We start from the raw sequence: 461,373 nt of genomic DNA on the forward strand, positions 1-461,373 counted from the left end.
ATCATTTCACCAACGCGATAATCGCCGTTAATTAGGCAAGAAATGCCTTCAGGTAAATTGTTTTCAGCGAGTACCTCTGCGATGATATTCTGACAAGCTACACCACAAATAGGTGTTTTTTCCGAGGGTTTCCAAATACAAGTATCCCCACAAATCCAAGCTAAGGCTGTATTCCATGACCAAACGGCCACTGGAAAATTGAAAGCGGAAATAATCCCAACCACTCCTAATGGGTGATATTGTTCGTACATACGATGACCCGGACGCTCTGAGTGCATGGTTAACCCGTGGAGTTGACGCGATAAGCCCACAGCAAAATCACAGATATCAATCATTTCCTGTACTTCGCCTAAACCTTCTTGGTACGATTTTCCCATTTCATAAGATACTAGCTTACCTAGGGCTTCTTTCTTCTCTCTCAATTTTTCGCCAAACTGACGCACGATTTCACCGCGTTGCGGAGCAGGCATAACTCTCCAAGTCTTAAAAGCTTCTGTAGCCGCAGACATGGCCTTCTCATAATCGGCTTTTGTTGATGACTTTACTTTAGCAATTAATTGTCCATCTACTGGTGAATAGGACGCTATAATCTCTCCATTTGAAAAGTTGTGAGATCCTGTAGATGTGCCCTCATTTATGTCTTTAATACCTAATTGTTCTAAGGCCTCTTTTATTCCGAAATCCGTAGCAACTGCTTGCATATATGTTTGTTTTTTATGAATTATTAAATAATGGCATAAAATTACTAATAAAAACTCAGTTTTACTTGAAGCTTGCGCTCTAAAAATGTAACTTTAAAGCACTTATAAAATCACGATCCATCATGAAGAAAATTATTCCGTTTGTTCTTGTTTTATGTTTATGCCTAGCCTGTAAAAATGAGCCTACTTCAAAAGCAATGGCAGAGGCTGAAAGTACTACTGAACACACCATAGAAAAACCCGAATTTGCAATCATTATTCACGGCGGCGCTGGGACCATTCTAAAAAAGAACATGACTCCTGAAAAGGAAGCCGCATATAAAGCTAAATTAGAAGAAGCGATTAGAGTAGGTTATGAGATTTTAAAAAACGGCGGAAGTAGTCTGGAGGCTGTAGAAAAAACCATCAATGTTATGGAAGATTCCCCCTTGTTTAACGCTGGAAAAGGTGCCGTATTCACTAATGCCGAAACCAATGAACTGGATGCTTCAATTATGGATGGTAAAACGCTCAATGCTGGAGCTTCTGCTGGTACGACAACGGTTAGAAATCCAATTAATTTGGCCAGAGCTGTAATGGAACAATCGAAACATGTCATGCTCTCAGGGAAAGGCGCTGAAATCTTTGCTGAAGAGCAAGGTTTAACTATTGTTGATCCTTCCTATTTTCATACGGACCGACGCTTAGAATCCCTTAAACGCGTTAAGGAACGTGAGGCTAAACAAGAAGGAAAAGTAGATACAGAATCAGCCTACTTAGACTTTTACGATACCGATATTAAGAATGCGAAATTCGGCACTGTGGGTTGTGCCGCCCTCGACAAAAACGGCAATTTAGCCGCAGGAACATCTACTGGAGGCATGACCAATAAACGTTATGGCAGAGTGGGCGATGCCCCAATTATAGGCTCTGGTACTTATGCTAACAATGCTACATGTGCCGTTTCTAGTACAGGGTGGGGAGAATACTTTATTAGAGCTCAAGTAGCACACGATATTTCGGCACTTATTGATTACAAAGGCTTAAGCCTTAAAGAAGCGGCAAAAATTGTTTTAGATAAAGTGGCTGACTTAGGCGGTGATGGCGGTATTGTTGCAGTAGACAAAGATGGCAATATGGTGGCCGATTTTAATACAGCAGGTATGTACAGAGCCACAATGAATGATAAAGGGGAATTGACCATAGGGATTTATGAACAGTAAAACATCTGATTCCCTTCCTGGGAAGGGACTAAGGGATGGGTACAGTAATGAGAAAAATAATACCATATAATCCTAAACTTGTTCCTCTAGCAAAAGAACTCCGGAAAAGTATGACTCTTGGAGAAATAGCTTTATGGCGAGAAATAAACAACAAAAAGCTTGGTATAAGGTTCAGTAGACAAATCCCTATTGATAATTACATCGTCGACTTTTATTGTAAAGATTTACAGCTGGCTATTGAAGTTGATGGCTCTATACATTTTGAAGAAGGACATGAAGAAAAGGATGCTTTACGCCAATATAAATTGGAATCATTAGGGGTAAAAGTTGTTAGATTTTCAGATTGGGATGTAAAAAATAATCTGAGCTGGGTAATTAGAGAAATTGAAAATGAAATTGAAAATTTAGAAACCCATCCCTAACCCTTCCCAGGAAGGGAATTGACCATAGGGATTTACGAACAGTAAGAGTGTCATTCCGACAGAGCATAGCGACGAGGAATCTAATAATGGGATTTCTCACATTCGTTCGAAATGACAAATGTGCTTTTGTAACATTTTAACAGCTTTAAATACACATAGTTAACCAACCTCAACTACACCATCAACGTCATCTGCTTGTTTATCCCGTCAAGGAGTTATACCTTTTATATCATTTTATGTATTCAAAAACCTTTCAGACTATGAAATTCTATGTTTTATGCTTATCTGCATTGCTATGCCTCATGTTATCTTGTAAGAAATCAGAACACAAAGAAGAAAGCACAACGACCAAAACTAAAATTGTTGATTTAACTCATACTTTCTCTGAAGAAACGGTGTATTGGGTGACTGCCAAAGAATTCAAACTGGATGTTGTTGCCAAAGGCGATACGGATAAAGGCTTCTTCTATGCTGCCAACAATTTTGAAACTGCGGAACATGGTGGCACGCATATCGATGCGCCAATTCACTTCTCCAAAGGTAAGCAATCCGTTGAAGAAATTCCTTTGGAAAAACTTGTAGGCTCTGCTATTAAAATTGACGTTAGAGCAAATGCTAACAACAACCCCGATTACTTAGTGAGTGTGGAAGATTTTACGACTTGGGAAAAGGAACATGGTCAAATCCCTGAGGGTGCTATTGTACTTTTGGACACAGGACATGCCAAACATTACCCAGACAAACTTAAATACCTAGGCACCGACCAACGTGGCCCAGAAGCGATAAAGCTATTGCATTTTCCAGGGTTATCGCCAGAAGCTGCCACCTGGCTGGTCGAAAATAGAAGCATCAATTCGATTGGTATCGATACACCGAGTATTGATTATGGCCAATCGGAATACTTTAAAAGCCATGTGATTTTACTTTCTGAAAATATTCCGGCGTTCGAGAATATTACCAATCTTGACCAACTGCCACCTAAAGGTTTTGAAGTCATTGCCTTGCCCATGAAAATTAAGGATGGCAGTGGTGCCCCCTTACGCATTATAGCTAAAGTTAAGGAAGGTGTATGATTAAGTTCTTTAGAAAAATACGTCAACGCTTACTCTCCGAAAACAAATTTTCGAAGTACTTACTCTATGCTATTGGCGAGATTATTCTAGTTGTAATAGGTATTTTAATAGCGCTTCAAATCAATACAATGCGAGAGCATGCCTTAGAACAAAAAAAGGAACAAGCCTTTCTCAGGGAAATTAACCTAGATTTTAAATCCAATAAGGTACAACTCGACTCTATTATGGCGCATAATAAAAATGCTATGGATTGTTGCCACCACCTCCAAAAGCAGATTTCGATTCTTAAAAAGAGCCCAAGAAATATTACTCATTTTGAAAATAATCCTTTACGTGATACAATAATGTACTACCAAGGCACCTGTTTCACCAATAAATCATTTAATCCAAAAAATGGTACGGTAAGGGCTCTCATTAATTCTTCGTCTTTTGACTTAATTCAAAATGACAGTTTAAGGCGATTACTGATTTCTTGGAATGATGTCCTAGGTGATTATTTAGAGGAGGAGCAATTTGCTATGGATATTCTTTTTAAAGAGTATTTCCCTTTTCAAAGACGAAGCTACGATTTTGAACATCCGTTTTCTCCAGACAATATGAGGACTTGGTTTGGTCCGAGAGAGTTCAATTTTAGGGAAGAGCGCACTTACGGTCTGGAATATTTATTAGAAACTGTAGAATCTGAAGGTATCGTATCAATGATTAACGATATTATTAGGCTTACTGAAATCACTGAATAAAATGATTAAGTTCTTTCGTAAAATACGTCAACGCTTACTCGCTGAAAATCGTTTTAGCAAATACCTACTTTATGCTATTGGTGAAATTATTCTGGTTGTCATAGGTATTTTAATTGCCTTGCAAATCAACGACTGGAACCAAGATAGAATTAACGCGACCAAAGAGCACCAATTTCTTGGCGAAATCATTATAAATCTTGAGGAAGATATGGGCTTAATAGATATGTGTTTGGTTTACAATAAAAACAAATTTAAAGCCATCGATTCTGCCTTCCATTTTATGTCTTTGATGAAAAATAACAAGTCCTTAGGCAAACAGTTTTCTTCGCTTTTGCCTGTTCTCACAAATAGCGAATTCTTTTACCCCTCTCGAGTAACGTTTGACGGTATTATATCTACTGGACAAATTGAAATCATTAGATCTTCTGAATTACGAAAACAAATCTCTAACTATTATTCTGATAAATCTCTGGATGGCGTACAAGAACAGCTTAAGATCAATACACAGAGTTTTCTAGATATAACTACCCCAAAAATGATCAATCAAGAAATGGCTAAGTTTTTTACAAAGCGTGATTTTGACGTGATTCCACTAGAACGACTTACCATTCATAAGGACCCTGATATTTTGGCCAAGCTATTTGTTATGCTCAACAAAACCAAAGAGCATAATCAACGCTTAACTGAAATGCGCACGAAAATAACTACCTTAAAAGACATTATAACTCAGCAACGCAATACGTATTAAATAGCGACCAATAGATGATTAAATTCTTTAGAAAAATAAGGCAGCAACTACTTGCAGAGAACCGCTTTAGAAAATATTTGCTCTATGCCATTGGAGAAATTGCACTTGTAATGATAGGTATTCTTTTAGCCTTTCAGGTCAATAATTGGCAAGCTAAAAGAACACGGGCAACAAAAGAATTAAGTTATTTAAAAGACATAAAATCGAATTTATCAGATGACATTAAGGCCATTGATAGAGTTGTTGAATTTAATAAAACAAAATCGCTATTAGCCGATTCTATGTTTTATACCTTGGATCGCTACTCGGACCCTGAAATATATATGCCTAAGATTATAAGATATATGTATACCTTAACCGTATATGATGTTTTTGAACCCAATAGAATTGCCTTTGATAATATGGTGGCAGCAGAAAACGTGGATTTAATTACCAATGGCAATTTAAGATCTCTTTTATCACAATATTATAAAAAGGAGTTTAATACCACGACACAAGAAAACGTAAAACAACGGGCAAGACAATTGGGTGATTATGTCGCTATTGCAGCCTTTAATAAACAATCTATAAAAAGTCTCGTTAACTATAATTCCAGTCTAAGGGATATCTCGGAAGTTGAAATTCATAAAGACTCCAAAGTATATGCCTATTTGTTTAGCATGCTCATGACCACACAGTCGCATACCGAGATTCTTATGGAAACACACAAAGACATAGAAGAACTCATAGAACTTATAAATCAACAAATCGAGTAATATAAGTTTAAATTATTTAGATTTATAGGAGAAAAACCACCAAAACCAACCCTATGAAAACACTAAGACTTATCGCCTTTTGTTTGTTATTGCTTCCAATAACAACCCATGCCCAAAAACGAAAAAAGACATCTAGCGAACCTGAAATCAAACTTGTGGATTCTATGTTCCATGGCCTAAAATGGCGTAACATTGGGCCTTATAGAGGGGGACGAAGTGTAGCTTCGACTGGAGTCATAGGGCAACCCCACACCTATTATATGGGCTCTACAGGAGGTGGTGTTTTTAAGACTACCGACGATGGTTTAACGTGGAAAAACATATCTGACGGATTCTTTAAAACAGGATCGGTAGGCGCTATAGCAGTATCCGAAAGTGATACCAATATTGTGGTTGTTGGTATGGGAGAGCATGCCGCTCGAGGGGTGATGACCTCTATGGGGGATGGCGTTTATAAATCTATGGATGCTGGAAAAACATGGATCCATTTAGGATTGGAAAAGACACGTCATATTTCTGATGTCATTATACATCCCACAAATCCCGATATTATCTACATAAGTGCGCAAGGCGCACAATATGCGCCAACTGATGAAAGAGGGATTTATAAAACTGTTGACGGCGGTAAAACTTGGAAAAAAGTGCTGTTTGTAAACTCAATTTCAGGAGCATCGTCATTGTCTATGGACATGACCAATCCACGCATTTTATATGCTGCCATGTGGCAGCATCGTCGTTATCCTTGGATCATAGAATCTGGTGGAGAACATTCTGGCTTGTACAAATCTGTTGATGGCGGTGAGACTTGGAATAAACTTGAAGATGGTCTTCCAGAAGCCTTCGGTAAATCAGGTATTTCTGTATCTAGGGCAAATCCCGAACGCGTATTTGCAGTCATTGAGGCTGAAGGCAAAAAAGGAGGTGTGTACCGCTCCGATGACGCTGGTAAAACTTGGAGGCAAGTTAACGGAAATCGTGTTAATATTGCGCGATCCTGGTATTATATGGAGATCTTCGCCGATCCGCAAAATGACAATGTCGTATATGTGTTAAATGCACCAGTAATGAAATCAATTGACGGTGGAAAGAGCTTTTTTAATATTCCTGTCCCTCATGGTGATAATCATCACTTATGGATCAATCCACATGACAACACTAATTTAATCAACTCTAATGACGGCGGTGCCAATATTTCCTTCAATGGAGGAAAGAGCTGGAGCACACAACAAAATCAATCCACCTCGCAATTTTATCGTGTCATTACGGATAATTTAGTGCCCTACAATGTATATGGCGGCCAGCAAGATAACTCGGCAATAGCCATCGCAAGTCGCACCAATGATGGAGGTATCGATTGGAAGGACTGGTACTCCGTTGCAGGTGGCGAGAGTGCTTTTATTGCCTTTGACCCAGACAATCCTGAAACCGTTTATGGAGGCACCTATCAAGGAAATATTAGTAGATGGACCAAGTCGTCTCGAGAACAAAAATCTATTAAACAATACCCCGAGTTAGGGTTGAGCATTGCTCCAAAAGATTCGAAATATCGGTACAATTGGAACGCCCCTATCATTTCTTCTCCTCATAACAGATCTACGATTTATCATGCGGGTAATGTGGTTTTTAAAACTACGGATGAAGGCATAAGTTGGTCCGTGATTAGTCCTGATTTGACTAAGAACGAAAAAGAAAAACATGGCCCAGGTGGAGGACCTTATACCAATGAAGCCGCTGGAGGTGAAAACTATAATACCACCACAGTTTTAGTAGAGTCCCAGCATCAAGAAGGTGTGCTCTACGCTGGTACTGATGATGGTTTATTACACATTACAAAAAATGGAGGTGCAAGTTGGCAGAATATTACCCCAAAAGGGATTAAAGATGGTATTGTAAACAGTATCGATATCTCCGAACACGATCCAGCAACGGCCTATGTCGTTGTTATGCGATATAAATCTTTGGATCTGAACTCCTATATTTTTAAAACATCGGATTATGGTGAATCTTGGACTAAAATTGTCAATGGGTTGGATGATCCCAATGGATTTACAAGGGTCGTCAGGGCCGATAAAAACAGAAAAGGGCTCTTATACGCAGGTACCGAAACTGGTTTATATGTTTCTAATGATGATGGCTCCCATTGGCAAAGTCTCAACTTAGGGTTACCTGTAGTTGCTATTAATGACTTAATTATTCAAGATAATGATTTGGTCGCTGCAACATCGGGTCGTGGTTTTTGGATTTTGGATGATTTAGGAGCGTTTCAAAATATGACAACAAACCCTAAGTCTGTACAGATATTTAAACCCAAGCCAAGCTATCGCATTTTTGGAGGCACTTCTAAAGCTGTTGGACAAGGTGAAAACCCAAAATCTGGAGTTACTTTTGATTACTACTTAGGTAAAGATGCAGATACACTAGATTTAGAACTCAGCATCTTAGATGGCACAAAAGTTATTAGAACCTATACTAATAAAAAGCCCAAAGATTTTAAATCTTGGCCTGGCGGTCCTTCCAAACCTCAGGTTTTACCTTCTAAAAAAGGGTATAACAGATTTACCTGGGACTTTAATAGAGAAGCTTTGCCAGCAATAAACAAGATTTTTGTTTTTGGTGGCCTTTCAGGATCCAGTGTTGCTCCAGGAAATTACACCTTAAGATTAACATTGGATGGGGAAACTTCAGAGACCACAGCGGTCATTCTTCCAAATCCTGCTATTAATTCCAGCCCACAAGATTTTATAGAACAGCAAGATATGTTGGTGACTATAGAGCATACGATAAGAGATATGCATCAGTCCGTCAACCAAATGCGATCGGCTAAAACACAACTCAAGAACTATGCAAAACTTTTAAAGGATAACGAAGATGCTAAAGCACTTGTAGAAAAAGGTGAAGCATTAATGAAGCGTATTAATAGTTGGGAGGAAAATCTCATACAAGCAAAGCAGAAAACCTTCCAGGATGTGATTAATTTTAATAATAAGCTCAATGCACAGCTCATTCAACTTCTGAGTTATATAGACCAAGCAGACCCAAAAGTGACCCAAGGCGCTAAAGAGCGCTTAAATGATTTGATGAAAGATTGGCAAGTCTATGAAAAGGAGCGTGATGCGATTATCGATGAAGAAATGAAGGCCTATAATAGTTTATACAAATCATTAAACTTACCTGCGCTTATTCTTAATAAGAAAGAATGAAGATTAAATGCTTTAGATATATCGGCAATCGTTTACTGTCCTTCAACCTATTTAACAAGGAATTTTATATGCTGTAATCAAAAAAGCACAACTATGAAGTTATGATAAGCTCCCAATAATTGTTGTTATAAAATTTGTACCTTACAAAGCACTACTTTGATATTTATAAGCTACTTAGTAAAAACTGGTCATATAAAGCGTATAATTAACCAACTAAAATACTAACAATTGCATCTAAAGACATCTGTGCTGACAGCTACTATTCTATTGGCAGCTCTCATTGTATCTTGGGAATTGTATTGGCGCGCTCAGGGGCATGTTGCCACCATTGATGATGATAAATATCTATTTGCACAAGAACGTGCCAAAGTCAATCATTTAGACTCAGACGATTTTGTTATTGTTGGCTCATCTAGAGTCTTATTTAACATACAGTTAGATATATTTGAAGAACGCACAGGCATAAGGCCCGTTCAATTGGCCAATGTAGGAAGCTCCCCTTTACCTGTTTTTCGTGATATTGTAAAAAACACTGACTTTAAGGGGACCATAATTGTAGGGGTTACACCAGGGCTATTCTTCTCAACGACCTTTCCACAGGCGTCACCTATGGAGTGGCCACAATCGAGAATAGATTATTTTCACAGTAGGACACTTGCACAAAGACTCAATCACAAATTATCCCTGCCTTTGCAAAAACATCTTGTACTCATGGCAACACACGATGCCGTATTAGATAATAATGTGGACCTAAAAACTTTACTCCATAACATTGAAATTAATAATCGTACAGGTAGGCCACGCTACCCAGCCTTTTTCGACTTCGGACAAATGAGTGATAATAGAAATGTTCGCATGACGCAAATAACTTCCACAGATACGGTTATGGCGAATAAAATAATTAATGCCTGGAAGTTCGTATTAGGAGCTAATAATCCACCACCAGATAAAAATGGTACGACCGCATTTTTCGTTGAAGATGCGAGAGAATTTATGGCTCGTGGTGGGAAAATTATTTTTGTGAGATCCCCGTCCTCAGGAGGATTTCTTGAAAGGGAAACCAAATCCTTGCCACGTGAACGTTTTTTTGACAGTCTCGTTTCAGTCGTTAAAGCTCCTGCCTATCATTATGCCGATTACAAGCAATTAAACTCCATTTCATGTTGTCCAGAATGGTCCCATCTGAGTGCCGAAAATGCTGATAGTTTTACTAGAGCATTGGTTAAGCTACTGCAGAACGATCATCTTGTACCTGCAAAATAGATAGTTATGAATTTAAAAACATCATTTATAGTTGGTTGCTCATTAACACTCATCAGCTTGATCGTTTGGGAAACCTACTGGAGAACAAAACCAGAACTTTATAGGGCTGTATTGGAGGACGACCGTTACCTATGGGCAGAACAACGTGCAAAGGTCAAAAATACCACTAAAGAAGATATTGTAATTATAGGGTCGTCACGTACGGCATTTAATATTAACACTCATATCTGGAAAACAGTACAAGGTATACAACCCATTAATCTCTCAACAGATGGTAAACCACCAGGCCCATTTTTAGAAGATATCGTTTACAATACCGATTTTAAAGGTACCATTATTGCTGGTGTAACACCATTGCTGTGGTTCAGTCCACCAAACAATCAACGTTGGCTGGACGCAAAAAGTTGGGTCAATCACTATCATGAGCAAACGCCAGCGCAAAAGTTAGGGCATCAATTATCCAAACCCTTGCAACGTCATCTGGTCATGCTTACCAATTCTGAATTAGAGTTTTATAATGACTTGGACCTAAAATCCCTAATTAACACCATTCATTTGCCCAATGATAGGCTGGGTGATCAGTTTATGCTTTATAATTTTAGCTATCGGGATGAAGATCGCAATATCATGATGTTGCCCATTATGATTGAGGATTCACTATATGCAAAACGCATCACCAATGTTTGGAACTCTTTCCTGCCTTCATTGCCTTCGTACAACAATGTAAAAGACATCTTCCCCTTACAGTTCAGTCGCTTTAAACAAGTGGTCGATGATTTTAAAGCTAAAGGTGGGCAAATCATATTTATACGACATAAGGCCGAGCCGCCATGGTATGACCACGCTCAGCGTATGATGCCTAGAGCAATGGTGTATGACAAATTTATAGAAACGGTGGATTGTCCATCCTATCATTTTCAAGATTATCCATTTATGTCAAAATATAGGTTGCCAGATTGGTCGCACATGTATGTGGAAGATGCTATAACCTACACAGAAGATCTTGTTAATCAACTTATAAAAGATCAATTAATTCAGAAAAAAACGAACTAAATATGCTCTTTAATTCACTCAGTTTTGTTGTCTTTTTGGTCATTGTTTTACTACTGTACTACAGTAAGTTTTTAAACTGGACCAACAAAAAACGAATGCTTCTATTATCGAGCTATTTGTTTTATGCCATGTGGAATCCACCTTTGGTTATACTCTTATGGATTTCTACTGTTGTGGATTGGACCGCTGGTAAAAAATTAGCAGAACTTACAGACCAAAAGAAACGCAAACTTTGGTTAATGTTGAGTTTAATTGTCAATTTGGGGTTCTTAGCCTTCTTTAAATACGGTGATTTTCTTTTAGAAAACTTTGTAAATCTTATGAACGCCATAGGTGTTGATTTCGCGGCAAGACCCATGGATATTATCCTACCGATGGGTATTTCGTTCTACACCTTCCAAACCATGTCATACACCATTGATATGTATCGCGGTAAAACAGAACGCGCGCGTACATTCTTGGATTTTGCTTTGTACGTTACCTTCTTCCCGCAATTAGTTGCTGGTCCAATCGTAAGAGCTAAAGAACTACTTACACAATTTTATGAAGAGAAAAAAGCTACCACGAATCAGTTCCTTTGGGGTACTTTTTTATTAACGATGGGCCTATTTCAAAAAGTAGTTATGGCCGACACCTTACTTGCAGATGCATCCGACACCGTTTTTGGCAGTGAAGCTATTCTTCATACAACAGATGCATGGATAGGAACCTTAGCATTTTCCGGACAAATATTTTTCGATTTTGCGGGCTATTCTACCTGTGCTATTGGTATTGCCTTGATGCTAGGTATCGTATTGCCAGATAACTTTAGATATCCCTATGCTGCCATTGGTTTTTCTGACCTCTGGAGACGCTGGCATATTTCATTATCGACTTGGTTACGCGATTATTTATACATCCCTTTAGGAGGTAATAGAAACGGTATCATAAAAATGTATATTGCTCTAATGCTAACCATGCTTCTGGGCGGTTTGTGGCATGGAGCTGCCTGGACGTTTGTAGTTTGGGGTGCCTTACATGGATTATACTTGGTTATTGAGCGCCAGTTTAGAGGAAAGGTAAAGCTAAAGCACACGGGATTACAAGGTATTTTATTGGCTTTACTCACTTACACCTGCGTTAATATTACTTGGGTGTTTTTTAGAGCTCGAGAATTTAGTACCGCCAAAAATATGATAGCTTCCATGTTCTTTATGAACGACGAAAGCGTCAAAGTACTCCATACGTTCGACATTATAAAAGTTGCCGTTGTCATAGCCCTTTTATTTGGTTGTCATTGGGTAATGCGCAATACGAGTATGAAAGCTGTACACGAAAAAATCAACCCTTATGTTTTTGGAATTTTTTGGGCTATTCTAGCCTTCTTAATTATAATTGCACAAGGCAGTGGTGAACAGTTTATTTATTTCCAGTTTTAAATTATAGGCTTGTAACAATTTAATATCTTTAGGTACAAATCATTAACCAACCTCAACTACACTATCGACCTAATCTGCTTGTATATCACAGTAAATGCTTAAATTCTTTCGGCATATTCGTCATTCATTAATCCAAGAAAACAAAATGGGTAGGTATTTTAAATATGCCATTGGTGAAATACTCCTTGTTGTTATTGGCATTCTGATTGCTTTACAGATTAATAACTGGAATGAAAAACGAAAAGACAATGAAAAATTACAGTCTATTTTATTAAAAATAAAAGAAGATTTAACTGGCGATTTATACATAGTAAATGACAACCTTTTCTATCTTAAGCTTAAAGATTCCATCGCCCAGTTAATTTTTAATAAAGAAATTGACAAAGAAACCTTTTCGAAAATTGGCGGGTCCTACCTTCCCTTTACGAGCAGAGTATTAGATATGAATATGAGTGGTTATAACCAACTACAGTCCAATCTTGATAAAATACCTTCAAATTTTAAAAGTTTAATGTCTTCATTAAACGAAATCTATATAAATACCAAAAGTAATCTGGATATTTATAACCGTTTGATGGACGATGCCATAGATGAACATTATAAAACTTTGTCAGAGACCAAGCCTTGGTTTTCAGATTGGAGTCGCAATATCCCATCTAAAGAGGCCGATTTGTATTTTTTGAATGATTCATTAGGTCATAATCGAATCAGTATCTATTTGCAGAACTTAGATGCGACCGCTTATGAAGGTTTTAATTTAAAATTGAGATCAATTAAGGCCATTAAAATCATTGATTCATTAACCATCGGTAATTCAGAATTGCCTGAAATTGCAACAATCAATTTAAGCAATGCTACCATAAGAAAAGGACTCATCGGTTCATATACACTCAAAGAGAACAAAGACAATGCTCAAGATTTTACGGCGACTAAATTTAATGTTATTGAAGAGGAAGGAACTCTTTTCTTAAGTTCGGATATCGATTTTAAGTCTAAAATGTATTGGAATCACAACCTTACCTTTATTTCTCAAAAAGGCTTTGTGTCATTTGTCAAAACCGAAGATGGTCAAATAGAATTACAGATTCAAAGACGATCTGGTAAACTCACATTTTTAAAAAGGTGAATATGATTAAATTCTTCCGTAAAATACGATATGATCTTATGAGTGAAAATAAGACCGGCAAATACCTTAAATATGCTATCGGCGAAATTATACTCGTTGTTATCGGAATCCTGATTGCGCTACAGATTAACAATTGGAATGAAAGTAATAAAGCTCGTCAGATAGAAGTAACCTACCTAGAGTCCCTAAAGGCCGAATTCACCGCAAATTTAAATGCGTTAGATACGTCTATTTCAAAGTGCGACAAGCTCGTCATTCAATTAGATGAAATCCTCACGTTCTTTGAAACTGCAAAATTAGACACCATCCCATCCGAATATATAGCGCAGTCCCTGGGAAGTACCTTAAGATATGATGTTAGCTTTAACCCGACCATGGCTGTACAAACCGAGCTTATCAGCTCAGGTAGCCTAAAGCAAATCAGCAATACCGAGCTGAGACAAAGCATTGCAGATTTTGGTACCTATTTAGATATTATCTCGAAACAAGAAAATATTGGTAATAACGTCAATAGCAATATCGGAGAGTTAATTTCGAAAACCATTAGTTATAGACCACTCTTTGAAGCCGTCGGTTATAAAGTTTCCGGGAAATCCGAATTTTCTAATGCCGATATAAAATTAATATTCCAATCATTCGAGTTAGAAAATAATCTAATTCTTTATCAAGCCGTTAGTAAAACCACATCTTCAGCTTACTATTCTCGCTTAAAAAAAGATATTAAAGTCATTCTTAATATTATAGAAGAACAGCTCAATTCAAAAGTTAACTGATGATTAAATTCTTTCGTCATATACGTAAATCACTAATCCAAGAAAATAAAATGGGCAGGTATGTTAAATACGCTATTGGAGAAATCATCTTGGTTGTTATTGGCATTCTGATTGCACTACAAATCAATAATTGGAATACCCATAGAATTGAGGAAAATAAAGCCGATAGATATCTAGAACGCTTGATCAACCAACTAAGGAAGAATATTGAAAGAATAGATTACGTGGCCAATGATTTTGAAATACGCTATATCGAATCCCTTCAGTTGCTACCCATTATTGGTGGAAAAGATACGGTTGACCTCGAAAATAAAATCAATAAGCTAGTACGGAATAATTACTTTGATTTTCACTTAAACCTAAATCTCAACATCATTACAGAAGGAAGGGAAAACGGCGATATGTCCTTAATTAAAGATGATGACATCAGAGAAGCCATATATAATCTAAGCACCGAAAATAGTAAAATCATTTTACGCGAGAGAATTTCTAATGACGATCTCAATTCATTATTTGTACCTTACCTCAATCAACATTTTAACTATAGAAATTCTTCGGGGATTCCCCATATTTTTGATAATGTTGACCCATCCACCCTATATAAAGATAACAACTATAAAATGTTATACGACCAAGAGTTTGAGAACCACATCTTTGCACGATTAGAGTATCATGACGGCAATATTGCCGCTTACAGGGATCTTAAAGTGCTCATTTTAAATCTTATACAACGTATTGAGGATAGTCGTGATTAAGTTTCTCCGTTATATCCAATGTTATTACGACAGCGTTGCAATATATGGCTGCATGGAGGAATCCCACTTAAGATACTTCGTCCAAGCCAATATTGTCTTGGCTTTGAATGACAAAACATACCTTTATGATTAAATTCTTCCGTCATATTCGTCACAAACTAATCAACCAAAACAAAATGGGAAAGTACTTTAAATACGCTATTGGAGAAATACTTCTAGTGATGATTGGTATTCTATTGGCCCTTGAGGTAAACAACTGGAATGAAAACAAAAAATTAAAAGCTGAAGAAATAAAACTACTTAAAGAACTTAGAAAAGATGTGGCTTTCTCCGTAGCAGAATTAGATACTGTAATGGTTTATAATCAAAAAACCGTGACTTATTTAAAGCAAATTCAAAGGCATTTAGTCAATGATCTTCCCTATTCAAAAGTTCTAGATACTGCATTTGCTAATTTAGACCTTTTTCACGTCCCTTATTTACCCAAAACATCCTATGAAACCCTAAAGGTGAAGGGTATGGATAGGCTTAGTAACGACAGTTTAAAAGCCAAAATTATTAATGTGTATGATTTTGAATTTCAACGAATTATTGATGATTATGGCGCTTGGGAATGGGGTTTCAGTCAAAACACAACACAACGCATGATGGTTGGGTATATAAGAAGAAGTAATGAATGGGGTGATGAAACTGCAAAACCTAATAATTATGAGGCATTAAAGAGCAACGCAGAATTTGGAAACTTCCTTAATGTTCTGATAACACTTCGGTCAGACCATATTAACGCCATACAGTGGGCACGTCAGCGCGTCCATGACCTGCACCTCATGCTAAATAAAGAACTAGGACAATAGTTAATATGATTAAATTCTTTAGTCATATACGTCGTTCACTAATAAAAGAAAACAACATGGGGAAATACTTTAAATATGCCATTGGAGAAATACTCCTTGTCGTTATTGGTATTTTGATAGCTCTCGGCATTAACAACTGGAACGAAGACAAAAAATCTCAAGATAATGAACGTGTGCTGATTCAAAAATTACAGGAAGAAAATCAAATAAACCTGGAAACTATGCAAAGCGACGTGTTGTACAGAAAAGAAATCCCAAAACTCTTGAACGATTTTAATCTGTTTTTAGCAAAAAAAGACCTAGAGCAGCATAAGGATAGTATTCGACATTTTCTTTCTGACACCTTTAGATCAACATCTTATACCTTTACGCAAAGCAATCTTATCAATTATATTAATATTTATAATTCAGAGTTTTCCGAACTCAATAAAGAACTATCAACTCTACAAGCCTATCAAAATGACCTTCAGTTAATCTCAGAAAAAGGTATAGATATTAAAATTGAAAACTTTTTTGAAGCCCTTAAAGAAGATATCGATTTTAATTCCTTAGAAATTACCTCTTATGATACACTTAAGTCTTTAAGCTTTAGAAATAATATCATTATCATAATGAGTATTGAAAATGAGATAACATTTCAATTTAATAGAACCATAAAACAATCTCGAAAAGTAGATTCCTTGATTACGCAAAGGCTTAAATAAGTTGAAATGTCTGTTCGAGTGTCCCGACTGTGAACGTCGGGATGTATCGAGAGCTCTTGATCATTGCAACTATAAAAACTACGCAATACTATTTCAACCCGATAGTCCCAATAGCTATCGGAATCGGGATAAAATGGTGTAAAGCCCTATTTTGTAACTTTAAGAACAATTTAACAGCTTACCAAAATCTAAGGAAATAAAAACTGGCGTACTTAATTAACAAGAAAGCACCTACCTTCTTTAAATCGAAGTTTATTTTTTAAATCCATCAACAACTATGCAGGTCAAAACGTATCTCGCTTTCGTTATCATCATCGCGTTAGCCATCTCATGTCAAAAAAAGCCAGAAGCAACCGATAACATCTTTAAGTATCGGGATTATATCAGTTATACCACCTCAGGACGCGTATCGGTTATAGAACCGATTAAGATTAATTTGGCCAAAGCAGTTGAAGGTTGGGAAGGAGAACAGGAGTTAGAAACCAAATTGGTAAAGACACATCCTTATGTACAAGGTAGGTTAAAGACACTAAATAAACACACCTTATTATTTACTCCAGATGAACCTTTAGACCCTAATACAGAATATACGGTAACCGTGAGGTTAAGTGAGATTTATAAAGATATTCCTAATGAATTTGAATACTACACGTTTAGGTTTAAAACCATTAAACCAAGTTTTAATATTGTTACCAATAATCTGCAATCCTACAGCAAAGAATGGCAATATGTCTTAGGTACTTTAAGATCTTCAGATCTTATAACATTAGAAGATGCCAAACAATTGGTTTCGGCTTCACAGCACAAAAAAGACCTCGATATGGTATGGTTGGAAGTCACTGAGCCTTCAAAGTATTTTGAATTTAGAATTGACAGCATACAACGTCAAGTTGAGGATAGCAAGGTCAAGGTCGCTTGGAATGGCAAAGCCATTAAAGCAGAAAACAAAGGGGAGAACTTTATTTCAATTCCCGGCAAGAACAACTTTACGATTGTAGAAACCGCTGTTATTCAAAATCCAGAGCAATACTTATCGATTAACTTTTCCGATCCCCTGAAAACGCAACAGAATTTTGCCGGATTAGTGACGCTGCAAAATGTAAAAGACCCAAAATATATCGTCGATGGCAATGTCTTAAAAGTGTATCCCGATACTAAATTAGTAGGAGATATAAGAGTTGATGTGTTTACGGGAATTAAGAGCACAGATGACTATAGACTCAAAAGTCCCTTCACACAAACCTTAACCTTTGAAGAATTAAAACCACAAGTTCGCTTAATTAGCAACGGTTCCATTCTACCAAACTCCCAAGATTTAAAATTCAATTTTGAAGCCGTCAACCTTAGCAAGGTCGATGTGAGAATTATCAAAATATTCAATGACAATGTTCTGCAGTTCCTTCAAGAAAACGATATGAACAGTAATTATGAAAATAGCATCAAACGTGTAGGACGACGCATTGCAAAAGAAACCATCACACTCATTGATGACGCCTCCCAAAATACGGGCAAATGGAAAGCCTACAGCATCGATTTATCAAAATATTTAAGCGCAGACCCTGGATCCATCTACCGCATAGAACTCAGTATTAAGCGCGAGTATTCCCTATATGATTGCACATCCAATGCAGAAACTACAGCCATTGATGAGGACGATTATTATTACGATGATTACTATGAAGACGATTTTTATGCGTCCGATGATGTGAGCGAAGAGGAGCAGGAGCTCAGGGAAGAACGCTATTGGGATAACTTAAGCTACAGTTACCGAAACACCAATTACCGCTGGAGAGACAGAGATAACCCATGTACAGATTCTTACTTCAATTATAGTAATAGAACTGTGGCGGCAAATCTTATAGGTTCTAATTTAGGGGTTATTGCAAAACAAGGCCAGAACAACACCTATTTCTTTGCCGTTACCGATATGCTATCGACCAATCCAGAACGTGGAGCAAAAGTCACCTTATACAACTACCAACAGCAAGAACTCGTAAATGGTACCACAAATACGGATGGTATTGTTGAAGTTAATGCTAAAAAACGAGCGGCATTTGCCATCGTTTCAAAAGGCAAAAATGTGAGCTATGTCAAACTGTTTGACGGCAACTCATTATCGCTCAGTAAGTTCGATGTTTCAGGAAACAGATTACAACGTGGTTTAAAAGGTTACATATATGGTGAACGCGGCGTGTGGCGACCTGGTGATAGTTTATTTTTAACCTTTGTTCTTAACGATAAAGCGAACCAACTCCCAAAACGTCATCCTGTAAAATTAGAAATTACAGATCCTGTGGGCAAACTCGTTTACCGAAAAGTGTCCATAGATAATGTTAATAATTTCTTTGATTTTAAAGTTCCTACGTCATCAGATTACAAAACCGGGAATTACAATGCCAAGGTCTCAGTTGGAGGAGCCAACTTTTCTAAAAACCTAAAAATCGAAACGGTAAAACCCAATCGTTTAAAGATTAAGATCGATTTCAAAGATAAAGTCCTCACGAATAATAAACCCCTGCAAGGAGATTTAAATGTCACTTGGTTACATGGGGCACCAGCAAAACATCTTAAAGCTGAAATCAAGGCAAAATTCACCAATAAGACAACAAGCTTTGAAGGCTACAATAACTATATCTTCAATGATCCCATAAAACAATTTACTTCAGAAGACACCAATGTCTTTGAAGGTAATTTAGATGCTGACGGCAATGCGAGAGTAGATTCGGAATTAAATATTGGCAAGAATGCACCAGGTATGCTAAATGCACAATTCTTAGTAAGAGCGTTTGAAAATGGCGGTGATTTTTCGCTCGATGCTTTTTCCGTACCCTATGCTCCTTATGACAGTTTTGTAGGTTTAAGATCACCCGATGGAAGTCGTTACGGTTCTTATTATACAGGAGAAGATCACAAGTTTGATATTGCCACTGTAAGCGCAGACGGAAAACCTGTTCAACGTCAAAACTTAGAGGTCAAAATCTATAAAATTGAATGGCGCTGGTGGTGGAACTCATCGTACGATAATCTTTCGAGTTACGTTTCTAGCAATTATCACAGACCCGTACAGCAATATGTCATCCATACGGATACCCAAGGAAAAGCTAATTTTAAAGTCAATATCCCCGAAAATGATCGTGGTCGTTACTTAATCAGAATCGTAGATCCTGCCAGTGGACATGCTACGGGACGTACAGCCTATTTTTATAAAAATTGGTGGTCTAATCCGACCTCGAGGGATAAGGATGCGGCCAAAATGTTGGTGTTCTCGACAGATAAAGACAACTATAATGTTGGTGAAGTAGCGAAATTGACCTTCCCTTCAGGTTCCGAAGGTAGAGCTTTGGTAAGTATAGAAAACGGAACAGAAGTCTTGCAACATCAATGGATAAAAACAAAACCTGGCGAAACGACGGTTGATATCCCCGTGACTTCAGAAATGGCACCAAATGTTTTTATCAATATTTCGCTATTACAACCACATGCCATAACCTCTAACGATTTACCCATTCGTCTATATGGGGTCATTCCTATGATGGTAGAGAATCCATCCACAAAACTAGAGCCACAGATTAATATGCCAGACGTCATACGGCCAGAACAGTCCTACGACATAAAAGTGTCTGAAAAAAATAATAAATCGATGACCTATACGATTGCTGTCGTTGAGGAAGGGCTATTGGATTTAACACGTTTTAAAACACCAAATGCTTGGAACAGCTTTTATGCACGTGAAGCTCTAGGTGTAAAAACTTGGGATATTTTTGACGATGTTATTGGCGCCTATTCAGGTAGTATCGATCAAGTTTTTGCAATTGGTGGTGATGGTGCTGCGGCCAAAGGCAAAAATAAAAAAGCTAACCGCTTTAAACCCGTAGTGACCTATTTAGGACCATTCGTATTGAAGGAAGGTCAAACCAAAACACATCAACTAAAAATGCCCAACTATGTGGGTGCCGTGCGGACTATGGTCGTTGCTGGCAACAATGCCAAGGAAGCTTATGGCAGTGCTGAAAAGTCTGTGCAAGTCAAAAAACCATTAATGATATTGGCAACCTTACCAAGAAAGTTAAGTCCGGGTGAAAAAGTGACCCTTCCAGTAACCGTTTTTACGATGGAAAACAAAGTAAAAAATGTCAACCTTGCTTTAAAACTTAGTGATGGTATCACTGTAAAAGGGAATAAAACGCAATCCCTAAAATTTAGCAAACCCGATGAAAAGATGGTGTACTTTGAGTTGGATGTAACCAAAGCAAAAGGTATTAATACCATTGAAGTTATAGCTACTGGCCATGGAGAAACATCGACTTACAAAGTAGAAATCGATGTTGAGAATCCAAACCCCATGACCTCAAGGATTATCGATAAGGAATTGCTAGCCAATGACAACACAACGATTGACTTTTCCACCTTTGGAGTCCCAGGAACCAATTCGGCAATCGTAGAATTTTCAACTTTACCTCCAATGGACTTTTCAAGACGTATGGCCTATCTAATTCGTTATCCTCATGGTTGTGTGGAACAAACGACTTCGAGTGTGTTTCCACAATTGTACTTAGCTGACATTTTTGATCTCACCGAGAAAAAGAAAAAAGAAGTGCAGCGCAATATTGAAAATGGGATTAGACGTTTAGGGAATTTTCAGAACCCCGACGGAGGATTAGGCTATTGGATGGGTGAAAATACGGCTAGTGATTGGGGAACCAGTTATGCAGGTCATTTTATGATTGAAGCTGAGAACAAAGGATTTGTTTTGCCGTTAACTTTTAAGAGTAATTGGATAGCCTACCAAAGACAAGCTGCACGTGATTGGAGACCTAGTTATAGAACCTATAATAGTGATTTAGCTCAGGCTTACCGATTATATACATTGGCTTTAGCAGGCAGTCCAGATTTAGCAAGCATGAATCGACTCAGAGAGTTTGAAGAGATTTCCAATGACGCCAAATGGAGATTAGCGGCAGCTTACGCTTTGGCGGGCCAGAAAGAAGCTAGTGACGCCATTTCTAAAACAGCTAATATTGATTTCCAACCTCCAAAATCGGATAGCTATACCTATGGCTCACTACATAGAAATAGAGCAATGGCCTTAGAAACGATGATACTCACGGATGACTCTAAAAAAGTAGACTTGGCCAAATCCATTGCCAAATCTTTATCGAGTAATCGATGGATGAGCACACAAACTACAGCCTATAGTTTACTAGCCATGGGAAAATTAATCACTCAAAATGGAGGAAAAGATTTAAAATTGACCTACACAATTAATGGTAAAACAGAAACCATTGCTACTAAAAATGGTATGGGTCAGCGCCAAATCTCAATTAAGGATGGAGCCAATCAACTGGCCATTACAAATGAAAGAGATAATGTGGTCTATGTGCGCATACTCAACTCAGGGAAGCTAAAATTAGGTGAAGAATTAGCTGTGCAACGAGGCTTTTCAATTTCGACCGTTTATAAGGATTTACAAGGCAATAAAATCGATGTTTCTAATTTACAACAAGGGCAAGATTTTATGGCAACAGTTAGCATTTCAAACTTAACTAGCAATAATGTCAATGACGTAGCATTAACACAACTATTTCCATCAGGTTGGGAAATTGTGAATACGCGTTTTACCGATTTTGGAGATACGACAGTAAGTAAGGCGAGATATACGGACATTAGAGACGACCGTGTCAATTTCTATTTTGATATGAAGAGGAAAGGAAAATACGGTACCAAAACCTTTACGGTGATGCTCAATGCCTCTTATCTAGGAACCTATTATCTACCTGGAACACAAGCCGAAGCGATGTACGATAATGATGATTATTTGGTGAGAAATAAGGGGCAATGGGTCACGGTCAAAAAATAATGTGAGAGGCCACTTGTCATTGCGAGGAATGAGGAAGGAATGACGTGGCAATCTCTAAAGTTCAGAATGACAAAATTAAACTAAACACCTTGTCGGTCGACAGGCAAGCATCCTAAGAGAACAAACCGCTAAAATGTTTAACTCTTAAAAACAAGTATTATGAATTATTTAAAAATGATTTTAGCGATTGGATTTGTATGCCATCTAGCAGTAGTGACCGCACAACAAGAAGAAGCTTACGTAGCTGCAGAAAGCGGTTTATCCCTTAGAGAACAGCCAGATATCAGTGCCAAAATGCTAAGTAAATTAGCCTATGGTGAAGCTATTGGTATTCTCGAAAAAACGGATAAAAAACTGGTCATTCTTGATGCCGGTAAAAAAGTAAGTGGCGAGTGGGTCAAAGTAGAAACCAGAATTCATATTGGCTATGTGTTTGACGGTTATTTATCACCGAATAAAATCGCCAGAACCATTAGGGTTGATTTAGACCATCTAAAGGTTGAAATTAAAAATGTAGCCACAAGTGATTACAAAAGAACGCATGACTTAAAATATGAGGATAAGGCAATAGTCAATGTAGATATTAGTGATACTCCTGAAGGCAAACAAATTGTATTAATCGATAATGATTATAAGCAAGTGAGTTTATTTCAACGCTATGAAAATAGTTTTTCTTTTATGAGCGCTGATGCTAAATGCAGCTCGAATGAATGGAAGCAATTCGACACCGAATGGAAGCCGCTCAAGCAATTAAAGTCAAACACGTTTCAAACCTTATCTTATTCTGAAAAAGATTGGATAGACTTTATAGAAACGGCTACCAAGGATTTAAAGGAAGATGTGGTCGATAAATGCGGAGAAGATTGGTTGGCTTATGTAAGGACTATAGACCATATCAAAGATTTTCCGGTTAGTGTATCGACTAATCGTGTTTTTATTAAATTTATATTGACTGATTTTGAAGATAACATCACAGAAAAAATCATTGAATTTGAAATGCCTAAAACTTGATTCGATGATGCGCTTAAGCAAGTTATTTATCTTGCTACTACTTAGTTTCTTGTTCGGTTGTAAAAACTACTATAACGAAACTATTGAATGGGCGGATAATCTTGAAGGAGACCTAAGTGTTGAATCTGTAATGAAAGTTCAACCTTATTTCATAGAAATTGATTGGAAAAACCCAAGACATATTGAAAATGAAAAGTGGTATTTAATCACAGAAATTAAAGGTAATAATGACCCGTTGGGCATGTCACATTATTTAGTGTTCAAAGGTGATAAGTATCAATATAGAGAGTCAAAAAAATAAATATGAAAACTTTTAAACCATACTTTGCTGTAATATTTACATCTACCCATTCCGAAAATACCGAAGGTTATTCAGAAATGGCAACAAAGATGGAGCATCTAGCCAAAGAACAAAAAGGCTATTTAGGAATTGATAGTGCAAGAAGTGATGTAGGTATTACAGTAAGTTATTGGGAAAGTTTAGAGGCTATTAAAAATTGGAAAGCAAATACAGAACATCTGTTAGCGCAACAAAAAGGGCGAGAGCAATGGTACAATTGGTATAATGTTCGCATTTGTAAAGTTGAACGAGAATATGAATTTCAAATTTAAAAAGTGGCTTTGTCCATATACTAATCCAGATACCTATCTAAATTAGACTTAATAATTTGAGCCCATAGTTTATAACCGTCTCTGTTTAAGTGTAACTGATCTTCAATAAATAACTCTGGTCTTGGTTGTTGATGTTTATCTAAAAACTCCTGACTCGTCGTTATAAAATAAAGGTTCTCTTTACTTTCGCAATAGGCCTTCATGAGATCATTTGCCTTTAACGTTTTATCCCAGATATTCCATCGACTTGGTGTTGGGGTAATTTCGATTAAAAAAATAGGAGTCTCAGGTGCAATTTTTTTGACTTGCTTCGTAAAGTATACGAATAAACGCTTAACCTGATGAGGTGTTATCTTAACCTTTGGTTCATCCCAAACCCCTGTAAGATCATTAGCTACAAAACACACGATCGCTCTCGTACTTTTATGCGGAGTTACAAGGCGGTCCGTAAATTGAATTAAATCATAAAAATGAGCGCCACCATACCCTCTTTTTACAGAATGATAAGGGTTCATATCTTTATGAATAGAGTCCCAAAGACGAATACTTGAACTTCCTAAATAAAGTATATAGTCATCAGGAAAAGTTTCGGTCTTGTCTAATATTTCAAATTCTTTGATTTGTGGTTCCCAAGGCTCTGAAGTGTGAGCATATCGCTTTAATGGGGAACATGAAGTAAACAACAAAAGTAGAAGGCCAAAAAAACTAATGTTTCTAACTAGAACTTTAACCATACTTTGTATTTATCGTTTCAAGGTAAAATGGGCCTTCAGTTCCCTGCGCTGTCCCGTCAACGGCTCGTCGTACTCCAACAGGAACCAGTAATCGCTCGTGGGCATCAACTGGCCGTTGAACGTTCCGTCCCAGCCCGGGCCCGTAGGGCTCAACTGCTTCAACAGCTTCCCGTAGCGGTCAAATATATAAATTTTTGCACTACTGCCGATACCCGCTATGTTCCACGTCTCGTGGTTCCCGTCGCCGTTCGGCGTAAAGTACCTCGGGTAGTCAAGCACGAAAACGCTCACCACCGTAAGGCCGCAGCCGTTCCTGTCCCTAGCCGTAACCTCGTGCTCCCCCGCCGATACGTCCGCAAACGTACCGCTGGACTGCCAAGGCCCGCCGTCAAGGCTGTACTCGTAGTCCCCGGGACCGGTGGCCACTGCTTCTATAACGTGGTTTTCCGAAAAAGCTTGTGTCGTTACCCCAGCGGTCAACACCGGAGGCTCGCTCTCGATAACCTCCGTTATGGCCATGTTCATACAGCTCGTCTGCGTCGAGGTCGTGATATCCGTGACCGTAACGCCATAGATACCGCCCTGCGTTGGGGCCAGCGTCGGGCCCGTCTCGCCCGCCAGTACCGTACCGTCGAGGATCCACTCGAAACTATAGTCCACGGCCGATAGCCCCGTATCCAACACCAGGGGATCCAATACCTCCGTACCGTTCGTATTCACGCACAATATGTAGCTCTCCTCGAACACCACCACCGGCAACGGGTTCACCTGAAGCGTCAGGGGGGCCACAGCAAAACAGATCGAATCGCCGATCTCGTTGTCCACCCTAGCATAGATCACCTGCGGGTTGACAATGTTCTCGTATAGGTTCGGCAGCGGGTTCACGCCTAGGTCGGCATCTTCCTCCGTGGCATAGTACGTTACCAGATAGCCCACGGGGTCCTGGCCGTCCAATACCTCCGCGTCGCGCGTCGAAAGGTCGAACTGCACGCTGTCGTCCGTCGGGTCGCCGTCCGTCTCCATGGCGTCGTCGCACAGCTCGTAAACGATCTCAACCATGTCAGGGTTCGCCTGCGCAGCCTCGTCAACCCTAAGGTCGAAGCGCTGCGTGCTGATCGAACAGCCCGTTACGTTGTTGGTGATCGTCACGTAGATCTCCTGGGGGTTCATTATGTTCGTATAGGGGCTCACAAGGGCGTTCATGCCCGATTCCGCGTCCGCAAGGCTCTCGTGGTAGCTCACCTCGAACACGCCCGGGTCCTGACCGTTCAGCACCTCAGCGTCCTTGACCGTAAGATCGAAGCCGGCGAAGCCGTCAGTGTTCAGCTCGCACTGGATAAAGTCCGTCACCGCAACAACCTCCGGGAGCGGGTCCACCCTGACGGCAAAATCCACCACCGTGTAGCAGCCCGTAACGTCGTTGGTTACCCTGACGTAGATCGCCTGTTCCGGTATGTCCGTGTTCGTATATTGTGTCGGGTCCGCTATGGCGTTATCCCCCGTATCGGCATCCTCCGCCGTCTCGTGGTAGCTCGGCGTTACGCCGGCCTCCCCGTTGAGGAGCAGTACCTCGTTCTCCGTAAGGTCGAAGACCTCCCGGCCGTCGCCCGTATTGGTATCGTCGCACAGCACGAGGTCCGGCAACTGGTCGCTGGGCGTGGGCGTAGGGTTGGGCAGCACACGGATCGTAAGGGTCGTATAGGCAACGCAGCCCGTGTCCGTGTCCGTAACCACGGCGTAAAGCGTCTGGGGGTTAGCCGGTAGCCCCCCCACCGAGGTGTTCGTATAGTCCGTAGGGTCGCCTATCGCGTTCTCCTGGAGCTGAGCGTCAGCGTCCGTCTCGTAGTACGATACCGACCAGCTCGCATTGCCGCCCGTGATCTCGACGTCCTTGACCGTAAGGTCGAAAGAGGTCAGCTCGTCGCCAGGGGACTCCCCGAGGTCGTCGCAGAGCTCCAACGGCGCGGGTACCACAGGTACCGGAGGAAGGTCCACCCGGAGCTCCAGCTCGCCCGTGTCGAAACAGCCCGTGGCGGGATCGTAGAGCCTTATGTATAGCGTCTGGGGGTTGGTCGTATTCGTATAGTTGCCGGGGTTGCCGATGGGCGCGTTGCCCGTCTGCGCGTCGGCAGCGCTCACGTGGTGGGTCAGTACCACCTGTGCGGGATCCTGGGCCCCCAGGATATCGCCATCGCGTTCGCCAAGGTCGAACTGCGAGATACCGTCGCCGTCGTCGTCGCACACCACCAAGTCCTCAAGGGACGTCGGTACCTGTGGCGAGGGCACCACGATTAGCTCAAGGGTCCCCTGCGTGAGGCTGTAGCAGCCCGTTAGCAGGTTCTCAGAGCGCACGTAGATCATCTGGCTGTTCGCAACGATGTTCGTATAGGGGCTCGCCAGTGCGTTCTCCCCCGCATCAGCGGACTCCTGCGTATCGTGGTAGGTGATCACCACGTCGGGCTCACCGTTGGTGATCTCCACCGTGCGCAGCTCAAGGTCGAACTCCGCAAAGCCGTCGTTGTCGTCGTCGCACACCTCTATAGGCGTAGGGTCAGGCTCAGGAGAGGGCACGGGCAGTACCCTCAGCGTAAGCGTTACCGTTTCGTAACAGCCCGTTATCTCGTTCTCGCCCCTGACGTAAACCGTCTGGGCGTTCACCGTGTTCACGTAGGGGCTCGATATGGGAGAGGTGCCGCTCTCGGCATCCGCCTCCGTCTCGTAATAGCTCAGCGTTATACCCGTCTGGCCGCCGAGTATGCCCGGTCCGGCATCCTCCAGCGTGAAGGGCTCCCGTTCGTCGTCCGGCGTCTCAACGTCGCACACCTCCAGGGGATCCGGCTGCAAAAGGACCGGGAGCGGGTGAACGATAAGGTCCAGGCTCGTTACCTTGTAACAGCCCTCCACCGTATTGCCGTCGACCACGCGTACCCAAAGCGTCTGCGTATCCTCCGTCGTGTTCACGTAGGCGTTAGGGTTGGCTATCCCCGCCGTGCCAGCCTCGGCATCGGCCTCGCTCGGGTGGTAGCTAACCGTATACTGTAACGGGTCGAGGCCGTTCAGGAGCTCGTCCTCGCTAGCCGTAAGGTCGAAAACCGCAAAGCCGTCGGCCGAAACGTCGTCGCACTCCTCCAGGGGCGAAGGGGACACCAACTGGGGCGTCGGCTCGACGATAAGCACAAGCTCCACCACCGTGGCGCAGTCCGTCGCTATCGTGCTGCTCTCCACACGCGCGTGCAGCGTCTGCGTCCAAGCGGATATATTGTTGTAGGGCAACGTCGTATCGATAGGGTTGGCACCGGAATCCGCATTGGCGGAGGTCTCGTGGTAGGTCACCGTAAGGCCCGCAACGCCGCCCGTGATCTGTCCGTCGGCGGCCGTTAGGTCGAAAGGACCGAAGCCGTCGTTGTCCGGGTCGCAGTAGCGCAGAGCGTCAGGGACGTTCGCAACGGGTGCCTGCTCCACCACAAGGTCCAGCAACGTCGTCGCGTAACAGCCCGTGCCCGTATCCTCGACGCGCACGAAAATAGTCTCAGGGTTGCTCATGTTCGTATACGGGATCGGCAATGGGTCGGTCGCCGCATCCGCGTCCGCCTGGCTCGGGTAATAGGTCACCGAGTAAGCTGGGTTGCCGCCCGATATCTCAAAGTTCTTTAGGCTAAGGTCTATGGCCGTCTGGCCGTCAGGAATCCCGTCGTCGCAGACCTCCAATGCCGTCGGTACAACCAGAGATGGAAGGGGGTTGACAATAATTTCAAGAGTCGTTTCCAAAACACAGTTCTGACCAGCATCAGGCGTAAACGTATATAGCGTTGTAGCGGTCTCATCTAAAGCCGGACTCCAAGTTCCTGTAATCCCATTGTTAGAAGTTGTTGGTAAGGGCATTAAAGTTTCGCCTTCACAGATGGGATTTACCGCATCAAATAAGGGAATGATATTGGAATTAACAATAATGTCTAGTGTCGTTTCTAAAACACAGCCTTGTCCAGCATCTGGTGTAAACGTGTACGTTGTGGTGGTTGTGTTATCTAAAGCCGGGCTCCAACTGCCCATAATCCCATTGTTAGAGGTGGTCGGCAAGGGCGCTAAAGTTTCGCCTTCACAGATCGGATTTACCGCATCGAATACGGGTATTACATTGGGGCTAACCATAATTTCAAGCGTCGTTTCTAACGCACAGTTCTGTCCAGCGTCTGGAGTAAAGGTATATATGGTTGTCGCCGTATTATCTAGCGCAGGACTCCAACTGCCTGTAATTCCATTATTTGAAGTTGTCGGCAGTGGTACTAAGTTTTCTCCTTCGCAAATCGGATTAACCGCATCAAATATAGGTGTGACATTAGGATTGACAATAATGTCTAGCGTCGTCTCTGAAACACAGCCTTGCCCAGCATCTGGTGTAAAAGTATAAGTTGTTGTGCTTGTATTGTCTAAAGCAGGACTCCAAGTCCCTGTAATTCCATTGTTAGAAGTCGTAGGCAATGGCGCTAAATTTTCTCCCTCGCAAATGGGATTTACGGCATCAAATATCGGCGCTGTGTTAGGTATTACAACAATTTCTAAGGTCGTTGGAGGAGCGCATGGATTATTGTCTGGCGTAAATGTATAGGTGGTCGTTGCTGTATTATTTAGTGCGGGACTCCAGGTCCCGACAATCCCATTATTTGAAGTTGTAGGTAGTGGTGCTAAGTTTTCCCCTTCGCAAATTGGATTCACGGGATCAAAAACTGGGATTGCTGTAGGAAGCACATTAATGGTGATAGATTCTGTCGTTGATTCCCCACAGACATCACTAATGGTAACCGTATAAGTTGTTGTAACAGTTGGTGATAGTGTTGGGTTAGCAATATTGGGATTACTAACACCCGTCGTAGGGCTCCAGGAGTAGGTGTCGCCGCTAGGTACAGTAGCATCAACATTATAACTGTTCCCAACGCATATGTCTTGATCTTCAAATAATAGATTGTCGACAAAAGTGATACTATTAAAACAGACTTGATGCAAGTTGGATAAGCCTCCTGTTGAGCCTACAAAACCAAAAAAAACAGTCTCATCACCATTAAAAACATTAGCTTCAATATCAAAATTTAGACTTAATCGTAATTGGCAATCAAAATACACATCTAACAGTTGTGCTGTGGCGTCCCATTGTATTTTTATTTCATGATCTAAGCCATCTTCTATATTACCACTTGTAGCACTCGCTTGAACAGGTCCAGCTAAATTAGCTATAGGATTGTTGTGAAAAGGATCCCCATCTCTTTGAATGGCAATATGATCGAAAGCTGGGTCACCTAGTGCCCCTACACCTCCACCGTCATTCTGAAAGGTGTCAAATTCAACAATAAGAGACTCCGTAATACCTTGATAGCCTAGACCTCCACCAAGACCACCAATTACTGGTGTAGCATTTCTTTTAAATACCAATGCCATACCATCAGCTCCATTAACATCTTTGATTCCAAAATTATTTTGATAATAAATGGTGAAGTCCTCATCGAAGTCAATAGGATTGTCATACCATACCCCACCGGATTGATTGAGCAAATCAGGCGTAATTCGATAACAATTACCGCCTAAATCCACTGCATTACCTATTGTTGTCGCATTGAGTTGCGCATGTACCTCTCCAAAGAGCAGAGAAATACACAAAAATATAAGGAGTTTAAGATCTAATCTAGGGTTTTGCACGTTTAAATATATAGATAAATTTGTGTAATGTCCGCTCTTTTCGACGAGAAGGTCCTTAAATCAGCTTTTATATAGCATTTGTATAGTAAATGTATAGGTTAATACGGTTTGTAAAACGACATAAGGTAAAGTCTATCGTGGCTTTCGCACTACTTATTGCCTATTATTTTTGTTTACCAGCCCACTTATTTAAGGATCCAACGGCTACAATTATAACCAGTGATTCCAATGAATTATTAGGAGCATTAATAGCGGATGATGGGCAGTGGAGGTTTCCTGAAACTGATAGTGTTCCAGATAAATTTAAAACCTGTATTCTACTCTTTGAGGATGAATACTTTTACAAGCATCCTGGATTTAATCCCATCTCTATCTTTAAAGCATTTAAGGACAACTTGAGTTCTGGCACTGTAAAACGAGGGGGAAGTACTATCACTCAGCAAGTGATTCGCCTTTCTCGAAAAGGACAATCGAGAACGTATCTGGAAAAATTTAAAGAAATCATTTTAGCAACGCGATTAGAGTTTAGATGCTCCAAAGAGGACATTTTGAAACTCTATGCAAGTCATGCGCCTTTTGGCGGCAATGTTGTTGGTGTCGATGCTGCTTCTTGGAGGTATTTTAACCGTAGTGCTTCCAACTTATCTTGGGCAGAAAGTGCTACGCTAGCTGTATTGCCTAACGCCCCCAGTTTGATTTATCCTGGAAAAAATCAAAAGCGTTTATTGGATAAACGAAATCGCCTATTGAAAAAGCTACTTGAAAATGAGACTATCGACGAATTGACCTATGAACTTTCCATTGCCGAGGATTTGCCACAAAAACCATATCCATTACCTCAAATTGCACCGCACTTATTGCAAAAAGTCTCTAAAAACCATAAAGGCCAATACATTAAAACGACATTAAACGCAAATCTGCAAGAACAAGCTAATGGTATTGTAAAACAGCATTACATGCTTTTGAAGCAAAATGAGATTTATAACATTTCTGTATTGGTTTTAGACGTCAATACACGAAAAGTTTTGACCTACATAGGTAACGCCCCAACTGATAAAGCGCATCAAAAAAGTGTAGATATTATAGATAAACCTAGAAGTACAGGTAGCATATTAAAGCCTTTTCTTTATGCTGCGATGCTCGATTCTGGAGATTTATTACCGAATACCTTGGTTGCGGATATCCCAACACAATTTGGAAACTATCAACCTGAGAATTTTGATAATTCCTATGATGGCGCCGTACATGCTAACGAAGCATTATCGCGCTCTTTAAACGTGCCCGCAGTACGTATGCTTCAAGACTTTGGATTGGACCGTTTTTATCATTATTTACAACAATTAAAGTTAAAGGATTTAAAATACAATGCTAATCACTATGGCTTGTCTTTAGTGCTTGGAGGTGCAGAAAGTAACCTTTGGGATCTATGCAAAAGTTATGCAGCCATGGCATCGACACTGAATCATTTTAGCGATAATTCTAGTCAATACTTTACTAATGAGTATGTGCAACCCATTTATGACTCCAAAAAAACAATCGACTTTGGAAAGCTTACACATGAAAAATCTGTTTTTGATGCGGCTTCTATATATCTCACATTCGAAAGCATGAAACAAGTTAACCGACCTGAGCACGATGAAAGTTGGGAATTTTATGATTCTTCTCAAGATATTGCTTGGAAAACGGGAACAAGTTTTGGCTTTAGAGATGCTTGGGCAATCGGTGCCACTAGGGATTATGTAGTTGGCGTTTGGGTAGGTAACGCTGATGGTGAAGGACGACCAGGATTGGTTGGCGTACACACTGCAGCTCCTATTTTGTTCGACGTCTTTGATGTTTTGCCTAAAAGTGATTGGTTTGCAAAACCTTACGATGAAATGCTGGAGGTTACTATTTGCAAGCAAAGTGGTTACAGAGCTTCTTCTGTTTGCGATGAAACGGCATTGCGCCATATTCAAATTAGTGGACAAAAAACGGAGCCATGCCCTTTTCACAAAATGGTTCATTTAGATGTTTCTGGACAGTTTCAAGTCAACTCGTCTTGTGAGAACGTTTCAAATATCAATAATCAACCTTGGTTTGTATTGCCCCCTTTGCAAGCTTATTACTTTAAAAACAAAAATCCATTCTATAAAGCACTTCCTCCATATCGAAACGATTGTTCTGAATCCTTTGCCGTAAGTATGGAATTTATTTATCCCAATCAACAAAACACTATTTTTTTACCTAAGGATTTTGACGGGCATACCAATGATTTAGTACTTAAAGTGGCACACTCAAAACCAGAGTTAGAACTCTACTGGTATATTGACAATCAATATGTAGGCCGTACAAAAGATATTCATGATATGGCCGTTTTGCCGAAAGAAGGCGAACATTTGATTACCGTTGTGGATGAACTAGGTAATGAATTAAAACATAAAATTACGATTTCGGAGTAATTCCTTTCCTCTACAAATTCCTATTTTTGTACTCTAAACATTAATTTAATGAGTACAATTCAATTTATACATTCCGGTTGGGCTTATGTTGTATTGTTAGTCTTAGTACTGGCAACTTTAAATGCCTTAATAAAGTTTTTTGGTAATAAGGAGTTTGATGCGAAAGATTTTAGAATTTCGTTATTTGCTCTGATTACCATGCACATTCAATTATTGATAGGCATCATACTTTTCTTCTTAAAAGATTATTTCAGCACTATTAAAGAAGTAGGTGGCATGGGTGAAGTCATGAAAAATTCGGAATTGAGAAACCTCATTGTAGAACATCCGTTAACTATGATTATTGCTGTGACCTTAGTAACTATGGGTTACTCTAAGCATAAAAAGAAATTAGTATCGAAGCCAAAATTTAAAATGCTTGCTATTTTTTATACGCTCGCCTTAATTTTGGTTTTAGCTAAAATTCCTTGGAACCTCTGGTTTTAAAAGACAAAAAAGGCGCAAATTTAAATTTGCGCCTTTTTTGTTATTTCTCTATTCGTCTTACTTAACTTCTTTTATAAGATAGACATACACAGGAAAGTGGTCACTAAACCCACCTGTAAAACCCCCATCGGCAAAACTTCTAAATGGGTAGCCCTTCCATCTTCCGCGTTTATTGAACATGTAGGATGGATTATAAATACCGGCTTTCCAGAATCTAAACGACGAATAATCGTCATCTAATAATGGCTTTGTCATCATAATCTGATCGAACAAACTCAACGCATCTCTATAGGCTGTAGTCCCCCAACCTTTCTCAGTGAACATTTTTTCATAAGGGTTATAGATGCCTTTAAATGGGACTTTCTTTTTATCTTTTTTTGCTTTTAAGACCTTCTTTACGCTTTCATTAGTGGGGTCATCATTTAAATCACCCATGGTAAAGATTTTAGCATAAGGGTCTATAGACTGTAAGGAATCGATAAGACGCTTATTCAATTTGGCAGCCCCAACCCTTTTTGAACGACTTCTGGCTTCGCCACCACTTCGCGAGGGCCAATGGTTGACCAAAATATGAATTAAATCTCCCTCTAATTTTCCACTCACCAATAATTGATCTCTCGTATATACGCGTTTTCGCGTAACATCATCATAAATAAGCAACTCATGCGAGCTCGAATCCATAGGTTTAAACAGTGCCTTTTGGTATAACAAGGCGACATCAATACTTCGCTTATCTGGACCGTCATAATGAATAATGCCATAATCCTTACCCAATAATAATGGATCATTGATTAGGTCTTCGAGCACATCCCTGTTTTCAATTTCGCAAACACCAATGACAGCGGGTGAGTTATTGGCTTTGTCAGCGCCAATATTGGCAATAACTCTTGCCATATTCTTTATCTTCTTCTTATACACTTCAGAACGATTAGCCTTCATCTCCATGATTGGACTCGCCTCGTCATATTTTAGCGGATCATTGATTGTATCAAAGAGATTTTCTAAATTGTAGAACGCTACAGTGTGAATCTTAAAGCGCTTTTCTTCTTGTGCCCAAACATTTAAGGCACTAACCATTGATAGCAAGAGAAGAAGAGATTTTAATGATTTCATTTTAGTTATATTATCTAATTGTTATATCCTAAACAAATTGCTTGCCAAAAGTATGTAATAATTATAAATATAGTACATTTGCAGGCCTTAAATAACCATTATTTAATCTACTGTAACAATCAATTTAAAATTAGGTATGAAAAAAAGTTTTTTACTCTTTTTGTTCGGAATTACCTTTTCTTTAATGGGTTTTGCACAACAAACCATTGTTAAAGGAAGTGTTTTGGACGGAACTACAGGAGAACCTATTCCTGATGTAACGATTACCATTGAAGAAACTGGGCAAACCTTGAAAACCGATGCCAAAGGTGAGTTTAGTTTTACTCAGAATGTGCCATTAGGCGAACAAGTTCTGAAAATCGAAAAGGTAGGTTATGTTACAAAGCGTTACCCCATCATTGTTAACGAGGGTCAGACCGTCGATATTAGCGGTATGACACTCGATTTTGATACGAGTGACAAAAAAGATTTATTCATTATTTCAATTTCTGACGACAATTTAAATAGTGAAGATGATGGTTTAACGGATAATATTTCTGGTCTGTTACAAGCCTCAAGAGATGTTTTCCTCAGTGCTGCGGCTTTTGATTTTAGTGCTACCTTCTTTAGACCAAGAGGTCTGGACAATGCCAACGGTAAGGTTCTTATTAATGGTGTTGAGATGAACAAGCAATTTAACGGAAGACCTCAATGGGGCAACTGGGGAGGCCTTAACGATGTGCAGCGTAACCAAGAATTTACTATGGGAACCTCTGCAAACGATTACAACTTTGGTGATCTAGCAGGTACTAATAACATTATGATGCGTGCCTCAAAATATAGACGTGGTGGCCGTATCTCTTATGCCTCTGCGAACCGTAGCTATCAAGGTAGAGTTATGGCAAGCTATAGCTCTGGTCTTTTAGAAGGCGGATGGTCCTATTCTGTTTTGGGATCGCGTCGTTTTGGAGAGGAAGGCTATTTTGACGGTACATTATATGATGCTAACTCATTTTTTATAGCTGTAGAAAAACAAATTAATGAAAAACACAGCTTAAACTTTACAGGTATTTATGCTCAAAACCGTCGTGGTCGTTCTACGGCAATAACTCAAGAGGTTTTTGACCTGAAAGGCAGACGTTATAACCCATTTTGGGGGATGTTTGATGGTGAGCAACGCAACTCGAGAATTAGAGAAATTGAAGAGCCCATTTTAATGTTAAATCACTATTGGGACATATCACCAAAAGTGAAGTTAAACACAAATATTGCTTACCAATTCGGTGAAATTGCCAATACGCGTATTGACAATAATGGTACCAGAATTATTGAAAATAATGGGCAACAAACGATTAACGGTGGTGCCCGTAATCCTACTCCAGAATATTGGCAAAGTCTACCGAGCTTTTACTTGCAAGGGGAAAATCCTACGACTTATGACTATCAGCAGGCTTTTGCTGTGCAACAAGACTTTGTAAATGATGGGCAATTAGATTGGAATCTATTTTATACAGCTAACCAGCTTAACGGTTATACCGTATACGCCCTTCAGGCCGATGTTGTCAAAGACCAACAATGGACATTTAATTCTATTTTAGATGCGGAATTAGCAGATAATATTCGCTTAAATGCCAATATTAATTACAGACATTTAAATAGTGAAAACTTTGCGCGAATTGAAGATTTGTTAGGAGGCTCGGGATTCTTGGATGTTAATGCATTTTTTGAAGATGCACAGCAAACCGGAACTATAAATGCAGCACAGAGTAATATAAGAACTCCAAACCGCATCGCAGGAGAAGGTGACAAGTACCGTTATCATTATGATATTAATTCCGATGTTTTATCATCCTTTGTCCAGGCACAATTTAAATACAATAGTGTCGACTTTTATCTCGCGGCAAGTATCTCAAATACATCATATCAACGCGAAGGTTTTTTCGAAAACGGATTTTACCCAAATAACGTCCCGAATATCATTGGATCTTTTGGAAAAAGTGAAAAGGTAGATTTTACGAATTTTGGTATCAAAGGTGGACTGACCTATAAAGTTACAGGTAAACATTTAATCGATGTCAATGCCAGTTACTTTACCAAGGCACCAGGCATACGAACTACTTTTGGCAATGCGCGTCAAAACAATTTAATTATTAATGATTTAGACAGTGAAACTGTTCAATCTGTTGACGCAAGTTATATCTTTAGATCACCAATTGTAAAAGCAAGATTAACGGGTTATTACACCAACTTTACTGATGGTACAGAAGTTAACTTTTTCTTCTCTGAGGCCGGTGCTTCTTTAATGCAAGAAATTATGACTAATATTGACCGACGTAACTTTGGTGGTGAACTAGGTATTGAAGCGCAGGTTACACCAACCATAAAACTTAAAGGTGTTGCCGCTATAGGTCAGTTTAGCTTTACCAATAATCCAGATGTCTACTATTCTTCGGATTTATACACTAATTTATCATATGGAGATGGAAAGACAAACCTAAAAGATCTTCGTGTCTCTAGTGGTCCTGAACGTGCTTTTCAGATAGGGTTTGAATATAGAGATCCTGATTTTTGGAACTTTGGGGTAACGACTAACTTCTTCTCCCATGCCTATGTGGATCCAAGTGCCTTAAAACGTTCTGGATTCTTCCCACAAGATCCGGATGCTTATAACCTTTCTGAAGGTCCTAACAGTATAATAGCAAACGATACCGATGGCATTATTAATATATCAGGCTACGGCGTAGCCGATTACGATGAAGATGTCGCTAGAGAGATATTGCAACAAGAACGTTTTGAGGACTATATGCTGGTTAATTTAATCGGAGGAAAGTCATGGAAGATTAATGATTATTTTGTTGGCTTTTTTGCAACAATTAATAACGTGTTTAACCGCGAATATAGAACTGGAGGCTTTGAGCAATCCAGACGTCTTGACTATCTTAGTCAAATAGAAGAACAAAATAATACTGGTGGTCCAGTTTTTGGAAACCGCTACTTTTTTGGTAATGGTACCACATACTACCTCAATGTGTATGTAAGATTTTAAATAAAAAGAAGAAATTTAATATTATAAAAATGAAAATTTTAAACCGAAACAACGTTTTATTAACCTTATTAACCTTAGCTTTAATAAGTTTTACTGCCTGTGTAGAAGACGATGATTTTGACACTCCGAGTAGCGAAATTACTGAACCTACGTTTGAAGAAGGGACTATTTTTACCACTCTTTCTGCAGTAGCCGGTGCACTTTCTCAAGAACAAGATGATAATGATGGAATTTTTGATCCTCAACCTCTAGATTACTCAAATGAAAATGTGACTTTTACCTACGAGTTTAATGAAAGTGACTTAATATTAGAAGCTTACGTTATTTCTTCTGATGAAGGAGGTAATTTTTTCGAAGAAATTCTTTTACAAGACAATTTTGAAAACCCAACGACTGGAATCAAATTACAAATTGATTTAAATCCATTATTTGTTAGATACGATGTTGGAAGAAAACTCTATATCAAATTAAATGGTTTAACCGTGGGTATCTCCAATGGCGTATTAACTCTAGGTCAGGCCAATGGCAACGAAGTGGATAAGATTTCTCCTGCTGATGAATTTGATGTGATTCAAAGATCTTCAGAAAAACAAGAGATTGTCCCATTAGCTCTAGAGTTTTCAGAATTTACAGAAGATAAAACCAATTTATTTGTACAATTACAGGACGTACAGTTCAACAGAAACCAAGCAGGACAATTGAGTTATGCCTCAGAAGCTTCAGATCAGTTTGATGGAGAACGTACCCTAGAAAGTTGTACCGAATCGGCTTCTGTGGTATTTAGTACAAGTACATTCGCAGATTTTGGCCCAGCGACATTAGCATCAGGAAGAGGTACTATCAATGGTATCTTAACCCGTAATTTTGAAGGTGACTCTTTTAATATTGTTGTCAATACCCTAGAAGGGGTTCAATTGACTAATGCGGAACGTTGCGATCCAGACTTTTTAGAGTGTACAGGACCTTCTGGTGGTGGTTCAGCCATTTTTGAAGAAGACTTTGAAGGCTTCGGCACATACGCTTCAGAAGGTTGGGATAACATAAACATTAGTGGTACCGACACCGATTGGTTTATCAGTAGTTTTAGCGGAAACTTCTACTCACGTATCTCTGCATTTAGCTCTGGCAATTCAGAAGCTGATGTTTGGTTAGTGACACCTGCTATCAATATGGACGGTACTACAGGCGAAGAATTGTCTTTTGATGTACAGGCTAACTTTGACAATGGTACTAATTTATCGGTTTGGGTTTCTACAGATTATGCTGGTGATCCAACTACAGCAACTTGGAGTATTTTGGATGCTACAATTCCTGTGGGACCTGCCAGCACATTTGGAGATTTTGAAACGGTTGGCCCAATCAATATTTCTTGTGTTGATGGTGATATGGTTGTCGGATTCTTTTATGAAGGTTCTGACCCAAGCGCAACAACAAGATATCATGTCGATAATGTCGTAGTTACTGGTAACTAAGACATCAATTAAAAACTTTAAAGCCGCAGCATTTTAATGCTGTGGCTTTTTTATTTTTGGGCTAATGTTAGATAACTATTACATATCCGTTTTTAACTTTTACAAAAAGAGATATGGTAAGCGCAGTCTTAAAATAGCACTATTCTATATTAACTTTTTAGAGCTTTCTATTGTACTGGCCTTAGCTACTTTTTTTATGGCTTTCGCCCAACAGATGAAATTTATAACGATGTCGCCTTCAAAATTTTGGACCCTATTTAGTATCATCGCTATATGTATTGTCTTTAAAAACTGGATGCGCTACAATGGTAAAAAACGACATGTTCTCAATGCGCGATTAAAACGGAACGTCGCCTCCATTTACCTATTATGGTTTCTACCATTAGGTTGTCTTATCATTGCTTTTGCATTATTACAAGTGCAATAAAAAAGCACTATCTCTTAAGATAGTGCTTCAAGAAACCAATAACTGGTTATTTTTTTGGCCTAATTGCCTTTTTAATGGGCCTTATATCGATTAGTTTTCACTTTCAAAACTATCCACAACTTTCATGTCCTTAACCTTGTAAACCTCACCTGCCTTGGCAACTGTTTCTTCTAAAGATTTATGTGTTACTTTAGCCTCATCGTATTCGACCATTGCCATACGCTTGTCAAAATCTACTTTGGCAGATTTAACACCATCCATCTTAGCCATTTTCTTTTCAATGGTTTTGGCACACCCCATAGCACAAGTCATCCCTTCAATTCCGAACTCGACTTTGGCATAAGTGGCATTAGGATCTAAAGTTTTGGCTACATCTTTTTGAGCAACTTCTACATCTACCGTTTTAACTTCTGGCTGGGCATTATCTTTACAAGCTACAAAAGCTAAAACCGTAATTGCAACAATACATATATTCTTAAATGTCTTCATAGATACAAACTATTAAATTTTGGCTAAATCTAATAAATATTGCTATTTCTTGCGAAGGAATTAACGATTTTTGTGATTCCTTGACAACATTTTTGTATGAAAAACCCTAATATAAAGTGGATTTACCTTCTCATTCTTTCCGTTATTTGGGGAAGCTCCTTCATTCTTATAAAGAAATCGCTTTTAGGCCTAAATCCCTATCAACTTGGGGCAATTAGAACTATTATAACAGGTGTTATTCTTATTTCGACCGGATTCTATCATTTAAAAAAGATTCCAAAATCCAAATGGAAATGGCTATTCATTTCTGGGCTTTTAGGCTCATTTATCCCTGCTTTTTTCTTTGCTATTGCAGAAACAGAAATTGATAGTGCTGTCGCTTCCATACTTAACTCGTTAGTGCCTTTAAATACTATTTTACTAGGGTTTGCCGTATTTAAAATTGCATCGACTAAACGTCAAGTAATTGGCGTTATTATTGGATTTATAGGTACGGTATTATTGATTCTAAAAGGCTCTGCACTAAATCCAAATCAAAACTATCTATACGCCGGCTTTGTTATTGCCTCAACGCTAATGTATGCGGCTAATGTAAACATCATAAAACGCTATTTGCAAGATGTAAAGCCTCTGGCCATCGCTGCTGGTAATTATGTTTTTATCGTTCTTCCTGCACTATTGATCTTAGGATTTACAGACTTTTTTTCGACCGAACGTCTTCATCATCCAAATTTACCAGAGGCCTTGCTCTATGTTACTATTCTTTCGGTATTTGGTACGGCTTTGGCAAAAGTTGTTTTCAATAAATTGATTCAAATTTCCACCCCCGTGTTTGCCTCTTCCGTAACTTATATCATGCCCATCATAGCTTTAATTTGGGGAATTTTAGACGGCGAATCCTTTAGCATCCTACAAGCTTTGGCCGCTATGCTCATACTCATAGGAGTCTATCTATCACATAAAAAACGCACATAAAAAAACCGAAGCAATAGCTTCGGTTTTATGATTATATAGATCGAGATTTTAATTGAAATCTTCGGCTGTTACACCTTCGTTTATTTTTACTTCTTTGGTTTCAAAAACAAAGGCCTGTGGTCCTGCAGTGACTTTCATCGTATAAGGCATCATTACACCATTAACGTCTTTGTAATTAGAATAATCGGTTATAGTAGTTACAGATTGACCTTGAGTCTCGTTGGTCTCTTCCGTTCTTAATAAATAACCTGTCTCAGCATCATAGTATCTATATGATGATTTATCGTCCTTAGTAACTTTAATTTTATAAACATCAGTACCATCAATGGCCGTCTTACTTTCCAATTCTAAAGTTGACGGTTCCATATACAACTCGTCAAATAACCCTTTTGTAGATTTTCTAGAAGACACATCTTTTTCGTCCATTGGAATTTTCCGTCCTTGCTGCTCCATATAACCATTCTCGCCATCAAAGTTTTGCTTCATTAAAGTACCCATACCTTCTGCAACAACTTCCATAGAAAACTTATTCGGTGACATTTGCTTTATAACCGCATTTGGTTTAAACGGTGCACCAGGAATGGTCATTTCTGAACTCGTCAAAGTTGTATTTATAGCTCTAAGTTTTTCTTCACCACCAATCGCTTTTACATAATTCTTTACAACAGTTTCGGCAGTTAAACCTTCCGGTAAAGGTTTAGAAAACACTGGTTTTTCAGTCTTATTGGCATATTTATCATAATACAGAATAGGGATGTCCGTTTTCTCTAGGTTATCTAAAACCTCGCTTCCTTTTCCTACAATAACAATTCTTTGATTAACACCAAGATATTTGTTTGCAACACGCTGAACATCTTCTACACTAACATCATTGATTTTCTGTAAATATGTCGTGTAGAAATCTTGCGGTAAATCGTTGAGTTTAATGTTAAGTGCATAATTGGCAACGGTTTGTGGACGCTCTAACCCCATGATAAAATTACCCACATATTTAGCCTTTGAATCCTTCAGTAATTGGGCATCTACCGGTTCTGTTTTAATACGCTTTATTTCTTTTAAAAATTCAACAACAGCACTATCCGTTACCTCATTTCTTACTTTAGCAGAGGCATTGAAGCGTCCCAATCCGTAGCGGCTTGCCCCTAAGCTTGAGTAAGCTCCATAGGTATACCCTTTGTCTTCACGAAGGTTTTTAAACAAGTAACCTTCTCCGCCACCACCTAGAATGTTGTTAGTGATTAAGGCTGCATGATAATCCTCATCCTTCATTTTTAAATCAACGTTATTAGTAACGAAGATGCTAGATTGTGTTGAGTTTGGGTTATCTACAAAATTAATCTGCGTATACTGTGCATTTGGTGCTGCCGGTTGCAATGGAATAGAAACATCTACTGAATTTTCCCATTTACCAAAGTGTGTTTTAACCTGTCTTTGTACATTGCTGACGTCTACATCGCCAATAACCACTAAATAGGCATTATTGGGGTTAAAATACTTTTGATAAAACGCGAGTACATCCGAAAACGTCACATTATTTATAGTTTCTTCAGTAACATATTCGCCATACGCATGATTTTTTCCATAAGCTAATACATTTCTAACTCTTCTGCTTATCGCGTCAACATCTTTTTCTTCTTGCTTTATACTTTCGAGAAGTTTAGCCTTTTCCTTTTCAAACTCTTCTTCTGTCAATAAGGAATTTATAGCAGCATCAGCCATTAATTCCAAAATACGATCTGAATATTTTGATAGCGAGCCTGCAAAGCCACCGGAGAAACCAAAGCTTAAATTCGCCCCTAAGAAATCTATTTCTTCATTAAACTCATCTTTAGAAATTGTGGTAGTCCCATTTCCTAACATAGCACCAAGAATACTTTCAATACCTGCCTTATCTTTCGTGGCAATAGGGTTATTATCTATTCTAAGTGAATAAGATACTCTAGGTAACTTGTGGTTCTCAACGACAAGAACTTCCATTCCATTATCGAGTTTAAACTCCGATGGAACTTCAAGTTTTATCTCTGGCTCTGGGCCAGGTTTTGGCATTTTAGATCTATCAAGTTGCGCATTTAAACCTAATGAGACTAAAGTCAATAGGACAAACGTAACAGCCTTTAAATTCATATTATATCGTGTTTTCATTATTGGTCGTCTTTTTTAGGTAAATATTTAATTTCTATGCGCTGATTAGGACTTAGGTACTTTTTAGCAACATCTCTTATTTCTTCTCTTGTTATAGATCGGTATAAATCTAATTGTGTATTAATAAGATTAACATCGCCATAAAGTAAATAGTAGGTCGCCAAGGAGCCTGCAATACCTTCAACACTAGTGTTTGAGTTTACAAATCGATTTTCAAATTGATTTAATAATTTTTGATAATTACGTTCAGAAATGAGTTCTGATTGCATTATTTTTATTTCTTCATCCATTTCAGAAAGAAGCGTTTCTAAAGCCACATCGCCAAGAGGTATAGCAAAAAGCGCGAAAATATTGTGATCTACTTGCCCTAAGTTTACAGCTTGCACAGCAAGAGCTTGCTTTTGTTCATCTACCATTTTTTTGTAAAGCACAGAGCTTTTTCCACCACTTAAATAACTCGATATCATATCCAAAACATAGGCATCTCTTGATGATTGTGGTGGAAGTCTATATGCCGCAATAATGGCTGGTAATTGGATATTAGCATCAAAGGCCTCTACTTGCTTAGATGCCGTAATAGGTGTTTCCTTAGGGAAGTTTCTAACTGGTTTTGGTCTTTGCTTTACCTCACTAAAGTAGGTCTTTACCAATTTTTTAGTCTCGTTGGTGTCAATATCTCCAGCAACAACTAAAACCGCATTATTAGGCGTATAATATTTATCAAAATAGGCATAAAATTCTTCAAGTGTTGAAGCATTGATATCCTCCATAAACCCAAGAACTGAATTTTTGTAGGGATGTGCTTCAAATAGATTTTCATTGATCACTTCTAATATTTTCCCATAAGGTGCATCCGTTCTTTGACGTTTTTCTTCTTTTACAACCTCCTTTTGAGTATCAACTCCGATTTGATCAATGACTGGGTGCAACATGCGTTCCGATTCTAGCCACAATCCTAATTCTAACTTATTTGATGGAAAAATATCGTAGTAGTATGTTCTGTCCATAGAGGTGTTAGCATTAAATGTGCCTCCATTCGCAGGAATAATTTTCATAAACTCACCACGTTCAATGTTTTCTGAACCTTCAAATAACAGATGCTCAAAAAAGTGGGCAAAACCAGTTCTATAACCCGTCTCAGCTTTTCCGCCAAGATCTTTTCCACCAACATCGTACATTACGGACGTTATAACAACTGGTGCAGAATTGTCTTGATGTAAAATTACATGCAGACCATTATCTAAATCGAACTCTGTAAACTCTACTTGCTGCGCGTTAGAATAAAATCCAACTAACAGTAAGATAAATAGAGCAAATACGCTTTTTTTCATTATTAATAGTATTTAAATTTTAAAATTGTTCTCGTGTTTGACTATGCAATAGGTGTATTGTTACATAAAGCCTTGCAAAAATAAGGAATGATAAGCCTTTTTAACATAATAAAATGTGAAAACTCCGATAAATAACTACACAAGACATCATGTTTGTTTTACAAGTATCCTAAAAACAAGCTGAAAAGCCTAAAAACGTTTGTAGATTAGGAATTTAGAAGTATATTTGCATCCGCTTTCTGAGAAAAGCATATTTTGATTAATAAACAAATTAATAAAAACGTTACGCTATGTACGCAATTGTAGAGATAGCAGGGCATCAATTTAAAGTTGAGAAAGACCAAAAAGTTTTTGTTAACCGTTTGTCTACCGAAGAAGGAAAGAAAGTCGCTTTCGACAATGTTCTTTTAATAGGAAATGGTAACGATATTACTTTAGGCGCCCCAGCTATAGACGGAGCACAAGTCAGTGCAAAAGTCTTAAAGCACCTTAAAGGTGATAAGGTGATCGTTTTCAAAAAGAAAAGACGTAAAGGTTACCGTGTTAAAAATGGACACAGACAGGCCTTGACTGAAATCGTTATTGAGGGAATCACAGCATCAGGAGCCAAAAAGGCTGCTCCTAAGAAAGAATCAGCCGCTGCTAAAGCTAAGGCTGACACAACAACTAAAAAAGAAGCGCCAAAGGCAGACGCTAAGCCAGCTGCTAAAGTTGAAGAGGGAACTCAAGACTTGAGTAAATTGACCGTAGCTCAATTAAAAGAGATGGCAAAAGCGAAAGGAATCGAAGGTATTTCTTCTATGAAGAAAGCTGATTTGATCGCTGCTTTAAGCTAAATATTAACAATATAAAACCTAAAGACAATGGCTCATAAAAAAGGAGTTGGTAGTTCTAAAAACGGTAGAGAATCAGAATCGAAACGCTTAGGTGTTAAGATTTTTGGTGGACAAGCTGCAGTTGCAGGGAATATCATCGTAAGACAAAGAGGTAATACACATCACCCAGGTGAAAATGTATACCAAGGCAAAGACCACACTTTACATGCTAAAGTTGATGGTATCGTACAATTTACTAAGAAGAAAGACAATAAGTCTTATGTTTCTATAGCACCGTTCGAGGCTTAAGAAATTTACTTCTTAAAGATTTTAAAACCCTTTCTATTTAGAGAGGGTTTTTTTAGTTTAAAAACACCCCTAAAGTCCCCTCAAGGGGACAATACATTTACCTTTAATTTGCTCAAATATCCCTTTGAGGGTTGTTGAAATGAAAGTAGTAGCTTTGATTGAAGATACCTAGTGTTGTTCATAGGAATGTAGAGCGTATGTTTGCTTCTTTTTTCACCAACACTAATTCTTTTAGATTTCCGTTATCTGACTGAAAGTTAACCTATCTTAATGAAGCACTTATTCTCAACTTTATTTATTCTATTTATTATTCAAAGCTGTAAGACTTCATATAGTAAAACTGAATTGCTCAAAGAAAACAACATCTTAAAAGAGCGTCTTAAAGCGTTTGAAGCATTAGACACGCTGCACAATAAAACCGCTTTAGAACTTAAAAATATGAATGTGGTTTATAGAGGCATTTCTAATCCTATTTATATTTCGAAACCTAATGCCTTATCCTTTGAAGCGTCGGCGTTTGGATTAAAGAAGAAAGACAATTATGGCAATTACGCTTTAAGTCCCGGTTCTGGTCATACAGTAGATATTAAAATAAAATCTAAACTTAAAAATGGGGACTCTTTAATTGAATTGAAAACTTTGAGAATTAAAGATATTGGAAATCTAAATGGAACGATTAATCGTTTGGGTTGTGGAGCTAAGTGTGAAATTCAAATGTCCAAAGAAGAATTGGCCAATGCCGAGGTCGGGGTGAAAGTCAATGATTTTTTACTGGATTGGGAATTTAAAGTAAATGGGTTTAAAATCTATTTGCATGGAACAACATATGACGTTAAAGGAAATAAAATCAATGATTCGACAAAGCCTAAACTCAAAAACTTAAGGACAAATGATGAAGTCATCATTTTTGATATAAAGCTAAAAATAATCGGTGCTCCTGCTGGTCTTCGATATAAAAACCCATCACCGATTAGTATTAATATAGTTGAGAATAATTAAACAATGTCCATCTTCTTCAGTAAGAAGCTCGCATTCATGTTTTGGCAAACCCCTTGTTTGAGCTTATAATCGAAAAAGAGCTCATCGTTGATAATTTGGGCATCAAAAAAGTAGTTTTTGACGGCATCTAATTCCGCTTCAATTTTGGTAAGACTTAAATCGTGCGTGGCAATGATGCCTGTGGCATTTAATTTTACCAGTTTCTCAACAAATTTTCTAGAACCGATGGCTTTGTCCGTACTATTAGTTCCTTTTAATATCTCGTCTAAAATGACAAAATAGTTCCTATCCTTCTCAATGGTATCGACCACAAACTTTAGCCTTGTCAATTCACTAAAGAAATAGGAGCTATCATCCGTTAAGGAATCGGTTGTCCGCATACTCGTTATGAGTTTAATAGGTCTGTATTGGCTATGTTTGGCACAAACTGGTAGCCCAACATTAGCCATAACCACATGCAGGCCAACAGTTCTTAAAAACGTACTTTTACCAGCCATATTGGCTCCAGTTACAATAAAGAATTCTTCTTGTTCTAACCCTACGTCACTATTGACGCGTTTTTCAGTATGTAACAAAGGATGTCCTAAATCCTTAGCTTTAATGGTCGTGTTCTGATTGGTAATTTCGGGATAGGTAAACGCTTGGTGATTAAAGGCATAATTTCCAAAACTATTATAAGCATCAAAAAATGTAACCACTTCAAACCAATCCTCAACCTTATCAGCGTACCTAGCAATCCATTGTTCTATATGGTAGGCCTGCCTTATATCCCACAGTAAGTAGCCATTCCCAAATATGGCGGAAATAAAATTATTCCTGTTGTCGAGTGCGTCTAAGGCCTTTGAAAATCTTGAAAATATCTGAGATGCCTTGAGGTCTTCTGATTGAATTTTTTGTTGCTTTTCTAACAACAACTTTGACTCGAACTCTTGTTGCTCTATCTGCCCCAATAGTAAAGCATACTGTCTAAAAGTATCTTTAGCCTTCTCAGTGTTTTGTGCAAGCGTACTGATGGATTTTAAATAACGCCCAGTTATGGCTAAGCCCAATAGCAGCCAATAACCTGCGTATTTAATTGGGATAATCTCAATGATTCCCAAAACTAAAATTACAACCGAAGCAACACTAAAAACCGTGGTCAATCTATAGAGTGTTGTATTTAAACTTGGCGTATAGTCTTTCAACCACTGAATTATTGACTTGGCTGGATATTCAATGGCGACGCCTTGAGCTATGCCAGAGTAGTGCTGCCTCCACTTTGGCATTTTCGAAAGCTCTTGTATAGCCTCTTGTCTTAACGCTATATCTACAATATTATTAGCAAGGAGTTGATCTGCTAAAGTATCAGTACCTTCTTTAATAGTAGTACGATTTATAAATTGAAAAAAAGAACCTCTACCAAACAAATCGATATCTAAACTATAGTAGTGTCTTGGGTCTTGAAACCGAGCACCATCAGCTCTATTATGAAAATCACCCGAAGCGATGTTAAGCTCGGCTTGGTTAATAGCGGCTAATCTTTTATGAAGCGCACGTTTGGCCTTTAAATCCGTGTACCGCGATAGTAAAAAAAGAAATAGTGCCAGTCCTAAGGCACTAATAAATAACGCTACTTTCCAATACCCAAAGCTCAAATAAATGCCGAAAGCTGTTAGTACAAAAACAGAAAGTCGCAGAACACTAAGCAGACCCATTTGTTTATAGGTGTTCCTAGCCTCAGCTTGGTGCTTGGCTAATTGTTCATTATAGAATGTTATAGGATTTTGCATATAACTCAAACACCTTTTTCGTCAATTTCTAGTAAGATAGATAAAATAATTTCTACGGCATTTATATAGAATTGTGGCGTAATATTTTCAAAATCATCAGAAGGTGTGTGATAATCTGAGTGATCTTCATTACCAAAATATAAAAACGGAATTCCATGTTCATGAAAAGGTGAATGATCGGACGACAATGTCCAATCAACTTTACCATCAGTACCATCATGCCCTACTAATAATTTGGTCGACGTAGGATTTTCAAAACGTTCAATAATCTCTTCCAGAGGTTTGTGATATCTTCCACCAACAACATACAACTCATTCTTCGGGCTGCGGCTAATCATATCCATGTTGATGTTAAGGAGCACATTTTCTTCTTTAATAGTCCTAACAAAATGTTTTGACCCTTGCAATCCTATTTCTTCAGCATCAAAAGCAGCTAAAATAATGGAATGTTTAGGAGGGTTGTCTTTTAAATATTGAGCGAAGGTAAATAAAGCTGCCACACCTGAGGCATTATCATCGGCTCCATTATAAATTTGTCCATTCTTTCCAATCCCTAAATGGTCGTAATGTGCACTAATAACTATGTATTTATCTTTATATGTCGTGCCATTTACCAAACCTAAAATATTTGTCCCCGTGATGGTACTTTCATTGCGCTTAACATCAAAATCGTGTTTATAGTTTCGGAAAGGCTGAACCCCCAAGTCCTCAAAATTCTTAATTATATAGTTTTGTGCAAGCCGTCCTCCAGCACTTCCTGTTGCTCTACCTTGATACATATCAAAGCTTAAGGTTTTTACATGCTCTAATAGTTGAGCTTCATTAAAAAGTGCTGTTTTACTTTTAACATCTTGATTTTGTACACATGACGAAACAGAAATCAGAATTGTGGACAATAAAGCAATACATTTCTTTTTCATACTGGGATATTGTATTCAAATAAATGAAAAATCCTAAGCACTGCCTAGGATTTATAATAAACTTATGACTTAAATTTTAACCTTTAAAGCTGGCTGCTAAATATTCGCGATTCATTCGTGCGATATTTTCTAAAGATATGCCTTTTGGACACTCAACCTCACAAGCCCCTGTATTGGTACAATTACCAAAACCTTCATCGTCCATTTGCTTCACCATGTTTAAAACACGGTCTGTTGCTTCAACCTGTCCTTGTGGTAATAAAGCGAACTGAGACACCTTTGCAGAAACAAATAACATAGCCGAAGAGTTTTTACAGCTTGCCACACAAGCCCCACAACCAATACAAGTGGCGGCATCAAAAGCCTTATCTGCATTTTCCTTTTCAATAGGAATAGCATTGGCATCTTGGGTATTTCCGGAGGTGTTCACCGAAATAAATCCACCGGCTTGTTGGATACGATCAAAGGACGTTCGGTCTACAATTAAATCTTTTATTACTGGAAAGGCTTTAGCTCGCCATGGTTCTATATAAATTGTATCCCCATCCTTGAAGCTACGCATATGTAACTGACAAGCCGTTATACGCGTTTGAGGACCATGTGCTCTACCATTGATATATAAAGAGCATGTTCCACAAATGCCTTCTCTACAATCATGATCAAAAGCCACGGGAGATTCCCCTTTCTCAATCAACTCCTGATTAAGAACATCTAGCATCTCCAGAAATGACATATCTGGAGAAATGTCACTGACGGGATAGTCCACTATTTTTCCTTTATCGTTGGCATCCTTTTGACGCCATATTTTTAATGTTAAATTCATCATAGCTTTTTATTTGTAACTTCTCTCTTTCACTTCAATATTTTTGTATTCTAAGGACTCCTTGTGGTGTACAGCCTCACTAGGTTGGCCTTTATATTCCCAAGCGGATACGTACTGATAGTCTTTTACACGTAAGGCTTCTCCACCTTCGGTTTGATATTCTTCCCTGAAATGGCCTCCGGCAGATTCATTACGCTCTAAAGCATCCTTGGCAAATAATTCACCAAGCTCTAAGAAATCCGCAACGCGACCTGCTTTAGCCAATTCTTCATTGTATTCATTTTCTGTGCCCGGAACAAAGACATCTCTATGGAACTCTTCTCTTAACTCAGCAATCTCAGTAATTGCCTCTTTTAATTCTTTTTCGTTCCGTGCCATTCCACATTTATTCCACATAATCTTCCCTAAACGTTTATGAAAATGATCAACCGACTTGGTGCCCTTATTATTAATGAGCTTATCAATGGTAGCTCTAACATTCTTCTCAGCCTCATCAAATTCTTTAGTGTCTGTAGGTATTGGACCTGTTCTAATATCATGCGCCAAATAATCACCTATGGTATAAGGCAACACAAAATAACCATCGGCTAAGCCTTGCATTAAGGCAGATGCTCCAAGCCTGTTTGCACCGTGATCAGAAAAATTAGCTTCCCCAGCAGCATACAACCCAGGAACCGTAGTCATAAGGTTGTAATCTACCCATAGACCACCCATTGTATAGTGTACCGCAGGATAAATCATCATTGGTGTTTCGTATGGATTTTGATCGACAATCTTCTCGTACATCTGGAATAAATTACCGTACTTGTTCTCGACAACCTTTTTACCCAAATCGGCCACTACCTTTTTATCGTCAACATCCAGACCTTTTACGTAGGCCTGTTCTTTTCCATAACGTTCTATGGCAGATGCAAAATCCAAATACACCGCTTCACCAGTTTGGTTAACTCCATAACCGGCATCACAACGTTCTTTTGCCGCCCTTGAGGCTACATCGCGAGGCACTAAGTTTCCGAAAGCAGGATAACGACGCTCCAAGTAGTAATCGCGATCTTCTTCTGCGATTTCAGTGGGTTTTAAACTGCCATTTCTAATGGCTTCAACATCTTTTTTGTGCTTTGGTACCCAGATGCGTCCATCGTTTCTTAAAGATTCGGACATCAAGGTCAATTTAGATTGATGATCTCCTGATACTGGAATACAGGTCGGATGAATTTGCGTATAACATGGATTCGCAAAAAATGCGCCACGTTTATGGGCTTTCCACGCCGCAGTCACATTAGAGCCCATGGCGTATGTGGATAAATAAAATGCATTACCGTAACCTCCTGTAGCCAAAACCACAGCATGTGCCGAATGACGTTGAATTTCACCAGTAATAAGATTACGTGCTATAATACCCCTTGCTTTTCCATCGACTAGCACCACATCCAACATTTCATGGCGTGCGTACATCTTTATTTTACCGCGTCCGATCTGACGGTTCATAGCCGCATAAGCCCCTAGCAATAATTGCTGTCCGGTTTGACCTTTAGCATAAAAGGTCCGTGATACCAATACACCCCCAAACGAACGGTTATCTAATAAGCCCCCATATTCTCTTGCAAACGGTACGCCTTGTGCCACACACTGGTCTATAATATTGGTAGACACCTCAGCCAAGCGATACACATTGGCTTCGCGCGAGCGATAATCCCCTCCTTTTACAGTGTCGTAAAACAATCTATAGGTGGAATCCCCGTCTCCTTGATAATTTTTAGCTGCATTGATACCCCCTTGCGCCGCAATAGAGTGTGCACGTCTTGGTGAATCTTGAAAACAAAACGCTTTGACATTATAACCTAATTCTGCTAAGGTCGCTGCAGCAGAACCACCGGCTAAACCTGTACCGACAATAATAACGTCAATTAAACGCTTATTCGCAGGATTAACAAGATTGATATCATTCTTATGTTTGGTCCACTTGTCCGCTAAAGGACCTTCTGGTATTTTAGAATCTAATATTGACATAGTGTATTTTTTAATGGGTAAAGTGATGATATACTGCAATGAAAATGAATAAAGCAGGTATACCTATAGCGTAAACTTTACTAAATCCTTTGAGTCCTTTAATGTATTTATTATTGGCACCAATAGACTGGAAAGACGAATTAAAGCCATGCAATAAATGTAAAGCTAATAAGACAAAGGCCACCACATAAATACCTACTCTAACAGGACTGACAAATTTTTCGCGTAGTTCTTCATAGTAACGGAATCCCGATTCTGCATTGTTGGGATCTATGAGGCCGCTCATATCCCCATTGACATATTTTACGGTCATCTCATGCACCCAAAAATCATAAAAGTGAACTAATAAAAACGCTAAAATTACGAGTCCACTAAACAACATGTTTCGCGACATCCAAGTCGAATTATCTTTAGCTGAGTTACTTGCATATTTGACGCTCCTAGACGCTCTGTTCTTGGCTTCAAGGATAAAGCCCATCACAAAATGAAAAACAACCCCAAAAATCAAAATGGGTTGCATAAGCCCTTGAACCAATGGATTTGTTCCCATAAAATGAGACAAATCATTAAACAGTTCCTCGCTAAAGACCGAGGTAAAATTTATGGAAACATGCATTACGAGAAAAATCATGAGGAAGAGTGCCGAAAGCGCCATGGCAAACTTTCTTCCAATCGAAGAATTTAAAATTCCGCTCATTGTAGATCTAATCTTTTTGTTAGTCCTACAAAAATACAGTACAATCCACGTATTAGCAACTGACGTCTGTCATAATTATTTATTTAGAATGGTTTTAATCTATAGAAGATTTACATAACAAAAGGAAGCTATTCCATTTCATAAATAGGTCGACTGGCCTTGGAGTCAGAGATTAAAATTGCATAGTCTATAAAATCTAGTGTAGACATGCCTCTTACTGCTTCACCGTTAGATGGTTCATCTGTCATTATAACCTCAATTAAATCGGGCTCCTTTTGAAAATAAGGAGAGTCTTTTCCATTTAAACGGTATAGGGTTTTATCCGATAACTTGGTGTCTTTCAGGTTTACTATACCGCGGAAATATTCTTTTTCATAATCTCCAATACCGTAACCACCTTCGGTGGTATAACCCGTATACTTACCGTTATCGTCATATATTTCATCCCAAACAACATGACTTTTAGTGAGATACCCAATTACAGAAACAATAGTATTCTTATCGTAAATATTATTTTCGATAAGTCTGTTGAAGAAATAAGAATACCCCTTTTTGCCTTCTCTTGATTTCATGAGGTGTGAAAAGCCCATTCTCATAAATTGCGGATTTAATTCAAAACTAAAGCGCTTTTTTAATGCTATATAATTAGAATATATTGTAGGCTCTCTATCCTTTCTAAAATCCCTGAAAGTCACTTTAATATTGGCTATAATGTGGTTAAAATCTTCTTTTTTGGCGATTGCGTCATAAAAAAGCTTCTTATTCTGCTCAAAATCAGCAACAAATTCCCTAAAAACACGCTTGGAGTAACTCTCATAACCAATGGAGTAATCTGTAGTGTCCATAGAAACCATATGTTTTAAATTTTCATGTGCTTGTGATAAACTAGTTTTACTATCTATTAATTCTAGAATGTGTTTAGACGTGTACTTATAACTAACCAATAAATCAATGCCTAAAACTTTCAACTTCTTATCTCTTGGAAGCGCCTCATTTATGGTTCTTAGTTGTTTCCATTTGTTGTACGTTTCAATACTTCTGTCTTGAGGAACCCTTGAGCCGTACGTAGTTACCAAGTCCTTTAGAAGCAACGTATCGCCAGTATTAAGGTAATAATCAAAGTAATGCGCAATGCTAAAATCTGTTTCAGGCAGATAGTACTTTATGGCATTTTGTTTTGTTAAAGATTGGATAAGTTTTAATTCTATATCTTCTGTTTTAGCACTGCCGTGATACGCTCCAAATCCTATAATTTTGAATCCTTGCTGCGGAAACTCAAATTCCTCAAGGTTTAAATCATAATTGTTGTTATTAAGGTATTCTTTTTTTGAAATTTCCTTATCCTGCTTGCAAGAAAAAGCTAATAAACATATCAAAGTACTTAAAATAATTTGTCTCATAATGATTGTTTTCTGATGATGAAACAAACTTATATAGAACTCAACTCAAAAAATTGTAGAAATGGGACAGCCTAATTTTCCAATAGCGTCCAAAAGGTATCCTCTGAACCGAGATGCGAAATATCTGCAAAAAACTTTTTAGGATTAAAACCCGTTACTTTCTTAAAATGTTTTATAAAATCTGACTGATCGTAATATTCATTCTCGTAGGTAAATTGGGTCAATTGAGGTTTTTGTTCTTTACTTTGATAAAGATTTAAGGCCCTTCTAAACTTAACTATAGTTGCAAATGCCTTTGGTGTACAATTTAAATGTCTTCTGAATAACCGCTGTAACGTTTTTCTGTTAATTCCTAATTCCCCTGACACATTTTGAATAGGCATATCTTTTTCTAATAAAAGAGATACTGCCTTAATAATCCTTTGCTCATTTAAGGGCTGTAATTCTGAACAAAAAAAATAATCCAAGTAATCAACTTTTTGTTCTATATGATCTGTGTCAAAAACCATATCCAAAAGATTGATAAATTCATCCCCAAAATAATTGAAGTTTAATATTGGGGTTTCAAGAACAATTTCTGATAAGGGCTCAGAAAAAAAATTATTAATCCCCAAGGGCTGAAAAACAACTCCCAATTTATTAAAAGGAGCATCAATCATAACTATTTGGCCTTCTGAAAGAATACCTGTATATCCGATCTCATATTTTTGACTTAAACAAGGTTTTGCATAGGAACAATTTTGTACGAGCTCAATTTTTCCATTTTTGTAAACCGTAAGTGCATTCTTGTAATGTGGATAAAAAATAAATTTTTTAGTATATCCTTTTTCAAATGATGAATTAAAATAATAATAAGCGATATACTTTCGTAGGACTTTATCTTTTGGCTTTACGGAAACATACTGTTCATCCCCTAATGTCATTTTTCACTTTTAACCATAATTAGGCAATAAAAATAGTATTTAATTAGAAACACTCGGAATCAATCCTCTCAATCCCATATCAACCACCTGCTCACCGGCAGAAGGCTCATACTTTCCATCGCTATTAACCTCGGTCCATTCAAAACTATTGTTAATTGAGAACGATAAGGTCACCGTAATATCCTCTGTTTCATCTCCTGTAATCGTAAATGGATTTGAAAACTCTCCGGTCACAACGCAAGAGCCTTGAGGTACAGGTGATGTGTCGAATAATGGATTAGGAACCGTCGTTGCCCCTTCTGGTGCCTGACCTTGAGAAGTGAATCCTAAAGCCTCAAAGGCCCAAAACCCTTGTAGCTTATCATCATTCACCTCTATACTACTTCCATTTAAATCAAAGGATGTGATATAATTATTATAGCCCACAAAACTTGCCAAGCGTCCTGTGACTTCACCAACATTATCCACTAAAAGCTGAATATCACCTTCCTGATAAGCTAATGATACTCTTACCCATTCGTAAGTTCCAGAGGCCACTTGACCCAAGGGGATACTTAAAAACACCTCGTCATCACCTGCAAAAATGGACTGCTGAAAATCTATAGCCATGTCTCCACCAGCATTCGTTTCCGCACCTTCATAGATGATTTCTCCCTGCCCCAATAGTGCTGTTGCCGTTGGTGCGAGCTCAATATAATTGGCACTCATGCTTTGAATAACTGGTGTTTGTGCAGCGTTACCATTAGGTATTACAGCTGGTTGTCCTAAGTTATCTAATCGCTGCTGATTAGGGTCAAAGTTGAGTCTAATGATAAGTTGAGGGTCTGCATTTGGATTGTCGTCATTATCATCACTGCAAGACAACACTGCGGTAAATACTAACAAAAGTAGGATACATTTTTTCATATTTGAATACGATTTGGGTTTTAAAAATACACTTTTTTTACACGCCTATGAGCTGCGCTCATAAGCGTCTTTTTAACTCATAATATTCATTATTTGACTTCCAACTTAGTCTTTGAGCCATCAATCTCAACTGTATAAACGCCTTTTGGCAAGTAATATTTTTCATTGCTGGCTTTATTAATATCTATACTTGTGTTTTCTTTCATCAAAGCCTTTCGCCCTTTTTCCGTAAGCTCTAAATTATAGTCGATATAATTAAAGCCCTTATCGGCTTTGACCTTCATACGATGTAATGCAGCTCCTTTTTCAGAGAGAATGTTTATAGTTTTTTCACCTGAGGTATTACTATAAAATTGAATGGTTTTTTCTGGCTCATAAGCCTCTAACCATTTGCTCCAAGAACTTCCCCAGCGACTCGAATGGCGAATGGGACTCACATCAAAAATGGTAATGGCCTTTGACTCCAGGTCCGCATTCATCTTCTGAAGTGGCGCTATATGGGCCTTATAAATACTTCGACCGTGCGTACCAAGCAACAAATCTTTAGCTTCGGGCTGAATAACGATATCATGAACAGCAACATTTGGCAAACCATTAGAAAACACCTCCCAAGAAGCACCTCTATCAAAGGAGACATAAGCTCCATTATCGGTCCCTAAATACAAGATATTGTCATTCTCAGAATCCTCTCTTATGACATTCACTGGAGAGGCCGGAATATTAGTGCCAATAGCCTTCCAAGTTTGCCCATAATCATCGCTCATGTAGGCATAGACTTTAAAATCATCCCAGCGGTATCCATTTAAGGTGACATAAACGCGTTCTTTTTTGTGCTTGGAAGCCACAACACGGCTCACCCATAAATCCTTAGGAAATGTATTTGAAATCTTGGTCCAACTGCCCCCAGCATTTTTAGTAACGTGTAATAAGCCGTCATCACTTCCAGCATAGATTAAACCAAATTGAAACGGGCTCTCACTGATCGTTGTCAAGGTACCGTAGGCAACATTGCCTTTTTTTCCTCCGTTGGTTAAATCCTCACTAATGGCTTCCCAGTCGTTGCCTTGATTCATGGATCGCATTAACTTATTGCCCCCTAAATACAAGATATCTTGATTGTGTGGTGACAACAAAATTGGGGTCTGCCAATTAAAACGGTATGGATTTTCACCAAGGGTATGTTTGGGTTGAATATACTTGCGGTCTTGAGTTTCTAAATTCAATCGATAGTAATTTCCAAACTGAAAACCTGTATAGACGATATTCGAATTTCGATTGTCGATCTCAACTTGCATCCCATCACCACCCATGATGGCTTTCCAAGGATATTGCCCTTGTTGATGCCAACCCTTGTCTTCGCGAGCGTTATGTGCTCCTTTCCAAACACCATTGTCCTGTAAACCTCCATAAACATTATAGGGTTTTTCATTATCTGCATTTATGGCATAGAACTGACCCACGGAAGGGGAGTTATTCTTTATCCAGTTATCGCCATCGTCATAGGTGATGTTAACACCACCATCGTTGCCATCTATTAAATGATTTGGATTTTTAGGATTAATCCAAAGTGCATGATGATCGGCATGAACATTTTCTGCACTAATAGAGGTCCAGGATTGCCCACCATCTTTGGATTTTACTATTGGCACTCCATAAATATAAATATGGTCTTCATTGACTGGAGAAACATGGATATGCCCAAAGTAATAACCATAGCTAAAATAAATCCCATCTAGGTAATCATCATGGGTTTTCTTCCAAGTTTTTCCACCATTTGTACTTTTATAAACCTCAGCACCGACGACAGGAGTGTCGAACAATAAGGTATTGGCATCTTCCAAATACTTAGCTAAATCCACTGGCTTCACATTGCCCGAGCGCACCATCTGCTTTACATTTTCGGCTCGGTATTTTTCCTGAAACCCATTGGTCTTTAAAAAGGTATTTAGCTTTTTATCATCCAATGCAAGGAAATCCTCATTAGACATGGTTTTAAAATCATCCTTTGTTAAACCTCTTTTGGTTGCTGAGCTTGTCGAAGCGTCATCGGGCCGTCTAAACTGACTATCGTGTACGGCATAAACTACATTATCATTGTATACGGCTATTCCAATACGTCCTACACCTTCACCCGTCGGGAAACCACTGTTTTCAGTAGATACTTTGGCCCAAGTGTCTCCAGCATCGGTACTTTTATAAATCCCAGAATTGGTACCGTTCCCCGTAAAGTTCCATGCTTTTCTATCTTTAGTCCAAGAAGTAGCATACATCACATTGTAATTATTGGGACTATGTTGTAAGTCAATAATGCCGCTCATATTATCCACAAATAATGTCTGTTTCCAGGTGGTTCCGCCATCAGTAGTTTTATAAACCCCACGTTCTGTATTTGGAGAATATAAATGTCCTGTGACACCGACAGTAATCACGTCAGGATTATCTGGATGAATTAAAATCGGAGCAAAATGGTGTGCATCCATAAGGCCTATATTAGTCCATGTTTGACCATTATCTGTCGATTTTAACAAGCCAATTCCTGCATAAGACGAACGTGAAGAATTATTCTCACCAGTCCCTACATAGATGGTTCTGCTCGGCCAATGTACCGCAATATCACCGACATTCTGCGTGTCTGAATTATCCAAAATTGGCGTAAATGAAGTGCCATTATTCGTTGTATGCCAAACTCCTCCCGACGCATAGCCCACATAAAACTCAGATGGCATATCTGGGTTGACCTCCAAATCAACCACTCGACCACTCATAATGGTCGGTCCTATATTTTTAAAAGGCACATTTTTTACTAATGACGATTGCGTCATAGCGTTCTTTTGTGCTAAAGCCTGTTTTACGATTTCGGCAGAGGTCGCTGGTTGTTGTGAAAAGACTAGTGTTGTAGTGAGACCTACTACAAACGAAAGAAATTTTGAATACGGCATTAGAGTTCGATTTTTAGTGGCATGAAATTAATGAATATTGCGAGAAGCATCAAAAAAGTCCATGGGTAAATAGAAGCCAAGCCACATTTTAACACCTGTCATCCTTAATAAAGTCCCTTCAAGCTATAGCTGCCGCCTATTGATCATTTCAAAAAAGGACTTTCGATACCTATTGCCGATGGGTAGCTGTCGCTCTTCGATCCAAACGGCATCATTTTCTATTCTTGTAATATGTGCTAAAGCAAGGATATATGACTTATGAATTTGAATGAATTGATTATTTGGCAAGCGTTCGGATAGATGCTTTAGGGTGCTATATGTAATAATCTGTTCTTCTTTTAACTGGACGGAAACGTAGTTCTTTAAGCCCTCAACAAAAAGAATGTCTTCTAAAAACACCTTGTTAAAATTATGTTTTCCATCGGTCTTTATAAAAATATAGGCTTCGGTATCCCCATTCGAAACCAATACCTCCCGTTCTGAAGGCAAAACCTTAGACACGGCCTTATAAAAACGTTCAAAAGCGATGGGTTTAAGCAAATAATCTACTGCCGCAACTTCGTAACTATGCAGGGCGAATTCAGAGTAAGCGGTTGTAAAAATAATTTTTGTTTTCGGGTTGATAATTTTGGATAGCTGCACCCCTGTGAGTTGCGGCATTTGAACATCTAGCAAAACCAAGTCCACACTATTTGATTCTAAATAGGCCAAGGCTTCAAGCGGCTTGGTAAAGGAGGTTAGAAAATTTAAAAAAGGAACATCTGCAATATAGCGCTCCAACAATCTAATGGCCGCTGGTTCATCATCGACAATAATACAGCTTAATTTTTGCATTATAATGGCAGTTTTAAATAGGCTTTGTAAACCCCTTTTTCTTTTACGGAATGGAGTGTAAATCGTTCCCCAAATAAGAGCTCTAATCTCCTCTTTATGTTTTTTGTCCCAATACCTTTATCCATATAATTCTCTGAAGGGTCTACGGCATTTTCGGTTTTAATTTCCAGGCTGTGCTGATTAATGTTGACTTCAATGTTTGCGGGTTGTGCAGCATCGTTAATAATCCCATGTTTGCATAAATTTTCGACAAAATGAATTAACATCAAAGCTGGTACCTTTTGCACTTCAACCTCTCCTTTTATTTCAAAATCAACATAAAACTCATCTTCATAGCGCTTCTTGTAAAAATAAAGATAGTCTTTAATAAATGCTATTTCCTTATGCAAGGGCATATAGTTTTCCTTGGCGTCATAAGTCACATACCTCAGCAAGTTGGAGAGCTTTAGAATATCATCGGCCGTTTCGGGCTTGTCTTCGTAGAGATCTGAATAAAATCCATTTAGAGTATTGAACAAAAAATGTGGACTTATTTGGGATCGTAACATCGCCATTTGAGCATCTTGATGCTCTAATTGAATCTGATGTATTTTAGACTTGTTTTCATTGAATCTAAAGAACAAAAACATAAGACTACTAAATAAACATGGTCTGATGCTGTACACAGCACTATCGGTCAAATAAATAGCGACGATATTAGGCCGATCGAGATTGTAATTGTGAAAGTCGAACAGGGCTAGCAACAAAACTTCCTCTAAAAGAAAACGGATACCGGCAAAACAGAAGACCATAACAATGAAGGACAAGCCATATTCTACAATTCTATTAGGTTTTAAAAATCGCGGAGCAAACACCAAATAATTAATGGTATATACCGAAAAATAAGCGATATGCATCGTTGTAAAAAGTAGTATGGACCCTGGATTAAACCAAATATCGGTAGGCTGATTAAAAATGACATCGTTAGAATATTCCCAAGTGACACTGACGACCATAAGGAGTATGGCAAAAACGATATTGTACTTTAATTCTTTAGATAATCGCATAACGCGAATTTAGCAGGATTCTGCGTAAATGACATTAGGATTACACCAGCTTTGTGTTTTGTCGTATCAACCTATGTGTTTTCAGGACAAACGCATTGCTATAAAAATAACCCTTATTGATGGTGTTTTCAATACGACTCGTGTAAATAGCTATGGTATGGGCTGCTAAGGATAGTATCCTTGTAGTCATATAATTTAAAACAGCATATCATGAAAAACACAGTTACCATAGTTGCATTGCTCATTAGTCTTGTATTGAGCGCTCAAAAAGAAGCTAAACCATTGGATACCGAACTTCTAAAAACGTTTACGAACTACTTTACCATTAATGAAGGTGAATTGCGTGGAAAGGGTGCCCAAGTCCTAAAGGATGTTATTCGCAATTCCCAATTTGTGGTTTATGGAGAAATACATGGATCAGAACAGACCTCTATTATCAACGAAGCTTTAATGCCAATTCTTGCGGATTCTGGATTCAAGTATTTCGCTATTGAAGTCGGACCGCACTCAGCAGAAAAATTAACGGCACTTGCAACCCCTGCAGAAAAAACGATAGCCCAGTTAAAGGCATTCAATTCGGCTTATACCGTAGTACAAGGAGAGGAAGCTGCAGTACCTATTCCATTTTTTGACAACCTAGGCGATGCTAGATTTTTACAGGCGGCACGCCGTAATGGTATGCAGCTTTGGGGACTTGATCAAGAGTTCTATTTTTCGGCCTTTTACTTAATGGACGAACTGACAAAGACAGCCAAAAACGACCCCAGCCACCAAACTATTGTTCAATTACAAAACCAAGCCAAAGCCATTATGTTCAAACACTTTATGGCAGAGTTTAAAGAGGAAAACGATGGCGCCTATAGTCTCATAATTAAAGAGCCTGCTGTAGAAAATTATTTTAAGGCTTTTGATGCCTCTAACAAAAAGGCACAAGCCATTATTAAGGATTTAAAAATCAGTTGGGAGATTTACATCAATTGGAGAAACGATTCTCACGTCGACCGCATCAGCTATATGCGCGACAACTTTATGAGAAATTACAACGACGCACTAAAGACCGAAAAACAACCTAAGGTCTACACTAAAATAGGAAGCTTGCATGCCCGTAAAATTTTGTCGAATGGCGCCTATGACATTGGAGAACTGGTGCAGTCTTTAGCAGAAGAAAATGGTACGGAAGCCACCACTATTGGCTCATGGCGACCCTATGAAATTGCCGAAGATGGCAGCATCATCAATTACTTTGAAAAATATAAGCGGAGCTATAAGCGCTACAAAATATTCATGCCACTGGCCAAACAAGACCAATGGACTATAGTGAATTTAAAAGCCATCAGAACCGCTATAGAAAATGGAGCTATTGTACTCCCTAAGGATGGCTCGTATCACAAGCTAAGACAGCTCGTTTATGCCTACGACTATCAGTTAATGCTGCCTGCAGACTTACAGACGGTTCCCAATCGTATGTAAACTCATAAGCCCTAACCGTAATGATAGTTTTATAGACAAAACCCTTTCTTGCATCAACAAAAAAAGGTAGCTTAAAGCTACCTTTTTTAATATTTTACGTTACGAGTTACAGTCTTACTCGATAACAATCTTTTCAGTGATTGAGGCGTCATCGCTGCTTACCATCAAAAAGTACACCCCTTTACTTATAGTGGTCAAGTCAATTTGATTGAGCGGTGTATCAGCTAATTCCTTTCTTAGAATAAGTCTGCCATTAACATCGTATATACGAGCACTATCTAAAGTTATAAATCCTGAATTATTAATATAGACCCTACCATTGGATGGATTAGGATAAATACTAATAGCCGCACTTAGCTCTTCCGAAGACACGGATAATACGGAACAGTCAAAATCTAGCATCAATGGGGCGCCGCAGGCCGCCGCCGACGTACTTCTGGTATGCACATCACCCGCACCACTAATATCTCCGGCACTTAGATTACGCTGCGATTCACCATTCGATAATGCAAAGTGCATGACAACATTGCTATCAATGACATGGTCCAATTGATGTCCGTGACCCAATTCGTGTACGGCGACACTTTCAAAATCAAATTCGGTAAATGCTGGAGCTGTAGGGCCGTATTCCCAATTGGTCCCATCATCAAACGCAATATCCAGTTCGTCAACATACCAATCCAACACAGTTCCTCCGTTAGTAAGACATCCTGAAAATCTTGATGTGCAACGCCCAAGAACACCATTAGGCAACTCGCCGCCATTATCAAAGCGTACAATATTAACACCATCGTCAGCTACAATGTCAGTGGCCGTCACCGCACCAACAGTCCAATACACATCCGTAGTACAACGCCAGGTATCCAAAGCCCTAATAAATGAAGCATTGGCCGAAGTATTGGCATCAAAATCCGTAAACATCTGCCAAGTGTAACCACCATTACTATCGTCGTTAACATGTTGGGTATTATAGGCTATATTGGTCCCAGCTGAAATTGCATCAGAAACGATATTAATTTGTGCATATTCAATAGTTAAAGTCTGTGGTGAAGTCCCTAGAATCGAATTTCCCGCCGAATTAATAATAGCCACTTGCCCTGTACCTGCTTTAGATGGAATCTGTACGACAATTTGGGTATCGGACCAGCTAAGAATCTGTGTTGCTATGGCTGTCGTAAAGGTCGCACCGCCGTCATCAGAATTGGCAAAGCCAATATTTTGCGCAGTTGTACCGAAGCCTGAACCATTAATGGTCAGCTCTGTGAAAGTACCTGCTGTAGCCGTAGTTGGACTTATAGACGCGATACTTAAGGTTCCCCTATTAGCCGATACATCAACACTAAAGTCTTTCATATTAGTATAACCCGTATTAGTAAGCCCTGTTACAGTCGTATAAAAATCAGTGATTCCTTCTCTTACACGATATGGATTTACAACGGTATTGTTAAATAGGTTGTACTCGTAAAACCCTTGGGCATCACTGTAGGCTTTAAATGCTGCGTGTTGCGTTGGAATAGCAGTCGTATTCGCGGTGAGCAGAAAAATACCAACATCGTGCGTATTTAATTGTAAACTCGGGGTTACCAATTGAGCCTCTAAGCCCACCGTTCCACCTGGAGTTACAACTTCGATCATAGACAATTGCTGGCCTTTAAATACTTTATAAACCTCAATAACATTGACGGTGTAAATATTTTCCCGATTAGCATCCCAAAATGATTTTTTTGAGATAACTTTACCTTCAATAATTTGAGATGAAGCTTGAACCTGAGTGGCCAAAGGCACTTTAAAAGTCAAATCATGGGCAATTACGGTATACTGTCCCGAGAGCAGGCAACATACCAGTAGGAACAGTTTTAGAGTAATTTTTTTCATAGAGTAAGGTTTTGGTTAATTACATTTCAACGAACAAATATAACAATTTATCGATGTTTTTAAAGAAAAACTTCGTTTTTGTCACTTGTAATACGACATACTCATGAAATACGATCTAATAGACTCCCAACTTTTTATCAAGAACCGCAACAACTTTATGGCTCAGATGAGTCCCAATAGTTTAGCGGTATTTAATTCTAATGATATTTACCCCGTGAGTGCCGACAGCACCTTGCCTTTTGCACAGCACCGGGATATCTTTTATTTAAGTGGAGTGGATCAGGAAGAGAGTATTTTGGTCTTGTTTCCCGACTGTCCTAAAGACAAACATCGCGAGATTTTATTTCTTAAAGAGACCAACGAACACATTGCCATTTGGGAAGGTGAAAAATTAACCAAGGAAGCAGCATTTAAGACTTCTGGTATCAAGACCGTCTATTGGTTACAGGACTTGGAAAAGGTGATGTTTGAGCTGATGACCCAATGCGATACCGTGTATATCAATACCAATGAACACTACCGCGCCAATGTGGAAACTGAAACACGTGAAGCTCGCTTTACCAAATGGTTAAAAGGTAAGTATCCGGCCCATGCTGTGGCTAAGAGTAATCCCATCTTACAACGCCTACGTTCAGTAAAAGATCCTATTGAGTTAGCGCTTATGCAAAAAGCTTGTGATATTACCGAAAAGGGCTTTCGGCGTGTGCTCAATTTTGTAAAGCCCGATGTTTGGGAGTACAATATCGAAGCGGAATATATGCACGAGTTTTTAAATAACCGTTCTAAAGGTTTTGCCTATACGCCCATTGTGGCCTCGGGCAATAATGCCAATGTCTTACACTATATTGAAAACAACCAACAATGTAAAGCAGGGGACCTCATCTTAATGGATGTGGGTGCTGAATATGCCAATTACTCAAGCGATATGACGCGTACCATTCCTGTATCTGGAAAGTTTACGGACCGGCAAAAAGTCGTGTATAATGCGGTCAATCGCGTAAAGAACGAAGCCACCAAAATGCTAGTTCCCGGAACGCTTTGGGAGCAATATCATGTGGAAGTCGGCAAACTTATGACTTCTGAACTCTTAGGTTTAGGCTTATTGGATAAAGCGGATGTACAAAACGAAAACCCGGATTGGCCTGCCTATAAAAAGTACTTTATGCATGGCACCTCCCACCATATCGGTTTAGACACCCATGATTATGGTTTGCTCCACGAACCCATGCAAGCCAATATGGTCTTTACTGTTGAACCTGGTATCTATATCCCCGACGAAGGTTTTGGCATTCGACTGGAGGATGATGTGGTCATCCAAGATAGTGGAGCCCCGTTTAACCTGATGCGAAATATTCCTATTGAAGCGGAGGAGATTGAGGAGTTGATGAATTTTTAAGTTATTTTGAAAACTATACCAGTCACATGTGCTATTATCCGTTTTAAGGATAAAATTCTAGCTGTTCAAAGAAGTGAAACAATGAAGCTCCCATTGAAATGGGAGTTCCCTGGTGGAAAAATAGAACATGGAGAATCTGAAGTTGACTGTATAAAAAGAGAAATAAGAGAGGAATTGAATATTGAAATTCAAGTAAATAAGAGGTTCACTCCTGTTAGACATGAATATCCAGATTTTAAAGTTCAATTAATTCCTTTTGCTGCAAATTATGTGTCAGGAGATTTAAAACTGAAAGAACATTCTGATTTTGTTTTGTCTAAAAAAGAAGACTTGAAGAATTTGGACTGGGCTGAAGCAGACTTACCTGTTTTGAATGAATTCATGAATCAGTTTGAGGATGTACTATAATTCTTTGATGCCTATTTCTTTAAAATAATCCCAAGTTTTATTGTAAAAACTATTAGGCCTTGTATGGTCCAAATCTGAACCAAATGGCAAAAATAATACCATTCCCTGTCGAGCTCTAGTCATTAAAACTCTATAGGTGTTTTTGAGGTAGCTTTTACTAATTTCTTGATTGATATTCAACCATTTAGTCCCCTTAAAACTTTGGTATTTCCAACTATTATTAATAATATGGAAATTCGCACCCCAAGCAACACAGGTGTAATCGATCTCTAGACCTTGTATATCAAATTCTGTCGCAATATTTTCAAGAAAATTTGACGACCTGATGTCTACATCATCATTCAAAAACCAATCAGGTGCAGAGATTTCATTTTTTACGTCTATGCCTAGAGGTTTTAATCTTCTTGCGCCCGATGAAGCAATTATACCTATTCGTTCAGTACCTTTTGCCTTTGACCTTAACCAGCTTTTAGCTAATTCAAAATTTCTAGTAATATAAATAGGGAAATCATGATATATTTGACAATATAGTTCCTTTGCCTTATCCTTATTTAGTTCTAAAAATTCATGAACAAATTCAGATAATTTTTCAGACCTAAAAGAACGAAGTGAGACAGCCAAGTGTAAATCTTTTTCTTGTTTCGCATTGGAATATAGCCACTCTTTTTTATCAATAGACTTAATATAATTGATACTATCTGTAATTAAATCTGAATAATGTACTTCCCAATCTTGATAATTATACTTAAATGTATTTATCCATTCTTCCAATCCAGCCTCACCAGTGTTTATCTCTTGTCCACCACCAATTAAACACACCACTACACACCAGTCTTTATGTCTATTCATGACATCTATCAAAAACTCAGGCTCAGACATTTTAAAATTCTCAATCCCCTTTTTCCTCTTCATAAATGAACTTACTTGGTGCTCTGTCCAAGCTCTTTGAGCTTCATCAAAAACTACTACTCTTTCAATTGGTTCTATATTATTTTTTAAGTATTCATCTCTAAAATGATGAATGTTTTGAATGAAAGCATTTGTCTTTCTTTTAGTTTCGGTCTTGGTTGTAACCTTTCCATTTTCTCTGGTATTCTTGACTGAATCTCTAGTCAACGCCTCCCTTAATACATCTACCAATGGTCCATTTCCTGAAAGAAAAACAGCATGCTCATTTTCGTCTGTTTTCATTCTTTCATTAGCAATTTTTAAACCTGCCAAAGTTTTTCCTGCTCCAGGCACGCCTGTCACAAAACAAATAGTTTTTTTTCGATTGGCTTTTGAATCTTCAATAATCGTATTTAAACAACTTGTGGTTTTAGATAAATTTATTGCGCCGGCATCCGATCGAGAAATTTCTTCAACTTTATGTCCTTTGTACAATGCTTGACATGCCTCAACAATTGTGGGAGTCGGTTTATAGATTGCGTTTTCCCATAAATTAATATCAATTTTTACCTGTTCTGGCAGTAGAAACTTTTCAATTGTTTGTTTGATTCCATGCTTATTACATTTTGCAACATTATCTAATTCTATTATACTATCTACATCAATATACTCATTGGCAGCATTAGTCGAAACCAGAACTGGTATCAACTTCAAATAATGACTTCCTTCGTGAAAATTTCTTAAATCCAGTGTATAATCAATAACTTGTCTTTCTGCATGTTTTGCGTATTTATCATCTCCTACTTTAAACTCTACTATGAAAACACAATCATCAACAATAATTATATTATCAACTCTTTTCCCCATTCTAGGAATTCCAAATTCAAAATAGATTGAACCTTCTAGACCCTGTAATTCTTTTTTAAGAACATCAATTTGCTTTACCCATGAATTCTTTTGCAAATCTTCGAGAGAGCGATTACTATGATTAAGACTTAATTGTCCTAAAATCACGTTAGAATCCTCTATTAAAAATTCTGAAATTGAATTTTTGTAGTACGCTCTATTCATCTAATTATCCTTTTTAAATTGATAATCTTTAAAGGATAATTTTGAACTGCTATCACTAAAATCTAATAACTCATCAACATTTAATTCAAATGCCTTGGCAAAAACCAATATATTAGTCAATGAAATATTGCGTTCACCACGTTCAATCATTCCAATATATGTTCTATGAAAACCTGTAAGAAAAGATAGTTTCTCTTGGCTTAATCCTGCTTGAGTTCTTAGATACCTAACACGATTTCCAAATTCTTGAAGTATAAATTGATTTATCATTAATCAAAACTATACTTATTGTATGCAGGATTCAACATACAATAAGTATAGTTTTGATTCCCAAAAACAAACAACCGCTCCACACTCTCTGTAATCGATAGCTATTCCGCATGCTAAGAAAAAGTCGCTTTCGCACCTTTTTCCCATATATTTCACGCAGTTCTCCCCTTTGGCTGTACCAAAACCGTAATGACAAAAGCCAATAATGCGGGTAAGACCCAACCTAAACTATGCTGAGCCAAAGGCATATAATCCGTCACGTTTTTCAAACTTTCCGATGGACTAATAAAACCAATCACATCGGGGATACTACATATAAAGGTGACTATAACCACGACTCGAAATACCAATGGCGTAGCGATGCTTTCAGATAATACGTTAAGAAGTATCAGTACAATAGTAATGGGGTAAATAAACAGCAATACGGGATAAGCAATAACAATAATATCGTGAAAGTTCATCTGCCCAACGCCTATGCCTGCAAGACAGGCTATGATAGCGGTGATCACATAAGCGGTTTGGGAGGCCTTAAACAAGCCTCTAAAATAATCGGCCGTGCCTGCTACAATACCTACCGCTGTGGTAAAACAAGCCAAAGAAATAAGAATACTCAACACCGTATTTCCAAAAGTCCCTAAAGCAGCAATACTAATCCCGCGGAGCAAATTAGCACGTTGCATATCAGTGCTTAAATCTGTGTTGACTTCTATTTCTGAACCGTAATAAGCCCCTGTGGCAATGAGTCCTGCGTAAATCAAAAATAAACCGGCACCAGCAATAAAGCCTGATTGTCTAATAAGTTTGCGCTTCGATTCAAACGCACTCACCTTCATGTTTTTAAAATTCAAGGAGATAATAATGACAGCTCCAACCACAACAGCCCCTATAGCGTCAAAGGTCTGGTAGCCCTCTAATATTCCAGAAACAATGGGCGTTTCGAATGTTGAAGCCCCGGTAGTAAATGCTGACGAGGATAAGCCTATTCCGATAACCGCCAGCAACATAATGACAATAAACGGTGTTAAAAACTTCCCGATAAGGTTGAGGATTTTGGAACGGTTCAACACAAACACTAAAACCAGTGAAAAGTAGATAAAACTCGTCAGTAATGGATTAGTACCAAAGGCAGGGTGAATTGCAATTTCGTGTGTGGCAGATGCCGTGCGTGGCGAGGGTATGGCCACAGAAATCACATAAACGATAATACAGTATATGGAGCTAAACCACGGAGATACCTTTTTGCCAAAATCATACATCGTGCCTTGTAGTTTGGCATGTGCAAGGATGCCTATAATAGGAATAAGCACGGCAGTGATCATAAAACCTATGGTGACCCATAGCCAGTTTTGACCTGCATGATATCCCAATAATGGAGGTAATAAGAGATTTCCCGCTCCAAAAAACAAAGAGAATAGGGCAAAACTAGTGACTAAAAGTTCCTTTCGTTTAATGTTCACCTAGTCGGTCTTTTTAAGTTCTAAATCGTGAAAATCGAAACTGAAATCGGTAATTGGTGCTATGTATTTCATACTGGCCGAAACGGCATTTCCATTTTCATCAAAAGTAAACTGAACAAAGACATCGGCATCATAACTTCTATCATTCCACTTAGTGACAAACGTCGTCGCATTATAGGGTAACAATTCCCCAAATAAGCGTGGAGAGCGTATACACTTGATGCTGTAACCGTTCTCATTATGGGAAATGCTAATATCACCAAACCAATCATCGTTATAGGTCCCAACAATTTGCTCTGGTTTTGGAAGCTCCGGACTACCTTTTACTTCAGCAACCTTAGCATAAACATCAGCCTTTAGACCGTCGTTGTACTTTAGGTAATTCGTATTGCGCCCACCAAATTTTTCTAACCATTGCCTGTCCTCATAACCCAAATAACTGTCCTTAATGGTATTGGTAATGGTATGGAAGGCTAAACCATTCATTTGATTGGTCAACACCACAATGGCCAAATCCAAATCGGGTATCATGGTAAATTGTGTCACTGTACCTATTAAGCCACCGGTATGATAGACTTGTTTGTGGCCGCCTTTAACATCGGTTACAAACCAACCCAAACCATAACCCCTAAAATTAGAATTGTACCAATCTCCTGGGTATACAGTTAATGGTGTTTGTAATTGCCATAACTCATGAAACAAGCTCGAATCCAACAGACGCACACCGTCCTTAGTCACGGCATCATTCATTAAGAATTGGGCCCAGGTCATCATATCGTGAACGTTACTAACAATACCTCCTGCAGCATTAGCGGTTTCGCTCCAATCATGCGGAATTTGAATCACCTTTCCGTCGGCTCTGGTATGGGCATCAATGATATTGGATTTGTCTTCCACACGATTGTAAGACGCCTTGCTGCTGGTCATACCCACGGGCTTCATAATCTTAGTTTCAATAAAGTCTTCCCAAGACAAACCACTGACCCGTTTTAACACCTCTCCGGCAATGATAAACATATTGTTGTTATAGGCGAACTTACTCCTAAATGAGGTTTCGGGTTCTAAGTACTTCACATTATTAATCACATCTTGGACGATAAAGTCATTCCCTTCTGGAAAGAACATCAAATCCCCAGCGCCCAAGCCCATGCCGCTACGATGGGTAACCAAATCACGTACCGTGAAGTGTTCAGTGACCCAGGAGTCGTGCAATTGAAATTCGGGGATATACTTTCGTACAGGATCATCCCATTGTAATTTTCCAGCATCGATCATCATGGCCAAAGCAAAACAGGTAAAGCCCTTACTATTAGAAGCCACACCGACCAAAGTCTCGGAATTCATAGCTTCTTCTGTAGTCAATGAACGGACTCCGTGTCCTTTGGCATAAACCTCTTGTCCATCTTTATAAATACCTACAGAAATTCCTGGCACCTCAAAGGTGGTGAGTGTTTCTTGGATCAGTTTGTCGAGTTTGGCATCTTTAATTTGTGCCGAAAACGTCAAACTCATGGCAAAGAACGCCAAAATTAAAATTCGCCTTAAAATCATAAACAATTAAATTAATTCATCCATTCGTGTGATTTTCCTGACTCCGACTGTCTGTTCGCCCCTCAAAACTTTGGAAGGCTTGGCGCTCAGTCTGACAAAAAATTGTACCTGCCTTATCACAGACAGGTCGAGAACTTTTGTTCAAATAGTCTCGATACACCCTGATCCCGATAGCTGTCGGGACAGTCGCGACACTCGAATTGATGTTAAGTTAGTCTTTGGTAAAAAGTAAATATACTAAATGTTAGTCATGATTCTAGAGTAAAACTGTTTTTGACCTGTATCTTTGCCCTTATGATTATAGCCTATAAAAACAGTCATATCCATTATACGATTGCGGGTGAGGGACCTGCTATAGTTTTACTCCATGGTTTTTTGGAGACGGTTGACATGTGGCAGGATTTCAGTCCCCAATTATCAAAACAACATCAAGTAATTTGTATCGATTTATTGGGACATGGACAAACCGAATCTATGGGATATATCCATACCATGGACACTATGGCTGAAGTGGTTTTTGCAGTGCTTAAACATTTAAACATTAAAAGCGCTAAATACATTGGTCATTCTATGGGAGGTTATGTCGCTTTGGCCTTGGCCGAACAGCAGCCACAATTGTGTAAGGGTTTGTGTTTAATGAATTCCACCTTCGAAGCGGATGACGATCAGCGCAAACTCATGAGAGCACGTGCAGCTGAAATGGCAACAACCCATTATGACAATTTGGTACGAACCTCTTTTGCCAATCTGTTTGCGCCCGAAAGTCGCGAAACATATAAACAGGAGTTTGAAGCCGCCTTACGATTGGCCCTACAAACTCCAGTGCGAGGCTATATCGCCGCACAAAAAGGCATGGCATTGCGCCCTAATCGTCTCGAAGTTTTTAAAAGCATCCCCGGAAAAACACTGATAATTACTGGGCAAAAAGACACGCTCATTAATTCTAAACGCATTCAGGAACAGATTAAAAACACCCCTATTGTTCATAAGGAATTGTCCGAAGGGCACATGAGTCATATTGAGAATAAATCAGAATTATCTTACTTATTAAAACGTTTTATCGAAAAATAATTCTCTTAAACGTTGTTAATAACTTTTTTTACTATGTTTACATCATGTTGAACCTAACCAAGCCCCTGACCTTATGCCTAAATTATACTGCGAATTATTCGGTCATGATTACGAAGTGACCAAAAATGTTACCAACCACGTTAAAGAATACACTTGTAAGCGTTGCAAAAAACAACTGACCACCGATAGTAATGGTAAACTTACAGAGCTCACTCCAAAATATAGGGACATTAATTCTGCCCTAGAACGCATCTACAATAACCGGCTCATGCGTTTAAAGCAAAAATCAGTCACTTCATCGATTTGTTGATTGTTGACAACCTGTGAATAACTCTTTTTCTTATATTGGGAAGCCTAACTGTGACACTGACCCTAATTAAGAAAAATAGCAACCGCAATGAAAAACATTTACTGCTCATTATTTGGGCATGATTACAAAGTCTCCAAAGTTGTCACCTATCATGTAAAAGAGTATAAATGTACGCGTTGTTCGTCTGAAATGACCATAGATGGTAATGGTCAATTTACACCTCTCACGCCAAAACGAAAAGAAATCAATTCTGTACTCAACCGCGTTCACCTAAAACGCCTCGAAAAGAGTCAAAAAATTCTTATGGTTGATTATTAAGGGCATTCCAGCCTTTAGCAATAATCGGAATTTTTTCTTCGGCCCGCGTTACCAAATGCATGCCTTTATCTTCTTCCGTCATATACCCTATAACGGTTAAATTTGGATTACCTTTTATCTTAGGATAGTCCTCTTGCGCAATGGTCATCAACAATTCATAATCCTCACCACCGTTAAGCGCTATAGTCGTGCTATCGATATTAAACTCTTCGCAAGTCGCAATAACCTGAGGGTCTAATGGGATTTTGTCTTCATAAACATCAACCCCAACTTGGCTTTGCTTACATAGATGAAGGACTTCCGAAGACAAACCATCACTAATATCTATCATACTCGTCGGTTTAACATCTAGTTGCTCTAGCAATTCTACAATATCCTTACGCGCCTCTGGTTTTAACTGACGCTCAACAATGTACGTATACATGGATAAATCGGGTTGTGAATTTGGATTGACCTTAAAGACTTCCTTTTCACGTTCCAGAATTTGCAAGCCCATATAAGCACCACCTATATCGCCCGATACGACCAACAAATCATTGGGTTTTGCGCCCGACCTTAACACCTGCTTATCCTTCTCAACCTCACCAATGGCTGTGATAGAAATAATTAAACCCGAAGTGGATGATGTCGTATCCCCACCAACAACATCCACATTGTACAGTTCTGCTGCTGTACTAATTCCAGCATACAGCTCCTCAAGGGCTTCTAAGGGAAACCGATTCGAAACCGCTATGGATACCGTAATTTGTGTCGCCCTGGCATTCATAGCATAGATATCGGAAAGGTTAACCATAACCGCCTTGTAGCCTAAATGTTTTAGGGGCACATAGCTCAAATCAAAATGCACGCCTTCGACCAATAAATCGGTTGATACAACTGCGGCCTTATCGCCAAAATTTAAAATCGCGGCATCATCACCGATACCTTTAAGTGTCGATTTTTGACTAAGTTTAAAGTGGCTGGTTAAATGCTCAATAAGTTTAAACTCCCCTAACTCACTTAAAGGGGTACGCTTTGGGTTTTTATCCTCTATCATGCTGCAAAAATATTATCCTTTTTAAATATAAGCATCATTATTTGTGTTAATTACGTGTTATTCGCAACGAAGTGCGAAAATTACCGTAAATTGCTAAAAAAAAGTATGAAAAGTATGGCCCCTAAGACATTCTATAGTCCTGTTTTTGCCATCATTTTTGCGGTTTTTATCGTAGCCTCTTGTTCAGATGATGATGATAATACAACTACAACTGGCACCCAATTTCCATGTGTCAATGGATTTGCTGACGGTCATCCATGCAACGGCTTCGACTTGATGAGTCATATTCCTATTGACATTCTAGGCGGCCCAGGAGCCGAAGGCAACGATTCTTGGGGATGGACTGATCCGACAACTAATAATGAGTATGCTTTGGTTGGCACTACCAGTGGTTCTGCTTTTGTGGATATCACGGATCCTAGCAATCCTATTTTGCTAGGGACACTACCTACAGCCACATCTAATAATCCTTGGAGAGACATTAAAGTATACGATAACCACGCCTTCATCGTCAGTGAAGCACCAGATCATGGTATGCAGGTTTTTGATTTAACACGCTTAAGGAATGTCACAAATCCACCCGTGACTTTTGACGCAGATGGCCATTATGATGGTTTCGGCAGGGCTCACAATATCGTCATTAATGAAACCAGTGGTTTTGCCTATGCCGTTGGTACCGATACCTTTGATGGAGGACCTCACTTTGTAAATATTCAAAACCCAACGGCACCTGTAGCTGCAGGAGGCTATGCTGACGATGCCTATTCGCACGATGCTCAGGTCGTCACTTATAGCGGCCCTGATCCAGATTACACAGGTCGCGAAATCTTAATTGGAAGCAATGAAAATGTCGTGGTCATCGTCGATGTGACCGATAAAAGCAATCCAACCCAAATTTCAACAATTGGCTACAGTAATATTGGTTATACACACCAAGGTTGGTTTACAGAAAATATGGAATACTTTTTATTGGGTGATGAAGTGGACGAGATCAGTTTTGGAGGAAATACCAGAACCATCGTTTTCGATTTTTCCGATTTGGATAGTCCACAGTTTCACATGGATTATTTTGGACCAACCGCTGCTATTGACCACAATGGATACGTCGTTGGCAATACATTTTATATAGCTAATTATACGGCTGGTCTCAGAGCCATTGATATTTCTAATATTGATTCGGGAGTAATGACCGAATCTGGTTTTTTTGACACCTTTATTCCTACGAACAGTGTAACTTTTAATGGCGCTTGGAACATTTACCCATTTTTTGAAAGTGGAAATATTGTCGTCAGTGATATTGACGGCGGTTTATATGTAGTAAGACAAAGTAATCCTTAAGTTTAGGGTAATTCCAATTTCGGTTGTTATAATACTAGTATGACCTTTATAAATTTTGTTATGAAAATTAGAATATCAAATTTCTTAATTTTTGTCCTTATCGTTTCCCAATCTATTTGTGCTCAGACCAATTGCGTTAATGGTTTTGCAGGTGAATATCCCTGTAATAATTTAGATTTACTTTCTAACATTCCCATTTCGATACTTGCCAATACTAGCGGAAATCCTGAAGGAAGCGATGTTTGGGGGTGGACAGATCCTACAAACAACAAAGAATATGCTATTGTGGCAACAACAAACAGCACCGCCTTTGTCGATATCACAGACCCTATAAATCCTGTGTTTTTAGGACGATTAGACACCTCTGCCGGAACAAGTTTTTGGCGCGACGTAAAGGTATACAACGACCACGCTTTTATCGTCGCCGATTTGGTAGGAGCACATGGCATGCAAGTTTTTGACTTAAAGCGATTGAGAAATGTGGTAAACCCTCCTCAAACATTCACAGCCGATACCGTATATACAGGGGTGACGAGCTGCCACAACATAGTTATAAACGAAAGTATAGGCTACGCCTATTTAGTGGGCTGTAATACCTTTAGTGGCGGTCCGACCTTTATTGATATTTCTAATCCTACGAATCCTGTAGATGCTGGTGGTTATTCGGCCGAAGGGTATACTCATGATGCACAGGTCGTAACTTACAATGGCCCTGACACTGACTATACGGGGCGTGAGATTTTTATAGGAAGTAATGAAACCAAAGTCGTCATTTTAGATGTTACAGACAAAAACAACGTCATAAAAATTAGTGATATCTCGTACCCACAAGTAGGTTATACCCATCAAGGATGGTTCACCGAAGATCAACGCTATTTTATTCTGGGGGATGAGGACGATGAAGTCGATTTTGGCGTCAACACCAGAACTGTGGTTTTTGACTTTTCAGATTTAGATAACCCTGTACAAACATCTATTTATTTCGGACCTTCGGAAGCCATAGACCATAATGGTTATGTCTTAGGAAATGAATTTTATTTAGCTAGTTACAGGGCTGGCTTGAGGCTACTTGATATCTCAAATATTCAATCCACGACAAACCCTATGACAGAAATTGCCTTTTTTGACACCTATCCCGATAACGATTTTACGGCTTTTAATGGAGCGTGGAGTGTTTATCCCTATTTTAATAGTGGTAATATTTTGATTAGCGATATTGATAGAGGCATGTTTGTCCTAAGAAAGAATCAATCCTTATCGGTTGATGACAACACATACCAAGTCCGCTTTTCGCTATCACCTAACCCGACAAATGCGGAAGCTTTAGTTAAGGTTTCTCAAAACCAAATGATTGATTCCATTGAAATTTATAATCAATTAGGCCAACAACTATTTTCAAAACATAAGATGAATATTGGCGAAATCATTTTACCAACATCTAACTATAAGCCCGGTGTATATTTGGTCCGCATAAACAATAAAATAACCAAAAAATTAGTTGTCAATTAACACCCGCATGGATATGATGCAGTCTAAGGAAATGACCTAAATGCTATGAAAAAAAAGGCCACCATATTATCATTACTTTGCCTAACACTTTTAGCGATTAACTGCTCCGATGACGATTCAGAAGGACCTACTGAAATCGCCGGTGAAGTCAGTATGGTAACAACTTTGGGGGGCACAAATAACGACAGTGCACAGTCTGTTGTGGCCACGCAAGATGGTGGCTATGCTATTCTAGGCTTTACCCAAAGCAATAATGGTGACATTACTGACAAACAAGATGAAAGCTTTGATTATTGGGTTCTTAAGTTTGATGCCCAGGATAATTTGCAATGGCAAAAAACCTATGGTGGTGATGGCGATGATAGAGGGAACGACATCATTCAAACACAAGACGGCGGCTATGCCATTTTAGGCTTTAGTTTTAGTGCTAATGGCGATGTCACTGCAAATGCAGGTTTACAAGATTTCTGGGTGGCAAAGTTAGATCCCAATGGCAATATGAGTTGGCAAAAATCGTTTGGTTTTCAAGGGGCAGATTCCGGAATTTCTGTTATTCAGACTAATGATCAAGGTTACTTAGTTACTGGAATCCTCGATGTTACGGCCTCAGGTGGTGCCGGCGAAACATCAAGAAATTCGCAAAGGCATGCGGGCGGTGACTATTGGGTTTTAAAACTTGACAGTTTAGGAGACTTAGAGTGGAGCCGTTATTTTGGTGGCAATTTCACAGATACGCCAGAAGGTGCTGTTCAAACTAATGACAACGGCTATATTATAGCTGGAGGTTCGGATAGTAGTGATACTGATATTTCGGGCAATCTCGGCACATATGATTTCTGGGTGATTAGAATTACATCAACCGGAGATTTGGTTTGGGAAAAGTCCTTTGGCGGCAGTCAAATCGATGAGGCAAGGGCTATAGTGGGTACCGCAGACGGTAATTTTATGATTACCGGTGATACGCGTAGTACGGATAATGATATCTCCGAAAACAAAGGTGCTGCCGATTTATGGCTTGTTAAAATGTCTCCGGATGGCAACTTAATTTGGGAAAAAACGATTGGCGGAACCAACTTTGATGTTGCGAGGTCTATTGTTAAATCCCAAAATAACGGTTTTATCCTCTCGGGGAGTTCTCGTAGCAGCGATATGGATGTTGCTGAGAATAAGGGACAAAATGATGCTTGGGTGCTTAAAATTGATAACGACGGTGATTTACTCTGGGAACATACTATTGGAGGTTCAAATATTGACTTTTCATATGGCGTAACGGAATTGAACAATGGCGCTATCATTGCCGTGGGAGATACCACGAGTAATGATCAGGATATATTAGAAAATAAAGGATTTACAGATTTACTTTTAATAAAAATTGAATAATAAAATGGTTAGAAAATTTACACTCCTGTGGTGTGTAGCCCTATGCTTTTTTGCATGTGAGAGTGATGACAGCAATACAGGCAGCACACAACAAGCCTCACCCACCTTTACATTTACCCATGATTGGGATGGCACTCCAGTGAGTAATGCGGATTTTAATAATTTCATTTTTACAAATGCCAATGGGGAAACTATTAGTATAGAACGTTTACGCTATGTCATTTCAGATATTACCTTCAGGACCAATTCTGGCGAAGTTCTAAGTACCAATGTCCATAATTTAGTAGATGTCACCAATGATAATGGTCTGTCTTACACGCTTCCGAGTACCATTCCTATTGGAAATTATGCTAACGTGTCTTTTACTTTTGGCTTGGATAATGAAGATAATGCCCAAAATTATCTTGATCTAAATTCTGCAAACTTTAATGTGCCTGAAATGCTTGGTGGTGGTTACCATTATATGCAATTTGATGGTGAATTCATTAATTCTAATATGGAAGAAATGGGCTTTAACTATCATGCCATTAGAGCAGTTGATAATCCTGGTGCCAACCCCACCTTTCCTCAAGACACATTTTTCACGGTTAACCTTGGAGCCATTCCTATTACAAGTTCTACCGAAATTGAAATAAAAATGAATATCGCTGAGTGGTTTAAAAATCCAAATCTTTGGGATTTAAACGTCTATAATCAAATGCTGATGCCTAATTCTACTGCCCAAATACTGATGTTCGAAAATGGTCAGGCGGTGTTTAGCTTAGGTGAGGTTTCCCAACAAACAGAATAGAAGATGGAAAAAAGAGGGCTATGGCTATGCATTGTTTTACTTTGTTTGAGTTGTTCAAACGATGATGCTGGTTATGAACCTACAGCCATGCCTCTAGATATTCCTCAGATTCTTTCGAGTAATGTTATCCCTCCTGTCATTCCAACAGATAATCCTCAAACCGTTGAAGGTGTTGCTCTAGGCAAAAAACTTTTCTTCGACACTATTTTATCTGCGGATGGCACACAGTCTTGTGCCTCTTGCCACTCTCCTCAAAGTGCCTTTACGGATAACACCCCAACGAGTGTTGGTGTAGATGGCATAGCAGGTACCAGAAACTCCATGCCCATTTTTAATTTGGCGTGGAATTATAACGAACGCTTTGCGTGGGATGGAAAAGAATTGAGCTTAGAACGTCAAGCTGAAGAACCCGTGCAAAACCCTATTGAACTTCACAGTAACTGGGACGACGTTGTGGACCGTCTACAAGCGCATTCTGAATATCCCGAATTGTTTCAGTTGGCGTTTAAGACCTCAACGATCACCAAGGAACTCACTACTAAAGCGATTGCCCAATTTGAACGCACGCTGATTTCTGCCAATTCAAAATTTGACCAGTATACTTTAGGCCAAACCGATTTAACAGCACAAGAGTTAAACGGATTGGATATTTTCCTAAGGGAAGATAAAGGAGATTGCTTTCATTGTCATGGCAATCCAAATAACCCGCTATGGACCAATAATGATTTTCACAATAATGGCCTGGATGCCACCTTTACGGATCTGGGTTTAGGTGCAGTCACTGGAGATCCTAATGACAATGGTAAATTTAGATCACCATCCCTGAGAAATTTAGCCTATACGGCCCCTTATATGCATGATGGTAGATTTGCAACACTAGATGAGGTTATTGATCATTATAGTGAAGGGCTTCAGGACTCTCCGACCATAGATCCATTAATGAAGCAAATTGATCAAGGTGGTGTACAATTGACCGCTCAAGAAAAAGCCGATTTAAAGGCCTTCTTATTAACGCTATCGGATCCGTCATTTATTAATAATCCAGAGTTTCAAAATTAAAATTTGTAAGAATAATCTGTTAAAAACATGTGTTTTATCGAAAAATCTTGTGTTTTAGCATTATTTGCACTTAAAAACATTAATTTTTCAGTCCCAAATTTTATTGATGAAACCTACTTCAAACAAAGCATTACCTTGTGCCGTGTTTGGTCATAATTTTGTGAAATCCAAAACTAATTCCGACCAGACCGCTGAATTGACCTGCAGTATCTGTGGAACAAAAGTCAATACGGATGAACATGGTAATTTTGATGAGATGAGCGTGTCCAATAAAGACATTCAATCGACGCTCAGGCAATTGTTTCATTTGAATCTTCAAATTTCCAAACCTAAATTTTCTTAATCCATAGGAAAATTCTATCAAATGATATGCTAATATAATGTTAGTAACTATGGATTAAGCCTAGCTATATCGTATATTTGCATTCAATTTAGAATTAATCTACTTTAATATTATGATTAAAGTTTCTGAACAAGCAAAGAAAAAAGTCGTTGAGTTGATGACTGATGACGGCTATAATCCAGATACCGATTACATTAGAGTTGGTGTAAAGAGCGGTGGATGCTCTGGTTTGTCATATGATTTAAAGTTTGACAACACTCAAGTTGATGGCGATAAAGTATTTGAAGATAATGGCGTTAAAATTATCGTCGACAAGAAGAGCTTTCTTTACCTCATAGGCACAACTTTAGAATACTCTGGTGGACTTAACGGTACCGGATTTGTATTCAATAATCCTAATGCCAATCGCACCTGCGGTTGTGGAGAATCATTTTCACTTTAAAAAAGACCGATGAGTAAATATACTGAAGACGATTTACGGGAAGAATTAAAAACCAAGGAATATGAGTACGGTTTTTATACGGATATAGAATCCGACACCTTTCCCAATGGCTTAAACGAAGATATAGTTAGAGCAATTTCTAAAAAGAAAGAAGAGCCCGAATGGATGACCGAATGGCGTCTTGAGGCGTTTAAAATCTGGAAGGAAATGACTGAGCCTGAATGGGCCAATGTTCATTATGAAAAACCAGATTTTCAGGCTATATCCTATTACTCTGCCCCGAATAGCAAACCAAAGTACGATAGTTTGGATGAGGTGGATCCTGAGCTTTTGGCGACCTTTGAAAAGCTCGGCATCTCTTTAGATGAGCAAAAAAAGTTAGCGGGTGTAGCAATGGATGTTGTAGTCGATTCGGTATCCGTAGCCACGACATTCAAAAAGACTTTAGCCGAAAAGGGAATCATCTTTATGAGTATTTCTGAAGCGATTCAGGAACACCCAGAACTGGTTAGAAAATACATCGGTACAGTGGTACCACAGAAGGATAACTTTTATGCGGCATTGAATTCCGCTGTATTTAGTGATGGCTCTTTCTGTTATATTCCGAAAGGCGTAAAATGCCCTATGGAATTGTCCACTTACTTCAGAATTAATCAAGCGGGTACAGGTCAGTTTGAACGCACCTTGGTGATTGCCGATGAAGGTAGCTATGTGAGTTATCTAGAAGGTTGTACAGCACCGAGCCGAGATGAAAACCAATTACATGCGGCAGTTGTAGAACTGATTGCTCTCGACAATGCTGAGATTAAATATTCGACCGTACAAAACTGGTATCCCGGTAATGCAGAAGGTAAAGGAGGTGTTTATAACTTTGTGACTAAGCGTGGGCTTTGTGAGACCAATGCTAAAATTTCGTGGACACAGGTCGAAACGGGTTCTGCAGTTACATGGAAATACCCGTCATGTGTGTTAAAAGGAGATCATTCAGTGGGTGAATTCTACTCTATTGCGGTGACCAATAATTTTCAGCAAGCGGATACGGGTACAAAAATGATTCATTTAGGGAAAAACACGAAATCCACGATTATTTCGAAAGGTATTTCTGCTGGGAAATCCCAAAATTCTTATCGCGGACTAGTACAAATTAGTTCAAGAGCCGAAAATGCTCGTAATTTCTCACAGTGCGATAGTTTACTTATGGGCAATGAGTGTGGGGCACACACCTTCCCATACATCGAAGCTAAAAATAAGTCTGCACAAATAGAACATGAAGCCACCACGAGTAAAATTGGTGAAGATCAAATTTTTTATTGTAACCAACGTGGTATAGATACTGAAAAAGCTATCGCTTTAATTGTCAATGGCTTTAGCAAGGAAGTACTCAATAAGCTCCCGATGGAGTTTGCGGTGGAGGCTCAAAAATTATTGGAAATAAGTTTAGAAGGCTCCGTAGGATAAAAATCATTAATCATGAAAAAGGCATGCTTTATTTTTTTGATTTCAATTGGTCTTATGGCCTGTAAAAATGAGTCAAAGCAACAAGAACTGAACTTAGAAGAAAATCGTGCTAAGTCCTATGACCAAAATGATGGCTTAATAACAATGAAGGGTGATTTTGTATATGACGCCAATAAAAAAGCAGCGGTATTTCAAACGCTCAACGATATCTATGGGGTTGTTGTTGACGATAATATGCACCTTCTAAATGAAAAAGTAAAACCCTTTAAAACGGATGAATATACCTCTGTGCCCGTCACTATTAGAGTGAAGCGGATTGAGAATACAGATCAAAATATTCTATGGGACAATATATTAGAAGTTAAAGACATTTTGAAGGTGGAAGCACCCGATCCTAATAAAGAAGACGTAATAAAATTAGCAAACTAGATAGCAATGTTAAAGATAAAAAACTTACATGCCAGTGTAGATGATAAAGGCATTTTAAAAGGCATTAACCTCCATGTAAAACCAGGGGAAGTACACGCCATTATGGGGCCTAATGGTTCTGGAAAAAGTACTTTGGCCGCCGTGGTCGCTGGTAAAGAAGAGTATGAAGTTGAAGAAGGAGAAATTCTTTTAGACGGAGAAAATATTGATGAACTCGGACCAGAAGAACGCGCACACAAAGGGGTGTTTTTATCATTTCAGTATCCCGTAGAAATTCCTGGGGTGAGTGTCACAAATTTCATGAAAACCGCCATCAATGAAACTCGAAAAGCCAAAGGCTTGGACGACATGCCTGCCAACGAAATGCTAAAGATGATTCGAGAAAAATCTGAAATGTTGGAGATTGACCGCAAGTTTTTGTCGCGCTCGTTAAATGAAGGCTTTTCTGGTGGTGAGAAAAAGCGCAATGAGATTTTTCAAATGGCCATGCTAGAACCGAAGTTAGCCATATTGGACGAAACTGATTCAGGGCTAGATATAGATGCACTTAGAATTGTTGCCAATGGCGTTAACAAGCTAAAGTCTAAAGACAATGCGGTTATCGTTATTACACACTATCAAAGATTATTGGATTACATCGTTCCAGATTATGTACATGTATTGCACGATGGTAAAATTGTAAAGTCTGGGTCGAAAGAATTAGCTCACGAGTTGGAGGCTAAAGGTTACGACTGGATTAAAGAAGAGGTTGGCGCATAGTGCTAGTAAACAGTGGACAGTCGCAGTAAGCAGATACATTAATATACACTTTACTGCAAACTGTTACTGAATACTGAAAACTTATTAAATATGGAATTAAAAGAAAAGTTAGTGTCTTCTTTCATGGCCTTTGAAAATATGGTCGACATAGATTCTCCTGTTCATGATATAAGAACTGAAGCTATAAAACAATTTGAAGTTGAAGGTTTCCCTACCAAGCGACAGGAAGCTTGGAAGTACACATCTTTAAATACTGTTTTGAAACATGACTACAGTGTTTTTCCAAAGCACGAGGAGGCTTTAGAATTTAAAGATGTTAAGAAGTACTTTATCCACGATATCGATTCTTACAAAATTATTTTTATCGATGGCAAGTACTCTTCACACTTATCACAAACCACGCACGACGGCATCGATGTTTGCCTCATGTCCGCGGCCTTGACCAAGCCAAAATACAGGTTAGTTATCGAAAATTATTTCAATAAGATCGCTACAAAAGATGGCTTGTCATCCTTAAACACAGCCTTCTCTGCCGAGGGCGCTTATATCCATATCCCGAAGAATAAATTGGTTGAAAAACCGATTCAAATTCTTCATTTTTCAACAGGAAATGAGGCCGCATTAATGCTACAGCCTCGTAACTTAATTGTGGTTGATGAGAACTCGCATGTTCAGATTATTGAACGTCATCAGAGTTTAACTAACAATCCCGTATTGACCAATAGCGTTACTGAAATTTTTGCCAATAAACGTGCTATCGTTGATTATTACAAAATTCAGAACGATAGGGAAACAGCGTCGTTAATAGACAACACCTTTATCAATCAAAAGCGCGAAAGCATTGCCAAAGTTCATACCTTTTCATTTGGTGGTAAATTGACCAGAAATAACCTCAATTTCTTCCAAAATGGTGAGCGCATCGACTCTACGATGAAAGGCATAACTATTATCGGCAATAAACAGCATGTGGACCACAATACGTTGGTACATCATATAGAACCCAATTGCGAAAGTCACCAAGATTACAAGGGTATTTTTGACGATAATTCTACCGGTGTTTTTAATGGGAAGGTCATCGTTGAAAAAGAAGCACAAAAGACCAATGCATTTCAGGCCAACAATAATATTTTAGTGAGCGATAAAGCGAGCATTAATACCAAACCTCAACTCGAGATTTTTGCCGATGATGTGAAGTGCTCCCACGGTTGTACCATAGGACAACTCGATGATAGCGCCATGTTCTATTTGCGTTCTCGAGGCATTCCAGAAAAGGAAGCTAGAGCTTTGTTGATGTTTGCATTCAGTAATAATGTTTTGGATTCTGTAAAAATTCCTGAAATTAAAAGCAGAATTACAAAGATTATTGCGAATAAATTAGGAGTAAATATTGGGTTTAACCTCTAATTAATTTATCACCATAAGATTCAGCATAAAAAAGTATTCAAGCTACTAGTGTTATGCCTTATCCTTTCGCTGTAGTGTGTAAAACAGAAAACCACTCAAAAAATATAGCAGAATATCGATAGGATCTGATGTATAGCGCTCATTATATTGTGGCAAAATAAGTTCAAAAAGCACACTATAAAAAAGCGCTAAGTACACTACGTGATGTAAACGTAAATAATAGTGTTGTTCATTTCTGGTGAATCTTAATATAAATAAGCTGATTGTTAAACAGATTGGAATAATTAAAAAATCATTGACATAATTGTTAATGATTATTGGTAAGTCCATATGCTGTTTTTGCGCCACATAAACCAATGTCCCTATAATGACCGAAATCGTAAAGTAATATTTAAGTGTAACGTTCATATCATCCTGCAGCAATAGCAAATACTAACCACGCTATAAATGCTCCTATAGCGCCTACAACAACAAAAGCCGAATACAAAAGCCAACCTAGAGCTCGATACGCTATATAGCGATGTTGCTGCAAATGTTCAATAAAGCTTGGAGGCCTCTTTTTTGCCTTTTCCAACCTCTCAATCTTTTCGGCTTTGATACGCTGCTCTCTTCTTTTTTTGTGTGACAAAAGTGTACCACATTTTTTACAATGATCCCTATTTTTATTATAAGTCCCACAATTAATACACTTTATAATTTTCACTTTTTTTGCAGTCTTTTATTTTTCGATTTAACTTAAATTAATTTTTTAAAAGCGACTTAAAAACTCTTATCTTATAAAGGTACTTATGAAATAGTAAATCTACTCTTAAAGCATTGTTATAAGTTTTACTTTGTTAACATTGCTTCGTACCTTTGTATATGGAATTAAAACTAATGTTAGACGTTCAAAAAATTAGAAAAGACTTCCCTATCCTTAATCGTGTCGTCAATGGAAAGCCGCTAATCTATTTTGATAATGCGGCAACATCACAGACGCCGCAGCAGGTTATTGATGTTATTGTAGATTATTATTCCAATTACAACGCCAACATTCACAGAGGCGTCCATGCCCTGAGTCAAGAAGCTACTGACGCTTACGAGAGCGCACGACAGAAAATCCAAAACCACTTTAATGCTGAATATGCTCATGAAATCATTTTTACCTCTGGGACAACCCACGGTATTAATCTAGTGGCCAACGGGTTTTCATCTCTGTTAAAGGAAGGAGATGAAGTGCTTGTTTCCGCTTTAGAGCACCACAGCAATATTGTGCCTTGGCAAATGCTTTGCGAACGCACTGGAGCTACATTAAAAGTGATTCCGATGAACGCCAATGGCGAATTGGTACTTTCAGGATTTGACGTCCTCCTCAATGAACGTACAAAGCTGGTTTTCGTCAATCATATTTCTAATGCTTTAGGGACCATTAATCCCATCGAATATATTATTGAGAAGGCCCATGAATTTGGTGCCGCAATTTTAGTTGACGGCGCACAATCCTGCCCACATTTAAAACCCGATGTTCGCGCTTTGGATGTCGATTTTTATGTCTGCTCTGCCCATAAGGTTTGCGGTCCAACGGGTATCGGGATGCTTTATGGCAAAGAAGAATGGCTTAAAAAGCTGCCTCCATATCAAGGTGGAGGGGAGATGATCTCAGAAGTCACTTTCGAAAAAACGACCTATGCGGACTTACCCCATAAATTTGAAGCAGGTACTCCAAATGTTTGTGGTGGTATCGCTTTTGGTGCGGCCATCGACTATATGAATGCCATTGGGTTTAAAACTATTGCCCAATACGAAAATGAGCTTTTAAATTATGCCACTGCGCAATTAGAGCAAATTGAAGGTCTTAAAATCTACGGAACAGCTCAAGAAAAAACCTCAGTGATTTCGTTTAACGTCGGTAATATCCATCCCTATGATATCGGTACGATTTTGGACAAAATGGGAATTGCTGTACGTACCGGACATCATTGCGCCCAACCCATTATGGATTTTTACAACATCCCGGGCACCATTAGGGCGTCCTTTATGTTCTACAATACCAAAGCGGAAATCGACACCTTTATTACGGCATTAAAAAAAGCCATCATGATGCTGGGATAAATTTTGGCATTAAAAGTGTATATTACATATTAAACCTTTTTAATATGAAAGTTTTACTCTCTATTTTTAGTCTATTAGTACTAACTAACGGTTGTAGCACAAGTAAAAATGCTATGGATACTAAATCTTTGGATCAAAATTCGATTTCTGGGGATTATTTAGTGACACAGATTGATGGTAAGACCACAAAGGACTCGACTTTGAAAATCGCATTTGAAGCCAATTCGAATAGAGTTACGGGTTTTGGTGGTTGTAACAGTTTTTTTGGAACCTATACGCTCGACAATAATACGATCAGCTTTAGTGACCTCGCGGCCTCTAAAAAATATTGTGGAAAAGACATCAGCAGTGCAGAGCAGCATTTCTTATCGACTTTAAAAACATCAAACAAAATAGCGTTGACCGACAATGGGCTTGTCTTATATAATGAAGATGTCGTAGTGTTAATGGCCGACAGAGCGACGGTGTCTCAAGCTAATAACAAAGGACAAAACCGGAAAGTTAATCTGGAAACCAATGGTGATTCAACCCTAATCACCTATCGCGTACAATCCAGGGACATATTTGAGTATATACAGATTTCTAAATCGACTATTACAACTTCTAACGACCGTTATTTAAAAGCTATGGAGTCGTATACATGTCAACCTGAAGACTGGGAATCCTTAAATGAATTGTTGCAAGACATTGATATTGAACATCTGGATAAGTTGAAGGCACCAACAGACAAGCGTCTTTTCGATGGTGCTCCACACGCCACACTATCTGTTATAAGAGGAGATGTTGAAACCATGTCCCCAAGTTTTGATCATGGCACACCACCCGACGCCATCAAGGCCCTAGTTAATAAAGTGTTATCTATAAGGGAAAACTTAACAAAACAGTAGTGATTTTGTAACTTTGCACGAAATAATTTGACCATGACTATTGAAGACATTCAAAATGATATTATAGACGAGTTTTCTATGTTTGACGACTGGGAAGATCGCTATCAGTATATGATCGATTTAGGCAAAACCCTCCCTCTCATTGACGAACAATATAAAACTGAAGACCATATTATAAAAGGCTGCCAAAGTAAAGTTTGGGTGCACGCACGTATGACAGATGACAAGGTAAGTTTCACGGCAGACAGTGATGCTATTATTACCAAGGGCATTATTGCCATACTCATTAGAGTATTTTCTAACCAGCACCCTAAAGCTATTATCGAAGCCAACACCGATTTCATTGATAAAATCGGATTAAAGGAGCACTTGTCTCCAACCAGAGCTAATGGTCTGGTAAGTATGATAAAACAATTAAAAATGTATGCCATCGCATACCAAACACAATTGAATTAAAAAATGAGCGAATCAACTATAGATACAAATGTACTTGGAGATAAGATTGTAAGGGTTTTAAAAACCATCTACGATCCTGAAATTCCTGTAGATATTTACGAATTGGGATTAATTTACGATGTGCTTGTCAATGAAGATTACGATGTAAAAATACTAATGACCTTAACATCCCCTAACTGCCCCGTGGCAGAAACATTACCACTCGAAGTTGAAGAAAAAGTGAAATCCATAAATGATGTTAAGAATGCCGAAGTCGAGATTACTTTTGACCCTCCTTGGTCGCAGGATTTAATGAGTGAAGAAGCCAAATTAGAACTAGGAATGCTGTAGTATGGCCGAAGAAATTATAAATAGAGTCGCTAATAGTAAATTAAAAGTTATCGACCTCGAAGATTTTTACCCTGAGGGCAAACGCGTCTTATTTGACATAAAGGATTGGTTATTTGAAGGCTTGGTGCTCCGTGAAAAAGAGTTTAGAGCATCTGTATCAGCTCATGATTGGTCACAATACAAAGACGCTTACATTTCCTTGTATTGCTCAACTGATGCTATTGTTCCAGATTGGGCCTATATGCTGATTACTATGCAACTTGAGGGCGTATCTAAACTCACGGTTATCGGCTCTTTAGAGCACTTAGAGTCCATACTCTATGCCTCTATTATTTCAGACTTGGATCTGTCTATTTATCAAGATATGCCCGTTATCATTAAAGGTTGTTCCCATAAACCTGTTCCGGCAAATGCCTTAGTTCTCCTTTCCCAAAAGCTAAAACCTATTGCTAAATCCATCATGTTTGGCGAGGCCTGTTCCTCTGTGCCGCTTTATAAAAGAAAAAAAATGTGACCTTAACGCAATTACAAGGTCTAAATAGAAGTGATTTTCAATACATTACGCATGCAGCTGATGTCAATAACACTTATATTTGCACACAAATAACAACTTTGATTTACTAAATTTTAAATGATTATGAACAAAACATTACCCCTATCGGTATTTTTATTCTTAGCCGTAACGTTTGGGTTTTCCCAAACAAAAGAAGAATTAGAAGCACAAAAAGCCGAGAAACAAGCTGAGGCTGACAAGTATCAGGCTGAGGCCGACGCTTTACAGGCACAAATTGATGCCTTACCCGGATGGAGAGTTGGCGCCTTTGGTACCATTGGTGGTAGCCTATCTAACTTTAATAACTGGTATGCCCAAGGGGTGCCTAACAATGCCTCAGGGAATATTGGTTTTACCGTTAATGCATTTGCTAATTTAATTGAAGAAAAATTCTTTTGGAGAAATGCTTTAAATACAAACTTTAATTGGGTAAAACTAGATGATAAAGACTCTGATACAGACAGTGATAATTTTGAACCGACAACAGACGTATTTAACTTATCATCGTTATATGGTCGTAAATTGAGCGAAAAATGGGCGGTTTCTGGATTAATGGAATATAGAACTACGGTACTGAATAATTTTAATGATCCCGGTTATTTAGATCTTGGTGTTGGTTTTACATGGACTCCTGTTCAAAATTTAGTGGTCGTGATTCATCCAGGAAACTACAATTTTGTTTTTGCAGACGATGATACCATATTCAACTCATCTCTTGGTGCAAAAATTCTTGCGGACTATACCAGACAAATCGGTAAAATCAACTTTAAGACTAATCTATCTATGTTTCAAAGTTATGAAGATGGCGATTTATCTAACTGGACATGGATTAACTCATTCAGTTATACCTTATGGAAGAATTTTGGTGTTGGCCTAGATTTTGGTTTGAGAAGTAATAAGCAGGAAGCTTTAAATTATGAATTAAACACTTTAGGGAATGAAGATGCCACATTCGATAATATTGATAACGACCTACAAAGCTATTACACTGTTGGTATAAGTTACAAGTTCTGATAAAAATACAGCTTTATAGAGAAAAAAATCCTGTCAAATAGAACTGACAGGATTTTCTTTTTAATCAAACGTTTTCTTTTTATGCTTCTTTTTAAATAAACGCTTAAAAAAGCCATCGCGTTTTGTGGGTTTGCAATCTAAATCTTTGATAACTTTCTCATGTGCCTTTTCAAACTTGGCTCTGGTGATAGTTTTATAGTCTGAGTCTTTATTCAACTTCTGATAAAACTTGGCAAATATTGGTAGCGCTGAATTTGCACCTTGTCCCAACCCAGTAGATTTAAAACCTATACCATGATTATCGTTACCAACCCAAGTGATGGTAACCAATTTTGGCGTCAGCGCTACAAACCAGCCGTCTTTATTGCCTTGTGTAGTTCCTGTTTTTCCTGCAATTGCATTATGTAACCTATAGGTGCTGCGTAATCGTGCTGCTGTACCACTATTTACGGTAGATTTCATCATCTCTAGCAAAACTTGCCTTGTGTAATTGCTGTAAGCCTGATGTTTTGAAACTTCTGGTTTAAAACTGGCAATGACCTTGCCATCTTTATTTTCAATTTTTGTGATTAAAAATGGTTTTACGGGCTTGCTGTTATTGACATAGCTCGCATAAGCACCGGTGAGTTCTTTCAAATTAATTTCAGAAACACCTAAAGCTAATGAGGGCTTATTAGGCAACTCGTGTGAGATTCCTAATTTTTCAACCTGCTTAATTGTTTTGGGAATACCAACGTCTTCCAAAACCTTCACCGCAATGGTATTAACCGAATTACTCAAGGCATTCTCTAACGTGTAATTAATATGTGGGTCTTGGTCCTTACTACCAGCATTACTTGGCGTCCAATCATCGTAGTTGGTATAAGTAACTTCTCTTAAAGAAAAATACGTGCAAGGATCCAAGCCGTTTTCTATTGCGGCTGTGTAAACAAAGGGCTTAAAGGTTGAGCCTACTTGACGTTCACTTTGAGACACATGGTCGTATTTAAAAAATCTGTAATCTATGCCACCAATATATGCTCTTATGGCACCTGTTTTAGGGTCAATGGACAGCATTCCGGTGTTGAGGAATTTTAAATAATGTTTCAAACTGTCAATTACCGAAATAGATGCGATATGATCGCCTTTCCAGCTAAACAATTCCACGTTGCGTTTTAAGTTTAGGGAATCTTTAATCTGAACATCCGACAAGCCATTAGCCTTATACCTTTTCGTTTGCGGCAGTTTTTGAATTGCCGCTTTCAATACTTTAGAATTTCCATTCCAAGGCGCCCCTGTTCCATAGGACGCTTCAAAATTACTTTGTAAAGTGGTTAAATGAGCTTTCATGGCATCTTCGGCATATTGTTGCATTTGGGAATCTAAAGTCGTATGCACAACAAGACCATCCTTATATAGGTTATATTTATCACCTTCAGGTGTTTTTAGGGTATCCAAAATTTTTGAAAGTTCCTGTTTCACCGCTTCCCTAAAATAAGGCGCCAGTCCTAAATCGTGATCGTAGGACTTGTAATTCAACGCTAACTTCTGATTACTATAAAATTCTAAAGAATCCTTTGTCAAATAGCCATAGCTTACCATTTGATTGAGCACTACGTTTCGTCTATCCTCACTGCGTTGCCGATGAACCCTAGGATTATAATAGGTATTTGCTTTTAGTGTTCCTACCAAAGTAGCAGCTTCATTAAGGGTTAAATCTTTCACAGATTTATCGAAAAACTTTAACGAGGCACTTTCTATCCCATAAGTATTATCTGGAAATGGAACTGTATTAAGGTATAGGGTTAAAATGTCTTCCTTGGTATAAACGTCTTCAATACGCTTGGCAACAATAGATTCCTTAAATTTATTGATGAGCATACTAAACATAGCGTAGTTCTTTCTGCCGTATAAATTCTTTGCCAGTTGAAGTGTAATGGTGCTTCCACCACCAGCGTTTTTATCCTGAAGGATCAAATTCTTTACAAAAACCCTGATCAGACTTATATTGTCAATACCATCATGTTCATAAAAGCGACTATCTTCAGTGGCTATCAAGGCATCGATTAAATGCTTAGGAAAATCCTGAAAGCTTACTGGCTGTCGGTCGTAGATATAATACTTTCCTATTAACTTACCCTTATGGTCTAAAAGCTCAGTGGCTCGTTCGTGTTGTATTGAACCTAAATCTTCGGTCGTTGGTAATTTCCCAAAAAAACCTAAATAAACACTAAGGTAAAGTCCAATGAAAAATAGTAAAATGGCACCTGCGATTACAGAAAGCCATTTTATCCATTTATTCTTAATAATCTTTTTGAGTCTGACTTTGAATGGGTTGCTATTGAAATCCATTTTGAAGATGATTTAAGTTATATCTTCAACGTCTGGATATAGAAAATGATTATATGGAAACCTTGTGATATGAATTTCTCTTACCTCTTTATACACACGTTTTCTAAATTCGTCTAGGTTCTCTTTGTTCAATGCGGAAATAAATAAAGCATGGTCACCGACTTTAGACATCCAGGTCTTCTTCCATTCTTCAATGCTGTAGTTGGCCTTTGTTCGCTCTAAGGTCAGGTCTTCTTCATCAAAAGGTTGGGCGCTATACGCATCGATTTTGTTAAACACCATTATGGTCGGCTTATCCTTGCTGCCGATTTCGTCCAAAATCTGGTTAACCGATTCTATGTGCTCCTCAAAATTAGAATGTGAAATATCCACAACATGCAACAGTAAGTCTGCTTCCCTTACCTCATCCAATGTACTTTTAAACGACTCCACCAATTGCGTAGGCAGTTTTCTAATAAAACCTACGGTATCGCTCACTAAAAAAGGCAAATTACCAATAACCACTTTTCTAACCGTGGTATCTAAAGTAGCAAACAACTTATTTTCAGCAAACACTTCACTTTTACTGATGACATTCATTAAGGTCGACTTCCCAACATTGGTATACCCCACAAGGGCCACCCTTACCATTTTGCCTCGGTTACCTCGCTGAACCGCCATTTGTTTATCAATCGCTTTTATTTTGGATTTTAAAAGCGAAATTTTATCGCGAACAATACGTCTATCCGTTTCAATTTCGGTTTCACCAGGACCACGCATACCTATACCCCCTTTTTGGCGCTCTAAGTGTGTCCACATTCCTTTTAACCTTGGTAAGAGATATTCGCATTGCGCCAACTCGACCTGAGTTCTAGCATAACTGGTTTGAGCACGCTGGGCGAAAATATCCAGAATAAGATTTGTCCTATCAAGGATTTTACAGTTCAGAATTTTACTGATATTTCTTTCTTGGGCAGGAGATAATTCATCATCAAAAATAACGGTTCCGATCTCATTATCCTTTACAAAGTGCATCACTTCTTCCATCTTACCCGTTCCTATAAATGTTTTAGGGTTTGGCATCGCCATTTTTTGGGTATAGCGTCTTACGACTTCGCCTCCCGCAGTATAGGTAAGAAATTCTAATTCGTCTAAATATTCTTTAGATTGGGCTTCATCTTGATCTTGGGTTATGATCCCTATGAGTACAACCTTTTCTAAAGCGATGTCTTTTTTTTCTATCATAAATATATCAAAGTGCAAAGTTAAACAAATGCCTATTCTAAATACACTTTAAATATCCTATATTTAAGGCTATGAATATACCTTCAAACACACATACCATAGCCTTCTATAATATTGAAAACTTATTTGATATAGAAAACGATCCCCTCACCAATGATGATGATTTTCTACCGACTTCGGCAAAACGATGGACCCCTAAGCGCTATGAAAATAAACTTCGGAAATTAGGTTCTGTAATCTCGAGAATTGGCAAGGAAGATTCTGAAAGGGCGCCTGTAATTGTTGGTTTGGCCGAAGTGGAGAATAAAAAAGTATTATCCGATTTGGTACAAAGCAAACACCTTATCGATGAGAATTACAGCTATGTGCACTACGATTCTTCCGATGAGCGCGGCATTGATGTCGCACTATTGTACAAAAGCGATGATTTCGAATTAGAAAATTCCGAAACGTACTCCGTATATCTTCAAACAGATACCGGAGAAAGGGATTATACCCGAGATATTCTCTTGGTACAGGGAAAATTGAATGGAGACGCGCTTAGTATCATCGTTAACCACTGGTCATCTCGACGGGAAGGAGAAAAAGAAACCGAATATAAGCGTTTAGCCGCAGCTAAAGTGGTTAATTCTATTGTCCGCAGATTGAAGCATAAGGATAATACCAAAATCATTGTGATGGGAGACTTTAACGATAACCCAGACAACGCCAGTTTGAAGTTACTTGAAGAGGAGGGTCATTTATTCAATCCTTTTAAAACTGTTTGGTCACAAGATAATGGCAGTATCAATCATGATTTTGAATGGAATTTGTTTGACCAGATTTTAGTTTCAACTAACTTTTTTGACCGTTCGAATACCTCCTTAGCTTTTGATATGGCCGATATCTATAATGACAGATCCTTAACGCAGTACCATGGCAAGTATAAAGGACAACCTTTTAGGACTTATGTAGGGAAAAAATACAAGGGAGGTTATAGCGATCATTTTCCAGTTTATATAGAACTCAAAAAGACATAAACCATTTGTCGATTAATACGGTAGTTGGTCTATTATAACATTGTTAACATCCTGTTAATAGCCATTTTTTATATATTCGAGTCTCTTTAAAAAGTAACTAACTAACGCTTTTTACGGAAGAAACAGCCTCGTTTTATTTTTAAAAAATCAATTCCTTTATAATCAGTGTGTTATAAAGGAATATATAATTTCTAACAAACCGATTAATAATGAGAAAGATTACTCTACTTTTATTGCTTATGTGCTTTTGCTTTACTTTGAGCGCACAAGTTTTAAATCAGTCTGCAACATGGCCAAACGCTAGTTGGACCGTTACAGGCGTTTACAACACAGATCCGACGGCCTTTGAAGCAGACCCAACGGTTACAAGTAACTTTGCTTTTGATGATGATGATGCTGGTAGCGGTAGCGATGATGACATCGCTGCAGAATCACCGGTCATAGATTTATCAGCTGCTTTCGGAGCAGGGGAAACATGGTTATTTGTTAACGTCGACTATACTTATAATGATTTGGGCGATGTACTTAACTTAGAATATTGGGATGCCGATAGTAGTACATGGGAAGTGTGGCAGCAATTTGCGGCTTCCACCGATCAGCCTACGGATAATTTTTGTACAGGCACAAGGGATAGCTTTACGAGTGATCCATTAGATATTGCTGGTTTTACGGCAAGTCAGCTCTCAAACTTTCAGTATAGAGTGGCTTTTTATGACGATGGTCCTGGCGGTGCTGATGGCTTTGAATGGGGCTTTTGTTTTGATTCTCCTACCATAAGCTCTCAAACACCTCCTAGCTGTTTTGACCCTGAAATGTTAACTGCTGTCAACATAACAGAAACCACAGCAGATCTTCAATGGACAGAGGTAGGGACAGCCACACTATGGAACATAGAATGGGGGCCTGCTGGCTTTACACCAGGTTCTGGCACCGTTGTTAATGGACTTACAGCAACAACTTATAATCTCACAGGTTTAACATTAGGGACTTTATATGATTTTTATGTACAGGCCGATTGTGGTGCAACAGACGGCACCTCTAACTTTGTCGGTCCTTTTAACTTTGCTACAGCTGTTCAAGGGGCTAGTTGTTCCGCTCCACTTCCAATGACCGTTGAAGCTGATTGCGCTACTGCAACACCTATGAGTTTTGATTTTTCAATCGCTGAAGATATTGATGCTGCCGATGAGAACCCAACCTGTGATGGTTTTGGAAACTGGGGATATTGGGTCAGTTTTACTGCACCCGCCGTTGGTTCTGTAGTATTTAACTTCGGTGCGGGATCGGACGAAGTTGGTTTAGAGGTTTTAGATGCCTGTGGCGGCACATCCTTAGGCTGTTTTAATAATGTTTTTAATGATGGTGATAGTTCCGATATTATCGGCGGTCTTACACCTGGCAATACTTATGTTGCCGTGATATGGAGAGATGGGCAATCGGGGACAGCGGACGTCTGTCTTGAAGAAGGCCCGACATGTACCTTCCCTATAGATTTAAACGCATCTAATTTTACTATCGACGGTGCAGATTTGAGCTGGACTGAAAATGGGACAGCTACGGTATGGAATGTAGAAGTCGTCCCTGCTGGAGATGCTCCAACCGGAGTACCTACAGCGACTGGTGTATCTAACCCATATACTGTAACGGGTCTTTTACCCAATACAGACTATGACTTTTATGTACAGGCTGACTGTGGCGGTGGTGATACCAGCGATTTTGCTGGTCCTTTTACATTTACAACAGCCTGTGATGTATTTATACCAGATTATATAGAGCAGTTTAATACGATTATCCCTGATTGTTGGGACGAGGCGGACAATGGCGATGCCACTACCGGACCTGTAGACCTCGGCTTTGGCGCATGGACCGAAGATGGCTTCCTAAACAACGGTGGCACAGGTGCCTATAAGATCAACCTTTGGCTCGCCGAAAAGAGCGATTGGATACTATCGCCCTTCTTCGACCTTACCGGGGGACCGTTCCAGGTAGAGTTCGATTTCGGCATCATGGAGTTCGCAAGCTCAACAACTGCAGGGACCCTCGGTTCAGACGATACCGTTCAGCTATTGATCACTACGGACAACGGTGCCTCTTGGACACCGCTAATTACATACGATAGCTCTTCGGTAGTACCTCCCACGGGAGAAACCGCAGTCTTTACGCTAGAGGCCTATGCAGGCCAAACCGTCCAGTTCGGTATCCTCGGTTCCGAAGGTACCGTCGACGACCCACAAGACAACGACGTCTTTGTCGACAACTTCAGGGTAAGGGGCATCCCGACATGTCCTGAGCCAGACAATTTAACTTCAACTAGTATAAGTCTTACCGAGACAGAAGTAGGCTGGACAGAAACGGGAACATCGACCGTTTGGAACATAGAATATGGTATTTCAGGTTTTACACCTGGTACAGGAACTTTAATTACAGGCGTAACAACGAATCCTTATGTGATTACAGGCTTAACGTCTGATACAGACTATGATTTTTATGTACAAGCCGAATGTGACCCTACTAATTTAAGTTCGTTCGCTGGGCCATCGTCATTCTTTACAGGCTATTGTCAATCTGAACCTTCGAGTAATGATGGTGAAGGTGTTACCAATGTCACCATTGGTGTTACCGATTTCCCAAGCTTTGGGGATGTGACTTATGAAAATCAGACATCACCGGTAGTCAATGTATTCCAAGGTGTTGAGACTAATGTGGAGGTTACTTTTGCAACTGGGTTTACCTATGATACTAACATTTGGATAGATTTTAATGATGACTTAGTGTTTGATACGGCAACAGAACTCGTATTTTCTGGCGAATCTACTGCTGCTAATCCAACCACTTTAGATGCCTCGTTTGTAATGCCATTAACCGCACCATTAGGTGAGCATAGAATGCGTATTGGTACTGCAGATGCTGGTCAGGATCCACCAGATCCATGTTACAATGGTACTTGGGGTGTTACTTTAGATTTTACGGTAAATGTTCAACAATTGACCTGTACCCTACCTGAAGCTAGTTTTGCGGTTACTCCAGATTGTGCTGGGGACCAATTCTTTGTTGATGTTGATGTCACAAGTTTAGGCGATGCAACATCGCTTGAAATATTCAATGATTTTGACGCTACAACAGTACAAGCAACAGCAATAGGCTTATACCAAGCTGGTCCTTTCCCATTTGGAAATACAGTTAAGGTTTTCGTGATGAATGAACAAGACAATAACTGTATTATAAGTAGTGACTCTTTCGAAGTATTGGCTTGTCCACCAGACAACGATGAATGTATAGACGCTACTGTGGCCTTTGTGAATGCTGATGAAAGTTGTGACACGACAACTCCTGGGACCATCCTTGCAGCGACTCCGTCTGGAGTAGCGAGTGGTTCTTGCTCTGGTGATCCAGATGATGACGTATGGTTTGAGTTTACAGCCTTGGGAGACCAACAAATTATAGATATCCTAAACATAACTGGTGGTACTACGAACATTGACCATGCAGTTTATGAAGGTGATTGTGGCAACCTGACCGAATTGTATTGTTCTGATGACACCAATAGTCTTACGCCTAGCTTGGTGGTTGGAAACACCTATTATTTGAGAATTTTTTCTGCAGGATCTACAAGCGAAACAAGTAGTTTTGATTTATGCATAAGTACTTTGGGTCCACCAACTTTTTGTCTAGAAGCCTTACCAATTTGTGCGGACCCATCCATCCAATACGAAAGTATTGTTGGTGATCAGGTAGCGCCCCCATACTTAGATTATGACTGTCTAGGCTCTCAACCTGATCCACAATGGAATACAATTCTCTTTGATGAAGCTGGTGATTATGTGTTTAGCTTGGACCAAACCACTGCAGGGGGCACACCTTTAGATATTGATTTTATCGTTTGGGGACCTTTTGTAGACCAACAAGGTGGATGTGTTGAATTGTTGACGGAAAACATAGCAGATTGTAGTTTTTCTGCGACTGCCAGTGAAACAATCACACTGACCAATGTTCCCGCTAACTCCACATACGTTATATTAATAACCAACTTTTCACAGCAGGCCGGTTTTTACACCTTTACTCAAGATTCGGGTCCAGTTGATGGTACAAATTGTGATGTAGTATGTGATGTTACTTTACAAGTACCCGGTGAAAATGGTCCTGTGGATGTAGAGGATATTATAGAAGATCCTATAACACCCGATGGAGAATTTGACTTTTGCGGCTCCCCGAGTATAGAGCTAACGGCTAGTACCTTTTATGCTGTTGACCAATATATATGGTATAGAGACTTCATTGCTATTCCAGATTCTGATTCCCCAACATTAACAGTTACTGAATCTGGTTTTTATCAAGTTCAGGTCTTAGGAGGTATTTGTGACCAAAGCGAAATCTATTTATCTGCAGTAGCAGAGATCAACTTATATGATGAAGCTCCTATCGTGGATCCGCTCAATATTACGCTTTGTGATGGTCCTGGTGCTGATGGCGTTGAAGATTTTGATTTAGACGAATTAACTACTTCATTAGGCTTAGGTTCTGATTTTACAGTAAGTTATTATACGACGACCGATAATGCAGAAAATGCCATTGATGCGGTAGCTTCCCCATATACATCATCGGGAGAAACGTTAATCATGAGAATAGAAGATACTGAAGCTTTTAATGATGGTTACCTAGATTGTCACCAGATTTCTCAAGTAGAGTTAGTTGTAAACGCTCGACCAGCAGCTAATCAGCCACTAGACTTTATTGTTTGCGATGATATAGATGGTGTGGTGGATGGTGCTACTGATTTTGACCTTACTTCTCTTGATTCTGAGATAAGTACAAGTCCCGACGTAACTATTTCTTATCATTCATCTCAGGATGATGCTGATGAAGATACAGGAGCTATAGGAAGTCCTTATAATAGTAGTGGAGAAACTATCTACGTAAGAGTTGAGGATAATACGACTGGATGTCACGAAACGACTTCGTTCAATTTAGAAGTTAATATTGTACCATTAGCGACCTTTGATGATTCTTTTGAATACGAAGTGTGTCCTAATGCTACTGTTCCGATTACAATTGGTATTACACCAGATAACTTTACTGCAGCCGATGTTACCGTAAACTGGTCATTAGACGGTTCGCCTATAGCTGGTAATGGTTTAACATTAGACAGCGTGCTTGTTCAAGGAGATTATTCAGCCGAAATTACGTTTAATGCTACAGGATGTACCAATACAATCTCGACTTTCGTAATGGAATTGCCGTCTTGTATCTTCCCTCAAGGGATTTCTCCAGGGGTTAGTCCTGGTCAAAATGATACTTTCGATTTAAGTAGTTTTGATGTCGTTAGGCTAGAAATCTTTAACAGAAACGGAACATTAGTATACTCTAGGAACAATTATGTTGATGAATGGGTAGGACAAACCAATGATGGCGAGGAACTACCTGTTGGAACATATTTCTATACCGTAGTTTACGAAGGCGGATCGAAAACACGTAGTGCTTGGGTATACATTAACAGATAATCAACTAACTAGAATCAACTTAATATTATAATGAAAAAACTTTCTATTATAGCGGTATTGCTCTTAGCTTTTCAAATGCATGGGCAACAAGACCCTCAGTACACGCAGTACATGTATAATATGAATATAATCAATCCAGCCTATGCTGGTTCTCGAGAAAATCTCTCATTTGGATTATTATACAGAAATCAATGGTCAAGGATAGACGGTGGTCCTGAAACTGGAACATTTTTCGGACATGCACCAATTGGTAATAACTTAGGATTAGGGGTATCACTTATTTCCGATCAAATAGGCCCTGTTACAGAGACAAATACTTATGTGGATGTCTCTTACACCCTTAAACTCGGCGGCGAACACCGTCTGGCATTTGGCGTTAAAGCTGGTGCGACTTTTCACGATATAAATCTTACAAGTGGTAATGTCGCTGTGATTGATCCAGATGATCCTTTCTTTGGTATTGGCATTAATGAAACTACGCCTAATATTGGTGCAGGTTTCTTTTACTATACAAATAAGTATTATCTCGCATTATCCGTTCCTAACCTTCTAGAATCTGTTCATCTAGATTCTAACGGTAACAAAATTGGGTCGGAAACACAACACTATTTTCTAACTGGAGGTTATGTCTTTAATTTATCCCCAAATACGGAGTTAAAACAGTCTTTCCTTTTAAAGTCAGCTTTTAGTGCGCCACTTTCTTTGGATATTAACCTTAATATGCGATTTTTTAAGAAATTTGAAATTGGAGCTTCTTATCGTTTAGATGATTCAATTTCTGGATTAGTTAATTTTGCGCTCTCCCCTTCTATTAGAGTGGGATATGCTTATGATGCCGTATCTTCAGAAATTAATGCATTTGCACCGGCATCTCATGAGGTGATGTTGTTGTTTGATCTCAATTTCCCGAAACGTGTTTCTCGTTCACCTAGATACTTTTAATCCGTTAAGCTAAACAATTATGAAAAACTTAAAAACATTATTATTTATTGCGTTGATGAGTAGTTTATGCTTAACTGCTCAGAACAGTGACACGAAAAAGGCAGATAAACAATTTGCAAGATTTGAATTTGTAAAAGCTGCCGAGAGTTATAAAAAGCTGGTTGATAGTGGTAAAGGCGACCCTTATGTATACGCTCAGTTAGCTGAAAGTTATTATAATATCTTCAGTACAGTTGAGGCAGAGCGCTGGTACGCTAAAGCCTTAGAGACATCCCAAAACCCTGAGTTGATTTACAAGTATTCAGAAATGCTTAAGGCCAATGGGAAATATGAAGAGTCCAACCAACAAATGGAAAAGTTCGCTTCAATGCGTCCCTCTGATAACAGGGCAACAGCCTTTAGAAAGAATCCTAATTATTTACCTAAAATCTTGGAGCAAGGTAAAAAATTCAATGTGCAAGATGCTGGCTTTAATACGCCTCAATCAGATTTTGGAGGTACTATGCATGACGGCAAACTATACTTTACTTCTGGCCGTAATGATAATCGTAAGACCTACGGTTGGAACGAAGAACCTTTTTTGGATATCTATTCGATTGCCAAAAACTCGGACGGTTCCTATCAAGCTGCCACCTTGTTAAATAACAATATCAATACCAAGTTTCATGAAGGTTTAGTGTCCTTTTCTCCAGATGGTAATACCATGTATTTCTCAAGGGAGAGTTATTTTGAAAAAGACTTTCAAAAAGATTCTTTAAGCAATGCAAGATTTGGTCAGCTATATCTTTTTAAAGCCACTAAATTAGGTTCAGATTGGGATACTGTTGAGAGTTTATCGGTCAATAGCCAAAACTATTCAGTAAAAAACCCTGCGGTTAGCCCTGATGGTAAGACATTATATTTTTCATCTAACATGCCAGGTGGTTACGGTTTATTTGACCTTTATAAAGCACCGATTAATGCAGATGGTACGATCGGCGAGCCTGAAAACTTAGGTCAAAAAATTAATACTGAAGGACAGGAAATGTTCCCTTACATCAGTAGCAACAATACGCTTTACTTCTCATCTAACGGTCATTTAGGACTTGGTGGAATGGACGTCTTTTATACAAAAGAAGTAGACGGAAAAATGACACCTATAAGAAATGTAGGTATTCCTATTAATAGTAATGGTGATGATTTTGCATTTACCATAGATGAAGAATCTGAAGAAGGTTTTGTATCTTCTAATAGAGACGGTGGACAAGGTAGCGATGATGTCTATGCCTTTAAAAAATTACAGCCGCTTTGTGACGTTTTAATCACAGCTACTGTATTAGATGATAAAACGCGTGAGCCTTTAAATGGTGCTTCTGTATCCCTATACGATGCCTCGGGTAATAAAGTGGTCACTAAAACAACCAATGAGCAAGGTATAGCTGAGTTTATCGTAGAATGTGAGCAGGATTCAGAGCTCGAAGTGGTCATGGAAGATTTTGAAAGCAAAAAAGTTCAAGTGAACGGTACAAGTGAAGAAGAGTTGGCCGTTCAAATTTCTTTAGATCCAATAGAGGAGCTTATTAAGCCAGAAGAAATTGTCCTGAACCCAATTTATTTTGACTACGATAAGTCGAACATTACCGCCCAAGCGGCATTTGAGCTCGACAAATTGGTTCAAATCATGAATAAATACCCGGATTTAGTTATTAATGCGACATCACATACCGATAGCAGAGGTTCTGAATCTTATAATCAGAGACTTTCGCAACGCAGAGCTAAGAGCACACAACAATATGTGATTTCTAAAGGTATTGATGAGTCTCGTATCTCTGCCGAAGGTAAGGGAGAAAGTGATCTTAAAGTGAAATGCGGTTCAAACTGCACCGATGAAGAACATCAGCAAAATAGACGCTCTGAGTTTTTGATTGTTAGTGGTGGACCTGAAGCACAAAAATAGTATCCGGATATCATATTAACGTATTCAATTAAAGCCTATCACTTTATCAACTGATAGGCTTTTTTTAGGAATATCTTTATCAATAATACCTATTAACCAAATAACGCTTTAATGAGAAAAATTACATTTTATTTTACCGTATTGGCATTTGCTTTACAAATGTCAGCTCAAGAACATGTGCTTTCTTCTGGTTTGGACAGTGAATCATCAGCGGGAAAAGTAACCTTTTCCGTTGGCCTAATTCACTATAAAGAAGCTAGTGGACCAGGTGGAAGCACTTCAGTAGGCACACAAATAGCTTTCGAAGTTTCAGAAGTCCTAAGTATAAATGACTATAGTGATTTGACACTTAAAGTCTTCCCGAATCCGACGGACAATGTCTTGAATGTTCATTTAAACGCTGTAGATAACCTTAGATATCAAATTACAGATTTATCTGGCAGAACCGTGACATCTGGAGAATTAAATACCTTACAATCCAAAATTGAATTCACGTCACTGGAAACTTCAATTTACGTCTTTAACATTCTAAAAGACAATGCTATTATCAAATCATTTAAAATTTTAAAAAAATAATCTATGAAAAACTTATACTTAACAGTCCTATTATTTTTTATCACTTTCATATCCTTTGCTCAGGCACCTGAGTTAATGAGCTATCAGGCCTTAGTACGTAATGCCGATGGTGACTTACTCCAAGATACCTCTGTAGGTATCCAAATTAGCATACTTTTAAACTCAGATACAGGCACAGCGGTCTATACTGAAACCCATACGGTTAACACCAATGAAAATGGTTTAGTTACCTTATCTATTGGCTCTGGAGCGACTACAGATGACTTTGCTTCAATTGATTGGGGCAATGGCACCTATTATATAAAATCAGAAACTGACCCTGCAGGTGGCTCTAACTATACCATTACTGGAACCAGTCAGTTGTTGAGTGTTCCATATGCGCTACATGCAAAAAGTGTTACTACAATAGAAGATGAGACCATTTTAGAAGATCTACCAATTTCTGAAGATCAGATCAATAGAAATACAAGTTTTGCATTTGAAGAACGCACCTCATTTTATGATCCTAATACAGATACTCAAGTTGAAAATCCTGTTATTGTCCATGCCTATAGTGGCAGAACTGGCACTTGGTCTTCGGTAACGACCTCATTTAATTATATTGAGCCCATTATGGCATCAAATGGAAACTTTATTTTTGAAGAACGAACCTCATTTTATGACCCCAATACAGATACCCAAGTTGAAAATCCTGTTATTGTTCATGCCTATAGTGGTAGAACCGGTACGTGGTCTTCGGTAACGACCTCATTTAATTATATTGAGTCGATTACGGCATCAAACGGAAACTTTATTTTTGAAGAACGAACCTCATTCTACGATCCTAATACAGATACCCAAGTTGAAAATCCTGTTATTGTTCATGCCTATAGTGGTAGAACCGGTACGTGGTCTTCGGTAACGACCTCATTTAATTATATTGAGTCGATTACGGCATCAAATGGAAACTTTATTTTTCAAGAACGGACCTCATTTTATGATCCTAATACAGATACTCAAGTTGAAAATCCTGTTATTGTTCATGCATTTAGCAGTGAAACAGGCACTTGGTCTTCCGTAACGACTACATTTAATTATATTGAGTCGATTATGGCATCAAATGGAAACTTTATTTTTCAAGAACGGACCTCATTTTATGATCCCAATACAGATACTCAAGTTGAAAATCCTGTTATCGTTCATTCATTTAATGGTAAAACAGGTACGTGGGCATTAGTAACCTCATCCTATAACTATATTAATAACTTAGTCATATCAGAATCAAACGATTAACTAATAGTTTTTTCACTCAAATCTGAATTATATTTCTTAATCACCTATAACCTCTTTACCAAACCATTTAGGTTTGGTAAAGAGGTTATTTTCTGAAGATGGTTCAACTTCCGCCAGTATTAAAACATGGCGTTATCCATGACAAGTATCTACTTCAAAGATATGATCGTCGCTAGTATTTCGTATCGCTTCTTTTATCTCAACGGAAAGCCCTTTGCGGCCCACCAAGGATGAACTTCAATAACCAATCGACCTGCTTTTACCATAGGATCAGCATTAGCCAAACTATCGGCCATTTGCAACGTTGGTACGTTATAAATCGTAATCCCTCTGATCTCGCCATCGTCACCAAAAGGACCGGAAATATCGGCATAGCCCAACTCGTACATTTTACCTAAATGCGCCAAATGCGCACTTTGTAATTTATTGGCTTCCTCTTCATTTTGATTTCTAATGGGTCCACGCTTTAAAAATGCAATGAAGTACTGCTGCATCAACGTCGTATCTTTTGTTTTTTCATCTATATAATCAAAAACTTGAAAGCCTTCATCCACAAGTTTGGCCTTGATTTCTGCAATAGACTGTTCTTTAATAGTTTCAATGTTTTCTGCAGGTTCGTCAATTGCTTCTACTGTGTTTACCTCTTTATCTTCATTCTTACAAGACATAAGCGCACAAATCACTACTAGTACTAAGGTTATTCTTTTCATTATTTCCAATATTTATAAGGTTCTTTACTTAATTGCGAATTGTAATATTTGATATCTCCAGTAACTTCCTTGCCTAGCCATTTGGGTTTTGCGAAAACCTCATCTTTTGACTGTAACTCAATCTCAGCAATAATTAAACCTTCGTTATCGCTAAAAAATTCGTCTACCTCAAACATATGATGACCAAACTTTACCTCATATCGTATTTTGTCAATTATAGGTCTTTCACATAAGGCTAAGAGCGACTCAGCCTCTTCCTTAGAAATTTCTTTTTCCCATTCAAACCTTGTCAAACCATCCTTGGAGGATTTTCCCTTGACCGTTATATAACCCTTATCATTTTTTAGTCTTATACGTACCGTTCGCTCTTCGTGAGTATTTAAAAACCCTTGCTTTATCACATAGCTATTCGAAGCTTCTTTTTTGAATAGTTCGGATGTTACTAAAAACTTACGCTCAATTTCTTCGGTCACCATAGACATTTTTAAAAGCATTTAATGCCTAAATTTACAGTATGATCGACGATTTACCAATAAGAAAGATAATTCATATTGATATGGATGCCTTTTATGCATCGGTAGAACAAATGGATCATCCTGAACTTAAAGGTCAACCAATTGCTGTTGGTGGCGGTAGTAAAAGAGGTGTCATTAGTGCCGCAAGCTATGAAGCCCGAAAATACGGGGTAAAAAGTGCCATGTCTGGGCGATTGGCCGAAAAGCTTTGTCCTAATTTAATATTTGTTAAACATCGTTTTGACCGTTACAAGGAAATCTCTGATCGCATAAGGCATATTTTCTTTGATTATACCGATTTGGTAGAGCCTCTATCCTTAGATGAAGCCTATCTCGATGTCACTGAAAACAAAATAGGGTTTCCTAGCGCTACTTTGATTGCAAAGAAAATAAGGCAACGCATTTTTGATGAGATTGGGCTCACGGCTTCTGCTGGTATCTCGATTAACAAATTCGTTGCTAAGGTAGCGAGTGATTATAATAAGCCCAATGGGCAAAAAACCATAAATCCAGAAGATGTTATAACGTTTTTGGAAGATTTGGACATCAGAAAGTTTTATGGTGTAGGCAAGGTAACTGCTGAAAAAATGTATCAAAAAGGCATTTTTACGGGCAAGGATTTAAAATCCAAAAGTCTAGAATACTTAGACGAGAATTTTGGTAAATCTGGCCGTTACTATTACAACGTGGTACGCGGTATACATAACAGCGAAGTAAAACCTAATCGCATAAGAAAGTCTTTAGCTGCTGAGCGCACCTTTAGCGAAAATCTGTCTTCCGAAATATTTATGTTAGAAAAACTGGATCATATTGCTGAAGAGGTCTCCAAACGATTGGATAAAAGCAAGGTTGCCGGGAAAACAGTAACACTAAAGATAAAGTATAGCGACTTCACCCTTCAAACACGAAGCAAAACCTTACCTTATTACATCAGTGATAAGACCATAATTCTTGAAACCGCAAAAGATTTATTGTATCAAGATAAGCTCAGTAATTCGGTACGGCTTTTAGGCATTTCCTTATCGAATCTAAATACGGATTCTAAAAAAACTAAACCCCTGGAAAAAGAGCAAAAATCTGTTAGCGTACAGTTAAAGTTTGATTTTTAAGCTTCCGAATTTTTTAAGTTTAAAGAACTAACACAAACAATCAAGGCATGAAATTCTACAATCTGATCATCATTTTACTTTTAATTACAGCACTAAGCTCCTGCAAAGAAAAAGACGTAAAGGAAGAAAAAACAGCAAAACCAGAAACAAAAATCGAACCTAAAGAAGGGGTTCAACCTTTTGCCGAAGCGATCTTCTCTCAATTTACCAATATCAGGGATTTTACAATGACTACCGATGAAAATGAAGCTTACTTTACATTGCAAAGTCCAGCTCGGGAGCTATCGGTTATCATGAGAATTGAAAAGCACGATGGCGCCTGGCAGAACCCTGAAATTTCTAGTTTTTCAGGAACCTATACCGACTTAGAACCCTTTTTGTCTCCCGATAATTTAAAGCTTTTTTTTGTGTCTAACAGACCCGTTTCTATAGATAGCACAAACACCAAAGACATGGATATTTGGTATGTAGAACGCACTACAAAAACGGACGCTTGGTCAGAACCCAAAAGCATAGGGGCTCCTATTAATACTACTGGTGATGAATTTTATCCAGCGGTCGCCCGCAATGGCAATCTCTATTTTACCACAATAAAGAAGGCTTTAGAATCTGCCGATGATATCTTTATGAGTACCTGGGAAAACGGTGCGTATTCTGAACCTAAAATCTTGGGTGAAGGCGTCAATACCAAAGGTGCCGAGTACAATGCCTTTATCACACCAGATGAGTCCTATATTATTTTTGGTGGCTGGCGACGACCAGACGGTTTAGGCTCTGGCGATATGTACATCAGTAAACATATAAATGGAGAATGGAGTCCAGCAGAAAATCTTGGTGATAAGATCAATTCCAAATACATGGAGTTTTGCCCTTTCGTACTTAATGAAACGCTTTATTTTACGAGCCGACGTAGTAGTGTGACCTCTAAAGAAGGCGGTTTTACAACTACAGAGGATTTAATGTCTGAGATGGATAAATATGAGAATGGTTTAAGTCGAATATACGCTATCGATTTTAAAAACTACAACTCTCAATCTCAGTAACACGTAGTGTATTGACCATACCTCTGTCTTTTATAGGCATAGCGGCCAAACTAATCAGCATATCACCTACTTCGAGATAGCCTTTCTTACAGGCAATAGCATTAACATCTTCTATGGTTTCATCGGTACTTACAAACCGGTCGTAGTAAAATGCCTCGACGCCCCAAAGCAAGCTCAATTGCGTTAAAATACGCGCATTAGAGGTAAACACTAATATATGTGCCTTTGGCCTCCAAGCCGATATTTGAAATGCAGTATAGCCACTATTGGTCAGCGTAGAAATAGCCTTAGCATTAATTTCATTGGCCATATTTGCCGCGTGATAACAAATCGATTTAGTAATATAGCGTTTTGTGCGTATATGAGGTGGTGATTGCGGCACCTCAATTAACGGAGAGTCTTCCACACTGCGAATAATATTCGCCATCTGTTTTATGACTTGTACCGGATATTGGCCAACAGAGGTTTCTCCCGAAAGCATTACGGCATCAGCACCATCCATAACAGAATTGGCAACGTCATTGACCTCAGCACGCGTTGGAGTCAAACTTGTTATCATGGTCTCCATCATTTGAGTGGCAATAATGACAGGAATTCTGGCGCGTTTTGCTCTTAATACCAATTGCTTCTGGATAAGTGGAACTTCCTCCGCAGGAATCTCTACACCCAAGTCACCACGAGCCACCATTAAACCATCACAATAGGCGACAATTTTATCAATATTCTCAACAGCTTCGGGTTTTTCTATCTTAGCTATGATTGGAATTTTATGGTCGCTATGTTCCTTTATTAACTCTTCTAATTGCATTAAATCCTCGGCATGCCTCACAAAAGATAAGGCAATCCAATCAACACGCTGTCCAATAGCAAAAATAGCATCGTCAATATCTTTCTCGGTTAAGGCGGGTTGAGAAATGTTCGTGTTTGGCAGATTAACCCCTTTTTTAGATTTTAAGGGGCCACCTTGAAGCACTTTTGCTTTTACCTCAGATGTTCCATCTGTAGAAACAACTTCAAAAATGAGCTTTCCGTCATCCAACAAAATGCGTTCACCCGGCTTGGCATCCTGAGGAAAGTTCTCATAAGTCATATAAACGCGTTCCTTAGTGCCCTCAAATCGTTCCCCTGTAGCAAAAATAATTTCATCATCTACGTTAACGATGACATCACCTTTCATAGTTCCCACACGTAATTTCGGTCCTTGTAGATCTGCTAAAATAGAAGCATTATAGCCGTACTCGGCATTCAGCTCCCTTATCATTTTAATGCGCTCTTCAACATCTTTATAATCTGCATGAGAAAAATTGATCCTAAATACATTAGCCCCTTCCTCTAACATAGCCTTTAAAATGTCTTTATTGCTCGTTGCAGGACCCAAAGTGGCTACTATTTTTGTTTTTTTATTTGACATCAATTAAAAAATTAAATGGTCTTTAGATTTTATTTGTGATGGATTAACCGAGTAACTGGTTATAATCTGCGGAATGCTCTGCAGTTTATTCAAAATTAATTTATCGTTTATATTCTGTATCTCATCAGAGATTTTAATAAAATAATCTACCTTTTTGTATTCCGGAACTAGGTTAAATGTTTTTAATACTTTTTCATTAGATTGAAACAAGCCTGTACTGTAAAGACTGTCTTCTTCCTTTTTACAGACATTAGATACCAAATTCCAAGTTACGTATTGCGAGGCATTATTCCATTCAAAAATACTGTACGAAGACTTTAAATATTCAAAATCCAAATCGTCTGATTTACGCTTTAAATTAAGCCCTAAACTTTGGTTGAGTAAGTAAGCCAAACGGTAGTCTTGTAGCCCACAATGAATAGCTATGAGTTTGTAGGTATCGTCATAAAAATCATCAACTACAAGTTTATGTAAAGCCATACAGTTATAACTTTGAGCAGTAAATATAGTATAATAATGGGTGGATTATGTCAACTTTTGGTTAATCTTCGCCTACAAAACTTACGAAAACGTTGTAGTACATGAGATTTAAAAATAAAACTACAGACCCGATTAGATATGCTTTGCGATTTGTTTCTGAAAGGCAAAAAACGCACGCTTCGATGCTTTCTCTTCTGCTTTCTTTTTAGAGGTTGCTCTTGCCTTGGCGACCACTTTGTCATTGATGCTGAGCTTGACAGAGAAATGCTTTAATTCGTCATTTCCCGTATCTTCGTAGACCTCATAATCAAAGGTGTTTTTTTCTTTTTGGCACCATTCTATAAGCAAACTCTTATAGCTAATCACCTTACCTTCTAGAGTCTCGATATCCACATGAGGATTAATAACGCGTTTGTATAGAAATCTTTCGCAAGTCTTAAAGCCTTTATCTAAATAAATAGCGCCTACTAAAGCTTCGAATAGATTGCCGTGAATATTATTTCCGAAGTTAGATTTAGGGATTCTGCTTTGCACTAAATCTATAAGGTTCAATTCTTTACCTAACTCATTGAGGTGTTCTCTACTGACTACCTTAGAACGCATTTTTGTGAGATAGCCTTCATCACCATGAGGTACTTGCTCATAGAGGTAGGCCGCAATCACTGAACTAATCATAGCATCGCCAACAAATTCTAAGCGCTCATAATTAATAGGATTACCTTTTTTATCCTTTATATTCATGGAGCGATGTGTAAAGGCTTTGATGTAGAGTGATTGAGATTTAGGTTTAAAACCGAGTATTTTTTTTAGTTGTAAAAAAAAATTCCCGTCTTCTTGAGAACGGGAATTCTTTAATATGTTACGAATGAAATGCATTCGGGATTTAGTCTAGCTTTTTAAATAATACACAAGCGTTATGACCGCCAAATCCAAATGTATTACTCATTGCGACTTTAATATCTCGTTTCTGAGCTTTATTGAGCGTTAAATTCAATTCTGGGTCTATATTCTCATCAACCGTTTCGTGATTAATTGTCGGTGGTATGATACCATTTTCCAAAGCCATGATAGAAGCAATGGCCTCAATGGCACCTGCGGCTCCCAACAAATGGCCCGTCATAGACTTCGTAGAATTAATGTTGATATTCTTAGCATGGCTGCCAAATACTTCGGATATAGCTTTTAATTCGGCAACATCACCTAATGGTGTCGATGTGCCGTGCGTATTAATATGATCTACATCTTCTGGATTTAAACCAGCATTTTCTAAACAATTCTTCATTACTGCAACAACACCTATTCCATCAGGATGTGGCGCTGTCATGTGATAAGCGTCAGAAGACAATCCACCACCGATTACCTCGGCATAGATTTTAGCTCCTCTAGCTTTAGCATGTTCGTATTCCTCAAGGATAATAGCACCTGCACCTTCACCTAATACAAAACCATCGCGATTAGCATCAAATGGTCTCGAAGCAGTCTCAGGACTATCATTTCTTGTAGACATGGCGTGCATAGCATTAAAACCTCCCATACCTGCAATGGTCACGGCAGCTTCACTTCCTCCAGTAATAATAACATCACAATGCCCTAAACGAATATTATTTAGTGCATCGATCAAAGAGTTCGCAGATGAGGCACAAGCCGAAACTGTTGTATAATTTGGCCCCATAAAGCCATGCTTTATAGAAATATTTCCAGGTGCAATATCTGCAATCATTTTTGGGATAAAGAATGGGTTGAATCTTGGAGTTCCATCTCCTTTTGCATAATTAAGGACTTCTTCCTGAAAGGTTTCAAGACCACCGATTCCAGCTCCCCAAATGACTCCTACTCTGTACTTATTTATTGTATCTAGATCTAAATTCGCATCTGCGATAGCTTCGTCTGAAGCCACCATAGCATATTGCGAAAATTTATCCATTTTACGTGCTAACTTTCTATCAATAAAGTCAGTAACATTGAAATTTTTTATTTCACAAGCGAACTGCGTTTTGAACTTTTCAGCATCAAAATGCGTAATTGGGGCAGCACCACTTTTGCCATTAACAAGACCATCCCAATATTCATCTTTGGTATTGCCAATTGGTGTAAGTGCACCTAAACCAGTAACTACTACTCGCTTTAATTCCATAAAAATAAAGTCTTATTTTGCTTCTTCTATATAAGAGATAGCTTGACCAACTGTTGCAATGTTTTCAGCTTGATCGTCTGGGATTTGAATATCAAATTCCTTTTCAAATTCCATGATTAATTCTACAGTATCCAATGAATCTGCACCTAAGTCGTTAGTGAAGCTCGCTTCAGTTACAACTTCGTTTTCATCAACACCTAATTTGTCTACGATAATCGCTTTTACTCTTGATGCAATGTCTGACATAATCTTTTAATTTTAAGTTTTAATTAGACCGCAAAAATAAAAAACTTTATTTTAAAAATCATCTTTACCGATAAAATGTGGCTTTAAATGGCAAAAAACGACAGATGTATGTTTTATTTGCGTCTAATTGTAAATTATTATTCTTTTTTTTGTTTTGAATAATAAACCATATATCTGTATATGAAGCGTGTTGTAATTTTTGCGTCCGGAAGTGGATCAAATGCTGAAAATTTAATTAAGTTTTTTCAAAACAGTGATAATGCGTCTGTTATTCAGGTTTTGACTAACAATCCTCATGCCAAAGTATTAGAGCGTTGTAAAACATTAAAAGTAAGTGCTTTATCCTTTAATAGAACAGCGTTTTCTAGGTCAGACGATGTCCTTAATATTCTAAAAGCCTCACAACCCGATTTAATTGTCTTGGCTGGGTTTCTTTGGAAGTTTCCTGAGTTTATTCTAAATGAATTCGATAATAAAGTCATTAATATTCATCCCGCCCTTTTACCAAAATACGGGGGCAAAGGGATGTATGGCATGCATGTCCATAATGCTGTAGTAGCCAATAAAGAAAGTGAAACAGGGATTACCATTCACTATGTTAATGAAAATTATGACGAAGGCGCTATCATTTTTCAAGCAAAGTGCGAGGTTTTACCTATGGATTCTGCAGACGATGTTGCCGCAAAAATTCACAAACTGGAGATGGAACATTTTCCTAAGGTTGTAGAAGAACTTTTAAATTCTTAATGATACTATGGCAGAAATTATAGATTTAAGTCAATATATTTATGAAGGAATGCCCGTTTTTAAGGATTTACCACAAGTAAAAATGTCTATTCATAATACGCATGAAGAATGGGATGGTGACTTAGAAGCAACCACAAAGACTCCTGCTGTATACAAATTAGAATTAGGTGAGCATACGGGCACCCATGTCGATGCCTTAAATCATATGGCTAGAGCATATAAAGAACAGTCTATTGATAAGATGCCTTTATCTATGTTTTATACAGAGGGTATTTGCTTAGACCTTTCTCATAAAACATTTAAGGAATTAATTGAAATAGAAGATTTAAAAGAGGCTTGCGAAAAACAAAATCTCAATATCTTAGAAAATGATACTGTACTCATTTATACCGACCACTATAGAAAAGCTTTTGGAACTGAAAATTGGAATAAAGGCCCTGGCATCAGTGCACAGGCCACTAGATGGTTAGGAAACCAAAGGATAGCAGCTTTTGGTGTTGAGATGATGTCCCCCGGAGTTCCCGGAATATCAAATAAAGAAGTACACCATATTTGTGGAGAATTAGGATTCACGCACTATGAAAATATGGTAAATCTGCATCAATTAATTGGAAGGGGTCGATTTCGTTTTATTGCCCTACCCCTCAAAATCAAGGGAGGAACGGGTTCGCCTGTGAGGGCAGTTGCTGTTTTTGAAAATTAGTAATTAATACGATGGCTAAAAAGAAAAAGAAGTATTATACGGTTTGGAAAGGGCACAACACGGGCGTATTTGAGTCTTGGGATGACTGTAAAGCCCAGATCAAAGATTTTAAAGGTGCCCAATACAAGTCCTTTTCAACATTTGAAGCCGCCAAAAAAGCGTATAGAGAAGGTCCTAAACATTATATTGGAACATCTAAAGTCTTCAAAAGTGAGCTTTCTGATGAACAACTCAAAAAAATAGGACAACCTAACCTCAACTCTATTTGTGTTGATGCTGCTGTAGGTGGTAACCCAGGTAAAATGGAATACAGGGGAGTGGACACCAAAACCAAAAAGCAACTTTTTATCCAAGGTCCTTTTGAAGAGGGTACTAATAATATAGGAGAGTTCTTAGCCATAGTTCACGGCTTGGCGTTTTTAAAACAGCGGCAAAGCAATCGCATTATTTATACGGACTCAAAAACAGCCATGAGTTGGGTGCGAAAAAAAACATGCAATTCAAAACTAGAGCGTACCGAAAACAACAAACCTTTATTTGAATTGGTTGACCGCGCGGTAAAGTGGCTTAACAGCAATTCCTATACTACTGTTATTGTTAAATGGGAAACCAAAGCCTGGGGCGAAATACCAGCTGATTTTGGAAGAAAATAACCTTGGCCATATGTTATTTTATTAGGAATATATTTTATGTACTTTTGCACCTTAATTTAATCTTGCTTTAATGGGTAAATTAGTGATTGTTGGAACCTTAGCTTTTGATGCTATAGAAACCCCTTTTGGTAAAACCGACAAAATTCTTGGTGGCGCAGCCACTTTTATTGGCTTGGCCGCATCTCAGTTTAATATAAATTCTGCTGCTGTTTCTATTGTGGGAGATGACTTTCCTCAAGACTATTTAGATCTTCTGTCCAATAGAGGTGTTAATCTTGAGGGTGTTGAAATTGTAAAAGGCGGTAAAACCTTTTTTTGGAGTGGTCGATACCATAACGACATGAACTCTCGTGACACACTTGTTACCGAATTAAATACACTTGCTGATTTTGACCCTGTTGTTCCTGAGGACTACCGTGATGCTGAAGTGGTAATGCTTGGGAATTTGCACCCAGCCGTACAAATGAGTGTCTTAAATCAAATGACCACAAAACCTAAAATGGTAATTTTAGATACCATGAATTTTTGGATGGACAGTGCGTTAGAAGATTTACATAAGGTGATGCAACATATCGATGTGATTACCATTAACGATGAGGAGGCTAGACAATTAACAGGTGAATATTCATTGGTCAATGCAGCCAGCAAGATTCACAAAATGGGGCCTCAATTTGTAGTTATAAAAAAAGGAGAACACGGTGCCTTATTGTTTAATGAGGATAATGTATTCTATGCTCCAGCACTACCACTAAGAGAAGTCTTTGATCCGACTGGAGCTGGAGATACGTTTGCAGGAGGTTTTTCTGGATACTTGGCACGAACAGAAGATTATTCATTTGAAAATATGAAAAATGCCATTATATACGGATCCACACTAGCTTCTTTTTGTGTCGAAAAGTTTGGTACTGAACGTATGGTAGATTTAAAGGCTGATGAAATTCGTAAGCGCTTGCAACAATTTAAAAATTTAACACAGTTCGACATAAGACTAACTTAAACCGACGCGCTTCTGAATAAGCGCGTTTTTTTATTACATAACATGAGTGATGCTATAAAACATGAGTGCGGTATTGCACTTATAAGATTATTAAAACCGTTAGACTATTATAAGAAAAAATACGGAAGCGCATTTTATGGAGTCAATAAAATGTATCTCATGATGGAAAAGCAGCACAACCGCGGACAAGATGGTGCCGGTTTTGCCAGTATAAAATTGGATACAAATGCAGGTGAGCGTTACATAAGTCGAATTCGATCTATTGCACAACAACCTATACAAGATATTTTCTCTCAAATAAATGAGCGCATTAATCATGAGATGACTAATCATCCAGAATACAAAAATGACGTTGCCCTTCAGAAAAGACACATTCCTTATGTTGGTGAATTGTTGTTGGGCCATGTGCGTTATGGTACATTTGGAAAAAACAGCGTTGAAAGTGTACACCCTTTTTTAAGGCAAAACAATTGGATGCACAGAAACCTAATTGTGGCGGGCAACTTTAATATGACCAATGTTAATGAGCTTTTTAATAATTTGGTTGATATCGGTCAGCATCCCAAGGAAAAGGCAGATACCATTACTGTTATGGAAAAAATAGGCCACTTCTTAGATGACGCTGTTGCCAAAATCTATAAAGACTTAAAGAAAGAGGGGTATTCTAAACGAGAATGTTCGCCTCTCATTGCCGAACGGTTGAAATTGAGTAAAATTTTAAAACGTGCGGCCAAAAACTGGGATGGTGGCTATGCTATGGCGGGGTTGTTAGGCCATGGAGATTCATTTGTCTTGAGGGATCCCGCGGGCATCAGACCTGCCTATTATTATAAAGACGATGAAGTTGTCGTCGTTGCTTCAGAACGTCCTGTTATTCAGACCGTTTTCAACGTCCCTTTTGAGGAGGTTATAGAACTGGAACCTGGACATGCCATTATCACGAAAAAGTCTGGCTTAACAGAGATTAAGGAAATACTTTCCCCCTTGGAAAGAAAAGCATGTTCATTTGAACGCATCTATTTTTCTAGAGGAAGTGATGCTGAAATTTATAAAGAACGAAAAGAGCTTGGCAGATTATTAATGCCCAAAGTGCTTGAAGCGATTGAAGACGATACCCAAAACACGGTTTTTTCTTATATCCCAAATACCGCAGAAACTTCTTTTTTCGGCATGATAGATACGGTTGAGGAGCATCTTAACCATAAAAAGACCCAAACCATACTCCGAGGGCGACGAGAATTATCTGCGGAGAACGTCGAAGACATATTATCCGAAAGACCTCGTATTGAAAAAATTGCTATTAAAGATGTTAAGCTAAGAACCTTTATTACCGAAGACAGTAGCAGAGATGATTTGGTCGCTCACGTTTATGATGTCACCTATGGGGTTATAAAGCCAACTGATAATTTGGTAATTATTGACGATAGTATTGTAAGAGGAACAACCCTCAAGAAGAGCATTATTAAAATGATGGACCGGCTTAATCCAAAAAAAATAATCGTAGTCTCTTCAGCACCACAAATACGCTACCCTGACTGCTATGGCATAGACATGGCCAATCTTGAGAGTTTGGTCGCTTTTAGAGCAGCTTTAGAATTGTTAAAAGACAATGATCAATACCACATCGTTGAAGAGGTCTATCAGAAATGTCTCGATCAAGTTGACTTAAAGGATAAAAACGTCATCAACTATGTCAAGGAAATTTATAATAATTTCACCGATGAAGAGCTATCCGATAAAATCGCTGAACTATTAAGTGATGATACTGTTAATGCTGAGGTTAAAATCATCTTTCAACCTGTGGAAAATCTTCATAAAGCTTGTCCTAAAAATTTAGGGGATTGGTATTTTACGGGTAATTATCCAACGGATGGAGGAAACAGGGTCGTCAATAGAGCCTTTATAAATTTCTACCAAGGAAACAAGGAGCGAGCATACTAAATATGCATCAAATTGGCGTTTAATCCGAAAAATTGTGCATTTTACCCAAGAAAAATGCATTTCATCCAATATATGTACCTTTTTAACAAATAACATTTACATTGGTATCACCATAACATAAGTAGGTTAAGTTCATGGTAGATTTGGGGCAAAAAAAGGTGAACAGTGTTCACCTTTTTTTATTGACCTAATTTAAAGTTATCATTTAAGTAAAACCTTCTTTTGCATCATCGTTTTAAGTTAACATAGGTTAACAAATGTAATGGTTTCCACGCTTAGACTAATATATAGGTCGTTTGTCCAATAAATTTAACGGTTAAATTAATGTAAACTTATATTTGAATCACCATAACATAAGTAGGTTAAGTTTATGGTAGATTTGGGGCAAAAAAGGTGAACTTTCTGTTCACCTTTTTTCATTTTCAATTCTCACGAAAGTGGGCATCCCAAACTTTATAATCACAAAAAAAATCCAAGCACAATACTTGGATTTTAATTTTCTATAAAAGGTGTTCTTTACACTTACTTTGCCTCTGCATAACGACGCTCCACTTCGTTCCAGTTAATGACCTTAAAGAACGCATCAATATAATCTGGGCGTCTGTTTTGATAGTTTAAATAATAAGCATGCTCCCATACATCAAGACCAAGAATTGGAGTTCCACCACAGGTTACACCTGGCATTAGCGGATTGTCTTGATTTGGGGTAGAACATACTTCCACTTTCCCACCTTTGTGAACACATAGCCATGCCCAACCTGATCCAAACTGAGTTGCTGCCGCTTTAGAGAAGGCTTCAACAAAAGCGTCCTTAGAGCCAAATTCTGCTTCAATGGCATCCTTTAACTCACCAGATAAATAACCTCTATCTTCAGGATTTAGCACATCCCAAAACAATGAATGGTTGTAAAATCCTCCCCCATTATTTCTTACACCCGAGTTATTCATATCTAAGTTGGTCAAAATAGCTTCGATAGACTTTCCTTCTAAATCAGTTCCTTCAATTGCCGCATTAAGTTTTGTAGTATAACCATTGTGATGCTTAGAGTGATGTATTTCCATTGTGCGTGCATCAATATGTGGTTCTAAAGCATCGTATGCATATTTTAATTTAGGTAATTCAAAAGCCATAGTTTTATGTTTTTAAGTATTAGTAATTTAACTTTAACAAATTTACGATTTTGAGAATAAGATGTTCTAAATTAATTATTAAGATTGCCTATTTTGGTATAAAATTTTTCTTTTGCAGTCTTCCACTTTTAAAATATACAATGCGTCCGCTGGTAGTGGCAAAACCTTTACACTAGCAAAGTCTTATATTAAACTACTCATCCTATCTAAAAACTATGAGCAGTTTAAGCATATACTGGCTATTACTTTTACCAACAAAGCTGTAGGTGAAATGAAAGCCCGCATTATAGCTATGCTTCAATCGTTCTCTCAAGAAAAGAGTCTCAATGAGCCTCATGCCATGTTCAGTGCTATTTGTGAAGAACTTTCCATTTCGCCCGAACATCTTCACCGCAAATCCAAGCAGATACTAAAACATATTATACATAACTATGGCGCCTTCGATATCTCAACTATTGACGGGTTTACGCATAGAGTGATTAGAACCTTTGCACACGATTTAAAGCTTCCTGTAAATTTTGAAGTTGAATTAGAAGAAGAGCGTCTGTTGAATGAAGCTGTCGATAGCCTCATTTCAAAAGCTGGTAGTGAAGATGCATTAACCAATGTCCTAATTGAGTTTGCCATAGAGAAAGCCGATGACGACAAGAGCTGGGATATTAGTTACGATTTCAAGAAAATTGCTAAACTATTAGTGAGCGAAAACGATTTGCTAGCTGTTGAGACTCTAAAGCATAAAACCATTGCAGACTTCAAGGCCTTAAAATCTAATTTAATAGAAGACAGCACTGCATTAGAAAATGATATCGCAACAATTGCAGAGGATACTTTAGCATTAATAGACGAATGCGGTTTAGAACATAATGATTTTAATCGAAAGTCCTTACCTAATTATTTTAAGAACTTAAAACAAAAGAATTTTAATGCACGATTTGATGCAGCATGGCAAAACGATTTAGTAGAAGGCCACTCTATTTATCCAAAACGTGTTGTGGAATCTGTGGCTTCTACAATTGAAGATATACAGCCGCGATTAGCCAATGCTTTTACGAAGACTAAGGTTAAAATCTTTGAACTTAAGCTAAAGAAGGCAATTTATAAGAATTTAACCCCGATTTCGGTATTAAATGCCATTCAAAATGAATTGCGTCATATTAAGGAAGCGCAGAATAAAATGCTAATTTCTGAATTCAATACTATTATAAGTAGTGAAATCAAAAATCAGCCAACCCCATTTATTTATGAGCGCTTGGGTGAAAAATTTAAGCATTTCTTTATTGACGAGTTTCAGGACACCTCGCAAATGCAGTGGGAAAACCTGGTACCACTGTTAGATAATGCGCTCTCTGCTTCAAATGGTTCAGCCATGTTGGTTGGCGATGCTAAACAAGCCATTTACAGATGGCGGGGAGGTGTAGCGGAACAATTTATCAATCTTTACAATCGAACAAAAAATCCATTTCAGGTCGAAGCTGAAATATTGACACTTGATACTAATTACCGAAGCACAAGAGATATTATACACTTTAACAATGGATTTTTTCGATTCCTAAGTGAAAATTACTTTAGTCATATTGATTATTCAGATTTATATAAGACTGCCGAACAAAAAGCCCAGAAAGATGATGGAGGCTTTGTAAATATTGAATTCTTGGATATTTCTAGGGAAGACGACGACAACGAAAGGTACGCCGAAGCGGTTTACCATACAATTCTTAAGTGTTATGAAGCTGGATATGCAGCCCATGATATTTGTGTGATCGTTAGAAAACGAAAACAAGGTATCGCCATTGCCAATTATCTCAGCCAAAAAGCCATTAAAATCACCTCATCAGAAACCTTATTATTAAAGAATTCTGACAAAGTAAATTTTATTGATTCTTTTTTAAGGTTATTGCTCCAACCTCATAATGATAGTTTAAAAATTAATGTACTTCTATTCTTGGCTGAACGATATCATGTTAAAGACAAACATTCATTTTTTGAAACACACCTTAGGTCGCATGCAGGAGACTTCTTTCAAAGCCTAGAAAGTCTTGATATTTTTGTGAATAAGAATCGACTTTTGGGGTTACCACTCTATGATTTGATTGAAGAACTCATTAGAACCTTTAATCTTCAAAACACGTCTGATGCTTTCCTTGAATTTTACTTGGATATCGTCTTAGAGTTTACTCAAAAACAACATTCAGATTTAAGTGCATTTCTTGCTTATTTTGAAAAGGAAAAAGACCGTCTCAGTGTGGTCTCACCTGATTATGTTAATGCTGTTCAAATCATGACCATTCACAAATGTAAGGGCTTGGAATTTCCCATCGTTATATTTCCTTTTGCCGATCTCAATATTTATAGGGAATTAGAACCTAAAATTTGGTTTCCTCTCGATGAAATGAACTACAACGGTTTTGAAACATTGTTGCTTAATTACAATAAAGATATTGAACATTTCGGCGAGACTGGTCGTGCTATCTATCATAGCCACCAATCTCAATTAGAGCTCGATAATATTAATTTATTGTACGTAACACTAACAAGAGCGATTGAGGGGCTTTACATTATTTCTAAATATGATATAGACTCTAAAGGAAACGTAAATAGCAATACCTATTCGGGCATGTTGATCTCCTACCTAAAGTCCATGGAACTATGGTCTGATGATAAATCATCGTATAGTTTTGGAACATTTAATTTTGACACGGACAACTCGGAGCAAGACCTTGATTCAAAGCCTCTCAATCTCATTTCGGTGCCTAAAGAAGCTCATAATTTAAGTCTTATTACCAAGGCTGGTCAACTGTGGGATACCAAACAAGAAAAGGCTATTGAACGCGGTAACATGGTTCACCTTATCTTGTCTAAAATCAAAATCCCTCAAGATGTTGATTTTGCACTTAGTGATCTTATACAATCTGGCGATATTACAAAAATGGAAGAACTGGAACTTAGGACTTTAGTTATGGATACCATTCAACATGCAATGCTCAGTCCTTATTTTTCGGATAACTATGACATCTATAACGAAAGGGATATTATTACAAAATCTGGCAAAATTCTAAGACCTGACCGCATTAATATAAACGCAAACAATGAGGTTGTCATTATAGACTATAAAACTGGTGAGCAAAAGACCTACTATAAATCACAGCTTAACAATTACGCCTCAGTCTTAGAAGAAATGAATTATAAAATTATCCATAAATACATCGTTTATGTAAATGATACCATTGATGTGGTTGAAGTGTAATTTATAGATAGTATCTTTGCCCGACGACTAAAAACCAAACGACATGTACGGCAATATAAAAACACATTTGCAACAAGAAATCGAGAGTATTAAGGACGCAGGACTTTTTAAAGAAGAGCGCATTATCACCTCGCCTCAAGGCGCTGAAATCACCTTAAATACGGGTCAAAAAGTACTTAACTTTTGTGCTAATAATTATCTGGGATTATCATCCCATCCTGAAGTCATACAGGCTGCAAAAGACACTTTAGATTCCCACGGTTTTGGGATGTCTTCTGTGCGATTTATATGTGGTACCCAAGATATCCACAAAGAACTCGAGCAAAAGATCGCTGATTTTTATGGCACAGAAGACACCATTTTATACGCTGCGGCCTTTGATGCCAATGGAGGTGTTTTTGAGCCTTTATTAACCAAAGAAGATGCTATTATATCAGATTCCCTAAACCATGCCTCAATTATTGATGGTGTTAGGCTTTGTAAAGCTGCAAGGTATCGTTATAACAATAACGATATGGAAGATTTAGAAAAGCAACTCATTACCGCCAATGACAATGGGGCACGTTTTAAAATTATTGTTACGGATGGTGTGTTTTCTATGGACGGTTTAGTGGCTCCCTTGGATAAAATCTGCGATTTGGCAGACAAGTACGATGCCATGGTGATGATAGATGAGTGTCACGCTACGGGATTTATTGGTGAAACAGGTATTGGTACACTTGAAGAAAAAGGCGTTTTGGGAAGAATAGATATCATCACCGGTACCTTAGGGAAAGCTATGGGTGGTGCTATGGGTGGTTATACCACTGCTAAAAAAGAAATCATCGAAATTTTGCGCCAGCGTTCTAGGCCTTATCTCTTTTCAAACTCCTTGGCGCCAGCCATTGTAGGGGCTTCTATCAAAGTTTTTGACATGCTCAAAAATGACACTGCGCTACGAGACAAAGTGGAATGGAATACTTCATACTTCAAAAAAGGAATGAAAACAGCAGGTTTTGATGTTATTGACGGTGACTCGGCCATTGTCCCCGTGATGTTATACGACGCCAAATTATCACAAACTATGGCCAATATGCTTCTTGAAGAAGGGGTTTATGTGATCGGTTTCTTTTATCCTGTAGTGCCTAAAGATAAAGCCCGTATTCGCGTTCAGCTATCCGCCGCTCATACTAAAGAACAACTGGATAAAGCGATAAATGCATTTGTTAAAGTTGGCAAAAAACTAGAAATAATTTAAAATCGTTACAAACTCACTATTTTAGGGCGTTATAACAATATTTTTATATATTTGTCTTTGTTAATAATTTTTAACAACTTACATTTGCCAACAATTAACACTTAAAATTAAAATTAATTAGAATATGAAAAATCTAAGCAGATTACTTTTTGTCGCAGTGCTTCTCGTAAGTTTCAGCACTACATATGGTCAAGACAAGAACAATCCATGGGCTATAACACTTGGAGTAAACGCAGTTGACCCATATCCTGTAGGAGAAGATGCACCACAAGGTGACTATTTTGACGAGTTCTTCAATGCTACAGACCACTGGAATATCTTTCCTTCAGTATCTTCTATTGCTGTCTCAAGATACCTAAGCGATGGTTTCACATTTACTGCCGTTGGATCTGTAAATAGAATAGATAAATTCGGTACTAATTTCGATCCTAGAACAGGTGAAGAAACAACAAATAAGGTAAATGATTTGACATATTATGCTGTTGATGGTAGAGTGTCTTACAGCTTTATGAATTTAATCAAATCTAAATCAGTTGACCCATACTTAGGTGTTGGTGGTGGTTACACTTGGTTAGACGAAATAGGAGCTGGTACACTTAACGGTACCTTAGGTTTAACATATTGGTTCTCAGAAAAACTTGGTATTAATGTTAATACAACTTACAAGCACGCTTTTGAGGATTATTTACCAAAGCACTTTCAACACACCGCTGGTTTAACTTTTAAATTCGGTGGTACAGATACTGATGGAGATGGCATCTACGATCAAGATGACGCTTGTCCTGAAGAAGCTGGTTTAGAAATCTTTAATGGTTGTCCTGATTCTGATAATGATGGTATCCAAGATTCTAAAGATGATTGTCCTAACGAAGCTGGTTTAGCTGAACTTAATGGATGTCCTGATAGCGATGGTGATGGTATTGCAGACAAAGACGATCAATGTCCAAATACTGCTGGTTTAGCATCATTAGCGGGTTGCCCTGATACTGACGGTGACGGTATCGCTGATAAAGATGATAACTGTCCTAACGAAGCTGGTCCTTCAGCTAACAACGGTTGCCCTTGGCCAGATACTGATGGTGATGGTATCTTAGACAAAGACGATCAATGTCCTAATGAAGCTGGTGAAGCTGCTAACAATGGTTGTCCAATCGTTAACCCAACTCAAGAAGTTATCGATGAATTAAATAGCTATGCTAGAACAATCTTATTCGATACTGGTAGAGCATCTTTCAAAGAAGAAACTGATCAAGTATTACAAGCTATGGTCGCGATCTTTAAGCAATATCCAAAAGCTGATTTTGCTATCGAAGGCCATACAGATTCAGTAGGTTCTAAGAAATCTAACCAAGCATTATCTGAAAGAAGAGCTAACGCAGTTAGAGATTACTTAATTGCTAACGGTATCGATGCTGATAGATTAACTGCTACTGGTTACGGTGAAGACAATCCTATCGCTGACAACAAAACAAGAGCAGGTAGAAAAGAAAACAGACGTGTAGAAGTTAAGCTTAAGAGCTAATCAACTTCAAAATATATAGAAAAACGCTCCGAAATTCGGAGCGTTTTTTATTTTTATAGAATGAGTAGTTTTATAAAAACGGTATTGTTAGACCTTCAACAAAAAGGCTTAAATCTTGAAGATTTATACTTTATCCTACCTAGTCAACGCGCCGGTGTTTTTTTAAAGCATCATCTATCCCAAATTATAGATAAACCCATTTTTGCCCCTCATATTTTAAGCATTGAAACCTTTGTAGAAGAGTTATCTGGGTTACAAAGCTTATCTAATACCGATCTCTTGTTTTGGCTTTACAAGTCCTACTTAAGCCATACCAAACGAGAAGATCAAGACCCTTTTGAATCCTTTGCTAGTTGGGCTCAAATTTTATTACAAGACTTCAATGAAATAGACCGTTATAACACCAATCAAGATGCTATTTTTGATTACCTCAAAGCGATTAAGGAACTTAATCATTGGTCCTTAGAAGCGGAGCAAACCCATTTAGTTAAGAGCCATTTAAAATTCTGGCAGAACCTGAAAGACTATTACCATATATTTACGGGGGAATTGCTTCAAAATAAAAAAGGTTATCAAGGGCTTATCTACCGAGAAGCTACTGAAAACTTAGAAGCTTACATCGAAAATAACTCCAATAAGACACATATCTTCTTAGGCTTTAACGCCCTAAATACTTGTGAATCTTTAATTATACAGGGACTACTTCAAAGTGATCTTGCTCATATTTATTGGGATACTGATGAAGCCTTTGTGAATGATGATATTCACGATGCTGGATTGTTTATCAGAACACATAAAGCCCAATGGAATTATTTTAAAAAACACCCTTTTAATTGGATAACATCGCACTACAGCGATAAGAAACATATTGAAGCTATAGGCATTCCTAAATTTGTTGGACAAGCAAAATATATTGGCCAGTTACTGCAAGAGCTAAGCTCAGAATCTAAAGATTTAAAAAGTGTTGCAGTCGTATTAGGAGAAGAAAACTTATTAATACCACTACTTAACTCAATACCAAAAGCTATAACCCAAATTAACGTCACTATGGGTCTGCCCTTAAGGTTTGTTCCTTTAGCATCGTTATTTGAGCAACTACTCTCCGTTCACAAAAACAATCCAGAAAAGTACTATTTCAAAGCAGTCATAGATATTATGTCCCATCCTTCTATCTATAGTCTATTTGAAACTGCGACGGGGAATATTTCTAGTCATATCATCGACTATATTCAAAGTAATAATCTGGTTTACACCACAGTTACTCAGTTAAAAAAAATAGCCCCAACACCAATACACCCAATTATTACTATTTTGTTTAACTCTTGGGAAAATGACCCAAAAACTGCGCTCGCCAATTGCACTGAACTTATCTTACATATAAAAGGTAACCTCATAGCTCATAAACAGATAAACAGTTTAGAACTAGAGTATCTGTATCGCTTTAATACACTCTTTAATAAAGTATCGGAGCTTAATGATAATTATCAATACCTTAATTCTATCGAGAGTTTGCATCGCGTTTATAAAGATTTATTAACGACTGAAACATTAGACTTTAAAGGCGAGCCTTTAGAAGGGCTTCAAATTATGGGTATGTTAGAATCTCGAGTATTGGATTTTGAAACTGTTATCATAAGTTCGGTAAATGAAGGGATACTCCCCTCTGGTAAAACGAATAACTCATTTATTCCTTTTGACGTAAAATTAGAGAACAACCTACCAACGTTTAAAGAAAAAGATGCCGTTTATACCTATCATTTTTATAGGCTTATACAACGTGCTAAAAATGTATACCTTCTCTATAATACTGAAATTGATGCGCTCAAAGGTGGGGAAAAAAGTAGATTTATTACCCAAATAGATATTGAAGGGATTCATAACATAAAACACACGATTAGCTCTCCAAATGTCCCTATTATTGAAAAAAAATTACAGCACATCCCTAAAACTGGTTCCATCCTAGATAGGCTAAAAGCACTTTCAGATAAGGGATTCTCCCCGTCATCATTGACAAATTACATTAGAAATCCCATAGATTTTTACTATGAAAAAATACTCGGTATTGAAGAGTTTAAGGAGGTAGAAGAAAACATTGCCGCAAATACCTTAGGCTCAGCAATACACAACACTTTAGAAGAGCTATACAAACCTTTAGAAGGAGCGCTTTTAACACTCGAGCATCTTGAAAGCTTTAAAACTAGAGTTGATCTTATAATTGCCAAATACTTCAAAGACTTATACAAGGACGGTGATTTTAGCTCTGGCAAAAACCTCATCATTTTTGAAATTGCTAAGCGCTATATCATAAACTTCATCCATTTTGAAATGGAAGCTATAAAAGCAGGTAATACCATTAAAATTTTGGCGATTGAAGCTGATGAAACTGTAGAACTTCAAATAGAAGGCTTAGATTTTCCCATTAAACTTACGGGTAAAGTTGATAGAATTGACAGGTTTAATGGAATGACCAGAATCATTGATTACAAATCGGGAAAGGTTGAACAGAATAAAGTAGAAATTGTAAACTGGGATGCTATTACGACTGATTATGACAAATACAGTAAATCCTTCCAAGTCTTGTGTTATGCCTATATGACGCATCAAAAGAAGACCATTCAATTACCTGTTGAAGCCGGTATTATCTCCTTCAAAAATTTAGGACCTGGCTTCCTAAAGTTTGGAAAAAAAGAATCTACCTATAGCAGAAGCAAAAATCAACAAATTGATGAGGATACACTAAAGAATTTCGAAATTGAGCTCCATAAGCTTATCCTTGAGATATGCAATCCAAATATAGATTTTATTGAAAAAGAACTGAACTAATGCAAATAAATAAAAATCTCATCCTTAACCGGACTGATAAAAAGCCCATATTGATCGATACATTTTATTCCGAACATAGCCTCAAACAACCGCTTATCATTTTTTGTCATGGTTATAAAGGTTTTAAGGATTGGGGAGCCTGGAATCTGATGGCTAAAAGCCTTAGCAGCGCTGGTTTTTGTTTCGTAAAGTTCAACTTCTCTCATAATGGTGGCACTATGGAAAACCCTATTGATTTTCCAGATTTAGAGGCTTTCGGCCATAATAATTACTCTAAAGAGCTCGATGACCTGGGTGATGTCATAGATTGGATTCAAAATACATTTAAAGACCATCCAAGTGTCGATGTCAATCATATGACCCTAATAGGTCATAGTCGCGGTGGAGGTATAACAATATTAAAAGCATCCGAAGATTCTAGGATCACCAACCTTGTGACTTTGGCCAGCGTGTGCGACTTCGGAAAACGCACGGCAACAACTGGAGGTTTGGAAACTTGGAAAAAGGATGGTGTTAAATATGTACTTAATGGTAGAACCAAACAGCAAATGCCACATTACTACCAGTTTTACGAAGATTTTAAAGTCAATGAAGCACGCCTTCATATTGAATCTGCCGAAAAACGACTTCAAATACCACATTTAATCATCCACGGAGACCATGATACTTCTGTTAAAGTTGATGAAGCTTATGCGCTTCATCAGTGGAATTCCGAAAGTGAGCTCAAAATTATAGAAGGTGCTGATCACGTATTTAATACAAAGCACCCCTGGGATTCACATGTTCTGTCCAATGAACTGCAGTCCGTTGTAAACTCAACACTGCAATTTTTAAAGGATTAGGCCATTTAAAACAGTCGCATAATAAAGTAGGGCTAAGATGTATCACCCCAAAAATTATCCTTCAGTATTTTGGGGACGACCTCTTTGCGATAATTACGGCTTAAGGGTATTTTGTAAGACCCTATTTGAAGCTCGTGTTTGGCGAAACCCTCTATTTTATTAATGGCAACCACATACGACTTATGTACTCTAATAAACAGCTCTGAATCCAATTTTTCTTCAACATTCTTTAAAAATAGTAAGGTAATATACTTTCGCTTTTTAGTCTGAATAATCACATAGTTCTGCATGGCTTTTACAAACAAAATGTCATCATAATAAATCTTCTCAAACTTCCCATCACATTTTATGAAAAAACAAGGTTCTTCGTCGTTACTTCCATTCCAAGTTTCATTTTGCCTCAATAAGTCATACTGCTTTTTAGCCTTCGTAATAGCACTAAAAAAACGATTAAAGGAAATTGGTTTTAATAAGTAGTCCAAGACATTTAAATCAAACCCTTCTATGGCATAATTTGGAAATGCTGTGGTCAAAATGGTTATTGGGGGGTTATGATTGGATTTAAGATATTCTATACCATTCATTAGAGGCATTTGAACATCTAAAAACAAAACATCAACATCTTTTTCTGATAAGATATCGGGGATATCTAGTGCAGATACACCAGTACCAACGCAATTTAAATAATCAATTTGATCTATATAATTTGTGATACATTCTCTTGCAAGAGGTTCGTCGTCAATAACTATACAATTCATACAGATAGTTTTTTATATGCTTTACTCATCGCTCTATCTAGCTCCAATCGCAGATTTACCATATAGAGATCCTTAGTCTTCTTAATGATCAAAGTGTGTCTATTCGGATATAATATATCTAATCGTCGCTTTACATTTTTCAGTCCAAGACCCCCATAAGCAACCCCGTCAGGTAAACTATGGGGCATATCAAAATTAGCAGTATTACTCAATTTCAAATTGAATATGTAGTCTTCTATATCAACATTAAAAGTAATCCGCTTTTTTGACATAGTGTTACTAGATAGGTGCTTGAAAGCATTCTCCGTAAAAGGAATCAATATAAAAGGAGCGACTCTTAGATCTTCGTCCACTAATTTGGGCACATTCCATTCCATCTCAAAGTCATCATTTTGCCTTAAACTTTCTAATTCCACAAAACTCTCTATATAGGCCAATTCATTCTTCAGCGGAATCTTATTGCTGTTGCACTCATACAACTGGTATCTTAAAAGCCCTGAAAACTTGACTAAAGATTCCGACGCCATTTCAGGGTTTTTATCGATTAACACGAATATTGAGTTTATGGTATTAAACAAGAAATGTGGGTTGAACTGTGACTTTAAAAATTTGAGTTCAGTTTCTAGTTTTTCTTTTTCTAACACCCGTTGGCGTTTTTGAGAGGCTAACCAATTCTTTGCGAGTTTAATGCTCATCCCTAGAGTCATGGCAGAAATACAAGATGGCATGGCATTTTTCTTAAAAATAGAGATCACAGATGGTGGCGATATATTAAAAAGCTCATAGGTGGAAACTCCCGCAACCGAACCAGCTACATAATAAGTGCCTGTAATACATAAAGCCATTAAAATAATAATGCCTACCACAGCTATAAAGAACTTGAAATACTTGAGCTTTTCTAGATACTTGGGAATCAGAACATATAATGTAAAATATATACCTATGGCCTGAAAAATAACATAACCCAAGTATTTAATCACTGAATGTGGCAAACTAAACGAGGCAATCACCTCAATAGCATCTCCCATATATACCGTCCACCAAGCAAAATGATAGACCGCCCAAAACACCACATGATGGATTTTATAGCGCTCCAAAACCGTTAATAAGTCTTTTAATCTACTTGCAATCATTCCTACATAGTCTATAGAATTAACAAGATACAATGTCGAGCGCTCTAATTCAAGTGCATTCCATTTAACTTGCTATCAGGTGTTTTTTTATTGATAACATACACGATTTACCCCATAATTATATTTAAAGACCACAAAACCGTTCATTCAAACCCCTTGTAAATAGAATTGAGCCCTTCATCATAATAGTTTTCTAAAACCTTATCAATATTGGTTCTTGGGCTAAATCTCTATTTAAAATGAAATCAATAGCCACCACTCTTTTAATCTTATTTACTCTATTTAATCCTCTTGCTGCACAAATCTCAGGTTCAATCACCGACGAAGGAGGCTTGCCTATTGCATATGCAAACGTGATGCTCCATGACAGTTCTAATGACACCATACGTTCTAGGGCCATAACGGACGAGAGTGGGAATTTTAAACTTGAATTTTCAGAACTAGGCAGCTATATTCTAAAAGTAAATCTACTGTCCTACAAACCATGGGCGTCCCAACCATTTCTAATCGCTTCATCATCATTCAGCAAAGTGTTTCCATCAATCATTTTGGAAGAAGAGGTTACACAATTAGATGATGTTGTAATTACCTCCAAAAAGAGACTCGTTGAACGTACCAATGAAGGCAGTATAATTAATGTGAAAGAAAGTGTCTTGACCAATGGGAGCAGTGTTCTTCAAGTATTAGAACGTTCCCCCGGTGTCATTTTAGATCGAAGAAATAATAGCTTCTCGCTTAATGGTAAGGAGGGCACTCTGGTGATGATTAATGGCAAAGCGCAACGCATTCCTGTAGCTGATTTAATGATTATGCTCAACAGTATGAGTGCCGATAATCTTGAGAAAATCGAATTACTGACCAATCCTTCCGCTAGACATGATGTGGATGGAAATGCAGGTGTTATCAATATTGTGCTTTCAAAAAATGAAGCCTTAGGTTGGAGAAGTTCTGTCGTTTTAAGTGGCGGCTATGGTGAAGGCCCTAAACAAACCTCAAGCCTTTCTATGAATTATGGTAGTGAAAAATCTCTGGTGTTTGGCTCCTACAGTTTTTCCTATAATGATGCTTCGGACGGTTGGAGGGGCGAAGGCGTCACGGACCTTCCAGTTTTAGGCGGTAATACAGATATCATTTTCACCAGTAATACGCAACGCATAGATCGCAATCACAACATCAATTTTGGCTATGAATACCAACTATCTAAGTCCTCAATTTTAGGAACTAGCCTCTTATATAATTATTCCAAACCTATGGTCTTAACCAATAATAGAGGCCTATATAATTTCGTTACAGACCCTTTTCTAGATGCTCGAATAGCCTTAAGTGGAAGTGGCAAGAGAACTAATCTTTCCTCATCATTGTTCTTTGAAAATACTACGGGTCAAGAACATAAGGAAAGTACGTTTTCTGTGACTACAGATTACATCAGATACAATAGTGATACACCCAATACCGTACGAAGCGATTATTTTGACGACAATGGTATCCCTTATCAACCAGATAGTGAAATTTATAATACGGGTAATCGTGGTTTCACTAATACCTCCATTAACCTTGGTGTTTTAGGGATGACCTACAGAAGAAAATTTAATGAAAAACTAGCTTTGGAAGGTGGTCTGAAAGGTTCCTATTCTGAAACTAAAAATGACGCGAAAATTGAAATACAACAAGGAGACAACTTCATAGAAGATGAACGTTTTGTTAGTAAAAACGCTACTAAAGAGAACATAGGTGCTGTTTATAGCTTGGCGGATTACGCGTTTTCTGATACATTCAAAACACAATTAGGATTAAGATACGAACATTGGACGCAAGACTTTGATGATGACACTTTAGATCGAAGTTTTGGCAAATTATTTCCATCATTGTTTTTAACTTATAACCTTTCGGAAACCAAAACCCTCAACTTTGCCTTTACAAAACGCATTACAAGACCTAATTTTACCGATTTGGCATCCTTTTTAAGCTATAATGGACCGACATCTGTTTTTAGTGGGAATCCACAATTATTACCAGCCATTACGGATAATGTTTCATTCACCTATGCTCATAAATCATTTAGTCTATCTTTAGTGGCCTCTAACGAAAAAAATCCTATTGCAAGGTTTCAAATTACTAGAAATCCACAGAGTACGGTTGCGGTTATAGTACCGGTCAACTTAGATTATCAAAGAAGTTTAGATTTACAATCCAATATCCCTTGGAGAATTAATGATTGGTGGAGCGCAAATTTCAATAGCACCATAGGAATTAGGGAGTTTAAGCTGTTGCATACGGATGAAAAAGTGACTCACAATTACATGCATTACAACTTTAACGCCAGTCAGACGATGCAATTTTCTGATGACTTATCCTTAGAGCTATCAGGCTGGTTCACTTCAAGACATTATAACGGAAGTACCGTTATAGATGGTTTTGGCACTTTAAATGGTGGTTTAAAAAAAACATTCAGTAATGGTAGTAGTCTGCAATTTTCAGTGGCAGATATTCTGCAGAGTTTTGATATTCGCGCAGAAGTTGGTACGCTTACTAGAGAAGCTTTTGGTGATGAATTCTTAGTGAATTACAGTTCGGAATCTGGCCGTTCTCGAATATATAATTTGAGCTTCACCTACCCTTTTGGTAATAAAAAAGTGAAAGATGCTAATACCAGATCTGGAGCTGACTCTGAAAAATCGAGGATATAGAAAAAGCATGACCACATACACGGCTTAAAATGCACACTCGAAAATGCGATTATTAAATTCTGGTCATTTTCTGTATTAATTTGGTCGTTCTAAAGCTTACTTCCCTAAATAACTTTGTATTGGATAAAAACAAAGTAATATGGAAACCAAGTATCTTACATTTAAGCACTTCATTGTGATTATTTTATTGATGAGCTTCAATAGTTATTCACAACATAAAACAACAACTTCCCAAACCTCAGCGATTGTACTAACAGAAGATGTTAGGGTCATTGAAACATTGGAGGATTTCACGGCATACCTGTTGGTGAATTCACTGATTGAACATAAAAAGTTCAATTACAGAAGGCTATTAAGAGCATCTCGACAGAACCCCAAAATGATTGTTATAGATGCTTCATTGACTATAAGCAGTACAGACCTTCTTAAAGTATTTAAAAAAGCGGCGAAAAAAGCTGACGAATTAGCCGTCTTTAAATCGGTTTTATTTAGGAAAATACCGCTGTTAGAAGCTACTGTCAGCGATTACCAACTCGAGCGTATATACAAAAGCTTTAGAGCCTCAACCTTTAATGGTTATTTAGACGAAGTACGATTAGCATTAGGAACCAATCATTGAATTGAGCTCAAAAAAATGACCAAATTCAATGCTAAAACGCACAATCTTAAATTTTGGTCATTTACGCTTTGATTTTGGTTAACCATGAAGAGGCTATCGGAAATACATTTGTACCATCAAATATTAATAACAAGAAAAAATTATTATAAAATGAAAACACTACATCTAAACACAAGTAAATTAGTAAAACAAGTAGGACTACTTGTTGCACTAATCGTAGTTGCAATCCTTGCGGTTGCAATGACCAGAAACGAAGAAAAAACCGAAACAACTGCAACTATTGCTCAGGCCTTACCCGTAGAAGTGGCCTTCCCAGTATTTGAAAAAATTACGGAATGGGACGAATATACAGGCCGATTTGAGGCCAGCAACCGTGTAGAGGTAAGAGCGCGCGTCAGTGGATACATTGAAAATGTCAGCTTTAAGGACGGACAATCCGTTAACAAAGGTGATGTGTTATTTACCATTGACCAAAGACCGTTTAAAATTGCTTTAAGCCAAGCCCGAGCTAGCTATGGACAAGCTCAGGCAAGACTCACAATTGCACAAGATAACTTTGACCGTGTGAAATCATTACGCGAATCTGGAGCGGTTTCAGTAGAAGAATACGACAGCAGAAAACAAGCCTTAGCAGGTGCTAAAGCAACTTTACAATTGGCACAAGCATCAGTAGATAACGCTAAGTTAAATCTTGAATTTACGAAAGTAAAAGCACCTATCTCTGGTCGCGTAAGCCGAGATATGGTAAATGAAGGTAATCTGATCGACGGCGGTTCTTCGAACTCAACCTTGTTAACAACCATCGTTGCCACCAGCCCTATACATTTTTACTTTAAGGGCAGCGAATCAGACTACCTAAAATATTCACGCCTAGCCCAAAGTGGAGAACGCGCATCGTCTCGATCAACTGCAAATCCAGTGTTATTAAAATTACAAGACGAAGCGGACTATACGCATAAGGCCGTTATGGATTTTGTAGATAATGAAATCGATAGAAGCACAGGAACCATTGAAGGTAGAGCAACTTTAGAAAATAAAGATGGACTTATAGAACCAGGAATGTTTGGTAAAGCCAGATTATTAGGAAGCGCCGAACATGAGGCCATTATGATCCCTGAAGAAATCATAGGAACTAATCAATCTGTAAGATTCGTATATGTCCTCACAGAAGACCATACGGTTACTACTAAAAATGTAGAACTTGGACCACTACATACTAACGGTCTACGTATAATCCGAAAAGGTCTGAACCCTGATGATAAACTCATCACGAATAACATTCAAAAGATTCGACCTGGAGTCGCTGTTAGTCCTATTGAAACTTCTCTAAGCCAGGAGAATAACACGCTTGCCCTCCATGACGTAGAGTAACAAACAAAAACATATGGTGTCCTTTTTTCCTCTCTCTGTTAACTTCGATTAATAGCAAAAAAGAGAGAGGCCAGGATACCCTTTTCCAACATTAAAACATTAGAAATCATGAAATTTAGTCACACATTTATTAAAAGACCCATTTTTGCAGCGGTACTTAGTATCCTGATCATCATTGTGGGTGGATTGGCCTACGTATCTTTGCCAGTATCTCAGTTCCCAGATGTAGCACCACCAACTATTGAAGTGGTAGCAACATATCCAGGAGCCAATGCACAAACACTTTCTGAAACTGTTGCAACACCATTAGAGAAAGAAATCAATGGTGTTGAGGACATGATCTATATGACCTCACAATCTGCTGCCGATGGCAGAGTTACTTTGCAAGTCGCTTTCGAATTAGGAACAGACCTAGATAAGGCACAAGTTCAAGTACAGAACCGTGTCGCTATTGCAGAACCAAGATTACCAGAATCCGTCAGACGATTAGGTATTACTACTAAGAAAATTTCACCAGATATTTTATTGGTGGTAAATATGTACTCCCCTAATAAAACTTATGATCAAACTTATATTGGTAACTACGCCACCTTACAACTAAAGGACGAATTAGCTCGTATTAAAGGTATTGGAGATATTCAGTTGTTTGGAGCTGCAGAATACGCGATGCGCATATGGTTAGATCCAGATCGCATTGCCAATTTAGATATGACTGCCGGTGAAGTATTGACAGCACTTCGTGGGCAAAACGTTCAAATAGCAAGTGGAACTTTAAACACTTTACCCTCAGGAAGTCAATCTGCTTTTGAAATCAACATTCAAACTCAAGGAAAACTAATTACTACTGAAGAATTTGAGAACATTATCATTAAGTCAGGAGACAATGGGCGTATCGTTCAATTAAAAGACGTTGGTCGTGTAGAATTAGGCGCACAAAACTATGCGACTAAAGGCTATTTGGGTAAAGACCCAGCTATCGCCATGCCTATATTCCAACAACCTGGAGGGAATGCCTTAGAAACCGCAGCTGAGATTCAAGCCAAAATGGTGGAACTGTCTAAAAACTTCCCTGAAGATTTAGAATATAAAATCGCTTACAATCCCACAGAATTTGTTCAAAAATCTGTTGACGAAGTGTACAAAACCATTTTTGAAGCCATCATTCTTGTCGTATTCGTCATCCTATTGTTCTTACAGTCATGGAGAGCCGCCATTATACCAATACTCGCCATTCCTGTATCGCTTATTGGAACATTTGCCGTTATGCAAGCTTTAGGTTTTTCACTAAATAATTTAACCTTATTTGGACTTGTCTTAGCGATCGGTATTGTCGTTGATGATGCCATCGTTGTCGTAGAAAATATGGAGCGTTACTTGGCACAAGGTTTATCACCTAAAGACGCTGCGCGTAAAACAATGGATGAAGTTGGTGGGGCCTTAGTAGCTATTGGATTAGTACTCATAGCCGTATTTATCCCAACAACTTTTCTAGAAGGGATTTCAGGACAATTCTACAAGCAATTTGGGTTAACCATCGCTGTAGCCACTGCCATTTCGGTATTCGTGTCATTGACCTTAAGTCCTGCAATGGCAGCCTTACTAATGAAGCACGAAACTCATGACCCCAATAAAAAGACACCACTATTGGTAAGACCTTTTAAGTTTCTAGGCGATGGGTTCAACCGTTTCATGGAAAACTTATCTAACCGTTACGGCAATAGTGTTCGTAAACTGGTTAGAACAAGCGCCATGGTCATGGTCGTTTATGGTGGACTCATTGCTTTTACAGGATTTGAATTCAATCGTGTAGCTTCCGGATTTGTTCCAGCCATGGACCAACAATATTTTATCACAGCCATTCAGTTACCACCTGGATCATCATTATCCAGAACGGATAAAGTGGTCAATGAAGCTTTAGATGTACTGTTAGAAGTTGATGGCGTAGAAACCGCGGTATCGTTTACAGGATTCGATGGAGCTTCCTTTACCAACGCTTCTAATGCCGCTGCCATATTTGTAACTCTTGAAGACTTTGATGTCAGAACAGAAAAAGGCATCGGATATAATGATCTATTGGCGACACTTCGTGGAAAAATGGCTCAGGTAGATGACGCTTTTGTGGTCGTCATTCCACCACCATCTGTAAGAGGTATTGGTAATGCAGGAGGATTTAGAATGATGGTACAAGACAGAGCTAATCTCGGTACAGACGAATTGATCAACGCCACCTACGCATTGGCTGCAGCAGCAAATCAAGACCCTGCATTAAATAGTGTGTTTACCTTTTTTAATAACCAAACCCCACAACTTTATTTAGATATCGATCGCGTTAAAGCAGAACAATTAGGTATTGATGTCGCTGATGTTTTTCAATCTTTAGAAGTGTATTTAGGATCAGCATTCGTCAACGAATTCAACTACCTAGGTAGAACTTATCAAGTGACCGCTCAAGCCGATGCACCAAACCGATTAACACCAGATGATATTTCTAGAATTAAGGTAAGAAACAATCAAGGCGAAATGGTCCCGCTTGGTACCATAAGTACTCAAAAAGATATTGCAGGCCCCAATAGAATTCCCAGGTTTAATTTATACCCATCAGCATCATTGGTTGGTGATATCGCCCCTGGTTTTAGTACTGGACAAGCGCTAGACCGCATGGAAGCCTTAGCAGCAGAAGTTTTACCTCAAGGTATTTCTTTTGAATGGACAGAAATGGCTTACCAACAAAAACAAACAGGTAATACCGCTTTTATCGCATTCTTATTAGCCGTCGTTTTTGTATTCTTATTATTGGCCGCCCAATTTGAGAGCCTAGTGCTACCTTTAGCCGTCATCTTTATCGTTCCAATGGTATTATTGTCTGCAATGCTAGGAATTGACTTGGCGGGATTAGATAATAATATCATGGTTCAAATTGGACTCGTAGTACTCGTAGGTCTCGCTAGTAAAAATGCCATTCTGATTGTGGAATTTGCCAAACAATTAGAAGACCAAGGCAAGGACTTAAGAACAGCAGTCATTGAAGCTTCAAAACTGCGATTACGACCTATCTTAATGACAGCAATGGCATTCATCTTAGGTGTAGTACCTTTAGCCATTGCGACAGGTGCAGGTGCTGAACTAAGAGTGTCTTTAGGTATAGCTGTATTTAGCGGAATGCTTGGTGTGACCTTATTCGGAATCTTTTTAACACCAGTATTTTATTACTTGGGAAGACGTTTAACTTCAAAAAAGTCAAACACAACTAATTCTGAACCTAAAGAAGTTGAAATTATCTCTCAACACATCCAAACCGTATAGATATTAGATTTTGATCATTTAAAGGGTGCTTTGGGTTAGCCAATAACACCCTTTTGTTTTGAAATTTGTACTAAGAAATTAAAACTTAGAAATTATGGAAACAACATTTTACAATATTGGAATTATTGGTTCAGGAGCTATTGGCGGGTTATTAGGCAAATACTGGGCAAAAGCAGGACATAATATAATGTTTAGCTCTAGAAATCCCGAAAAACTAAAAAAATTAGCAGAAGATGCTGGGGAAAACGCCCAAACAGGTTCGGTTGAGGAAGCTGCTGCTTTCGGCGATATCATCCTTTTAGCTGTGAATTATAAAACTATTGATCAAGCCTTGGAAAAAATAGAAACACATCTAGATGACAAAATAGTTATAGACGCCACTAATCCGTTGATTAAAACCGAAAGTGGATATGCTAGACCAATACCTAAAAACATCACCGCTGGTGAGTGGATGCAAAATAGATTACCCAAAACAAACATAATAAAATCTTTTACCACATTATGGTCTAAATATTTGGAAACAGAGTCAAATCGAAAAGATGGTCTATTGATTATGCCACTCTCTGGAGATCATAGTGCGCATAAGCTAAAAGTAACACGTTTAATTAAAGAAACGGGATTTCAACCATACGATTTAGGAAATTTATCCCGCTCAAAACTTCAAGATCCTGAGAGTCCTATTTGGAATAAACCTTTGCGCCTGAAGGAATTTGAAATGGCCATTGCGTCATATTAGATTTTGGTCATTTAAAGAGTGGTATTGGTTAACAGCCAATACCCTTTTAGACCGAAATTTGTATCAACAAACAAAAACATAGAAATCATGAGACATCTAACACTAATAACCATACTATCCCTAATATTGGTTTCCTGTGGAATTACCAAAAGGGATTTTGAAGTCAACCCCAACGTTGGCATTAACGACACCTATTTACAGAACATTTCTCAAGATTCTGTATTCAAAACTACAAGTACTGAAACCATTACAGCGTGGTGGAGCGAATTTAACGATCCTATTTTGGATACATTAATTCAAAAAGCAAGACAGCACAATCTAGATATTAATGCTGCCATTGCTAACTTTTATGCCTCTAGAGCACTGGTTAAAGAAACAAAACTCGATAGATTACCAACGGTTACAGCCAATGGTAATGTCACCAGAACACGGTTAGGAGAAAACATCTTTGTGCCTGGAGCCAATCCAACCTTCACCACCTATAACTCTAGTTTTGATGCCTTCTGGGAAGCCGATGTATTTGGTCGTGTATCGAATAGAATTAAAGGGACTTTGGCCAATCAGCAATTGGCTATGAACGACCTTCAAGGCGTGTATGTTAGTATTTTTGCTGAAGTCGCTAGAAATTATATCGAATTACGAGGGGCACAATATCAATTAGATATTGCCGATCGTAATCTTAAAGGACAACAGGACACCTATGACTTGACGGTTCGTTTATCTGAGGCTGGAACCAGCAATCAATTAGATGTATCGCGAGCCTTAGCACAATTGGAAAATACAAGAGCTACGATTCCGCCATTAAAAGCGAGAATTGAAGCCTTAAAGAATAGCATCAGTGTATTGATTGGAGAGGCCCCTGGGAATCTAGATAATGCTATCATTAACAAAAAACCATTACCTAGTCTTCCAGAAAGTGTGGCTATAGGCAATGTGACTGACTTATTACGAAGACGTCCAGACGTCAAGCGTGCTGAGGCCGAATTACAAGTTCAGATTGCGAAGTATAATATTACCGTCGCTGAATTGTATCCAAATATCAGATTTGGTGGCTCCATAGGATTTTCAGCGGTTAACTTTTCAAACTTTGGAAATAATGAGTCTTTTACTTGGAGCATTTTCCCAAGCATCAGTTGGGCGGCTTTTAATCTTGGACGCGTAAAACAACAGATTAAAAAAGAGGATGCCTTAACCTTAGCACTGTTGCAACACTACGAAAAAACCGTTTTGGAAGCCTTGGAAGAAATCAGTACCGCAATGACCAATTATACCAATGAATTGGAGCGAAGAGAAACGTTGAGAAAATCCTCTTTAGCGAGTGCCAAAGCCACTGATATCGCCAGAAAACGTTTTAATGCAGGTTTAGATAGTTTTATCGATTACCTCAGCGCAGATAATACATTACTATTAGCAGAAAATAGATTAGCTGCAAGTGAAATTGCTTCGGCCACATCCTTAATAGCCATCTACAAAGCTTTAGGTGGTGGCTGGGAAGTCGTATCAGAAGACGAATTGAACAGACAATTTGAAACTATGAAATTGGCGGAATCCAAATAACAACTCAAAATATCTAATGAAGTTATCTCAAAACCTTGAATACTGTCATTCTGAGCGAAGTCGAAGAATCTTAAGCTACTTATAAGACATTTCGACTGCTTCGCACTGTGCTTTCAATCAAAATATATTTTGCTTTCAACCAATGCTCAATGTGACAGATAAAAATTGTGTAGGCTTTGAGATAACTTTCAAATCAACAGTATAAAATTGATTTAGTGTTGGATGGAAACGGCGGCAATTCAGTAATGAAGGTCGCTGTTTTTATTGGAAAAAACATTATCTTTTAAGGGTGAAAATAGACGGTATCTACACTTTATCCACTATTAAGGAGTACTTTGACTTTATCAATTTCGAGTGCCCAATTTTTAACGGATTTGCCATTGGCCGATTAGAAGATTCTGCGAAGGTGATTCCACAAAAAATGCCACCTTATCGAAAACGATTCTATAAAATCATGCTTATTCTGAGCGGTGAAATTGATATGCACAACAATCAAAATACAGGGCATCTTCAAAATAACACCTTGTTTTTTTCAGGTGAAGGCCATATTCAATCTTGGGAAAGTATTGCACCTATGACTGGCTTCATCATCTATTTTACCTCGGATTTCTATTCAGTAGTGCATAAAAAGAATAAACTACATTCCGATTTTCCGTTTTTTACCCAAAATGCCTCAATGAGCATTAGCATCACGCCACAAGAAAGCGAACATCTGAAGCACACTTGTGAGAACATCATCATGATGTCAGAACAAGATTTACCTAATAAGGAAGATATTTTTAGATCCTATCTCAACATCTTACTGTTAGAATCTAAAAACCTATATGAAGCAAAGTTGGGGACGCAAGACGTATCCCAAGATTCCGACAAACGGATTCTTAGGGATTTTCAATCACTTATTGAACAGCAATATGGCACGGAAAAAGAGAATGTACTTAAATCCGTAAAGGAATTTGCAAACCAGTTGTCCATTCATCCTACGCACTTAAATTATGTGGTAAAAAGCTTAACTGGAAATACAGCTTTACAACTTATTCATAATAGAAAACTTCAAGAGGCAAAGTCCTTATTACTTCAAACCTCTAAAACAGTTAGCGAAGTTGCTTACGATTTACACTTTGATAATCCTACCCATTTTGTGCGTTTTGTAAAGAATAAAACCGGCAAAACACCCCGTCAACTGCGCAATACTTAAAAGTGGTCATCTCTTCTTTGTTTTTGGTTGAGTTAACAGCTAATAACAGCCTTAATTTTACATCATATTAATTAAGGATCATTAAAAGAAAATAACCATGAAAAAATTAAAAACATCCTTTATTGTTTGGATAGCCATCTATCCTGCGATAACAGCAATACTATTGGTTTTTGGAACATATCTAAATCACTTACCCATTTTGCTTCGTACCTTTATTTTGACCATAATCTTAGTTCCTTTAATGGTATATATTTTAATTCCGTTTTGGACCAAAGTATTTAACAGCGTTAAGTCAGGTAAATAATAATCACAAATAATTTTAAATATTAAAATCATGCCTAAAAAATCGAGAATAAACCCCGTACATATATCAAAAGACCAATGGCTAAAACAACAAAACCCACCAAAAGGTGTCCTAGAAGGTCATGCCTATGGCGCCGATGTCGTCGTTATACGATATGCTGTTGATAAGGTTGGAGAAGGGCCAAATCTACACATGCACCCTTACGATGAAATCTTTCATATTCTAGAAGGAACTGCAGAATTTACTGTTGGAGACAAGCAGTTTATTGCCAAAGAAGGAGATTTGGTCATTGGACCCGCAAATATTCCCCATGCCTATAAAAATGTAGGGCCTGGCAGACTAGATTCTCTAGACATTCATCTTAATAACGAATGGATTCAATACGATTTGCCGCGAGAAGGTGAAACATTGAGTGCTGAAGAGTTGTCATAATTTTAGATTGTTGCTTTTGTTGAATATTGATTTTCAAAAAATAAAATCTACTATTAACTCTAAAAGTTTAAATTTAAGACTAAATTAGATTCTATTGAATAACCTAAGATCTGAAATAAAAAGATTATCTCAGGGAACTGAAGAAGAGATTACAGAGATCTATGATAAGCTAACTTTAGTTTTATTTGAAAAGGGAGAATTTCTTCTGAAGCAGAATCATATTTGCAATCAATATTTTTTTATCGAGAGTGGTTCTGTGCGGTTATACTATTGGAAAAATGACAAAGAATACACCGTTTGGTTAGGAACAGAAGGTCAAATATTTACAGAATTAGATAGTTATCTCAATCAAACTCCAGCTCTAGTTTCTATCGAAAGTATGGAGAAGTCGCAAGTTTATGTAATTACAAAAGAAAAAAGTAATGCCTTAGCAAGAAAATCTAGCGCATATAACACCCTTCTTCGCCGCACTGTAGAGGAAGCTTTTGCGAATATGAGCAGAAACATTATTTCTTTTCAAAGTGAAGATGCTACAGAACGCTATTTAAGAGTTGAAGCAGAAAAAAATTGGTTAAACAAGTATCCCTTAAAATACATTTCTAGTTTTATTGGAGTTACACAAAGTTCGCTAAGTAGATTAAGAGCAAAAAGAGATTAATTTTTTGTCCTATGGCAAAAAATAGAAATTATGTTAAGTATAATTTTGTTGAACAAAAACTACTTAAAATGATAACAACTATGCTCTTAACAATAGGTATGAGCCTATTTATTAGTTTGTTGGTCCTAAATGCGAAGCTTCCAACAAAGATTCAATATGTTGAAGAAGTAACGATAAATGCCCCTATTCATTCTATTTATGATGCTGTTAGGTATCAAGAGCAATTAATGGCGTGGTCAGCTTGGCCGAAAGCAACCAAATCACAATGCGCAGTAAAAAATGTTGATGGTAAATTAGGAGCTCAAACGGTCTATCTTAAAAATGGAAAACAGTTTGGCTACCAAGAAGTAACAGACTTACAAGACAATGAAAAAGTGAGTTTCTATTTAACAAGTAAGGCACCATTTGAACAAGACACTAGATTGCATTTTTATTTTCAAGAAAGAGATAACAATAATACCAATGTTATGCTTTACTTTGATAACACCCTAAAAAGACCCAGTCATATATTTCCTCATATATTGGGGATTATAAAATGGACCCATGGCATGCATTTAAAAGATTTAGCCGGATTAAAAAAATACGTTGAAAATAAAGCATGACATCTTACGAAGGGCAACAAACGATAAAACAACTTGAAAAACGAAAAGGTGGCTATTATTATTTAAAAATAGAAGCCTCAATAGTTGAGCAGTTTCCCCACAAAAGAAAAACCAGATTGATTTGTGAAATTGATCAAATTGTATCTTATAGATGTGGCCTTAACCATCTAGGCGATGGTAATTTTTTTATTATTCTTGCTAGTAAATATCTGAAGACACTTGATAAAAAGCTTGGAGATGTTATTGATTATATCATAAAAGTAGATCCAGATCAATTAGGAGTTGATATTCCGGAAGTATTGCAAGTTCTTTTAGACCAAGATGAAGAGGCAAAATCGAAATTTAGTACATTAACAGATGGAAAAAAAAGGAGTTTGATTTACGCCATATTAAAAATCAAGGATATTGATAAACAAGTAAAAACGATATTGCATTTCTTGTTTGAAAAAACTGGTAAAAGATCATAAATAATAAGTGTCTTTTCCTACCACTTAAAGAAAATAGAAGACTCCTATAATCCTTATTCATAAATCATTGACGTTATTATTCCTTGATGTATAAGTATATGGAATATGCTTAAAACAGTAGTTTTAGACATTATCAAAGACTTTTGTTTGTATCTTCAATTATCATCTCGATTTATTAATATTCTAATAACTGCTCTATACTACTCCACTGAGGCAATAGTCTCAATCTCTCAAATGCCCCATCCTCTGCTATCATATTTCTGCCTTCCCACGCCCTCCAAATCAGGACTTTTAGAATTTTAAAGCTTAAGTCGTCAAATGTATCTTTATCTGTCATTGCAAGTGCTACGGCGGCTTGGTATAATTGATCATTAGAAACATTCCCATACGATTTTATAGCTTTTGTGAGATAGGCTCGCGCCGAATCCGCTTGATGCGTATTTAGCATTTTCTTAAATGTTTTTAGGTTCTCCTGTGCCTCCAAATAAGCGATTTTAGCCATGTCTTTGGCTTCAGAAATGGTAGGTGACTTGTAACTAAAGCCATGATAAATAGCGTACACTTCAACGGGTTCTGCCAAGCCTAAATGATAGCGTCTTTGATTCACAAGGGCTGCATCAATAATAGGGTAAGGTGCCTTATCTGACATGCTCGAACCATAGGTTTGTTTTTGCCACAGATCCCTAGCGATGCGATCGCTCAATTCGGCATAGTGATTGGGATTACAATCCCCTTTATCAACGCAAGCCTTTATAAGCGACAAACACTTTTTTTTGTAAAATACATTAGGATGATGTTGTGGTATGGCCCAAGCTAGCTTAGAACCGTCTTCACCTACCATAGTATTACCGGGCCATCCGTATTGCCCAACAATACTATCTAATCTATTCCCATTTATGATCCATTGCTCAATAACCGATTGAAAGAGACTATCGTTTTGGACTTTTGTAATCTTATCTCCAAAGGACCTAACCTGCGCTTCGTAACGCCTTAACACGTTTTGATCCTCAGACCACATGTGCTCAAGAGCTAGCAGAACTTCAGGGTTTGAAATATGATCGCGATAGGTTTTGGCATTGGAATTTATTTTGTTCACAAAGCCGTCCCATCTTTTATCAGGTTTTAAAGTGTCCAGTTCACGCAAGGAGTGTAGCAATTCAATATCTCTCATACCTGCTTCGACGGCGCGTTCAAAAGCCATAAATGCCTTATCAAGGCTTCCGTTTGGAGCGTAAATAGTAGCACAGAATAAGTAGTTTTCCCAATTCTTTTTTGGCATGAGCTCTGAAGCTTCAAATAATTTATCTGCTGCCTCGATGGAAGGTCCATCACCCATCAATTGATAAGCTTCGACAATTTTATCTACCCATTCAGAATTAAAATAAGTTGTTCGAGATTCTGAGGACGCACTATCTGCTTTGCGTTTTTTAGAATTACAGCTTATGCAAGAACAAAATAGAATTAAACATACACTGGCCTTAATTAATCGTCTTGTTTTCATTGGATTGATTTTTTGACAAATTAAGTGAAACGCCTTTAGAGAAAATTGAACGAAATTGGTGTAACTACAATTTTATATAGTCCTTTGGTCTATATCCCGTCATTGCCCTAAATGTTCTGGTGAAGTGGCTCTGATCCGAAAAACCACAGAGATATGCAATCTCGGTTAAAGAATAGCGATTTGTTCTTAGATATTCTGTTGCCCTTGCCACTTTTAATTGCCTCCTGTATACACCGTAAGTACACTGAAAATAGGTTCTAAAGTATTTTGAGATATTGGTCGGATGAATATTTGATATATTGGACAGTTCTTCTAAGGATATATGCTCGTCCCATCGGTCATTTAATACTTCTTTTATTTTGTGCATCCAATCAGGAACTTTTTCCAAGTCATAACCGTTTAATGCCTGTTCTATAAATTCTGTAAAGATCATAAATGAAGCCTCATTCGAATCATCATCTCGAATGGACAACTCCCTTAGTAATTTGAGAAAAGTAAGACTGGGTAAACGACTTTTATGTACAGCTTGTTCCAAATCACTCTCCGTATAGTCATACTTCTTAAGAAAGTCTTTCTCTATTTCTACACTAATGTGTTTTGATGGGAATTCGATATAGTCGTTCTTATGTGGCTCAAAGGCATGGTAAAAATTGATGGACCCCATGGTTCTTAACTCAGACCCGTAACCTTTATGCTCTACATTCCTTCCATAAAGCACAAAACTCAACATGGCATTCTCATGAAAATGCCAAATACCCGTATCGACGGAAGAGGCATATTCCGTAGTTCCAATAGATAGTCCTTCGTACTCGGTAGTTTTATACTGGGGCGCTAAAAACTCTCCTTTTCTTAAGGCAATAGGAGGTCTTATATCAGATAATACATCTTTCATGTGTCAATTATAGAGCAATTGGTTGTCAGTTATTAGGACGATTAAATACTGACTATAGTTACACTGTCATTAAAAAAGTAATGACAACTTTCCGCTCCGAATACCTGAACTTGCTTTTTTTGCTCCTAGTTATTCCCTATTTTAATACAGTGAAAACTAATACCAGCTACTATAAAGATATTGTTTCATTACTTAAGGGGTTGAAGACCGTAACTCCTTTGAGTTCTGATTTTCACATTCATAAATTTTCAGATACACCAAATACTTGGATTAAGGAGACCAGCATTTTTAGAAGCAATACCTATTCTATTATTCTATTGACTAAAGGTGAAGCCAAATATAAAATTGGACTGTCCGAATATCACATCACCAGTGGCAGCCTTTACTTTCAGGCACCGCAACATTTGCGCTATTATAATCGCCTCTCGGATTGGGAAGGTTACGTAATCGTTTTTATGGACCCTTTTTTTGAGAACCATCCCACTCTAAAACAGTTGGTCACCCAATTTGAAGGTTTTAAGATTATTTCAAACGTGGTAATACCATTGGAAGCAGGTTTGTTGTCTGAAACAGAGGCTATGTTTGAACATCTCTACAGGATCAGTTACTCCAATAGTGTTATGCGCTTCGAAAAAGCAAAGGCCCTTTTGGAACTTATTCTACTGCAATCCAAAGAGCACTACCAGCGTCTCTACCAAAATCAAAATACATCCAAACAGCATCGTATTGTAAAACAATTTGAACAGATTGTTGAAGAACACTTATACCAATTAACCCATGGTGACATAGAACGGCAGCTCAGCATTTCTGAAATTGCTGAACGGATTAACATCAATGCCACCTATTTGGGGGAAGTCCTTAAAAAAGTAACTGGAAAGACACCAAAAGAAATCCTTTCGGACCGCATCATCCTCGAAGCGCGATCATTGCTCAACAACACAGACATGGCCATCAATGAAGTGGCCTACCTCTTACAGTTTCAGGATCCTTCAAATTTCACAAAGTTCTTTAAGTTAAAAACTGGTATTTCTCCATCAAAATATCGTAAATAATGTACTTGTTATTTGAAAAACTGGAATTTTTACCATTTCTTCTTAATTCTTCACCATAAAAACGCATGGCATTCGTTAGACATTTGTACTGTAATTAAAAACACAGTATATCATGAAAACGAATAACACATTTAAACTCGGAGATTTTGAAATTAATAGAATAGGTTTTGGTACCATGCGCGCTAGCACTGGTACTGGGATTTGGGGAGATACCCTAGATAAAACCAAGGCTATTAAAGTGATTAGAACAGCCATTGAAAATGGTGTCAACTTTATCGATACTGCTGATTCTTATGGGCCTTACACCTCAGAATTAGTCGTACAAGAAGCCCTTAGACCATTTGGGGATCAGGTTATGCTTGCTACAAAAGGCGGGGCCGTAAAATACAAACCGGGCGCCGTGATGGCCAATGGACATCCTTATTATTTGCGCACCGCTATTGAGGGAAGCTTAAAACGATTGGAAAGAGACACTATTGATATGTATTTTTTGCATCGTGTTGATCCCAACATTCCCATCGAAGAGTCAGTAGGTGCCTTAGCGCAGTTTCAAAAAGAAGGTAAAATCAAACATATCGGTATTTCGAATGTAACGCTCGAACTTTTAGAACGTGCACAAGCTGTAGCCAAAATCGATGCTGTTCAAAATGCCTTTAGTTTAAAGGACCAACGCTATAGATCTGTAGTAGATAAAACCTCTTCGGAAAATATCGCATTCATCGCCCATACGCCAGTGGCTAGAAATGCTTGGGATGTATCTGAAATTGAAATGGCACAACAACATGGGCAAACCATCAATCAAATGTCATTAAAATGGTTGTTAGATTATGCCCCAAATGTCATTTCGATTCCTGGAACGTCATCGGAAAAGCACCTCAAGGAAAATTTGGCTTCCTACAATTTAATAGCTCAACGCTCATGAAAAAGCTGAAACCCCTATTGATTATCTGGATAGCCATCTATCCAGCCATCACAGGAATACTTTTAGTGTTTGGTGATATCCTAAACCAACTTCCGGTTACAATAAGGACCTTAGTATTAACCTTGATATTGGTGCCCTTAATGGTCTATGTTCTGGTTCCTTTTTGGACCAAAGTATTCAAATAACCATAGTTTAAAACGACTTCAAAGCTTTGAGGTCGTTTTTTTAGTTATCTTTAAACAAATCCTAAATGCCAACCACTTGATAGCATTCTTTAAGTCCAATATATTTCCAATCCTACTCGTCAATTTTATTGGGATATTGGGCTATAGTTTGGTCATTCCAATACTCATTTTTATAGTTACCGATTTTGGTGGAAACGGTTTTATTTATGGTATTCTTGGTGCCACATACCCCCTTTTTCAGTTTATTGGTGCACCCATTTTGGGTCGTCTATCGGATCGCATTGGAAGAAAAAAAGTATTGATCATTTCGCAAATAGGCACCTTCTTGGCTTGGTCTTTATTTCTTTTGGCTTTTATGTTGCCAGAAATCCAATTATGGGAACAAAACAATGCTGTTACAGGACAGTATATCATGACCTTACCATTGATCATTATTTTTCTGGCGCGCATTTTTGATGGCTTTACAGGTGGCAATATTTCAGTAGCCAATGCTTATATGTCCGATATTTCCACGGATGAAGATCGCAATCGAAATTTCGGAAAGATGGGAGCATCTACAAGTTTGGGCTTTGTTATTGGCCCTGCATTTTCCGGTTTGCTGGCAAGCACCTTACTCGGTGAAATCCTACCATTATTATTAGCGGCTCTAATTTCTTTAGTTGCCATATTCGTTATCAATTTTCGACTTAAAGAAAGTGTCCCCTGTATCGTAGATACCAAAGGCGTGTCGTTTAAAAATATCCGTCGCTTTTTTCAAGTGGAACATAAAGATTGTTATACAGAAGGAAGTGAAGAAACGCAACTAGAATCAGGAAAGGGTTTTAAGCAAGTCGTAAAGATTAAAGGCGTACCGGTTTTATATGCCATTTACTTCTTCACCTTCTTTGCTTTTAGTTTGTTTTATGCCGGCCTGCCTATTTATGCAAGCCGTATACTTGACTGGTCGGCCATTGATCTGGGAGTTTTCTTGGCCTATTCGAGTCTAATAATGATCCTTGTTCAAGGCCCATTATTAACTGTACTTTCAAAACGAATGCCTAGTCAATCCCTAGTCATTATTGGTGCGTCGTTACTGGCCTTGAGTTTTGTTTTATTGTCTTATAAAAACTTATTTGTTTTATATGGCGCTAACACCTTATTATCACTTGGTAATGGTTTAATGTGGCCGAGTTTTTTAGCAATGTTATCGGGATTGGGTAGTAAAAGAACGCAAGGGGCTATTCAAGGTTATGGTACATCCATGGGGAGTTTTGCCAGTATGTTTGGCCTAATCATCGGCGGTATGCTCTTTGAAAAAGTTGACACCATGGTTTTTATGTTTGGTGCGGTCATCTTTTTTATTATTGTTGTATTGATGTTCTTCAATCAACATAATAAAACGGTTCCGATAAGGACTTTACAGCCCTCCTCATAGCAGTTGGTTATGTCATCAGTCTTCTTATATGGAATTTTTTTCCATTTTAGGTCAATGTATTCAAAATGATCATGTGGTTATGAATAGATTTTCACTACCTACTTCAACTTTCAGTTTTAAATTATAATTTTGGTCCATCAAAGTCAAAAGGAGACTATTCGGTAATTTAAGATTGAATAAAAATTCATTTATAACAATGAGAACCAAAGATGAAAATAAATTAATGGCCATATTCGATGCTACAGTGCGTCTGACTGCAACAGTTGGAATTGCCGGATTGAAAATGTCTTTGATAGCAAAAGAGGCGGAAATAGCGGCTGGTACTATATATCTTTATTACAAAAACAAGAAAGACCTCTTAAACGCAGTTTATAAAAATTTGAAATCCGAAGGTATATTTTCCGTAATGGGAAAAATTGAGCATCTTCCTATTCAAGTTCAACTTTTTAGACTATGGGAAGTTGCATTTGAATACCATGTTGCTAATAACAATAAAGCGGTTTTCATAGAACAGTTCGAGTTGTCCCCCCTGATATCGTTAGAAAACAAAACGCTAGAAGAGGATAGCATGTCCTATTTGCATAAAACCTTAGAAGAAGCAAAGAAAAAAGGCATAGTTAAACCAATAGATAATGATATAATCATTGCTTTAATTCTTGGCTTTATGAAGCATTTAGCAGCTCGGGCCACTAAGGAAGTGATAGATGCCAATGAAGAAGTGAAACATCTCTGCTATGCCATGTGTTGGAATGCCATTCGCGAAAACGATAATGAATAATTATTCATTTTAGATTTTTTTGAGTATATTTAACCATGTTTTGTAGATAATCGTTATACATCGATTCGAAAAAACGAATAGATATCGATACGTCTCTAACCATTGTTCAATACTTACATTAAATACCATCTAAAATGAAATCTCACCCAATTCTCTTCCTTTTAATTCTATTTGTATTATCAAGTTTTTCACCACAAGTAAATGTTGATAAAGACACTCAAATACTCATGTCGGCCAAGATCGTATCGAATGAAGCATCCGTTAACATCTTATTTTTTACAGATGGTTCTTACAGTCTACAGAAACTTAAAAATGGCGCAGAAACCTATTCTAAGTCTTTAATGTTATCAGAATCTGAGTTAAAGTCATTAGAAAAACTCATTGCTAAAGCAAAACCGCTTGTACTTAGAGCAACTTATACCTGCACCGAAAAAACAGTAAATAAGACTAACGCAACCCTTTATTATTTTGGTAAGTCTAACAAAACCATCATTGTTAACAATGATTGTCGAAGTAATAAAAAGCTCAATACTATAAGAGCCTTTGTTGAGCGTATTTTGGAAGAAGGCTCCTAAGTTTAAAAACATGGTTAAAAGCATCCTATAAATAACTATCTCGGTTAATTGATACAACTATGAAAAAGTCATTAGTCAGAATTGCATCCATGCTTTGGCCTAATGGGGTTACGTCTTTTGCCTACTATCAATTAACTAATCCCCAGGTTCGTAAACTACGTGAGAATGAATTATCTACGCTTAATACGGCAGATCAATCAATCCTTAAATTCAAAGGCTTTGATATTCAACTCTATATCTGGATAGGTGGCGCTAAATCTATATTACTCATTCATGGCTGGGAGGGCCAAGCAGGAAATTTTTCGGACTTGATTAAGGTATTAATAGAACGCGATTATACCGTCTATGCTTTTGATGGTCCTTCCCATGGATTCAGTAGTAAAGGAAAGACCAGTTTGTTTGAATTTACAGAGCTGGTTGGTTTACTTATTAAAAAATATAAAGTCAAGAACTTGGTAAGTCATTCATTTGGAGGTGTAGCAACAACTTATGCCTTATATCAAAACCCTGAAATTGCAATAGATAAATATGTATTGTTAACAACACCCGATAAATTCATCGAACGCATAGATGATGTTTGCCATATGGTAGGCATCAATGACAACATAAAAAAGCGTCTTGTAGAGCGACTCGAAAATGAAACCGGTCTAAGCGTTCTAAATCTAAATGTTAGTGACTTCGTAAAATCTATACATGTAAATCAAGCATTAATCATTCATGATAAAGATGATAAAGTGATACCGATACAACGCTCACGCAATGTTCATAAAAATTGGTCTGCGTCCATGTTTATGCAAATAGACGGAACAGGTCATTTTAGGATATTGAGAACACCATCCGTAATTAATGATACTATACAATTCTTAAAGAATTGATCACGTGCAAATCTTATTCGCCACTATCAAACAAATTGAGCTGGTTATTTATAGCCTTCGAAAAACCATGTAAACTTCGGCCGCCATATTTATGGGAATCTTTGTTTTCCTTTTTTACAATAGCATCAAAATTTTGACTAGGCTCAAAATTGGCCTCAGCCAGTTGAGCTAGCTTTGATAATTTCTCGATCGCTCTTAACTTATCAGTACGATTGATTTTGGCAATTTCAACAGCAGATTTCAAAGTTGTTATGGTTTCATCATACACCTCCAAAGGAATAGGAAATGGTTTCGCATTTTTTGCACCATGAGCAAAAGAAAAACGCGCTGGGTCTCTAAAACGAGATGGTGTTCCATTAATAACTTCACTAACTAATGTAAGCGACTGAAGGGTTCGCGGTCCTAGTCCTTTTAATAAAAGTAAATCTTCAAATTTTGTGGTTTGCGCTTCCTGTGCTAACCACAAAATACTTCCCAATCGTTTTATGTCGATGTCTTTGGCTTTAACATCACAATAGGATGGCACTAATAAGTGCGGTAGTTCTTTTAGTATTTTATCAGGTTGCTCTTTCGCGATATCCAATATACTTTGCTGAGTAGGTCTGGCCCTCTTATCTACAAGATTGATGATTGTTTCTTCATTTAAACCGCAAATCGCTGTATGTGGTTCTTCTACGAATGATTGTATATTTTCAGAATGCCAATGATAACGTCTCGCTCGTTTGGTTTTGGTGTGCATTCCTTGCTGGATGACTGACCAATGGCCTTCATCGCTTATGATAAAGCTGTGTAAATATAAGTTGAACCCATCTTGAACAGCTGTATTATCAACTTTGGCAGATAATTTACTGGCCCTTGAAAGGTCATTGCCATTTAAACCTGTTTTATTACCTACTTCTACTAACTCTTGCGGTGTTTTGAGCGATTCTTTTCCTTTACCGCCACATACATAGAGACCAAGCTCTTTACTAACTGGATTTATGGTTTGTTTTAAAGCGCTCATTACGGCAGTCGTAGCTCCTGATGAATTCCAATCCATTCCTATAACCGAAGCAAAGCTTTGAAACCAAAAAGGATTGGATAGTCTTGCTAAAAAGTCTTCTTTACCATTTTGAAGAACAATGGCCTCTACCATCGGTAATGCAAGCTGTTTCATCCGAGCAAACAACCAACTGGGAATAGTTCCACCCATTAGTGCCAAATCCGCATTACCTGATTTCTTCATTTTACTCGACAATAGACATTTAAGTTTATTTCATTTTAACAACAACTTGTGTTTGTACCGAATTTATTTAATGTAGAATCGTTAAGCCATCTACTTTATTTTAATTCTTCGTCAACTCTAACAAATACAAAACGGCAACAGACCCATAAGGCGCCCAATCTTCTGCAAGATATTGCATTTCTTCCTTTAAATTTTGATCGTCTTGTATATTGTAAATAGTTTTTACTGCTTTTTTTAAATGAAAATCATCCAAAGGGACGATGTTTTCTCTTTGTAATGTGAAAAGCAAAATCATGTCTATGGTCCAGTTGCCAATACCTTTAATGTTGATTAAAAGTTCTCGCACATCTGTATCGCTTAAGTCTTGCCAACTTGTTTTTTCTAATTTATGCGCTTCCCAATAGGAACACAAATTCATTAAGGCGTTATACTTTTGGCTAGACATATTTATAAACTTGAAGCCTTCTTCTCTAATAGAAAAGAGGTTGTAATGCGTAATCCTTTCACCATTTATTAATTCTTTTAGTCGTTTATATCTCATCGCTTTTCCGCGATAACGTATTTGCATATCTAGAATACAGCTCACCAAATCTTCAAACACATCACCTGACCATTGCAAGGTCGGTATAGAAATCCGAGAAGTTATTTTATTGAGATGCGGATCTACTTTTCTAAGGTGCTGAATAGCTTTTTGCATATATGACAAATTACTAGAAAAACTTTGAAATCTTTATCTGAAATAAATCATCTTCTCTAAAGGCAAAGAGTAACTCTTCTTCCGATACATTACCAAATACCCTAGCTTCAATGGCAATTTTCCAACTTTCGCCTATTCTTCGACTGCCCTCAAAACTATACAAATACGTGCTTCTTGAAACATCAAAGATGCCACCAGTGATAAACTCTGTGCTTTGAACGTCATTGAAGGCAACGCGGGTACCTACAAAAATATCGTTATCGAACCCTGAAAAGGTCAATTCTTTTCGCTCATCAAAAAGGTATTCTGAAACGATACCTACGTCTATCCCTGAGGATTTTATGTCACTAAAGGTATATTCAAATCCCGCAGTGAAAGCGAAAAAATCAAGATCATCGGAAGTTCTGTAAATACTTTCCAATTTTAGAAGCCAAGCGTCTTTAGTAAATTGGACATCGAGCCCTGTTTGATTGATTACCGGATAGCTTAATCGCAAACCCGTTTGTGGATCGAACCCTAAAAATTGAGGTTCTCTTGCGATCCCATAAAAATTTGAGACCCCAACATCAAAACTTCCTAAGTAGTGCGACCATCGAAACGCAAAGGAAGGTGACCACTCTTCAGCATAGTTTTCAAAAGGAATATCGTCGCGTTCTAAGACATCAGGAAATCTAAATCGCCCTTCCGCGCCTGGAAACTGCCTTCGTCTCGCATAGGGTAAATAGTACAATTCAAAAGTCCCAAAATTGAAGTTCTTTGTCAATTGTATCATGGGTTGTCCCAATTTATCTTCACCGTCTACACCCTCAACTTGGTCCGTTTGATTGATAATATCTACCAAGTGGTTAGATTCTGTAACGCCCCAAAACACAATATTTGATCCTACAAGGACACTCCAACCCTTACCTTTATATCTGTAAAACAGCTCTCGGATATCCACATGTGAGCGTTGGTCATCGTGCTGTGCCAGACGACCGAACAACTTGGCTCCAAATTGATGTTTTCCGTTAGTGCTCTCCACTGACAATTCAGGAATTAAAGCACCAGAGGTGAACAACTGCTCTTGTCCTGCATATAATCCTTCATTAAAAAATAGTCGTTGTTCTAATTCTAACTCAGTACTAAAATCAGACTCCCATTTTTTGTCGTCCTGGGCCAGCAAGCACTTTTGTGAACAAAAAAATATTAAAAAAAGGATGACCCCTGATGTTTTTTGCTTCATTGGAAATTGAAAATTAGTTTCTTAGACTCGATTGACTAAAATCATCATCGGTGAGACCTGTCTTGAATTCGTGGTTCGTAAACCTTAAACTGGTCTTCTTGCCGTTTTGGTGGTTGGTCATTTCCAACTCATCTGGCCTCCAATGCTTTCCCAAGTATTGTTTTTGATTCTTATACACAAGCGTCTTAAGCCTAGCGCCTTTACGGTCAAAATATTCGATTTTCTCAAAACGATGATCTTTATCGATATTCATGTACACCAGTCGTTTAGAATAACCACTTCCCGAATATAGTGGTACTTGTTCTACTACGGCTATCTTGTTCCCATCAAGCGTGGTTTCTTCAACAAACTTATGAGTGTATTTTTCGACTTCAAAAGACGTTAAATCTTCAAAGGAAAACTCACTTCCTACAAAAGGCCCTGACTTATTGGAAGATGAAATGCGCTTAACACGGTTAATTGAAGGTAAAAATAACCATTGGTCATCATCGCCCTTGCGATGTGTAAATGTCAAAGTCTTGGTTCCCCTTACATCTTTTGGGCTATTGAATTCAATCATGGATTTATCGCCATCAGTTGCAACTTCGAGTATTTGGCTTTTCATGTAGCGCTTACTCACTTGACCTTGTTTGTTGGTTAAAATCATTTCTAGTTCAACTTCTTCGCTTTCATAGCCTTTGTCATTGTCTTTACTTTGTTGTGCAAGCGCACGTCCTTTGTTATCAATGTTTGATGTTGGGTGTATCGCAAATACAAATGCGATTGTTAAAAAAATTGTTTTCATAATCATGCTGTTTTACTTGTTAAAATATTATATGTTACATTCTTCTTCCTTTTCAGAAGCAAGACCGCTGGTAGGGTTACCAAAACAACCAACAGTGCTGCCAGAATTACGATAGTGGTAATAGATGCTAATGCCGCATTCAATAAAAATGAAGATTGAGCAAGCACTACGAATCCGACACATAGAATTAATGTGGTGGATACAATGGCTTTACCTACGGTAGAGAAACTATATTCTATGGCCCCTCTAGTGTCAAGACCCATTTCGCGCTTTGCCCTTAAGTATTTGGAAATAAAATGTACGGTATCGTCGACAATGATCCCTAGGGTCATACCAAATACAGCCGTCATGCCCAAATTGACATAACCCAGATAGAAGTACCAGATACCAAAGCCGATAATGGCTGGTGCCATATTTGGTATCATACTTACCAAACCATATTTTAAGCTGCGGAAACTCAATATGAGTATTAGGGTTATCAACAGTGCAGATATCAATGATCCGGAAACCAGGCTCTTAAGTTGACGTTCTGATAAATAGGCAAATATCAATGGTTGACTTGTGCCTGTAGCGTGCATATATTCAGGCGTGTTGTCCTTGAGCCAGTTTTCCATTTTTTTGGTAAAACCAATCATCTCGCTACTCGATAAATCTTTTAAAGTAAGTGTGAATCGCGTTTCTGATTTATCGACATTCACTTGATTGTTTAAGTCCAACCCGTAGGGCAGTGATAATTCGTACAACAAAAGATATTGCGCAGCTTCTTGTTGTGACTTCGGGATGCCATAGAAGGAGGCATCATCACCGTGCATTGCTTTATTGATTTTCTTGGATACTTCAGAAAACGAACTTACATGTATGACTTCTGGTTGTGCTTTTGCAAAAGCAGCAAAATCCTCTAATTTCTGAAGATAAACCGGGTCATTGATTTTTTCGGCCTCACCAGCGCCAATGGAAAACTCTAATGAATAAATTCCCGTAAGGTTATTGTTTATGAATTCTGAATCTGTTCTAAAGGAAATGGATTCATCAAAATATTCTAAATACTCATCGTTGAGTTCGTTTTTCATCATGAAAACAGAACCGACTGCTATAAGAATTATAGAACCAATGAGTATCGGTTTACGTTGTGCTACAACAAAATCGCCAAATTTTGTGTAGAAACTAGACGTTTTCAAATCGGTTTCTGAAACTGCCTTGACTTTCATAGGGAAAATAGCAAGTAGTGCAGGTAGCATAGTCAGGGCAAAAACCAGCGCAAAGAACATACCCATGGCCGAGATATTTCCAAAGTCTGCAAATGGTGGAACATCTCCTGTATTTAACGACAAAAATCCAATAATGGTAGTGACACTTGTGATAAAAACTGGAACTGTATTGAGGCGAAGACTCTCTACAATAGCTTCTTTTTTAGTTTGGCCTTTGCGCATTTGCTGAATAACCGTAATGAGAATATGGATACAATCGGCAATAGCAAGTGTACTAATTACAATAGGTGTGTTTGCTGAAACTGAGGTCAAATCTATACCTAAAATACCAGCCATGCCCAATGCACAGGAAATAGAGAAAAACACGACCAATATCGCGCTTATGGTGCCCGAGACAGAACGTGTAGTCACGTACATCATAATTAAGAAAATAAGGAATACAAGCGGTATTAAAGTTTGACCATCGCTCTGCGCCGACTCGCTAAAGGCATTACTCAACATCATATTACCAGACATATAGGTCTGCAAATTGGGATGCACCTTGGACCAATCATTCACTACACCTCTAATGTAAGTAACGGCTTCGCTAAGTGCTGCAGGATCTGATGGCAGTTTTGTGGAAATATTGATGCCAGTAATGTTAGCTTTTTCGTTGATTAGCCTATTGTAAAGCAAAGGTTCTGCGAGCGCAACTTTCTTAATGTTTGCTATATTGGCCGGACTTAGATCATTAATATCACCCACTAAATCAGAAACATATAAGTCGTCACCATCAGCTCTCGTATATTGATAATTGGTGATAGCGTCTACACGAAAAGAATAGGGTGTTTGCCAGGCACTATCTACTAAAGTCTTTAGAGCCGTAAGATTTTCTTTCGTAAAAATATTACCATCCTTGGCTTCTATGGCAATAAGAATGTTGTCATCCTTGGAGTAAACATTTTCTAATGCCTCAAAAGCCTGAAGCTGTGGGTTCTCTTTACTGAAAAACACCTTAGAATCTGCATTAAAACCCAATGTACTAAAACCATAACCACATAGAACCATTGTAACTATGGATAAGACTAATACTAGCCATTTTCGCTTAACGACCCAATTGGCATAACGTATATTGAACCTGTTAATTTTTGATGTTTTGTTTTCTTGTTTCATTTTTTTGGTTTTTATTAATAATGACTAACAGTCACTTTTGGTTTAAAAAAAAAGGTTACGGCGCTTGAGCTATGATGCTCTGTTTCCTCTGCCAGTTTTATCGTATATGCACTTACTGGATATTCCTTGCCTTTGAGTCTATTCATAGTTAAAAGTTCTAAAGTGAAGTGCTCTTTTATTGTTTTCTCATTTTTAACCGCGGATGTGCTTATGATACAGTCCGTATTATAGAAATGGCATTGGGAAAGTAATCTGGAGGCCGTATTTAAAACGTCACCGTGATACACCAAGTGCTTAACTTCTTTTCCTATTTCGCTCTTGACCACTTCCCCATAATGGATGGCACATTTAAATGTTGGCTGAACATTATAGGTATCGTAGAAAGTGCTATTATTTTCAATTAAATAAGCTTTATAGTCCGTAAAGAGTTGTAATGCCTTTAAATCTGCATTTTTATAATCTGGCTCCCAGATAATGACCACTTCGTCACCTACATATTGGTATATTTCAAAGGATGATAGCTCAACTAACTCGTTCAGCATACGAAAGCAATCACGTAACAAATTGGCATACTTTCGTTCACCCAAATCTTCCGCTAGACGAGTAGCGCCATTCAAGTCAATAAACATAAAACCCCGTTCAACAAGCTTCGGTTTTAAAGAACTACCCATGGACTGTGATATTAATCGAAATACATTCCCTGAACGACGCTCTAGATTTGAAATAAAAAACATAAGAATGCTAGTCAACCCAAAAAAGAATACCAGTGGGACAAAAAAGGAATTGTCAATGCTCGCCACTGTCGATGCATAGACGTCGTCTACATTTTTCAATTTGAAATGAACACTGAATAATACAATATTACTGCCAATAAAGAATAATAACGATACTGAAGTTACTGTGATAAACCTCAACATATTAGAATAACCCCATTTTAGTAAACGATCACCAAGTTGCCTATAGGTTATGCTAAGAATGCATATGATCATGAGCGCCCCATTTGTGATTGCCACAAACTCATAAAAACTAAGCTCTTCAATGATTTGGCGCTTAATTACTGAGGCGTCAATAAGTAACCACATCACATAATATATGTTGGTAGCAATAATTGCTATGATGGATAGAATAATATGGTTACGTAGGGCTTTCATTTGTTATTCAAATAGTGCTTTATGAAAGAAGGCATTCATCGGTTGAAGCTTTAGGTATACGTCTTCAACTACATCTGCCAAGTTATGCTTTATAAGCGCTTCCTTATTGGGTATAATGCTAGCAGTGATGTTTTTATATTTTAGTAGCTCTGCGTACTTATGCGCTTTATCATAGCCCCGTGGTACGTTCTTTAATTTTTGATCATCTTCAGCAAGTCCACCAAAAAAGCTTATAAATTCTTTAGAATTAACTGCATTGTATAATAAAGATCCCTCATAGTGTATAGTAGCTCTAACCTCATCTAATATCTCTTTTTGAGGACGCCATAAGCCACCACCAATAAACGATTCAAAAGGACTAAATGAAAAGAATAGCCTTGCATAGCCATCATTTTTAGTCATAGGCGAAAACGCAAAGTGGTCTTTGTAAATAGGTAAATCCGGATGGAACATACGATTATTATTGATGCGCATGATGACGTTTTTGGGTTCGAATTGCTCAAAATGCTTATCGTGCTGAGATAACCGCTCTAACATTAAAGCCACTTCTTCCAGCCAATAGCTCTTGGCTTTGTTGTAAGATGACTTGTTGGCATCCATCCATTCCTTTGAGTTGTTTTTAGTAAGATTTTCTAAAAAAGTGAAAATGTATATCTTTCTATTCATAATTAACTTTTTAAATAATGACTATTAGTCACTTTTTATTAAAAAAATTTATATAGTCATTCCGTCCACAAAAACGTCAACATAAGAATGCATTAACTCCTCTATTGATAGGTTGTGTTCATGTGATAGGAATGCCCTTTTAGACTCCAAGAACTGCATCATTCCCATACATGTTCCCCAACATATGTAATTCATCAGTAAAGCGTTCAAATCTCTTTTGAAAAAACCTTCAGCTTTCTGCCGCTCAATATGTTCAACGAAAAATTCTGAAACACCTTTACTAGCCTTTTTATGTGACTCTGAATTTGTCTTAAACTCTGGACGCTCTAGGTATACTATCAATTCGAAGTATCGCGCATAATCAATGCTGTAATGATAACTCGACATTATTATGGCCTTGGTTTGTTGAGGACCCTTAGGGCTATTACGCTCACTCATCTTAAAATAATTAAGCAACTGATGAAGTGCTTTAGTGGCAACTTCGGCTAGAACATCGTCTTTGCTCTGAAAATATTTGTAAACGGTTCCTTTAGCAATACTTAGGTAATCCACAACCTTATCGATAGTAAAATCATTGACACCAACATTCTGCAAAACAATATCCGCAGCGTTAATAATTTGTTCTTTCCTTAATATAGATTTTGTATGTTTCAATGGTTATGCTCTATAATGACCCTTAGTCATTTTTTACAAATGTACATTAAAAAATTTCTTTGTTCAATAATTTTTAACATAAATTAAACAAAATATCGAACAGCTTGGCTTAAAAGTAAGCCTATACACAAAGAATTTTGCGGTATTAAAAAAATAACTTTCCAAAATTGATTTGACGCTTCATCATGTGAAGTCTTTTAATAAGAACTATATAAGGATTCAAATACATACCAAAACCACAAGTTTAAATTTTGGTCATTTCTGATGTGATTCTGGTTAACCACAAGGTGATTTCTCAAAGTAATTTTACAGTGAATTTAAAACTATAGAACTCATGAAAAATGAATATAACCCATTCGAAAACCATTCACTTCTGTATATCATAGTATCAGAACTGGTCTTTTTACATGAGACCAAAAGAATAATAGACTCCTTGGCAAATCAGTTAAAGCTCGTTTACAACAAAACTAGAACAGGCTATAAAAATCTATTGAAAAACCAATGGGTTGAAGCATCCATAATGCTTAGCGGCCTAATGACTGTTTCTACATTAATATTACTAGTAGCATATAAACTGGTAATGATTTTTTGACGCATAATATGTGCAATAAGACCTATTGGGTTTTGGTCAGTCTCTAAATATTTTGTTTAACTTTAAGCCATGGCCAAAAAAGAAATCCCTGTATTTGAAACAAGTAACGATATCCACGAAGCCACTGGTTTTGATCATCGTAGCCATATTCCAGGATTCGACATTTTTACGATGGAATCCCTTGAGCCATCAGCACGGCGATGCATGCCCCCATACCGACAAGGGTATTATCAAATAGGAATTTTAAGCGAGTCTGCTGGTGCAAGAATTAATTTAAATACGAACGAGGTAGATTTAGAGCAGTTTCCCTTGTGGTTTGTAGTGCCCGGTCAGGTATTTTCTTGGGTTCGCGATCCAGAGACCAAAGGCATTCATATCCAATTCCGAAAAGAGTTTATTTCTCAGTCCATACCCAAATTAACCGAAACATTTCCCTTTTTAAAGATTACGGAGAATTGTGTGTTTTTAATGACCCCTGAGGAGCAAAAATCCTTGGAAACGGATATGACACGTATGCTTTCCGTGTTTCAAAACCCCCATCCTTATCAAGAAAAAATGTTAGAGGGTATGTTGGTGTCATTATTGTACAACTGCAAATCGGTTTATGAACGATTTAAGACCAAAGAGAGTCATTTGTCGCGTAAGCAAGCTTTGTCCCAACAATTTCAGCAACTGGTGGATAAATTATACATCGACTCTAAAAATGTAAGTGACTATGCTTCACAATTGAATGTCACACCCAACTATCTCACAACGGTGATCAAGGAGGTCACAGGGAAAACAGCCAAGGATGTTATTCAACAGCGAGTGTTTTTAGAGAGTAAAACCATGTTGTCCTTTACATCATTAGATATTGCTGAAATAGCCTATCAGCTCAACTTTCAAGAACCTACACACTTCACGCGTTTCTTTAAAAAATATAGTGGGACCACACCCAATAAATTCCGCCAAGCTTTATAGCTTAGTTTTTTGCCATTTTCCGTTAAAAACTGGTTATTTTTTTAACCAAAGTCACCCGAACTTTGTATTGAACTTTAAAAGTGATGTGATATGAAAACGGATAAAATCGCACTTATTACCGAAACGGGTAACGGATTGTCGCGCAAATTCGCAGAAATCTTAAGCGCTGAGCATTACAGTGTGGTTATCGCAGCAAAAGGAAGTGCCTATAATGAATTAACAAAACTCAACTTAGATGGCATTGAAGTGTTAGATATTGATTTAACACAAACCGCTGGTGTCGTTCAGCTTTATTCCTATTTAAAAACGGCATACGGAAAGCTCGATATTTTAATTAACAACGCCGAAGTCGCCAACGGTTTTGGCCAAAAAATAACCGAACTGGATATTAACGAGGTGAAAGCACTTTACAATGAGAATTTGTTTTCGGTGATGAATACCATTAAACACTTAGTGAGCTTACTCAATAAAAGTGATAATCCCCGTATTATTAATATCACCAGTGGGTTGGGTGATATTAACAAAATGAAAGCTGATGACTTCTGCTATAAGGATTATAAAATGATCGCCTATGCCACAGCGAAATCCGCATTAGATATGCTGACTGTTATTTTAGATAAAGAATTAGCACCAAATAATATCAAAGTAGAGCGTTTCGATCCCGTGCGCATCGAAAATTGCACACATAATAGCGTGGATCTTTGTAAAGGGGTAGAGCGTGAATTTATAGAACTCTTGCAGCCTAAAACCCTTGTGTATTAATCTTAGAAAATTGCGCTACCCCAAAAATAAAAACACCTGAACAAAAGTTCAGGTGTTCTGCTTGATGTGGAGCATATCGGAGTAACTGCGTTGATCCGAAAAAACTTAACTTCTGCAAATAGAACACCTCGCATCATATATGATGCTGGTGTTTTCATTTAGAAAAACTTCGAAAAATTTCGCCTTTCTCTAAATGAAAACACCTGAACAAAAGTTCAGGTGTTCTGCTTGATGTGGAGCATATCGGAGTCGAACCGATGACCTCTACGCTGCCAGCGTAGCGCTCTAGCCAGCTGAGCTAATGCCCCAAAAAAATATGTGCTTGCAAAAATAAACTTTATTCCGATAAATACTAAACTTAATACAATAACTTCACAAGAAGCACACTAATGCATAAAAGTGAAACCACAAAAACAATAAAAGCTACGAGATAAAACAATAACTCATAAACATAAGGCTTAGATTTAATCTTTTCCAAATAAAAATTTGAGGTCATGAATTTGTAATGGTGTAACCAACAAATAATGCCTCCATAAGTAAAAATGACTGCTACTATAAAATACCCTTTCACAATCTATTTGACAAAAAAACAGTTGCAATGTTACGCCATGTCAACGATTTCAAAAAAGTAGGGATTATTTAAGTCCACTCAGTACTAAAACTGGGATATTGGAGCTATGGAAGTCCTTCTTTAAAATAATATCATCTTCCCATAACTTAGAGAAAAATCCGCGATGACGTCTTACCACACATAATAAATCCGGACTGTGATTCTTATAGTGCTCCAAAACCGCCTGAAAAGTCGTTGGGCTTTCGGCCATCGTCGTATTGGTGATCATTTCTTTAAGTTCGTCGTTTAACTCAAAATCGCCCGAGTTATGATAAGAGGTTTTGACCAACAAAATGTTGAGGACCGCCTTAAATTGATCTTTGATGCTTTGTAATGGCTTCAATACGCCTTCTTTTCTTATGATGGTCGATTTCACTGCCAAAAGCATTTTAACAATAGGCTTATAGACATAAGCTTCGGGTACAATCAAGGCAGGAATTTGCGTACGCTTTACAATCTTACCCGAAGTCTTACCCAAATACACCTCATCCTTAATGGAGTTCGTACGCGGTTCTAAAATAATTAAATCAACATTGAGGGCTTCACATACCTTTTCTATGGTATCGACGAGTTTCCCTTTAAAGGTTTTGGTAATCACCTCAACGCCTTTAGTATCTATAGAAGCCACATGCGACTCGAGGAATGCCATAGATTCGCGCTCAAGAATATGATCGACCTTAATCATGGTTCCTGCTTTGGTGTAAACATTATATATTTGAATAACATATAATTTTGCACCAAATGCCTTTGCAAAGTCAACCGCATATTGCAAATGCGATTGTGCGTTTTTGGATGAGCCAACAGGAACTAAAATCGTTTTCATAATTTAAATGTATTATTAAAATAAATTGTTATGTAAACAACGCTTTAAAAGAGCAGAAATAGTATCTGCTAAATGCGCATTATGGGCTTAAGGGCAAAAGTACACATTATAAATGATACGAAAAGGGAATTTAGAAGATATAGAATCAATCATGGATTTAACCAAGGCTTGTGCCAAAGCCATGATAGCTCAAGGCATCTATCAATGGAATGACTATTATCCCAATGCCCAGGCTTTTGAAACGGATGTTAAGCGAGATGAACTGTACGTGCTAGACATAGACGGACAAGTCAAGGGTACTATTGTGATTTCTACATTTATGGACGAGGTTTATAGTCCAGCGAAATGGCTCACTGAAAACAAAAACAACATCTATATTCATCGTGTCGCCATACATCCCGAACTACAGGGCCAAGGTTATGCACGAGGGCTGATGGATTTTGCCGAACAATTCGCTATAGATAATGGCTATAGTTCCATAAGATTAGACACCTTTTCCCAGAACAAAAGAAACCAAAAGTTTTACGAACTTCGCGGCTATAAACGATTAGGAGATATTTACTTCCCTAAACAGAGTGAATACCCTTTTTATTGTTACGAATTGGTCCTTTGAGCACAACTAGCATCACCTTAAAACACATCAATAAACTAGCTATACCAGCTTTAATTTCTGGTGTATCCGAGCCTATTTTATCATTGACGGATGCCGCGATTATCGGTAATATGGATTATGATGCTACCGAATCCCTAGCAGCTGTTGGGATTGTTACCACATTTTTATCCATGCTCATTTGGGTATTAGGACAAACACGGAGCGCCATTTCCTCGATTGTGTCACAGTATTTGGGAGCCGATAAACTGAGTGAAGTTAAGAACCTTCCTGCGCAAGCCATGTTTATCATCACCTCATTGAGCGTTTTAATCATATTGGCAACCTATCCGTTTGCCGCCCAGATTTTTAAACTCTATAACGCTTCGGATCTCATTCTCAACTACAGTGTGGATTATTACCAAATCCGCGTCTTTGGCTTTCCGTTTACCTTATTTACTATAGCGGTTTTCGGCACCTTTAGAGGGCTTCAAAACACCTATCACCCCATGCTTATTGCCATTTCAGGAGCCATAGCCAATATCGTGCTCGATATTGCTTTGGTTTATGGCATTGAGGGATTTATTCCTGCCATGCATATCAAGGGCGCAGCTTATGCCAGCGTTATTGCACAAGTTATTATGGCGTTGCTTTCCGTGTACTATATGCTTAAAAAAACAGATATCCCTTTATTGGTCAGATTTCCGTTCAATCCAGAAATTAAGCGTTTTATATTGATGATTGTCAATCTATTCATCAGAACCATAGCGCTAAACGTGGCTCTATACTTCGGCACGAGCTATGCCACAAAATATGGAACAACCTATATTGCGGCATACACCATCGCCATTAATCTCTGGTTTTTGGGTGCCTTTCTTATTGATGGTTATGCAAGCGCTGGTAATATCTTGTCGGGCAAACTGTTCGGAGCTAAAAACTATGGCAGCCTTATCGCATTAAGTAATAAACTCATAAGGTATGGTGTTGTTGTAGGCCTAATCATTGGTGGTATTGGCGCGCTACTTTACCATCCCATAGGACGCATCTTTACAGACGACAAGGCCGTTTTAGATGAGTTTTACAAGGTGTTCTGGATCATTTTGGCCATGCAACCTTTATGTGCTTTGGCCTTTATTTTTGACGGTGTTTTTAAAGGCTTGGGCATGATGCAATACCTTAGAAATGTTCTATTATTTTCAACACTATTGGTATTTATTCCTGTGATTTTTTGGACCGATCTCATGGACTATAAATTGTATGGCGTCTTTATCGCATTTACACTGTGGATCATTGCTCGTGGACTACCACTAATCATAAAATTCAGAAAAACATTTAAATCCCTTGCCCAAAACACGTAAATTTGGCCCATAAATCGATAGTTAAGTATAAAAGCATTGATTAGAGCACTTATTTACGTATTACAAGAGGTTGATATAGACCAAAAACTAAAGGACGCGCCAGATGACAGCTATGCTATTGGTGTTTTCATTGGTAAGCTCTTACCATTTGTAGTATTGGTCATTATCGCCTATGCGATTTACAGATATAATAAAAACAGAATAAAAGACGAATAAGGTGGGAAATACACTCTTTTTAGTTTTAGCAATTGTACTAATTATCATCTACTTTTACAATAGAAATAGAAGACGTTAATGAGCAACATACGCATTACAAAACAATTTTCATTTGAAGCTGGGCACGCGCTTTATGGTTATGACGGTAAGTGTAAAAACTTACATGGCCACAGCTATCACTTGTATGTAACTGTGATTGGTACTCCAATTGCGGATACTACAAATGTGAAGTTTGGTATGGTGATCGATTTTGGAGATTTGAAAAAAATTGTGAAAGACGAAATCGTCGACGTTTTTGACCATGCCATGATTTTCAATAAAAACACACCACATCTGGAGTTAGCTAATGATTTAAAAAATCGTGGTCATCATATCATTTTAGTGGATTATCAGCCTACCACAGAAATGATGATCATTGACTTTGCGGAAAAAATAAAACGACGCTTACCAAACAACATAAAATTGCATTCCTTAAAACTTCGAGAAACGGCTACCAGTTTTGCTGAGTGGTATGCCAGTGACAATGAGTAACAATCACCACATAGAAATACCCTCTGGAAAAAAGATTTATTTTGCTTCAGATAATCATCTTGGGGCTCCAACTATGGCAGCCTCTAGACCTCGTGAAAAGAAATTTGTGTCTTGGTTAGATGAGATTAAAGAAGATGCTGCCGCCATCTTTTTGATCGGTGATTTATTCGATTTTTGGTTTGAATATAAAACCGTGGTTCCAAAAGGTTTTACCCGAACTCTCGGTAAGTTAGCGGAAATTAGCGATTCGGGTATTCCCATTTATTATTTTGTGGGTAATCATGATTTATGGATGAATGGCTATTTTGAAGACGAATTGGGTATTCCTGTATACCATAAACCACAGGAATTTACATGTTCTGTAGCGACTGAGGCCCTCGAAACCGCTTCCGTCACTTCCAAAGCCCCAGTGACCAGCACCTCTTTTTTTATTGGGCATGGTGATGGCCTAGGCCCTGGTGATAAAGGCTATAAACGCATGAAAAAAGTCTTTACCAATCCTTTTTTTAAATGGCTCTTCCGTTGGTTACATCCGGATATTGGTGTTAGAATTGCCCAATACTTGTCCGTAAAGAACAAGCTGATTTCTGGTGACGACGATGCCACATTTTTGGGTGAGGACAACGAATGGTTAGCGGTTTACAGCAAACGCAAGCTCCAAGAAAAACATCGCGACTTTTTTATTTTTGGCCATCGACACTTACCCTTAGAAATTGAGCTTAGCGATACTTCAAAGTATATCAACTTAGGCGATTGGATTTCCTACTATACCTATGGTGTTTTTGATGGGGACGAGTTTCAGCTTAAAGCCTACTAAACCTTTACTTCTTCGTAATGATCTTCTATATCTTGCTGTAAATCCAATTCCCGTAAGGGTTTATTTCTAAGGCCCATAACTATAACGACTAAAAGGGTAACCGTGCCACCAAGGACGACGGCCAAAGGTGCACCGAAAATCTTAGCTGCAATACCACTCTCTAATGCACCTAGCTCATTTGACGATCCTACGAACATGGAATTGACGGCACCAACACGTCCTCGCATTTCGTCTGGAGTCTTCAACTGTAAGATGGTTTGGCGTACCACCATCGAGATCCCATCAAAAACACCAGAAAAGAATAAGGCCACTACACTAAGCCACATTAATTTTGAAGCTCCAAAAATGATCATACAGATCCCAAATCCAAAAACAGAAACCAGTAATTTTTTACCCGTATTTTTTGTAATGGGAATATATGTCGTGGCAAGCATCATAACAATACTACCCGAAGACAATGCGGCATTTAAAATACCAAACCCCTTCGGTCCAGCATCTAGAATATCTTTTGCAAATACTGCAAAAATCGCCACAGCACCGCCAAATAAAACGGCAATCATATCTAGTGTCAGTGCGCCTAAAATTACCTTATCGTTAAACACAAACTTAATTCCAGACTTTAAACTCTCTTTTATAGATTCGTTGGTGGCTTTATTTAAAATAGGTTTCTGCGTGATTTGTAAAACCAATGCCAAGGCTATCATCACCAATAGAAATATAATACCTAGGGTGTAGTGCACTCCTATCCATGCAATTAAAAATCCGCCGCATAAGGCCCCAAACACATTAGCTCCCTTCCAAGTACTGCTGCTCCAAGTCGCGGCATTAGGATACACAGCTTTCGGAACGAGCAAAGCGATCAATGAAAATATGGTCGGTCCAAAAAAAGCTCTGAGTACGCCCCCAAAAAATACCAATCCGTAAATGCCAAATAGAATGCTGTTGGTTTCCCAAGTTGATTCAACAGTTTCAGAAGTCAACCAGAATAAGCCAAAGCTGATCAAAGAGAACAGAGCAATACAAAGCGTGAATAAATTGCGCTTTTCCTTTTTATCAACAATGTATCCTGCAAAAGGTGCTAGGAAAAAGGCTGGTAGAAACTCGCAAAGTCCAATGATCCCTAGCGATAACGGATTTTCTGTTAAGGCATAGACTTGCCATTCAATCACAACAAATTGCATCGACCAACCAAACACAAGGGCAAATCGCAACAATAGGAAAATATTGAATTCCTTAAATCGTAGTGCTGCGTATGGATCGTTTTTTGTCAAAAAATTTAAGCTTTAATATCTTTTAATTTCAATTGCAAACTCACCGTACCATTCCAATGATTTTCGTCAATGGTATAGGCCATCTCAAAAGGACGCTGGTTCTTGATCAAGTTAATTTTATCGCCTAAACCAAAGCCTATACATACCAGTTGGTCGGCAAAAGACTGTGTTGCCGTAAATCGCAGATGCTTATCATCTTCTCCAACACATTTTCCCCAACCCGTGTCTTTTACATGCTGTGTCATAAACACAGGAGTCATATTTCCTGGGCCAAAGGGACCAAACTGTCTAAGAATTCGAAACAATTTGTGATCGATTTGATTGAGGTCGATTTGCATGTCCACCTTTAATTCTGGTGTCAATAATTTTGGGTCGATGGTTGCCTTTACCACACTCTCGAATTTGGCCTTAAACGCTTCATAATTTTCGGGCAGCAAGGTTAAACCCGCTGCATATTTGTGGCCTCCAAACTGCTCGATGTATTCCGAACAGGCTTCCAAAGCATTGTATACATCAAACCCTTTGACCGAACGTGCCGAGGCTGCTAGTCGATCGCCACTTTTTGTAAATACCAAGGTAGGTCTGTAATAGGTTTCCGTTAAGCGCGATGCCACAATTCCAATGACGCCCTTATGCCAGTTCTCATCGTAAACCACAGTGGTAAATCGGTCTTGTTCGTTATGGTCTATAATCTGGATCAAGGCTTCCTCCGTAATCTGCTTATCTGCTTCTCGGCGGTCTGAATTAAACTGGTCGATATCCACCGCATACTCGGCAGCAAGGTTAAAATCCGTTTCTGTCAAGAGCGTGACGGCATGATTCCCATGTTTCATTCGTCCCGCAGCATTGATGCGCGGTGCTATGATGAAGACCACATCGGTAATGGTCAATTGTTCTTTCTTTACTCCAGCAATAATGGCCTTCATACCTGATCGAGGATGACTATTAATGACCTGTAAGCCAAAATAAGCCAGTGCTCTATTTTCACCTACAATAGGTACAATATCCGCACCAATGGCCGTAGCTACCAAATCGAGATAATCTACTAAATCCTCAATGGCCAGTCCCACTTTACTGCCCAAAGCTGTGACGAGCTTAAACCCTACTCCGCAGCCACAAAGCTCCTTAAACGGATAGTCACAATCCTGACGTTTTGGATCTAAAACAGCTTCTGCATCAGGTAATTCGTCTCCAGGCCTATGGTGGTCGCAAATGATAAAATCGATCCCCTTTTCTTTGGCATAGGTCACCTTATCAATAGCCTTAATCCCACAGTCTAAGGCAATGATTAAAGAAAAGTCGTTGTCGTGAGCAAAATCAATGCCCTTATATGAGATGCCATAACCTTCATCATAACGATCAGGAATATAGGTTGCAATGTTACCGGTTCGTGTTTTTAAATAAGACGATACTAAAGCCACAGATGTGGTACCATCCACATCATAATCCCCATACACTAAAATATTTTCATTTTGAAGAAGCGCAGTTTCGATTCTAGCGACCGCTTTATCCATGTCTTTCATTAAGAAGGGATCGTGCAAATCATCCAAACTCGGTCTAAAGAAGGCTTTAGCGGCATCATAAGTATCAATACCGCGTTGCAACAATAATGTGGCAACAATAGCATCAACCTGAAGGGCTTTTTGTAAAGCTTCAACTTTCGAAGGTTCTGGTTTTGGCTTCAGTATCCAACGCATTAATTAATCAATTTTCCTTTTAACATTTCTCTCTTTGAACTTAGCCACTCATCGCGTAAAATGCTTAATAAAATGGCATCACTTCTCCCATTGCTATTCGGACTGGGAAGGGCTTTCCTAAACCTTCCTTCTACGGTACATCCAACACTTTTCATGGCTGCTATACTTCTTAAATTTTCTTCATAAGCTCCAAGGCCTATGTGGTACATTTCCATCGTATTAAAAGCAAAATCAAACATTAAAAATTTGCAGTGCTTATTTAACCCTGTTCCTTGAAACTTTTTCCCATACCAGGTATACCCTAATCTAGTGTTTTTTAGATCTAAGCTAATCTTACAAAACCGCGTACATCCGGCAACTTCATTTGTTCTTTTATCTACTACTAAAAAAGGATATTCATTTTTATCTTTTCGGGCCTCTATGGCTGACTTAATATATGACCTTAGGTTTTCTAATCCATTTCCTTTAATAAAGGAGTAGTCCCATATATTAGGTTCATTTGCAATATCCAACAGGTCATTTACATGAGCTAATTTTAAAGGCTTCAAACAAACGACATGATCTTCTAGTATGTAATCTGTAGAAAAATCAAACATTCCGCTTTGTCCCTATGTGATAGACAATATTTGTTTTTACCTCCGCAAAACGTTTGAACATTTCCATAACGCCACAATACTTGTCTACCGAGAGGTTAACGGCACGCTCGCATTTCTTCTTGTTTAAGTCAGTCCCGTAAAAATGGTATTCTACTTCAACCGTATGGTAGTATCTGGGATGCTCATCAGTGAGTTCTCCAACCACTTCAATTTTAAAATCATCAATAGCTTCATTCATTTTATCCAAGATGGAAATGACATCTAAAGCAGAACAACCCGCTAAAGAAGACAACATCATAGCTTTAGGTGACAAGCCATAGCGCTCATCCTGACCTTCAATATCAGTATCCATGATGACGGTTTTACCACTTGGATTATCCGATTCAAAGGTTAATCCCCCTTTCCAATGTGTTACAATTTTATCTGCCATTTTTAAAGTTTAAAAGTTAGAAGTACTTAAAGTCCCTAAAGTTAATAAGTAAAAAATAGATAATGTATATTAAACTTAAGTTTGTATTGACCATGGACTTTAAGTACTTTAGACACTCAAAACTTTAAGCACTTAAAAATGGCATTAGTAACACCTTTATCTCCAGAACACGATTTAGAAACCAAAGAATTGGCCGAATTCTTTAATGAAACCTTGGGGTTTTGTCCAAATTCGGTTTTAACCATGCAGCGCAGACCTGCCATTAGTAAGGCCTTTATCAATTTAAATAAGGCGGTGATGGCCAACGAAGGCCGCGTGACTTCGGCATTAAAACGTATGATTGCTTGGGTGAGTAGTAATTCTACAGGGTGTCGATATTGCCAGGCTCATGCGATAAGAGCGGCTGAACGCTATGGCGCCGAACAAGAACAATTGGATAATATATGGGATTATAGAACACATCCTGCCTTTTCTGAAGCCGAACGTGCGGCTTTAGATTTTAGCCTCGCAGCCTCTTTGGTACCAAATGCCGTAGATGCCGATATTAAAAAACGTTTATACGAACATTGGGATGAAGGCGAAATTGTTGAGATGTTGGGTGTCATTTCTTTATTTGGGTATTTGAACCGTTGGAACGATTCTATGGGTACCGATATTGAAACTGGGGCAGTTGAAAGTGCGGACCAATACTTAGGCAAGCACGGTTGGGAAAAAGGAAAGCATAATGGTAGTCAATATTAATAAGCCGTATATGCGCCTCAAATATTGTCCTTTATTACTACTAATCCTCATCTTTTTTTCGGGCTGTAAGTCCGATTCCAATACCAAAAAAGACGATGCGTTCACCTTTATAGAACGCAACGGCTATACCGTTAACAGCTACAATGGTCTCAACTACTATTACCTTAATAAAACCAAAGCCTTAATGGATGGTTATTATGTTGTAGGTAATGAAGTTACCAAGTGGGAGGAATTTGAATTTAAGAAAGGGCTGTTAAACGGTGACTATATTATTTTTCATCCAAATGGTGAGATGTCTTCGCATTCAAAATATAGCAATGGGAAACTACAAGGTGAAGAATTAATCTATACACCCTTAGGTAAGTTATCCAAGAAAAATAATTACAGAAATGATGTTTTGGATGGCACTCAATACAGTTATTATGACAATGGCAAAGTACGGTCTGAAGCAAAGTATGAAGACGGCGAACGTATAGAGACCTTAACGTTTAATATCCTTGGGCATATTGTGTCTCAATCTTTTATCAAAGACAGTAGAACAATCACTCAGAATTTAAGAGAGGGAAAGTTATATTCGGAAAAGGTATCGTCTAATTATGATGCTTATGAAACCATGAAGTTCTTTAACGAAGATGGTAGTACAAAAATGTATCTGCAAAGAATTGAAGAAAATGATAGGTTTTATATTCTTGAGCTTAATGACGATGGAAAGGAAATAAAACGAGTCGATGTAAAAGCCAACCCAGAAGAAGCTGCTAAGTACTTTAGTTTGTTTTAAAAAATTATACGATTCCTTAAGTATCAAGAAGCTGTCTCAAAAGTACAATTTTGTCACCTTGGACTGTTTCAAGGCTTCATAAAACACTGAAAAACAACATAATGAAATTCTGAAACAAGTTCAGAATGACAGCTATTATTGGTTTTGAGATAGCTTCTTACATTTACGTACTATACTCACTCAACCTAAGCGTTCACTCATTCTCTATTTTAGGTCATCGCTTTCAACTATACATTTGATGCAACCAACATTTGTACTTATGTATAAGACCTCATTTAAAATACATCTTTTCCTTTTTTTATTTCCGCTTCTAAGCCTAGCACAAGAAGGAATTATAACAGGAACCCTTACAACAGATTCGGACGGATTGCCACTTCCCGGAGCCTCAATTACGATAAAAGGTACATCTTATGGTGTGCAAACCGATTTTGACGGAAAGTATACTATTAAATGCCATGTGGGAGATGTCTTGGTCATCAGTTATATAGGTATGACTCCCAAAGAAATCACAGTCACCCCTAACATGTTTGGTAAAACGCAGCAAAACCAAGTAAAACTGATTCCTGTGAAGCCTATAGAAAATGAGGCCTATAATGAGGCCTTAAATTCCATAGAAAAGCAAAATTTTAAAACCCCTGCCATTGATGATGCTAAGCATAATTATAACAAAAAAGATATTAACGCACTTTCGCGCATAAAAGCTATAAATATCGATTCAGAGGAGGTAGACCTCACTTATTTTAGTCCTGATATTTATTTTGAAGTCGGTACAAATTCTAACTTGAGTTTTCAGTTTGTTAAAAACAATAATCTCCCTGAATTACAAAGGTCTTTTAGTCAAGGAGCTGCTGAAAATGGTTCCCTTGTATTTCTTGGACCAGAAACAGGAAACCCCCTCTCTTATGGGCCACATCTCAGTACTTTAGAGTACGACGGAACCGATTATAGTTTCGATACTAATGGTAAACTCGTCCCGATAGGCTCAGGTAATGGCAGCCCTGCTAATGCGTATACAAATTCCATATTAAGCACCGCTATTAATAGGCTTACTAATGTCTATTTTAACCTTGGCACCGATCTTTGGACAGCTGGTATCGATTACAGTCATAAAAATACAGAGGATAATTTTGGTCGCAATCGCAATAAGAGAGATGATCTTATATTAAATTTTGACAATAAGCATCACTACAAGCGTAAATTGACTTGGATAAGCTTAGCCAAATACAGCAAATCGGTTAATAACCAACCCAATATTAATGGATTTACTAATAATCTACTCTTAAATACTTGGATAACTCCGGTATCGTTTTCCAACGCACAAGGCTCTGTTCTTGCAGACCAGAGTCAACGTAGTTTTAGCCCAACCAACTATAACAATCCCAACTGGTTATTTCGAAACAATAGAAACTCTGATACTAATGAATTGTTTGTGCTAAGTCTGCAAAACAAGTTTGAAATCACTGATGATTTGGATTTTGACAGTCAGTTGAATTATAAAACCAATCATAATGAGCAGCAATTTGGATTGGTCACCAATACCGTTGGCTTTGAAAATGGTTATTTAAGCAAGAAAAATATCAAACACCACAGTTTTAATGCATCGCTAGACTTAAGCTATGAAAAACACTTAGGCAAGTATCACATTGAAGCGCGTTCTATTACAAGATTTAGAAACGAGCATTTAGACTACCTGTTTAATGAATACGAGGGCTTTGACGCCTTTTCCTTCTCAAACCCAGATACTACCACTTCAATAAGCAATCGAATTAACAGAAACGTATTACAACTCAACCAGGTTATCGGTTTGTCCTATTCTGGGGATACCGAAATCAGATTTAACAATACAACCTATATCTCATCGATCCAGAAAAATATGTTGTTCTTACCGGCTTCGACCTTAAAGATCGATTTGAATGATTTTTTACACGTCTATGACTTTCACGATATTATATTAAGTGCTCACAGTGCTTTTGGCATTAATGAGATGCCATTGTTCTACAATAATCAAAGTCATAATAGCCTACAATTATTACCTACTGAAAGTCTAAGTTATACGAGTAATATTGACTTGTTCATCAATGAGAATATCGCCCTTGAAGAAAAGCATGATTATGCCTTTAATCTCGATTTAGGGTTTTACTTTTTAAATTCAAGTTGGGACTTCCTAGCAAGTTATTTTAGTTCAACAACTGAAGGCAGTGTATTCCCGGTTTTAGAGGATGGTGCGTTTCAACTTCAAAATATTGCTGATATAACCAACAGAGGTCTAGAGTTACAATTAGAAGTCTCAAAATCGTTTGAAAAACTACACTGGAATAGCTCACTGAGCTTTATGACCAATAGCAATGAAGTTAAAAAATTGAACAGCGACCAAAATCGCATTCCAATTGCAGGTTTTCAAAATGTTTCTAAAAATCTTATTGTGGGCGAATCTGCTGGAGTTATTGTGGGTTCGGCCTATGCACGAGACACTAACAATAACATCATCATTGATGCCGACGGGTTTCCAGTAGTTGATGCAGAACAACAAATCATCGGAGACCCCATTCCAGATTTTACACTAGGATTTTCAAATCGCTTGAGATGGAAAAACTTAGAGTTTACATTCACTTTCGATTATCAAAAAGGGGGAGATGTGTGGAACGGTACACAAAATGTCCTCAACTATTTTGGCACTTCGCAACAATCGGCCGACCAAAGGGGTATTACAGATTTTATCTTCGCTGGGGTCGATGCGCAAGGTAACAGCAATACCATTCCCGTAGATTTTTACAATCCTGAAAATGGTATCGAAAACAACCGATTTGTGCGCTATGGGTTTAGTGGTGTGGCAGAAGACGCCATTGAAGATGCCAGCTATCTCAACCTGAGAACTGTAGAGCTGTCCTATGATTTTGCTAATAACGACTACGATACCTTTTTTAGAAAATTTGAGATCGGCATCTATGCACATAACCTTTTTACGATAACCAAATACAGAGGAGCCTCTCCTTATGCATCACTTTTTGATACGAATTCTGGGCATAACCTCAACTTTTTCAATACACCATTAATCTCTGAGATTGGGGTTAAAGCCAACATAAAAATATAATTGCTATGAGACGACACATTCTACATTATACTAAACTTCTAATGGTCATCAGTTTTTGTCTTTTGACCTTAGTATCCTTCAAAGCTTATAAAGCACTTCATAATCCATTAGAGAAAATCTATACGCAGACCGATAGACCTTTCTATTTCCCTGGCGAAACCATTTGGTTTAAATCTTATATAGTAGATACTGATCATACCATTTCTACCATTAGTGATATTATGCATGCCGAATTGATTTCACCAAAAGGAGCCATCGTTAAATCTTTACGGTTAAATGTAAAGCAGGGCTATACCTATGGGCAATTTGATATTAATAAAGATTGGGTCGGTGGTATTTATACCCTGAAGTGTTATACCAATTGGATGAACAATTACGGGGATGACAGCTTTTTCACGAAAAAAATTACAGTGCAAAAAATCGTAAAGCCCAAACTTTTGCTCAACCTGAAATTTGAAAAAGAAGGCTATGGAAAGTCATCTAAAGTCATCTCAAATTTTGAGGTCAAAGACTTAAAAAACAATCCCATCGCCAATACCAAAGTGACCTATAAGGTCAGTGTAAAAGGAACGCCTATCATTAATGACGTTGTAATAACGGATAAAGATGGTAAAGCCAAACCTACCTTTAATCTGCCTGATAATTTAGAAACAGCAGATGTGGTTTTAAATGTTTTGGTCGAACATAAAGGCACAACAGAATCCATATCCAGAGCGGTGCCCGTAGTTTTAAACACTATTGATCTTCAATTTTTGCCTGAGAGTGGAAAAATTGTGGCAGGTACGACCAATGCAGTCGCCTTTAAAGCCCTCAATGAATTTGGAAAACCGGTAGATCTTAAGGGAGAAATTCTATCCGATGCCAATGTGGTGGTAGCCGATTTTGAAAGCTTTCATGATGGCATGGGTAGCTTTAGTTTTAATCCCAAAATAGGGAAATCCTATTATGCTAGAATTACTGAGCCATTTATGTCAGAAGCGCCCATACCACTCCCTAAGGTTTATGAAAATGGTGTGCGGTTTTCCGTTTCTACCGATAGTCTAAACACGCAGCTGGATATTTTTTCGACCTACGCCACAGCATTATTTCTAGAAGTATCAAACGCTACTGGTACACTTCTAAAAAAGAAGGTGGGAAATCAAAAAAAGGTGGTGTTGACAACTAGAGATTTACCTATCGGCATTACTAAATTCAGTATTAAAAATGAGTACGGTAGCACTTTTGCAGAGCGCTTAGTGTTTTTAAATCCTCACAAAAAACTCAATATCAACTTATCTCTAGACAAAGACATTTATGATACCAGAGAAAAAGTAAAACTCACCGTAAAAACCTTTGACCATCAAAAAAACCCTATTCCGGCAAACCTATCCATAGCCGTTGCGGACAACAAGTTATTATCCTTTGCAGATGACAAACAGGACCATATTTTATCCTATTTATTGGTGTCATCAGAACTAAAAGGTAAGCTCCACAAACCTGAGTTCTATCTCAATCCTAAGGAACAAAAATCTGAGAAAGCCATGGATTACGTGATGCTCACCCATGGTTGGCGAGATTATATCCAAACACCAACCGTTACCCATAAAAATGCACAATTTCTCCCCGAAAAAAGTGCTTTACAAACTGGTGTCGTTTTAGACAAAAAAGGGAAACCAACCCAAGCCCATTTACTGCTTTTTGACAATAAAGGAAATAAGGTTTTAGTTTTTGATACCGAAGAAGATGGGTCATTTGCTTTTAAGTTTAACAAAGATTACATCCTCACATTATTGGCTTACAAAGACAATGGCGATCGTGTTACCATTGAAAAAACCGAGCTAAAAAAAGCGAACTATAACCATCAGACCAAAACAAAGCATCCTGAAAACAACGATGGTTTTAAAACCTTTAAGAAAAATGAAAAACCCTTAAAAGAAAAAATTAAGCAGAAAGCTCTAGTCTCTATAGGTCTAGGCGAGGATAAGAATAATCTGGATGAGGTGGTTGTGGTTGGCTACAGCATGACCAGAAAAGCCCTTCTCACAGGATCCGTATCTGTTGTAACCGCAGAAGATATCTCTGTAAATGGTAATTCCATAATAAATGCATTAGCCGGAGAAGTTGCAGGTGTCAAAGTCACCAATGCATCAGGGCAACCGGGAAATGCGCCCATAGTAAGGATTAGAGGTTTTGGCTCAAGGTCTGGTAATAACCAACCTTTAGTTGTGGTCGATGGTGTCCCCTATGAGCAATCGGCTTTAGGGGATATCAATCCTCAACAGGTAGAAAATGTTACCGTATTAAAAGATGCTGCAGCAACAAGTATTTATGGATCCAGAGGCGCTAATGGCGTTATCCTTATTAGTACAAAACACGGAGCTAATTATTACGGAAGCGGTGCCGTAAAACGACTTAATAATAAAAAATATAACAATTACGCCGTTAAACAATTTTACAACTATAGCCCTATCTATACAGATACACCAAGACATTTCTATATGCCGAAATATGACGGAGCTCAATTACCCGAAGAACGAACGGATTTTAGACAAACCATATATTGGAACCCCGTAGTTCAAACCAATAGCGATGGGATTGCAGAGCTTGAATTTTATAACTCTGATGCCGTGACTTCATTTCACATTACAGCAGAAGGCATTGGTTTTAATGGTCTCGTCGGTAAATCGGACACCTTATACGCCACAAAGAAGCTATTAAATGTCGACTTTAAAACACCTAATTATATGGTACTAAATGATACCATAGCATTACCTATTACCATTACAAACGAAACTACAAAAGCTATAAAAGCGAACTTAAAAATTCAGTTACCAAAGCACTTAAAATTAGTGTCATCTTTTGACAAAGTCGTGCGTATTGATCCCGAAAGCGCTATAACAAGACCAATAAAAGTCATTCCGATAGAAAAAGGGGAAGATTTGGAAATCTCTGTTTTAGCAACATCTGAAAATTATAGAGACCTCGTAAAGAAGAAGGTAACGGTTTTAAGCCCTTATTTTCCAACATCACTGTCCTTATCAGGCTCAAACGCAGAAAGCTTTGAGTTTGAAATTAACCATGCTGTCAAAAACACCATAAAGACAGAATTCAATATTTACACGGATATTGTTGGAGATGTTATGGACGGTATTGAGTCTTTAATACGTCAACCCTATGGTTGTTTTGAACAAACCTCATCGACAACCTACCCTAATATTATGGTCTTAAAATACCTCAAGGAATCAGGCAAAAGTAATCCACAAATTGAAGCTAAAGCCTTAGATTTTATCAAAAAAGGCTATAAACGACTGGTGAGTTTTGAAACTTCGGAAGGTGGATTTGAATGGTTTGGACACACACCTCCGCACGAAACCTTAACCGCTTACGGAATTTTGGAGTTTACCGAAATGAAAGACGTCTATAATGGCGTGAGTGATAAAATGATCACCAGAACTGTAGATTGGTTATTAAGTAGAAAAGATGGCAAAGGTGGTTTTAAAAAGAGTACTAAAGGTTATGATAGTTTTGCAAGTTCGCCAACAGATGTTGCTAACGCCTATATTGTTTACACCTTAAGTGAAGCAGGTATTGACGCAGACCTTAAGTTAGAATATAATACTGCTTATAGCGACGCTGTAAAAAGCAAGGACACCTATAAAATGGCACTACTAGCCATGGCAAGTAGCAACTTAAATAAGGGTGACAACTTTGATAGTCTTATCAACATGATAGAAGAAAATATAGAGCGCTACGGTTTTAAAAACCTACCGGTAGACAATACCATTACGAGATCTTATGGCAACTCAAAACAAATTGAAACTGCTGCCCTTGCGGTATTAGCACTAATGGATGATAAAAATGAAAATGTAGCCTTGGTCGCCAAAGGAATTGATTATTTGGTAAAGCAGCGTAGAAACAATCGTTTTGGTTCTACACAGGCTACGGCTATGGCCCTTAAAGTACTTATTAATTACACTAAAAAACAAAAGCAAAAAATAATTGACAACAATGATGCGATTACCTTAGTCATTAACGGTAAATCCATAAGCAAAAAATTGCAACGCTCAGATGATGGCAAAATTACCATTAGCGATTTTGAATCTTATCTTAAATCGGGCAGACAAACTATCGTTGTCAAATTCAATAACCCAAAAGTAACTTTCCCCTATAATTTAAATATCCATTGGGACAGTACCTTACCGGATAGTTCTAAGGCTTGTCCTTTACAACTCAGCACCACCATAGCTGAAAACAACTATGCTGTTGGTGATAATGTAAGCTTTACTATTTCTGTATCTAATACAAAAGTAGAGCCTTTGGGTATGATTACCGCTATTATCGGCATTCCGTCCGGAGCGACTCCACAACCTTGGCAATTAAAAAAGATACTTGAAGAACATCAAGCAGCTTATTATGAGGTGTTTGACAATTATTTAGTGTTCTATTGGAGAACGTTTAAAGCCTCAGAAACCAAAACTCTCAGGTTAGACTTAAAAGCCGATATTTCCGGCAATTATCAAGCTCCTGCTAGCACCGCTTATCTCTATTATGGCGATGAAAACAAGGCCTGGATTGCTGGGAATACACTTAAGATTGCTGATTAGAGTATTAAGTTCACCTACAATAACTATAACAAAACCTTACCAGAAATGGTGAGGTTTTTTACTACTTAGATAAAAATAATTACCTTTTTCTGTTATACATTCTACGTCCATAACGTTATTAAAGTAGGATGACCAAATTAGAGTTTAAAAATACTGTTTTTGTTTTGTCAGAAAAGCTATTTCCTATGGTTTCGAGGATTTTAGGCTCTGATGAAAAGGCAGAAGATGCCATACAAGAGATAATGATTAAGATCTGGCAAAAGAGGTCAAAACTCAAAAATCATCCAAATATTAGTGGCTTTGTTTTTTTAACTGCTCGTAATTATTGCTTAGATGTTCTCAGGAAAAATAAAATTGAACCATCTGGCTGTGCAAGTCATCTGAGAATTATAACATCCAAAGATGAAAACAATCTAGAGTGGCAGGATCTTAACAGAATTGTATTAGAAATTTTAAAAACTTTACCTGTGCAACAAAAAGAAGTTTTTCTAATGAGAGATATAGATGGTTATGATTTTATAGAAATTGCCTCAGCATTAAATATCAAACAAGCCCATGCGCGAGTTTTAATTTCTAGGGCAAGAAAACAAATAGGTAGCGTACTTCTAAAAACATATGATTATGAAAAAGGAGCATATTAAAGATATTTTTGATAGATATAAAAACGGACAAACCTCTTTAGAGGAAGAAGAGTTTTTACTTAAAAACTCATGTGACTTAGATTTTCCGTTATCAGATTGGATAATTCATGAGAAACAAAATAAAACAAAAGCAACAGAAGATTTCAATGACCAACTTTGGGCATCTTTTAACAAAAAAATAAAACCAAAAAATAGTTTAGCAAAAAGAACCTTGATTGCCGCTGCCGCAGTGGTATTATTTTTTGCAGTATACAAAATAAATCAGCAAGAACAGACTCAAAGTCTCTGGGAAAAAGAGGCTTTATTAATACAAGCCAAAAGTATGTTTTCGGAATCTGAACAAAAAACAAATCAAGAAATCGTTTTTGAAGATGATTTGATAACCATATATACTACAACAGAATAAATGTAAACCCTTAAAAGTAAATACTATGAAAAAAATTGCATTCGCATTAACTTTAATAGCTTTAGTAATTAGCTTCAGCATTTTTGCACAAAAAAATAATACGACAACCCTGCGAGTAGAGGTTAAGGAAGATAAAAAACCATTAATCTATGTTAATGGGAAAAAATTTGATTTCTCAATGGATATATTAGACCAAAGTAAAATAGAATCAGTTAATGTTTTAAAAGGAGATGAAGCTAAAGCATTATACAACACATCTAATGGAGTGATTTTAATTACTACAAAAGCCAATAATAAAATGAGCTTTTCTGTAAAAGAAGAAAAGAATAAAAATCTAAAAAAACCAGTTGTAATTATTGATGGAAAAATATCTGACCGAGGAGAATTAGATAAACTAGAAGGAGAACAAATAGAAAAAATGGAGGTTTTAAAGGGTGAAAAGGCTATAGAAAAATACAATGCGCCTAATGGTGTAATTGTTATAACTACGAAAAAGGACTAGTTATTATCCTAAATAAAATCTAAAGTTTAAACCTCGTGAATTAGCGAGGTTTTTTATTTTAATATAGTTTTTATTATTTCTTGTAAAACCGGAATTATATCTGCTTCAAACCACGGGTTTTTGGCACGCCAAAACCGATTGGTGGGTGACGGATGTGGAATGGGAAAATACTTTGGCAAATAACTTTTGTAATCGCCAACACGCTCCGTTAAGTTTTTTTTATCTTCTAAATAATAGTTCTGCGCATAGGCCCCAATTAGAATGACCATTTCCAAATTTGGCATGCCATTGAATAATAGTGTGTGCCATTGTGGTGCACATTCGGGTCGCGGTGGTAAATCTCCGGTCTTAGCTTTACCCGGATAACAAAAGCCCATGGGGACGATGGCAAAGTTCTCGGTATTGTAAAATTGTTCGTCTGTAACATTCAACCATTGTCTTAATTTTTTACCACTTTGGTCGTCCCAGGGAATACCAGATGCATGGACTTTAGTTCCCGGCGCTTGCCCAACAATAACGATTTTAGAGTTGGGGTGTGCCGTGACTACAGGTCGTGGGCCTAAAGGTAAATGCCCTTTACAAATGGTGCATTGACTGATGTCTTTCAACAATTCTTGCATTGGTCTACTATTAAAAATACTTATAATTTGAGGTGACTAAATCTATTATTCATATAAATTCAAGTCTTTATGTACTCGGCATAAAATCATTCTTAGAACGGGAAAGTTTGAAACAACGGCTATTGGGTTTGGCACACTAAAACTACGTTTTAAGCCGAGGAATCAAACTATCTAAAAGTAAGCCAAAAAAGGCTGCAACTGCCATTTGTGAGCCAAAAATTCCAGAAATTATATCCTTGAGCGTTTCAGAATAATTAAAAAGTGCTTTTTGCGTCTCTGGAGCATTTATGTATTCTGGTATTCCAAATGCCATTAATAAGGTAAAGCCTATAATAGAGACATTTCGCATATCGGTTAAGTCACTTTTAGCCGTAATTTTAACACCGATTCCTATGATCATGCCAAATAGAACACAGTATAATCCACCCATAATTGGAGTAGAAATGGTGCTTAAAAAAGATCCAAAAAAGGGAATGAGTCCAAGAACTATCAACAAAAGTCCTCCCAAGAAAGTAATCTTTCTTGAGGCCACTTTAGAAATCCCTATTAAGCCAATATTTTCGCTATAAGACGTCGTAGGGTTAGCACCTATTAGACCTGCAATAAAACAGCCAATCCCTTCAAACAATATACCTCGGTTAATTTTTTTATCCGATAATTTTGTGGAGCCAGTCTCTTCATCCTCATATTCAGCAATTTCTGCAACTGCATTATAATCGCCTAAAGATTCGAAAGTGGAAACAAAGTAAGCAATGATAATTATCAATGTATAGGTAAAACTAAATTTTGGGGTTCCCCAAGTAAAAAAAGGAAAGCTGCTTCTCAAAACATCAAAATTAAGATTATGCAGCGGTATTGTTGCTGGGTGCTCTTCATGAAAAACCCCTAAAACACTTAACAACACACTTAAAAAATAAGCTATTAAAATTGATGTTAAGATGGATAGTGAACTAATGATATAAAACCTTTTTTTAGGGTTTGAAAAAGGCTTTCCATACGAAAAGAAAAAAATCAAAACTATAGTAAAAATTGCAATAGGCCAATAAGTACTTGCTTGACTGGTCGCTACACTAAAAACAGATAGGCCAATCATCATAACTACTGGGCCAATAACCGTAGGAGTTAACAATCTCTGAATTCTACCTGCTAATCCTAAAAATCCTATGATGACTTGAAAAAGCGAACCCAGAATAATAGCACCCATGATATATTGCAGTGCATCTTTAGGTGTTTCATGACCTTGCGATATTATTAAAAGTATTGAAGGTATAAAAGCAAATGAACTCCCTTGAATAATGGGTAGCTTATTACCAAAATAGGATTGTAGTGCAGTGGCAATCCCCATGGCTAATAATACATTAGAAATTAACAACGCTGTTTCTCCAGCAGTCAGTCCAAGTTGTGAAGCTATGATTGCTGGCACAGCAACTGTTCCACCAAGCATCGTAAGTATATGTTGAAAAGCATATACAATTGCTTTTTTAAAAGGAGGTCTATCTTCTATTTTATAGTGCAACTCAGCCATTATTACTTTTATTTTTTACCCCCAACGACAATCACAATTTCTCCTTTCGGCGGCTTATGTGTATAATGTTCTAAAACTGCTTTGACCGTTCCTCTAATGGTTTCTTCGTAGAGTTTGGTCAACTCTCTAGAAACGGCAATAGGCCGCTCTTCCCCAAAATACGCACAGAAATTTCCTAAAGTTTTGATCAACTTATGCGGACTTTCGTAAAAAATCATGGTTCGGGTTTCTTCAGCTAATAGTTGTAGTCGGGTTTGGCGTCCTTTTTTTACAGGCAAAAAGCCCTCAAACACAAATTTATCGTTCGGTAGGCCACTATTGACCAATGCCGGTACAAAGGCGGTAGCTCCTGGCAGGCATTCCACGGCAATATCATGTTCTACACAAGCTCTTACCAACAGAAAACCAGGGTCTGAAATGGCCGGAGTGCCAGCATCGCTAATCACTGCAATCGTCAGTCCTGATTTTAATTTCTCGATTAAGCCCTCTACAATTTTATGCTCATTGTGCATATGATGGCTTTGCATCGGTGTAGAAATTTCAAAATGTTTTAAGAGTTTTCCTGAGGTTCTAGTGTCTTCGGCTAAGATTAAATCTACGGTCTTTAAAACCTCAACGGCTCTAAAGGTTATATCCTTTAAATTCCCAATTGGTGTGGGCACCAAAAATAACTTCATGTTGACCTGCTTATAACTCAAATTTACAATCTTTTGTAGTTCTTTACGCAACCATTCAGAAAATTCTGTATCTTCTGATAAATACCAACTCATGCTAAAATCAATCTGTTTTTGTCTCTTTTTGGGTCTAAATTTGGGCTTGTTATCAGCCCAAACAACAGATCTATCCATTGCCATTGAAGCGCAGGACTTGGACGGAAATACCATATCCCAGGTTGACATTTATGAGGATTTTCAGTATGTCATCACAATCTCCAACTCTGGTAATGCGGTGAATAATGCTACTATTTCTATAGCATTTGACGACGAGTTAAGCATCATATCTTCTAGCTCCCAAAATAATAATAACGGGGCATCCGATATTAGCAATATTGCGATCACTGCAAATGTAGTAACGGCCTCCATTGAAAATATGCCCAATAACGCGAGTGTTGAGCTATTGGTCTTAGTGACTGCACCCACCAACCTCGGTGGCATAGCGGCTAACGGTACGGTGAATCCTCCTCCAGGAACAACAGACACCAATACTGGTAATAATCAATCTATCATTTCAATCGACGTATTAGACGTTGTTATTGATTTTGTGGTATCACATACCCAAATTCAACCTACTCCAGGAACCGCCATAAATGATTGGGGAGACGAGGTGACCTATCAATTTACCGTTACAAATAATAGTGCTATCGATTTCCCCATCGACAGTATTGACGGGAAATTACTACTCTCATCGACTTTTGATAATGGTCAACCTATTGCAGAATTTGTCTCACTCGATTGTATTGGGGCCACTAATGGTACCTTATGCCCAGACTTAAGCAACCTTAATAGCATGTCGAGTGTTATTGACGCATCAAATATCACGGCTGCCCCGTCTATTTTTAGTTTATTACAAAGTTTTGAAGTCACGTCTGGTGGCAGCATCACTTTTGAATTGGTGTATCGCTATTCTAATATTTCATGCTCGCCAAATCCGGCGCCCATTACTGTTGAGAGTGTTATCGTTATAGGTCTTAATCATGAAAACCTATCCTCCAGCAACTCTAATAATGTGACTACCAATTTAATCAATGCGGAACTTTGCCCTCTAACCGATATATGCATTGAGACCGTACAGGTGGATCCTGAAGTTTCCGAACCCCTACAATATGATTCAAATATTACTTTAGTAACCACAGTGTGTAATAATGGGCCTTCCGAAGCACCTATTCGTTTCTTTCTTCAAAATCTAACCCCTACAATTCCTTGGAGTATCATCTCACTTAATTGTATTGAAACCACTGGGCCTGTTGCCTGCGACGACTTCACATTATCGGATAATGGTCAAATCTGGGTAAGTAGTAATTTTCTCTTACAACCAAATACAACTATAACTATAGAAACAATACTTCAGTTTGCCGAGCCCCCTTGCAGCACGACCCAAAATGCCGTTCAAGCCATTGTTAGGGGTGCCGTTAACATTTTAAACTCTCAGCTCGTCGATACCGATCCCACTAATGATTTATCCACCAATAACCTAAACTTGCCCCCTGCAGAGTTGTGTGATGAGAACAGCCTATCTGATCTTCAGGTAACAAAAACCCAAATCAGTCCAGTCTTACCAACAGGTAGCACCGCAGGTGATACTGCTCAATGGGGAGAAGTGGTCTATGAGATTACGGTGACCAACGTTGGTGAAACAGATGAAGCTATTCTTATACAAGACCACATGCCAGTCCCTAGTTCGGATGATGCACCCATTCTCGCGACTTTGACTAACCTTGAATGTACCGGAACTACAGGTAACGCCTCTTGTCTGCCTATTAATAATGCCTACATCGGAGTGCCTTTTGACGGAGTGACTGAAGATGGTAGTTTTGATACCTTTTGGGAAATTCTTGCAGAAGACAATTGGTTACTTCCCGCCAATAGCTCCGTATCTTTTACCGTGACCATCGATTGGCAACCAGAATGCGCTACCCAGGAACTCTTCGGTTTTAATTTCGTACGCGTCAACTTTGCGAATAACGCCAATGAAGTTAGTTTTTCTAATAATGTCGCCTTTGTTAAAACCTTTTTTGCCCCTTGCATTGATTTAATTGTACAAACCTATCCAGAATTTACTCAGGTTGATACAGGCGGTTCCTTCGACTGGATTGTAGATGTGAGTAATAGTACAACAAGTGCCAGCGCTATTGATGTCCTTTTTGAAAATACCTTAAACCCGGTTTTTACAGTTTCTGGAACCCCAAATTGTACAGTTTCAGCAGGTAGTGCGACATGTATTTCAAGTTTTAATGTCGATGGTAATATTATAAGTGGTACCATCCCGATGATGGAGCCTGGTTCTACGATTAGCATTCGCATTCCTGTGACGGCACCAGATTTTGGTGGCGCCTTTAATAATGTGGCACAGGCATTCCCAAATCCAGAGGACAATGAAGAATTGACACCAGATACGAATATCTCTATTAATAGTGTACAGATAGTTTCGCCCGTTCTCGATAAATTTTTTCTGCCAGACACCATTTTTGAAGGTGATGAAAGCGAATTGATCTTTACGATTTTTAATGTGGCTTCCAGCCCTACGCAAAATGGTATTTCATTTACGGACAATCTGCCGGCAGGGCTTACCCTAACCTCAGCACCCGCTTGGGTTGAAGCTAATGGCTGTACAGCCACATTTAGCGGTAATATGGGTGACACCTTTGTGGGCGTATCGGATCTTACGTTTCCCGATGCTGTTGAAAGCTGCACCTTTTCTGTCATGGTAACTTCGGATACTGCAGGAATCTATTTAAACAATTCTCAAAATATAAGCGATACCAATAATTTAGATACCTCTCAGACGAGTGCCAGTTTAAATGTCATTGTAGACACTTCTAACGTTGACATTGCCATTTTAAAATCGGTAGAACCGACCGAGGCTATTGTAGGCGAACAAGTGATTTTTACCATCACAGCTATGAATATGGGCACGACTCTAGGCACGGCCATTGAGATCATTGACCTGCTACCCACAGGTTATGAATTTATATCAGCCACCACCAGTTCGGGCACTTTTGATGCGAATGAGTTTAGCTGGTCGCTACCTAGTTTAGCGCCTGGTATTTCCGAATCCTTGAGCTTATCTGTAAGTGTGATTTCTTCAAATGACTTAGACAATCTTGCGATGCTAAATAGTCTCAATGAAGTGGATAGAGACCCTTCAAATAATGAAGATAGTGCTGGGGTTGAAATTTCAAATTGTTTGGCTATTCCTCAAGGGATTTCACCCAATGGAGACAGAGAAAATGATGTTTTAACCATTCCTTGTATTGAAAGCTATCCAGATAACGTGATTAAAATTTTCAATCGCTATGGTACACAAATATACGAGGCCAATAACTATATGAATTCTTGGGACGGAAAGGCCAATATGGGATTCCCCAATTCATCAGATCCGCTACCAGTAGGGACGTACTTTTATATTTTAGAAATCAATGGTTTTGAACGACCATTACAGGGCTATATTTACATCAACTATTAACTAGTCCCTAATATATTTCCCTAAAAAGTAAGATGGAAAAATTAAAATTAAACCAATAAGAGATGCCCCTAAAATATCATCACCTGCATAATGATGGGCTAAAGTTGCCAAAACCAAATCAAAGAAAAAACCAGCGTAGGCCCATTCTGTAAGCCATTTACTGCCTCTCCATAAAATCATTACTACGCCCAAAACTTTTAAAACAGCTAAGGGGATAACAATATAAGTGGGATAGTTAAAACTTTCAAAGAAGCCTTTTACCATCTCGGTTTTAGTAAAATACATGGTCGCAGAAAACAACATAGTGCCACAAAGCATGGCTGTGGTTATCCAGTAAATAAGCTTCTTAAGTCGCATGGATTAATTGAATTTCCCTTCTACTATCTCGATAAAGCGCGCTTCGTACTCCTCTTTACCTTCCCATTGATTGTAGTCTGGCTTAACCATATCATTAATGAGCTTTTGTGCTTCAGCTAAAGAATCCGTTGTATTAATTTGAGAAATAACACGGTCGTAATCTTCATTCTTCCCTTCGAATAAATGCTTAATAAAGGCTAATTTATCGTTCAGTCCGATTTGTAAGGCCTTACCCTTTAATTGATCGTTCAACGACTTTTTTGCCTGGGCAGCTTCACGTTTTTTTGCCTCTTCTATAGGTTCAAATTCTGGTATTTCTGCAAAATCGGAGCTTATGGTCTCAAACTCTATTGTTGTTGGCTTTTCTTGTGTGACGGCTTCTTCAATCATGACATCGACTTGTCGCGTTTCACCTGGCATTTGCGCCACCATATCTTTAATCTTTTCCATCACAGGTTCCATAATACCATCATCTTCTACCTCATCTACATTGACATAGGTCTTGTTCCCTATTTCAATATTATCGCTCACTTTATTGTTAAACGCCGTATCCAACATATCGAAAAACGAAGAATCATTTCCTATCGTTGGCATATCATTTTCAAAATTCTCTTGAGCAAACTTTAAAACCGTTAATTTTTCATATAGTTGTGCTACCTCTTCGTGCATTCGGTTCACATCCTCCTTGCCAGTAAGTTTTAGAATCCTATGCGCAATGCTTATTAATTCTGATTCTAATTTCTTTTTCATGTGATCTGTTTTAATTATTTAAGTAAAGTCACATGTAACATCTTTAACCTACTTATATCTTCTTGAAAATAAATAGTAGATGTTTCATCTTAATTACTTTTGATTTTTAATATTTTTGATTGACCTTTATACAAACGAATTATTACTACGTTTTAGTGCTAAAATTACGAAATGTTTCTTGAAAATACGGTAAATCATAAAGAACAATTTGGGTGGATTGAAGTGATTTGTGGATCGATGTTCTCTGGTAAAACCGAAGAGCTCATTAGACGATTAAAACGCGCACAATTTGCCAGACAAAAAGTTGAAATTTTTAAACCTGCTGTTGATGTTCGTTATGATGACGATATGGTAGTCTCCCACGATGCTAATGAAATTCGTTCTACCCCCGTACCCGCGGCTGCTAATATTCCTATTTTGGCAGATGGCTGTGATGTGGTTGGTATTGATGAAGCCCAGTTTTTTGATGATGAAATTGTACGGGTCTGTAACGACCTTGCCAATAAAGGCATCCGCGTCATCGTTGCTGGCTTGGATATGGATTTTAAAGGCAACCCTTTTGGACCTATGCCTTACCTTATGGCCACAGCAGAATATGTCACCAAAGTCCACGCCATTTGCACTAAAACGGGGAATCTGGCACAATACAGTTATAGAAAAGCCAAAAGTGATGATTTGGTCCTGCTTGGTGAAGTCGATGAGTATGAGCCCTTAAGTAGAGCCGCTTTCTATAAAAGTATGCTGCGCGACAAAGTAAGGCAAATGAAGGTGAGAGATGCCGAAGAGATTAAAGCAAAAGAAAAAAAACCGGATGCCAAAAGCTAATGAAACTGTTTTAGAAATTGATTTAGGTGCCTTAACCCACAACTTCAATTATTTAAAATCAAAATTACTGCCAAACACGAAGTTTTTGGCGGTGGTAAAGGCCTTTGCTTATGGTTCTGATTCGGTTGAAATTGCAAAGCATCTCGAGACGCTAAAGGTCGATTATTTCGCAGTAGCCTATACTAGAGAAGGCGTTTTATTAAGAGAGGTTGGCATAAGCACTCCTATTTTGGTGTTACACCCTCAACCCATCAACTTTAAGACCATCATTGAGCGTTGTTTAGAACCCAGTATGTATAATGCAAAGGTTCTGAATGAATTTATCAAAGTTGCAGAAGCAGAACAACAAAACGATTATCCCGTACACATAAAGTTTAATACGGGTCTAAATCGATTAGGGTTTTGGGAAAGTGATGTCGATTATGTGCTTTCAAAACTAAAGGCGACCAAGGCAATTAAGGCTAGGTCCATTTTTTCGCATTTAGCTGCAAGTGAAGATCTGAATGAAGTAGAGTTTACAAATCGCCAGATTGAAAGTTTTAAAGCAACCGCCAAAGCATTTAAAGATCAACTCAATGACCCATGGTTACACATGTGTAACACATCGGGTGTTATCAACTACCCTGAGGCGCATTTGGACATGGTGCGCTGTGGTATTGGACTTTATGGTTTTGGAAATTCTGCAGAAGAAGACAAAACCCTAAAACCTATAGCTCGCCTTAAATCCGTTATTTCACAAATCCATATGATCGAGAAAGACGAAACTGTTGGCTACAACAGAGCTTATAAAGCCAAAGGATTCGAAAAAACAGCAACGATTCCCATAGGTCATGCCGATGGCATAGGGAGACAATATGGAAATGAAAAAGGCTTCGTAGTTATAAATGGCCAAAAAGCACCTATTATTGGAAATGTATGTATGGATATGATTATGGTAAATATCACACATATTGATTGTAACGAAGGGGATGAAGTCATTGTTTTTGATGCCGAACATAAGGCGTCGGATTTGGCAGAAGCGGCTCATACCATTTCTTACGAGATTATCACGGCCATCTCGCAACGTGTTAAGCGTGAATTCTACAATTAAGCTTTGTTAAGATTTTAACATATTGGATTTTTAGTTATTTTAGTAATCTATTAATCTAAACACTAACTAATTATGTTAAAAGAATTTAAGGAATTTGCAATGAAAGGCAATTTAGTCGACATTGCTGTTGCATTTGTTATGGGTGCTGCTTTTAATAAAGTAGTGACCTCTTTTACAGGTGGTATTGTTTCACCTCTTATTGGACTTATTTTTAAGTCTGATTTTAAAGACCAAAAATGGATTATAAATGAGGGTACGAAAAATGACGCAGGAGAAATAGTTGGTGAAGTTGCTGTAATGTGGGGAGATTTTGCTACTAATGTCATTGATTTTATTATTGTTGCATTTGTGATGTTCATGGTCATAAAAGGTGTCAATAAAATGAAGAAGAAAGAAGAGCCAGCTCCTGAAGCACCGGCAGGACCATCTGAAATTGATTTACTAATCGAAATCAGAGATTCACTTAAGAAATAATTAAATATAGCGCCACCGCTACATTACATATTAGTACTAACCAAACCCAGATGTAAAGTCTGGGTTTTTCTTTTAACTATGCGGTTAAATAATTAACAATTTGTTTTTTATTGTTAAATCACTTTATTTTATTTCAAAGAAGGTGTCCTTTTTGTTTAATTTTGCACGATAATTATTTAAAAATTAAAAATGAGAGTAGCTGTAGTAGGAGCAACAGGTCTTGTCGGAAATGTGATGCTTAAGGTCTTAGAGGAACGCAATTTCCCAGTAGATGAATTATTAGTAGTAGCTTCAGAACGATCCGTAGGCAAAAAAATAAGCTTTAAAGGTGAAGAGCTTGAAGTCATGAGTATTCCAACCGCTATTGAAAAACGCCCAGATATCGCTCTGTTTTCTGCTGGTGGTAGTACGTCATTAGAATGGGCTCCGAAGTTTGCAGAAGTGGGCACTACGGTGATCGACAATTCGTCCGCTTGGAGAATGGACTTGTCCAAAAAACTGGTAGTTCCGGAAATTAACGCCACACAGCTCTCTAAAGAGGATAAGATTATTGCCAACCCAAATTGTTCAACCATTCAAATGGTGATGGCATTGGCTCCACTTCATAAACAATATAAAATAAAGCGTATTGTTGTGTCTACCTACCAGTCGGTTTCAGGAACCGGTGTCAAAGCTGTAGAACAATTAGAAAATGAAATTGCTGGCAAAAAAGGAGACATGGCTTACCATTATCCAATTCATAAAAACGCCATTCCGCATTGTGATATTTTTGAAGACAACGGTTATACCAAAGAAGAAATGAAACTGGTACGTGAAACTCAAAAAATTCTAGATGATAGAACCATTGCTGTAACGGCGACGGCTGTTAGAATCCCTACTGCTGGTGGACATAGCGAGGCCGTAAACGTCGAGTTTGAAAATGACTTTGACCTCAATGAGGTTCGCAAAATCCTTAGCGAAACTGATGGGGTTACTGTTCAAGATAACTTAGAGGTCAATGTGTATCCAATGCCTATGTACGCCAATGGCAAGGACGATGTTTTTGTAGGGCGAATTCGAAGAGATGGATCTCAACCTAACACGCTTAATCTATGGATTGTCAGTGATAATCTTAGAAAAGGGGCAGCGACAAATACCGTTCAAATTGCTGAGTATCTTGTAAATAATGCCTTAGCTTAATAAGATATCCTAATCATTCATTGCAACAGTAGTTTTTTTATTTCGACCAATCATGTGAATTATTCGTTGTTATTATTTAATAGCGACTAACGCATTTACCCTAAGTTTTAAGACATATTTGACGACGTTATTTTTGTTTAATACTTATCTTTGGATTTAATAATGTATATATCTGAAGATTCTATTATGAAAAAATTACTGCTCATTACCATTGCTCTAAGTATTTTTGTTTCCTGTAAAAAAGAAGCAGAAAAAGTGAACCCAATTACTGTAGATTATCCCGAAACCAAAAAAGTGGATACGGTAGATACATATTTTGATGTTGCTGTAGCAGATCCTTATCGTTGGTTAGAAGACGACCGAAGTGCTGAAACCGAGGCTTGGGTAAAATCCCAAAATGAAGTCACCTTTGGCTATTTAGATAATATTCCTTATCGTGAAGAACTAAAAGACCGTTTGACCAAACTTTGGAATTACGAAAAAATCGGAGCGCCTTTTATAGAAGGGGATTATACCTATTTTTACAAGAATGATGGCTTACAAAATCAATATGTCATCTACCGCTATAAAAATGATGCAGATCCTTCGACTGCCGAAGTATTTCTAGACCCAAATACATTTGCTGAGGACGGCACCATCTCTCTTGGTGGCACAAGTTTTTCTAAAGACGGCAAAACTTTGGCCTATGCCATCTCGGAAGGTGGTAGTGACTGGAGAAAAATTCTCATCATGAATGCAGAAACCAAGGAGATTATCGAAGATACATTGGTCGATATTAAGTTCAGTGGAATGTCTTGGTACAAAAACGAAGGGTTTTATTATTCGAGCTACGACAAGCCCAAGGGAAGTGAATTATCCGCCAAAACTGATCAGCATAAGGTGTATTATCACAAGTTAGGTACTAAGCAATCTGAAGATGCCTTAATCTATGGGGGAACTCCAGAAGAAAAACACCGTTACATTTATGGGGGCGTAACAGAAGATGATCGCTATTTAGTTATTACACCGAGAGTATCAACCTCTGGCAATAAACTATACATTAAGGATTTAACGGTGCCTAATGCGCCTTTAGTTGAAATTTTAGGCCATACCGATTCAGATTCTAATATCATGGAAAATGTAGGGTCTAAGTTATATATTATGACCAATCTCGACGCGCCAAACAGACGTGTTGTGACTGTAGATGCCTCTCATCCAAGTCCAGAAAACTGGAAAGACTTTATCCCAGAAACCGAGAATGTCTTATCACCCTCAACAGGTGGTGGTTCGTTTTTTGCAAAGTATATGGTCGATGCCGTATCTAAGGTTTTACAATACGATTACGACGGAAAACTCATTAGAGAAATCGAATTACCTGGAGTAGGTAGCGCTAATGGTTTTGGAGCTAAAAAAGACGATAAGGAATTGTACTATTCATTTACCAATTATGTCACCCCAGGAAGTATCTATAAATACAATATTGCAGAAGGCACTTCAGAACTGTTCCGTAAGCCTAGTATTGATTTTAATCCCGAAGATTACGAAAGCACTCAAATCTTTTATACCTCTAAAGATGGTACAAAAGTACCTATGATCATAACGCATAAAAAAGGATTGGAGCTCAATGGCAAAAACCCAACGATTCTTTATGGTTATGGTGGGTTCAATATCCCATTAACGCCGAGTTTTAGCATTGCAAATGCTGTATGGATGGAACAAGGAGGTATTTATGCCGTGGCAAATCTTCGCGGTGGTGGTGAATATGGTAAAGCTTGGCATGATGCCGGTACCCAAATGAAAAAGCAAAATGTCTTCGATGATTTTATCGCCGCTGGTGAGTATTTAATTGACAACAAGTATACTTCATCAGATTATTTGGCCATAAGAGGTGGCTCAAATGGTGGTTTATTGGTCGGTGCAACCATGACCCAACGTCCAGACTTAATGAAAGTTGCCCTACCAGCTGTAGGTGTATTAGACATGTTGCGTTACCATACCTTTACGGCAGGTGCAGGTTGGGCTTATGATTACGGAACTGCTCAGGACAGTAAAGAAATGTTCGAATATCTTAAGAACTACTCACCTGTTCATAATGTCAAAGAAGGTGTAGAATATCCTGCCACAATGGTGACCACCGGAGATCACGATGACAGAGTAGTCCCCGCCCATAGTTTTAAATTTGCCGCAGAGTTACAAAGCAAACAAGCTGGTAATAACCCAACATTGATAAGAATAGAGACCGATGCTGGCCATGGTGCTGGTACTCCAGTAAGCAAAACCATTGAACAATACGCCGATATTTATGGGTTTACCCTGTATAATATGGGATTTGACATATTACCGAGTAAAACTAAAGAAAAAGTAAAGGGGTAACAGAGCTCCTTAGCTATTGATTAATATAGCTAATACTTTGACGCTTATACAACTTAAGGAAAGACAATAATAGGTCTTTTCAGCAATTGCTTTAATACTATAAGTAGTACATCGGCATGTTTCCCTAATGATGCATAGTGCTTTTGGACAAGATGTATGATTAGGGAACTGGATGCCTTTATCTATCGATAAACTCTGTTTTAGAGGACAGCGATTTTCGACTTTATATTGTAAAGCATTTCTTTCTTTTAAGCTGCAACCCCTTCAATTAGGTCAATCATCCTTTTTATTTGATTATAAACGATTTAATAAAAAAAACTTAGATTTACATCTACTTTTGTAAAAAGTAGGGTTTTCCTCAACTCACTTGTTTTATTAGTGTGCATTAACCATTATATGAATAAAAAATTTATTCTTGGTTTATTTTTGGTCTCTCTTATACTACTTCATTGTTGTAGTGGTACGGATGACAGTACCCCAGCTTTAACGACCGAAACCACAACTGACACTGTCACAATAACTCAAAATTCTGAAGTTGACATTTTCATCTTTGCCAATGATTTAAATATTCCTCAAAGCGGGACTTTAGCAATCAGTACACCATCGTTGGGATCAGCACAAATTCAGGATAATGATACACCTAATAACCCTAGTGACGATTATGTAGTTTATAGCGCTAACCCAAATAGGGTTGGTGAGGATGCATTTCAATATACGATTTGCGACAGTTCTAACAACTGCTATACCGAAACCATATCCGTTACTATTACGTCCCTATCTGTCGTAAATGTTTTCGAAAATGATACGCCACACGAAACACTTTCGGCCTATAACTTTTTTCAAGGGGACTTAAAAGACCTCAACCCTACATTTGGTGTTATTCCATACGATTTACTTACACCCTTATTCTCTGATTATGCAAAAAAGCAACGCTTCATTTGGATGCCCAATGGCGTTAGCGCTAATTATATTGATGACTATTCCCCTCTGCAATTTCCTGAAGGAACTATTCTAATCAAAAACTTCTTTTACAATAACGTACAACCAAATAATTCTACCAGAATTATTGAAACTCGATTGATGTACAAAAAAGCTACTGAGTGGGATTTTGCCAATTATGTATGGAACGATGACCAAACCGAAGCTTTTTTCACCAATCAAGGAAGCACAGTGAATATAAGTTGGCTTGAAGGAGAAAGCATTAAGATCACAGATTATCGCATTCCCTCGAGAGCTGAGTGTTTTACTTGTCATAATCAGCTCGATGATCCAACGCCTATAGGTTTAAGACCGCAAAACATAAATAAAGATTACAATTACGATACTGGACTTGCTAATCAGTTGCGCGAACTTAGAACCCTTGGCTATTTAGATTCCCAAATCCCAAGTAATATCGACACCGTTGTCGCTTGGGATGATGAAACGCAACCACTCGAAGCACGCGTGCGCTCTTATTTAGATATTAACTGTGCACATTGCCATTCTGACGACGGTCATTGCAATTACAGGCCTATGCGATTTGAATTTGAGCTTACCGAAAACCCTGAAAATATCGGTGTATGTGTTGAGCCTGAAACTCAATTTATACCAAATTCTTATATTGTAAAGCCCAATGATACAGATCTGTCTATATTATTTTACAGAATCAGTACTACAGAGGAGTCTTTTAGAATGCCATTATTGGGTCGAACCATAAACCACGATGAAGGTATTGAACTTATAGAAGAATGGATTGCTTCATTAACTAACTGTGATTAAAATCAAAACTATGAAAAAAATTACGCTGCTACTAATTACTGCTCTATTTACTGGCTTAGCCTGTAATGCGCAGTATTCCTTTAACCCCATTGTAGGCCCTACCAATGTCGCTCAGGGTTCCCCTGTTACTATAAGCCTAAATGATGTTGCAAATACTGCTGGTGCTGCTGCGTCTTCGACCGGTGCATACAGTTCCTTTTCTGTTTCTGTAGATTGGGCAGAAGGTGCCGGAACCCCATGGTCTGTAGAAGCCGATTTGACTTTTATTACTTCGGCAGGTTCAATAACTATAGATCCTCCTACAAGTGGAAGTGCCAACTCAACAGCGAGCACAACCCTAACTTTCGAAGGAAATTTGGCCGGTCTTTACAATCCCACTGCAGATGGCTATATAGATTTAGTCTTAAATCAAAGTTATGGCGGGTCTAGCGCCGATTGGTCAAATATTGTAGTGACCCTTTTTGAGGCGCCCACTTGTCCTACACCCGCTAATCTCAATGCGATTAGTATTGCTGAAACTTCGGCTGAAATGCAATGGACAGAGCTAGGTTCCGCGACACAATGGAATATTGAATGGGGAAGCGCTGGCTTTACACCCGGTACGGGGACTAGTGTTTTCGGCCATACATCTACCACATATAACCTCACCGGATTGACGCAAGGAGACGCTTACGATTTCTATGTACAGGCTGATTGTGGAGGTGGAGATCTATCAGATTTTGAAGGTCCCTTTAATTTTAGAACGAGTTTTCCTGGTGGAAGTTGTGCTACTGCAATAGCTTTAAACGTCGAAGCAGACTGTAGTTCGGCTACACCGACAACTTTTAACTTTGGTTCAGCAGCAGACATAGATGCCAGCAATGAAAACCCATCATGCGATGCCCTTGCAAACTATGGCTACTTTGTTAGTTTTACTGCGCCTGCCATTGGTTCAGTAGTTGTTTATTTCAGTGGTTTAGCAGACAATATTGGACTAGAAGTATATGATGCTTGTGGTGGCAACGCAGTATCTGCTTGTACTAATAATTTATTCGATGCAGGTGATAACTCAGGTCAAATCACTGGATTGACTCCTGGTGCTACGTATTATGCTGTTGTTTGGAGAGATCAACAAAGCGGTACTGCAGATATTTGTATAGAAGAAGGGTCTAGTTGCCCGGATCCAAGTAATTTAGATGCTAGTTCAATTAATTTAGATTCGGCAACATTGACTTGGACTGAAAATGGAATTGCATCAGAATGGAACTTAGAATGGGGTACTACCGGTTTTTCCCCAGGTTCTGGTACTATGGTTAATGGAATCACCTCAACAAGTTATAATTTAACAGGACTGACGTCGGACACAACTTATGATTTTTATGTAGAATCCGTTTGTGCCGGAGAGACCTCCAATTTCACTGGTCCTTTTACATTTACGACACAGGCTCCTTCCAGAATTAACTTTAGTCAGGTTCCAATTGCTGTCAGTGGATGGGACTTAGCAGTAGTCGATATGAATGGTGACTTTTTAGATGATATTGTTGGGGTCTCAGACACTAACGTTAATATTCAACAGCAGAATCCTGATGGGACCTTTACAAATATCAACATTACTACCCCAGATGCCGATTATTTGCCAAGCTGGAGTATGGCTGCGGCAGATTATGACGCCAATGGAAAAACAGACTTATTGTATGGGGCAGGTAGTGGGGTAACCTTTATGAGGGCTAGTAATGATGGTTCGAGTTTTACTGAACAATCAACCACACAATACGTGTTCTCACAGCGTTCTAACTTTGTAGATATCAATAATGATGGTCATTTAGATGCCTTTGTATGTCATGATGTTGAGCCCAATGTTTACTTTATTAATGATGGTACAGGTAATTTGACTTTTTACCAATCGGACGTTACACCTGGTGCACCTTATGAGCTTGGTAATTTTCTCACTGGTGGCGATTACGGATCTATTTGGATCGATTATAATAATGATGGAAACATAGATTTATTTGTTGCTAAATGTGGTGGTTCAACCGAGAGACGAACTAACATCATGTACACCAATAATGGTGATGGTACCTTTACCGAAAATGCAGCCGCTATTGGACTAGCCGACCCTATGCAAACCTGGTCATCTGCTTGGGGTGATTTTGATAATGATGGGGACATGGATGTGTTTGTTGGTGCAAGTTCTGGAAGCCATAAGTTAATGATGAATAGAGGCTTCTCTGATGATGGTAACCCAAATAATGATTACACATTTTCGGATGTTACTCTAAATGCTGGTATATCTGCACCTACAGGATGGGAAAGTTCTGTGCATGATATTGATAATGATGGAAATTTAGACATTATTAGTAATGGGTCCATTATGTATGGAAAAGGAGATATGACCTTTGAAGGTGTTGACCAAAATCAATTGGACTATAAGAACGGTAGTTTTGGCGACTTAAATAATGATGGTTATATCGATGCTTATTTTAGCGGCAATATCTATTATAACCAGAAAAATAGCAATAACAACTGGGTTAAAATAAATACCACGGGAATGGGGCATGTGACTCCTAATTATAGTAATAGAAATGGAATCGGTGCACGAGTAGTCCTTACAACACCATCTGGCACGCAAATCCGCGATGTTAGAAGTGGAGAAGGCTTTGAGTTTATGAGTTCATTGAACACCCATTTTGGAATTGGTACGGACAACTCTATTTCAAAAATTACGGTGTATTGGCCATCAGGTGAAATTGATGAGATTACCAACCCAGCCATTAATACCACCCATACTATAGTTGAAGGCACGGCTCCGCTTAGTATTGCCGATGAGACCTTAGCTAATGTTAAACTTTATCCAAACCCTGTTAATGATGTATTAATCATCCAAACCCCTGCTGATTTAACAGAAAAAATAGCCACGGTTTTTGATATTACCGGCAAGCGTGTGTATAATCAAAAATTAACCAATAATAGGCTCGATGTTTCAAGTCTTCAAGGAGGCTTATACGTCTTGAGAATAGAGTCTGATGGAAAAAGTATAAGACGAAAGTTCATTAAGAAATAAACTTTAAACCCAAAATTCACACTAAAACCGTTTGAGACATCAAGCGGTTTTTTTATGGTATTTTTGCACATGCTTCAAATAAAAAATCTCTCTTTTGGTTACACTGAAACAGAAGTGCTGAGTCAACTCGATTTTACGGTTGGCGTTGGCGAAAATCTCGCCATCATTGGAGAAAGTGGTTCTGGAAAAAGTACATTGCTCAAGTTGATCTATGGAGAATACGATCTAGAACAAGGCGAAATCTTTTGGAAAGACACCAAAATACTTGGTCCAAAATTCAACTTGGTGATTGGTTATGATTTTATGAAGTATGTCTCGCAAGAGTTTGACTTAATGCCTTACATATCCGTTGAAGATAACATCGGTAAGTTCTTATCGCGTTTTTACCCAGAGGAAAAAGAAAAGCGCACTAAAGAACTCGTTAAAGTTGTTGAATTAGAGGCCTTTGCCAAGACCAAAGTCAAAAACCTAAGTGGTGGTCAGAAACAACGTGTGGCGATAGCGAGGGCATTGGCAAAAGCTCCTGAAATTTTATTATTGGATGAACCCTTTAGCCATATTGATAATTTTAAAAAGCAATCTTTAAGACGAAGCGTCTTTAATTATTTGAAGCAAAATGGAATTACATGCATTGTAGCCAGCCATGATAAAAATGACGTGCTTGGTTTTGCAGATGAGATGATTGTACTTCACCACCAAAAAATCATTGCAAAAGACACCCCAGATAACTTATATAATACCCCTAAAAGCCCATTGATTGCGGCTTTCTTTGGTGAGTTTTCCCTAATTAATGATAAGATATATTACGCGCATCAGTTAAAAATTGTAGAGCAGTCCGATTTTAAAGCAACAGTAAAGCGGTCTTATTTTAATGGACAAACCTGGTTGATTGAGGCCCGTTTTAATGAACAAGCCCTATTTATTGAGCACCACAATGCTTTAGAAAATGGATCTCCCATACATTTTGATATTATAGCATAGGGCTATTTATCAAACATCTTTAGCAGTGCCGGTAAATAAAAGATATCCGTGATCAAGGCAATGGCAACGGTAACAGCGCATAGAATACCAAAATCACTGACCGATGGTGTGGCACTAGACGCTATAATTAAAAAACCACCAACTAAAGCAATAGTTGTTGAAAACAAGGCACTACCCGTGTAATGCATGGCATTGTCCATTCGAGATTCTGGTGAGCCCGTTATGGTTTTACTGCGTCGGTATTTATAGACCAAATGTATGGTGTCGTCCATGGCGATCCCCAACATGATTGGAGTAATCATAGCTGTTGATACATCCAAAGGTATGTCCAGCAGACTCATAAATATAGCTAACAATGCCAAAGGCAAAATATTAGGGATTAACACCAAGAGCGTCGTTCTGATGCGCTTAATAAAAATCAACAAGCATAAAAACGCGACAAAAAAGGCCGCGAAGAACGACTTAAACTGTGTTTCTAATATAAACTTGTTAAGCTGGGCAAATACCACGGCAAACCCATTGATTTTTAAACTGTACTTGCTCGTGTCGAATGACGATTGAAAGGCCAGCTCTATATCTTCCAAAACCTGCTCCAATTCTGACGTTTTCATTTCACTTAGTGTCAACGTAAATCCTGCTATACTCAAGTCCTCAGAAAACAGCTTAAAAAAATTATTATCCCTATTGTCTATTAGAGCCAATGTGTTTTTAACTTTCGCTTCCGACAGATTGGATTGAAACAAGAGCGGTGTCCTTTTTTCTAAAAAGGATTTAAAGTTGACTATGGAAACCGGGTTAGAAATAAATACGTTGTTTTCGAGTTGTGCTTGAAAATCTTCTAACTTCTTCACGATAGCTTTGGTTAAAAGCGTATCGCCATTTTTTGAAGAGATATTAAGCTGCAATCGGTTACTGCCGCCAAGTTCAACTTCGACGGTTCGCAAATCGTGCTTAGCGACGCCTTCGGCCAATAGGTCTCGCGAATTGGTATCGATCTTTACTTTAAAAACAGAATATAACCCAAATAATAATACTGCGGTAAAACCAAAAATAATGGACCGCTTATAGCGTGTAGTCACATGGTTCAGCCAGTTGATAGCCCCGGTTTGACTTAGTTGCTTTATGCTTAAAAGTGGCTTGGCTTTTTCAAAATTAAGGTTCATAAAACTAAAGCCAATAATCGTAATCACATAGACCAAAATAAAGCTGAATATCAAACCTATACAGGTAAATACCCCCATATTCTTAAAAGCTGGTAAGGGTGATAAATACAAGGCAAAATAACCGACAAATGTAGTTAAGGTTGTATAAAAACAGGGCGTGAAACTCTTTATAATAGTATAGGCCAAAAGCTCGACTTTAGTCAAGGATTTGTTTTTAAGTCCTTCTTTATGGTAGATATTAATAATATGAACGGCATCACTAACACTATACACCATCAAAATGGTGGGGATGAGCATAGAAATCATATTTAAGGCATAGCCCAAGGAAGTTATAAGCCCAAATAGCAATGATACTGGTACCGCAACAGATAATAATGAAATAATAAGATAGCGCTTGCTTGGTAATAAAAAGAGCAACATAACTGTGATGACCAGAACAGTTAATATCCCAAAAACGAGACTTTCCTTGTAAATGCCTTTGCTGTACGCTTCATTAAGTACTGGAGGTCCTGTAAGGTAGTAATTAGAATAGTCTTTTTCAATCACCGAGCGTATCTCTCCAGCAATATCCTGACGTTTTTCTTCTATCGTAGGCGTCGGATTCATCTGTATATAAAAAAACTGACTCTTGTAATCTTTTGTGACTAATTGCCCTGTCACATTTGGCAGTTTTGAGAAGAGATTTTTTAAGCCTTTTTCACTTCGCTTTGGGCTGTATAAATCATTAAAGACGATTTTGTCATTGCCATAAATAGGGTATTTAGCCTTTGCTAAACTAAAGGTCGTCTTTACATAGGGCAAGGCTTCAATGTCCTTATGCAATTGCTTTAATGCATTGACTTCGGCTTCACCAATAGCATTATCTACTGGAAGCATTACGATATAAATTTCATCAGACCCAAAAGTCTCCTGAAAATCTATATAGGCTTTATAGCTAGGATCATCATCTAAAAACCATATACCAAGCGAATTATCCACACTTAATTTATTGACCGTTTGATAGCCCGAAAATCCCACAGCTACTGCAAGAACGATGATAATTGCAAACCTGAACTTAACAATAGCCGATATGATGGTTTTTAATCCTTCCATTAGGGTGCAAAAGCTATGGCTCCAAATTGGCCATGATGCGATAAACTGATATTAAAATCTTTAGTGTTGTATTGTATGGTCGGAATTCCATACTCACGCTTTACAAATCTGAGGTCATTTTTATCACAATGCAATTGTTGTGATACAAAAGATAAGGCTTTATCTCGTAAAACTCTGCTTTGTGCACAAGGAGAGGTGGCATTAAGTTCAATGACCTTAGATGTCGTGTGCCGTCGCTCAATAGATGCTTCCGACACCATGTATCTTGAAGTCATTCTTGTCTTTACATAGCAGATAAAGGTCCTATATCTTACCACACCTCCATCTTCAAGCGAGTACTCAAAGGCCTTAGGATTATAAAATCGGCTAGGATACAATTGGGTATACAATTTATAGGCCGCTTCCTTCATGCTCCAAAGTCGCCAAACCATGACGTCAGGCTCCTCAGAACATTCTATAAGATTTTGCTCTTTTACAGTGCATATTTTATCGAGATACCTCGGGCGCTTCCAGTTAGATTGCTTGCTTGCAAGCTCCATGTCAATAATATCATTGCCAACTATCAAGGCTTTAGTTTTTGCGTCACAATATCCATGGCTGATTTAACGTCTAACATTTGCTCCATATCTTCATTTTCTAACCGAATGTCGAACGCATCTTCAATGTCTAATATAATATCGACCAGATTGGCAGAATTTATTTTTAAATCATTGACAAAATCGGTGTCTTCAGACAAGTTCTTGAAGGCCTCCTCGTCTTGTACATAAGGGGCAATAATAGGTTTTAATTTGGCAATGAGTTCTTCGTTAGTCATGGTAGTTCTTTGAGTAACAAAGTTACACCATAAATCGCTTAAATAAAACACAAGCATTTACATCACCAAAGCCAAAACTCGCTTTTGCTAGTATATCGAAATTGAGCTCTAAGGTTTTAAGCGGAATGTTGTCTTTAGTAACTAAACGTTCTATGTCTGGATGTAAATCTTCACAATTCAAGTTAGGTGCAATAAACTGTTCTTTAAGCTGAATAACACTCGCCACGCACTCTATGGCTCCAGCGGCCGCCAAACAATGACCAACAAGAGACTTGGTAGAATTAATATAGGGAAAGTCAATGCCACTTCGCTGTAATGCTTTGGTCCAATTTTCAATTTCTAAGGTATCCTTGGCTGTCGCCGTTAAATGGCCATTTACGACGTCGATAGCCTTCGCCTCTACCTCAGCATTTCTTATAGCATTTTTAATGCAGTGCTGAACGGCCTCAGGATTAGGTGCTGTTAAAGTTCCTCCATTACGCTGGCCACCTGAATTAATGGCGCCACCTAACACCTCAGCATAAATAGTGGCACCGCGTTCCACTGCACTGTCTAGCGACTCTAGAACCAAAGCTCCGGCGCCACTTCCGGGCACAAAACCTGAAGCAGAAGCGCTCATAGGTCGCGAGCCTTTTTCGGGCTGATCATTATGTTTATAGGTCATCACGCGCATGGCATCAAAGCCACCCCAAACATAAGGCCCATGATCACTACAACTACCAACAATCATGCGTTTGGCCTTAGCATTTTTAATATGTTCAAAACCCATAAGTAGGGCTTCAGTACCTGTAGAACAGGCCGACGAGTTTGTCGTTACCTGATTTCCTAAGCCTAGCATCCCACTTAAATAAGCACTTACACCACTGGCCATAGTTTGCAGCACTACTGTACTACCTAAGCGTCTCACAAGGCCCTCATCTAACTTGTAAATGGCTTCTCTAAACTTTTCAACACCCGATGTTCCTGTACCAAAAATGAGACCTGTATCATAATCGACATCACTGTCTGGTTTCATATCAAAACCGGCATCGCGCCATGCATCGATACCTGCAATACAGCCATACAGGATGCCAGAACTGTTAAAGCCTCGTAACTGTAAATCGGTAAAATACTGTGATTTTAGGGCTTCAGAAATGTTTGGAATACCTCCAATCTGACACGAAAAATTGAGATCCTTCAGATTTTGATGAAACGAAATGCCCGATTTACCTGTTTTAAGAGCATCGGTAAACTCAGAAACGTCAACACCATTTGGTGCTACGACGCCTAGGCCTGTTATGACGACTCTGTTTTTCATGTTTTCAAAATCAATAAATTTGAAATTTAAATGTCACACTGAGCTTGTCGAAGTGCTTTCGAAGACCATACTCATTGAATTCTATTCCCATATTCTTTATAGTTTTTAGAAAATTCAATTAAGTCATCCCAATTTTCATCAATTAATGCTTTCTTTTTCCTCCGAGACCACCCTTTAATTTGCTTTTCAATTTTAATAGCTTCTGAAGGATTTGTACACTTTACAAACCATTTTAATTCTACAGGTAATCTTGAGCTCGTATAATTAAATTTCTCACTTCCAGACTTATGTTGTATTAACCTTCGGTCTAAATCATTAGTCATACCTGTGTAATATGAATGATCAGAACATAGCAATATATATATACATAATAATATTTCATCGAAATTGATAATGCTTCGACAGGCTCAGCATGACAACGTAATCATTATTTGGGTTTATACTAAATTACGTAATCTAGGATTAGTTACACCCCTAATGAGCTACGCTCGGTATCTTCAATTAAAACTATTGCTTTAATTTCGATAATCCTCAAGGGGACATTTCAAATTTTCAACATCCCTGAGATTAAACCTCTTGCTACCAATTCTTCATTCGTATTGTACATTCTGACCTTGCACTTCAGCTTATTAAAACGAAATACGTCTTTGTCTGATTTTACTGTAACTTTCTCGCCTGGCAATACAGGCAAATAGAAATCCATTTGATGTGATGTCAGTGCTATTTGCGGCTGTTGATCATCCTGTATCTCATCCTTCATTAAATAGATCCCCAAACATACCAAACCGATTTGTGCCATACATTCCGTTAATATAACGCCTGGCGTTAGAGGATTGCCCTTAAAGTGTCCTCGATAAAAAAATGCATCCTTCCGAAATGTATAGTGTCCTGTAACGCCATGTTCTGAAATTGCATCAATACCATCAACAAATAGAAATGGTTCTTGGTACGGAAGTAAGGCTATGATTTCTGATGTATTCATATTATCTTAAGTGTTCCCCACCATCTACTGGGATTATGGTTCCGGTAATCCAAGATGCCTCATCCTTTGTCAGTAAGTACACAGCATTAGCCACATCTTCTGGAATCGTTAAACGGCCATTTGGATTGCGTTTTAAACTGTGGGCAATAATAGCGTCACTTCCTGGTATTAATCGTAAAGACGCCGTATCAGTAACTCCAGCCTGAATACAATTGGCTTTAATGCCGAAAGGCGCAAACTCTAGGGCAATGCTTCTAGTAATAGCCTCTAAACTCACCTTAGCTGCCGAAACCGCCGCATAGTTATGCCAAGCTTTGGTATTTCCCTCACTTGTAAAACTTAGTATTCTCGCATCCTTTGAAAATAGACCGGCTCCAAATACCCCTTTGGTCCAGTCGTATAAGCTCAGCGCCATGGCATTTAAAGTAATCTCAAAATCATCACGCTTTAATTCTTTGTGATCCTCAGAGATCATAGGTTTTAAATTGCCCTTGGCAATACTATGCACCATCACTTTTACTTTATGCCCTTCGCCTAAAACAGCTCTTAACTCTTCGATAACACCTTGCTGCTTTTCTGGTTTGGTAAGATCGATATTAAAGGATTTAAATTGAATATTATTCTGCTTTATCGCATCAAATGCTTTGGTAATTGCTTCTTCTTGTAGTCTTGGGCTACGATGTACAATGCAAATATTTAAGCCATGCTCAGCAAGCTTTCTGGCCGTAGCCAAGCCTAAGCCACTGCTACCGCCTAATATTAATGCCCATAAATTTTTATCCTTGAATTCTTTCATTTTTTTATTTCATAGGTCAGCTCAACCATACCATCATTAAAAGCGGTTACATCCCTTAAATGCAGCTCCTTTTCCATATTTATAAAATCGAAAAACAACAAACCATCGCCCAAAACAACTGGAATAAATGTAATGACAATCTCATCTATTAAATCTTCCTTTAGAAATGATTTAGCGAGTTTAGAGCCCCCAACCATCCAAATATTTTGGAATTTTGAATCTAGCTCCTCTTTTATCAAGGTTTCTAAACCTCCAGAATAAAAACTGATACTCGCTTTTTCTGTTTTTAACGGCCTATTTGTGACGACAAATACAGGCTTTTCACCATAAGGCCAGCCCAGTTTTAAGGCATGTTCATAAGTCTTGGAGCCCATGACATAACAATCGACAGATTTTAAAAACTGTTCGATATCATCTTCTGAAAGCGTTTTACCTTCACGATAAGTGTCCTTTGAGTGCATCCATGATACATCTTCGTCCTTTTTGGCAATAAAACCATCTAGACTCGAAACCATATGTAAAGTTACCTTAGCCATTTTTAATACTTATATTTATATCATAAACTACCATTCTAACAATAGGCGTTGCGCAGAAAAACCTGGACCAAAGCTCAGCATTAAACCTTTTTCCCCTTTAACTATATTTTTATCCATAAATCGTTCTAAAACATAAAGTACGGTAGCACTGCTCATATTTCCATAGAGGCGCAATACGTCTTTGGTATCTGCTATAGTCTTTCCTAAATCTCCAAATAACTCCTCTACAGTCTGAACTATTTTTTTGCCTCCCGGATGAAATACCAAATGATCGATATCGGCAATGCTTAAACCGTTACGCTTTAAAAAGGGATGAATAATCTTGGGGAAATGCTCTGCTATGGTTTGCGGTACGGACTGATCTAACACCATTTGCAATCCTGAATTCCTCAATTTAAACCCCATCATATGCTCTGCCTCATAAAAATGATACATGGCTTCATCTTTTATTTCAGGCCCTGATTCGTCATACGATGATAATATAACACTAGCACAACCATCACCAAAAATAGCAGCACTGACAATGTTTACCATGGAGTAATCGTCTAACTGAAACGTAGCCGTTGGAGATTCTACCGCAATGACTACGGCGCGCTTATTGGGGTTTGCCTTTAAAAAATTCTTGGCATATAGAATTCCTGAGACACCCGCAGCACAGCCCATTTCTGTTACTGGTAGTCGCACAATATCCTGCTTCATTTTTAGCTTATTGATCAAATAGGCGTCTAGTGAAGGAATCATAATACCTGTACAAGATACGGTAATGATATAATCGATATCGGTAGGTTGGAGATTGGCTTTATCTAAGGCCTTTAACAAGGATTGTTCGGCAATTTTAATACACTCTCGTGTATAGATATCATTTTTCTCTTCAAAAGAGGTCTTCAAAAATACCTCTTCCGCATCCATAATGGAGTAGCGCCTGTCTACTGCTGCATTTTCAAATATTTTTAATACTTTTCTTTTAAAGCGCTCATCTTGACCCTCTAGCCATAGTTCTACATAAGGTAAAATATCCTTGGTTTCTCTGGTATATTGTGGAAGTTGCTTTGCAACCGATGTGATTCGTACCGCCATTTAGGTTCTTATTAGCCATTGGTAGCGGAAGGCCCATTTCCAACGGATTTGTGATTTGAGTTGTAATTGTTGTGATATTGACTCCAATTCCCGGCGCTTAAATGCTCTTGAAATAGAGGTTAGCCCATCTTTGACTATCATCTGATTTGAGATGGTCAAGCTCAACAACTTAAACAATACGTAAGCTACATTACTTCTGTGTAAATCATTAATAACAATCCCCAAGTTGGCACTATTTGAAATAGTTCTTAATAATGAAAGAATCTCTTGTTCATTAAAATGATGCAAAAACAAGGTAGACAAGGCGATGTCATAGTTCATCGTCTGAAACCCTTCAGAAAAAATATCGCATTTTTCAAACGTTATTTCATCGTATGTTCTCGACAATTCAATGGCATAATCAATAGCATCTTGATTGGCATCTATTCCTATAAGCTTAAACTTATACTGATGCTTTTTCCCAAAGTCCGCGACCCATCTTAACATATCACCATGGCCACAGCCCAAGTCAATAATTGTATATGTTCTATCTTTTGGATGTCCAGCAAGTAATTGCTCAATACCATTGAGTGTCACCCTATTGCCACCCAACCATCTATTAATCTTACCGAGTTTATCGAGCGTATCTCTGAGTAATTCACCTTTCATGGAAAAATCATCCATGATTTCGGTGGCATCACTTCTATATGTGGTATCAATAAATAAGCCCATTACATTTTGATTGGTTTGCCGTGTGTCATTCTTATAATATGGGGCACTAAAAAAGGAAGCCTTCTTAAAAGTACGAGTAATTTTGGTGCTAACCAATCTTGTCTGAATAAATACGCAATGCCATGCCCAACCCTAAGTCTAAGTCCAAATGTTCTATTCCATCTTTTTGTATAGGCATCCTCCAATTTCAACCTTGAGTCTATATCTTTATTGAGATACCTAATAATCAAATCTGATGCTAATTTTGCGCTTTGTATAGCCATGCCCATGCCATTGCCACACAAAGGATGGATCATACCTGCAGAATCCCCGCACATGATCATGTGATTTTCGATGGGGTTCTTAGTCTCAAAAGAAATCTGACTAATCGTTAATGGCTTTTGAAATTCTAATGTCGATGAGGAAAAAATAGTTTTTAAGGCTTTATTCTTAAAGAGGACCGCTTCCTGAAACTGTTCTATGTTCTTATATCTTTTAAAGGATTCGTAATTGGTGATATAGCATAGATTGATATGGTCATTCTCTACTTTAGACACACCGCAATAGCCACCTTTAAAATTATGAAGCGCTACTTTGGTCTCATCAAATGGGCCCGATACATGGACTTTAATACCCAAATAAGGAGATTTTCTTTTTATAAAGGCCCGATTGAATTGCACATCTAAATTAGAACGTTTCCCAAAGGCGCCAATGACTATTTTAGAGTTATACGCTTTAGCAGCTTTGGTCTTCACTTGGAAATTATCGTCTTGAAACTTTACATCTACAACCATATCCTGAAGCACTAAAACACCGATTTTTTGGGCCAAATTATATAGTCGAAAGTCCATTTCGTAGCGGCTTATCCCGAAACCACCTAAAGGAAGAGTCGCCTGTATCTTCTTGTTATTATGTGTGGTAAGTTCAAATTCCGTAATTCGTTTTGCTCCAAACTCAAAAGGATTAAACCCTAGAAATTCTAGATAGGGAAGTACTTCGTTAGACACATATTCTCCACAGACTTTGTGCCTAGGGTATCCATGTTTTTCAATGATTAAAACTCTGAAGTTAGATTTAGCTAAATGAATGGCAGCGGTTAAGCCTGCTAAGCCACCTCCAATTACTATCACATCAAAATTAGACCGATTCATTGCATCTCCTGAAAATAGGTCACCTGAATTTTTACCGTTTTGCCCATCACAAAACTTCCACCACCTACATCAAAGTCTCGCCTGTTTATTTTAAATGAAGAGGTGATTTTGTAGGTCTCATCTACACTTTGAACGGTCACAGGAATTGTGATTTGCTTCGTTTTCCCCTTAATGCTAAGATCTGCTTTTACGCTATATACCGTGTCTGATGTTTTTGAAATTGAGATGCTCCTTAGCGTAATATAGGCATGATTTTCAATATCAAAATAATCGTCTTTAAGTAAATGCTCATCTCGGCTTTCAATACCAGTTTTAATTGAAGACACCGCAATCTTACCCGAAATATTGGTCAATTCCGATTCCGGATTAAACTCGGCAATAATATCAAAGGTATTGAAATGGCCGTCGACATTTACGCCCAAGTTTTTTATAACAAAATCTATGGAAGACGCATTTTGGCTATAGCCAAAGCTGGTGCATATAGTTAATAGTATAACTTTGAAAAAGCGGAGCATAGCTAATTTTTATAGGTGAAGTTACGACAGTTTTTATAGGGATTAAAGGGATTGGTTCTTTTTTAAAGAATTTTTGTGATTGTCATTTGTTGTTCCCTAAAGATCACTGTGTCCCCTACGGATTTGGAGACCAATAGTTTTGCTATAGGTGTTGCCATTGAGATGGCATAGAATGTATCGGTACCAGCCTTTAGTTCACCTAGACTTAGTCCTAAAAAGTAATGGGATGTTGAGGTAAAAACAATACTTCCCAATGCAACGGTATTTAACTCTGTTTCAGGGTCAATTCTATTTAAAAGCTCCTGCTGTTTTTGAATTTCCGCGAGTTGTCTCCCTGCCTTTTCCCGTTCTATTTGGAGCATTGCCCTTCCCGTTTCGTGCTTATCGCCAGCTGTGCTCTTGGTTTCGGTCTCTAAAGCGTTTTGAATATCAGAAATTGTTTTCTCAATCACTTCTAAACGCGCATTGAGCATATCGCAGCATTGATTATAGAGGTTTAACTTTAAGTGCATTGCATCAAGTTTGCTAAATCCCTCCCAACAGTACTTCCAATGGCGACTCCCATACCACCTAAACGCACACCACAGAAGACATTGCTACTCAAGGGCTTTACTATTGGGCGCTTTTGATCTCCAACTCCCATAATACCGGACCAGCGATGCTCAATTTCAAAATGAGTATCTGGTAAAATGGTGGATCTTAAAAGTTCTTCCAGTTTATTTTGTATAAGTTCTGTTTCTCCAAATTCTGTTGTCTCTTCACCTTTAAAGTCCAAATTCCGACCACCACCAAATAACAATCTTTCATCTATATTTCTGAAATAATAATAGCCCTTATCTAAATGAAAGGTCCCTTTTATATGAAGGTTATCTATGGGTTTTGTAATGAGTACTTGGGCACGTGCAGGTTTAACATGTTCATTTATGAGTTGGCCAGCAAAACCATTAGTAGCCACAAAAACCTTCTTCGATGTTAAGCTGAAATTGGTCGTATTTATATGAACCTTATGAGAGCCTTCCTCAATGGATGTCACATGACAATTGTTCAATATGTTTATTCCGGATGTGGAGACCTTATTCAAAAGTGCCTGCATCATTTTTCCGGTATCGATCTGCCCTTCAAACTTATTATACCCTATCTTTTTGAGACTATTTTTGAATCCAAATTGGTTGTCTTCAAAAGAAAATACACAGTCTTTAAATAGTGGCCAAAATAGTTTATTAATAGCATCCTTATGAGCATTGCACTGTTCGTATAAGGCCTTATCGTCTTTTAAAAACAACTCGTAACCACCATGTTGCCTATAGGCTATAGGCTTATCCCCTAAAGTATGTCTCAATAGTCTTAAGCCATTAATGCGCTTGGACACAAGTTCTAAGACATCTTCTTCCGAATGGGTTTTTAAATCCTCAATGATTTCACTTAAACTGCCAAAGCACGCAAAACCTGCATTTTTTGTACTTGCCCCTTGTGGCAGCATCCCCTTTTCAAGGACTACTATTTTTGACTGTGGGTATTGTTGCCGCAACTCTAAAGCGCAACTCAGTCCAACAATGCCACTGCCAACAATGGTGAAATCAATGTCGGTAATCCAAGTTTTTATATCCCAGTACGATAAATTCATGGCAAAAAAAAGCTCCTAAATTTTAGGAGCCTTAATTTATAAATTAATGGTTAATCCACAATAATTTTCCTAGCTGCCTTTCGAGGGCCTTCAGAAAGTTGTAGCACATAAACACCTGATTGTGCATTATTCAATCTTATGACTTCCTCAAATCTACTGATGCTAGAATATTCTTTTCTGTATATCGCCCTTCCTCTTATATCATAAACCTCTACGCGAATAGCTTCACCAGATCTTGGGTCAAATCCTATAGTAAAGGCTCCATTATTGGGGTTAGGATAAATGCTGAGATTATCAATACCAAATTCTTCGATGGATAAAGGATCTGTAATAGCGAAGGCACTCGATGCCGCATAAAAAATATTGTCGGCCGCCTCGACAAGAACTATGGCATTATTTGTATTGGGGATATCCGGAACTGTTATTGTCGCGGTACCCGTATTGGGAACCCCAGAAGCTAAGGTTGTAAAGGATAATCCACCATTAGTCGTAAAACGGATATTAACGGTTTGGCAGTTAATGGCACCCGTATTCGTCTGACCGACCACCCATGACACTTCTTGACTCGAATTGGCAGGCCAAGATGCTGGAGTATTAACCGTAAATGGGGTTGAAAATAATTGTACCGTGACGACCATATCGTCTGAACCTGTGGCACCGCCACCAAGTTCATTGTCCCTTACAGTTAATGAAAAGTTCATGGTTCTACCTACAGAGGGAACGACTTCCCAAGTGGTTGCTAACGACCCAGATAAAACGGTATTTAGAGCTGGCATATAGCGATCTGGCGAAGTCGTTGGGTCTAATGACCTAAACAGAGGGCCACCGCTATTCGTAGGTTGGGGAGGCATTGTTGCAGGGCTCGCATCGGTTTGCTCCCAGCAATACGTTAAGCCAGAAGCGGTATCTGCGTCTGTTGCAGATCCCCTAAGGACAAATGCCGTGGATACTGGAATGGTGAAATCCGAACCCGCATCTACCACTGGTGCTACATTATTTGTAGCACTGCCTACAAAGCAGGTACTGCTGTTTCCTGTAAAAACATTGGCCCACATTTCTCTTAAATTCTCCCCATGAAAATAATCATCACTGTTATTTTGGACATTAGGAGCACAAATACCTGCATAGCCCATAATGGTCGAAGCACTACCGGGTTCTACGGAAACACCGGACCTTTGGCAACTATTATTTTGTGTGTGGTTACCGCCAAATTGATGACCTAGTTCATGAGCCACATAGTCCACATCAAAAGCATCACCTACTGGAGAAGGTAAGCCCGTAACGCCTCTCGCTTTTGATCCTGGCACACATGGAGAACGCAATTGAGCAATACCCCCACCGCCCGTACTAAACACATGGCCTACATCGTAATTGGCAGAACCTATAAAAATTGGAGCACCAGCCGTATCAAGTGTGGTTTGGTTTTGACCTAGCATTACAGGCCCATTATTGTTTGTATAGGGATCCGTATTGGGATCTAAGAAAATAACATTCGGATTATTGGCAATAATGACCATGGTCACCCCTAAGTCCCTTTCATAAATACCGTTAACTCTAGTCATTGTAACATTCATTGCTGCTAACACGTCTGGTACCGTTCCACCGTGAAATTGGGCGTACTCCCCTGTACAAGCAAGTGCTAAACGATAGGTTCTCAGTGTTCCATCATTGGCGTTTCGCAAGGCACTAAATACTTCATCGGACATACCACTTTCATAAGGACTGTATTCTGTTTCACAGATAAATGCTGGCCTTGGTCCGTCTTCGTTGGAATTAATAAATGCAATACAGGTTTTTTTATCCTCAGTGTATGGTTCTATAAAAACGGTTTTACCATCCGATAGTACCATCCCACTCAATCCTTTCTGTGGGGACATACTAAATCTCAATATTGCGGTCGGATTATCGATGCCCTTGCCTACAAAAGATCGTATCTCAGGAAACTGATTTTGCAATTCCGCCTCCATAACTGAGGCCTCTTGTACTAAAAAAGACGCTAACTTACCTTCCTGATTGGGAAATTGCACAACCACACCTTGACGCTTACCAACTAAATGACGTTGAGGCACATTGATGAGTTGTTGCTTTAACCGATCAATATTAATATCTATTAATGTGGAATACTTAGGCTTGGCTTTATAAAAGCCAATGTTCTTTTGAGGAATGTCGCTAGATGCTTTGATGGACCATGTCGTTTCTGTTTTCTGAGCAGTACTCTGTGGCACGAAACATACAGTCAATAACAACCCCAAAAAGAACTGTAGGTATTTGTTTTTCATAGTTCTTCTTTGATTTTTTTTACAAAGGTACTGGTTATGTGAGGATTTCACAACAAACATCACAAACCTTTGATATATTCACAATTAAATGCCTATAACATGAATAAACTGTCGATGTTTATAAGATAATCTTACACCACAACGCATAAAAAAAGCGACCTTTATTGGTCGCTTTTTCTATTTAATCTTCAAGCTCTTCTTTAATCTTAAAGTCTTCCATAAACTTGGTCGTGTAATTCCCTGCTAAATAATCGGGATGTTCCATAAGTTGTCTATGAAAAGGAATGGTTGTTTTTATACCTTCAATGACGAACTCATCTAGAGCGCGTTTCATTTTATTAATGGCTTCTTCACGAGTTTGCGCTGTTGTAATTAACTTGGCAATCATTGAGTCATAATTAGGCGGTATACTATAACCCGCATAAACATGGGTATCTAGACGAACGCCATGACCTCCAGGGGCATGAAGTGTTGTTATTTTTCCTGGTGAAGGTCTAAAATCATTGAAGGGATCTTCAGCGTTTATTCTACATTCAATTGAATGCAAATTTGGTGTATAATTTTTACCAGAGATGGGCACACCTGCAGCCACTAATATTTGTTCTCTAATAAGGTCAAAATCTATAACTTGCTCGGTTATGGGATGCTCTACTTGAATACGCGTATTCATCTCCATAAAGTAGAAATTTCTGTGTTTGTCTACTAGAAACTCTACAGTACCCGCACCTTCATAATTTATAAATTCGGCCGCTTTAACTGCCGCTTTTCCCATTTTATCTCTCAAAGCATCTGTCATAAAAGGAGAGGGTACCTCTTCTGTAAGCTTTTGATGACGTCTTTGTACAGAACAGTCCCTTTCGGACAAATGACAAGCCCTTCCGCTAGAATCTCCTACCACTTGGATTTCAATATGTCTTGGTTCTTCAATGAGTTTCTCCATATACATATCGTCATTGCCAAACGCCGCTTTTGACTCTTGTCTGGCAGAATCCCAAGCAGGTTTAAGGTCTTCTTTTTTCCAAACGGCACGCATCCCTTTTCCTCCTCCACCTGCAGTAGCTTTTAACATCACTGGGTAGCCCACTTCTTCGGCAAGTTTTTCACATTCCTCATAGTCTCCTATAATGCCATCGCTTCCTGGTACACAAGGCACTCCTGCAGCTTTCATCGTCGCTTTAGCCGTAGCTTTGTCACCCATTTTAGCGATCATCTCCTCTGAGGCGCCTATGAATTTTATACCGTGTTCTTCGCAAATCTTAGAGAATTTGGCATTTTCAGACAGGAATCCATATCCTGGATGAATAGCATCCGCATTCGTAATTTCTGCAGCTGCTATAATATTTGAAATCTTTAAGTACGATTCATTACTTGGAGCTGGACCAATACAAACGGCTTCATCCGCAAACTTAACGTGAAGGCTGTCAGCATCAGCTGTTGAATATACTGCAACAGTTTTAATGCCCATTTCTTTACAGGTTCTAATAACACGCAGTGCTATTTCACCTCTATTAGCGATTAGTATCTTTTTAAACATAACTTTTCTTTTAAAAATTCAATTTCCAAGCACCAAATTCCAATAATTGGGTTTGGGATTTGTAGATTGGAATTTTCAATTGTTATGATGGATCAACCAAAAATAACGGTTGGTCAAACTCGACTGGGGAAGAATCGTCAACTAAAACCTTAACGATCTTACCTGATACTTCAGATTCGATTTCGTTAAATAGCTTCATAGCCTCGATAACACATAGGACATCACCTTCCTTAACTTCTGTGCCTACTTCAACAAAAACAGGTTTGTCTGGTGATGGCTTACGATAGAATGTGCCTATGATAGGTGATTTTACGGTAACATATTTAGAATCATCACTTGCTGGAGCTGAGGCAGCCGGCGCTTCTGGCGTTGGAGCGGCAACTGGCGCTGGAGCCTGTTGCTGAACAACTGGTGCAGCAGCTTGAACAGGTACTTGCTGAACAATCGTAGTATCGCTATCAGAACCCGTTCTGATGGTAATTTTAACATCATCCATTTCTAACTTAACTTCACTCGCGCCAGATTTGGCTACAAATTTTATTAAGTTCTGAATTTCTTTTAAATCCATAGTATTTAGATATTTGTGTTAGTTAGTGCTTAATTAGGGTTATAGGCCCATTTAAAATAAATCGAGCCCCAAGTAAATCCACCTCCAAAGGCGGCAAAAATCAAATTATCACCTTTCTTTAGTTGTGATTCGTAGTCGTAAAGTAATAACGGTAAAGTAGCAGAAGTTGTATTACCATACTTCTCAATATTCATCATTACTTTTTCATCTTCTAGATGAATACGCTGTGCTGTGGCATCTATAATTCTCTTATTGGCCTGATGCGCTACTAGCCAAGAGATATCATTATTGGTAAGGTTGTTTCTTTTTAGTATCCGTTCTGCGACATCTGCCATGTTAAAAACGGCATTTTTAAATACGGTTCGACCATCTTGAAACACAAAATGTTTGCCTTCATCAAAAGCTTCTTGTGTTATAGGATAAGATGAGCCCCCATACGTAGCCTGCAAAAATTCCCGGCCCTCGCCGTTACTTCTTAAAAGTTCGTCTTGTAAACCAAGCCCTTCCTCATTGGGTTCGAATAAAACAGCACCAGCACCATCGCCAAAAATAATGCAGGTCGCCCTATCCTTGTAATTGATGAATGATGAGTTCTTATCGGCTCCTATGAGTAGTATTTTTTTATAACGACCAGATTCAATGTAGGCTGCCGCCGTTGACATCCCAAAAAGAAAACTAGAACAGGCTGCTTCTAAGTCATAAGAAAAGGCATTTACAGCTCCTATTTGTGTTGCAGTATAAGCAGCCGTTGAAGCCGCCTTCATATCTGGAGTTGCCGTGCAAACTATGACTAATTCTATATCTTTAGGATCTAGGCCTTTTTTATCTATTAAATCTTGAGCTGCCTTAATGGCTAAAAATGATGTGCCTTTTCCTTCTTCTTTAAGAATCCTACGCTCTTTGATTCCTGTACGCGTCGTAATCCATTCGTCGTTTGTGTCTACCATGGTCTCTAGTACTTTGTTCGATAGTACAAAGTCTGGAAGATAGCCTCCGACACCTGTAATTGCCGCTGTAATCTTACCCATTATTAGCTTTTAGATTAATTAAAAGTATTTAAAAATGACAAAAAACAATGATTTTCAGTGCGTTTTTATCATTTTTTGGCAAATAATTATGCAAATTAAGTAGTTTTTGACCTATTCAAAAAATTTAAACAAAAAAAAACGCTCACTGGTGAGCGTTTTATACTATGCGCGCATAATAGTTATGCTAGGTTTTCTTCTTCAGCGGAATTATCTATTAGGACTTGGCCTCTGTAATATAGCTTTCCTTCATGCCAATGCGCTCTGTGATACAAGTGCGGCTCACCAGTCGTAGGGCAAGTTGCTATTTGAGGTACAGAAGCTTTATAGTGTGTTCTTCTTTTATCTCTTCTTGTTCTAGATATTTTACGTTTTGGATGTGCCATTTTAAATGTTATTTATCCGTTAATAGTTTTTTTAAATTATTCCAACGAGGATCGATATCCTCAGATGCTTTTTCATCGTTCTGTTCACTCGGACTCAATTCTTCTAATTTTGAGAGGATATCGGATTTTAACGTTCCATCTTCAATACCTGGATGGACCCGTTTTGCCGGAACTGCTAATATGATGAGCTCGTAAATATACTGGGCAATATTAATCTCGTATTCCCCGTGCGGTATAATTAAGATATCTTCATTATCGTCATTATAGGTTTCCCCAAACTTAACCACCAACTTAAATTCATCTCCAATTTGCTGATTATAGGGTTCGTTAGTGAGGTCACAATTCACATTAACATATCCTGACGCCTTAAAAAACAACTCCAATAGTGTTGCTTTTTTGATGAGTTTTAAATCGATTTTTACATCAACTTCATTAAACTCTTCATATTCAAAATTATGAAAGAACGTATTGTCAATAGTATAATCAAAATCGTGCTCCCCTACTTTTAATCCAACGAATTGGATCGTATATTCTTTTAATGCCTTCATTACCACACTCATTTTGAGCCTGCAAATATATAAAATTTTACTTATTTAACGGCCAGATATCAACAAATTTTGTTCATATCTATTTCGACGCTTTTTTCAAAGGATTCTTGGTATAAAAACTATAGTCTAGTCGATTCCTGTATATTTTAATCGCCGCGTAAATAGCTTGAACAAATGAATTTTCATTAGCCTCTCCTTTTCCTGCTATTTCGTAGGCTGTACCATGATCTGGCGAAGTTCTTACTTTATCAAGACCGGCCGTATAATTTACACCTCCACCAAATGATATGGTTTTAAAAGGTATCAACCCTTGATCGTGATAAGAGGCAATCACAGCATCAAAGCTCTTGTAGCTGTTGGAACCAAAAAAACTATCCGCCGAATAAGGTCCGTATACCAAACTACCTTCCTGTCTTATTTTTTCTAATGTTGGTCTCAAAACAACATCGTCTTCCTTTCCAATAACCCCATTATCGCCGGCATGCGGATTAATTGCCAATACAGCGACCTTAGGTTTACTAATACCAAAGTCTTGTTTTAGTGATTTGGTGACTGTCTCTATTTTTTCCCTTATCAATGCTTCTGTAATATGATTGGCCGCCTCTTTCAGAGGTACATGATCCGTCAAAAGCCCTACGCGTAAGCCCTCAGTTACCATAAACATAAGGCTCTTTCCGTTTAAAACCTTTGCCAAATAATCGGTATGGCCCGGAAAATTAAACGTATCTGATTGAATATTATGTTTGTTTATAGGAGCTGTTACCAAAACATCTATAGTCCCAGCTTTAAGGGCCTTGGTGGCTGCCTCGAGCGATTTAATGGCATATTCTCCTATTTTTTTGTCTTCCTTACCAAACTCAATTTTAACCGGTTCTTTCCAAACGTTAACTACGTTAACTTTACCATGCACCAACTTTTGTGGATCATTGATGTTAAAAAAATTGATCTTACTCTTAAAATGGTTCTTAAAAAACTGCATGATCTTTCCTGACGCAAAAATAACGGGCGTGCTTAACTCAAGTGATCTGGGATCCTCGTAAGCTTTGATGATAATTTCTGGCCCAATGCCATTAAGATCGCCTACGGAAATACCAACAACAACTTTTTCTTCTTTCTTCATGCCTATAAATAGTTATCCTATTTTTATATTAAAATCTATAATTGTATCTGCTTGTGTGCTTAACTTTGCAGTGCAAATTTAACCAAATAAAGTAGATTTAATGTTTACAGGTATTATAGAAGATCTAGGAACGGTGCAAAAACTAGCAAAGGAAAACGGTAATCTCCATTTAACCTTGAGCACTTCCATTACCCATGAGTTAAAAGTTGATCAAAGTGTGGCCCATAATGGTGTTTGCCTTACTGTGGTACTTATTGATAATAACAACTATGTTGTAACGGCCATTCAGGAAACCTTAGATAAAACAAACTTAAGTGCACTTAAAGAAGGAGACACCGTAAATATTGAACGGGCCATGAAACTAGGCGATCGTCTTGATGGGCATATCGTGCAAGGCCATGTCGATCAAACTGCAGAATGTATTGCTATAAAAGAAGAAGACGGCAGTTGGTTATTTACCTTCGAATACGATACTGGCTTTAACAATATTACAATAGAGAAAGGTTCAATTACCGTAAATGGGGTTAGTCTTACTGTGGTTAATTCTAAAATAAATCAATTTTCCGTGGCAATCATCCCCTACACTTATCAACATACCACATTTAATGCCCTAAAAGTAGGAGATAAGGTCAATCTAGAATTTGATGTGATCGGTAAATATGTAAAGCGGCTTAATGAGCTAAGGCACTAAATTGTTTTCCTTGAGATTTTGTAAGTTCTGTAAATTCCAAGAATTAAAGCTAGCAAAAATAGTATCAAAATTCCGTCATCAATAGGCAGTCCCGGCAATGGGGGTGTTGGGGGAGGAGGTGTAGGTCCCTGAGCCATGGATACAAAACTCACGAAGAAAAATAAGATTGAGGCTAACATATTTTTACTCTGCATGCTACAATTAAAGGTGTAAAAGTATAAAAAAAACCGACCTAACAAAATAAATCTAAGTAAAAAAACGTCTTTAAACGGCAAATATTGTCGACGAACTACTTAAAATGGGTTCAAATTGGGGAAGATATGCACATTCCTAAACTACATTTAACGTAAAAATAATATTAATTTTTAAGTTGCCAATGTGCAATCCACCACAAAAAACACAGATTATGGTCTTTTGTGCCTTATTTTACTGGCTTAAATTAGAAAAGTGTCTATATTTTTTATAACGTCGGTCTACATAGTCTTGAATATTGTCTAAAGTATGACCTATGCTGTCATCTTTATCTTGAAATAACTTAGAGAACCTACTTTCCAAACTTAAGTAGTCTTTAATTTTCATGGACGGTTTTTTAGAGTCTAGTTGAAAAGGACTTTCCTTTCCAGGATCATTTCTATACAGCAACCACTGCCCTGAATCTACTAGTGCTTTATGATACTTTTGAGGTGTCTTTATGTTAATGCCATGGGATGCCGAATGACAATATGCAATTATAATTGAAGGGCCATCAAAACGCTCCGCTTCAATAAATGCTTTTAAGGTTTGTGCTTTGTCTGCTCCTATGGCTACTGACGCGACATATACATCATCATAATTCATAGCTAAAAAGCCTAGGTCTTTTTTTTGTTTTTGCTTGCCGTTAAACCCGAATTTAGCCGAAGCTCCAAAAGGTGTGGCCTTTGAAACTTGACCGCCCGTATTGGCATAACCCTCATTGTCTAAAACCAAAATATTGATGTTCTTTCCAGAAGATAAGACATGGTCTAAACCTCCATAGCCTATATCGTAGGCCCAGCCATCTCCACCAACACACCAAACACTCTTTTTAACCAAACTGTCTGCAATTTTTAATAATTCCATAGCTTGGTGAGACCCAATCGCTTTAAGCGCGCCTTTTAATTGTTCTACGTTTTGTCTTTGTTTTAAAATCTCCTGTTCGGTATGCTGCTTCGCACTCCATATATCATGAGCCAGATCAAAATCAAGTTCAGCGAATAGTGTCTTTAGCATCTTTTTAGCTTTCTGCTCTTGTTGGTCTAAGGACAAACAAAAACCAAGACCAAATTCGGCGTTATCTTCGAATAGGGAGTTTGACCAAGCGGGACCTTTGCCATTAGCATTTTTTGCCCAGGGCGTTGTTGGTAAAGCTCCACCAAAAATGGAGCTCGATCCTGTAGCGTTCGCTACTAATAGTCTGTCACCAAACAACTGTGACAACAATTTTAGGTAAGGCGCCTCACCACAACCGAGCTCTCCCTTTGAATACTTAAACAAGGGCTCTTGCAATTGCTGTTGGCTCAAATTTGTGTTGTCAATTCTATGTCTGTCAAATTCGGGTATGGCATCAAAATAATCCCAATGCGTTTTATTGACTTCAAAAGTGCCCACTGATTGCGATGCCTTCAGTGCAGCTTCAGGGCAGGCCTCAATACAATGGTCACAACTGTTGCAATGGTCGGGATTAATCTGAATGGAGAAGAGCTCATCTTTAAAATCAATAGATGGGATTGTGGCAAAAGCGTCGGGCGCAGCTTCTAAATAAGAATCATCAAACACTTTCATTCGCAGCGCCGCTTGAGGACAGACCATAGAACAGGCTCCACATTGTATACAAGCTTCAGGGTGCCATTCTGGTATAAAATCGGCATGTTCTGGTGTGTCTAGAATAGAGGTGTTTGTTGGGTATGTCCCATCAACGGGTACATCACTCACCTTAATGGTATTTTGATTGGTGTTGAGCAGTTTTTCGATAAAACCAATCGGCGTATTGATTTCGGGAGAATCTTCTATCGGAAGATGATCAGTCTCATTTAAGCAGTCGACCTTAAGTATACGATGAGACACATCCTTGCGCCACGCTGACGATCCAAAGCGTTCGGTCAAACAATAAAAACAGGCATCGAGCGCTGAGATTTTAAAATTCTCTAATGCGTAATTGGTTTTAAGATCGTTAAGATTAACGATATACAACGACAGCTCCTTTTCTATGATTTGCTGTTGTGTTCTTTTCTTAAGTGATTTCCAGAATAACTCAGGCGAAAGCTCTGAATTAACCAATAGTTTTCCATTGGTTTTTATACGTTGTAAAGCACTATCGTTTTCGATAAAACCTGAATTTTCACAAGTAATAACATCAGCCCCCGCTATCAAATATGGCGCTTTAATGAGTTGGTCAGCAAAACGTATATGCCTTACTTGTCGCGACTGTGTTTTCTTATAATCAATCTCCGTGTAGAATTGTACAAAACTAGAGGATTCGTTTCCTAAAATAGAAATCAACCCTGTAGCTTCGCTTTCCTCATTATTATTGGGTTTATAGCCGTAAGATATCATCTGAAACGCTTTAAGCTTAAGTTTAAAATTGCTTTTTGGCAAACTCAAATGGGTGATATCATCTTCAATGCCGACCGTGAAATTATGTAACGGTCTTTCTTGTTTTAGGTTTTGAAAAATAGCATTGACCATTGAAGGTGTAAATGCTTTAGAAGATAAGCCATAACGTCCACCTATAACTTTGGGAAGATGGGCTATCTCCGCATTCTGAAATGCTTGTGTCAAGGCGTGTAATACATCCAGATATAAGGGTTCGCCGGCAGATCCCACTTCCTTGGTTCTATCTAATACAGCGATGGCTTTCACCGTTTTTGGTAAGGCTTCTAATACATGCTTTTTGCTAAATGGGCGAAACAACCTGACCTTAATAAGTCCATACTTTTCACCTTTTTTATTCAAATCATCAATGGTTGCTGAGATGGTTTCCACAGAAGACGCCATGGAAATGATAAGCTGTTCGGCTTCTGGATGCCCATAATATTCGAAGATGCGATAGGCTCTTCCGGTCAGCTTCGCAAAGTCATCCATTTTCGATTGTACGATTTCTGGACATACATCGTAGTATTTGTTAGTGGCTTCCCGTGATTCAAAAAACACATCTGGCCCTTGGGAACTCCCTCTCAAAACAGGGTTATCAGGATTTAATGCTCTATTTCTATGGTCATCAATGTCTTTATAGTCCATCATGTTAAGAATCATCTCATCACTAAGGTTTTCTATCTTGGATATCTCGTGAGAGGTCCTAAACCCGTCAAAAAAATGAACGAATGGTACTCTGGATGCCAAGGTTGCCGCTTGGGCAATGAGTGCAAAGTCTTGAGCTTCTTGTACAGAGGCGCTTCCTAAAAATGCATATCCGGATTGGCGGCAGGCCATAACATCGCTATGGTCCCCAAAAATCGAAAGGGCATGCGCCGCTATACTTCTGGTGGCAACATGTATGACATTAGGGGTTAACTCCCCAGCAATTTTATACATATTAGGAAGCATAAGCAGCAAGCCTTGAGATGCGGTGAAGGTTGTAGAAAGCGAACCGGTTTGCAATGCGCCATGCATGGCTCCTGCCACTCCGGCTTCACTTTGCATTTCTATGACACTAGGTACAGCACCAAAAACATTTGCTCGTTCTTTAGCACTCCATTCCTCGACCAACTCAGACATCTCGGATGCTGGTGTTATAGGATAAATGGCACAAAGGTCATTGGTTTTATAGGCTACTTTGGCTACAGCTTGATTGGCGTTGGTTATGCTATGAGTCGGAAGTGTCATGACTAAAGATGAGATCATAAAAAAAGGCCACTCTATGTTGAGTAGCCTTTTTTAAATTGAGAACTACTCCTTTACAATTTCGATTGAAACTGGTGTTGGATTGTTAATCATGTCAAATACAGGTGAGAATTTTGCAAATTTTTCCAATTCTTCGACCGATGCGTCTGATTTTACTTTTAAGGTAAATGTAATACCATCGAATCCCATACGAACTTCAGGATCCAAGCCTAAAAATCCATGTAAGTCGGCATTGCCCTTTAGAGAAGACGAAGCACTCTCAATGTTAACTCCATTGGCCGCTGCATGGTACACCATAGCTCCTGTTAAGCAAGATCCTAGTGAGTGCAATAATACTTCTGGTGGTGTTGCTGCCTCATCTTTTCCTAATAGCACTTGCGGGTGGCTACATTCCATAGTGAAGGTTTCCTCACGCGACGTGTCTTCAGCTCCTACACCGTAGAATCCTTTAATACTAGATACGCAATGTCCACCATCAATCCAGTTGTTTTTAGCTCTAAATTGAAATTTAGCTAATTCTGGATTGCCTTGAACGGCTTCAATAGTTTCTACTAATTGATCGACGTTTACTCCGTTTTTTACATTTGCTGTTGTAATCATTGTTTTAAGATTTAAATTTAATAATTGATTTTGTTTGGCAAGTATAATGCGATTGCCGTGCCAAAACATATAAGTTTTTGACAATCAATTATTTAACAACAAATCCAATACTAGTTTTACTTACTAAAATTCGTAATTAAACGATATTTCGTTAGTGATTTACGATATTTCGTAAGCGATAGGTGTTCTAAACAGGGCGAACGATGCCCAATACCTTAATTTTTGAAGCTAGAGTTGTTGGCTTTATTTGAAGTAATTCGGCAGCACCGTCTTTACCGGATATTTTCCAGCGCGTTTGCTTTAGGGCCTTCAGGATATTTTCCTTTTCTAGTTTCGCCCATTCAGAGGTAGTGTATATTTTTTCTTGAGCTATCTGTTGGGGCACTGATTTATCTTCTGTTTCCTTTGGAATAATATGCTGCCAATTAACCTGTCCGTTTTGCGAAATAATAATGGCCCTTTCAATAAGGTTTTGCAATTCCCTAACATTACCTGGCCACGAATAGGACATTAAAAGCTGTTTCTCTGCATCTGACAATGCTGATATTGGCTTATTCAATTTTTTGGAGAATTGTGTTATCATTTCCTCTGCAATCAGAAAAATGTCGTTGCCTCTTAGTCGTAAAGGAGGCACGACAATCGGGAATACATTTAATCTATAATATAGGTCTTCCCTAAATTTTCCTTCTGTAGCATGCTGCAATAAATCCCTGTGGGTCGCTGCTATAATCCGAACGTCGACTTTTAATGTTTCAGAACTACCGACCGGTTCAAACTCTCCTTCTTGTATGACCCGTAGCAGTTTGGGTTGTAAATCAATGGGCATCTCACCTATTTCATCTAGAAAAATAGTGCCATTATCAGCCAACAAAAAACGGCCTTTGCGGTCTGCTGTTGCACCGGTAAACGCTCCTTTTTTGTGTCCAAATAATTCACTTTCAATCAGATTAGCAGGGATAGCGCCGCAATTTATTCTAACTAAAGGTTGATCGCTTCGATGGCTTGTTTTATGAATGGCCCTGGCCACCAATTCTTTACCCGTCCCTGTTTCACCATTAATAAGCACGGTAGCATTGGTGGTAGCAACTTGCTCAATGAGATTAAGCACATTGCGCATACTTTGGTCTTCTGCAATAATGCCATAGGTATTGGTCAGCTCCTGTATCTCCTTTTCTAAGTATTGCGTTTGCTTAGTCAAGAAACTAATCTGGTTCTCGGCCTCAAGGCGCTCTTCAATGTTTCGGAGAATGAGCGTATAAAATGTATCGGCGTGATTGCCATACTTACTTATAGTGCCTTCGTTGAGTGTTTCCTTCTCGTCAGAACCGATAACCCGCACTATATCCGGTAAATAATTATTAACGGATGTCTTATGGCTTAGTTCGTCCTTTACGAGTTGTTCAATTAGCACTGCACTCTCACTGTCAAAAAAGTATAAGACATTGCGCTGCAAGACATCCTTGTTTTGCAATAGCTTATTCGCGGAAGGGTTGGTGAGCACGATTCTAAAATTACTATCGAACATAATAATAGCATCCATCGCACCTTCAATAAGACCTTTCATTTTAGAGTTTGCCAGCTCTAGAGCTTCTTTTGAATTCGCTAAGTTTTCCTGAATCACATTAATGTCTCTGTGTCGCTTTATTAAAACAGCAAGCATTCCAAGGGAGAAGTCAGGATCTGAGGCTATGACTTCAAGAAAACTATCGCGTTCAATTTTTAAAACTTTTGATCGTTCCAAAGCCGTTACCGAAGCCGATCGACGTTCTTCGTCGATGAGTGCATATTCCCCAAAACAATCGCCACTATCCATAGTGTTAAACACGTAATTCCCCTCATGAACCTTAACGCTGCCTTCCATAATGATGTACATGGACTCTCCCAAATCCCCTTTTTTAAAGATGGTCTCATTTTTTTGGTAACTGACGTTGTGTGCACTTTGGCACAAATGCGTTAGCGACGATTTAGAAACTTCGGAAAAAAAAGGGACCTGAGCCAAAAACTCAACATAGGTACTAGCTTCTTTTTTTGACATAAGCACTTAAAGATAGTCCTGTTAAAGATATTAATAATTGTAGCACGGCAAAAACCATTTTATCTGCATGCAAATTTTATTTAAATTTGAGTGTCATAACCCTACGGACCAACATGTCTAAAAAAAGACTCCTTGCTGCTATAATGTTCACAGACATTGAGGGCTATACCTCTCTAATGAGTCATAGTGAGGAGAACGCCTTAAGCATTCGTGAGCGCCACCGAAGCACGTTTGAAAATACCACTGCCGCTTATAATGGTGAGATTGTCCAGTATTTTGGTGACGGCACTTTAAGTATTTTTACCAGTGCCCTCGAGGCCGTACAGTGTGCCATTGAGTTACAAATGGCTTTTCTTCAAGAACCCAAAATTCCCATACGCATTGGTATTCATATGGGCGACATCTTATATACCAACGATGATATTGTAGGGGATGCGGTTAATATTGCCTCTAGAATTGAGTCTTGCGCAGTTTCCGGGAGTGTTCTTATTTCGGACAAAGTACATGATCAGATTAGAAACCATCGCGAGATCAAGGCAAAGTTTATAGATGCCTACGAACTAAAAAACGTAGAGCACGCCATGCCTTTGTTTGCTATCGCTAACGATGGATTGGTGGTGCCCAAGCGTGAAGACATTAAAGGAAAACTAAAAAACACCACTAAAGACAAAGGCAAGAGACACCTCAGCAAAACTTCCTTCCTCATTTATGCTTTAAGCTTAGTTGTTATAGCGCTTTCCGTTTTTGCATTCTTTCATTTTAATAAAACCCATATCGTTTCTAAGGACCTTTCCATTGCCGTTTTACCCTTTGATAATTTGAGTGATGATCGCGAGTCCGTTTTTTTTAGTGATGGCATTACCGAAGATATTTTAACGCAGCTGTCTAAACTCAAAGAATTGCATGTTATCTCAAGAACATCGGTGATGCAATATCGTGGCAGCAAAAAAACGATTCCGGAAATTGCTAAAGAATTGGGAGTGTCGTACATATTAGAAGGCAGTATAAGAACCTATAATGATGATATTAGAATTACGGCTCAGCTGATTGATGCTTCAACGGATGAACATATTTGGTCTGAAAACTATGATAGAAAACTGACCAATGTTTTTGATATACAAACCGAGGTGTCCAATAAAATTGCCGACGCGCTTCAGGTTAATTTATCCTTTGAGGAAGAGCAAAATCTTAAAATTGTCTCCACGCAAAATATTGAAGCTTATAAACGCTATGTAGAGGGTAGAAAAGAGGCTGACAAACGGACTAAGGAAAGTATCGCCAACAGCATCTTACTTTATAAGGATGCTATCGCCATAGACCCTGACTATGCGGTAGCTTATGCTGAAATTGCCAACTCCATCTATTTGGAAACCTATTACTCCGGAAGAGACCCTCAGGAAGCGGCCGAACTAGCGAATTCTTATTTAGACCAAGCCGAACAAATTAATGATAAGGTATCGCGCATATATACGGTACGAGGTTTAATCAATAATACCTACAGAAACTATGAGGTGGCAGAAGCCAATTTTAAAAAGGCTATTGCCCTTTCCCCTAACGACCTCACTGCAAGACGCCAATACGCGACCTTTTTTATTTATACGGGGCAACCTAAAAAACAATTGCAGCAAGCCGAAATCGCTTATCGCTTAGATCCCTTGTCGTTTTCTACGGGGATTAGTTATTTTGAGGCGCTCTTGTCTAATAAAGAATATGAGCGTGCCAAAAAACTTTTGGAAACGATTGAAAGCAGAGCAACGGACCATAATCCTTTCGTCATTAATCGATCCTATTTTAGGATGTACATGGACCAAAAGCATTATAAGGACGCCATCCCTTATTTAGAGCAAATTGCAAAAAAGCAAAGTGCTTACCATCGTTTTTTGGGCTATTGCTATGTGAAAACGGGGGACACCTTGGGCGCCTATCGAGCGATAGATGCTATAAAAAAGAGGTCTTATGCCAGTGAAAAAAATCACCAATTGGCCGTCGTCTTTGCAGGTCTAAAACAAACGGATAGCGTGCTCTTTTACTTAGATACCATAAGAAACAAGCAATCCAGACGGTTGAAAAGAGAAAACGAAAGTTTTTTTGGTTATCTGCAGGAGGATGAGCGGTATCAACAGATCTTGGAGATGCATGGGATGTAGAAAAGTGAAAACCAGTTTAATTAATGTTGAAACAGTTTTTGTTCTGTGTTTCCACCTTGAGTACTGAAAACCCTGCAAATAAAGGGTTTTTTGATTTATCTAGCCAACATTTCATAAAAAGATAATCCTCATTAAAATTTTAAAAATGCGAAAAGGGTAGTTTCTCAATAAGCCCTTACGTTCTTAATTTAGTTGCTTCACTAAAACGTTTAATAATTTCATCTATTCTTACTAAAAGTTCTTCTAAAATTATCTTTTTAGGATGTTTCAAATCTTTATCGCCCATGTAATCCTTGATTAACTCTTTTAGTGTTTCAAAAAATGGTAATTCTTTTTCGGGGAACTCAAAATAACTCTTTTTATATCTATCAGCAAGAGCGTTGCTAAAGACAAGCAAATTTTTATTTTTTAATGCTATGATTTTCTTAAAAAAGGCAACTGGATCAATAAACTCAAAAAGGCAGTTTTCAGAATTTAGAACCTCAACAAAGAAGTTATCAACTACAACTAATTCCTTTTCTATAATATTAAAAATTTTATTCATTTTAGTGCTTTTTTCATCACTTCTTTTTTGATTATGAAATTCGAAAATCTTACTTTCTATTGCATTTAGTTTTTCCTCTTTTTTAAAGTGTTGTATGTGGTCCATCTGAGTAAGGTTCACATCTGAAATATTTTTTGATATACCTAATCCTTTTATTAAACGAGAAACTAATTCTTCTTCTGATAAGTTCAAAGATCCTATTTCTATATGATACTTTAGGTTATTGTAAATAGACTGATAATTATACATGTTATATTTGCCACCTTCTGCAAATTCTAAAACTTTTGAAATAGCAGTATCTAAATCATCATTCTCAAGAAGTCTAAAATTATAACCCATCAATGTATTATATACTCTATCTTCTTCTGTACTGTCTTTATTACCATATCTTTTACTAATTTCACCTTTTAATTTTTCTTCATCGAGATAGCCAGATAATACAAACTCAAAAATTGTATCAGAAAATACAAACATGCTTTTATCATTTTGAGTATTCAAGTATTTTTCGGTGAATCGCTCTTTATAGCTTTTTACTTTTTTTTCTTTAGTTTTTCTTTTAACTATCGGTGAACCCATATAACCATCAACAATTTCATCTAAATCAACATATAGAATGGCATTTTTAATACCTTTTTTATCTTTTAGATGTGAAACAGTTAACTCCCCACTCTTAAACTCGTTACTAATTATTGCCGTAAAAAAAAGCATATTTTCAATAGCTATTTCATTTTCATCTTTATAGTACTTATATAAAAGGCTGATGTTTTCTAGGTAAAAGCCAAATGTTCTCAAATTTTGAATATCATGTTTTTTAAAAAATTGGATTATGATATTTTTCTTTTTATTTAAAAAGTTACAGAACTCACTATCAGAATGCGCTTTAACATAGCTATCAAATATTTCATCGTAATCAGCATTATACTTTAAAACTCTACCTATTACTTTTTCCTTGACTTTGTTATAAACCTTCTTCTTAATTTCGGCTTCATCTGCACATATTATGACCTTTAGATTCTTGTGTTCAGTGTAATCATTTATCAACCCTAGAACTTCTTTTAAAGGCAGTTGACACCTTTCTAAATCATCAAAACACAAAACAAGTTTAGATAAATCAAGGTTTAAATCAATACCTCTTGTTAAATCTGCTAATTGAGTACCGCCACCCAAAATGTTTCCAATTGCATTTGCACCGTTTCGTAAAAATTTGAGCGAATTTTTGATAAACTCATTTTCCAACTTATCCGCAAATGGCATAACCTTACTTAATAAAATACTTTCAATCTCCCTAACATCACTAATTCCATTCAGAGATACATACACTGGCTTAAATTCCATTTTAGCAGCCTTTTTTTCAAGTATATTTTTCCACAGATACGTTTTGCCACTTCCCCATCTTCCACTAATTAATAAAGCGTAGTTTGTTTTTTCTTTATTTAGATAATCTTCAAATATTGATTCGATTTTTTTTGATTCCATACACTAATTATTGAACTATAAAAATATAGTAACTGCCTGAAACAAAACAAATAACTGTAGCAGAAAATCAATAATAGTTGAAAGGTGTTACGGTTAACCAAAAAAGGGCAACATAAAAATTAATTGGAGTGTGCAACGTATTGCATGAGGTATTGAAAAAGTTTACAGCACCTTTTTATTGAAAATAGTTACTATTACAAATTGACTAGTTATAATCGTCATATATTTTGTTGTTTTACTAAAGGCCTTAAAAGACCTATTAGATTCAACACCATCGTGTAAGCCCCTCTAAATTAATTACGTTATGGTTGTTTTAAAATTAAGATATTTTTCTTCGGGGATATCAGAATTTATTCTTTTGTCGAAACAAGCAATTCCCTAACATCTACATCTAAAGCCTTTGCTACTTGGAATAAATTTTCGATTCTTGGTTGCATATCATTCCTACACCATTTTGAAATGGTGGTTCTATTCATTTCTAATTGATCTGCCAACCAATTATTTGTTTTCCCTTTTTCTGCCAAAACCGCTTTTATACGGTTATAAACCTTTTTGTCCATATAATATGATATGACTTTAATTCAAAAATATCAACTTTATTTTATATGTTATTAGCATTATTTTATGCTTTAAAGTATTTATTTAAATATTTTTAATAACTTTGTTATGCTTTTAAAGCATATTATTAACCTATTAAGATTTTTTTTGAATACTTAAAGCTATAATTATGAGCATCCGTTACACCAAAGCCGACCTCGAGCAGGTCGTTTTTACCCAACTCGAAAACCTTAATGCCATGCACGATCTCTTGAGCATTATGAAACACCAAAACGAACTGTTGGAAAAAGCCAACAAAAAATTAAAGGATGAGATTACGGACTTTAAACAGAAGATGTATCCCACGCGACACAGGCGGTAGGGCAAAAAAGAGGTTCAGAAAAGTGATTAGTCTTTGTCATTCAGAGTCCTGACCGTAAGTGTCAGGGCGAACCTGCCTGCCTGTCCTCCCTGCCGACCGTCTAGGCAGGGCAGGCAGGGAATCTTATTCAATTAATAACCAGCACATTATAATTTGATCAGATTCTTCATTTCATTCAGAATGACACTTTTTGAAAGGTCTTTTTTAACCAAAGTGTGGTCTCACTGGGGCCTACTTCGACCTACTTCACAAGGCGCTTGCTCGAAACATTGTATCTGATAGTTAACTTTGACAAAACAATAACAACGCGAACATCCGAAACAGGAAACTAATTAGTATCTTTTGGTCTTAAGACTATACTAATTAAGACCTTATGCTTCGGCGTACCTATTTTATGCTCTTACTAGTGCTATTACCGTACATGGTATATAGTCAGACTATTCATCCGTCTTTAACAGACTCCATTATTTCCATCTCTAGCAGTGATGATGTCCTCGATCGCTTAGAGGCATTTTTTAAGACTAAGAACCTCTTCGAGGATTTACCTGAAAATTCAGAACAATATAGGCTTAAATCATTGAATACCCTAACGGATTATTTAATTAGGAATTATAGAATAGATAGTGCTATAGTGGTCAACGACATGGCACTAAAAATCCAAGTTGAAAGCCATCTGGAGTTGATGGTCGAGACCTATAACAATGCTGCCCAAACCCATTTTAGTAGATCCTATGACAATGAGGGGTATAAGTGGAGTACAAAAGCCTTGGAACTCGCCAATCGTGTTCGCGATACTTTGGGAAAAATGGTTGCACTAAACGATATGGGCATGATCTCATGGAAAAATAAAAATTTAGAACGGGCAAAAACATATCTTGAAGAAAGTCTCAGCCTTAGCGAAAAACAACCTGTTCAATTTCAACCCACCATTCTGTCTAATTTAGGTTTGGTATATGTTGCTGATGGCATGTATTCAGAGGCCATTGCTCTGTTTAAAAAAGCCCTTCAGCAGAATACTGATCATGACCCATATAAACAATTAGGGCTTACTTACAACAATTTAGGTTATGCCTATGATGAAAAAGGGGATTTAGAATTGGCGCTCAGATACTATGATGAGGCTTACAGTATTTCTAAAAGCAATAAGGATATCGAGACTCAGGTCCTTACTTTGGGTAATTTAGCGCGAATCCATCGCAAAAAAAAGCAGTTTACAAGGTCTAGGGAATATTTAGATATGGCCCTAAAAATTCTTGAAGACGCCGGTTCTGCAGAAGGCTATGCCAATATTTATATGAAGTATTATAAGTTTTATGAAGACCTTGGCCAATATGAGCGGGCCATTGCTAATCTTAAATTATTTCATAAATGGCGCGATTCTGTTAGGCTCGCAAAAGATGCGACAAAATTAAAGGAGCTGCAATATACACAGGAGCGCATGGAGCGGCAAAATGAAATATTAAGCCTGACTCAAGAAAATCTCATTCAGCAAAATAATCTTAACCAAAAAAACAGAACCCTAAGAACTTTTGTAATCGTGAGTCTCATTGTTATTTTACTCATTGTCGTATTAGGATTTATCTATTACCGGCGCTCAGAAATAAGAAAACAAAATTTAGTGTTTGATGCTATTGCGAAAACTGAAATTGAAGAACAGCATCGCATCGCTAGAGACTTGCACGACAGCATTGGTGCTATGCTTGTTTCTCTTAAGAATTACTTATCCCTATTTAAACCAAGTGAGGACAATGAAGAGCATTTAAAGGAAGTCAATGGCATACTCTCTAAGACTATTGAAGAAACTAGAAGAATCTCTCATAATATGATGCCCGAAGAACTTGTTAAGTTTGGTCTAGTGTCGGCCATAGAGAATATTTTGGACACTATCGTATTGAGTTCTAATATTGAAGTTGTTTTTGAGCATGATATACAGGGGGACCATATTGACAAATCTAAAGAACTTCATATTTATAGAATTGTTCAAGAACTCATACAGAATACCATTAAACATTCAAACTCTAATTATCTTAAAGTGGCTGTAAAAGGAGATGACAAACAATTTTTCTTAAATATAGCGGATAACGGTATCGGTTTTGATTATGACAAAGTGAATACTGAAGGTTATGGCCTGAGGAATATTCAATCGCGCGTCAATTATCTAAAAGGTAAAATGATAGTGAAGAGTGCCATAGGAAAAGGAACGCGTTTCAGGCTTCAAATTCCTATTTAATCCTTCTTATTTAGTACATATCTAATAAAATGCTCATCCCCTGATTTTACGTCCTTATCTTTTACAAAACCAAGACGCAACAAGCCTTTTATTCGTGTTCTGGTAGGGGGAAATAGCACTTGAATTGAACTTATACCAAGTTCGCCAAAAGCCTTATCTATTATTCTTTTATATAAAACTTTGCCTATACCCCAATAGTCTGGATGTAATACTAAAGCCAAGTCCGCTTCCCCATTATCTGGTTGTATGCCACCCCAACCCGCAAACTTGTTATCGATGACAAAAGCCCATGGGCCAAAACCATGTGTTTTCCACATCTGCGCCTTAGCACTGACAAATCTATCGCAATCCGTTTCATTAAAATCCCCTTTTAACAAGGGCATTTGTCTTCGTACCAATGCATTGTTCATGAGATCAATGATATGTGATTTTTCTACCTCTTCTAAGCTCTTAAATTCAATTTTCATAGTCTATTTTGTATTAACAGCCCTATCTAGAGGCTGTCTTAATTGGCCTTATGCCCTGTTGTAAATCATAGGTTCTTTTTTCGGCTTAGGCCTTATTAAGTTTTATAGTTATGGGTTAAAAATTGCTTTGCCCATGATGCAATGGTCTTATGATGTGCGCTCCAGGAATGAAAAGCATCCCATGCCCATTGTTTACATAGATCAAAATGCAATTCTGCAATATCATTATCCCAAATGTCGAATATTGTGAGTCCGAGAAAAGACTCAGGCCCTTTGATGGGTTTTATGATCTTATGTAACTTATTAAACTGTGCAAATTTCGTTTTAATCTCTGCGGACATTGCTAAATCAAATCCAGCCTCAAACGTACAGTACAGACTGACCAAATGAATTCCGACAGAATTAACCGCTTTTTGATTAGATAATAATCCGGGATGTTGAATGGCGTAGGCATCTACCGTAAAATGATGGCCTTTATGATACCTAAGATCTGTGTACTCTTTATTCAATACCTCATTAAACATTTCATAACAGCCCGGAGATGCCAACATATATTTGTGGCACTCGCCGTCCAAATTCAATGCCTTAGCGCCACAAGAGAAGCAATTTATATAATCTGTTTCCACAACAAAATACTATTAACTTCTAAAGATAAGGGCTTCTAATGTTACCTTTTATAAGCATATTACAATCACCACCGATTTTAACCTTATCCTCTAAGGGTTTTATGATAAGCTGGCCGCCTCTTTCTGAAGCTTGTTTAACTATTATACTATTCTTATTTAACTTCTCTTGCATAAAATGACCCAAAACAGAATGTATAGAACCCGTAACCGGGTCTTCATTAATACCTATCCAAGGACAAAATGAACGAAGGACGTAATCGTAGGATTTGTTTAGTGCCTTTGACATAACCACCACTTCTTTAATCGTGTTAGTCGCTCTGATGAGATCATCGAAGTTTGGCCGTATGGATTGCACCTCATGCTCATCTCTAAGTTCAATGAATACCGATTCTAGTGCCTTACAATAGAAGTATGAAAGGTGGCTTTTAATACCAAGCGCAGTATTTATTTTAGGCAAGGTTGCTGTTTTTTCTAGTTCGAATTTTGGGTATTCAACAAAAGTGATCTCCTCTTCAAATGCACATATAATTTCTAAATCTTCTATCGTTTTGAATGTGATCTTATTGGTGTTTTGATATTGACTAAACAACACATAAGCGGCACCAAGTGTTCCATGGCCACAGGCTTCAATTTCGCCGGTTTTGGTGAAATAGCGGATGTTATAAACATCTTGGTCACGAGATTTATATAAAAATACACTTACTGGCATATTCATTTCAGCTGCCAATACTTCCATACGTTCATTAGGGATGGATGACTCCAGGATATAAATGGGTGTTGGGTTACCTTTAAGGTGTTTAGAACAAAACGTATTGACAAGAAAGAAGTTAGCTTTTTTCATGTCACATTTTTTTTTGTATGTCGGTATAAAGTAGCAAACGACTTAAGGATAAACAACTATACTTGAATGTTGTACCAATTACACATTTAGAGTATTGATCATTTAACAGAAATAAAAGTATTATAAAGTAACAAAAGTATTTCTAATATAACTTAATCCTTTGAGGCTTTAATTGAAAACGGAATGTGCTTTCTAACCCTGGAATGATGGTTAAAATCATCATCAACAGAATAGGCTAAAATTAGCCAATAGCTTGTGTTCGTTTTATGCACAAAATCATTGCGGTCTTTTGAGTCCATCGGAATGCTAAAATCAACACGTGTATAGGCATCGCGTTCCACCCCATTTTCGAGACGTATATGGTTTGCCCCGCCGTTATTTTCATCTTTTACGGGATTGCCAGGACCCCTTACAAAGAGATCCGTACTGGAGAACTTGCCATTAATCCCATTGAAAAGCAATAAATCGCTTCCTTCTATAGCATTTTTGTGATTAAACCCTACTCCAACCCATCCATTGGTAGGGGCTTCTAGAGTACATTTTAATGCCTCACCGACCACTTGATACGTGAAACGGATTCCCGAGACTTCCTTGGTTTGCTGACCATAACACCAAGTAAAGGCGCACATTAGACCGTTTAATACAACAATTTGCTTTAAAGTCATCATTTAAAAATAAATTTTGGGAAAGCCCGCTATGGCACAGCGGGCTTAATCCTACTTTAACCAACTAATTTAGCCTCTCTTTTATATAGCCGCAGCATTAAAGGATAAGGCCATCACATTCTTATATATTCAAAGTAATGCAAATTAGTGCTATTCTCCATACCTGTTTTCTGGTAATCAACAGATTGACCGTATTCCTTTGCCTAAATTTTCTAGTCATAAAAAAGGAGGTTCATAGTATCAAAACTATAAACCCCCGAAACAACCATCTCCAAATTAACTACTAAACTCAAGATAGTCTTGCCTTACTATTAATCATTTCTTTAGGTCTTGGACTACGGCGTAGGCGTGAGTCTTAAATACGGTTTAACCGCCTTGTAACCCTTCGGAAACAACGCATCTGCCTCTTCGTTACTTACCGAAGGCAAGATGACCATATCTTCACCATATTCCCAATTGGCGGGTGTCGCCAGAGCTTTGTATTCGGTCATTTGTAAAGAATCAATGACCCTTAAAATCTCATAGAAGTTTCTTCCTGTTGAGGCTGGATACGCTAAGATTAACTTAACCTGTTTCTTAGGATTAATGATAAAAACACTTCTTACCGTCATCGTAGCATCTTCATTGGGATGTATCATGCCATAAAGCTGGGATACCACTCTTTTAGAATCGTCAATTATCGGAAAATTAACCTCTGTATTTTGAGTTTCATTGATGTCTTTAATCCATGCCATATGAGCGTCTAAATCGTCCACACTTAGCGCTAAGACCTTGACATTTCTCTCTAAAAACTCTTCTTTAAAGTTGGCTAAAGTCCCTAATTCGGTGGTGCACACCGGTGTAAAATCCGCTGGGTGAGAGAATAAGACGCCCCAAGCGTCTCCTAACCATTCATAAAAATTAATGGAGCCTTGTGTTGTTTCGGCATCAAAATTTGGGGCAATATCCCCTAGTCTTAAATTGTTCATCATTGATTGCTTTTAAGTTTAAATCTCGTTTAGCCCAGTCTCTTATTTCTAAGACTATTGATGGACTAATACGAGTCAAATGTATGAACAGACAAGACAATTAAAATGACTGAGAATTACCAAAACGATAATTACCAGTTTTCTGGTATAAGCCTTAAATAAGGCCTTTTTGGATGGCGTATTTCACCAGTCCAGCAGTATTTTTAAGCCCTAACTTCAATAGAATGTTCTTTCTATGGGATTCTACGGTATGTGTGCTTAAAAAAAGCTTTTCAGCAATTTCGTTAGTGGTGTATTGATCGGCAATAAGCTTGATGATCTCTTTTTCCCTAGCGGAAATATTGGTGGAGGGTACATTACCTTTTAAAGTATTCATGATGATGTTTACCGTATCGGGAGTATGATAAGATCCGGTGGTATAAACTGTATTAATGGCCTCCATTAATTTTGCTTTTTCAGCATCTTTCGGTAAATAGCCGTCAGCGCCATTTGCAAATATGTTTTTTATGAATTGTGGTGAAGCATGCATGGTCAGTACCAAAATCTTTGGTTTATGCTTCTGTTTTTTAAGAACCCTCATCGTATCAAAGCCATCCATCCTAGGCATCTCAATATCCAATAACAACACATCAACAGCGTGTTCTGCCAAAATCTCTAAGACCTCCTTGCCATCCTTTGCCTCGCCTACCAGCTCTATGCGGTCTTCCTTATCTAGCAAGGCGTATAAGCCTTGACGAAAAATAGTATGATCGTCTGCTATTACTACTTTGATCATTTTAAAAGTGGAATTTTAATGTTAATGGTGGTGCCTTTTCCTAGATAGGAATCAACGGTCATTGTGCCGTCCATCAGTTTTACTCTAGATTCTATAGACTTTAAACCGATGCCATCAGTGGTTTTAACATCCTTTTCAAAACCGATACCATTGTCCTCAACCATAAGGTCTAGATGCTTTCCATGATTGTTGAGATAGATATTTAACTCTGTAGCCTTGGCATGTTTCAAAACATTTTGAACAATCTCCTGAAAAATTCGATAGACGTTGAGCTGTACGGCCTCATCGAGTTCCACTTCCATATTATGAGGATAGAACTGTGCTATAAGATCGGAACCCTTTATCGTATCGATATAAGACTCAATGGCACTGACCAGTCCAAATTTAATAAGTTCACTAGGCATTAAGTTGTGCGATATTTTGCGAACTTGATCAGAAGAGGAGCTCAACAATTCAATGGATTTATCAATATCGTCATTGAAGGTTTCGTTATTGTAGTCCAGATTTTCAAGGCTAGTCTTTGCAATGGCCAATAAGCCCCCAACACTGTCATGAAGATCTTGTGCTATTCGTTTTCGCTCTTTTAGTTGGGTTTCTGAAATCGCATAAATAATATCCTTTTGTTTTTTGTTATTGGCCCTATTTCTGGCCACAATGAGTACTGTAGAAAAAAGGAAGAATCCGGTTAATAGCACTATGGTCAGTAGCCTAATACGGCTCTCTTGTTTGACGAGTTCGGCTTCATTTTTAATTTTGTCAGAGGAGAGGGCTAATATTTCCTTTTCTTTTCGTTCTGATTCATATTTAATATTGAGTTCACCGATATCCTTCAAATGATTTTCGTTGATCACGCTATCGTTATATTTTTCGTATAGCTTTCTGTAGTCCAAGGATGAATCGAATCTATCTAATTGCTCAGTAGCCTCCGAAAGCCCCAGATAATTATCCCTTATTATTGACTTTTCATTTAAGGTTTTAGCGATACTCAAACTGGCATTATACTTTTGAAGCGCCCTTCTGAAGTTTCGTTTTTTAGCGTATATACTGCCAATATTATGCGTGGTGATCGCTAATGAGGACTGGTCATTAAGTGTCTTGGCAAGGTCGTAGCTTTCTTCATAATATCTCAAAGCCAGATCTAGATTGTATAATTGCTCATATAAAGTCCCGATATTACCCATATTTCTGGCGACGGCGTATTTATCATCTAGTTGGCGCGCAATCTCTACAGCCTCCTTATAGGCTGTTATCGCCTTCTCATACTGATTGGTGTTTTTATAGACAATTCCTAGATTCCCCAAATTATAGGCCAATCCGCGTTTAACATCCAGTTTTTTGCATAGTTCTATGGACCTGTTCAGATACTTTTCAGCTTCCTCCCAATTTTCAATCCTTAAGTAAGATATGGCGATATTATTATAGACCTTAGCCCTACCCATGTCGTCATTGATACTATCTGCAATGACTTCCGCTTCCATGTGAGTCATAATAGATTTGGAATAATCACTCTCATAATAATGGGCGGTTCCTTTAATGGAATATAAATCTATTAGGTCTCTTGATGTTAAATAATGCTTTGATGCCAAGGCCTTATTACTGTAATGATAGACACTATCATACAGATGTTCGAACAAAAAGTATTCAGCAAGGTGCTTGTTGACTACAATTTTTAAACTATCCGCATCGTCTCTTTGTGCCAAGGAAATTGCTGCATCCAGATAGGTTTTCGCTTTACTTAAATCGGAGCGTTGTATACGTTCAAAGAGCTTTATATTTAGATTGAATTGCTCGTCAACTTGCGTCGTTTGTTCTAATTCAAGTTTTAAACTGTCAATAACTTTTTTGTTCTGAGTAGAGGCGCTATAACTACCTAAGAGGAAGAATACTATGAGAATAATGGTTTTATTCATGTTAGCTTGTACTTAGACCCAATTAATATACGGAATTGAAGCGTTATAATTGATATTTTAAAGTGTCTTAACATTTGAAGTGTTATTTTCAATGTCCTTTATATGCTTCCTGATGTTCGCAAATATCAATTTTATAAAACAGGGTGGGCTTTCCATCTTCCAATCGACGTTCTATGAAATGCATCCCGATGCGTTCCGCAACTTTCTGAGAGCTAATATTAGCTTCATCATTTGCTGCGAGCAAATAATCAAAACCCAATTTGTTTGAGGCATAATTGATTATGGCCCTAGCAGATTCCGAGGCAATTCCTTGGCCCGTATATGCTTTCAATAAGGCATAAATCAACTGAGGTTGAGCTTCTTCAAAAAAGTGCCATAACCCAGTATATCCTACGACTTGATGATTTTCTTTCAAGGTAATTTTCCAAAGTCCATAGTTATGGTTTTTAAAAAGTAGCCTATTTTGGTTCATGATATCTTCAGCATCTTTCAGCGAAATGCTCATATCATCCCACAAATACTTTTTAACAAAGTCTGTGTTATTGAGTTTTAGAAATAACATACTGTCTTTGACATCAAAAGGAATTAGTCTGAATCGTTTAGTTTGTAGTTCTAAATTCATGGTTAATTATATTTGATCATTCCTGGTGAATCATATGCTCTTATTTTAAATCCAAACTTTTTATAGAATTTAATAGTGCCTTTAGCAGCAAATAATCCGATAGAACAATTTGGACTTACTTCTGTTTCTATAAAATGATTAATACAACCCATAATTCTCTTTCCAATGCCCAAGTTTCTGTGGTCTTTATGAACAATGATGTCTTGGATATATAAATAAATACCACCATCTCCTATTACCCTTCCCATACCCACAATATCCTTTTCTTTTTTGGCAATTACCGTAAAGATGTCATTGTTAATTGCCTTTGCAATACTCATATCATCAAGACTAATCCAATTGGTCTGACCTCTTAGAAATTGATATTCGTTTAAGGTAAGTTTCCGATATTCAATACTTATATTTTGGAGTTGGCCCATGAGTATCCTAAGTGTTTTTTGCAAAATTATTATGAGTTGTTAGTATGGTTTTAACCTTAAAAGAGTAAAAGAAAAAATACCAGAAAACAGTGATATTTAAAATTAATACACCCAAGGTTTTTTAATCTTTAATCCTGAGGGATTGACTACTTTCCCTTCTTAAAAAGACCTCTCTAACTTAGATAAAATTGATAGCTGATAGAGCGCATGGCGAATCCATAGCTTTATGAGGTTATGGTAGCATATCCGTAACTCTGTAATGAGCTTGTAACAATCCACTTTCAAATTGACGAGACGAAACCAATTTAAGGCCCTGTTCGGGAATACCTTCTGCAAATAGTCGCTTGCCACTACCAAGAAGTATAGGCACAATAGATATAACCATTTCGTCAAATTGTCGAAGTTCTAAAATCTGATTAAGGATTTGTGACCCTCCATCACAAAAAATGTTCTTGCCCTTTTTAGATTTTAATTCTGTAATCAAAACTTCTAAATCCGCATTATAAAAATTAAGGCTGCCTTTAGATGCTCTTTCTTGTCTAGTTATGACATAGCATTCTTTATCCAAATGTGGAAAATCATAGCCCTGATCAATGATCCAGTCGTAGGTTCTTCGCCCTACAATAACCGTGTCAATAGTCTTAATAAAATCATTGTAACCATAATCCTCGCCTTCTTGTTGCACCAAACTTAGAAAGCTTAAATCATCATTAGGTTTGGCAATGTACCCATCTAAAGAACAGGAAATATATAGAATTAACTTTCTATTTGACATGTGTACTCTTAAAAGATTACTCTTTAATAATTTTAAAAGTTCTTTTTTCTCCGCTTATATCCATTAATTGCAGAATATACATCCCTGCAGGATATCGGTTCCCCAATTCAAAACTATCATCGATATCCAATGTGCCACGCGTAATAAACTGTCCTTGTAAGCTATATAATTCATAGGCTTCTATAGATAGTGAAGCCCTTATGGTTACTTTTCCGGATGTAGGGTTGGGATAAATTGAAAACCGTTCTTCGGCTGGGGGTTCTGGTGTTGATAGTATGCCACTGTCCCATTTAAAAATGACAGCATTAGCAGAACCAATCCACAAATTATCATCCTCATCTACGGTATGTCCGACACCACCCAGATCCCGCGGTTCTGCAAACACAACCGTTTCTTCTAATTCCCAAGAAGCCCCATTGTCGTTAGAAACTATCAAATAAGTTTCGAACCGCTCACTGTAGTCTGGGCTCCCATGAACAATAGCATAAAGCGTGTTGTCATTTAGTTTCCCAAATCCAGAGATCGTGCTGATTCCTAAATCTATCTTATCTAATATTGCACTTGAAAAATTAGATGCTTCCCATGTTTCCGCACTATCGTTAGAATAGTAATAGGCGTTATCCGAGAATTTCATCATGGCATTACCTTCTTCATCCATCAACAGACCCCGGATAAAACCATCGTTAATAAAGACCTGTTGCCATGTGCCATTAGTTTTTTTGAATAGTAAGGATTCTACTCTCGCAAAAATGTCATTTCCGACATAAAACAGGTCGAAAACTGAGGCAGGCATGGGAGTGCCATTAGCAATCACTTCATAGTTTTGCTCGTTTTGAGCATTTGGGTAGTACAAGAGTGCATTCAAATCTGTATCGTAAACCAGCACCGATAATTGCCCATTTTGAAAGTGGACATCCAATACCCTCTTTTCAAGATCGGTGAAAAGGCTAGACCAAGTGTTTGCCCCATTATTGCTGTAATGTAGTTCTCCAAAAATATCAACAAGTGCCACTTCAGCATCCTCATTATCAATTCTTATAAATGCCCCGGGAAACTGATATTGGCTGTTTAATGGCATATCCAATTCCTGCCAACTTAGTCCGTTGTGTTTTAGTAGCGATTGTCCATATAATGCTGCATAAGTAATGCCATTATCTGAGGACATTTCAGTGACATCTGGATAGCCTTTTTGCAGGCTTTGCCAGGTTTCGCCTTTGTCCGAAGAAAATAATATATTTCCTGATGCCCCAGAAATAATACCATTATCTCCATTAAAGTTCATGACTAAATTAGGAACCTTAGCAAAAAAGGGTTCTGTTCCCCGGTCCAGAGGTATTTCTGTCCATGTTGCACCAGCGTTGTAGGTTTTAAATATACTTTGCGCCTCATCAAAAATATCTTTGGTTCCTAAGACAACGCCTTCTTCAGCACTAAACCAATGCATATCGCGTATAACCAAACTGTTACCGGGTATCGATCCCGGTAAATTTAAAGTACTCCAATTAGTACCGTCATCAATCGATCTGTGAATTCTGTCTGCGGGAGCTATAAAATTTCGGTTGCGAAACATCAAATACCAACTTAAGCCCATAATTTGAATATCCACATAGTGATGGTCACTCTCTGCAAAGCTTATTTCGGTCCATGTCTGCCCTCCATCAAAAGTTCGTCTTAAAAATGGACGGTAAACACCTATGTTTAGAAGAATGTCATCTACCTCATAGCCCATGACGAAACCTTCCAATTCATTGATGAATTTTACGCTGCTATATCTGATATATGGTGCAGTAGAATTACTCCATTGCAACTCAACCCAGGTGTCACCTCCATCTGTCGTTTTAAATAACTTCTCTGCAGTCCCTACGGCATAACCCACATCCTCTGAAGGAAAGTGAATACCTGTAAAGTAGCTACTGCTGACATATTGGGTATTAGGATTTAGGGATAGCACCTCCTGCCAATCTGCTCCTGCATTGGTCGTTTTAAAAATACGCCCTTCGTTGATCATCCACCATTTGTTATCGTCTAACATAAAAATGTCCATATGGCGATAAGGTGCTGAAATTCCTGTCGGTCCTTCTTTATACAAAACATCCGATGGTAGATCAGGCATATCGCTCAATTCTTGGGTCACCTTATTTAAGGCTTTAACGTCATGACCAAAGAGATAAAAGTAATCACTGCCCTCTGGAGATTTAACAAAGAATTTCCCGTTTCTTGTCTCAGACGGATAGCTGAGCTCCCAACTGTATTGCGCAAATGCATCTTGAGACACAAAACTTACCAATATAGATACAAGGTACAACTGCCGAATAGACATTTTGATTCCCCAGAACACTTTTTGAACATGGTAATTTGTTTTCATTTGATTTAGGAATTGTTTTTAATGTATTGATTAAATTCTAAATAGTAAAACTGTTTAACAAACAACTAACTAATTGATTAAGAACTATTCAACGGTTGAATTTTTAGTTGTATCTTTTTCATTTAGAGGTCAATGGTTACGAATTTCATTTCAAATGTCCCCCTTACGACGTCTATAACATCTTGTGTATCTCTTATAACACTAGGATTCACTTGGATATGATATAAACTCCCTGTAAACGAACCACTGATGGTGTTGTTTGAAATATCGGTAATGCTAATCTCAACTTCATCGACCCCAACCCCAGAGTAAAAGCACAAAACATCAGGAGCCTCACATTGGGGTTGCAATGCTTTAATCGAAGCATCGACCCATGTTAAACTGCCCTCAACCCCAGTTAATGAATAAGGCAGACTAAGGTTATCTAGATCTACGCCGTTCATCCTAAGGGTAATAATGCCATCATCGCTGGGTATTCCATCAACATTGGCTTGAAGCAGCAACGTCTGATCGGTACGGTTGTAAACATTAATGTCGTTATTGGGTCCCCCATCGAATACGTTTTGCTCATAGGTGACAGAAACACCATTCATCTCACCAGAAATAAACCCTTGTGAAGGCGTGGGTACACCTCCATCATCTTCTGAGCAGCTAAAAACAAGGCAGCAAAAAAACAGTAACGAAAAGATATATTTTGTGTTCATCATTTTCAGCAGGTTAAATTGTTCGTATTTAAAGTTTTATACGACAAAAATAGTGTAGCACTTCAACTTGGACATCACCGTTAAAATGTAAATTGAGTAATCCCTGTTTTCTGGTATAAGGGAGATTCTTAATTGAAATATCTTCACCGAATCGTTTGCAAGATTTAAAGAAAAAGACCTTGGGATTATTAGTTTTTAGGCTATGGTGAATGGTTTCTCTTCTTGCAAAAAATGACCATTCTAAGCTAAATTAGGGTCTTCTTTCTATACGTTTTTAGGAAACCCTAGGTTTTGACCCTTAAATTTTAGGAACAGGTAATAGATGCTATTAGGTAATTATTAGAATACCTGAATTCAGTGAGGTTTTAAATAATTAGTATGACTAGTTTTGTTAAGATTTTAGCCGCGATATGTAGCTCAATTATTCCCTTGAAGAATCCTAGTATTTTGTTAAAGTTTAAAATTTTCCATGGGCGTTTGATGAATTATTTTAAATTTGACCAATCGTTCAAAATAAAAAATGAGCCCTAGAACCAAAAAGCAACTTGACGCTCATAGAGCCGCTAGACATAATGAAATCCTCTTAATAGCACTGCGCTTATTTGCCGCAAAGGGTTATTTCAATACTTCTATAAATGACATTGCTAAAGCAGCCCAGATATCGAAAGGATTACTTTATAGTTATTTTGATAACAAGGAGCAATTGTTAAATGCAGCCATTCAGTATGCCTTGACTGAAGCAACAAGGCTCAATACCGAACAAGATATGGGAGGCTCAGATCCAAAAGAAAAATTCTCGAAGACTATCGACACTTTTTTTGTGATGTTAACCGACAAAAAAGAGTTATGGTCATTAATAGTGTCTCTAGCTATACACGTTGGAAACATCCCTTCAGTGCATAGCATCATTTCAGATACCTACAAGGGTATAGGTATAAAACTCAAACAAGTTCTAGAGGATCTTAGCGTTGAAAACCCCGAAGAGGAAGCTCTGAAACTTAGTGCACTCTTAGACGGCATTGGTATACAATACCTCATATTTGGAGAAGAATTTCCGCTTGATAGGATTAAAGGTAACATAATTAAGACTTACGTCGAGTGAATTAAACTAAATCAAAGTTAAAAAATAGAACTATGAAGGCAATTAGGATAGGCGATATAGCACCAGATTTTAAGGCTCAGACTACTGTGGGTGAGCTCTGTTTTCACGAATGGTTGGAAGATTCATGGGGGATTTTGCTTTCCTTTCCCTCAGATTTTACACCAGTGTGTACTACCGAAATGGGCACGCTTGCCGAATATGAGATTGAGTTTACCGCAAGACATACCAAAGTAATTGCCTTAAGTATAGATCATCTCGAAACTCACAAAAAATGGGTCAATGATATTAATGAACTCTACAATGTGGACATCGAGTTTCCTATAATTGCAGATGAGGACCGCTCCATTTCCCAACGATATGGTATGATTCATTCTAACGACACCACAAATGCCACCGTTAGAAGTCTCTTTATCATAGACCCTAAGAAGAAGGTTAGACTTATATTGACCTATCCCGTATCTACCGGATGGAATTTTTACGAAATCATTAGGGTTTTAGACTCCCTGCAACTAACGGCACATCAACATTTAGCAACGCCGGCTAATTGGGAGCTAGGAGATGATTTGGTGATTTTGCCCTCGATTTCCAATACAGAGGCTGTAGCCTTATTTCCCAATGGTATTAAAGAAATAAAACCGTACTTACGATTAACCCCACAAGTCTTTGATGACGATCATTTAGTAGCGTCCTTTTAAGCTGCGATTGGCTTAATTAAAAGCTATAGTTAAAAAGTCTCGGCGGTATTTCATTACAGTCTTAAGGTGAGCCTTAACAGTTTCATATCACCGAGTAAACGAGTGGGGAGCTCCAACGTTTGTTCCCTTCGCGTTTCACAGAAAACAGTTAATCTCTCTTTTACTACTTACTGGTTAAAGTTCTAGCCATTCCCCATCCTAGTTTTGTCAACAAGAATATTTCAACCTGTTTTACGATCTGTTTCGATTGAATTATTAAAAGTTCGAGCTTAAATCGGCACAAATAAATCGATCGGAAATAATTGGAAACCATTGAAATAAATTAAAATCATAATTAATCAATAAACGAATGGAAAATTTATTAGACAAAAAAGTCAACGGTTTTGTAATCGAGGACATTACATCAACCATCAAAGCAATTCAAGAAAGTCCTTCAATCGCCAAATTCGAATTTCGTGTTCGAAATAAATGGGTCTCCGCAGGACACAATCAGTCAACTGTCAAGGACTTTTACGGTGGAGGTCAAGAAGATGAATCGAGAGAAAAAGCATGGGTTTTCGACAATGGGGAACCACCAATTCTTTTAGGTAAAAATGAGGGTGCAAATCCTGTTGAATATTTACTGTCTGCGCTTTCAGGATGCATGACGACGACCATAGCACTTCACGCAGCAGCAAATGGAATTCATATCGATAGCATTGAATCTAAATTTGAAGGGCATCTAGACGTTCAAGGCTTCCTAGGGCTTAATGAACAGATAAGAAATGGGTATCAGGACATAAGAGTCAACTTTAAAATTAAAGGGGATCTCAGTGAAGAACAGGAAAAACAACTTTTGGACTTTGCCTATAAATCGCCTGTTTTTGATGTGGTCACCAATAAAGTCCCTGTTGAAGTAAACGTGTCGTTAAACTAGGAATCTGCATAAAAAGCATTAGTCAAAAACATAAAAAATTAAATACATACTATGAAATTTAAAATAAACAAAAGATACCGACTCTTACTCACATTAATCTGTGGTATAATCACATTTGTGGGATGCTCAGACGATGATAACGAGACCAATAATAGAACGGAAACACTTAGTGATGTCATAACAGTACCATTTTTTATTCAAAACGATACTGGCAATACTCCTACCAATCCGAATGAGTTGATATACGAAATTCGGGAAAATGAGCCTATTGTGGATACTGACGGTAATCATATGTCCTTTGGCGAATTTAGCACCGTCGAAGGGAGCATCACTGTAACTTGTTTAAGAAATGGGGTAGACATTGATGTTACACTATCTGGACTAGTCCCACATGGTGTATATACGCTTTGGCACGTTACCTTTAACGAAGGAGGGATTGACCCAACACAAGACATGCTCAATATTAGAGGTATTGGTGCTATAGGCGCTGGTGATGGTTTAGATAATTTCTTTATAGCCTCCCCGAATGGAACCGCAAATATATCAGCCTTTAGCCCAACCCCTAGCAATTTATCGATGATCGGCGATATAAAAGATTGTCCCCTATATAATGAGGAAGAATGGCATATTGTCGGTTCTTATCATTTGGATGGAAAGACATACGGCCCTGATCTTGGGCCAGACGGAACTGTTGTTGAGCAGTTTGCTTTTGTCTTTACGAATTAATCAATCAAAACGGATGATGGTCTTAGGCCTCATCCGTTTTTTTTAAACGTATTTATTTCAAACTATTGAAAACTTCATCTTTAAGATAAAACTATGAACATCTATAAAGAACTTATTCATAACATGTTCGATAATGATCTTACTATGGTCCATTTTGAACAATTAAAAGCAACTAAAGACCGTCCTAATATCTGGTGCTTTATCAATCAGGAATGGGCGTCTAGTCATGGACTTAGACCTCTAATTAAGGCTATGAACTCTGGGAAAAACCTAAACATTGTCATCATGGCCCATGATAGCTATACCTATACAACATCTGCAAGCGAAATTGACTTGGGAGCCATAGCCATGACCTTTCCTAAGGTTTATGTGGCATCGGTAGCACTAATGGCAAATAAGGCCCAGACGAAGGCCGCTTTTGACGAGGCTGTTAGCTATAAAGGCACTTCCATTATTTTGGCCTATGAATTTATACCTGAAAGCGACTTTGATGCGGAACGTCAGGAGCAACTAACCCAAGCCATTGTTAATTCCGGACAATGGTTGTTATACAGGAATAATCCAGAATTAGCACAAAAAAATTTCAATAGCTTTAAGTTAGATTCAGAGCCCCCGAGCATCAGTATAAAAGCATATATTAACCTTAAAGATCCTTTTGTTGAGCTTTTAGGTAACGATTTTTTAGATTATGAGCACAAGATTAAAACACAACAAAAAAAGGTCGACCGCAGGTTCGACAAACATCTTGCGCTTTCGTCCATAGCCTATATCAATAGGTCAAAATTGTTGCAGAATGGACGCATTAGAAGAACTATGTTTCCGAAAAAGTAGGTACCTTGAATTATAGAACGTCAACTAAACACAACCCAATGTTTAATGGACATAAAATATCGGGGCCAATGGAGCAGATTAAAATTAAATCGAAGGATACATTCGTTTCAATAATAGAATTTGGATGTGCCAATCCCAAAGCCCTACTTATTATAGCCTCAGCAACTGGGGTAAAGCAAGGGTATTACCATAAATTTGCGCAGTTCATAGCGTCTCATGAAATTATTGTTATCACCTTCGACTATACAGGTATAGGAAGGTCATTAAATGGACCGATTAAAGCACTGCGCAACAATGCACAAGATTGGGGACAATTCGATTTAGACGGTGTTATCAATTATGCCATTAACCGCTATCCTGATTTAAGAAAAAGTATCATTGGGCATAGTATCGGTGGGCAACTGATAGGGCTATCAAAGGCGTCGTTACAATTGGATAAGGTTATCTTGGTGGCCGCTCAATCAGGTTATTGGAGGTTTTGGAGGGGTTTTGCTAAGGTCAAAATGTGGTTCAACTGGTATCTGCTGTTTCCAGCTCTTATCAACTTATTTGGGTTCTTCCCTGGTAAAAAACTAGGCGTTATGGAAAACCTCCCTAAAGAAGTAACCAAACAATGGTCTAAATGGGGCAGGCATAAAGATTATTTATTATCCGAAATTCCGGTAGAACAAACCGTCTACCATAAGCTCAGCTCAGATTTTACCGCATATAGCATTGACGATGATCGCTTCGCTCCAAAAAAAGCTGTGGACTGGATGTGTGACGTATATGTAAACGCCAAGTTTAAGCGCATTCATCTGGATCCGAAAGATTTCAATACCAATAGCATTGGTCATTTTGGAATTTTCAGGGAACGATTTAAGGAAAGCTTGTGGATCTTTTTATTAGATGAGGTTATGGCAATCACTGAAGCATCTAAATAGAATCTGTCTCTCCTAATTTTATAGTAAGCTTGTGACCGATATCGGTATTAAATTATCTTCTTAGAAAATCGCTTCTTAAAATACTTCGCAACGTTAGGTATGATGTCATAAAGACGTTTTTACCACTATGGTCTAAGGCATTTTATCAGTTAATGTAGAGCGGATACTAGACACTAGTTTTCTCTCCAAATGTATGTTTTATAGGTTTGTTTTAAATCAATATTATCTTCTAAAAAGAAATCCTGAATGATGGATGCGTAGGCCTTGTTTTTCTTCAAATTTTGAAAGGTGTGATTATCGTTAACAAGTAATAACTCTGAATTTGGTAATAAGGCGTTTAAATATAGACAGGAACGGTAGTCTGCAACATGATCAAATCGTGCAGATAGTAGCAATACCTTACCCTCAAATTTCCTAATTCCGTTTTCATTGAAACTGTTTTCAACGACTCGTGGGTTACCACTTTGATCGACCAGTATCTCTTCTGCTATATAGTAACTGTTCTCCAAATCTGGATAGAAGCCTGATGGTAATTCTAAAATAGCTTTTAGTGGATAAAAAAACTCAGCAATACGAACCTTAATCGGAAAACCAGAATCTGAATCTAAGTAATTTGAAATCGCCTCAATTTGATAATCAATTATCATTTTGTTTATAGTTGTTGTGTCTTTTTCATAGAGACGGTCAATTAATTGAACACGTGCAGAATCAATTTCAGATAACGCAACGAAAAAATTCTGGCGTTGAAACAAACTTGCGATAGTTTTTCTCTTGAAATAAGCTTCATTCAGAATTTCCTTCAGTTTTTTATTAGAGGCAGGGTACTTGGTTAAGAAGTCTCTGTTAAAATTATCATGAACGATTCCTAGTGAGTTCTCTACTACCGGATTTACACTTGCTCCGATGAAAACTTTTTTTACTTTAGACTCTGGAAACATGGATAAATATTCGGTGATTAAAAAGGCCCCACCAGACTGCCCATACAAATATATCTCAGACACATCATCGAGAACAGAGTCGATAATTGTTTCAATGTCATTTATATATTGGAAAGATTGAAATGCTCGAAAACGCAATTCCCGTTTATTAGACAGGTTCGTTGAATTTACTCTTTCAATTAAGCCTTTATTGAAGGCTCGAGGAATGATGCCTAATACATTAAACCCTTCGCCGAACAAGTCAGCTTTTATTTTATCCATTTGTCCCTTTCTAACATAAAACTGTTGCGCATCCGCAACGACAATTACGGTCGGTTTTTGAGGATCGACATTTGAAGAATGTTCAAAACTTAGTTCAAATGTCCCTAAATCCGGATCATTATAATCAACAGGGACTTCAATAGTTTGACAAAAAACGACTTGAAAAGACCATAAAAAGACGTATATAAGTATGCGATTCATATTTTAAAATTAATAAATTAGTTAAGTTTTAGGTATGGATATTTATATATGTACTTTCTAAATAGTAGATATCCAAATAAGGCCATTGCTTCGACCATAAGGAGTAAATAGGGAATTCCCAGAATAGCATTAGCTAAGAACTGTGTCTCTAACAATAGCCATTCTTCAAGAAAAAGACCAGCAAACAGATAAACAAAAATGAAGGGTAATATAAAATACCCTAGAAATGATAAAATCTTTCTTTTACTGTTAATAGATGTAAAACAAAGCCAAAGTGGCGGAATAGTAAATAACCATATACCCAAATTGGTGAGCCAGAAAGCCATTGTATTGTCGAAACCAAAAAGAATCCCGGAAGCAAATTGCTCATCATTGGCACCCATTAAGGCAAATAGAATCCGGTTGACAGGGAAATTAGCCATGATTAAAGCAAAACCTAAATGCTTTTGGATAATGCTCCCCTTTTTCAACTTAAAAAAACCAACCCACATCATCGCAAATGTGAATAAAGGTCCAATGTAGGTTGGTAAGATCCATAGTGGGTTGTTTTCCTGACAACCAGGACATAGACTAAAGGAATTAAAGGTCTTTTCCCCAAAGCATCCGCAAACCATCGCAGCGGAAAAATGATGGGCAAACTCATGCGAGGTGCCCATTAAAATAGTCAGGGATAAAAAGGCTGTTAAATGCTTAACATATTTGGAAAATGCCATGTTTAAAACACTTACATAAAATGCCTAAAGGCCTTTTATCTTATACCGTAGCCCTAAACGGAATACGCGATTCCTCACCGATCTGTAATCCAGATTACTGACCTCCAACAGCCCGTGGTCATAGCTGAAACTAAGGCTAAATTGGTCGTTAAATTGGTATCCAGCTCCAATAGTACCTGCTAAATCAAAGGATTTATAGTCGTCCATAACACTGCTTTCGGTAGAATTTCCTTCAAACTCAGTAGTACGGTTCGCGCCCACCAAAAAAGAAGGAAGAACCCCGCCATGCACAAAGAGTTTTGGTCTTATATTGTACTGCAATTCCAAAGGAATATCTATATAACTTAAGCGTGTTTTAGTGGAGAATACCGAACTGGTTTCGGTCTCGCTTCCCTTGGTACTAAACCTTAACCCACCAGTAGCTAATAGCTTTTGGTTGATTTCTTTACTGGCATGCGCACCTACAAAAAAGCCTGGAATCGCCTTTTGGGATTCTCTATTGTCACTGGCACTTTGTTGTTGAACAGCCGATGAGGTCGTTTGTTCTGAAGCTTCATTAGAACGGTAATCGCCATAATCCCCATTGTACTCCTCCCCGACAGATTGATTGGCCATATTACCACCGGCTTCTAAATAAAAGGGGTCAAAAAAACCTGCACAGCCTTGGTTGAATACCATAATTCCTAAAAGCATAAAAGCTTTGAATACGTTGTTTGTTGTTTTCATTTTTTCGTTTTTAATTGAATGAAGTTTGTTGATTTAAATGATCTCTATGTCATTAACTATGAAATCATTATCTGGGCGCAAATGTATTTATGGAGACGTCTATGGACATACCCATTTTCTGGTATCTATGAGATTACTATTTACTAGTGAAAAGTGTTAACCCGATGGTTTTTAGTTTTGTATAATAAATAAGGGACGTCAAATTAAATCGCATTAATGGCGATTCTATTAGGGTTCATCAAAAACACAGAACAAATGAATCAGTTTATCATGGGTACATATGGATTTTTACTGGCCCTACTTATTTCGGTTCCAGAACAGGATCAAGTTAAAGAATTAACAGACTATATCTCCGGAGGACAACTTGTCATATACTATCGGTCTTCCTATGTCACTGATAACACCGCCAGCTCTATAACCTATATCGATTTCTGCCCAAACGGCCGTTATCGCTATTTTTACGAAGGGTCTTATACCGTTAAGGGTACACAAAACACCTCCAACAGAAATAACAGAACTAATGGTGCCGGTGTCGCGGAAAATGAAGGGGATTGGTCGGTGCTTAAATATGAAGACCATTTCTATCTCGAAATTATCGATTATTTAGGAAAGAAGACTTACTATCTTATAAATATCGGTAACCTCATGACCGGAAGTTGGAAGCAAGGGAATACAAGCTATGCCTTTGCCACGAACCAAGCTAATTGCGAGTAGTCTTTGTCGAGCTGAAAATAGATTGAACTTTTCAGAGCAGATATAATGATCTAATCATTACTTTCCATAATTAATCTTATCACACTAAGAGTCAGATATCTCAATAACTAACCAGATTGAAGAAATCTTCCAAACTAATTAGTGATAGTCATTTTCAAGACCCCTTCAAAATTATTTTTTAAAAGGGTTTGGCTTTTATATTTATCCTGCATGTAAGATGACTTTTTTTAAAAGTAAACGCTAAAATATAGTGTTTCCAGAAGATTGCAGAATTTCCCATTTTTTTGGTTTTTCTAGTTTTAGCAAAACATCACCTCTGACAAATCTAGGCGAAAAGCCCTAAACACAAGAGATTGCCTTAAAAATAAGCTCCAATACGCCCTCGAATTATAATAATTTTTTTTGACATGAAACTAAGGTTTTACCTTAGAAATTCTAAGGCAAAACCTTAGTTTTTTTTCGTTTCACTAGCCTAACTTTATAGTCGTATTGATATACTTAAATCAAAGCATATCAATCGGATATTTAATTTCCTTACCCCGTATATAATAATCTAAATAAACAACAGATGAAACGAACCGTCTTTATGTTATGCCAGATAGTTTTCATGACTCTGGCTTCCATTTTGGTGGCCCAAGAACTACCAAACATTGTTCCTCCCTCACCCGAAGCCTCGTCTTTGGGCAAGTTTTCGGAAGTGCCCATTTCGCACTACACAGGTGTGCCGAATATTTCTGTGCCCATCGCCTCCTATAGTGTTGGGGGCAGAACCTTCCCAGTGGGTATCAGCTACCATTCTAGAGGTATCCAAGTGGAGGAAATCGCATCTAGGATCGGCCTGGGCTGGGCACTCAATGCCGGTGGGCAGATCACCAGACAGCAAAGGGATAAACCAGATGATTCTAATTATGGTATTTTTGGGAATGCTTTTCGTAATGGTTTTACAGACCCAACACATTTTGAAAACCCAAGTGCCTATGACCAATTGTGCACATACCTAAATGGAATTATCACACCGGAATTCGATAGACATCCCGATATCTTCAATATTCAAGCGGGTGGGTTATCTACTAAGTTCATTTTTGATTTTCTTGGGGATGATAAGCCCTTGCTTCAAAAATACGATGATATTATCGTTAATGAGGTCAGGCAAGGCGTTAACGGTAAAATAGTCGCATTCACGGTTGTGGACCAATCAGGTTATAAATATTGGTTCGGAATCTCAAAGGATGGCTTAAGAACTGCCCGTGATGAGGACCAAACACAAACCGACTACAGGTTTTTCCCCGATCAGTCCTATGAACAAAATGGCCATCAAGCCCAAATAAGTCAGGTATTTAACACATGGCACTTAATGGACATTGAAAGTCCAAACGGTGATATGGCCAGTTTCTATTATGATATGGAAGAAACATATTTGTTCAGAAGGTCCTTTGATGAATTCCGCGTCGGTCATGAAACCGATCCCATATTGCCAAGTCCTGAACTATCTTCTTACATAAACCATTCTTCCCTTGTAAGAACACATCAGTATCAACTTCGGGAAATCCGGTATAACTATAGTGGCGCGAGTTATGAAAGCATTGTTTTTGAATCCACTGATCCTAGATCGGACTTAAAGACGAATGCCTGGCCATCAAATGCCAAAGAGTTGGACGCCATTAAGACCTATAATAGAAACGGTGTTCTTATAAAGACCCATCAGCTTACCCAATCGTACATGAACAGTACGGATACGGGCAATTACCATAGTTTGTTTGTGTCATTGGATAATAGCTCATCCAAACGTTTAGTATTGGATGCCATAACGGAGATAGGACGGGATGGCAGTGCCAAACCACCCCATGCGTTTACCTATAATCCTCAGACTTTACCAAACCGTTTTTCGAATTCACAAGACCTTTGGGGCTATTACAATGGAGCTGACAATGGGCAGTACCTCTCCTTTACCGAAGGGCTGCGACAGATAGATACGATCAGGGCTCAAGCTGGGATGTTAGAAAAGATTACCTATCCCACAGGTGGGAGTACACGCTTTACCTATGAGCATAACCGAGGGATCAAGGGCAATGAATACGATGGTATATGGTTTCCAAGGGTGAATCCTATAACATATAGGAGTGAAGGTCTGTCATCCATAAGTGGCAATACCTATTATAACGGCGATGCCTATGTCAGGGAATTTGATGTCGGTGTCGTTTCCCAATTGGTAACTTTCACTACCAACCTTCCCAATAACCAGAATACCGAATGTGCAGACCCAGGGGCACCAAGTTGCGAATTTTCGATGCTATTGGAGCGCATCACCGGTGATGGCGTTGTTGCCGAAACCTTTATCCTAAATGGGGGTACCCAACAGTTTTTTCTATCACCGAGTAGATACCGTCTTACAGTGAATCCAGACGATAATAACTGGCAATTGCCACCTTATGGCCAAGGTGTCGATCCGGCGCAATACACCTTTGTGGTAAGTTTGACATGGGAAGAGCAGGTCACGGCCGAATCGGAAATATTCTATACCTCAGGCAAGCGTATCAAGATGATCGAATATCTGGACGGTGATGATACGGTCGTTTCAAAAAAAGAGTATAGTTACAGGACTGAAAACGGCAACGAATCGGGTATTGTTTTAGGGATTCCCAACTTTTTGCCAAAGCATCCAATCTTTGGACCTAATGGTGGGTTATTGCCAGGGCCTGCCTCACCAGGCGGTATATTTAAAACCTACCAGGGCAATACCACAGGATATAGCCGGGTAACCGAATATTATGGTGAGGCATCGCGCAATATTGGGAAGACGGTCTATAATTTCACGAATATTAAGGATTCTGGAGACCACCTTTCATTTCCAAGTACGCCACCAACGGACAACGAATGGTTACGGGGCATGCCCTATAAAATAGCACACTACAAAAATGACGGCAACAACGACTATAAGAAGGTCAAGGAAAATCGAAGCCAATACAGTTATGGGGGTATTATTTTTAATGAAGATATCTATGCGCAAAACCTGCTACCAGCAGATTTTATTTATACCCCACAATCCTTACGAAAAGATTGCGGGACCTATCCAGACCCGAGTCTAAATATTTATTATGAAAAGACGGATACTCATTTTAGGATACCCTTTATCCATGTATATGCCGTTGATCTTACTCCGAATATAGTCGACCCACCAACGTATCAGTATAAGATATACCATTATACGGGTGGAACGGTAGACCGATGGTTTTCCAGTGAAATACTATATGACGATAATGAAAATGAGACCTTGGTCACTGAGGCTAGAACTGGTTATAACTACAGTAACCACTACCAACCGGTAAAGGTCACCACAGTTACCAGCGATGGCCTCCCCATGATAGAGACCATGTCCTATCCGCATGACTTGGTAGGCTCGTTGCCCACACAAGCGGAAAACGATATCGCGCAAGATCTGATCGACCAAAACCGTTTCGTCCCACTGGAGACAAGAACCTATAAGGATCTGAACAACGATGGTTTGCCGGGCTTTGGCATTACGGATGAATTGCTAAGTACCACCAAGACCCAATACGATTGGTTTAATACCGGCACTATTTTAGAACCCAAGACCGTTTTGACGAGTAAAGCCAATGATCCTTTAGAAGCCCGAATCCATTTTGAGTTGTACAACAGTACGGGTGATATTTTGCAAGTCTCAAAGACTGATGGTGTAAGTATCGTCTATATCTGGGGCTATGATCAGACCCTGCCCGTGGCCAAGATAGAAAACGCCACCTATACAGCCATTACGGCCTTGTCTTCATTTAGTGGTGGTATCCTATTACCTGGAGCGTTGAGCCCAGCTCAAGAAGCGGAACTAAGAGGCTTACCAAACGCCATAGTGACCACTTACACCTATGAAGAAGGGGTCGGGCTAAAGACGGCTACCGATGCCAGGGGCCATGATATCACCTATAATTATGACACCTTTAACCGTCTTGTCAATATTGTTGATGAGGATGGTTATCTGGTCAGCGAAAACGAGTACAATTATAAGCTTAGTTCTGGCACACAAAACTATATAAAGAACACGACCTATTTGGTGGAGACCACCGATGGCATCAATCATGCTATTACGGGTAATCCTCTCACCGATGATGACAAGGTGGAGAATATAACTTATTTTGACGGTCTGGCTAGAGGTTTACAAAACATCATCAAACAGGCCGGTGGACAGAAGCAGGATATCGTCACCTCCATGGGCTATGACGAGTATGGACGTCAGTTAAGGGAATATCTGCCCTATTCAAGAACAATCAGTTCATTGGACTTTGACATAAACCTGTTGCCCGATGCCAATGGTAATATTTCTGCTTTGAATGCACAATATATGGCCAAATATGCCGATGACCTTACGGGAACGGTGAATCCTTACAGCGAAAAGGTACAGGAGGCCTCGCCATTGGGCAGGGTGCTAGAACAGGCTGCTCCAGGGAGCGACTGGGCCGTGGGCAACGGGCATACCATTATGTTCGAGTACCTCACCAACACATACGATCCTAACAACCCAGCAAATCCCAATAACGACAATGTTATCCATTTTGATGTACAGCACCCGACCGAAAGCAATGTTTTGAACACCGAAAAGACTACACTAGTTTATGTGGAGCATTATCCGGCCAATGAGTTGTATAAGACGGTGACCAAAGACGAAAACTGGACTTCGGGCAGAGACCATACCGCAGAGGAGTTTACCAACAAGCAGGGCCAAGTGGTGCTGAAGCGTGCGTTCAATAACAACCAAGCGCACGACACTTACTATGTCTATGACGATTTTGGCAACCTTACCTATGTGTTGCCACCCGAGGCCTCGGACGATATTCTTATGCAAGATGTCGCTGGTCGCGTGGCCTCGCTGACGAATTATTCATGGGTAGACCTAGCGAACGTGGACAGTGAATTTGCCGAGGAGTATAGTCGTAGGTTGCAGGACTACGAGAACGCCGATATCCTCAATGCCGATATCGAGAACGCCTATGGCGGACAGGGCGGCTTTACGGTTACCACCCTAGAGGGCAGCGAAGAGGTCACCCTGAGCATCAATTTCTCGGCCACGGATGCGCTGGAACTTAAAAGCGGTGAGCTGGTCTCTCTAGATGCCTATGGTAACCATAGCGATACCGAACTTGGCCGCATTACGGGACCGGGCTATAGATATACCTTCTATATCACCAAGAACGCCATATACATCAGCGGTAGCGGCAGGCTTAATGGCATCAACGAGGTCTTTAATAGCAATACCACCTTAGCCTATGAGTACAGCTATCTATGGCCCAATTTTGTGGATATCAACAGGGATTTCGCGGTAGCACACGAAAGCGAGGTATTGGCCCACGCCAAGGATACCGAACAGGATCCATTGAACGTCTATCTAGAGAACTCTTATGGAGGCCGTGGCGGTCTCAACCTTACCGTAGATGAAAACGACAATATGGTACTGAGCTTTAACATCAGCAGTACTACAGGCCTGAGTCTTAGGGAGGGCGTCGCCGTCAGCTTGGATGCCAAGCGCCGTTTTACCGACAGGTATCTGGGAAGACTTAGTGCGCCGGGTTATAGTTACGATCTGGAACTGAAGGACAATAGCATCGTGGTCACCGGTACGGGTAGCGGGGTCTCCTATGGGGGAACACTGTTTCCCAACCCACCCGATCAGGATGATCCCATCATAAGAACGGAGGTCATCGAGGGGCTCTGCTATATCTACCATTACGATTACCGAAACCGTCTTATCGAAAAGAAGATTCCGGGCAAGGGTTGGGAATATATCGTTTACGACAAATTGGATCGGCCATTGTTGACCCAAGATGCGAGGCAACGCTTGAACAACGAATGGTTGTTTACGAAATACGATGTGCTAGGGCGCGCTACCTATACCGGACAGTATGGCTATGCCCCACTGGGCAGCGAGGACAATTCTGGGCGCTTAGAACTACAGACCACGGCAAATAGCCAAACACTACTCTACGAGACCAAGACCGTGTCGGCGCAGACCATTAACGGCAGTACGGTACACTATACCAATGACAGTTTCCCCGATGCAACTGATCTGGACTTGTTGACCATTACCTATTATGATGATTACAGCAATACACATCTGGATACGACAGAGCTGATCAAGCAATCTGGGGATATGGTCTATGACGAGGCCATAGATACCAACGCCAAGCTATTGACCACGGCCTCCAATATCCGTGTGTTGGGTACGGATGATTGGATTACCTCAGTCAGCTATTACGATGCCGACGATATGCCCATCTATATAGCCAGCAAGAACGCCTATTTGAATACCTCGGACGTAGTGATCACCGATTATGATTTTGTGGGTAAGGTCATTACCACCGAGAGTACGCATACCAAGGACAGTAATACACCTATAGTGATCGAGGACAGTTATAGTTACGACCATGCCCAGCGCCTGCGTACCCAAACCCAGACCATTAATGGTAGTGAGGCAGAGCAGATCGTTAAGAATAACTACGATGAATATGGGCAATTGGCAAATAAGGATGTTGGTGGCGCTATGGGAGGTAACGGTTTACAGACCGTAGACTATAACTATAACATTAGGGGATGGCTAAAAAGTGTTAACGATGGGCTCACCAACGGTACGGACCTGTTTGGTTACAGACTTAATTATAACATTACAGAACAGGTTGGGGCTACCGCGCTTTTTAACGGTAACATTGCCGAGATGTATTGGACCAACAAGGTGGTGGATGGCAGTACACAATCTCAGGCTTATGATTATAAGTATGACGCCCTTAACCGATTGACTGCGGCGAATTACCATTTGCTCAATAGCGGTGCTACCAACGACTATAGCTTAAATAATGTGGCCTATGATAAAAACGGCAACATTACTGTACTAAAGCGAACAGGATTGGTTGAGGCTGTGGACGGTACGGTGTATTTCGATATCATCGATGATCTCAGCTATACCTATGACACCTATAGCAATACCTTGTTGATGGTACACGACAATGCTGTGGACAAGGGCTTTAAGGACGATAATGACCCCAACAATACCGAGGATTATTTATATGACATTAATGGGTCGCTAAAGAAAGATGGCAACAAGAGCATCTTGGATATTACCTATAACCATTTGAATCTGCCCATGGTAGTTACTATAGATAATGGAACGGCCAATGGTACCATTAGCTATACCTATGATGCTATGGGTATAAAACTGTCCAAACGCATCGTAGAATACCCCACGGCAACCACCAGGACCACCAAAACCACAGATTACGTCGGCGCTTATATCTATGAAAAAACGGGCGGCTATTCGTTTGATGGTCAGTTTTGGCAGGGTGCTGAAGTAGACCGTGGTATAAGGCTTATAACTACGCTTGAAGGTTATATGCAACCGGATCATACGGGCAACGGTTTTGATTATGTTTATAACCTAACGGACCATTTGGGCAATATTCGTGTCACCTATCTCGATAAAAACCAAAATAATGCCAATGCGGTAGACTTGGAGATCGTAGAATTAAACTCCTATTATCCTTATGGGATGGCCATGGAATACGAAAATAATGTTGTATCTTCCTACACGAATAGTATGGCAAGAAAATTTAAATATAATGGTATTGAACATGAAGAATCCTTGGGACTCGATCTTTATGAAATGGACGTTCGCCATTATGATGCTGCCATTGCACGATGGACAGGCATTGACCCTGTGACGCACCACTCTATGAGTACCTATTTGGCCTTTGACGGCAATCCTATATATTGGGCAGACCCCTCAGGTGCAGATAGCGAAAGTGATTGGGAATCTACAGTTGCGGCATGGAATGCTGAATACGAGGCTTGGGAAAATGGGGCTAGCCTAAGAGACGTTTGGGGAAGTGGTAATATCTCATCCAGGAATAGTTCTTCTAATAGCAAAGTATCAGATAATGGTTCTACATGGAAAGCGACAGCAAATGATGATGGTTCTGTATCTTATTTGGCTCAAGAGGGAGCTACTGTGCAATCATTCGTCGATCAATATGGGGTAACTTACAAGCAAGCTAAGGAATTGTTGAACGGTAATGAGCACAATATTCAGGCTGGTGTTACCAGTGTTTCTGGTCAAGATGTTTATGATATGAATCCGTATGATTTAGATGAGAAAAGTGAAGTCCTAAAATTGCAGAATTCTAGAAATAAGCAAGCTAACCTAGACCAAATTGCTTTTGCATTTCGCTATGATGTTTCGCCTGAACATAAGTTTATAATCACAGACTATTTTAGTATTGCTAAAAATGCACCATCTAGTGCAACAATAGAAGTTAGTGGTACTTTAAATATTAATGGTTCATCCATAAAGGTATGGGGTGAGTTTAGAATAATTTCAGAACGAAATGCTTCATTCTTCGGATGTAAAACAGGTGGGTGTTATTCTGTGCCCTATGCTTATGCGACTAGAGGTAATACTCTAGTAAATACAGGGGATAGAGGAAATCAATATGCTTCTTATCGGATTACTTCTTATCTTTATTTTGATGGAAAACGAGGAAATACTAAAGGTTACAAAGAAAATTGGTACCATGCATTAGTTACCAATAGAAAAGATGGAGAAACTCTGGCGAATTACTTGGAAAGAAAATAATAAATAAACAGAACATGATAAACAGAATTTTGAAATATAATAAACAGAACATAATGTCGAGATTCTTTATTCTTTATTCTTTGCTATTGACTTCTTGCTATAGTAACAGAAATTTAGAAACTGAAGTATACAATTGTCTCGATTCAAAAATCAATGAAAGATCTGTAGGTAAATCTAAAGAATTTTTTAACTATTTGAAAGAATTACAACAGGCCTTCATAGATAATAATTATCTTCAAGATTTAACCAAAGATAGTTATTTAAGTTTCTTAAAAAAATTGTATAATAATGAAACTCTAGCAGGTGAAGCCTTCAAGAATATTGATGGTCAGGTTTCTGCTGATTTTAGATTTAATTTAGGCACAATGTTTGTTTATTATAAAAACTGCCACCGAGGTTTAGAGATAACAAATGCTCAAACAATAGCAAAATTAAATTCTAAGTTAGAGATTTATGATGATTTAGAATCAAAAGGTTTCGATGATTACAAATCATTTGAACGGTTAATAGATAATACTGATTTTCGGAGCGAAAAAGATAAACAAATGCTATTATCTTTGATTTATATCTCAGTTTATACGAAATCAAGGTAAGTGATAGCTGGGAATTTAATTCTTGCAATAATTAGAGTTAAACCACTAAACCACAGACAAAATCTGTGGTTTTTGATTTTTTACTAATTACCTTTTTAGATATTGAGATTATTGAGTTAAACCACTATTATCCCTATGGGATAACCTAGGAATACGAAAATAATGTCGTATCTTCCTACACGAATAGTATGGCAAGAAAATTTAAGTATAACGGTATTGAACATGAAGAATCCTTGGGATGGATCTTTATGGAATGGACGTCCGCCATTATGACGCTGCCATTGCGCGATGGACAGGCATTGACCCTGTGACTCACCACTCTATGAGCACCTATTTGGCTTTTGATGGTAACCCTGTGTATTGGGCAGACCCTTCAGGTGCAGACAGTGAAAATGATTGGGAGTCTACGGTTGCCGCATGGAATGCAGAATATGAGGCTTGGGAAAATGGAGCTAGCCTTAGAGACGTTTGGGGAAGTGGTAATATCTCATCCAGGAATAGTTCTTCTAATAACAAAGCATCAAGTAAGAACTCTACGTGGAAGCCAGTGGTAAATGATGACGGTACTGTATCATACATTGCAGGAGCTTCTAGCAGTGCTGAGACTTTAGCGTTTCAATATGGATTAAGCCAAGAAGATGCCGAAGCTATTACTGGAACAACTGGAAGTACTGAGATTATAGAAGGTACAGTTATCTCAGGAGAAACGGTAAGTGAAGTTACTGGCAATGAGGTATTGAAATTGTATGATTGGTCCAATACTCAAAAGAATTTGGATCAAACCATGTTTGCCGCTCATCACGCAAGATCTAAAGGTGAGAATGTTTTTATCATGATGAGGTATTTTGATATATCAGATAAACCTTTACTTCCTGTAAGGCTAGACGGTTATATAAATGTAGATGGAAGTGATGTAAGAGTAGTATCAGAATTATTCGTACATAGTCTCCAAGGATCATCAGTCATGGGGATTGAACGCAAAAATAAACGTTATATTTCTTATGCTTATGATGTTAAAACAACTTTGAATGTTAAATACGTCAAAGGAACAGCAATGGGTTCGTATGGTAACCAAGCAAATTATAAGGTTAATTCTTATTTGAATTTAGAGGCTGGTCTTAAACGATTGTCTTACTCTATTTTTACTACACGTTCTGAGGACTTGAAGAAATTTGTAAAGTATTTTGAAAGAAAATTTTAACTATAAAATTATGAGAACATTATTTGTATATTTTTTAATAACTCTTTTATTTTCATGTAAATCAAATCAAAGTCAAGATGAAGATGCAAACCAAGGTCTAAAAGATGATTTTTTTGATTGCTTAATTTCTAAATTAGATGAAATGCCAAGTGGCGATTCTACAGAATTTTTCAAATATCTTAAGCAAATGGAAAACTTGGCTCTTAGTGAAAATTACCTAATTGAGCCTACAAAAATAGGATATATTAATTTTTTTAAAGAGCTGTATTCTGACAATATTAAGGCAGAAACATTATTAAAAAAATTAGACAAACAAATTCCTAATTTTTCTAATTATGGTTTAACAGGTGTTCTTTTTCGGAATAAAAAATGTCTATTAGATTTAATACAATCTAATCCTGACTCTAAATTTTTAGTAGATAGAATCAATTATTTTGAAAAATTGGAGCATAGTAGCTTTAAAGATTATGATTCATTTATGAGCTATATAAAATTGATTGACTTTAAAAATGAAAAAGATAGGTTGTTACTTTTTTGTTTACTGTATAATTTTATGTATTTAAGTACTACTGGGTAGTGTCACAAATAGGTGCTTATCATATATACCAGAGGTATAAAGCAAGAACGGGCCTTGACGCTGAATCTTTATGAAATGGATGTCCGCCATTATGACGCTGCCATTGCCTGATGGACCGGTATAGACCCGGTAACGCACCACTCTATGAGTACCTATTTTGCTTTTGATGGTAACCCTGTGTATTGGGCAGACCCTTCAGGTGCAGACAGTGAAAATGATTGGGAGTCTACGGTTGCCGCATGGAATACCGAATACGAGGCCCTGGGAAATGGTTAACCTAAGAGATGTTTGGGGAAGTGGTAATATCTCATTCAGGAATAGTTCTTCTAATAACAAAGGAAAAGAACTAAACTACAATCCTAATTTTAGGCTGTTGGATGTTAATTTAGAAATTTCTGATGAAATTATACGAGCGAGTTTATATGTGGACTTTAGTGAAGATTGGATGTCAACAAAGTTAATTCTACTCAAAGATAGCAATACTTTATTCGAAATAGATGTTGACAGATCAATGACTGGTAACGAATTCTTTATGGATAATTACAAAGATATTTGTGTTAAAGATAATTTTATAGTTATCAAAACGCAGGAACAGTCAGATAGTCACAATAATGTACTCAATATAGATAAATCAACTGCGAATTTGTATAATAGTTCGGATTAGATACCAACATCCTAGTTCCTTAAATTGTCAAAAGGATAAAAAACCTGTCTCCTGAAAACCCAAGCTATAGACATGATTGTTTTATGAGAGTTGAACTGGGCTTTAATAACCGATGGCAGGTCAAAAAAAGCACGCTAGTTAAAATAAAAATGCCTTTCAATCTCTTGAAAGACTTTTCCACTACGTGGTCTCACCTGGGCTCATCTCAACTATGCTCGATACAGGCTTCTCATCCTAGATTTGCCTCGCTATGCTCAACAAAAAAACCTTTGCTATCGCAAAGACTTTTCCACTGCCTGGTCTCACCAGGGCTTACTTCGACGGTGCTCAGCATAAACATTTCGATCCCGATAGCTATCGGGACTCAATGCAACGCTTCTCACCCTGGATTTGCCTAGCTATGCTCAACAAAAAAAGCCTTTGCTATCGCAAAGACTTTTCCACTACGTGGTCTCACCAGGGCTCATCTCGACTCCGCTCGATACAGGCTTCTCTCCCTGAATTTGCCGCGCTCCGCGCAACAAAAAAAGCCTTTGCTATCGCAAAGACTTTTCCACTACGTGGTCTCACCAGGGCTCGAACCTGGGACCCTCTGATTATGAGTCAGATGCTCTAACCAACTGAGCTATGAGACCTATTGGACGATACCAATCACTTTATTTCTAAAGAGTCTGCAATATTACTATATATTTTAAAACCCTACAAGAATTTTAATCCCTAATGTCTTGGCAAAGCTCCACCAGAACACCATTTGAAGACTTTGGGTGTAAAAATGCGATCAACTTATTATCCGCACCCGTTTTTGGCACTTTATGAATCATTTGAAATCCACTATCTGTTAAGCGCTTAATCTCTTCTTCAATGTCATCGACTGCAAAAGCGATATGGTGAATCCCCTCACCCTTTTTTTCTATAAACTTGGCAATTGGGCTATCGGCATTAGTGGCTTGAAGCAATTCGATTTTGTTAGGTCCACACATAAAAAAGGAGGTTTTTACACCTTCACTTTCAACAGCTTCGATTTTGTAATGCGCCTCTCCAAACAAAGCCTTAAATACATCGTTAGACCTTTCTATATCTTTTACCGCTATCCCTATATGTTCTATTTTTTTCATCTTTAGTGCTCCGCAAAAACGGAATATCTTTTTAGTTAATACTCAATTTCGTTGACCAAATAACGTAAATCTTAAGTTCTAAAACTATGATTTTTGTTATCTAAAAATACCATAATCCTTAAATATCAGCTACTTTTGCAAAATGGAAAGCAACAGACAAAAAAAAATAGCGGGACTATTACAACAAGATTTAGCCGAAGTACTGCAACATGCGGCATCTTCAGGCGGGCTCAAAGGTGTCATTATTTCTGTATCTAAGGTGAATGTTACTGTAGACCTGTCCATTGCTAAGGTGTATTTGAGCATTTTTCCTAACAAAGAGGCCCAAGGTCTACTAGAAGGCATAAGATCTAATACACCATTAATTAGGCACGAGCTGTCGCAACGTACACGCCATCAACTCCGACGTATGCCACAATTAGAATTCTTTATTGACGACTCCCTAGAATATATAGATGGTATAGAGCGTTCTCTTAAAGGTGGAGATAATCCTCTCGACAACACCGATCTTTTGGATAAGCGCAAAAAATCTTAAGTGAACTTTCCTCTATATATAGCTAAACGTTATCTGTTTTCTAAAAGCAGTAGCAACGCTATAAATATTATGACCTTAATCGCTTCTGTAGGCGTGATTATTGCTTCAGCGGCTTTATATATTGTACTTTCCGTTTTTGCTGGTCTTAAAGATTACAGTCTTCAATTCTCGTCTTTTGTAGATCCCGATTTAAAACTATTGCCATCCCAAGGCAAGTCGTTTATGTTTACTGAAGACGATCAAACCAAGCTAAACGCCATCGATGGTATTGTCTTCTATTCTGAAATTATTGAAGAACGCATCATCATAAAATCCGAAAACAAGAACCTTCTGGCCACCTTAAAAGGCGTAGATTCCGACTTCTTGAACGTCACCAATATGGATTCTATGATCACTAAGGGGAATTGGATTTCACCAGAAAGCAACGATGTGGTCTCAGGTTGGGGAATTTCGAATAATCTGTCCTTCGGCATTCTGGATTTTAGAAAAGCCCTATCACTCTATGTCCCTAAACCTGGTAAGGGACAATTGAGTTCCATAAAGGGAGCCTATAATGCCGTCTACGTCAATAATGTGGGGTTGTTTGACATTAATGAAGAACTCAATGCCGAATATGTGTTTTCGGATATTGCTCTGGCCAAACAATTACTCAATTATAAAGAGCATCAAATTAGCGCCTTAGAATTAAAACTGGATCCCGATGTACATGAGAATCAGGTGAGAGAGGCTATTAATGCTTCGTTTAACCATCAGTTTATTATCAAAAATAGAGAGCAACTCAACGATGCCTTATTCAAAATGTTGAATACTGAAAATCTGGCCATTTATCTCATCTTTACCTTGGTAATTATTATTGCGCTGTTTAATGTCATCGGTGCCATCATTATGATGATTTTAGATAAAAAGAAATCCCTAAATACCTTGTTTAACTTAGGGACAGAACCAAAAACCATTAAATCTATTTTCTTTTGGCAAGGTAGTTTAATGACTATGGTTAGTGGTTTAATGGGTGTGACTATTGGGCTTCTGATTGTTTTTCTGCAGCAGTCTTTTGATTTAGTCATGCTCACTCCAGAACTGGCTTATCCTGTGCGCTTAAATGTGTTTAATATCATTCTAGTTTTGGCAACCATTTTTGCTCTGGGAATCATCGCCTCGCGTATAGCCTCACAGCGTATCACAAAAAAATTAATCCGTTCCTAAGCAAATTGGTAATCGGCAAATTTTTCTAGAACCTCATCAAAAGTATCAAAGACGTCTCTTGAATCATCACTAGTCACCATCTTCATTCTGTACTCCTTAAAATTAGGAATCCCCTTAAAATAGTTTGTGTAATGTCTTCTGGTTTCAAAAACGCCCAGTTTTTCACCTTTCCAATCGATAGACATTTGTAAATGGCGCCTTGCGGCTTCCACACGTTCTGGCATGGCGATAGGTGGCAGGTGTTCTCCAGTTTCAAAATAGTGTTTTACTTGCTTAAAAAACCATGGGTTACCAATGGAAGCTCTTCCAATCATAGCCCCATCCAATCCATAGCGATCCCGCATTTCCACAGCACGTTCGGGTGTATTAACATCACCATTTCCAAATACTGGTATATGCATTCTAGGATTATTTTTTACCGCTGCAATGGGTTTCCAATCGGCATTACCTTTATACATCTGGGCTCTGGTTCTACCGTGAATGGCTATTGATTTGATGCCTACGTCCTGCAAACGTTCTGCCACTTCAACAATTTTTATAGAGTCGTGATCCCACCCTAGGCGCGTCTTCACCGTTACGGGCAAATTGGTGCGCTTTACCATTTCGGCAGTCAGCTTTTCCATGAGACAGATGTCTTTTAAAATCCCTGCACCTGCACCTTTAGATACCACTTTTTTTACCGGACAACCAAAATTGATGTCTATGATGTCTGGATTGGACCTTTCAACAATATCAATAGTTTGAAGCATACTGTCCATATTAGCTCCAAAAATCTGAATGCCAACAGGTCGCTCTTTCTCATAGATATCGAGCTTCATAACGCTCTTAGCCGCATTGCGAATGAGGCCCTCGCTAGACACAAACTCCGTATAAACGACATCGGCTCCCTGCTCCTTGCACAAAGCACGGAACGGAGGATCACTCACATCTTCCATCGGTGCTAAGAGTAAAGGAAACTCACCTAATTCTATGTTGTCTATTTTTACCAAGCTGAAAAATTTGATGCAAAGCTAAGACTTTTTAAGGTATTTACTGTTTAAAACCCATAAACCATAACACCCAAGAACCAACTCTCCAAAGGTTCCAAAGAGATAAGCCTCAGAAGGTAAGCCATCCATAATGGTGCTTAATAGTCTCCCAACAGCTAAAGCCAACATAAAAACAGTATTAGAAATCAATGCTGGTTTGAGGTATGTTGACCTTAAAATTCCTAAAATCCATAGTATTGAAAACCCAAAATATAGGCCCATAATAGCTTTAGAAAAGTTTTGCTCGTCAATAGTATTAAGATCGATATCTAAAAACGCTCCTATATCAAATCCATAAACTATGGCAGCAGGTATGACTACGATTACCGAAATAATCAAATGGATTTTGGTAATAATAGCTTTTTTACTGATTGGAATCTGAGTTTAGAATTTTACGGTTGTGTCTATTGTTTCTTCTCCCCGTTTCACTGTAATCGGAGCCTCGTCACCTTTATCAAAAACGGATAATGCTCTCATATAGCTCATCATATCCGTAACTGTACTATCTCCTAATTTAATGACGATATCTCCTTTTTGCAAGCCAGCGTTAAATGCCGGCGTCTCTTCCCTAGTACCGTCAATACGCATGCCTTTGCCATCAAATAAATAATCGGGAACAACACCTAAACCCACTTTGAACCTTGGAGTTTCTTCGCTTTCATTTTTTGTTTTTCTAAACGCTAATTCACCATTATCATCTAAATCGGAAATAATCGTATAGATATAATCCGAAATAAGATCCATCCCTTCATAATTTAACTTATCTGCATCGTCATCGGGTTTGTGATAATCTTCGTGTTGCCCTGTGAAAAATTGTAGCACAGGCACATCGATTAAATAGAATGACGTATGATCACTTGGGCCTACGCCACTTTCGTGCTCAACCAATTTGAATGCGTCGTTATTTGATTTTATGGTTTGCTTAAAAATCGGTGAAGTTCCCGTACCATAAACGGCCAAAGTACTATCTGCCTTTAGGCGACCTACCATATCCATATTAATCATATAGTTTATGGATTCTGCACTGATTGTCGGGTTTTTAGAAAAGAAATTAGAGCCTAATAAGCCCATTTCTTCCCCAGAAAACGCCAAAAACATATAGTTGTTATTGTCCTTAATTTTTGCGGTATCATTTTTAACTTTTAATCGGCTTGCCAAATTGAGCATCACCGCTACGCCGCTGGCGTTATCATCGGCCCCGTTGTGGACGGCTTTTTCTTTTCCTCTATATAGTGAACCTTCACCCCCATAACCCAAATGATCATAATGTGCCCCGATAACAACCGTAGTTTTAGCACTATTATCTATGTACCCAATAACATTACGGCCTGTAATTGTACTATCTGAATTCTTAGTAAACTCGACCTCCTTGTGCGGGTCTGTTTTTGGCTTAAATGAAAATGGTTGCAGAAAATCCTCAGTGCCTTTTGGTTGCAATCCTATTTCTTTAAAACGTTTAACAATATATTTGGAAGCTTTAACCTCGCCTTCTGTCCCTGTCTGGCGACCTTCTAATTTATCATCAGCCAAAAAAACTACATCTTCTTTAATTTTGTTCTCTATTACTTCCGCTTCTTTTTTACAGGAAAAGAGACCCGTCAAAAGAAACAAAAACACTATTTTTTTCATCGGTATATCTTATTTTTGCGCAAAATTAGGCATTAAAAGCCACTTATATAAGCCTTTGACATGAAGAAATTAGCTTTAATTCTTGTTTTATTAATATCGTTTTCATCTTGCAAAAATGAAACTTCTAAGTCTACGGAAACGATCTCCGACAGTCCATTAGATGCATCAACAATCGAAAACTCGTTAATATATCCCGAGGAAAAAAACTTTAAATCACTTCGCCAAGTCACATTTGGTGGAGATAATGCTGAGGCCTATTGGAGTTTTGATGACCAACAACTGGTATTTCAGTCTAACAACCCCAAATGGAACGTGAACTGTGATCAAATGTTTTTGATGAACGCCACTGAAACGCTTATCGATAGTATTGCGCCACCTATGATAAGTACCGGAAAAGGAAGAACGACCTGTTCTTATTTTTTGCCAGACAATAAACATATCATTTACGCGTCAACACACCTTGCTGATGAAAAATGCCCTGAAGTTCCAACTAAAGAAAACGGAAAATATATTTGGCCCATCTATGAGAGTTATGACATTTTTGTGGCCGATTTAGAGGGTAATATCGTGAAGCAATTGACCAATGAGCTTGGATATGATGCTGAACCTACGGTGTCTCCCAAAGGAGATAAAATTGTGTTTACCTCGACCCGAAGTGGCGATTTAGAGCTCTATACCATGAACATTGATGGCACCGATGTAAAACAAATTACAGATGAATTAGGCTATGACGGCGGTGCGTTTTTTTCACCTGATGGTACTCAAATTATCTTTAGGGCATCGCGACCAAAAACTGAGAAAGACATAAAAGAATATAAGGAGCTATTATCTAGAGGCTTGGTAGAGCCTAGTGATATGGAATTGTTTATTTGTAATGCTGATGGATCCGATTTGCGTCAACTTACATTTTTAGGCAATGCTAATTGGAGCCCATTCTTTCATCCAAGCGGAAAAAAGGTTCTGTTCTCTTCGAATTTTGAAAGTGAAATCGGTTTCCCTTTTAACTTATACATAATCGATACTGACGGTAAAAATCTCAAGCGCGTAACTCATGGTAATACATTTGAAGCCTTTCCGGTATTTTCAAATGATGGTAAGTATCTTGTGTTTTCCTCAAATCGCAACAACGGTGGTACTAGAGACACTAATCTTTTTATTGCAGAATGGCAGGATTAATTTAAATCTTTTAATCTTTCGCGCTCTTCAGCATCCGTCGTTCGCTCATTGGTGTTGAGTTTGGTGTTTCCAAAGTTATACCTGAAGCCTATTCTTATAATCCTATTGTCTATGTCGTCGAATCTCCTGCTAGATTGATTAAGATAACCAATAGACGATTCATAATCCTGGAAATTAAATATATCATCCACGGCTAAGGATATGACCCCTTTTTTATTAAAAATAGATTTTGAGATACTCAGTTCAGAGACGAGTCGATCTTCCATTATTTCAAATTGCTGTAAGTTTTTACCAACCCAAGTCAAGGTTAAGTTAACATTGAGACTTTGATCCTTAAGCAGTGTCCAACTATTTTGAAGAATACTGTAATTGGACCATTGATCTAATTCCACAAACCCCTCGCCAAAATTAGCCTCCTCAGAAATATTATAAAAAGAGGTCACTGCGGCTAAAAACCACCGATCAGTAATATAGTTTTCAAATGCAAAATCAAAACCGTAATCTACTTTTTTATCTAAATTGACAGGAGTAAAAGCTACAATATTGGTTTGGTTATCTTGCCTTGGTAGTTCCACAATATTACCATCATAATTCATGTAATAGGCTTCAATGGTGAAATGTTCTAAAAAGTTAAGCCCAATCACATAATGATCTAAATACGTTGGAATTAAATTAGGATTGCCCAATACAACCGTATTTTCGTTCAAGAAAAACGTAAAGGGGTTTAAATCGGTGTAGCTTGGTCTACCAATACTTCGCTTATAATTGCCTTTAAGACTGACGTCTTCAGACAATTGATATGAAACACTTGCATTAGGAAACCAATTGAGATAATCTTGGGTATTGGTTTCGTTCAATGCCACCGATTCTCCTTCTATATTGGTTTGCTCTGCCCTTAATCCGATATTCAAGTCCCACTTATCCCATGACTTACTGTAATTGGTATAGGCGGCAAATACCTTTTCGTCATATTTGAAGACATCCGTATTATCCGCATTCGGAACCTCCTGACCATTAATGATATCCGTTCTTGTGATATCACTATCTGTGTTTACATTAGAAAATTTTGCTCCAGCTTCAAAGCTTGACGTCTCGTCAATTGGTAAATTGTAATCTATTTTGCCCGTAATAATCTGTGTATCCTGATTGGCCAAGGTATTGAATTCGGAATCCTCATCGAATTGTTCATCTTGAAATACATTTTGATCTCGCCCATAGTCGTAAATCGTATAATGGGTGTTGAAAGTCAGACTAGACGCATCTTTAAAATCATGTCTAAATATGATATCTGAACCAATATTATACTTCTCATCCCGAGATAAATTGTCAGCCGTAAAGCTCGATAAGAAGTTTTGGCTAGCGTCAAAAATATTGGTATTATTCCTTATTTGATATTTAAAATAGGGTGTATATAGGGCTGTACTCGTTAGGCTTAAGGTATTTCTATCGTCAATATAATAGTCAAAATTAAGATTGAGGTTGTGGGTTTCGGACCACGTGTTTCTATTGATATTAGATTGCCATATTTGGTCAATAGCATTAGTAGTATCTAAAAAATTTACCATTTCGTCCTGATCTCTGTTAATCTTCTGACTGGTATAGCTATAGTTAAGGTTGAGATTAATTTTGTTGTTTTTAAAATAGTGACTTGTACCGACATTATATCTAGGAAATACACCTTGGGTATAATTTGTTAATACACTACCTCTATAGCCTGTTATCAAGTTTTTACTCATTATAATATTGATAACCGATCCACTATCGGCGTCATAACTTGCTGGAGGATTGGTAATCACCTCAACGGATTGAATACTATTAGCTGGCGCGCTTTCTAAGAGCTGTATTAACTCTTCAGAGGTTAACTGGACTCTGCGGTCATTAATAAATACGGTCGCTGGTGCACTTTTGATATTTATACTACCTTCACTTACTATGACCCCAGGGGTACTCTTTAAAACACTTAAGGTATTTCCTTCGACTAAAGCCGTATTTTCAACATTGAAAATTAATCGGTCTGGTTTGCGAGTAATGGTTGGCTTTTTTGCAACAATAGTAACTTCATCGAGATTTTCAGATGCTTCAACAAGTTGAATTGTTTTTAAGTCTAAGTTACCGGTAAGCACTATTTTTTGCTCGAATTTCTCTAAGCCAATAAAACTAATTTCAATAAAGTAAGTCCCTTCTTCTAGGTTGACAAGATTAAAATAACCATCATCATCCGTAGCCGTTCCGAGTAAAAATTCTTTGTCTTCTCCTTCGTAAATGATCACATTGGCTAGTGCAATGGGATTACGATCTACATCGACGACTTTTCCCAAAATAGAAAAATTCTGCGCAAAAGTGTTAAGAGTCAGCACAAAAAGAACTGCGCTGATAAAAGACCGTTGGAGACCAATCATTAGTTAGGTTTGTAGTGCAATATAAAGATAGTTTTTTAATTTATACTATGGTTTTTCTGTAGTTCATCGAGGTTTAAATATGGCTTTTGATGCCACAAAGCATAAGAAATAAATTATATTTGCACCCAAATTCTTGGCTTAGAAAACGATAGATGAAGAACATTCGCAATTTTTGTATAATAGCACATATCGATCACGGAAAAAGTACACTTGCTGACCGATTATTGGATTTTACAGGCTCTGTTACGGATAGAGAAAAACAGGACCAGTTATTAGACAATATGGATTTGGAACGTGAAAGAGGCATTACTATAAAATCTCATGCCATCCAGATGGAATATGTGTATGAAGGAGAAGACTATATTTTGAATCTTATAGACACTCCTGGCCATGTGGACTTTTCGTACGAAGTGTCGCGGTCTATTGCTGCCTGCGAAGGTGCACTTCTAATTGTTGATGCCGCTCAGAGCATTCAGGCACAGACGATTTCTAACCTGTACTTAGCATTAGAAAACGATCTGGAAATTATTCCTGTTTTAAATAAAATTGATTTACCAAGTGCCAACCCTGAAGAGGTTACTGATGATATTGTAGATTTATTGGGTTGTGATCCTGAAGAAGTCATTCCTGCCAGTGGGAAAACTGGTCTCGGTGTTGAAAACGTTTTAGCAGCTATTATAGAACGGATTCCAGCTCCAGAAGGTGACCCTAATGAACCTTTGCAAGCCCTGATATTCGATTCGGTTTATAATCCTTTTAGAGGTGTTGAAACCTATTTTAGGGTAATTAACGGCTCTATTAGAAAAGGGCAAAACATTAAATTCATTAATACTGGAAAGACCTATTTTGCCGATGAAGTCGGTACTTTAAAACTAAAGCAAGTGCCTAAGCAAGACATAAAAGCTGGTGATGTAGGTTACTTAATTACTGGTATTAAAGATGCTCGGGAGGTAAAAGTTGGTGACACCATTACCGATGCTAAAACACCGACCACCAATGCTATTGAAGGCTTTGAAGACGTAAAACCTATGGTATTTGCTGGGATTTATCCTGTGGATACTGAGGACTATGAAGAACTACGTGCCTCGATGGAAAAACTTCAACTTAATGATGCGTCTTTGGTATTTCAACCTGAAAGTTCAGCAGCCTTGGGATTCGGATTCCGCTGTGGCTTTTTAGGAATGCTACATTTAGAGATTATCCAAGAGCGTTTGGAGCGCGAGTTCGATATGACAGTGATTACGACGGTACCAAACGTGAGTTATTATGCGTTTACCAATAAAAATCCTGATGATATTGTCATCGTCAATAATCCTTCGGATTTACCTGAACCTTCAACCCTAAATCGTGTTGAAGAACCTTATATTAAAGCCACCATCATTACTAAATCGGATTTTGTTGGTCCAGTAATGAGTCTATGTATAGAAAAGCGAGGGCAAATTACCAATCAAACCTATTTAACAACTGAACGTGTCGAGTTGAGCTTTGATATGCCTTTGGCAGAAATTGTTTTTGATTTTTATGATCGATTAAAAACCGTATCTAAGGGCTACGCCTCCTTCGATTACTCTCCAATAGGTATGCGCGCTTCAAAATTGGTACGTGTTGATATACTGTTGAACAGTCAGACCGTAGATGCGCTTTCCGCACTTGTACACGCGGATAATGCCTATACGATTGGTAAAAAAATGACCGAAAAACTCAAAGAGCTTATTCCGAGACAGCAGTTTGACATTCCTGTACAGGCAGCTATTGGGGCAAAGATTATAGCCAGAGAAACCATTAAAGCCCTTCGTAAAGATGTTACCGCTAAATGCTATGGTGGTGATATTTCCCGTAAGCGTAAACTTTTAGAAAAACAGAAAAAAGGTAAAAAACGTATGCGCCAAGTTGGTAATGTCGAAATACCACAGCAGGCGTTCATGGCTGTTTTAAAGCTTAACGACTAGTTATTAAATTTTTGTAATTCAATAAAGACGCTTTTAGTATCTTTAGCTTTTGTCATCACAATATATTTTTGATGAGATTAGCCTCTATCACCTTTTTTTTCTCTTTTATTCTTTTAGAGGTTGCTGCCCAGTTACCTGAAAAAAAGTATTTGTTCAAAACCATTACCACAGAAGACGGGCTTTCTAACAATATTATTTATGATATAGTTCAAGACCATAAAGGTTTTATTTGGATTGCAACGGATAATGGCCTCAATAAGTACAACGGATATTGGTGTAAAACCTATTACAATATTGCTGCAGATAGTTTATCACTTACGTCTAACGTAGTAAGGTCATTGGCACAAGATAACTCTGGTAATTTATGGGTCGGAACTAAGGAAGGACTTTTAAAACATAATAATGCTGGTGCACCGTTTAAACGGTTCCGATTAGACATGAATTCGAAATTTGACAATATTGAAGTCATGGAGTTAGAAATCGATGCCGAAAATCATCTGTGGTTTAGCACTCAGGGCGCTTTAGGTTTTGTTGATTTAAAGGAAAAAGAACAGCATATTCAAAAAGTTGATTTTAGAAGTGTAAGCCTTACCAATGGAAGTGATTCTGTTATTCATTCTAATTCTATAACGGGAGAATTAGGCTTTGTTGATACACACACTAAAGAAGTGCTAAAGCGTGTCTTTGATTCCGCATTAGTACGGCAAAAAGTTTACTTTGGTAAATATTCGAACCAACTATGGTTGCCCCATAATTTTAGCGCCGATTTAGATTCAAATTTATATCATCAACTGCCTGAATTGCCCAATAATCTATTACCTAGTGCTTTTCTAGAAGTTAACGACAGTAAATTGTGGATAGGAACTGATGGTGGTTTGTTTGAGTATGATTATAAGACAAAGACATTATATCGTATTCCCTTGGGCGCATCTACATTAACACAGCAAATAAGATGCTTTTTCCAAGACAATACCGGTGGCATTTGGGTTGGCACGCTTGGAGGGATTTATCACTACGATTCCTATAGAAAATCGTTTGACCATTCTAAATTGAGGGAAACTAATAATGATGTCGTAATGGGTATACTAGCAGATGGTCATACCATATATGCGAGTACACTAGGTGATGGGTTGTATGTTAAATCTGAAGACTCTGAGCTATTCCATAAATTAACTCTGCCTCCTAATTATCCTAGTGAAGGATTGTTCATTTGGTCTATTTGTAAAATCCCAGATAGCCAATACCCGTTATGGATGGCTACAAATGCAGGGATTATAGGCTATAATGAGAAAGACAATACCATTACAAAACTTCCACTCCCTCTCGTAGACAACATATTTAAAGAGTCTTTTACAATTTTAAACTCAAACAGTGATTATTTCTGGGTCGCATCCCATAAGGGTATTCATAAAATTAAAAAGTTAGATGCCACTATCGTAAAGTCCATTTCCTTAGCTAATTACTTTGAACATTCAGGTATTCAAAAAATAGTTGAACATAATGGACTTATTTATATTGCATCTGAAGGCGAAGGACTTGTTGCTTATAATCCCAAAATCGATACTATAGTTTCAATAAAAGGAAAAAATGGAAGTGATTTTAATCGGTCGATTTGGGACTTATACAGTTCAAAAGATGTATTATGGCTAGGCACTAACGAAGGGCTTTATCGTCTTGATGCTTCAAATACATTCATTGAACCTGCACATGTAAATAATCAAATTGTTTATAGCATCATCGAAGATCAAGGACATGTATTGTGGTTAGGAACGGACAAGGGTATTATGTCTTATGATCCGATGGACCAGTCGGCAATGTTCTATAATCAAAAACATCGTCTTAAGAATTTAGAGTTCAATAGAAAATCTGTCGTTTCTACCTCTGATGGAAAACTGTGGTTTGGTGGTATAAATGGTATTACGTCTTTTTATCCTCAGGACATCAAAGAAAAAAATCCCAATAAGCCATTACTGTATATTAGTGAACTCGACGCAATCACATCCGATACCATAGAAAAAATAAGTGCATTACAAAAGGACATCGTAATTCCTTGGGAAAAGAATACCATTGAGATTTCGTATATAGGGCTTAATTATACCAATCCACCCTTAAATAAGTTTCGTTATCAAATGCTTGGATATGACCCGAATTGGGTGGAAACAAATGCCCCTAAAAACGCGCGCTATGTGAGGTTGCCTGTGGGCGATTACACATTTAAAGTTCAAGGGGCTAATAGTGATGGTGTATGGAATGAAACTGGAGCTGAGCTACATATAGAAATTAAACCACCATGGTGGAGGACTTACGAAGCTTATGCCTTATATGTTCTGTCATTTATGGGCATTGTTTATCTCGTTATTCAGTTAAAAAAATACCGCAAAAGAATAACCATTGTCGAACGCGAAAAAGCAGAAATCGCTAAGAAAGTCGAACAGGAATATATCAGCTTAAATAACAAGTCGAAAGTCTATCTTGACCTTCTAAAATTTATCAAATCAGACGGAAATTATCTTGAATTTGTTACTGATGACAAAACAATAATCGACAGAAATAAACTTAAAGATGTATTAAATGAATTGCCTCCAAATTTTGTTCGAGTCCACCGGTCGTATGTCGTCAATAAGAACTACATAGTTTCCCAAAATAGCACCACAGTTTATTTAGATTCAAATATTGAAATTCCACGTTCAAGAACCTTTAAGTCTAACCTTGCTTAAAATAACGTGTTAAACATGTTGTTTTTTAAGTCAGTCGTCACATTCTATTCGCTTCAACCCTTGTAAATACTAGCTTTATTGGAGAATTTTAAATTTCTCCACTATGAAAACAAAACTATGCTTTGGCATTGCATTGTGCCTTACAATTTCAATGTATTCTCAAAATGTATGGACAGGAACTGAAGACGATTTATGGTCTAATGAAAATAATTGGTCGGGTACAGTTCCAACCGCAACAGAAGATGTACTGATTCCAACCGGATTTGTAGTTACTTTAGACACACCTGCTAATATCCGTTCTATTGAAGTTCAGGGAAACTCTACGCTAAACGTCACTGAAACGCTCACTATCGCTGTTGATTCAGAATTCGAAGATAATGTTGTGGTTAACTGGACTTCTGGAGATCTCATAGGACCAGGAATTTTATTAAACAGTGGAACTATTAACTTATCATTTCCTAGCTTCGACCTTAGCGGTTCTGTAGTACTAAACAACCCTGGTGAGATCAATCTTTCTGGAGGCGGCAATATTCTTATTGGTACGAACAGTGTTCTCAATAATTCTGGTACAGGAATTATTGATTTTCAATCTCCCGGATCTGAAATCACAAATACTGGACTTCCACCTAATACCTTAAATAATTTTGGAACGATAAAGGTCTCTCTCCCAATGCCAATGGATGCTGTAATAATTGGTGGTCAATTGATAAATACTGACGGGGTATTTCAAGTTGACTCTGGTACATTAAACATTAACACCGATGCCACCAATTTTATGGGTGGCGAATTTAATGTAGCAGCGAATGCTACTATGAATTGGAATGGATCCATTGACGCCATAGGTACATTTACGGGTGTGGTTACTGGAGCATTGAATTGGGTTGGTGACTTTGCGGTAGCTATGTCAGCCGTATTTAATTTTACAGGCAGTAATGCCATTAGCAATACAGGCGGCGATTTAACTGGAGGAGGAACGCTTACCAACATAAGTACAATCAACTTAACAACTGGTAATTTGGCGATAGAAGATGGTACAACTTTAAATAATGATGGTATTATTAATTTATTAAACGGGAGCGACCTATTAATTGATGCTGATGGTACTATTAACAATAACCCTTCAGGACAACTGTTCTTGTTGGATAATGGTTGTAATATCGCTTCCCAAGCTATTGTTGACAACACAAGAGTATTGATTAATCAGGGTACCATAACAATGGCTCCTTCACTTAGCACAGATGCTTGTGTAATTTCAATAAACATGACTAATGATGATGGAACTATTGACGTCGACAATGGCACATTGAATTTAAATTACAATGGTATAACACTAAATTCTGGAACCTATAACGTCGATACCAACGGTGTGCTTGCTTGGGCGTTTCCTTTAAACATAACTGGTGATTTAACCGGAAACTTAGATGGCAATTTGTTTTGGAATGACGACATCATGGTATTGGGTTCCGCAGCATTCAATTTTGCAGGAAATGGTTCAATATCATGGAACAGTGGAAATATTGAAGGTGGCGGGACACTCACAAATGAAAACTTAATCATAAAAACCGCAGGTGGAACAAAGCGTATTAGCAACGGTTCTACATTAACCAACAATGGCGAATTAAGACAAATTGTTGGGGGTACCATTTCGATTGCTACCAATTCAACATTAAATAATAATCCTGGCGGTATTATTGACTTGCAAGCCTCCACTTCTGGATTTAGTAATTTCGGAGTTTCCCCAAATACGTTTAATAACGCTGGTACCTTGCTGAGTAATGCTGCATCGGGAAGTACGATTATTAGCGTTCAACTCAGTAACTCTGGCACCATTGATGTTGTTCAAAATATACTAACCATTAATGGGTCTGGTACATTAACCAATGAGGCTTCAGGTGTTATAAAAGGTACAGGAACTCTAACATTAACAAGTGACCCTTCTGATTTTATTAATAATGGTACATTCGCACCAGGCGCTTCACCAGGAATACTGTCTCTTGTGAATGAGTACACGTCAAGCGCTTCTTCAGTTTTGCAGGTAGAACTAAACGGTACCGACCAAGGTATTAACTACGATCTCCTTACTATCGACGGCGATGCCAATCTCGATGGAACTATTGACATTATTCTTGGCTTTGCGCCCTCCATTAATGATGAATTTGTGGTGTTAAATACACCTGGCCCCGGAGATACCATAGATCAATGCGATTTGCCCACATCATTAATCGCTTCTTTTGGTGGGTTCGACTATGAATTTGACATCGAGTGCCGCAATAACGAAGAATTGGTCTTAACCGTAACTAACCAAACATTAGCTGTTTCTGATGAAGATGAACTGGTAATTGAGCTTTACCCTAATCCAACCAAAGATTTTGTGTCTATTACCAATACCACAGTAGATAGGGTCGTAATCTACGACATCAATGGCCGTGAAGTCCTAGAAACCACTAAAACTCATTTTTCAATTGAACATCTAGAAAATGGCATTTATTTTTTTAGGGTAGAACACCATAATCAGGCGGCCATAAAAAAAGTAGTTAAGCACTAATTAGAACATATTTGGTTAGATATACGGTCTAATCATATTTAGTGGAGAAGGCTCGGTTGTCAACAACCGAGCTTTTTTGTAATTTTCTTTAGTGAAAAATTGCTTACATAGAGATATCAAACGTTTTATTACGGCAATTGCATTATTCATTCCTTTTTATGTAAGTACTCAAAACCTCGAGAGTTCTTATTTTTTTAAATCTATAACGACGGAACAAGGCTTATCCAATAATGTGGTTTTCGATATTCATCAGGATAAGGACGGCTATATTTGGATTGCTACGAATAATGGGCTAAACAAGTATGATGGGTATGCCATGACGATCTATTTTCACACTTCAAAGGATAGCACTTCGATTTCTTCGAACGTCATTAGATCCATTGTAGAAGATGAACAAGGACAGTTATGGTTCGGTACAAAAAATGGACTTAATCGTTTTAATGAAAAAACACAATCTTTTGAAAAACCAACGTACCTTAAAGGTGCTTCTATTGCAAATTGGGAGGTCATGTCAATGCATCTCGATCGCTCAGGACATATATGGATGAATGCCTCTAACCATATTGTTGTTTTCGACCCTAAAACTTCTGAGGCCAACATCGTTTACACTTCTAAGAACATGTTAGGCTTAACCCTGGCAAATCAAATTATATGGGCGAGCGATGATAAGGGCAATATCTTTTCTTACGACATCAAATCTAAGGTTTTAACAAAAAGAGAAGAAGCCTTTAATCACAGTGCTGTTCACTATGGCGACCAATCCAAATCCTTATGGGTGCCTTACAATTTTGAAGCTGATTCGGATTCTCATGGGTTGAAGTATTTACCCCAATTACCTAATCATATCAATCCAAAGTATTTACTAGAGATCGATACTCAAAAATCTTGGATAGGCACTAATAATGGTTTATTTGAATATGACTCTGACAAAAAATCCTTATCCAAAATTTATCTAGGAAATTCCACATTAATCAACCAAATTCGAAGTTTATATAAAGATAATGCTGGCGGGATTTGGGTAGGAACCCTTGGAGGTGTCTTTCATTATGACCCATATCGAAAAGTCTTCAAGCACCATGACGTTGTTGAAGAATTGGATGATATTATTATGGGACTTCACGCAGACAAGGATGGCATATATGCTAATGCTTTAGGTAAAGGGCTTTACTTTAGACCTAATGACATGAGAGAGTTCAAAGAAATTATTTTGCCAAAAGCATTTCCGCAACAAGGCCTGTTTATTTGGGACATGGAAACAGTTTCTGAAAGTAGTTTTCCGCTTTGGATGGCCACCAATAATGGGTTACTATGCCTGGACCCGAAAACCTCAGTTTATAAAAAGGTCCTTATTCCACTCACAGAAAATGATGAAGAGGTGTCTTTTACTTTACTTGACACCGATATGCCTTTTCTATGGGTTGCATCACACAGAGGTATTCATAAAGTCGATAAAAAACAAGGCGAATTATTAGCGTCTTTTCCATTGGATGTCGAAATAAAATACCCTGGTATTCAGAAAATAATTGCTTTGGATGGTTCCATTTTTATCGCCACAGAAAGCCAAGGGTTATTTAGGTTTGATATAAGCTCACAGGGCATTTCTAAACTATATTTAAAAGGCAATACACAAGAATTCGTCTCACCTATTTGGGATTTGTATGTTTCAGAAAATATGCTTTGGATTGGTACTAATGACGGTTTATATAAACTTGACATAAAAGACATGTTTATAGAGCCTGTTATAGAGGATAATCAAGTGGTTTTTAGTATTACAGAAGATACCTCCGGAACATTTTGGTTGGGCTCTGATAAAGGCATTAAAAGTTATGATCCAGACAACGAAAAAACAAAATACTACACTACAATTGACGGGTTAAAGAATGCTGAATTTAATAGAAAATCAGTCATTAAAGACGCTTCGAATAACATCTGGTTGGGTGGTGCCAAAGGCATCACGACATTTAATCCTGAGCTGATTAAAAAAGATAATCCAAATAGGCCGTATGTACATATAACTGATTTACGCATAGCGACTTCGGATTCTACATTTTCTATTCCAGATTTTAACGGCGACATCACATTACCATGGCAACACAACACGATTGAGCTTGACTATGTGGGACTTAATTATACCAATCCACCTCAGAATAGCTATAGGTATATCATGGAAGGTCGCGACCCAAATTGGGTTACAGCCAATAAGCCCAACACGGCTCGATACGTAAAGCTGCCTGTTGGCAATTATACATTTAAGGTGAATGCCGCCAATAGCGATGGTATATGGAATACAGAGGGCGATTTTTTAGAAATTACGATTAGACCCCCATACTGGAGAACTAAAACAGCTTACTTACTCTATATATTATCTTTTTTAGGACTTGTTTGGCTATTTAAGCGATTAAAAACATATCGCAAGCGAATTTCTCAAGTGGAACAAGAAAAAGCGGTTATTGCTAAAAAAGTCGAACAAGAATTTATCCTATTAAATAACAAAACCAAAGTCTACCTTAAAGATTTAAAGTATATCAAAGCCGCAGGCAATTATCTGGAATTTTATACGCTAGATAAAACACTTATTGATCGCAATAAACTGAAACTTTTAGAAGCGCAATTACCACCAAATTTTATTAGAACACATCGCTCTTATATCGTTAACAAAAACTACATTATTTCGGCTAATAGTGCTTCGGTTTTTATAAAACCGGATGTTGAAACTCCGTTATCTCGAAGCTTTAAAGGCAGCCTTAAATAGTAAGGCTTACCATCCACTTTATTTTTTTTACCATTCGTCACATTTTACAGGTGCCTATTGGTTTTCGAAATAATTTTATCTGAAATCAAAATCCACATATTATGATTTCTAACACCGTTATTTATCCATTTAGGTTTCCTTAAGAAATAGAATATGGTTAGCTACTCTTAGCCATAATATGTGGATAGTCCTTGCTTAGTAAACTAGGCAAGGACTTATTAAAAACATTTCAATTTCTAATACTATAGTTATGACAACAAAATTACCCTTGCTCGTCTTTTTATTTGCCTCGTTAGTTTCCTCTTCTCAGATTATCTGGACCGGTGGTGGTGGAGACATCAACTGGAACACTGCTAACAATTGGAGTTCCACTACAATTCCAACGGCAATGGATAATGTTGAAATCCCAGCCGGTTTTACTGTGACAATTATGGGTGTGGCCTCCTGTCAATCCTTAGAGCTTAAGGGTAGTGCTATTCTTAACATAGACGGTGGCAGCTTCTTTAGCAATCAACCTTCATTTTTTGAGACGGGAACAACGGTTAATTGGGCCAGTGGGTCCATTGATTGCCCGCTTTTGGTCAACCAAGGCACTATGAACTTAACATCAGGTGGGGACAAATCCTTTGTTAGCTCATCTATTGTAAACAACAACGGCACCATTAATATCTCAGGCTCTGGCGATTTATTCCTTCAAGATAATACGGTTCTCAATAACGAGTTTGACGGAATTATTGATATGGGCGCAGATGATGGTGATATTGATAACCTTGCTGGACTTTCTATCTTAAATAATGAGGGTCTTATTAGAAGAAGTACGTCCTCTGGGGAAGCGCGAATAGAGACCATCGAATTCAATAATAATGGTGGTATTATACAAGTCGATAGCGGTACCTTGGGCATTACAGGTTTTGGTGATAAAAACTTTACAGGAGGTTCTTATGTTGTTTCTGCAGGTACGGTTTTAGATTGGGACACCGCTATTACCGTTTCAGGGTTTTTGATGGGGACTGTTGAAGGTGATTTAAATTGGAGTAGCACTATTGAGGTTCCTGTATCAGCCACTTTTAATTTTACTGGAGGAGGCAACTTTAATTGGACCAGCGGCAATTTGGAAGGTGGTGGAATATTAACCAATGAAAGCACCATTAATTTAACGGGGACTCCAAATAAACCTATTCAAGATAATACAACCCTAAACAATAATGGAACCTTAAATATTATAGGTTCTGGAGATCTATCCATTCAAAGCGATAGTGTTTTAAACAACAGTGCTTCGGGTATTATCGATATGCAAACCAATGGTGGTAACATTATGCAATCCGTTGGTGTGGGTACGCTAAATAACTCAGGGTTTATACAGCGCACAAGTTCTACCGGAGACGCTCAAATCAGTTGCACGTTCAACAATAACAATGGTACTATCCAGGTAGAAAGTGGCACACTAACGCTCATTACAAATGACAAAAGCTTAACAGACGGCATTTATAATGTATTTGCAGGAGCTGTCATGGACTGGGATACTGATATGACCTTATTCGGGGTTTTAAGTGGAACGGTAGACGGCGAGCTCAACTGGAATGATATCCTCGATGTTCCTGTTTCCACTACGCTCAATTTTTCAGGGTCTGGTACTATTAACTGGATGGTAGGAAGTCTAGATGGCGGTGGTGTTTTAACCAACCAAAGCACCATTAATTTAACCACGACAGGAGCTAAAATTATTCAAGGCGATACGACATTTAACAATGCCGGAATAATTAACATTACAAGCGGCGGTGACGTGTTAATCAATCAGGGTATTATAAACAATCAAGCTTCGGGTATTATCGATATGCAATTCAATGAAGGAAATATTACCCGCTCTGCTGGTACTTCTAATGTTTTAAATAACTCAGGATTGATCCGGCGAACAACCACAACTGGTACGGCACGAATACTAATTGAACTAAACAATTCAGGAACTATTGACGTACAATCGGGTATATTAGATATTGGAAATAATTCCTTTCCGTTTTTTAACCTTATAAATGGCGTCATAAAGGGTGTTGGCGAAGTAGAACTTCCCCTTACCTCTAATTATACCAATGATGGTACTTTTGCGCCTGGTGCGTCACCAGGAACTTTGAATGTTGATGGTGACTACGAGTCTACAGCCAACGCTGTTTTGGACATAGAACTCGACGGATTAGCTCAAGGCACGCAATATGATCTCTTAGCAATAACAGGGAACGCAGATTTCAATGGCGCCCTTCAGGTTACCTTAAATTTTGATGCTGATATCAATGATGAATTTATTATCGCCACGACCACAGGAACCATTAATTCTTGTAATCTTCCTGCCATGGTATCAGCAGATTTTGGCGGGTTTACTTACGACTTCAGTGTGACCTGCCGAAATAACAATGAACTTGTGCTTAGCGTAACTAATGAAACCCTTTCCACAGGTGGATTTGAATTAAATCCGATTGCGGTTTACCCTAATCCAACACGCGGTTATGTTTTTGTCAATAGCTCTGAGATTTCAAAAATTACCCTTTATGATATAAACGGTAGAGAAATTCTTGAAACACGTTCTAGCGAATTAGATATTCAATACCTAAAAAACGGAATTTACCTATTGGAAATCACTGATCCTAATGGAAAGCAAGTCATTAAAAAAATCGTTAAATACTAATGATGCACGGCAACTAAATCATTAAGCGGCTAAGGCTCAATAATCTAACATTTATTGAGCTTTTACGTTGTTAGCTGTTTCCCCAGATAAACCAATCTACTCTTTGAGTCGATTTCTTTTTCTACATCATCGTCTAAAGATGGAATAATATGTATGACATCTTTACTTGTTTTTAGAAACAACGGAATTTGATCTTTGTCGGACTTTATATGCTCTAAAGTCGTATTGTAAGATTCCAAATCTTTGACCGCGACTTCTCGTATGTCAGGATAGTTTTCCGAAACCTGTATGAGGTTATTAAAATCGTCCGATAAGGTAAAAACACCATCCTCAGGAGAAATAGAGCCATTTTCCAATTCGGCTTTAGACGCTAATCTAAAAGAACCATTTTCACCAAACTGTGCTCCAAATTTTTCAACTGCATAGCGATTAATATCCGCATTTCCGGTTAACGCCAATAAATAACCTATATCGCTAAACTCAATATTATCCTTGATAGTGTCCGAATAGATGTTTTCTGTATGAGCTTCAATACCCATTTTCTCAGCTTCATTGACATTATTTTGATTACTATCTACCAAAACCACATGCCGTCCATTATCAATTAAATATTGGGCGACCAAACGCGATACTTTAGAGGCTCCAATAATTAAAATCCCTTCAGATTTAGTTAAGAACACACCCGAGATTTTCGCAAATATCCGTGCTGTTGTGGCATTCAACAAAACCGTTCCTAAAACAATCATAAATACCAAGGGCGTTATAAATTCTGCACCAGCCACATCTTCGGCCCTAAGCTTGCTTCCAAAAAGCGATGCAATACCGGCGGCCACAATCCCTCGCGGTCCCACCCAACTGATAAACATTTTTTCGTTCATCTTTAGTTTTGAGCCTTGTGCGCTAAAAAATACAGCCAAAGGTCTAATGACCAATACAACTGCTAAAAACAACCATAAGGTTTCCCAACCATAAAGTAGCCTTAAATCCTGATAATTTATATTGGCCGCTAACAGTATAAAGAGTATAGAAATAAGTAGAACACTTAATGACTCTTTAAAATAGAGTAGTTCTTTGATATTATCTAGCTTACTATTACCAATAACCATACCCATGACCACAACAGCCAATAAACCCGACTCGTGGGCAAAAATTTCAGATTCTATAAAAACTAAAAGCACCACAGATAACGAGACCACATTTAATAAATAATGCGGAATAAACTTTTTATTGATAGCAAAAACTAAAGCGTGGGCAAAAGTAAATCCGAAAGCAGTTCCAGAAAGAACAATCTTACCAAATTGAATAAGTGCTGTTTTTGTAAAGCCTACTTCTCCTCCAACAGATATAAACTCAAACACCAAAACCGCTACTAAAGCTCCTATGGGATCAATTAAAATACCTTCCCACTTTAAAACCGCTGATACGTCGCGTTTTAAAGGGATGTTTCTTAAAATTGGTGTTATAACTGTGGGCCCTGTAACGATTATTAATCCGGAAAATAAAAAACATAAGTCCCAAGTGAGACCAAATAGATAGCGGGCTAAAACGGCCGCTCCAAAAAAAGTAACTGCTGCACCAAGCGTTATTAATTTGGTGATTACTGGACCTACATTCCTGATTTCGCTTCGCTTTAAGGTTAATCCGCCTTCAAAAAGAATAATACTAATGGCTAGGGACACAAAGTAAAACAGGCCTTCACCAGGAAATAAACCTTTTTTGCCGTTCCAAATGGGCTCTATCCACTTTGAGCCGTCGTCAGTTATAAATTCGGCAGCGATAGGACCAACAAGCAAACCGATTAGAATTAAAGGCAAAATAGCTGGAATCTTAAATTTCCATGCGACCCATTGCGCCAAAATTCCAAGAATTATAATACCTGCTAATTCAACCATGTTTCAGTTTTTTAAACATTTCGAAAATAGCTTTTTTTTTACAACCCAAAAAATCCTAATAAAATCATAAGGAGGAGGAGGTATTACAAGCTAATTTGGTAAATTGCGCGTCTATGCAATTGCTCCCTATAAACGCAGGAAATTTTAAGCTCGATGGTGGCGCTATGTTTGGTGTAGTTCCTAAGTCTTTATGGCAACGTACCAATCCGGCCGATGCTAATAACATGATTGATATTGCTGCACGCTGTTTGCTTATCGAAGATGGAGATCGCTTGATACTCATCGATACTGGTATGGGCAACAAACAAAGTGATAAGTTCTATGGGTATTACTTTCTTTGGGGTAACGATACCATTGATAAATCACTCGCTAAATATGGCTTCCATAGGGATGATGTTACCGATGTATTTATGACCCATCTACATTTCGATCACTGTGGCGGTAGCATTCAATGGAACAAGGATAGAACAGGTTATGAACCCGCTTTTAAGAATGCCCATTTTTGGAGCAATGCTGACCATTGGGAATGGGCAACAAAACCGAACAGAAGAGAAAAGGCATCATTTTTGAAAGAAAACATTTTACCTATGGAAGATAGTGGCCAACTGAAGTTTGTGTCTCTTCCTGAGCATAGAATTTTAAAAAATTCTGAGTTAGGGTTTGATATTTTTTTTGCCGATGGACATACGGATAAACAAATGATACCAATGATTAATTATAAAGGAAAAACCATTTGCTTTATGGCCGACTTGTTACCTACTGTTGGTCATTTGCCATTACCATTTGTTATGGGGTACGATACAAGACCTTTGTTAACATTGGATGAAAAAGAGGTGTTTTTAAATATGGCCGCAGACCATAATTTTTATCTCTTCTTAGAACACGATGCCCATAATGAGATCATTACGGTAAAACATACCGAAAAGGGCGTTAGGCTCAACGACACTTATACTTGTAACGAAATATTTAGTTAAACATTAAACACTTACCATATGAAATTTAACAATAAACATTTGTTATACTTGTTTTCTACCCTGCTATTACTGGGTTGTGGCACGGCTAACATTATATCTACACCTATTGAAAATATTGACACCTCGCCTTTAAAAGTTACTGATTTAACAGAAGCTGAGAAGAAAAATTGGGGACACTTGGATTTAGAGCGAGATACCGTTCCCGGTATGGCAGTCGATAGAGCCTACGAAGAAATTATTAAGGGGAAGAAAGGTAAGAAGGTCATTGTAGCGGTTATCGATTCTGGGATCGACATTGACCACGAAGACTTGGACGATGTTATCTGGACGAATAAGAAAGAAGTGCCTAATAACGGAAAAGATGATGATAAAAACGGTTATGTAGATGACATTCATGGCTGGAATTTTTTAGGCGATACTCATGACGAACAATTAGAATACGTGCGTATGCTGGCCAATAAGGAAACCTCCAACCCAAGGTATGCCGAAGCCCAAAAATTGCATGAGGAAGAATATAATAAGTATTCAGACAGAAAAACCCAATACGACCAAATAGCACAAGTGATTAACAATGCTCATGAAACCTTAAAGACGACATTGGGCAAAGACGATTACACGATGGCCGAGGTCAATAAGATAGAATCTGATGATCAAAATGTAAAACAAGCGATTCAAATCGCAAATAATGTCGGTGCTAATGACTTATCTATGGCTGAGGCTGTAAAAGAGATTAAGAATATTCAAGAACAGGTTAATGAGCGTCTTAATTATCATCTCAATATCGATTTCTCGGGTAGAAAAACATCGGATGATATCAATGATTTATCTGATACGGGCTATGGAAATGGCAATGTGAAGCACGTAAAAAAGTCTGAAGCCCATGGCACCCATGTCGCGGGTATTATCGCTGCTGAACGCAACAATGGTAAAGGCGCAAACGGAGTTGCCAATAATGTGGAGATTATGGCATTGCGTGTTATACCCAATGGCGATGAATATGACAAGGACGTTGCTTTAGCCATTCGCTATGCAGTTGATAATGGGGCAAAAGTAATTAACGGCAGTTTCGGAAAATCATTTTCACCCCATTCAGCATGGGTTAGGGATGCTATAAAATATGCCTCAGATAATGATGTTGTGTTTGTACATGCCGCAGGAAATGATAGTAACAATGTCGATGTTGAGCCCAACTTCCCAGATGATAATGTGAATTTTGTCGAGATATCAGACACTTATATTAGAGTAGGTTCTTTAACTCAAAAATACGGTTCTAAAATGGTCTCAGGGTTTTCTAATTATGGACAAAAAAATGTCGATATTTTTGCCCCGGGTTCGGCTGTATATTCTACAACTCCAGAAAATGAATACGACTTTAAAAATGGAACGTCTATGGCTGCACCAGGTGTTGCCGGTATCGCTGCTTTAGTGCGTTCACAATATCCTAAGCTTAGTGCAGCTCAAGTAAAACAAGTCATTTTGGATTCTGGTTTACCATTAACCACTAAAGTGGTCGTGGCTGGAGACGCATCTGATGTAAAGCCCTTCGCGGATTTGTCAAAATCTGGTAGAATCGCTAATGCTTTCAATGCACTAATTATGGCCTCAAAAATTAGGTAATATGAAACATATTCTATTAAGTTTATTTAGTCTGGTCTTTGTATTGTCTTGTGCTGCAAAAGAAACCTCTCCTGAGAATAGTGTTCAATCCAACGTTGTTTCAGCTAAAGGATATTGGCAACAACATGCGGATTACACCATGGAAATTAACATGGATGTCAACACGTTTCAATATAAAGGCAAGCAAAAATTAGTCTACACCAATAATTCTCCAGACGTATTAAATAGGGTGTATTACCATTTATATTTTAATGCCTTTCAACCTGGAAGTGAAATGGATGTGCGTTCGCGCACTATCCAAGATCCAGATCCTAGAGTCGGTGATCGCATTAGTAAACTTCTGCCCCATGAAATTGGATATATTAAGGTTAATTCCTTAAAACAAAATGGAAAAGCGGTTGCTCACGAAACTGTAGGTACGGTCTTAGAAGTACAATTGAATCAACCGATTCAGCCTGGTGAAAAGGTGACTTTTAATATGGATTTTGATGCTCAAGTACCTGTTCAAATTCGTCGTTCTGGTAGAAACAATAAAGAAGGTGTGGCACTATCTATGACTCAATGGTATCCTAAATTAGCAGAATATGATGATGAGGGCTGGCATGCCGACCCCTATATAGGGCGCGAATTTTATGGCGTTTGGGGAAATTTTGATATTAAATTGACTATTGACGAAAATTATGTTGTTGGTGGTACCGGTTACCTGCAAGGAGCACCTAAAGTAAGATCAGGAAAAAAGACACTTCACTTTAAAGCACCTAAAGTACATGACTTTACATGGGCTGCAGATCCTGATTTTATTCACGATACCTTAGAAATGCCCAATGGTCCTGATTTACATTTTTATTATAAAAAGACCCTAGAACCTCAATATCTCGAGAATTGGAAAAAATTACAAGCAGATACCGCTAAACTAATGACCTACTTCAGCGAAAACATTGGTCAATATCCCTATGACCAATATTCAGTGATTCAAGGTGGTGACGGAGGTATGGAATACGCTATGTGTACATTGGTTACTGGTCAGCGCAATTATGGAAGTTTGTTGGGGGTTACAGCTCATGAGATGGCTCATACCTGGTTTCAATTTTTATTGGCCACCAATGAAGCTAAACACGAATGGATGGACGAAGGTTTCACGGTATATATATCGAGTTTGGCTGAAAATGAGCTAAGAGAAAACAAGCTAAAAAACCCGCAGTCGCGATCTTACATGAGTTATATTGGTGTTGCTAATTCTGGTTACGAACAACCTTTAACCACCCATGCTGACCGCTATAAATACAATCAAGTTTATGGAGCCGCGGCGTATAGTAAAGGAGCAGTATTTATGACGCAATTAGGTTATGTAATTGGTGAAGACAATTTGAAGAAAACCATAAAAAGATTCTTTAAGGATTTTGCGTTTAAGCATCCCAAACCTATGGATATTATAAGAACCGCCGAACGCATTACCGACCTTGAGCTCGATTGGTACTTAATCGATTTTGCCCAAACGACCAATACTATAGACTATGGTGTGAAATCCGTTGAAGGTGATACGGTTACACTTGAACGTATAGGTTTGATGCCAATGCCTATAGACCTTTCGGTGACTTATACGGACGGCTCAAAGGAAGACTTTTATATTCCGCTACAGATGATGCGTGGCGAAAAACCAACTTCAGCAACTATAATTGATGATTGGGCTTGGGCCATGCCTTCTTATACGTTTAGCGCCAATAAAACTGTAAAGTCTGTTGAAATAGATCCATCTCAGATGATGGCCGATGTCAATCGCGATAATAATACTTTTACAAAAGAATAAAAGCAAAAAGGCCACAGTTTAACTACTGTGGCTTTTTTAATACCACTTCTCATTCTTATACATGGTTTTTCTAGAAACACGCTCTCTGTTATACAGTAGTAAATGGGTTTGGTCGAGTTGTTTGTTTCTATATCCAAATAAGTGAAATATCGACTTAGTTAAAAAGCGTGCTACCGTTAGATTGGCTTTAAGAATCCCTTCTGCTTTATTATACCACGTAATTCCAGGTAAAAAGGTAAGTAATTCGTCTGCTTTTATGTTTCTCAGAAATTCCGAAAGTTTTAGAAAGAACCTCGGTATATGTCTAATAATAAAAAAACCGTCACTTCCTGTTTTTTGATATAAGGGCATAAACAACTTCGCTGTATACTGAGCGTGTATGGGTTGATCGTCGGAATTTGCCAAATGTGTTCCTTTTTTTATATACTGAAAGCTTACAAAACCATTTAACATCTTAAAGTCTTCGTTGGGTTTTATATCATACTTATAAATAACTTCGAAGGTGGTGCTGATGTCTTTGGTAGCCAATTTTAACACGTTTTGATACCATTTCACTTTTTTTTGATCTGGCTGTTTTAGTAGTCCTGCATGCCCAAGAGCCAAGAAAATAAAGGCCTCACAGTTTTTTATGGCTGCGGGGTCTTCATGCTGACCAGATTCAAAACCTAATGACACGTAGCCTAAGGTATTTAGATAACTTAAAAGTGGGCCATCAAGATACTCCTCAATGCCTAAAACCACCGGAATACCAAAACATGTTGAGAATTTTCGATTAATCATAGCATCGTTAATCGTAATAAATGGCAATGTTTTACTCGATGTGGTATGGAGGTCAATGAAATAAATCGGTTGGTCAGTAGAAGCCAATAAGCCATCAATAAACTTGAATAGATCCCTTTGTTCCAGCAATTCATTTTTAGGGTTTTCTTGATGTTTTAAGTCCTCTAAATGTTTTGAGGTCCAAACGCGATTTAAGTCTTGGGCAATAAAACGTTTGTTGGCTTTAAGCGCTTTTATATTGCCATAAACACCTATAATTTCACCTGAAACTTCATCTTCATTCAATACTGATAATACAGAATTTAACGCATTAACACCTGCAAATTCATTGCCGTGTATGCCTGCAAAGAATACAATTGTCGCTCCTGGTGTCTTGCCTCTAATATGATGAAAAACTCGGTTCGGCCTATCTATAGATGTTATGTGATGACTTAGATGTACTTGCATAGCTTATAGATCACTTGAGGTTAAAATACCCAGTAATTCTTTGTTTCTGACCACAGGAAGGCAATTTATTCCATTTGAATCCATTAAGCGCTTAGCCTCCTCTAATGGGGCTTCTTGAGAAATTGTAATCAAATCCTTTGTCATGACATCCTTAACACGTAAATGTAATTCTCTGTCGCCAAGCTTAATCAAATCCGTCCAGGTTAATAGGCCGGTTAGTTCTTTTTTCTTATTTATTACAGGTAAATGATGAATGTTTTTCCATTTCATGATATGGCTTACCAATTCTAAGCTGTCATTTTGATCCACCAAGAGTATCTTGGTATTCATATTATGTTTTACGATTCGACTAACATCTATCCTTAAATTATCATTAGGATCGAAGAGCTCCCATTGATCTACAGTTTTGTCGCCAAATTGATGCTTATACATATAAGCGGTTATGTTCTGTAGCGATTCGAAATTGGTCTTGTTTTTTTGAAGATTTCTGTAATTATCCACCATCCACTGTGACCCATTTTTTGATTTGGCACGTCGCTCAATAATTGAAAGGTATTTAACAATATCCTCAGCATTAATATTTGCTTTTTCCAAACCTTTCTTTGCAATTGGAATACATTCATTTAAGATGATGTTTCTTGCCGATACCAATTCACCCTTCCATTTAAACTGAGTTTCCATCCCATTCCGCGCTGCTTTAAAGAAGTTGTTTTTAATATCTTTAAAGTCCATTTTCTTGTGAATCTCCTTGTAATGCTCTGGTTGGCCTAACATTAAACCAACCCAAAATACCATATTAGCAATTTCATCTGTTAAGGTTGGCCCTGATGGTATATAACGGCACTCTATTCGTAAGTGTGGTTTTCCCCCACCAACACCATAACATACGCGATTCCACTTATAAACTGTACCATTATGTAACTGTAGTGCTCTGAGCTTTGGAATTTCACCACGCTCCAGTTTTTCTAGGCTATCATCGTGCTCATCTGAAGACAACAAGCTTCTAAATCTAGAAATATGATCCCTAAAAATATCGGTAACCGTCCCCTTTTCCCAATCTGCACCAAAACTTACACGCGATTGCTTTTCTTTATGAATAAATGAATTTGCTCTCGTATCAATGCTCTGAGTGAATAACGCAATCCTAGTTTCCGCCCATAGTTCTCTTCCGAACAAAACTGGGGAATTGGCACAGCTGCTTAACACCGGACCTGCAATAGCCTGTGCCCAGTTATACTTTTCTACAAACTCATCTGGGTGAATCTGTAAATGGGTTTGAAAGCTGGTATTGCAGGCTTCTAACATCACATTGTCGTGTATTAGATTTAGCTCATCAACCCCTTTAATATGAATACTGAAGCACTCACGTCTTGATGCCTTTAGAGCATTATTAAGGACGTGATACCTAGGCATATCCGTCATATAGTTTTCGGCAATATGCTTTAATCTCAGCGTCGGCAAAATTCCTGTCAATACCACTTTAGAATTGTGGATTTTAGCCCCGTGCACTGCTTTTTCCAGTAGTGCCATAAGTTGTTGTTGCAGCACCGAAAAGCAATCGCCTTTTAATAGTAATGGATCAGAATTAATCTCTAGGTTATACCTCCCAATCTCAGTTGTAAAATGGTCGTCATTAATCGCTTCTAGAACATCTAGATTATTATTGTTGGGAAAGTACTGGTCTGTTGTTACACAAAATTCCTGCTCAGCACCAATTCTTATGGGTTCTTTCTCAATTAAATCCTTATTAAGCATCATATCTAAAGCTTCAAGATCCTTTATGAGATAATGAATATACGATGCCTTGTCTTTTGGGCTTTTAAGTTGTTTTACATCTAAATGTCCCATAATTAAAGCCAAGTATTGGTTATTCTATGTAAGGTACTCTAAATTACAAGCTTAAAACATGATTTTTATCACCTAAACCCTATAAGGTCACTATCGACGCAGTGTGTCGTGGTTTTTCTAGTAAAAAAGAAAACACTAGAAATCTTTCATCTAAAATATCACAAATGTGTAATTTTACAAAACTGACTTAACCGAGCACTAGTCTTCGTTTAAAATGTTTTATTATATGGAGGGTATCGACGAAAAAATTACCGCTATTATCAATCAATTTCATCTTAACAATTTTTCGTTTTCTAAGCGCATTGGAGTAACTGGCACAACTGTGGATAGTATCGTCAATGGTCGCCCTCAAAAAGATGGTACACGCAAAAAAACAAAACCCGGTTACGATGTTTTGACTGCTATTATAGATACCTTTGATATTAATCCCGATTTTTTGTTTGGGAAAAGTTCTACTATGTTAAAATCTGATGTTTCAAACAATCAAACATATTCTGGAATGCCTCAGGTCATTGCAGTCAATGAAATTGGTGAAGAAAATGTCGTTTATGTTCCTGTGCAAGCCAGAGCGGGATATTTAGATGGCTATGGCGACCCTGAATATATAGAATCGCTTCCGTCATTTCATATGCCACATCTCACCAATGGTACCTATCGTTGTTTTGAAGTCGAAGGGAATTCAATGGCTCGAACATTTTTTGATGGCGACCTCGTGTTTGGTAAATATGTTGAAGATCTAAGAGATGTAAATGATGGACGTGTTTATGTTATTGTGAGTAAAACTGAAGGAGTTGTATTAAAACGTGTTATCAACAGCATAGAAGAGCGCCAGAAACTCATTTTAAAAAGTGATAACAAGGACGGTAACTATCCTACGTATACCATAAATGCCCAAGATATTGAGGAGCTGTGGTCCGTTACTATGTATGCTTCTAAACAAATGCCAGAACCTATGGATATTTATGATCGTCTCAACGAACTAGAGCATAAAATTGTAGATTTAGAAGGTGAACTACAACGTAGAACATTAAATTAACCAAGACATATCCAATAGCTGATGTCATTTAAATACAGCAAAAAAGACAAGCTAAAAAGTAAAAAACACATTGAGCAATTGTTTAATGACGGTAAAGCGGTGACGGTCTACCCTTTAAGACTTATCTATCTCGAAGCTGAATTCAATGATGGATCTATTATAAAAACTGGGGTTTCGGTAAGTAAGCGCCTTCATAAAACAGCGGTTTCCAGAAATAGAATCAAACGATTGCTAAGAGAAGCATACAGGCTTAATAAGCCTATATACTTTAACAATAGTTCAACATCTTATGCGTTTATGATTTTATACCTTAGCAAAGATGGAACAACTTTTGAGGAACTTAACAACAAGATGAAATTGTTGTTTAAGAAATTCTTGGATAAAAAGTCAAAAAATGAAAAAACTTCTCCGTAAAAAATTAATAATACCAGCTTTAGCTGTCGTTATCTTTTTTGGTACAACCGCTTTTAAAAATGATTTTTTTGAGATTGCTAAACAGATCGAAATTTTTACCACATTGTTTAAAGAACTCAACATGAATTATGTTGATGATACTAATCCTGGTGATTTAATGGATACTGCCATTAAAAGCATGCTAAACGATCTGGATCCCTATACCCAATTTTATAACGAACAGGATGTCGAGGCCTCTCGAATAAACAATGCTGGAGACTATACGGGCATAGGTGCTAAAGTATTAACCTTAAAGGATAAGTTGGTTATTGTAGAGCCTTATAAAAACTATGCAGCGGATAAAGCCGGTTTAAAAGCCGGAGACGAAATCATAAAAGTGGATAATGTCATCGTAGCCGATTTTAAAGATGATGCAGCCAATCTTCTACAAGGCGCAGCTGGCACTGAGGTGAACATTACCTATAAACGTCAAGGTAAAACCAATTCAGTAAAAATCATAAGGGAATCCTTAGAGATTAAAGCAGTGCCGCATTATTCTATGGTAGATGAAAAAACAGGTTATATCGTTCTTAGAAAGTTCAACGAAAAAGCCTCTGCGGAAACGCTCGGGGCCTTGAGGGCTTTAAAAAATAAAGGGGCTACACAACTTATTCTCGATTTAAGAGGAAATCCAGGCGGTTTGTTGAATGAAGCCGTAAATGTGACTAATCTTTTTGTACCGAAAAATCAGTTGGTGGTAACCACAAAATCCAAAGTCAAAAAATACAACAAGACTTATTACACGAAACGTGACGCTATTGATACGGAAATACCACTGGTCGTATTAATTGATGGACGCAGCGCTTCGGCTAGTGAAATCGTTTCAGGAGCCTTACAGGATGTGGACAGAGCTGTCGTTGTAGGTGCACGTAGTTTCGGAAAAGGTTTGGTACAACGACCAAAACCTTTAACCTATGGTACACAAATGAAGATTACTATTTCTCGATATTACACACCTTCTGGTCGTTGTATACAGGCCTTGGATTATTGGAATCGTGACGAAAACGGAAAAGCCACCCGTGTTAAAAAAGAAAACTATAATGCATTTAAAACAAGAAACGGACGTACTGTTTTTGATGGAGGAGGCGTGCAGCCAGATATAGAAGTCGAATCCTCTAAGCAAACCCCAATTACTAAAGCCATTTTAAATGAAAACCTGGTATTTAACTTTGCTACAGACTATTACTATAGTAATAATGTCCAAGATTTAAAAGGGTTTCAACTATCAGAAACAGATTTTAAAGCATTTAAGAATTATTTAAAAACAACAGGATTTAATTTTGAAACTAAGACTGAAACCGCCTTTAACGATGCCATGGCTGTCGCAGAAGAAGAGGAGCTAGAAAGTATCGTAAATTCAGAGTATCATAACTTATCAGCGGCCATTCAAGCTTATAAATCCAATGCCATTGATGGTAATAAAGTACAGTTAAAGTCGTTATTAACAGACGAGATTATAAAGCGTTATTTTTATAGTGAAGGTTTATACACCTATTATACAGCAAATAATCCTGAGATTAAAAAAGCCCTTAGCGTCCTTAATAATCCTAGACAATACGCAAGTATTTTGAGATAAAACATAAATTTATCTATATTTATAACTATAGAATTTTTCCAGTTATAAGAAAATTCAACACTAATGAAGTCCCTACTCATTGTCATATACCTAGGTTTTCAGCTTGCTTTTGCTCAAAAAGAAATTAAGCATCAGGTATACTTTTTGACTGATGAATACGAAATTCCTGAAACAGAAGAGAGTCGACTGCTTTTATTTTTGTCTGAAATAGAAAATATGGATATTGAAAAAATCTCTATTTATGGCTTCTGTGATGACCGAGGAAGTGACTCCTACAATTTAGTTTTGTCTCAACAGCGTGCTGATGCCATTAAGGAAGTTTTTTCGAACAACGAATTTGACGAATCTGTGATTACCAATGTTGATGGTAAAGGTGAAATTCTTCTCAATGTTATCAATGACAATGACCTCTATAGAATCAGAGGTTTAAATCGTAAAGTAGAGATTATAGTGCAGCCCTATGATCCTCCTAGGGCAAAAATAGAGCCGCCCGCAAAGGAAAGCACCGAAGAATTATTGAAAGGGGAACTAAAAGAAGGTGATAAAATTCAACTGGAAAATATCCTATTCCGAACCGGCTATAGTTACCTCACCAAAGAATCTAAAACGGTTTTGGATGACATCGCAAAAATACTTGTAAAACGCACCGATATATACTTTACGATTGAAGGACACGTTTGTTGCACCCATGGTACAAGAGATGCGATAGATCGAAAAACTAAAAAACGTAATTTATCCTTAGCTAGAGCTAAAACGGTTTACGATTATTTAGCCGACAAAGGTGTGAAACGTTACCGTATGAAATTTGTTGGCCAAAAAAGAAAATTTCCGTTGGGTGGTGAACCTGAATTGGATAGACGTGTTGAAATCCTAGTGACCCGAATTATCCAACCTAAAAATTAGGATTTAATCATATTAACATGTGGAATACCATCTTCTAAGTATTCCTCTCCTTCAGCTTTAAATCCAATATTACCATAGAATTTTTTCAAATAGGTTTGTGCTGAAATTCGAATAGTATCTGTATTGTAGTATTGCTTTATAGCTTTGATTGAGGCATTCATAATATCATAACCGTACTTATGCTGACGTTCACTTTCCCTTACAACGACTCTACCAATACTCGTTTCATCAAAATAATCACCAGGTTTAAACACACGCGTGTAGGCCACTAGTTTATCAACCTTATATCCAAGAACATGTAAAGCCTTTTGGTCTTTACCATCTATATCTTGATAGACACAATCTTGTTCCACAACAAAAACCTCGCTGCGAAGTTGTAGGAGATCGTAGAGTTCTCTTTTAGTTAATTGCCGAAAATCTTTTACAGTTATTTCTAACAAGACAAAGGAATTTTATCGACGCGCCTTTGATGACGACCACCTTCAAAATCGGTAGTTAAGAAGACATCCACCATTTTTATAGCTTGTGGAATAGACGTAAAACGTGCTGGAATACAAATAATATTAGCATTATTATGTTGTCTTGTCAATTCCGTAATCTCACTGGTCCAGCATACCCCAGCTCTTACATTCGGATATTTATTGGCCGTCATGGCCACACCATTGGCACTACCGCAAATTAGAATACCACAATCGACTTTAGTATCATTAACATCGCTCGCCACAGGATGCACAAAATCTGGGTAATCCACACTATCTAAAGTATCGGTACCATAATTGGTAATAGTATACCCTTTAGCTTCTAAATGTTTTACAATAGCTGCTTTATATTCAGGACCTGCGTGATCGTTACCGATAGATATAGTCATGTTGAAACGTGTTTAATTAATAATGCAAAATTACGAATAATTAAATCTGGTTAATAGTATTATGGACGACATGTTAATAAGTGTTTGCAAGTATTGAAAATTTTAATTTGGTTTATTCAGATTATTTTGCAAACCAGAATTAAAATTGGATTTCAAAATTTATTAATCACTTTTTTCAAGGAACTTATTCATAGCTCTTATAGACAAAATTAACAGGGATTGCTTATAAAATTATGAGTCAATTCTATTAACATCAGTTATCAACAGTTGTTTACAATAATTTTACTTTTCTTATTTATCAAGCAGTTAGATGTAAACTTAATGTTAACTAAACCGTAATAAACTGTAAAATTCAAGTTTTCAAAACAATTTTCTAAAAAGTTATGCCAATTATTAACAGCCTATAATAAACATCATTTAGTTTTTAAAATTTAAAAAGAAAAATGATAATAATTTATAAGGTTGTGGATAACTAAATTATGATGACATTTTATAATTATGATGGCTGGGATATCAAAGACTGAAGTAAACTCTAAGTTCATTATTGAATAAGTTTTGAATATGCATAAATAATGGTTATGTAAACTATAAAAAGAATTAATTATTATTTAATCTATTCTTGTAGGAAAATACGGTATTTAAGTGTAGCTTGCATTCTATGTTAATAGAATAAACGTTAAAGTGTAAGTTGATATGAAAAAATTTCTACTCATAAGTTTTCTTATCCCTTTTTTAAGTTTTGGCCAGGTGCAGATAGGCCAAGATATTGATGCTGAAACTGCAGATAATGAATTTGGTTTTTCTGTAAGTTTATCATCTGACGGCAATATAGTTGCCATTGGAGCTACTTATAATTCAGGTAGTGCAAGTGCTTCAGGTCATGTTCGGGTCTTTGAGAATATTTCTGGTGTTTGGACTCAGATAGGTCAAGATATCGATGGAGAAGCAGAGAATGATCTATCGGGATGGTCAGTCAAGTTATCTGCGGATGGTAATATTGTAGCAATAGGTTCAAGCCTAAACGATGGAAATGGAGATAGCTCTGGTCATGTAAGAGTTTACGAAAACTTGTCGGGAGTGTGGACCCAAATAGGTCAGGATATCGATGGTGAAGCGGAAGGTGATCAATCAGGTTGGTCACTATCATTGTCATCAGATGGTTCAATTCTTGCTGTAGGAGCCACTAGAAACGATGGAAATGGGGAGCGTTCTGGTCATGTAAGAGTTTACGAAAACCTATCTGGTGTTTGGACCCAAATAGGTCAAGATATTGATGGTGAGGCTGCTTTTGACTGGCTAGGTTATTCAGTTAGCTTATCAAGTAACGGTTCTGTTCTAGCTACGGGTGCTATTTTTAATAGTGGAAATGGCGATAGCTCAGGTCATGTAAGAGTTTATGAAAACCTATCTGGTGTTTGGACTCAAATAGGTCAGGATATCGATGGTGAAGCTGAGGGTGATTTTTTTGGCCGCTCATTGAGTTTATCATCTAATGGTAATATTGTTGCGATTGGTGGACCACAAAATGATGGAAATGGCGATAACTCTGGTCATGTAAGAGTTTATGAAAACGTATCTGGTGTTTGGACTCAAATAGGTCAAGATATCGATGGTGAAGGTGAGATTGATTTATCAGGTTACTCTGTTAGCTTATCATCAGATGGTAATATTGTAGCAATAGCAGCACCATTTAATAATGGAAATGGAATGGATTCAGGCCATGTTCGTATTTATGAAAATCAATCTGGTGTTTGGACCCAAATAGGACAAGATATTGACGGTGAGGCAGCTGGAGATTTATCAGGAAGTGCTGTGAGTTTATCTTCTGATGGCAGTATAGTGGCTATAGGTGCAAATGTAAATCAAGGAAGTGGTCTATTTGCTGGTCATGTAAGGGTATTCAATCTTTCAAATGTCCTGACAACAGCAGATAGAGCGAATTTAGAATTTGATGTTTATCCCAACCCAACTAAAGATCAATTCACTATTCAACTTGATAATCCTTCAGATTTACAAAGTATCAATATTTATAACCCCCTTGGTCAGTTGGTGTTAAGCGCAAAAGAAGTGACAGTTGATATTTCTAAATTCACATCAGGGCTTTATACAGTTGAAGTGTTAACCACTAATGGTAAAGACTCTAAGAAATTAATCATTCAGTAACTACAATACAATCGTGAAAAAACTTTACATATTAATTGTGTTGATTCCATCTATAAGCTTTGGCCAAGTTCAAATAGGCCAGGATATTGATGGCGAGGCTGCGTCAAACACATCTGGTAATTCAATTAAATTATCTTCAGATGGTAGCACAATTGCTATTGGAGCAATGTCTAATTTTGAAAATGGTAATAATTCAGGTCATATAAGAATATATGAGGATTTGTCTGGTATATGGACTCAGATAGGTCAAGATATTGATGGTGATTTTTCAGGTGATTTTTTTGGGCGCTCAATAGGCTTATCTTCAGATGGGAATATAGTAGCTGCAGGTGCTACTCAGAATGATTTTAACTCAACTGGAGTCGGTTATGTAAGGATATATCAAAACCTATCCGGTGTATGGACACAAATAGGTCAGGACATTCAAGGTACTAACACAGTTGACCTTTTTGGTTCGTCAGTAAGCTTATCATCAGACGGTTCTATCATAGCGGTAAGTGCTCCACATGATTCTACAAACGGATTCAGAGCTGGTCAAGTAAAAGTATATGAGAATCAAGCAAGTAATTGGGTACAAATAGGACAAGATATTAACGGTGAAGTAGCTGGTGATAATGCAGGTTGGTCCTTAAGTTTGTCTTCGGATGGTTCAATTTTAGCCGTTAGTTCTATATTTAACGCTAATAACGGTAGCAATTCGGGTCATGTACGTGTCTTCGAAAATCAAAGTGGAAACTGGATTCAAATTGGAAACAGTATTAATGGCGAAGCTGCTAACGATATATCAGGAAATTCAGTTGCTCTTTCTTCTGATGGCTCATTTTTAGCTATTGGATCTCCTGGAAATGACGGAAATGGAGATGATTCAGGTCATGTACGTATTTATGAAAATCAAAGTGGAAGTTGGATACAAGTTGGAAATAACATAAATGGTGAAGCAGAATTTGATCAATCGGGTTTTTCAGTAAGTTTATCTTCAGATGGCTCTATTGTTGCTATAGGCTCTCCATTCAATAACGGTAATGGTAATAGTTCAGGTCATGTTCGTATTTATGAAAACCAATTTGGTGTATGGACTCAAATAGGCAGCGATATAGATGGTGAAGCCTCAGGTGATAATTCAGGAAGCTCAGTTAGCTTATCCTCTAATGGCTCTATTATTGCTATTTCAGGTCCTAACAATGACGGCAATGGTGGGGGATCAGGTCACGTACGAGTTTATGATTTAAGTACATTGTTATCAATACAAGGTCAAAATATTTATGACTTTGGTATATACCCCAACCCAGCTAAAAACCAATTCACCATTCAATTAGAAAATTCATCAGACTTACAAAAGATCAATATTTACAACAACCTAGGTCAGTTGGTCTTATCATCAAAAGAAACAACGGTTTATACATCACAACTAACTTCAGGGCTCTATATAGTTAAGTTAGAAACAGCAAATGGAAAAGGCTCTAAAAAATTAATTATAGAATAGATTCACTAAAAAATGTCTGACTAAAGCAATGTAATTTTACATTGCTTTTTTTATTATTTAACGCTAACTAAACATTATTAAATTTTAATAGTGTAGTTTTGTGCAAAACTTAATGGCTCTTCTTCACTCAAATTAAGTTAAATATAGACGTCATTACAAACAGACGTGGCAATCACAATCTCTCTAAGAAAGATATTTGGTAACACTCTGAATGACCTATGAAAATGAATAAAATTAAATGACAAGAAAAAGAAAAAAGAAATCTAAAAACAACAAGATTTCTAACCTTACAAATACAATCTTAAGTATACTAAAGAAAGAGCGTAATAAATCCTTTAACTATAAACAAATTGCAGCGATACTTGGTGTTAATGATGCCAGTAGCCGTAACCAAATTATAAAAACTTTAGCCAAATTAGCGGCTAAACAAGAAATAGAACAGGTCGATCGTGGCAAATTTAAGGCCATTGTGACTGCCGAGTATTATACGGGTATTTTAGATATATCCTCTAAAGGTAGTGGCTATGTGATTAGTGATGATTTTGAAGAGGATGTGTTTATTGCCTCTAATAACATTAATAGAGCTTTTGATGGTGATGAGGTCGAATTTTATGCGTACAAACGCAGAAAACGCGGTAGAATAGAAGGTGAAATTACCACTATTTTAAATCGTGCCAAGAGCGAGTATGTTGGTACGATTCAAATCCAAGATAAAAAGAACTACGCCTTTGTTATACCGGATAGTAGCAAGATGTATAAAGACATTTTTGTACCCATTAACAAAACTAAAAAAGCAGAAGATGGCGATAAGGTTTTGGTTACACTGACCGACTGGCCAGACCATGCGGATTCACCTTATGGCAAAGTGGTTGAGGTCCTTGGAAAGCCAGGCGAGCACAGTACAGAGATTCATTCCATTTTAGCAGAATATGGTTTACCACATGAGTTCCCCTATGAGGTAGAGCAATTTGCTAACCAATTAGATACTTCAATTACGGAAGAGGAAATTGCGAAGCGTCGCGATATGCGACAAGATTTAACCTTCACCATAGATCCTAAGGATGCCAAGGATTTTGATGATGCCCTATCGCTTACTGTTCTGGATAATGGCTTATACGAAATAGGTATTCATATTGCCGATGTATCGCATTACCTTGAACCAGGAACAGTTTTAGACGATGAAGCTTACGAACGGGCCACATCGATTTACTTGGTCGATCGTGTGGTTCCCATGCTTCCCGAGATTCTATCGAATGGTGCTTGCTCGCTTAGACCACATGAAGAAAAATACACCTTTTCGGCGGTCTTTCAGATGAATGATCAATGTGAGATAAAACACCAATGGTTTGGTAGAACGGTGACCTATTCTGATACCCGTTTTGCCTATGAAGAAGCCCAAGCTATTATAGAACAAAACCCTGACTTTGCCATTCCTACGAAAGCAGGAATCTCTTCTTTAAATACTACAATTCCAGAAAACGTATCCTTAACAAGTAAAGCCTATAATACCAAACCAGAAATTGCTGAGGCCATTTTAATTTTAGATCGATTAGCTAAAAAGATGCGAGCAAAGCGTATGCGTACGGGAGCGATTTCTTTCGATAAGGTGGAGGTAAAATTTAACTTAGATGAAAATGCTAACCCGACAGGAGTCTTCTTTAAAACGAGTAAAGATGCCAATAAGCTTATTGAAGAGTTTATGCTTTTGGCCAATAGAAAAGTATCAGAGTTTATAGGTAAACAAAATCCTAAAAAGACGTTTGTATACCGGGTACATGACGAACCTGATGAAGCTAAATTAGCGCAATTACAGACGGTCGTAGGGCGTTTTGGTCATAAATTGACATTTACAGATCGCAATACTATTGCATCCTCATTAAACAACTTACTCAAGAATGTTGTCGGTAAAAAGGAACAGAATTTGGTGGATACATTAGCGATTCGCACCATGGCTAAGGCTGAATATACTACTCATAATATCGGGCACTATGGCTTGGCTTTTGATTATTACAGCCATTTTACGTCACCTATTCGGCGTTATCCTGATGTGATGGCACATCGCCTATTACAGCATTATTTAGATGGAGGAAAATCAGCCAATGAAGCCGTTTACGAAGAAAAGTGTAAACATTCAAGTAATATGGAATACTTAGCTACCAAGGCAGAGCGCGATTCCATAAAATACATGCAGATCCGTTTTATGCAAGACCATCAGGATGAAGAGTTCTTAGGAGTGATTTCAGGGGTTACCGATTGGGGCATCTATGTCGAAATTATCTCCAACAAATGCGAAGGTATGGTAAGTCTTAGGGATATGACTGATGATACCTACGATTTTGATCAAACACATTATGCCATGATTGGTCGAAATACCCATAGCATGTATCAGTTGGGAGATGAGGTCATCGTTAAAGTGAAGGCTACGGATTTAGTAAAAAAACATTTGGACTTCTACTTACTTGGAAAGGCAAATACAGAAGATTAAATTTGTAATTTAGATAACCATCAAAATTTGACTATGATACTTACAACGACAAATTCTATTGAAGGCTTTAAAATCATAGATTATTTAGGCATTGTTACAGGTGTGGCATTAAATGAAGAAACCATGAGTGCTAGTTTTAGCATGTCTAAATACATGAAAAAAATTCAAAGTAGTGTAGATAGCGTAAAAGAAACAGCATTTCAAAGACTTCAAGAAAATGCAAGACAATTAAATGCTAATGCCGTCGTTGGTATAAAAGTTGAGGTAGAATTAACAACCCATAATTATCCTATGGTTTCCGTAACGGGAACTGCGGTAAAGGTTGCTACATAACTTAAAAACATAATTAGTCCATGAAAAACATACTTTTTTTACTTGTTATACTATTGAGTATTAACATTAGTGCTCAACAAACTATTGAAAAGACGGTTGGAGAATTTAAGACCTTGAAAGTTTTTGATTTAATCAACGTAAAAATGAAGAAATCTGATGAGAACAAGGTCATCATCTCTGGAAAAAACCGTAAAGACGTTCAGGTCATCAATAAAAACGGAAAGCTTAAAATTAGGATGAAGCTAGAAGAAAGTTATGATGGCAATGATACTGTTATTATACTTCATTATACGTCTGTGGAGGTTATAGATGCCAATGAAGGTGCCAATGTAAAGGTTGAGGATCCCATAGAACAATTCGAAATTGATTTCAAAACCCAAGAAGGAGGTGCAATCACAGCAGAATTAAAAACGAGCTATGCTAATTTTAGAGCAGTAACAGGTGGCATTATTAATGTTTCTGGAAGCTCTAAAAACCAAGATATCTCTATCTATACAGGTGGGGTTTTTAATGGTGAAGAACTTCAAACAGAGAAAACAGAAGTAAGTATCAATGCGGGAGGTGAGGCTTATGTAAATGCTTCAGAAAAAGTCGAGGTCAGAATAAAAGCTGGTGGCGATGTATTCATTTATGGTGACCCTAAAGTTGTAGACGAAAATCGTGTCTTAGGAGGTAGAATAAAACGTATGTAATTTCCTTTCAGTTTGTTACTTTTGTGTAAACCGCAAGTTTACATGTTAGATGACATCTTAACAGCTATTCCCTTCGGAATTATTTTAGCCTTTACCATTGGTCCTGTCTTCTTTGTGCTATTGGAAACTAGTGCCACAAAAGGCTTTACCAGTGCCTTAGTGTTTGACTTAGGTGTGATTCTGGCTGACATTGTCTTTATTGCTCTCATTTTTATGAGTACGGACACCCTACTCGATAAAATAAAGGATGATCCTAAATTATTGGTTTTTGGTGGTGTTTTACTCATTGTTTATGGTATCATTTCATTTATTAAAATCTCTAAATCATTCCGCTCTATTGTTAGGGAGCATCATAAAATAGAATTACCAAAGAAAGATTATGGGAAGCTTTTTGTAAAGGGCTTTTTACTGAATTTTATAAACATCGGTGTACTTTTAGGCTGGTTGGGATTCATTGTCATTGGCACGTCTATTACAACCTCCGAAAACGGTGTTTTCGTTTTTATTGTGACTATGTTGATGTCCTACTTTTTATGTGATCTTTTTAAGATAGCCGCGGCCAAACGTTTAAAGAGTAAATTAACGCCAAGACGCATTTTTAAAACCAAGAAAATCGTTGCCTTGGTAATTCTGGGCTTTGGTATTTTACTTTTGTCTCAAGGGCTTTTCCCCGAATTGTATGAAAAAGGCAAGGAGCAGATTGATAAGGTGAATCCAATACGTTAAATGTTTAAAAAAATAGCCGTAATACTTACCCTGCTTTGCTTATGGAGTTCAAGTGCTCAATTTGAATGGACACCGGCAAAAGTGATATTGAAAACAGGAGAATCATTTAGGGGATTGGTGAAGTTCCCAAAGCATTTAAGCGGTATTATAACCATAGGAAGTTCAAAATTCAAATTCAAGAAAAACAGAAAATCTAAAGTTAGAAAGTTGGGTCATGACACCGTTTATGAAGTAATATTTGGCGATGAAGATTTTACAACAGTTCATTTTAAATATGTCCCAGTGAGTAAGAATAGATTTATTTTAATGGAAGAAATAATATATGGTAGGGTGAGCTTATTTGCAAGAACAGTTTTAACAACATATACTGAACGTTCACCTTTCGGTTCGGAATTCGATAGGACTATTTATTATGATGATATAGACTATTATTTTAAAAGAGATACAGAAGATATAGCCACTCATATTAACAATGTTCCCACCAATGCAATATTTAGACGTGTGGCAAAAAAATATTTTGCTGATTGTGAGAAAATAGTTGGGTACTTAGAAGATGAGCTATATAAACTAAAAGACCTTATAGAACTAGTAGAAGATTATAATCTGCTTTGTGATTAATTAAAACTTTAAATTAAAAAACCCTCAACTTAGGTTGAAGGTTTTTCCGAGGTGTCGAGCGGATTCGAACCGCTGTAGATGGTGTTGCAGACCACTGCCTAGCCACTCGGCCACGACACCTTATTGAGAGGGCAAATATATAAATTATATACGTTTTACCCTATATAGGCTTAGTTTTTTCGTTGTTCAGAAAGTTCAATAGTTACCATTTCAACGTCACCACCAATTGGTGGATTAATTTTGCTTACGGAAACCGAGGCTTCTTTAACCAAGCGATCTTCACTAAAAATTCTATCGAGAATACGTTGGGCCACTGTTTCCAGTAGTTTTGAAGGTACAGCCATTTCTTCTCTTACAACCTTGTTTAAAAACACATAATCCACAGTATCGCTTAATGCATCGGTTTGAGCTGAAGTTGTAAGGTCGGCTTCTACAATGACATCAACCCTATAGTCACTACCAATAATGGTTTCTTCCTTTAAACACCCATGATGTGCATACATCCGAATATTTTCAACTTTAATGATTCCCATATCGCAAAAATAATACTAGAGATGTCACTTCGAGCGAATTTCTGAAAGAAATTCACTTGCCTGTGCAAAGAGTGGTCACTGAGCGAAGTCGAAGTGTTAATTCGTGAAGAAATCAAATATATTGCTGATAGCACTAGTTTTGGCCTTAAAGAATTCGGTATAAGTGCACTGTTTACAGGTCACGGAAGTAAACTTCTTGTTTTGTACATCGAATATTTTAGAGAGCGTGCCGCCTGTAGCTCTCATTTCGCTAATTTCATAGGTGGTATTGCTGCATTTTGGACATCTGTAATTCATAATTTTTTAGTTTTGATTAATGGTATTCTATAGGTGTTGCATAGTGCATTAATGTTACAATTTGTGTAATTTTACTAATTCAAAAAGAATTAAAAAAACAAGTATAAATGGCTGATGAAAAAGGCTATACCGAAGATAACATTCAAGCACTTGATGGGATGCAACATGTTAGAATGCGTCCACAAATGTACTTTGAGAGATGCTTTAAAGAGCAAACATTAAACGCTGTTATTTTTGAGTCCTTATGTCATGCGCTCGATGAATATTATGATAATTTATGTTCAAATATTCAAGTTGAACTTTATGAAACGGCTTTTAAAATCACTTATAAATCAGGAATGTCTCTTGAATTGATAAAGAATGAAGATTTTACAAGAGCAGAAGCAATAATGACCAAAATAGGGGCATGTAGCAATATGAAAAAACACCTCCATGTTGGACACCGTTATTGTAATATAGGAATGGCATCTGTAAATGCTGCATCAGAAGTATGCAGACTAAAAACAGTTTCAAATCATAAAAAAGGTATTTTTGTCTTCGAAAAAGGAAAAACGAACACTAAACTTTTGATGAATGATGTTCAAGAAGAAAATAGCACTGAATTGTATTTCAAACTTGATATGACCATTTTTAAAGGGCTGAAATTCACTTATGATGGTATCAGAGCAGAAATTGAAAGCATACAATCCGATTTCAAAGGTTTAGATTTTAAATTATTTAGCCATATTAAATAGTTCTGTATTTATTTAAAAATCAATATGTCAGAAGAAACAAAACCACTCAATTTTATAGAGCACATTATTGAAGAGGATTTAGCCAATGGATTGTCCAAGGAGAAATTGCGTTTTCGCTTTCCTCCGGAGCCTAACGGCTACTTGCACATTGGTCATACGAAAGCTATAGGTATTAGCTTTGGATTGGGTGAAAAATACAATGCTCCGGTCAACCTAAGATTTGACGATACCAATCCTGCAAAAGAAGAACAGGAGTATGTAGATGCTATAAAACGGGATATCGCATGGCTTGGCTACAAATGGGCGAATGAGTTGTATTCTTCGGATTATTTTGACAAATTGTATGATTGGGCCGTACGGTTGATTAAGGACGGTAAAGCTTATGTTGATAGCCAATCGTCTGAGACAATGGCAGAGCAAAAAGGGACACCGACGCAACCTGGAACCAACAGCCCATTTAGAGACAGGAGCATAGAAGAGAACTTGGATTTATTTCAACGTATGAAAGCAGGGGAGTTCCCTGCTGGGACACATGTATTGCGTGCTAAAATCGATATGGAGGACCCCAATATGCTGATGCGCGACCCTATTATGTATCGCATACTTTATGCGCATCATCACAGAACAGGTGATGAGTGGTGCATATATCCCATGTACGATTGGACACATGGTGAGAGCGATTATATTGAACAGATTTCCCACTCGCTATGCTCATTAGAATTTAAGCCACATAGAAAACTATATAATTGGTTTAGGGACCATGTTTATGAGTATGATAAAGATCGGCTGCCATTACCTCCTAAACAACGTGAATTTGCACGTCTTAACTTAAGCTATACCATAATGAGCAAGCGTAAACTGTTGCGTTTGGTCAATGATGGCGTAGTGAATGGTTGGGACGATCCGCGTATGCCAACTATTTCGGGTTTACGTCGCAGAGGCTACACCCCAAATTCTATTCGACAGTTTATTGAAAAAGTAGGTGTGGCTAAGCGCGAAAATGTTATTGACGTATCCTTGCTAGAGTTTTGTATTCGGGAAGACTTGAATAAAACAGCCAATCGCGTCATGGCGATTTTAGACCCTGTCAAAGTGGTGATTACCAATTATCCTGAAGGAAAAGAAGAATGGCTTGAAGCCGAAAACAACCAAGAAGATGTAGAGGCTGGTTTTAGAAAAGTACCCTTTTCCAGAGACATTTATATTGAAAAAGAAGACTTTAAGGAGGAAGCAGGAAATAAGTTCTTTAGGTTGAAATTAGGTGGTGAAGTACGGTTAAAGAATGCCTATATCATTAAGGCCAATAGTGTGGTTAAGAATGATCACGGTGAAATCCTAGAAATTCATTGTACCTATGATACAGATACATCCAAGAAAGTAAAAGGGACATTACATTGGGTATCCATAAAACATGCCATGACTGCTGAGGTAAGAGAATACGATCGCCTATTTATGCATGAGGCTCCTGACAGTGATAAGGATAAAGACTTTATTGAATTCCTAAACCCAAATTCATTAACTATCAAGACAGGCCATTTGGAACCTAGTTTAGCAGATGTTAATGCAGGTGACAGGTTTCAGTTTCAGCGCTTGGGCTACTTTGTGGTTGATGAAGATTCTAGGCCTGACCAATTGGTATTTAATAAAACGGTTGGTTTACGCGATAGTTGGACCAAACAAACGCATACTAAGGGTAGTCAAAGTGCATCCAAGCCTCAAAATAATAACCAGAACAAACCGAAGCAACCACAACAAAAACGATCAGCTATAAGTGTTATTCAACAATTAGGTAAAAAGTACACGAATTTACCCGTAGAGAAACAAGCTAAGGCTAAAACCGAAATTCAAACGCTTGCCAATGAGGTGTCTTATGAAGAATTAGAGCCTTTATTTGGTACTGCTGTAAAAAAAGCAGGCACACGTATTGCCGTAATGATTTCGTTAAAAGAACTGCTTAAAAATGGCTTGGAACGCAATGAAGCGATCAATGCGTTTATTACAAAAGCGTCAGAGGATAAGAACGAATTATTGGTTGCCGAAGCGCAGTCTCTTTTATCTTAGGCATTTAATTGTTGTGTTTTGAAAACTTTTACGACAAAACACATATGAAGTCATTACTCATCCTATTAATTACCCTAAGCTCGGTATTCGTGTTTTCACAAAACATGACCAATGAAAAGCTCGATAACATTTACACCTCTATTAGCGACTCTATACAAGGCAGGTCAGGAGCCTGGCAATTTTATGTTAAGGAGGTACAACTGATTTCTATAACGGATAGTATCCATAACAGAATGCGTATTATATCACCTATAATGGATTCTAATGCATTGACGGACGATTTAATTAAAGCAGCCATGATTGCCAATTTTCACACCGCTCTGGATGTAAAATATGCGGTGACTGATGGTATCTTGTGGTCGGTTTTTATTCATCCTTTAAAAGAATTATCGGAGCACCAAGTTAAAGATGCGGTAAGTCAGGTTTATAATGCCCATATTAATTTCGGAACTACCTTTGCGAGTACAGGTTTGTCCTTTCCATTTAGTCAGCCTTCAGAAGAGAAGATAAGAAAAGAGCCAAAATCAAGCTTAAAAAAGAAGAAAATTTAGGGACTATTCATTGCATTTTAATACAGTCTATAAACCTCTAACAAACACTTAGAGGTTTTTTTGTACTTTTAAATCATACTAACTATAAATCATGCAATATTATGGAAATGAATATTTTGGCCATCGTCGTGGCTGCAATTGTACCCTTAATCGTCGGAGCTATTTGGTATAATCCAAAAGTATTAGGTACCGCCTGGATGAAAGCTTCCGGTATGACTGAAGAAAAGATGAAAGGTGGAAACATAGCCGTTATATTTGGGATAACACTAGTGCTATCGATTTTGTTAGCTATGACTGTAAACGGAATGGTGATTCATCAGATTGCAGCTTCCCAAATGGTATATCCAGATATGGAGGCCGAAACGTATAAGGCATTTATGGCCGAATTTGGAAATGCCCACCGTAATTTTCGACATGGAGCACTTCACGGAGCCATAGGCGCCCTATTTTTTGTGTTGCCAGTATTGGGAATAAATGCACTTTTTGAAAGAAAGGGGTGGAAATATATTCTTGTTAACGTTGGCTATTGGGTGGTGACCTTAGCCATTATGGGAGCCATTTTATGTGGTTGGAAATAACAAAAAAGCCTTGAATTTCAAGGCTTTTTTATACTGTACTTTTTATTAACTCTCACTGTCTTTTTTGGCTTTTTTCATGGCTTCACCAATCTGGTTGCTAGCCGTAAAACTCGCCACCATGTCGTTGAGCATATTACTACCGGCCTGTGGGGAGTTAGGCAACAATATTAAGTTGCTATTAGTCTCTTGACCTATAGACTGTAAAGTATCATAATGCTGAGTTACAACGATAAGCGCAGAAGCTTCTTGCGAGTTAATGCCTACTTTGTTTAAAACTTCAACCGACTCTTCCAAACCACGAGCAATTTCGCGACGTTGATCAGCAATACCCTGACCTTGTAAACGCTTACTTTCGGCTTCAGCTTTAGCTTTTTCAACGATAAGGATTCGAGCCGCATCACCTTCAAACTGAGCGGCAATCTTTTCGCGCTCGGAGGCATTAATGCGGTTCATTGCTGCTTTAACCTGTGCATCAGGATCAATATCCGTAACTAAGGTTTTAATGATGTCGTAACCATATTCTAACATGTACTCCTGTAGTTCGCGCTTAACAGCAATGGCAATATCATCTTTCTTCACAAAGACATCGTCCAATTTCATTTTAGGGACTTCGGCACGCACCACGTCAAATACAAATGAAGTGATTTGATCATGCGGATATTCTAACTTATAAAAAGCATCATAGACTTTATCGCGAATCACTTTATATTGTACAGAAACTTTTAGTTTTACGAATACATCGTCTAAAGTCTTAGTTTCTATGAGCACATCCAGCTGCTGAATTTTTAAGCTGAGACGACCAGCGATTCTATCAACTAAAGGAATCTTTATTTGCAGACCAGAATGTCGAATACTTTGATATCTACCGAAACGTTCTATGACCGCAGCCGTTTGCTGTTTTACAATAAAGAACAAGGAAATAAAAACAATTAAACCAAAAAATATAATCGGAATTAAAACAAATTGACCCATAACAAGTTTTTTAAAAGGTTAGTGAATACGAAATACTAAATGTAAGTATTATTAAATTATTTTACTTAGGTTTGCCGTAATTAGCTCTTAAATCTCATGAAAAAACCCAATTACCTACCATTAGTAGCTTTTTGTATGCTCTTCGTTACATTTAGCTATGCTCAGCACAAACGTTATACCATTAAGAATGGCTTTGCTCTAGGGGGAGGGATAACCCAATACGATATCATAAGCGATAATCTAAACACTACTGCTGGCAGCGGTTGGCTAATTAATGCCTCAACCACTGCCGATATACCGCACAAGTGGTATAACATAAGTTTTGGAATGCAACTGTCTGAAAACACGATTGAAATTGATGGGGGGTTATCCGATGATGGGGTTGCGTTTACGGAAAAACAACTCGAGTACAAGCTGTTTGCTGCACAATTATCAATGTTACTACATGCCAAGGTGATTAGAAACTTATTAACCATCGATTTTGGTCCCATGCTACAATACAATGGCAAATTGGAGTTACAAGACGATAATCCAGACAACCTGTTTTTGAGAGTTAACGAAGATATCTTTGCAGCCCAGGAGTTGGAAGATATTTCCCAATTTAACGTCAATGGCGCCATTGGAGCAACGTTAGGCTTTCAATTTATAAAATTCCGAGCCCAATATATCTATGGTTTTACCAATATATTAAACAAGCTCAATGATAAAGACCTTTCCAGAGAAAATTTTAAAGGTAATCAGAGTATGCTAACCTTTGCGGCTTTAATCACCTTTTGAATTTAGTGTCATTACGAATCGTGCTAAAAGCGTGATGTAGGAATCTGCTAATTTCATAAGATGACCAAGTCCTTCTTGTCCAATTCCTTGTCATAACAGGTTACATGGTTTTCACTAGGGCATCGATACGTCTTACAGTTTCGTTTTTACCAATTAAAAACATAATTTCAAAAACATCAGGTCCTTGAAGCGCACCAACTAAGGCCAAGCGCAAAGGCATCATCACTTTTCCAAAGCCAATATTGTTTTCGGTAATCCAACCTTTTAACTTGGACTGAAGATTCTGAACGGTAAACTCTCGAGTAACAGAAACGATGTCAATGACTTTCTGCATCAACTCAATCGTACCTTCTTTTAGCGCTTTTTTAGAGGCTTTGTCGTCGTAAGTTTCGGGGGCAACAAAGAAGAAATGACTCAAGTTCCAAAACTCATGGATAAAGGTGGCACGTTCTTTAACCAATCCAACAACCAAAGCGATATAGTTAACATCAATATCAGTCAGTTCAGCTCGACTAGATTTGAATTGTTCTGCCAAGTCCAAGTCCAATTGCTGCTGCATGTAGTGGTGGTTGAACCATTGTGTTTTATCGGGATCAAAACGTGCACCAGCTTTATTGACGCGTTCTAAATCAAAAGCGTTGACGAGCTCTTCCACACTAAATATTTCTTGCTCCGTGCCAGGATTCCAGCCTAGAAAGGCCAAGAAATTTACAACAGCTTCAGGGAAATACCCATCTTCCTTATAGCCTCTAGAGGTTTCATTTGTTTTTGGGTCTGTCCAAGCCATTGGAAATACAGGAAACCCTAGTTTATCACCATCACGCTTGCTTAACTTCCCTTTTCCAGTGGGTTTAAGGATTAATGGCAAATGTGCAAATTGCGGCGTTTCCCAACCAAAGGCATCATATAGTAATTGATGTAAAGCTAAAGATGGCAACCATTCTTCACCACGGATAACATGTGTAATTTCCATCAAATGATCATCCACAATATTAGCCAGGTGATAAGTCGGCATACCATCACTTTTAAATAGGACCTTATCGTCTAACACGTTGGTATCTATAGAGATATCACCACGAATGATGTCTTTTAAATGCAAAGTCTCATCCTGAGGTGATTTAAAGCGAACCACATAAGGCTCACCAGCATCAAGTTTAGTTTTGGTGTCTTCTCCTGAAAGCACTAACGAATTCACTAAGCGACCCTTCTCACGATTGTGCCAATTGTAGATAAAGGTTTTGCCTTTAGCTTCGTGGTCTTTTCTATGAGCGTCTAATTGCTCGGGCGTATCAAAGGCGTAATAGGCTTTACCTTCGCTAATCAATTGGTCCGCATACTGTTTGTATAAATGCTTACGTTCGCTTTGTCTGTAAGGACCAAACGTTTCATTTGTTCCTGGCCCTTCATCAAAAGGAATGCCGCACCAGTTTAAGGCGGCGACAATATAGTCTTCAGCACCTTCGACATAGCGGTTTTGGTCTGTGTCTTCAATTCTTAACACAAAATCACCACCATATTTTTTGGCAAATAAATAGTTGAATAATGCGGTTCTTACTCCACCAATATGCAAAGGCCCTGTTGGACTAGGCGCAAAGCGCACACGTACGTTTTTAGACATTTCTGTAATTCAAGTGATTTGTCATTCCGAACTTGTTTCAGAATCTAGCGCAAAGATAGAATTATAGGATTGAAGTAAGAAGTACGAAGTTAGAAGTTTTTGTAAACTGAAAACTTAAACTGGCAACTAAGAAAGAATCATTTCCCTAGGCACACGCTTATTCATAATCTTAAACCAAATTGGTGGCACCATAGCCAAAACCATGGAAGTGGGGTAACCAAAAGGCATTTGTGGACTTTCGTCATGACAATCCAAGATTTGATACTTTTTAGAAGACTTGTAGTGATGGTCGCTATGGCGGGTTAGCTCGTATAAGACGATGCGTCCAATGACATGATTAGAATTCCAAGAATGCATTTCTTTAACACGCTCGTAACGGCCAGATTTGGTCTTTAGTCGCAATAAACCATAATGCTCAATATAATTCACGGTTTCTAGAAGTATAAAACCGACGATACCGGCAAAAAAAGCAAAGCGTAATGCGTTTGTTCCAAACAATAACCCAATTGATATCAAATATCCAGTTTGGAATATCGTATACCATAGCATGTCGTTTTTAATTGAGAAGAACGATTGGTTGCTATTTTTCAATAATTTCTTTTGGATACGCCAAGCGTTCAGGTATTGCCGAATTGTTGAAGTGAACCAAAATGAATACACCGATTGATTATAGCGTGCTGTAGCAGGATCTTCTGGTGTGGCGGCATGTAGATGATGCCCATAATTATGTTCTATATAAAAATGCATGTAGAATGAAGGTAAAAGCAAAGCCTTACCTATAAAGCGTTCGTTCGTGGTTTGTCGGTGCCCCAATTCGTGGCCTACATTTATGCCATTTACTCCGAGCACAATCCCAATCGAAAAGATCAGCCCCACAAACTCATATGTCGCTAAACTTTCATTTGTAACGATAAATAAAGCGTAGACAACTAAGCCAAAGACAATCGGTAAGTTAAGGTACAACAACCAATCAAAGACTTTACGCTTTAATTTGCTATCAGCTTCTTCGGGCTCAAGATTTCTAGTATCCACAGGAAAAATCAGCTCCAAAATAGGAATACATACAAAAGCAAATATAGGCGTAGCCCAAACCCAATAGCCCTTAAGGTACAACCCGAGAAATGCCATTATAGGAATTGAAAAAGCGGCTAAATATTTTAAATCTTTCATGTTTTTGTCGTTCCTGCGTGTCACACTGAGCTTGTCGAAGTGTAGGCAGGAATCTATTTAATGTTTTTTGAGGGTTCTTGTCGTTAAACGATGTACTATAAAAATGACGACTTTAACGCACCATTCCTCTAAATTAACAGAATCTTACCAAAATTAAGGAAATGACAATTAAAATAAAATTGTAGATTAGTCAGTTAGAATAGTACAACGCTGTCATTTTGAGCAATTTTGAGACCATAAAACACAAGCTTCAAGAGTTCATTAGGAAATTTTATACCAATGAACTGCTAAAAGGAGCCATCTTGTTTTTTGCAACAGGGCTACTATATTTTATAGTGACCTTGTTTGTAGAATACATGCTATGGCTTAACCCAACAGCTAGAACAGTTTTGTTTTGGACCTTTATTGCTGTTGAGCTGGGTTTGTTTATAAAGTTTATAGCTATTCCTTTGGCACATTTATTCAACTTGCGCCAAGGCATTAATTACGAAACCGCCTCTCGATTAATAGGTAATCATTTTCCTGAGGTTAATGATAAGTTGCTTAATGTGTTGCAGCTCAAAGAAAACTCGGCACAGTCCGATTTACTATTGGCAAGTATAGAGCAGAAGTCAAAAGAATTAAAACCTATCCCGTTTAAATCAGCGATTAACTTCAAGTCTAATACGAAGTATCTAAAATATGCGGCGATTCCTGTTGTTATAATAGCATTGTCATTTATCACTGGCAAAATCAATTGGTTTAGTGACAGTTACGAACGTGTGGTAAATTATAAAACAGCTTATGAACCTCCAGCACCGTTTCAATTTTTTGTGCTTAATGAGTCGCTACAAGCCATTGAAGGTAAGGATTTTAAGCTGAAGGTGTCCACTGCTGGCGATGTAATTCCGGAGAGTGCCCAGATTCAATTTAATGGGCAGTCCTATTACCTTCAGCAGATAGCACCAGGAGAATTTCAATATACCTTTAATTTACCTAGGGAGCGCATTGAGTTTTCACTGTCGGCTAATGATGTCAGCTCAAAAACTTATGAGTTGCAAGTACTTAATACACCTAATTTAGTAAATTTTGAAATGGTTTTGGATTACCCGTCTTACACCAAAAAGCAAGATGAAGTATTGCGAAGCACAGGATCAGCTGTAATTCCTGAAGGCACAAAAGTTACTTGGAGAGCAGAGACAAAATCAACAAACGAAGTTCATATTTATGCGACGGACACTTTGAATTTTACACAAAGTGAAGGAGGGAATTTTGAAGCGACTAAACGACTTTATAGCAATTATAATTACAGCATTTCTACGAGTAATGACCATCTTAAGGATTATGAAAATCTGTCTTATAGCATCAGTGTTGTCAAGGATTTAAGTCCAGAGTTGGAAATTAAGGTTCAAAAAGACACACTCGATCAACAGAGCTTGTATTTTTATGGACAGGCTAGTGATGATTTCGGATTAACACGATTGAACTTGGTTTATTATCCAGCAGAAGACGAAACAAAGAAGGTAGTGGCACCAATAGCCATTTCAAAATCGAACTTTAGTGAGTTTGTCAGTGCCTTTCCCAATCAGTTTAATCTCGATGAAGGGGTGAGTTACCAGTTGTATTTTGAGGTTTTTGACAATGATGCATTGCATAATTATAAGCGCACAAAAAGTAGTGTGTTTAATTACCGAAAATTGACCAATGAAGAAGAAGAGCAAAAACAATTGCAGGAGCAGAACGAGACGATTAAGGATATAGGTAAGACCTTCGAAAAGTTACAAGAACAGGATAAGAAGCTCGAAGAGTTTTCTAAAACGCAAAAAGAAAAACCTGAACTCAATTTTAATGATAAAAAGAAATTTGAAGATTTTTTGAAGCGTCAAAAGCAACAGGAGCAATTGATGAAGAACTTCAATAAGAAGCTTCAGGATAATTTGGAAGAATTTCAAGACGAGAAGAAAGAAGATCAATTTAAAGAAGATCTAAAAGAGCGTCTCAAGGAGAATGAAGAGCAGCTGAAGAAAGATGAAAAACTATTGGAAGAGCTCGAGGAATTAAAGGACAAAATCAATAAAGAAGAGTTTACTCAAAAGCTGGATGAACTAGCCAAGCAAAACAAAAATAAAAAACGTAGCATGAAACAGCTCTTGGAGCTGACAAAACGTTTTTATGTAATGAAAAAAGCTGAAAAAATCTCTAATCAGCTTGATGACCTATCCAAAAAACAAGAAGAACTCTCTAATAAAGATAAAGAGAACACAAAAAGTAAGCAGGAAGAACTCAATAAAGCGTTTGAAAAGCTTCAAAAGGATATTGAAGAGTTAAAACAAGAAGACAGGCGTCTTCAGAAACCTATGAACGTACCAGTTGATGAGTTTTTGGAAGACGGCGTCAAGTACGATCAAAAAGAGGCCACAGAGGCCTTGGAAAAGAAGGAACAAAGCGAAGAGGAAAAGAACGCCCAAGGAGCTCAAGAGCAGCAGCAAAAAGCGCAAGAAAAACAAAAGAAGGCGGCCAAGAAGATGAAAGAAATGAGTGAGAAGATGATGTCTATGCTTGGCGGAGGTGGCGGAGGCGGTAGCCAAATGCAAGAAGATGTGGATATGTTGCGGCAGATATTAGAGAACCTATTGTTGTATTCCTTCGATCAGGAAGCACTTATGAATACCTTTGAACGCATCGATATCGATAATAATAAATACGGCAAGTATATCATAGAACAAAGTAACCTCAGAGAGCATTTTGAACATATAGACGATAGCCTCTTTGCGTTATCCTTGAGACAACCTAAGATTTCAGAACGTGTTAATTCTCAGATAACGGAAGTCTACTTTAATATAGACAAAGCTTTAGGGCAACTTACGGAAAATAGAATTTATCAAGGGGTATCATCTCAGCAATATGCTATAACTGCCACTAATGAATTGGCAAGCTTTTTAAGCGATGTGTTGGATAATATGGAAATGTCCATGAATGCTACGCCGGGGTCTGGAAGCGGTGAAAGTGGTCCACAATTGCCTGATATTATTATGAGTCAAGAGGAACTCAATAAGCAAATGGAAGAAGGGGTTAAGAAGAGTCAAGAGGGCCAGGAAGGGAAGGAAGGTGAAGAAGGGAAACAACCTGGCGAAGAAGGTCAAGAAGGCCAAGAAGGCAATGAGGGACAGGAAGGTGAGGGCCAACAACAGGGCGAACAGGGACAGCAAGGTCAGGAAGGACAGGAAGGACAGAATGGTGAAAATGGCAATCAACAGGGTAATGGAGGACAAGATGGACAAGAAGGTGAAGGCAATGAAAATGGAACGGATAACAGTAGCAAAGACGGAAAGAACGGAAAGAATGGAAAGGATGGAAAGGATGTAAGGAACGGTGCAGAGGGTAACGAAGATAGTAAGGATGGTTATGGAGAAGGCGGAAATGAGGAGCAAAATGCCGAGCTATATAAAATTTATCAACGTCAACAACAACTACGACAGGCTTTAGAAGATCGCATGGTAAAAGAGGGGAAAATAGAATCAGCAGGTCAGTTGATTAAGCAAATGGAGGATATAGAGCTCGATTTATTGAATTATGGGTTTACCAATCAGACCTTGCAAAAGATGATGGATTTACAGCATCAGTTGTTAAAGCTGGAGAATGCCACCTTTATGCAAGGACAGGATACTAAGCGAGAGTCAGAAACGAACGAGAAGGATTTTGATATTGCTAATCCCAGTCAAATACCTACGGTTAAGCAATATTTCAATACCACGGAAATTTTAAATCGTCAAGCCTTACCTTTGCAGAATCATTATAAGAAGAAGATTCAAGAGTATTTTAAAAAGACGAATGATTAATTTCCATTACGAAACCGATTTTGAATTAGAAGGACCTGATCTAATTTCATTATGGATTTCTAATACGATTACGGAAGAGCATTGTCGGGAGGGTGAGATTAATTATATCTTCTGTTCGGACGACTATCTTCATAAAATCAATCTTGAATTCTTAAATCACGACACCTTGACGGACATCATTAGCTTTGACTACTCGGTAGGAAAAGAACTACATGGTGATATTTATATTTCAGTTGATCGTGTCAAGGAAAACACAACTGAATTTGGGACCTCTTTTCAAGACGAATTGGCAAGAGTTATGATTCATGGCATTTTACATTACTGTGGCTACAAGGACAAGTCGCAAGAGGATGCTAAACTGATGAGGCGTAAGGAGGACTACTACTTAAACAAGCGTTAGCGATTGAAGCTATTTCGGCGTATATTTGCAAACTGAAAATTTGAAATGATAATAGTGTTCCACGTGGAACACTACATGGTGGTGTCGAGAGCATTTGCCACCAAAATTTGAATTGGTCATTGGGCTTTCGAAGTGACCTAGCGAAAGATATGTTTAACGAGGTTTATGATGTTATTGTTGTTGGTGCTGGCCATGCTGGAAGTGAGGCTGCGGCTGCGGCTGCCAATATGGGAAGTAAGACCTTATTGATTACAATGAACCTCCAAAACATTGCGCAGATGTCTTGTAACCCTGCCATGGGCGGCATTGCAAAAGGACAAATTGTTAGGGAGATTGATGCCTTGGGCGGCTATAGTGGTATTGTGTCTGACACGTCTTCCATTCAGTTTAAAATGCTGAATAAATCTAAGGGACCGGCGATGTGGAGCCCAAGGGTGCAATCTGACAGAATGCGTTTTGCTGAGGATTGGAGATTGCTTTTGGAGAATACGCCTAATCTTGATTTTTATCAGGAAATGGTTTCAGGGCTGCTTATTGAAAGGGATAAGGTGATTGGTGTAAAAACATCTTTGGGAATTGAGGTCAAGGCGAAAACCGTTGTTCTGACCAATGGCACTTTTTTGAATGGGCTTATTCATATAGGGGATAAAAATTTTGGTGGAGGAAGAGCTGGTGAAAGAGCCGCAACAGGAATTACAGAGGAGCTTATAGCAATTGGATTTGATTCGGGGAGGATGAAAACAGGTACACCACCGAGGGTAGATGGACGATCCTTAGATTATACTGTTATGATTGAACAGCCTGGAGATGACAACCCGGAAAAGTTTTCCTATTTAGATATTACCCAACCCTTGAAGGAACAGCGGTCTTGTCATATGACGTACACAAGTCCAGAGGTTCACGATTTACTTCGCGAGGGCTTTGATCGTTCTCCGATGTTTAATGGTAGGATAAAAAGCGTAGGGCCTAGATATTGCCCATCGATTGAAGATAAGATCAATCGCTTTGCAGACAAAGAGAGGCATCAATTATTTGTGGAGCCAGAAGGCTGGAATACCGTTGAGGTATATGTGAATGGTTTTTCGACCTCATTACCAGAAGACGTTCAGTACAACGCACTGCGGTCCGTAAAAGGGTTTGAGAATGTTAAGTTCTTTAGACCAGGTTATGCTATTGAATACGATTATTTTCCGCCCACACAATTAAAGCACACGTTAGAAACCAAGTTAGTGGATGGCTTATTCTTTGCGGGGCAAATTAATGGAACCACCGGCTATGAGGAAGCGGCTTCTCAAGGATTAATGGCAGGTATTAATGCGAGCCTTAAAGTTCAGGAAAAAGCACCGTTTACATTAAAAAGAGATGAGGCCTACATAGGTGTTTTGATTGATGATTTGATCACCAAAGGTACTGAAGAGCCGTATCGCATGTTTACTTCAAGAGCGGAATACAGAACTTTGCTACGTCAGGATAATGCCGATTTTAGATTGACCCCGAAAGGATTTGACTTGGGCTTGGCGTCTGAAAAACGCCTAAGACGTATGGAACAAAAGCAGTCTAAGTCTGATGCATTTGTGCAGTTTTTTAAGGATACAAGTGTAAAACCAGAAGAAATTAATCCGATTTTAGAGTCTAAGAATTCCGCTAAAGTGAAGCAGCAGGACAAAATGTTTAAGCTGTACGCAAGACCAAATATCACTATAGATGATATGCGAAAAGTAGGGGCCGTGGACCAGTATATTTTGGATAATGCTTTGGATACGGAGGTGATAGAGCAAACGGAAATACAGGTGAAATATGCCGGCTACATCGAAAAGGAAAAGAACAATGCTGACAAATTAAATCGTCTCGAAAATGTAAAGATTCCATTGAATTTCGATTATTCCAAATTGAAATCTATGAGCATGGAGGCAAGGCAAAAGTTGACGGAAATTCAGCCGGTCACGATATCACAAGCATCTCGAATCAGTGGCGTATCTCCTAATGATATTTCGGTTTTATTAGTGTATTTGGGAAGATAAGACTCAGATGTTCCACGTGGAACATTTGGTGGCTTCGAGAGCCTCAGCCACCAAAAACTAGTCGTTGAGGCTCTCGAAATGGCCTACTAATGAAAGACAAAAAAACTACATACCTTACTGCTAAAGACCATTCTGTTTCTGGTGAAGAATTCCAGTTACTATATAATAGAGACCTGGATATGTTAGAAACATTTCCACAACCCAAGGCAGAAAAACTTTCAGACTATTATAAGAGCGAAGACTATATTTCACATACGGACAGCAAACGAAATCTATTAGAGCGTGTTTATCATTTGGTCCGCAAGATGTCTTTAAGACGAAAATTGAAATTGATTAATGCGTTCAACGCCGAGCAAAAATCTCTGTTGGATATTGGATGTGGAACCGGTGATTTTTTAGAAACCGCATTAAAAGACGAGTGGAACATTACAGGAATTGAACCAGAAGAAAAGGCCAGACAAATTGCAAATTCAAAAACTGATAATGCCGTTTTTGGGATAGAACATCTAAAAAATTTAGAAGCACATAGTTTTGATGTGATTTCCCTTTGGCACGTACTCGAGCATTTGCCAAATTTAGAAATGCAAATAAAGTTGTTTAAACAGGTATTGAAACCTAATGGGACTTTGGTCATTGCCGTGCCAAATTTTAAAAGCTATGATGCCGAGCACTATAAAGAATTTTGGGCTGCATATGATGTGCCAAGACACTTATGGCATTTTTCTAAAACAGCGATTTCAGAACTGTTCATTAAAGAAGGTCTAGCGCTACAGAAAGTCTTACCATTGCGTTTTGATGCTTATTATGTGAGCTTACTTTCAGAAAAGTACAAATCGGGTTTTATGAACCCCATTAAAGCATTTTGGATCGGCATGCGCTCAAATCTAAAAGCAAAACGCTCTAAAGAGTATTCATCCCTTATTTACGTCCTTAAATACGCAAATACCTAATATAAAAGCCGTGACTTGGTGATTTGAGCTTAAGGTGGGCAAGTACAAGTGCAAAAAAAGAAATGCCCTTAAAACGCTTCATTTGAGCATATTTTTTATAAATTTTCATTATCATTAATACATAAAACCATAGATATTATAAATAGTTGAAATTTTAACAAAATCGCAACTGAACTTTTATACATTTGCAAAAATTTAATTAAGAACAATCATGAAGAAATTAATCATTGTATTAATAATTTTAGTAGGATATACATCTTGTGAGCAGCAACAAAAAATTGCCTTCATTGATAACGGAAAAGTTATCAACGACTATCAAATGAAAATTGACATTGAAGAACAATTCAAGATCAAGGACGAGGATTTTAAGAAAAGAATGGACAGTATTGGCAAAGCATTTCAAATAGAGGCTCAGGCTTTTCAGATGGCTGCACAAAACTTATCTCAGAAGAAGCAGCAGGAAAAATATCAAGAATTAGGGCAAAAGCAACAGGTACTGCAACAACAGTTTCAATACGAGCAACAACTCATTCAGCAAGAATTTAATACAGAAATCGATTCTGTTATCTCAAAGGTCAATGCTTTTGTAGAAGATTATGGAAAAAAGAACGGTTATGCTTTTATTCTTGGCAAGAATCAAGCGGGTAGTGTAATCTATGGTGAAGAGACAAAGGATATAACTGAAGCTGTGACTAAAGCCATTAACGATGCCTATGGTAAAAAAGGCAGCGACGACTCAAAAGAAGAAAATAGTTCAGAAAAGGAAGCGTCTTCAGAAGAGTAAAGTTTGAATTACGTATAAATCCAAGCCAAGCTTATGCTTGGCTTTTTTTGTGTAATAAGCGCGTCAACTTAATCGATAAATCTGTAAGAATAATCTTAGAGTTGCCATTGCGCTCAATGTGATAAATAGCGTCTTGGAGCTCGTCAGAAATGTCAATAATATTAGAATCATGCACAAAAGGCGCAAACTTTTCGAGCTTAAAACTTTCAGATTTCGGTTCCAAATACACTAAATCCTCGGCGCTATAATTGAAAAGTAAGGCCTGTCTAAAATAATTGAGACAAAAGCCTAAAAATTTCTTCTGGGTTTCGCGACCGGTTTTGGCAACCTCTTCAGACCAAGAAATTAAATCGTGTATGGCACTTTTGTTGCCTTTGGCCTTAAATGCAGATCTTACCCAAAGCACAAACCACTTTTCAAACAGAATGTCTTCACTGTCTTGATATATAAGGTCACAGGCCTTATTATAATTGCCGTTAGCCTGGTGCGCAATTTTAGTAGCGACCGCTTTCTCAATATGATAATTCTTCACCAATGCCTCAGAAATAGCCTCTTCGGCCAAAGGTGGAAAATGTAAAATCTGACAACGGGAGCGAATAGTGCTGATAATCTGTTCTTCGTCTTCCGCTATTAAAATAAAAATTGTTTTTTCAGGTGGTTCTTCAATAAGCTTTAAAAGTTTGTTAGCTGCAGCTGTATTCATCTTTTCAGCCATCCATATCAGCATTACCTTATAGCCGCCTTCATAGGACTTAAGCGATAAGGATTTTACAATTTCTAGAGCTTCATCCACACCGATTTGCCCCTGCTTATTATCCACTCCAAGAAGCTTATACCAATCAAAGAGGTTGCCATAAGGTTGTTGTTCTATAAGTTGTCGCCATTCTTCCAAGTAAAAGCTAGAAACAGGCTTACTCTTAACCTTATCGCTCGTAGTTACCGGAAAAGCAAAATGTAAGTCTGGATGCGATAGGGTTTTAAATTTTATATTGCAAGCGTCATTACCGCCTGTATTTTCGCCATTGCTATTACCGCAAAGCAGATATTGTGCATAGGCAAGAGCCATTGGTAAAGTTCCAGACCCCTCTGGACCAACGAACAACTGCGCATGTGCAATCCGTCCAGAATCAACACTTTTGGTAAGGTGGTTTTTGATATGTTTCTGACCTAAAATCTCTGAGAATAACATAAGGCAAATATACTCATGTTTTTAACATTCTTTTGCAATGTTATCACCACAAATCCTTATATTTTTATGTAGAAATAAATAACCACGTCACTTATAAATGGCACAAAATGCCCTATTATTTATTCCTGATATTTCGGGATTTACAGAGTTTGTTCATCACACAGAAATTACGCATAGTCAGCATATAATTTCTGAGCTTTTAGAGCTATTATTAGATGCCAATACCATTGGATTACAACTAGCTGAAATTGAGGGCGACGCACTTTTTATGTACAAACTTGTGGATACTCCAAGCAAGGCCTTGATTGAGCAACAAATTGAGACCATGTACTTGGCATTTTCTAAACATATCAATTTGTACGAACACCAGCGCATTTGTCATTGTGGTGCATGTTCTTCAGCCTATAATCTAAAACTAAAATTCATCGTACACTTTGGTGAGATTGATTTCATAAAAGTAAGAAACGCCAAAAAGCCTTATGGGAGCCCCGTTATCCAGATACATAGATTATTAAAAAATGACATTGACATTAAGGAATATGCACTCATCACTAAAGCTGTTTTTGAGTCTGAGGACCAAATAAATACGATAACAACCATCTATGATTTTGGTGAAATCACCTATAGTTATATCGATCTAGAACCTCTTAAACTTCAACTTCCAGAAGCGTCGCTTATACCAGACAATGTTCCTAAACATAAAATTTACAGCACTATCGAGCTATTTAATATGCCCATACTAGACCTGTATGAAGTGATTAGTAATTTCGACTATCGATTGCTTTGGGTCAAAGGTATTGATGAGTTGGAATACGAAAAAAATAAAGTCAACCGCGCTGGATTAAAGCATAGGTGTATCATCAACAAAAATCAGGAAGTCATACAGACCACCATATCAAAAAAGGTAGCAAGTAATAAATTGGTCTATGGTGAGTCTACGGACGCTATTCCTTTTACCAAAAAGCTAAGTGTCTACTATATTTTGGAGGAAAAACAAGACGAAAAAACAGAAATGACTATTGAGATTTTTGCAGATCTTAAACCCCTAGGGTTGCTAATGAGACCATTGCTCAAAAAAAATTTCAAAAAAGTTGTATCAGAAAACTTTAAAGCACTTATTTTGCTAATCGATTCAGGATTCCGTTTAGACCAAAAAAACAATTATAATGAAGACCATTAACGATTTTAATTTTAAAGATAAAAAAGCATTAATCCGTGTAGATTTTAATGTTCCATTAAATGACAATTTCGAAGTTACCGATGCCACAAGAATAGTATCTGCAAAACCGTCTATTATTAAAGTATTGGAAGATGGAGGTAGTTGTGTATTAATGTCGCATTTAGGACGTCCAAAAGGAGCTCAGGATGAGTTTTCATTAAGACATATTATATCAAAAATCGAGGATATATTGGGTGTTGAGGTAAAATTTGCCAGTGATTGTATTGGAGCAGAAGCCGAAGAAAAAGCCAATGCCCTACAATCTGGTGAGATTTTATTGTTGGAGAATTTACGCTTTCATCAGGAAGAAAAAAAGGGAGATAAAGATTTTGCCGAGCAATTGGCAAAACTGGGCGACATTTATGTAAATGATGCCTTTGGAACAGCGCACAGGGCACATGCCTCTACGACGATAGTAGCGCAATTTTTCCCACAAACAAAGTGTTTCGGTCACTTATTGGCTAAAGAAATTGAGAGTATCGATAAGGTATTGAATAACAGCGAAAAGCCAGTTTTAGCCGTACTTGGAGGCGCCAAGGTATCTTCAAAAATAACAGTTATTGAAAACATATTAGACAAGGTAGACGACTTGATTATTGGAGGAGGAATGACATTTACCTTTATTAAAGCACAAGGCGGAAACATTGGAGATTCTATCTGCGAAGATGACAAGATGGAATTGGCTTTGGATATTTTAAAACAAGCTGAGGCTAAAGGCGTAAATATCCATTTGCCGGTAGATGTCGTTGCTGCCGATGGGTTTAGTAACGATGCCGACACACAAGTTGTGGATGTTAAACATATTCCTGAGGGTTGGCAAGGTCTAGACGCAGGTCCAAAATCATTAAAAATCTTTGATACGGTTGTTAACCAGTCGAAAACCATCCTTTGGAATGGGCCACTCGGTGTTTTTGAAATGGAAAGTTTTGCCAAAGGAACCATCGCTTTAGGAGATTCAATTGCCAATGCCACGAAAGATGGGGCGTTTTCTCTTGTTGGTGGTGGTGATTCTGTAGCTGCAGTTAAGCAATTTGGTTTTGAAGATAAAGTCAGTTACGTAAGTACGGGAGGTGGTGCCATGCTTGAAAGCTTAGAAGGAAAGACCTTACCTGGTATTGCGGCTATTTTAGACTAAGACGGTCTAAAAAAATACTATTTTTAGAGTTATAAGCGTTAGGCATAATAGACCTACTTAGATATTCATGCGTTATAAATTTATCATATCACTCATTAGCCTTGTGATGGTTAGTTTTAGTTTTTCACAAACCAAAACAGACACAATAACAAAGCAAAAAAAAGTCAAAGATACTCTGATTGATGGCAAATCGATAGGTCATGATAAGGTGATTCCTGCTGAAATAGATTCACTTGGCATTAAAAACCTAGAAGATTTACCAGAAGCTGCCGAGTTAGACCAAAAGTGGTTAGAGGAACTGTATAGCAATTCACTATTCGATACGATTTATAAATCGGTCACCGAATTAACTTACGAGCCTGTTGATTTTCCCGAACTTCCAACCGATACCTTAAAGGCAAGATTAGAACGTTTAAATGCTAAAACACCTTTTAACGTTGCCTATAATCCATCTCTGGAAAGCGTCATAAAACGTTACCTAAAACACCGGCGTAAGTCCTTAGAGCGTTTAATGGGACTTAGCCATTTTTACTTTCCTATGTTTGAGCAGGAGTTTGATAATTACAACATTCCATTGGAGATGAAGTATTTATCTATTGTAGAGTCTGCACTCAAACCAAGAGCGAGATCTCGGGTAGGAGCCACAGGACTATGGCAATTTATGTTTATTACTGGTAAGGAGCACAATCTGGACGTGAGTAGTTATGTAGATGAGCGCAGCGATCCTATAAAATCAACTACCGCAGCAGCCAAGTATCTGTCTAAACTCTACAAAATTTTTGGCGATTGGGACTTGGCTCTTGCCGCGTACAATTCAGGACCGGGCAATGTTAATAAAGCCATTAGACGTTCTGGGGGTTATCAAAATTATTGGAATATTCGCCCGTTTTTACCAAGAGAAACCGCAGGTTATGTTCCGGCGTTTTTAGCAACGATGTATATTTTTGAATATGCAGAGGAGCATGGTTTTAAACCAGAGCGACCACCTTTTCAACATATTCAGACGGATACGGTACATGTAAAACAGATGATTACCTTAGATCAGGTTGCTGAAACTACTGGAGTGAATATTGAAGAACTTCAATTTTTAAACCCTTCCTATAAGTTAGATATTATCCCTAAAGTTGAGGGTAAAACCTATGTGCTGCGTTTACCCAGGGAAGCCATAGGGATTTTTACGTCTAACGAAGATAAAATTTACGCCTTTGCCAAGGCTGAATTCGATAAACGCGAAAAACCATTGCCACAATTATTCAATACGGACACCCAGATAAGATATCGGGTTAGAAGTGGTGATTACTTGGGCAAAATAGCGAGACGTTACGGAGTGCGAGTCAGTCAAATAAAGCGATGGAATGGTCTTAGAAGTAACAATTTAAGGATAGGTCAACGCTTAACCATTTATCCAAGAAATCCTGTTATGCCATCTCAACCCAAAACCACGAAAAAGCAGGTAAGCACAAAGGGCAAAAAGACCTATAAAGTAAAATCTGGTGACTCACTTTGGAGTATTGCACAAAAATTTTCTGGAGTTTCTGTGCAAAATCTTAAAGATTGGAACGATATTAGTGGTAACAAACTCAAAGTAGGAATGACACTTGTTGTGTCTGAGTAGTAAACCAACAAAACTTAAATTTATGAGAACCTTATACGCATTATTGTTTTGTGTGCTTGTAATGGCATGCGATAATAAAAAAGATGGCGACAAAACGACCTATCTTCCGGCTTCAAATGGAAATTTAAATAGTATTTCGGTGGTGATTGATAATGAACTTTGGGAAGGCAGTGTGGGCGAAAGCATTAGAACTGTGTTTGCGGCACCACTTAATGGACTTCCCGTCGATGAGCCAATGTTTAAGTTGCGCCAGATTCCACCACAAGTTTTTGACGGTTTTGCAACGCGAAGTAGAATTGTACTTAAAATAGAAAAAGGAAACTTAGAACCAACTACTAAAATTGCCAACAATGCTTTTGCCAAACCGCAAACAGTTGCTGTAATAGGGGGCAAAACAAACAAAGACATAATTGAACAGTTAAAAGAAAGCAGGGATAAGATTATTGATGCTTTTAACAAGGAGGAAGTAAAAGAGAAGCAAAGACGTATCAACCTGTCTTTACTTAAGGATGAAGATATGGAAAATCAATTAGGTTTTACGATTAATATTCCTTCAGCATATCGAATAAGCAAGGCTACCGAAGATTTTTTCTGGATAAGAAAGAACTTGAGTAACACCAAGACCATAGAACTCATGATTTATGAAGTACCGATCGACAGTATTTCGAAAAGTGATAGTACTATTGTAGATATAGTTAACGTAAGAAATAAAATAACCAAAACACAAATTCCAGGCGAAGATGGTATTTACATGAAGGTTCAAGATGCTTTTGCACCCGCAATGTTTGAAACGATTATTGATAATAAACCCGCTTACGAAGTAAGAGGACTTTGGCAGATGGAAGGCTTTACAATGGGAGGACCCTTTATCACTTATGCTATTGAAGATAAGGTCAACAAACGCTATCTCATAGGAGACGGTTATGTGTACGCTCCATCGCTTAGAAAAAGTGAGTATGTTTTTGAACTGGAGTCGATTATTAAATCAATTACAATAAAATAACAAAAAAAGCCAACTGAACTAGTTGGCTTTTTTGTTATCAATAAGAAATTTTATTCTTTGTCTTTGCTATCGTTAGGGTCTTCTTTACTGGCATCTTTAAATTCTTTAATACCACTTCCTAAACCCCGCATTAATTCGGGAATCTTTCTTCCACCAAACAACAATAAAACTACAACGATTATCAGTATTATTTGTGGAGCTCCAATTGCTAATGGGACAATGCTTAAACTCATAATTTTAAATTTAGAATACAAAGTTAGTAATTATACTTTAATTATAGCGTTGTAAACCTAACTTTAGCGCCTATTGGCAATGCTATTTCACTATTTTAACTAATTTTGTTTCAATGGTAGAAGATAAAAAAAAAGAAAAGAAATTTACTAAAAAGTTACTCCACAAGTATCGTTTGGTGATACTGAATGAGGATACCTTCGAAGAGCGTTTTGCCATTAAACTAACACGTCTTAATGTCTTTGTGTTAACATCGCTTTCGGCCATATTTTTAATATTTTTAACTACCTTAATAATAGCGTTTACACCCTTACGAGAGTATATTCCCGGCTATTCTTCTACCAAGCTAAAAAAAGAGGCCACACTTCTAAACTATAAGACAGACTCTCTAGTGCAAGAGTTAGAGCTTAACAAACGGTATTACGCTTCCATCCGAAAGGTGTTAACCGGAGATGTAGCTGCAGTCGATTTTAATAGAGACTCTGTTATCGAAGCAGCGAAAAACGATTTGAACATTCTGCAGGTGACTACGAATAGAGAAGATTCCTTATTGAGGGAAAAAGTAGAAAAAGAAGACAAATATAACCTGTTTGAAGAATTGGCAGATCAGAATAATTATGTTCTTTTTCCTCCGGTAAATGGCACTATTTCCGAAGGCTATAATATTGAGGACAAGCACTTTGCTGTAGATGTGGTCGTAGCAACAAATACACCAGTAAAAGCTACAGCTGATGGTACTGTAATATTTGCAGAATGGACTGTAGAAACAGGCTATGTGGTGATTATTGAGCACAATCAAGAGTTGATTTCTGTGTATAAACACAATTCTGCTATAACCAAGTCTCAAGGTGATTTAGTTAAGGCAGGCGAAGTTATTGCCATGTCTGGGAATACAGGCGAATTCAGTACAGGACCACACCTTCACTTCGAATTGTGGAGCAATGGCTATCCTGTAAACCCTATTAATTTTATCGATTTTCAGTAATGCCATCGATTAAAGCAGCACTTTCAAAACCTTTCGCTAATTACATAGCCAAGCGCATAAGAAAATGGGCTTCTAAACCTATTGAAACACAGGAGCGTGTATTTCAAAATCTTATAAAAGAAGGCAAATATACCGTATTTGGGAATGATCATAACTTTAGCGAAATAGAGACTTACCTAGATTTTAAAGCACAGGTCCCTATTCGGGATTACGAAGCATTAAGACCTTATGTAGAACGCGTTGTTGCAGGCGAAGAAGATATACTTTGGAAGGGCAAACCCATATATTTTGCCAAAACTTCAGGGACAACTTCTGGGGCAAAGTACATTCCCATTACCAAAGAAAGTATGCCAACGCATGTTGAGGCCGCCAGAAATGCTATTCTACTCTACATTTATGAGACAGGAAACTCAAAGTTTGTAGATGGTAAAATGATTTTTCTTCAAGGAAGCCCAATTCTCGACAAAAAGAATGGTATTAAACTAGGGCGTTTATCGGGTATCGTAGCCCACTATGTCCCTAAATATCTTCAAAAAAACAGAATGCCTAGTTTAGAAACCAATTGCATAGAAGATTGGGAGACTAAAGTTAACGCTATTGTCGATGAGACCATAGGTGAAAATATGACCATTATATCAGGCATTCCATCTTGGGTACAGATGTACTTTGAAAAACTTATTGAAAAGAAGCAGAAGAAAGTAGGAGAGATTTTTAAAAACTTCAACCTATTTATTTTTGGTGGTGTAAATTATGAACCCTATCGTGCAAAATTTGAAAATTTGATTGGCCGACAAGTAGACAGCATAGAGTTGTATCCCGCAAGTGAAGGGTTTTTTGCTTTTCAGGATAAACAGAATGAAAAAGGAATGCTACTTCAGCTAGATTCAGGTATTTTTTATGAGTTTGTAGAAGCCGCACACTTTTTTGAAGACAATCCCGAACGCATAACCATCGAGGATGTGAAGCTCGGTGTTAATTATGTTATGATTATTTCTACTACAGCCGGTCTCTGGGCTTATAATATTGGTGATACCGTAGAGTTTACATCACTTGAACCTTATAGAGTTATTGTTAGCGGGCGCATAAAACACTTTATTTCCGCTTTTGGAGAACATGTTATAGGAAAAGAGGTAGAACAGGCGTTAAATGAAGCTATTAAAAGCACCAGCGTCACCGTGAATGAGTTTACGGTGGCTCCTCAAATTAATCCTAAAGAAGGTTTACCGTATCATGAATGGCTCGTAGAGTTTGAAAATGAACCCGAAGATGAATCAAAATTTATCCAAGATTTGGAGGACTCTCTCCAGCAGCAAAACAGTTATTATTTTGACCTAATTGAAGGCAAAGTATTGAGACCTTTAATAATTACGAAAATTAAAAAAGAAGGTTTTCAAGCTTATATGAAATCCATAGGAAAACTTGGAGGGCAGAATAAAATCCCAAGATTGGCCAATGATCGAAAAATTGCTGATAAAATGTACGAGCTTCAATTAACTAAATAAGGCTATATTTGCAGGTTAAAATAGTGTATGAGCAAGACTAATAAAAGACACGAAAGAACAAGAGCTCAAGAAAGCTCAAGTGCTATAGAGCGCATGTACATAACGATGCGTCATCTATTTAATCGTGGGTTTTACAAACCGATGGGTGTTTCTGGAGAGACTTTGCGAGAAGCATTGTTATTGTTACGCCCAGAAATATATGGTTCAATTGCGGAGGAAAAAGCTGAATTAGAAGGCTTATTATATGTCATCGATCGATTACCGCAAGGTATTGAGGAATGTACTTTCATCAATCTAACCAGTGATGAAGGTTATGCCAATTCGCACTTTAAGCCTATCATTCCGCCAAAGCGGAGACGTAACTGTTATCGCATTGACGATGAACAGATGAATATTGAAATCACCAGAGGACGTTCAGAAATCTATGATATTCTGACCCATCTTACATTTTTGTTTGTTGAGTCCCATAAAATCAGTAAGCGTGTTCTTATTGACGAAGAAGGTTCAACTATAAGAGATTGGCAGAAGTTGGAAAATGCCGTTAATTCGTCTAAAAAACTGACGCAAAAAGAACGTGAAATCGCAATTACGCATACCGCAAATATTTTAGGCAGAACCTTTAATGAACTTACAGAGGCTTATCCAAAATTTGCAACTTCAAATCAGCCTGAGCGTTTATTGCATATCGTATATTGGTTAGGAAAATTAGCTATTGGAGAGGTGGTTAACAACACCAAACGAACCATTACCTTTAGCCCTGTTTTAAGAGAACGGATTGGACACCATATTCATGGCGAGATTTGGGCTGATAACATAAAAGCCGTGATGCATAAGTACGGATTATTAGAACGACCAATTCATATCATCAGTGCCAATATGCATAGCGTTATGAATTCCATTTTTGCTAAAGGGACATTAAAAGGAGCTGACGCTAAAAAAGATATTTTCGAGGTTTTCGAATCACTGAGTAATCCAAATAATAGCACAATTCGCAATAAGGTCGAAAAATCTGCGTTGCAGAACGGAATGATCTATGTAAAAGATACTTCAGGAACCAACATTGACGTACAAATTTTTGACACCGATAAAATAGATTTTTCCACAACTGATTTTGAATATACGCAGTCAAACAAGAATGAAAAAGCCGTTATTTTTGTGATGGATTATGCGTTTGGAGAACAAGCATACGAGACTTTGGACGAATTTTTAAAGCCTATAAAAGCTAGCGGTAAGAAAGTACACTTAGATGTAAAATCGATATCAATTATGGGTAAAGCGGGCATTCTTGAAGGGGGCAAAGGTGACGTTATGATTCCTTCTGCCCATATATTTGAGGGCACTGCAGATAATTATCCCTTTAAAAACGAGCTAAGTAAAAACGATTTATTAGATTGCGGCGTCGATGTATATGAAGGCACCATGATAACGGTTTTAGGCACTTCTTTGCAGAATAAAGAAATTCTAAAGTTTTTTAAAAATTCTACTTGGAATGTCATAGGGCTAGAAATGGAAGGTGCTCATTACCAAAAAGCCATACAGGCCTCGTCTAAAGTAAGAGGGAGCATCAATGAAGATGTAAAAGTAAGATATGCCTATTATGCAAGTGATAATCCTCTTGAAACAGGCAGTACCTTAGCCTCTGGAGGCCTAGGAACATCCGGCGTTAGACCAACATATGCCATAACAAAAAAAATACTAGAACAAATATTTAATTCTTAAAACATGAGTGATAAAAACTCCCAAGAATCACAAAATCAAATTGAAGAAGTCGATTTAGGACAGTTATTTAATGCTATTGGCAGGCTTTTTGAAAAGTTGTTTGCTTTTATTGCAAAGATTATTAGTGGTCTTTTTTCGGTATTGATATATGCTTTAAAGCCTTTAGTGAATAATTTTAAAACTATTGCCATAGTCTTAATGGTTTCTGCTCTGATCGGTTATTCAATGGAAAGATTTCAAAGTCCGGTATATGTATCAGACATGTTGGTCAGGCCTTATTACGATTCTAAGTATCAACTTGCTAACAATGTAGATTACTTTAACGCATTAATATCCTCACAAAATTACGGAGAATTGTCCTTTATTTTTGAAATTGATAGCTTAACTACAGCGAAGCAATTACTTGAATTTGAAATGGAGATTGGCCCAGAAACTCAGAATGATTTAGTAAAAGAATATGATGATTATATAAAGTCTTTGGATAGCACATTATCAGTAAATGTTACTTATGAAGATTTTATTGAAAATAGGGACATACTTGCAGGGAGTATATTCTCTATTAAGGCAAAAGCGACGAGTAGTGATATTTTTCCAAGTTTGGAGCAAGGTTTTATAAAAACCTTTAAGAATGAATACTCTATAAAGCTTAAAGAAAGAACAGATTCAATTCGGAATGTTCAGAAACAGATATATCTTCAAGAATTAAAAAGAGTACAGGATTTACAGAAAACATACTTAGATATTAAAACAAGTGAGTCCGAAAAAGATGCAGTAAGATTAGGGGTTGGAGGAACAATACCCTTAGTACAAGAAAAAACCGAAACCAAAGAATACGAAATTTTTCAAGAGGAGCTGAAAATTAGAAAATCATTGAGAATGCTTGAAGAAGAGGCATTGGAAGAAAGTGAATATTATGATATATTATCTAGTTTTGAGGAAGTAGGAACATTAGAAAGAGATGTATATGATAATTATACATTTGTTTTCCCGGTGTTAGCCATGGCGATAATGATGTTAGTCCATTTCTTGTTAAAGGCATTTAAATTTATCAAGGAATATGAATAATATCCGATTCATACTAATTACTGGAGGGGCGGGTTTCATAGGTTCAAACTTTATTTCATTTTTGCTTAAAAAATACCAAGATATTAGCATTGTTAATTTAGATAAGCTTACCTACGCAGGTGAGCTTTCTAATTTAAAGGAGCTCGAGGATAATAAGAATTATACCTTTGTTAAGGGTGATATTTGTGATGTAGCACTTGTAAACGAATTATTCAAAACACACAATTTCTCTGGTGTTATTCATTTTGCAGCTGAGTCTCACGTCGATAACTCCATAGCAAATCCAGATGCGTTTATAAATACAAACGTCCATGGTACTTTTAATTTGCTTAATACAGCAAAAAATCATTGGATGGATGCCCCATTTTCATTTAAGCCTGGTTGCGAGAACAATAGATTTCATCATATATCTACAGATGAGGTGTATGGTACACTCGGTAAAACAGGGCTCTTTTCTGAGGATACGCCTTATGCGCCTAATAGCCCGTATAGTGCCTCAAAAGCATCATCAGATTTTATTGTCAGGAGTTATTATCATACCTATGGCATGAATGTGGTTACCACAAATTGTAGCAATAATTATGGGCCAAAACAACATAATGAAAAATTAATTCCTACTATAATAAGAAAGGCAATAAATGGTGAAAACATTCCTATTTATGGCGATGGGAAAAACGTAAGGGATTGGCTTTATGTCGAAGATCATTGTAGCGGGATTGATTTGGTTTATCAAAAAGGGCGATCAGGAGAAACCTATAATATTGGAGGAAAAAACGAAAGAGATAATTTATATATCGCACATAAAATCTGTGGTCTCTTAGACGAACTAAGACCAAAACTCAGTAAATATGCCGAACAAATTACATTTGTAACGGATAGACCAGGTCATGATTTTAGATATGCCATTGATGCCTCAAAGATTGAGAATGAATTGGGCTGGCAAGCAAAAGAGAATTTTGAAACAGGAATTGTAAAAACAGTTAACTGGTATTTAAATAAGTACGAAAATCGATGAAGGGAATTGTTTTAGCAGGAGGTTCTGGAACTCGGCTGCATCCAATTACATTAGCCGTAAGTAAGCAGCTCATGCCAATTTATGATAAGCCAATGATTTATTATCCCATATCTACACTAATGTGGTCTGGGATAAAGGATATACTTATTATTTCTACACCTCAAGACTTGCCATTGTTTCAGAAATTATTGGGTGATGGTACAAAGTACGGCTGCAGCTTTCAATATGCTGTACAAGAGTCTCCCAACGGATTGGCAGAAGCATTTATAATTGGAGAAAGCTTTATTGGCAAAGATAAAGTTGCTTTAATACTCGGGGATAACATATTTTATGGTACTGGTCTGTCGGACTTGCTTCAGCAAAACAATGATCCGGACGGAGGCATAATATATGCATATCATGTTCATGATCCAGAACGTTATGGAGTCGTTGAGTTTGATAAGAATGGGGTGGCTGTTTCAATAGAGGAAAAACCCTCTAAACCCAAATCTAATTTTGCCGTTCCTGGAATTTACTTTTATGATAATTCAGTAGTGGAAATTGCAAAAAACATTAAACCAAGTAAAAGGGGTGAATTAGAAATTACGGATATTAATAAGACATACTTAGAACAGGGCAGACTTAATGTTAGCGTTTTAGATAAAGGAACAGCCTGGTTAGACACAGGGACATTTAATTCATTAATGCAAGCCTCACAATTTGTTCAAGTAATAGAAGAGCGCCAAGGTCTTAAAATTGGAGCAATTGAAGAAGCAGCTTATAAAATGGGATTTATTGATGAAGTCCAGTTCAGAAAAGTTGCAGAAGCCTTAACCAAGAGTGGTTATGGCAAACACCTTTTGAGTTTACTTTCTGAGTAATATGATAGTTAAAGAGACAGCATTAGAGGGTTGTTACATTATTCAACCTCGGGTTTTTGAAGATAAGCGAGGCTATTTTATCGAAAGCTTCAATAAGAAGGCATTTCAAGAAGCTACGGGCTTAGAGGTGGATTTCGTTCAAGATAACGAATCTCAATCTTCAAAAGGTGTATTAAGAGGGCTACATTATCAAAGGGGTGAGTATGCCCAAGCTAAACTGGTCAGAGTTGTAAAAGGCAAGGTACTCGATATAGCTGTAGATTTAAGGGAAAATTCTGAAACATTTGGAAAGCATGTCTCTATCGAATTATCAGAAGAAAATAAACAACAGCTTTTTGTTCCAAGAGGTTTTGCACATGGCTTTGTGGTCTTATCAGCTACAGCTCTTTTTTCTTACAAATGCGACAATTATTATAACGTAAATGCCGAAAGTGGTATCATTTATAATGATCCATATCTTAATATCGATTGGCGACTACCTAAAGATCAAATTGTGATATCAGATAAAGATATGGTACTTCCTAATTTGAAAAGTGCTGTGCTATGATAAATGTTCTAGTAACCGGGGGTAATGGTCAGTTAGCTAAAAATCTGAAGGATATCGATAAAAATTTTCAAGGCTTAAATTTAATTTACAAGTCAGTTGAAGAGCTAGATATAACTAAGATTGAAGATTTAAAGGCTAGTCTAAGTGAAGTCAAAGTTCAGTATTGTATTAACTGTGCGGCATATACGGCTGTCGACCAGGCCGAAAAAGAGCAAAGTGCTGCCTATGCCATTAATGAATTAGCAGTAGCTAATATGGCTGATATTTGCAATAGTCTTGGGATTGTGTTAATACATATTTCGACGGATTTTGTCTTTGACGGTTACAAGTCTTATCCATATAATGAAGATGATCAAACAAACCCTCAAGGAATATATGGGTGGTCAAAAAGAAAGGGTGAAATAGCAATTATAGAACGAATGACAGACTATTTTATTTTGAGGACGTCGTGGTTATATTCAGAACATAACTCAAACTTTATGAAGACTATGATTAGTTTGTCAAAGACAAGAGATGAATTAGGAGTCGTTGATGACCAAATAGGAACTCCCACGTACGCTAAGGATTTGGCTGATTTGATTCTAAAGATAATCAACACTAAGGATAAAAGGTATGGTATATATCATTACAGTAATGAAGGTGTTGCAAGTTGGTACGATTTTGCCATGGCCATCTTCGACGAAACAGGAAAGCATATAAAATTACTGTCCATAAAAACAAAAGATTATCCTACTTTGGCCGAAAGACCAAGGTTTAGTGTACTAGATAAGTCTAAGATTAAAAAAACCCTTAATATTGAAATCCCATATTGGCGTAATAGCCTTAAACAAGCCCTAATTAACTTAGATAAAATTCAAAAATAAATAAGAAATGCATCTTTTAGATGTGGTAAGAGATTTCAATTGCGGAACGAGTTAAAAGATGACAGTTATTTCCAAACCCAAGGCTTTAGGATGGAAGCACACAACAAGCTTAAGTAATGAAATAAAAGGAATATATGACCGATAAAGCACAAAATAAAGCATTAAAAATTGCCATTGAAGCTTCCCTGAAAGCTGGTGAGGCCATAATGCAAGTTTACAATACTGAGTTCGATATTGAACTAAAAGAGGACCAATCTCCATTAACTATTGCCGATAAAAATGCAAATGATATCATAAACGCATTTTTAAAGCCAACGAATATCCCTATCATAAGTGAAGAAAATAAACAAATAGATTATAATATACGAAAGTCTTGGCGCACTTGTTGGATTGTAGACCCGGTAGATGGGACTAAAGAGTTTATTAAACGAAACGGTGAATTTACGGTTAATATAGCCTTAGTTGACAATGGCAAGCCCAGACTTGGCGTTATATATGTACCAGCTAATAAGATACTTTACTTTGGTGATGTAGGAAACAAGAAAGCATTTAAAGCACAATTAGTAGAACATAACACACCTTATGAACAAGCCTTAAAAAAAGGAGAACCACTTTCTCCAAAACGTAAGAGTAGCAAAATAGAAGTGGTAGGTAGTAGATCTCATATGAATGATGAAACTCTAGCTTTTGTCGATAAGCTTAAAATGCAAGGCGAAGAGGTTTCGATAGTTTCTAAAGGAAGCTCCTTAAAATTTTGTTTAGTAGCCGAAGGCGGTGCCGACATTTACCCAAGGTTTGCACCTACTATGGAATGGGATACAGCAGCGGGACAAGCCATCTGCAATGCAGTAGATGTCAAAGTTATCTCAAAAGAAACAGAAAAACCACTAGTGTATAATAAAGAGAATCTACTTAATCCGTGGTTTGTAGTTTCTTAGAACTAAAACTATGCCTACTTATAGAAAAGAATCACATATAAGGAGTATTCTTAAAGGGATTTCTTGGCGTATCATTGCGACCACAGATACTATAGCGGTTGTATTGCTAATTACTTGTATCTATGGAAATTGTAGTATAGAAAATGCCATTAAAATTGGGACCCTAGAGTTTGCGATAAAGCTTCTGGTCTATTATTTACACGAGCGTATTTGGCAAAATATATTAGAGCGAAAAACGGTAAATAAAAAACAAACACTTCACAAGACCATATCTTGGAGAATTATAGCGACAACTATGACGTTTTTAATTTCGGGAACTATTCTCGAAGCATTTGACGACATATCATTGTTTATTGCGCTAACAGAATTATTTACGAAATTTGCGCTCTATTATTTGCACGAAAGATTATGGCTAAAGCTTCCATTAGGGAAAGTAAGGCAGTTCTTTTTTGGTAAAAAAAATTAATATGACAAAACACCTTACACCCCATAGTTATAAAATCTCAAAAAAGGATAGAGTAGCTGCCAATAATCACAATTCATTTCTTTTATGGTTTACGGGATTATCAGGTTCTGGTAAGTCGACTATAGCGAATATGGTAGAACAGGAACTTCACAAAATTGGAGTAAAAACGTACAGCTTAGATGGAGATAATATTAGAAAAGGAATAAACGATGATCTGTCATTTTCCCCAAAAGATAGAACCGAAAATATCAGAAGAATTGCTGAGGTATCCAACTTAATGATAGATGCGGGTTTGGTTGTATTAGCTGCGTTTGTATCACCCTACAAAAAAGACCGAGATAATATTAGAACTATCGTCAAAGATGTTAACTTTGTCGAGATATATATCAATACAAGCCTAAAAGAGTGCGAGCGTAGGGATGTCAAGGGCTTATACAAAAAAGCAAGAGCGGGCGAAATTCAGAATATGACAGGAATATCTGCCCCTTATGAAGCTCCAGTAAATCCCCATATTGAAATAAAAACTGAAACAGAGTCTGTTGAAGACGCTGTGGCAAGAATAATTGATTATATAACGCCAAAACTTAAACTCCAGGATGAGTAAGTATTATTTAAACTATTTAGATGAGTTAGAAAGTGAAGCTATATTTGTGTTACGCGAAGTATGGGCACAGTTTGACAACCCGGTAATATTATTTTCTGGAGGAAAAGATTCAATACTCGTTACACATTTAGCTAAGAAAGCATTTTATCCGGCCAAGATTCCATTTCCATTAATGCATGTAGATACAGGTCATAATTTTCCGGAAACGATAAAGTTTAGAGACGACATCATAAAAGAACTTGGCGCTCAACTTATAGTTGGGTCCGTTCAGGAGTCTATAGATCAAGGCCGTGTAGCAGAAGAAAAAGGCAAAAATGCTACGCGTAATGCACTTCAAATCACAACCCTTCTCGACGCTATTGAGGCCAATAAGATTGACTGTGCTATTGGTGGTGGCAGACGAGACGAAGAAAAAGCAAGGGCTAAGGAACGCTTTTTTTCACATAGAGATGATTTTGGACAGTGGGATCCTAAAAACCAAAGACCAGAGCTTTGGAATATTTTTAACGGAAAGCATTTTGAGGGAGAGCATTTTAGGGCTTTTCCAATAAGTAACTGGACAGAAATGGACGTGTGGAATTATATCAAACGTGAGAACATCTCTATTCCGTCCCTTTATTTTGCACACGATAGAGAAGTCGTATGGAGACAAAATAGTTGGATACCTAATTCTGAATTCTTAATGTTAGAAGACCATGAAGAGATAGTAACCAAAAAAGTTCGCTTTAGAACTTTGGGTGATATTACTATAACTGGAGGTATAGAATCTGAGGCTGACACTTTAGAGAAAATCGCCAATGAGGTTTCTGGTATGCGACAGACAGAACGCGGGAATAGAAGTGATGACAAACGCTCAGAATCAGCGATGGAAGATAGAAAAAGAGAAGGATATTTTTAAGGAAATAATAAACAATGACAAATAATAATCAACTGTTAAGATTTACTACTGCCGGAAGTGTGGATGACGGAAAAAGTACTTTGATTGGACGTTTATTGTATGATTCCAAATCCATTTTCGAAGATCAATTACAGGCTATTGAAGACACAAGTAAGAAAAAGGGACATGATGGCGTTGATTTAGCGCTTTTTACGGATGGTTTAAGAGATGAAAGAGAACAAGGCATAACCATCGATGTGGCATACAGATATTTTACGACCCCAAAGCGTAAATTTATAATTGCTGATACACCAGGTCACATTCAGTACACTAGAAATATGGTTACGGGGGCTTCTACGGCGAATGCGGCTATCATTCTTGTAGATGCAAGACATGGAGTTATAGAACAAACAAAACGTCATTCTTTTATTGCATCGCTCCTTCAAATTCCGCACGTTATAGTCTGTATTAATAAAATGGATTTAGTCGATTTTTCGGAAGAAGCCTATAATAATGTGATCGATCAGTTTGAAGAATTCTCGTCTAAAATGTTGGTAAAAGATGTACGCTTCATTCCAATTAGCGCGTTATTAGGAGATAATGTGGTTAACAGATCCGATAATATGAAATGGTATCAAGGTGCGCCTTTATTGCATACTCTTGAGACGATGCATATTAGTAGTGATATAAATAAAGTAGATGCCAGGTTTCCCGTACAAACGGTTATACGACCTCAAAGCGATGATGACAATAGGGATTATAGGGGTTATGCAGGACGGGTTGCAAGTGGTGTTTTTAGACAAGGAGATGAGATTACAGTAATGCCCTCTGGTTTTACGAGTAAAATAAAATCCATTGATACCTTCGAAGGGAAGCGGGATGAAGTATTTGCGCCAATGTCCGTATCAATTTCGTTAGAAGATGATATTGATATCAGTAGAGGTGATATGATCGTAAGGTCAAATAACAAACCCGAAGCAACGCAAGACATTGAAGTGATGTTGTGCTGGTTGCATAATAACCCAGCTAGACCAAGGGCAAAATATAGTATTAGGCATACAAGTAATGACCAAAAGGCAATGATTAAAGAAATCATTTATAAGATTAATATTGAGACCTTAGAAAGAAATACCGAAGACAGCAATCTTGGTATGAATGATATTTCTAAGGTTAAGATAAGAACGACAAAACCTTTAATGATTGACCCCTATAGAGAAAACAGGACTACAGGTAGTATAATTTTAATTGACGACGCAACAAACGAAACCGTTGCTGCGGGGATGATTGTGTAAATGCTTATGATCAGTCTTATTAACCAATTTTTTAGATGTTATAATCGCTAAAGATTTATAATAAACAAAAGAAATAATTTAAAAATTTGAACAATAAGTCAGACTTTATAAAATCATCTTTTTTTTATTCTGTAGGGATCATTGGCTCTAAAGTCGTCTTTTTCATACTTGTGCCAATTTTTTCTTTTTTTTTATCGAAACAAGAACTTGGCGAATACGATTTAATCCTTGTTTCCATTACTTTAATTACTCCTCTTATAACCCTACAGGTCTCAGATGCCGTATATCGTTTTTTGATTCAAAAAGAGGATAAAAAATCAAGGAAAATAATTATTTCTACCGGCTTAATGGTTATTGCAGTTGGTTGTCTTGCTTTTCTATTGGCCGTCTCTATTTTAAATCGATTTTTACATTATCAATTAATTTTTGAGTTTTCATTGCTTCAACTTACATTTTGTGGTTTTTTCTTTTTTCAACAAGTAACGAGAGGATTGAAGACTAACCAGTGGTATGCGCTTATGGGAGTAATTAATTCTTTGTTAGTCATTGCACTTTCATTGGTAACATTGATAGTTTTTGAAATGGGTCTTAAAGGAGTTCTTTTTTCATTGATAATTTCTCAATTTGCCTCAATAGCCATAGTTATGTTTATGGGAGGAATTACTGCTTATATTACTCCTAGTTTTGTTGACTTCAAAATAGCCAAAAAGTTAGTCACCTATTCTTGGCCATTATTACCCAATGCCATTAGCTGGTGGTTAATCGATTTAGGGAATAGGTATGTAATTTTATTTTTTTTAAGCGAAGAGTACAATGGTATTTTTGCGATAGCTTCGAGATATGCAGGAATCGTTGCCTTAGTGAATTCTGTGTTTATCTTGACATGGCAAGATTTTATCATTTCGGATAAAGAAACCCATGAGGATAGTAAGAGCAAAGCCTCTGAAATTTTTAAAAGGTTTTTCATTTTTGAATTGTCATTCATTACCGTATTAGCGGCATTATCTAAGTATATAATTCAGTTTACTACAGACTCAGATTTTCATATTGCTAGCGACTATTTGCCTATTTTACTATTGTCTGCAGGGTTTTCTGCATTTTGTGCCTATTTTGGGGCTTTCTATTTAAAAAGCAAGGATACCTTTGGGGTGTTTTCAACAACGATAATTGGAGGCATAGTAAATATTATTATTGGTGTATCCTTTATCAATCAAATAGGGTTATATGCTGTTGCCATAGGCTCTTTGATTGGATTTATAACGACATTTCTGTTACGGCTGAACGCGTTCAAACTAGTAATAAATTACAAGGTTTTTGCGTTACTACTTATATTTTGCTTTGCTGTAATACTACTAAAAAAGATGGACAATATTTACGTTTCAATAGGGTCGATAATAATCAGCATTATTGTTTTTATTGTTGTTAATAAGTCACTCATATTAAAAGCTACAAAAAGAACAACTAATTGATTATATCATACTTTTGTATAATTGTAAAAACCCTAATATAATCACATAAATACTTACTATCCCGAGAAGGAATGAAATACGCACTTTTTGAACACAAACAGAATAATCTTGGCCTGGTTAATATCGGAGATCACATACAAAGCTGTGCAGCAGAACAATTTCTGCCATCAGTGGACTTTTATGTCGAGCGAGACGCTTTAAATAGGAAAGAATATGATAAGGCAAAAATCATTATGAACGGTTGGTTTACGGACGCACCACATAATTGGCCGCCGAACCCCAATTTAATCCCGCTTTTCATTTCTTTTCATATGCAGCCTAGAAGCGCAGAAATAATTTTATCAAAAAAAGAAAATGTAGACTACTTAAAATCTCATGCTCCCATAGGTTGCAGGGACTATAAAACTTTAGAAATTCTGCAGTCTCATGGTATCGAATCTTATTTTAGCTTTTGTTTGACAACGACCTTAGATGAAAAGTATAAATCCAAAACACAAACAGATAAGATTTATTTGGTAGATCCTCTTTATAATTATGACATAGGAATGATTAAAAGAGTGAACTTTTTCGATTTAATAAAGAAATTTCCATTTAAGAAGCTCGGTAAAATAAAAGACTATGTTAAGCCAAAGGCAAAATTAGATGAATTTGTGCCTGACGAAATCATACAAAAGGCTTCTGTGATAAAGCATTATGTCAGTGCAGAAAACGACAATGCAGCGCTCTATAAAGAAGCAAAAGACTTGTTAGGTAAATATGCGGAGGCAAAATTGGTGATTACATCTAGAATTCACTGTGCTCTACCTTGCTTAGCTCTAGGGACACCAGTTTTGTTTGTTATGGAGGGTCTTGTAGATGAAAAATTGCACATGTCTAGATTTAGGGGAATATTAGACCATATAAATGTATTGACCAAACAACCCAAAGAAGAATTCAACAAACTTTTCGGTAAGGAAATGAATATATTCCATCCAAATGAAATAGATTGGGATAACCCACCGAAAAACCCAGAAAGCTTCAGAGACCTCTCTAACAGATTAAAGGAAAGATGTAAGGAATTTATTTCAAAGGCGAACGATTAGTAACATTATTTTGAAGGTCAAAAAAAGATTATTACTGCTCATCACAATAGCTATTTTGGCTATTATAGTGGGTAGTTTTAATACGACTATTCTCCCTGACAAATATTTCAATGATGCCAATTTAATTGCTAACGACCCCTATAATGAAAAAGGATTAGTGGGTAGCTACTCTTTTTCAATGTGGTTTTATGATGTTTTGGGCTTAAATAAGATTCCCTTCCCATTAGTCTCTTTGATTCAATTAATCATAATCTTTGTGATTATAAAAAGATTAGGGATTCCTAAAAATTTTGGCAAGCTTACCTTAAGAAATTCGGTGGTCTGGGTAAGCCTACTTTTGTTTTCTGTCTATCTTTCAATGCCCTCCAAAGAATTCATTAATTTCATTTACATAAGCCTCATCTGCGGTGTATTAATTTCGTCTAGAATTAAACTGAGAAAAAAGGTCATATTTGTTTGTCTGTTATTGTTATTTTTTAGCTTTTGGTTTAGGCCGTATTATTTGCTAGTGCCTTTTTTAGGGATAGGTTTGTACTTTTTAAGTAGACTTGAATTCAAGAGCAGAACTGTCAGCAATATCTTTTGGGGCATAATGATTGCTTGCTTTTTTTCATTTAGCTATGGATTCATCAAAGGTGAGTTTATGTCAGAAAGCTCTAGGGAAAAACTTAATAAGAGAAGGATGGGGCGAGAAGACTCTCAAACAATGATTGTATCTCCTGTTGAAACAGACACTGCAATAGGTGAGGGCGTCGGTATCTTTTATGGCTTTTTTTCCGTTAACTTACCCTTAAATGGCTTAAAATTTTTTTATAAGCCCCAGGTAGTAGCTTTTGTAATTTGGCAATCATTAATGTTTATACTTTTGGTCTATTTCTACAGTAAATGCATGAGGAACAGACAAAAATATAGACAGGAGGAATGGCTTTTTCATTTTGTGTTTGCTTATCTCATAACCCAAGGTGTTTTTGAGCCCGACCTAGGTTCTGCTATAAAACATAAGTTAGGTGTTTTTCCAATTATTTATTTAGCATTTTATTTTGATCAAAATATGATAAGCGAATACAAAAAACGATATAAATATGTACTTAAGGACAAAGTGGAAAATCACTGATAAAAATACATATAAGTTATATTATGAATACGCTTTGGGAGTACTGGCTGGAGTTTTGGTCTTTAGGGTTTATGCCACTCCGTTGATTTTTCTATTTATACTATTAAGTGTACTATTTTATAATCAAATTAAATATTCAAGAAAAAGTCTACTACCCATATTTATCATAAGCCTTCCTTTACTATTGAACATTGTGTTTATTTGGAATAATGATAGTTTATACGAAGGGATAAAGCAACTTGAAAAATATTCTACCTGTTTGTTTTTTCCGTTATTGTTATTGTTTCAACCATTCAAAATTTCTATTAACAAAGTCTTTAGGGCCTACTCTATTGTTTTTACCTCTATACTTGTTGTTTGTTTTTTTTTACATTTTCTTACACAATACGATTTATTCGTAAAATACATCAACGGGGAACTGGTATGGCAGATGGGTTATAATTTTGCATTAAGCATGGAGCTGCATGCGCCTGCATTGAATATGCACGTTGCTTTTTTAGTAATCGTTAATCTATACCTACTATTGAGCTATTATTTAAAGAAGAAATCATCTAAGCTTTTAGCTTTTAGAGTTATTATCTTTCTTGTATCTGTCCTAATTCTGTTATTCATTAATACGCGTATAGCAATCGTTAATGCTTTTATTGGAATTGTATTAGTGTCCTCATTGGTTATTTATAATCATATGCCAAAAAAGAAGGCTTTAAAAATCATATCTTTAATTACAGGCACCATAATAGTCATATCCTTAAGTTTTATTTTATTGTTTCCGTATGTTATAAAAAAGTACTCAAAGCTCACGTTTAAACATATGGATAAAATAGGTCAATTAGATACATTTGAAAATCCGGAGGCAGAGGTTTATAGCGCTCTGGTAACAAGGGTGAGTATCTGGAAAACAACCGTAGACGTCATTTCGTCGAACGTGATCTTCGGAGTAGGCTGTGCTGATGGAAAAAAGGAATTAATTAAGGCTTATAAACAGACAAATCAGAAGTTTTTGGCGAAGTACGAATTTCCAGTTCATAATCAATATCTCGATTTTTTCTTAAAATTTGGGATATTCGGGTTTTTAGCGGTTAACCTCTATATATTTTATCCATTATATATTTTTAAAAAGGGTAGGAAGCCTTATGTGTTATTTTTCTTCATACTTTTTTTTACATCTAACCTTACGGATGATTTTTTAGTGAGATACGATGGAATAGTTTTTAGTGCCTTGTGGGTAAGTATATTTAGTAATAACGCCTTTTCTTCAAGAGAGATAAATGAGGGATAATTGTTCAAGGTTTTTTTCAAAATCAAACTTCTTATCGGCAATTAATCTTCCATTTTCACCGAAAGAAGCCCTTAATTTTTGATCCTTAAGTTGGTTAATGTAATGAACGCAATCATCAACTGTGTCAAATAAGAAACCGTTAACACCGTGCTCTACTACATCCTTATTTCCTATTATATTGGTTGCAACTATAGGTTTTTTCAAGGTCATTGCCTCTATCAAAGAGATTGGCAGCCCTTCCCAAAGCGATGTTTGCAAGTAAATATCAATGTTGTTTAGGTAGCGAAGACCAACTTCTCTGTTTGGGAACCATCCTGTAACTTCTATGTTATCTGCATCAATAGTACTATTTAGTTCACCATCACCGATCCAGATAAAGTTTAACTCTTTTAACCTTTCGGCTATTTCATTAAACATTTTTGGGTTTCGGGCAAAGGTAATTCGTCCTAGAATACCCACTGTAAGCGTTCGATTACTAAATGATTCGAGATGCTTTGTAATGTTGGGAAGATTTACACCATTTCTTACCAGAATAGACTTTCCAAACTTATTTGAATATTCTAATTCCGTATCTCCGCAAGCTATTGTCGTTCCGCCCGAAAGTTTTTTCATAGAATATTCAATAAGCCAATACATTTTACGCTGAAACTTAGATATGTCTTTTCTTAAAAAAGCGTAACCATGAGGTGTATAATAGAGTTTAACTCGAGAATTGGCATATAAGATATACGACAGTCTGCCAATGACTCCAGCCTTTGATGAATGCAAATGGATTATATCTGGTTCTACAGATTTTATTATTTTATAGAACCTGTATATGGCAACGGAGTCTAAAATAGGTGAAATACTCTTTTTAATGGGAATTTTAATTAACTCAATATTTTCATTGATATCCTGTGCAATTTTATCTGGGATTATTTCATTTCTCTTGTCGCTAAATGCTATGTAAGTTTTAATATCTTGTCTATCCCCGAAATAGTGTGATAAGTCTACAAAATAGCTATAAATTCCACCGCCCAATGCTTCAACTAAGTGTAAAACTTTTATTTTTCCCATTCAATGTTTTTTGTTTGTTCAAAGTTAGCCAAAATAAGAATATACCTAATTGATTATGTTTTCAGGAAGCTATTTTTTTAAACAAATTTTTGCGATCAGTTTTTATTAAAATAATTAAACCCTTATATTAACTAATTGCTTGTTTATTTTCATTCAATGATAAAAATCGTATTATATTTGAGCCAGTATTTTGCAATACTACAAAACCTTACAAAGTATTAAATTTTGAGTGTGCTTAACCATAGTCGGTATTCGGTCTATCTAAGACCTTTTTCATATTTAATCGATTTATGTATCATAAACGGATTGGCTGTTTTTTATTTGTTAGACAGGAAAGATCCTTTGATTTTTTGTGCTTTTATTACTTTTGGTTGGTTTTTTTTGTCTATATACTCAAAGTTTTATGAAGTCTACAGATATACCCGCCCAGTTAATATTCTGTCCTTCATAGTCAAGCAGTGTATTCTATTTTTGCTTTTTGTTTTTGCTTTTTTCGGACTTTATCACGAACTCAATATTTACTCCATTACAATAATTAAATATACATTGTTGTGTTTTATTGCAATTGGGGCATTAAAATTTACGGTATATTATTTATTGCAGAAATACCGTGTGTCTTTTGGAGGAAATTATAGAACAACAGTAATTTTAGGTCAGAACAAAAAGACACTCGCCCTAGAAAATTTCTTTACTAAAAAGCCTGAATATGGCTATTTGCACAAAAAAACGTTCAAGTTCAAAAACAATAAAGATTCAATCAACGATTGTTTTAGTTATATTCTAGACGAAGGGATTGATGAAATATATTGCTCCATTTCTGAGCTTTCAAATTCTCAAATTGCTGATATTGTTGATTTTGCAGATAACAATCTTAAAATTTTAAAATTTATCCCTGATAGCAAAGAGATATATTCAAAAAAATTAAAGTACGAGTATTATGATTACATACCCGTATTAACCTTAAGAACAATGCCCTTAGAGGATTCTGCAAATATGATTATAAAACGCACTTTTGATATCTTGTTTTCTAGTGTTGTCATTGTTTTTATCCTATCTTGGTTAACCCCCTTAATCGCAATATTGATCAAAATAGAATCCAAAGGACCAGTATTTTTCAAGCAATCGAGGAATGGATTTAATTATAGAGAGTTCGATTGCTACAAGTTTAGGTCAATGACCCCTAATCAAACAGCAAATTTACATCAGGCTACAAGAGGAGACCAACGTGTCACTAAGGTCGGTAGATTTATAAGAAAAACAAGTATTGACGAACTACCCCAGTTTTTCAATGTACTTTTTGGCGATATGTCCGTGGTGGGCCCTAGGCCTCATATGGTGAGCCATACCAATATGTATGCTAAGAAGATCGATAAATTTATGGTAAGGCATTTTGTTAAGCCAGGTATAACGGGCTTGGCCCAAATCAGTGGTTTTAGAGGCGAAGTAGAAACCGATAAAGATATTATTGGCCGCGTAAAGTATGATATATTTTATATTGAAAACTGGTCTTTACTACTCGATATTAAAATCATATTTCAAACCTTTATCAATGCTGTAAAAGGCGAAGATAAAGCCTATTAGACTAGAGTTCTTTTTTTAGTTTATTAAGCTGCGATCCGAAATCAAAACGTTTGTAAGCTCTTTCTTGAATATTTTTTTTAACCTCTAGACTTGTCTCTGTTTTACCAATTGATTTAACCACCCTATTTAGGTGGTCATAGTTTCCTGCTTCTGCTATCCAACCTAATTTGTTGTCACTAATGATAGTTTCGCCTTCACCGCCACCAAAATATAACATAGGCAAACCCAATTTGGCATATTCAAAAATTTTAGAAGGAACAGAGCCATATATTCTATTGAGTAGAGGAATTATAGCGAGGTCATAGTTTTGTAATTCTTGGTGTAATACATTCCTATCAACTCTTCCATGGAAAAAAACAGGAAGTTGTTGCTGTGATTCGATAAATGATTTTAAATCGGCTTCTTCGGCACCAGAACCATAAATATGTAATTCAATATTGTCGTAGTTTAGGTTTTGGCAAAGCCTTAAAATGCCTTGGGCTACGCCCAAAAGCCCCGCATAGACAATTCTCAGCGTTTTATGGTCAGAAGAAGATACTGTTACATCCTTAAGTTCAATATCGGGATAATTGCGATACAGAAACAATTCTGGTTTTGTAGTAATTTTATCAATATGGGTTAATATTTCGTTGCTTTGACCTAAAATAAGACCCGCATTTTTATAGTTGTAAACCTCTAGTCGTTTTAGTAGGTTATAGCTAAAATTTTTCCTCAGGGCGCCTAGTTCGTATCCGGCGCTTGGCCATAAATCGCTAACATTGAGTATCAATTTTCGCTTTTTTGATTTTAAAAAGAACACACAGGTAAAAGCAACAATTAACGGAGGCGACTGTACAATGACTTTCTTGGGTATTTTGTTCCAAATAAAAAACCAAACTAAGCTTATACTATAAGATAGCATGGCAAAGAGACGCAGAAATTTGTTTTTAGATTTACTAGCATATAACCAAAGTCGACTAACAAGAATACCATTTTCTACAGCTTTAGATTTGAGCTTCCCTCTATAGCCACTAAAGATTTTCCCCGTTGGGTAATTGGGTAAAGGAGTTACAACATGCACGTTGTAGCCAGACTTTAGGCCATCTGCCAAATGAAATATTCGGTTAGATGCCGCACCAATTTCAGGCGGAAAATAACTTGTAATAATCATTAAGTCTAGCTTTGGCTTAACTGACATAAGATGTAAACTGTTTTAGTTTTCCTGATGTCGTTCGATCTAGTGCATCAACGCGTTCAAAAACTATAGAAATACCTGGCTCTAAATACTGTTCCATGGCTTTAGTAATAATATTTTTTTTATCGAATGATAGTTCTTGTCGGCTGACAAATTTAATGATAAAAGTATCTTGAGCGACCTGTTCGATAATAAACTCCGATACATTGCCATCATTTTCAATAACACTTTTAGTAATGTAATAGAAGGTTAGGCCTGCTGCTTTTTTACCACTAGGCAGAATCGCTATATCGTTTGTTCGGCCGATAAGTTTTTCTAAAATGGGTTTTCGCAACGTGCTTCGGGTATCCATTACAGCAATATCACCGATATCATATCTTATAAAAGGATGTGCTTTGTTGTAGAGTGATGTAATTACAACCCTCCCTTCTTCACCGTAGGGTAATACATTGTTTTTTTCGTCTAATATTTCGACATATAAGGTCTCACTATTAATCTGCCACAATCCTTTAGTATTCTGAAAGGCAATCAAATCTAATTCTGATGCCCCATATTCATTCACTACGGGCAAACCGAACTGTTCTTCTAGTAAGGCTTTATCATCATCAAATAGCATTTCGGATGTAACGATAGTGACTTTAAGGCTTGGGCAAATCGTTTTCAAAATGATCCCTTGTCGTTTAAGATACTTTGCAAACTGGACGATAGCACTGGTATAACCGTTTATATATTCAAATTTTGTAGTGCTGAATGTCTTTAAGGCTTTTGCAAAAGCCGCGTCACTTAAATCAAAAACCGAAAACCGATAGCGATTACTAAACCAATCCTTTAAGCGTTCTTTGTAGTATCCCTTTTTATCTAATGGAATGCCGTAAAATCGAGCTTGTTTTGACCTGTTAAAATCTATGTTATACCATGAAAACCGATTCATAATTTCTGCCCAAGTTAGTGCATGGCACCACTTATCTTTAGCAAAAATAAAGGGGTCACCAGAACTACCAGAGGTTTTATTTATATAGATATGTTTGGGATTATAGCTCTCACTTAGGCGCTTTTCTAAAGGTTGCTGTAAATGCCGTTTAGTCATTACAGGAATGGAATTCCAATCGTTAACATCAATGGCACCAGCAAAAGATTTATAAAACGTATTATGAGCCAAGTGAAACGAAATGATTTCTGTTTTTCGTTCGGCAATGTAGTTGGCAAACTCCACCTCATTCTGGGCTTGAATATTAGATAAGGTCAATTTGGCTTTGTTGATATCAAAGCCATTTATTTTCAAGGAAAAATCGAATAACTGCAAGATTTTTAAGGCCAAAAAAGGTTTCCGTAAATTAATTCTTTTTTCAAATCAAAACCAATTATTTTTGCCCAAAGAAAATTTAATCATGAATATTTTAGTACTTGGCTCTGGAGGTAGAGAGCACACCTTTGCTTGGAAAATTGCACAAAGCCATCGTTGTAAAAATCTTTTTGTAGCTCCTGGAAATTCTGGAACTGCAACTATTGCCACTAATTTAAATATTTCAGTGACCGATTTTGAAGCTATTAAAAATGCGGTCATAAAAAATGCTATAGATTTAGTCGTAGTTGGTCCCGAAGACCCCTTGGTACAAGGTATCCATGATTATTTTCTTCAAGATGAAGACTTGAAAAAAGTCTCGGTAATAGGACCTCAAAAGGCAGCAGCGGAATTAGAAGGGAGTAAGGAATTTGCTAAAGAATTTATGAAGCGCCATAATATACCGACAGCAGCATATCAAAGTTTTACAAAAGAGAACCTAGAAGAAGGGTATAAGTTTTTGGAAACCCTATCATCGCCATTTGTATTAAAAGCAGATGGGCTAGCTGCAGGTAAGGGGGTTCTTATTATTCATGATATAGATGAGGCAAAAGCCGAATTAAAACACATGTTAGTAGATGCCAAATTTGGCAATGCAAGTGCTAAAGTGGTTATTGAGGAGTTTTTAGATGGTATAGAGTTAAGCTGTTTTGTGCTAACCGATGGTAAAGATTATAAGATACTACCTACGGCAAAAGATTATAAGCGCATAGGTGAAGGCGATACGGGGTTAAACACAGGTGGTATGGGAGCTGTATCTCCTGTTCCTTTTGCTTCAAATGAGTTTTTAGATAAAATAGAACATCAAATTGTTAAGCCGACCGTTGAAGGTTTAAAAAAAGATGAGTTGCCCTATGTCGGGTTTATTTTTATAGGCTTGATAAAAGTTGGGAACAATCCCAAAGTGATTGAATATAATGTAAGAATGGGTGACCCAGAGACCGAAGTCGTTTTACCAAGGTTAAAGACCGATTTGGTCGAAGTTTTTAAAGCCATGTCAAATCAAACATTATCAGAAATTGAACTGCAAATAGATGAGCGTGCAGCAACGACCATTGTGCTTGTTTCTGGCGGTTATCCAGAGGGGTATGAAAAGGGTATGGAAATTTTTGGTTTGGATGAGGTTAAGGCATCTATTGTTTTTCACGCAGGCGCTCAATCGCAGGATGGAAAAATAGTAACCTCAGGAGGACGCGTAATGGCCATTACCTCTTATGGTAAAGATTATGAAGAGGCCATAAAAAAATCTTATCAGAGCATAAATGTACTATACTTTGATAAGATGTATTATCGTAAGGATATTGGTTTTGATCTCTAAGTCCTAAAGATAAGAGTGCGCAGTTACACTTTTATCTTCTTCGTTATTGGCATTATACTTAGCCAATTGCATCATCCAGTATACAAAAGCGACTAGGCCAATTAATAAGAAAATCCATGACATAACATTAGCACCAAACCAATTCTCCAATTCAAATGCTCTTAAGGCATCAAAGGGTGCAAATAGATAGTCAACAAATAAATCTTGTATTCCGTAAAAGAAATCTTTCATAACTTTATAAATTTACTCGTAAAGTGAGTTTTAAATTTTAACGATACAATACCAACCAGCTGTCCAAAATAGGTGTCCAATACTTGGATATAGTGCCGGTTCGATTGCAAAAATACAAAAACAGTAAATGATTACAAGCATTTTTAGCAAATCTAAACCTATAAATCTAATTATAGTTTCAGTTTTTATTGTTCTCGTTTTTATCATCTCTAATTTTGGTCTTTTATTCAATGACTTAAACGAAACCTCAAAGTCTTTGATTAAGCTATTGGCCGTGGTATTTTCTCTGTTACTGCTAGATTTTATAATTTCAAAAAACAACCTTACTAAGAAGAATAGTTATGCTATTATGACTTTTGGATTATTATTTGGGATGTTTCCAGAAGCCTTAAAGTATTCCGATTTAATATTTGCGAATGTATTTGTGCTTTTTGCCATAAGGCGCTTAGTGAGCTTGCATTCTAATCTTCATATTAAGAAAAAACTATTCGACGCAGGTTTTTGGATGATGTTGGCCACCTTGTTTTACTTTTGGGCCATTTTATTTTTTGCTTTGATTATTGTGGCGTTGATATACCATTCTAAAAATGATATTAAAAACACTATTATTCCTTTTGTTGGATTAGTGACGGTTATTCTTCTGCTTATGGCCTATAACATAAGTGTTCATGATACTTATGTAAGGCCTACGGATTTTGAGCGTTACGCCAGCCTAGATTTTACCGCTTATAATCGTATAGATCATATATTAAAATTTACGATTCTTTTTACATCCTTAATCTGGGTTCTTATCTATTTTTTCAGAATTTTGACAGATAAGAACAAAAAATTAAGACCTTCTTTTTTCCTAGTAGCATGGGCATCTGTTATCGCTGTTTTGGTAGCGTTAATTGCGCCAATTAAAAACGGAAGTGAATTTATTTTTCTGTTTGCACCTTTTGCTGTCATCATGGCAAATTATATAGAGTTTGTTTCGGACAGTTGGTTTAAGGAAGTTTTTATATCCTTGTTTATAATTGCACCAATATTAAGTTTATTGCTGTAATTTATTACCAAAAGCTAGGTCTCCTGCATCACCTAGTCCAGGAATAATATAGCCTTTACTATTTAGGGTATCATCAATAGCAGCGATCCAAAGATGTGCTTTTGCCCCCAATTCTTTAGAGACATAATCAACACCCTGTTGCGCACCAATGACACTTACCAAGTGCACTTCTTTTGGAGTGCCAAATGGTTTTAGCGCTTCAAAAGTAGCAATCATAGATTGCCCCGTAGCTAACATGGGATCGGCTAGTATTAATGTTTTATTTTCTAAGCTTGGGCAAGCCAAATACTCTACTATGATTTCAAAACTCTCAGGATTGTGCTTGTGTTGTCTATAGGCCGAAATAAAGGCATTTTCAGCGGCATCAAAATAGTTGAGCAAACCATTGTGTAGTGGAACACCAGCTCTTAGTATAGAACACAAGACGATATCTTTTTTGTGTAAAACGGTTGGGGACATACCTAGAGGAGTTTCTATTTGGTGGGTTTCAAAATTTAAGGACTTGCTCAATTCATACCCTAATATTTCACCAATGCGCTCAATATTTCTTCTAAAACGCATACTATCGTTTTGGATGTTTTTATCCCTGATTTCAGAAATAAATGAGTTTAAAATCGAAGGGTTTTCGGAGAGATTATGAATATGCATAGATTGACTTTTAGTTCAATGGCTAAGTTAATAATTCAAAGTATATTTGCATATTCTAAAATTTGATTCTCATATGTTTTCAGAAAAAGCCAATACGATATTTCAGGATGTTATTAAAACGTATAAAGTTTTAAATACGGTAGATCAGCCTTTTACCAATAAGTATGACAAGAATGACGATGTAATCGCACATTTATTATATAGAAAGTGTTGGATCGATACGGTGCAATGGGCTTATGAAGATATCATTAGAGATCCAAATATAGACCCTGTTGCGGCATTAAAACTCAAAAGAATGATAGATGCTTCTAATCAGGATAGAACAGATACGGTAGAGTTTATTGATAGCTATTTCTTGGATAAATACAAAGATGTAGCTGTAAAAAGTGACGCCAAGATAAATTCTGAAAGCCCCGCTTGGGCCATTGATCGTCTGTCGATCCTAGCACTTAAGATTTATCACATGCATCTTGAAACTACAAGGGACGATGCCTCAGAAGCACATAAAGCGGCTTGCCAAAAGAAACTCGATGTTTTACTGGAGCAGCGTGTGGATTTAAGCTCAGCAATTGACGACTTACTTAATGATATTGCCAATGGTGATAAGTACATGAAAGTTTATAAGCAAATGAAGATGTACAACGATGAAGAGCTTAATCCGGTTTTAAGAGGTCAGAAATAGCTTGTCATCCTAAAGCTTTACACTGAACACCAAGCCTTCCGAAGTTTTGTAAGGCGGACAGGCGGTCTAAGTGTTGTTTCGGGATCTCATATTCTGAAGTAAATGCCAAACCCAAAACATATATTGGTTATTAGATTCTCGGCTATGGGCGATGTAGCCATGACGGTACCTGTGTTAAGGGCTTTAACCGAGCAATATCCTAATTTAAAAATAACTGTAGTCTCGAGAGCATTTTTCGAGACGTTCTTTAAGGATCTAAAAAATGTTGATTTTTACTCAGCAGATTTAAAAGGAACGCACAAAGGAATTTTAGGACTTTATAAGCTATCCAAGGCCCTAAAAACATTAAATTTTGATGCTGTTGCAGATCTACACAATGTATTGCGAAGTAATATCTTAAAATTCTTTTTTCTCGGTAAGACAGTCCTACAAATTGATAAAGGCAGAGCCGAAAAAAAAGCATTGACTTCAGGACAATTATTTAAGCAATTAAAAACTACACATCAGCGCTATGCTGAGGTATTTGAGCGATTGGGCTACGCCATTGACCTATCCCAACCATTATTCCCCGAAAAAGTTGAACTGAGCTCGAAGCTAAAAGGCTTTATCGCTAATGTTAAACACAAAACTGTTGGAATTGCACCATTTGCTGCCCATAAAAGTAAAATGTATCCATTAGATCAAATGGAGGAGCTTATTGTTGAACTTTCTAAGGACTACAATATTATTTTGTTTGGAGGTGGTAAAAATGAAGTCGAGTTTTTGAGTGCTATCGAAGACAAGTATAGCAAGGTGCATTCTGTTGCAGGGAAATTAAATCTGGACGAAGAATTAACCTTGATTTCTAATCTTGACCTCATGCTTTCCATGGATTCTGGTAATGGACATTTGGCAGCTATGCTCGGCGTAAAGGTTATAACCATTTGGGGTGTAACACATCCTTATGCTGGTTTTGCACCCTTTAATCAGCCTGATGATTATGCCTTGGTTGCAGATAGAGCGCAATATCCCTTAGTACCAACATCAATTTACGGCAATAAGTACCCTGATGGTTATGAAGCAGCAGCAGGAAGTATTTCTGTTAAGACAATAGTCTCAAAAGTTAAGTTCGTTATTCGAGATGTAGAATAAATGCATTATAGCTAAGACCTAAACGCCAATACTTAATTTACACATCATCATAATCTACAACAATTGTAGAGGATGTTGGGTGTGCTTGACACGTCAATACTAAGCCTTCGGCCACTTCGCTATCGGTTAAGATATTGTTTTGTCGCATAGTAGCCTCACCTTCTGTTAGTCTGGCGATACAGCTACTGCAAATGCCGCCTTGGCAAGAATATGGGGCGTCAATGTCTTGTTTCAGTGCGGCCTCTAGGATGGATTGGTCTTGGGGCATTTCAAACTCAAACGCTTCGTCATCAACAACAACTTTAATCTTTGTATGACCATTGAGTGTTTCGGTAGCCGTATTGTTGTCGGTTTCGGTAGGTACAGAAAACAATTCAAACAAAATGTCCTTTTCCTTTATGTTGTTTTCTAGCAATACATCTTTAACCGCATGGATCATCGGTTCTGGTCCGCAGAGGTAAAACTTTTCAATAGTCACCCCTTTGTATTTATTCTTTACTATAAGATTGACCGTACTTTTTTCGATACGACCAAAAAGTGCGTTGTCTTCTTGGGTTTGACTATAAATAAAATGAATATGGAATCTATTTCCGTAGGTGTCTTTAAGTTCGAACAACTCTTTAATAAACATAGCATCCGCTAAGGTCTTATTACCATAAACCAATATAAAATTGCTAAAGGGCTCAACTTCTAAAAGCGTTTTTGCGATACTCAGTATTGGGGTAATGCCACTACCCGCAGCAAAAGCAGCAATGGTTCGTGTTCTGGCTTTATTAGCTTCAAGCGTAAAACGGCCATTAGGCTCAGCGACTTCGAGGGTATGTCCTGCTTGTAGTTTCTCATTGGCAAAAACAGAAAATGTGCCTCCTTCAACAGCTTTAACACCAACAGTAATGTCTCCACTATTTGGCGAAGAGCAAATGGAATAATCCCTGCGGATGTCTTCACCATTAATCGCTGTTTTTAAGGTAATATACTGGCCAGCCTTGAAGCTAAAATTAGCTTTGAGCTGTTCTGGAATATCAAAAGTTATGGCAACAGATTTATCAGTTACTTGATCGATAGACTTTATGGTAAGTTCATGAAATTGCGACATGGCAAAATTTTTTTTTGCAAAAATAAGGAATCTGATAGCGACCACACAGGTTTAAATAACCGACTACACTTAATATTTTCTTAAATTCATGAGTGTTAAAAAATACCTAAGCTTTTTATGCATAAGAAAATTATGTATATTTTTACAGCACTAAATCAATAGCAATGAGTAATTCAAAATTATATAAAGGTAGCCTAAATACTATTATTTTAAAGTTGCTAAAGGATTATGATAAAATGTATGGCTATGAAATAACCCAAAAAGTAAAAGAAATTACAAGGGGGGAGCTCAATATCACTGAAGGCGCCTTATACCCTGCTCTTCATAAATTAGAAGCAGATGGTCTTCTTGATGTTGAGGTGGCGAAAGTAGATAATCGGCTAAGAAAATATTATAAACTTACTGAAATCGGAACGAAAGCGACTATAATAAAACTCGAAGAACTGGCAGAATATATGAAGACCATGCAAGCTTTGGTTAACCCTAAATTAGTATAATGAAATTAAATACAGATCATATTCAGCGTATCGATGATTATCTTAAAGCTAAAGGTATTAGGTATTGGGATATAAGGCTCGAAATGACCGATCATCTGGCCTGCAAAATAGAAGATTATAAAGGGAGTTGTGATTTTAAATCGCTTTTTAATCAGACACTTTCTGAGTTGGGATGGGATAAAAATTTGAAATGGTACCAAGACAAAAGACTAAAATCCATAAACGCAAAAATTAGGAGGAAGTACTTCAAAAATTTTATAGAGCTTTTTACCAATTTGAGATACTTATCATTTGTTGTTGTTTTTTCCTTTGCTTATTACTTAGTTTTCAATATTTTTTCAAGTAAAACGTTTGGTGTAATTAGTTTAATGCTATTTGGGTTGCCTGTTTTGTATTTTACCGTGCACTATGCCTACATGAATCTCAAATTTAAGAAATCGGGTTATTTGCTCTATGGTTATTTCTACATCATTTTTTCGGTACTAATTTCAAATTTATTCTATCAATTACCTAGACCTGGGGGATATATAGATGTATCTCTAGCCACTCAACAAAGTATAGTATTTTTTACAACGCTATTTAATGTACTTTTTATGGTTTCTGGAATTTTTATTTATAAGGAAACTGCTAATCAATATAGAGCTTTACAAGATAAGTGGATGTTTGGATAAGCACAATGCTGGGAATAAGCTTAAATCATAAAAAAGAATACATTCTGTAACAAATAGCATATAATTTATACTAACCCAACACAAAAACTAACCATTAGCTATGATAAAGCATTTTATTGATTTAGAATGGAAGCAATACTTCCGTTCTTCCTATTGGCAAAAAAGTTTAGGCCTCAATATTCTCTTGGTGTTTTTTGCACTTTATTTTATCGTCATATTCTTAGGCCTTGGATTTGGTTTGCTTCCTATCCTCAAAAAATTGTATCCAGAACAAGACCCTTTTGTTGTCGCCAATAGCTTTATGTTTTTCTGGATTATCGCAGATTTATTGATGCGTTTCTTTTTGCAGAAATTGCCCGTAATGAGTGTTAAGCCCTTACTCATATTACCTATTAAGAGATCTAAAGTAGTTAACTATGTATTGGGGAAATCAGCGCTGTCATTTTTTAACTTTTTGCCGCTATTTGCCATTATTCCGTTTAGCATAATGCTTATGTCAGATGGTCATGCAACCTCCACGATTGTAACGTGGATGTTTACCATGATTGTTTTAGTATTGAGCATCAATTTTTTCAATTTTATTGTTGAGGCTCTATCTGCAAAAACAGACCTGTCTTTTTTACCATTAATTGCAATTATTGGGACGCTGTATGCCTTGGATTATTTTAATATTCTGCCCGTAAAAACAGCAGTTGGCGAAGCACTAATAGCCATTGCAAATAATCCTATATTTATTTTGATCCCAATCGGTTTTTTAGGGCTTTGTTATTGGTATAATTTTAGACTATTAAATCAAAAGCTCTTTTTGGATAGTTCGTTGAAGTCAAAGGTACAAGAAGTAAAGGTTGCTGATTTATCTTGGACCAAGCGCTTTGGTAATATCGCACCCTTTATGCAACTTGATTTAAAACTGATTTGGAGAAACAAACGCACAAAATCTTCGGTTTTTATCATGGTCATAGGTTTGGTATATGGTTTGTTTTTCTACCCACAACCCATGTATAGAGACATGGTTTGGTTATTTCCTTTCATAGGCATATTTGTAACAGGGATTTTCTTAATTAATTTCGGACAGTTTATTCCAGCTTGGGACAGTGGTTACTATAAAATGTTGATGAGCCAAAACATTAAGTACGAACAGTATCTGAGATCAAAGTTTATTTTGATGATACTTAGTGTAGGCATAATGTTCGTATTGAGTATACCTTATGTATATTTTGGTTGGAAAATACTCATTGCTCATTTCGCTGCTGCGATTTATAACATAGGAGTTAATTCGCATGTGATGCTTTTTGGAGGTTCTTTCAACAGAAAAAAAATTGATCTCAACCAGCGTGCAGCGTTCAACTATCAAGGTACGGGCGCCGTACAATGGATAATTGGCCTACCCTTAATGTTATTGCCAATGGGGATTTTTGCCTTAGTCAACTGGCTCATAGGTTTTGAAGCTGGTATAACCATACTCATCTTAATGGGTGTGGTTGGTATTGTACTACACAAAAAATTGATGAAAATGATTACCCAGCGTTATTTAGATTCAAAATATAAAATGATTGACGCCTTCAGTCAAGATAATTAATACATGTAAGATTATAATTATGATATATACAAAAGACCTTTCAAAATCATATAATGGAACCACAGTGCTTAATATAGAAGAACTGAGTATTCCTAAAGGACAAAGCTTTGGTTTGGTTGGTAACAATGGTGCCGGAAAGACCACCTATTTTAGTTTGTTATTGGATTTAATCAAACCTACCTCAGGGAATGTTACCAATAATAGTGTGGTTGTTGACCAAAGTGAAGATTGGAAACCTTTTACGTCATCATTTATAGATGAAAGTTTTCTAATAGGCTACTTAACGCCAGATGAATATTTTTATTTCATCGGCGATTTGCGGGGGCAGAACAAAGCAGATGTAGACGCCCTAACGTCCCAGTTCGAGGATTTTTTTAATGGCGAAATCCTTGGGAAAAAGAAATACCTTAGAGACCTGAGTAAGGGAAACCAAAAGAAAGTGGGTATCGTAGCGGCGCTTATTGGTAATCCGGACGTCATAATTTTAGACGAACCTTTCGCTAATCTGGATCCGACAACACAAATACGCTTAAAGAAAATCCTTAAGGACTTAGCAGAAAAACAAGGGGTTACCATCTTAATTTCGAGCCATGACCTCATGCATGTCACTGATGTCTGTGAACGTATTGTAGTCTTAGAAAAGGGAGATATTGTCAAGGACTTAGAAACCAATCCTACAACCTTAAAAGAATTAGAAGCACATTTTGCTAGTAATGTGAGTGCTTCTAATGAGGAAGAATAAAAGGGCCCAAAATTTATTATTAAAGCTCGTGATTTAAATATTCACGGGCTTTTTTTATGGACTAAAACCTTGTAATTCCTCGAAAAACAGTTTAATAACATCGAAAATTGAAAAAGATGTTTAATTTTACCACTTAGCACACTAAAACCCCGATAGTTTAGTTATCTATAAATCAAATAGAACCCAGATTGAAAATCAAGATTAAGCACATATTATCTCTCTTTTTAATAGCGATTATTGTTCAAGGTTGTTCGCGAAAAAAAGATACTTTCATTAATAGAAATTTTCATGCTTTAGGGACTGAATACAACATTCTATATAATGGCGATATTGCCCTAGAACGAGGCAGGCTTGCAGTGAACGATGCATTTACAGAAAACTTCTGGGAATTATTGCCTGTAGAACGCATGAAGGTTAGCGATGACGTTTTTCTCCCAGATCAATCCAAAAATGCTGATTTTGAACGTGCTGAAGAAAAAGCCATTAAAGCCATTCAGAAGCATGGAATGAACATTGATGGTAAAGAAAGAAATCCGCAAATAGACGAAGCCTATTTGTTGTTGGGTAAAGCGCGCTATTTTGATCAGCGTTTTGTCCCTGCGCTGGCCGCATTTAATAATATTCTTAACAAGTATCCGACAAGCGATAAGATCAATCAGGTAAAGATTTGGCGCGAAAAAACCAATATGCGTTTAAATAACGATGAGGTAGCCATAAAACGATTGAAACGCCTGTTAAAAGAGGAAGAAGGCGTCATTGAGGGGCAGGACTTAGCAGATGCTACAGCAGCATTAGCACAAGCTTATATCAATATAAAATCTAAAGATAGTGCCATGGCACTACTAGGGATTGCGGCCGAAAATACCAAAGTAAAGCACGAAAAAGCACGCTACCATTTTATTAGAGGGCAGCTTTATAATGAGTTTAAGGAAAAAGACAGTGCCAATATGGAGTTTGATGCCATTATTGATATGCATAGAAAAATTCCAAGGGCATTTTATATTAATGCGCACCTTGAGAAATCCTATAATTTTGATGCTTTAGACGGTGACGGAGTGGCCTTTGAGGAATACCTTACAGAATTAGAAGAAAACAGGGAAAATAGACCTTTTCTCGATAAGATTTATTATCGTATTGCCGAATATCATCGTAACAATGCCTCAGATAGTTTAGCCGAAGCCTATTACAATAAATCCCTTAGAAAGACCTCTTCAGATAAGTACTTAAGAGCACTCATCTATGAAACATTGGGTAACATGTATTTTGATCGCAATAGCTACAAAACTGCTGGAGCTTATTACGACAGTACCATGACCGCTATGATTCCAAACTCTAAACCATTTAGAATTATTAAAAGAAAGCGCGAAAACTTAAACGATGTGATTTACTATGAAGGCATTGCTCAAGTTAATGACAGCATATTGTATATGGTAAGCCTTCCAAAAGAAGAACAATTGGCAATTTATACCAAATATGCTGAAGAACTAAAGGCTAAAGCCATAGAGGAAGAAAAGCGCAAAGAAGAGCAATTAGAAAGACAAGAAGCCAGAAGTAATAATGCCCAACTAAGTAATAATGTTCAGACATCAAGGGCGAATCCCGGTGCTTTACCAGGAGAGTTTGCTAGTAAAAGTCGAAGTGCCATACCAGGCATAGGCACTTCAAGTAACTTTTATTTCTATAATCCAACCACTGTTGCTTATGGAAAAAACGAATTTTTAAAAATTTGGGGAGATCGTAAACTTCAGGATAATTGGAGGTTGTCAGATCAGCGTGCAGGTATAAAAAATCGTGATGAAAAGGAAAGTGTCTCCAAGATCACTGGAGAGGAGGAGCGCTATAATCCTGAGACGTATCTAGCGACGCTTCCATCGGATCCAGTTGTGATTGATAGTATAGCTAAAGAGCGCAACTTTGCCTATTACCAATTGGGGATTATTTATAAAGAAAAATTTAGAGAGCTCGAGTTATCCAAATCCCGTTTTGAGAATTTATTAAAGAATTCACCTGAAGAGCGATTGATTTTACCTTCAAAATATAACCTGTATAAGATTTACACTGAACTTGGACTATTGAAGAAGGCAGAGATTGTCAAAGAACAAATTATAGCGGATTATCCAGATTCGCGCTATGCAGAGATCTTGTTGAACCCGCAATCTGAATTATCTAAAGATGCCAATAGCCCAGAGGTGATATATAAAAATCTTTACAAAAAATTCGATAATCAGGATTATGCTGCTGTTATTGCTGAAGCCGAGGTTCAGATTAAACGTTTAGAAGGCGATGACTTTGTTCCCAAGTTCGAAATTCTTAAGGCCTCCGCTAAAGGCCGTCTCTATGGCTTTGAAGCTTATAAGGAAGGTATTAACTATATTGCCTTAACTTATGCAAACACGGAAGAAGGCAAAAAGGCGGAAGAGCTCTTACAAAATGCTATTCCGGTGTTGGCGAAGAAGGAATTTATCTCTGACGATCAACCCAAGCATTTTAATGTGGTATACCAATTTGAAAATGGTTCGGGCGAAGATATTGATGCTTTCATCAAGATTTTAGACGAAGAAATCGAGAAGAAAATAACGTATTTTGATTTAAGTACTTCAAAAGATGTATATGATGAAAGCACAACATTTGTCGTCGTGCATGGCTTAACGAGTATACAAGGAGCTAGCGGATTTGCACAATTATTGGTGTCTGACGAAAAAGACAAACGCGGAAGACCTGTAAAGCCAAAAATCACCAAGGACTATTTTGCGATATCATCACCTAACTATGCTATTATTCAACGTCATAAAAATTTAAACGCATATCTAAAATTAGAGTAAATTAAAAACCAAATCAACAATGTTTTCCTCAGACAACAAGAAACCTAAACAAGACAAAATCATGGAAACAAGTACACAACAGAATATCATAGCACAAGGCACTAAAATAGTAGGTGATATAGCGAGTCAAGGCCCTTTTAGAATAGATGGAACCGTTGAAGGCAATGTTAAAACTTCGGGTAAAATCGTCATTGGTAAGTCAGGATTTATAAAAGGGACATTGCAAGGGGAAAATGCAGATTTTGAAGGCAAGTTTTCCGGAAAGCTCATTTTATCAGGGACATTGTCTTTAAAGTCTACGGCGCATATTGAAGGTGAAGTTCATACGACCAAGTTGGCTGTAGAGCCAGGTGCGACATTTAATGCCACTTGTAGTATGAAAGGTACCGTAAAAGCATTACCTAATGAGCCTATCAAACCAAAGCAACCAGAACAGCAAACCGCCCAAAAACCAGAAAGACAGGCTTAATTCTTATGCCCGTTTTTCGGGCATGGCCATTCAAATGTTCGCGATTATTGGTGTTGGCACCTATGCGGGTGTAAAGCTGGATGAATCATACCCCAATAAACACAATCTATACACAGTAATTTTGTCTTTATTATCTGTGGTTATATCAATTGTTTTTGTAATAAGACGTATTATTGCAGCTTCAAAAGACAATTAGATGGAAGCATTTAAGAAAAGACAGACATCATTCATACTGCAGTTATTGGGGCTTACTGGGATTTTGTTTGCAATTCACAGCTATCTGCTGCATCATTTTGCTTCTGAGATGGATTTCTTTTTCCCTATTTGGCAGATTTACGGCTTTCACTTTGTCATTACATTGATTTTGTATTCGGTTATCAATTATAGGTACTCTTCTGGGAAAACCGATATTTTTAATATATTCATGGTAATGACCTTTTCTAAGATGATACTGGCCATTCTTTTTTTATTGCCTCTCATTTTATCAGATGTTAAAAACAAACAACCCGATGTTTTTAACTTTTTTATCCCTTATTTTTTGTACCTATTTTTTGAGGTTTTTGCACTGACAAAATTTCTTCAAAAACAATAATTCCTATAAGTCTTTAACAGTCTTAAAATCGGGGATTTTTACAGATTAAAATGCTTTGAAAATTATAGCAAAATTATTGTTTGTCAATTCATTTAATGTGCGTACATTTGCACCGAATTTAAAACAAGGTATTTTAAAGCCACAAAGAATGACATTAAACACCTTAAAGCGCACAGTATTTACAGTTCTGTTTTTATCGGTATTTAGTTTTGGTTTTGCCGAGGATGCTAAAGAAGAAGGAGAAGATAAGGAATTCGACGCAAAGTCAATGATTATGCATCACGTTAAGGATGCTTACGGTATGCATATCTTAACCTTGAATGAAGGTAAAGAAGATGAAAAGCATATTACAATTCCATTGCCGGTAATTCTTTGGACAGACAACGGATTAACCACATTTATGTCTTCTGAATTTCATCACGATTATCATGGTCACGAAGTGGTTGAGAAGAACGGGGGCAAGTTTATTAATGTACACGAAAAAATATACCAACTTAACGATGGGGAAACGGCAGTAAAATTAGACGAAGAAGGACATCCTACTAATGCTGTAATGCCTTTGGATTTCTCAATTACGAGAAACGTGTTTATGATGTGGGTTTCTGTAGCCGTTTTAATCTTAATTTTCTTTTCGGCAGCGAGACGCTATAAAAAATCAGAAGATAACGTACCTTCTGGTATTGCAAGTTTTGTTGAGCCCTTAGTTGTGTTTGTCAGAGACGAAATTGCTAAACCGATGATTGGTGAACACAAGTACAAAAGATACATGCCCTACCTATTAACGGTGTTCTTCTTTATTTGGCTCAACAACATTTTTGGTTTGATTCCGATTTTAAATGGAGCTAATCTCAGTGGTAATATTGCCTTTACCATGGTATTAGCGGTATTCACATTTATCATTACGACCTTTAGCGGCAATAAAAACTACTGGCAGCATATTTTTTGGATGCCAGGAGTTCCTGTTCCGATGAAGATATTTTTAATGCCTATAGAGATTATAGGGATTTTCACAAAGCCAATTTCGCTAATGATTCGTTTGTTCGCTAACATTACGGCGGGCCACATTATCATTTTAGCACTAATGTCTTTGATATTTATTTTTAAATCTGTTGCTGTTGCACCAGTATCGGTAGCGTTCTCATTGTTTATTGGGATTATCGAGATTGTGGTTACAGCAATACAAGCATATATATTTACGGTGTTGTCGGCCTTATATTTTGGAATGGCAACAGAAGAAGCACATCATTAATTAATTTAAATTTTATATTATGACTATTACTGGAATTGCAGCTATTGGAGCTGGTTTAGCGGCTATCGGAGCTGGTGTAGGTATTGGTAAAATTGGAGGATCTGCCATGGAAGCTATGGCACGTCAACCAGAAATGCACGGTAAGATTCAATCTTCTGCATTGATTTTAGCAGCCTTCGTAGAAGCGGTAGCGTTATTCGGCGTTGTAGCAGCCTTAATCGTATAATTATGATTAAAACGAATTACAGAAGTAACGGTTGGTTGCTTCTGTAATTTTTAAAATTTAAATTGAAAGAATTATAACACATGGATTTAATTAAACCTGGATTTGGATTGGTATTTTGGACGGTTATCACCTTCCTAATATTACTGTTTTTATTGAGAAAATTTGCTTGGAAGCCAATTCTTGGTGCCGTTAGTGAAAGAGAAGAAGGTATTAAGGATGCCCTGGCTTCTGCTGAGAATGCACGTAAGGAAATGGAAAACCTTCAGGCAGATAATGAGCGCATTTTACAAGAGGCACGTGCAGAGCGCGAAGCAATGCTAAAAGATGCTCGTGAGATAAGAGAGCAGACCATTGCTAAAGCTGAGACAGAAGCACAGGAAAAAGCAAGTAAGATCATTGAAAAGGCACAGGCAGCAATAGAAAGTGAAAAGAAAGCGGCCATGGCAGAATTAAAAAGTCATGTAGCAGGTTTATCAATAGATATTGCAGAAAAAGTAGTGCGTGGTGAATTATCTAACAAAGACAAGCAATTAAAATTGGTTGAAGATATGTTAGGTGAAACGACATTAAACTAATAATTGATGGCAGAATCTAGAGCAGCAATACGTTATGCCAAAGCGGTTCTTAGCTTGGCTACTGAAAATAAAGTGGCTGAAGATGTCAATGCTGACATGAAGCAAATCGCATCGGCAATTGCGGAGAATAGTGATTTAAGCGCTATGCTTCAGAGCCCAGTCGTACGGTCAGCAGATAAAAAGGCGGTGTTAACATCAGCCTTTATGGCTGTTACTTCGGCAACATCAAACCTCATAGACACGCTAATTGCTAACAAGCGTATTGCTTTACTGGGGGATGTGGCCAATAAGTACAATCAACTATATGATCAGCTAAGAGACACTCAAATCGCTAAAGTAACCTCAGCAACCCCTTTGACTAAAGAACTTGAGAAAAAGGTATTGGCTAAAGTAAAGGAGCTAACAGGGAAAGCTACTGAAATTGAAAATATAGTAGATGAATCCATTATGGGTGGTTTTATATTACGTGTAGGCGATTTACAGTACGATGCAAGTATCGCAAACAAATTGAATAAATTAAAGAGAGAATTTACATTAAACTAATAGCTAAAGTTTATAGCTAAAGACTAAAATAAAATGGCAGAAGTAAAACCAGCTGAAATATCAGCAATCTTAAAACAACAACTTTCAGGTTTTGAAGCAGGTGCTTCATTAGACGAAGTAGGAACAGTATTAACTGTTGGTGATGGTATTGTACGTGCTTACGGACTTTCTAACGCGCAATATGGAGAGCTTGTAGAGTTCGAAGGTGGACTAGAAGGTATTGTACTTAACCTTGAAGAAGATAATGTTGGTATCGTATTATTAGGACCTTCAAAAGAAATTAAAGAAGGCGCTACAGTGAAGCGTACCAATCGCATTGCCTCTATCAAAATCGGTGAAGAAATGGTTGGTCGTGTTGTTGATACACTTGGTAACCCAATAGATGGTAAAGGCCCAATAGGTGGAGATTTATACGAAATGCCACTAGAGCGCAAAGCTCCTGGGGTTATCTTCCGTCAGCCCGTAGATGAGCCCTTACAAACCGGAATTAAGTCTATAGATGCTATGATTCCAGTAGGTAGAGGTCAACGAGAGTTAGTGATTGGAGATCGACAAACTGGTAAAACAACCGTTTGTATTGATACCATTTTAAATCAGAAAGAGTTTTACGATGCAGGTGAGCCTGTATTCTGTGTATATGTTGCTGTAGGTCAAAAAGCGTCAACAGTAGCAAACATAGCAAAAACATTAGAAGATAAAGGCGCTTTAGCTTATACGGTGATTGTTGCGGCGAATGCATCAGATCCAGCTCCAATGCAAGTTTATGCGCCGTTTGCAGGTGCAGCTATTGGTGAGTACTTTAGAGATACTGGTCGTCCTGCATTAATCGTTTATGATGACTTATCTAAACAAGCTGTGGCTTATCGTGAGGTATCGTTATTATTACGTCGTCCACCAGGACGTGAGGCTTATCCAGGTGACGTTTTCTATTTGCACTCAAGACTTTTAGAACGCGCGGCTAAAATTATCGAAGACGATGATATCGCTAAGAATATGAACGATTTACCAGACTCATTGAGACCAATGGTAAAAGGAGGAGGCTCTTTAACGGCATTACCAATTATCGAAACACAAGCGGGTGACGTATCGGCTTATATCCCAACCAACGTAATTTCTATTACTGATGGTCAGATATTCTTAGAGTCAGACTTATTTAACTCGGGTGTTCGTCCTGCGATTAACGTAGGTATTTCTGTATCACGTGTAGGGGGTTCTGCTCAGATAAAGTCCATGAAGAAAGTTGCAGGTACCTTAAAATTAGACCAAGCACAATTCCGTGAATTAGAAGCATTCGCTAAGTTTGGTTCTGACCTTGATGCAGCAACCTTAAACGTTATTGAAAAAGGAAGGCGCAACGTTGAAATCTTAAAACAAGCGCAAAATGATCCGTTTACAGTTGAAGATCAGGTAGCTATCATCTATGCAGGTTCTAAGAATTTATTGAGAGATGTACCTGTTAATAAAGTAAAAGAGTTTGAAAGAGATTATATCGAATTCTTGAATGCTAAGCACAGAGATGCTTTAGATACGCTTAAAGCAGGTAAATTAACCGATGAGGTTATCGATACCTTAACAAGTGTCGCTAAAGATCTTTCGGCCAAGTTTACGGCTTAATTATTAATTAGCGTCATCCTGAAATAGGCATGTGCCGAAATTGTTTCAGTATTTCAGGATCTCAAATAAGATGTATAAAGATTCTGAATTAAATTCAGAATGACAAATAATAGAAATGGCAAACTTAAAGGAAATACGTAATAGAATATCTACGGTATCTTCAACAATGCAGATTACCAGTGCCATGAAGATGGTTTCTGCTGCGAAGTTAAAGAAGGCTCAAGATGCTATTACAGCAATGCGTCCTTATTCTAATAAGTTAACGGAATTGCTTCAAAGTCTTAGCGCAACTCTAGACGCCGATAGTGGAAGTAAATTTGCTGAGCAAAGAGAGGTGAAAAAGGTACTTTTAGTCGCTATATCGTCAAATAGAGGTTTGGCAGGAGCCTTTAACTCAAACATTATTAAACAGGTTAGAGTGCTCTTATCAGACTATAAGGATCAAGAGGTTTCAATTTTAACTATTGGTAAGAAAGTTAACGATGCTTTTGGCAAAAAAGAAACCATCATCGCCAATAAGAGTGAGGTTTTCGACGACCTTACTTATGACAATGTCGCTGATATTGCCCAAATGATTATGGACCAGTTCGTTGAAGGGAATTTTGATAAAGTTGAATTAGTTTACAACAGCTTCAAAAATGCGGCGACACAAATCGTAATGACAGAACAATTTTTACCTATAGTTCCTGTTGAAAGTGATGCCAATGTGAATTTAGACTATATCTTCGAACCTTCTAAGCAAGAAATCGTAGAAACCTTAATTCCAAAGTCATTAAAAACGCAATTGTTTAAGGCGATTAGAGATTCATTTGCTTCAGAACACGGAGCGCGTATGACGGCGATGCACAAGGCGACAGATAATGCCACAGAGTTAAGAGATCAATTGAAATTAACCTATAACAAAGCAAGACAGGCGGCTATTACTAATGAAATCTTAGAGATTGTTGGTGGTGCAGAAGCCCTTAATAGTTAGTGTTTATAATAGTTATAACGTATTAAACCCAACTTTATAGTTGGGTTTTTTTTTGACATCAAAGCATCCTACCTGATGTCGTTCATCGATTAAAAGCTAAAAAAATCGATTAAATAGAATATTTTTATAAATTGCTTCTCCAAATTTTAACCTACTTATAATGAAAAAGCTAAAACAGGCGAGCTACGCCATTGTTTTTGGCCTCACATTGTCATTGGTGTTTCAATGTGCCAGTTCAAAAACAACAGCCACTACATTTGAAGAACAACCCCCTTTCACCGTAAAACCTGTCACCTTTCAAGAATGGTATGCAGGTATTAAGGTTGGCGGTACTGGTATAAATCTCTTTATTCCAATTTCCGACCTTGATGAAGGCGTTGTTTTTGACGAGGTTTATTTCAGAAATTTAAAAGGAAAACTCATTGAGAAAGAAAGAGCGTATATCGCCGTTTTAAAGCACCCATCACGCCGTTATGTATTTAGAATGGCCGACAAGCCTGTGGACTATCCATTTGATCTTGATGATGATGAGTGCGTCTTAAGCTATGTTGAAGACGGTCAAACAAAATATTACAAAATAAAAACGCTTAATGAAGTTGCTGGAACTTACTATGAGAACGGACCTCCTTCAATTTATGCAATGACCGACTCAAACGGTATGGCAACCTTAGATGAAGATGATGAAGATAAGTAGATGTTGCACACTTAAAATAGAGCCTTGCTTTTTAGTGAGGCTTTTTTATTTTCTAAACATCAAAGAGCCAGTAATATTTAATATTTTTGAGACTTACAAGAACTACAAAGATTGAGCGGATTAAGATCTCTTTTTAAGCAAACGTTTATTTATGGTATTGCTACGGTACTACCTAGAATGTTAAGCTTCCTGTTGGTACCGCTATATACAAGTGAAGCCGTTCTTGCAAACCCTTCTGAATATGGAAAAGTATCGGTTATTTTTTCGTATTTCGTATTATTTAATGTGATTTTGGCTTATGGTATGGAGACCGCTTTTTTTCGCTTTTTTAATAAGGAAGAAGATAAAGCCAAAGTCGTCAGTACAGCAACGCTATCATTAGTGGTCTCATCAATCGGCTTTTTTTTACTCGCACTTATATTTCAGAATCAAATAGCCAATGTCATTGCCATAGATGTTAAATACATCAATTTGGTGATTTGGATATTGCTTTTAGATGCTTTGGTCATTATTCCTTTTGCCTGGTTAAGAGCTAATGAAAAGCCCATGCGATATGCGGTTATTAAAATACTGAATGTCGCAGTTAATATTGGTCTCAACCTTTTCTTCTTGCTGGCATTAAAGCAATTAGCTCAAGAATCTGGATTATTTGAACGTATTTACAAGACTAATTTCGAGATCAGCTATATTTTTATTGCCAATCTCGTCGCTAGTGCCATTACTTTATTGGCGATGCTTTCCTTCTATACAAAAATCAAGTATCGATTCGATAAACAGTTATGGCAACAGATGTTACGTTATGCTTTTCCGGTGTTAATAGCAGGTGTGGCATTCTCAATAAATGAAACGTTCGATAGAATATTACTTAAAGAATTATTACCGGCAGATATTGCCGAAAACGACATAGGCATGTATTCGGCCTGTTATAAGTTAGCTTTATTTATGACCCTTTTTGCAACGGCCTACCGCTTGGGCATAGAACCCTTTTTTTTCAGTCATGCCAAGGCCAAAAACCCACAGAAAAATTATGCCAATATTTTAGAGTTCTTTGTGGCTTTGGGGTCTATCATATTATTAGCAGTGGTTGTGTTTGTAGATGCATTAAAACCCCTTATTATTAGAAGTGAAGCCTACTGGGATGCGATGTGGATTGTACCCATAATTTTATTGGCCAATTTTTGTTTGGGGATTTACCATAACCTGTCGGTTTGGTATAAGATAACAGATAGGACAAAGTTTGGTGCTTACATTTCTGTTGTCGGGGCTATAATTACGTTGGTTATTAATTTCATTTTTATTGAAGCCTACAGTTATAAGGCATCTGCTGTAGCAACATTAGTAGCTTATGCAAGTATGATGTTATTATCGTTTTATTTCGGAAGAAGATACTATCCCATTCCCTATAATCTCAAAAAAATAGGGCTGTACCTATTGATTTCCATTGGCTTTTCAATGTTATCTTTTTATAAATATCGAGGTGTTTATATTGTAGGTATTGCGATGTTAATCGTATTTTTGGGACTCGTTATGCTCTTGGAAAAGAACCAACTGAGAAACGTCTTTAAAAAGGTAAAAACATGAAGATTAAAATTATAAATAAATCCAGGCACGATTTACCACATTACGAAACCATAGCCTCAGCTGGTATGGATTTGAGAGCCAGCTTAACCGAATCTAGAGTTCTAAAACCTTTAGAACGCACCATTGTAGGTACAGGGTTATTTATTGAGTTACCGATAGGTTATGAAGCCCAAGTAAGACCTAGAAGTGGCTTAGCGGCAAAAAAAGGTATAACGGTCTTAAATGCCCCAGGAACCATTGACGCCGATTATAGAGGGGAAATAGGCGTCATTCTCGTAAATCTTTCTAAAGAAGATTTTATCATTCAGAATGGTGAACGTATCGCACAACTCGTCATAGCTAAACACGAACGTGCGGAATGGGAAGAAACAAAGGAGCTTTCAGAGACAGAGAGAGGTGAAGGCGGTTTTGGAAGCACAGGAACCAAATGATTTTAGAACGACGATTGACGATATAAGAATTGTCCCCTTGAGGATTATCGAAATTAAAGAATCTACAAACCAACTATAAATAAGACTTATGAAAATAATAGTACCTATGGCAGGACGTGGCTCTCGCCTCAGACCACACAGTTTAACCGTACCCAAACCACTAATCCCAGTCGCGGGTCAACCCATTGTACATCGATTAGTAAAAGACATTGCTAAAGTATTAAAACAACCAATTGAAGAAATCGCATTTGTTTTAGGGGATCCTGCATTCTTCGGTGATGATGTTGTAGAAAGCTTAAGGCAGTTGGCTCAAGAATTAGGGGCCAAACCATCTATTTATAGACAAGATCAACCTTTAGGCACGGGTCATGCCATTATGAGTGCAAAACCATCCTTATCAGGTCCGGCGGTTATTGCTTATGCAGATACATTGATACGAGCAGAATTTGATTTAGATCCATTTGCAGATAGTGTGATCTGGACTAAGCAGGTAGACAATCCAGAAGCTTACGGCGTGGTAAAATTGGATGCGAATGAGCACATTATAGAACTCGTTGAAAAACCGACGGAGTTTGTAAGCGACCAAGCGGTAATCGGTATTTACTACTTTAAGGATGTTGCAGTTTTAAAAGAGAAGCTTCAAGAAGTTTTAGATGAGAACGTCATGAATGGTGGTGAATATCAGATCAATGACGGTATTAAGCGCATGATGGCTGATGGCAAGGTATTTAAAACAGGTACTGTTGATGAATGGATGGATTGCGGGAATAAAAATGTGACCTTAGAAACAAATGCCAAAATGCTAGGCTTTTTACAATCTGATAATGAAGAGCAATTAGTTGATGATTCTGTAGTATTAGAGAACTCAACTATTATTCCACCTTGTTTTATTGATGCTGGAACGGTGTTGCGCAATACATCGGTTGGTCCTTACGTTTCTATTGGCAAGGATTGCATTATTGAAGATTCAAGCGTTAAAAATAGCTTAATTCAAAACCAAACTCGTATCAAAAACGCTAATTTAGAGGAAGCAATGATTGGTAACTATGTTAACTATGATGGTGGCTTTACAAAAATTAGTATAGGCGATTATTCGGTTTTGGAATAAAAATTGCCTGTCATTCCTGAGGAGGCAGGAATCTCTTTTCATGAAAAATGTAATATATATATCAATAATCGTTTTTGGAATAATTTTTATTCTACAACCCTCTTATGCCCAAGTCGATTTTAATAAACGTCCAGATGACGACTTAGGCAATGTAAAGGACGAATTTCAAGAACATTTTTTTGAAGCTTTAAAGCAAAAAGGAATAGAAAATTATGAAAGAGCTGTAGAAGCCCTACATAAATGCTTAAATCTCGATAGTAAAAAACCAGTGATTTACTTCGAGCTTGGTAAAAATTATAATAAACTCAAAAACTTCGGAGCGGCAGAGGAACACCTTAAAACGGCCATCCGAATGCAACCCGATAACGAATGGTTTTTAGATGAGCTCTATGATGTGTATTATCAGCAAGATGATATTAATAATGCCATTAAAACCATTAAGCAACTGGTAAAATACCATCCAGATTATAAAGAAGATTTAGCGGCATTATATGTAAGGGAAAAACGTTATAAGCAAGCTCTGGATTTATTAGACGAACTCGATGAAGAGCTGGGGGTAAGTGAGGCTAGGGATGCTATGCGAAATGATATCTATAGCATTACGGGCAACGCCGATGATCGTATAGACAATTTGGAGCAACGCATAGCCAATAACCCAAATAATGAAGAAAACCATTTAAAGCTAATTTATAGATATAGCCAGACAGGTAATAAAAAGAAAGCCTATAAGGTAGCTCAAAATCTTTTAAAGATAAAACCAGAGTCTAAGTTTGTGCATTTGGCTCTCTATAAGTTTTATCTCGAAGACGGTAAGGTTGAAGATGCCATTGCTTCTGTGAAAATTGCACTGACAAGTCCAGAAATTAATGCAGATGCCAAAGCTAAAGTTTTAAAGGACTTTGTGGCTTTTGTGTCCAGACATCCAGAGTATGAAAGTGAATTAATCGCTATTACAGCTGAGGTTGATGAGCAAAAGGATGCGCAAACTTATAGTGATCTAGGACGATACTATCTCAAAGTAGGCGATAAATCAAAGGCCTTGACTAATTTTAAAGCGGCTCTAAAGCAGACTCCGAATGATTTTAAGCTAATTAAGGATGTTTTACTTTTACAATTAGATGTTGAAGATTATGACGCCGTTGTAACCGGAAGTGAAGAAGCCTTAGAATTGTATCCTGCGCAGCCCATTTTATATTTGGTTAATGGAGTTGCAAATAATAAACAAAGCAGCCATAAAAAGGCCATTGATAGTTTAGAAATGGGGTTGGATTTTTTAATAGATGATCCAAATATGGAGGCAGATTTTTATTCAGAATTAAGTCTGGCCTACAAAGCCCTAAATAATATTAGTAAATCTGAAACGTTTGCTAAAAAAGCACAAGCTATAAAAGCCCAACAATAGATGACTTTTAATCAAATAATGAAGCACTACAACATAGTTGTAACGTTTGTATTAATGACACTACTGATCAATTGTAAATCGGCCAAAAGCGTTATGGCTTCAGGTGAGGCTAGTGATAAGCTTTCTGCAAAACAGGTGATTAAGCAGCACGAAAAAAATGATGCGGATTTCAAGACGATGCAGGCTAAAGTACGAATCGATTTGAGTCAAGGCGAAAAAGAACAAGGTGCGACGTTTAATTTAAGAATAGAGAAAGACAAAGTGATTTGGCTTAGTGCACCATTAGGTTTGGCACGTATGATGATAACCCCAGATAAAGTCCGGTTTTATAACAAACAGGATAACGAATACTTTGATGGGGATTACAAGTTGCTCAGTGATTTTGTCGGTGTAGATTTAGACTATTCAAAGGTTCAGAATATCTTGCTTGGTCAGGCGATTTATAATCTAAAGGATGAGCCACATTCCATCTCGGTCAATGAAAACTCTTATGCTTTGCAACCTAAAGACCAGAATGCACTTTTGGAGCTGTTTTATTTAATTAACCCATCACATTTTAAGATGGATAGTTTACAGCTATTTCAGCAATTAAAAAGGCGTATTCTTCAGGTGGATTATAAATCCTATCAAGAAGTGGATCAGCAAGTATTACCCAAGCATATTAGGATTATAGCAGTAGAAGATGCCGATGAGGTGGCGATAACCATGGAGTTTAAATCCACATCCTTAAATGGTGATCTGCGTTTTCCGTTTAAGATACCTTCTGGTTATAAAGAAATAGTCATTAAATAGTATATTGTCATTTCGACTGCCTGTGCTGAGCCTTTCGACTGCGCTCAAGACAGGCTAAATTCGAAGTAAGTGAAGAATGAACGACGAAAAATCTCATAAAATTAGAATCATGAAAAGCCGCATTTATGCGTTGTTTATTTTGGCGGCATTATTCTCGTCAAACATCTTATTAGGACAAAGTGACAAACAGAAAAAGCTTGAGGCACAGCGCCAACAAATCCTTAGGGAAATGAAGCAGTTTAGGGCTTTATTGTTCGACAAGGAAAAAGAAGAAAAATCTGAGATTACCTTAATCGAGGATTTAAATTACAAGGTCAATAAGAGAAAAAACCTAATTAGAATCACCAACGAACAGGCCAATTTACTGACAAGAGAAATTAATGCCAACCAAAAGGAAATCACAAGTTTAAGGGAACAGTTAAAAGAACTTAAAGAGGACTATGCCGCTATGGTTGTTAAATCGTATAAAAGCAAGTCAGAGCAGAGCAAAGTGATGTTTTTGCTGTCTTCAAGTAATTTTAAACAGGCCTATAAACGGTTACAGTATATTAGGCAATATGCAAATTATCAAAAAGAGCAAGGCGAAGCTATAAAGGCCAAAACCCAAGAGCTCCAAGAGCTTAATTTACAACTCTCAAAACAAAAGAAGGATAAACAAAAGCTTATTGAAGAGAATAGAATTGCTAAGCGTGAGCTTGAAAAGGAGCTTAAGGAGCGTGAAACCTTGATGGCTTCTATAAAAGCCGATATGAGCAAGTTTGCAGCTCAGATTAAGAAAAAGAAACAAGAAGCGGATCGATTAGATAGAGAAATTAACCGCTTAATTAGAGAAGCCATAGCGGCTTCTAATAAAAAAGCGGGAAAGAAAACATCGACTGGAAAATTCGTCCTGACTCCAGAGTCTAAAAAACTAGCTTCAAATTTTGAGGCCAATAAGGGCAAATTAGGCTGGCCAGTATCACGTGGGGTTATTAAAGGCAAATTTGGCAAAAGACGTTCGTTGACTGATGCTTCCGTAACAAATAATTATAAGAGCATACAGATTGCAACAGAAACCAACGCTGAGGTTAAGGCCGTATTTAATGGCGAGGTCTCTGAAATCTTAATCGTTAAAAATGGTAACCCTGCCGTATTGATTAGACACGGAAATTACCTGACGATTTATATGAATCTTTCTAAGGTCTATGTAAAGAAAGGAGACAAAGTTTCTACAAGTCAGGTCATTGGGCAAGTGTTCACCAATAAAATCAGAGGAGAGACCCTCCTTGGCTTTAGAATTAATAAAAACAACCAAGTGCTTAATCCTGAATCTTGGCTTGCCAAACATTAAACCCTTACAACAACATAACCATTGCGCGTTTTTCTATAATGCCTGCCATTAAAGAAATAATAGCGTTTTCCATTAACTCTAACGATTTTGTATTGTCTCGGTAGTTTTTTAATCACAGTTACAGAAGCAGGTTGTGTTACCACAACACGTTTAGCACAAGAGCTAAAGCTTAATGCAAAAACAAAAACAAGGGTGTAGACTAAATATCTCATCATAAATAAATTCGGTTCTATGATAAGACTTAACGAATTTGAAAAGGTTTAATTAGAACTGTCATTCCGTCCCGATAGCTATCGGGATTGATGCGGAATCTTATTGATATAAGAAGTTATAATATGAGATTCCTGCCCGCGCACTTCGACAAGCTCAGTGTGACACGCAGGAACGACAAAGGAAATTACTCAAAAATCGCTTTTAACTCCGTAGCGTCAGATGGGTTGAGCTTTCCTGCCAAAACTAAACTCAACTGTTTACGACGCAAGGCAGCATCGTAGCGCTCTTTTTCTAATTCGGTTTCAGGGATGAGTTCAGGGACTTTTACAGGCCTTCCGGTTTCATCAACGGCGACAAAGGTGTAAATGGCTTCATTGGCCTTAATACATTCGCCAGACTCGCGGTCTTCGATCCAAACGTCCATATAAACTTCCATAGATGAGGTAAAGGCACGTGATACTTTAGCTTCTATAGTCACCACGCTTCCCAAAGGCACAGACCTGTTAAAGGCCACATGATTTACGGAAGCGGTAACCACGATACGGCGTGAGTGTCGTCTTGCAGCGATACTAGCCGCGCGATCCATACGTGCTAATAATTCACCACCAAAGAGATTATTTATAGGATTGGTTTCACTAGGTAAAACTAAATCCGTTACAACAGTTTTAGACTGAAATGCGGTTCTGGGTTGCATAAATCCTTAAAATTTGTGCAAAGATAAGTCGATTTTAGATGGTAGCCCCAGGATTTTAGATTTATATAAGATTTCAATAATGTCTCACTGAGCACAGCCGAAGCAATTCGAAGTGGATAGAAAAAATAAATGGATAAGAGATGTTTAATCTAGCTTCTTGATCAACAGCCAAGCATCTTTGTTATGCTCGCGACGGATTTTATAGAGGGCACGATGGGCTTCGAGTCTAGTTTCAAAACTGGCGTAGACCACTTCGTGTAAACCATAGCGGTTTTTGCCAATTTTTCTAGCTTTATAACCTTTGGCTCTAAGTTGATCTACTTTTTTGTCTGAATTCGCCTCAATCCTAAAAGCACCAGCAACAATATGATAATTCCCCGTTTGTTTTTCTAGGGATAGGGTCGCTGCGGGTAATGGATTGCTAATAACAAAGGTAGCCTCTTGCACTTTGGCATCCAGTTGTGCGTTTGCTTCTTCTTGCGCTAACTCATTATGGTTTTCGATCGTATTACTATAATAGTTAAAGCCAAAATAAGTTCCTAAACCTAACACAATAACTGCAGCTGCAGCATATTTTAACCAATTGGTATTAGAACGTCTCTCGGGGGTAAAAGCAATAGGAGCAGCAGCTTCGATGGCTTCAACTTCCTCCTTATAAGTTTCACGTTTAACCGTTGAAGATGTAAAATGCGACAGTCCAAAAGCATCCGTTAAATAATTGATATGGCTAGATGGGTTAAATACCATTTTGCCTTCTCGGTTCAATATGAGCTCACCTATATGTTCTAGCTGGATGGTTTCCCCTTCAATCAGATAGGATTTAATAGCCTTAACCTGTTTTGAAATCTTAGCATTGGCGGCCGCATAAGGAATCTTTTCTATCTCAGCGATATAATTAGCTAATAAGCCATCATTATTTTGCAGTTGCTCATTAAAAGACAGTACTTTTTTAGGCGGATAAAACGTATGTGTGGTCTCATGAACTTTGGCCGAAACACGATTGGTCAAAAAGGCACCAAAATGGGGTACCGTCACACAATCGTAACGGTATAAAAGATCGCTAATATAGGTTTCTAACTGCATAGTAAGACAAAGTTAAAAATTTTTGAAAGTGAACGAAGTTTAGGGGTGTTTAGTTATTAACATCGAAAAAATTTAGTTTCTTGTAGACTTTAAATCAGTGTAATACGAATGACAGATCAACAATTAATTTATGCCTTAGCCTTGCAACATGTTCCCAAAATAGGGGCTACTACGGCCAAAAAATTAATTAATCATTGTGGTTCGGCTGAAGCGGTTTTAAAAGAAAAGAGGGCTCATCTTTTAAAGATTGATGGGGTAGGCACATTGACTATAAAAGGGCTTTTTGACCGTAGCCATCTCAAAGAGGCTGAGAATGAGCTAAAATTCATAAGAGATCATCATGTGGTAGTTCACTATTTTGCAGATGACAGCTATCCTGAAAAACTAAAACATTGTATCGACGGTCCCATACTGTTATTTCAAACAGGTCATATCAACTTAAGGCAACAGCCTATTATCAGTATTGTCGGCACCCGAAAAATAACGACAAATGGAGCCGCGTTTTGCGAAAATTTAGTGGAAACTTTAGCGCCATTCAATCCCGTTATTGTATCTGGCTTTGCCTATGGCACGGATATTACAGCGCAAAAAGCAGCCGTAAAACACAATTTGCAAACCATTGGTTGCCTAGCACATGGCTTTAACCAGATTTATCCTAAAGCGCATAAAAAGTACATGGCTGATATTGAGAAGTACGGAGGGTTTTACACTGACTTTTGGAGTACCGATGTATTCGATAGAAATAATTTCTTAAAACGAAACCGCATTATTGCTGGCTTAAGCGAAGCAACTGTAGTCATAGAATCTGCAGAAAAAGGCGGAAGTTTGGTAACTGCTGATATTGCCAATTCCTATAATCGCGAGGTTTTTGCGGTGCCTGGTCGAACAACGGACAGCCAGAGTATAGGTTGTAATAACTTGATTAAGTTTCAGAAAGCGCATTTATTATCCCATCCTATGGACATTCCATATATAATGAATTGGCAACTAGAAGAAGACGAAAAGCCAGCTGTACAAAAGCAACTCTTTGTTGAATTAGATGCCAATGAAAAGGTAATCTATAATTACCTGAAAGAAAATAACAAGCAATTGCTCGATGTCATTGCTTTAGACTGCAACATGCCGACCTACAAACTTGCAGGACTCTTACTCAATATGGAACTCAAAGGTGTCGTTAGGCCCTTACCTGGGAAGTTGTTTGAGCTTATTTAATTTTTTTGATTTCCTTAATGATAAGCGTAATACATGCTAACATAATTATCATTGCAGTGTAGGCGATCCAATCCAAGGGATGGTCACCAACCCACCTTGAAATAATCAATAATAGCATGGCTGCTGCGGTAAAAAGTGGACTTATTAATTCCTTTTTCATAATTAAAGTTCTAGTTCTAATACCCTACCTTTGCCCTCACTCGCTTTAAAACAGCATCCGCCACAACCTCAGCTTTAGCGGCGCCTTTGGCTAAAGCCGCATCAATTTCGTTAAGGTTGTCCATAAAATAGTTATAGCGCTGTCTAGGCTCGGCAAAACGCTCTAAAATTAATTCGTATAAGGCTTGTTTAGCATGACCATAACCATAGTTACCACCTTCGTAATTGGCTTTCATTTCAGTAATCTGCTCATCAGAAGCTAGCAGTTTATATATAGCAAAGCAATTACAGGTGCTCCAATCTTTAGGATCTTCGAGCGGAGTACTATCGGTTTGGATAGACATAATTTGCTTACGCAATTTCTTTTCTGGTAAAAAGATGTCAATAATATTACCTTTGCTTTTACTCATTTTAGCCCCATCTGTACCAGGAATAAGCATGGTATCTTTTTGTATATCAGCTTTTGGCAACACGAAGGTTTCACCTCTCATTTTGGCATGGAATCGTGAGGCCACATCTCGTGTCATTTCTATATGTTGTTCCTGATCTTTCCCAACAGGGATAATGTCGGCATCATAGAGCAAAATATCCGCGGCCATTAGCATAGGATAAGTAAATAAGCCCCCATTAACATCATCTAATCGATCCGCTTTATCCTTAAAACTATGGGCCAATTCTAAACGTGTAAAAGGAAAGAAACAATTGAGATACCAAGCTAACTCGGTGACTTGCGGTACGTCACTTTGCCTGTAAAACACGCTGTTTTCTATATCTAATCCAAAGGCTAACCACGTTGCTGCCGTAGAATAGGTATTGTTACGAAGTATTTCGGCATCTTTAATCTGTGTTAAAGAATGCAGATCCGCAATAAATAAATACGAGTCATTGGCCGCATCTTTTGCTTTTTCTATTGCGGGTAAAATAGCACCTAAAATATTACCTAGATGAGGTGTGCCTGTACTTTGAATGCCTGTGAGTATCCTTGCCATAAATATGACCACGCTTTAAGCGTGGTATCTTAGATTTAATTAAACCTTATTCTCAATAGGACAGCAAAGATAATTTTTTTAGTAGAACTATTTACTTAGTTTTGGTGCCATGGCCATATTAAAGTATCCGTTTTGGGTTTTATATCGCATTTGGTTTTATGTTTTGGTAGCCTTACCAATTATAGTACTATTCCCCATTTTATTACTATCCATATCTAGGGACAAATGGTATCCCCATTTTTTTAAGTTAGCGCGGTTTTGGGCAAGGTTTATTTTGGTCGGTATGGGCTTTAATTATAAAGTGATGAAGGAAGAAACACCAGACCCGAAGAAAAGCTATATGTTTATTGCCAACCATACCTCTATGACCGATATTATGCTGATGCTGGTCTCCGTTAAAAATCCTTTTGTCTTCGTCGGGAAAAAAGAATTGGCCAAGATTCCTTTGTTTGGCTATTTTTATAAACGCACCTGTATTTTAGTAGATCGCAGTAGTGCTAGGAGCAGACAAGCCGTATTTATAAGAGCGCAAAGGCGATTAAAACAAGGCTTGAGTATTTGTATTTTCCCAGAAGGTGGTGTGCCCGAAGAAGATGTGATATTGGATGACTTCAAAGATGGCGCATTTCGTTTGGCTATAAATCATCAAATTCCTGTAGTTCCTATGACTTTTTACGATAATAAAAAACGATTTTCATACACGTTTTTTAGTGGTGGGCCGGGAAGAATGAGATCTAAAATCCATAAATTCTTACCGACAAAAGGCTTGGAGATTAAGGATACCAAATCGCTAAACGAAGAAGCGAGAGCCGTAATTTTAGAAGCATTAAAAATCAGTTTATAGTTCATAAAAAAAGCTACCCCAACCACGAGTAGCTTTTATCATCATTGCATTCATCATTGCTTTCTGTTCGCAATAACTCAACCTAATTTAAATTTAACCTAAAACTTAAAACTTAGTCCTGTATACACTCCAATAAAAAATGGTCTAAAATTACCCGATGTATTATTGAAGGTGTTTATTTGGTACTTGAACTGAGGTTCAAGATTAATATTCCACTGTTTAGACAAGCTATAGTCCAACCCTAAACCAAAGTTGGCACTAAAACTTGTAGAATTGATATTGCTGGCTTCACCAACTAAGGTTGATGTCCCATCAATATCCGCATATATTTCGTTCTGATTTAAGAAAAATGTACTAAACCCACCTATGACATTGAGTCCAAATTTACGATCCACTAAACGATATTCTAACTCTAATGGCACCTCAATAAATCCGAAACGCTGATCTATATTTCCTGGCGTTTTGGTATTAAAAAGCTCAGGTGACGTACTACTGTTAAATACATTTGCACTCATAAAAGTGATATTCCCCAATTCGGTTTTGGGAGTGATATTTCCCATTTGGGATTGTTCTCCTCCTTCTACTCCTCGTGAAGCAAAGTCACCACCAGCAAAGGCAAGAACATCAGCAGTAGTTTGGTTTAAGTTAACACGGTTAACACCGGCTCTAATTTTTAATCGTTTAGACACGGCATAAGTCCCGGTAATACCATAACTCATATTGATATCACCGCTCTTTGAGTTTTCGTTAAACTGAGCGTCTATGGACGACCCCTGCCCTAGAGAACTAAAATAAACAGGCGCAACATTGGGCGCAATGCTCCACCTGTTTTGTTCATCTTCTTTCTCTTTTTCATCCATATGCTGTTGAGCCGCTATAGCGGTCTCGATAGATTCTTTGTTTGGATCTTCTTGCAGTGCGGTTTCCTTTTCCTTTTCTAAGTCGGTGTCAGCATTCACAACCTTACTGTTTTGTTGATTTGTCTCCGGTATACTATTGCCATCGGTAACTGCTGTGTTATCGTTTTTAATGGTCTCTTTAATGACCGATTTGGCTGTTGGATTGTCTAATATGGTCGCTTTCGTTTGTGTGTCTTCCAAGGACGTGTTATCAGCGACTTTAGCATCGGCATTCTTATTGCTTATGGTCTTAGGATTATGCGCTGTTTCTGTTAATGAGCGCTTTTCGTCGATTTTAGACCTATTTGCAATAGCGTTGGTTTTAGGGTCTTGGTTTTTGAATGCGTCATTGGTATTCAAACGCCTCTTTTCAGTAGCAACAGCATCGTTATCTTCAGTAGTGTTATCTGAACCGACTAATTCATGGCCATCAGCATTCGTTTTGATCGGATCTTGATTAGTATTTGAAGGATTGGTAGTATCCTCAATGGTGGATTCGTTGGTGTCTTTATGATCAACGACTTCAGTATCTGTAGAAATTTCTGGATCGTTGTTAAATATAGAACTACCAACTGTGAGCATTAGGGCAATTACAGCAGCAACACCACCAATTTGCCACCAAAGCGCAATAACCCTGCGTTTCTTCTTTTTCTTAGGTAGGCTTTCACTAATGCGATCCCAAACAGCATCCTGAGGTGTTGCTTCGAAATCCTTAAACTTTTCTTGAAAAAGCCTGTCTATATTTTTGTTTTCGTTCATTATAATAATGACTGCGAATTTAAATTCGCTTTATAATCTTCTATTTTGTTCTTTAAAATCACCCTAGCTCTTGCTAAATTAGATTTTGAAGTTCCAGTAGAAATATTAATTAATTCACTTATTTCTACATGCGAATAGCCATCCAAGACATACAAATTGAAAACCAATCGATAGCGGTCTGGCAGTTCTTGAATGATTTGCAATAAAAAATCAATGCTCAGATTATCATCATTAATATCTACAGAGACGTCTTCGATATGTTCTTCATTTACAATATCATAAACTCCCACATGATCCCTATAGCGTTGCAGTGATGTATTAATTGCAATTCGCTTTAACCAACCTTCAAAAGAACCTTTATTGTTATACTGATTTATTTTACTAAATACAGTTAAAAATGCATCATGCAGATTATCCTCTGCTTCAGCATAGTTTTTAGAATACTTAAGGCAAAGCGAAAATAATTTACTTGCGTAGAGCTTGTATAATTGGCTTTGAGCTTCAGCATCTTGTTTTATACAATTTTTTATGAGTTGTTCTAAACTCACATTTTAGTAGAATTAATTAATAGTCTTTCAGTTTTGAGTGTTCCCTAAAGATCGTCCTGTTGAGACAGGGACTTCGACAATATGATATTGGTCTAATCCAGTTGTATGATCTTCACCTTGAAAAAATTTGAACACATAAGTATCTGTGCTCGTTACCGTAAAATCAAAACTAACGGTCACCTCACCAGCGTTTCCGGTACAATTGGCGTTTCCATCAGCATAAACTGTATTGACGACAGCAATCGTTCGTTCATTACCTTCAATTTCGTAAAGAAAATCATTAAACGCATAGCAAGAAGTCGGTTTCACATAACTTACGTCAATGGCATAAGTTTCTCCATGAACAAATTGGTCAGGCATATCGACATTGGTAATAGGCATGACTTCAAGACTAAAGCTAGGTGCAGCACCATCATCCAATGAACAAGCATTCAACACAAGGGTCAATAAAACTAATAAAAAGCTATACTTTTTCATAAGATTATATAATCAATTCGCTTAATAGATGCAGAAAATGCTAAAGGGTTGCGTCTAAAAACAAAAAAATCCTGATTTTTTCAGGATTTTTTTATTGAAGGTTGTTATTGGTCCTCATTAATTAGGGTTCTAACTTTTTCTTCCAATTCATCCATAAGGTCAGGATTGTCTTTTATTAAAGATTTTACAGCGTCACGGCCTTGGCCTAATTTTGTGTCTTCATAACTAAACCAGGACCCACTTTTTTTGACGATATCGTGTTCGACAGCTAAATCCAAGACCTCTCCCACCTTTGAGATGCCTTCACCGTACATAATATCAAATTCGGCCGTTCTGAACGGAGGGGCAACTTTGTTTTTTACAACTTTAATCCTTGTCTTATTACCCATAACATTGCTATTGCTATCCTTAATTTGTGTAGAACGTCTTATGTCTAAGCGCACAGAAGCGTAAAATTTAAGAGCATTACCACCAGTAGTCGTTTCTGGATTACCAAACATCACCCCAATCTTTTCACGCAATTGATTAATAAAGATCATGGTACAATTGGTTTTACTGATAGACGCTGTTAGTTTTCTCAAAGCTTGGGACATAAGGCGTGCATGAAGCCCCATTTTAGAATCTCCCATTTCACCTTCAATTTCACTCTTTGGAGTTAAGGCAGCAACCGAATCCACAACGATAATATCAATAGCGCCAGAACGTATCAGATTATCGGCAATTTCTAAGGCTTGCTCTCCATTGTCCGGTTGAGAAATAATGAGATTCTCCAAATCCACCCCTAATTTTTCGGCATAAAAACGATCAAAGGCATGTTCTGCATCAATAAACGCAGCAATACCACCAGCTTTTTGGGCTTCTGCAATAGCATGTAGGGTCAATGTGGTCTTACCAGAAGACTCAGGACCATAAATTTCTATGACGCGTCCTCGCGGATAGCCTCCAACACCCAAAGCAATATCTAAACCTAAAGAACCAGAAGAAATCGCATCAATATCTTCGATGGCCTGATCACTCATTTTCATTACAGTTCCCTTGCCGTAGGCTTTATCTAATTTGTCTAAAGTTAATTTTAAGGCTTTTAATTTTGCATCTTTTTCGCTACTCATCTCTTTCTATATTGTTAATTATAATGGATATCAAAAATACCACTTATTTTATTTTTTTCAATTGATGACGCAACCATTTTACACTTTTTACATCTATTAAATGAAAAAGGAAAAAATTGCTATGATTATCTTTTAAAGAGTTCAAATGCATATTGACTTTTTAATATTTAAAGTTTAGTGAAATGCAAAGCGCAGCGGCTGCTAGTAAAAACATCAGTCGCAGCGCTAAAGCAAAAACTTTTTCAGTTAGTTTTAAGTTAGTGGTTAGTTAAAAAAGCACCTTGGAAGATTCAAGGTGCTTTTTTAATTCAAATTCACCAAAAAGAATACCTTTGCATCAAAATACATCGAAACTTTAGTGCAGATGTACCTTATCTTTAACCTTAAAATTAGTATAGCATGCAACTGTACAATAATTTAAGTGCTAAAGAAAGAGCGGAACTCATTGAAAAAGCGGGAAAAGAACGCTTAACGATCTCTTTCTATAAGTACGCCAAAATCGGAAATACCGAAATTTTCAGAAATCACATGTATTTGGCTTGGGAGCCCTTAGATGTTCTGGGTAGAATCTATATAGCCACAGAAGGTATTAATGCCCAGTTATCTGTCCCTGCTGAAAACTTTGATGCCTTTAAGAATCATCTCGATACCATTACTTTCCTTGAGAATGTAAGATTAAATATCGCCATAGAACACGATAATTATGCGTTTTTAAAACTTAAAGTAAAAGTGCGCCATAAAATAGTGGCCGATGGTCTCAATGACAACACCTTCGATGTGACCAATAAAGGCGTTCACGTTGGTGCTGAGCAATTTAATGCGCTTATCGAAGACCCCGATACAGTTCTTGTGGACATGCGTAACCACTACGAAAGTGAAATAGGGCATTTTAAAAACGCCATTACACCAGATGTTGACACCTTTAGAGAATCTTTGGATTTAATAGAAGAAGATTTAAGAGCACATAAAGAAGACAAGAACTTGGTCATGTATTGTACCGGTGGTATACGTTGTGAAAAGGCAAGTGCCTATTATAAGCATAAAGGCTTTAAAAATGTATACCAGTTAGAAGGAGGGATTATAAATTATGCAAGACAGGTAGAAGCCAAAGGCCTAGAAAACAAATTTATTGGAAAGAATTTTGTTTTTGACCAACGTCGCTCAGAGCGCATCAGTGATGATGTAATTGCAAATTGTCACCAATGCGGAAAGCCTGCCGATACGCATACCAATTGTGCTAATGAAGCCTGCCATTTATTGTTTATCCAATGTGATGAATGCAAGGAAAAAATGGAAAACTGTTGTTCAACACAATGTCAGGAAATTATCCACCTACCTTATGAAGAGCAGAAGGCATTGCGAAAAGGACAAGGCAATAGTAACGATATCTTTAAAAAAGGAAGAGCGGATCACTTGCCCTTCAAAAAGGATTTGAGAAATATATTTGAGACGACTAAACAAACGGATTGAATTCTGGCCCAGTTAATTTTAGCTGGGCTTTTTTGATTTCTGCTTATAGGTATCTATTTTATTCCAATAATAGCTAAAGAAATAATAGTATCTTTACTCTCTAATAAATTACGAATCCTTTATCTAAACGATATAGTTTAGATTACATATATAACTTTTTATGGCTTGTAACAGTTGCGCAACTGGTAAAGACGGTCAACCAAAAGGATGTAAAAACAATGGGACTTGCGGTACAGATAGCTGCAATAAACTCACGGTTTTTGACTGGTTAGCCAATATGTCCCTTCCAAATGGACAAGAACCTTTTATGGGAATTGAGGTGCGTTTTAAAAATGGAAGGAAACAGTACTACAAAAACACAGAAAAACTAACACTTAGCATAGGCGATATTGTTGCTACTCAGGCAAAATCGGGACATGATGTTGGAATGGTCACTTTAACAGGTGAATTGGTCCGCGTACAGATGAAACGAAAGAAAATCGATATTGAAGATGCTGAGAATGTATTAAAAATCTATCGCAAGGCTTCACAGAAAGACATAGATATCTGGTCAAAATCACGAGATAAGGAAGAACCCATGAAGGTCAAGGCACGTCAATTTGCTATTGACTTAAACTTAAAGATGAAAATCTCGGATATTGAATATCAAGGGGACGGTAGCAAAGCGACCTTCTATTACACAGCCGAAGAACGGGTCGATTTTAGAGAACTCATCAAGGTTTTTGCTCGTGAGTTTAGAACGCGCATAGAAATGCGTCAAGTGGGCTTTAGGCAAGAAGCAGCCCGACTAGGAGGTATTGGATCTTGTGGACGGGAATTATGTTGTTCTACATGGTTGACCGATTTTAGATCGGTAAGCACTTCTGCAGCAAGATATCAGCAGTTATCGTTAAATCCACTAAAACTAGCAGGTCAATGCGGAAAGCTAAAATGCTGTTTGAATTATGAATTAGACGCTTACTTGGATGCGCTTAAAGATTTTCCTAAAAATGACACAAAGCTTTATACGGAGAAGGGTGTAGCAGTTTGTCAAAAGACCGATATTTTTAAAGGATTGATGTGGTATGCCTATGAAGGCGAATGGATGAATTGGCATGTGATTACTACAGATCAAGCCAACGAGATCATTGCTAAAAACAAGAAAAAAGAAAAAGTCATAAGCCTCGAAGAGTATGCCGTAGAACATATCTTAGACACTAAAACTGAATTTGAGAACGTTGTAGGTCAGGATAGTTTAACACGTTTCGATAGTCCAAAATCAAAAAAGAAACGTAAAAACAATAGGAATCGAAACAAAAACCGAAACAGAAACCGCAATCAAAAACAAAATGCAAAAAAGAACTAGTTGGTCACTATGGGCGCTTGTTAGTCTACTATTAATAACAAGTTGTGATTCCAATGCGGTGTATGATGACTATAAATCGGTTCCGAATAAATGGCATAAAGACTCTATCGCAAGTTTTAATTTCAAAGCTCCAGATACCATTGACAATTATAATCTTTATGTTAATCTAAGAAATACAAATGATTATCAGTTCAGTAATTTGTTTCTTATTGTAGAATTAAATTACCCAAACGGGAAAGCCGTTACAGACACTTTAGAGTACAAAATGGCAGCTCCAAATGGAGAGCTTTTAGGATCGGGCTTCTCGGATATTAAGGAAAATAAGCTGTGGTATAGAGGGTATAAATCGCTATTTAAGTTCAGTGAGCATGGAGAATATCTGGTTAATATTCAACATGCTATGCGAAAAAATGGGGACGTCAATGGTGTCACTAATTTAGAAGGTATAACGGATATAGGGTTTAGAGTAGAAAAGGTTCAATAACGAGTAGTATGGCAAAAAAGAAAACAAAACAGACCAAATCTGAAGTCGTAGATTTTTCAAAGTACATAAGATGGTTTTGGATGCTCTTTACAGGAGGGATTCTGGCCATAATCTTATTATTCCTTTTAGCATCCTGGGGACTTTTGGGGGAAATGCCAGATCATACAAGACTGGAGAATCCCGAAACTAACCTCGCCACAGAGATTATCTCTTCGGATGGTAAAACACTGGGCAAGTTTTACTTTAATGATAATAGAACACCAGTGGGCTATGAGGATTTACCAAAGATTTTGGTAGATGCTTTAATAGCAACCGAAGATATTCGTTTTTATGACCATTCAGGAATCGATGGCAGAGGAACCTTAAGAGCTTTTTCTAAACTCGGAAGCGGTGGTGGTGCCAGTACTATCTCACAACAATTAGCAAAGCAACTATTTACGGACCAAGTTTCGAAGAATAAGATAGAAAGAGGTCTTCAGAAAGTTAGAGAATGGATTATTGCCATAAGGTTAGAGCGTCAATACACCAAAGAAGAAATTATTGCTCAGTATTTCAATATCTATGATTTCGGGAATAACGGGGATGGGATTCGGTCGGCATCAAGAATCTATTTTGGCAAGGAGCCTAAGGATTTAGATTTGAAAGAGTCCGCTATGCTTGTGGGGATGTTTAAAAATTCGGCACTTTATAACCCCAGGAGAAACCCTGTTGGTGTCAAAAATAGACGTAATGTCGTTTTGGCGCAGATGTATAAGTACGATTATATCACTGAAGAAGTCAAAGACTCATTACAAGCTACAGAATTAGACTTAAACTACACTCCAGAGTCCCATCGTGAAGGGATAGCCACCTATTTTAGAGAATACCTGAGAGGATTTATGAAAGAATGGGCCAATGACGAGAAGAACAGAAAACCTGATGGGACTAAATACGATTTGTACAGCGATGGCTTAAAAGTGTTTACCACCATAGATTCGCGCATGCAACAGTATGCAGAGGATGCTGTGGCATTGCACATGCCGAGGTTGCAGGCGGAATTTGATCATCAAAATACCCCAAAACGAAATCCAACAGCACCGTTCTTAGAACTCGACAAATCTGAAATAGACAAGCTTCTAAAAGATGGTATGCGCAGAGGTGAGCGCTGGCGAATTTTAAAAAATCAGGGAAAATCAGCTAAAGAAATAGAAGCGTCCTTTTACGAACCCGTTGAGATGACAGTCTTTAAATGGATTGATGGTAAGGCAGGCGAGGTAGATACAGTAATGAAGCCTATTGATTCTATGCGTTATTATAAGTCATTTTTACATCCAAGCATGATGTCTATGGATCCTTTAACAGGACACGTAAAAGCTTGGGTGGGCGGCATGAATTACAAGCATTTTCAATACGATATGGTAAAGCAAGGTAAGCGCCAGGTAGGGTCGACCTTTAAACCATTTGTATATGCTACAGCAATAGATCAATTGCAGGTATCACCATGCGACTCATTTCCTAGAACGCCCATCACTATAGAAGCCAATAAATTTGGTAATCCAGAATCTTGGACCACTAAAAATTCTGATGGTAACTATTCGGGTATCCAAACATTGAAGGATGCTTTGGCAAGTTCTACAAACACCATTACGGCGCGGTTAATGAATGAGATTGGCCCACAACCCGTGGTGGATATGGCCAAGAATCTAGGCGTGGAACAGGATATATTGGCAGTACCAGCTATTGCACTTGGTACGGCTGATATCAGTGTTTACGAGATGGTAGCGGCCTACTCGACATTTGCTAATAAAGGGGTTTATAATAAACCCGTGATGGTAACACGTATTGAGGATAAAAACGGAACAGTATTGTACCAAGTAGCGCCAGAGAGTAAAGATGTGCTTAGTGAGGAAGTTGCTTATGTGGCTGTTAACCTTATGGAAGGAGTTACTAATGCCGGATCGGGTAGAAGATTGCGCCATAAATGGGCTACGGATGCCGTCTACAAAGAAATTATTACGGGCTATCCTTACGAGTTCGATAATCCCATAGCAGGAAAAACGGGGACGACGCAAAACCAAAGTGACGGTTGGTTTATGGGCATGGTACCGAATTTGGTTACTGGAGTTTGGGTTGGTGCCGAAGACCGCGCTGCTCATTTTAGAACTATTACCTATGGTCAAGGGGCTTCGATGGCCTTACCTATATGGGCCTTATATATGAAAGCTTGTTACGCTGATGAAACTTTAGATGTGTCTAAAGGCGAATTTGAAGAACCTGAAGAGCTTTCCATTAATGTGGATTGCGAAGCCGTAGATGAAGGTGATCTTGGAGCAGATTCAAAAACTAAGGATGACGATAATGTCGATATAGACTTCTAATTCTATCATACCATTTATCCATATAATTAGGCTTATTTTAGTATGAAATTTGCTTAGTCTTTTGTATTTTTCAGAAGATAATTTTCCACTTTATGATAAATAAAAAAGTAGCTGGAGTTACGGAAGCACTTCAAGGGGTAAAGGACAACATGACCTTTATGTTTGGAGGATTTGGCTTGTCTGGTATTCCTGAAAATGCTATTGCAGAATTGGTAAAACGCAATATAAAAGGACTCACCTGTGTCTCTAATAATGCTGGTGTCGATGATTTTGGTTTGGGCTTGCTTTTGCAGCAGAAACAAATAAAGAAAATGATATCGTCTTATGTTGGAGAAAACGATGAGTTTGAACGCCAAATGCTTTCGGGTGAGTTGGAGGTTGAACTAATTCCCCAGGGCACCTTAGCTGAACGGGCTAGAGCGGCGCAAGCGGGCTTTCCGGCATTTTATACACCTGCAGGCTATGGTACTGAGGTAGCTGAAGGCAAAGAAACGAGAGAATTTAACGGAAAAATGTATGTGTTAGAACATGCTTTTAAGGCCGATTTTGGATTCATTAAGGCATGGAAAGGAGATGCAGCAGGAAACCTTATATTTAAGGGTACAGCCAGAAATTTTAATCCGAATATGTGCGGTGCTGCGGCTATTACGGTAGCAGAGGTAGAAGAATTGGTGCCGATAGGAGAATTAGACCCCAATCAAATTCATATCCCTGGAATTTTTGTGCAACGGATTTTTCAAGGGGCACACTACGAAAAACGTATAGAGCAACGAACTGTTAGACAACGAAGTTAAAAATTTAAAGTACTTAAAGTGCGCTTAAATATAGACTTTAAATACTTTAGGCACTTTTTGACTTAAAACTAAATGTAATGTTAGATAAAAACGGAATAGCAAAGCGCATAGCTAAAGAAGTAAAAGATGGGTATTATGTCAATCTAGGCATAGGGATACCGACCTTGGTCGCCAATTTTGTGAGAGAAGATATTGAGGTGGAATTTCAAAGTGAGAATGGCGTTTTGGGTATGGGGCCATTTCCTTTTGAAGGTGAAGAAGATGCCGATATTATTAATGCTGGTAAACAGACCATAACAACTTTACCCGGAGCGTCCTTTTTCGATTCTGCTATGAGTTTTTCAATGATAAGAGGGCAGCATGTAGATTTAACCATATTAGGAGCTATGGAAGTTGCTGAGAATGGTGATATTGCCAACTGGAAGATTCCCGGAAAAATGGTTAAGGGTATGGGTGGTGCGATGGATTTGGTAGCTAGTGCCGAAAATATCATTGTCGCTATGATGCACACCAACCGGGCAGGCGCGTCTAAGCTCCTTAAGCGATGTTCTTTACCCTTAACAGGTGTTGGATGTGTAAAAAAGATAGTCACCAATATGGCCGTTGTTGAGATAACTCCTGAAGGATTTAAACTTTTAGAACGTGCTCCAGGTGTTTCAGTAGAAGATATCGAAAATGCCACAGAGGGCCATTTAATTATAGAAGGGGATATACCGGAGATGGAATTATAACGCCGAGTTTTACTTTATATGATCTAGCCACATTTAAGATGTGGTTTTTTTGTAGGAAAAATAGACGAATAAGACTACAAATGTTAAAAATAAATGCATTTCATCGATTTTTAAAGCGTTACAGCAGATAAATTGAAATATTATGCCATATTAGCAATCCCAAATCAAAAACTAGATTAACCCAGATTTGCCATAAACTTAATGTATTGATTTTTGCCCCAAATCTACCTAAACCTTAACTTATGAAAGTCAAATCAAATCTACCAGAACCTACTTTAAATGAAAGTGTTTTTCTTTCGAACCTAAAAGATATGGCACGTGTCATTTCAGGTGTTTTAAAGTTAACAAAGAAAATATTCATGCTTTAATCCTTGTGGTTAGCATGAATGTTTTTTTAAATTAATTTAAAGTAAAACGGCCTTTTAATTTAGTATCTGAGCTTCCACCAACAAAGACTTCAAAATCCCCTGGCTCAATAATAAATTTACCATCGTTGTTGTAAAAACCAAGTTCTGCTTTTGTCAGTTTAAAGTCTATTCTTTTAGTTTCACCTTTCTTTAGGCTAATAAGTTCAAACCCTTTTAGCTCTTTAACCGGCCTAACAAGACTACCAACTAAGTCTCTGATATAAAGTTGTACAACTTCTTTACCATCGTAATTTCCAATATTGGATACCGTCACCGATAAATTGACATCATCCTTAATCGTATTGCCAGAACTTTCAATAGATAAGTCCGAATAGTCAAAAGTTGTATAGCTTAAGCCATGACCAAAAGGATATAAGGGTGAATTCTTCTGGTCTATATAATGCGACCAAAAGACATTACCCTCTCTGTTAGATGCTCTTCCTGTATTCAGATAATTATAGTAGATAGGAATTTGACCGACGTTTCGCGGAAATGTCATCGGTAGTTTTCCACTAGGGTTATAGTCGCCATATAAGACTTGTGCAATGGCATTACCCGCTTGAGTACCGAGTTGCCACCCCTCTAAAATTGTAGGAATATGTTCTGCGGCCCATTCAATAGTTAGAGGTCGACCATTTTGTAAGACTAAAACAATGTTTTTATTAACCTTATAGACCGCTTCTAGGAGTTCCTGCTGTAAGCCAGGCAAGTCAAGCTCCGTTCGACTTCTTCCCTCACCCGTTTGAAATCCATGTTCGCCTAAAACCATAACTACGACATCAGCCTGCTCAGCAGCATTTACGGCATCTTCCATGCCTGCTCTGTCTGTCGTATTGATTTTTACTTCTTGAATAAACGCCGTATTGCCGATAACAAGGTCCACTCCTTTTTTATAAGTAATTTCATTACCATCGTAGGCTTTCATACCTTCTAAAATAGATACTGCCGTATGATCATCCGAAGCTATTCGCCAACTGCCTAAAGGACTATTTTTATCATTGGCCAAAGGTCCAATAAGTGCAATGTTTTGCCCTTCTTTTTTTAAAGGTAATAGATTGTTGTCATTTTTAAGTAAGACTATAGATTTCTTCGCCATATCCAAAACAGCATCGTGATGGGATTGTTGACCTATTAATTTCTTTTCATTGTCTTTGTTACAATATTTGTAGGGATTATCAAAAAGACCTAATTCAAACTTTACTTTTAGAATTCTACCTGCCGCTTCATTGATGATGCTTTCATCAACGATACCTTCTTCAACTAGTTTTACAAGCTCTCTTATGTAAACATGGCCTTCCATATCCATATCAGAACCTGCCGTTGAAGCGATTTCAGCAGCCTCTCTTTTGTCTTTGGCGCGCCCCCAGTAAATGATTTCGTTGATAGAAGCCCAATCAGAGACTACAAAACCTTTAAAATTCCACTCCCCTTTCAGAATATCACGTTGCAAGTACTTGCTTCCGCTAACGGGTTCTCCATTAAGGTCATTAAAGGAATTCATAAATGTTTTTACATCTTTTTCGGCAGCTGCTTTAAAGGGAGGTAGCACGGTATTGTATAGTTTTGAAATACTCATGTCTACGGTGTTATATTCTCTGCCGGCTTCAGCAAAACCATAAGCGGCAAAGTGTTTTGCAGTAGCCGCAATGGTATGGGGTTGACTTAAGTCGTTTCCTTGAAAGCCCTTAACTCTTGCAGCAGCAATTTTACTACCCAAATAGGGATCTTCTCCACCCCCTTCCATAACACGTCCCCAACGCGGATCTCTTGATATATCGACCATGGGTGCAAAGGTCCAATTGATACCAGCAGCCGAGGCTTCAACGGCAGCAACCCTTGCCGATTTCTCTATCGCCTCCAAATCCCAACTCGCTGATTCCGCTAAAGGAATGGGGCTCAATGTTTTATAGCCATGAATGACGTCAAAACCTATAATAAGGGGTATTCCAAGCCTTGTTTCTTCTACGGCTATTTGCTGTACCTTTCTCACATTATCAACACCCCTCACGCTGAGCATCGCTCCGACCCATCCTTTTCTAAGGTGTTCGTATTTAGTTTTAGCATCGCCTTCTTCTGGCACTGGACCCGTTACCTCCCAGAAGCCATTGTAAAGGTTCATTTGCCCTACTTTTTCTTCGAGCGTCATTATGGCAAGAAGTGAATCGACTTTGTGGTCTAACATGTCATCGTTATTATTTAGTCTTAGATCATTTTTTGTACTGTATGTAAATGCAGAAACAAGAATAATACATAAGGAGCTTAAAACTATTTTATTAATTCTAGATATCATAATTACAGGCCTTTTGGTATGGCATCGATTAGTTTTTTGGTATATGCTTTTTCAGGAAATGCGTATATATTGTCAGCATCACCAATTTCTTCAATTTTTCCTTTATTCATGACCAATAACTGATCGGCCATATATTTTACAACCGCCAAGTCATGAGAAATGAAGATATATGTAAATCCGAATTGGGATTTTAAGTCATTTAACAAGTTTAATACCTGAGCCTGAACAGAAATATCGAGTGCAGAGACCGACTCATCGCAAACAATAAGTTTAGGCTCAAGCGCAATGGTTCTGGCGATGCCTACACGCTGGCGTTGTCCACCTGAAAACTCGTGTGGATACTTATAAAAAGCAGAATCGTCTAGACCAACGTTTTTCAGAAGTTCCATAACTTTAGCTTTGCGTTCTGTATCAGTATTGCAAATATGGTGTACTTTCATGGGCTCCATAATGGCATTGCCCACTGTTAACCTCGGGTTGAGAGAGGCGTATGGATCTTGAAAAATGATCTGAATATCCTTACGCAGTCGACGTAATTCACTTTTATTTAATGCGGTAATGTCTTTACCTTTATATATTATGATTCCAGAAGTCGCTTTATCCAACTGAAGTATGGCATTACCTAATGTCGATTTTCCGCACCCGGATTCACCAACCAGACCCATAGTTTCCCCAGGAAATATTTTAAAACTTACGCCATCTACGGCATTAAAGGGCATATTTTTAGAGAATAATCCTGTTTTTTTTAGATATGCTTTTTCGACATCAATAACTTCAAGAAGGGGAGGTTTCGCATAGAGTTTTTTATGATGTATTGTACGATCTTCCTCAGAAATTATGGATTGGTCCATCCTATCTTCCATAAAATCTTTGATGGTGGGAAGCTTTTTTAATCTATATGCTGTAGAAGGCCTGGCTCCAATTAATGCTTTGGTATAGCTGTGTTGAGGGTGATTAAAAATGGTCAAAGTATCTCCTTGCTCTACGATTTCTCCTTTGTACATCACTAAAACCCGATCTGCAAATTCTGAGACTAAGGACAAGTCATGAGAAATAAACAAAATACTCATTTTAGTTGTTTTTTGAATGTCCTTTAGTAGCTCTAAGATGTCTTTCTGTACCGTAACATCGAGTGCCGTCGTGGGTTCGTCGGCAATCAGAAGTTTGGGTTGGCAAGCTATGGCCATAGCAATCATAACACGTTGCTTTTGTCCACCAGAAATTTCATGCGGATAGGATCTAAAAATCCGATTGGGATTGGGTAGTTTTACTCTATCGAAAAGTGACAGTACTTCGGTTTTAATTTCTGATTTTGACAACTGGGAGTGTTGTTTTAAAATCTCTTCAACTTGTTTCCCGCATCGCATAGATGGGTTTAAAGAACTCATGGGTTCTTGAAAGATCATAGCGATATCGTTTCCCCTAATCTTTTTAAAATCCTTATTTGAAAGCCTTAACAAATCTTTGCCTTCAAAAAAAATGGAACCCAACGCAGTTTTAGACATAGGTTTTGGCAATAAACCCATTAAGGCCAAGGAGGATATAGATTTGCCAGAACCAGATTCCCCTACAATGGCCACAATCTCATTAGTATTAATAGAATAAGATATAGACTTGATAATTGATTGCTCTTCGGTCTCATTTTTAAATGAGATTGAGAGGGTTTCAACGGCGAGTAAACGATGATCAAGCATACGTAAAAATAGTTAAAATCAACTATCAAACGCGGTTTAGGGCCTTATTTCTAAAAAAAATTCATAAGATTTTAAGAACACATAATAATTTGAAAAATAGATAATTAGATATTTGAGGGCATACATATGATTGCATTTCATCGAATTTTTATGCACTTAATCCGTTTTTTAACATAATTTATAATATATTAGCGCTCACAAAATTCATTGAAAGCCCCAAACAAATGAAAAAAATTATCCTACCCTTAACCGCTTTGTTATTTGTGTTATCGCAATTTATCGAGGCGCAAGACCAATTCTCAAGAATTACAATTACTAATCCAACTCCTCAAGTTCAATATCTTTTAGCAGAACGCGGTATAGATTTAAGATGCGGTGCCTCTCACGACCATAATCACAATAGCTTAACCATAGATATATCTGATACCGACCGTAATGTTTTGGATCAATTAGGCGTAGCTTATACTATTAGAATAAGCAATATGCAGGAGTTTTATAACCAAAGAGCTGTAAATAATCTACCTCAAGCCATTATGGCGGCGCAGTTAGAAGATGCACAAACACGAGCGGCGCAAGATGCGGAGTTACTGATGCGAGGATCTATATCTAGTCAAATATTGGACAATTATCTACAATATGACGAACTCGATGAAAAGGATTGGACCAAACCCTTAAATTGGGAACTTGGCTCTATGGGAGGATGCTACACCATTTCTGAGATGGAAGCAGAATTAGACCAGATGAGAACCTATTCCCAAACAAATGGTTTAGATATCGTTTCTGTGAAGCAGGACGCTTCCCCAACAGGACAGACTACATGGGGTAATCCGGCAAGTAGTATCACCAACAATGGCCTTACCTATTCAGGTCAAGGTACGAGCCGTTGGGATCCACGAACAATTTATTACGTCCGAATTACGGGTAATGAAAGTTCAACAGCCGAAGGTACAAGACCTCAAATGTTATTTACTTCAATGATTCACTCAAGAGAGGTAAGTGCATTAATGGGGAATATGTATTTTATGTGGTACCTCATAGAAAACTATAATACCGATCCTGCCATTAAAGAATTGGTAGACAATAACGAACTGTATTTTGTACCAGTGGTCAATCCTGACGGTCTGCGATGGAATGAGCATGTGAATTCATCAGGTGGTGGGATGCAACGAAAAAACTTGAGACCTAACACAGGAGGTACAGGAAATACCTCTGTGAATAGAGGTGTTGATTTAAATAGGAATTTTGATTATTTCTGGGGAAGTGCAGGAACCGGCTCTTCAAATACTCCAACCAGTGATTCTTATAGAGGACCCACTGCTGCTTCTGAGCCAGAAACCCAAATTATGGTCGATTTTATTTTGGCAAGAAATTTTAAAACGGGTATTTGGAATCATTCATTTGCCAACTCAATTCCGCATCCCTATGGAGGGAATCCAAGCTTTGTATCTGGTCGGGAAGATGAAATGCACGAAATGCATGCAGACATGACCAAATATAACAGATACGTATCTGGCGCCACCATATTTACGCCTGCCAATGGTATTGCCGATGACTGGATGCTTGGTGGAAGTATGGATACCAATGGTTCCGTAGGATCTGGACAAAACATATTGGCAACGACACCAGAACATGGAGGTACAGGATTTTGGCCTACTCCTACAGATATTATGCCAATTGCCAAGCGCTCTATGCGTATTTCTTTAATGGGAGCCTATCACGGTGGTAAGTATGCAAAATTTCACGATTTAACCCAAAGTGATATATCAAGCTTATCTCCAACCTTGGATTTTGCCATAGAAAGAATAGGCCAAACGGCCAGTGATTTTACCTTATCGGTAACACCGGTATCCGCTAACATTACCAATATTGTATCCCCGTCAACCCAGTCTGGAATGACGGTTTTAGAGCAGCGCAATGTCACGGCTTCTATGACTTTAGACCCAAGCATTCAACCTAATGACGTCATTGAATACAAGATACAACTCTCTAATGATGTTGGTGTATTTTATGAGATTAATATTGAAAAGTATTATCAACCGACATTACTGTTTTCTCATAGCCCAGATACCGATGGATTAACAGGCTGGACTAATAGTGGATGGAATAATACAACTGCGGATGCTTATTCTGGCAGTAATTCGTTGCGTACAGGATCTTATGCTAACAATGCTACTGAAACATTGACGACTTCTAGTAGTTATGATTTGTCAAGCTCTAGCGAAGTTTTAGTTCAATTTTATGCCAAATGGGATATTGAAAGAAATTTTGATTTTGTTGAACTACAAGCGTCTACCAATGGAAGTACATGGGTCAATTTAAATGGAAAATATAGCAAACCAGAGTCGTCATCGAGTACGAATGACCATGATGCAAAAGGGACTTCTGATGAAGCATTTCAAGGCAATACTGCCTCTGGGCATATTTATGACGGTGACCGTATGGATAAGTGGGTCATGGAAGAAATTGTCATAGATGGTACTAATAATGCGTCTATTTTTGGGGCTTCTAATGTGTCTTTCAGATTTAGATTGCGATCAGATTCTGGAAATGCATTTGAAAACTACTCGGCTAATGCCGAAGGGTTCTACTTAGATGACTTTAAAATTATAAGTATACAAATTCCATGTGCAACTACGGTGCCTACTGGCTTAGCGGCAAACAATATCACCTCTTCTGATGCAGATATCAGCTGGGATAATATTCCTTCTGCGACTTATGACATTAGATACCGTCAAACAGGAACGTCGACATGGACTGAGGTTTCAGATTTATCTACCAATAGTTACGCCATTTCTGGTCTTAGCGAAACGACGGAGTACGAAGTTCAGGTGAGAACTAGATGTACGTCTTCGACTTCGGCTTATACCAGTTCTGTAACATTTACAACAATAGTTTTTGTACCCTGTACAGGTACAGTAATCACATCATTCCCTTATACGGAAACCTTGGATTCTGGTATTGGGGATTGGACACAAGACTCAGGAGATGATGGGGATTGGATATCTTTTAGCGGTGCATCTCCATCACCTAATACAGGCCCTTCTGACGATATTACTGGAGGTGGTAATTATCTTTATATAGAGGCGTCTGCTAATGGTACGGCGGGAGAGATCGGTGCTAATGCCACAGCAATGCTAACAAGTCCATGCTTTGTCTTGTCTGATCCTGATTACAGTTATTTTACGTTCAACTATCATATGTATGGTGCTAACACAGGATCATTAGTCGTAGAGATCTCAACGGATAATGGAGGTAACTGGACTACTGTATTCTCACAATCTGGAGACTTAGGAGATGCATGGAATGTCCATAATATGGACCTGGCTGCCTATATAGGACAAACTGTTAAATTAAGATTTACGGGTACAACCGGTGGTGGATTTGCAAGTGATATAGCTATTGACGACATGAGAATAGGCAGTAGCGCCGTATATTGCGACTCTCAAGCGACTGATACTAATTTATTCTTAGGGATAGCAGGTGTACAATTAAACACAATAAATAATACATCTACGGCACAGTTATACACCGATTATACGTCAATTTCCACAACCCTTTCTAGAAATACCACTTACAATATTACCCTAACACCAGATTATAATGTTGCCACTACTAATGCCGTTGGATATGCCGTTTGGATAGATTACAATAGAGATGGTGATTTTGATGATAGTGGAGAACAAGTTTTCACCCAGTCACCGGTAACTGGCGGTGGTTCTGTGAACGGTAATATTACAATTCCAAGTAGCGTGATAACAGGAAACACAAGGATGCGAGTATCGTTAGAGTTTAATACAATACCTGGTTCTCCTTGTGGTGACTTCCAGTATGGAGAAGTAGAGGATTATACCTTGTATCTCTTCAATGGACTCGTATATCAAGGTGGTAGCTGGACACCGAATAATCCTAGTGCATCAACAGGCGCAGAGGATGCCTTAATTTTAGATGGTACTTTTAATGCGACAAGCAACTTTAGTATCAATAATATGACGATTAGTTCAGGGGCGACATTAAATTTAAATAAAGCCAATGCCATTACAGCAAATGGTAATATTACCAATAATGGTACATTCGTCTTAGATTCGGATTCGAATGAATTTTCAAGTCTTATGGTTAATGGTACAGTAACAGGTAGTATTGATTATAATAGATACGCAAATTCTAATGCTGGGGGTAATGATTTAATTGCTCCTCCAGTGAGTGGACAATTGTTTACGGATTTCTTGTCTAACAATACTAATATTCATTCAAATGCGGGACAGACATTGTACTTGTTCGGTCCTTTTGAGAAACCAACTAACGAATACCAAATATTTACAGCTGGTGAAGTGGCTACCTTAGATGCCGGTACTGGATATAGAGTAGCTTCTACGGATAATGGCACCTTTACATTTTCTGGAATCGTTAGTACCGGAAATGTCGACATTCCAATTTTAAAATCAGGACCTAATTATGATAAATGGAACCTTATAGGGAATCCTTATACAACCTATATTACATTGTCAGATTTCTTAGCGGCAAATATTTCGGAATTGGACATATTTAGCGCCGCCATATATGGCTATGATGCAGATAATTCTAATGGTAGCAATTGGACCATTTGGAACCAAGCCTATTCCGATGCAAACCCAGGTACCTTAATAGCACCTGGACAAGGTTTCTTTGTGTCATCAAAGGATGGTGGTGCTACGATTTCGTTTACACCATCAATGCGAGCTATTGGAACATCTGATGATTTTATCGCCGGACGAAATACAAGTACGATTGGGCACTCTATTTTAAAGATGACGACAGCTACAAATATATTTGAAACAGAGCTTTATTTAAATGATAATACCACTTTGGGATTAGATATAGGCTATGATGCTGAGTATTTTGGCGGAGCCCCTTCTGGTTTCTCAATTTATTCTGAGTTAGTCGAGGATAACCAAGGTAAGGATATGGCCATACAAGCGATAAGCCATAGTGATGCCAATGAGTCTACGATCATTCCTTTAGGAGTTAATGCTGCACAAGGGCAAGAGATAGTCATTAGTTTGGAGAGTACCAATGTGACCCAAGATATTTATTTAGAGGATACTCAAACGAATGCAATAACACATTTAAATACCTCTGATTATACGTTCAATCCAACCACGGATTTAGTGGGTACGGGACGATTCTATCTAAGATTCGGACAGCAAGCACTATCTACAGATACTCCTGAACTTGATAGGCTTCAGATATACAGCGATGCGGATTTACAGCAGATTGTAATCCGAGGCTTGTTGACCGAAGAAACGGATGTAACGCTATTCGACATTCAAGGTAGAGCCATATTGCGAAAAGAACTCATCTTGAACAATGTAGTAAATACCATAAATACATCTCATCTTATGAGAGGGGTTTACTTAGTGCAACTGAATAATGGAGCGTCTACAATTACTGAAAAGCTGATTGTAAGATAAATAGCATAATGACAATGACAAAAAAGCTCAGAAATTTTCTGGGCTTTTTTGTTTTTATATGCCATAAGTAAATGCATTCTTACTTTCAGTTACGGTTTTTCCGCACTTTTTTGGTTTTGTGTGCAATAGTTATTAACACGCTCTATTTCTTGTTAAAATTTAGTTAATTTAAAACTAGGAAAGCTATTAATTAATCTATTAACCTCAACATTTATGAGAATTAAAGCACTGCTGCTCATCGCAATGATGACAGCAACGGCCACCTTGTGGTCTCAAAGTAAGGTATTTTGGCAAAAACAAACTTCTAATGCCAGTTTACTATCGAAAACAAGTCATCAATCATTAAAAGAATTTCAAACCTTTAGTTTGAATGTCAATGCACTAAGGCAGGCCTTGAATGGCGTTGCCCAACGGAATGATTTTTCCGTTTCATCGAATACCATTTTATCCTTTCCAAATGCTGAAGGGAAGTTACAGCGTTTCTCTGTTAAAGAGGCCTCGGTAATGCATCCTGATTTACAGTCGCGATTTCCCGATATCAGATCTTATGTCGGTCAGGGATTAGACGATGCTTCATCTGTTATAAGATTCAGCTTGTCGCCATACGGGTTTAGTGGCATGATTCTATCCACTAATGGCAATAATACATTTATAGAACAGGTAGCTCGGGGATCTGACAACTATATCGCATTTAACAGGAAAAACAGAATCGATTATCACAACAATTTTGAGTGTGAAGTAACTGAACAAATGAACCGTAAGGTCACATCAGGTTTTGTGATGAAAAATGCAGATGATGCCGTTCTTAGAACGTATAGAATTGCGGTATCTGCTACAGGAGAATATACACAATACCATGGTGGCACTAAGGCCCAAGCACTGGCAGCCATTAATACCACAATGACACGAGTTAATGGTATTTTTGAAGTGGACTTTAATGTGACTATGATTTTAATAGCCAATACGGACGATGTCATTTATACCAGTACGGCAACCGATCCTTATGGCAATACCACAAGTGGATATAATTCCCAATTACAAAATACACTAACCAGTGTGATTGGTGAAGCGAATTACGATATTGGTCATTTATTTGCAAACCTTCAGAATAATGGAAATGCAGGATGTATAGGCTGTGTTTGTGTGAATGGTCAGAAAGGAAGTGGATGGTCCTCTTTAACCATCCCAGAAGGGGACCCGTTTGACGTGGATTATGTTTCTCACGAAATAGGACATCAGTTTGGGGCCAACCATACTTGGACATTTGGTGGCAATGAAGGTACCAATGTACAGATGGAACCCGGTAGTGGTTCGACAATCATGGGCTATGCTGGTATTACTGGAGGTACGGATGTTCAAAACAACAGTGATCCCTATTTTCATGCGGCTTCTATTGAACAGATTACAAATTATATTAAAACAACAAATTGTCAAACCAATACAAATACGGGGAATAATGTCCCTAATGTCAATGCTGGTGCCAACTATACCATTCCTAGAGGAACACCTTTTGTATTAGAAGGTTCTGCTACAGATGCTGATGCAGGTGATGTATTAACGTATTGTTGGGAACAGTACGACGAAAATAATGCGTCTACGACAAACCCAAGTGTAAATGCCACATCAGGAGTAGCGTTTAGGTCATTTAATCCAACGACCGATACGAAGCGTTATTTTCCGAGGTTAGAAACCATTAAAGCAGGTGCAACATCATGGCAATGGGAAGCGGTTCCTAATGTGGCGAGAAGCCTAAACTTTAGATTGACGGTTAGAGATAATGTTGCAGGTGGAGGCACAAATAACAGTGATGATATGGTCGTTACTGTAAATGGTACCGCTGGACCTTTTGTAGTGAACACACCAAATACTAATGTGACCTGGAATGCAGGTACGGCACAAAGCGTGAGTTGGGATGTGGCTGGCACCACTGGAAATGGAATAAATGCTGCTACAGTCGACATTTTGTTATCCACAGATGGCGGGGATACCTATCCCATAACCATTGCTTCTGGAGTAGCCAATGATGGCTCTCACGATATCATAGTACCGAACAATCAAGGGAACCAGAATAGAATCATGGTTAGGGGATCTAACAACATATTCTTTGATATTTCGAATACGAATTTTACAATTGGCGCGCCAGTCGTTTGTAATGCTGATGTTCCCACTGGTTTAGCGGCTTCAAATGTAGCAGAAACCAGTGCGACACTAAGTTGGGATGCGATACCTGGAGCCACATACGATTTAAGATATAGACAAACGGGAACATCCACTTGGACAACGATTGCTGTAACGGGTATTTCTTCAGACGTTACGGGTTTAACGGCTTTAACGCCATATGAAGCTCAGGTCAGAAGTAAATGTTCAGGCGGCTCTAACTCAGCCTATAGCGCCTCAGTGAATTTTACAACTACCGATGTTCAATTAAACTATTGTGATTCGGCGAGTACAAATGTCAATGACGAATTTATTAGTCGTGTACAATTGAATACGATTGATAATAGTTCTGGAGCTCAATTTTACTCAGATTTTACCAATATATCTACAACGCTTACTAAAGATACGCAATACACTATTACCATTACGCCAACATGGACGGGTACTTTATATAATGAGGGTTATGGTGTTTGGATAGATTATAATAGAGATGGCGATTTTACAGATGCTGGAGAAGAAGTATTTACTTTAGCACCAAGTCAAACTACACCAGTCAGTGGAAGTTTTACAATTCCCTCAGGAGCTGTTGAGAATTCTACCAGAATGCGTGTTACAATGCGCTATAATCAAATACCCGGACCTTGTGATAATTTTACTTATGGAGAGGTTGAAGATTATACAGTGATCATAGAAGGTAATGCACCAGATACTGAAGCTCCAGTCATTACCTTAAATGGGGCATCTACTATAAATTTAGAGTTGGGTGATCCCTATACAGAATTGGGTGCTACCGCGACAGATAATGTCGATGGAGATTTGACCTCGAGTATTGTTGTTGGTGGCGACGTGGTAAATACAAGTGTTGTTGGGTCTTATCAGGTAACCTATAATGTAAGTGATGCGGCTGGTAATGCAGCAACAGAGGTGATTAGAACAGTTAATGTCAACGCCGATACAACCCCGCCAGTGATTACCTTAATTGGCGCATCGACCATCAACTTAAATGTTGGAGAGACCTACAATGAATTAGGAGCCACAGCAACAGATAATTTTGATGGGGATATTAGTGCTAATATTGTTATTACGGGTACGGTTAATACTGCAGTTGCAGGAACTTATTTTGTAAATTATAACGTTAGCGATTCATCTGGAAATGCCGCAACTCAAGTGACAAGAACCGTCAATGTAGCTCCGGATACAACACCACCAGTCATTACTTTAACAGGTGCCTCAACCATCAACTTGAATGTAGGCGATACTTATACCGAACAAGGAGCAACGGCTACTGATAATTTGGATGGTGATATTAGTGCTAATATTGTTATTGGTGGTTCAGTTGATACCAATACCGCAGGAGTTTACCAAGTCACGTATAATGTGAGTGATGCTGCCGGCAATGCCGCGACGGAAGTTGTTAGAACGGTTAATGTCAGCGCCGATACTACGCCACCAGTCATTACCTTAATTGGTGCATCGACCATTAATTTAACCGTGGGTGATACCTATACGGAACAAGGGGCGACTGCGACGGATAATTTAGATGGCGACCTCACTGCCAATATCGTTATTGGAGGGTCCGTCAATACCAATACGGCTGGTGTTTACCAGATTACTTATAATGTGAGTGATGCTGCAGGCAATGCGGCTACGGAGGTGATTAGAACGGTTAACGTTTCAGATCCATCTTCTGGATGTTCAGGTGGAATTTCCACTTACCCTTATACCGAAGGTTTTGAAGGCTCAATTGGGGCATGGACACAATCAACCGCAGATGATTTAAATTGGTTGGTAAATTCTGGAATAACCCAATCTAATAACACTGGACCATCTTCTGCCGTGGAAGGCTCAAGTTATATTTATGTTGAAGCTTCTATTAACGGTACAGGCTATCCAGACAAGAGAGCAATCATTACCTCTCCTTGTTTTGATTTAGGCGGATTAACAAATCCAGAATTTAGCTTCCAATACCATATGTTTGGAGCAGCGGATATGGGTTCTATCGATCTAGAGATCTCTGATGATGACGGTAGTACTTGGACGAGTATCTGGAACCAAACAGGAAATCAAGGTAACCAATGGTTGACTGTAAATTTAGATTTATCAGCTTATGCAGGTGGTAATGTTCAAGTAAGATTCAATCGCTTTGTAGGCAGTACTTGGCAAGCTGATATTGCTATTGATGATGTACAATTGTTAGAGCCGGCAGCACCGACCTGTGATGATGGGATTCAAAATGGTGATGAAACCGGTGTCGATTGTGGTGGGTCTTTCTGTGCACCTTGTAGCACGTCTAACGTCATCCTTAATGAAGGCTTCTTTGAAACAGGTCTCGATGGATGGATTGATGGAGGTAGCGATTGTGCTAGAGTACAATCGGCAAATTCCTTTGAAGGGCTTTGGTCAGTGCGAATTAGAGACAATTCTGGCGTAGCTTCGTCAATGACCTTAAACAACATAGACGTCACGCCTTACAGCTCAGTTGAAGTTGATTTTTATTTCTATGTCTTTAGCATGGAGAACGGTGAGGATTTCTGGTTGCGCTTCTTTGATGGTTCAGTTTGGAATACCGTACAAACCTGGACTAGAGGTGTAGATATTGATAATAACACCTTCTACAATGCCACAGTAACGATTACACCTGCACAGTACAACTTTGCGGTTAGTTCTGGATTTAGATTCCAGTGTGATGCTTCCGGAAACCAAGATCAAATATTTATTGATCAAGTGACTATTACAGGAATTTCAAGTGGTTCACGCGGTAGTAAGGATAAGTTAGAAATTGTAGGCTATGGAGATTCACCTGAAATTTCGGAATTGGATATCAACGTGTATCCAAATCCGGTAAAAGGAAACATTCTAAATGTTGAGGTTTCTAGCCTAGATGTGTTCGACTACAGAATTGTAAATATTCAAGGGCGTACAGTAGCTCGTGGCACTTCCGAAGGTAAAATAGACGTTTCTCAACTCAAAGGAGGTCTATATTTCATTGAAGTGAATGACGGTGATGAAATGATCACTAAGAAGTTTATTAAGAACTGATTAAATAGTAAAGTCCTTTGAAAAAACCCAGAAGTTAAGCTTCTGGGTTTTTTTATATATGTTTAATCTCACTATCATGAAGTAGCGTATCACCTCTAAGCCGCAATAGCACTTGTGCTACGGCAATGGTATCTTTTTCGCAGTAGCTGACAATACGGTCTATATCATTCTCCTCATAGTAAACGTGATAAACTTCGCTTCCGTCAATATCGTCTTTTGGGGAAGGAATACCCAAAACATGGGTGAGTAGTTTTAGAGAGGTATAGGTTTTATAATCACCGAATTTCCAGAGTTCTAAAGTATCTAAATGTGGTACCTCCCAAGGTTTTTTGCCGAAAAGATTCAATTTATAAGGTAATGCTATGCCATGAATAATCATTCTCCTAGCGATATAAGGAAAATCGAACTCCTTACCATTATGGGCACATAATAAATGCTTGCTATGGCTAAAATGAGAAATAACCAGATTTTTAAAGTCTTTTAAGATGTTTACTTCGTCGCCATGGAACGAGGTTACTCTATAAGTTCTCATATCACCATCCATATTAAAGTAGCCCACAGAAATACAGATAATTTTACCAAACTCGGCCCAAATGCCTGCTCTAGGGTAAAATTCTTCAGCCGTAAACTCGTCCTTACGCTGGTATTTAGACTTCGCCTCCCAAAGTCCTTGTTTGTCCGTATCTAAATCAAGAAACGCTTTGGTTTCAGGAACGGTTTCAATGTCTAAAAATAGTATATCTTCTAGGTTGAGTTTAGAAATCATAATCCTAACATTTCATAAGCTTCTTCTATATAAAGGGTAATATCATTGGTAAACTTACCGATTCCAGCATCTGGTGATTTTTGGTGGCCTAGCCTGATAATGATTACATTGTCCTCAGGCTGAATGATGACGTACTGCCCTAAATGACCGCGCATCATCTTAAAGTTTTTACCACCGACATCCTTCATCCACCACCCATAGCCATATTCTGGACTTTCCGGAAAACGAGGAGTAATGGCTTTTGCCACAAAGGCCGAATCTAAAAGTTGTTGACCATTCCATTTCCCATGGTCCTTAAATAGTTTTCCAAAACGGGCAAAATCTTTGGCATTGCCAGCAATACAGCAGTAAGCTTTTACCAAATCATGGCCATCGCTATCCACTTGCCAAAGCACATCATTTTCACTTCCCAAAGGTTTCCAAAAGCTTTCTTCTAGATATTTGTATAATTTTTTACCTGTTGCTTTTTCAATGACCATTGCTAACATTTGTGTATCCCCGCTAGCATATTTAAAGGCTTGTCCAGGGTCGTTTACAACCTTAAGGCCATTAGAGACTTTTGCTAAGTCATCATCAAAATAGGCACGTGTCGTTATTGATAATGGTGAGTAATAGGCTTCATCCCAATCTGTACCAGAGGCCATACTGCTCAAATCCCCAACCGTTGTTTTTGATGCTTTCCCTTCACAGAAATCAGGTAGAAAGTCGCAGATAGGTTGATCTAAACTTTTAATATAACCATCCTGAATAGCTTTAAACATCATTCCTGACACATAACTCTTTGCCATTGAGAAGGAGTTGGACTTTGAATTTTCCCCAAAACCATCATAGTACTCCTCAAACCAAATACTATCATTTTTTATAATGACGTATGCAATGGTCCCCCAATCGTTATTAGCTTTTTGTAAGGCTTCGGTTGGTTTTACCGAGTTATAGGCCTTGTGATTTGGCCAAGGTTGTGGACGCTCACTGGCTTCGATTCTTCGGTTATCAAAATACTTGTAATCTTCTAAAAAGGCAGTCGTGTGTCCATTCATGTAAATGGTACGAACGGCTTTTAGGAGATAATCCGTATCTGTAATGTATAACACTACAATGAGTAGCCCTAGCAGGATGATAAGGTATTTAAATAGCTTTTTTAGAAATTTCATTGTTATCGTTTGTTAATGATGTCTTGCGTTTCTTCAACTTTTCTTTATAAAAACGCTTATCTGCGATATAAAGTGTTTTATTAAAAGTAGCAATTATATGCTGTTTGTCGTCAACCAGACTCATGGTCTTAAGAATATCCGTTTCCTTTTTTTCGTCGACCTTCTGTTTTATGGTTTCAATTTCGGCTTTAGTAAAACTAAACTCACCATAAATAGTAGATTTCGCAGGTTTTCTATAACGCGCTTCTACCGCCTTATCCCAAACAACATAGTCATTGCCTAAGATTTGAAGCAGCTGAATCATATAAATAGGATCTGTTGCAGCTAGCATGCTTCCTCCAAAAATGCTTCCTGCATAATTTCGATTTTTCCAGTTAAGTCGAAGACGAATTTTCACATAATGCAAATCATCGCTCACCTCAATCAACTTAGCGGTTGTTCTGCGGTACATCGGAGACCAATTAAAGCCATATTTATATATGGTAGACACCTTAAAAAAGCGCTTTAGAAATTCTGTGCCCGATTTATACATCAAAAAAGGGTTTGCTGTTTGTACTCACTTTCATGATTGAGCAGCCATTGTTTTCTGTGTAAGCCACCAGCATATCCGGTTAAGCTACCATCACTTCCTATAACCCTGTGGCAAGGTACAATGATCCATAGTGGATTTTTTCCGTTGGCGCTTGCCACAGCTCTAATAGCTTTAACATCGCCCAATTGTTTTGATAGGTCCAGATACGATATGGTTTTACCGTAGGGAATTTGCTGGAGTAAGTTCCATACCTTTTTTTGAAAGACTGTGCCTTCAGGATTTAAGTTGAGATCAAACGATTTTAATTGATTATTAAAGTAAGCCTTAAGCTGTGTGGTGCAGTCTAAAAGCGACTCCGGAATCACCGTCGATAGTTCTACGTTAGTATCTAATATAGAGACAGACGATATGCCATTGGTGTCACCAACAATTTTAGCATGTCCAAGAGGAGTTTCGATATAGCAGGTATCCATTAATTTTCGGGATTATCATTTTCTATTAACCCAAGACGTTTTGCCCTGGCTTCCCAGCTCTTTCTGGCAAGTAATTGTAAATCGGACACGTTATCACTCTCGTCCATAATTTCTAATCCAAGGAGGGTTTCAATAACGTCCTCCATAGTGACCAATCCGCTTACCGAACCGTATTCATCGACCACTAGAGCCATGTGGTTTCTGCTTTCTACTAATTCTTCAAAAAGGGTGGGTATGGCTAGGCTCCGGTTAACAATAATAATACTTCGTTTAATTTCTGATAGCAACTTGGACTTACGGCCTAGTGCCATCTCCTTAAAAACTTCGTCTTTTAGAACCAAACCGGTAATATTATCAGGGTCCTCGGTATAAACGGGAATGCGCGAAAAACGAATATTTTGGTTGGCAATAAAAAAGTCCTCAATGGTGGTATTTTCGTTTTCGGTTTTCATCACCGTACGTGGTGTCATAATATCTTTGGCCTGCACATCTTTAAACGTTAGAAGGTTTTTAATGACTTTACTTTCGCTCTCTTGAAATACACCTTCTTCTTGAGCAATATCGGCCATAGCATGGAAGTCCTCACGACTTAAAACACTGCCATGGTGGCCTTTCCCAAAGAGTTTTGTAAAGAGTCGCATAAGCCATAAGACACCGGTCCATTTGCATATAAAGATTAAAACATTTAAAGCTTTGGTAGAAAAGTTCGCTAACTGTTTCCAATAGGTAGCACCAATGGTTTTAGGGATAATTTCTGAAGCCACTAAAATAAGTATGGTCATTATCGTAGATACCAAGCCTACCATAATATCTTCCGTAAACTCTATACCCAATAGACTTCGTTTTGTGCTGCCATAAAGCTCAGCATATGCTACTTTTGCTTGTACACCAACTAGAATAGCACCAACGGTATGTGCAATAGTGTTGAGGGTAAGTATGGCAATCAAAGGCCTATCGACATCTTTTTTTAAATCTTCTAAATCATTGGCGTAAGCTTTGCCTTCATTCTTCTTTACATTGATAAATGTGGGTGTGATACTCAGTAAAACAGCCTCTAAAATGGAACATAAAAATGAAAAGAAAATGGAAATGACAGCGTAAAAAATGAGTAAGCCCATTAATGTATTGAAGTTTTGTTGTTACGAAGTTACAAAATGAATACTTAAATTAGATTTCATATATTTAAATATGAAAAATAAACTGACGATTCTTTTTGTAGTTGTATCTCTAGTGACATGGTCTCAGACCAAAGGAAAAATAACGTATAAAGTCTCCATCGATAAGAGTACTATAGAAGAGCCATATGAAAACCCTGAAAATACAGATGCTAGAAATGAAGCTCTGGAGATGCTTCATGAATCCCAGCCTGTGGAGAGTTATTTAGTGTTTAATGATAGTATTTCGCTTTATTATGTAGAGGATAATAAGGAAGTGCCAAAGTTTGAAAATATAGATGGCGCTATATCTATTAATCCGACAGGAATTAATTTTAATCATGGTATGGCAGGTGGGGATAGACTTTTTTATACAGATTGGAGCCGCAATTATAACATTAGTACTTTCGAAATATGGGGCGAAAAGAAGCGTGTAAAAGTAGACTCAATGGACTGGACAATTACTAATGAAACTAAAGAGATTAAAGGCTACTTGTGTAAAAAAGCCATAAAGGATTCGGATGAAAAAAGAGTAGCTTGGTTTACCGAAGACCTCCCGGTTAAGCATGGGCCAAGAGGTTTTAATGGTCTTCCAGGGTTGATCCTAGAGTTCTATAATAACAAACATTACTTTGTTGTAAAGGAAATAGAATTTAATCATCCAGAAGTTAAAGATATTATTGAACCAAAAGAAGGGCCACTAATTACTAAAGAAGAGTTAAGAAAATTAGCTGGAGATCCGTTTGGAAAAGATTAGAAAATCAAAAAGCCTTAACCTAATAATATAGGTTAAGGCTTTTTGATTTTAGGTGCCCTTAATTTTTTGCAGCACGTTTTGCTGCTCTAGCTGCTTGTTCTGCTTCGCGTTTAGCCCTTTCCAATTCGCGCTCTGCACGCTCTAATTCACGTTTGGCTTTTGCTACGGCGCGCTCACTTTCTTTTTTAGCATCTGTACCAGAAATAAAGTGCTTTAAATCCTTACCAAGTGCATTGATTTTTTCGGTATACCCTTTTGATGCTAAATCTGTATCCAAATACATTCTTAAGTGGCCCTTAGTTAATTTACACTCAAAGATGTCATTCCCATTTTTACTGTCTGACCATAAATAGGTGTTACCTTTTACGCTAAGATTATCTTTTCCCAATGCCTCTATTAATATGGCCTTCACACCTTCGTTTTTTGATTGATGATAACGCGCTCTAAACTTGTACTCATCGTCTGAAACAGACACGGATACCGAACTGTTATGTATTTCGTTATCGTCATGCTCCACAGACACGGATTGTGATGTTCTTGAAATGGTCTTTGAGTTTGAAGTTTTAGGTGGCGTGGGTGGCTCAGGTGTGGTCTGTGCACTAAGGCTAAATGTTAAACAGAATGCAGTGATTAACACAACACAGACTGTTGTTTTTACATCAATTATTCTGATGCTTCCATTGACGTTTTTTGACTTTTTGAAATTCATAATAATTCGCTTTTAATGATTGTACAAGGCAAATGTAGACGACAACATCTGTAGAAAAAAGAAAATGCCAGGCGTTAACCCAGCATTAACCAAGGCGTGAAATTCTATTAACTCTGGCTGTCACCTTGAGCATTGGTTAAGATAAAATATATTTTATTGAAAGCACCTTGCAGAGAAAGTCGAAAGGTAATTTGTTCTTGTCTCTTAATAAGGTTTCGACTGTGCTTACGCTAAAGTTTCAGCGACACGCGTGCGCTCAACCTGACATTAACTTACTTTAAATTCTAAACCTACATTTCTAATGCTTTCTATAGCTATTGAGGGGTCTAGTTTAAAATATTTTCTGAGACGGCTTATAAAAACATCCATACTGCGGCCAGAGAAGAAATCATCATTTTCCCAAACGGCTTTCAAGATATCTTCGCGCTTTAGTAGTTGATTCTTATGGTTGTACAAGAATAAAATAAGCTCAGCTTCCTTATGTGTCAATTGTTTTTTGAAATCCCCGCAAATAAGCTCACATCTTTGCGTGTTGAATGTGTAAGTACCGATATCTATATTGGCCTCTTGAATTGATATACTAGCTGTTTTTTCGGTTCGTTTAAGGATATTATTTAGCCTAAGGACTAATTCATCGGCTTCAAAGGGTTTTACGATATAATCGTCTGCACCGAGCTTTAAGCCTTTAATTTTATCTTCCTTTAGTTTTCGGGCAGTGAGAAAGATAAACGGTGTTTCTGGTGCGATATCAATAACTTTTTCTGCCAAGGTAAAACCATCCATTTTTGGCATCATAACATCAAAAACACAAATATTAAAATGTTTCTTTTGGAACAGTTCTAATGCCTCCTTGCCATCTTTAGCCCAAGTAATAGTGAACCCCGAGATTTCTAAATATTGCTTTAGGATGTTCCCAAAATCTAGATCATCTTCAGCTAGTAAAATATGTTTCATAGAATACATTATTAATGAAAAGGGATAGTTAGTGTAAAAATAGTGCCTTTGCCCTCTTTGCTTTCAACACTAATCTGCCCATGGTGGGCTTTTACGATTTGATTGGTATAATACAAACCAAGACCGAGACCTTTAACATCGTGAACCTCAGTATTTCCTGCTCTAAAAAATTTATCGAACACCTGTTTTTTATCCTTATTAGAAATACCAATGCCATAGTCTTTAATGGAGATGTTCAATGCCGACGTACTGTTCACCATACAGTCTATGATGACATCACCATCAGAATATTTCACAGCATTTTCAAGGATGTTTAAAAGCGCTGTGGTCATATAAAATTTGTCGAGCTTCACCTTTTGGTTTTGTATTGAAAAATTTCTATTTAACCTAATAGCCTTAGATTTCTGTGACAACATAAAATCATCTAATACAGTATTTACATAGGCTTCTATATCCACCAATTCCTTGTTGAGCTGAATTTCTTGATAGCCCAAACTATTGTTCAGTACCTGGTCGATTAGTTGTTGTAAGCGTTTATTTTGACGTTCAATAGTCTGTATGGTATTGTCAACGATTTGTGGTTGCTGTTTTATGTCGTCTTTCTTTAGCATCTTCGTCGCAAGCGTTAAAGTCGCTAAAGGGGTTTTAAGCTCGTGCGTCATATTATTGACAAAATCGGTTTTAATATCTGCAATTTTCTTCTGGGTGATAAGGTTTTTTATGGAATAGTAAAGCAGCACCAGAACTAATGCAAAAATGAAGATTGAAAGCACCAAAATACCCGACATTCGCCTTAAAACTTCCTGTTCCCAGCCATCAATATTAAAGTAATCTTGGGTTACGACCTGAAATTCAAAGTTTATGGTTTTTTGCAGCCCATCTTCTACATAATCGCGTTCTGTGTCAGTTGTTGTTTGTGAGTTATTAATGCCATAGGCGCTATTGATATCAAAATTGTCCCCTATGAGATGTAGTGATTGCTCTTTTGTCGACTTAAAAAACAAAGTGTCGTTGGCCACAGAGTCTAATAAAACAATCGATTTTAGCCGTTTTTGAAATTTTACGGGATGAGATACCCCTTGTTCCTTAAAAGTATTCTGATATAATTCTATGTAGCGCGAATTAATAGCATCTCGTGTTTTAGCGAAGTCACTTAAAAATGCAGGTTTTTGTAATAGCCCTCGTTTATAATCGATAATTTGATTAATAACCAAATCACCAATGGTTTCGTAAATAGAATCTATTTCCGCGATGTTGTCGTCAAAGCGGAAAATACTGCGCTTGGTTTCTTCAATGAATGCATCTTTTTCGAGTTTATAGGTGTTATTAATAAGATACGCCTGAATACCGGATAGGGCCATAAGCCCTAGAATTGATGCAGTAATTAAAATGTTGATTTTTCTTTTCATATGCTGCTGTAAGTTAAGCATAAAACAGAGTTTACAGTTTTGGGGTGAATTGATTTTCTTGATTGATGAAGCTTACCGTAAACTCTGCTTTTAAGTTAGGACTATCATCTAAAACGTCTCTTAGTATTCCAGTTGTACGCTTTAGTTCTTTGGTCTCTTTCCGTAATTTGATTGTTGTTTAAAGTTCTCATTGTTTTTTGATTTTAGATACTGAAACCGCACTTCGATACTTCGGCTCTGCTAAGAACAGGCAGGCTCAATGTGACAGTTCAGGACATGTTGATGATGGTACAAATCTAAAATCAAGATGCGATACAAAAAAGAAAATGAGCGAGGTTAACCTAGCGTTAACCTAAAGTATAATAGAAATACCAGAAAAGACAAGGCTTAGAGCCCATACTGTAAATCGGTATTAACCATTATAAATATATAATCGGCATTTGGTCCTCTTCGTTTTTTCCTCTTTTAAAGACTTTAAGGATACATTTTGAATTTGTATTTGTTAGGACCCTATACATTAATGAAAACAGTTGTCTTATTTTATGAGAACTTTTACACTTAATACATGAAAAACATATAAATTATACATATAAAATTCAATGTTTTAAATTGGTGTCTCAGTATTATTTACGACTACTATTTCTATGCTTTTTTGGTTCAGGTCAATGTTGTTATGCCCAAATATTTAATGAGGTCTCAGAACCATTATTATTTCAGAAGAGTCTTGCGGAGAAAATCTATTTGCAAATAGACAATGCCTTATATCAAACGGGTGAAACAGTCTGGTTTAAGGCTATAGTTTCTAAGTCCCATGATCATAGTTGGTCTGACATCAGTAAAATTCTGCATGTCGAGCTAATCGATGCTAATGATAACATTATTGCTCATCAGTTATTAAAATTAAACGATGGTTTGGCTCATGGTTCATTTGTCCTTGAGAAAAGTTATAAGCCTGGTAAATATAGAATTAGAGCCTATACACATTGGAACAGAAACTTCGAAAAGGATTTTATTTTTTTGCAACCCATAGAGGTCGTCGATTTAAAGAAAGACACATTAAGCCAAAAACCAATAATCAATATGATTGTTGGTACGGGAGATTATAAGTCTTTACAGGCAGATATCAATCCGAAGGTAGTCAATCGTGATTTTAAAGGAAAATTAAGGCTGTTTATAGATACGGAAAAACGTCTTGATACCCTAACCTTAGAGGCAACTGAGGATGATACCTATAAATTAGAGTACAGACTTCCTGATGATGCCATAAGAGCAGAATTGAAGTTCAGTACCGTTACAAAATCTAGGATTAAGAAAGAGGAAACCGATTTTTATATCGAAACAGTAATCATTGACAAAGACCATCTAGATATTCAATTTTTTCCTGAAGGTGGCCACCTTGTCGATGGACTTCTCAGTACGGTAGCTTTTAAAGCTATAGATTATAATGGGTTGGGTCATAGAGTAGAAGGAACAATTAAAGATAATTTTGGCAATACGATAACCACATTTAGCAGTAACGACTTGGGTATGGGGACCTTTAAACTTTTACCTGAGCCAAATGCCTTGCATTATGCGGAAATTATCAAAGGGAACCTTAGTTATAAGTATCAGTTACCCATGGCAAGACCTAATGGCAGCGTCATGACATTGGTGAGCTTGCGCGACGAGTTGCGATTGTCTATTGTATCTCATAATCAGACGTCAGAAACCCTTAGCATTAAGACCTCATCAAGAGGTGTCCAATACCAGAACTTTAGTTTTGAGCTAAAAGATACAATTACGACATCCATACCAAAAGCCTCATTGCCGGAAGGCGTCATAAAAATCAGTGTGCTGAATGACAAAAATCAAACCATTTGTGAACGCTTGGTTTTTAATAATAGGCCAGATCAAAGATTAAAGGTACATATGGTTTCGGATAAAATAGTGTATGCGCAACGTGAAGCGGTACGCCTAGCACTTACCATAGACAGCATGCAAACCAAGACACCAATGAGCCTTTCGGTTTTAGTGTTAGGTAAAAGTCGAGCTGAAACTTCCAGAAGCTATAAACCCAATATTCTGGCGTCTATATTACTGAATTCAGAACTAAAGGGCTTTATTGAACATCCCAATTACTATTTTGATAAATCAAACAGAAGCCGACATGTAGATTTGGATGCTATGATGTTAACCCAAGGTTGGCGGGATTACAAGTATCAAAAAGAGGCATCCATAACAACGTTTAAACATGATCCAGAAACAAATCTTGTATTATCTGGGACCATTGGTGAATATTTCAACCCAAACAAGCGCCCTAAAAAACCTATGAATTTGAACCTAATGATAAAAAACGATATACCGCAATTTTACAGCTTGGAAGTTCCCTCGAGTGGCAGGTATAGTTTTCAACTGGATGATATCTACAAGCCCAAATCCGAATTTTTTATGCAAGTGGTCGATAATGGGGGAAAAGCAGTAGACTTTAAAATTAACCTGGATAAAAAATGGCGTCCAGAAATACAAAAGCAAAGCAAAAGATCATTTTCGATACCGAGCTCTATAAAAACTAATTTTACTGAACAAATGCAGGTCGTTGATCAGATTAAGCAAAACTATGAAACGACCTTCAACACCATTGCTTTAGAAGAAGTTAATATAAAGGGCTATAAATTAACTCCGGCGCGAGAAGCATTTATGAAAAGACATGGGGAACCTACAAAAGTATTAGAGGGTAGTGACTTAAATAAAAATCCCCCAAAATGGAACTCGGGGCTTTTAAGTGTCATCAGGGCTCAATTTCCAAATGAGATCATGATCATAAATGAAGGACCACCAAACAATCAATTTCTAAGAGCTGTGGTGAGGGGAACCGAAAGAGGAGGAGGCTTTACTTATGTGTTGGTTGACAATATTCCTTTGTCATTAGAAGAATATAGATTTGTTGAAAGTATGCCAGTCGATGAAATTGAGAGTATAGATATTTTAGAATCACCGAAGAATAAAAATAAATATTGTGACCAAGTGTTAAGAACAATCATTTGTCCTACTTATGTAGCCTTAATTAATATCTACACTAAATCTGGTAATGGTATCTTTGGAATGGTCAAGCCTAAAGGTTTTAGAATCAATAAGATTGAAGGATTTTCTGAGACTGCTGAGTTTTATGCGCCAAAATATGAAAATCTATCAAGTCAAGATTGGGTAATCCCAGACCATAGAAGTGTTATACATTGGTCACCAGATGTTGAACTTAACGAAGAAGGCAGGGCTATTTTAGAGTTCTATAATGACGACCATGTTGGGGAGGTATCAGTGATTATTGAAGCCATTTCTAAAAATGGTAAAATGGGGTATATCGAGAAAACCTATAAAGTCAAGGAAGCTGAACGCTAAAGGTTCAATTTCTTATCATGTTCGAAATGACAAGTCCGCTGTTAGGTTTAAAATAACTTCTAAGTATTTAGAACTCTTACTATATCTTTGGCGATCCTTCGATTCCCTCCGACTCCCTGTCCGCCGTACAAGACTTCGGAAGGCGAGGCGCTAAGGGGCCAACGCTCAGGATGACAGTTTTTCAGCAATATTCAAAGTTGCTATCGGTATTTACAATAACTTCACCACATCTTTTGCAAAATATGAGGCTATAATATCAGCCCCAGCACGCTTAATAGAGGTGATTTGCTCTAACATCACAGCATCATGGTCTAACCATCCTTTTTCGGCTGCTGCTTTAAGCATGGCATACTCGCCAGAGACTTGATATACGGCAATGGGGATGTCAAAACTATTTCTAATATCACGCACAATGTCCAAATAGCTCAGGCCTGGTTTAACCATTACGATATCTGCCCCCTCATTAATATCCATTTCGGTTTCCCTAATGGCTTCCTCTCTATTGGCGAAATCCATCTGATAGGTCTTTTTATCTTTTGGGACATTGACCAGATCCACAGGCGCAGAGTCTAGCGCATCTCTAAAAGGCCCATAAAATGCGGACGCATATTTTGCGGAATAGCTCATAATGCCAACATCTATTAAATTAGACTGGTCCAAAGCTTCCCTAATCCCTAAAATACGGCCATCCATCATGTCACTGGGGGCTACAAAATCGGCACCAGCTTCGGCATGGGATATACTCATTTCGGCTAATACTTCAACAGTGGCGTCATTAATGATTTTTCCGTTTTCAACAATGCCATCATGACCATAAGACGAAAAAGGGTCCAAGGCCACATCAGTCATCACTAACATATCTGGACAAACCTCCTTAACCGTTTTTATGGCGCGTTGCATCAGTCCGTCAGGATTTAAGGCTTCAGTTCCTTTATTATCTTTTAAAGTATCGTTGACTTTTACAAAAAGCAACACCGATTTTAAACCTAAACTCCATAACAATTTTACTTCATCTTGAAGCAAATCTAAACTGTAGCGGTAGTAATTGGGCATCGAGGCAATTTCTTCTTTTACACCTTTGCCTTCTACCACAAAAAGAGGGACTAAGAAATCATTAGAAGAGATGGAGGTCTCTCTTACCAAACTTCTAATAGCGTCATTAGTTCTAAGGCGTCTATGTCTTCGTATTGGAAACATGTTTTTGGCTTTGCTAATTATCGTTATTTTTATGAAACACAAAATTAACCATTAATAACCATTCTATATTGCCAAATCTATTTAATGCCCTAAACTTTCAGTTTCCATGGCGAAATTACCAAGATAAACTTCTAAAGAATTTCGATGCTCATATTGAGGATCATCATTTTCATGTGATTGCACCTCCAGGTTCTGGAAAGACGATTTTAGGAATCGAAATATTAAGACGCATTGGCCAAAAGGCATTAGTACTTGCGCCAGCACTCACCATTAGAGACCAATGGCAAGATCGATTGCAGACATTTTTCACGGATGACAAGCCGTTTGAAGACGTGTCGTTAGACATAAAACAACCGAGTACCGTCACATTTTCTACATATCAGTCATTACACTCCTTTTATAAATCGTTTGAAAATGAAGCGAAATTTCTAGACTTTTTTAAGATACATGAAATTGACACTCTTGTTTTGGATGAAGCACATCATTTAAAAAATACGTGGTGGACGTGCTTAATGGCATTAAAAAAGAGTAATCCATACTTTATAGTTGCGCTTACGGCTACACCGCCTTATGACAGTAGCAGATTGGAAGTTAACAAGTATTTTTCGCTTTGCGGAGAAGTTGATGATGAGATTTCTGTTCCAGATTTGATTAGAGAAAAAGATTTAAGTCCGCATCAGGATTTTGTGTATTTATCTAAGCCTTATGATTCCGAACTCAATTACATCTCAACCTACAGGGATAATATTTCTCAATTTAAATCTCGCATTTTAGATGATGAGCGTTTTATTAGGCTTTTGGAACAACACCGATTGTATGAAGATCCATTGCAACATACAGATATATTATATTCTAATACGGCATTTTTTTCATCAATTTTAATCACGCTAAATGCTATTGGAATACCAACGGATAGAGACAAATTAGAACTTCTAGGTATTCGCAAATCTGACCGTATACAATTACCTGATTTAAACAATGAATGGTTCGAAATTTTATTGCAAAACCTCTTAGTCACGGATCGTGAAAACTTAGAGCAGCATGAAGATTATCTTCTTGAATTAGAAAAAGAGCTCAGAAAACTCCATGTTTTCGAAAAAAATAGAATCAATTTATCAGGTAATGAGACCCTCTACAAATCGCTTGCCTTTAGTCCAAGCAAACTAGAGAGTATTGTTGAGATTGTCAATGCCGAACGCTTGGCACTTGGTGAAGCACTGAGCTGTGTTGTATTAACAGATTATGTGAGAAAAGAATTTTTAAATACATCAAGTGAAGATACCGTGTCGATTGATAAAATTGGTGTGTTACCCATATTTCATTACATCAGAACAAGTTCTCCAAATAATAAGGATTTAGCAGTACTCACAGGAACGATTGTTATTGTTCACCATTCAATAATTCATGCTGTAAGTGCTTATAGTGGAGGCGAGTCCTATGTTTATGTGCCTTTAAAAAGCGACAATGATTTTGTTTTGGTTAAGGCTTCAAATAAATCGAGTAAGGCTATAGTAGGCATTATTACCAGATTGTTTGAAGACGGCATTATTAAAGTATTGATTGGTACAAAAGCCCTATTGGGTGAAGGTTGGGATGCACCTTCTATAAATAGCCTAATATTGGCCTCGTTTGTCGGTTCTTTTGTGTCTTCCAACCAAATGCGAGGTAGAGCCATTAGGAGGGATGCCAACAAGCCTAAAAAGATCAGTAATATATGGCATTTGGCTTGTATTGATCCAACGGATAAATATGGTGGAAAAGAAATCGAATTATTAAAGCGTCGGTTTGAAGCGTTTGTAGGTATAACCAACACCAAAATACCTTTTATAACCGATGGTTTTGAGCGCCTGGGAATTCCCGAAAAAATTGATGCTGCTGAGGTCGATAGCTTAAATACCATGACTATTGAGCGCTCAGGAAAACGAAACGACATTAATATTCAGTGGAAAAATTCTATAGGAAGCGGCAGCAAATTAACGCGCCAGTTGCAACTTCAGGATTTTAAAACACCTGAGTTTAAAGCACAACGTGAGGTTTATTTTTCTAAAGCTTCATCATTGGTTTTAATAGAAATTGGATTAATCTTGTTTACCTTCTTTTTCGGAACAATTGCAGCAGCTTTAAGTATATCGGTGAATAAGGATTTACTTGCGGTTATAAAATTTATAGGTCTAATTATCGCTGTATTTTTTGGTTATAAATTATATAAAGCAACTATTTATTATTTGCGTCATGGCTTTTTACATAAGCGTCTCAAACAAATGGGTTTAGTGATTTTAGAAACTATGGATGATATGCGTATTTTAAATACTAAAAGAAGTTTAGTAACAGTAGACTCTGAAGAAATACATAATGGTGTCGTAACCTGCAGTTTGAAAGGAGCAAGTAATTACGAAGAAGCCTTTTTCCTAAAAACACTCACTGAATTACTAGAACCTATAGAATCTCCGAGATATATTATTGTTGGGACCAACTTTTTTAAGAAGGGACTTAATATCGAGAATTTTTATCCTGTTCCAGAAGTCTTTGGAAAAAACAAAAAAGACGCTCAGTTATTCTATAAGTATTGGTTGCGATTTATGGGAATGGGTAAATTAGTGTTCACGCGCCAACCTGAAGGCAGACGCATTATGCTCAAGGCAAGATTGTTTCATCATACTAATGAGTTAAAGGGCAATCTCGATGATGTGACTGTTTGGAAGTAATTCAAACCCAATCGACAGGATGCTTTAGTACCTTAAGTAATCGTTCCTCTTCGCTACCCTCTTTGGGATGGTGATCGTAAACCCATTGCACATGGGGTGGTAAGCTCATTAAAATACTCTCTATACGACCATTAGTTTTTAAACCAAACAAGGTGCCTTTATCGTGTACAAGATTGAACTCTACATAACGACCACGTCTAATCTCTTGCCAATCCCTCTGCTCTTGAGAATACGGTAAATCTTTTCGTCTTTCGACAATGGGCACATAGGCTTCAAGAAAGCTATCTCCAACTTCGGTAACAAAGTCGTACCAGTTTTGCATACTCATATCATCGGTCTTCTTGCAATAGTCAAAAAATAAACCTCCGATACCGCGGGCTTCATGTCTATGGGAATTATGGAAATAGTCATCGCACCTTGCCTTATAATTAGGGTAGAATTCTGGGTGGTGCTTATCACATGCCGTTTTACAGACGTGATGAAAATGTTTAGCATCTTCATCAAACAAATAGTAAGGGGTTAGATCTTGTCCCCCGCCAAACCATTGATCGACAATATGTCCTTGTCGATCATACATTTCAAAATAACGCCAGTTGGCATGTACAGTGGGCACCATAGGATTTTTTGGATGCAAGACTAAACTTAAACCGCAGGCAAAGAAATCGGCATCTTTAACACCAAAATAAGTTTGCATACTTTCAGGTAATTTGCCATGTACACCAGAAATATTCACACCACCTTTTTCAAACACATTACCATTTTCAATAACACGTGTTCTTCCACCACCACCTTCTTGGCGTTTCCAAATATCTTGATGAAATTTTTCCTTGCCATCAATGGCTTCTAGCTTAGACGTAATTGTATCCTGAAGCTCGTTTATGTAATTGAAAAATTTATCTTTCATCAATGTGATTCAGCGCTCAAATTAAAGGGTTTTTATATCCCATATGAATGGTGCAAAATTACGATAATAAACCAAATTAGAAGTGAATTTATCACAGTAAGTTGCCTTGTGCCGGTATTTTCATTTATTCAAAAAACCGTATTTTTATTAAAGCTGTTAATCGAGAAGGTGTATCTATGTCTGTTCTTAAGATTTCGTATTGTGTCATATTCTGTTTTTCATTGCTGACGTGTTGGTCGCAGGACAAAATTTATAAAAAGGCAGAACTAGATCGGCTTTATGAAGATCTTAGGGCAAATCTAAATCGTAGTGATTCCATCTTAAATAAGATTGATGGTGCTATAGCTTCCATATCTAAAATTGAAAATGACACTATTGCCGGTGACCTTTATCATAAGTTTGCCAACTTAAGGCTCGATATGGGCCATTGGGATAGTATTTCTCGGGGCATACATCAAAAAGGTTACGATAGGATCGAAGCCTCGGGGGATTTTTGCAAACTAGCGGTAAGCCAGTTTAATCTAACGCGATTTGCCTTGTTCCGAGACAGTTCAAACTTACTTGAGTTAGCGAATCATGGTTTAGACATAGCCGAACAATGTGGCGACTTAAAACAAATTGCCCATGCACAGTCTTTTGTCGGAGCTGCTTATATAAATTCCGCAGATTATAAAAATGCGCTAGTCAATCTTTTAGAATCTGAAAAAAACTACAGCTCAATTGATGATTCCTTGGGCATCGCCATGGTTAATCTAGATCTGGCCATTGTTTATTCTAATTTGCAAGAAGGGATGAGGTCTATTGAAGCCACAAAAAAAGCGGCCTTTATTTACAAAAATGCCAATAGGGATATCAACTATGCGGTAGCACTTATAGATATGTGTTCTTCGTATTTAGATATTAAGGAGACGGATAGTGTTATGAAATACTTACCGATTGCGCATAAAATAGTTGAAAATAGACATCAGCTTGCCAATGCTTATGTGTATCAACATTATGGTAATTTAAATATTCAATTGGGTAAGTTCGATAAGGCCATAGCAGATTTAAAAAAAGGATTAGAGGTCAATAAAAATATTGATGATAGCGGTTTAAATGCCAATCTATACAATTTCTTGGTTGGCGCCTATAACGGTAAGAATGATAAGGATTTGGCCTTTGTATATGCGCTAAAATCAGATTCTGCATCAGACATTATCGGTGGAAGTTACGAAAAGCTGAATAGTTTGTTGACCTTGGCTAAAGCCAGTTATAACGTTAATGAAAACAAACAAAGTTACAATGCGTTCTTAGAATATATTGAATTGAAGGATAGTGTTTTAGGTGAAGAAAAACTTAAGGAAGTTGCGGCCTTAGAAAAATTTTATGAGGCCGAAAAGCGTGAAAACCAAATTAAAATTCAGCAACAAGAGAACGATTTACTGTCTACCAAGAACAGAGCCGCAAATAACCGAAATATTGCTTTACTTGTTTCTCTATTACTGCTAGGAGCATTGGCCTATGCCTTAATTAATAAGTTTAGGTTGCGAGCCACCAAACAAAAAGCCATTACCAAGGTAAAGGAACTGGAGAACGATAACCTCAGTCAAAAAATTGAATACCAAAAGCGTGAATTGACCTCTAAAGCCTTGCATATAGCCCAGAAAAACGAGATGCTAAATGAGCTCAAAAAGGACTTGAGCAACCTTAGAAAAGACAATAATAGCAGTAACGTGAATCATCTTATAAATAAACTGCACATTGACAAACAAATTGACGATAACTGGGAGCAGTTTACAACACAGTTTATGGAGATGAATCCTGATTTTTTTAAAAATATCACAAAGCTCTACAGTAATTTAACAAAAAACGATATTCGGTTAATTGCCTTATTAAAGATGAAGTATGATTCTAATTCAATTGCGTCATTGTTAAATATATCGACCGAAGGCGTTAAAAAGGCGAGATATAGACTTCGGAAAAAACTAGAGCTTTCTTCTAAGGATGATTTAGAAAAGCACATCATGAGTTTTTAACGCTTTCTGTCTTAGGATTTGAGCTTATACAATTCGTATAGTTCCATATCTAAAGGAACTTCGCCTGGAGGAGTAAAGGCTTTGTTTAATGTTTTTTGCCAGACAAAACCATTTTTTGTAGCCACTTTCATACTTGCTATATTGTCTTTATTGACAATAATTTGAAGGGTTTCGAGTCCCAAATCACTAAAAGCATAGGCGGATAAGGCCTTAATGGCACTAGAGATAAGCCCCTTCCCTTCAAAGGTATGGCCGATACAATAGGCAAATTCGCCTTGTTTTTTATCCCAGTCCAATTCCTTGATATAAATGAGCCCTGCTAGCGATCTGCTTTCAGAATGTTTAAGCGTATAAAGGAACTCTTCTTTCAGTTCAAATTGCTTCACTTTCTTCTCCACAAACAATTGAGACAACGTGGGCGTTAAATTTTGCTCCAAAGTTTTTGGGAAATAACGCTTAAATCGGTCTTCGTTCGATACCATAAGGTTACAGATCTTCCAAGCATCACCACCATGAACAGGATTAATTTCAAAATCTTTAAATGTTGCTATCATTAGCTCAATTCTATTTTGTCAAAAGGTTCAAAACCAATCTCCTCATCGTCATCAAATAAGAGATCAACAGCGATGACAGATGCAGAAGTAACACTTAGAGGCAGTACGAGAATAACACCAACCACTGGAATTAATAGCATTAGTAAAAATCCAATACCATTGCCTATGGCCAAACCGCGATGTTGCCTGATAAAAGCCACACTTTCTTTATACTTAAAATGACGTTCTAATGTATAGTCCATATTCGCAAATCCTGCATAATACGCTTGTACTAAAAACAGTAATGCCGTTGAAAAAATATTCACAACAGGGATAAACTTTAGCAATAAAATAGGTAAGGTATATAGCAGTTCTTTAACTAGGTTTCTAAGCCCGATTCTAATACCTCGGACAAGCTGTTTAGAAAAATTAGTATTCACATAATTCTGAGCAGGTTTTCCGGTAAAATAAGCTTCAATTTTTTCGGAAACTGGGCTCATAAAAGGTGAAGAGAGCGCCATTATGATGTGTTTGTACATAATTAGCCCTATAGCGAAAATAATAATACCGCTAATAAATGTAGAAATGGCTGTAAAAGTGGCTTTGCCAAATTCCCATATCCATATTTGGGCGATCCATTCGCCTAGGTTGTCAGACAAACCATAAGCTGAAACAAAAATTAGTAGAAAAACAACAAGGCTTATAATAATGGGAATGACAAAGTACTTCCATAATTTCAGTTTTGAAATTAGGGCATAAGCACCTGAATACACCTGAAGCCCTCTAAATATGTCCCTTATCATTTTTTATTCTTTGATTAATAATAATCTACAAACAAGACGCCTTAACAGCATATCTGTTACGCCAAAAACATTAAACCTTTACGACTGATATTCTTTTACGGCGTCTATAAAGGCTTTGGCATTATCCAATGGAATATTGGGTAAAATACCATGACCTAAATTTACGATGTATTTATCTTTTCCGAAAGCGTTAATCATCTCATGCACCATCTTTTTAATTTCAGAAGGAGGAGAGAACAGTCGTGAAGGATCAAAATTACCCTGAAGTGTGATGTGTCCTCCTGTTAAATAGCGTGCATTACGTGGCGAGCATGTCCAATCGATGCCTAAGGCTGAAGCATTGGATTTTGCCATCTCACCAAGGGCGAACCAGCAGCCTTTTCCAAACGCAATGACTGGTGCGTGATCCTTTAAAGCTTCAATAATTTGATTAATGTATTGCCATGAAAACTCTTGGTAATCCACAGGTGATAGCATACCTCCCCAAGAATCAAAAATCTGTACAGCATTACAACCTGCCTTCACTTTTGCCTTAAGATAAGCTATGGTCGTATCTGTAATTTTTTGCAAGAGTTGATGTGCGGCTACAGGCTGCGTAAAACAAAACTCCTTGGCCTTATCAAAGTTTTTACTGCCTTGTCCTTGAACACAATAACATAAAATAGTCCAAGGTGAACCTGCAAAGCCAATTAAAGGAATCTCATTGTTGAGCAGCTCTTTGGTGGCCTTTATAGCTTGCATGACATAGTCTAGTTCTACATGTACGTCGGGGATGATAACATTATTCACATCCTTTTGGGAGCGTACAGGATTAGGTAGGTAAGGCCCAAAATTTGGTTTCATCTCAACCTCAATATTCATGGCTTGCGGAATCACCAAGATATCAGAGAATAGAATGGCTGCATCCATACCGTATCGACGGATAGGCTGTACCGTAATTTCACTGGCTAATTCTGGGGTGCGACAACGTGTAAAGAAATCATATTTGGCCTTTATTTCCATAAATTCTGGCAAATAGCGACCTGCTTGGCGCATCATCCATACTGGTGGACGCTCTACCGTTTCTCCTTTTAGTGCTCTTAAGTATAAGTCGTTTTTTATCATCTTAGTCATTAGCTATTGGCCGTTTGCCTTTATCTATGTTTTATTCTATTAATTAAACTGTTAATCATTTTCGCTTCTTTATCTAAAAGTGAGAAAATGGTTTCTAAATCTTCTTGTTTAATAAATCCTAGTTCTTCAGAAATAATCAGTTGTGTTTCAACTTCGAAAAGTGATCCCATGGCTATTTCGAGAAATCTCTTAAATTCAATTTCACTATGTCTACTACAGCCCTCAGCAATATTTGAAGGTATGGAAATAGAGGCTCTGGTTAATTGGCTTTTTAAGCCAAATTTTTCTTCAGAAGGGAGTTGTTGAGATAATAAATATACTTGCTTAACAATTTCAATCCCATTTTTCCAAATTTCAAGTTGCTTAAAATTTCTCATTCTTTTTGGGTTTTGCGAATAGCCAAAGGCTAAAAGCTAATGCACATAATGCTCATTCACCAACTCAATCACACTTTCAACAGTGGGTACTTTAGCAACCCTCACATCTTCAAAATACGACTTAGCAGCTTTAGCTGTGGTTTCACCAATACAAAAGGCAATGCCTGTAGCCTTGTTTTGCTTTAAAAAGCTCTCTACTGTAGATGGACTGTAAAACATAACTCCATCTAAATGGCCTTCCACCTTATCCGCATCAAACTTGGTTTGATAGGCTTCAATTTCGTTAACCACGAGATTATTTTCGCTTAGGATATTTGGTAAATCGTCTAGTCGTAAGTCACTACAAAAATATGTCACTTGCTTTCCTTCAAGGTTTTCAGCCAAGTAGTGGGCTAGTTTTTTAGCGTTAGCCTCAGTATGTGTTACTTTTCCAATGCGTTTTTCTATCATGCGTTTGGTGCGACGTCCTACACAGTAAATATTTTTGAATTGTAATTCAGGAGCTGAAAAGTTAGTCAATAAGGCTTCAACGGCATTTTTACTGGTAATAATGACATGCTCAATCTCATTTCTAACGATACTTTTGGAAAGCCTGTTCAGGCTAATTTTAATCGCATCATTGCTTTCTGCGACGACATCATTATGAAACAATAATAACTGATCATCCGTCAACTTTTTGGTCGAATAGATGTTAGTGGCCTTATCGCTACGTTGCAATTGGTCAATGAGGGTTTTTCCGCCTTTACTGATGACATAGTTCGCACAGAATTCTGCTAAATCATGGTGCTTGCCTAAAGGGACCACCTTGGATACTTCAACTTTTTTGGTGCCATCCTTGCTCAGAAGAATCCCTTTAAAATTAATCTCTTCATTTTTAATGAATGCCAGAGCTCCTATCGGTGCCGTACAACCACCTTCAAGAAGATTTAGGAATTTGCGCTCAATAGACGTGCAAATCTCGGTTTCTTCATGATTGATCTCCGCACAAATGGCTCTGGTCGCTTCGTCGTTTTCTAAAGCAGTAATCATTATAGCACCTTGCGCTGGTGCCGGAATCATCCAATGCAGGTTGATAGCATTTTCTGGTCTTATGTTGAGTCGTCCAATACCAGCAGCGGCAAAAATAGCTCCATTCCAGTCGGTATGATCTTCTAGTTTTTGAAGCCTGGAGTTAACATTGCCACGCAAACCAACAACCGTATGTGTGGGATAACGATTAAGCCATTGTGCACGACGTCTTAAACTACCCGTAGCAATAACGGCATCTCTAGCTGAGAGAAATTCTTCATTTTTTTTAAAAACCAGTATATCATTAACGTTACCGCGTTTTAAGACAGCAGCTTGTACAATACCTTTTGGCAATATAGTAGGGACATCTTTAAGCGAATGCACAGCAATGTCAATGTCTTCATTGAGCATAGCGATGTCTAAGGTTTTCGTAAAAATCCCTGTAATGCCAAGTTCATATAGTGGTTTATCGAGCACTAAGTCTCCCGTAGATTTTACCGGGACTAAAACCGTTTGATGACCTAAACGTTCAAGTTGCGATTGCACCGTTTTTGCTTGCCACATAGCCAATTGGCTATCGCGTGTGCCAATGCGAATGATTTTAGGCATTGTCTATAGTTTCTAACTGGAAGATTTTTTTGATAAGTTCTATGCTTTCGTCCGAAGAACCATCTGCCCTGAGATGGTGAGCAAATTGGTTGGTGATTTTCTGAATAATATTATTGGTAATCAATTCGGCTTGATCCTCGTTAAAATCTGCTATCTTTTTACGCTGTGTATTTAATTCAGAAGTTTTGAAACCATTCAATTTATGCTTTATGGCCTGAATGGTCGGGACGAATTTAAGCGTATCTAACCAAGCATTAAACTCAGACATAATTTCATCAATAATGGCCTCGGCAGCTGGTATAAAGGATTTGCGTTTTTCTAAAGTATCATCGGTGATTTTGGCTAAATCATCTAGGTGCACCAAAGTAACGTTTGAAAGCTCGGTAATATCTTCATTGACATTCTTTGGAATGGAAAGGTCTAAAACCAATAGTGGCTTTTTGGTTGTGATAAGCGATTTAAAAACTGTTGGGTTTAAAGCGCCCGTAGCGACAATAAGAATATCAGAATTATTGATTTCGTCTTCGAGTAGATGATAGTCTTTTACTAAGAGATTAAATTTTCCAGCAACTTCTTCAGCTTTGGTTTTAGTTCTATTGATCAGTGTGATATGAGAGTTCTGCGTATGTTTTACTAGATTTTCGCAGGTATTTCGTCCTATTTTACCCGTACCAAAGAGCAGAATATTTTTTTCTGAAATAGCTTCAACGTTATTCATAATGTACTGTACTGAAGCAAAAGATACCGAAGTCGCACCTGAAGATAACTCTGTTTCATTTTTTATGCGCTTACTGGCCTGAATCACAGAATTGACCAAACGCTCTGTAAAAGAATTGAGTAAGCCTACTTTTTTAGACTTACGAGCCGCAAATTTCAGTTGACTAATGATTTCGAAGTCACCAAGGATCTGACTGTCTAAACCAGAACCTACACGAAACATATGATGAATGGCTTCTTTACCCTTGTGAATGTAAGCTACCTCCTGAAATTCTTCCACAGTACCCATGGTGTTTTCGCAGAGCAAATGAATGAGTTGGTAGGGGTGTTCGGCAAAGCCGTAAAGTTCTGTACGATTACAGGTAGAAATCACTACCAGACTATCGATAGCATTGGCTTTAGCCTGAAGCAGTAAATTTTGTTTTTCTACATCTCCCAAACTAAAATGGCCACGCACCTCGGCATCAGCTTTTTCATAGCTGAGACCAATAGCATAGAAGTATGTTATTCTTTTATCCTGCATTTCTTTATCCATAAAACAACTGAATGTTGCTTTATCCTGAAAAGATTATCTAATTACGGAGCAAAAATAATTTTGTTGTTTAAAAAAAAATAACGCTGGAAGAACTTAAAGTGTCGTTTCTGGTTTTTTAGGTAAATTTTAGAACAAAATATGATTTATGTCATATTTTTGTAGTAAAATCAAGGGTTCTTATACTATTTGTTTAGAATGAATCTAAATAAGAAAGAAATGAATTTGGAAAAAATAACTTCAAAAAGTGTCGCTAGAGGTACTTTTGACGAAACCTTTATTGAAGACAGCTTTTTTGTATTAACCACTAAGAACGATACCGATGTTGTAGAAATTCTTGAGCGCGAGATTGATAGCACCTATATCCAATTTCATTTTTGTACTAAAGGTTCGGCAGACTTTGTGTTCAATCAAGGCCATTATACACTTAATATCAAAGAGGAAACCTCTTTACTCTTATACAACCCACAACGCGATTTACCTATTCATTTAGAATTACAACCTCACTCCTGGTTGGTATCTTTTGTAATGTCGATTAAGAAGTTCCATAGCTTGTTTTCCCAAGATGCCAATTATGTGACCTTTCTTTCTGAGGAGAACAAAAACAAAAAATATTATACCGATGGAAAAATTAATCCATCGATGGCTGTGGTTTTAAACCAGCTTATTAGTTTTAGTCTTAATAATTCTATTAAACCTCTTTATTTTAAAGGAAAAGTATATGAACTACTAAGTCTTTATTTTAACAGAAATGAAGATGCGGATATAGAACAATGTCCGTTTTTGGTCGATGAGGTTAATGTGGCTAAGCTTAAAAAAGCCAAAGATATTGTCATTGCACAAATGGCTGAACCTCCTAGCCTTAAAGATCTGGCACAACAGGTCGACTTAAGCCTTAAAAAACTGAAAGAAGGCTTTAAGCAAATCTATGGGGACACCGTGTATGGTTTTTTGTTTGACTACAAAATGGAAGTGGCGCGCAAACTGCTGGAATCTGGAGATTATAATGTCAATGAGGTAGGCCTCAGAGTTGGTTATAGTACAGCTAGCCATTTTATCGCCGCTTTTAAAAAGAAATTCGGGACGACGCCGAAGAAGTATATGTTAAGTGATAACTAAAAAGCCTTTGGGTTTTATAACCTTCAATTAAGAGTACTTTGTTTATGATGCTTAACCTTTCTAAAAACTATTGGTTTCTTGTAGCATTGGTGGCTGACCTAACCTTAAAAAAGCAGTTTAGTTGAAGCGCAAAAATTAGCGTTTCCAGAAGATTATAGAATTTCCCGTTTTTTCATATCTGCTAGTTTGCAAAAAATGTTAACACTTACAAGTTAGTCCTTTGGTCTATATTAAATAGGGTTATCCAAAACAGAAGCTGTCATATAATTTTTTATGGCAATTACGAATTAATAATGGAAGTTAGCAGAGATTATTATTTACACAGTAATTTTAAGATAAATGAGTAGATAGGTAGGGTAATGTTCCAGAATGGAGCTTTTGTGGATTGATAGTTTTTAATTATTGAAAATCAATACATTAATATAAGAATAGGTTTTGTTTTAGAAGCCTATTCTTGTTCTTTGAAATTTATACCCCAGCTGCCGTAGCAGTAGACGTTACATTTTATATGGGTGAAATGTTCTTTACAGCAGCAGAAGCGTCTGCCAAACAGAAAAAAGCAGCTCTCGAAACGTCAAGATATAAAGTTGAGGGTTTTAATCCTTTTTCGTTATCGGATTGGAAAAGTTTAGGTAGATTTATTAATCTAGGATCATTAACGACATGATTCATATCAAAATTTTATAAATAGAACAGGTTTGTGCCCACAAGCTCGTTCTTGTTCTTTGATATATACAAATTGAAGGCTTCAAAAAGGATAAGTCTTCAGTTTCACTTATTTAGTTTTTTACTAATATAATGGATTAAGTAAGTTTTTTTGCCAATTAGTAATATCAAATTTGTCGACTATTCTATTGTTTTTCCCTACAACATAAGCCATCCTTGAACAGTACTTGCCCCTAAATTTATTGTATATATCTTTGTTGAGTTTGTTATTCATATCTAATTGAATACCATTAGTACTATCCCTTATATTATAATCTAGTCTTATAATATTTATGGTATCGCCGAATTTGCTCCTAATATCATAATAAGCTTTAGTTGACGCTTTATCTCCGCCGCAACCACAAGAATTAGCAATTATTGTGGCTTTGTCGTATAACTTATGGGACGAAATTAAATTACCTTCTATAGAAACCGCTTCAAAACTTGGTGCGATCACCCCTATTTGTATGCCAATTTTATCCTTAAAGTTTTTCTCTTTTATAAGCGTTATTAATTCTCCATTATTACTGATGTCTTTAAATTTATAATAATGATTGCCTAATTTTAGGTATTCCTTTTTATTGTAAAAATCCTTTGGGTCTAATGTGGCTTTTTCATTTCCGTTGGTTTCTAACAAAACAATTTGCGGTCTAGCATTATAGGTAAAATTTGAGGAGCTAACGTAATCAATTAAACCAATTTTGAAATCATTTTCCCCAAGTTGAAATTTGGCTGTTAAATACTCACTCTTACCATATTGAATATAATCATTTACTAATCCGATTTGAACCCAAGAAGAGTCAGTTACAATTGAAATACCATTTGAAATGTTATAATGCACTTTTATCAATTCCTCATTTGGGGTCCAATTTATAGGCTTGATAAAACGTATGGAATCATCAAGGAAACTTTTGTTGTTATTTTCATCGATGATAAAAACGTCTTTGTCTTCCAGCTTTCCTGTTATGATGTCTATGTAGTTTCTTTTTTCGGCCTTTAAATCTGTTATGATTTGTGCCCTTTTGATTTTTGAAAGATGATCGGGGTATTCGATTTTATAGGGAAATGAATCATTGTCTTTTTCAAAATAAAGGTCGGATGAGGCAAAGTAAAATAAACCAGAGCCTTTATGCTTCTTAGTCCTAATTAGTAGTGTATCCTGGTCGGTGGTATAAGAATAATTGTTCACATTATTTCTTTTACATCCAAGAAAAAGAAATGATAGAAAACTAACTAGAAGTATTGGTTTCAAGTGATTGGTTTAAAAAATTAACGCAATCTTCCGGAAAATATTTTTCAATGGTATAAAGAAAGATATGACGGTAATCAAAAAATCAATAATCATAATACCCATCATAACCGCCACGAGCACTCGGTGTAACACGTTTTCGGTCCTTATAGATGGCTAGATTTATAATCTCTTGGTATTGGTCTTCTAATTCTATGGTCTCGTCTACAGTGGTCCCATAATTATCGGACTTGTTGTAATAATCCACTACTAATTGCTTAGGGTCTTTAGACTTAATAAACGAGATATAATGCAGCACTTCGGACTTGCCAGAATACTCATCATCCTTATCGATCTTAAAGAAATACATCACAGCATCCTTGCCTTTTTCGGTTTTAAAGTCACGGGTCATAAGATAAGTTATCGAGTCTTTTTCTTTCTCATAATCGGCATAGGCCAATAATTTCGATTTGGCAAATTGCTGTTGACTAATATTGAGCGCTTTGATCTTGTTGGTCAGCTTTGCCTTATCGAGTTCCTCTATAAGCTTATACTGATTCTCTTCGTCGTTAACTAATTTTTCTATGAGTTGCTGAGGAATAGTTTCCTTATTTTTAGCCAACAACATATAGTACCTTACCAATGCGGACGTTTCGTCGACATTCAGCATTTTTTCAAAGAAATCTTGTGCCGAGCGTTCTTTCCGATACGGAAATATCAAGTCGACATAGGTGGATAAATCACTGGAATACGAATTGTAGTTATAGCCTGTATTACTGAGGCTTCGTTTGACTTCAATCTTACCGTCATTGATGATTTGATTCTTGTATTTACTATAGGTCTTGGTCTTTATAAGACTACTATCCCGTAGACGTGCCAATAAACTGTACAGCGGTTGTTTGTATTCGTTAATGGTGCTGTACTGAAGAATTTTGGGATACAATGTGGCCTTCAGTTCTAAAGAATCTTTACGGTAATAGTTATAAAAAATGCCACCGATACCCCCTAAAGGTAAATCGCGCTCCATCAGATCCATAGCCAAATCGAAATTCTCCTTTTTGTTAGAGCGGAACAAAGCATTCAGGATAGCGGATTGGCTTTGAGGGTCAGAATAGCTATCGTAGTACAGCTGCTTAATAAAATCGAGATGATTCTTTAGGTCAATATCTATAAGCTGACCTACCAAATAGGATTTTATATGCAAGCGTTCCTTATCAAATTCGAAATCCTTTAGTACAGAAACAATATCCCGACTATGATAGGTCTTGAATTTAATAAGACTATAAGATTCTAAGATAAGACTGTCGTTGTCCCTAAGTGCTTTAAAGAACTGTCGGGTCTTATCCTTAAGAACGTCCTTACCCATTAGGGTATCTATTGGTGTAAAGGACTTATAAAATTCGGTAACAAATTGAGATGGTCCACTTATGGAATCTATCAGGGCTCTAAGTTCAAAAAGGACACCTTTTTTTAAGATGTTTTTTACCATGACCTGTTTGGCACTATTAGAATCTGTATAGGTGAAACTGTAATAATGGACATCGTCTTTTTTTGATTTGGAGCGATTCCCTATGTTGAATTTCTTTTCAGGAGTATAGTAAGAGGTGCCATAATGTGTTTTCTGTTCTAGGCCTTGCCATAAACTATCGACATTATGATACATTTGAAGGTCGTGAAATTTTGTTCTCGAAATTTCTATTTGTTCATTGGCTTTTGTGGCGTAAATCGTCGATTTTGTTTGCTCCTCGTAATCCTTAGTATCATTATTATTAGCATACATACCATAACCATAAGGATTTGGTATTGGTGCTTTAGCGTTGGTAAGTACCGAAAAATGCAAGGTGGTATCGATAACTTTTTCAAAGTCAGAATAGGCCGTTGTATGAAACTTAAACGAATTGAAAAAGTCTGTTTTTTCGGTGTCCATAGTGCCGACATAACCTAAGAGGTAATAGCTTCCATCTTTTACGATAGTTTTTAAATGCAGATTCTTTCCAGAAGCCGAATCTAACACGGCACGCGACTCGTAGGTTTTATAAATACCTTTTTTAAACCCACCTTCGGCTTCTTCAAGCTTGTAATTTTTATAAAGGGCGTGGTGAAAATATTTCGCTTCAAAGCTATCTTCTTCTATGTAATCCAAATCGTGTAAAGACGCTTCTTCAACAAAATAATAAGCACCATTTTTATAGCCTTCCAATAACTTATTTCCTTTATTGTGCATATTACTCGTGATGTGATAGCTCGGAAAATTCACTTCAAACTTTTTGTTTGGAGAAACAAAGGTGGTGCTCGTATTGGATGGGCTTTTAAGGTAATGGAATTAAATAGTCTAGCTTCGTGCTTTAATACAAAATCACTGCGGCCAGCATATTTTATGATGATAATCTCAAGCGGCGTTTGGTATATATGATACTTTTGAAATTCTCCCTTTTTGGTTTTATTGACAATACTTAGACCCGGATAGGGATCGTTCAAAGCCTCTTTTTTTACAATATCGCCAGGAATATCTTCGTACAACAAGTCATCAATATCCTGTAGCGTCATATTGTCTTTTTCGTTGGGGAGATATGTAAAACGGCTTATTCTATTCACTGTTAAATAGGCGCCATTGGTCATATCAGGATCTAAATAGTATTTCTGACCTGCATAAGAGAATTCGCGCAGTTCGTCATAAGAATTGAGCCCTAAAAATCCATCCGGTGTTTTATGTACTTTCAATTCAGGTGCTACAAAAAGACTATCGAGCTTTGTTTTTTCGCTTTTGCTGTAGTTGGTCTGCTCTGAGGTCAAGGCTTTAACTGTGTAACCGCGTTGGCGTAGCATATTAATCATACCTTTATCGCCGGGTAGATGCGCAGCGCCCACACCTGCAAATACAGATCGATTAGGCATGAGGTCTACTAAAGAATTGACCATATTTTCATTGCGAATAAATAGCATGTGCTCTCTATAAAATTCTGTATTGACACCGGCCCCAATCGAATCTAAAAGATCTAAGTTTCTATCGCGATAGAGGTTTTCTTGAATCAGATAAGGGTTCTCCTTAGCATACAATTTTTGAAGCCAAGGATCTAAGTCCTTTTTGTTCGCATTATAGGCTGCTTTAGTGGTTAAATAGCGCGATTCAGCCAAATCTTCCAAGCCGTATATCGGTTTGCCGTTCTTTTTACCAGCCTGATAAATAAACATATCCAGATAGGTTTCTTCCTCAAAGTTATCGGCAGCATTATTTTTTCTGTACAAATACGCATTAACCGCTCCATTGTCCATGCGTACCGATGCTCTTATGGCCATCTCCTCGGGATGTGTCAACTTAAAAAGATTGGTGTAAAATCCGCTTCGGTAGTTGTTGTAAAATGCCAGTTCATTAAGCATCATATCATAATTAAACCCTGGCCAAGTCGTAGGGTCAGACTCCAAAGCAATGCATTCGCTTTCGTTTAAGGCTTTATAAAACACATCATCTAAACGGAAAGCTACTTTTTTACTCACGTGCATGGTGCCATAGAGATAGGATGGTTCTTGTAGGCCGTTACCAGAAATTTCCCAGAGTAAGCTCTGATATTTTTGTTGGGCAAAGCAAGTCAGTGCTATTGTATATATGAGGATGCTAAGAGTTTTTTTCATTTTATGCTGAACTTGTTTCAGTATCTCATCCGCGCAAGCGGAAATCTTTAGAGTCAAATCTTTAATTAGTCTGTGTTCTATAAAACATCAGGACTGGTAAAGATATTTAAATCGTTGAAATTGTCATAGACTATACCTAAAACTCGTTGAAAAACGCATATTATGGATATTCTATGTTAAAATAATAACACAAAAAAGCTGAAAATATGATTTAGGATGCCATTATAAATAAAACCAATACTGAACATGACAAGGGATTAGCAAAAGCGTCGTATTTTTGTTTTTTGAAAAAGAAAACTATGTCAAAAGGAATTTTATTAGTCAATTTAGGCTCACCTGATAGTCCTAACCCTAAAGATGTTAAAAAGTATTTGGGGGAATTTTTAATGGACGAACGCGTTATTGATGTGCCCCTTTGGGCTCGAAATCTTTTAGTAAAAGGCATTATTTTAAATACGCGGCCAAAGGCTTCCGCAAAGGCTTATCAGAAGATTTGGTGGGAAGAAGGGTCGCCCCTCATTGTATTGTCAGAACGCCTCCAAGAAAAAGTGCAGCAAAATGTCAATTTTCCAGTGGCCTTGGCGATGCGTTATGGCAGCATGACCCTAAAAAAAGGGCTTCAGGAATTGGTGGATAAAGGCTGTACCGAAATAATGACCATTCCACTCTATCCTCAATTTGCGATGGCTACAACAGAAACTATCGATGTCAAGGTCGATGAATTGGTGGCGGCACATTTTCCAAATGTAAACATCACCAGAACACCTGCTTTTTACCATCGTAAAGACTACATCGATGTACTCTCAAAGAGCATCGCTGAAAAATTAGAAGGGCTGGATTATGAGCATATTCTGTTCAGTTATCATGGGGTTCCCGAAAGGCACATTCGTAAAAGCGACATCTCTAATGGCAACTGTAAGATGAATGGTAAATGTTGCTTTAAAAAGGGGAGTCCCCAGCATGAATTTTGTTACCGTCACCAATGTGAGATAACCACCATCAATGTGGCCAAAAAACTAGGCTTAAAAAACGGCACCTACTCTACGACATTTCAGTCAAGGCTTGGTTTTGATCCATGGTTAAAACCTTATACGGACCGAACCATTGAACGTATGGGTAAGGCAGGCATAAAAAAGATGGCCATTGTTACCCCGGCTTTCGTTAGCGATTGTTTAGAAACCCTAGAGGAAATCGCTATGGAAGGAGAAGAAATTTTTCACGAAGTTGGTGGTGAGCAGTTTACGGTAATCCCTTGTCTTAATGACCGCGATGACTTTGCACAGGTACTTTCTAACATGATTGAAGAATGGGTGGGTAATGGCCAGCCTAGTCAAAGTAGTTTGGCTACCACGGCTGAAAAAAACCTGTAGCTGTTTAATGGCTAAAGTATCCTCACAAGATTTAGGTACTGAACCTATTGGAAAACTGCTTATCAAGCAAGCAGTACCGGCATCAATAGGTATTTTGGTAATGTCCTTAAACATTCTGGTCGATACGATTTTTGTGGGGAACTGGATTGGCCCTACGGCAATTGCAGCGATTAACGTCGTGCTTCCGGTGTCTTTTTTCATTGCAGCACTGGGGATGGCTATAGGTATCGGTGGTTCTTCAATTATTTCTAGAGCCTTGGGTGCCGATAATCGTAAAAAAGCATTGACCACTTTCGGTAATCAAATTACATTAACCCTTTTGCTAACCGTTTCTTTGGTTATTCCAGGCCTTTATTTTGTAGATAGCATTATACCTGCTTTTGGAGGTAAGGGAGCCATTTTTGAACCTGCTAAGATCTATTATGTGATTGTGCTTTATGGTATTCCGTTCTTGGCTCTGTGTATGATGGGAAATACGGTGATTCGGGCCGAAGGAAAACCGAAGTTTGCCATGTATGCTATGATGATTCCCTCTGTCGGGAATTTGTTATTGGATTATATTTTTATTAAGGTTTTTGGTTTTGGAATGCATGGAGCAGCTTGGGCCACAACGGGCTCTTATGTATTGTGCTTGGCCTTTATTATGTGGTTTTTCTTTTCTAAAAACTCAGAATTACATATTACGGAATGTTTTTACAGGCTTCAACTCCCTATTGTAAAAGAAATTGGAAGTTTGGGTTTTGTCACCTTATCACGACAAGCTATTGTTAGTGTCACATACCTGTTAATGAATAATATTTTGTTTGATTTGGGTGGCGAAACGTCCGTCACCGCTTATGCCATTGTTGGGAGGATGCTGATGTTTGCTTTATTTCCAGTCTATGGCATCACCCAAGGATTTCTCCCTATTGCTGGGTTTAACTATGGTGCCGAAAAATACAGGCGGGTAAGGGAAACCATCATGACAGCCATCAAATATGGTGTGGCCTTAGCGGCTATTATATTTGTATTTCTCATGGTATTTCCTGAGTCCATTACAGGATTATTTACACAAGATGTTGAAGTACTAAAAGAAACACCACCGGCCATGCGCTGGGTATTCGCAGCCACGCCAATTATTGGCATACAGTTAATTGGTGCTGCGTATTTTCAGGCTATAGGTAAAGCGACTCCAGCCTTGTTGTTAACCTTATTGCGCCAAGGCTTATTCTTTATACCATTAATATTTATTTTACCTTCATTTTATGGAGAATTAGGTGTTTGGATGGCATTCCCTATTTCAGATATTCTGGCAACCATCGTTACGACCTACTTTTTGCATCGGGAAGTAAAGTTAAATTTATTGCCAAAAGAACGAGTGTGATTTTTAATCCGTAATTTTAGAATTCTATAACTAACCTTAAATTCATTATGAAGTTTTTCTCTACCCTAGCAGCGCTTCTGCTCTCATTTTTCAGTTTAAATTTAGAATCTCAAAATTTTCAAGAATCAGATTATGGGGCATTGGAGTATCGTCTTCTAGGACCATTTAGAGGAGGCCGCAGTGCAGCAGTTACAGGGGTGCCGAATCAACCGAACCTCTATTATTTTGGCTCAACAGGCGGTGGTATTTGGAAAACGACCAATGGCGGACGTCAATGGGAAAATATATCGGATGGCTACTTTGGAGGAAGTATAGGTGCCATAGCGGTATCTAAGAGTGATCCCAACGTTATTTACGTTGGTGGAGGTGAGAAAACCGTCAGAGGGAATGTATCTTCAGGTTATGGCATTTGGAAGAGTGTAGATGCCGGTAAAACATGGGCCGCTTCAGGATTACCAAAATCAAGACATATACCACGCATTGCGATTCACCCTACGAATCCTGACATTGTCTATGCTGGTGTTTTAGGTAATATTTATAAACCAACTCAAGAGCGAGGTGTTTACAAGAGCATGGATGGAGGTAAGACTTGGAAAAAGACGCTTTTCTCCAATGAACATGCAGGTGTTGTGGATTTAATTATGGACCCAACCAATCCAAGAATACTATATGCCTCCACATGGAGAGTACAGCGTACACCGTATAGCTTAAGCTCGGGCGGTGAAGGTTCTGCTCTATGGAAAAGTACAGATAGTGGCGAAACCTGGACAGAGATTTCGACCAAAAAAGGATTCCCAGAAGGTATCTTAGGAATTATAGGAGTTACTGTGTCTCCAGTTAATAACCAACGTATTTGGGCTATTGTGGAAAATAAGGATAAAGGGGGCTTATACAGAAGTGAAGATGGTGGCGATACATGGACACAAGTCAATAGCGAGCGAAAATTACGCCAACGCGCTTGGTACTATACACGCGTTTATGCAGATACCGAAGACATCAATACCGTTTATGTTTTAAATGTTCGTTATCATAAAAGTACCAATGGCGGAAAAACGTTTAGTACCTACAATGCCCCTCATGGAGACCATCACGATTTGTGGATTGCTCCAGAAAATCCACATCGCATGATTATAGGTGACGATGGTGGTGCGCAAGTAACCTACGATGGTGGTGACACCTGGAGTACCTATCACAACCAACCTACATCTCAGTTTTATCGCGTTACGACGGATAATGCCTTTCCCTACCGCATCTATGTGGCGCAACAGGATAATTCAACCATAAGAATTCCGCATCGTACAGATGGTTGGTCTATAGATGAGGACGATTGGGAAAGTACTGCTGGTGGTGAATCAGCACATATTGCGATTGACCCAGAAGATAATGATATTGTATATGGTGGAAGTTATGATGGGTTTTTAACACGCGTTAACCACAAAACAGGAACTGTTCGGGCGATTAATGTGTGGCCAGATAATCCTATGGGACATGGCGCCGAGGGCATGAAGTATCGTTTTCAATGGAATTTTCCAATTATATTTTCCAAACACAATCCTAATCGGTTGTACACCTTCTCGCAGCATGTTCATGTCACTGAAAATGAAGGCCAATCGTGGGATATTATTAGTCCTGATTTGACGCGTAACGATCCGGAAAAGTTAAAATCTTCAGGTGGACCGATTACACAGGATAACACCTCGGTGGAATATTATTGTACCATATTTGCGGCTCAGGAATCCCCATTAAAGGAGGGCTTGCTTTGGGTAGGAAGTGATGATGGCCTCATTCATGTCACACAAGATGGAGGTAAAACTTGGGACAATGTGACTCCCAAGGGGATGCCAGAATGGATGATGATCAACAGTATAGAACCGAGCGCTTTCGACGCTGGGACCTGTTATGTGGCAGGCACCAAGTATAAAACAGGGGACTTTGCGCCTTATCTATACAAGACATCAGATTACGGAAAGACTTGGAAGAAAATTACTAGTGGTATTAACGAGGAGCATTTTACAAGGGCGCTAAGGGAGGATCCAAAGCGTCAAGGATTATTGTATGCCGGTACGGAAACAGGGATGTATATTTCGTTTAATGATGGAAAAGATTGGAAGCCTTTTCAACTCAACTTACCCATTGTGCCCATTACAGATTTAACGATAAAAGATAATAACCTTATTGTTGCGACACAAGGACGAAGCCTTTGGATCATTGATGATTTAACGGTTGTACATCAATTGTATGATGCAGATTTCAGCAAAAATGTGCTATTCAAACCTAAGGACACCTACAGAATGCGTGGTGGCAGCAGAAAAGGAAGTAAAACGACGGGAACTAATCACCCCAATGGGGTTATTACCTATTTTAATTTGAAAGATTATAAGGAAGGTGATAAAGTGTCCTTAACTTATTTTGATACCAAGGGGGATACCATCAAGACCTTTTCAACCAAGGATAAAAAGAATAAGTTGACCATTAAAGAAGGCGCTAATCAATTTGTTTGGAATATGACTTATGATGGTGCGGAACGCTTGAAGGGTATGATTTTATGGTGGGCAAGTTTGGATGGCCCAAGAGCGATTCCAGGACAGTATAGAGTTAGCTTGAACGTTGAGCCAAAATCAGACGATTCTACCACATCGAGTACCACGCCTTCCAAAGTCTCGTACGGCGGACAGGCGGTCGAGATGTCCCAAACCTTTACCATTTTAGCAGATCCAAGGGCAGAAAGTACATTGGCTGATATGCAAAAGCAGTTTAAGTTCATAAAAGATGTGAATAAAACTATGGATGAAGCCCATAAGTCCATTAAGAAAATTAGAAAAATAAATGCGCAACTTGGAGCCTTTCAAAAGCAGTATAAAGATGATGAGAGCGTGAAAGATTTGGTAGAGAAAGCAAAAACATTAGAAGAACAACTGTTTGATATTGAAAAAGCGCTGTACCAAACCAAGAATAGAAGCGGTCAGGACCCATTAAATTTCCCTATTAGGCTGACTAATAAGTTGGGTCATTTAAATTCTTTGGTCCGCATGGGTGACTTTGCTCCAACAGAACAGGATATAGCCGTAAAGAATGAGTTAACAGGGAAGATTGAAGAACAACTCAAAGCATTTAATACACTATTAAATGATGAGGTAAGAGCCTTTAATGTTGCATTTAATGAAAAACAGTTGAATTATTTGTTTGTTGAGGAGTAAATCTAATTTGTCATGCTGTCCCGATAGCTATCGGGATTTTTCAGCATCTCATAAACATGAATATAGACCCTGAAACAAGTTCAGGGTGACAACGTAAAATAACCAATGGAATACAATTATATAAAATCCCTCCACCTCATTTTTGTGATTACCTGGTTTGCCGGGCTATTTTATATTCCAAGGCTATTTGTCTATCAAATCGAGGCCTTTCATAAACCATCTCCGGAAAAGGAAATTTTAGGCAAGCAGTTAAAGCTTATGGCCAAGCGCTTATGGTACATCATCACCTGGCCATCCGCTATATTAGCCACCGTATTTGCAGTTTGGTTAATCATTTTAAGACCAGTTTGGCTTGAGCAAGGTTGGATGCATGTCAAACTTGCATTTGTACTGCTATTATTCATCTATCATTATAAAACCCATGTGTATTATAAGCAATTGCAAAATGATAAGGTTAAAGTGACGTCGAACTATATGCGTATTTGGAATGAAGGCGCCACCTTTATTCTATTTGCCGTGGTATTTTTGGCCATTTTAAAAAATGCCATCAATTGGATTTATGGCGTGATTGGCATCATTGTATTAGGAATTCTTTTGATGCTTGGGTTTAGACTTTATAAAAATATCCGTGCTAAAAACCCCGAAGCCTAGCCGAAAATTCCAATCTCTAAATTCCAAATTACAATAAAACCCTTTTGGAATTTGTGTTTTATGATTTGGAGTTTGTAAGTAGTCTTTGGTTTGATTATTGCTATATTTAAAGCATTATTAGGCTGATGAGAATTAAAAAATTGTCCTTAAGATCCCGAATATTTATCGCCATGATTCTTTTGGTGCTATTAGCGTCCATTTTAATAGCGGCAGTCACCATTTATCAATACAACGAAGAGGCTAGGGATTATCATAAAGAACGTCTAGAGCGAAAGGAAAAAGCGATACGGAAGAGCATCGATTTTACCATTCAGGAAACGACATACCCTGTCACCACTGAGAATATTCCCTTAATTTTTAAGGATGCTATTTTCGATATTGATGCCATACACAATCTTCAAATTAATTTGTACGACCTGGAGGGGCAGCTTTTAAAAAGCTCTAAGCGGACCATTCAACGCGATACCACGGAACTATGTTTAGATGCTGAAGTTTTGAATGTGTTATCCAATACATTAGATCATCGTTATGTCCTTAAAAAAGCAGAAAATGGGCAAACATTTCAATCGTCATATTCTTACATCACGGATGAAAAGTTTAAGAACTTGGCGATTCTTAATTTACCTTATTTAGAGAATGATGATTTTCTAAACAAAGAGTTGAATGAGTTTCTGTTGCGCTTAGGATATGCCTATGTGGCTATGATATTAGCGGCAATTGTCTTTGCCTATTTTATCTCTAAATACATTACAAAGTCCTTAAAAACGATTAGTAATAAGATGAATGAAACGCGGTTGGAAAAGCGCAATAAGAAGATTCAAATAGAAACCTCCAGTGAAGAAATAGAAGCCTTAGTCAACTCCTATAATAGTATGATCGATGAATTAGAGGCTAGTGCGGTAAAATTGGCGACCAGTGAGCGTGAACAGGCCTGGAGAGAAATGGCCAAACAGGTGGCTCATGAGATTAAAAACCCTTTAACGCCCATGCGTTTGAGTGTTCAGAGCTTTCAGCGAAAATTTAATCCGAATGATGAAAGCATTCATCAGAAAGTTAATGAATATAGCAATACATTGATTCAGCAGATAGACACCATGAGTTCCATAGCGTCAGCCTTTTCGAATTTTGCCAAGATGCCTGCCCAACAGAGCGAAGAACTCGATGTGGTTTACATCGTAAGATTGGCCTTGGATATTTTTAACGAGCATTATATTTCGTTTGAAGCCGAAGACAAAGAAGTCATTGCTAAATTTGATCGTACCCAATTAATTAGGGTAGTCACCAATCTTGTGATGAATGGTATACAGGCCATGCCCAAAGACAAGATAGATCCTAAAATCGATGTGCGCGTTTTTGTAGAAGGGGCTCAGGTAAAGATTACCGTTGAGGATAATGGATCTGGTATTTCTGAAGAGACAAAGTCCAAAATATTCGAACCTAAATTTACCACAAAGACCAGCGGAATGGGATTGGGTCTGGCCATGGTAAAAAATATTGTGGAAACTTTTGATGGAAGTATTACCTTTACGTCAAAAGAAGGCAAGGGAACAACGTTTACAGTTGCATTTCCAAAGAAATAAAAGATTCATATGGCTTACGAAAACATACTATCGGACTATCAAAATGGGATAACGACCATTACTATTAATAGGCCCAAAAAGTTAAACGCGTTAAACAAGGCTACGATTCAAGAATTGCACGATGCTTTCGATGCGGCCAATAAAGATGTCGACACTAAGGTTATAATAATTACAGGAAGTGGTGAAAAAGCCTTTGTTGCTGGTGCCGACATTAGCGAATTTGCAGATTTTAGTGTAGAAGAGGGCGGGCAGCTAGCGGTACAAGGTCAAGCGCTGCTCTTTGACTTCGTAGAAAATTTGGACACTCCCGTTATTGCTGCTGTTAACGGATTTGCTCTTGGTGGTGGTTTAGAGTTAGCGATGTCTTGCCATTTTAGGATAGCGAGTGCCAACGCCAGAATGGGGCTTCCAGAGACGTCTTTAGGGGTCATTCCAGGTTATGGGGGTACACAGCGTTTACCTCAACTGGTCGGAAAAGGCCGAGCCATGGAAATGATAATGACTGCCGGGATGATTGATGCTAATCAGGCCTTGAGCTATGGTTTGGTCAATCATGTTGTAGAACAGGCCGAACTACTACCTCTATGTGAAAAAATTGCAGGCAAAATTATGCGTAATTCATCCGTCGCCATTGCCGAAGCCATAAGATCTGTCAATGCGAGCTACAAAGATGGTATCAATGGGTTTGCTATTGAAATAGAATCTTTTGGAAACTGTTTTGGGACAGAAGACTTTGCAGAAGGCACTTCAGCATTTTTAGAAAAACGCAAGGCCGATTTTCCGGGTAAATAAAGTTAAGAGAGTTCCTTATCCCACGTTTGTATTATGGTACCTTCCATCTACGATAACATGAATTAGATAAAAAGGACCAAAGCATATGATACCTAACAATAAAATGGGGCTCAAAACCAATACTAAAAGATGTTGCTTTTTCATGATTTTATTTTTTTACAAAGTTCACGGCTTTTTAAATCACTGAAAAGAAGTATTTTAACAAATTAGTATGCCATATTAACCGCTTTATTTTGGATAAATACTTGAAAATCCCACTATTTTTTTGAATCACAAGGTGATTTTGTGTTGATAAATTAAAACATATGTTTTAATTTATGAGATTATTTTATTTGTAATTTTACAAATAAAATTTTAATATGTTTAATAAAAAGGTGATTAAGGGTCGTGGCGCCCAACGCAATGTTCATAATCGTTTTTTTGAGTTGTCCCATGAGATGCGGGATGATTTTTTGGAGTTTTGCGAAAAAGAGGGTGAAGTCGCAGACAAAAACAAAACCTTATATCTTAATGTCTTCCCTAAAACCATTGTCAATAAGGTCACTAGTCCGGATGTTGGCATGGCCTATTCTATGAACATGTACCAAGGCTGTGAGCATGGTTGCATCTATTGCTATGCGCGTAATAGCCATGAATACTGGGGTTTTAGTGCAGGTCTGGATTTTGAACGACGGATTTTGGTAAAAAAAAGTGCCCCTCAACTCTTGGAGGCATTTTTGAAAAAGAAAAACTGGAAAGCACACCCTATTGTAATGTCTGGTAATACGGACTGTTATCAACCGGCTGAACAGAAGTTTCAACTAACAAGACAATGTTTACAAGTGTTTTTGAAGTATAAACATCCAACAGCAATCATTACTAAAAATGCATTAATTCTAAGGGATTTGGACCTATTGAAGGAACTGGCAAAAGATCAATTGATTGCGGTCAACGTATCTATAACCTCTTTGTCAGAAGATACAAGACGCATATTGGAACCTAGAACAGCCACCATTAAAAGGCGTCTTCAAGTGGTAAAGGAATTAAGCGGAAATGGCATTCCAGTCAATGTGATGTTGGCTCCAATAATTCCGTCTATAAATAGCCATGAAATTTTACCAATGGCTAAGGCTGTGTCCCAAACAGGTGCTTTAAGTATAGCGCATACCGTGGTAAGACTAAATGGGGCCATTGGCGAAATCTTTACCGATTGGATTAGAAAGACTTTACCAGATAGAGCAGATAAGGTACTGCATCAAATAGAAAATTGCCATGGAGGTAAATTAAACGAAAGTAGGTTTGGCCTTAGAATGCGTGGCGAGGGTCAAATCGCGAAGCAAATCAACGATTTAGTGGCATTGGCTAGACTAAAGTATTTTAAGCATAAGGCCATGCCAAAACTCAATACGGATTTGTATGAGCAATACAGAGACGGGCAGATGAAATTATTTTAATAAAAAAGTGGGCCTAAAAGCCCACTTTAATACTAATAAATAACTAAATATATAAACAATCAATTTATATTCTAAAATGTTCTACATAAACGCGATCATTAGTCCTCATAACTACGGTATAGTCACCAGGTAACCTATGGTCTAATTGGTACACTCTATTTAGGACCTTTCCTCCTTTTATAGTTTCTGTGTGAAACAGTTCATCTTCGAAGTAAAGCTCAACTTTCATTTCTTTAGCGTCTAATGCTAACTTTGAGATAAAAACTTTGGAGTTTTCAGCTCTAAATACCGGTTTAAAAAACGTTTCTTTCGCAGTGTCAATAAAAGATACAAGGCTATTCTTTACTTCTACCGTATTGATTTCTATCTCATAAGCTCTGGAGACTTCAACAAAATAGACGCCATCATTTAACTGAGAGAAATTCAAGAAATCTTTAATGCTTCTATTGTGATCAATTTCTCCTTTATAGATCACATTACCTGATTCATCCTTCACCGATATATATTTGCCTTTTTTTACGTCGTAAGATGTAGGTAAATTGCTAGTTGTCTCGCTTGCGTAGCCTGTATATGTTCCCAACATTACCGCTACTACTAAAATGTTTCTAACTATTTTTTTCATTGTTTTCAATTTTTTGGGTTAAACTGATTTAACACTGCAAAGATATCTTGGAACTTAGAGCTGAAAAACAAGGATTTTGGCATATTTATGTTCTAAATTAACCAAATATTCATGTATGACATAATATAATGTTAAAATAGCATATATTAATGATAATTGTATATAGGTTTTGCTTTTTATTTACGACTAACTTTGTATTAATAGGATAATGATGAGTACTAGAAAACCTACTTTAGAAAAGATAAGTCCTGAGTTTGGAAGTTCCATGCGTGTCATTAAGCATGAATCGGACATTGGAGAGAAAAAACCCTTTTGGCATTTTCACCCGGAGATCGAACTGGTCTATGTAAATAAGGGCAAAGGGAAGCGTCATATAGGCAACCATTTGTCTTACTTTAATAATAGTCAATTGTTATTAATTGGTTCTAATTTGCCTCATAATGGGTTTACAGATAGGCTGACGGTGAACGGCACAGAAACTATCGTTCAATTTCGGCCCGAATTTTTGGGTGAGAATTTCTTCAATATTCCAGAGATGGACCGGATTAGCGATTTATTCGAAAGGGCCAAGAGCGGCATTTTATTCGGTATTCCAACAAAGAAGAAGTTGGGTAAGAAAATAGAAAAACTGTCAGAGAAAGAAGGTTTTAAAAAGATATTGGTTCTTTTAGAGATATTGCACAGTTTGGCAAAGTCAGAGGATTATACGATTTTGAATGCTGACGGCTACACCTTTGAGACCGAGCCTCAAGATAGCGCCAAGATCGATAAGATTTTTAATCATATTAATGACAACTTTAGGGACCATATAAGTTTGGACGAGATTGCCGATAAGGTAAGTATGACGGTTCCTGCCTTTTGTAGATACTTTAAAAAAGTAACCGGCAAGACATTTACAAAACTGGTTAACGAATATCGTGTAGTGCATGCCACGAAGCTCTTGTCCGAAAGTCAAATGAGTATTACCGATATAAGTTACGAATGTGGATTTAATAATTTTTCACATTTCAATAAGGTGTTTAAAGAATTTACTGGGAAAAGTGCCTCGAAGTATAGAAGTGAGCTAAAACTTATGGTCCAATAGAAATCATAACATCATGGATAAAAAGATTGATATTGCTATAGAATACTATTATAAAAGAGGGCAACATATTTTGAATAAAGTAAATTCCAAGTCCAACATCACTGCAGATGAGCTTATTAAATATGGTGAGGAAATGGCTATTATTGAATACAAGCTTACGGCTTTAGAAATAGCAAAGGAGAACTAGTTATTTATGGCCTTCCCATTCTGCAAAAAATTGCTTTAAAAAACCATTCATATAGTTATGCCGTTCTTGAGCAATTCTCTTTGCTGTTTTTGTATGCATTTGGTCTTTCAACAGTAACAGTTTCTCGTAAAAATGGTTGATGGTTGGGGCTTTTGAGGCTTTATATTCAGCTTTGGTCATATTAAGGTTGGGTAGTATGTCAGGATTGTAAAGCGCTCTGTTTTTAAAGCCACCGTAATTAAAACACCGAGCAATACCAATAGCACCAATGGCATCTAAACGATCTGCATCTTGTACTACCTCCATTTCCTTTGAGTTGAAAGAGGTGTTTAAATCAAAGGAGTTCTTGAAGGACATATTCTCAATAATCTGCGATACATGCTCAATAATTTCACTATCCACATTTTGTTTTAGGAGAAATGTACTTGCTTTTCTTGGGCCAATAGTTTCATCCCCGTTGTGGAATTTCGGGTCCGCTATATCATGCAATAATGCAGCTAATTCAACGACTAAATCGTCTACATTTTCAGTTTTTGCGATAAGCTTGGCATTATTGTACACCCTTTGCGTATGAAACCAATCATGACCACCTTCTGCATTTTTTAAGGCGTCTTTTACAAAAACTATGGTATTTTGTATAAGCGTTTCATTAGTCATGTGTTAATACTGCTTTTAACTTGGGCTTCCACAAGATTTAAGAGTTCCAATTTATCATCGTAAAGGTCAACCTGTAAAGGTTTATGAACTGTGAATGTGATGTTGGCACCTAAGCCCATTGGGAATTTACCATATCTCAAGGTTTTCCAGGAATTATTAATACTAATGGGTACAATTAAAGCGTTAGGCGCATACGTCATCATGGTTAATAAGCCTTTTGTTTTAAAAGGTTTTGGTCGACCGTCGCGGCTTCGCGTTCCTTCGGGAAAAATAACAGCGGCCCATTTGTTTTTTGCGATGCGTTTTGCAAAATCTTTGATAGCTTCAATAGACGATACGGCATCCCTTCGATCAATAAGTACAGAACCACCATGGCGCAAATTATAAGAGACACTAGGTATACCTTTACCCAATTCTTTTTTGCTAATAAACTTTACATGATGTTTTCTCAAATACCAAATTAAAGGCGGGATATCGTACATACTCTGATGATTGGCTACCAAGATGAGAGGTACACCTTTTTCTATGGTGTATGGATTTTTAAAAGAAAAGGTCGTGCCTAATAGATTAAGGCAGCGCATTAAAAAAAACTGTAACCAATCCACACTGATTTTATGCGCTTGGTATCCAAAGCTATTTTTGCAAAACCATTGAATAGGGTGGAAAATAACTAGGGTTAAACCAAAGCAGATAAAATATAAAACCGTAAGCGGATAGGCTAGTAATTTTTGCATGTTGCAAAGTTAGAAAACCTATTCAAAGTCGGCATCAAAAAGTGTTATTTCATAGATGCCGAGTTGATTCTCTGAGCGGAATTCCCAATGGGATATTTTATTTATATAGTCGCTAATACTTACACCATCTTTGATGACTACAATACTATCTAAACTCCAATCCTCAGTGAAATAATCTTGATCAAGAGGAGCTACAGGGCAATCTTTAGCACAATTTCCACCTCGTTGTAGGATATCAAATTGTAATGTATTGTTTGGGGCAATGAATTCATCAAAAAAAGTATCATATTCGTCATTTTCATTTATTCTAAAGGCCTTAACAAGTAGATCTGACTCAGTGGCGTTAGTAATACTTAAATCATACCCATAATAGTAATCACATGAGCTGAGGGCCAGTAAAATCAATATTGAATTAAGACTAAAGATTTTTTTCATAGCTGTTTTTAAAGGTTAGATGCATAAATAAACTAATGGTTGCGCCGTAAAACAAAAAAACCACGACTTAAGTCGTGGTTTAGTTTTAAAAACTTTAGGGTCATTGCGAACTTAGTGAAGCAATCTGCTTGAATTATAAAATAACATAATGAGATTGCCACATCCTTTGTCCTCGTAATGACAAACGATTAACAATGCTCATTATAAGCATCCATAAGGTTTTCTGCAATTAATTCCGCTGGTCTCCCTTCAATGTGGTGGCGTTCTAACATGTGTACCAATTCGCCATCTTTAAACAAAGCCATGCTCGGGGAGCTTGGGGGAAATGGAATCATATATTCTCTTGCTTTGTCCGTAGCTTCTCTGTCTACGCCTGCAAAAACGGTCACCAAATTATTAGGGCGTTTTGCATTTTGTAAACTCATACGGGCGCCAGGTCTTGCATTTGCCGCAGCACAGCCACAAACCGAATTTACAACCACTAAAGTTGTACCTTCCTTGGCAAGGGCGTTATCAACAGCCTCTGTAGTATGTAATTCTTCAAAACCAACGTTGGTTAAATCTTCGCGCATTGGTTTTACTAATTCTGCTGGATACATATATTTTCTTTTTAATTAACACTTTTGTTCCGATCCCGATAGCTATCGGGACAATCAGAATACAAAGATACGCAAAAATGGCAGCTAGTCATCCGTAAGTAGTAAGCAGTATGTATGGTAGTATTTAGATTTTCTATCGTAACAAAATTGATAAATTTAGACTAACAAATAGTATATTTGATTTTCACTAAAAATAATAAAAGAATAGATGAGTTTTGCAAAGTGGATCGGTGGTGCAATAGGTTGGTCTTTTGGTGGGCCCATT

Annotated in this window: 394 protein-coding genes, 3 tRNA genes and 1 pseudogene (2 of these 398 cut by a window edge); 237 read left to right on the forward strand and 161 right to left on the reverse strand. The window is 37.7% G+C overall.

Features of this window, described 5'->3' with window-relative positions; all coding sequences use genetic code 11:
* Positions 1–701, reverse strand: partial view of an aldehyde dehydrogenase family protein gene (locus ACO052_RS02215; protein ID WP_422106388.1) — the 5' portion only. Its footprint begins 853 nt before the window's first position; only the first 701 of its 1,554 coding nucleotides appear in the window; it begins with the start codon at positions 699–701; its stop codon lies off the left edge, out of view.
* Positions 702–823: 122 nt separating this feature from the next.
* Here ACO052_RS02215 and ACO052_RS02220 point away from each other — a divergent pair, with 122 nt between their 5' ends.
* The 19 genes from ACO052_RS02220 to ACO052_RS02310 all read left to right on the forward strand — a co-directional run bounded on the left by ACO052_RS02220 (position 824) and on the right by ACO052_RS02310 (position 24,267).
* Positions 824–1,903 carry an isoaspartyl peptidase/L-asparaginase family protein gene (locus ACO052_RS02220; protein WP_422106389.1) on the forward strand — a complete coding sequence of 360 codons (1,080 nt, stop codon included), beginning with the start codon at positions 824–826 and terminating at the stop codon, positions 1,901–1,903.
* Between the two features lie 35 nt (positions 1,904–1,938).
* Positions 1,939–2,325 carry an endonuclease domain-containing protein gene (locus ACO052_RS02225; protein ID WP_422106390.1) on the forward strand — a complete coding sequence of 129 codons (387 nt, stop codon included), beginning with the start codon at positions 1,939–1,941 and terminating at the stop codon, positions 2,323–2,325.
* A 260-nt stretch (positions 2,326–2,585) separates the two neighbouring features.
* Positions 2,586–3,398, forward strand: coding sequence for a cyclase family protein (locus ACO052_RS02230; RefSeq protein WP_422106391.1), 813 nt, complete (start codon positions 2,586–2,588; stop codon positions 3,396–3,398).
* Positions 3,395–4,138 carry a DUF6090 family protein gene (locus ACO052_RS02235; RefSeq protein WP_422106392.1) on the forward strand — a complete coding sequence of 248 codons (744 nt, stop codon included), beginning with the start codon at positions 3,395–3,397 and terminating at the stop codon, positions 4,136–4,138. The genes ACO052_RS02230 and ACO052_RS02235 overlap by 4 nt, the downstream gene beginning before the upstream one ends.
* A 1-nt stretch (position 4,139) precedes the next feature.
* Positions 4,140–4,886 (forward strand): DUF6090 family protein, encoded by a 747-nt coding sequence (locus tag ACO052_RS02240; RefSeq protein ID WP_422106393.1) that lies wholly within the window; start codon positions 4,140–4,142, stop codon positions 4,884–4,886.
* 14 nt (positions 4,887–4,900) lie between these two features.
* Positions 4,901–5,641: a DUF6090 family protein gene (locus tag ACO052_RS02245; protein WP_422106394.1), complete on the forward strand. Its 741-nt coding sequence runs from the start codon at positions 4,901–4,903 to the stop codon at positions 5,639–5,641.
* Between the two features lie 53 nt (positions 5,642–5,694).
* On the forward strand, positions 5,695–8,841 hold the full coding sequence (locus tag ACO052_RS02250) for a VPS10 domain-containing protein (RefSeq protein ID WP_422106395.1): 3,147 nt from the start codon (positions 5,695–5,697) through the stop codon (positions 8,839–8,841).
* Between the two features lie 228 nt (positions 8,842–9,069).
* A complete protein-coding gene (locus tag ACO052_RS02255; RefSeq protein WP_422106396.1) occupies positions 9,070–10,104 on the forward strand; it encodes a hypothetical protein in 1,035 nt (344 codons plus the stop codon).
* 6 nt (positions 10,105–10,110) lie between these two features.
* A complete protein-coding gene (locus tag ACO052_RS02260; protein WP_422106397.1) occupies positions 10,111–11,157 on the forward strand; it encodes a hypothetical protein in 1,047 nt (348 codons plus the stop codon).
* Between the two features lie 2 nt (positions 11,158–11,159).
* Entirely contained in the window at positions 11,160–12,575 is a 1,416-nt protein-coding gene (locus tag ACO052_RS02265) for an MBOAT family O-acyltransferase (RefSeq protein WP_422106398.1), read from the forward strand.
* A gap of 145 nt (positions 12,576–12,720) precedes the next feature.
* On the forward strand, positions 12,721–13,701 hold the full coding sequence (locus tag ACO052_RS02270) for a DUF6090 family protein (protein WP_422106399.1): 981 nt from the start codon (positions 12,721–12,723) through the stop codon (positions 13,699–13,701).
* A gap of 2 nt (positions 13,702–13,703) precedes the next feature.
* Complete coding sequence (locus tag ACO052_RS02275; RefSeq protein ID WP_422106400.1) at positions 13,704–14,474, forward strand: DUF6090 family protein; 771 nt, start codon at positions 13,704–13,706, stop codon at positions 14,472–14,474.
* Entirely contained in the window at positions 14,474–15,229 is a 756-nt protein-coding gene (locus ACO052_RS02280; RefSeq protein WP_422106401.1) for a DUF6090 family protein, read from the forward strand. Before ACO052_RS02275 ends, ACO052_RS02280 begins: the two co-directional genes overlap by 1 nt.
* Positions 15,230–15,354: 125 nt before the next feature.
* On the forward strand, positions 15,355–16,083 hold the full coding sequence (locus ACO052_RS02285) for a DUF6090 family protein (RefSeq protein WP_422106402.1): 729 nt from the start codon (positions 15,355–15,357) through the stop codon (positions 16,081–16,083).
* A gap of 56 nt (positions 16,084–16,139) precedes the next feature.
* Positions 16,140–16,787: a DUF6090 family protein gene (locus ACO052_RS02290; RefSeq protein ID WP_422106403.1), complete on the forward strand. Its 648-nt coding sequence runs from the start codon at positions 16,140–16,142 to the stop codon at positions 16,785–16,787.
* 277 nt (positions 16,788–17,064) lie between these two features.
* Positions 17,065–22,644, forward strand: a complete 5,580-nt coding sequence (locus ACO052_RS02295; RefSeq protein WP_422106404.1) for an alpha-2-macroglobulin family protein — start codon at positions 17,065–17,067, stop codon at positions 22,642–22,644.
* Between the two features lie 159 nt (positions 22,645–22,803).
* Positions 22,804–23,655, forward strand: coding sequence for an SH3 domain-containing protein (locus ACO052_RS02300; RefSeq protein WP_422106405.1), 852 nt, complete (start codon positions 22,804–22,806; stop codon positions 23,653–23,655).
* Between the two features lie 4 nt (positions 23,656–23,659).
* Positions 23,660–23,956, forward strand: a complete 297-nt coding sequence (locus tag ACO052_RS02305; protein ID WP_422106406.1) for a hypothetical protein — start codon at positions 23,660–23,662, stop codon at positions 23,954–23,956.
* 2 nt (positions 23,957–23,958) lie between these two features.
* A complete protein-coding gene (locus ACO052_RS02310; RefSeq protein WP_422106407.1) occupies positions 23,959–24,267 on the forward strand; it encodes an antibiotic biosynthesis monooxygenase family protein in 309 nt (102 codons plus the stop codon).
* A 20-nt stretch (positions 24,268–24,287) separates the two neighbouring features.
* On the opposite strand, the gene ACO052_RS02315 is transcribed toward ACO052_RS02310, so the two are convergent.
* Both ACO052_RS02315 and ACO052_RS02320 read right to left on the reverse strand, forming a co-directional pair.
* Positions 24,288–25,001 carry a GDSL-type esterase/lipase family protein gene (locus tag ACO052_RS02315; RefSeq protein ID WP_422106408.1) on the reverse strand — a complete coding sequence of 238 codons (714 nt, stop codon included), beginning with the start codon at positions 24,999–25,001 and terminating at the stop codon, positions 24,288–24,290.
* Positions 25,002–25,010: 9 nt separating this feature from the next.
* Positions 25,011–28,769 carry a T9SS type B sorting domain-containing protein gene (locus ACO052_RS02320; protein ID WP_422108029.1) on the reverse strand — a complete coding sequence of 1,253 codons (3,759 nt, stop codon included), beginning with the start codon at positions 28,767–28,769 and terminating at the stop codon, positions 25,011–25,013.
* A gap of 88 nt (positions 28,770–28,857) precedes the next feature.
* On the opposite strand from ACO052_RS02320, the gene ACO052_RS02325 reads away from it, so the two are divergent.
* Both ACO052_RS02325 and ACO052_RS02330 read left to right on the forward strand, forming a co-directional pair.
* Positions 28,858–29,409 (forward strand): hypothetical protein, encoded by a 552-nt coding sequence (locus ACO052_RS02325; RefSeq protein WP_422108102.1) that lies wholly within the window; start codon positions 28,858–28,860, stop codon positions 29,407–29,409.
* Positions 29,410–29,415: 6 nt separating this feature from the next.
* Positions 29,416–29,607 (forward strand): hypothetical protein, encoded by a 192-nt coding sequence (locus ACO052_RS02330; RefSeq protein WP_422108103.1) that lies wholly within the window; start codon positions 29,416–29,418, stop codon positions 29,605–29,607.
* Between the two features lie 428 nt (positions 29,608–30,035).
* Here the strand turns inward: ACO052_RS02330 and ACO052_RS02335 are convergent.
* Positions 30,036–30,689, reverse strand: a pseudogene (locus ACO052_RS02335) (L-type lectin-domain containing protein); the annotation flags it as partial.
* An 89-nt stretch (positions 30,690–30,778) separates the two neighbouring features.
* Here ACO052_RS02335 and pbpC point away from each other — a divergent pair.
* Together pbpC and ACO052_RS02345 are read left to right on the forward strand one after the other, a co-directional pair.
* A complete protein-coding gene (pbpC, locus tag ACO052_RS02340) occupies positions 30,779–33,130 on the forward strand; it encodes a penicillin-binding protein 1C (protein WP_422106409.1) in 2,352 nt (783 codons plus the stop codon).
* A 48-nt stretch (positions 33,131–33,178) separates the two neighbouring features.
* A complete protein-coding gene (locus ACO052_RS02345; RefSeq protein ID WP_422106410.1) occupies positions 33,179–33,616 on the forward strand; it encodes a hypothetical protein in 438 nt (145 codons plus the stop codon).
* Between the two features lie 57 nt (positions 33,617–33,673).
* Here the strand turns inward: ACO052_RS02345 and ACO052_RS02350 are convergent, their stop codons facing one another.
* Complete coding sequence (locus tag ACO052_RS02350) at positions 33,674–34,729, reverse strand: endonuclease/exonuclease/phosphatase family protein (protein ID WP_422106411.1); 1,056 nt, start codon at positions 34,727–34,729, stop codon at positions 33,674–33,676.
* A 136-nt stretch (positions 34,730–34,865) separates the two neighbouring features.
* On the opposite strand from ACO052_RS02350, the gene ACO052_RS02355 reads away from it, so the two are divergent.
* The 3 genes from ACO052_RS02355 (at position 34,866) to ACO052_RS02365 (ending at position 39,653) form a co-directional block, all read left to right on the forward strand.
* The gene (locus ACO052_RS02355) at positions 34,866–37,754 is read left to right on the forward strand and encodes a carboxypeptidase regulatory-like domain-containing protein (protein WP_422106412.1); all 2,889 of its coding nucleotides are present in this window, start codon (positions 34,866–34,868) and stop codon (positions 37,752–37,754) included.
* Positions 37,755–37,783: 29 nt separating this feature from the next.
* Complete coding sequence (locus tag ACO052_RS02360) at positions 37,784–39,226, forward strand: DUF5689 domain-containing protein (RefSeq protein ID WP_422106413.1); 1,443 nt, start codon at positions 37,784–37,786, stop codon at positions 39,224–39,226.
* A 64-nt stretch (positions 39,227–39,290) separates the two neighbouring features.
* A complete protein-coding gene (locus tag ACO052_RS02365; protein ID WP_422106414.1) occupies positions 39,291–39,653 on the forward strand; it encodes a hypothetical protein in 363 nt (120 codons plus the stop codon).
* 90 nt (positions 39,654–39,743) lie between these two features.
* On the opposite strand, the gene ACO052_RS02370 is transcribed toward ACO052_RS02365, so the two are convergent.
* A complete protein-coding gene (locus tag ACO052_RS02370; protein WP_422106415.1) occupies positions 39,744–40,142 on the reverse strand; it encodes a heavy-metal-associated domain-containing protein in 399 nt (132 codons plus the stop codon).
* A gap of 96 nt (positions 40,143–40,238) precedes the next feature.
* Here ACO052_RS02370 and ACO052_RS02375 point away from each other — a divergent pair, with 96 nt between their 5' ends.
* Positions 40,239–41,117 carry a DMT family transporter gene (locus tag ACO052_RS02375; RefSeq protein ID WP_422106416.1) on the forward strand — a complete coding sequence of 293 codons (879 nt, stop codon included), beginning with the start codon at positions 40,239–40,241 and terminating at the stop codon, positions 41,115–41,117.
* A 48-nt stretch (positions 41,118–41,165) separates the two neighbouring features.
* Here ACO052_RS02375 and ACO052_RS02380 read toward each other — a convergent pair whose 3' ends face one another.
* Together ACO052_RS02380 and ACO052_RS02385 are read right to left on the reverse strand one after the other, a co-directional pair.
* Complete coding sequence (locus ACO052_RS02380) at positions 41,166–43,259, reverse strand: insulinase family protein (RefSeq protein WP_422106417.1); 2,094 nt, start codon at positions 43,257–43,259, stop codon at positions 41,166–41,168.
* Entirely contained in the window at positions 43,259–44,590 is a 1,332-nt protein-coding gene (locus ACO052_RS02385; RefSeq protein ID WP_422106418.1) for a M16 family metallopeptidase, read from the reverse strand. Before ACO052_RS02385 ends, ACO052_RS02380 begins: the two co-directional genes overlap by 1 nt.
* 290 nt (positions 44,591–44,880) lie before the next feature.
* Between ACO052_RS02385 and rplU the strand changes: the two genes are divergently transcribed.
* From rplU to ACO052_RS02400, 3 genes are all read left to right on the forward strand, one after another.
* Positions 44,881–45,426: a 50S ribosomal protein L21 gene (gene rplU, locus ACO052_RS02390; RefSeq protein ID WP_422106419.1), complete on the forward strand. Its 546-nt coding sequence runs from the start codon at positions 44,881–44,883 to the stop codon at positions 45,424–45,426.
* 27 nt (positions 45,427–45,453) lie between these two features.
* A complete protein-coding gene (gene rpmA / locus ACO052_RS02395; protein WP_076618949.1) occupies positions 45,454–45,714 on the forward strand; it encodes a 50S ribosomal protein L27 in 261 nt (86 codons plus the stop codon).
* Between the two features lie 270 nt (positions 45,715–45,984).
* Positions 45,985–46,713, forward strand: a complete 729-nt coding sequence (locus ACO052_RS02400) for a GldM family protein (protein WP_422106420.1) — start codon at positions 45,985–45,987, stop codon at positions 46,711–46,713.
* Here the strand turns inward: ACO052_RS02400 and ACO052_RS02405 are convergent.
* From ACO052_RS02405 to ACO052_RS02455, 11 genes are all read right to left on the reverse strand, one after another.
* Positions 46,710–48,482, reverse strand: a complete 1,773-nt coding sequence (locus tag ACO052_RS02405; protein WP_422106421.1) for a MutS-related protein — start codon at positions 48,480–48,482, stop codon at positions 46,710–46,712. The two genes, ACO052_RS02400 and ACO052_RS02405, sit on opposite strands and share 4 nt — an antisense overlap.
* A gap of 5 nt (positions 48,483–48,487) precedes the next feature.
* Positions 48,488–49,402, reverse strand: coding sequence for a M20/M25/M40 family metallo-hydrolase (locus ACO052_RS02410; RefSeq protein WP_422106422.1), 915 nt, complete (start codon positions 49,400–49,402; stop codon positions 48,488–48,490).
* 76 nt (positions 49,403–49,478) lie between these two features.
* Complete coding sequence (locus ACO052_RS02415) at positions 49,479–50,225, reverse strand: succinate dehydrogenase/fumarate reductase iron-sulfur subunit (RefSeq protein WP_422108030.1); 747 nt, start codon at positions 50,223–50,225, stop codon at positions 49,479–49,481.
* 9 nt (positions 50,226–50,234) lie between these two features.
* Positions 50,235–52,235: a fumarate reductase/succinate dehydrogenase flavoprotein subunit gene (locus ACO052_RS02420; protein ID WP_422106423.1), complete on the reverse strand. Its 2,001-nt coding sequence runs from the start codon at positions 52,233–52,235 to the stop codon at positions 50,235–50,237.
* A 10-nt stretch (positions 52,236–52,245) separates the two neighbouring features.
* A complete protein-coding gene (locus tag ACO052_RS02425; RefSeq protein WP_422106424.1) occupies positions 52,246–52,932 on the reverse strand; it encodes a succinate dehydrogenase cytochrome b subunit in 687 nt (228 codons plus the stop codon).
* A 128-nt stretch (positions 52,933–53,060) separates the two neighbouring features.
* The gene (locus ACO052_RS02430) at positions 53,061–54,332 is read right to left on the reverse strand and encodes a hypothetical protein (protein ID WP_422106425.1); all 1,272 of its coding nucleotides are present in this window, start codon (positions 54,330–54,332) and stop codon (positions 53,061–53,063) included.
* Positions 54,333–54,403: 71 nt separating this feature from the next.
* Positions 54,404–55,255, reverse strand: a complete 852-nt coding sequence (locus tag ACO052_RS02435) for a helix-turn-helix domain-containing protein (RefSeq protein WP_422106426.1) — start codon at positions 55,253–55,255, stop codon at positions 54,404–54,406.
* 39 nt (positions 55,256–55,294) lie between these two features.
* A complete protein-coding gene (locus ACO052_RS02440) occupies positions 55,295–56,161 on the reverse strand; it encodes a hypothetical protein (protein ID WP_422106427.1) in 867 nt (288 codons plus the stop codon).
* An 89-nt stretch (positions 56,162–56,250) separates the two neighbouring features.
* Positions 56,251–59,100, reverse strand: coding sequence for a glycosyl hydrolase (locus ACO052_RS02445; protein WP_422106428.1), 2,850 nt, complete (start codon positions 59,098–59,100; stop codon positions 56,251–56,253).
* 123 nt (positions 59,101–59,223) lie between these two features.
* Entirely contained in the window at positions 59,224–59,934 is a 711-nt protein-coding gene (locus ACO052_RS02450; RefSeq protein ID WP_422106429.1) for a LytR/AlgR family response regulator transcription factor, read from the reverse strand.
* Positions 59,934–60,980 carry a sensor histidine kinase gene (locus tag ACO052_RS02455; RefSeq protein WP_422106430.1) on the reverse strand — a complete coding sequence of 349 codons (1,047 nt, stop codon included), beginning with the start codon at positions 60,978–60,980 and terminating at the stop codon, positions 59,934–59,936. The genes ACO052_RS02450 and ACO052_RS02455 overlap by 1 nt, the downstream gene beginning before the upstream one ends.
* A 28-nt stretch (positions 60,981–61,008) precedes the next feature.
* Between ACO052_RS02455 and ACO052_RS02460 the strand changes: the two genes are divergently transcribed.
* Both ACO052_RS02460 and ACO052_RS02465 read left to right on the forward strand, forming a co-directional pair.
* The gene (locus tag ACO052_RS02460) at positions 61,009–61,149 is read left to right on the forward strand and encodes a hypothetical protein (protein WP_422106431.1); all 141 of its coding nucleotides are present in this window, start codon (positions 61,009–61,011) and stop codon (positions 61,147–61,149) included.
* Between the two features lie 41 nt (positions 61,150–61,190).
* A complete protein-coding gene (locus ACO052_RS02465; RefSeq protein WP_422106432.1) occupies positions 61,191–62,450 on the forward strand; it encodes a hypothetical protein in 1,260 nt (419 codons plus the stop codon).
* 114 nt (positions 62,451–62,564) lie between these two features.
* On the opposite strand, the gene ACO052_RS02470 is transcribed toward ACO052_RS02465, so the two are convergent.
* Positions 62,565–64,325, reverse strand: a complete 1,761-nt coding sequence (locus ACO052_RS02470) for a T9SS type A sorting domain-containing protein (RefSeq protein WP_422106433.1) — start codon at positions 64,323–64,325, stop codon at positions 62,565–62,567.
* Between the two features lie 103 nt (positions 64,326–64,428).
* Between ACO052_RS02470 and ACO052_RS02475 the strand changes: the two genes are divergently transcribed.
* Positions 64,429–65,721 carry an aminopeptidase P family protein gene (locus ACO052_RS02475; protein WP_422106434.1) on the forward strand — a complete coding sequence of 431 codons (1,293 nt, stop codon included), beginning with the start codon at positions 64,429–64,431 and terminating at the stop codon, positions 65,719–65,721.
* Between the two features lie 6 nt (positions 65,722–65,727).
* Positions 65,728–66,129 (forward strand): (deoxy)nucleoside triphosphate pyrophosphohydrolase, encoded by a 402-nt coding sequence (locus ACO052_RS02480; protein ID WP_422106435.1) that lies wholly within the window; start codon positions 65,728–65,730, stop codon positions 66,127–66,129.
* Here the strand turns inward: ACO052_RS02480 and ACO052_RS02485 are convergent.
* The 4 genes from ACO052_RS02485 to ACO052_RS02500 form a co-directional block, all read right to left on the reverse strand.
* Positions 66,124–68,088: a DUF2075 domain-containing protein gene (locus tag ACO052_RS02485; protein WP_422106436.1), complete on the reverse strand. Its 1,965-nt coding sequence runs from the start codon at positions 68,086–68,088 to the stop codon at positions 66,124–66,126. The genes ACO052_RS02480 and ACO052_RS02485 overlap by 6 nt on opposite strands.
* Positions 68,089–68,358 (reverse strand): helix-turn-helix domain-containing protein, encoded by a 270-nt coding sequence (locus ACO052_RS02490; RefSeq protein WP_422106437.1) that lies wholly within the window; start codon positions 68,356–68,358, stop codon positions 68,089–68,091.
* Between the two features lie 152 nt (positions 68,359–68,510).
* Positions 68,511–69,815: a branched-chain amino acid transport system II carrier protein gene (brnQ, locus tag ACO052_RS02495; protein ID WP_422106439.1), complete on the reverse strand. Its 1,305-nt coding sequence runs from the start codon at positions 69,813–69,815 to the stop codon at positions 68,511–68,513.
* Positions 69,816–71,366 carry a serine hydrolase gene (locus tag ACO052_RS02500; RefSeq protein ID WP_422106440.1) on the reverse strand — a complete coding sequence of 517 codons (1,551 nt, stop codon included), beginning with the start codon at positions 71,364–71,366 and terminating at the stop codon, positions 69,816–69,818.
* Positions 71,367–71,639: 273 nt separating this feature from the next.
* Here ACO052_RS02500 and ACO052_RS02505 point away from each other — a divergent pair, with 273 nt between their 5' ends.
* From ACO052_RS02505 to ACO052_RS02515, 3 genes are all read left to right on the forward strand, one after another.
* The gene (locus ACO052_RS02505; protein ID WP_422106441.1) at positions 71,640–72,437 is read left to right on the forward strand and encodes an alpha/beta fold hydrolase; all 798 of its coding nucleotides are present in this window, start codon (positions 71,640–71,642) and stop codon (positions 72,435–72,437) included.
* A 73-nt stretch (positions 72,438–72,510) separates the two neighbouring features.
* Complete coding sequence (locus tag ACO052_RS02510; protein WP_422106442.1) at positions 72,511–72,747, forward strand: DUF1660 family phage protein; 237 nt, start codon at positions 72,511–72,513, stop codon at positions 72,745–72,747.
* An 87-nt stretch (positions 72,748–72,834) separates the two neighbouring features.
* Positions 72,835–73,065, forward strand: coding sequence for a DUF1660 family phage protein (locus tag ACO052_RS02515; protein WP_422106443.1), 231 nt, complete (start codon positions 72,835–72,837; stop codon positions 73,063–73,065).
* Here the strand turns inward: ACO052_RS02515 and thiL are convergent.
* Positions 73,049–74,101, reverse strand: coding sequence for a thiamine-phosphate kinase (gene thiL / locus ACO052_RS02520; protein ID WP_422106444.1), 1,053 nt, complete (start codon positions 74,099–74,101; stop codon positions 73,049–73,051). The genes ACO052_RS02515 and thiL overlap by 17 nt on opposite strands.
* A 114-nt stretch (positions 74,102–74,215) precedes the next feature.
* Here thiL and ACO052_RS02525 point away from each other — a divergent pair, with 114 nt between their 5' ends.
* The 11 genes from ACO052_RS02525 to sufD all read left to right on the forward strand — a co-directional run bounded on the left by ACO052_RS02525 (position 74,216) and on the right by sufD (position 85,012).
* Complete coding sequence (locus ACO052_RS02525) at positions 74,216–75,439, forward strand: choice-of-anchor B family protein (protein ID WP_422106445.1); 1,224 nt, start codon at positions 74,216–74,218, stop codon at positions 75,437–75,439.
* Positions 75,440–75,499: 60 nt separating this feature from the next.
* On the forward strand, positions 75,500–76,948 hold the full coding sequence (locus ACO052_RS02530) for a choice-of-anchor B family protein (protein WP_422106446.1): 1,449 nt from the start codon (positions 75,500–75,502) through the stop codon (positions 76,946–76,948).
* Between the two features lie 45 nt (positions 76,949–76,993).
* Positions 76,994–78,328 carry a hypothetical protein gene (locus tag ACO052_RS02535; RefSeq protein WP_422106447.1) on the forward strand — a complete coding sequence of 445 codons (1,335 nt, stop codon included), beginning with the start codon at positions 76,994–76,996 and terminating at the stop codon, positions 78,326–78,328.
* 4 nt (positions 78,329–78,332) lie between these two features.
* Positions 78,333–79,118: an MbnP family protein gene (locus ACO052_RS02540; RefSeq protein WP_422106448.1), complete on the forward strand. Its 786-nt coding sequence runs from the start codon at positions 78,333–78,335 to the stop codon at positions 79,116–79,118.
* Between the two features lie 3 nt (positions 79,119–79,121).
* Entirely contained in the window at positions 79,122–80,177 is a 1,056-nt protein-coding gene (locus ACO052_RS02545) for a cytochrome-c peroxidase (RefSeq protein ID WP_422106449.1), read from the forward strand.
* Between the two features lie 106 nt (positions 80,178–80,283).
* Positions 80,284–80,520, forward strand: coding sequence for a hypothetical protein (locus tag ACO052_RS02550; protein ID WP_422106450.1), 237 nt, complete (start codon positions 80,284–80,286; stop codon positions 80,518–80,520).
* Positions 80,521–80,632: 112 nt separating this feature from the next.
* Positions 80,633–80,962: a HesB/IscA family protein gene (locus ACO052_RS02555; RefSeq protein WP_422106451.1), complete on the forward strand. Its 330-nt coding sequence runs from the start codon at positions 80,633–80,635 to the stop codon at positions 80,960–80,962.
* Between the two features lie 9 nt (positions 80,963–80,971).
* Positions 80,972–82,420: a Fe-S cluster assembly protein SufB gene (gene sufB, locus ACO052_RS02560; protein ID WP_422106452.1), complete on the forward strand. Its 1,449-nt coding sequence runs from the start codon at positions 80,972–80,974 to the stop codon at positions 82,418–82,420.
* Positions 82,421–82,432: 12 nt separating this feature from the next.
* Positions 82,433–82,849, forward strand: coding sequence for a hypothetical protein (locus tag ACO052_RS02565; protein ID WP_422106453.1), 417 nt, complete (start codon positions 82,433–82,435; stop codon positions 82,847–82,849).
* A 6-nt stretch (positions 82,850–82,855) separates the two neighbouring features.
* On the forward strand, positions 82,856–83,608 hold the full coding sequence (gene sufC / locus ACO052_RS02570) for a Fe-S cluster assembly ATPase SufC (RefSeq protein WP_422106454.1): 753 nt from the start codon (positions 82,856–82,858) through the stop codon (positions 83,606–83,608).
* Between the two features lie 90 nt (positions 83,609–83,698).
* A complete protein-coding gene (sufD, locus tag ACO052_RS02575; protein WP_422106455.1) occupies positions 83,699–85,012 on the forward strand; it encodes a Fe-S cluster assembly protein SufD in 1,314 nt (437 codons plus the stop codon).
* A 51-nt stretch (positions 85,013–85,063) separates the two neighbouring features.
* Here sufD and ACO052_RS02580 read toward each other — a convergent pair whose 3' ends face one another.
* Together ACO052_RS02580 and ACO052_RS02585 are read right to left on the reverse strand one after the other, a co-directional pair.
* The gene (locus ACO052_RS02580) at positions 85,064–85,420 is read right to left on the reverse strand and encodes a hypothetical protein (protein WP_422106456.1); all 357 of its coding nucleotides are present in this window, start codon (positions 85,418–85,420) and stop codon (positions 85,064–85,066) included.
* A gap of 1 nt (position 85,421) precedes the next feature.
* Positions 85,422–85,640, reverse strand: a complete 219-nt coding sequence (locus ACO052_RS02585) for a hypothetical protein (protein WP_422106457.1) — start codon at positions 85,638–85,640, stop codon at positions 85,422–85,424.
* A gap of 248 nt (positions 85,641–85,888) precedes the next feature.
* Here ACO052_RS02585 and ACO052_RS02590 point away from each other — a divergent pair, with 248 nt between their 5' ends.
* The 6 genes from ACO052_RS02590 to ACO052_RS02615 all read left to right on the forward strand — a co-directional run bounded on the left by ACO052_RS02590 (position 85,889) and on the right by ACO052_RS02615 (position 90,343).
* Positions 85,889–87,103, forward strand: a complete 1,215-nt coding sequence (locus tag ACO052_RS02590) for an aminotransferase class V-fold PLP-dependent enzyme (RefSeq protein ID WP_422108031.1) — start codon at positions 85,889–85,891, stop codon at positions 87,101–87,103.
* 44 nt (positions 87,104–87,147) lie between these two features.
* Positions 87,148–87,990: an META domain-containing protein gene (locus tag ACO052_RS02595; RefSeq protein ID WP_422106458.1), complete on the forward strand. Its 843-nt coding sequence runs from the start codon at positions 87,148–87,150 to the stop codon at positions 87,988–87,990.
* Between the two features lie 33 nt (positions 87,991–88,023).
* Positions 88,024–88,446 carry a SufE family protein gene (locus tag ACO052_RS02600; RefSeq protein ID WP_422106459.1) on the forward strand — a complete coding sequence of 141 codons (423 nt, stop codon included), beginning with the start codon at positions 88,024–88,026 and terminating at the stop codon, positions 88,444–88,446.
* 3 nt (positions 88,447–88,449) lie between these two features.
* Positions 88,450–88,776 carry a DUF59 domain-containing protein gene (locus ACO052_RS02605; RefSeq protein WP_422106460.1) on the forward strand — a complete coding sequence of 109 codons (327 nt, stop codon included), beginning with the start codon at positions 88,450–88,452 and terminating at the stop codon, positions 88,774–88,776.
* 1 nt (position 88,777) lies between these two features.
* The gene (locus ACO052_RS02610) at positions 88,778–89,290 is read left to right on the forward strand and encodes a DUF2480 family protein (RefSeq protein ID WP_422106461.1); all 513 of its coding nucleotides are present in this window, start codon (positions 88,778–88,780) and stop codon (positions 89,288–89,290) included.
* Between the two features lie 123 nt (positions 89,291–89,413).
* Positions 89,414–90,343 carry a DUF3078 domain-containing protein gene (locus ACO052_RS02615; RefSeq protein WP_422106462.1) on the forward strand — a complete coding sequence of 310 codons (930 nt, stop codon included), beginning with the start codon at positions 89,414–89,416 and terminating at the stop codon, positions 90,341–90,343.
* Positions 90,344–90,403: 60 nt separating this feature from the next.
* Here the strand turns inward: ACO052_RS02615 and ACO052_RS02620 are convergent, their stop codons facing one another.
* Together ACO052_RS02620 and hflX are read right to left on the reverse strand one after the other, a co-directional pair.
* On the reverse strand, positions 90,404–92,674 hold the full coding sequence (locus tag ACO052_RS02620) for a transglycosylase domain-containing protein (protein WP_422106463.1): 2,271 nt from the start codon (positions 92,672–92,674) through the stop codon (positions 90,404–90,406).
* Positions 92,675–92,686: 12 nt separating this feature from the next.
* Positions 92,687–93,898 carry a GTPase HflX gene (hflX, locus tag ACO052_RS02625; protein ID WP_422106464.1) on the reverse strand — a complete coding sequence of 404 codons (1,212 nt, stop codon included), beginning with the start codon at positions 93,896–93,898 and terminating at the stop codon, positions 92,687–92,689.
* A gap of 71 nt (positions 93,899–93,969) precedes the next feature.
* Here hflX and ACO052_RS02630 point away from each other — a divergent pair, with 71 nt between their 5' ends.
* From ACO052_RS02630 to ACO052_RS02655, 6 genes are all read left to right on the forward strand, one after another.
* A complete protein-coding gene (locus ACO052_RS02630; protein WP_422106465.1) occupies positions 93,970–94,917 on the forward strand; it encodes an endonuclease/exonuclease/phosphatase family protein in 948 nt (315 codons plus the stop codon).
* Between the two features lie 209 nt (positions 94,918–95,126).
* On the forward strand, positions 95,127–100,415 hold the full coding sequence (locus ACO052_RS02635; protein ID WP_422106466.1) for a fibronectin type III domain-containing protein: 5,289 nt from the start codon (positions 95,127–95,129) through the stop codon (positions 100,413–100,415).
* Between the two features lie 30 nt (positions 100,416–100,445).
* The gene (locus ACO052_RS02640; RefSeq protein ID WP_422106467.1) at positions 100,446–101,357 is read left to right on the forward strand and encodes a type IX secretion system membrane protein PorP/SprF; all 912 of its coding nucleotides are present in this window, start codon (positions 100,446–100,448) and stop codon (positions 101,355–101,357) included.
* A 19-nt stretch (positions 101,358–101,376) separates the two neighbouring features.
* Positions 101,377–103,293 (forward strand): OmpA family protein, encoded by a 1,917-nt coding sequence (locus ACO052_RS02645; protein ID WP_422106468.1) that lies wholly within the window; start codon positions 101,377–101,379, stop codon positions 103,291–103,293.
* Between the two features lie 111 nt (positions 103,294–103,404).
* Positions 103,405–103,869, forward strand: coding sequence for a T9SS type A sorting domain-containing protein (locus ACO052_RS02650; protein ID WP_422106469.1), 465 nt, complete (start codon positions 103,405–103,407; stop codon positions 103,867–103,869).
* A gap of 3 nt (positions 103,870–103,872) precedes the next feature.
* Entirely contained in the window at positions 103,873–105,141 is a 1,269-nt protein-coding gene (locus ACO052_RS02655; RefSeq protein ID WP_422106470.1) for a hypothetical protein, read from the forward strand.
* 194 nt (positions 105,142–105,335) lie between these two features.
* Here the strand turns inward: ACO052_RS02655 and ACO052_RS02660 are convergent, their stop codons facing one another.
* The gene (locus tag ACO052_RS02660) at positions 105,336–105,851 is read right to left on the reverse strand and encodes a YciI family protein (protein WP_422106471.1); all 516 of its coding nucleotides are present in this window, start codon (positions 105,849–105,851) and stop codon (positions 105,336–105,338) included.
* Positions 105,851–106,345 (reverse strand): CYTH domain-containing protein, encoded by a 495-nt coding sequence (locus tag ACO052_RS02665; RefSeq protein ID WP_422106472.1) that lies wholly within the window; start codon positions 106,343–106,345, stop codon positions 105,851–105,853. Before ACO052_RS02665 ends, ACO052_RS02660 begins: the two co-directional genes overlap by 1 nt.
* A 20-nt stretch (positions 106,346–106,365) precedes the next feature.
* Between ACO052_RS02665 and dinB the strand changes: the two genes are divergently transcribed.
* Both dinB and ACO052_RS02675 read left to right on the forward strand, forming a co-directional pair.
* Positions 106,366–107,475 (forward strand): DNA polymerase IV, encoded by a 1,110-nt coding sequence (dinB, locus tag ACO052_RS02670; RefSeq protein WP_422106473.1) that lies wholly within the window; start codon positions 106,366–106,368, stop codon positions 107,473–107,475.
* A 47-nt stretch (positions 107,476–107,522) separates the two neighbouring features.
* The gene (locus tag ACO052_RS02675; protein WP_422106474.1) at positions 107,523–108,518 is read left to right on the forward strand and encodes a hypothetical protein; all 996 of its coding nucleotides are present in this window, start codon (positions 107,523–107,525) and stop codon (positions 108,516–108,518) included.
* Here the strand turns inward: ACO052_RS02675 and pyk are convergent.
* The 5 genes from pyk to ACO052_RS02700 form a co-directional block, all read right to left on the reverse strand.
* Complete coding sequence (gene pyk / locus ACO052_RS02680) at positions 108,490–109,932, reverse strand: pyruvate kinase (RefSeq protein WP_422106475.1); 1,443 nt, start codon at positions 109,930–109,932, stop codon at positions 108,490–108,492. The genes ACO052_RS02675 and pyk overlap by 29 nt on opposite strands.
* Positions 109,933–110,409, reverse strand: a complete 477-nt coding sequence (locus ACO052_RS02685) for an IPExxxVDY family protein (RefSeq protein ID WP_422106476.1) — start codon at positions 110,407–110,409, stop codon at positions 109,933–109,935.
* 132 nt (positions 110,410–110,541) lie between these two features.
* Positions 110,542–111,285 (reverse strand): ribonuclease III, encoded by a 744-nt coding sequence (gene rnc / locus ACO052_RS02690; protein WP_422106477.1) that lies wholly within the window; start codon positions 111,283–111,285, stop codon positions 110,542–110,544.
* Between the two features lie 7 nt (positions 111,286–111,292).
* A complete protein-coding gene (gene fabF, locus ACO052_RS02695) occupies positions 111,293–112,543 on the reverse strand; it encodes a beta-ketoacyl-ACP synthase II (RefSeq protein ID WP_422106478.1) in 1,251 nt (416 codons plus the stop codon).
* A 12-nt stretch (positions 112,544–112,555) separates the two neighbouring features.
* Entirely contained in the window at positions 112,556–112,789 is a 234-nt protein-coding gene (locus ACO052_RS02700) for an acyl carrier protein (protein WP_008269813.1), read from the reverse strand.
* A 180-nt stretch (positions 112,790–112,969) separates the two neighbouring features.
* Between ACO052_RS02700 and purN the strand changes: the two genes are divergently transcribed.
* The 5 genes from purN to ACO052_RS02725 all read left to right on the forward strand — a co-directional run bounded on the left by purN (position 112,970) and on the right by ACO052_RS02725 (position 117,830).
* On the forward strand, positions 112,970–113,536 hold the full coding sequence (purN, locus tag ACO052_RS02705) for a phosphoribosylglycinamide formyltransferase (RefSeq protein ID WP_422106479.1): 567 nt from the start codon (positions 112,970–112,972) through the stop codon (positions 113,534–113,536).
* Between the two features lie 7 nt (positions 113,537–113,543).
* A complete protein-coding gene (locus ACO052_RS02710; RefSeq protein ID WP_422106480.1) occupies positions 113,544–114,239 on the forward strand; it encodes a cyclase family protein in 696 nt (231 codons plus the stop codon).
* Positions 114,240–114,250: 11 nt separating this feature from the next.
* Positions 114,251–114,892 (forward strand): viroplasmin family protein, encoded by a 642-nt coding sequence (locus tag ACO052_RS02715; RefSeq protein ID WP_422106481.1) that lies wholly within the window; start codon positions 114,251–114,253, stop codon positions 114,890–114,892.
* Between the two features lie 70 nt (positions 114,893–114,962).
* Positions 114,963–115,889, forward strand: a complete 927-nt coding sequence (locus ACO052_RS02720; protein WP_422106482.1) for a PfkB family carbohydrate kinase — start codon at positions 114,963–114,965, stop codon at positions 115,887–115,889.
* A 42-nt stretch (positions 115,890–115,931) separates the two neighbouring features.
* Positions 115,932–117,830, forward strand: coding sequence for an amidophosphoribosyltransferase (locus ACO052_RS02725; protein WP_422106483.1), 1,899 nt, complete (start codon positions 115,932–115,934; stop codon positions 117,828–117,830).
* A 522-nt stretch (positions 117,831–118,352) separates the two neighbouring features.
* Here the strand turns inward: ACO052_RS02725 and ACO052_RS02730 are convergent.
* Positions 118,353–118,961: a superoxide dismutase gene (locus ACO052_RS02730; protein WP_422106484.1), complete on the reverse strand. Its 609-nt coding sequence runs from the start codon at positions 118,959–118,961 to the stop codon at positions 118,353–118,355.
* A 112-nt stretch (positions 118,962–119,073) separates the two neighbouring features.
* On the opposite strand from ACO052_RS02730, the gene ACO052_RS02735 reads away from it, so the two are divergent.
* From ACO052_RS02735 to ACO052_RS02755, 5 genes are all read left to right on the forward strand, one after another.
* Positions 119,074–122,205, forward strand: a complete 3,132-nt coding sequence (locus ACO052_RS02735; RefSeq protein ID WP_422106485.1) for a UvrD-helicase domain-containing protein — start codon at positions 119,074–119,076, stop codon at positions 122,203–122,205.
* A gap of 43 nt (positions 122,206–122,248) precedes the next feature.
* Complete coding sequence (kbl, locus tag ACO052_RS02740) at positions 122,249–123,442, forward strand: glycine C-acetyltransferase (RefSeq protein WP_422106486.1); 1,194 nt, start codon at positions 122,249–122,251, stop codon at positions 123,440–123,442.
* 124 nt (positions 123,443–123,566) lie between these two features.
* Positions 123,567–124,964 carry an OmpA family protein gene (locus ACO052_RS02745; protein WP_422106487.1) on the forward strand — a complete coding sequence of 466 codons (1,398 nt, stop codon included), beginning with the start codon at positions 123,567–123,569 and terminating at the stop codon, positions 124,962–124,964.
* A gap of 60 nt (positions 124,965–125,024) precedes the next feature.
* Entirely contained in the window at positions 125,025–127,787 is a 2,763-nt protein-coding gene (locus ACO052_RS02750; RefSeq protein WP_422106488.1) for a PD-(D/E)XK nuclease family protein, read from the forward strand.
* The gene (locus ACO052_RS02755) at positions 127,787–128,629 is read left to right on the forward strand and encodes an alpha/beta hydrolase family protein (RefSeq protein WP_422106489.1); all 843 of its coding nucleotides are present in this window, start codon (positions 127,787–127,789) and stop codon (positions 128,627–128,629) included. Before ACO052_RS02750 ends, ACO052_RS02755 begins: the two co-directional genes overlap by 1 nt.
* Positions 128,630–128,661: 32 nt before the next feature.
* Here the strand turns inward: ACO052_RS02755 and ACO052_RS02760 are convergent, their stop codons facing one another.
* The gene (locus tag ACO052_RS02760; protein WP_422106490.1) at positions 128,662–129,387 is read right to left on the reverse strand and encodes a LytR/AlgR family response regulator transcription factor; all 726 of its coding nucleotides are present in this window, start codon (positions 129,385–129,387) and stop codon (positions 128,662–128,664) included.
* Positions 129,384–130,520: a sensor histidine kinase gene (locus ACO052_RS02765; protein WP_422106491.1), complete on the reverse strand. Its 1,137-nt coding sequence runs from the start codon at positions 130,518–130,520 to the stop codon at positions 129,384–129,386. The genes ACO052_RS02760 and ACO052_RS02765 overlap by 4 nt, the downstream gene beginning before the upstream one ends.
* A 239-nt stretch (positions 130,521–130,759) precedes the next feature.
* Between ACO052_RS02765 and ACO052_RS02770 the strand changes: the two genes are divergently transcribed.
* The 12 genes from ACO052_RS02770 (at position 130,760) to ACO052_RS02825 (ending at position 144,451) form a co-directional block, all read left to right on the forward strand.
* Positions 130,760–133,207, forward strand: coding sequence for a TonB-dependent receptor domain-containing protein (locus ACO052_RS02770; protein ID WP_422106492.1), 2,448 nt, complete (start codon positions 130,760–130,762; stop codon positions 133,205–133,207).
* A gap of 139 nt (positions 133,208–133,346) precedes the next feature.
* Positions 133,347–133,826, forward strand: a complete 480-nt coding sequence (locus ACO052_RS02775; RefSeq protein WP_422106493.1) for a hypothetical protein — start codon at positions 133,347–133,349, stop codon at positions 133,824–133,826.
* 150 nt (positions 133,827–133,976) lie between these two features.
* Positions 133,977–135,197: an efflux RND transporter periplasmic adaptor subunit gene (locus tag ACO052_RS02780; protein ID WP_422106494.1), complete on the forward strand. Its 1,221-nt coding sequence runs from the start codon at positions 133,977–133,979 to the stop codon at positions 135,195–135,197.
* A 108-nt stretch (positions 135,198–135,305) separates the two neighbouring features.
* The gene (locus ACO052_RS02785; RefSeq protein WP_422106495.1) at positions 135,306–138,500 is read left to right on the forward strand and encodes an efflux RND transporter permease subunit; all 3,195 of its coding nucleotides are present in this window, start codon (positions 135,306–135,308) and stop codon (positions 138,498–138,500) included.
* A 94-nt stretch (positions 138,501–138,594) separates the two neighbouring features.
* On the forward strand, positions 138,595–139,236 hold the full coding sequence (locus ACO052_RS02790; RefSeq protein ID WP_422106496.1) for an NADPH-dependent F420 reductase: 642 nt from the start codon (positions 138,595–138,597) through the stop codon (positions 139,234–139,236).
* A gap of 87 nt (positions 139,237–139,323) precedes the next feature.
* The gene (locus tag ACO052_RS02795; RefSeq protein WP_422106497.1) at positions 139,324–140,793 is read left to right on the forward strand and encodes a TolC family protein; all 1,470 of its coding nucleotides are present in this window, start codon (positions 139,324–139,326) and stop codon (positions 140,791–140,793) included.
* Positions 140,794–141,082: 289 nt separating this feature from the next.
* Complete coding sequence (locus ACO052_RS02800; RefSeq protein WP_422106498.1) at positions 141,083–141,988, forward strand: helix-turn-helix domain-containing protein; 906 nt, start codon at positions 141,083–141,085, stop codon at positions 141,986–141,988.
* Between the two features lie 97 nt (positions 141,989–142,085).
* Positions 142,086–142,292, forward strand: coding sequence for a hypothetical protein (locus ACO052_RS02805; RefSeq protein WP_422106499.1), 207 nt, complete (start codon positions 142,086–142,088; stop codon positions 142,290–142,292).
* 30 nt (positions 142,293–142,322) lie between these two features.
* Positions 142,323–142,724, forward strand: a complete 402-nt coding sequence (locus ACO052_RS02810; RefSeq protein WP_422106500.1) for a cupin domain-containing protein — start codon at positions 142,323–142,325, stop codon at positions 142,722–142,724.
* Positions 142,725–142,818: 94 nt separating this feature from the next.
* Entirely contained in the window at positions 142,819–143,382 is a 564-nt protein-coding gene (locus tag ACO052_RS02815; RefSeq protein WP_422106501.1) for a Crp/Fnr family transcriptional regulator, read from the forward strand.
* Between the two features lie 11 nt (positions 143,383–143,393).
* Positions 143,394–143,984, forward strand: coding sequence for an SRPBCC domain-containing protein (locus tag ACO052_RS02820; RefSeq protein WP_422106502.1), 591 nt, complete (start codon positions 143,394–143,396; stop codon positions 143,982–143,984).
* Positions 143,981–144,451 (forward strand): YdeI/OmpD-associated family protein, encoded by a 471-nt coding sequence (locus tag ACO052_RS02825; RefSeq protein ID WP_422106503.1) that lies wholly within the window; start codon positions 143,981–143,983, stop codon positions 144,449–144,451. Before ACO052_RS02820 ends, ACO052_RS02825 begins: the two co-directional genes overlap by 4 nt.
* A 175-nt stretch (positions 144,452–144,626) precedes the next feature.
* Here the strand turns inward: ACO052_RS02825 and ACO052_RS02830 are convergent, their stop codons facing one another.
* Positions 144,627–145,952: a DUF6624 domain-containing protein gene (locus tag ACO052_RS02830; protein ID WP_422106504.1), complete on the reverse strand. Its 1,326-nt coding sequence runs from the start codon at positions 145,950–145,952 to the stop codon at positions 144,627–144,629.
* Positions 145,953–146,016: 64 nt separating this feature from the next.
* Positions 146,017–146,844 (reverse strand): helix-turn-helix domain-containing protein, encoded by an 828-nt coding sequence (locus tag ACO052_RS02835; RefSeq protein WP_422106505.1) that lies wholly within the window; start codon positions 146,842–146,844, stop codon positions 146,017–146,019.
* 149 nt (positions 146,845–146,993) lie between these two features.
* On the opposite strand from ACO052_RS02835, the gene ACO052_RS02840 reads away from it, so the two are divergent.
* The 7 genes from ACO052_RS02840 (at position 146,994) to ACO052_RS02870 (ending at position 152,645) form a co-directional block, all read left to right on the forward strand.
* A complete protein-coding gene (locus ACO052_RS02840) occupies positions 146,994–147,896 on the forward strand; it encodes a helix-turn-helix domain-containing protein (RefSeq protein WP_422106506.1) in 903 nt (300 codons plus the stop codon).
* Between the two features lie 112 nt (positions 147,897–148,008).
* Complete coding sequence (locus ACO052_RS02845) at positions 148,009–148,818, forward strand: aldo/keto reductase (RefSeq protein ID WP_422106507.1); 810 nt, start codon at positions 148,009–148,011, stop codon at positions 148,816–148,818.
* Entirely contained in the window at positions 148,815–149,003 is a 189-nt protein-coding gene (locus ACO052_RS02850) for a hypothetical protein (protein WP_422106508.1), read from the forward strand. Before ACO052_RS02845 ends, ACO052_RS02850 begins: the two co-directional genes overlap by 4 nt.
* Before the next feature lie 76 nt (positions 149,004–149,079).
* The gene (locus ACO052_RS02855) at positions 149,080–150,417 is read left to right on the forward strand and encodes an MFS transporter (RefSeq protein ID WP_422106509.1); all 1,338 of its coding nucleotides are present in this window, start codon (positions 149,080–149,082) and stop codon (positions 150,415–150,417) included.
* A gap of 196 nt (positions 150,418–150,613) precedes the next feature.
* Positions 150,614–151,195, forward strand: coding sequence for a TetR/AcrR family transcriptional regulator (locus ACO052_RS02860; RefSeq protein ID WP_422106511.1), 582 nt, complete (start codon positions 150,614–150,616; stop codon positions 151,193–151,195).
* Between the two features lie 134 nt (positions 151,196–151,329).
* A complete protein-coding gene (locus tag ACO052_RS02865; RefSeq protein WP_422106512.1) occupies positions 151,330–151,770 on the forward strand; it encodes a hypothetical protein in 441 nt (146 codons plus the stop codon).
* 59 nt (positions 151,771–151,829) lie between these two features.
* Positions 151,830–152,645, forward strand: coding sequence for an alpha/beta fold hydrolase (locus tag ACO052_RS02870; protein ID WP_422106513.1), 816 nt, complete (start codon positions 151,830–151,832; stop codon positions 152,643–152,645).
* Positions 152,646–152,658: 13 nt separating this feature from the next.
* On the opposite strand, the gene ACO052_RS02875 is transcribed toward ACO052_RS02870, so the two are convergent.
* The 8 genes from ACO052_RS02875 to ACO052_RS02910 form a co-directional block, all read right to left on the reverse strand.
* Entirely contained in the window at positions 152,659–153,870 is a 1,212-nt protein-coding gene (locus ACO052_RS02875) for a DUF763 domain-containing protein (RefSeq protein WP_422106514.1), read from the reverse strand.
* Positions 153,871–153,970: 100 nt separating this feature from the next.
* The gene (locus ACO052_RS02880) at positions 153,971–154,567 is read right to left on the reverse strand and encodes a DNA-3-methyladenine glycosylase family protein (RefSeq protein ID WP_422106515.1); all 597 of its coding nucleotides are present in this window, start codon (positions 154,565–154,567) and stop codon (positions 153,971–153,973) included.
* Between the two features lie 13 nt (positions 154,568–154,580).
* A complete protein-coding gene (locus ACO052_RS02885) occupies positions 154,581–155,789 on the reverse strand; it encodes a hypothetical protein (protein ID WP_422106516.1) in 1,209 nt (402 codons plus the stop codon).
* A gap of 13 nt (positions 155,790–155,802) precedes the next feature.
* Positions 155,803–156,573, reverse strand: coding sequence for an outer membrane lipoprotein-sorting protein (locus ACO052_RS02890; RefSeq protein WP_422106517.1), 771 nt, complete (start codon positions 156,571–156,573; stop codon positions 155,803–155,805).
* A gap of 2 nt (positions 156,574–156,575) precedes the next feature.
* The gene (locus ACO052_RS02895; protein WP_422106518.1) at positions 156,576–158,933 is read right to left on the reverse strand and encodes an efflux RND transporter permease subunit; all 2,358 of its coding nucleotides are present in this window, start codon (positions 158,931–158,933) and stop codon (positions 156,576–156,578) included.
* A 14-nt stretch (positions 158,934–158,947) separates the two neighbouring features.
* Positions 158,948–160,084 carry an adenylate/guanylate cyclase domain-containing protein gene (locus ACO052_RS02900; RefSeq protein ID WP_422106519.1) on the reverse strand — a complete coding sequence of 379 codons (1,137 nt, stop codon included), beginning with the start codon at positions 160,082–160,084 and terminating at the stop codon, positions 158,948–158,950.
* Between the two features lie 3 nt (positions 160,085–160,087).
* Positions 160,088–160,750 (reverse strand): DUF2461 domain-containing protein, encoded by a 663-nt coding sequence (locus tag ACO052_RS02905; protein WP_422106520.1) that lies wholly within the window; start codon positions 160,748–160,750, stop codon positions 160,088–160,090.
* Positions 160,751–160,798: 48 nt separating this feature from the next.
* On the reverse strand, positions 160,799–161,404 hold the full coding sequence (locus ACO052_RS02910; RefSeq protein WP_422106521.1) for a TetR/AcrR family transcriptional regulator: 606 nt from the start codon (positions 161,402–161,404) through the stop codon (positions 160,799–160,801).
* 661 nt (positions 161,405–162,065) lie between these two features.
* Between ACO052_RS02910 and ACO052_RS02915 the strand changes: the two genes are divergently transcribed.
* The gene (locus ACO052_RS02915) at positions 162,066–162,956 is read left to right on the forward strand and encodes a helix-turn-helix domain-containing protein (protein WP_422106522.1); all 891 of its coding nucleotides are present in this window, start codon (positions 162,066–162,068) and stop codon (positions 162,954–162,956) included.
* Positions 162,957–163,046: 90 nt separating this feature from the next.
* Positions 163,047–163,718: an SDR family oxidoreductase gene (locus tag ACO052_RS02920; RefSeq protein WP_422106523.1), complete on the forward strand. Its 672-nt coding sequence runs from the start codon at positions 163,047–163,049 to the stop codon at positions 163,716–163,718.
* A 234-nt stretch (positions 163,719–163,952) separates the two neighbouring features.
* On the opposite strand, the gene ACO052_RS02925 is transcribed toward ACO052_RS02920, so the two are convergent.
* Both ACO052_RS02925 and ACO052_RS02930 read right to left on the reverse strand, forming a co-directional pair.
* A tRNA-Ala gene (locus ACO052_RS02925) sits at positions 163,953–164,026 on the reverse strand.
* A gap of 327 nt (positions 164,027–164,353) precedes the next feature.
* Positions 164,354–165,151, reverse strand: coding sequence for a universal stress protein (locus ACO052_RS02930; RefSeq protein ID WP_422106524.1), 798 nt, complete (start codon positions 165,149–165,151; stop codon positions 164,354–164,356).
* Between the two features lie 112 nt (positions 165,152–165,263).
* On the opposite strand from ACO052_RS02930, the gene ACO052_RS02935 reads away from it, so the two are divergent.
* From ACO052_RS02935 to ACO052_RS02955, 5 genes are all read left to right on the forward strand, one after another.
* Positions 165,264–165,764, forward strand: coding sequence for a GNAT family N-acetyltransferase (locus tag ACO052_RS02935; RefSeq protein ID WP_422106525.1), 501 nt, complete (start codon positions 165,264–165,266; stop codon positions 165,762–165,764).
* Positions 165,761–167,098, forward strand: coding sequence for an MATE family efflux transporter (locus ACO052_RS02940; protein ID WP_422106526.1), 1,338 nt, complete (start codon positions 165,761–165,763; stop codon positions 167,096–167,098). Before ACO052_RS02935 ends, ACO052_RS02940 begins: the two co-directional genes overlap by 4 nt.
* Positions 167,099–167,134: 36 nt before the next feature.
* Positions 167,135–167,314: a hypothetical protein gene (locus ACO052_RS02945; protein ID WP_422106527.1), complete on the forward strand. Its 180-nt coding sequence runs from the start codon at positions 167,135–167,137 to the stop codon at positions 167,312–167,314.
* A gap of 78 nt (positions 167,315–167,392) precedes the next feature.
* Positions 167,393–167,845, forward strand: a complete 453-nt coding sequence (locus ACO052_RS02950) for a 6-pyruvoyl trahydropterin synthase family protein (protein WP_422106528.1) — start codon at positions 167,393–167,395, stop codon at positions 167,843–167,845.
* A 10-nt stretch (positions 167,846–167,855) separates the two neighbouring features.
* The gene (locus ACO052_RS02955; protein WP_422108032.1) at positions 167,856–168,662 is read left to right on the forward strand and encodes a UDP-2,3-diacylglucosamine diphosphatase; all 807 of its coding nucleotides are present in this window, start codon (positions 167,856–167,858) and stop codon (positions 168,660–168,662) included.
* On the opposite strand, the gene ACO052_RS02960 is transcribed toward ACO052_RS02955, so the two are convergent.
* The 4 genes from ACO052_RS02960 to ACO052_RS02975 are packed head-to-tail and all read right to left on the reverse strand — an operon-like array spanning position 168,659 to position 172,656.
* Positions 168,659–169,933, reverse strand: a complete 1,275-nt coding sequence (locus ACO052_RS02960) for an MFS transporter (RefSeq protein WP_422106529.1) — start codon at positions 169,931–169,933, stop codon at positions 168,659–168,661. The two genes, ACO052_RS02955 and ACO052_RS02960, sit on opposite strands and share 4 nt — an antisense overlap.
* A gap of 5 nt (positions 169,934–169,938) precedes the next feature.
* A complete protein-coding gene (gene recJ / locus ACO052_RS02965) occupies positions 169,939–171,630 on the reverse strand; it encodes a single-stranded-DNA-specific exonuclease RecJ (protein ID WP_422106530.1) in 1,692 nt (563 codons plus the stop codon).
* Positions 171,630–172,226, reverse strand: a complete 597-nt coding sequence (locus ACO052_RS02970; protein WP_422106531.1) for a GNAT family N-acetyltransferase — start codon at positions 172,224–172,226, stop codon at positions 171,630–171,632. Before ACO052_RS02970 ends, recJ begins: the two co-directional genes overlap by 1 nt.
* On the reverse strand, positions 172,219–172,656 hold the full coding sequence (locus tag ACO052_RS02975; RefSeq protein ID WP_422106532.1) for an OsmC family protein: 438 nt from the start codon (positions 172,654–172,656) through the stop codon (positions 172,219–172,221). Before ACO052_RS02975 ends, ACO052_RS02970 begins: the two co-directional genes overlap by 8 nt.
* Before the next feature lie 138 nt (positions 172,657–172,794).
* On the opposite strand from ACO052_RS02975, the gene ACO052_RS02980 reads away from it, so the two are divergent.
* The 7 genes from ACO052_RS02980 (at position 172,795) to ACO052_RS03010 (ending at position 183,398) form a co-directional block, all read left to right on the forward strand.
* Entirely contained in the window at positions 172,795–173,397 is a 603-nt protein-coding gene (locus tag ACO052_RS02980; protein ID WP_422106533.1) for a carboxymuconolactone decarboxylase family protein, read from the forward strand.
* A gap of 10 nt (positions 173,398–173,407) precedes the next feature.
* Positions 173,408–174,175, forward strand: a complete 768-nt coding sequence (locus ACO052_RS02985; RefSeq protein ID WP_422106534.1) for a toxin-antitoxin system YwqK family antitoxin — start codon at positions 173,408–173,410, stop codon at positions 174,173–174,175.
* Positions 174,176–174,413: 238 nt separating this feature from the next.
* Positions 174,414–177,266 (forward strand): carboxypeptidase-like regulatory domain-containing protein, encoded by a 2,853-nt coding sequence (locus ACO052_RS02990; protein WP_422106535.1) that lies wholly within the window; start codon positions 174,414–174,416, stop codon positions 177,264–177,266.
* A gap of 5 nt (positions 177,267–177,271) precedes the next feature.
* Positions 177,272–181,849, forward strand: coding sequence for a TonB-dependent receptor plug domain-containing protein (locus ACO052_RS02995; protein WP_422106536.1), 4,578 nt, complete (start codon positions 177,272–177,274; stop codon positions 181,847–181,849).
* Between the two features lie 128 nt (positions 181,850–181,977).
* Positions 181,978–182,490, forward strand: coding sequence for an RNA polymerase sigma factor (locus tag ACO052_RS03000; protein WP_422106537.1), 513 nt, complete (start codon positions 181,978–181,980; stop codon positions 182,488–182,490).
* Entirely contained in the window at positions 182,471–182,896 is a 426-nt protein-coding gene (locus ACO052_RS03005; protein ID WP_422106538.1) for a hypothetical protein, read from the forward strand. Before ACO052_RS03000 ends, ACO052_RS03005 begins: the two co-directional genes overlap by 20 nt.
* Positions 182,897–182,921: 25 nt before the next feature.
* Positions 182,922–183,398: a hypothetical protein gene (locus tag ACO052_RS03010; protein ID WP_422106539.1), complete on the forward strand. Its 477-nt coding sequence runs from the start codon at positions 182,922–182,924 to the stop codon at positions 183,396–183,398.
* 53 nt (positions 183,399–183,451) lie between these two features.
* On the opposite strand, the gene ACO052_RS03015 is transcribed toward ACO052_RS03010, so the two are convergent.
* The 3 genes from ACO052_RS03015 to rsmI form a co-directional block, all read right to left on the reverse strand.
* Positions 183,452–184,018 (reverse strand): uracil-DNA glycosylase family protein, encoded by a 567-nt coding sequence (locus tag ACO052_RS03015; RefSeq protein ID WP_422106540.1) that lies wholly within the window; start codon positions 184,016–184,018, stop codon positions 183,452–183,454.
* Between the two features lie 142 nt (positions 184,019–184,160).
* Positions 184,161–185,543 (reverse strand): uracil-xanthine permease family protein, encoded by a 1,383-nt coding sequence (locus tag ACO052_RS03020; RefSeq protein WP_422106541.1) that lies wholly within the window; start codon positions 185,541–185,543, stop codon positions 184,161–184,163.
* Positions 185,544–185,551: 8 nt separating this feature from the next.
* Positions 185,552–186,220 (reverse strand): 16S rRNA (cytidine(1402)-2'-O)-methyltransferase, encoded by a 669-nt coding sequence (gene rsmI / locus ACO052_RS03025; RefSeq protein ID WP_422108033.1) that lies wholly within the window; start codon positions 186,218–186,220, stop codon positions 185,552–185,554.
* Between the two features lie 91 nt (positions 186,221–186,311).
* Between rsmI and ACO052_RS03030 the strand changes: the two genes are divergently transcribed.
* Entirely contained in the window at positions 186,312–189,725 is a 3,414-nt protein-coding gene (locus ACO052_RS03030; RefSeq protein WP_422106542.1) for a gliding motility-associated C-terminal domain-containing protein, read from the forward strand.
* Here ACO052_RS03030 and ACO052_RS03035 read toward each other — a convergent pair whose 3' ends face one another.
* Both ACO052_RS03035 and ACO052_RS03040 read right to left on the reverse strand, forming a co-directional pair.
* The gene (locus ACO052_RS03035; protein WP_422106543.1) at positions 189,726–190,082 is read right to left on the reverse strand and encodes a DoxX family protein; all 357 of its coding nucleotides are present in this window, start codon (positions 190,080–190,082) and stop codon (positions 189,726–189,728) included. It abuts the gene before it with no gap.
* A gap of 3 nt (positions 190,083–190,085) precedes the next feature.
* Positions 190,086–190,832: a hypothetical protein gene (locus ACO052_RS03040; RefSeq protein WP_422106544.1), complete on the reverse strand. Its 747-nt coding sequence runs from the start codon at positions 190,830–190,832 to the stop codon at positions 190,086–190,088.
* Between the two features lie 171 nt (positions 190,833–191,003).
* On the opposite strand from ACO052_RS03040, the gene ACO052_RS03045 reads away from it, so the two are divergent.
* The 8 genes from ACO052_RS03045 (at position 191,004) to ACO052_RS03080 (ending at position 202,531) form a co-directional block, all read left to right on the forward strand.
* The gene (locus ACO052_RS03045; RefSeq protein ID WP_422106545.1) at positions 191,004–191,657 is read left to right on the forward strand and encodes a thymidine kinase; all 654 of its coding nucleotides are present in this window, start codon (positions 191,004–191,006) and stop codon (positions 191,655–191,657) included.
* Positions 191,644–192,747, forward strand: a complete 1,104-nt coding sequence (gene alr / locus ACO052_RS03050) for an alanine racemase (protein WP_422106546.1) — start codon at positions 191,644–191,646, stop codon at positions 192,745–192,747. Before ACO052_RS03045 ends, alr begins: the two co-directional genes overlap by 14 nt.
* Positions 192,748–192,819: 72 nt before the next feature.
* Positions 192,820–193,221 (forward strand): large conductance mechanosensitive channel protein MscL, encoded by a 402-nt coding sequence (gene mscL, locus ACO052_RS03055; protein ID WP_422106547.1) that lies wholly within the window; start codon positions 192,820–192,822, stop codon positions 193,219–193,221.
* A gap of 189 nt (positions 193,222–193,410) precedes the next feature.
* Entirely contained in the window at positions 193,411–194,400 is a 990-nt protein-coding gene (locus ACO052_RS03060) for an aspartate-semialdehyde dehydrogenase (RefSeq protein ID WP_422106548.1), read from the forward strand.
* Between the two features lie 186 nt (positions 194,401–194,586).
* Positions 194,587–196,752: a prolyl oligopeptidase family serine peptidase gene (locus tag ACO052_RS03065; protein WP_422106549.1), complete on the forward strand. Its 2,166-nt coding sequence runs from the start codon at positions 194,587–194,589 to the stop codon at positions 196,750–196,752.
* 396 nt (positions 196,753–197,148) lie between these two features.
* Positions 197,149–198,510 carry an Ig-like domain-containing protein gene (locus ACO052_RS03070; protein ID WP_422106550.1) on the forward strand — a complete coding sequence of 454 codons (1,362 nt, stop codon included), beginning with the start codon at positions 197,149–197,151 and terminating at the stop codon, positions 198,508–198,510.
* Between the two features lie 10 nt (positions 198,511–198,520).
* The gene (locus ACO052_RS03075) at positions 198,521–201,550 is read left to right on the forward strand and encodes an FG-GAP-like repeat-containing protein (protein WP_422106551.1); all 3,030 of its coding nucleotides are present in this window, start codon (positions 198,521–198,523) and stop codon (positions 201,548–201,550) included.
* A gap of 69 nt (positions 201,551–201,619) precedes the next feature.
* Positions 201,620–202,531 (forward strand): ABC transporter ATP-binding protein, encoded by a 912-nt coding sequence (locus ACO052_RS03080; RefSeq protein ID WP_422108034.1) that lies wholly within the window; start codon positions 201,620–201,622, stop codon positions 202,529–202,531.
* Between the two features lie 2 nt (positions 202,532–202,533).
* On the opposite strand, the gene ACO052_RS03085 is transcribed toward ACO052_RS03080, so the two are convergent.
* The 21 genes from ACO052_RS03085 to pdxA all read right to left on the reverse strand — a co-directional run bounded on the left by ACO052_RS03085 (position 202,534) and on the right by pdxA (position 221,728).
* Positions 202,534–204,786 carry an efflux RND transporter permease subunit gene (locus ACO052_RS03085; RefSeq protein ID WP_422106552.1) on the reverse strand — a complete coding sequence of 751 codons (2,253 nt, stop codon included), beginning with the start codon at positions 204,784–204,786 and terminating at the stop codon, positions 202,534–202,536.
* On the reverse strand, positions 204,786–205,352 hold the full coding sequence (locus ACO052_RS03090; RefSeq protein WP_422106553.1) for a 4'-phosphopantetheinyl transferase superfamily protein: 567 nt from the start codon (positions 205,350–205,352) through the stop codon (positions 204,786–204,788). Before ACO052_RS03090 ends, ACO052_RS03085 begins: the two co-directional genes overlap by 1 nt.
* Positions 205,349–205,600 (reverse strand): acyl carrier protein, encoded by a 252-nt coding sequence (locus ACO052_RS03095; protein WP_422106554.1) that lies wholly within the window; start codon positions 205,598–205,600, stop codon positions 205,349–205,351. Before ACO052_RS03095 ends, ACO052_RS03090 begins: the two co-directional genes overlap by 4 nt.
* A 22-nt stretch (positions 205,601–205,622) precedes the next feature.
* Positions 205,623–206,897 carry a beta-ketoacyl-[acyl-carrier-protein] synthase family protein gene (locus ACO052_RS03100; RefSeq protein ID WP_422106555.1) on the reverse strand — a complete coding sequence of 425 codons (1,275 nt, stop codon included), beginning with the start codon at positions 206,895–206,897 and terminating at the stop codon, positions 205,623–205,625.
* A gap of 71 nt (positions 206,898–206,968) precedes the next feature.
* Entirely contained in the window at positions 206,969–207,220 is a 252-nt protein-coding gene (locus ACO052_RS03105; RefSeq protein ID WP_422106556.1) for a GIY-YIG nuclease family protein, read from the reverse strand.
* 221 nt (positions 207,221–207,441) lie between these two features.
* Positions 207,442–207,879: a 3-hydroxyacyl-ACP dehydratase FabZ family protein gene (locus tag ACO052_RS03110; protein WP_422106557.1), complete on the reverse strand. Its 438-nt coding sequence runs from the start codon at positions 207,877–207,879 to the stop codon at positions 207,442–207,444.
* 1 nt (position 207,880) lies between these two features.
* Complete coding sequence (locus ACO052_RS03115; protein ID WP_422106558.1) at positions 207,881–208,675, reverse strand: enoyl-ACP reductase FabI; 795 nt, start codon at positions 208,673–208,675, stop codon at positions 207,881–207,883.
* Positions 208,672–209,211: a dihydrofolate reductase family protein gene (locus tag ACO052_RS03120; protein WP_422106559.1), complete on the reverse strand. Its 540-nt coding sequence runs from the start codon at positions 209,209–209,211 to the stop codon at positions 208,672–208,674. The genes ACO052_RS03115 and ACO052_RS03120 overlap by 4 nt, the downstream gene beginning before the upstream one ends.
* A gap of 27 nt (positions 209,212–209,238) precedes the next feature.
* A complete protein-coding gene (locus ACO052_RS03125; RefSeq protein WP_422106560.1) occupies positions 209,239–210,288 on the reverse strand; it encodes a type III polyketide synthase in 1,050 nt (349 codons plus the stop codon).
* A complete protein-coding gene (locus tag ACO052_RS03130; protein WP_422106561.1) occupies positions 210,289–210,999 on the reverse strand; it encodes a methyltransferase domain-containing protein in 711 nt (236 codons plus the stop codon).
* On the reverse strand, positions 210,999–212,129 hold the full coding sequence (locus ACO052_RS03135) for an NAD(P)/FAD-dependent oxidoreductase (protein WP_422106562.1): 1,131 nt from the start codon (positions 212,127–212,129) through the stop codon (positions 210,999–211,001). Before ACO052_RS03135 ends, ACO052_RS03130 begins: the two co-directional genes overlap by 1 nt.
* Positions 212,126–212,644, reverse strand: coding sequence for a YceI family protein (locus ACO052_RS03140; protein ID WP_422106563.1), 519 nt, complete (start codon positions 212,642–212,644; stop codon positions 212,126–212,128). The genes ACO052_RS03135 and ACO052_RS03140 overlap by 4 nt, the downstream gene beginning before the upstream one ends.
* Before the next feature lie 62 nt (positions 212,645–212,706).
* Positions 212,707–213,156, reverse strand: coding sequence for a 3-oxoacyl-ACP synthase (locus ACO052_RS03145; protein ID WP_422106564.1), 450 nt, complete (start codon positions 213,154–213,156; stop codon positions 212,707–212,709).
* Positions 213,147–214,268, reverse strand: a complete 1,122-nt coding sequence (locus tag ACO052_RS03150; RefSeq protein WP_422106565.1) for an NAD(P)/FAD-dependent oxidoreductase — start codon at positions 214,266–214,268, stop codon at positions 213,147–213,149. Before ACO052_RS03150 ends, ACO052_RS03145 begins: the two co-directional genes overlap by 10 nt.
* 50 nt (positions 214,269–214,318) lie before the next feature.
* A complete protein-coding gene (locus ACO052_RS03155; RefSeq protein WP_422106566.1) occupies positions 214,319–216,547 on the reverse strand; it encodes a reprolysin-like metallopeptidase in 2,229 nt (742 codons plus the stop codon).
* A gap of 181 nt (positions 216,548–216,728) precedes the next feature.
* On the reverse strand, positions 216,729–218,081 hold the full coding sequence (gene accC, locus ACO052_RS03160) for an acetyl-CoA carboxylase biotin carboxylase subunit (protein ID WP_422106567.1): 1,353 nt from the start codon (positions 218,079–218,081) through the stop codon (positions 216,729–216,731).
* An 82-nt stretch (positions 218,082–218,163) separates the two neighbouring features.
* Entirely contained in the window at positions 218,164–218,649 is a 486-nt protein-coding gene (accB, locus tag ACO052_RS03165) for an acetyl-CoA carboxylase biotin carboxyl carrier protein (RefSeq protein WP_422106568.1), read from the reverse strand.
* Between the two features lie 29 nt (positions 218,650–218,678).
* Positions 218,679–219,677 carry a beta-ketoacyl-ACP synthase III gene (locus tag ACO052_RS03170; protein WP_422106569.1) on the reverse strand — a complete coding sequence of 333 codons (999 nt, stop codon included), beginning with the start codon at positions 219,675–219,677 and terminating at the stop codon, positions 218,679–218,681.
* 179 nt (positions 219,678–219,856) lie between these two features.
* Positions 219,857–220,060: a 50S ribosomal protein L32 gene (gene rpmF, locus ACO052_RS03175; RefSeq protein ID WP_111683250.1), complete on the reverse strand. Its 204-nt coding sequence runs from the start codon at positions 220,058–220,060 to the stop codon at positions 219,857–219,859.
* A gap of 8 nt (positions 220,061–220,068) precedes the next feature.
* Positions 220,069–220,608 carry a YceD family protein gene (locus ACO052_RS03180; RefSeq protein WP_422106570.1) on the reverse strand — a complete coding sequence of 180 codons (540 nt, stop codon included), beginning with the start codon at positions 220,606–220,608 and terminating at the stop codon, positions 220,069–220,071.
* A 79-nt stretch (positions 220,609–220,687) separates the two neighbouring features.
* Positions 220,688–221,728, reverse strand: coding sequence for a 4-hydroxythreonine-4-phosphate dehydrogenase PdxA (gene pdxA / locus ACO052_RS03185; protein ID WP_422106571.1), 1,041 nt, complete (start codon positions 221,726–221,728; stop codon positions 220,688–220,690).
* 100 nt (positions 221,729–221,828) lie between these two features.
* Here pdxA and ACO052_RS03190 point away from each other — a divergent pair, with 100 nt between their 5' ends.
* Complete coding sequence (locus ACO052_RS03190) at positions 221,829–222,419, forward strand: riboflavin synthase (RefSeq protein ID WP_422106572.1); 591 nt, start codon at positions 221,829–221,831, stop codon at positions 222,417–222,419.
* Positions 222,420–222,845: 426 nt separating this feature from the next.
* Here the strand turns inward: ACO052_RS03190 and ACO052_RS03195 are convergent, their stop codons facing one another.
* The 3 genes from ACO052_RS03195 to ACO052_RS03205 all read right to left on the reverse strand — a co-directional run bounded on the left by ACO052_RS03195 (position 222,846) and on the right by ACO052_RS03205 (position 228,912).
* On the reverse strand, positions 222,846–226,259 hold the full coding sequence (locus ACO052_RS03195) for a 4Fe-4S binding protein (RefSeq protein ID WP_422106573.1): 3,414 nt from the start codon (positions 226,257–226,259) through the stop codon (positions 222,846–222,848).
* Between the two features lie 63 nt (positions 226,260–226,322).
* On the reverse strand, positions 226,323–226,877 hold the full coding sequence (locus ACO052_RS03200) for an OsmC family protein (RefSeq protein ID WP_422106574.1): 555 nt from the start codon (positions 226,875–226,877) through the stop codon (positions 226,323–226,325).
* 187 nt (positions 226,878–227,064) lie between these two features.
* On the reverse strand, positions 227,065–228,912 hold the full coding sequence (locus tag ACO052_RS03205; RefSeq protein ID WP_422106575.1) for a sigma 54-interacting transcriptional regulator: 1,848 nt from the start codon (positions 228,910–228,912) through the stop codon (positions 227,065–227,067).
* Between the two features lie 113 nt (positions 228,913–229,025).
* Here ACO052_RS03205 and ACO052_RS03210 point away from each other — a divergent pair, with 113 nt between their 5' ends.
* Positions 229,026–231,059: an adenylate/guanylate cyclase domain-containing protein gene (locus ACO052_RS03210; protein WP_422106576.1), complete on the forward strand. Its 2,034-nt coding sequence runs from the start codon at positions 229,026–229,028 to the stop codon at positions 231,057–231,059.
* A 175-nt stretch (positions 231,060–231,234) separates the two neighbouring features.
* Here ACO052_RS03210 and ACO052_RS03215 read toward each other — a convergent pair whose 3' ends face one another.
* Both ACO052_RS03215 and ACO052_RS03220 read right to left on the reverse strand, forming a co-directional pair.
* Complete coding sequence (locus ACO052_RS03215) at positions 231,235–233,079, reverse strand: P-loop NTPase fold protein (RefSeq protein ID WP_422106577.1); 1,845 nt, start codon at positions 233,077–233,079, stop codon at positions 231,235–231,237.
* Positions 233,080–233,429: 350 nt separating this feature from the next.
* On the reverse strand, positions 233,430–233,639 hold the full coding sequence (locus tag ACO052_RS03220) for a helix-turn-helix transcriptional regulator (RefSeq protein WP_422106578.1): 210 nt from the start codon (positions 233,637–233,639) through the stop codon (positions 233,430–233,432).
* Between the two features lie 167 nt (positions 233,640–233,806).
* On the opposite strand from ACO052_RS03220, the gene ACO052_RS03225 reads away from it, so the two are divergent.
* Both ACO052_RS03225 and ACO052_RS03230 read left to right on the forward strand, forming a co-directional pair.
* The gene (locus ACO052_RS03225) at positions 233,807–233,998 is read left to right on the forward strand and encodes a hypothetical protein (RefSeq protein WP_422106579.1); all 192 of its coding nucleotides are present in this window, start codon (positions 233,807–233,809) and stop codon (positions 233,996–233,998) included.
* Positions 233,999–234,392: 394 nt separating this feature from the next.
* On the forward strand, positions 234,393–236,228 hold the full coding sequence (locus tag ACO052_RS03230) for a tetratricopeptide repeat protein (protein ID WP_422106580.1): 1,836 nt from the start codon (positions 234,393–234,395) through the stop codon (positions 236,226–236,228).
* Here ACO052_RS03230 and ACO052_RS03235 read toward each other — a convergent pair.
* The 12 genes from ACO052_RS03235 to ACO052_RS03290 form a co-directional block, all read right to left on the reverse strand.
* The gene (locus ACO052_RS03235) at positions 236,225–236,695 is read right to left on the reverse strand and encodes a GNAT family N-acetyltransferase (protein ID WP_422106581.1); all 471 of its coding nucleotides are present in this window, start codon (positions 236,693–236,695) and stop codon (positions 236,225–236,227) included. The genes ACO052_RS03230 and ACO052_RS03235 overlap by 4 nt on opposite strands.
* Positions 236,696–236,790: 95 nt before the next feature.
* The gene (locus ACO052_RS03240) at positions 236,791–237,321 is read right to left on the reverse strand and encodes a DUF5946 family protein (protein ID WP_422106582.1); all 531 of its coding nucleotides are present in this window, start codon (positions 237,319–237,321) and stop codon (positions 236,791–236,793) included.
* A 19-nt stretch (positions 237,322–237,340) separates the two neighbouring features.
* Complete coding sequence (locus ACO052_RS03245; protein ID WP_422106583.1) at positions 237,341–238,162, reverse strand: PhzF family phenazine biosynthesis protein; 822 nt, start codon at positions 238,160–238,162, stop codon at positions 237,341–237,343.
* A gap of 152 nt (positions 238,163–238,314) precedes the next feature.
* Complete coding sequence (locus tag ACO052_RS03250; protein WP_422106584.1) at positions 238,315–238,830, reverse strand: DOMON domain-containing protein; 516 nt, start codon at positions 238,828–238,830, stop codon at positions 238,315–238,317.
* Positions 238,831–239,162: 332 nt separating this feature from the next.
* Complete coding sequence (locus ACO052_RS03255; protein WP_422108035.1) at positions 239,163–239,795, reverse strand: peroxiredoxin; 633 nt, start codon at positions 239,793–239,795, stop codon at positions 239,163–239,165.
* Positions 239,796–239,949: 154 nt separating this feature from the next.
* Positions 239,950–240,570: a response regulator gene (locus ACO052_RS03260; protein WP_422106585.1), complete on the reverse strand. Its 621-nt coding sequence runs from the start codon at positions 240,568–240,570 to the stop codon at positions 239,950–239,952.
* A complete protein-coding gene (locus ACO052_RS03265) occupies positions 240,567–242,480 on the reverse strand; it encodes a tetratricopeptide repeat protein (RefSeq protein WP_422106586.1) in 1,914 nt (637 codons plus the stop codon). The genes ACO052_RS03260 and ACO052_RS03265 overlap by 4 nt, the downstream gene beginning before the upstream one ends.
* Positions 242,481–242,568: 88 nt before the next feature.
* Positions 242,569–243,102 carry a GNAT family N-acetyltransferase gene (locus ACO052_RS03270; RefSeq protein WP_422106587.1) on the reverse strand — a complete coding sequence of 178 codons (534 nt, stop codon included), beginning with the start codon at positions 243,100–243,102 and terminating at the stop codon, positions 242,569–242,571.
* 2 nt (positions 243,103–243,104) lie between these two features.
* A complete protein-coding gene (locus tag ACO052_RS03275) occupies positions 243,105–243,521 on the reverse strand; it encodes a GNAT family N-acetyltransferase (RefSeq protein WP_422106588.1) in 417 nt (138 codons plus the stop codon).
* A gap of 232 nt (positions 243,522–243,753) precedes the next feature.
* Entirely contained in the window at positions 243,754–244,296 is a 543-nt protein-coding gene (locus ACO052_RS03280) for a dihydrofolate reductase family protein (protein ID WP_422106589.1), read from the reverse strand.
* A 16-nt stretch (positions 244,297–244,312) separates the two neighbouring features.
* Positions 244,313–246,661 (reverse strand): YCF48-related protein, encoded by a 2,349-nt coding sequence (locus tag ACO052_RS03285; RefSeq protein WP_422106590.1) that lies wholly within the window; start codon positions 246,659–246,661, stop codon positions 244,313–244,315.
* 122 nt (positions 246,662–246,783) lie between these two features.
* Positions 246,784–247,368 (reverse strand): hypothetical protein, encoded by a 585-nt coding sequence (locus ACO052_RS03290; protein WP_422106591.1) that lies wholly within the window; start codon positions 247,366–247,368, stop codon positions 246,784–246,786.
* 517 nt (positions 247,369–247,885) lie between these two features.
* Here ACO052_RS03290 and ACO052_RS03295 point away from each other — a divergent pair.
* The 6 genes from ACO052_RS03295 to ACO052_RS03320 all read left to right on the forward strand — a co-directional run bounded on the left by ACO052_RS03295 (position 247,886) and on the right by ACO052_RS03320 (position 252,558).
* Positions 247,886–248,467: a TetR/AcrR family transcriptional regulator gene (locus ACO052_RS03295; protein WP_422106592.1), complete on the forward strand. Its 582-nt coding sequence runs from the start codon at positions 247,886–247,888 to the stop codon at positions 248,465–248,467.
* A gap of 32 nt (positions 248,468–248,499) precedes the next feature.
* The gene (locus tag ACO052_RS03300; protein ID WP_422106593.1) at positions 248,500–249,162 is read left to right on the forward strand and encodes a peroxiredoxin; all 663 of its coding nucleotides are present in this window, start codon (positions 248,500–248,502) and stop codon (positions 249,160–249,162) included.
* Between the two features lie 349 nt (positions 249,163–249,511).
* The gene (locus ACO052_RS03305; protein WP_422106594.1) at positions 249,512–250,078 is read left to right on the forward strand and encodes an OsmC family protein; all 567 of its coding nucleotides are present in this window, start codon (positions 249,512–249,514) and stop codon (positions 250,076–250,078) included.
* Positions 250,079–250,129: 51 nt separating this feature from the next.
* Positions 250,130–250,804: a hypothetical protein gene (locus ACO052_RS03310; protein ID WP_422106595.1), complete on the forward strand. Its 675-nt coding sequence runs from the start codon at positions 250,130–250,132 to the stop codon at positions 250,802–250,804.
* A gap of 93 nt (positions 250,805–250,897) precedes the next feature.
* Positions 250,898–251,635: a hypothetical protein gene (locus tag ACO052_RS03315; RefSeq protein ID WP_422106596.1), complete on the forward strand. Its 738-nt coding sequence runs from the start codon at positions 250,898–250,900 to the stop codon at positions 251,633–251,635.
* A 68-nt stretch (positions 251,636–251,703) separates the two neighbouring features.
* On the forward strand, positions 251,704–252,558 hold the full coding sequence (locus tag ACO052_RS03320) for a serine aminopeptidase domain-containing protein (RefSeq protein ID WP_422106597.1): 855 nt from the start codon (positions 251,704–251,706) through the stop codon (positions 252,556–252,558).
* 173 nt (positions 252,559–252,731) lie between these two features.
* Here the strand turns inward: ACO052_RS03320 and ACO052_RS03325 are convergent, their stop codons facing one another.
* From ACO052_RS03325 to ACO052_RS03335, 3 genes are read right to left on the reverse strand one after another with little or no spacing between them, the layout of a single operon-like run.
* Positions 252,732–253,958 carry an alpha/beta fold hydrolase gene (locus ACO052_RS03325; protein ID WP_422106598.1) on the reverse strand — a complete coding sequence of 409 codons (1,227 nt, stop codon included), beginning with the start codon at positions 253,956–253,958 and terminating at the stop codon, positions 252,732–252,734.
* Positions 253,959–253,975: 17 nt separating this feature from the next.
* Complete coding sequence (locus ACO052_RS03330) at positions 253,976–254,671, reverse strand: hypothetical protein (protein WP_422106599.1); 696 nt, start codon at positions 254,669–254,671, stop codon at positions 253,976–253,978.
* Positions 254,672–254,695: 24 nt separating this feature from the next.
* Positions 254,696–255,397: a porin family protein gene (locus tag ACO052_RS03335; RefSeq protein ID WP_422106600.1), complete on the reverse strand. Its 702-nt coding sequence runs from the start codon at positions 255,395–255,397 to the stop codon at positions 254,696–254,698.
* Positions 255,398–255,415: 18 nt separating this feature from the next.
* Between ACO052_RS03335 and ACO052_RS03340 the strand changes: the two genes are divergently transcribed.
* From ACO052_RS03340 to ACO052_RS03380, 9 genes are all read left to right on the forward strand, one after another.
* Complete coding sequence (locus ACO052_RS03340; RefSeq protein WP_422106601.1) at positions 255,416–255,544, forward strand: hypothetical protein; 129 nt, start codon at positions 255,416–255,418, stop codon at positions 255,542–255,544.
* 69 nt (positions 255,545–255,613) lie between these two features.
* Positions 255,614–256,111, forward strand: a complete 498-nt coding sequence (locus ACO052_RS03345; protein ID WP_422106602.1) for a hypothetical protein — start codon at positions 255,614–255,616, stop codon at positions 256,109–256,111.
* 568 nt (positions 256,112–256,679) lie between these two features.
* On the forward strand, positions 256,680–264,740 hold the full coding sequence (locus ACO052_RS03350; RefSeq protein WP_422106603.1) for a DUF6443 domain-containing protein: 8,061 nt from the start codon (positions 256,680–256,682) through the stop codon (positions 264,738–264,740).
* Positions 264,741–264,793: 53 nt separating this feature from the next.
* Positions 264,794–265,333: a hypothetical protein gene (locus ACO052_RS03355; RefSeq protein WP_422106604.1), complete on the forward strand. Its 540-nt coding sequence runs from the start codon at positions 264,794–264,796 to the stop codon at positions 265,331–265,333.
* Positions 265,334–265,521: 188 nt separating this feature from the next.
* Complete coding sequence (locus ACO052_RS03360) at positions 265,522–265,644, forward strand: hypothetical protein (RefSeq protein WP_422106605.1); 123 nt, start codon at positions 265,522–265,524, stop codon at positions 265,642–265,644.
* A complete protein-coding gene (locus ACO052_RS03365) occupies positions 265,587–266,534 on the forward strand; it encodes a hypothetical protein (RefSeq protein WP_422106606.1) in 948 nt (315 codons plus the stop codon). The genes ACO052_RS03360 and ACO052_RS03365 overlap by 58 nt, the downstream gene beginning before the upstream one ends.
* Before the next feature lie 10 nt (positions 266,535–266,544).
* Positions 266,545–267,111 (forward strand): hypothetical protein, encoded by a 567-nt coding sequence (locus ACO052_RS03370; RefSeq protein WP_422106607.1) that lies wholly within the window; start codon positions 266,545–266,547, stop codon positions 267,109–267,111.
* Between the two features lie 144 nt (positions 267,112–267,255).
* Positions 267,256–267,387, forward strand: coding sequence for a hypothetical protein (locus ACO052_RS03375; RefSeq protein ID WP_422106608.1), 132 nt, complete (start codon positions 267,256–267,258; stop codon positions 267,385–267,387).
* Entirely contained in the window at positions 267,380–267,775 is a 396-nt protein-coding gene (locus tag ACO052_RS03380; protein ID WP_422106609.1) for a hypothetical protein, read from the forward strand. The genes ACO052_RS03375 and ACO052_RS03380 overlap by 8 nt, the downstream gene beginning before the upstream one ends.
* Positions 267,776–268,336: 561 nt before the next feature.
* On the opposite strand, the gene ACO052_RS03385 is transcribed toward ACO052_RS03380, so the two are convergent.
* Both ACO052_RS03385 and mce read right to left on the reverse strand, forming a co-directional pair.
* A tRNA-Ile gene (locus ACO052_RS03385) sits at positions 268,337–268,410 on the reverse strand.
* Positions 268,411–268,485: 75 nt separating this feature from the next.
* Positions 268,486–268,890 (reverse strand): methylmalonyl-CoA epimerase, encoded by a 405-nt coding sequence (gene mce / locus ACO052_RS03390; RefSeq protein WP_422106610.1) that lies wholly within the window; start codon positions 268,888–268,890, stop codon positions 268,486–268,488.
* A 142-nt stretch (positions 268,891–269,032) separates the two neighbouring features.
* On the opposite strand from mce, the gene rbfA reads away from it, so the two are divergent.
* Both rbfA and ACO052_RS03400 read left to right on the forward strand, forming a co-directional pair.
* The gene (gene rbfA / locus ACO052_RS03395) at positions 269,033–269,425 is read left to right on the forward strand and encodes a 30S ribosome-binding factor RbfA (protein ID WP_422106611.1); all 393 of its coding nucleotides are present in this window, start codon (positions 269,033–269,035) and stop codon (positions 269,423–269,425) included.
* Positions 269,426–270,628, forward strand: coding sequence for an ABC transporter permease (locus ACO052_RS03400; protein ID WP_422106612.1), 1,203 nt, complete (start codon positions 269,426–269,428; stop codon positions 270,626–270,628).
* Here ACO052_RS03400 and dusB read toward each other — a convergent pair.
* From dusB to ACO052_RS03415, 3 genes are read right to left on the reverse strand one after another with little or no spacing between them, the layout of a single operon-like run.
* Entirely contained in the window at positions 270,625–271,617 is a 993-nt protein-coding gene (gene dusB, locus ACO052_RS03405) for a tRNA dihydrouridine synthase DusB (protein WP_422106613.1), read from the reverse strand. The genes ACO052_RS03400 and dusB overlap by 4 nt on opposite strands.
* 21 nt (positions 271,618–271,638) lie before the next feature.
* Positions 271,639–271,995: a DUF4345 domain-containing protein gene (locus ACO052_RS03410; RefSeq protein ID WP_422106614.1), complete on the reverse strand. Its 357-nt coding sequence runs from the start codon at positions 271,993–271,995 to the stop codon at positions 271,639–271,641.
* 45 nt (positions 271,996–272,040) lie between these two features.
* A complete protein-coding gene (locus ACO052_RS03415; RefSeq protein WP_422106615.1) occupies positions 272,041–273,285 on the reverse strand; it encodes a M28 family peptidase in 1,245 nt (414 codons plus the stop codon).
* A 60-nt stretch (positions 273,286–273,345) separates the two neighbouring features.
* On the opposite strand from ACO052_RS03415, the gene ACO052_RS03420 reads away from it, so the two are divergent.
* Complete coding sequence (locus tag ACO052_RS03420) at positions 273,346–274,461, forward strand: TolB family protein (protein WP_422106616.1); 1,116 nt, start codon at positions 273,346–273,348, stop codon at positions 274,459–274,461.
* Here ACO052_RS03420 and ACO052_RS03425 read toward each other — a convergent pair.
* On the reverse strand, positions 274,458–276,779 hold the full coding sequence (locus ACO052_RS03425; protein WP_422106617.1) for a TonB-dependent receptor domain-containing protein: 2,322 nt from the start codon (positions 276,777–276,779) through the stop codon (positions 274,458–274,460). The two genes, ACO052_RS03420 and ACO052_RS03425, sit on opposite strands and share 4 nt — an antisense overlap.
* Positions 276,780–277,012: 233 nt before the next feature.
* Here ACO052_RS03425 and lepA point away from each other — a divergent pair, with 233 nt between their 5' ends.
* The 5 genes from lepA (at position 277,013) to ACO052_RS03450 (ending at position 289,500) form a co-directional block, all read left to right on the forward strand.
* The gene (gene lepA / locus ACO052_RS03430; protein WP_422106618.1) at positions 277,013–278,809 is read left to right on the forward strand and encodes a translation elongation factor 4; all 1,797 of its coding nucleotides are present in this window, start codon (positions 277,013–277,015) and stop codon (positions 278,807–278,809) included.
* Positions 278,810–278,880: 71 nt separating this feature from the next.
* Positions 278,881–281,526 carry a ligand-binding sensor domain-containing protein gene (locus ACO052_RS03435; protein ID WP_422106619.1) on the forward strand — a complete coding sequence of 882 codons (2,646 nt, stop codon included), beginning with the start codon at positions 278,881–278,883 and terminating at the stop codon, positions 281,524–281,526.
* A gap of 103 nt (positions 281,527–281,629) precedes the next feature.
* Positions 281,630–284,071 (forward strand): T9SS type A sorting domain-containing protein, encoded by a 2,442-nt coding sequence (locus ACO052_RS03440; protein WP_422106620.1) that lies wholly within the window; start codon positions 281,630–281,632, stop codon positions 284,069–284,071.
* 91 nt (positions 284,072–284,162) lie between these two features.
* The gene (locus ACO052_RS03445; protein WP_422106621.1) at positions 284,163–286,823 is read left to right on the forward strand and encodes a ligand-binding sensor domain-containing protein; all 2,661 of its coding nucleotides are present in this window, start codon (positions 284,163–284,165) and stop codon (positions 286,821–286,823) included.
* Between the two features lie 250 nt (positions 286,824–287,073).
* Entirely contained in the window at positions 287,074–289,500 is a 2,427-nt protein-coding gene (locus ACO052_RS03450) for a T9SS type A sorting domain-containing protein (protein ID WP_422106622.1), read from the forward strand.
* Between the two features lie 62 nt (positions 289,501–289,562).
* On the opposite strand, the gene ACO052_RS03455 is transcribed toward ACO052_RS03450, so the two are convergent.
* Entirely contained in the window at positions 289,563–291,392 is a 1,830-nt protein-coding gene (locus tag ACO052_RS03455; protein ID WP_422106623.1) for a cation:proton antiporter, read from the reverse strand.
* Positions 291,393–291,505: 113 nt separating this feature from the next.
* Here ACO052_RS03455 and ACO052_RS03460 point away from each other — a divergent pair, with 113 nt between their 5' ends.
* Genes ACO052_RS03460 through ACO052_RS03470 form a run of 3 tightly spaced genes read left to right on the forward strand, consistent with a single transcriptional unit; the run spans position 291,506 to position 295,790 of the window.
* Entirely contained in the window at positions 291,506–292,366 is an 861-nt protein-coding gene (locus tag ACO052_RS03460; protein ID WP_422106624.1) for an MBL fold metallo-hydrolase, read from the forward strand.
* 18 nt (positions 292,367–292,384) lie between these two features.
* Positions 292,385–293,983 (forward strand): S8 family peptidase, encoded by a 1,599-nt coding sequence (locus ACO052_RS03465; protein ID WP_422106625.1) that lies wholly within the window; start codon positions 292,385–292,387, stop codon positions 293,981–293,983.
* Between the two features lies 1 nt (position 293,984).
* Positions 293,985–295,790, forward strand: coding sequence for a M1 family metallopeptidase (locus ACO052_RS03470; protein ID WP_422106626.1), 1,806 nt, complete (start codon positions 293,985–293,987; stop codon positions 295,788–295,790).
* 36 nt (positions 295,791–295,826) lie between these two features.
* Here the strand turns inward: ACO052_RS03470 and ACO052_RS03475 are convergent, their stop codons facing one another.
* The gene (locus tag ACO052_RS03475; RefSeq protein ID WP_422106627.1) at positions 295,827–297,017 is read right to left on the reverse strand and encodes a succinylglutamate desuccinylase/aspartoacylase family protein; all 1,191 of its coding nucleotides are present in this window, start codon (positions 297,015–297,017) and stop codon (positions 295,827–295,829) included.
* A 3-nt stretch (positions 297,018–297,020) separates the two neighbouring features.
* Positions 297,021–298,865: a CBS domain-containing protein gene (locus ACO052_RS03480; protein ID WP_422106628.1), complete on the reverse strand. Its 1,845-nt coding sequence runs from the start codon at positions 298,863–298,865 to the stop codon at positions 297,021–297,023.
* 226 nt (positions 298,866–299,091) lie between these two features.
* Here ACO052_RS03480 and ACO052_RS03485 point away from each other — a divergent pair, with 226 nt between their 5' ends.
* The 4 genes from ACO052_RS03485 (at position 299,092) to ACO052_RS03500 (ending at position 302,833) form a co-directional block, all read left to right on the forward strand.
* Positions 299,092–299,901 carry a S24 family peptidase gene (locus ACO052_RS03485; RefSeq protein WP_422106629.1) on the forward strand — a complete coding sequence of 270 codons (810 nt, stop codon included), beginning with the start codon at positions 299,092–299,094 and terminating at the stop codon, positions 299,899–299,901.
* A gap of 21 nt (positions 299,902–299,922) precedes the next feature.
* On the forward strand, positions 299,923–300,315 hold the full coding sequence (rnpA, locus tag ACO052_RS03490) for a ribonuclease P protein component (RefSeq protein WP_422106630.1): 393 nt from the start codon (positions 299,923–299,925) through the stop codon (positions 300,313–300,315).
* Positions 300,296–301,930, forward strand: coding sequence for a S41 family peptidase (locus tag ACO052_RS03495; protein WP_422106631.1), 1,635 nt, complete (start codon positions 300,296–300,298; stop codon positions 301,928–301,930). Before rnpA ends, ACO052_RS03495 begins: the two co-directional genes overlap by 20 nt.
* A gap of 63 nt (positions 301,931–301,993) precedes the next feature.
* A complete protein-coding gene (locus ACO052_RS03500; RefSeq protein WP_422106632.1) occupies positions 301,994–302,833 on the forward strand; it encodes an OmpA family protein in 840 nt (279 codons plus the stop codon).
* On the opposite strand, the gene ACO052_RS03505 is transcribed toward ACO052_RS03500, so the two are convergent.
* Positions 302,830–303,273 carry a GNAT family N-acetyltransferase gene (locus ACO052_RS03505; protein WP_422106633.1) on the reverse strand — a complete coding sequence of 148 codons (444 nt, stop codon included), beginning with the start codon at positions 303,271–303,273 and terminating at the stop codon, positions 302,830–302,832. The genes ACO052_RS03500 and ACO052_RS03505 overlap by 4 nt on opposite strands.
* Positions 303,267–303,701: a ribose 5-phosphate isomerase B gene (gene rpiB / locus ACO052_RS03510; protein ID WP_422106634.1), complete on the reverse strand. Its 435-nt coding sequence runs from the start codon at positions 303,699–303,701 to the stop codon at positions 303,267–303,269. Before rpiB ends, ACO052_RS03505 begins: the two co-directional genes overlap by 7 nt.
* 693 nt (positions 303,702–304,394) lie before the next feature.
* On the opposite strand from rpiB, the gene ACO052_RS03515 reads away from it, so the two are divergent.
* From ACO052_RS03515 to ACO052_RS03545, 7 genes are all read left to right on the forward strand, one after another.
* Complete coding sequence (locus ACO052_RS03515) at positions 304,395–305,864, forward strand: T9SS type A sorting domain-containing protein (RefSeq protein WP_422106635.1); 1,470 nt, start codon at positions 304,395–304,397, stop codon at positions 305,862–305,864.
* A 13-nt stretch (positions 305,865–305,877) separates the two neighbouring features.
* On the forward strand, positions 305,878–307,347 hold the full coding sequence (locus tag ACO052_RS03520) for a T9SS type A sorting domain-containing protein (RefSeq protein ID WP_422106636.1): 1,470 nt from the start codon (positions 305,878–305,880) through the stop codon (positions 307,345–307,347).
* Between the two features lie 238 nt (positions 307,348–307,585).
* Positions 307,586–309,832 (forward strand): ribonuclease R family protein, encoded by a 2,247-nt coding sequence (locus ACO052_RS03525; protein WP_422106637.1) that lies wholly within the window; start codon positions 307,586–307,588, stop codon positions 309,830–309,832.
* Between the two features lie 33 nt (positions 309,833–309,865).
* Entirely contained in the window at positions 309,866–310,165 is a 300-nt protein-coding gene (locus tag ACO052_RS03530) for a YbjQ family protein (RefSeq protein ID WP_422106638.1), read from the forward strand.
* Positions 310,166–310,185: 20 nt separating this feature from the next.
* Positions 310,186–310,857, forward strand: a complete 672-nt coding sequence (locus ACO052_RS03535) for a head GIN domain-containing protein (protein ID WP_422106639.1) — start codon at positions 310,186–310,188, stop codon at positions 310,855–310,857.
* A 42-nt stretch (positions 310,858–310,899) separates the two neighbouring features.
* Complete coding sequence (locus tag ACO052_RS03540; RefSeq protein WP_422106640.1) at positions 310,900–311,583, forward strand: LysE family translocator; 684 nt, start codon at positions 310,900–310,902, stop codon at positions 311,581–311,583.
* Positions 311,584–312,201 (forward strand): hypothetical protein, encoded by a 618-nt coding sequence (locus tag ACO052_RS03545; protein WP_422106641.1) that lies wholly within the window; start codon positions 311,584–311,586, stop codon positions 312,199–312,201.
* A gap of 49 nt (positions 312,202–312,250) precedes the next feature.
* On the opposite strand, the gene ACO052_RS03550 is transcribed toward ACO052_RS03545, so the two are convergent.
* From ACO052_RS03550 to ACO052_RS03560, 3 genes are all read right to left on the reverse strand, one after another.
* Positions 312,251–312,321: transfer RNA gene (locus ACO052_RS03550), tRNA-Cys, on the reverse strand.
* A 50-nt stretch (positions 312,322–312,371) separates the two neighbouring features.
* Positions 312,372–312,734, reverse strand: coding sequence for a dihydroneopterin aldolase (gene folB / locus ACO052_RS03555; RefSeq protein ID WP_422106642.1), 363 nt, complete (start codon positions 312,732–312,734; stop codon positions 312,372–312,374).
* A 96-nt stretch (positions 312,735–312,830) separates the two neighbouring features.
* A complete protein-coding gene (locus ACO052_RS03560) occupies positions 312,831–313,031 on the reverse strand; it encodes a zinc ribbon domain-containing protein (protein ID WP_422106643.1) in 201 nt (66 codons plus the stop codon).
* 107 nt (positions 313,032–313,138) lie between these two features.
* Between ACO052_RS03560 and ACO052_RS03565 the strand changes: the two genes are divergently transcribed.
* From ACO052_RS03565 to ACO052_RS03580, 4 genes are all read left to right on the forward strand, one after another.
* Positions 313,139–313,765, forward strand: coding sequence for a hypothetical protein (locus tag ACO052_RS03565; RefSeq protein ID WP_422106644.1), 627 nt, complete (start codon positions 313,139–313,141; stop codon positions 313,763–313,765).
* A gap of 24 nt (positions 313,766–313,789) precedes the next feature.
* Positions 313,790–315,826, forward strand: coding sequence for a glutamine--tRNA ligase/YqeY domain fusion protein (locus tag ACO052_RS03570; RefSeq protein ID WP_422106645.1), 2,037 nt, complete (start codon positions 313,790–313,792; stop codon positions 315,824–315,826).
* 44 nt (positions 315,827–315,870) lie between these two features.
* Complete coding sequence (locus ACO052_RS03575; protein ID WP_422106646.1) at positions 315,871–316,377, forward strand: hypothetical protein; 507 nt, start codon at positions 315,871–315,873, stop codon at positions 316,375–316,377.
* A 101-nt stretch (positions 316,378–316,478) separates the two neighbouring features.
* Entirely contained in the window at positions 316,479–316,955 is a 477-nt protein-coding gene (locus ACO052_RS03580; protein ID WP_422106647.1) for a DUF1761 domain-containing protein, read from the forward strand.
* Between the two features lie 45 nt (positions 316,956–317,000).
* Here ACO052_RS03580 and ACO052_RS03585 read toward each other — a convergent pair whose 3' ends face one another.
* Positions 317,001–317,927, reverse strand: coding sequence for an SPFH domain-containing protein (locus ACO052_RS03585; protein WP_422106648.1), 927 nt, complete (start codon positions 317,925–317,927; stop codon positions 317,001–317,003).
* Between the two features lie 96 nt (positions 317,928–318,023).
* On the opposite strand from ACO052_RS03585, the gene ACO052_RS03590 reads away from it, so the two are divergent.
* The gene (locus ACO052_RS03590) at positions 318,024–318,704 is read left to right on the forward strand and encodes a hypothetical protein (RefSeq protein ID WP_422106649.1); all 681 of its coding nucleotides are present in this window, start codon (positions 318,024–318,026) and stop codon (positions 318,702–318,704) included.
* Positions 318,705–318,804: 100 nt separating this feature from the next.
* Here the strand turns inward: ACO052_RS03590 and gltX are convergent, their stop codons facing one another.
* Both gltX and ACO052_RS03600 read right to left on the reverse strand, forming a co-directional pair.
* The gene (gene gltX / locus ACO052_RS03595; RefSeq protein ID WP_422106650.1) at positions 318,805–320,322 is read right to left on the reverse strand and encodes a glutamate--tRNA ligase; all 1,518 of its coding nucleotides are present in this window, start codon (positions 320,320–320,322) and stop codon (positions 318,805–318,807) included.
* Between the two features lie 126 nt (positions 320,323–320,448).
* Entirely contained in the window at positions 320,449–321,492 is a 1,044-nt protein-coding gene (locus ACO052_RS03600; protein WP_422106651.1) for an alkane 1-monooxygenase, read from the reverse strand.
* A gap of 218 nt (positions 321,493–321,710) precedes the next feature.
* On the opposite strand from ACO052_RS03600, the gene ACO052_RS03605 reads away from it, so the two are divergent.
* From ACO052_RS03605 to ACO052_RS03625, 5 genes are all read left to right on the forward strand, one after another.
* On the forward strand, positions 321,711–325,310 hold the full coding sequence (locus ACO052_RS03605) for a DUF4175 family protein (RefSeq protein WP_422106652.1): 3,600 nt from the start codon (positions 321,711–321,713) through the stop codon (positions 325,308–325,310).
* Positions 325,303–325,710, forward strand: a complete 408-nt coding sequence (gene ybeY / locus ACO052_RS03610; RefSeq protein ID WP_422106653.1) for an rRNA maturation RNase YbeY — start codon at positions 325,303–325,305, stop codon at positions 325,708–325,710. The genes ACO052_RS03605 and ybeY overlap by 8 nt, the downstream gene beginning before the upstream one ends.
* Positions 325,711–325,859: 149 nt before the next feature.
* Positions 325,860–327,731 carry a tRNA uridine-5-carboxymethylaminomethyl(34) synthesis enzyme MnmG gene (gene mnmG, locus ACO052_RS03615; RefSeq protein WP_422108036.1) on the forward strand — a complete coding sequence of 624 codons (1,872 nt, stop codon included), beginning with the start codon at positions 325,860–325,862 and terminating at the stop codon, positions 327,729–327,731.
* Between the two features lie 89 nt (positions 327,732–327,820).
* A complete protein-coding gene (locus ACO052_RS03620) occupies positions 327,821–328,681 on the forward strand; it encodes a class I SAM-dependent methyltransferase (protein ID WP_422106654.1) in 861 nt (286 codons plus the stop codon).
* Positions 328,682–328,892: 211 nt separating this feature from the next.
* Positions 328,893–329,465: an OmpH family outer membrane protein gene (locus ACO052_RS03625; protein WP_422106655.1), complete on the forward strand. Its 573-nt coding sequence runs from the start codon at positions 328,893–328,895 to the stop codon at positions 329,463–329,465.
* A gap of 31 nt (positions 329,466–329,496) precedes the next feature.
* Here ACO052_RS03625 and ACO052_RS03630 read toward each other — a convergent pair whose 3' ends face one another.
* A complete protein-coding gene (locus ACO052_RS03630) occupies positions 329,497–330,654 on the reverse strand; it encodes an ATP-binding protein (protein WP_422106656.1) in 1,158 nt (385 codons plus the stop codon).
* Positions 330,655–330,751: 97 nt separating this feature from the next.
* Between ACO052_RS03630 and ACO052_RS03635 the strand changes: the two genes are divergently transcribed.
* From ACO052_RS03635 to ACO052_RS03650, 4 genes are all read left to right on the forward strand, one after another.
* Positions 330,752–331,834 (forward strand): DUF2652 domain-containing protein, encoded by a 1,083-nt coding sequence (locus ACO052_RS03635; RefSeq protein ID WP_422106657.1) that lies wholly within the window; start codon positions 330,752–330,754, stop codon positions 331,832–331,834.
* The gene (locus tag ACO052_RS03640; protein WP_422106658.1) at positions 331,821–333,008 is read left to right on the forward strand and encodes a phosphoglycerate kinase; all 1,188 of its coding nucleotides are present in this window, start codon (positions 331,821–331,823) and stop codon (positions 333,006–333,008) included. The genes ACO052_RS03635 and ACO052_RS03640 overlap by 14 nt, the downstream gene beginning before the upstream one ends.
* A 67-nt stretch (positions 333,009–333,075) precedes the next feature.
* Positions 333,076–334,623: a LysM peptidoglycan-binding domain-containing protein gene (locus tag ACO052_RS03645; RefSeq protein WP_422106659.1), complete on the forward strand. Its 1,548-nt coding sequence runs from the start codon at positions 333,076–333,078 to the stop codon at positions 334,621–334,623.
* A gap of 22 nt (positions 334,624–334,645) precedes the next feature.
* Positions 334,646–335,626, forward strand: coding sequence for a DUF4837 family protein (locus ACO052_RS03650; protein ID WP_422106660.1), 981 nt, complete (start codon positions 334,646–334,648; stop codon positions 335,624–335,626).
* Between the two features lie 50 nt (positions 335,627–335,676).
* Here ACO052_RS03650 and tatA read toward each other — a convergent pair whose 3' ends face one another.
* Positions 335,677–335,859, reverse strand: a complete 183-nt coding sequence (tatA, locus tag ACO052_RS03655; protein ID WP_422106661.1) for a twin-arginine translocase TatA/TatE family subunit — start codon at positions 335,857–335,859, stop codon at positions 335,677–335,679.
* Between the two features lie 113 nt (positions 335,860–335,972).
* On the opposite strand from tatA, the gene ACO052_RS03660 reads away from it, so the two are divergent.
* The 17 genes from ACO052_RS03660 to ACO052_RS03740 all read left to right on the forward strand — a co-directional run bounded on the left by ACO052_RS03660 (position 335,973) and on the right by ACO052_RS03740 (position 353,534).
* Complete coding sequence (locus ACO052_RS03660; RefSeq protein WP_422106662.1) at positions 335,973–336,842, forward strand: M23 family metallopeptidase; 870 nt, start codon at positions 335,973–335,975, stop codon at positions 336,840–336,842.
* Positions 336,842–338,344 carry a GH3 auxin-responsive promoter family protein gene (locus ACO052_RS03665; RefSeq protein WP_422106663.1) on the forward strand — a complete coding sequence of 501 codons (1,503 nt, stop codon included), beginning with the start codon at positions 336,842–336,844 and terminating at the stop codon, positions 338,342–338,344. The genes ACO052_RS03660 and ACO052_RS03665 overlap by 1 nt, the downstream gene beginning before the upstream one ends.
* 27 nt (positions 338,345–338,371) lie before the next feature.
* Complete coding sequence (locus tag ACO052_RS03670; protein WP_422106664.1) at positions 338,372–340,063, forward strand: DUF6909 family protein; 1,692 nt, start codon at positions 338,372–338,374, stop codon at positions 340,061–340,063.
* Positions 340,064–340,066: 3 nt separating this feature from the next.
* Positions 340,067–341,128, forward strand: a complete 1,062-nt coding sequence (locus ACO052_RS03675) for a hypothetical protein (RefSeq protein WP_422106665.1) — start codon at positions 340,067–340,069, stop codon at positions 341,126–341,128.
* A gap of 1 nt (position 341,129) precedes the next feature.
* Positions 341,130–342,143 carry a dTDP-glucose 4,6-dehydratase gene (gene rfbB / locus ACO052_RS03680; RefSeq protein ID WP_422108037.1) on the forward strand — a complete coding sequence of 338 codons (1,014 nt, stop codon included), beginning with the start codon at positions 341,130–341,132 and terminating at the stop codon, positions 342,141–342,143.
* Positions 342,140–343,003: a glucose-1-phosphate thymidylyltransferase RfbA gene (rfbA, locus tag ACO052_RS03685; protein ID WP_422106666.1), complete on the forward strand. Its 864-nt coding sequence runs from the start codon at positions 342,140–342,142 to the stop codon at positions 343,001–343,003. The genes rfbB and rfbA overlap by 4 nt, the downstream gene beginning before the upstream one ends.
* Position 343,004: 1 nt before the next feature.
* On the forward strand, positions 343,005–343,550 hold the full coding sequence (gene rfbC, locus ACO052_RS03690) for a dTDP-4-dehydrorhamnose 3,5-epimerase (RefSeq protein ID WP_422106667.1): 546 nt from the start codon (positions 343,005–343,007) through the stop codon (positions 343,548–343,550).
* Entirely contained in the window at positions 343,547–344,413 is an 867-nt protein-coding gene (gene rfbD / locus ACO052_RS03695) for a dTDP-4-dehydrorhamnose reductase (RefSeq protein WP_422106668.1), read from the forward strand. The genes rfbC and rfbD overlap by 4 nt, the downstream gene beginning before the upstream one ends.
* A gap of 134 nt (positions 344,414–344,547) precedes the next feature.
* Complete coding sequence (gene cysQ / locus ACO052_RS03700) at positions 344,548–345,351, forward strand: 3'(2'),5'-bisphosphate nucleotidase CysQ (protein WP_422106669.1); 804 nt, start codon at positions 344,548–344,550, stop codon at positions 345,349–345,351.
* A gap of 10 nt (positions 345,352–345,361) precedes the next feature.
* On the forward strand, positions 345,362–345,817 hold the full coding sequence (locus ACO052_RS03705; protein ID WP_422106670.1) for a DUF2061 domain-containing protein: 456 nt from the start codon (positions 345,362–345,364) through the stop codon (positions 345,815–345,817).
* A 1-nt stretch (position 345,818) separates the two neighbouring features.
* On the forward strand, positions 345,819–346,421 hold the full coding sequence (gene cysC / locus ACO052_RS03710; protein ID WP_422106671.1) for an adenylyl-sulfate kinase: 603 nt from the start codon (positions 345,819–345,821) through the stop codon (positions 346,419–346,421).
* Positions 346,414–347,319, forward strand: a complete 906-nt coding sequence (cysD, locus tag ACO052_RS03715; RefSeq protein WP_422106672.1) for a sulfate adenylyltransferase subunit CysD — start codon at positions 346,414–346,416, stop codon at positions 347,317–347,319. The genes cysC and cysD overlap by 8 nt, the downstream gene beginning before the upstream one ends.
* A 14-nt stretch (positions 347,320–347,333) precedes the next feature.
* Positions 347,334–348,590 (forward strand): sulfate adenylyltransferase subunit 1, encoded by a 1,257-nt coding sequence (locus tag ACO052_RS03720; RefSeq protein WP_422106673.1) that lies wholly within the window; start codon positions 347,334–347,336, stop codon positions 348,588–348,590.
* An 86-nt stretch (positions 348,591–348,676) separates the two neighbouring features.
* Entirely contained in the window at positions 348,677–350,059 is a 1,383-nt protein-coding gene (locus tag ACO052_RS03725; protein WP_422106674.1) for a lipopolysaccharide biosynthesis protein, read from the forward strand.
* Between the two features lie 71 nt (positions 350,060–350,130).
* Positions 350,131–351,141, forward strand: coding sequence for a polysaccharide pyruvyl transferase family protein (locus ACO052_RS03730; protein ID WP_422106675.1), 1,011 nt, complete (start codon positions 350,131–350,133; stop codon positions 351,139–351,141).
* 10 nt (positions 351,142–351,151) lie between these two features.
* Positions 351,152–352,255 (forward strand): hypothetical protein, encoded by a 1,104-nt coding sequence (locus ACO052_RS03735; protein WP_422106676.1) that lies wholly within the window; start codon positions 351,152–351,154, stop codon positions 352,253–352,255.
* Positions 352,224–353,534 carry an O-antigen ligase family protein gene (locus ACO052_RS03740; protein ID WP_422106677.1) on the forward strand — a complete coding sequence of 437 codons (1,311 nt, stop codon included), beginning with the start codon at positions 352,224–352,226 and terminating at the stop codon, positions 353,532–353,534. The genes ACO052_RS03735 and ACO052_RS03740 overlap by 32 nt, the downstream gene beginning before the upstream one ends.
* On the opposite strand, the gene ACO052_RS03745 is transcribed toward ACO052_RS03740, so the two are convergent.
* Complete coding sequence (locus ACO052_RS03745; RefSeq protein WP_422106678.1) at positions 353,511–354,590, reverse strand: glycosyltransferase; 1,080 nt, start codon at positions 354,588–354,590, stop codon at positions 353,511–353,513. The two genes, ACO052_RS03740 and ACO052_RS03745, sit on opposite strands and share 24 nt — an antisense overlap.
* Positions 354,591–354,872: 282 nt before the next feature.
* Between ACO052_RS03745 and ACO052_RS03750 the strand changes: the two genes are divergently transcribed.
* Positions 354,873–356,171 (forward strand): undecaprenyl-phosphate glucose phosphotransferase, encoded by a 1,299-nt coding sequence (locus tag ACO052_RS03750; protein WP_422108038.1) that lies wholly within the window; start codon positions 354,873–354,875, stop codon positions 356,169–356,171.
* 1 nt (position 356,172) lies between these two features.
* On the opposite strand, the gene ACO052_RS03755 is transcribed toward ACO052_RS03750, so the two are convergent.
* Both ACO052_RS03755 and ACO052_RS03760 read right to left on the reverse strand, forming a co-directional pair.
* Complete coding sequence (locus ACO052_RS03755) at positions 356,173–357,348, reverse strand: glycosyltransferase family 4 protein (RefSeq protein WP_422106679.1); 1,176 nt, start codon at positions 357,346–357,348, stop codon at positions 356,173–356,175.
* Positions 357,338–358,648 carry a phenylacetate--CoA ligase family protein gene (locus ACO052_RS03760; RefSeq protein WP_422106680.1) on the reverse strand — a complete coding sequence of 437 codons (1,311 nt, stop codon included), beginning with the start codon at positions 358,646–358,648 and terminating at the stop codon, positions 357,338–357,340. The genes ACO052_RS03755 and ACO052_RS03760 overlap by 11 nt, the downstream gene beginning before the upstream one ends.
* An 85-nt stretch (positions 358,649–358,733) precedes the next feature.
* On the opposite strand from ACO052_RS03760, the gene purD reads away from it, so the two are divergent.
* Positions 358,734–360,005, forward strand: a complete 1,272-nt coding sequence (gene purD, locus ACO052_RS03765; RefSeq protein WP_422106681.1) for a phosphoribosylamine--glycine ligase — start codon at positions 358,734–358,736, stop codon at positions 360,003–360,005.
* A 3-nt stretch (positions 360,006–360,008) separates the two neighbouring features.
* Here purD and ACO052_RS03770 read toward each other — a convergent pair whose 3' ends face one another.
* Positions 360,009–360,236 (reverse strand): DUF6341 family protein, encoded by a 228-nt coding sequence (locus tag ACO052_RS03770; RefSeq protein WP_422106682.1) that lies wholly within the window; start codon positions 360,234–360,236, stop codon positions 360,009–360,011.
* A 127-nt stretch (positions 360,237–360,363) separates the two neighbouring features.
* On the opposite strand from ACO052_RS03770, the gene ACO052_RS03775 reads away from it, so the two are divergent.
* The gene (locus tag ACO052_RS03775) at positions 360,364–361,281 is read left to right on the forward strand and encodes a DUF6427 family protein (protein WP_422106683.1); all 918 of its coding nucleotides are present in this window, start codon (positions 360,364–360,366) and stop codon (positions 361,279–361,281) included.
* On the opposite strand, the gene upp is transcribed toward ACO052_RS03775, so the two are convergent.
* Positions 361,270–361,929: a uracil phosphoribosyltransferase gene (gene upp, locus ACO052_RS03780; RefSeq protein ID WP_422106684.1), complete on the reverse strand. Its 660-nt coding sequence runs from the start codon at positions 361,927–361,929 to the stop codon at positions 361,270–361,272. The two genes, ACO052_RS03775 and upp, sit on opposite strands and share 12 nt — an antisense overlap.
* A gap of 73 nt (positions 361,930–362,002) precedes the next feature.
* Here upp and ACO052_RS03785 point away from each other — a divergent pair, with 73 nt between their 5' ends.
* Together ACO052_RS03785 and ACO052_RS03790 are read left to right on the forward strand one after the other, a co-directional pair.
* Positions 362,003–362,611 (forward strand): DUF4254 domain-containing protein, encoded by a 609-nt coding sequence (locus ACO052_RS03785; protein ID WP_422106685.1) that lies wholly within the window; start codon positions 362,003–362,005, stop codon positions 362,609–362,611.
* A 102-nt stretch (positions 362,612–362,713) separates the two neighbouring features.
* Positions 362,714–363,742 carry a glycosyltransferase family 9 protein gene (locus tag ACO052_RS03790; protein WP_422106686.1) on the forward strand — a complete coding sequence of 343 codons (1,029 nt, stop codon included), beginning with the start codon at positions 362,714–362,716 and terminating at the stop codon, positions 363,740–363,742.
* Between the two features lie 37 nt (positions 363,743–363,779).
* Here the strand turns inward: ACO052_RS03790 and ACO052_RS03795 are convergent, their stop codons facing one another.
* On the reverse strand, positions 363,780–364,838 hold the full coding sequence (locus ACO052_RS03795; protein WP_422106687.1) for a 2Fe-2S iron-sulfur cluster-binding protein: 1,059 nt from the start codon (positions 364,836–364,838) through the stop codon (positions 363,780–363,782).
* Positions 364,839–365,002: 164 nt separating this feature from the next.
* Here ACO052_RS03795 and ACO052_RS03800 point away from each other — a divergent pair, with 164 nt between their 5' ends.
* The 21 genes from ACO052_RS03800 to ACO052_RS03900 all read left to right on the forward strand — a co-directional run bounded on the left by ACO052_RS03800 (position 365,003) and on the right by ACO052_RS03900 (position 384,728).
* Positions 365,003–365,335 (forward strand): PadR family transcriptional regulator, encoded by a 333-nt coding sequence (locus ACO052_RS03800; protein ID WP_422106688.1) that lies wholly within the window; start codon positions 365,003–365,005, stop codon positions 365,333–365,335.
* Positions 365,335–366,006, forward strand: coding sequence for a hypothetical protein (locus tag ACO052_RS03805; RefSeq protein ID WP_422106689.1), 672 nt, complete (start codon positions 365,335–365,337; stop codon positions 366,004–366,006). The genes ACO052_RS03800 and ACO052_RS03805 overlap by 1 nt, the downstream gene beginning before the upstream one ends.
* Before the next feature lie 100 nt (positions 366,007–366,106).
* Positions 366,107–367,585 carry a DUF5687 family protein gene (locus tag ACO052_RS03810; protein ID WP_422106690.1) on the forward strand — a complete coding sequence of 493 codons (1,479 nt, stop codon included), beginning with the start codon at positions 366,107–366,109 and terminating at the stop codon, positions 367,583–367,585.
* A 19-nt stretch (positions 367,586–367,604) separates the two neighbouring features.
* Positions 367,605–368,327: an ABC transporter ATP-binding protein gene (locus tag ACO052_RS03815; RefSeq protein ID WP_422106691.1), complete on the forward strand. Its 723-nt coding sequence runs from the start codon at positions 367,605–367,607 to the stop codon at positions 368,325–368,327.
* 188 nt (positions 368,328–368,515) lie between these two features.
* Positions 368,516–371,149 (forward strand): tetratricopeptide repeat protein, encoded by a 2,634-nt coding sequence (locus tag ACO052_RS03820; RefSeq protein ID WP_422106692.1) that lies wholly within the window; start codon positions 368,516–368,518, stop codon positions 371,147–371,149.
* A gap of 19 nt (positions 371,150–371,168) precedes the next feature.
* A complete protein-coding gene (locus ACO052_RS03825) occupies positions 371,169–371,618 on the forward strand; it encodes a bactofilin family protein (RefSeq protein WP_422106693.1) in 450 nt (149 codons plus the stop codon).
* A gap of 34 nt (positions 371,619–371,652) precedes the next feature.
* The gene (locus tag ACO052_RS03830; protein ID WP_422106694.1) at positions 371,653–371,814 is read left to right on the forward strand and encodes an AtpZ/AtpI family protein; all 162 of its coding nucleotides are present in this window, start codon (positions 371,653–371,655) and stop codon (positions 371,812–371,814) included.
* On the forward strand, positions 371,815–372,210 hold the full coding sequence (locus ACO052_RS03835) for a hypothetical protein (protein WP_422106695.1): 396 nt from the start codon (positions 371,815–371,817) through the stop codon (positions 372,208–372,210). It begins immediately after the preceding gene.
* A 148-nt stretch (positions 372,211–372,358) separates the two neighbouring features.
* Entirely contained in the window at positions 372,359–373,459 is a 1,101-nt protein-coding gene (gene atpB, locus ACO052_RS03840) for a F0F1 ATP synthase subunit A (RefSeq protein ID WP_422106696.1), read from the forward strand.
* 19 nt (positions 373,460–373,478) lie between these two features.
* Positions 373,479–373,685 carry an ATP synthase F0 subunit C gene (gene atpE, locus ACO052_RS03845; protein WP_103050608.1) on the forward strand — a complete coding sequence of 69 codons (207 nt, stop codon included), beginning with the start codon at positions 373,479–373,481 and terminating at the stop codon, positions 373,683–373,685.
* Between the two features lie 80 nt (positions 373,686–373,765).
* Positions 373,766–374,260: a F0F1 ATP synthase subunit B gene (locus ACO052_RS03850; protein WP_422106697.1), complete on the forward strand. Its 495-nt coding sequence runs from the start codon at positions 373,766–373,768 to the stop codon at positions 374,258–374,260.
* A 6-nt stretch (positions 374,261–374,266) separates the two neighbouring features.
* A complete protein-coding gene (gene atpH, locus ACO052_RS03855; RefSeq protein ID WP_422106698.1) occupies positions 374,267–374,803 on the forward strand; it encodes an ATP synthase F1 subunit delta in 537 nt (178 codons plus the stop codon).
* Positions 374,804–374,836: 33 nt separating this feature from the next.
* Positions 374,837–376,417, forward strand: a complete 1,581-nt coding sequence (atpA, locus tag ACO052_RS03860) for a F0F1 ATP synthase subunit alpha (protein ID WP_422106699.1) — start codon at positions 374,837–374,839, stop codon at positions 376,415–376,417.
* Positions 376,418–376,532: 115 nt separating this feature from the next.
* Positions 376,533–377,390, forward strand: coding sequence for an ATP synthase F1 subunit gamma (atpG, locus tag ACO052_RS03865; RefSeq protein WP_422106700.1), 858 nt, complete (start codon positions 376,533–376,535; stop codon positions 377,388–377,390).
* A 160-nt stretch (positions 377,391–377,550) separates the two neighbouring features.
* Positions 377,551–378,084, forward strand: a complete 534-nt coding sequence (locus ACO052_RS03870) for a hypothetical protein (protein ID WP_422106701.1) — start codon at positions 377,551–377,553, stop codon at positions 378,082–378,084.
* A 111-nt stretch (positions 378,085–378,195) separates the two neighbouring features.
* Positions 378,196–379,665 carry an oligosaccharide flippase family protein gene (locus ACO052_RS03875; RefSeq protein ID WP_422106702.1) on the forward strand — a complete coding sequence of 490 codons (1,470 nt, stop codon included), beginning with the start codon at positions 378,196–378,198 and terminating at the stop codon, positions 379,663–379,665.
* Entirely contained in the window at positions 379,662–380,096 is a 435-nt protein-coding gene (gene dut / locus ACO052_RS03880; protein WP_422106703.1) for a dUTP diphosphatase, read from the forward strand. Before ACO052_RS03875 ends, dut begins: the two co-directional genes overlap by 4 nt.
* A gap of 88 nt (positions 380,097–380,184) precedes the next feature.
* Complete coding sequence (locus ACO052_RS03885; RefSeq protein ID WP_422106704.1) at positions 380,185–381,204, forward strand: sugar phosphate nucleotidyltransferase; 1,020 nt, start codon at positions 380,185–380,187, stop codon at positions 381,202–381,204.
* A 40-nt stretch (positions 381,205–381,244) separates the two neighbouring features.
* Positions 381,245–382,606 carry a tetratricopeptide repeat protein gene (locus ACO052_RS03890; protein ID WP_422106705.1) on the forward strand — a complete coding sequence of 454 codons (1,362 nt, stop codon included), beginning with the start codon at positions 381,245–381,247 and terminating at the stop codon, positions 382,604–382,606.
* A complete protein-coding gene (locus ACO052_RS03895) occupies positions 382,607–383,398 on the forward strand; it encodes a DUF4292 domain-containing protein (protein ID WP_422106706.1) in 792 nt (263 codons plus the stop codon).
* Between the two features lie 109 nt (positions 383,399–383,507).
* The gene (locus ACO052_RS03900) at positions 383,508–384,728 is read left to right on the forward strand and encodes a murein hydrolase activator EnvC family protein (protein ID WP_422106707.1); all 1,221 of its coding nucleotides are present in this window, start codon (positions 383,508–383,510) and stop codon (positions 384,726–384,728) included.
* Here ACO052_RS03900 and ACO052_RS03905 read toward each other — a convergent pair.
* The 3 genes from ACO052_RS03905 to ACO052_RS03915 form a co-directional block, all read right to left on the reverse strand.
* Positions 384,725–384,943 carry a DUF6515 family protein gene (locus ACO052_RS03905; protein WP_422106708.1) on the reverse strand — a complete coding sequence of 73 codons (219 nt, stop codon included), beginning with the start codon at positions 384,941–384,943 and terminating at the stop codon, positions 384,725–384,727. The two genes, ACO052_RS03900 and ACO052_RS03905, sit on opposite strands and share 4 nt — an antisense overlap.
* A gap of 182 nt (positions 384,944–385,125) precedes the next feature.
* Entirely contained in the window at positions 385,126–385,635 is a 510-nt protein-coding gene (locus tag ACO052_RS03910) for an acyl-CoA thioesterase (protein ID WP_422106709.1), read from the reverse strand.
* A gap of 144 nt (positions 385,636–385,779) precedes the next feature.
* Positions 385,780–386,718, reverse strand: a complete 939-nt coding sequence (locus ACO052_RS03915) for an SPOR domain-containing protein (RefSeq protein WP_422106710.1) — start codon at positions 386,716–386,718, stop codon at positions 385,780–385,782.
* A 108-nt stretch (positions 386,719–386,826) separates the two neighbouring features.
* Here ACO052_RS03915 and dprA point away from each other — a divergent pair, with 108 nt between their 5' ends.
* Positions 386,827–387,930: a DNA-processing protein DprA gene (dprA, locus tag ACO052_RS03920; protein ID WP_422106711.1), complete on the forward strand. Its 1,104-nt coding sequence runs from the start codon at positions 386,827–386,829 to the stop codon at positions 387,928–387,930.
* Here the strand turns inward: dprA and ACO052_RS03925 are convergent.
* Both ACO052_RS03925 and trpS read right to left on the reverse strand, forming a co-directional pair.
* Complete coding sequence (locus ACO052_RS03925) at positions 387,923–388,090, reverse strand: hypothetical protein (RefSeq protein WP_422106712.1); 168 nt, start codon at positions 388,088–388,090, stop codon at positions 387,923–387,925. The two genes, dprA and ACO052_RS03925, sit on opposite strands and share 8 nt — an antisense overlap.
* Before the next feature lie 16 nt (positions 388,091–388,106).
* Positions 388,107–389,078 (reverse strand): tryptophan--tRNA ligase, encoded by a 972-nt coding sequence (gene trpS, locus ACO052_RS03930; protein ID WP_422106713.1) that lies wholly within the window; start codon positions 389,076–389,078, stop codon positions 388,107–388,109.
* A 109-nt stretch (positions 389,079–389,187) separates the two neighbouring features.
* Between trpS and ACO052_RS03935 the strand changes: the two genes are divergently transcribed.
* Entirely contained in the window at positions 389,188–389,922 is a 735-nt protein-coding gene (locus ACO052_RS03935; protein WP_422106714.1) for a lysophospholipid acyltransferase family protein, read from the forward strand.
* Positions 389,923–390,020: 98 nt separating this feature from the next.
* Here ACO052_RS03935 and ACO052_RS03940 read toward each other — a convergent pair whose 3' ends face one another.
* The 4 genes from ACO052_RS03940 to recA form a co-directional block, all read right to left on the reverse strand.
* Positions 390,021–391,580, reverse strand: coding sequence for a hypothetical protein (locus tag ACO052_RS03940; protein WP_422106715.1), 1,560 nt, complete (start codon positions 391,578–391,580; stop codon positions 390,021–390,023).
* On the reverse strand, positions 391,580–392,128 hold the full coding sequence (locus ACO052_RS03945) for an RNA polymerase sigma factor (RefSeq protein ID WP_422106716.1): 549 nt from the start codon (positions 392,126–392,128) through the stop codon (positions 391,580–391,582). Before ACO052_RS03945 ends, ACO052_RS03940 begins: the two co-directional genes overlap by 1 nt.
* Before the next feature lie 27 nt (positions 392,129–392,155).
* Positions 392,156–392,605 (reverse strand): hypothetical protein, encoded by a 450-nt coding sequence (locus ACO052_RS03950; RefSeq protein WP_422106717.1) that lies wholly within the window; start codon positions 392,603–392,605, stop codon positions 392,156–392,158.
* Between the two features lie 104 nt (positions 392,606–392,709).
* Positions 392,710–393,714: a recombinase RecA gene (recA, locus tag ACO052_RS03955; RefSeq protein WP_422106718.1), complete on the reverse strand. Its 1,005-nt coding sequence runs from the start codon at positions 393,712–393,714 to the stop codon at positions 392,710–392,712.
* Between the two features lie 399 nt (positions 393,715–394,113).
* Between recA and ACO052_RS03960 the strand changes: the two genes are divergently transcribed.
* The 6 genes from ACO052_RS03960 (at position 394,114) to ACO052_RS03985 (ending at position 400,895) form a co-directional block, all read left to right on the forward strand.
* Positions 394,114–395,184: a rhodanese-related sulfurtransferase gene (locus ACO052_RS03960; RefSeq protein WP_422106719.1), complete on the forward strand. Its 1,071-nt coding sequence runs from the start codon at positions 394,114–394,116 to the stop codon at positions 395,182–395,184.
* Positions 395,185–395,344: 160 nt separating this feature from the next.
* Complete coding sequence (locus tag ACO052_RS03965; protein ID WP_422106720.1) at positions 395,345–396,529, forward strand: PSP1 domain-containing protein; 1,185 nt, start codon at positions 395,345–395,347, stop codon at positions 396,527–396,529.
* Positions 396,513–397,013: a gliding motility lipoprotein GldH gene (locus ACO052_RS03970; protein WP_422106721.1), complete on the forward strand. Its 501-nt coding sequence runs from the start codon at positions 396,513–396,515 to the stop codon at positions 397,011–397,013. Before ACO052_RS03965 ends, ACO052_RS03970 begins: the two co-directional genes overlap by 17 nt.
* An 8-nt stretch (positions 397,014–397,021) precedes the next feature.
* Complete coding sequence (locus ACO052_RS03975; RefSeq protein ID WP_422106722.1) at positions 397,022–399,370, forward strand: penicillin-binding protein 1A; 2,349 nt, start codon at positions 397,022–397,024, stop codon at positions 399,368–399,370.
* 92 nt (positions 399,371–399,462) lie between these two features.
* Positions 399,463–400,164 carry a CoA transferase subunit A gene (locus ACO052_RS03980; protein ID WP_422106723.1) on the forward strand — a complete coding sequence of 234 codons (702 nt, stop codon included), beginning with the start codon at positions 399,463–399,465 and terminating at the stop codon, positions 400,162–400,164.
* Positions 400,165–400,241: 77 nt separating this feature from the next.
* Positions 400,242–400,895 carry a CoA transferase subunit B gene (locus ACO052_RS03985; RefSeq protein ID WP_422106724.1) on the forward strand — a complete coding sequence of 218 codons (654 nt, stop codon included), beginning with the start codon at positions 400,242–400,244 and terminating at the stop codon, positions 400,893–400,895.
* A gap of 399 nt (positions 400,896–401,294) precedes the next feature.
* Here the strand turns inward: ACO052_RS03985 and bglX are convergent, their stop codons facing one another.
* Positions 401,295–403,592 (reverse strand): beta-glucosidase BglX, encoded by a 2,298-nt coding sequence (gene bglX, locus ACO052_RS03990; RefSeq protein WP_422106725.1) that lies wholly within the window; start codon positions 403,590–403,592, stop codon positions 401,295–401,297.
* 2 nt (positions 403,593–403,594) lie between these two features.
* Complete coding sequence (locus ACO052_RS03995; RefSeq protein ID WP_422106726.1) at positions 403,595–405,286, reverse strand: ABC transporter ATP-binding protein; 1,692 nt, start codon at positions 405,284–405,286, stop codon at positions 403,595–403,597.
* A 224-nt stretch (positions 405,287–405,510) separates the two neighbouring features.
* On the opposite strand from ACO052_RS03995, the gene ACO052_RS04000 reads away from it, so the two are divergent.
* Positions 405,511–410,733 carry a M14 family zinc carboxypeptidase gene (locus tag ACO052_RS04000; RefSeq protein ID WP_422106727.1) on the forward strand — a complete coding sequence of 1,741 codons (5,223 nt, stop codon included), beginning with the start codon at positions 405,511–405,513 and terminating at the stop codon, positions 410,731–410,733.
* 213 nt (positions 410,734–410,946) lie between these two features.
* Complete coding sequence (locus ACO052_RS04005) at positions 410,947–415,929, forward strand: immunoglobulin-like domain-containing protein (RefSeq protein ID WP_422106728.1); 4,983 nt, start codon at positions 410,947–410,949, stop codon at positions 415,927–415,929.
* Positions 415,930–415,981: 52 nt separating this feature from the next.
* On the opposite strand, the gene ACO052_RS04010 is transcribed toward ACO052_RS04005, so the two are convergent.
* Genes ACO052_RS04010 through ACO052_RS04030 form a run of 5 tightly spaced genes read right to left on the reverse strand, consistent with a single transcriptional unit; the run spans position 415,982 to position 419,969 of the window.
* Positions 415,982–416,695, reverse strand: coding sequence for a 3'-5' exonuclease (locus ACO052_RS04010; protein WP_422106729.1), 714 nt, complete (start codon positions 416,693–416,695; stop codon positions 415,982–415,984).
* On the reverse strand, positions 416,692–417,846 hold the full coding sequence (locus tag ACO052_RS04015) for a serine hydrolase domain-containing protein (RefSeq protein WP_422106730.1): 1,155 nt from the start codon (positions 417,844–417,846) through the stop codon (positions 416,692–416,694). Before ACO052_RS04015 ends, ACO052_RS04010 begins: the two co-directional genes overlap by 4 nt.
* On the reverse strand, positions 417,821–418,378 hold the full coding sequence (locus tag ACO052_RS04020; protein ID WP_422106731.1) for a PaaI family thioesterase: 558 nt from the start codon (positions 418,376–418,378) through the stop codon (positions 417,821–417,823). The genes ACO052_RS04015 and ACO052_RS04020 overlap by 26 nt, the downstream gene beginning before the upstream one ends.
* Positions 418,378–418,851, reverse strand: coding sequence for a methylated-DNA--[protein]-cysteine S-methyltransferase (locus tag ACO052_RS04025; protein ID WP_422106732.1), 474 nt, complete (start codon positions 418,849–418,851; stop codon positions 418,378–418,380). The genes ACO052_RS04020 and ACO052_RS04025 overlap by 1 nt, the downstream gene beginning before the upstream one ends.
* On the reverse strand, positions 418,851–419,969 hold the full coding sequence (locus tag ACO052_RS04030; RefSeq protein WP_422106733.1) for a CNNM domain-containing protein: 1,119 nt from the start codon (positions 419,967–419,969) through the stop codon (positions 418,851–418,853). Before ACO052_RS04030 ends, ACO052_RS04025 begins: the two co-directional genes overlap by 1 nt.
* A 70-nt stretch (positions 419,970–420,039) precedes the next feature.
* Between ACO052_RS04030 and ACO052_RS04035 the strand changes: the two genes are divergently transcribed.
* Positions 420,040–420,762, forward strand: coding sequence for a GLPGLI family protein (locus tag ACO052_RS04035; RefSeq protein WP_422106734.1), 723 nt, complete (start codon positions 420,040–420,042; stop codon positions 420,760–420,762).
* A gap of 58 nt (positions 420,763–420,820) precedes the next feature.
* On the opposite strand, the gene ACO052_RS04040 is transcribed toward ACO052_RS04035, so the two are convergent.
* From ACO052_RS04040 to ACO052_RS04050, 3 genes are all read right to left on the reverse strand, one after another.
* Positions 420,821–421,471 carry a hypothetical protein gene (locus tag ACO052_RS04040; RefSeq protein WP_422106735.1) on the reverse strand — a complete coding sequence of 217 codons (651 nt, stop codon included), beginning with the start codon at positions 421,469–421,471 and terminating at the stop codon, positions 420,821–420,823.
* Between the two features lie 267 nt (positions 421,472–421,738).
* A complete protein-coding gene (locus ACO052_RS04045) occupies positions 421,739–422,425 on the reverse strand; it encodes a response regulator transcription factor (protein WP_422106736.1) in 687 nt (228 codons plus the stop codon).
* An 11-nt stretch (positions 422,426–422,436) separates the two neighbouring features.
* Positions 422,437–423,834 (reverse strand): sensor histidine kinase, encoded by a 1,398-nt coding sequence (locus ACO052_RS04050; RefSeq protein WP_422106737.1) that lies wholly within the window; start codon positions 423,832–423,834, stop codon positions 422,437–422,439.
* Between the two features lie 612 nt (positions 423,835–424,446).
* Here ACO052_RS04050 and ACO052_RS04055 point away from each other — a divergent pair.
* The gene (locus tag ACO052_RS04055) at positions 424,447–427,209 is read left to right on the forward strand and encodes an MG2 domain-containing protein (RefSeq protein WP_422106738.1); all 2,763 of its coding nucleotides are present in this window, start codon (positions 424,447–424,449) and stop codon (positions 427,207–427,209) included.
* A 210-nt stretch (positions 427,210–427,419) separates the two neighbouring features.
* Here ACO052_RS04055 and hemB read toward each other — a convergent pair whose 3' ends face one another.
* Positions 427,420–428,406, reverse strand: a complete 987-nt coding sequence (gene hemB, locus ACO052_RS04060) for a porphobilinogen synthase (protein ID WP_422106739.1) — start codon at positions 428,404–428,406, stop codon at positions 427,420–427,422.
* Positions 428,407–428,474: 68 nt separating this feature from the next.
* Between hemB and ACO052_RS04065 the strand changes: the two genes are divergently transcribed.
* Positions 428,475–431,111 (forward strand): DEAD/DEAH box helicase family protein, encoded by a 2,637-nt coding sequence (locus ACO052_RS04065; protein ID WP_422106740.1) that lies wholly within the window; start codon positions 428,475–428,477, stop codon positions 431,109–431,111.
* A gap of 1 nt (position 431,112) precedes the next feature.
* Here ACO052_RS04065 and hemF read toward each other — a convergent pair whose 3' ends face one another.
* Positions 431,113–432,015 carry an oxygen-dependent coproporphyrinogen oxidase gene (hemF, locus tag ACO052_RS04070; RefSeq protein ID WP_422106741.1) on the reverse strand — a complete coding sequence of 301 codons (903 nt, stop codon included), beginning with the start codon at positions 432,013–432,015 and terminating at the stop codon, positions 431,113–431,115.
* A 176-nt stretch (positions 432,016–432,191) separates the two neighbouring features.
* Here hemF and ACO052_RS04075 point away from each other — a divergent pair, with 176 nt between their 5' ends.
* Positions 432,192–434,030 carry a hypothetical protein gene (locus ACO052_RS04075; RefSeq protein ID WP_422106742.1) on the forward strand — a complete coding sequence of 613 codons (1,839 nt, stop codon included), beginning with the start codon at positions 432,192–432,194 and terminating at the stop codon, positions 434,028–434,030.
* An 11-nt stretch (positions 434,031–434,041) separates the two neighbouring features.
* Here ACO052_RS04075 and ACO052_RS04080 read toward each other — a convergent pair whose 3' ends face one another.
* The 6 genes from ACO052_RS04080 to hemA all read right to left on the reverse strand — a co-directional run bounded on the left by ACO052_RS04080 (position 434,042) and on the right by hemA (position 439,725).
* Positions 434,042–434,584: a GNAT family N-acetyltransferase gene (locus ACO052_RS04080; RefSeq protein ID WP_422106743.1), complete on the reverse strand. Its 543-nt coding sequence runs from the start codon at positions 434,582–434,584 to the stop codon at positions 434,042–434,044.
* Positions 434,584–435,366, reverse strand: a complete 783-nt coding sequence (locus ACO052_RS04085; RefSeq protein WP_422106744.1) for an EI24 domain-containing protein — start codon at positions 435,364–435,366, stop codon at positions 434,584–434,586. The genes ACO052_RS04080 and ACO052_RS04085 overlap by 1 nt, the downstream gene beginning before the upstream one ends.
* Before the next feature lie 78 nt (positions 435,367–435,444).
* Positions 435,445–436,470 carry a uroporphyrinogen decarboxylase gene (gene hemE, locus ACO052_RS04090; RefSeq protein ID WP_422106745.1) on the reverse strand — a complete coding sequence of 342 codons (1,026 nt, stop codon included), beginning with the start codon at positions 436,468–436,470 and terminating at the stop codon, positions 435,445–435,447.
* Positions 436,471–436,499: 29 nt separating this feature from the next.
* Positions 436,500–436,856, reverse strand: coding sequence for a four helix bundle protein (locus ACO052_RS04095; RefSeq protein ID WP_422106746.1), 357 nt, complete (start codon positions 436,854–436,856; stop codon positions 436,500–436,502).
* A 36-nt stretch (positions 436,857–436,892) separates the two neighbouring features.
* Entirely contained in the window at positions 436,893–438,473 is a 1,581-nt protein-coding gene (hemC, locus tag ACO052_RS04100) for a hydroxymethylbilane synthase (protein ID WP_422106747.1), read from the reverse strand.
* Positions 438,466–439,725, reverse strand: a complete 1,260-nt coding sequence (gene hemA, locus ACO052_RS04105) for a glutamyl-tRNA reductase (RefSeq protein ID WP_422106748.1) — start codon at positions 439,723–439,725, stop codon at positions 438,466–438,468. The genes hemC and hemA overlap by 8 nt, the downstream gene beginning before the upstream one ends.
* Positions 439,726–439,941: 216 nt before the next feature.
* Between hemA and ACO052_RS04110 the strand changes: the two genes are divergently transcribed.
* Positions 439,942–440,841: a helix-turn-helix transcriptional regulator gene (locus tag ACO052_RS04110; protein ID WP_422106749.1), complete on the forward strand. Its 900-nt coding sequence runs from the start codon at positions 439,942–439,944 to the stop codon at positions 440,839–440,841.
* A gap of 790 nt (positions 440,842–441,631) precedes the next feature.
* Here the strand turns inward: ACO052_RS04110 and ACO052_RS04115 are convergent.
* The 3 genes from ACO052_RS04115 to ACO052_RS04125 all read right to left on the reverse strand — a co-directional run bounded on the left by ACO052_RS04115 (position 441,632) and on the right by ACO052_RS04125 (position 446,404).
* Complete coding sequence (locus ACO052_RS04115; RefSeq protein WP_422106750.1) at positions 441,632–442,735, reverse strand: hypothetical protein; 1,104 nt, start codon at positions 442,733–442,735, stop codon at positions 441,632–441,634.
* A 145-nt stretch (positions 442,736–442,880) separates the two neighbouring features.
* Entirely contained in the window at positions 442,881–444,998 is a 2,118-nt protein-coding gene (locus ACO052_RS04120; RefSeq protein ID WP_422106751.1) for a hypothetical protein, read from the reverse strand.
* 29 nt (positions 444,999–445,027) lie between these two features.
* On the reverse strand, positions 445,028–446,404 hold the full coding sequence (locus ACO052_RS04125) for a TraB/GumN family protein (protein ID WP_422106752.1): 1,377 nt from the start codon (positions 446,402–446,404) through the stop codon (positions 445,028–445,030).
* 299 nt (positions 446,405–446,703) lie between these two features.
* Between ACO052_RS04125 and hemH the strand changes: the two genes are divergently transcribed.
* The 7 genes from hemH (at position 446,704) to ACO052_RS04160 (ending at position 456,790) form a co-directional block, all read left to right on the forward strand.
* Positions 446,704–447,774, forward strand: coding sequence for a ferrochelatase (gene hemH, locus ACO052_RS04130; protein ID WP_422106753.1), 1,071 nt, complete (start codon positions 446,704–446,706; stop codon positions 447,772–447,774).
* A 7-nt stretch (positions 447,775–447,781) separates the two neighbouring features.
* On the forward strand, positions 447,782–449,137 hold the full coding sequence (locus tag ACO052_RS04135; protein WP_422106754.1) for an MATE family efflux transporter: 1,356 nt from the start codon (positions 447,782–447,784) through the stop codon (positions 449,135–449,137).
* A 47-nt stretch (positions 449,138–449,184) separates the two neighbouring features.
* On the forward strand, positions 449,185–452,334 hold the full coding sequence (locus ACO052_RS04140; RefSeq protein WP_422106755.1) for a WD40/YVTN/BNR-like repeat-containing protein: 3,150 nt from the start codon (positions 449,185–449,187) through the stop codon (positions 452,332–452,334).
* Between the two features lie 105 nt (positions 452,335–452,439).
* Positions 452,440–452,985, forward strand: a complete 546-nt coding sequence (locus tag ACO052_RS04145) for a CopD family protein (protein ID WP_422106756.1) — start codon at positions 452,440–452,442, stop codon at positions 452,983–452,985.
* 125 nt (positions 452,986–453,110) lie between these two features.
* Positions 453,111–454,565 (forward strand): ATP-binding protein, encoded by a 1,455-nt coding sequence (locus ACO052_RS04150; RefSeq protein WP_422106757.1) that lies wholly within the window; start codon positions 453,111–453,113, stop codon positions 454,563–454,565.
* Positions 454,566–454,574: 9 nt separating this feature from the next.
* Positions 454,575–455,357 (forward strand): enoyl-CoA hydratase/isomerase family protein, encoded by a 783-nt coding sequence (locus ACO052_RS04155; protein WP_422106758.1) that lies wholly within the window; start codon positions 454,575–454,577, stop codon positions 455,355–455,357.
* Positions 455,358–455,716: 359 nt separating this feature from the next.
* Positions 455,717–456,790: a PA0069 family radical SAM protein gene (locus tag ACO052_RS04160; protein ID WP_422106759.1), complete on the forward strand. Its 1,074-nt coding sequence runs from the start codon at positions 455,717–455,719 to the stop codon at positions 456,788–456,790.
* A 64-nt stretch (positions 456,791–456,854) separates the two neighbouring features.
* On the opposite strand, the gene ACO052_RS04165 is transcribed toward ACO052_RS04160, so the two are convergent.
* Complete coding sequence (locus tag ACO052_RS04165; RefSeq protein ID WP_422106760.1) at positions 456,855–457,412, reverse strand: hypothetical protein; 558 nt, start codon at positions 457,410–457,412, stop codon at positions 456,855–456,857.
* Between the two features lie 211 nt (positions 457,413–457,623).
* Here ACO052_RS04165 and ACO052_RS04170 point away from each other — a divergent pair, with 211 nt between their 5' ends.
* Positions 457,624–458,496, forward strand: coding sequence for an AraC family transcriptional regulator (locus ACO052_RS04170; RefSeq protein ID WP_422106761.1), 873 nt, complete (start codon positions 457,624–457,626; stop codon positions 458,494–458,496).
* Positions 458,497–458,509: 13 nt separating this feature from the next.
* A complete protein-coding gene (locus ACO052_RS04175) occupies positions 458,510–458,683 on the forward strand; it encodes a hypothetical protein (protein ID WP_422106762.1) in 174 nt (57 codons plus the stop codon).
* Here ACO052_RS04175 and ACO052_RS04180 read toward each other — a convergent pair whose 3' ends face one another.
* The 4 genes from ACO052_RS04180 to ACO052_RS04195 form a co-directional block, all read right to left on the reverse strand.
* Positions 458,684–459,340, reverse strand: a complete 657-nt coding sequence (locus ACO052_RS04180) for an HD domain-containing protein (protein WP_422106763.1) — start codon at positions 459,338–459,340, stop codon at positions 458,684–458,686.
* Positions 459,337–460,074, reverse strand: coding sequence for a lysophospholipid acyltransferase family protein (locus ACO052_RS04185; RefSeq protein WP_422106764.1), 738 nt, complete (start codon positions 460,072–460,074; stop codon positions 459,337–459,339). The genes ACO052_RS04180 and ACO052_RS04185 overlap by 4 nt, the downstream gene beginning before the upstream one ends.
* A gap of 18 nt (positions 460,075–460,092) precedes the next feature.
* Entirely contained in the window at positions 460,093–460,509 is a 417-nt protein-coding gene (locus ACO052_RS04190) for a hypothetical protein (protein ID WP_422106765.1), read from the reverse strand.
* 188 nt (positions 460,510–460,697) lie between these two features.
* The gene (locus tag ACO052_RS04195) at positions 460,698–461,108 is read right to left on the reverse strand and encodes a BrxA/BrxB family bacilliredoxin (RefSeq protein WP_422106766.1); all 411 of its coding nucleotides are present in this window, start codon (positions 461,106–461,108) and stop codon (positions 460,698–460,700) included.
* 208 nt (positions 461,109–461,316) lie between these two features.
* Here ACO052_RS04195 and ACO052_RS04200 point away from each other — a divergent pair, with 208 nt between their 5' ends.
* Positions 461,317–461,373, forward strand: the 5' portion of a protein-coding gene (locus ACO052_RS04200) for a TerB family tellurite resistance protein (RefSeq protein ID WP_422106767.1). Its footprint extends 738 nt past the window's final position; only the first 57 of its 795 coding nucleotides appear in the window; it begins with the start codon at positions 461,317–461,319; its stop codon lies off the right edge, out of view.

The organism is Winogradskyella sp. (genome assembly GCF_965228925.1).
GTDB lineage: Bacteria > Bacteroidota > Bacteroidia > Flavobacteriales > Flavobacteriaceae > Winogradskyella.

Excerpts from the sequence above, each read along its gene's own strand:
- ACO052_RS02220 (WP_422106389.1), top strand. The coding sequence starts at position 824 with ATGAAGAAAATTATTCCGTTTGTTCTTGTTTTATGTTTATGCCTAGCC.
- ACO052_RS02225 (WP_422106390.1), top strand. The coding sequence starts at position 1,939 with ATGGGTACAGTAATGAGAAAAATAATACCATATAATCCTAAACTTGTT.
- ACO052_RS02230 (WP_422106391.1), top strand. The coding sequence starts at position 2,586 with ATGAAATTCTATGTTTTATGCTTATCTGCATTGCTATGCCTCATGTTA.
- ACO052_RS02235 (WP_422106392.1), top strand. The coding sequence starts at position 3,395 with ATGATTAAGTTCTTTAGAAAAATACGTCAACGCTTACTCTCCGAAAAC.
- ACO052_RS02240 (WP_422106393.1), top strand. The coding sequence starts at position 4,140 with ATGATTAAGTTCTTTCGTAAAATACGTCAACGCTTACTCGCTGAAAAT.
- ACO052_RS02245 (WP_422106394.1), top strand. The coding sequence starts at position 4,901 with ATGATTAAATTCTTTAGAAAAATAAGGCAGCAACTACTTGCAGAGAAC.
- ACO052_RS02250 (WP_422106395.1), top strand. The coding sequence starts at position 5,695 with ATGAAAACACTAAGACTTATCGCCTTTTGTTTGTTATTGCTTCCAATA.
- ACO052_RS02260 (WP_422106397.1), top strand. The coding sequence starts at position 10,111 with ATGAATTTAAAAACATCATTTATAGTTGGTTGCTCATTAACACTCATC.
- ACO052_RS02265 (WP_422106398.1), top strand. The coding sequence starts at position 11,160 with ATGCTCTTTAATTCACTCAGTTTTGTTGTCTTTTTGGTCATTGTTTTA.
- ACO052_RS02270 (WP_422106399.1), top strand. The coding sequence starts at position 12,721 with ATGGGTAGGTATTTTAAATATGCCATTGGTGAAATACTCCTTGTTGTT.
- ACO052_RS02275 (WP_422106400.1), top strand. The coding sequence starts at position 13,704 with ATGATTAAATTCTTCCGTAAAATACGATATGATCTTATGAGTGAAAAT.
- ACO052_RS02280 (WP_422106401.1), top strand. The coding sequence starts at position 14,474 with ATGATTAAATTCTTTCGTCATATACGTAAATCACTAATCCAAGAAAAT.
- ACO052_RS02285 (WP_422106402.1), top strand. The coding sequence starts at position 15,355 with ATGATTAAATTCTTCCGTCATATTCGTCACAAACTAATCAACCAAAAC.
- ACO052_RS02290 (WP_422106403.1), top strand. The coding sequence starts at position 16,140 with ATGGGGAAATACTTTAAATATGCCATTGGAGAAATACTCCTTGTCGTT.
- ACO052_RS02295 (WP_422106404.1), top strand. The coding sequence starts at position 17,065 with ATGCAGGTCAAAACGTATCTCGCTTTCGTTATCATCATCGCGTTAGCC.
- ACO052_RS02300 (WP_422106405.1), top strand. The coding sequence starts at position 22,804 with ATGAATTATTTAAAAATGATTTTAGCGATTGGATTTGTATGCCATCTA.
- ACO052_RS02305 (WP_422106406.1), top strand. The coding sequence starts at position 23,660 with ATGATGCGCTTAAGCAAGTTATTTATCTTGCTACTACTTAGTTTCTTG.
- ACO052_RS02310 (WP_422106407.1), top strand. The coding sequence starts at position 23,959 with ATGAAAACTTTTAAACCATACTTTGCTGTAATATTTACATCTACCCAT.
- ACO052_RS02315 (WP_422106408.1), bottom strand. The coding sequence starts at position 25,001 with ATGGTTAAAGTTCTAGTTAGAAACATTAGTTTTTTTGGCCTTCTACTT.
- pbpC (WP_422106409.1), top strand. The coding sequence starts at position 30,779 with ATGTATAGGTTAATACGGTTTGTAAAACGACATAAGGTAAAGTCTATC.
- ACO052_RS02345 (WP_422106410.1), top strand. The coding sequence starts at position 33,179 with ATGAGTACAATTCAATTTATACATTCCGGTTGGGCTTATGTTGTATTG.
- ACO052_RS02350 (WP_422106411.1), bottom strand. The coding sequence starts at position 34,729 with ATGAAATCATTAAAATCTCTTCTTCTCTTGCTATCAATGGTTAGTGCC.
- ACO052_RS02355 (WP_422106412.1), top strand. The coding sequence starts at position 34,866 with ATGAAAAAAAGTTTTTTACTCTTTTTGTTCGGAATTACCTTTTCTTTA.
- ACO052_RS02360 (WP_422106413.1), top strand. The coding sequence starts at position 37,784 with ATGAAAATTTTAAACCGAAACAACGTTTTATTAACCTTATTAACCTTA.
- ACO052_RS02365 (WP_422106414.1), top strand. The coding sequence starts at position 39,291 with ATGTTAGATAACTATTACATATCCGTTTTTAACTTTTACAAAAAGAGA.
- ACO052_RS02370 (WP_422106415.1), bottom strand. The coding sequence starts at position 40,142 with ATGAAGACATTTAAGAATATATGTATTGTTGCAATTACGGTTTTAGCT.
- ACO052_RS02375 (WP_422106416.1), top strand. The coding sequence starts at position 40,239 with ATGAAAAACCCTAATATAAAGTGGATTTACCTTCTCATTCTTTCCGTT.
- ACO052_RS02380 (WP_422106417.1), bottom strand. The coding sequence starts at position 43,259 with ATGAAAACACGATATAATATGAATTTAAAGGCTGTTACGTTTGTCCTA.
- ACO052_RS02385 (WP_422106418.1), bottom strand. The coding sequence starts at position 44,590 with ATGAAAAAAAGCGTATTTGCTCTATTTATCTTACTGTTAGTTGGATTT.
- rplU (WP_422106419.1), top strand. The coding sequence starts at position 44,881 with ATGTACGCAATTGTAGAGATAGCAGGGCATCAATTTAAAGTTGAGAAA.
- rpmA (WP_076618949.1), top strand. The coding sequence starts at position 45,454 with ATGGCTCATAAAAAAGGAGTTGGTAGTTCTAAAAACGGTAGAGAATCA.
- ACO052_RS02400 (WP_422106420.1), top strand. The coding sequence starts at position 45,985 with ATGAAGCACTTATTCTCAACTTTATTTATTCTATTTATTATTCAAAGC.
- ACO052_RS02405 (WP_422106421.1), bottom strand. The coding sequence starts at position 48,482 with ATGCAAAATCCTATAACATTCTATAATGAACAATTAGCCAAGCACCAA.
- ACO052_RS02410 (WP_422106422.1), bottom strand. The coding sequence starts at position 49,402 with ATGAAAAAGAAATGTATTGCTTTATTGTCCACAATTCTGATTTCTGTT.
- ACO052_RS02415 (WP_422108030.1), bottom strand. The coding sequence starts at position 50,225 with ATGAATTTAACATTAAAAATATGGCGTCAAAAGGATGCCAACGATAAA.
- ACO052_RS02420 (WP_422106423.1), bottom strand. The coding sequence starts at position 52,235 with ATGTCAATATTAGATTCTAAAATACCAGAAGGTCCTTTAGCGGACAAG.
- ACO052_RS02425 (WP_422106424.1), bottom strand. The coding sequence starts at position 52,932 with ATGAGCGGAATTTTAAATTCTTCGATTGGAAGAAAGTTTGCCATGGCG.
- ACO052_RS02430 (WP_422106425.1), bottom strand. The coding sequence starts at position 54,332 with ATGAGACAAATTATTTTAAGTACTTTGATATGTTTATTAGCTTTTTCT.
- ACO052_RS02435 (WP_422106426.1), bottom strand. The coding sequence starts at position 55,255 with ATGACATTAGGGGATGAACAGTATGTTTCCGTAAAGCCAAAAGATAAA.
- ACO052_RS02440 (WP_422106427.1), bottom strand. The coding sequence starts at position 56,161 with ATGAAAAAATGTATCCTACTTTTGTTAGTATTTACCGCAGTGTTGTCT.
- ACO052_RS02445 (WP_422106428.1), bottom strand. The coding sequence starts at position 59,100 with ATGCCGTATTCAAAATTTCTTTCGTTTGTAGTAGGTCTCACTACAACA.
- ACO052_RS02450 (WP_422106429.1), bottom strand. The coding sequence starts at position 59,934 with ATGCAAAAATTAAGCTGTATTATTGTCGATGATGAACCAGCGGCCATT.
- ACO052_RS02455 (WP_422106430.1), bottom strand. The coding sequence starts at position 60,980 with ATGCGATTATCTAAAGAATTAAAGTACAATATCGTTTTTGCCATACTC.
- ACO052_RS02460 (WP_422106431.1), top strand. The coding sequence starts at position 61,009 with ATGACATTAGGATTACACCAGCTTTGTGTTTTGTCGTATCAACCTATG.
- ACO052_RS02465 (WP_422106432.1), top strand. The coding sequence starts at position 61,191 with ATGAAAAACACAGTTACCATAGTTGCATTGCTCATTAGTCTTGTATTG.
- ACO052_RS02470 (WP_422106433.1), bottom strand. The coding sequence starts at position 64,325 with ATGAAAAAAATTACTCTAAAACTGTTCCTACTGGTATGTTGCCTGCTC.
- ACO052_RS02475 (WP_422106434.1), top strand. The coding sequence starts at position 64,429 with ATGAAATACGATCTAATAGACTCCCAACTTTTTATCAAGAACCGCAAC.
- ACO052_RS02485 (WP_422106436.1), bottom strand. The coding sequence starts at position 68,088 with ATGAATAGAGCGTACTACAAAAATTCAATTTCAGAATTTTTAATAGAG.
- ACO052_RS02490 (WP_422106437.1), bottom strand. The coding sequence starts at position 68,358 with ATGATAAATCAATTTATACTTCAAGAATTTGGAAATCGTGTTAGGTAT.
- ACO052_RS02500 (WP_422106440.1), bottom strand. The coding sequence starts at position 71,366 with ATGATTTTAAGGCGAATTTTAATTTTGGCGTTCTTTGCCATGAGTTTG.
- ACO052_RS02510 (WP_422106442.1), top strand. The coding sequence starts at position 72,511 with ATGCCTAAATTATACTGCGAATTATTCGGTCATGATTACGAAGTGACC.
- ACO052_RS02515 (WP_422106443.1), top strand. The coding sequence starts at position 72,835 with ATGAAAAACATTTACTGCTCATTATTTGGGCATGATTACAAAGTCTCC.
- thiL (WP_422106444.1), bottom strand. The coding sequence starts at position 74,101 with ATGATAGAGGATAAAAACCCAAAGCGTACCCCTTTAAGTGAGTTAGGG.
- ACO052_RS02525 (WP_422106445.1), top strand. The coding sequence starts at position 74,216 with ATGGCCCCTAAGACATTCTATAGTCCTGTTTTTGCCATCATTTTTGCG.
- ACO052_RS02530 (WP_422106446.1), top strand. The coding sequence starts at position 75,500 with ATGAAAATTAGAATATCAAATTTCTTAATTTTTGTCCTTATCGTTTCC.
- ACO052_RS02535 (WP_422106447.1), top strand. The coding sequence starts at position 76,994 with ATGAAAAAAAAGGCCACCATATTATCATTACTTTGCCTAACACTTTTA.
- ACO052_RS02540 (WP_422106448.1), top strand. The coding sequence starts at position 78,333 with ATGGTTAGAAAATTTACACTCCTGTGGTGTGTAGCCCTATGCTTTTTT.
- ACO052_RS02545 (WP_422106449.1), top strand. The coding sequence starts at position 79,122 with ATGGAAAAAAGAGGGCTATGGCTATGCATTGTTTTACTTTGTTTGAGT.
- ACO052_RS02550 (WP_422106450.1), top strand. The coding sequence starts at position 80,284 with ATGAAACCTACTTCAAACAAAGCATTACCTTGTGCCGTGTTTGGTCAT.
- ACO052_RS02555 (WP_422106451.1), top strand. The coding sequence starts at position 80,633 with ATGATTAAAGTTTCTGAACAAGCAAAGAAAAAAGTCGTTGAGTTGATG.
- sufB (WP_422106452.1), top strand. The coding sequence starts at position 80,972 with ATGAGTAAATATACTGAAGACGATTTACGGGAAGAATTAAAAACCAAG.
- ACO052_RS02565 (WP_422106453.1), top strand. The coding sequence starts at position 82,433 with ATGAAAAAGGCATGCTTTATTTTTTTGATTTCAATTGGTCTTATGGCC.
- sufC (WP_422106454.1), top strand. The coding sequence starts at position 82,856 with ATGTTAAAGATAAAAAACTTACATGCCAGTGTAGATGATAAAGGCATT.
- sufD (WP_422106455.1), top strand. The coding sequence starts at position 83,699 with ATGGAATTAAAAGAAAAGTTAGTGTCTTCTTTCATGGCCTTTGAAAAT.
- ACO052_RS02580 (WP_422106456.1), bottom strand. The coding sequence starts at position 85,420 with ATGAACGTTACACTTAAATATTACTTTACGATTTCGGTCATTATAGGG.
- ACO052_RS02590 (WP_422108031.1), top strand. The coding sequence starts at position 85,889 with ATGTTAGACGTTCAAAAAATTAGAAAAGACTTCCCTATCCTTAATCGT.
- ACO052_RS02595 (WP_422106458.1), top strand. The coding sequence starts at position 87,148 with ATGAAAGTTTTACTCTCTATTTTTAGTCTATTAGTACTAACTAACGGT.
- ACO052_RS02600 (WP_422106459.1), top strand. The coding sequence starts at position 88,024 with ATGACTATTGAAGACATTCAAAATGATATTATAGACGAGTTTTCTATG.
- ACO052_RS02605 (WP_422106460.1), top strand. The coding sequence starts at position 88,450 with ATGAGCGAATCAACTATAGATACAAATGTACTTGGAGATAAGATTGTA.
- ACO052_RS02610 (WP_422106461.1), top strand. The coding sequence starts at position 88,778 with ATGGCCGAAGAAATTATAAATAGAGTCGCTAATAGTAAATTAAAAGTT.
- ACO052_RS02615 (WP_422106462.1), top strand. The coding sequence starts at position 89,414 with ATGAACAAAACATTACCCCTATCGGTATTTTTATTCTTAGCCGTAACG.
- ACO052_RS02620 (WP_422106463.1), bottom strand. The coding sequence starts at position 92,674 with ATGGATTTCAATAGCAACCCATTCAAAGTCAGACTCAAAAAGATTATT.
- hflX (WP_422106464.1), bottom strand. The coding sequence starts at position 93,898 with ATGATAGAAAAAAAAGACATCGCTTTAGAAAAGGTTGTACTCATAGGG.
- ACO052_RS02630 (WP_422106465.1), top strand. The coding sequence starts at position 93,970 with ATGAATATACCTTCAAACACACATACCATAGCCTTCTATAATATTGAA.
- ACO052_RS02635 (WP_422106466.1), top strand. The coding sequence starts at position 95,127 with ATGAGAAAGATTACTCTACTTTTATTGCTTATGTGCTTTTGCTTTACT.
- ACO052_RS02640 (WP_422106467.1), top strand. The coding sequence starts at position 100,446 with ATGAAAAAACTTTCTATTATAGCGGTATTGCTCTTAGCTTTTCAAATG.
- ACO052_RS02645 (WP_422106468.1), top strand. The coding sequence starts at position 101,377 with ATGAAAAACTTAAAAACATTATTATTTATTGCGTTGATGAGTAGTTTA.
- ACO052_RS02650 (WP_422106469.1), top strand. The coding sequence starts at position 103,405 with ATGAGAAAAATTACATTTTATTTTACCGTATTGGCATTTGCTTTACAA.
- ACO052_RS02655 (WP_422106470.1), top strand. The coding sequence starts at position 103,873 with ATGAAAAACTTATACTTAACAGTCCTATTATTTTTTATCACTTTCATA.
- ACO052_RS02660 (WP_422106471.1), bottom strand. The coding sequence starts at position 105,851 with ATGAAAAGAATAACCTTAGTACTAGTAGTGATTTGTGCGCTTATGTCT.
- ACO052_RS02665 (WP_422106472.1), bottom strand. The coding sequence starts at position 106,345 with ATGCTTTTAAAAATGTCTATGGTGACCGAAGAAATTGAGCGTAAGTTT.
- dinB (WP_422106473.1), top strand. The coding sequence starts at position 106,366 with ATGATCGACGATTTACCAATAAGAAAGATAATTCATATTGATATGGAT.
- ACO052_RS02675 (WP_422106474.1), top strand. The coding sequence starts at position 107,523 with ATGAAATTCTACAATCTGATCATCATTTTACTTTTAATTACAGCACTA.
- ACO052_RS02685 (WP_422106476.1), bottom strand. The coding sequence starts at position 110,409 with ATGGCTTTACATAAACTTGTAGTTGATGATTTTTATGACGATACCTAC.
- rnc (WP_422106477.1), bottom strand. The coding sequence starts at position 111,285 with ATGCATTTCATTCGTAACATATTAAAGAATTCCCGTTCTCAAGAAGAC.
- fabF (WP_422106478.1), bottom strand. The coding sequence starts at position 112,543 with ATGGAATTAAAGCGAGTAGTAGTTACTGGTTTAGGTGCACTTACACCA.
- ACO052_RS02700 (WP_008269813.1), bottom strand. The coding sequence starts at position 112,789 with ATGTCAGACATTGCATCAAGAGTAAAAGCGATTATCGTAGACAAATTA.
- purN (WP_422106479.1), top strand. The coding sequence starts at position 112,970 with ATGAAGCGTGTTGTAATTTTTGCGTCCGGAAGTGGATCAAATGCTGAA.
- ACO052_RS02710 (WP_422106480.1), top strand. The coding sequence starts at position 113,544 with ATGGCAGAAATTATAGATTTAAGTCAATATATTTATGAAGGAATGCCC.
- ACO052_RS02715 (WP_422106481.1), top strand. The coding sequence starts at position 114,251 with ATGGCTAAAAAGAAAAAGAAGTATTATACGGTTTGGAAAGGGCACAAC.
- ACO052_RS02720 (WP_422106482.1), top strand. The coding sequence starts at position 114,963 with ATGGGTAAATTAGTGATTGTTGGAACCTTAGCTTTTGATGCTATAGAA.
- ACO052_RS02725 (WP_422106483.1), top strand. The coding sequence starts at position 115,932 with ATGAGTGATGCTATAAAACATGAGTGCGGTATTGCACTTATAAGATTA.
- ACO052_RS02730 (WP_422106484.1), bottom strand. The coding sequence starts at position 118,961 with ATGGCTTTTGAATTACCTAAATTAAAATATGCATACGATGCTTTAGAA.
- kbl (WP_422106486.1), top strand. The coding sequence starts at position 122,249 with ATGTACGGCAATATAAAAACACATTTGCAACAAGAAATCGAGAGTATT.
- ACO052_RS02745 (WP_422106487.1), top strand. The coding sequence starts at position 123,567 with ATGAAAAATCTAAGCAGATTACTTTTTGTCGCAGTGCTTCTCGTAAGT.
- ACO052_RS02750 (WP_422106488.1), top strand. The coding sequence starts at position 125,025 with ATGAGTAGTTTTATAAAAACGGTATTGTTAGACCTTCAACAAAAAGGC.
- ACO052_RS02755 (WP_422106489.1), top strand. The coding sequence starts at position 127,787 with ATGCAAATAAATAAAAATCTCATCCTTAACCGGACTGATAAAAAGCCC.
- ACO052_RS02760 (WP_422106490.1), bottom strand. The coding sequence starts at position 129,387 with ATGAATTGTATAGTTATTGACGACGAACCTCTTGCAAGAGAATGTATC.
- ACO052_RS02765 (WP_422106491.1), bottom strand. The coding sequence starts at position 130,520 with ATGATTGCAAGTAGATTAAAAGACTTATTAACGGTTTTGGAGCGCTAT.
- ACO052_RS02770 (WP_422106492.1), top strand. The coding sequence starts at position 130,760 with ATGAAATCAATAGCCACCACTCTTTTAATCTTATTTACTCTATTTAAT.
- ACO052_RS02775 (WP_422106493.1), top strand. The coding sequence starts at position 133,347 with ATGGAAACCAAGTATCTTACATTTAAGCACTTCATTGTGATTATTTTA.
- ACO052_RS02780 (WP_422106494.1), top strand. The coding sequence starts at position 133,977 with ATGAAAACACTACATCTAAACACAAGTAAATTAGTAAAACAAGTAGGA.
- ACO052_RS02785 (WP_422106495.1), top strand. The coding sequence starts at position 135,306 with ATGAAATTTAGTCACACATTTATTAAAAGACCCATTTTTGCAGCGGTA.
- ACO052_RS02790 (WP_422106496.1), top strand. The coding sequence starts at position 138,595 with ATGGAAACAACATTTTACAATATTGGAATTATTGGTTCAGGAGCTATT.
- ACO052_RS02795 (WP_422106497.1), top strand. The coding sequence starts at position 139,324 with ATGAGACATCTAACACTAATAACCATACTATCCCTAATATTGGTTTCC.
- ACO052_RS02805 (WP_422106499.1), top strand. The coding sequence starts at position 142,086 with ATGAAAAAATTAAAAACATCCTTTATTGTTTGGATAGCCATCTATCCT.
- ACO052_RS02810 (WP_422106500.1), top strand. The coding sequence starts at position 142,323 with ATGCCTAAAAAATCGAGAATAAACCCCGTACATATATCAAAAGACCAA.
- ACO052_RS02820 (WP_422106502.1), top strand. The coding sequence starts at position 143,394 with ATGGCAAAAAATAGAAATTATGTTAAGTATAATTTTGTTGAACAAAAA.
- ACO052_RS02825 (WP_422106503.1), top strand. The coding sequence starts at position 143,981 with ATGACATCTTACGAAGGGCAACAAACGATAAAACAACTTGAAAAACGA.
- ACO052_RS02830 (WP_422106504.1), bottom strand. The coding sequence starts at position 145,952 with ATGAAAACAAGACGATTAATTAAGGCCAGTGTATGTTTAATTCTATTT.
- ACO052_RS02835 (WP_422106505.1), bottom strand. The coding sequence starts at position 146,844 with ATGAAAGATGTATTATCTGATATAAGACCTCCTATTGCCTTAAGAAAA.
- ACO052_RS02845 (WP_422106507.1), top strand. The coding sequence starts at position 148,009 with ATGAAAACGAATAACACATTTAAACTCGGAGATTTTGAAATTAATAGA.
- ACO052_RS02850 (WP_422106508.1), top strand. The coding sequence starts at position 148,815 with ATGAAAAAGCTGAAACCCCTATTGATTATCTGGATAGCCATCTATCCA.
- ACO052_RS02860 (WP_422106511.1), top strand. The coding sequence starts at position 150,614 with ATGAGAACCAAAGATGAAAATAAATTAATGGCCATATTCGATGCTACA.
- ACO052_RS02865 (WP_422106512.1), top strand. The coding sequence starts at position 151,330 with ATGAAATCTCACCCAATTCTCTTCCTTTTAATTCTATTTGTATTATCA.
- ACO052_RS02870 (WP_422106513.1), top strand. The coding sequence starts at position 151,830 with ATGAAAAAGTCATTAGTCAGAATTGCATCCATGCTTTGGCCTAATGGG.
- ACO052_RS02875 (WP_422106514.1), bottom strand. The coding sequence starts at position 153,870 with ATGAAGAAATCAGGTAATGCGGATTTGGCACTAATGGGTGGAACTATT.
- ACO052_RS02880 (WP_422106515.1), bottom strand. The coding sequence starts at position 154,567 with ATGCAAAAAGCTATTCAGCACCTTAGAAAAGTAGATCCGCATCTCAAT.
- ACO052_RS02885 (WP_422106516.1), bottom strand. The coding sequence starts at position 155,789 with ATGAAGCAAAAAACATCAGGGGTCATCCTTTTTTTAATATTTTTTTGT.
- ACO052_RS02890 (WP_422106517.1), bottom strand. The coding sequence starts at position 156,573 with ATGAAAACAATTTTTTTAACAATCGCATTTGTATTTGCGATACACCCA.
- ACO052_RS02895 (WP_422106518.1), bottom strand. The coding sequence starts at position 158,933 with ATGAAACAAGAAAACAAAACATCAAAAATTAACAGGTTCAATATACGT.
- ACO052_RS02900 (WP_422106519.1), bottom strand. The coding sequence starts at position 160,084 with ATGAAAGCCCTACGTAACCATATTATTCTATCCATCATAGCAATTATT.
- ACO052_RS02905 (WP_422106520.1), bottom strand. The coding sequence starts at position 160,750 with ATGAATAGAAAGATATACATTTTCACTTTTTTAGAAAATCTTACTAAA.
- ACO052_RS02915 (WP_422106522.1), top strand. The coding sequence starts at position 162,066 with ATGGCCAAAAAAGAAATCCCTGTATTTGAAACAAGTAACGATATCCAC.
- ACO052_RS02920 (WP_422106523.1), top strand. The coding sequence starts at position 163,047 with ATGAAAACGGATAAAATCGCACTTATTACCGAAACGGGTAACGGATTG.
- ACO052_RS02930 (WP_422106524.1), bottom strand. The coding sequence starts at position 165,151 with ATGAAAACGATTTTAGTTCCTGTTGGCTCATCCAAAAACGCACAATCG.
- ACO052_RS02935 (WP_422106525.1), top strand. The coding sequence starts at position 165,264 with ATGATACGAAAAGGGAATTTAGAAGATATAGAATCAATCATGGATTTA.
- ACO052_RS02950 (WP_422106528.1), top strand. The coding sequence starts at position 167,393 with ATGAGCAACATACGCATTACAAAACAATTTTCATTTGAAGCTGGGCAC.
- recJ (WP_422106530.1), bottom strand. The coding sequence starts at position 171,630 with ATGCGTTGGATACTGAAGCCAAAACCAGAACCTTCGAAAGTTGAAGCT.
- ACO052_RS02970 (WP_422106531.1), bottom strand. The coding sequence starts at position 172,226 with ATGTTTGATTTTTCTACAGATTACATACTAGAAGATCATGTCGTTTGT.
- ACO052_RS02975 (WP_422106532.1), bottom strand. The coding sequence starts at position 172,656 with ATGGCAGATAAAATTGTAACACATTGGAAAGGGGGATTAACCTTTGAA.
- ACO052_RS02980 (WP_422106533.1), top strand. The coding sequence starts at position 172,795 with ATGGCATTAGTAACACCTTTATCTCCAGAACACGATTTAGAAACCAAA.
- ACO052_RS02985 (WP_422106534.1), top strand. The coding sequence starts at position 173,408 with ATGCGCCTCAAATATTGTCCTTTATTACTACTAATCCTCATCTTTTTT.
- ACO052_RS02990 (WP_422106535.1), top strand. The coding sequence starts at position 174,414 with ATGCAACCAACATTTGTACTTATGTATAAGACCTCATTTAAAATACAT.
- ACO052_RS02995 (WP_422106536.1), top strand. The coding sequence starts at position 177,272 with ATGAGACGACACATTCTACATTATACTAAACTTCTAATGGTCATCAGT.
- ACO052_RS03000 (WP_422106537.1), top strand. The coding sequence starts at position 181,978 with ATGACCAAATTAGAGTTTAAAAATACTGTTTTTGTTTTGTCAGAAAAG.
- ACO052_RS03005 (WP_422106538.1), top strand. The coding sequence starts at position 182,471 with ATGAAAAAGGAGCATATTAAAGATATTTTTGATAGATATAAAAACGGA.
- ACO052_RS03010 (WP_422106539.1), top strand. The coding sequence starts at position 182,922 with ATGAAAAAAATTGCATTCGCATTAACTTTAATAGCTTTAGTAATTAGC.
- ACO052_RS03015 (WP_422106540.1), bottom strand. The coding sequence starts at position 184,018 with ATGCAAGAATTGTTGAAAGACATCAGTCAATGCACCATTTGTAAAGGG.
- ACO052_RS03020 (WP_422106541.1), bottom strand. The coding sequence starts at position 185,543 with ATGGCTGAGTTGCACTATAAAATAGAAGATAGACCTCCTTTTAAAAAA.
- rsmI (WP_422108033.1), bottom strand. The coding sequence starts at position 186,220 with ATGAAGTTATTTTTGGTGCCCACACCAATTGGGAATTTAAAGGATATA.
- ACO052_RS03030 (WP_422106542.1), top strand. The coding sequence starts at position 186,312 with ATGCTAAAATCAATCTGTTTTTGTCTCTTTTTGGGTCTAAATTTGGGC.
- ACO052_RS03035 (WP_422106543.1), bottom strand. The coding sequence starts at position 190,082 with ATGCGACTTAAGAAGCTTATTTACTGGATAACCACAGCCATGCTTTGT.
- ACO052_RS03040 (WP_422106544.1), bottom strand. The coding sequence starts at position 190,832 with ATGAAAAAGAAATTAGAATCAGAATTAATAAGCATTGCGCATAGGATT.
- ACO052_RS03045 (WP_422106545.1), top strand. The coding sequence starts at position 191,004 with ATGTTTCTTGAAAATACGGTAAATCATAAAGAACAATTTGGGTGGATT.
- alr (WP_422106546.1), top strand. The coding sequence starts at position 191,644 with ATGCCAAAAGCTAATGAAACTGTTTTAGAAATTGATTTAGGTGCCTTA.
- mscL (WP_422106547.1), top strand. The coding sequence starts at position 192,820 with ATGTTAAAAGAATTTAAGGAATTTGCAATGAAAGGCAATTTAGTCGAC.
- ACO052_RS03060 (WP_422106548.1), top strand. The coding sequence starts at position 193,411 with ATGAGAGTAGCTGTAGTAGGAGCAACAGGTCTTGTCGGAAATGTGATG.
- ACO052_RS03065 (WP_422106549.1), top strand. The coding sequence starts at position 194,587 with ATGAAAAAATTACTGCTCATTACCATTGCTCTAAGTATTTTTGTTTCC.
- ACO052_RS03070 (WP_422106550.1), top strand. The coding sequence starts at position 197,149 with ATGAATAAAAAATTTATTCTTGGTTTATTTTTGGTCTCTCTTATACTA.
- ACO052_RS03075 (WP_422106551.1), top strand. The coding sequence starts at position 198,521 with ATGAAAAAAATTACGCTGCTACTAATTACTGCTCTATTTACTGGCTTA.
- ACO052_RS03080 (WP_422108034.1), top strand. The coding sequence starts at position 201,620 with ATGCTTCAAATAAAAAATCTCTCTTTTGGTTACACTGAAACAGAAGTG.
- ACO052_RS03085 (WP_422106552.1), bottom strand. The coding sequence starts at position 204,786 with ATGGAAGGATTAAAAACCATCATATCGGCTATTGTTAAGTTCAGGTTT.
- ACO052_RS03095 (WP_422106554.1), bottom strand. The coding sequence starts at position 205,600 with ATGACTAACGAAGAACTCATTGCCAAATTAAAACCTATTATTGCCCCT.
- ACO052_RS03100 (WP_422106555.1), bottom strand. The coding sequence starts at position 206,897 with ATGAAAAACAGAGTCGTCATAACAGGCCTAGGCGTCGTAGCACCAAAT.
- ACO052_RS03105 (WP_422106556.1), bottom strand. The coding sequence starts at position 207,220 with ATGACTAATGATTTAGACCGAAGGTTAATACAACATAAGTCTGGAAGT.
- ACO052_RS03110 (WP_422106557.1), bottom strand. The coding sequence starts at position 207,879 with ATGAATACATCAGAAATCATAGCCTTACTTCCGTACCAAGAACCATTT.
- ACO052_RS03115 (WP_422106558.1), bottom strand. The coding sequence starts at position 208,675 with ATGAAAGAATTCAAGGATAAAAATTTATGGGCATTAATATTAGGCGGT.
- ACO052_RS03120 (WP_422106559.1), bottom strand. The coding sequence starts at position 209,211 with ATGGCTAAGGTAACTTTACATATGGTTTCGAGTCTAGATGGTTTTATT.
- ACO052_RS03125 (WP_422106560.1), bottom strand. The coding sequence starts at position 210,288 with ATGGCGGTACGAATCACATCGGTTGCAAAGCAACTTCCACAATATACC.
- ACO052_RS03130 (WP_422106561.1), bottom strand. The coding sequence starts at position 210,999 with ATGGGCTTATTTATTGATACCACATATAGAAGTGATGCCACCGAAATC.
- ACO052_RS03135 (WP_422106562.1), bottom strand. The coding sequence starts at position 212,129 with ATGAATCGGTCTAATTTTGATGTGATAGTAATTGGAGGTGGCTTAGCA.
- ACO052_RS03140 (WP_422106563.1), bottom strand. The coding sequence starts at position 212,644 with ATGCTCCGCTTTTTCAAAGTTATACTATTAACTATATGCACCAGCTTT.
- ACO052_RS03145 (WP_422106564.1), bottom strand. The coding sequence starts at position 213,156 with ATGCACTTAAAGTTAAACCTCTATAATCAATGCTGCGATATGCTCAAT.
- ACO052_RS03150 (WP_422106565.1), bottom strand. The coding sequence starts at position 214,268 with ATGAATTTATCGTACTGGGATATAAAAACTTGGATTACCGACATTGAT.
- ACO052_RS03155 (WP_422106566.1), bottom strand. The coding sequence starts at position 216,547 with ATGAAAAACAAATACCTACAGTTCTTTTTGGGGTTGTTATTGACTGTA.
- accC (WP_422106567.1), bottom strand. The coding sequence starts at position 218,081 with ATGTTTAAAAAGATACTAATCGCTAATAGAGGTGAAATAGCACTGCGT.
- accB (WP_422106568.1), bottom strand. The coding sequence starts at position 218,649 with ATGGATTTAAAAGAAATTCAGAACTTAATAAAATTTGTAGCCAAATCT.
- ACO052_RS03170 (WP_422106569.1), bottom strand. The coding sequence starts at position 219,677 with ATGGGTAAGATTACAGCGGCAATTACAGGTGTCGGAGGCTATCTTCCA.
- rpmF (WP_111683250.1), bottom strand. The coding sequence starts at position 220,060 with ATGGCACATCCAAAACGTAAAATATCTAGAACAAGAAGAGATAAAAGA.
- ACO052_RS03180 (WP_422106570.1), bottom strand. The coding sequence starts at position 220,608 with ATGAAGGCATTAAAAGAATATACGATCCAATTCGTTGGATTAAAAGTA.
- pdxA (WP_422106571.1), bottom strand. The coding sequence starts at position 221,728 with ATGAAGAAAGAAGAAAAAGTTGTTGTTGGTATTTCCGTAGGCGATCTT.
- ACO052_RS03190 (WP_422106572.1), top strand. The coding sequence starts at position 221,829 with ATGTTTACAGGTATTATAGAAGATCTAGGAACGGTGCAAAAACTAGCA.
- ACO052_RS03195 (WP_422106573.1), bottom strand. The coding sequence starts at position 226,259 with ATGACACTTCCGACTCATAGCATAACCAACGCCAATCAAGCTGTAGCC.
- ACO052_RS03200 (WP_422106574.1), bottom strand. The coding sequence starts at position 226,877 with ATGATTACAACAGCAAATGTAAAAAACGGAGTAAACGTCGATCAATTA.
- ACO052_RS03205 (WP_422106575.1), bottom strand. The coding sequence starts at position 228,912 with ATGTCAAAAAAAGAAGCTAGTACCTATGTTGAGTTTTTGGCTCAGGTC.
- ACO052_RS03210 (WP_422106576.1), top strand. The coding sequence starts at position 229,026 with ATGTCTAAAAAAAGACTCCTTGCTGCTATAATGTTCACAGACATTGAG.
- ACO052_RS03215 (WP_422106577.1), bottom strand. The coding sequence starts at position 233,079 with ATGGAATCAAAAAAAATCGAATCAATATTTGAAGATTATCTAAATAAA.
- ACO052_RS03220 (WP_422106578.1), bottom strand. The coding sequence starts at position 233,639 with ATGGACAAAAAGGTTTATAACCGTATAAAAGCGGTTTTGGCAGAAAAA.
- ACO052_RS03225 (WP_422106579.1), top strand. The coding sequence starts at position 233,807 with ATGAGCATCCGTTACACCAAAGCCGACCTCGAGCAGGTCGTTTTTACC.
- ACO052_RS03230 (WP_422106580.1), top strand. The coding sequence starts at position 234,393 with ATGCTCTTACTAGTGCTATTACCGTACATGGTATATAGTCAGACTATT.
- ACO052_RS03235 (WP_422106581.1), bottom strand. The coding sequence starts at position 236,695 with ATGAAAATTGAATTTAAGAGCTTAGAAGAGGTAGAAAAATCACATATC.
- ACO052_RS03245 (WP_422106583.1), bottom strand. The coding sequence starts at position 238,162 with ATGAAAAAAGCTAACTTCTTTCTTGTCAATACGTTTTGTTCTAAACAC.
- ACO052_RS03250 (WP_422106584.1), bottom strand. The coding sequence starts at position 238,830 with ATGATGACTTTAAAGCAAATTGTTGTATTAAACGGTCTAATGTGCGCC.
- ACO052_RS03255 (WP_422108035.1), bottom strand. The coding sequence starts at position 239,795 with ATGAACAATTTAAGACTAGGGGATATTGCCCCAAATTTTGATGCCGAA.
- ACO052_RS03260 (WP_422106585.1), bottom strand. The coding sequence starts at position 240,570 with ATGATCAAAGTAGTAATAGCAGACGATCATACTATTTTTCGTCAAGGC.
- ACO052_RS03265 (WP_422106586.1), bottom strand. The coding sequence starts at position 242,480 with ATGAATAAAACCATTATTCTCATAGTATTCTTCCTCTTAGGTAGTTAT.
- ACO052_RS03270 (WP_422106587.1), bottom strand. The coding sequence starts at position 243,102 with ATGAATTTAGAACTACAAACTAAACGATTCAGACTAATTCCTTTTGAT.
- ACO052_RS03275 (WP_422106588.1), bottom strand. The coding sequence starts at position 243,521 with ATGGGCCAACTCCAAAATATAAGTATTGAATATCGGAAACTTACCTTA.
- ACO052_RS03280 (WP_422106589.1), bottom strand. The coding sequence starts at position 244,296 with ATGTCAAATAGAAAGTTAATTCTATATATTTCCTGTTCTTTAGATGGG.
- ACO052_RS03285 (WP_422106590.1), bottom strand. The coding sequence starts at position 246,661 with ATGAAAACAAATTACCATGTTCAAAAAGTGTTCTGGGGAATCAAAATG.
- ACO052_RS03290 (WP_422106591.1), bottom strand. The coding sequence starts at position 247,368 with ATGATGAACACAAAATATATCTTTTCGTTACTGTTTTTTTGCTGCCTT.
- ACO052_RS03295 (WP_422106592.1), top strand. The coding sequence starts at position 247,886 with ATGAGCCCTAGAACCAAAAAGCAACTTGACGCTCATAGAGCCGCTAGA.
- ACO052_RS03300 (WP_422106593.1), top strand. The coding sequence starts at position 248,500 with ATGAAGGCAATTAGGATAGGCGATATAGCACCAGATTTTAAGGCTCAG.
- ACO052_RS03305 (WP_422106594.1), top strand. The coding sequence starts at position 249,512 with ATGGAAAATTTATTAGACAAAAAAGTCAACGGTTTTGTAATCGAGGAC.
- ACO052_RS03310 (WP_422106595.1), top strand. The coding sequence starts at position 250,130 with ATGAAATTTAAAATAAACAAAAGATACCGACTCTTACTCACATTAATC.
- ACO052_RS03315 (WP_422106596.1), top strand. The coding sequence starts at position 250,898 with ATGAACATCTATAAAGAACTTATTCATAACATGTTCGATAATGATCTT.
- ACO052_RS03320 (WP_422106597.1), top strand. The coding sequence starts at position 251,704 with ATGGAGCAGATTAAAATTAAATCGAAGGATACATTCGTTTCAATAATA.
- ACO052_RS03325 (WP_422106598.1), bottom strand. The coding sequence starts at position 253,958 with ATGAATCGCATACTTATATACGTCTTTTTATGGTCTTTTCAAGTCGTT.
- ACO052_RS03330 (WP_422106599.1), bottom strand. The coding sequence starts at position 254,671 with ATGGCATTTTCCAAATATGTTAAGCATTTAACAGCCTTTTTATCCCTG.
- ACO052_RS03335 (WP_422106600.1), bottom strand. The coding sequence starts at position 255,397 with ATGAAAACAACAAACAACGTATTCAAAGCTTTTATGCTTTTAGGAATT.
- ACO052_RS03340 (WP_422106601.1), top strand. The coding sequence starts at position 255,416 with ATGAAGTTTGTTGATTTAAATGATCTCTATGTCATTAACTATGAAATC.
- ACO052_RS03345 (WP_422106602.1), top strand. The coding sequence starts at position 255,614 with ATGGCGATTCTATTAGGGTTCATCAAAAACACAGAACAAATGAATCAG.
- ACO052_RS03350 (WP_422106603.1), top strand. The coding sequence starts at position 256,680 with ATGAAACGAACCGTCTTTATGTTATGCCAGATAGTTTTCATGACTCTG.
- ACO052_RS03355 (WP_422106604.1), top strand. The coding sequence starts at position 264,794 with ATGTCGAGATTCTTTATTCTTTATTCTTTGCTATTGACTTCTTGCTAT.
- ACO052_RS03360 (WP_422106605.1), top strand. The coding sequence starts at position 265,522 with ATGGCAAGAAAATTTAAGTATAACGGTATTGAACATGAAGAATCCTTG.
- ACO052_RS03365 (WP_422106606.1), top strand. The coding sequence starts at position 265,587 with ATGGACGTCCGCCATTATGACGCTGCCATTGCGCGATGGACAGGCATT.
- ACO052_RS03370 (WP_422106607.1), top strand. The coding sequence starts at position 266,545 with ATGAGAACATTATTTGTATATTTTTTAATAACTCTTTTATTTTCATGT.
- ACO052_RS03375 (WP_422106608.1), top strand. The coding sequence starts at position 267,256 with ATGAGTACCTATTTTGCTTTTGATGGTAACCCTGTGTATTGGGCAGAC.
- ACO052_RS03380 (WP_422106609.1), top strand. The coding sequence starts at position 267,380 with ATGGTTAACCTAAGAGATGTTTGGGGAAGTGGTAATATCTCATTCAGG.
- mce (WP_422106610.1), bottom strand. The coding sequence starts at position 268,890 with ATGAAAAAAATAGAACATATAGGGATAGCGGTAAAAGATATAGAAAGG.
- rbfA (WP_422106611.1), top strand. The coding sequence starts at position 269,033 with ATGGAAAGCAACAGACAAAAAAAAATAGCGGGACTATTACAACAAGAT.
- ACO052_RS03415 (WP_422106615.1), bottom strand. The coding sequence starts at position 273,285 with ATGAAAAAAATAGTGTTTTTGTTTCTTTTGACGGGTCTCTTTTCCTGT.
- ACO052_RS03420 (WP_422106616.1), top strand. The coding sequence starts at position 273,346 with ATGAAGAAATTAGCTTTAATTCTTGTTTTATTAATATCGTTTTCATCT.
- lepA (WP_422106618.1), top strand. The coding sequence starts at position 277,013 with ATGAAGAACATTCGCAATTTTTGTATAATAGCACATATCGATCACGGA.
- ACO052_RS03435 (WP_422106619.1), top strand. The coding sequence starts at position 278,881 with ATGAGATTAGCCTCTATCACCTTTTTTTTCTCTTTTATTCTTTTAGAG.
- ACO052_RS03440 (WP_422106620.1), top strand. The coding sequence starts at position 281,630 with ATGAAAACAAAACTATGCTTTGGCATTGCATTGTGCCTTACAATTTCA.
- ACO052_RS03450 (WP_422106622.1), top strand. The coding sequence starts at position 287,074 with ATGACAACAAAATTACCCTTGCTCGTCTTTTTATTTGCCTCGTTAGTT.
- ACO052_RS03455 (WP_422106623.1), bottom strand. The coding sequence starts at position 291,392 with ATGGTTGAATTAGCAGGTATTATAATTCTTGGAATTTTGGCGCAATGG.
- ACO052_RS03460 (WP_422106624.1), top strand. The coding sequence starts at position 291,506 with ATGCAATTGCTCCCTATAAACGCAGGAAATTTTAAGCTCGATGGTGGC.
- ACO052_RS03465 (WP_422106625.1), top strand. The coding sequence starts at position 292,385 with ATGAAATTTAACAATAAACATTTGTTATACTTGTTTTCTACCCTGCTA.
- ACO052_RS03470 (WP_422106626.1), top strand. The coding sequence starts at position 293,985 with ATGAAACATATTCTATTAAGTTTATTTAGTCTGGTCTTTGTATTGTCT.
- ACO052_RS03475 (WP_422106627.1), bottom strand. The coding sequence starts at position 297,017 with ATGCAAGTACATCTAAGTCATCACATAACATCTATAGATAGGCCGAAC.
- ACO052_RS03480 (WP_422106628.1), bottom strand. The coding sequence starts at position 298,865 with ATGGGACATTTAGATGTAAAACAACTTAAAAGCCCAAAAGACAAGGCA.
- ACO052_RS03485 (WP_422106629.1), top strand. The coding sequence starts at position 299,092 with ATGGAGGGTATCGACGAAAAAATTACCGCTATTATCAATCAATTTCAT.
- rnpA (WP_422106630.1), top strand. The coding sequence starts at position 299,923 with ATGTCATTTAAATACAGCAAAAAAGACAAGCTAAAAAGTAAAAAACAC.
- ACO052_RS03495 (WP_422106631.1), top strand. The coding sequence starts at position 300,296 with ATGAAAAAACTTCTCCGTAAAAAATTAATAATACCAGCTTTAGCTGTC.
- ACO052_RS03500 (WP_422106632.1), top strand. The coding sequence starts at position 301,994 with ATGAAGTCCCTACTCATTGTCATATACCTAGGTTTTCAGCTTGCTTTT.
- rpiB (WP_422106634.1), bottom strand. The coding sequence starts at position 303,701 with ATGACTATATCTATCGGTAACGATCACGCAGGTCCTGAATATAAAGCA.
- ACO052_RS03515 (WP_422106635.1), top strand. The coding sequence starts at position 304,395 with ATGAAAAAATTTCTACTCATAAGTTTTCTTATCCCTTTTTTAAGTTTT.
- ACO052_RS03525 (WP_422106637.1), top strand. The coding sequence starts at position 307,586 with ATGACAAGAAAAAGAAAAAAGAAATCTAAAAACAACAAGATTTCTAAC.
- ACO052_RS03530 (WP_422106638.1), top strand. The coding sequence starts at position 309,866 with ATGATACTTACAACGACAAATTCTATTGAAGGCTTTAAAATCATAGAT.
- ACO052_RS03535 (WP_422106639.1), top strand. The coding sequence starts at position 310,186 with ATGAAAAACATACTTTTTTTACTTGTTATACTATTGAGTATTAACATT.
- ACO052_RS03540 (WP_422106640.1), top strand. The coding sequence starts at position 310,900 with ATGTTAGATGACATCTTAACAGCTATTCCCTTCGGAATTATTTTAGCC.
- ACO052_RS03545 (WP_422106641.1), top strand. The coding sequence starts at position 311,584 with ATGTTTAAAAAAATAGCCGTAATACTTACCCTGCTTTGCTTATGGAGT.
- folB (WP_422106642.1), bottom strand. The coding sequence starts at position 312,734 with ATGGGAATCATTAAAGTTGAAAATATTCGGATGTATGCACATCATGGG.
- ACO052_RS03560 (WP_422106643.1), bottom strand. The coding sequence starts at position 313,031 with ATGAATTACAGATGTCCAAAATGCAGCAATACCACCTATGAAATTAGC.
- ACO052_RS03565 (WP_422106644.1), top strand. The coding sequence starts at position 313,139 with ATGGCTGATGAAAAAGGCTATACCGAAGATAACATTCAAGCACTTGAT.
- ACO052_RS03570 (WP_422106645.1), top strand. The coding sequence starts at position 313,790 with ATGTCAGAAGAAACAAAACCACTCAATTTTATAGAGCACATTATTGAA.
- ACO052_RS03575 (WP_422106646.1), top strand. The coding sequence starts at position 315,871 with ATGAAGTCATTACTCATCCTATTAATTACCCTAAGCTCGGTATTCGTG.
- ACO052_RS03580 (WP_422106647.1), top strand. The coding sequence starts at position 316,479 with ATGGAAATGAATATTTTGGCCATCGTCGTGGCTGCAATTGTACCCTTA.
- ACO052_RS03585 (WP_422106648.1), bottom strand. The coding sequence starts at position 317,927 with ATGGGTCAATTTGTTTTAATTCCGATTATATTTTTTGGTTTAATTGTT.
- ACO052_RS03590 (WP_422106649.1), top strand. The coding sequence starts at position 318,024 with ATGAAAAAACCCAATTACCTACCATTAGTAGCTTTTTGTATGCTCTTC.
- gltX (WP_422106650.1), bottom strand. The coding sequence starts at position 320,322 with ATGTCTAAAAACGTACGTGTGCGCTTTGCGCCTAGTCCAACAGGGCCT.
- ACO052_RS03600 (WP_422106651.1), bottom strand. The coding sequence starts at position 321,492 with ATGAAAGATTTAAAATATTTAGCCGCTTTTTCAATTCCTATAATGGCA.
- ybeY (WP_422106653.1), top strand. The coding sequence starts at position 325,303 with ATGATTAATTTCCATTACGAAACCGATTTTGAATTAGAAGGACCTGAT.
- mnmG (WP_422108036.1), top strand. The coding sequence starts at position 325,860 with ATGTTTAACGAGGTTTATGATGTTATTGTTGTTGGTGCTGGCCATGCT.
- ACO052_RS03620 (WP_422106654.1), top strand. The coding sequence starts at position 327,821 with ATGAAAGACAAAAAAACTACATACCTTACTGCTAAAGACCATTCTGTT.
- ACO052_RS03625 (WP_422106655.1), top strand. The coding sequence starts at position 328,893 with ATGAAGAAATTAATCATTGTATTAATAATTTTAGTAGGATATACATCT.
- ACO052_RS03630 (WP_422106656.1), bottom strand. The coding sequence starts at position 330,654 with ATGTTATTCTCAGAGATTTTAGGTCAGAAACATATCAAAAACCACCTT.
- ACO052_RS03635 (WP_422106657.1), top strand. The coding sequence starts at position 330,752 with ATGGCACAAAATGCCCTATTATTTATTCCTGATATTTCGGGATTTACA.
- ACO052_RS03640 (WP_422106658.1), top strand. The coding sequence starts at position 331,821 with ATGAAGACCATTAACGATTTTAATTTTAAAGATAAAAAAGCATTAATC.
- ACO052_RS03645 (WP_422106659.1), top strand. The coding sequence starts at position 333,076 with ATGCGTTATAAATTTATCATATCACTCATTAGCCTTGTGATGGTTAGT.
- ACO052_RS03650 (WP_422106660.1), top strand. The coding sequence starts at position 334,646 with ATGAGAACCTTATACGCATTATTGTTTTGTGTGCTTGTAATGGCATGC.
- tatA (WP_422106661.1), bottom strand. The coding sequence starts at position 335,859 with ATGAGTTTAAGCATTGTCCCATTAGCAATTGGAGCTCCACAAATAATA.
- ACO052_RS03660 (WP_422106662.1), top strand. The coding sequence starts at position 335,973 with ATGGTAGAAGATAAAAAAAAAGAAAAGAAATTTACTAAAAAGTTACTC.
- ACO052_RS03665 (WP_422106663.1), top strand. The coding sequence starts at position 336,842 with ATGCCATCGATTAAAGCAGCACTTTCAAAACCTTTCGCTAATTACATA.
- ACO052_RS03670 (WP_422106664.1), top strand. The coding sequence starts at position 338,372 with ATGAGCAAGACTAATAAAAGACACGAAAGAACAAGAGCTCAAGAAAGC.
- ACO052_RS03675 (WP_422106665.1), top strand. The coding sequence starts at position 340,067 with ATGAGTGATAAAAACTCCCAAGAATCACAAAATCAAATTGAAGAAGTC.
- rfbA (WP_422106666.1), top strand. The coding sequence starts at position 342,140 with ATGAAGGGAATTGTTTTAGCAGGAGGTTCTGGAACTCGGCTGCATCCA.
- rfbC (WP_422106667.1), top strand. The coding sequence starts at position 343,005 with ATGATAGTTAAAGAGACAGCATTAGAGGGTTGTTACATTATTCAACCT.
- rfbD (WP_422106668.1), top strand. The coding sequence starts at position 343,547 with ATGATAAATGTTCTAGTAACCGGGGGTAATGGTCAGTTAGCTAAAAAT.
- cysQ (WP_422106669.1), top strand. The coding sequence starts at position 344,548 with ATGACCGATAAAGCACAAAATAAAGCATTAAAAATTGCCATTGAAGCT.
- ACO052_RS03705 (WP_422106670.1), top strand. The coding sequence starts at position 345,362 with ATGCCTACTTATAGAAAAGAATCACATATAAGGAGTATTCTTAAAGGG.
- cysC (WP_422106671.1), top strand. The coding sequence starts at position 345,819 with ATGACAAAACACCTTACACCCCATAGTTATAAAATCTCAAAAAAGGAT.
- cysD (WP_422106672.1), top strand. The coding sequence starts at position 346,414 with ATGAGTAAGTATTATTTAAACTATTTAGATGAGTTAGAAAGTGAAGCT.
- ACO052_RS03720 (WP_422106673.1), top strand. The coding sequence starts at position 347,334 with ATGACAAATAATAATCAACTGTTAAGATTTACTACTGCCGGAAGTGTG.
- ACO052_RS03730 (WP_422106675.1), top strand. The coding sequence starts at position 350,131 with ATGAAATACGCACTTTTTGAACACAAACAGAATAATCTTGGCCTGGTT.
- ACO052_RS03740 (WP_422106677.1), top strand. The coding sequence starts at position 352,224 with ATGTACTTAAGGACAAAGTGGAAAATCACTGATAAAAATACATATAAG.
- ACO052_RS03745 (WP_422106678.1), bottom strand. The coding sequence starts at position 354,590 with ATGGGAAAAATAAAAGTTTTACACTTAGTTGAAGCATTGGGCGGTGGA.
- ACO052_RS03755 (WP_422106679.1), bottom strand. The coding sequence starts at position 357,348 with ATGTCAGTTAAGCCAAAGCTAGACTTAATGATTATTACAAGTTATTTT.
- purD (WP_422106681.1), top strand. The coding sequence starts at position 358,734 with ATGAATATTTTAGTACTTGGCTCTGGAGGTAGAGAGCACACCTTTGCT.
- ACO052_RS03770 (WP_422106682.1), bottom strand. The coding sequence starts at position 360,236 with ATGAAAGATTTCTTTTACGGAATACAAGATTTATTTGTTGACTATCTA.
- ACO052_RS03775 (WP_422106683.1), top strand. The coding sequence starts at position 360,364 with ATGATTACAAGCATTTTTAGCAAATCTAAACCTATAAATCTAATTATA.
- upp (WP_422106684.1), bottom strand. The coding sequence starts at position 361,929 with ATGCATATTCATAATCTCTCCGAAAACCCTTCGATTTTAAACTCATTT.
- ACO052_RS03785 (WP_422106685.1), top strand. The coding sequence starts at position 362,003 with ATGTTTTCAGAAAAAGCCAATACGATATTTCAGGATGTTATTAAAACG.
- ACO052_RS03790 (WP_422106686.1), top strand. The coding sequence starts at position 362,714 with ATGCCAAACCCAAAACATATATTGGTTATTAGATTCTCGGCTATGGGC.
- ACO052_RS03795 (WP_422106687.1), bottom strand. The coding sequence starts at position 364,838 with ATGTCGCAATTTCATGAACTTACCATAAAGTCTATCGATCAAGTAACT.
- ACO052_RS03800 (WP_422106688.1), top strand. The coding sequence starts at position 365,003 with ATGAGTAATTCAAAATTATATAAAGGTAGCCTAAATACTATTATTTTA.
- ACO052_RS03805 (WP_422106689.1), top strand. The coding sequence starts at position 365,335 with ATGAAATTAAATACAGATCATATTCAGCGTATCGATGATTATCTTAAA.
- ACO052_RS03810 (WP_422106690.1), top strand. The coding sequence starts at position 366,107 with ATGATAAAGCATTTTATTGATTTAGAATGGAAGCAATACTTCCGTTCT.
- ACO052_RS03815 (WP_422106691.1), top strand. The coding sequence starts at position 367,605 with ATGATATATACAAAAGACCTTTCAAAATCATATAATGGAACCACAGTG.
- ACO052_RS03825 (WP_422106693.1), top strand. The coding sequence starts at position 371,169 with ATGTTTTCCTCAGACAACAAGAAACCTAAACAAGACAAAATCATGGAA.
- ACO052_RS03830 (WP_422106694.1), top strand. The coding sequence starts at position 371,653 with ATGTTCGCGATTATTGGTGTTGGCACCTATGCGGGTGTAAAGCTGGAT.
- ACO052_RS03835 (WP_422106695.1), top strand. The coding sequence starts at position 371,815 with ATGGAAGCATTTAAGAAAAGACAGACATCATTCATACTGCAGTTATTG.
- atpB (WP_422106696.1), top strand. The coding sequence starts at position 372,359 with ATGACATTAAACACCTTAAAGCGCACAGTATTTACAGTTCTGTTTTTA.
- atpE (WP_103050608.1), top strand. The coding sequence starts at position 373,479 with ATGACTATTACTGGAATTGCAGCTATTGGAGCTGGTTTAGCGGCTATC.
- ACO052_RS03850 (WP_422106697.1), top strand. The coding sequence starts at position 373,766 with ATGGATTTAATTAAACCTGGATTTGGATTGGTATTTTGGACGGTTATC.
- atpH (WP_422106698.1), top strand. The coding sequence starts at position 374,267 with ATGGCAGAATCTAGAGCAGCAATACGTTATGCCAAAGCGGTTCTTAGC.
- atpA (WP_422106699.1), top strand. The coding sequence starts at position 374,837 with ATGGCAGAAGTAAAACCAGCTGAAATATCAGCAATCTTAAAACAACAA.
- atpG (WP_422106700.1), top strand. The coding sequence starts at position 376,533 with ATGGCAAACTTAAAGGAAATACGTAATAGAATATCTACGGTATCTTCA.
- ACO052_RS03870 (WP_422106701.1), top strand. The coding sequence starts at position 377,551 with ATGAAAAAGCTAAAACAGGCGAGCTACGCCATTGTTTTTGGCCTCACA.
- dut (WP_422106703.1), top strand. The coding sequence starts at position 379,662 with ATGAAGATTAAAATTATAAATAAATCCAGGCACGATTTACCACATTAC.
- ACO052_RS03885 (WP_422106704.1), top strand. The coding sequence starts at position 380,185 with ATGAAAATAATAGTACCTATGGCAGGACGTGGCTCTCGCCTCAGACCA.
- ACO052_RS03890 (WP_422106705.1), top strand. The coding sequence starts at position 381,245 with ATGAAAAATGTAATATATATATCAATAATCGTTTTTGGAATAATTTTT.
- ACO052_RS03895 (WP_422106706.1), top strand. The coding sequence starts at position 382,607 with ATGACTTTTAATCAAATAATGAAGCACTACAACATAGTTGTAACGTTT.
- ACO052_RS03900 (WP_422106707.1), top strand. The coding sequence starts at position 383,508 with ATGAAAAGCCGCATTTATGCGTTGTTTATTTTGGCGGCATTATTCTCG.
- ACO052_RS03905 (WP_422106708.1), bottom strand. The coding sequence starts at position 384,943 with ATGATGAGATATTTAGTCTACACCCTTGTTTTTGTTTTTGCATTAAGC.
- ACO052_RS03910 (WP_422106709.1), bottom strand. The coding sequence starts at position 385,635 with ATGCAACCCAGAACCGCATTTCAGTCTAAAACTGTTGTAACGGATTTA.
- ACO052_RS03915 (WP_422106710.1), bottom strand. The coding sequence starts at position 386,718 with ATGCAGTTAGAAACCTATATTAGCGATCTTTTATACCGTTACGATTGT.
- dprA (WP_422106711.1), top strand. The coding sequence starts at position 386,827 with ATGACAGATCAACAATTAATTTATGCCTTAGCCTTGCAACATGTTCCC.
- ACO052_RS03925 (WP_422106712.1), bottom strand. The coding sequence starts at position 388,090 with ATGAAAAAGGAATTAATAAGTCCACTTTTTACCGCAGCAGCCATGCTA.
- trpS (WP_422106713.1), bottom strand. The coding sequence starts at position 389,078 with ATGGCAAGGATACTCACAGGCATTCAAAGTACAGGCACACCTCATCTA.
- ACO052_RS03935 (WP_422106714.1), top strand. The coding sequence starts at position 389,188 with ATGGCCATATTAAAGTATCCGTTTTGGGTTTTATATCGCATTTGGTTT.
- ACO052_RS03940 (WP_422106715.1), bottom strand. The coding sequence starts at position 391,580 with ATGAACGAAAACAAAAATATAGACAGGCTTTTTCAAGAAAAGTTTAAG.
- ACO052_RS03950 (WP_422106717.1), bottom strand. The coding sequence starts at position 392,605 with ATGAAAAAGTATAGCTTTTTATTAGTTTTATTGACCCTTGTGTTGAAT.
- recA (WP_422106718.1), bottom strand. The coding sequence starts at position 393,714 with ATGAGTAGCGAAAAAGATGCAAAATTAAAAGCCTTAAAATTAACTTTA.
- ACO052_RS03960 (WP_422106719.1), top strand. The coding sequence starts at position 394,114 with ATGCAACTGTACAATAATTTAAGTGCTAAAGAAAGAGCGGAACTCATT.
- ACO052_RS03965 (WP_422106720.1), top strand. The coding sequence starts at position 395,345 with ATGGCTTGTAACAGTTGCGCAACTGGTAAAGACGGTCAACCAAAAGGA.
- ACO052_RS03970 (WP_422106721.1), top strand. The coding sequence starts at position 396,513 with ATGCAAAAAAGAACTAGTTGGTCACTATGGGCGCTTGTTAGTCTACTA.
- ACO052_RS03975 (WP_422106722.1), top strand. The coding sequence starts at position 397,022 with ATGGCAAAAAAGAAAACAAAACAGACCAAATCTGAAGTCGTAGATTTT.
- ACO052_RS03980 (WP_422106723.1), top strand. The coding sequence starts at position 399,463 with ATGATAAATAAAAAAGTAGCTGGAGTTACGGAAGCACTTCAAGGGGTA.
- ACO052_RS03985 (WP_422106724.1), top strand. The coding sequence starts at position 400,242 with ATGTTAGATAAAAACGGAATAGCAAAGCGCATAGCTAAAGAAGTAAAA.
- bglX (WP_422106725.1), bottom strand. The coding sequence starts at position 403,592 with ATGATATCTAGAATTAATAAAATAGTTTTAAGCTCCTTATGTATTATT.
- ACO052_RS03995 (WP_422106726.1), bottom strand. The coding sequence starts at position 405,286 with ATGCTTGATCATCGTTTACTCGCCGTTGAAACCCTCTCAATCTCATTT.
- ACO052_RS04000 (WP_422106727.1), top strand. The coding sequence starts at position 405,511 with ATGAAAAAAATTATCCTACCCTTAACCGCTTTGTTATTTGTGTTATCG.
- ACO052_RS04005 (WP_422106728.1), top strand. The coding sequence starts at position 410,947 with ATGAGAATTAAAGCACTGCTGCTCATCGCAATGATGACAGCAACGGCC.
- ACO052_RS04010 (WP_422106729.1), bottom strand. The coding sequence starts at position 416,695 with ATGATTTCTAAACTCAACCTAGAAGATATACTATTTTTAGACATTGAA.
- ACO052_RS04015 (WP_422106730.1), bottom strand. The coding sequence starts at position 417,846 with ATGAAATTTCTAAAAAAGCTATTTAAATACCTTATCATCCTGCTAGGG.
- ACO052_RS04020 (WP_422106731.1), bottom strand. The coding sequence starts at position 418,378 with ATGTATAAATCGGGCACAGAATTTCTAAAGCGCTTTTTTAAGGTGTCT.
- ACO052_RS04025 (WP_422106732.1), bottom strand. The coding sequence starts at position 418,851 with ATGGATACCTGCTATATCGAAACTCCTCTTGGACATGCTAAAATTGTT.
- ACO052_RS04030 (WP_422106733.1), bottom strand. The coding sequence starts at position 419,969 with ATGGGCTTACTCATTTTTTACGCTGTCATTTCCATTTTCTTTTCATTT.
- ACO052_RS04035 (WP_422106734.1), top strand. The coding sequence starts at position 420,040 with ATGAAAAATAAACTGACGATTCTTTTTGTAGTTGTATCTCTAGTGACA.
- ACO052_RS04040 (WP_422106735.1), bottom strand. The coding sequence starts at position 421,471 with ATGAATTTCAAAAAGTCAAAAAACGTCAATGGAAGCATCAGAATAATT.
- ACO052_RS04045 (WP_422106736.1), bottom strand. The coding sequence starts at position 422,425 with ATGAAACATATTTTACTAGCTGAAGATGATCTAGATTTTGGGAACATC.
- ACO052_RS04050 (WP_422106737.1), bottom strand. The coding sequence starts at position 423,834 with ATGAAAAGAAAAATCAACATTTTAATTACTGCATCAATTCTAGGGCTT.
- hemB (WP_422106739.1), bottom strand. The coding sequence starts at position 428,406 with ATGTTTCCAATACGAAGACATAGACGCCTTAGAACTAATGACGCTATT.
- hemF (WP_422106741.1), bottom strand. The coding sequence starts at position 432,015 with ATGAAAGATAAATTTTTCAATTACATAAACGAGCTTCAGGATACAATT.
- ACO052_RS04075 (WP_422106742.1), top strand. The coding sequence starts at position 432,192 with ATGTCTGTTCTTAAGATTTCGTATTGTGTCATATTCTGTTTTTCATTG.
- ACO052_RS04080 (WP_422106743.1), bottom strand. The coding sequence starts at position 434,584 with ATGATAGCAACATTTAAAGATTTTGAAATTAATCCTGTTCATGGTGGT.
- ACO052_RS04085 (WP_422106744.1), bottom strand. The coding sequence starts at position 435,366 with ATGATAAGGGACATATTTAGAGGGCTTCAGGTGTATTCAGGTGCTTAT.
- hemE (WP_422106745.1), bottom strand. The coding sequence starts at position 436,470 with ATGATAAAAAACGACTTATACTTAAGAGCACTAAAAGGAGAAACGGTA.
- ACO052_RS04095 (WP_422106746.1), bottom strand. The coding sequence starts at position 436,856 with ATGAGAAATTTTAAGCAACTTGAAATTTGGAAAAATGGGATTGAAATT.
- hemC (WP_422106747.1), bottom strand. The coding sequence starts at position 438,473 with ATGCCTAAAATCATTCGCATTGGCACACGCGATAGCCAATTGGCTATG.
- hemA (WP_422106748.1), bottom strand. The coding sequence starts at position 439,725 with ATGGATAAAGAAATGCAGGATAAAAGAATAACATACTTCTATGCTATT.
- ACO052_RS04110 (WP_422106749.1), top strand. The coding sequence starts at position 439,942 with ATGAATTTGGAAAAAATAACTTCAAAAAGTGTCGCTAGAGGTACTTTT.
- ACO052_RS04120 (WP_422106751.1), bottom strand. The coding sequence starts at position 444,998 with ATGCACAATAAAGGAAATAAGTTATTGGAAGGCTATAAAAATGGTGCT.
- ACO052_RS04125 (WP_422106752.1), bottom strand. The coding sequence starts at position 446,404 with ATGAAAAAAACTCTTAGCATCCTCATATATACAATAGCACTGACTTGC.
- hemH (WP_422106753.1), top strand. The coding sequence starts at position 446,704 with ATGTCAAAAGGAATTTTATTAGTCAATTTAGGCTCACCTGATAGTCCT.
- ACO052_RS04135 (WP_422106754.1), top strand. The coding sequence starts at position 447,782 with ATGGCTAAAGTATCCTCACAAGATTTAGGTACTGAACCTATTGGAAAA.
- ACO052_RS04140 (WP_422106755.1), top strand. The coding sequence starts at position 449,185 with ATGAAGTTTTTCTCTACCCTAGCAGCGCTTCTGCTCTCATTTTTCAGT.
- ACO052_RS04145 (WP_422106756.1), top strand. The coding sequence starts at position 452,440 with ATGGAATACAATTATATAAAATCCCTCCACCTCATTTTTGTGATTACC.
- ACO052_RS04150 (WP_422106757.1), top strand. The coding sequence starts at position 453,111 with ATGAGAATTAAAAAATTGTCCTTAAGATCCCGAATATTTATCGCCATG.
- ACO052_RS04155 (WP_422106758.1), top strand. The coding sequence starts at position 454,575 with ATGGCTTACGAAAACATACTATCGGACTATCAAAATGGGATAACGACC.
- ACO052_RS04160 (WP_422106759.1), top strand. The coding sequence starts at position 455,717 with ATGTTTAATAAAAAGGTGATTAAGGGTCGTGGCGCCCAACGCAATGTT.
- ACO052_RS04165 (WP_422106760.1), bottom strand. The coding sequence starts at position 457,412 with ATGAAAAAAATAGTTAGAAACATTTTAGTAGTAGCGGTAATGTTGGGA.
- ACO052_RS04170 (WP_422106761.1), top strand. The coding sequence starts at position 457,624 with ATGAGTACTAGAAAACCTACTTTAGAAAAGATAAGTCCTGAGTTTGGA.
- ACO052_RS04175 (WP_422106762.1), top strand. The coding sequence starts at position 458,510 with ATGGATAAAAAGATTGATATTGCTATAGAATACTATTATAAAAGAGGG.
- ACO052_RS04180 (WP_422106763.1), bottom strand. The coding sequence starts at position 459,340 with ATGACTAATGAAACGCTTATACAAAATACCATAGTTTTTGTAAAAGAC.
- ACO052_RS04185 (WP_422106764.1), bottom strand. The coding sequence starts at position 460,074 with ATGCAAAAATTACTAGCCTATCCGCTTACGGTTTTATATTTTATCTGC.
- ACO052_RS04190 (WP_422106765.1), bottom strand. The coding sequence starts at position 460,509 with ATGAAAAAAATCTTTAGTCTTAATTCAATATTGATTTTACTGGCCCTC.
- ACO052_RS04195 (WP_422106766.1), bottom strand. The coding sequence starts at position 461,108 with ATGTATCCAGCAGAATTAGTAAAACCAATGCGCGAAGATTTAACCAAC.